We start from the raw sequence: 461,373 nt of genomic DNA, 5'->3' as shown, positions 1-461,373 counted from the left end.
TCCCTTCCAGAAACCGGCAAGTCCATTCCAGAAACCGGCAAGTCCGTTCCAGTAACAGGCAAGTCCGTTCCAAAAACCGGTATGTCCGCCCAAACAGATGCAATGTTTATTTTTTTAAATGAAAAGTTATTTTCTAAGTATTAAAAATTTAATCATCGTACAAAAATGAAAAAGAGCCTGATTTTATTGGGAGTGCTAAGTGTTTTCAGCACAATGGTTTTTGCAAATAATTCAAAACCAAAAACAATGAGTGGCGTAACAGCGCATACTTACAACTGGATTGTACCGGACATGAAAAAAAATCAAAATCCGATGTACAGCAGTACCTATTCCCGTCAGCGTATACAGCAGGCGTTTGATGCGGCTTTAAATGGAAAGGGATTGGTAAGAGAAACGCAGCATCCTGATCTGCTGCTTCAATTTCATACGTATACACAACGTGTACGCAGAAATTATTATGGGGTAGGTGGTTATCCTATGATGGGATATCCCATGATGGGTTTTGGAAGATTTGGTTACGGAATGCCTTACTACGGGGGATACGGATACGGCGGTTATGGCGGATATCCATCTTCCACAAACAACACCGACGGAACATTGATACTGGATGTGGTTGACGCAAAAACCGGAGATATAATCTGGCAAAAAGCAATCTCCGGAGATGTGACGAATCCTAATCATCTGGAAAAAAGAATTAACAAAGGTGTTAAAAAATTAATGAAAGACTTCCCGGTTCAGGGATAAGGAGTGAGATAAACTTACCAGAACAGGCTTCAGAAATGATGCCTGTTTTGTATGTAAAAATAAATTATTTTTATTTCAATCTTGTTCTCTAACTACAATATTTCAACAGAATGTCATTGTAATTTTAATGCGTTAAAGGTTAAGAAATTATTCAAAATTTAACACATCAGCTCATGAAATCGCATAAAAAAGGTAATTCCGATATAACAACAACCGGAGCTAATACCTTTAAACCTCGTTTGTCAACATCAGTCTTTGCAGCTGCTTTGTTAGTAACTACATCGTTTACAGGTTACAGCCAAAATTATCAAAATAATAATGGCAATCAGCAATACGGAAATCAGCAGCAATATGCCAGTCCGCAGCAGTATGGTAACCAGCAACAATCATATACTAACAGACAGTCTGCTCCGGCCCAACAAAGTCTTGAATCGATGGTGGCCCAGTACAATGATGATGTCAGAAATGACATTTTAGTGGCTACGCAGTATCCTGATATTTTGGCCAAACTTGCACAAATCAGAGATAATACTTCTCAGGCTTTCCAATCCACAATTCAGGATTACCCTCAGAAAAAACAAAACTGGTTTTACGAAGTTTCCCGCTATCCGGATTTGATGCACCAGCTTGCAACATTGCCTCGCAGACAGTCCAAAGAACAGATTGACGGTCTGGTAGCCAATGTTCCTAATGCATCTTCGGATTTAAAAGAATCTGCCTGGAAATTATATAATAATCACCATAGTGATTTGTTGACAGTTGACAATTTGAACCAGCAGGCTATGAATTCATTTGAAGATATGGTAAGTCCTCTAAATCAGGATGCTCAAAATGCTTTCAGAAACTTGCAGGAAATGCCGGATGTTTTGTCGATTTTAAATGATCATAGTGATCTTACTGCCCGTTTAGGCCGTGAGTTTAGAAATGACCCCGATGGAACACGTCAGGATCTTGCAGATCTTCATAACAAACAGGAAGCTCAAAACAAACAGGATCTTGCTGATTATCAACATGATCTTTCGCAGGATCCACAAGCTCAGCAAGAATATAATCAGGCTCAGCAACAATATGCCTCGGCTAATAACGGATATAGCTATCCTGCGCCAACCGGTGACAAAGTTGTAAATGTATACAACAATCCGTATCCATACTGGTTTGGTTATCCTTCCTGGTACGGCTCGGCAATGTGGTATCCTGGTGCCTACGGTTTTGGTGGTGGTTTATATTATGGAATGGGCTTGTACGGATTCCCGAGCTTCGGATTTTCAAGCTGGTTTTTCGGTGGGGCTTACAGATATTATCCTCACCTGTACCGTACTTATGGTAATTTCTACCGTAACAACTATTTGTCAAGAGGACGCTTTATTTCGCCTCGCAGCAATGGTTTCATAGGAGTAGCCGGTAGACATTACAGTCCAAATATGGGAAGTGCCCGTTCAAACTGGTTGTCATCTCCCCGTAATGGTGGATTTAGCCAAGGCCGTACTTATTCACAAGGAACCCGTTCCATGTCACCAAGCCAAAGTTATGGCAACAGAAGCTATGGAGGTAACAGTTTTAGCAGACCATCCAATGGCGGAGGTTTTAGCAGAGGCGGTGGTGGATTTAGTGGTGGTGGTTTCCGTAGCGGAGGCGGCGGAATGAGAGGCGGTGGCGGCGGACGTCGATAATAGTGGATGCGTTTTATATAATTTGAAAACAAAACAGGCGGCCGTGAAAGCTGCCTGTTTTGTTTTCAATCAACTTCTATATTTTCTTTCTCTTGAAACGCCAGTTTTTTAGATCCTTATAAATTGTTTCCGGATATATTGTCAAACCGTAGCTGTAATACATTCCGCCAAAGTGATGATCAATATTTCCACTTTTAATAGCATTTCGATATCCTGTCTGTACATACAATCCAGCCCAGGGTGTTAGCTTATGCTCTGCATAAATACCAATCTGAAATGGCTGGAAATAACGTTCTTTGCGCCTCATTAAAATGTCTTCAAAAAAATCTTTATAATGAGAAGACTGTTTTCCAATACCAAATTCAACGGGAGCGAGTAATGTCCATTTACGCGTTTTTAACACGGGATACCAATAAGCCAGACTTAGAAATTGCACGTCAGTCTGGGTGATGGAAGACATGTTGATTCTTGGAGACAACACCTTATGCCAGCGTATAACAGATTTAGATGCATCGTAACCCATCCAGTAATAGCCCAGCGTAATGCGGTGCGTTTTTTTGCCAAAACTCATACCTGCACGCAGCCCCCAGATATTTATGCGTTTGTTTTGGATATATGTATTCCGGGAATCAAAATTGAAAAGCAAACCTGCTTTGGGCGTAGAGGAAGTATCTTTCTGTGCATAAAGTTTGCATGAAATAAGTATCAATAAAAAGCACAGACATATGGATTTGAGTCCAGTTTGATAACCATCCATGCACTTTCTATTTCTCATACCGGATACTTCCTCTGACTTATTTTAAAAGATTTTTTCGTTTTTCCCTGCTGCTGTAAATGTATTCGTAAATGGTAGGCAGTATTAACAGTGATAACAATGTCGCCGTCATTAATCCTCCGATCACTACAATAGCAAGTGGTTTCTGCGTTTCCGAACCAATCCCTGTGCTAAGCGCGGCTGGTAAAAGTCCCAGAGAAGCCATCAGAGCCGTCATGATAACAGGTCTTAATCGTGACCTCGCTCCGTCTTTTATCGCTTCTACCAACGGCATCCCTGCTTGTAAGTTATGTCTGAACTTATTTACGAGAATTACACCATCCTGCGTTGCCACACCAAATAAAGCGATGAACCCCACACCTGCCGAAATACTGAAATTTACGCCTGTTATCAATAATGCAGCAATTCCGCCTATTAACGCAAAAGGAACATTTAATAATACAAGCACCGAATCAAGTGTATTTCCGAATGATGCGAAAAGTATAAAAAATATCAATAAAATACTAATCGGTACAACGATCATTAACTGTTTTTCCGCTCGTTCCTGATTTTCGAATTCGCCGTTCCATTTTATTTCATAACCTTTTTCAAGTTTGACGTGATCTTTTACTTTCTGGCGCGCTTCGTCTACTGCACTTCCGAGATCACGACCGCGAACAGAGAATTTTACTGCAATAAATCTGGCGTTGTCTTCCCTGTAAATAAACGCGGGACCAGCCTGGTTTTTGATTGCAGAAATTTCTTTCAATGGAATTTTACCTCCGTTTAACGTAGGAACAAGCAAATTTCCAATCTGATCAATCGAAGAGCGATATGGAAGATCGTAACGTAAACGCAGATCAAATTTCCGTTCACCTTCATAAACCTGACTTACAGCCTTACCACCTATCGCCATTTCAATAACGGCATTGGCATCTGCTGCGTCGACGCCATACTGTGCCATTTTATCGGGATTTAAGGTGATCCGTAACTCAGGCTGACCAAGATTTCTGAAAATTCCCAGATCTTCAATTCCGCTGACTGTATTCAATTGAGCAAAAACCTCATCAGATTTTTTATCAAGCAGGTTTAAATCATTACCGGTAATTTTGACCGCTATGGACCCTTTCACCCCGGATACCGCTTCTTCAACATTATCAGAAATAGGTTGGGAAAATCCAAAATCAATGCCCTTGTAAATGGAAAGTTTTGCCTGCATCTGGCCTATCAGTTCTTCCTTGGAAATGTCCCGCTTCCATTCTTCTTTTGGAAATAAATCAACAAAAAATTCCTGATTGAAAAAACCCGTTGCATCTGTTCCGTCATTGGGTCGTCCGGTTTGGGAAATTACGCCTCTGACCTCAGGAAACTGCTCAAAAATCTGGCGGAATTTTCTGGTATAATGATAGCTGTCTTCCAGACTTACAGAAAGCGGCATACTTGCACGAACATAAATGGAGCCTTCATTCAAATGCGGAAGAAATTCGGAACCTACCCATCGGAAGGAAAAGATTGCGATAGAAAGGGCGGCAACCGCTGTGATTACTGCTCTTTTCGGGTGCAACATCACATGGTTCAACAGTGGTGAATAATTTCTGTTAAGCCATTCGATGATAGGGTTGTGACGTTCGCGAACATTTTTGTTTAATAATATACTGCTCATCACGGGCACAAAAGTCAGTGCAAGCAACAAAGCTCCCAAAAGGGCAAAACCCATCGTAAAGGCGAGCGGACTGAAAAGTTTTCCTTCCACTTTCTGAAATGAAAAGATGGGTAACAATGCCGTGATAATAATCAGTTTGGAAACAAAAATGGATTTACCCATTTCAACCGCTGTTTTGAGAATTTTCCCGAGTTTAGCCCGTTTGTTAAATTTCTCCATGCCTTCCGTTTCTGCCCAGTGGGCCAGCATTACAAAAAGTCCTTCAACCATTACCACAGCCCCGTCAATGATAATACCAAAATCGATGGCACCGATGGAAAGCAGGTTTGCACTCATTCCTTTTGCGCGCATCAAAATAAATGCAAACAACAAAGCCAGCGGAATGACAAGGGCCACAGTAACTGTTGTACGCCAGTCGGCCAGGAAAATAAGAAGAATTACGGTTACCAGCGTAATACCCATGGCGACGTTCTCGCCAACAGTCCTGAGTGTATGACTGTTGAGTTCCGTACGGTCATAAAATACCTTGATTTTTACATCAGATGGAAGAACAATAGTGTTTAAGTAATCAACTTTTGCCTTCAAAGCAGGTAAAACTTCGCCCGGATTTTCACCTTTCCGCATCAAAACAATACCTTCAACTGCGTCATCATGACTGTCGCGGCCGACAATTCCAAGCTGTGGTAATGCGGACTCATGGACGGTACCAATATTTGTCATCCGCACGGGAACACCGTTCAAATTTTTGACAATAATTTTTTCAATATCGGCTACACTTGTTACAATCCCGATACCACGAACGACAAAAGCCTGTTGGCCTTGTCTCAAAACATCGCCACCGACGTTTACATTCGCTCTTTGCAGGGCACTGTAAATATCAAGTGCTGTGAGATTATATTTTGCCAGAAGATTTGGATTGACACTTACCTCAAAAGTTTTGATATGCCCACCAAAACTGACAACATCCGCAATACCTGATACTGCTTTGAGACTTTTTTCTACCACCCAATCCTGAATCGTTTTCAGCTCCGTATTTGTCTTCGTAGCAGATTCCAGCGTATACCGGTAAATTTCTCCTGTCGGCCCCGCGGGTGGTTGAATTTCGGCATCAACACCGTCAGGCAGGTTCACATTCGCCAGTTTTTGGGACGCTTCCATTCTGGCATTAAAGCCATCAATTCCATCTTCAAAAACGATTTTGATAAAAGATAAACCGAATAAATTGATAGAACGAAGAGCAGATTTATGGCTGATCGAATTCATTTCCGTTTCAATGGGAACAGAAATAAAACGTTCGACTTCTTCGGCGCTTCTTCCAGGCCACTGCGTGATGATCACAACTTCCGTATTGGTTACATCCGGATAGGCCTCAACGGGTGTAAAGTAAAAACTTACCGCTCCGGCAACAACAACGAGCAATGTGATGAAAAAGATAATCGCTTTATTTTTGAGCGAAAATCCGATGATACTTTTTATGAGCTTATCCATAGAATCAATTGTTGGTTAATTCGCTGAATAACATCAATGCACCCTCAGTAACCACTTTGTCGCCGTGCTGCAATGCTCCTTTCACATACATGAATTTGGATGTATTTTTCAGGATTTCAACCGGGACTGTTTTATACTCACCAGCTTTAACTTCCTTAATGACAAAATAACTGTCCTGACTGAAAATGACAGAAATCGGATTGACAGCCAGCAGTTTTTCTGGTTTTTCAATATGCAGTTTTACATTACAAAACATATCCGGTTTCAGCAAGCCGCCTGGATTTGGGAGAACAACTCTTGCCTGTAATACTTTGCTATCGTTATCAATTACCTGGCTGATATTTGAAATTGAACCGGTGAAAACTTTATCAGGATAAGCTAATGTTGTGATATTAACCTGCGCACCAACTTTTACTGCCTGAATATCAGATTCGTAAATATTAACCAGAACCCACACATCTGTTAAATCTGAAATTGTAAACAACGGATCCGAATTGTCTGAACGGATCTGCATATCTGCGTTGACATTTTTTTCAACCACGTAGCCGCTTTCCGGTGCTTTCACCGTGAAGACCGGTTGTTTTCCAGGTCCGCCTGTACCTCCATAAAGTTTCAGAACCTGATTTGAACGCTCCAATTCCGAGCTCGCAATTTCCAGTTGTTTTTTCGCATTCACCAGATCGTTTTCAGAAGAAAACTTGGTTTTGTAAAGTTGTTCAACATTCTCTGCATTACGTTTCGCAATATCATAATTAGCTTTTGCAGTATTCTGATCTTTCAAAAAATCACTTACATCACCACTTTGCAAAGTCGCCAGTACTTGTCCCTTTTTGACGTAAGCACCAAGATCAGCTTTCACTTCCAGCACATTTCCGCTGACTATTGGAAATACTTTATCCACTTTTTTCTGATCAAAAGAAACCTGACCTGTGAATTGAAGTTCTTCCTCAAAATTTCTCAATTGTACGGTATCCGTTCTGAATGTTGAGCCTGTATCTTTTGTTTCTGCTTCCTTGGGTTTTTCAGAACGGTTGCATGCTGCCAGCCATAAAAAGGCCAGCGGGACTAATCTTATCAATAATTTCATGAGGCGAGAATTTTAGAAGGTTTTTGAGTTGGTTACAAAATTGAGGAGTTGCTGTGCCTGAAAGAGGTCATTTTGAAGATCAATCAGATTGAGTTGCGCATCTTTGTATGCCCTGATCTTATCAATAAAACTAACCAGGTCAATGATTCTTTTTGCATAATCCTCAGTCGCATTTTTTGAAATTTCTTCTATGCTTTGAAGATAAGCCTGAGAAATTCTTTGTTGCCGGATCAACGCCTGCTGATATTGCTGTGAGGCCGCAACAACATCTTGTTCAACCTGCAAATGTGTTAAATCAGAAGTTGTTTTTGATTGATCGATACCTACTTTCGCACTTTGAATATTCCCCTGGTTTTTATTTCTCACGGGCAGATCTATGAGTGCCTGTAAACCTACATAATGTGGAAATGCGGAGCCAACGCGTTGGTAATCTGCTCCAATTGTCAGATTTGGCGTTGCCAAAGACCGCTGATAGGTCAGATTGTTCTGATTGTACTGAATTTGTAACTGAGCAGCTTGTAAATCGGGTCTGTTGGCATAAGCCACATCGAGAAGCTGGGTTAATGCCGGTAAGTTATTTGTGGATGTCGGGGAGGTCGCAGGCACTATGTATACCGTTCCGCTTTCCGATAACAAAACCCGCATAACAGATTGGTCCTGAGCTATCTGGACGTTTAGATTGGCAAGATCACGTTCGAAATTCTTTTGTTCAAGTTCCAGTCTTGTAACTTCGTATGGAGCAATAACTCCAAGTTTAAGCTGTGCCCGGAATGCTTCAAGCAAACTTTCCAGACGCAACCTCTCGTCATTAAGCATTCGCAGTTTGGATTGCTCGTTAAGAAGATTGCCAAATGTCTGAGATAACGCATAACGAGCGTTTCGCATCACATCCTGAAAAGCAGATTGCTGCAATGCTACGTTGGATTGCGCCAGTTTTACCAGTTTGCTCCGACTCCCAGTTAAACTTAATACCTGTTGAAGCTGTAAATTGATAACACCTCCCGTAGGATTAATTAAATCTTCCTGCTTGCCGTAGGGCAAAAATTTGTGCGTGTATCCGTTGTAAAGATTTGTCTCCACAAACAGATTTGGATTGTACCATAATTTCGCCTGCTCAACGCCAGCTTCTGCAATGTTAACATTGAACTTTTGGGCGATCAGCGCAAAGTTTTTTTGGACAAACCGCTCCTGGGCTTGTTCCAGTGTGAGCTTTAATGTATCCTGCCCATAGGCAGGAACAATAGAAATCAGGTTTAAACCTAACAATAGTAAAGTATGCTTCATATTTAGGTGAGATAGTTATTCTGAACCTAAAATAGATAATTATTTTATATCATATATGAACTTTATTTGATTGTGTTCTAAGATAATAATTGTCTTGCAGGCCCTTTTTCCAAATATGAGTAAAAATAACAGCCGATTTTAAGCGGTTGTTATTTGCCTGCCATTTTATTAGTGGAAAAATATCTGCGTCTGGTGTAAAATCAGGGATTATCTATCAATGTTAGATTATAAATAACCGAAAGAAATTTTAGAATGAGGACAGCGAGGACATCTTTTTACAAAAGTGTAATAATTTGAAAATATTCGATAATGGAATAAAATTGGTATAATAATAATCAATGCTGAATGGTAATTTGATCAAAAGCATGCACTTATTATATCTTTCGAAATTCACTCATTGAACAAATTCCCGTTTGTTTCCGGTTTTGTTTCTGAACTTTGTTTCCTATGAAAATACTGATAATTGAAGACGAAGCGGAATTACAGGAAGTAATACGCCAGTCGCTGGAAAAAGAAAGCTTCCTTGTAGAAACCGCATCTGACTATACGAGCGCGCTGGACAAGATTATTTCCTTTAATTACGATTGTATTTTACTCGATATCATGATTCCCGGCGGCAGCGGACTGGATATACTTCAGGAATTAAAAGATCTTGACAAATCGGATAATGTGATAATTATTTCAGCAAAGGATTCATTAGATGACAAGCTGACCGGCCTGGATCTCGGAGCGGATGATTATCTGACCAAGCCTTTTCACATTGCAGAATTGAACGCCAGAATTAAATCCGTCCTCAGGCGAAAATCATTTGGTGGAAAAAATACGATTGAACTTGCCAATGTAAAACTGGATACTGACGACCGGACTGTTCATATTGCCGGCGAATTGTTAGTGTTGAACCGTAAAGAATTTGATATTCTGTCATACATGATCGTGAATAAAAACAGGCTTGTAAATAAAACAAGCCTGGCTGAACATGTGTGGGGTGATCATATGGATGAAGCTGACGACTATGAATTTATTTATTCACAAATTAAAAATCTTCGTAAGAAACTGAAAGACAGCCAGGCCGGGGTCGAAATTCAGGCAGTATATGGCCTGGGTTATAAACTGGTGGTACTATGAAGCTACTTAATCACACGCTCAAATACTTGTCTATAACCCTGTTCGTTATCATAACCGTCTGGGCGGCGATATTTTATATCAATATGCTCGACGAAGTATATGATAGTCTGGATGACGGGCTTGATAATTACAAACTGCTTGTCATACAAAAAGCACAGGAAGATTCTACCATTCTCACTAAAAATGACTTTGCCGAAAGTAATTATGAAATCCGGCAAATTCCGGAAGCCGTGGCTTTGCGACAAAAAGATATCCATGTGGATACGCTTATGTACATGTTGAACGAGGAAGATTTCGAGCCGGTCAGAATGCTTACTTCGGCCTTCGAACTTAATAAACGGTATTATGAATTGAAAGTAATTTCGTCGATGGTTGAAGAAGATGACCTGATCGAGGATTTGTTTTATTCACTAATCTGGCTTTATATCGCATTACTTGCCAGTATAATAATAGTTAACAATTTCCTTCTGAAAAAAACCTGGCAGCCGTTTTATCTTTTGCTTGAACAATTAAGACAGTTTAAACTCGGGAAAGATCCGGTCATAAAACCGGCAGATACTCGGGTGAAGGAATTTAAGGAGTTAAATGAAGCAGTAAGTTTGCTGATCAATCAATCTCTTGAAGCTTATAACGGACAAAAACAATTTATTGAAAATGCATCTCACGAGTTGCAGACACCCCTCGCTATCAGTATAAATAAGCTTGAATTACTCTCGGAGAAAGAGGATCTAACGGAAGCAAATCTTATGGCGATTGGTCAGGTTATCCAGACTTTGGAGCGGCTTACGAGGCTGAATAAATCTTTATTACTTTTATCAAAAATTGAAAACAAGCAATTTCAGTATAATGAAAAGGTCAATTTCAATTCGGTTTTTAAAACGATTATTGAAGAATTTACGGATTTTGCAGACTATAAGAATATAACATTTTCTTATCAAGAAAACGGTCAGTTTTTGGTTGGAATGAATAAAAATCTGTCTGAAATAATGGTTACCAATTTTATTAAAAATGCTATCGTTCACAACATACCGAATGGATTTGTGCGTATAACCGTATCTTCTTCTTCCTTCTCCATACAAAATTCAGGAAGCGAGGTTCCCCTGGATAGGAACCATATTTTCAAAAGATTTAATAAAAGGAGTAACGAGAAAAATTCCACAGGTTTGGGGCTGGCTATTGTTAAAGCCATAGCGAATCTGTATGATTTAACGATTGATTATTCCTACAAAAAAGGACACGTGATGACTGTATCTTCTAAATAAAAACCGGATCAGGAAAATTACCAACTCTTTCCGGTTTTGACTTTTAACATTGTATCGACAAACGTTAAAAGTATGAAACACATCATCACAACACTGTTATTACTGGCTATTCATTCATTTGCTTTTAGCCAGAATGATTCTTTATCGAAAAGAATTCCGGCGAAGATACATCATGCCGAGCCGATTTACATGGACCTGATCCGGGACCTTGGAGCCCGAAAAGGTGAAAAAGAATTGAATTTGGGTTGGGGCATGGAAAACAAAAGTGGTTATGTAGCCAACACGGGTTTTTTTGAATATGAATTTTCGCCTGTTAACCGTTTGGGTCTGGAAGTTGAAGTTCCATTTACTTTTTATAAGCCGGCATTTGAACATAAAGAAGGAGATGAAATGCCAAGAAACAGAATGGAAGGTGTTAAACTTGCATCACAATATACATTCCTGGTTGCACCAAAATGTGGTGTTTCCATGGCCATTGGTTACATTCATGAGTTTAAAGCACATTCTTTTTATTCATTAAGTCATGGCTCTGCTCCGTTAAAAGGTCATAGTGTGAGCCCTTTTTTTGTTGTAGCAAAAAGATGGGGAAAACATGTGCATTCAATGATTTATACGGGTCCGGAGTGGGAGTTTACGTCTGGTGAAAATAAGCCGGAGAAGTACTACCAGATTAACGCCAGCATGCATTATGAATTTGGCGGAACGGGGAATCTGCTAGGGGTGGAAATGAATCAGGAATATATAGGTATGAAAGCGGAAACGGTGGTCAGGCCACAAATTAAATTGGCATTAACTCCCAATCTCGCGCTAGGAATAGTGACCGGAATTCCATTAAATTTAAAGGATCATGGAGTCAGCATTTTGGCCCGTGTTATTTATGAGCTTCCGAGAAGAAAACGGTAAAATATCTACTGGTTTGTTTAAGGGGGTGATTTTGAAGTAAAAACTAAATTTACATTATTATGAAAAAGTTGATTTTTGTTGCCTTTATGATGTTTTATGCTGCTGTTTCTTTTGGCCAGGATATAAAAGAAACGGAGGTGCCTTCGGTTGTGCTGAATACCTTCAAACAGCAATATGCCAAAGCGGAAAAAGTGGAGTGGAAGCAGAAGGCCGGGCTTTACAAAGTTGAATTTAAAATCGTTAAAGACGACCATGAACTTTGGCTTGATAAAACAGGCAAAATAGTAAAACATAAACAGGAAATAAAAGCAGATCAATTGCCAAAAGAGGTGACAGCAGTAATAGCGAAAGATTACAAAGGATACACAGTTCATGATCCTAAAAAAACGGATAATGCCGGAGTAGTTACTTACAAAGTGGAATTGAAAACGGCATCCTCAGAAATGCATGTGACATTTGACAAAGGCGGCAAAGTTGTTAGCAAAAAGAAAGAGGATTAATCGATTCGTTGTTCGTAATAATAAGGGACAAAATGTTAAAATTGCGTATCGTTTCTATGGCGTTATGATTTTTTATCAAAATTTTGACCTGCAAGCAAATAAACAGGAAATTTTTTTTCGGAAAGTCCGTTCTCTATTTGTAAATTCAAAATGAATTCGAATTTGTTCACTACATTGGTACAGGTTTTGTATAAATCGTGAAAAATGGGTGTTGAACCTGATGTTATCCAGAGAGACAATTTTATTTTCAGCATATGAGGTATTCGGAAATTCTTGAAAATGTTCAGCACTATGTAGGGCATTTTTTTGGTGCAAAAGAGGATACGACGCTAACGTTCCACAATTTTGCGCATACCCGGGATGTTGTTATGCATGCGACCAAAATGGCTCGTCACTATGGGCTTGACGACAGAGAAACTTTCATTTTGACAGCGGCTTCCTGGTTTCATGATACCGGATATTTCACTGGTGAACCTTGCGGGCACGAGCAGAGAGGTGCTGATATGGCGCGCAGTTTTCTGTCAAAAATGGGAGTTGAAGAGTCGCTCATTCAGGAAGTGCAGAAATGCATAATGGCAACGGTGATGCCTCAGAAACCTGAAAATTTGTTACAACAAATCATGTGTGATGCAGATCTTTATCATTTTGGGACTGAACAATTTTCTGCCCGTGATATGTTGATGCACGAGGAAGTAGAAAGAAAAACGGGATGTAAAATAGATAGTAGTCATTGGAGAAAGGCAACCATCTGTTTACTGGAATCGCATTTTTTTAAAACAGATTACGGACAAAAACTTCTCGAATTCGGTAAAAGAAAAAATCTGGAAAGATTGAAGAGAAAAGAATCAAGAGGAATGATGGCAGTTTCTCATCATCAAAACAGAATGGCTGATTAAAATTTAGTCAGACGATTCCAACAATATAAAAACAGGGGAGAGCTGATCCAGCTTTCCCCTGTTTGTTTTTCCACTTATTCTGTGGTTATTTTTTGCCTTTAATTGGTAAAGTAAACCAGTGGAAGCCATCTCTTGCAATAAGAGCTTCTGCGATTTCCGGTCCCCATGAGTCAGCAGAGTAGTTCGGGAAGTTGAGACTTTTTCTTCCTTGCCACGCGTTTAAAATTGGCATAATCAATTCCCAGGCTGTTTCAACCTGATCGCCGCGCATGAACAAAGTCTGATCTCCAAGCATGGTATCCAGTAACAAAGTTTCGTAGGCCTCAGGTGCTTCTGTTGTGTAAGTTCCTTTGTAATCAAAAACCATATCCACAGCATTCAGATACATATCCAGTCCCGGACGCTTCGCCTGAACCTGCAAACGTATGCTCATTTCAGGTTGAATGCTGATAATAAGCCGGTTTTGCTGCCAGCTCTCATTCGCCTCTTTCGGAAAAACCATATGCGGGACATCTTTAAACTGAATCGTGATTACCGAAGCAGACTGATGTAATCTTTTTCCGGTACGCACATAAAAAGGAACGCCCTGCCAGCGCCAGTTGTCAACGTGAAACTTGATCGCTGCAAATGTTTCAGTGTTTGATTCCTTGTCAACATTTGGTTCATCACGGTATCCCGGCACTTCTTTTCCCTTCATCCATCCGCTTCCATATTGTCCGCGAACAGCTGATAAACGCACATCTTCCGCAGTAAATTTCCGCATTGCTTTCAATACATCCACTTTCCGGTTACGGATTTCGTCTGCATCGAAACTTACCGGAGATTCCATCGCTACCAGACAAAGCAATTGCAGTAAGTGATTCTGGATCATATCGCGCATGGCGCCTGAGCCGTCGTAATAATCACCGCGTTCTTCAACACCTAATTGTTCAGTAACAGAAATCTGTACGTGTTCAATATAATTCCGGTTCCAGATCGGTTCCAAAATAGCATTGGCAAAACGGAATGCCATAATATTCTGAACTGTTTGTTTACCCAGGTAATGATCGATGCGATAGATCTGCTTTTCGTCAAAAATTCCTGAAAGCAATTTGTTTAGAGAAACCGCAGAATCGAGGTCGTGGCCAAATGGCTTTTCAATCACGATCCGGGTTTTTTCAGGGTTCTCAGCCAGATTACTTTTTGAAATATTTTCGGCAATAATCGGAAAGAAATTCGGAGATACGGCCAGGTAATAAATTACATTCGCTTCTGTTCCCCATTCTGCATTATGTGCGGCAATTCTTGAACCGAATTCCTTATAGGTCTCATGATTATTGATGTCAGAAACCTGATAATGCAGATGTTGAGAAAAGTCAGCCCACTTATCATCCTGGGCTTTACCACTTCTTGAAAATGAATTGATCCCATCAAGCAATTTCCCTTTAAAATCATCATCAGAAAGTGGCGTACGGCCAGTTCCGATAATTGAAAATTGATCGGGCAACCAACCTTCCAGGTATAAATTATATAATGCGGGGGCCAGTTTTCGTGAATTCAGGTCACCGGTACCGCCAAAAATAATAAATATGGTCGGCTGCGATTTAATTGTTGAATACATGATGTCGTTTGTTTAACGGACTACTTTTAAAATTTCCGGTTAGATTTTTGGTACCCATTGCGTATGGAAAACACCTTCTTTTCCAATTAACTCATAGGTATGCGCACCAAAGAAATCCCGTTGTGCCTGAATCAGGTTTGAAAGCATTCTCTTACTACGGAAAGCATCAAAATAACTCAATGAAGCAGCAAACGCAGGAACAGCGATACCGTTGGAAATTGCTGTGGAGATAACGGACCTGACACCGGAAGTTGTTTCATTCACTATCTTGGCAACATTATCATCTAAAAGCAAATGAGCCAGCCCGTTGTCTTTTACATAAGCATTGTAAATGTCATTCAGGAAAGAAGAACGGATGATACATCCACCACGCCAGATCTTGGCAATTTCTGAAAGGTTCAGACCATAATTATATTCAACCGATGCGTTGGAGAGCATTTGCATACCCTGAGCATAAGTAATAATCATAGCAAAGTAAAATGCTTCTTCAAGCTCAGCCAGAAATGCTTCCTGATCAACATCGAGTTTTGATGTTTCTGTTTCACTATATAAAGTTGCTGCTTTTTCACGAAGCGCTTTATATTTTGACAAATCGCGCATCGCCACGGCTGTATCAATCGTAGGAATCGGCGATTGCAAATCCATGGCAGCTTGTGAAGTCCATTTTCCGGTTCCTTTTGCTCTGGCTTCATCTTTGATATCGTCCAAAAGCAAATGGTCAGTACCGGGCGCTTTATATTTGAAAATATCTTTTGTGATATCGATCAAAAATGATTGCAGACGGCCGTTATTCCACTTTTCAAAAAGCTGCTGGATCGAATCGTCATCCAGTTTTAAACCGGTTTTTAAAATTTCATACGTTTCGGAAATTAACTGCATCAAGCCATATTCGATACCATTGTGCACCATTTTAACAAAATGGCCCGCTGAACCTCGTCCGATATACGTGACACATGGAGATCCATCAACCTTTGCAGCAATGGCTTCCAAAATAGGCTTCATAACATTGTAAGCTTCCTTATCACCTCCAGGCATAATGCTCGGGCCTCTGCGTGCACCTTCTTCTCCACCTGAAATCCCCATCCCGAAAAAATGAAATCCCTGGCTTTCCAAATAATCAACGCGACGGTTTGTATCAACAAAATGTGAGTTTCCTCCATCTATCAAAATATCACCTCTGTCCAAAAGTGGCAGAAGTTCTTCAATAACACTGTCAACGATCTTACCGGCCGGAACCAGCATCATCACAGCACGCGGTGTAGTAAGGCTGGCGATAAATTCCTTGACATCACTAAATCCTTTCACTTTTATATCCTTGCCTTCTTCTTCAAGCAAGACTCCTTTTGAGGCATCTTTATCATATCCTGCGCCTGCAAAGCCATGGTCGCCGATGTTAAGAAGTAAGTTACGGCCCATGGTACCAAGGCCGATCATACCAAAATTATACTTTTGCTGATCACTCATGATTGTGGAAATGTTTCTTTTTTAAGATCTTCAAGAATTTTTTTTGTGGACTCGAAACCGGTGTGGTGAAAGGCACGTATTCCCAATTTCTGTGCAGTGGTCGTAAACATGATCCTGTCGTCAAAGTAAACGCATTGCTGTGGTGTTGCCTGGGCAATACCCATTGCAATATTAAAAATGCCAGGATCAGGTTTGCGGATTTTAACTTCACAGGAGGAGATAAATGCATCAAAACACTGGTGCAATTTAAATTTTCGAACCCGGTAGTCGTTTAATTCTTTTCCTTCATTATTAATGGAAATGACACGGAAGCCGCAGTCTTTTTTCCATTCTTTTAACCATTGCAGCATATCCGGCAGTTCAACAGACTGCGCATAAATGAATGCTTTGAAATCTTCACGTGCAAAATCGCGGGGATGGTTGAAAATTACGGTATCCAGATATTCATCCAGTGTGATACTGCCAATTTCATATACATTGAAAATGAAATTATGAAGCACATTCACTTCATCATAATCCAACCCAAATTTTTCAGCTGCCATTTTTCGGGATTCGTGCCCCCAGCCATTGCTGAGGAGCACGCCACCGATATCAAAAAACAGAATTTTAAGATCAGTCCTTTCCATTATTTACAAATTAGCTGACTTTGGATTTTTGTTCCTCAATAGCATCAAGTAATTTTTGGAATGGCTTATTGAATTTATCAATTCCTTCTTCTTCCAGCTGTTTTGTTATGGCATCAATATCAATACCAGCCGCTTTAATTTTTTCCATAATTTCAGTCGCTCCTTCAAGATCATCTTCAAGACGGCTTGCAGGATCGCCGTGGTCACGGTATGCTTCCAAAGTTTCCAACGGGATAGTGTCAACTGTATCAGGCCCAATAAGTGCCTCTACATATTTGGTATCCTTAAACGCAGGATTTTTGCTGCTTGTACTTGCCCAAAGCAAACGCTGTGGAACAGCACCTTTGTCAGCAAGTTTTTTCCAGCGTTCTGTGCTGAATACTCTTTTATATATTTCGTATGCTTTCTTTGCAGAGGCTATTGCCACTTCGCCTTTCAATTCACCAAGTCCTTTTTCATCCAAAAGCGGATCAACCAAAACATCTATACGGCTAAGGAAAAAGCTGGCAACAGAAGAAATTTTATCAATCGGCAATCCTTTTTCTGCTCTTTCTTCCAAACCGGAAATGTAAGCTTCCGTTACAGCCTCATAACGATCAAGGCCAAAAAGTAAAGTAACATTAATATTCAAACCTTCACTGATTGCTTTTTGAATGGCTGGAAGCCCTGGCTCAGTTCCCGGAATTTTGATCATTACATTTTCTTTATCAACTTCTTTCCAAAGTTCAAGAGCCTGTTTGATCGTGCCTTCGGTATCAAGGGCAAGGAATGGGGAAACTTCAAGACTTACATATCCATCAGCACCTTCTACATCTTCTTCATCATAAACTGGTCTCAACAAATCACAAGCCAGTTTAATATCCGCTACGGCAAGACCAAAGAAAATTTCCTCATTTGTTTTGTCACCTTTTGCCAGTTCGCTGATATCTGCATCATAGTCAGAGCTGCTGCTGATGGCTTTTTCGAAGATTGCAGGATTGGATGTAACACCTCTCACACCATCTTCTTCAACCAGTTTTTTCAATTCACCAGAAAAAATAATCTTACGATCAATAAAATCAAGCCAGATGCTTTGACCGAAGTCGTGTATTTGTTTTACTTTATTAGTAGCCATAACCAACTTTTATTTGAATTATTAAATTTACTGTTCAATTATATAATCAAAAACAGCCAATTTTGGCTGTTTTTGATGTTTTAGCCTATTTATCTAACAAAGCTTTCGCTTTATTAATTACATTTTCAACCGTAAATCCGAAAACTTTATACAATTCTTCGGCAGGTGCAGACTCGCCGAAAGTATGCATGGCAATGATATCACCCTCATCAGTAACATACTTATGCCAACCCAACGGTGAGCCGGTTTCCACAGCCAGACGTTTTCTGACGGCCTTTGGGAAAACCTCTTCTTTGTAAGCATCATCCTGCTTTTCAAATAATTCCCATGATGGCATACTTACCACACGGGCTGAAATGCCTTCTTCTTTGAGTTTCGCCTGAGCAGTCATGATCAGTTCGACTTCTGAACCCGTTGCAATTAAAATAACTTCTGGTGTTTCTTGTGAATCAGAAAGTATGTAAGCGCCTTTTTCTAACTGTGTTGCTTTGCCATATTTTTCCTGATCAATGATAGTCAGTCCCTGACGTGTAAAAACCAATACTACCGGACCGTCCTTATGTTCCAGTGCAACTCTCCAGGCCTGAGCTGTTTCGTTGGCATCTGCCGGACGAATGACCGTAATGTTTGGGATTGAACGCAGCGAAATCAATTGTTCAACCGGCTGGTGGGTGGTTCCGTCTTCGCCGAGTCCGATACTATCATGGGTGTAAACAAAAATCGGCCGGATTTTCATAATTGCAGCCAGGCGGATAGGCGGGCGCATATATTCCGAAAACATCAGGAAAGTTGCGCCGAAAGGAATTACGCCTTTCGTCAAAGCCATTCCATTCAAGGCTGAGCCCATTGCATGCTCCCTTATGCCAAAGTGGAAATTACGTCCATCTCTTTTTTCAGGTGTAAAAGAATCAAACTCTTTCAAATTAGTATCGGTTGACGGAGCTAAATCGGCTGCGCCACCAATGAAATTTGGAAGACTGGCTGCTATGGCGTTCAGGACTTTCCCGGAAGCCTGGCGTGTTGCCATTTTTTTATCTGAAACTTCAAAAACGGGTAAGTTATCTTTCCATCCCACTGGCAATTCACCAGTTTTTGCCAGTTCATACTCTGCTGCCAGTTCAGGGAATTTCTCTTTGTATTCGCTGAAAAGTTCGTTCCATTTCTTTTCCAGTTCTGTTCCTTTATCGCCAGCTGCTTTGTAATAGGCTGCTACTTCATCGGGAACGGCAAAAAATTGTTCAGGATCAAAACCGAAAAATTCTTTCACCAGTTTTACTTCATCCGCGCCCAGCGGAGATCCGTGAGAACCGGCCGTATTAACTTTATTTGGACTTCCATAAGCAATTTGCGTCCGCACTCTGATAAGCGATGGGCGATTTTTTTCAGCCTTTGCATTTCTTACAGCAATGATTAGTGCATTCACATCGTTCCCATCTTCAACAGATTGAACGTGCCAGTTGTAGGCTTCAAAACGTTTTCCTACATCTTCGGTAAAAGCAATATCGGTAGTACCTTCAATAGAAATATGATTGTCGTCATAAAAATAAATCATATTTCCGAGTTCCAGATGTCCTGCAATCGAAGCGGCTTCCGAAGTTACCCCTTCCATCATATCACCATCACTGCAAATGGCGTAGACATTATAGTCGAAAATTTCATAACCCGGTTTGTTATAGCGGGCTGCCAAATGTTTTTGAGCAATGGCAAAACCAACGCCGTTAGCAAAACCTTGTCCGAGCGGACCGGTTGTAACGTCAATCCCGGGCGCCAGACCATATTCCGGGTGACCGGCCGTTTTGCTATTAAGTTGTCTGAAATTTTTAAGATCGTCGAGAGAGAGATCGTAGCCCGTCAAGTGCAAATAACTGTATTGAAGCATACAGCCGTGTCCTGCTGATAAAATAAACCGGTCACGATTTGCCCAGTCGGGATTTTTGGGGTTGTAATGCATGTAATGCGCCCATAATACATGTGCCATCGGGGCTGCGCCCATAGGCATTCCAGGGTGACCTGAATTCGCTTTTTGTACCGCATCTACGGACAAAAGTCTGGCCGTATTGATGCCCAGCTGTTCAATTTCCTTTGTATCTGATCCCATTTTTACTATTCAATTGGTTAAAAAATTGATGAAATGGTAGTCGTCCGCTCACCTGGGTAAGCACTTCAATATCCCATATTCATCATTTTAAGATTTGTTTTTAGTTATGTTGTCAATTAAAAATCAATTTACCAGACTTGCCACGGAATTCCTATTCTAATTTGTAAAGACTTTCTATATGATTCAGAAACTGGTTTGTATCTTCTGTCATTCAGCTGAATAAGAATTTTTTCGATCACATTATATATTGATTAAAATCGGTCGCGATGACTTTGGGCAATGGAAATTGTTGAATTATTAATTTCCAAAATTGAAAATTTATGAATTTAATGAAAAGGGCAGATTGGTGGAAAGCGTTGTATAAATCCTCGTTATCTGAACAGAACGTGTATAATGAGTTGATTGGATTTTTATTTATTTGAGATATAATTTTTATATTTATATAGCAATATGAACCGGTTTGAATTATGACAACAAAAATGACATGATAGAAAAAGAGATCTTATCGGAAGTAAATCAGCTGCCAGAAAATCTTCAATTAGAGGTACTAAACTTTATTATGAGGTTAAGGAAAGGTTATACTGAGGATGATAAGGATATGATAATTCCAGATAGAATATTTGGACGTGCGAAAGGAATGTTCAGGATATCACCAGATTTTGATGATCCATTAAAAGATTTTGAGGAATATATGTAATGAAGTATTTAATTGACACACACACCTTTTTATGGTTCAATGAAGGTTCTGGCCAGTTGAGCAATAAGGCGAAAGACCTGATTGAAAACCCTGATAATCTTATTTATCTAAGCATAGCAAGTTTATGGGAGGTTTCAATAAAGACAGCCATGAAAAAACTTGAAATTTTCAAACCTTATCAAATGCTCATACACGATATCATGGCGGCTGGCATGGAGGTATTGCCAATAACCTTTGAGAATACCGTCCGGCAAAACATACTTCCCGGTTATCACAAAGACCCTTTTGATCGGATTATTGTTTCCCAAGCCCTGGTTGAAGGTTTATTCCTTATAAGCCGGGATGAAATTTTAGATGATTATTTTTTGGATTATGATATTGTCAGAGTTTGGTAATTTCATGTTTGGGGTGATTTTAATTTAAATAAAATCATTAATTTTCCCGTTGAGATTATAACAAGCAAAATACAGTACCATAAAATATGTCTAAATACGGCCCGATAATTTCCATTGAAGACGATCATGACGATCAGTATTTGCTTAAAAGTGTATTGGAGGAAATGAATATTGCTAATCCTGTCTACTTTTTTGAAAATGGTTTGGAAGCATTCAACTTTCTGGAAGTAACCACAGAGCAGCCGTTTTTGATTTTGTGCGATATCAACATGCCGGTGATGAATGGTCTGGAACTGCGGCAGCGAATTGATGAAAATCCATATTTAAAGAAAAAGGCGATTCCATTTATTTTTCTGAGTACTTCCGGTAGTCTGCCATTAATTGATGAGGCTTATAAATCGACAATCCAGGGATTCTACAAGAAGGGAAGCAGTTTTCAGGATTTTAAAAAACAAATAGAATTAATTGTAGCTTACTGGGAAGCTTGCCTGCATCCTAATACCAGATTATAATACCGGATAAGATTGCAAAAAGAAACCGCCGGGATATCCAGCGGTTTCGATAAGCGTTTTTTTTATTTTGAAAGTTCAGCGAATTCCTCATCGCTAAGTTCAATTTCTCCTGCTTTCAAATTCTCATGTAAGTGTTCGACTGATTTTGTTCCAGGAATAAGTAAGATATTCGGAGAACGTTTTAATAGCCATGCAAGAGCAATCTGTGCGGTTGTAGCTTTGTGATTTGCTGCGATTTTTCCAAGTTTTTCAGCCAGTTTTTGAGGGCCGGATGCCAAAGGATACCATGGAATAAATGCCAGGCCTTTTTTCGCAGTGTAATCTACGATTTCTTCCCATTGCCGGTTTCCAAGGTTGTAAAGATTTTGAACAGAAACAATCGGAACAACTCTTTCAGCACGTTCAATTTGCTGAATGTCAACTTCTGAAAGACCGACATATTTTATTTTTCCAGCTTTAACAGCCTCCGCAACCGGCGCCAGCGTTTGCTCAACAGGAACATTCGGGTCAAAGCGGTGTAGTTGCCAAAGATCAATCGTGTCAAGTTTTAATCTTTTTAAACTTCCCTCGATATTCTGGCGAATAAAATCCGGATCACCATTAGGAACCCATTGATTTGGACCCGGACGGTTAAATCCACCCTTCGTTGCAATAATCAATCCTTCTTTATATGGATGCAAAGCGTCAGAAATAAGGCTTTCATTAAAATGAGGCCCATACGCATCTGCTGTATCGATAAAATTAACACCTGCTGCAACTGCTTCCTGTAAAACCTTAATTGCGTTTTCTCTATTTTCTACTTCACCAAAAACGCCTTTACCAGTGAGCTGCATTGCACCGTATCCCAGACGATTGATTTCAATAGTATTACCCAATTTAAAAGTATGGGCTGGTTTTAAATTCGTTTCCATTCTAATCCTTATTTGAACTCGTGAATAAAAGATTTATTAACTTAAATATTTAAGATAATCGGTATGTTCGTTTTGTAACTCATTAGCTGAATAATCAGTTCAATTTTTATGCCACTTACGTTCATACTCTTATAGACTCTGTTGAAATAAGGATCGGATAAGATTATTTTAATGGGGAGAAGTCTGTTGCTTTCAAATAAACTGATTCTTTATTTGCCAGAATATCTCCATTGATGTTACTTGCGTCCCTCGCCGCAATCCATTCCGGATCATTCTGGAATTTTTCCCAGGAATCTTCCCTGGCTTCTGCACTCGGATAGGAGAGAAGATAAACGAGCTTTTGTTCCGCATTTTCTACCGGAAGCCAAAAACCCTCGATCTTCATACCATGACTTTCAAAAAGCCGGATCGTGTGATTTTCAAAGCGACTTAACAACTCGTCAAGTTTGCCATCGTTGGCAGTATATGTTCTTAATTCAAATAGCCGGCCTTTTGGATTCATCGTTTTTTGTATTGATCCGATAATATCGGAAGTAATTTGAAAATATTTATTGTCTTCGTTTAATTGTAAAGTCCTGATTTGTAACTAATACTGCTTGGAAATGTATCAGGCTCATCTATAATAATCAAAACTAAAAAGATGTTCTGTTGAAGAAGAACACCTTTAACTCGCTATTTAATTTCTTTTACAAGAACTCTGACCTTATTCTCTACGTGAATTGTGTCACCTGAAAGTGCCACATGATCTCCGGCTTTCAAAACACGATACCCTTTTTCCATACGAACGCGACTTATGATTGCATCAAAATCTTCTCCGCTTTTGTCTTTTAAATAGGCTGTGTAACCGTCTTTCCCGTACTCAATATTTTGAACAGTTCCATTTCTGGAATACATCTTACTTCCTGAACAAGAATTCAAAATGGTAAGACCTGATAATGCAAGGGCAAAGAAACCCGGAATGATAAAAAACTTTTTACTTTTCATGTTAAAAATTGGATGATTATCTACCTTTCAAAGACACCGTGATTCAAAAAAAGTCACTTTCTTTCAATCACGAATGGCTTGTTCTGAACAATAATTTTCCTGAAATTATTTAAAAAGTGGAAAATTTATTCAATTGAAATACCTTTTTATTGACACGGCACAGGTTTTGTTAAAATTTGAATTGGCTTTCAATTTTACAATTAAACAAAAATAATATGCGGGCAATATGGACAGGTGCTATCGGTTTTGGATTGGTGAACATTCCGGTCAAGTTATTTAGTGCAACACAGCAAAGTGAACTTGATCTGGATATGCTGGATAAAAAAGATCATGCAAATATTAAATTTCAACGAGTTAATGCCAATACCGGACAGGAAGTAGAATGGGGAAATATCGTGAAAGGTTACAAAGTTGACGACAACTATGTAATCCTGGATGATGAAGATTTTGAAAAGGCGAGTCCGGAGCAGAATAAAATCATTGAAATCGCAGAATTTGTGGATGAATCTGAGATTGATAGTATCTATTATGAAACGCCATATTATCTCCAGCCGGAGAAATCCGGAACCCGCGCTTATGCATTGCTACGGGATGCTTTAAAAAAAACGGATAAGGTAGGGTTGGGGAGCTATGTTTTGAGAAACCGGGAAAGTCTGGTGGTGATAAAACCGCTGGATCATATTCTGCTGTTAAATAAAATCCGGTTTCAAGACGAAATACGTGCCACGGATGAACTCGAAATACCGGATATTAAGATCAAACCGGCCGAATTGAAAATGGCAATTCATTTGATTGAACAACTTACTACCGATTTTGACATAACCCGCTTTAAGGATTCCTACACCGATAAATTGCTTGAATTGATTAAAGCCAAGGCAAAAGGTAAAAAAAGCACCGCTGCGCCAATGAAGATTGTTCATTCACGCAGCAATGATTTGATGGCTCAGTTAAAGGCCAGTCTGGAAACAGGAAAACGAAAAGCATCCTGATTTCAGGAATTTTTCCAGCATTTCAGTAACCGGCGCATTACCAGGATTTCGCCAAGATGGTAGGAGGTATGATCTGCAATTAGCAGTGCTTCCCTGAAAATGTTCTGCCCGTCACCATGAGGCAAAGGAGAATATAAGTCTGTCTTTTCATTGTTTAACAAATCGAAAAAACGCTCCCGATCGTTTTTAATTTGTTGCAATGTAGATTTCCACTTACTATCATCGACAATATCCGTTTTTTCAGGCCAGTATTCTTCCGGCCATTTGGGAGATTTATGGTCGGCCGAGATACAAAATTCAACAATATCCCATTGCGTGATGCGGATGTGTTCAAGCAATTGCCATATGCTGTAGGGCAGATTTTGTGGAATCACCGTTCGCATTTCAGCAGGTATGTTGTCAATCGTCTCATCCAGCGCAACATGTGCATTTCCTGTTTCAATTAGACTTATCAATTCTGAAACAATGATTTTTCTTTCGTTCGTCTGCATAACGTCAGTTTAAATTTATTGAATGATATCTGTTTAGGGTTCAGCAATTTTGAGGCCAGTCATTATTCGAAATGCACTTTTATTAAGATTCTTAAAATGAACGTGCAATTTATAGAGCGATATTGGACAGGAAATTCGTGTTTTCCTGTTGATTATTCTTTATTTTAGTGCATTCAACTTTATACTTCACTTTCCTGAATCATATGAATCCAACACGCCGTAATTTCATTAAAAGTGTAACAGCGGCTTCCGCACTTATTGCCACCGGAAGCGTTGCAAAACCTTTCAACATTATCCGTGATCTGAAAAAAATAAGTCCTAATGATAAAATACGTTTTGCCACGATCGGGATGGGAATTCAGGGCAATCAGGATACGAAAGCAGCTTTGCGCAGTACGCCCATGGCTGAATTTGTTGCTGCGGCCGATCTATACGACGGGCGTCTGACCCACGTAAAAGAAGCATATGGAAAAGATATTTTCACAACCCGTGATTACCGGAAAATTCTTGAACGAAAAGATATTGACGCAGTATTGATCGTTACCCCGGATCATTGGCATGATCATATCACAAAAGCGGCCTTCCAGGCTGGTAAGCATGTATATTGTGAAAAACCTATGGTACAGCATATTGATGAAGGCGCTTCGGTGATTGAAGCCTGGAAAAAATCAGGTAAAACCATGCAGGTCGGAAGTCAGAGGGTAAGTTCTGCTTCTTTCAGGGAGGCAAAAAGATTATTTCTTGCTGGTGAAATAGGGGATATTAATTTTGTTGAATCTAACTACGACCGTTTTAATTCGCTCGGTGCCTGGAATTATTCTATTCCCGGCGATGCTTCTCTGACTACGCTGGACTGGGATACTTTTCTCGGTGATGCGCCGAAAGTACCTTTTGATGCCAAACGCTTTTTCAGATGGAGAAATTATAAAGATTATGGTACCGGCGTAGCGGGTGATTTGTTTGTGCATTTGATCACTGGGGTTCATTTCGTAACCAATTCACTGGGACCTGAAAGAATTTATTCTTCCGGTGAGCTGAGCTACTGGAACGATGGCCGGGACGTGCCGGATATGATGGTTTCAATTCTTGATTACCCGAAAACAGATCTTCATGCCAAATTTCAAATGGTTCTGCGGGTCAATTTTGCCAACGCAGGTGCCATCAATAACAATACTCGCATTGTGGGAACTGAGGGGCAGATCGACTTTACGGATGACAATTTAATTTTGACAAAAAAGAAATTGGCCAAAGCACCCGGGTATGGAGGCTATGACAGTTTCGGAACATTTTCAGCCAGTGAACAAAAGGATTTTGAGAAGAAATATGACGCCCAATACCCGGCTGACACGAGAAAAGCGGATCCAGTTAAGGAAGTGAGATTTGAAGCACCAAAGGACGATGATCCTCACGCACAGCATTTCCGGGACTTCTTTGAAAATGTAAGCAAAGGAAGTCTGGGGACCGTAGAAGATCCTGTTTTTGCCTTCCGTGCCGCTGCCCCGGTTCTGGCCTGCAATAAAAGTTATTTTGAAAAGAAAGTGGTAACCTGGGATCCGGTTGCAATGAAAGTCAGGAAAGGTTAAAATAACGTTAAAATGTGCATGAGCCACCGTGCTTGGTACAATTATAATAATTGGTAGATATGTAGCTTTGCCAATTGAGGTGCAAGAATTTTTTCGGATATTGGGGAAAATATAATTTAAAGTTTAAACCTAAAATAACAAGAAATGAAACCAGGAATCGGAATTTCTGAAGAGAACAGAAAAGTGGTATCGGATCAGCTGGCCATATTATTGGCTGACGAATTCATTTTATATACAAAAACATTAAATGCACACTGGAACCTTGTAGGCCCGGATTTTCATTCAGTACATTTGTATTTTGAAGAGCTTTACAAAGAATCAGCTGAAATTTTGGATAGCGTTGCAGAACGTATCCGTCAGTTGGGTCATTTTGCGCCTGCCAAACTTAAAAACTATCTGCAAATCACCCATCTTACTGAACAGTATGAAGGGGGTAATGATAGTCTGAGTTTGATTAAATCTTTGTTATCAGACCACGAAAGTATTATCGAATTTATTCGTGGAAATGTGGATGCATTTGCCGATGAACATAAGGATGCTGGCACAAGTGATTATGTTACCGGGTTGATGGAAAAGCATGAAAAAATTGCATGGATGTTAAGAGCACACGTTCAGTAATTGTCATAAACATAATGAAACGGCACTCGGAATTCTCCGGGTGTCTTTTTTTATCAAAAAAAACGTAAATGAGCAGATTCAAATTAAAGGATAATCCGGAAGAACAAGTTGAAATAACAAGTGAGCAAATAGAAGAAATTGTACCGGATGCAGATTTTCGGTTTAGTCTGATCATTCTGAAAACCGAAGAGAAATTTTTTGTAGTAGGATCAAAAAGTGAAATTTGCGGGGAGCTTGGAATTGATGAGTGACATTTGTCAGTAAAATTTCTGTGTAACTGTTATTGGGCAACCAGTTACTTGAAGATTAGGTTAGTATCACACTGATAACCTGACATGATCTGTGGTGATATTAATGTGAGTAGTAAAACGTTTACTGAATTGTACTGCTTATTGCAGTAAATTATTTATGAACTTTTCCAGTACCACAACATGATTGTATTTTTCATCCTGTGCTGCATACAATAATGTTACCTTTTTATGTTTTTTAACCTTGTCAACCAAATCGTGAACGGCTGACATACAGTGCCTTAACTCAAAAGTATAATCTTGTCTGAACTCTTCCCATTTTTCAGGATCATGATCGAACCATTTTCTCAGATCGGTCGATGGTGCTACGCCTTTCAGCCATTCATCAACTTTTGCCTCTTCTCTCTTCAATCCACGTGGCCATAAACGGTCAACAAGTATCCTGAAACCATCCGAATCATCTTTCGGTTCATAGATTCTTTTTATTTGTACGGTATTCATAGTTAGGGTTATGTGATTCTTAGACTAAATAAAAACTAGCTGATGCGAAAAATAGTTTCCATAACCTAAGAACTTATTGAATATTATCTTATTCACTTGATTAACAGATTTCTAATGTGTGACTGCCCGGTCATCATAAGTCACAAAGATATCTTCAAAACAAATTTTATTCCGTTACGGATATATTATGCAACAATTAATTTACTGAATCAATTCTTTTTAATTCAGATAAATTACTGGTAAGTCGTTGTTCTAGCAGATTTGATAAACGCTTACTTATTTCCTGTTCATTTGACGAAAACTGATCGAATTCCTGATCCGTGAAATGGCCGATAATAATCCCTTTCAAAAACTGTTGAAACTTCTGATCCTGTTTTAGTGCCTGACTGATATAGGTGCGCTGTTCAACTTCACCCAGTTTATAAAAAACATTTTTCCTTTGATGGATGTATTGTTTAAATACACGGACAATCAGGTCATTTTGAAGTTTCAATATCGGACGCAATGTCTGGTTCTGAAAATTTTCAGCAATTCCTGTTGTCGGAGTTGTTGCAATGATTGGTCGTAAGGAAAGTAACTGAGTGGATTTGTCAGGCATTATAGGTTTGATTGAATGACACTATTGATCTTAAATAAATTCTGCCCGATAAACAATCAGGCGGACTCCAAATATAATTGGAATCCGCCTGAATATACATTTCAAAAACTACTTTTTCTTACCAAAAATATAAGTAATTCCGCCACTTACTGTCACAGCCTGATTGCTGTTTTTAACTTCGTATTTTGGATTTCCTGGTTTCAAAGGATCCATTAAAATCGAATTTGTTGAGCCGATGACAACCTGGTATGCAGCTTCCACAGTAAAACTTAACCTTTTTCCCATGGGTAGTACAATCCCAACTTTCGGAGCTACGCCGGGACGTAAAACTGTCTGATCAATTTGGATGTTGTAACCTTCGATTTTCAATATATTTAAACCGGCTTCAATACCTGCGTATGGACGAATTCCCTCCGTTTTGAAATAGTACTCTGCAAGTAAATTGATAGGTATGTTGGTCGCTTTTCCTCTGATGCTTTTGGTTGATAATTCACGTTTTAATTCTTCCATCAAATATTTTCCTGATATCCCGATTGCAACGTTGGGTTTAACAAAATAACGATACTGCACACCGCCGCCATAGATTCCCTTTGATATGTAACTTTGATTGGTAGCACCGTAGGTACCTTGCAAAGTAAGCGTGGATTGGGCAAATGTTTTGTTGGAAAAAAGAAAACTGATTAACGTTAAGGATAAGACGACTAATAACTTTTTCATAAATTTTAAATTTATTTACTCGGGATTGTTTAAGATCCAGTACGCATAAAGGTATTGATTTGTGGAAAATTAGAGCTTTTTGTTCGCTAAAAACGCTTTTTTTTTATAGTTATGATTTTTATAAGGTTATTCTAATTTCTTAAAATGAAATATTTTGCCTTTAACGATTTGAAAATCAGACGCGTATTGGTCAGGGTTTCATGATCCTGAAAACCTTCTTTTGTCTCTGTGAAGTTACTTCAATGAGGTACAATCCCGGCGAATACCGAGGTCCTGATAAATCTATTGGAAGTTTTTGCTCGCTGCCGGTGGCAGTTAATTTCGTTTGAAAAACAATATTTCCATGCAGGTCAAAGGTTTTTATCTGAACGGAAGTTTCCGGGTCACTTTGGAAAATGACATTAACTATTCCTGCCGAAGGATTTGGATATGTTCGCCAGTCTCCTTTTGTATCGAAATTAACAGACTGTATCCGTGAATACTCAAAACTGCCATCTTTATCCACCATTTTTAAACGGTAGTAATTGGTAGTGCTTATATCCGGTGACATGTCCAGGAAGCTATAATCCTGTTGCGTTGCAGAATTGCCGGCAGCCAGTACTTTTCCTATTCTTTTGAATTGGTTTAAATTGAGTGCGCTGGAACCTTGAACACGTTCAATTTCAAAATAATCCGTATTGGTTTCAGAAGTCGTGATCCATTCTGCCATCACCTGATCCGTATTATCGTTTCCCGGTTTTTTAGAAACATTAAAGCTCAAAAGTTGTACCGGAAGGGCACCGTTTTGAAGTCCTCCACCCGTATTAAACCAGAATTCAGAGAAATCTTTTACCTGAATTTCGGCATAATAACCTTTGTCAAAAGGCACTTTTATCACATTGGCAGAGGCGAAATAAGACCAGCTTCCCCCGGCATTGTTACTAACCATGCCATCTTCATTATTGGTATTTGCGTCGGTATATTTTGAAATTCCAAGGTCGTAAGCTGAGGCTGGTTTTGAACAATTTGAGCATCCTGCCGCCCCGATCAGTTTTTCTGATTCTGTATCCAAAAAATAAATGCGTACCGTAGCATTGGCAGCAAGCGACCTGTTGGCAGGTTTTATCGTCACATTTCTGTCCATATAATATTGAACCTGATTGTTGCGAACGGTTGCTGAATTGATGAAGGCCTGTACGCCCGTAGTTCCAAGATTCTGGTTGTTGGGATTGATTGATGCGACAAGTTGACCATTTTGAACAAAATCAATCCATCCGGCACTGTTTGCAGCATTTTGAGTAACCGGGGAAGAGGTAGTATTTCCGGCATAAATACCATTTTTATTGTCATAAATATGAACGTCGTCAATGGCTATGCCTTCTTTTGTTGTCCCCGGATCGGCGCGTAAAACAAATCGCAGCCTTATATTATTTGCTGTTGGTAATGACATAGTGCCAACATGCCAGCGTGTATAATCCTGAACACTCCATCCCTGAGTATCGGTGGTGATTTTGTTATACCAGTTCGTTCCCTGTCCTTTATCGCCAAGTCGAAGCCATGTATTGCCATCGGTGGAATATTCAAGATAGGCAAAATCACAATCCTCATTAGCACAAAATTCAATATCCAGTGCAAGACTAAAACTAACAGTTGGATTGGTCATGCCAGTCACATCAAAACAGGGAGAGTACAGGTAAGAAGTTTCTCCGTTAGTATAATTTCCTGATAAATTCGTTTTCCAGGCTTTGGTACCACTTGCCGCCTTGTTTATTTTATTTGAAACCGGCGTTCCATATGCCCAGGAACTGGAAGTGCCTGCACTATGCCAGTCGCCGTTACCGCTTTCGAAATTTTCAAGATAAGGAAAAACAGCAATCTGGCGGTTGTTGTAAATATCAAGTTCGATGGTATTGTTTTCGGCATAAGAATCCGATGCCAGGCTCGTCCAGACTTTCAGGTGATATGCCCCAAACGCTGCCATGTTTTGAGTTGTAGAAAAAGTAAAATTAATCGTTGTTCTGGCATCAATGGACGGGATCGTTTCATGGATTTCGGAACCGTTACCAAGTTTGTAATTAACAGGAATATTCGTAATCGTGTGATCCGAACTGTTTCTCACAGAAATGGTAATTTGTTGATTATTACTTAATCCGCAGCTTGCCTGCGAAATACTGTTCAGGCTTATCATCTGAATATCATCGGTGGCGATACTTAATTGAATATCATCAAAAGAATAACCGGCGCCGCTTGTGGGATCTGCTGTACTGATGTCACCATATTGGCCCCAACGAATTTGCGTACTGCTTGAAAGCGTCTGCCCGTTTTCCCTGAGTTTATTACTAAGTTCGATGCTGGATGATAATTTGTAAGCAGCGTCCGCCGGATTCTGGTTTGCATAGAGATTATATACCAGAATCCATGGATCATTATAACTTCCTCGTACCCAGACACTGTTGTCAGGATTGCTTTTTTGTCCGTGATTTTTATATCTGAAATTTAGGCGGATATCCTGGGATAAACTGTAATTAGAAAGGTTGAAAGTGCCGTCAAGGAAATTGGTATTGCCAGCGGGATAATACCGGTCTGCGTCAAGTGTCAGTGCTTTCGATCCGGAATATGCCATACCTGAATTGACAAAAGTACGTATCCGACCAACATTCGTTGAATTTGTAAAATCATAACGGCCCGCATTTTGAAGTCCTGTTTTATCAGTTACAAATTCCTGTACCGCCGCTGTTTCAATATTATCAAGGAAAGGAAGTGTGATCGGAGCATTAGTCAGCTGATCAAATGTTACTGAAATTTTATTATTTCTTTTGGCAGTATCTGCTTCTGCATTGGCAAATGCTGAAATGATGTACGAACCTTGTGCAGCAAGATTGACTTTATCCGTAAAAGTATAGTCAACAGAAGCCTGTGCGGGAATAGACAAGGATGCAGAAGTTGAAGCGACTGCATTTCCATTTAAAGAATAACCCACAGAAACCGGCCCGGAAAACGGCTGGTCATCCAGATTTTTTATTCTGATTGTTACATCGTTCTGGCTTAGCAATGCTTTGGGCGTTGATAACCTGCCCGACGATGCCGGATTTACGATGGCTTCAAGAAAAAGATCATTGTTTGAAATTGAACCTGAACAATTCCCGGAATCAGGTTTTCTGGAAATCGCACTTGATCGTATCCCTGGGCTGGCATTTACTCTTGCCCGGACCGCAACCCAGTATGTAGAATCTCGGCTTAATCCGTTGAGGGTAAAACTTGTATTGGGCGTAATGCCTGCTGACACCATTTCATCGCCCTTCAAAATCATAACCTCATAATCGCCAGCACCGGTGACGGGCGTCCATTCCATAGCGATATAACCTTCACACTGAACCGAAGAAAGGCTGAGTGCCGGTCGGCCGGTTATAGTAAATGCCTCACTGACACTTTCAATTCCGGTCGCATTCTGGATTACTTTTACCCTGGCTTTATCTGTCGAAACATCCGGAAAAACCCATTTTAGCTGACGCCCATTTGCGGTAAGATTTCCGGATATCGGGTTCCATTGCATGCCGTTATTGGTTGAATATTGTACCGAAAAATCATTGGATGAATTTCCGAAAGAATCCCAGCTTACGTAAATAGAATCGGTGGCGCGGTAACGTTCTTTGCCGATCGGATTTGTAATGGTTGTAGAAACCGGGATAATATCATAAACCACAAAATATTCCTGGCTCCCGTTTTGATTAACCGCGGTTCCTTTAACATTGATCTGATATGTTCCTTCTACGGGTGCGTCTATTACAACCTGCTCGATGTTATTTATATGATCAGCTCCCGTAGCAGCCGGATTATTTACATTGGATGGGGTAGGATCAAGCAATTTTGGCAAAATAGTGACTGAGGAAGGGTTGGTTACAGTCAGGTCAAGGTCATTCACAAGATTTTTTCCTGCTAACGAAGAAGGCGCAGGATCATTCCAGTATAACATAACCTTAACCCGCGCCGTATTTGCCGGTACCTGAATCGGGTAAGTTTGCGGATTGGGTGAAGTAGATATGGAAGCGGTTTTATAACTTTCACTTTCGAGCATTTTTACCGAACGTAAAAGATTCATCCAGCCAAAACCATATTTGTAATCGGGCCCGTCGTTTCCCTGGTCTGTTCCGCCATTACAAAGAATGGCCTTCATTAATCCGTTTTTAGGATTTTGCTGGCTGTGAAGCTCACGGTAGCGCTGGTAAAGCAATGTGAGGCCTCCGGAAACTGCGGGAGAAGCCATGCTGGTTCCTGTTGCGCTGGCATATTGATTTACGGGATAAGAAGAAATCACATTGGTACCCTGCGCACTTATTTCCGGTTTTATTCTGCCATCCCGTACCGGCCCGCGACTTGAACTTCCGGCAATGATACCTTCAACAGTGGTGTTACCAACACTGATTACATTTTTTGCAGTTTGAAATCCGCCAACCACATTACCAAACCCGGAAGGGTAAGGACTGCAGGTAATAGCCCCACTATTTCCAGCCGCGAAAACGTGTTGCAGATAAGGCATTTGAAATGCCTGCTGATCAAGGATGTAGGATTGCAGATTGTATGCCCCGATCAACGAGCAATCAGTTAAGTCATTTCCATAAGAATTATTCGTGATGACCATTCCAAAATCCTGTACATAGGTTGCCGCATAGGCTAGAATATTGGAGAAATATTGCGAGACAATTTTGGCTTTTGGAGCGTAACCAATAAATTTTTCATTTACAATTCCTGCTCCTGCAAGTGTTCCCGTTACATGAACTCCATGCCCACCGGCTTGTATGGCAGCCCGGTTAATGATTCGGTTGTTAAAATCCACATGAAGCAAGGGATTAGCTTCATCACCAACACCCACAACCACGCCTTCCCCATGCAGGTTTCTTCCCGATAGCAGTGACGAGTTAAGCACATTTGCCCGACCGTTGGCTGTGCTGTTTAAATTATTAGGTTTATCAGGTTCAGGTACTGGTTCAACATACTGAACATAATTTTTAAGGGCCAGCTCGTTTAAGCGGTCTTCCGGAACCCGTATTTCCAGAATCTGATAGGCCTGGTAAACATTTGAAATTATCTCGAACTGATCATTTTTCAGTTGTTCCTTTATTTCATCAAATGAAAAAGATTTTGGAAAGTTTATCCAGACGTCAACTTTACCTTTTACTTTCCTGGATTGCTCAGGAAACGGTTTTTTCAATAAGGACGGATGCAGTTTCTGACGGGCAGTGAGAGAAATAACAGCACGAGCCTTTGACCTTTTCAGAGATATCTCGGAAAGTGAACCTGTGACCGTGGCCGAATAAGCGTTGTTTGGAATATAATCAAGCAGATCAATACCTTCCGCTTTTAAACGGTCGCGTTCTGCCGGCCCGGGGATTTCCTCGAATTGTATTACAACAAAGGTCTTTCCTTTATCGGGCGAAAGCCTGGCGTTGATTGCTTCGATTTTGCCATTGCCTATGTTTTTTTCGGGTGTGAACGAACCACTTTTTAATTCAATCTGATAATTTTTGTTATTCTGCGAAAGTACGGTCAGCGGAAGTACTAGGAGGATAATAATTTTTAAGAGTAGCGTTGATTTCATATTAGGTGAAGTATAGTGGGACAAAAATCTAATTTCTATAATTTAATCCATTTATCAATGTACTATTTTAGCTTGCAATTGAAGATTAATTCAACAACATGGGGATGTTATAAACACTTCATGCGGTTCCTCAATTTAGTGAATCCGTTGGTTTTTAGTAATTTGACAGTTTGGCATGATACTGGTTGGTTACAAGTCAAGATTTACAAGTAGTGAAAATTGATTTTAATTAAAAAATACAGATTATGAAAAAGCTAATAATGTCGGCGGTAGCCTTAACTCTTATCTCTTTCGCCTCTGTTCAGGCTGCTCCATTAATGGAATCTAATCATACCATTACCGTGAAGCAGGAAAAAGTTTCAGTTAAGCCGGATAATTTACCTGCGGCTGTAAAGGCAACTATTAATAGTGACGCATTTGCAGGCTGGAAAGTCACTACTGCTTATTTGGTTACCAATGATGACAAAACGCAATACTATGACTTATCCGTCAAAAAAGGCAGTGAAAGTGCCAGAGTAAAGTTGGATAAAAATGGTAAGAATGTAGAATAGATAGTTGCTTACTTTACTCAACGTGAATATGACCGGAGCCTAGGCTCCGGTTTTTTTTGTTATAAATCAGGAACAATGAATCATGGCAAAACAATATTTTAATCGCCATCCTGATCAAATATGAGTAGAGTTTTCTGAAAAGAGGATTTTACTAGAAATGACTCATTCGATAAGTTCTGATAATTAATATATGCCCAAATTTCTTCTATCTGCTGTTTGCTTTTTATTCTTTATTACACGTTTTGTGATCAATGCAAATGGCCAAAAAACTTCATATGCTTATCCGGTTGACAAGAAGACGTTGGCCAAGGGAAAGGAGTTGTTCAATACTAATTGCGCCTCCTGCCACGCCATCGATCAGGAAGAAATAGGTCCAAGGCTTGGAGGAATCACAAAATTATTATCCAAACAAACACTTACATGGTTTATTCAGAATCCGGCAAAAGCCATAGAATCTGGTGACCGTAGGGCTGTAAATCTTAGTAAGAAATACAAGATGGTGATGCCTTCGTATGATTTTCTGAAACTGGAAGAAATAGGTGCTGTTTTAGCGTACATTGATCATGAAACCAAGCTCAATTCTATCGAACCACTTGTTGTTAAAACTGAAAATTTATCATTGCAATCAACCGAAAGATTTGGGAAACCGGTAACAAAATCCGGTATTCAGATTGAGCTTGAAGATTTTGTTCAGATTCCGGCATCATCAGATAAGCCTCCTTTGACAAGAATTTCTAACATGCGTCCGCATCCCTCCGGCGACGGAACACTTTATGTCAGTGATCAGCGGGGCATTATATACCGTATTGAAAATAACAAGACCACAGTTTTCCTTGACCTTAGAAACATAGTGGACAAATATGTAAATACGCCGGGTTTGGGAACTGGTTTGGGAAGTTTCGCATTTCATCCTGATTATTTAAACAACGGCTTGATTTACATCACCCACACTGAGGAATTTGTTGGAAAAAAAGCTGATTTTGAATTTCCCGATTCCATAAAAGTGGCTTTACAGTGGGTGGTTTCTGAATGGAAAATGAATGATGTAAAAAGTATAACTTTTCAGGGTACCAGAAGGGAATTGCTGCGTATTAATGTTCCTGGTGTGGTGCACGGCACTCAGGATATAGGCTTTATTCCAGGCATCAGCAAAAACGATCCTGATTATGGAATGTTGTTTATCGGCACTGGTGACGGTGGATCGACCATCGGCAAACATCCCGAAATCACGCATTCCCTGAATTCACTTTTAGGAACAATCATCCGGATAAATCCGCTTGGCAATAATAGTGCAAACGGCCAGTATGGTATCCCGGCCGACAATCCTTTTGTTAACAATCCTGATCCCAAAACTTACAAAGAGATTTATGCTTTTGGTTTCCGTAATCCACACCGGATATCCTGGGACCTGACGCATGGAAAAATTATGTTTAGTGCCGAGGTAGGAGAGTCTAACTTCGAAGAAGTGAATGTGATTGTTAAAGGTGGGGACTATGGTTGGAACACCCGTGAAGGAAGTTTCGGGATTTCTCTGGCGGATCTTAAAAATGTCTATAAAATCGACACAACGGAAAAGGACAATTTTATCAAACCTTTTTCGGCTTATGATCATAAGGACGGCAATGCCATCAGTGGAGGTTACGTGTATGAAGGGAACCTGGCCCCGCTGAAAAACAAATATATTTTTGGTGATATCGTAAACGGAAGGATTTTCTGTATCAATATTAATAAAGAACTTTCTGATTCCACAATCTATGAGATTAACATTGTAAATAATTCTAAACCAACTAGTTTGCAGGAAATGTCGGCATCTAAAAGAGTTGACCTCAGAGTTGAATACAACCCGTTTTCGAAGGAGCTCTACCTGATGACTAAGAGTGACGGGAAAATCAGAAGGGTTAAAAATGCCTCAGTCGCTTCGAGAAAATAACTTTCCCGCTTTTAATTTTCATATATAGCAAACCTCCCGTCGAAAAAAGTAAGATGATAGGGAGGTAATATTTTGGTACCAGGTTTCGGGTAAAACTTTTCCGGTCTGAATTCATAATCCATTAAAATAAACTCTGCCTTGTTGGCTTGCGCCCACCTGGCCATATTATAGGGCGAGGCTTCCGATTTGGCCATGATGGATTGAATCTTGAAATTTTCGTGACTTAATAAATGCGGATAATTATCCATTTCGTTAAAAAAGAAAGTCAACGGAACAAATCCACGCTGGTGATCAGGAATATCTTTTTGCAGCCTTTGATAAGAAACCGGTAAATATTCAAGGGTTAAATTTTTATAAATGATCTGGATCGTCCCGTAAATTCCGATAATGAAATAAACACCCAGAATTACCTTTAAGGCTATCGTTTTAAAAGGTTTGATTTTATACAATTCATAAGTCAAAACGAGCATGAATGGTAAGAACAAGGTTAGATATACGCCCGAATTTTTTTTGGTTATCAGCCAGAATACTAGTAAAAGAATGATGGAATAAATACGCAGGGGAACGGGCAACTGTTTCAAAAACAGCCGCTGATTCCATAACAGGAAAGTTAATAATAACGAAAGCGCCACTTGTTCCGGTGAATGAAAAAACAGCACAGGATAAGTAACCATTACCATCAGTTTGGAAGCTAGTCCCATCGCGTTTTGTGTGGCAGGGTCATGTATGAACTGATAGTGCCACGTTTTAAAACCATCGGCTGCCTGAATGATATCAACAAAATAGAGCAGGCTGATCAGTCCTCCTGCGATTGAAAACGTCAGAGCATTTTTGTATTGTTTTAAATAGAACAACATGCCCGCTCCTGCAATAAAATAAATAACACCATTCAGGTGCGTGAGAACAGCCATTCCCGCCAGCATACCGGCTGCCAAACTTTGCAAGTGATGCGGTTTATTTTTTGATATAAAAAGAAAAGAACCAAAACCCAGCGCCGCAAGCATGATTTCCGGCCGGTTTTCAAAACTCATTTTAACCAAAATCCGGTTTGAGAAAACAAGAATTAATATAGCCGGCAGATACCATGAGTTAATCGTCTTTTCTTCCCGCCGAATATAAAATATGATCTCGCCAACCAGAATAGCAAAAAATATAATACTGACATACTGTAAGACCGGAAGCTCGTAGCCAAATAAATGAATCATTCCCGCGCCAAATATCAGAAACAGCTTATGGCTTACAAGAAGTTGTTTTTCCCAACCGAGAAGCCCTCTGAAAAATTCGGAACGAATAACCCCTTCTTTGTGCAGCCAGTAAGACTGTTCCGCAAACCAGGCGTCATCACCAGATGCATATCTGTGATAATAGGAAAGCGTAGTCAATGCAACGAAAAAGATAAGCAATGCAGATAATTGCTTTTTTGATATGTTTAGCAAGATTGTTAGGGCTGAAATTGTTGGTGTTTATGAAGTTACATAAACACCAATCAAAGAAAGACCAAAAAATTCATATAAACAATATCACCAATTATAGGAGCGCCCGTAACGCGCAAATAAATATTCCGAGTTATTTAACGGTTGCTTATCTACTATTTTCCAAACTTATTCTGGCTGTCATAGGCAAGCCCTAAGCCGACACTGGAAAGTTTGTTTTCATCCGCCAGTTCTGCATTTGGGAACAACTTTTTAAACTCAGATTGTATCAGCGGCACCTCTGTGGAACCTCCGGTTAGGATCACCAGATCAATATCTTCCTTTTGTACACCGGCATCACGCAGACATTGAAGCGCTGAATCAGAAATTTTATCAATTTTTTGAATAATGGCCTCATCAAATTGCTCACGGGTTACTCTTGTCGTCAGTCCTTCTTCCAGAAAATCGAAAGGTGCATCGTATGTTGTCTGAGAGGTGAGTGCAATTTTGGTTTCTTCCGTTGCGGCGAGCAAAGTGTGTCCGGTTTCCTGTTCCAAAACCTGCAACAATCTTTTATAGCGCGTTTTGTCATGCGCTTCAAAAAGGATCTGTTTGGTTTGAGAAATAATTTTTGTTGTATAGAGAAAATTCACTTTGCTCCATTCCGAAAGATCGAAATAATGATAAAGTGGAACTTCAAGATTTTTTGTTCCGTAAGTACTGCGATAGCCAAGTTCCGGCATAATAGCCGCCAGACTCAGGTCTTTATCAAAGTCATTGCCACCAACCCGAATGCCGGTATTAGCCAGAATGTCTGACGACCGATCCGCTTTATGAATGTATTGATTAGAAAGCCTTATCACTGTAAAATCGGAAGTTCCACCACCTAAATCAACCACAATGGCAAGTTTTTCACCCGTGATATTGATTTCATGGGCGAAAGCTGCTGCAATCGGTTCGAATTGAAAATCGATATTCTGAAAACCCAATTGCCTGGCAATCAGTTTTAATTCCGCTTCGGCTCTGCTGTCAGCTGCGTGATCATTATCTACAAAATGAACCGGGCGGCCCATGACTACATTCTGAATTTCCGTGCCGGCGTCTTCATCGGCTTTGTCTTTCAGGTTTTTCAGAAAAGAGGTGATGATCTCGTCAAAGCGCATAAGTTCGCCATTCACCATCGTTCCCTGACGCATAACCGGTGTCCCTAAAACGCGTTTCAAACTTCTCATAAAACGACCGGGATTCCTTTCCAGAAACATGTTTACTGCGGCTCTTCCATAAAACGGAACATTGCCTTTGCGCAGAAAAAACATGGCACTGGGTGTGGTGGTACTGGAACCTTCTACGGGTACGAGGTGTACGTTGCCCTGGTTTGCTATTGCTATACTTGAATTGGAAGTTCCAAAATCGATACCGCAGGAAATACTCGTCATTATAATCTCTGAAAATTTGGGGGCGCAATTTCAGATTATTTCAGATACTTTGCAATTTAAAGAAGCAGTAATGTCCGAAGTTGAAGTAAATAATTCGATTTGTCCGGATTCTGATTTTCATTAGGATTATCTGATTAATAAAAATAACATTTAAGGGTAGGTTATCAGGAATCAAGTCTTCCTTTAAATTGAAACCTGAACGGGAAAGTAGTTTTAAAACGGAAAAGATGAAAAAAGCAGAAGACAACCGCCGCGAATTTTTACGCAATACGATGAGCACCGCAGCCGGGCTCGTGGTGATGTCAGCGCTTCCTGGCGAGGCGAAGAATGTTTTGGCAAAAGACAAAAAAACGGAAACTGATGACAATAATGTTGATATGACCGTTGAACCTGGTCGCATAAAATTTGCGGTAATTGGTATGAATCATGGCCATATTTATGGACAGGTTGAAGCCGTTACGAGAGGTGGCGGACAGCTGGTAGCTTTTTATGCCAAAGAGCCTGATCTGACTGCTGCTTTTGCCAAACGTTTTCCCGAAGCAAAACTGGCGGCAAGTGAGAAGGAAATTCTGGACGATAAATCTATACAGCTGGTTTTAAGCTCGGCAATTCCGGATGAGCGCGCACCGATCGGTATTCGTGTGATGAAAGCCGGAAAAGATTACATGGCCGACAAACCAGGTATTACTTCGCTTGAACAATTGGCTCAGGTACGCAAGGTGCAAAAAGAAACTGGTAGAATTTATTCTATCATGTTTAGTGAAAGACTGGAAAACCGGGCGACTGTGAAAGCCGGAGAGCTGGTCAAGTCAGGTGCCATTGGAAAAGTGATTCAGACAATTGGTTTAGGACCTCACAGAACATCTTTAAGTACAAGGCCGGATTGGTTTTTTGATGCCAAACGGTATGGGGGTGTCATCTGTGATATCGCCTCCCACCAATTCGACCAGTTTTTATTTTTTACAGGATCCAATAAAGCGGAAGTTCTCGCTGCGCAGGTGGGAAATGTAAACCATCCGCAGTACCCGAAATTTGAGGATTTTGGTGATTGTATGATCCGGGGAAACGGCGGAACTGGTTATATCCGTGTCGACTGGTTTACTCCGGATGGACTTAAAAGCTGGGGTGACGGTCGATTAACTATTTTAGGAACAGAAGGTTATATTGAAATACGAAAAAATATCGATATTGCCGGACGTGAAGGAGGAAATCATTTATTTTTGGTGACCCAAAAGGAAACCCAATATATAGATTGCAGCAAGGTTGCGTTACCATACGGAAAACAGCTCGTTGATGATGTGCTCAACAGAACAGAAACTGCTATGTCGCAGGAGCATTGTTTTCTGGCTACGGAGTTATCGCTGAAAGCGCAAAAGCAGGCACAAATGATTAAGCTGACAGTTTAAGAAAATTAAAATTATAATCAAAAGCTGGATCAGCCTGTAAACCAGGCGTTCTCAGCTTTTTTAGTTTTCATTGCTCAGGTCGTTGACCAATTTCTCGATCGATTTCATAATGAGTTTCAAATAATTCAATTTACCCGTTGCCTGTGTGATCATAACGCCGCCTTCAATGGTAGCAATAATGGTCAGTGCAATTTGTTCAGGATCAACTGACGACGGGAATTCTTTCTGTTCAATACCTTTTTCAATCACTGCTATAATTCGGTTTTTCCAGTTAACAATTCCGGAAACAACCTTTTTTCTCAACTCCGGATGCGTGTCATCCGCTTCCACAGCGGTGTTCAGGATCGGGCAGCCGCCAGATGGAAATGGATGAGATAAAAAATTCATATAGACATGGACAAAGACCAGAAGTTGTCCTTTCGCAGTGTTCTGCTGACTCATTTCGTCCTGAAAAATCTTGTTAACTTTTAGTAGATTATAGTCAAATGCAGCAAGAGCCACCTCGTCTTTATTCGAAAAATTTCCGTAAATGCTCCCTTTGGTAAGACCGGTGGCATCTGTCATATCATTGATCGAAGTTCCGGCATATCCCTTCCGATTAAAAATGGGAGCTGTTTTCTCAATAATAAACGCCTTCGTTTTTTCAGCTTTTGACATATCAATAATTGTTTTTGACAAATTTATACCATTTGGTATTATTTGTCAAATTTAAGCCATCGGTTTTATAACTTTCTTATAATAATTTGGACTAAGCGTGTTCCGTCCATCCTAATAAAAATGGCTAAATGAAATATCTCTTGTTAGAGAATTTCACTTAGCCATTGGTTGTATGTGTTAAACTGCCGAAAGAATTAAAAACTTATTTCAGTCGTAACTTATTCTTTACTGTAAACACCGAGTATTACATATTGAGACCCGTTATAATCGTATTCATTCATCAACCTTTCAATAACCTTTTCGGCATGGCGTTCGGATAGAAATTCTTTATACCACTTTCCCACTTCGTTTTGGACATCGATCGGTTTCGGGAGTATCCCTTTTTCCGGATCAAGAATGAAAATGCTGAATGTTTTTTCCATAAGGCAACGATTATGAAGGGATAGTATTCAATTTTTATTTTAAATAAATGTTATTCTGGCATATGGCTTTTTCGTAGCGCTTCGCTGTTGCGCGTACTTTCATATGCTTTTGAAACTGTTTCAATAATTTTATTCAAATCGTTTAACGCCTCAGTTTCAGTATCAAAAGTCTCTTCATGATAAAAGAGAATATTGCTCTCTCTTCCGGGATAATCGCCTAACAGAACGATTTCTCCCACATAACCCGAATCAGTTTTAACTGTTCTGTTTACAATCGATTCAGGATGATATGCAATAATGATCAGGTCTTCATAGGTTATCCGAAAAATATCAAAATAATTCATGAGGTTGATACATTGAAATTATAAGAAAATCAGAATTCATAATTTGGCGTGCAAGTTAACTATGCTTCCTGGTTTTTTACTGGTTCCGGTTTTAAACTTTCCCAAAACTCGTTTTGAACCTCATAAGCTTCCTCTTCACTTACATAGTCTACATAATTTTCTTCTCTGCCCTGGCTTTTCGCACGGGTAATGGGATCTACCCAGCCATCCAGTTCGTAACTTTCTACCCGGTATGACCATTCGCAACCGTCCAGAGTAACATTTGCGTATACTATAACTTTTAATTTCTCACCAATAGGGCGATGAAGGATTTTTTCAAAGCTAATTTCCATATCCAACTAATTTTTGTTTAAGTAAGTTATAAATGGCACTTCCTGGCCTTATAAGGCTATCTATAAAAGTAGTGCCATTACGAAAATAAGTGGATCAGTGACTATCAAAAATACGACAGATAAACCGGCGTTCATTTGGATAAAATTCTGCTTACCGGTAGAAATTGAATATTTTTAATAGGTTATTTTTCCAAATGCGAAAAAATAATTTATATTTGTGTATAATACAGAACGGAACCGATATAATCAGCGATTTGATATTGATAAATATGTACAAGAAAATTGAACAATACCAGGATAGAATTTTTATTATTTCCCTGTTGACTATGGTAATGATTGTGGCACTTGTATTTAAAAAGCCAGTGACCAGTAAATTACAGGAGGATAGAAGTTTTTCAAGTGTGGAGTATAACAATTCTGAATCCGGTATTTCAAAAAGCAGTAAACTTTAAATCACGCTGCTTTTATTTTACAACTTGAATATAAGTCAGTCTTTTTCTCTCTGATTACTTTCCTGATTCTTCGGATTGGTTTTCGTTTTAATTTCAATACAATTAAAACTGTATTGAAAACTGATGAAACTGATTAACAAACTGATAATCAACTTTCCATTTATAACGCTGCGCAATTTCCTGAACGATCGCAAGCCCTAATCCGCTACTGGGCGTGCTGGTGGATGACGTTATAAATCGTTTAAACAAAGTTTCTTTATTTAAAGCTTCGACACCCGTATTGCTGATCGTCAGCTCTCTTTTTGTCAATTTTATTCTGATCGTTCCGTTTTCGTGATTATGGCGAATGGCATTGAGAAGAAGGTTGACAAGCAGAATCTCCACCAGACTTTTGTTGGCGGTTATTAAACAATTTTCACAGATTTCTATTTCAACTTTATTATTTTTCGCGAGCAAATGTTCTTCCAGAAAATCGAGATTCTGGTTTACAAGTTCGGTCATATTTATCAGTTCCCCCTCCGCGAACTGGTGATTCTCGATTTTAGCCAGGAGCAGCAAATTTTTATTGATACGGGAAACTCTTGAAAGCGGTATATTCAACGACGCAATTAATTCTGACTGGTTCTCAGTAAGCGACTCATTTTGCATCAGCAGATCAATTTTTGATTTTAATACTGCCAACGGTGTTTGCAATTCGTGGGAGGCATTTTCAGTAAATTCTTTCTGTTGTCGAAATGTGGAGATATTTTTTGCTATAAGTTGATACAATGCCTGATTAAGCTGCTCAAATTCCTGTATATCAGATTTTTCCAGATCAATATTGTTCTGACTATTCAGGTCAAATGCCTCTAATCTGTCTAATGTCGATTGAAATGGCTTCCAGATTTGGGTGGAAATTCTCCGGTTTAAAACTACAAATCCGGCTAAAAGGATAATGAAAAATAACATCGTCACTGCTGCAATGGCAAATACAGTTTCGTGCGCCTCCTCGACATTGATCTCAATGGTAAGATGATACAGATCTCCCTGAACTTTTATATATGTGGACAAGCCCCGGAACCGTTCCAGCTCTTCCTCGTTTTCGCTTTGCTTCTGTCGCATGATCGTATAAATACTATCAGGACGACTTTCTGTAAGTAGAGATTTTTCTATTTTGGTACCGGGTTGCGTTTTGTTCCAAAGCGCGATTGTTTTTGCCCATTCGTCTTTGTCGAGGCTCAGTTTGTTAAGCCCGGACTCAATTCTGCTTTTTACAATTTCATTATATTCATCCAGTTCGTGACGCCAGATATAGTCAACAATGAAATAGTAAACCGGGATGCTGCATGCCAGCACCAGCAAGGCGTAAAGCGTAAAAGCTTTCAATGGCCGGTTTAGAAGTTTATTCATGCTTCCCATTTATAGCCAGTTCCATAGATCGTTTTGAGGTAATTCTGGTATCCGGCGTCGACTAGTTTTTTTTTCATGTTTTTGATATGGGCATAAACAAAATCGTGATTGTCAAGCATATCTGCAATGTCTCCCGATAAATTTTCTGCCAAAGCACTTTTAGAAATTACGCGGTTTTTATTTCCAATAAAAAGCAAAAGCAGATCAAATTCTTTTTTCGTAAGCATAACAGGTTCATTATTGACCAGAACGGTTTTTGCCAGCAGGTCAATTTGAAGTTCATGCAGTTTTATGATGTTGGAATTCCCAAATTGTTTCCTTCTTATAACAGAATAAATTCTAGCCGCCAGTTCGGATAAATGAAATGGTTTGGCCAGATAGTCATCGGCTCCAATCTGCAATCCGGCAATTTTATCTTGCAGGGAATCCTTTGCAGATATTATGATTACACCATCCTGTTTGTCTTGCTTTTTTAGTTCTTCCAGGATTTTCAATCCGTCGCCACCGGGTAACATCAGATCCAGCAATATACAATCGTAGTGATATACCTCAATTTTTTCCAATGCCTGCTGAAAGGTTTCCGCAAATTCGCATAAATAGTTTTCGTCCGATAAATAAACGGAAATGTTATATGCCAGCTCCTTTTCGTCTTCTATGATAAGAATTTTCATAAGCCTAATTTACAAATTGAATTTAGAATTAATTTGGAAGACCATCATTAAGAATCATGGCATAATATTTGGAGTATGGCTGCTACAAAATATAAAATCGATTAATTCAAACCACTAAATCTTACCAATAGCAATATGGAAAATAACATCACCAACAACGAGCCGGGTTTCAATCATCGGGTTACAGAAATGTCTACGTTATCTCAGGTTTTAGAAAAATTACGTTTGAAAAAACTTGATAATGAATTCAGATGGACAGAGGAAGGGTTCAATGCCGGAAAGGGTAAAAGTTATGATGCTCAGGAATTGACGATTATTAAAACTTACCGTTTTGAAGGTGAATCTGATCCTGCTGACTCATCTATTCTATATATTATTGAAGCCAATGATGGTTTAACCGGTTACAGTCTGGATACCTACGGCGTTTACAGCGACCACGGCGGGGAAGAAGGCTACGATAATTTTATCAGACTGATCCCGATCTCCGATCGTGATGAGCAATTGATTTTTGAAGTATAAAAAATAAACACAAAATATAATGGGATCAGGATCAGATTGCTGAATTCTGATTTTAAATATTCAGGACGGGAAAATTTATATGGGACCAAATGGTGCGTATAAGTTTTCCCGTTTGTTATGTTATCATAAAATTAACTGTATTCAGCCCCAGGATTTTTCGCGCTTTAATTTTAATGATTAATTTCGGCACATGTCCTAAACTTAATCTTTAAAGTCTGATATGAGGTCAATCTGCATTGGTGTTTTTTCGTTGTTTTTATGTTTGCAAAATTTTTCTGTCTCTGCGCAATCGAAAGTTAAAAAAACGGTTTTTGTAATCGTTGATGGTATTTCTGCGGATGCGCTGGAAAGTGTTGCAAAACCAAATCTTGATGTCATTTCAAAAGTGGGGGGATATACCCATGCACATGTTGGAGGGGATAAAAACGCGTATTCCCAAACGCCGACAATTTCCGCGGTAGGTTATAACAGTTTGCTGACAGGCACCTGGGTTAACAAACATAATGTCAGGGATAACGACATCAAGGATCCGAATTATAATTACTGGACTATTTTCAGATTTTTCAAAGAACAATATCCACACAAACGAAGTGCTGTCTTTTCTTCATGGCTGGATAACCGTACGAAACTTGTCGGCGACGGTCTGCCTCAGACTGATAAGTTAAGAACTGACTTTCCATTTGATGGATTTGAGCTGGATACCATTCACTTTCCGCATGACAAGCTGAAAGCATACATGCACCAGATTGATGAAAAAGTTGTAGACGAGGCTGCCAGAACAATAAAAAATAATGCACCGGATCTTTCATGGGTTTATCTGGAATATACCGATGATATGGGCCATCGTTATGGCGATAGTGATCAGTTTCATGACGCTATAAAAATGATGGATAACCAGATGGGACGTTTATGGGAGGCGGTTAAATACCGTGAGAAAAATTTTGGTGAAGACTGGCTGATTGTGATTACTACGGATCATGGCCGTGATCCAAAAACCGGGAAAGGCCACGGCGGACAATCTGATCGTGAAAGAAGTACCTGGATCGTTACCAACGCCAAAGACTTGAACGAAAATTTTAAATCTAACCCGGGCATTGTTGATATTATGCCTACCATTGCCCGTCATATGGATGTGAATTTCCCAAAAGAACAGGCTTTTGAAGTTGATGGAATCTCTTTAACCGGAAAAATATCCATTATGAACCCGGCTGCTAAAAAGGAAGCCGGTAAAATAAATGTAACCTGGAAATCAGCTGATAAAGAAGGAACAGTAAAAATCTGGCTGACAACGACAAATCATTTTGAAAAAGGTGAAAGAGATCTTTATTATTTGATGGATGAAGTGCCGGTTACCGGCGAAAAGATTGATCTTGATATCTCAAAAATACCTTCTAAATTTTACAAGATAGTATTGGAAGGAAAATACAATAACGCGAACCGTTGGGTTGTGGAGTGAAAATTATTTAATTTTACCGAACAATCGGTAAAGTGAATGATTATGGCTGTAACAAAAGTTGTCCCGGAAGATGTAGACCGAAAGTTATCCGAAGTTTTTACAAACTTTGGATACGACGGTGCTTCTATGGAATTATTGTCGCAGGCTACGGGCTTGAAAAAAGCAAGTCTTTATCATCGTTTTCCTGGTGGAAAAAGGGATATGGCTGCGCATGTTTTAAAAAAGGTGGAGCTCTGGTTTCAGCAAAATGTTCAGGATGTGATTGAACATGAAAATCTGCCTGTTGAAGAAAGACTCGAAAAAGCTTTATTGGCTATCAGTAATTTATTTGAAGACGGAGCAAAAAACTGTTCTCTCCGTATGTTATCTGCCTGCTCAGAAACTCCTTATTTTCAAGAAACCATTGCCAGTTGTTTCACTATTTTGAGCAACAGTTTCGCCAAAGTGGCTGTTGAAAACGGTATGGAAGAAAGTCTTGCCAAAACAAAAGCACAAGAGGCAGTTATCAATATACAGGGTTCGCTGGTGCTGTCAAGAGCGATGAAAGATAATAACATTTTTCAGACCAGTATCGCCGGAATCCCACATCTTCTTGGGTTATCGTAAAATAAAAATATTAAAAAATTTTTATTTTACCGATCGTTCGGTAAATTTGTTTGTTATTTCATTCAATCTATTTCTTAGGGCAATTATTACAAACAAATTTTATCTTCGCCTTTTGAAATTTTATGAGTAACCAATAAGCTAATATTTTAATCAATCGAGTTCGGAAATGAAGATTAATAAAGAATTGAACCGGGTGGTAATTACAGGCCTCGGGGCTTTAACACCAATCGGAAACAACGTAGATGATTTTTGGAAATCATTGATTAACGGTGTTAGTGGTTCAGCGAATATTACAAAATTTGATACTACACATTTTAAAACAAAATTTGCCTGCGAGCTTAAAGGTATTAACGCGCAGGATTTTTTTGAGAGAAATGAAGCCAGAAAATACGATCCTTTCACACAATATGCATTAATAGCTGTCGAGGAAGCTGTTAAAAATGCAAATATCAATTTTGAAACTTTAAACAGAAACAGGATAGGTGTGATCTGGGGAAGTGGCAACGGCGGTATCCAGACATTCCAGGAGCAGGTTTCAGAATTTGCAAAAGGAAACGGGACACCACGTTTCAATCCATATTTTATTCCAAAGATGATTGTAGATATCGCCTCCGGGGTTATTTCTATTAAATATGGTCTGCGTGGCCCGAATTTCACGACGGTTTCGGCCTGTGCGAGTTCCAATACGGCCATTATCGATGCATTTAATTATATCCGTTGGGGAAAAGCAGACATGATCATCACCGGCGGATCAGAGGCACCTATCAACGAGACTTCGATTGGTGGTTTTAACGCCTCGAAAGCTTTGTCAACTTTTAATGAAGATCCTGCAAAAGCTTCACGTCCGTTTGATATAAACCGTGATGGTTTTGTGATGGGTGAAGGGGCGGGAGCGTTGGTCCTGGAAAGTTATGAGCATGCTGTTAGACGTGGTGCCCCCATTTTAGGTGAAGTAGTTGGCGGTGGAATGGCAGCCGACGCCTACCACCTTACCGGTACGCATCCGGAAGGGGAAGGTGCCTATCTGGGAATTCTGGAAGCACTTGCTGAGGCTAATTTGCAGCCAGGCGAAATAGATTATCTTAACGTTCACGCCACGTCGACGCCGATGGGTGATGCAAGCGAGTTGAAATCCGTTGAGAGAGTTTTTGGTTTTAATTCCGGTATGAATATCAGTGCAACCAAGTCGATGACCGGTCACTTGCTTGGTGGTGCAGGAGCTGTTGAGGCTATTGCCTGTATTATGGCTACGATCCACGATATCGTTCCGCCTACAATAAATACTGTGGAAATTGAGCCTGAGCTTGAAGGAAAATTTAATCTTACGCTGGGCACGGCGCAGAAAAGAACGGTTAATTATGCCATGAGTAACACATTCGGTTTTGGTGGACATATAGCCACTAGTGTTTTCAAAAAATTTGTAGAATAACGTAATCAAATACCAGATTTAGTTACCAGAGAAAATGAATGTTCGGATGCAGAATTCTTCCCTGCCCGGCATTCATTTTTTGGTTTTGAGATAGTTCATCTATGCTTTTTTTGGTAAAAATTCCTTCATAACATTCTTATTATGAGTGTATTGTATATTTATTTTGGTATCAGTAATTGTAAAATAGATTAATTTAAAGCGCATGTAGTAACTCTTTGTTACAGGTATTATTTACCATATTGGCATAATTTTTTCTGTGGAATAAGAAATGTTTTTTACACCTTCTAATTATTATCACATGAAAAAATTATCATTAACTCTAATGATGCTTTGCGCAGTTACTACATTTACATTTGCGCAATCTTTTAGTTTTGGTCCGAAAGTCGGAGTCAATGTCAGCAATTACACAGGAGGAAATATTGAATCGGATGCGCTTGTAGGTTTTCATCTGGGCGGGATTCTACAATTTGGAATAGGTCAGCATTTTGCAATTCAGCCGGAGGTACTTTTTTCAACGCAAGGTGCAAAATTAAATAACGGTAATCTGGATGGTGTAAAGTACAAGACAAATTATGTAGGAGTTCCGGTCATGTTTAAGTTAAAAACAACAGGTGGATTTTATATCGAAGCAGGTCCGCAATTTTCATTTCGCACAAGTGAGGATATACCAAATCAGACATTCGATCACTTCGCAAAAAATCTTGATCTGGCAGCAGCGGCAGGTCTGGGTTATCAATCACCGATAGGACTTGGCATTGGTGCCCGTTACATTGCAGGTTTGTCAAAAGTTGGAGATTTCTCGGGAAACAATATTGATCCAAATTTTAAAAGCAGCGTAATCCAGGTAAGTTTGTTCTGGGCAATTCCAGTGATCAAGTAAACAAAGGATATTAATTTTTGTACTAAAAGTGGGCACTTTGTCCACTTTTTTGTTTTAGACAGGGCCGGTTTTTTTTGCAGAGTGTATGAAAAATAAAAAGCCTTGACATCATCAAGGCCCTTTTGCTCATTTTAACCCTCCTCTACACTTGTAAAATAAGTAATGTAAAAGTAGAGCAGTATTTTTAATAAACAAAGAAAAACATAGAATTAATATTACAAATTAGTAAAATTAATTCTATGTTAATCGTGAATATGCACCTCTCAGCGGGTATCATTCACTTGATTCTTGTTCGTTATCTGATTTCGACTCCCACAGGTTGCCAATATTATTATTGACCGGTTAATAAAAAATTTTAAAAATTTAACAATTGTATAACCGGTGGTATGATATTTTCATCCGAATGTTTAATACCAAGAATAAATTCGACGTTAAGAGAGCTGTTATAAGGGGTGAACTTGAACATAAAACCTTATATCATGATGTTTAATCCTAAGTACATTAAAGACGATTGGGTAAAAAAACGTGGCAGTAGCCAGTTAATGCAAATTGAAGAATATCAAACAGAAATGACAGAGGGGGTGACAATGGGGTGGGGGATAAAAACCGCACCAAGAAAATACAATGGTAAGGTTTGGTGCAGCTGGGTTAATAAAAATAACGCGCTGGTTACTGAACCTTTTAATGAAGCAGATCTGGAACCGGTAAAATGGCCCGAGGCCACGATGAAGGTTAAGCAATAGGTAAAATTTTAATGTAATTATATCAGTAAATACTTTAATTTAAGGTGTTTACTGATATAATTACATTAACCTAAATGTTTGGCTTCATGCGTATATATTTTAACGTTGCCGTTTTCATCGTTTTACTTGCCAATATTGCATTGGCGGAGGGAGCAAAAACACTGGCCATAGGTTCGGCTGCACCTGACTTTCATCTTAAAGGTGTTGATGACAAGATTTACTCTTTGAAAAGTTTTGCAGAATCTCCTGTTCTGGCTATCGTATTTTCATGCAACCATTGTCCCACAGCGCAAGCTTATGAGGACAGGATCAAAGCGCTGGCCACTGAATTTAAGGCTCAGAAAGTAGCCGTGGTTGTTATATCTTCCAATGATCCCAAAGCAATCAGGCTGGATGAGCTGGGTTACACAGATATGAGCGACACATTCAACGAAATGAAGTTACGGGCCAAGGACAAAGGATATAATTTTCCATATCTGTATGATGGAGATGATCAGGCCACCGCGCTCGCTTATGGACCCGTTGCTACTCCACATATTTTTATTTTTGACAAAGAACGTAAGCTTCGTTACAATGGCAGAATTGACGATGTTGAAAAACCGACCGGAACGCCAAAAAACAAAGATGCATACAATGCCATTCAGGAATTAGTAAGTAACAAACCAGTGAGCGTGCCTACAACCAAGACCTTTGGCTGTTCCATGAAATGGATTACCAAAGAGCATGGCGTTCAGGATGAGGAGGCGGCCTGGGCGAAAGAACCCGTAAGTATTGAGACGATCGATGAAGCTGGTCTGAAAGAACTCATTTCAAATAAAACGGATAAACTCCGGCTAATTAATGTCTGGGCAACCTGGTGTGGCCCTTGCGTAACCGAATTTCCGGATTTCATGCAGATGCATCATATGTACCGAAACCGCGATTTTGAATTTGTTTCTGTGAGCGCGGACAATCCTGACAAAAAGGAAAAGGCGCTTAAATTTCTTCAGGGAAAGCGGGCTTCAAACAAAAACTACATTTTTAGTATAGAAGATAAATACAAATTGATCGAGTCGATTGACCCCAACTGGCAGGGAGCATTGCCTTACACTATTCTGGTGGAGCCAGGTGGGAAAATAGTATATGCGAAGCAGGGGCCAATTGATCCAAAAATGATGAAAAGGACAATTGTTGAGAACAAATATATCGGTCGTTTTTACTGAAATAATCTAATTTGTTAATCAAAATTGAAAGCCGCTTCGAAAGCGGCTTTTTTTATTTTTTAAAATTAAATTTCAAAAAAATAATACCTAAACCTTTTATCGTACGAAAATTTTCCTACCTTTGAAATGTGATCAGTAAATAACTTTTTTTTATGGAGCCAACTAAATCGGAGTTAGAAATATTGCAAGTGTTGTGGCAGCATGGACCGTCGACAGTTCGTTTTGTTAATGACAAATTAAATGAAGAGAAACGGGCCGTTCAATATTCCTCCACTTTGAAGCTCATGCAGATCATGGCTGAAAAGGGTATTGTGAAACGTGACGAAACCAGCATGAAACATGTGTACAGTCCGGCAGAGGAAGAAGACAAGACAAAAAATGTTTTGCTGAAAAAATTTGTGGATACGATGTACAAAGGTTCTGCAAGCAGCTTGGTCATGCAGCTTTTTGGTAACAAATATTCTTCGCAGGAGGACTTACAGGAAATCAGGGATTTTCTGAAAAAATTGGATTAGCAACCGAAGTTTAACTTATTAGCCATGAAATTTTTCATTCAGGATTCCGGATTTATTTCTGTAATTATTCAGTCTATATGCCGCACATTGCTCCATTCTGTCTGGCAGGGACTCATTCTTGCAGTGGTTACAGGGATTATTTTAGCGAGTACCAGAAAGTCAAAACCGGCACTGCGCTACAATCTTTTGTCGCTCTCTCTTTTGGTATTTGTAATAGCCGCCACCTTTACATTTTATAAAGCATTTGATCAGCAAACGAAGATTAAATCAGCTTCCTCCGCAATCACTTTTGAAACAGTTAACCCATCGCCGCCTTTACTGAAAACATCTTTTCAACCACTTAGGAAACTCACAAATCCAGAAAATATTGAACGATTTCTAGATCATTTCCTGAAAGAAAACGCAACAATTCTGGTGGCAATCTGGCTTTTGATTTTTAGTTTAAAATCACTGAAAGCGTTGGGTGGACTTTTATATATCAATCAACTCAAATGCGGGCAAAACGTAGTTCCGGATCAGGTTTGGATAAGGTCGATAAAAAAATTGGCTGCCAAACTTAATTTACATAAAAGCATACAACTGCTGGAATCCGAAAAGGTTTTAGTGCCAATGGTAGCCGGGATTTTAAAACCAGTAATTTTCGTTCCCGTCGGGTTTTTTATCCATCTGCCAGCTACACAGATTGAAGCAATTTTACTTCACGAACTTGCTCATATAAAACGCAGGGATTATGTCGTAAATCTGATCCAGAATTTTTGTGAAAATATATTCTTTTTCAACCTTGCCGTACTTTGGATTTCATCTTTGATCAGGGAAGAAAGAGAACATTGCTGCGATGAAATTGCAATATCTGCGATGGAAAACCGGACTTCCTTTATTGAGGCACTGCTGTCATATCAGGAATATAAATTATCCGATCAGTCGCTCGCTATGGCATTTCCCGGAAAGCGGAATTTCCTGCTTGATAGAATAAAACGCATTATCTATAAACATAATAAACCGTTAAACGCCATGGAAAAAATATTTGTAACAGCCAGTTTAATTACTGCCACTTTGATGACTGCCGCTTTCTCGACAGCCGTAAAAAAGGATATTGAATTGCTTAAACCGAAGCTGGAAAGAGTTTTAGAAGTTACCCGGCCTACATCCACTTCGCTTCCGGTTAGCAGGGAAGATACTTTGCCCAAGAATCACCAGAGCCGTGTTCATATTGAATCTGGTAACAGCTCGATTGAGACAACAAAAAATAACCAACGTTATCAGATAGAAAATGTCAACGGGAAAATTACTTCATTAAAAATAGACGGACAGCAAATTTCGGATGACAAAATCTCAGCTTATAAAGATGAAATTGATGAGATTATGCTAGACATAAAAAAGGCTCACGAAGAGGCAGAGATTGCCAGAGGGGAGGCGGATAAATCAAGAGCGCAGGCGGAAGTGTTGAGAAAGGAAGCGGATGCGCATAGAAAAGAGGCTGAAAAAATGAGAGAATCTGCTGAAAAAATGCGTTCGGAGGCAGAGCAGTTCCGTCTTGTAGCCGATGCAAGTAGAAAACAGGCAGACGAAGCCAGGAAATCCGGTGAGGCAAACAGACTTGAAGGTGATAAACTAAGAGAGGCTGCGGGGAAATTAAGGGAAGAGGCGGAAGTTATTCGTCTGAACGCTGATAATATTAGAAAAGGTGCTGACGAAGTCAGGAAGCAGGCCGACATTTCAAGAAAGGAAGCAGATAAGTCCAGAGTGGTTTATGAGAAAATACAGAGCGGGCTTATTGAAGATTTGACGAAAGAAGGTGTGATAAAAAGCAATTCAGATCTTTCTTATAAATTGAATAGTGAAGAACTGATTGTAAACGGAGTTAAACAGCCTGCGTCATTACATCAGAAAATGAAGGCTAAATATGTACAGGGGCCGGGCTGGGAAATGGTTTATAATTTCAATAAGAAAACAGGTGTTGTTATTATAAAATAAGAAAATGGATTTACGTTTCATGTAGTTGAAATTCCGGAATTTGAAAAGTTATCATTACAAATGCCTGCCAGAAAATAATTTTGGCAGGCATTATTATTTTATTATGCTCTGTGCAGTAAAATACAGATTGATGTTGTTTTTAATAAGACAATATCCCGAACCGTTGCCTTATGTACAGAAGAACCTTTATAAAAAATACCGGACTGATCACTGCGCTTGGAATGGTAGCTCCTGAAACATTTGCCTTTTCAGAATCTAAAAATAAACTTCCGAAATGGAAAGGTTTTAATCTGCTCGATTTTTTCTCGCCTGATCCTAAACCAGATCGACGTCTTACAGCAGAAGAGCATTTTAAATGGATGCATGACTGGGGTTTTGATTTTGTCAGGTTGCCGATGGCCTATCCTTCTTATATCAAATTTGACAGGAGCAAAAATATTACGGCGGCTGAGGTATATAACATTGATGAGCAAGCTGTTGAAAAAGTTGAAAAACTGGTTTTTCTCGCACATAAATATAAAATGCACGTTAGTCTGAATCTTCACCGAGCTCCCGGCTATTGCGTGAATGCGGGTTTTCATGAACCTTACAACCTTTGGACGGATCAGGAAGCGTTGGATGCATTTTGCTTTCACTGGAATATGTGGGCCAAACGGTTTAAAAATACTTCTTCAAAACGCATCAGTTTTGATTTGTTGAACGAGCCAAGTTTGCGTGAGGATATGAACGATCAGCTTTCCAAAAGAAGCTCGGTCCCGGGTGCGGTTTATCGGAAAGTGGCGATTGCAGCTTCTGATGCGATCAGAAAGGAAAATCCAAAACACTTAATCATTGCAGATGGAAATGATGTCGGATCAAGCGTGATTCCTGAAATTGCTGATCTTGATATTGGCCAGAGTTGTCGAGGATATCATCCGGGAATTATTTCCCATTACAAAGCACCCTGGGCAAACAAAGATCCGGAACATTTGCCAGAGCCAAAATGGCCAGGACAGGTGGGGAATCAATATTTAAGTCGGGAAATGTTGGAAAAATATTATAAACCGTGGATTGATCTTGTAAATCAGGGAGTAGGTGTGCATTGCGGTGAGTGTGGAAGCTGGAATAAAACCCCGCACGATGTGTTTCTGGCCTGGTTTGGAGATGTGCTGGATATTTTAACGAGTAATGGAATTGGTTTTTCGCTCTGGGAATTTATAGGCGATTTCGGCGTATTGGATTCTAAACGGACGGATGTGGCTTATGAAGATTTTCACGGCCATAAGCTGGACAGAAAGTTATTGAATTTGATGTTGAAATATTAAAAAGGCTGTCGGCTATCAGTAATCAGCGTTTTTTACGTAAAGCTTATTGCTGATAGCCGACGAATTGTCAATAAAAGAATTGTTCAGATACGATCTGACCGTTTTCAATTTTGTATAACATAATCTGATTAAGCTGTATTCTTCCGAAGCCCGTTAGCGTAATATCGGTTTCTCTTCCCACTGCAAAATGATCTCCGCCAACCACGGGCTCAGTGGTTTTTGCACCGTGAAAACCTTCAATTTTTGCAATAAAATCTTCCCCTTTTTTTCGAACCGCAGCACGCCCTTCTGCATATTTCAGGTAGGGAGAATTTTCCGGGTCTATACTTTTAATATCATCCGAAAAAAGCTCATCCTGAATTTCAAACCATTTTTCCTGTTTCGCAAGTTCATTGAAACGAGCTGCAATTTCCTCCGTTGTTCTGCCGGTTGCTGACATAGCCATTTTATCCTTAGTTTAGATCTTATAGAATTTATTCACTGAATTTAGAACTTCCAAATTGAATTCTGGTAATATTGTTATGAATTGACCATTAAAATACAAAAACAAAATTATTGCAGGAGTATTTATAACAGCAGGTGCAGAATGGACTTTGTTAAGGGGTGTTTTGGCCAAATTTCTCACATAGAAATATGTATTAATTTTACGATTACATTTATTTACACAATAATTTTTTCAAAATCCCAACACATTGTTCCAATTCATCAATTGTTGATGAAGCAAAACCTAACCGTGTTGCATTTCGAATAATGTCTGAAGTATTGTTTTCTGATCCGTCTGAGAAAAATAATTCTTTTTGTAAAGCTTTATTCGCCAAATCTTTAAGGTTGATCTGTTTATCAAATTCTGTCCATACAGCCATTCCGCCATCTGGTTTTTGAAAATGAAGATGGTCACCTAATTCCGTTTTCAGAAGATCACAAAAATAATCTCTTCTGCTGCGATATGTTCTTAAAGATTTACGAAGGTGACGCTGAATAATGCCGTTTTGTAATAACTCAGCTATGGCATTTTCGAGCATCGTATCTCCCTGACGGTCAATAATCCTGCGCAGCTGTGCCAGATAGCTGATTACATTTTCAGATCCTACCAGATAACCAACCCTGAAAGCAGGTGAAATAGCTTTCGTAAAGGAGCCGCAATATAAAACCATCCCAGAACGGTCTGCGCCTGCAAGCGGGAGCAAGGGTTTGCTTAAATAGTGAAAGTCATAATCATAGTCATCCTCGAAAATAATAAATCCATACTTTTCTGACAGATTTAGCAAGTTCATCCTGCGGTCGGCGCGCAGGGCTACGGTGGTTGGATAATGGTGATGCGAAGTTACGTAAACCATCCTGATCGCTTGTTTCTGGCAGATTTTCTCCAGATATTCTACGTCAATACCAAATTCATCAACCGGGATTTTTATCACATTTGCACCGGCCTGCAAAAAATTGACAGACGCGCTGGACCAGCTCAGTTCTCCCAAAATCACGGAATCGCCTTTTTTGAGCAGTGCGGTACTGGCAAGATAAAGTCCCATTACAGTCCCGCGAGTGATCAGAATGTTTTCTGATGAGGTTTTTAGTCCTCTTGATTCATTTAAATATGCCGACAACTCTTTTCTCAGCCAATACGATCCGGCCGTATCACCATAGCCAAGTTTCTGATAAGAATTTCCGGTTAAAAGTTGGGTGCGGTACGCACGTGACAGATCTTCCAAAGGAGCAAGTCTGGGATCCGGGAAACCATCATCCAGATGCAGTCTTATATTATTTTTAATTACCGGTCTTTTTAAATGGGGTTTTTGGTCAAATACAAAACCTGATATCTTACTTGAATCATTTTTTTCAAAGGGCTTGTCCAGAGCAGCTTGCAACCTTATTTCGGGGAAATGGGCCGCGACAAAAGTGCCGTTTCCAATTCTGCTTTCCAGCCAGCCCTGAGCCAGCAATTCTTCATAGGCTCGGACAACCGTTTTACGATGTATGCTTAAAGTTTCAGCCAATTGTCTGCTGCTGGGCAACTGGTATCCGGCTTGTAAAAATCCATTTCTGATTAATTCCATCAACTGATTGGCAATCTGTATGTAAACTGGATGTCTGGAATTTTTATCTGTCGTTATCAGAGAAGAAAGTGGCTGCATGAGTGGACTACCAAATTTATTATAATTGGATGATAACAGTAATCCAATTATCCGACAAATTTGTAAAAAAACAAAATATGTCAGCACCGAAATCTAAAATTATTCCGAGCCGTTCGGCAAAACGGGCTCATTTTGATCCTGAATCCATTTATCCGATTCTTGATGAAGCACTTTTTTGTACCATTAGTTATGCGGTTGATAATCAGCCGTTTTCAATTCCTACTTCTTTTGTCCGCTATGAAAATAAAATCTACATTCATGGATCCGTGGGAAGTCATTTTATGAGGGAAATTGAAAAAGGAATTCCGGTTTGCATAACGGTTATGCTTGTCGACGCACTTGTGGTAGCAAAATCAGCTTTCAGCCATTCGGTAAATTACAGATCAGTAGTCATATTTGCGCAAGCCGAAGTAATAGATAATATAGAATTGAAAATCGCATCGTTTGAATGGCTGACAAATAAGATTGTTCCGGGAAGCTGGGATTATCTTCGTCCGGTAAAGTTAAATGAAGTAAAGAAAACTACCGCGCTGGCCTTTGCATTGGATGAGGCGTCTGCCAAAATAAGGACCGGTATGCCAATTGATGAAGAGGAAGATCAGGATTTGCCAATTTGGTCTGGCCTTATACCTTTAAAAACAAGTCGTTTGAAGCCATTGAGCGATAGTTCCAGTGAAAATATTCCATTGCCGGAGCATCTGCTCCAACCAGAATAGTCAGGCCGCAAGCACTATTCGAATACGTTCATCAGGGTCCTTCACCGGATCTTGGTGGACGTTTTATTTTGACTGAATCCAAATGCGGTAATCCTTTGTTTAAAATAGCAAAATTTTAAGTTTTTGTTCTTTCTTTGTTATCTTGTAGAATTGATTCGACCCAGCATGAACAAATTAGAGCAAGCCTTCACCCTTTTTGACAATTATAATAAGCTTTCACCGGAGCGGGTCACGTGGAATGGAGAAGTGTTTCCCTCAGAATATTTTTATGCGTTAAAGTTATATGATTGGGTAAATAAACTTGAACCAGATGCACCGGAAGCACTATTGCTTGCTTCAAGAAGTCAGCATATCGGGCGATGGGAAATAGCAAGAAAATCTTATCCCGATGGCCGCGTCGGTTATCTGAAATGGAGAAGCGATCTGGCCAGGTTTCATGCGCAAAAATCTTCTGAGTTGCTTTTAGAAGCCGGATTTGATGAGACTGTCATTGACAGGGTAAAACAAATTATACTAAAACAGAGAATAAAAGCAGACAAGGATGTCCAGACAATGGAAAATGCGCTTTGTCTTGTTTTTCTTGAATTTCAGTTTGATGATTTGATCCAGAAATTGAGTGAGGAAAAAATGATCGACATTTTGCAGAAAACCTGGGGCAAAATGAGTCTTCCCGGACAGGAAGCTGCGCTGGCTATTCAATATAGTGAAGAGGGGAGCGCACTTTTGAAAAAAGCACTAAACGCTGGTTGAGACATAGGAATAGTGAAACACGTATGCTTTAAACAAAAATGAAAGCAAGCTTTGGGAATGAATCATTAGAAATGGTAATATCCGGTATTGACGCCGGGATATGGGATTGGGATATGATTACCGGCCAGCAAATCTGGTCAGACAGGATATATACAATTTTGGGATACGAGCCGGGTGAGTTAGAGCCATGTTATCATACATTTTTGGATATACTGGTTCATCCGGAAGATCGTGAGATTGTAGAAAAAGGTATTGACGAACAATTGAAAAATCATGTTCCTTACAAAGTAGAAATCCGATTAAAAACCAAAGCAAACGAGTTCAGATATTTTCAATGTTCGGGTATAGCTAAATTCGTCGATGGAAAGGCCGTGAGAATGGCTGGCTCCATTAATGATATACAGCATCGTAAATTTCTGGAAGAAAAGCTTTCACAAAATGAACAAAAAAACCAGAAACTTGCTGATGAAAAGCTTCGTGTTATTTTTCAATATTCAACAGACGCTCATTTACTCTTTGACGAAACCGGCATAGTAGATTGTAACGAAGCGGCAATCAAGATGCTTAAATGCAAAAATAAATCTGATTTACTGTCTTACCACCCCGCCATTTTCTCTCCGGAATTTCAGCCAGACGGCAGACGTTCTGATGAAAAATCCATAGAAATGGACAAAATCGCCTACGAAACGGGATATCATCAGTTTGAGTGGATTCATAAAAAGATTGGTGGTGAAGAATTTCCGGTTGAGGTTACCCTTAATCCGGTTAGCGTTGCCGGGAAACTGGTTTTGCTTGTCGTTTGGCATGATATCACTGAAAGAAAACTTGCTGAGGAATTAATAAGAAGGAATGAAGCCATGCTGGCAGAATCCCAGGAGCTGACACACAGTGGGAGCTGGGAAGCGGATCTGGTGACAGGGAAAAATTACTGGTCGGCTGAAACATTCCGGATTTTTGGAATGGAGCCTACTGATACAGCACCCAGGACAAGAGAATTTACCAAAAAAATACATCCGGAAGATCGCGATCTGTACCGTACTCAGATTCAAAAAGCTGTCAATGAAAAGATATCATCCAGCTTCGATTTGCGCATTGTGCTTCCTGGCGGTCAGGTAAAATATATTCATGCAATAGGTAGAGCAGGAACTGATAAAGCTGGAAATGTTGTAAAACTCTACGGCGCAATTCTTGATATTGATGAACACAAAAAAGCGGAACGCGAGCTGGTTCAGGCAAAAGAAGAAGCGGAGATGGCTGCCACGGCAAAATCTCAGTTTTTGTCTACCATGAGCCATGAAATCCGGACGCCAATGAATGCGGTGATCGGGTTTACGCATTTGCTTTTACAGCAAAATCCCCGTCCTGAACAAATGGAATATTTGAATATTCTGAAATTCTCAGCTGAAAATCTCCTCGTTTTAATAAACGATATTCTTGATTTCAGTAAAATAGAGGCTGGGAAAATTGAATTTGAAGAGGTGGATTTCAACATTCATAATCTCGTCGAGAATATCAGGCTTGGAATGGTGCATAAAGCAAAGGAAAAAGGTATCCAGCTTAAACTGATGATCGACAGTGATTTGAATCGGGCAGTTATGGGCGATCCGGTGCGCATGGGGCAGATCCTTACTAACCTCATCAGCAATGCGGTTAAATTTACGGATGACGGAAAAGTTATAATTTCTGCGTCCCTGGCCAGTCAGAATAAGGATCATGTTGTCGTTGATTTTGAAATCTCGGATACCGGTATAGGCATAGCGTCAGACAAAATTGATAACATTTTTGAAAGTTTTACACAGGCAAGTTCAGATACAACAAGGAAGTTCGGAGGTTCAGGATTGGGCCTGACGATCACAAAAAGACTTCTCGAATTGCAGGGAAGTAAAATTGAGGTTCGGAGTACGATCGGTAAAGGCTCTGTTTTCTTTTTTAGTATGCGTTTCAAGACCAGTACGAAACAACTGCTGGAACAGGCAAAAGCAGATCTTCCTAAAATTAAAAGTTTAAAGGGTACGAAAATACTAATTGCCGAAGACAATCACATCAACGTAATTCTTGCAAAACAGTTTTTTAAACAATGGGATGTTGAATGCGATGTGGCAGAAAATGGCCTTCTGGCTTTTGAGCTTGTGCAAACCAATGACTATGATATGGTTCTCATGGACCTTCAGATGCCCGAGATGGATGGTTATGAAACAACAGCGAAAATTAGAAAGCTGGATGGTGCCAAATTTGCAAATTTACCCATTATTGCACTTACGGCCTCTGCTATGCTTGATGTAAAAGACAAGGCGTTTGACGTAGGTATGAATGACTATTTGAGCAAACCTTTCAACCCAAACGAATTGTATTCAAAAATCGCTTATTACAAGCAATCTTCAAATTGATACAGTAATTTATATTTTGCATTTTTTGTAGAAATACTTGTAGTGTCAGGATTTGATAACTTCTTAGCGAAAAGTCAGCGAAAAAATATTTTCTTCATTGCACAATAATTACTACCTACATTTAGGTAACGAAGCTAATTATACGTTTTTTTAGTAGATGTGCCTTTTTAGCCTTGAATCGCCACTTTTAGTTCGTATTATGAATTTTATTTGTCGTATTTTGGTGATTGTAGCTATTGTTCGTAATTTTACTAAGCAATTTTTCGACAAGAATATTGTAGATCATATTACAAATTAGTTGCGAAATAAGTTTATATTCGCTCTATCCAAACCCTCGGCAGATTCAATACTTCAAATTTTGAATAAAGCACAGAATCGTAAAGAATATTTCAAAACTGAACTGCTGATTTCTAACCAGCTGGGAATTGTATTTGTGCCCAGGAACATACACGCATTATATAAAATCGATAGTTACGTATATCCTATTTTACTCAACATATGAACCCACGGAAAACTCTACTGGTAATGGATGATGAACCAAGTATTTGCAAGATACTGGAACATTTTCTGAAAAAAGACTTCAATGTATTTGTCAAAAGTGACGGTGCCGAAGGTATGCTTTGGCTTGAAGAAGGCAATGAGGTTGATTTGATTATTGCAGATCTGCAAATGCCAAATCTGAATGGAAAAGAGTTTTTAAAAATTGCCCGGGCGAGTAATCTGTATGCTGATATTCCTGTAATTATTCTATCAGGGTCTGATGAAAGCAGTGAACGGATACAGTGCCTGAATCTTGGCGCAGATGACTTTATGGTTAAGCCTTTTAATCCTGTTGAAGTCCAGGCCAAGGTTAATGCAATTTTGAGACGTAGCAAAAGATATTCCTGATACTATAAATCTACATTAGCATGATGGAGTGGACAAGCCAGTCTGACGGAACTTCGGTTGATTCGAAGGTACCGCCTACTTCTCAATACCGTATAGCTTATTTGAGCAAAGATTTTGAACAATATCTTTGGTTTTCAGCCAACTACGGTAGTTTTTTACAAATTGAATATTTCGAGGATAAAGAGGAACTGCTAAAAGCCCTGCAGGAATATTTTCCGGCAGATGCAATCCTGGCGCACGTTAGGAGCGGGGCTTGGGAATTGCTTGACCAGGTTCGCAGCAGTCCCGGCTTTGGCAATATTCCATTTGTAGTTTTGGTGGACAACTTAAATCAGGCCGTAATTCGCAATGCGAAGGCAAAAAGGGCTGATGACATTTTCCCAGCAGATTTTACAGAAGGTGATATTCTTACAAGGCTTCGATATTTTACAAAGCGCCAGTGGTATGTGGCCAGTAAAGCCTCGAAAAAAATACAGTCAGAAGAGCAGCGCACACCGTTCTGGAAACGTGCGATCGATGTGATCTCCACCGGTGGAGCCGTGATTTTGCTCTCACCAATTTTTATCCTAGTTGCAATTCTTATTCGTCTTGATTCAAAAGGTCCTGTTTTTTACAAATCGAAGAGGGTAGGTGCGGGATACAAAATTTTCGACCTGTACAAATTCAGGACTATGCGTACAGATGCTGACCAGATGATTAGAAAAATGGCAGCATTAAATATGTACAACGCAAAACCTGCGGAACAGGAAGTGAAATCTGAAAATTCAAATTTCTGCGAAGAATGTAATAGCGGAGGCTTTTGTAACCGACGTTTGTTTTTGGATGGTAAAGAGATATGTGAAAAGGTTTACCAAAACCAAAAAGAACAAAAAGCGGCATTCATGAAGTTTCAGAATGATCCGCGGATTACAAGAATTGGTAATTTCCTGAGAAATACCAGTCTGGACGAACTCCCGCAGCTTATCAATATATTAAAAGGTGATATGTCACTTGTTGGCAATCGTCCTTTGCCATTATACGAAGCTGAAAAATTAACGACCGACCACGCTATTTTGCGCTTCGCCGGTCCGGCTGGATTAACCGGTCTTTGGCAGGTGACAAAACGTGGAAAAGGAAAATCGGATATGTCAGAAGAAGAAAGAACAGAACTTGACATTACATATGCCAAAAACTTCTCTTTCAAAATGGATCTGAAAATTATCCTGATGACTTTCCCGGCCTTGTTCCAGTCTGAAAACGTTTAATTTGAGTTAATCAGTAAGTTATCGGCATTATAATACTCACTATGTCAGATGGTCTTAATCCATTGATTTTGCGCCTCATCAAATCTTTTGATCACGCGGGAAGGATTTCCAACGGCAACGGAATAGGGCGGAATGTTCTTGGTTACTACGGCGCCAGCCGCCACCACAGAATGTTTGCCGATTGTTACGCCGGCAGTAATAACAGTATTGGCACCTATCCAGCAGTCATCTTCAATGACAATCGGAGCAACACTAACACCCTGCTGGTGAATAGGTTTTGTGACATCCTGATAATTATGATTAAGTCCGCTCGCAACAATGTTCTGGGCCAGAATGACATTGTTACCAATTGTGACCGGACCAATGATTACATTTCCCATGCCAATCAAAGAATTATTTCCGATATGAACGTCTCCAACACCATTATTAATCGTGCTGAAATCTTCAATCGCAGAATTGTCTCCGATTGAAAATGGGTTGAAAGGTACTACGTCCATTCTGACACGTCGGCGAATAATCACACCGTTTCCCTTTTTATGATAAAACGGATTTAAAAATAGCCTGACCCAAAGACGCGGACGAGCCTGATTAGTTGGAATAAGAAGCCAGTGAATAAATTTTTTAAGCTTAGGATTGCCCTTGATTTGATCGGAAACTGACATAATAGAAGGTTTATTTGGGAACGTTGAGTTATAAATGATCTGACTAAAAGCAAAAGTAGTTTTTAATAATATATTTTTTTCAAAAATTAATGCAGATGAAATACGCAGTGTTTTTGGTTTTTTTCTTTTTAATAATGCAAAGCGTACATGCGCAGGAATCTCTGAGCAGAGATATCTCGTATGAATATCTGGACAAACTTGTTGCTACTTGCAAGACGAATTATCCTAAAAATAAAATATTTGACACGCGTATTTCCATAGCGGAATATGGCATTAAGAAGGCCAAATTATCTTACTTCGATATTTTTTCTGCGGGTTATTTATACAGTCCGAATAGCAGCAACGGAACCGCAGGTGCTGCCAGTTTCTTAGGAGGATATCAACTGGGTTTTTTCGCAAACATTGGTTCGCTTTTACAAAAACCAAGTGTTATCAAACAAGCAAAAGGAGAGTTGGCCACTGCTGAGTTTGAAAAGTTAACGAATGATCTCAATGTTGAAGCGGAAGTTAAGAAGCGGTATTTTACTTATCTACAAAAGATTGCGGTGCTGAGATTGAAAAACGAAGCTTTGCTTGATGTTTTAAGTATGCTGGCAAGTGTAAAACATAAGTTTGAAAAAGGGGAAGAAACTCTTGAAAACTATAATGAAGTGTTGATGATGCAATCGGCACATTCACAAAATATTATTATTGCTGAAAGTGAAGTTTTAATCGCAAAAAGCTCACTGGAAGAATTGTTGGGACAAAAACTTGAAAATATAAAATGAGTGAATTTTTACAGTTTATAAGATTATTGCAAAGAAACAAGCTTACATTAATTCTGGTACCCATAATTACTGTTATAGTAAGCTATTTTCTCGTACAGGGACTACCCGACACCTACAAAACACACGCCAGAATAGCAACCGGGCTGGTAGACAAAACTGATCAGGTAATCACCAAATCCAAAGACGAACAGGATTCAGAGATTGCCAGGAAATTTGAAAGCCTCATGCAAATGATGAAGCTTAAAAAGATCATGGATCAGGTATCATACCGTCTGATTCTGAACGATCTTAAAAGTGTAAAAGATTCGACGTGGCGTGCTCCCGTGAAAGAGCTAAAGAATATGTCCAAGGCAGATAAGGCAAAGGCAATTGCCTTAATTACAAGTAAATACAGAAAAAGAGAGGAGCTGGTTTTGTCAAATCCCTATGAAAACAGTTTAAACAAAATAATTGTGGACATGGGTTATGATGCGGATGCCATAAGAGAAAAACTGACAATTTACAGGACTGGGGCGGGCGACTATATCAACATCGATTACGAAGCCGAAAATCCTGATCTGGCGGCGTTTGTAGTTAATACGCTGTGTAAGGAATTTATAGCTTCTAATTCATCAAGAATCGTTGAAAATAGTAGGAAAACGATTGATTTTCTTCAAAAATTTCTTGAACAAAAACAGATTGCCCTTAATGGCCGGATGAATACGCTTCGAAATTTTAAAATTCAAAACAGGGTTCTGAATTTAAATGAAATGGCAAAAAGTATCTATGGGCAAATGGCAGATTTTGAAACCCGCAGAGAGGTTGCCGAGAAGGAAATTATTTCTTACACTGCTGCCATTAAAAACATTGACAGCAAATTTGATCCGGCCGACAGGCGGTATTTTGAAAGCGCCCTGGTATCTATCAACAAAGATATTGTAGCGAGTAAGCTTGCGCTGAAAGATCTAAACAACAAGTATGTTGTGAGCAATTTTAATCCTGTTGTTAAACGCAGCTTGGATTCACTGCAAAACAAGCTAACCGAACAGATAGCAGGAGCATCAGATAAATATATCTATAATCCGATGTCAGCCAAGCAGGATTTGGTAACACAAAAACTGACAATGGAAATCTCTCTGGATCTGGCTAAAAATAGCGTCAATTCAATTCAGGGAGAATTGAACAGGCTAAACAGAAAATTTGATGGCCTGGTCCCCAATGAAGCCAGGATACAGGAATACGAAACAGGAATTGATATTGCCAGTAAAGAATATATTGAGGCTTTGCAAAGATACAATGACGCAAGTCTGGAATTCAGCTTTCCGGTATATCTCAATTTAATCGAACGAGCGTTGCCGGGAGAGGTTCAGGCATCTAAAAAAATGGTTTTGATTATCTTGTCAGGAGTGATCAGCTTTACCTTCTGTGTCTTTGTTTTCTTCATCTTGTATTATCTGGACAAATCGATCCGGTATCCTATCCAGTTGGCAAATGCCATGGAAAGACCAGTACTCGGTTATCTTAATAAACTTGAAAGCGATTCTGCGCTGAATCTTTCTGGTGCGGGTGGCTCTAATGAGAAATCACTCTTATTGTATAAAAACCTGATCCGTTCAATCCGTTATGAACTGGATAATGAAATTGAAGATCCGAAGATTATCGCCGTTACAAGTTTGACCAGTGGTGTTGGCAAAACGCCGTTTGTTGTAGGTTTAGCATGGGCATTTTCAAAAATTAATAAGACAGTACTGATCATAGACGGTAATTTTGGCCATCCTGCTATCTCAACTTTAAATCCGGACGCTGACCTTTTTGTCAATTTCTTCAAAAACGAATCAGTAATAAAAGCATCTCCCGGACAAATTACGGTTTTAGGAAACCGCGGCGGTGACTCGTCGCTTCTTGAAATATCGTACGATAAACAAATTCAGGAAAAACTTACTATACTGAAAAGCCGATTTGATGTGATCCTGATCGAAACGGATCCGTTATCACAAATGAATAAAGCAAAAGAATGGATCGCTTATACAGATAAGGTCGTAACAGTTTTTTCCGCCGGACAAACGATTTCCGAGGAGGACGCTTCTAAAATTCAATATTTGGACAGCCTTGACGGAAAATTTGCCGGATGGGTTTTAACTAACACTGGAAGTATGCGCGAACAAGCTGGCAAAGTCCGAAAAACGGTTGAGGCATGAAAATAATTGAATTTTTCTGGTATCTGTTACAGATAGTGATCGGATATAATCTGGTTTTTCCTGTTTTACTATTGCTCATTTACAAGATGAGGGGCAACAAGGAAAATCCCAAAAAAGCTGTTTTATCTGGTTCTCAGGATTATGGGATAATTGTGACTGCCTATGAACAGACTCAGCAGCTGCCGGCAGTTGTTGCCTCGTTGCTGGGATTGAATTATTCAAACTATCATATTTATGTTGTTGCGGATAAGTGCGATATAACCAATCTTCATTTTAATTCAAATAAGGTAACTTTGCTTCGTCCGCCAATTACATTGGGGAGTAATACCCGGTCGCATTTTTATGCAATAAATAATTTTGAAAGACCTCATTCGCATTTAACTATAATTGACAGTGATAATTTAACGGATCCTGAATATTTAAATGAGCTGAATACTTATTTTGATCAGGGTTTTGAAGCGGTACAGGGTGTCAGGCAGGCAAAAAATCTTGACAGTACATATGCTTGCCTGGACGCGGCGCGGGATATTTATTATCACTTTTACGATGGTAAAGTTCTTTTCGGTGCAGGCTCTTCGGCAACTTTGGCGGGTTCAGGTATGGCATTTACAACTTCGCTATACCGGAAATGTTTGGAGCACCTCGATGTTACCGGAGCAGGATTTGATAAAGTTCTTCAGGAGGGCATTGTCAGTAGAGGTTACCGTATAGCATTCTGCGAACGGGCAATAGTTTATGACGAAAAGACGAGTGGAACGGATCAGCTTGTTAACCAAAGAGCGCGTTGGATAAATACCTGGTTTAAATATTTCCGCCTGGGATTCAAACTATTTTTCATGGGTATTACCAATTTCGATAAGAATCAGTTTCTTTTTGGACTTGTGCTGCTCAGGCCACCACTGTTCATCTTCCTTCTTCTGTCACTGTTATTTTTATTCATAAATCTGTTCATGTCAATCCCGGTTGCGGTAATGTGGTTTTTGGCTTTATCTGTGTTTGTAATAGGATTTTACCTGGCACTGAAACTTTCCGTGACCGACAGGAGAATATATCAGTCACTTATCAATATTCCGAAATTTATTGCATTTCAGCTTGTAGCACTTGTCAAATCAGGAAAAGCAAATCAAATATCGGTAGCAACACGTCACGGACAGGCAAGTCAAAAGTAACAGCCATTTTTTATGAAAATCTATCCAAAAAAAGAAGAGAAAAGTGAAGAAGGAAACTTTGATCACCTTACTCCACTGGAAAAATTTACCAGGAAGTCGGCTTTGGTTGTTGCCTTTATCAGTGTGTTCTTTTTTTTCTTTAAAATTCTGTTTTTATAAGTGAATATTCAGTCAAATCCGACAACATTTCAGGAACAGAAAGTTAGTACTTCTCTGAAAAAAAAATTGCGTCAAATTGTTTGGGATGAAAAACTCAATAACCTTCCGGGCATACTTTTTCTTTTAGCCTTTTCCTTAGCCGCTGGTGTTGCCACGTCGTTGTATGGTTTGAAGGCAGGACTGGGAATTTTGGTTGTCATTTTTGGTGCAACATCTTTGTATGCCATTGTTGCCAAACCTAAATTTGGTATTGTTTTTCTTTTGATCCTCGCCATTTTCGTTTTTTCGCTTATAAGGCTTGGTCTTAACGTCCCTTGGGGAACGACTATTGATGTTGTCGAAACATTATTGATGCTGGGATTTTTCATTTCTCAAAAGAAAAATCCCAATTGGAAAGTTTTTAAAGGTCCCATAGCAACAATGATCCTGATATGGATCTTTTTCAATTTTATCGAAGTGGCTAATCCTGTTGCAGAATCAAGATTGGCGTGGGTATATACCATTCGTTCTGTTGCCATAGTGTTGATGATGTATTTTGTATTTGTTTATCAGATAAATACTATTCAGTTCATAAGATTGATTCTCAAATTATGGCTTATATTATCCTTGGTTGGAGCACTTTACGGCTTTAAGCAGGAGTTTATTGGTTTTTCTGCATCTGAGGATGAGTGGTTGCATTCCGATCCGGCCATTGCGGATTTGCTCTTCATCTCAGGACATTGGCGAAAATTTTCAATTTTTTCTGACCCGGTGTCATTTTCTTATCACATGGTTGTCAGTTCGCTACTTTGTGTAGGTTTAATGGCAGGCCCATTTAAGCTTTGGAAAAAATTAGTTTTAGCTTTTTTTGCATTAATATTCATTTCAGCAATGCTCTTTTCAGGTACCCGCGGTGCATATGTGCTTGTACCGGTCGGATTGGCATTTTTTAGTCTTCTAAAATTAAGTAAGCAAATAGCCATCATCGCTTCGATCGCATTTGTATTTATTCTCGTTTTGATATTTATTCCAACATCAAATCCAACACTTTTCAGGTTTCAGTCTGCCTTTAAACCCAGCGATGACGCGTCATTCAAGGTAAGGGCCGTTAACCAGAAACGTATACAACCCTATATTCTGACCCATCCAATCGGCGGGGGACTAGGAGCCGTTGGATCCTGGGGTATTCGTTTTGCCCCTAATTCATTTCTGGCGAAATTTCCACCGGACAGTGGTTATGTGCGTGTTGCGGTCGAACTTGGCTGGATTGGACTTTTTATATTTTGCTGCCTGATGTTTACGATTCTGAAAGTTGGAATTAATAATTATTACCAGATTAAAAATCCTGAACTGAAAAACTACTGCCTCTGTATGCTTCTGGTGATGTTTGCGTATAACGTAGGAAATTACCCCCAGGAGGCACTCGTTCAGTTTCCGGCAAATGTCTATTTTTCTCTCGTTATAGCCCTGATTGGCGCAACGAAAATGCTGGATGACAGGGAACAAGCAAAAATAAAGAAGGGTAAACTGACATCAGCGGTCTAAACCGGAATCTTATGAAAATTGCCCACTTGATTTTAGCACATGCTGAACCTGAACAGTTAGAAAGGCTGATCCATAAGTTGCAGCACGAGGACGCATGTTTTTTTGTGCATCTGGATAAAAAGGCGGATATACATTATTTTGAATTTTTAATGAAAATCGCCAGGGTACGTTTTATTCCTGAAAGAGTAAACGTTAGGTGGGGGGCATATAGCATTGTACAGGCAACGATCAATGGTTTCAGGGCAATTCAGAATTCCGGTGTTGAAATTGGTATCATTAATTTATTGAGCGGATCGGACTATCCAATTAAAAATCCGAAAGAAATCCATAATTTCTTCAAAGAAAATGAGGGTCAAAATTTTATGGAGTTTCGGTTAGTCTATCATGAATGGGAGGAAGCCATTCCGAGAATAACCAGATATCACCTGGATAATTACGCATTTCCAGGGAAATATCTTCTTCAAAAATACCTGCATAAATTAGCCCCTCTGCGACAAATGCCTAACGGCCTCATTCCGGTTGGAAGGTCACAATGGATGAGCCTGACGATGGAGTCTGTGAAGTATATTCTTGACTATCTTGATAGGAACGCCAATGTTGCCAGTTTTTTTAGACTTACCTGGGCACCTGATGAAATGATATTTCAGACAATCTTGTACAATTCCGATTTTAGAACAAAAATTTCAAATAACAATTTAAGGTATATCGATTGGGCCGAAGGAAAGGCAAGTCCTAAAACTTTGTCAATGGAAGATGCGGATAAATTAATACAATCCGGTTCACTGTTTGCGAGAAAATTTGATTTAAAAGCGCATCCGGAATTGTTCGATTTTATTGACGGAATAATTGCGGATTTTGATAGGAAACCGTTGTAATACCAATATTAATTTAATTTTTACAGTATTTTTAAGCATGGATATAGTTATTACCGGTCAACAAGCCTGGGATGTGGAAATTGGCAGTAATTGCAAAAATATTGCTCTTGAATTTAGTAAAAATAACAGAGTTTTATATGTCAATTCGCCGTTGGACAGCGCGAGCTTGTGGCGTAACAACAAAGATCCAAAAGTTAACAAGCGACGTAATATTATTAACAAAAAGCAAAACGGGCTGGAACAGATTCAGGAAAATCTCTGGGTATTTTATCCTGACAGGCTGATTGAATCTATCAACTGGATTCCGTCAGATTTTATCTTCAATATTCTGAATAAACTGAACAACCGGACTTTTGCTAAAAGTATTCAGTCTGCTATTCAACAACTTAACTTTAAAGACTTCATTCATTTTAATGATAATGACATCTTTCGGAGTTTTTATCTGAAAGATCTTTTAATGCCAAAACTTTCTATCTACTATTCCCGTGATTTTATGTTGGCGGTAGATTATTGGAAACGGCATGGCAAAACTTTTGAACCTCAGCTTATCGCGAAAAGTGACATTTGCGTTGCAAATTCAACTTATTTGGCGGACTATTGCAAAAAATATAATCCTAATTCCTACTATGTTGGTCAGGGATGCGATCTTGACATTTTTCTGGACGGAATGCATTCCAGTGAGCCAAAAGATATAGTATCGATTTCCAGCCCTAGAATTGGTTATGTCGGAGCGCTGCAAAGTTTGCGGTTAGATCTGGATTTGCTTCATCATATTGCAACGGTGAAACCCGAATGGACGATTATTCTGGTTGGCCCGGAAGACAATGAATTTCTTCAAAGTGATCTGCATAAATTGCCAAATGTAATTTTTACCGGATCCAGAAGTTTGGACGAATTACCGTCCTATATTAATTCTTTTGATGTCTGCATTAATCCTCAGCTTTTAAATGAGGTTACGATCGGAAATTATCCACGTAAAATTGATGAATATCTTGCTGTGGGGAAACCAACCGTTGCTACAAAAACGGATGCAATGAGTGTTTTCGCTAACCATGTTTATCTTGGAAAAACGAAAGAAGATTATATTAATTTAATTGAACTCGCCTTAGCAGAAAATTCCGTCAGCAAAACAGAAGACCGCCGTGCTTTTGCAAGTTCTCACACCTGGGAAAACAGTGTGGGAGAAATCTATAAAGCAATGCAGAAATCTCTCTAATCTTTTTGCTGCAACAATTACTTCAAATAATCGAGATTGAATTTAAAATGACGGTATAAATGTCTGAGTTGAGAAATCAGGATGTTATCGCTTTCGCGCCAGAGATTTCTTTTCATGGTACTCGGTTCAGCCTCGGTGTTTTTCTGGATGAATAATCCAGTATAATCTTTGTAGAATAATGCCTTACCTTTATTTTTCAGGAAAGACATCATCATACCGTATTCGGTTACATCACCCTTTTGGCCTTCAACGTACCGCCCGAATTTTTTGAAAAAATCAGTCCTTCTCAAATGTGGATGATCACTATACACATAGAATTTTTTGTACCCTGGTTTCCATAATTTAAAGTCCATTTCATAAAAACCATCCCTGGGATTTTTCAGGTAAGGATATTCAAAATATGCATAAAAACGTATTACGTCTAATTCCTTCTGCTCGTTAATCAGGCCGACACATTTTTCAAAACGCCCGGGAAATATGTCTGTTGGCGTGAAATCTTCCTGAACATACAGAGTCAACGAAGTTTTGACAGCATCCTGGCCTTTGTTGATGTTGTTGCCGAGGCCTTTATTTTTTGGTGTGGTAATCAGTCTGAAATGATATTGATTTTCAATTTTTTTAAGGTATTCCAGGTGTTCAGGCTTGCTTCCGTCATCTGAAACAACAATATCTTTAAATGTACAGTTAAGATCTATAAATGATTGTAAAAGATGTTCAAGTGACTGGCTTCTGTTGTAGTGTGTGATCAGAAGCGTAACATCTTCAAAATAATATTCAGTTTTCATGTTTTTAAAGTCGTTCAAAGCAAATCATTTCATTAAGGCAAGATCCAGCGTATTTTTTAACCAGCGATAGCGCAAGTAGGCGAGTCTGGTTAATTTAATCAGAGGATTTTTACTAAGCCTCCAATCCGGCCTAACCATGGTACTGGGTTCATCAGACGAATTTTTTTGATAAAAAAGCTCGGTGAAATTGTCGAAAAATAGTCCTTTCCCTTTTTTTTGAAGGAAATGAACCGCCATCTGATATTCAGTCAGATCTCCCTTGATGCCTTCCGGATATCTTCCGAATTTCTTAAGAAAATTGCTGCGTCTTAAATGCGGATGATCACTGTAATAATAAAACTTAAGATGGTTCCAGTCCCAGAAGGAATAGATCATTTCTGAAAACCCTTTGGCAAAAGGCTTTAAATTTGGATAAGAAAAATAGGCGTAGAACCGGACAATATCCAGTCCGCTATCTTTTCTCATAAAGTCCAAAGCATCTTCAAAATGTTTCGGGAAAATATCAGAAGGTTGAAAATCTTCCTGCACATACAGTGTGTACAGAGATTTTACAGCGTCCTGACCTTTATTAATGTTGTTTCCCAGTCCCCGGTTAACAGGAGTGGTTACCAAATTGTAATGGAAACGGTCTGCAAGTACCTTCACTTTTTCGAGATGTTCAGGACGACTACCGTCGTCAGAAACCACTATACCTTCAAATTTGCAATTAAGGTTTTCGAAAGTGGTAAGTAAACGCTCCAGAGACTCACTCCGGTTGTAATGTGTGATGAGCAGGGTTGTGTCAGGGAAAATGTGCTGCATGGTGCAATTAGAAGATGGATAAGTAATCACGCATACCTTTAATCTGCCTTTTGGCCCGGTTCAGGAAAGCGTTTGTAATACTACCGTCATCAAGCAAACGCCTGGGTGAGGTGTATACAGTTGCTCTGGAGCTGGTTACCATTTTTAAGGTCCCAGCTTTTTTCAGGTTCAGCGCCATACGTCCATCTTCTGCTTCATTTTCATAATCACTGCCCACTATGTTTGCGTAAACTCTTGACCCGCTTACTTTAAAGCCGCCCGTTGTTCGGCCAACTTCGGTTATAAAGCCCATATTAAAACCGTAAACGTTTAAGTATTCACGGTTTTTCTTACGGATTTCAATCATAACTCGCGTCATTTTTTCATAAATCCAAAGCCCTATTCTGTTTTGGTTTTCCGGGGGAATAAAGGCATAATTTCCGTAAACACCGGTTACTCCCTTATTATTAACCATCGGTTCTACCATACAATCAATCCAGTCAGGAGGATAAAAAGTATCTGAATCAGCACATAAATGATACTTACCTTTTGCAAGCTCCAAGCCCATTTGTCTGGCAAATGGAGTGCCTTGTTCACGTTGCATGTAGTTGATAACACCAAGATTATCAAGTACATTTTGTGTTCCATCTGTGGAATTATTGTTGATTACAACAAGTTCAACTTTATATTTTGTAGCACTTGCCGCTATTGATGAAAGTGTCCTGTATATATTATTTTCTTCATTCCACGCCGGGATTACGACCGAAACGTCCGGCGTTTCATCTTTAAAGCGGCTGATAGAATTTTTTAGTGCAATAATTTCCTGATCAGTGAGATCCTGGAACTTCTTGTTTTTAAAAAGGTGGGGTAAAATCCAATCAGGTAAACCAAATAAACTCATATCTGTAAATTATAATGCTGACGTTGAGATAAATTGAAATTGCAGCAGCCTCTTTAATAAGGTGAACAATTTTGTATTATGCTGGTGCAGAATTGTTCACCTTCATACCCGGAGTCGGTTTCAGAAACGGGGTCGGTTCTAAAATGAATCAGGTCATTAAAATGGCAAAAAAAGTCTTTTAAGGATGGAGTAAATATTTTATTCATCTGTTGCGTGATTAATACCATAAAATAACGTCTTTTGTAGCAGTTATTCTAACTTGTACTGCAAAATAGTTAATCTTATTATGTGATTTATTCGTAGTACTAATAATAGTAAAAATAAATATTTCCGTATCTTCCGCCCAAGGTATTTACTCAGTTATCACTCAGCGTTCAATGGTATTAGAACTTCTACAAAAATTAAAAAACAAGCATTTTCTTTCTCTTGCCGGCAATGGTGTCATGTCCGTCCTTGGCATGCTGAATATGATTATATTGTATCGGGCATTATCCGTTGCGAGCATAGGGATGTGGGTATTTTTCTTATCAATTCTTCTGTTGGTTGATACATTTCGATCCGGATTTCTTACAACTGCATTTATTAAATTTTACGCTGGTGCGAGTGAAAGCAGAAAACTGGAAGTTATAGGTTCCACATGGTTTATTGGCGGAGCGATAACGATAATACTGATGTTGCTCAACGTCCCCGCTTATTTATTTTTGCCCTATGTTAAAAATCCTTCGATGGTACTATTCGTAGAATGGTTCGGTATCATTTATCTTGCTTCTTTGCCTTCCTTTTTAGCCTCCTGTGTTGTTCAGGCCGAGCAGCGATTTGACCAATTACTTATGATCAGGTTTTTGAGCCAGGGAATATTTATATTTTTTGTGATCATTATGGCTTTCACGAATTCGGCCAATCTGCAAAATATCATCTATGCATATCTTGGCGGGGCAGTCGTAACCAGCTTATTTACTATCCTCATCGGCTGGTCCAAAATCTCTGCATTTAAATACAGAACACGACCTTGCATTAAAGAAGTCTTTGATTTTGGGAAATACAGTGTTGGCACAACTTTGGGTTCCAATCTGTTTGGAACTTCAAATACTATGATCATCAACTTTATGTTGGGGCCAGCGGCTCTTGCTGTTTTTAATTTGGGGCAACGATTGATGGAAATAATAGAAATTCCTCTACGCAGTTTTGCGGCTACGGGTATGCCTGAACTTTCTGCGGCGTATAACGCCGGCGACAAAGCGCAAGTCATTGAAACGATGAAGAAATATACGGGTTTGATAACCATCGTGCTGTTGCCGGCATGTGTAGGTGCCGTTATACTTGCTGATGTAGCTATAAAGATTATCGGTGGCAGCAAATACGTGGATTCTGAGGCGGCCAATATTATGCGGCTTTTTATGACTTTCGCTCTTTTATATCCTCTTGACAGATTTTTTGCTCTTACACTGGATGTTATTCATCAGCCAAAAATCAATTTTATCAAGGTTTTAGTTATGCTTGTAGCAAGTGTTACTGCATCGTCTTTGGGGATATTAATAACCGGCAGTATTTATGGCGTTGCCATCGCAGGGGTAGTGCCCATTGTGATTGGAATTGCAATTTCATACTGGGGTCTTAACCGTTTTAAGCCTTTCAAGATATGGGATGTTTTTGTTACCGGATATAAAGAATTTCAAACCTTGGCAAAAGTGTATTGGCTAAAAATCGCGAAGTAATATATTGTTAAACTGACTACTAAATTCCTGAGGTCTTTATCGATTAACGGATTTTTTTCAGTCTGGTAACAATTTTTTCAATTTTAAATATCCTGTCAGAACATACAGTATAGGCCTTTTTAATCTGATAGTGCTGATTGCTAAAAGATTAATGCCACTGACCGGACTAATTATTGTTCGATACAAACTATATTTATAAATTATTATTTTAAGTTAATAGATTTCGTTGTGAACCCCAGGCCGGAAAGGTCTAATCAGTATGAATAAGATTTTATAAATGAAACTTAAAGGACATCAGATTATTATATTTGGCTTGCCGCGGTTTGACTCACTTATTGAATCCACTAACTATATAACGGCCAAATTACTTGCCAGAGAAAATCAAGTGTATTATGTCGATAATCCTTTTACAATCAAGGATTACTTTCTCCTTAGAAAATCCAGTGAATATAAGATCAGGAAGGACCACATTTCTTTGTGGAATACTTCACTGATCGATACCGACGTGCCGAATTTAAAAATTATAATTCCTCCCATACTTTTTTCTATAAATTTTTTACCGGAAGGACTGATATTTCGAATGGCCTTAAAGCTGAACGAAAGTCTTATTACAACCAAATTAAAAGCGATAATTTCACGGTATAAGATCAAGGATTTTATCTTTATCAATTCCTTCAACTTTCATTATCCGGATATAGCCGCAAAGATTAATCCATCCCTGACGGTATATCATTGCCTTGATCCCATGGTTCTGTCGTTTAATAGAAAACATGGGGTTGTGTCAGAAGACAGGCTTGTGAAATCAAGCGATCTGGTGATTTGCAGCAGCAAACAGTTATTTTTAGAAAAGATAAGGGATAATCCAAATACATATTTTGTTGCTAATGCTGCTAATCTTGAACATAGCAGTAAAGCACTTGACCCTGAGTTACCGGTATTACCCATTATTGCTGATTTAAAAAAACCTGTAATTGGATATTTTGGAGCCATTGAAAGGCGCATTGATTATCATTTTTTGGAAATCGTTATAAAAGATAACCCGGATAAAAGTTTTGTTTTTGTAGGGCCTGAGGACAAGCAGTTTATTCCTCAATGGTTTTACGAGGCAGATAACGTTTCCTTCACAGGTTCTGTGGCTTACGAGCATATGCCTTCTGTTATAAAAGGTTTTGACGTCGCACTCATTCCTTTCCAGAAGGATGAGGTGAGTAATAGCATTTTTCCTTTAAAGCTGTTCGAATACCTTGGAGCTGGGAAACCGGTTGTAGCCATTGATTTCAACCCTGATTTAAATGAATTTACAAAGGGTTACGTTGAGTTCTGTTCAAGTCCGGATCATTTTTCAGAAGCAATCAATACAGCTTTACGATCTGACAATGACGAACTAAGAGCGGAAAGGGTGGCTGTTGCTGCGGATAATACCTGGGATAACAGGATCAATAAGATATCCGACGTGATTTATAATACGCTTGTGGTGAAGGGATTAATTATTGAAGATCAGGTAAGCTAAGTATTAGATCTTACTTTTTAATCATTGATTAAGAGACCTTTAATGTGATCACAAAGTGTTGATCGATTCCTGGTCGACCTTCTGAGTTATCTTCTTTTTATATTGGAATCTCATTTCAATATGCTTGTACGTCCAGGCGGATACAAAGTAGATCAGTATAAAATTCAGTAAAAATAACCAAGAGTAGGAGGTTGGAGGTAATTTGATTATTCTAATAAATAACACATTGAAAATGCTGATTAGAAAGGCGTGGGTCATATAAATTGAATAGGAATATTGTCCCAACTTTTTCAGCAGTCCGATATTTTTCAGACCAGAAGAAATAAGTCCTTTTTCGAAAGAAAAAACAAAAATGCAGGCAAAGAATAAAACTTCAAAAATCACTCCAAGAGGCTTTAAGGCTTGTCCGTTACATATGCAAATAATGATTAGAGTCAGCGTAATGATTTCGCCAATCGTAAATAAATAAGCCGGCAGTTTTCTAACTTCAATATTTGTTGCATTGAACAGATTAAAGCAAAGCACTCCTGTGAAGAAGCCGAGAATTCCGCGAAGAAAACCATAATTGAAACTGTAATTAATCTGGAAGCTTTCTGACACAAACCAAAGTCCGGAAACAGATGCAATGACTACAAGAAGGTAATAAAAGTTACGTCTGGAAATCTGGTTTGAGGTATGAATAAATAATACAACGATCGCAAATACTACATAAGCGATCATTTCTGCACTTATTGACCAACTTGGAATGTTCCAGCTTACATCTTTTACACCAGGAATGGGCGTAGAATTAATTAAAAACAAAGAAGTGAAAAATGTATAAATCGTATTGGCCTGATTGTCCAGGTTGTTTACTTTCACATACGGATTTAATAAGTTTTTGGCTATTTCCATTACCACAAAAGCCAGTAACATAACCAGGTGCAGAGGATAAATTCGATAAATACGTTTGGTTAAAAATATTTTTAAAGCCTGAAAATCAGCAATAGCCTGATAGCTGTAAGCAATTACAAAGCCACTAAGCACAAAGAAAAAATCCACAAACATATCTGAGTTCTCAACGAAGCTATTGTTAAGAAGTGGCGTTTCAGCGAACGGCCCCAGATGAAAAAGGAAAACCAGCGAGGCGAATATACCACGAAACATATCTAAAACTTCGAATCGGTGCCTTTGTGTTTTTAAGTCGCTCATGCTCTATAATCAAATCGAATACTAAATATGTTTTTCCCGCTTTTTTCTTCGTACACATATGTGAACTGCTCAGAAGCTTTGGCGATGATCATTAAACCAAAGTGTTCACTTGTGTTTCCCAGCAAATCGGGCATTTCTTCAATTTCCATTTCTTCGACTATGAAAATGGCACTGTTCTCACTGTCTGTGAGAACGCACAGAGAATCCATTCCATTCCTGTAAACTTCAAACCGTTGTTTTACTAGACTTTCAGGTAAAGGCCAGTTGAGTTTTCGTTCACCTTCATTTACTGTTAATTTGAGCGGATTTCCGGAATCTTCTTTTTCAATTGTCAGCTCGTTTTCTGAAAATTTCAGATTCAGCCGGCTTTTTGCGGAGCCCGAATGTTTGGCGCCATTGATCAGTAATTCGGTAATGGCCCATTGTATTTTTGAATGAATGGCCGCCGGTACACCCAAGAATTCATTTTGATCCCTAATATATTCTACACAGCCTTTTACAACCGAAGCTAACCCTTCTGCCTTATTATGGAATATATATGACTTCTTGTGACTGTATTTTTTCATCTACAAATTAAAAGATTCCATGGCCTTATCATAACTGGTGAACATTTTAAAAACTTTATCCATCCTGATCAGGGTAAGCAGATTTTTCACATCCGGCTTTAGTGCAACCAGATATATATCCGTTTTTCTTGGCATCGCATATTTTAATGCGACCACCAGACTTCCGAGAAATGAGCTATCAATGTAGTTTACATTCTCAAAACTTACGATAATAAGCTTCGCACCTGTGGCAATGAGCGTTATCATCTCTTCCTTGAATAAGTCTGCATTAGCAAGGCTTGCTTCTTCCGGCAAAATAGTTGCCTGGACAATATTGTCGATTTCGTTAACTTGAAGTATCATGAGGGTTAAAGTTTTTCTATAAAAATAATGCTGGCGTCGTCCATTTGATTGGTGTCATCTATTCTTTCTAAAACGTTGGATCTGATTAACTCAAAACTATTTGTGCTGCCGAGGTAAGGGTTGATTTTTTCGACAAAAAACGGATAATCGCTTTTCTTCGAGCCGTTGGAAGGAATATCGATCATTCCATCAGTAAATAAAACCAACTGATCCCCGGTTTTCATATCGATCATTTGCTTGTCATACAAGCCGTCTTCGAGTAGTCCAAGTAGCAAACCTGATGAAATAAGCATTTTTGGAACCTGTTCGGCTGGTTTGAAATATATTAATGGCAGGTCGCCCGCGCCGGTATAGTGTATTTCTCCGGTCTCACTATCGAGCAATATTAGCGACAGGCTGGATAGAATGTTTTGAAGACTTTCGTCCAGATAAACAAGTTTGTTGATTTTTGTGACGATTGAATCCAGTTTAAAATCATTGTCCAAAACGCAAAACCGTATAGCGGCTCTTATGTAGCTTAGAAAACCAAAAGTGAAGAACCAGGCTTTCCACTTTTTACCCATAATATCTCCCAAAAAAGCAAAACAGTAACGCTCATCGACCTGGACAAAATCGATAAAATCTCCTCCCGGATATCCTCGATAACCTTTATGCCAAAAATGTATTTTATATCCGGTGGTTATCGGACTGGCTGTTGGAATAGACTTGACATTAAGCGTTTCTGCCGCAATGCGCAATTCCCTGATGGATCTGATATGCTCATTTTCAAGCGATTTTATAATGTTGTTTAACTTGGAAATGATAACCGGCAAATGAGTTTCCTTGTTGATATAATCCAGTGCATTCATATTCAGACCTTCCAATATCAGGGAATTGTCGGTGAAGGAAGTCAGGAACACAAATGGAATATCGCGGATGTTTGGATTGAGCAAAACGGCCTGACGAAAGTCGAAACCATTAATTTCAGGCATATCATAATCTGATAGTATCAGATCAGGCGTTTCGGTTTGCAGTAAATGCAGGGCTGCCGATGCTGAATCGCACAACATGCAAGTGTAGCCCGCCTTTTTTAAGGACGCCTCCATTACTTTCCTGAAAAGAAGATTATCCTCAACCAGAAGTATTGTTTTTACGGATTTAGGAGGTTCGGGAAGGGTAATCATTTCTTGTTAAAATTTAAAATGAAGACAAGTACCCCTCCAAAAATAATGAGCAGCGAAACCAGATCCATAACGGTCACCCCATCATTTGCATTGAAATAAAAGACAGTAAAAATTTCGAAACTCGGCGGCGCGGGCATGATGATCATGGCAAATCCTACCATAATAAGCAGTATAGCCAGAATAAACATGACACCCTTTTGAATTGTGTTTTTACGTAAATATGTTTTGCTTACCTCACTATCAAAGGTATTTTCTGATAGTAATTTTTCTAATCCTTCCAGAAGTTCTTCTCTGGACAAATTGTTATCCTGATCCAGTTCTTTGAAGGGTGCCAATTCCTTCGGTGTCAGTAGAGACTTCTGAAAAGCATCAGAAATTTTTTTTTGATATAGTCTGGAACTTTGGCTGTTGATTGTAGAAACTTCGATAGCGTCTATAAGTTCCTGAATCTTTTTTTCAAGCAACTGATTTTCCCGATCAGCCTGTTGAGGTTCGGTCGCATTATTTTCAGAAGTTTTATTCGAATCAAGCAGGCGTGGAATTTTCACTTTATCTATGATAAATTATATTTTAACCCTATATCAGCGTGTGAAAATGAATTTGAAATGAAAATTTTCTTCAATTTTTATATTTTGTTTAAAGCTATATTTTTATTGTTAATTTTGAAATAATTCTACAAAATCATTAAAATAAATTCTCTTCTTTACTGTAAAATTACTCTTCGTATTTGTAATGAAAAAAGTTTCCGTTATTACAGTAAATTTTAATCAACCCAAAATTACAGAGGATCTACTGACGTCGTTAAGAGATGTCAATACTTATCAAAACCTTGAAATAATCGTTGTTGACAACGGCAGTAAAGAGAATCTGGTACCGGCCTGGCAAACAAAATATCCCGATGTTATTTTTATACGCTCTGAGGCCAACACCGGTTTCGCAGGAGGTAATAACATTGGCATAAAACAGGCCACTGGTGATTACTATTTTCTAATAAATAACGACACAGAAGTTACTGAAACACTAATAGCCCTACTCGTTAAAGCACTGGATGAAAATCCTGTAATCGGTGTTATTTCTCCTAAAATCCATTATTTTGATCAACCTGGCATGCTGCAATATGCAGGATACACCCCCATGAACTATTACACGGCCAGAAATGCCTGTATCGGTCAGTTTGAAGTTGATAACGGCCAATACGATTCACTTACAGGGCCAACTGGTTATGCGCATGGTGCTGCCATGATGATCAGAAAGGAAGCAATAGACAAAGCCGGATTAATGGCAGAAAATTACTTTTTGTATTTTGAAGAGCTTGACTGGTGTGAGCGAATACGAAAAGCTGGATATGAAATCCATGTTGACCTGCGGGCATTGATTTTTCATAAGGAGTCAGTTTCTGTTGGGAAAAGATCTCCTTTGAAAGAATTCTTCATGACCAGGAATAGAATTCTTTTTATCCGTAAAAATACTTCAACATTAACTTTTGCAATTTTTTGTAGTTATTTCATGGCTACTGTGTTTCCAAGAAATATCATTCATTATCTGATTAATAAGGAATATAGTTTTATTCCGGTATTTATCAGTGCCATTACCTGGCATTTCTCCAACAATACCGACAGCAAAAATCTGGGCTTTACCCTCAAACCTTAACTTATGGAAGTTCTTTTCTGGATCAGTTTATTTATTGTTTTTTACACTTTTCTGGGTTACGGAATTGTGCTTTATGTATTGGTAAGAATAAGAAGGATTATTAAAGGTAAACGCATATACCCTGGTCTTGATCAGGATTTTCCAACACTGACGTTGGTGGTTGCGGCTTATAATGAGGAATCTTTGATAGAAGAAAAAATTAGAAATACGATTGGTTTAAATTATCCACAGGGAAAATTGAATCTTCTATTTGTAACGGATGGTTCCACAGACCGGACTCCGGACCTGATCGCTCAGCATCCGGAAATTAAACTGATGCATTCTGCTGCCAGAAGCGGTAAAATCATGGCAATTCACAGAGCTATGCATGAAGTGGATACTGAGGTAGTGGTTTATACAGATGCCAATACTTTTTTGAATCAGGACGCACTATTGCTTATAGCGCGCCATTATGCAGATCCAACGGTTGGCGCGGTTTCTGGTGAAAAAAGGGTTTTACAGGATGACGTTTCGGATGCAACAGCGGGAGAGGGTTTTTATTGGAAATATGAGTCAAAACTGAAAAAATGGGATTCTGAATTGTATTCGGTAGTTGGTGCTGCGGGAGAATTATTCAGTGTCAGACGATCGCTGTATAAGGAGGTTGAGCCGGACACGATTCTGGATGATTTTATGATTTCCATGCTGATTGCTCAGGAAGGTTATCGGATTATTTATGAACCGGATGCCTATGCATCTGAGCTTTCATCGGACAACATCAAGGAGGAATTAAAAAGAAAAGTAAGGATAGCGGCGGGGGGAATTCAATCCATTTTACGTCTTAAAAAACTTATGACACCATTTGAGCATCCGCTTCTCTGGTTTCAGTATATAAGTCATCGTGTTCTGCGCTGGACTGTCACACCGTTTCTTATGATTCTGGTATTCGTTTTGAATTTTATAATCTGTTTTAGGTCCGAAAATCCAATTTATATTGTTATTCTTTTTGGTCAGGTTTTGTTTTATGGAGCCTCGTTAGCAGGATGGTTGCTGGAAAGACGGAAAATAAAAGTAAAAGCATTGTTTGTTCCGTACTACTTCTGTGTGATGAATTATGCAGTGATAGCCGGTATTAACAGGTATATGAAAGGCAGCCAAAGTGCGGCCTGGGAAAAATCGAAAAGGAAAACTGCCTGACATTAAAAAAAAGACCTGATCATTTCTTTTCAGAATTGATCAGGTCTTTTTTCTTATAACGATTTTAAAGTTTGCTTAATCTTTCGGCTTCTTGCTCTAAAATAGGCGTCATCGAATATACATCTTCGCTGATTCTGTGGTAGTGGGCAATCAGATCATTTATTTCCGTTTCTGCGTGAATTGCTTTTTCAAGTTCTTCAACTTTTGGCCGGATATTTGTAAGGCCGGCCATCGTAAATGAAGGTTTAATTCCATGAACGATACTGGCCGCCTCGGTCAGATTTTCTTCTTCTAAAACATTCTGCAATCCTTGCCAACGTGGCAGTGAGTCAGACAAAAATGCTTCAAAAATTATTTGAACAATGGATGCGTCATCACCATAAACCTGATTTAGGTATTTAACGTCGAGTGCAGGATTGAGTTGGAGTGCCATTGAAAATGTAATTACGGGTTAAATTAATTGTTATTTATACTTCAATCGGCGAATCATTTCTAATCCCAATCCGATTTTTAAAAGACCTCACCAGATGCAAATTTATATGGAGTTCTTTTATTTATTTGTAGTATAAAGTAATTTATCTTTTTTATTATAAATAAGTCCGCATTTATTTTTCAATCTCCCCTCAATTTACTTACTGAGGTTTAACAGATCCCGTATCAGCTTTCATTTCCTGTTTTTTCATTTCATCTTCCTGTTTTGCCTTATTCTTGTCCTGCTTCTTAAAGTATCTGCGGAAAAGGAAGTTTGAGCGCAAAGCAACCATATTTTCATCAAGTTTCGCTGTGCTGGTTTCAAGGTTCAGGATGGTACTTTTAAGATTTGTTGCGGTGACCTCATCATGCAGCAACACACCGATTGGACTTTTGGAATTTGAATTAATATCAGCACTCGCAGTTTTTAAATTATTAACCATTGCATTGGCTGAACTGACCGTTTGGTCAAGACGCGCCATTGTCCCACGTACACTATGCATAATGGTCGTGTCCGTAGCCAGGTCATTCGCAAGTCCGCCTTTCTGGTTCAGTTTAGCAGTATATGCAGAAAGGGAAGCAGTTAGCGCCTGAGCATTTGATGAAGCCTTATTTAATCCTGTCAAGGTAGATTCTACATCGCGATACAATTTTTCATCATTTAGCAACATACCGACCGTACCACGACCTTCCAGAATATTTTTACTGATTTTCTTGAAAGCGTCCGTTATAGAAAGAAGGTTTTTGTTGTTTTCAGATAAAACACTCAGCATTTCATCGGTACTTTCCACCTTGGCCACTGCCAACTGGTCACCATCTTCAATAGAAGGTACTTTTTGGGTACCGCCATAAATCACAATGATTTTATTTCCGATCAATCCATCTGTACCAACTTTTGCCAGTGCATTTTTTCTTACAAACTGCTGCGATTTTTCTTCGATGTTCATCATCACTTCCACCTGAGAGTTCGGCAGGAAGCGAAGAGATTTTACCGTACCAATTTTAACACCGGAATACCAGATGTTATTACCGGCTTTAAGACCATTTACGTCTTCAAAAATTGTTTTAACGGTTATATTGGATGAAAATACTTTTTTCATACTTCCAATCGTGAGAATCCCGACGAGTAAAATAACCAATCCTAATACCACGAAAAGACCTACTACGATAGAGCGTCTTCTATTGCTTGTTTCCATTATTGAATAAAATTATAATCGTAAAAACTTTTAACTCTTTCTTCTTTCGAAGCAAATACCTCTTCAAATGTGCCTGTTTGCTGAAATTGACCGTCGAGAAGCATAGCCACCCTGTCTCCGGTTTGTCTGGCGCAGGTCAAATCATGCGTAATGATGATGGAAGTTGTTTTATATTTTTCCTTAACCTCATTGATCAATTCGTTGATTTCAATACAGGTGATCGGATCGAGACCTGCCGTTGGTTCATCGTACAACATAATTTCAGGCTGTAAAATAAGCGTCCTGGCTATACCAATCCGTTTTCTTTGTCCCCCTGAAAGTTGTGAGGGCACCTGGTTTATAGTCTGGGATAATCCAACAGATTCAAGAACAGATTCTACCTGCTCCTTAATATCAGCCTTTGATAATCCGGCAACATTTCTAACCAAAGGGAATTCCAGATTTTCACGGACCGTCATACTATCGTACAACGCGCTGTTCTGGAATGAAAAACCAATTTTTCTGCGAAGCTCGTTTAGTTCTTTTCCGTTTAGCTCAGAAACTTCCTGACCCAGCACATTGATAGTACCCTTATCTTGTTGTAATAAACCAACGATTATTTTGATAAGTACCGACTTCCCTGTTCCGGATCTTCCGAGAACCACCACGTTCTCTCCTCTGAATACGTCCAGATTTACGCCGTTGAGTACTTTCAAATCTCCGAATGCTTTATATACGTCCCTTATAGCAATTACGGGATCTTCTTTTGTTGTATCGTTTTGCATATACCTAAGCCCTGAAATAATTAGATACCTGAACAATGATAACTTCCTCGATAAAAATCAGGAACATCGATAATACGACCGAAGTGTTCGCAGCCTTACCTACGCCTTCCGTTCCTTTTGTTGCATTGTAACCCTGATAACAACCTACAATTCCAATTGTGAAACCATAAGCTACGGCTTTGGCCACAGATGTTCCAAGGTCCAGAAATGTAATTTGTTCGAAGGCTTTTTCAACGAACGATATCACACTGGTACCCTCATTCAGGTATACGTTTAAAAATGCACCCATCAGACCAACGAGTGTACAATAAAACATCAAAAGAGGAATTGTGATTGTTGAAGCTAAAACTCTGGTTACCACCAGGAATTTAAATGGATTAATTGCCGAAACTTCCATCGCATCGATTTGTTCTGTAACACGCATGGAACCAAGTTCAGCACCAATACTGGATCCAACTTTACCTGCACTGATCAGTGCCGTTACCAGAGCGGCAAGTGCACGGACGATGGCAATTGAAACCAGTGATGGAAGCCAGGAAGTGGCTCCAAATTCAGCGAGAGAAGGCCTTGACTGCTTTGTAAAAACCATTCCGGTAATAAAACCGGTCATGCCAATAAGCATTAAAGATTTATAACCGATTGCGTAACATTGCTTTACAAGTTCCTGAAATTCCATTCGCCCCCGAAAGGCCTCTTTAAAAAACCGGATGAAAAACTTATAGCCATTGTATGCGGATAGAAGGGCATGGTCTATATTTTTTGTGAAAACATGATCTTTTTGTGTCGTGCTCATTAAAAATAATTGCAAAGTTTAAATGACCTATATGTATAAATGTTTCGACTTTTCTGCGGTTTCATTTATTAACCTCCCGTTCCCGAATTGTTCTTTGTCGAATGGTAATAGCAAAAAGCATTCCATACAGCAGCCAGAAACATGGATTTCATGAAAATAATTGAATAAAAACAATTTTTCACTTGGAAAACGTATATTCTTTACAACAGCGATAAAGATTTAGCGTTCCAAAACGGCCTTATTTCGGAATGCTAAAATCCACCGTTATTTTAATGGAATAATTTGCCCAGTTCCTGTGGCGAGATAAGAAATATCGGAATGATAACAATCCTGGAAGGTATGGAAATGTGATGTTACTTTTATTTTGAAGAATGCTAATAGCACAGTTGGAAACACGGTGCCATTAGCATTTTACTTTTATTTCAAAGGCTGTGGTTTCACACCTTCGTTTGTAATGATGACAGGATTAATCATTCCTTTGTCGTCGAAAGTCATTAAATCAACACAGGTAACACGATGATTTCCATCTGTTTCAGTGAGCGGCCGGCGGTGATAAACGATATACCACTGGTCTTTACCCGGAACTTGTATTACTGAGTGATGTCCTGCTCCTCTACCCACTTTTGGATCTTGCTGCAAAATCTTTCCAACCCTTTTAAAAGGTCCAAATGGCGAATCTGCTACGGCATAGGCCACTGAATAGTCAGGACCTGTCCAGCCACCTTCCGACCACATGAAGTAATATTTTCCATTACGGATAAACATAAATGGGCCTTCCACGTAACTGTCCGGCGTGACCTCCCGGAAGATTTTTCCATCTTCAAAAGGAATAAATCCGGTAAAATCGTTTTTCAGCTTTGCGACATTACAATGTTTCCATCCACCGTAATATAGATAGTACTGTCCGTCCTTGTCCTTAAAAACAAACTGATCAATCGGCTGGGCGCCATTGTGGAATTTATCGATGAGTGGTTTCCCCAGATAATCTTTGAAAGGCCCTTCCGGTTTATCCGACACAGCCACTCCAATACCACCCGGTTCATTATCACTCTGAATATCATTTGCTCCAAAGAACATATAATATTTTTTATCTTTTTCTATAATGGATGGAGCCCAAAGTGCTTTTTTTGCCCATTTAACATTTAAAGTATCCAAAACCTTAGGATGCTTTGTCCATGTTACGAGATCTTTGGAAGAAAATGCATCCATAAAAACCTGATCCTTGTATGGTGCTGAGAATGTCGGATAGATCCAGTACTGATTTCCTTGTGGTTTTGAATTAAAAATAATGCCCTCAGGATCAGCATACCACCCTGGAAAAACGGGATTTCCGGAAGTTGTTTTTGTGTTCTGAGCAAAAGCCGCCGCACCTGATACTAAAAGAGAAAATAGAAGAATCTGTTTTTTCATAAATACGTTTTTTTTTGCAAGTTAAGCGGAGTGGGAGGGAAATCAAATTTCTGACGGCTCAATATGAATTGCCCGCCCCGCCGCCGCCAAAGTCTCCGCCACCAAAATCCAGATGATCCTGTGCAGGTGATTGTCCAAATTGATGTGCAATTATCATCGCTTCCAGATTTACAAGATTTTGGCTATCATCTTTTTCGTCAGAAATGCCGAATTTGGGCGATTTAAGGTGTTTTATCGCAAATACGGATAGGATTATCAGAATAAAACCTGCGATTACCAGCATAATTTCCAAAGGGATAATATCGAAATAATATCTGTATGTAAAAACCGAAAATGCTGTCGTCAGTAATCCTGTGATCAGCAAAATTCTGTCTTTATTTTTCAATCCCAAATAGATATAACTGATTGGAATGGCTGTGGTTAATATGTAGAATAAGACAGAAAAGGGAATCTGCGGTGCAATGGGTATTAGCAGATCTGATAATAACGCATTTCCTTCTCTGACAACATAATAGTTGCCGCCAAAATAGAATATGACCAGCGCTGCTATTTTTACAATGATTTTACAATAAGCATAATAAACGCCATAATCAGATCGGTTGAAGAAATAAACGACAGCAGAAATCAGCATCAGGCAAAATGGCAAAAATGGCTTCAATTGCGGGATGGAAATAATGATACTGGCGATCATTACATACAGCGCTGCCACACTGACAAATGCAATCAAAATATCTGCATAGCGAACAAGAAGGACGCTGTTAACGATGAGTATGATCAGGCAGTACTGCCAGATTTTCAAATGCTCAAAAGTTAGAAAAAGAGGTGTGAGTGTAGCCATTGCGGCCATATAAAGCAAGGCGTTGTCAATTCCGGAATGAAATAGTTTACGGTCTTTGATTGCATATTCCAAAGCGAAGAAGAAGCTAACCGCACATACGAGGCTGATTACGGTAAATATTTTGTCCGTACTGTTTTCAAGAAAGAAAAGAGAAATGAATCCTGAGAAAAATGATCCCGCTAAAAGTGTAAAAAGGAAAAGTCCGGTTTTTACAAAAAATCCAGGCTTGTAAAAATATTCGGGAAAATCGGAGGTTATTTGTTCGAACTGTTTTTGAGTGATCAATTTCTTTTTAAGCCATATCTGACTCAAATTTTGAATATGAAGATTGTTAACCCAGGTTTCGTTATACGGCTTTTTCATTTTTTTAGTCCCAGAATTTTTTTAATATTCAATAAGAAAAATAAAACACCGAGACTGGTAAATAGAAAGTAGAAGATACTCAAAGCAGCCAAAACTGAATCGGGAAGGAACACAAAAGCACCATAGGTTAAAGCGATGTATCCATAAATCACACCCATCAATAAAAATATCAGAGATTGATTTTTTCGCGCTGTCCGGATTAAAAATAAACACAGTGCTGCCGTAACCAGGAAGTATATTATTTTTGGTTCATTCTTAAAAAGACCTGCTAATCCTGAAACAGCTGCAAGGTTTCCTCCAAAAAGGAAATAGGTAAATCCAAAATGACCTTTTATAGACCTGGTATCCGAAAGCCAACCTATAACGATCAGTAAGATACCCAGAACAATTCCGGTAACAATAATTCCAGGCGCTGAGAAATCATTTTTTTCCAAAACGGATAGTGGAGATATTGTCAGGCCAAGCCAGGAAGCAAGCCCGGTTATAGCCATGGAAAGCACAGCGCGGTTATCAAAACGATATGCACAGAAAAAGAAAATTACGGTTGGAATGAATATTGCAATGCCGTAGCGGCTGCCGAAAAATTGGTATTGGTATTGCAGATATCCTTCAAGTGTCAGGAATAAAGTACAGGCTAAAATTAGTACATATTCTGAAAACTGATCAGTACTGTTTATAATACCCCGGCTAAAAGGTTGTCGGTATTTGAAAACATAATAGGAACAGGCAACTATCGATGCTGCAATCAATGTGATAATGGCTTGGTGTCCAATCGTATCAATGTTTTTGTAAATTAAAATTCCCAGTCCGGTAGTTAATAACGTAATCCCGAGATAAAGAATGGCGCGAAGTTCACGGTGGATTGAAAATGATTTGGTCCGTTCATAATCAGCGATCAGGAGTGCTTGTTCTTCCGGTAAAATTCCTTTCTGAACAATTTTTTCCAGAATTGATTTAGCAGTCATTGACGATAATTATAAGGGGAATTTGTTGAAATAATTTTTAAAGATAATTGATTCTTGGAATCTGTATATTGCCAGTTAATAAGTAGTGAAATATGAAGTTATTTAAATGCAGTAATTGCGGTCACGCCGTTTATTTTGAAAATATTTATTGTCAGCATTGCCACTCTTCCCTGGGCTTTGAAACGCAAGAGCTTAAACTCTATGCACTTAAAGCAGAAAATAACAAATCTTTCAAACTAATTAACCAAAACGGAAATCAAAATTCATATAAATATTGCCGGAACCATGCGCATAATGTATGCAACTGGCTTGTAGCACCTTCCAGTATTTCTCCGTTTTGCATAGCATGTGAATTAAACCGGACCATTCCTTTTTTAGGACAAAAAGAGGATTACAACAAATGGTACAGGGTGGAGACTGCCAAACGCCGGCTAATTCATTCTCTACTCCGGTTTGGTCTTGAAGTTAAAAGCAAAAACGCCTACGGACCAGATGGGATCTTGTTTGATTTTTTATCAGAAAAACATGTTTCCGATGGTAAACGGATTCTTACCGGACATGATAATGGTTTGATAACCATTAATATAGATGAAGCAGATGACATTTACAGAGAAATGTCAAGAAATCAGATGAATGAGGTTTACCGGACTTTACTTGGCCATTTCAGACATGAGATCGGACATTATTACTGGGATATTTTAATTGGCAGGACTAACAAATTATTTCTTTTCAGAAATCTTTTTGGGGATGAGAGAGCTGATTACGGTTTTGCACTACAACAGTACTATTCAAATAGCAATTCCCAAATCTGGAAAAAACAATATATCAGTAAGTATGCCAGTGCACATCCCTGGGAAGACTGGGCGGAAACCTGGGCGCATTATATGCATATTGTAGATACGCTGGAAACAGCCGATTCTTTCGGACTTAATGTGAGGCCGCGCATGGTAAGGCCGGAAGATGAAATGAATACTTCCTTTGTAGATCCATATACTGTTACCAATTTTGACGAAATTATTGACATGTGGCTACCGCTGACTTTTGCAATGAACAGCCTGAACCGCAGTATGGGTCTCCGTGATTTATATCCCTTTGTAATAAGTCGGACCATCAAAGAAAAGCTGAGATTCATTCATGAAATTGTGAGCGAAGCCGGCGGAAGAAAAATCTTCAGCTAGATTTTCCTATTAAAATCTCAGAACAAAATCTTCTTTTACCTGCTCTTTTCTGAAAAAAACCAGTCCGATCCAAAACAAATCCACGGTTAAAGTTACCTCTGGGTGCGCTTTGATATATTCCCAGGCCTGTGTCATTTCCTCAGACCAGTAGATATCGTCAAAAATAAAAACGGAATCGTTTTTGGCATAAGGAAGGCAATCTTCAAAATATCTTACCGTAGGCTCGTAGCGGTGATTGGCATCGAAATAGGCATAGTCAAGCCCATTGGTGAATTTTTTTAAATTTTCCGGTAAGGTCTTATCAATGTTCCCCAGAATAATTTCAATGTTTCGAGCACCTGATTTTTCAAAATTACGTCTGGCCACTTTTGCAGTTTCCGGGCATCCTTCAAAAGAAATTATCTTTGAATCCGGTTTTGCCTTAGCCATATAAAGCGTCGTGAGTCCTAGCGAGGTGCCTAATTCCAGTAAACTTTCCGGCTGAAAATGACGAATCAAACGATGAAAAAGCTTTCCGAATTTTTCGGGCTTCTCAGCGTTTTTTGCAATTGTTTTTATCTTTCTGAGATTTGATTTATTAATCCTTGATCCTGCACCCAAATCAAGAATTTCAATTTCCTCATCAGAAGCAAGCAGCTCTTTTCGTAATGATTGTAAGGTAGAATAATCCGGATGTTTCTCACGCTTATCTTTTATGACCTTGGTATATAAATCAAAAAGAAAAGGAGAGTGGATGGCATGTTCATTTCCGGAACGCAGGAGATACTTAAAATAAGCAGTAATCAATTGAAGAAATTTTAATAAAATAAGGCAGTAAAATTAACTGCAATGGATATGTTTTGTCAGTTTAACCGATAAGGTACAACAAGTGAAAAAGCGGGAATAATAACACGAAACTGGCGGCCGTCCAGGACGCGCTCCATCAAATAAGTACCGGCCATTTTACCCAGATCCGTACGCAAGTTACATCCTGAAACATAATCATGAATATCCCCAGGCTCCAGAACGGGCTGCAAACCCACAATCCCTTCACCCTCCACTTCACGCACTGTGCCGTTTGCATCATATATTAACCAATGTCTGCGCAATAACTTCACAGTATGCTCGCTATGGTTTTCAATAAGAATCTTGTAGGTAAACACATAGTGATCCTGCCTTGGATTGGAGTAATCAGGCTGATATTCTGTCAATACGGTGACTTTTACGCCATCTGTCACTTTCGAAACCATACGGATTGAGGATAGTGTTGAAAATCTTGATCAACAAAAATGCTGGTATGTCTTTTGTTAAATTTCACTACTAACGAAAATAGTCATCATTTACTGATAAAAGCAAATCAAAAATCAATTAATTTGGATTTTAATTAATAATAAAAGTATGGATGTTAAAATAGAAGAGTCGTGGAAAAAGCGACTTGCCGCGGAATTTGAAAAACCCTATTTTTCTGCGGTTACTGATTTTGTTAAAAGTGAATATGCAACGAAACAAATATTTCCACCTGCCAGGCAAATTTTTAATGCTTTTAACCATTGCAGTTTTGACGATTGTAAAGTAGTGATTCTGGGGCAGGATCCATATCACGGATTTGGACAGGCAAACGGGCTATGTTTTTCAGTGAATGACGGCGTCAGAATGCCACCGTCGCTGCTCAATATATTTAAGGAAATCAAGGATGATCTTGGCAAACCGATTCCGCCATCAGGTAATTTGGAAAGATGGGCATCACAAGGCGTTTTACTTCTTAATTCAACCTTAACGGTTGAGGCTGGAAAAGCTGGTTCCCATCAGGGAAAAGGCTGGGAGCAATTTACAGACGCTGTTATTAAATGCGTATCCGACGAGAAAACAAATGTTGTTTTTATGCTCTGGGGCAAGTATGCACAGGATAAGGGAAAGGTGATTGACGAAAGCAAGCACTACATTTTAAAGGCCAAACATCCGTCTCCAATGGCAGCAAATTATGGTGGCTGGTTTGAAACAAAACATTTCAGCAAAGCAAATACTTATCTCGAAGAGAAGGGACTTACACCGGTGAACTGGTAAGATCATAAGAAAAAAAGAGTCGGGAAGCCCGACTCTTTTTAATAATTTTCACTCCTATTACTATTAAATAATTACTTTTCGATATCAGAATTCATTTCTAATACTTTATCCCAGTGGGACTCGTTGCTCTTCACGAAATCATTGCGGTATGCGTTTGATGCATATTGTTTCGCAGCTTCATCCGTACGGAAAGTCAGATAATGAATCACGTCGTACTCACTTTTGTTTCCATCAGATTTTTGAACTCTTCCAGCTGAATAAGCAACAACGTCTTTCACATTGTTTTTCAAAACTGCGAAGTCACGCATTTCTTTTTCCATTTCTTCACTCGTTGTACCTGCTTTAAATTTGATACAAACAATGCGTTGTGTTTCTGCGGCTTTGTGAGGAACGTATGCTCCATAAATGATAAGCATAAACACGCTTAACATAAAAACCGGTACTAAATATCCTATTGTTTTATTTTTAGTTCTCATCTCTTGGGACTTATTTAACCGTCATATCTTATTGTTAAACAAATGTAAAACAAATATTTTTAATTGTATTATTTCCTTAAATAATGTTAATAATATTGTTTTTAGGATGATTTTCGAAATATTTACACTACAAAACTATAAATGGCAATATTTTATTTTGAGTAACTTTTTGTAAAATATTGTACAAATTTTTGTGTTGGGTGTGAAAATCCAGTGGATTTTGCAGAAAAGTTGTTAAAAGCAGAAAAACAGGTTCAGAGTAGATAAGAGTTGGTTACTTTTTTTGATAATTTAAGTATAAACGGTAGTAAAGCCTGCTTTTTATATTCCCAAATTATATATGGAAATCAATATTGTTTTGACAGAAAAATTTTTGAAAAAAAGTCGATTTTTTTTCAAAAAAGAGCTGATTTTCTTTCTGTTGGCATTTTTTCTGGTTCAGGAAAAGGGATTTTCATCCAGCTGGGGATTTTGGGCACATAAACGTATCAATAGACTGGCAGTTTATCGCTTGCCGGTTGATATGCAGTACTTTTACAAAAAGCACATTGATTACCTTACCGAGAATGCAGTAAATCCCGATCGCCGCAGGTATGCTGTTGTCGGTGAAGCTGAAAGGCATTTCATTGATCTTGATGTTTATGGTGATAGTGCGATGCAAAAACTGCCTCATTACTGGCCGGCGGCGGTAAAGAAAATAGGAGAGGATAGTTTGAGAAAACATGGCATCGTCCCGTGGTATATTCAAACGGCCGCCTACCAGCTGACCGAAGCATTTAAAGATAAAGACGCAAAACGAATTCTAAGGATTTCTGCCGATCTTGGACATTACGTGGCTGATTCAAATGTTCCCTTACATACTACCAAAAACTACAATGGGCAGCTAACCAAACAGGAAGGCATTCATGGATTTTGGGAATCCAGATTGCCAGAACTTTATGCCAATGATTATGACTTATGGCTTGGCGAAGCAAAATATATTGAAAACCTGGCTGATCGGATTTGGTTTTCGGTCAATAGGGCGCACATGGCGAGTGACTCTGTTTTTCTGTTTGAAAAGGAATTAACAGCATCTTTCGACGCCGATAAGAAGTTTAGTTTCGAACTGAGAAATAATTTGCTGGTTAGAACTTATTCAGAGGAATTTTCAAATCAATATCACCAGAAATTAAAAGGGCAGGTTGAGAGACAAATGAAGAATTCCATAGAGATGGTCAGCGATCTTTGGTTTACGTGCTGGATCAACGCCGGACAGCCGGATTTAAAAGAAATATCGAATTTTACTTTGGATGAAAAGGAAAAAAAAGCAGAAGCCGCCGAACAGCAAAGCTGGTGGCGGCGGCTTCTTAATATCAGATCAGAAAGTGATCAGTAGTATTATGATTTAAAAACCAGTTTTTTCATATACTCTGCGTCATTGCCGATACTTGTCAAAACGGGTCCCGGATATTCTTCCTGCTCAACGATAAACTGATTCACGCCACTATCCGAAGCCACTTTCAAAAGGCTGGCGAAGTCGATTTCTCCCTTACCCAAATCCGTCGAATGATTTTCCGGTTTGCTTACCAGATCCTTAATATGGCAAAGATCATAACGGCCTGCATATTTTTTCAAATGCGCGGCAGCATCTTGTTTTGCAGCGACGATCCACATTAAATCCAGTTCATAGTGAACAAGTGATTTGTCGGTTCCGTCCAACAGAATTTCCTGAGGAATTTTACCTTCAAGTTCTTTAAAAGAATAGTCATGATTATGATATCCAAATTTGATTCCAACCTTGTTGCAAATTTCTCCCCGTTTGTTAAATTCTTCTGCACGTTTTTTCCATTCGTCCAGTGTTTTTTGTGGACCAATGTAAGGTTGTAAAATGTATGACAAACCGGCTTCCTTCGCTTCTGTGGCACTTTTTTCAAGGTCTTTGGTTGTATCGGCATGTGTACTCACGGTAACAATACCCAATTCGTCCATATAGGCCTTGTATACTTTCGGCGTCATTCCCCACAAAAAGCCTTTGTCGCCCGCATAACTTTCGATTTTTTTATATCCGAAACCTGCGATTTGTTTCAGTATTCCCTTTGGATCAGCACCGATCACATCGCGAACACTGTAAAGTTGTAATCCAAAATCGGAAATTGATGGCGCACCTGCGCCTGTTGAAGCAACACCCGTAGAGTCAGTACTTTCAGAAGATTTTTCTTTTGATCCTCCACATGCTGCTAGTGTCAAAACCAAAGAGCCGGCGGCTGCGGCTCCTGCTGATTTCAAAAATAACCGACGGTTATAAGTCATAAATGCTGTTGTTAATATGAAAAGGTAATAATTTATTCAACTTTTTAACTTGGAAATACGTCGTTTTATTTCACTTTTTGAAACGTCGTACGGAAATATTTAACGCTTTCTGCTACCTCAGGGCCATTGTTCTCCCAGTGATATTCATATTCAACTGAAATTGGTCCTTTAAATTTCTGACGTTTAAGTTCAGCAATAACAGCGTCAACCTGGCTGTCACCCTTTCCCCAGACCACATCATGATATTTCCCGTCTGGTGTATCCTTTACGACATCTTTAAAGTGTAATCCGAGAACATGGCCGTTTAATTGTTTCAGACACGCAACGGGATCCAGCCCGGAACGAACCCAGTGACCGATATCCGAGCAAGAGCCTATGAATTTACTTTTTGCAGCGTATTTCAATACGGAATCCGGAGACCAGTAATGTGAAGGTTTCGGATGATTGTGCAGCGCAACATTAATTTTATATTTATCTGCTAATGGAGCGATGTAGGCGAATTGTTCCGGTTTTGGCTCGGTATCAATATTCAGAATTCCCATATCTTTTGCAAATTCAAAAAGTGTTTTCCACTCTTCTTCATTCGTTGCGTTTACAACACCAAAAGCCGTCATCGTAATGCCGTATTTTTTTAGAAGTGCTTTAACTTCCTGGCGTTTTGCGGCATCCATTTTAAAATCCATGGTCCCGTCCACGCCTCCACCAAGTTTTTGTCCGGGAAACGCTTCAACATATTTTAAACCGCAGCTATCGATTTTTTTCAATGCTTCGGCAAAGGTAAAAAGACGAAATGTGTAAGATTGTGACCCAAGTTTCCAACCGGATTTGTCTTCGGGATTATTTTGTGCCGAGGCTGATAATCCGCACACTGCCAATAAGCAGAAAAGCAAGGTAGACTTCAAAAATTGCATAAGAGTTATATTAGTTCAAAATAAACACTTAAAGAAGAGAAAGTGCAATGCGAACTACTCAATAATACAATTTATGTAACTGGAAATTATTACTTACAAAGTCGTTAGTTTCTCCGATTGTCATTATCTGATAATAATATTTTCATGGTTACCAGCAATTGCCCTAAATGGCGCATAGTATGCTCGGCCGCATGAAATATTAATCCCAAATGAGTAGAAGGAATCTGTGCGCGGCCTACCATTCTTACTTCCAGAATTGTTGACGGATCCGTATTTTTGATTTGAGAGATTGCGGTGTCAAACTGGTTATTGAGATGATGTAGTAAATCGGTAAAACTACAATCCGGGAATGGAGGTTGTCCTTCCTGTCTTAAATATTTAAGTTGTTCTTCTGTGAGCGATTCTTCGCGGGCATAGGTAAGGAGCCTGTCCAGTACACCAGCAAGATGCTGCATATGAAAACCTACTGAAGCTGATCCGGCAGGTTTGGTCCATAGTAATTCAGAAGGGAAGTTTGGGTTTAATCTATTGATTTCTTCCTGTGCCTGCAAAAGCGCATGAGCAGCTGGCTGCAAAACGGTAGGTATATTGGGAAGCGGCCCACGAAGCCAGACTTCTGGTTTTTCATTATTTTCCATTTGGAAAAGTAACAAAAAAAGGGACTCTTTTACAAGTCCCTCTTAATTCATATATGGTGTCAGAAATCAGAATGATTATTTTGCAATGTCAATCTGTACTGCTTTTCCTTTGATTGTGTTACCGTCCATGGCACGTAGTACGGTGCGTGCATCGCGTTCAGGAACATCAACAAAAGTGAATTTATCATAAATATCAATTGCTCCGATCGTTTTACCAGGAATGTTTGCTTCACCAGCAATCGCTCCAACGATATCACGAGGCATGATATGATCTTTGCGTCCAAGGCTAAGGAACAAACGAGTCATACCTGCTTCCGGTGCTGCTGTACGTTTTGCTTCTCCATCACGTTCACGCGGTTCACGCGGTGCACGTGATTCGCTGCTGCCAGTACGTTCTCTGCTCGCAAAGCGGTCAGAACTTGGTCCGCGACGATCTCCTTCACGGCTTCCGCCATCACGGGAACCTCTTTCAAAACGTCCGCCTGTTGATCCGCCGGATGAACGACGTTCGAAACGATCGCTTCCACCTTCACGACGGCCTTCGCCACCACGTCTTTCTTCCCATGCCAGGTTAGTATCTGCGTATTCGTTTTTCTGAACACCCATAATTTGTTTGGCAAGTGCTGCTACGATTTGTTCAGTTGTAAAACCGCTGTGACGTAACATTTCCAATACATCCTGATAAAGATCTGTATCACCTTCCTGAATTGAAGCAGAAATGCTTTCAACAAAACGGGCTTTACGAACACCAACGATATCTTCGTAAGAAGGAATAACGCCTTTTTCGATTTTTACTTTTGTATAGTTTTCAATGGTTTTCAGACGGAATTTTTCGTCACGTGCAACCAGTGAGAATGCTTTTCCGGACATACCGGCACGACCTGTACGGCCGATACGGTGTACGTAATATTCTTCGTCCAAAGGAATGTCGTAATTAATTACGCCATCAAGACCGCTAACGTCAATTCCACGTGCAGCTACGTCTGTTGCAACAAGGATGGTTGTTACACCCGCCTTGAATTTGCTCATTACATTGCTGCGTTGTTGCTGACGCAAGTCACCGTGAATACCTTCTGATGCGTAACCGCGAAGTTGTAATTCTTCAACGATTTCGTCCACTTTGCGTTTTGTGTTACAAAAAACAAGAAGTGATTTCAAATGGTACATATCGATCAGACGAGTCATTACTTCAACTTTCGCCTGAGGTTTTACTTCAAAACAAACCTGTTCGATGTTAACGTTAGTAAGCTCGTTACGAACTACTTTAATCAACACAGGATCATTAAGGAAGCGTTTTGTGATCGACATGATCGGCTTAGACATAGTAGCCGAGAAAAGAATTGTCTGGCGATCTTCCGGCATGTCAGCCAGAATGCTTTCAATATCTTCACGGAAACCCATGTCCAACATTTCGTCAGCTTCGTCAAGAACCATCATGCGAACTTCGTCAAATTTCAAAGTACGACGCTGCATATGATCCATTACACGACCAGGAGTTCCTACAACTATATGAACACCTTTTTTCAAAGAACGTATCTGGCGATCAATAGAATCACCACCGTAAATAGCTTCAATTTTAAGTCCACGCTGAAATTTAGCAAGTCTTCCGATTTCCTCAGAAACCTGTACGGCTAATTCTCTTGTAGGGCAAAGTATAAGTGCCTGAACAGCATTGTTGGTTACGTCAATACGTTCAAGTACAGGTATTCCAAAAGCAGCAGTTTTTCCTGTTCCTGTTTGCGCCTGACCGATTACGTCAGAACCTAGCATTACAGCCGGAATACCCTGTGCTTGAATTGGAGAGGGTTTTGTGAAACCCATTTCAGTTAAGGCTTTAAGAATGTTTTCTGAGAGTCCTAAATCAGCGAAGGTCTCAAAATCTTCAATTGTCTCAATTGTTTCAGTAGTCATCTATCTTGTTATTATTAAAATTCTTTAAAAATTATTTTATAAGAATTAGAAGTCAGTAGGTTGCCGGCAATATCAATCCAATATCCTTCATGACGAATATTAAATAGAATATTGAAAACCTGCACAATTTGAAATCATGTCTGATTGTTAAGGTAAACCGCGAAAAACCGGTTTGGTACAACAACGCTGATGACTGTCAGTAACTTAAATTTAAGGGATTGCGCTAAGCCCACCACAAGACATCCGTGGGGCTCTGCATGACGAAACGGGTAAAACCAACCAGGCGTTTTAAAGGTTGGTGGCGCTAAAAATAAATCGCCGAACCGTGATATGAAGCAGAGAAGCGAACGGATGTTCGTTCTAATTTTTTACAAAAGTACAACTATTATTTTAAATGTCAATAGCTGCAAGAAAGTAATTGTAATATTTTCAGAAATAAAATTTATCACGTTCTGTCATGTCTGCGAAATAATATCTCCGAAAGCGTCAGAATGCTTAATTATTGAATTTTTGTGTCAGTTACTTTTTTGTGTTTAGCCCGTATATAGAGGCAAATCACCAGAGTTGGTGATCATGAAATTCACAACTATATACAATCTGACATGAAAAAAGTATTTTTAAGTATGATGTTTGCGATGGCTGCCATGGCTGTTCAGGCTCAGAGTAATTCAATTCTGGTTTATGGAGGTCTGGGAATCAATAGTTCCAAGTCTTCATCGGACATTAAAACAAACAGTTTTTCGTTCACGCCAGCAGTTGGATATCAATGGAACGATCACTGGACGGGTGGGGTCAATCTTCACACAACATCTTCAAAAACAGGTTCACCTGAAATTAAAACGACATCATTCGGAGCGGGGCCTTTCATTCGTTATGCCTATCCGTTATCTGACATATTCGCGGTTTACGGACAATTGAATACTAATTTTTTGTCTGGTAAAACTGCGGGGGTTAAAATGAACGGTTTCGAATCAACAATTTTTCCTGCGATAGGAGTTAATCTTAAAAATGGTTTTGCCTTGAATTTTAATTTTGGGAGTCTTGGCTTTGCAACCAATAAGATAAAAGGAGAAAAGAAAAGCAGCAGTTTCGGGCTTAATTTTGGCAGTGGCGCAGGTTTTGGAATCTCGAAAAATTTCGGATTGTAAAATTGTAAAAAAAGAAAGCCGGATCGACATTTTTTCGATCCGGCTTTCTGACTTAAAGTTGATATATTACAGTACTTCGCTCACTTCTGTATAAGGAAGGTTCCAGGCATCGGAAACACCTTTGAAAACAATTTTTCCATTCACAACATTAAGTCCTTTTTTCAATTCCTCGTTTGTTGCACAAGCTGCTTTCCATCCTTTGTTCGCCAATAATAAGGCATAAGGAAGCGTTGCATTCGTTAGTGCTAATGTTGAAGTATAAGGAACGGCACCTGGCATGTTCGCTACGCAATAATGAACTACGCCATCCACTTCGTAAATCGGATCTTCATGCGTTGTAGCGTGAGATGTTTCAAAACATCCGCCTTGGTCAATCGCAACGTCAACCATAACGGTACCAGGTTTCATTAATTTCAACATATCTCGTGTGATTAATGAAGGTGCTTTTGCGCCAGGAATTAATACACCGCCAATAATAAGGATCGAGCTTTTTACAAGATCACGGATGTTGTATTCATTTGACATTACGGTATCTACATTCGCCGGCATAATATCTTCAAGGTAACGAAGACGTGCAAGGCTGATATCAACAATCGTAACATTGGCACCTAAACCAGCCGCCATTTTTGCAGCCTGCGTTCCAACTATACCACCCCCAAGAACAAGCACATTGGCGGGTTTAACGCCGGCAACACCACCAAGCAAAATTCCGAATCCACCCATTGGTTTTTCAAGATATTTTGCACCTTCCTGCACAGCCATACGACCGGCAACTTCACTCATTGGAATAAGAAGTGGTAAACTTCTGTCAGTTCTTTCCACAGTCTCGTAAGCCAGACAAACCGCCTTACGTTCGATCATTGCATTTGTAAGCGGCTCAGATGATGCAAAGTGGAAATAGGTAAACAGCAACTGATCTTCTTTGATTAAAGCATATTCACTTTCAATCGGCTCTTTTACTTTAATGATCATTTCAGCAATCGCGTATACCTCTTCAATTGTCGAAAGAATGGTAGCACCTGCTTCGGTATATTGTTCGTCAGAAAATCCACTTCCTTTTCCCGCTTCCGTCTGTACATAAATGGTATGTCCATGTTTGCGGAATTCTGTAATTCCCGCAGGCGTGACGGCCACACGGTTTTCATTGTTTTTAATTTCTTTCGGAACGCCGATGATCATAGTAATAAGAGTTAGATTTGAAAATTGTCACTTTGAAAATTCGTTTGTAAAAATACCGGATGAGGGAAAAACTTTCTTTTGTTTAATTGAAATACAGAAAAAAAAACTGTTCGAAGAGTTCCGGGAAGAAATTAATTCTTTCATTTGTGTAGAAATATATGCTTTCGACAAAAAAATACTTTTCATGCAAATTGATCTGACCGACAAACGAATACTTGAACTGCTTCAGGAGAATTCTCAGTTTACGATGAAGGAAATTGCCAGCAGGATAAATCTGTCGGTAACACCTGTGCATGACCGCATCAGAAAACTTGAAAGAGAGGGTTTTATCGACAAATATGTGTGTTTGTTAAACAGAAGAAAGCTCGGTAAATCGCTGGTAGTTTATTGTAATATAACCCTGGATAAACAAAAACGGGAAAGTTTTGAAGATTTCAATCAGGCGATTGTCAATATGCCTGAGGTTTTGGAATGTTCAGTGGTCTCTGGTAACTTCGATTATATGTTAAAAGTCATTGTGGAAGATGGGGAAGCATACAACCAATTTTATCAGCATAAACTTTCTGCCCTGAAAAGTGTGTTACACATCAGCAGCTATTTTGTAATTTCGGAAATCAAGTACTCGACCGGTATATCAGTTCGTTAGAAAGTACTGAACGTGGGGCGGGAAATATTCTTACAGTTATTAAGCAGTCAATTTTTAAATTTTGACGGCCAAAAATCAACAAAATGAATAAAAATTTTAAAGATGGTTTAAACCTGATGTCGAAGGTAACGCCAAGACGTGCATGGAATGCCATTCAGATACTGAGCAGTTATTTTTACTCAAAAACCACCGGCCAGCCCGTACATTGGGGGATGCCCATTGCGATTTCTTTTGAACCTACAACGTCCTGCAATCTGCGCTGCCCGGAATGTCCAAGTGGTTTGCGTTCTTTCACCCGTCCGACGGGCATGATGGAGGAAAAGCTTTACAAGAAAACAATTGACGAATTAGCCGATACTTTACTATACCTCATATTTTATTTCCAGGGAGAGCCCTATCTACATCCCAAGTTTTTTGAACTTGTCAATTATGCCCACGAAAAAGGGATATACACGGCAACTTCCACCAATGCGCATTATTTAACAGATGAAAAAGCCCGTAAAACAGTGGAGTCAGGTTTAGATCGCCTGATTATTTCCATCGACGGAACAACACAGGAAACTTACGAGCAATATAGAATCGGTGGGAATCTTGAAAAAGTGCTCGAAGGTACCCGAAATATCATCAAATGGAAAAAGGAACTTAAATCCAGTACGCCTCATGTAATCTTCCAGTTTCTCGTTGTCAAACCGAATGAACATCAGATTGAGGATGTAAAAAGACTGGCGGAAGAAATGGGTGTGGATGAAGTAGGGTTAAAAACCGCCCAGATTTACGACTATGAAGAAGGTTCTGATCTAATACCTACCATTGATAAATATTCCCGTTACGAGAAACACGCTGACGGTAAATTTTCAATCAAAAATAAATTTGTGGACCACTGCTGGAAAATGTGGCATTCGTGTGTGATTACCTGGGACGGAGGCGTTGTTCCCTGTTGTTTTGATAAGGATGCCGAATATCAGCTGGGCGATATGAAGAAAACCAGCTTCCGCCAGCTATGGCGTGGGAAAAAATATAATGACTTCCGGGCGTCCCTGATCCGGTCACGTTCTGAGATAGAAATGTGTAAAAACTGTACGGAAGGAACACAGGTTTGGGCGTGAAACATTGTGTTTTTAGACCTTTATTTCAAATTTTAACAAATATTAATATAAGTTAATTATTTGATATTGAGGATGTAAATACTTTTTATTTAAACTCCGTGGAACATTTTTTGGTGGTTTGCTCTGAATAATTGAAATTTGGCATTGGTAATTCAAAAATTCATGGGCAAAGTAATTGCAATTGCAAACCAAAAAGGCGGAGTAGGTAAGACAACCACCGCAATTAATTTAGCTGCAAGTTTGGCAGCATTAGAGTTTCGTACACTTATTATTGATGCAGATCCGCAGGCAAATTCCACATCCGGACTTGGATTTAATCCTCAGGAAATGGAAAACAGTATCTACGAGTGCATGGTTGAGGATGTGAGGACGGGTGAGGTGATTTTGGAAACAGATTTCCCAAACCTCAATCTGCTGCCTTCGCACATTGACCTGGTCGGAGCGGAGATTGAAATGATCAACCTTAAAAACCGCGAGCACCGGATGAAGGATGCCATTGCCGAAGTTAAGGATGATTATGATTTCATTATTATTGATTGTTCACCTTCGCTGGGTTTAATAACGATCAATAGTTTAACAGCGGCAGATTCTGTGATTGTACCTGTTCAGTGCGAGTATTTTGCATTGGAGGGTTTAGGCAAGCTCCTCAACACAATTACAATTATCCAGTCCCGTTTAAATACCAACCTGGCGATTGAAGGTATTTTATTAACCATGTATGACCTGCGTTTGCGTTTGTCAAATCAGGTTGTTAATGAAGTTACCAGTCACTTCGAATCACTCGTTTTTAACACCATCATACCCCGCAACATACGTTTAAGCGAATCGCCAAGTTACGGGATTCCGGTTCTGGCACAGGATGCCGACAGTAAAGGTGCTATTAGTTATCTGAATCTGGCAAGAGAAATTCTTACCAAAAACGGATTGCTTTCAACAGATACACATCAGGGAGTAAATTGATTCATTGTATTTTAGGGGAGATCATAGCGCAGAATGGAAACAAGCAATAAAAATAAAAAAATGACCGGTCTTGGTCGCGGTCTTGGGGCGTTGCTTCAGGATTCTGACAAAGGCAATACTTCGCGTCCCAGTCCACGGCCCTCTTCGACAGATGCGGTTGGCTCGATGAATGAAATCGATCTGGATCAGATTGAGGCCAATCCTTATCAGCCAAGGACGAAATTTGACCAGGAAGCACTTCAGGAACTTGCGGATTCTATCCGTGTCCAGGGTATTATTCAGCCCATAACGGTAAGACAACTTGGTCAGGATCAGTATCAGCTGATCTCAGGGGAAAGACGTTTACAGGCTTCGAGGTCTCTCGGAATGGTACGTATTCCTGCCTACGTGCGGACTGCCAATGACCAGCAAATGCTGGAAATGGCGCTTATCGAAAACATCCAGCGGGAAAATCTTAACTCAATAGAAATTGCCCTGAGTTATCAGCGCCTTATTTTAGAGTGTAATCTTAAACAGGAAGAGCTTGGCGTTCGTGTTGGTAAAAACAGAACTACGGTCAATAATTATATCCGTCTGTTGAAATTACCGCCGGTGATTCAGGCTGCTTTGCGTGACAATCGTATCAGTATGGGACATGCAAGAGCGATTATTACCATCAACAGTGACCAGATCCAATTGAAGATTTTCAATAAGATTATCGAAGAAGGATGGTCAGTTCGTAAGGTAGAGGAAGAAGTGCGGAAGCTTGGTATGATGAGCAGTATATCTTTTGAAACGAAAAAACCTGTTACATTAAATCAGGAAATAAAATCATTGCAATTCCAGTTATCTTCCTTTTTTGGAGCGAAAGTTTCTGTAAAAAGCAGTGATGATCATAAAGGTGAAATCAAGATTCCTTTTGGATCGCAGGATGAATTGAAAAAGATTTTGGAAACATTGAAATTCGATAATAAAGCTTGAAAAAGTGGTTTTGGATTGGGATGTTTATTCTTATCATCGGTAAGGTAAGTGCCCAGAAGACAGAAAAGGTGGAGGAGAAGGACCGGAAGAAACCTGAAAGAACTGTTGTTTTTGACAGTACGGCTTTTATTCAGGGAGATTCTGTAAAGCCACAGATCGCGGTTGAAAAAAAGAAATTTATTCCAAACCCGGGAAAAGCCACAAAACTGGCAGCGTTAATTCCAGGATCCGGACAAATTTATAACCGTGATTACTGGAAGGTTCCGCTTGTTTATGCAGCGCTTGCCGGAGGAACCTGGACAGCTATTTACTGGAATGTGCGTTATAAAGATTTTTTGAGAGGTTATGAAAGCTTCTACGATTTGTCTGATAAAACCAGCACAACTTATGGGCAACTCAAAAGCGGTCTGACCTCTGATTCCAGGTTACCCATTTTTTACCGGGGTGGTATATTGAATGGACAACGTGTTGATTCATTGTTGCTAACGATTGATCAGGTTAAACGTGAAAAAAATACTTATCGCCGTTATAAAGAAACGGCCATCGTATTCACAGTTGCGCTATATGCACTTTCGATCATTGAAGCAAACGTTGCGGCGCATTTAAAGACATTTGACTTGTCGGAGGACATCAGCATGAAAGTTGCACCTAAAATTCAGCAGCCCAATATGACATTACCAACGCCGGGTGTAAGTTTGGTTTTTAACTTGCACAGGCGAAAACAATAAGAATTTAGTTTAAGTATAGATTGAAAATTAAGATTTTATAATGAATATATTGTTGCTGGGATACGGCAAAATGGGGAAAACGATCGAAAAGATCGCCCTGGAAAGAGGACATCATATTGTTGGAAAAATTGATCTGAGCAATCGCAGTGAAATGGACGAGCTTGGAAAATGGGATGTTGATGTTGCCATTGAATTCAGTGCACCCGAATCTGCCTATGAAAATATAACTTATTGCCTGAAAAAAGGCTGGCCAATTGTATGTGGTACCACGGGTTGGCTGGAACACCGCTCAGAAATTGAAGCATTGTGCAAATCTGAGAAAGGTGCATTCTTCTATGCTTCCAATTACAGCATTGGCGTTAACTTGTTTTTCCGGTTAAACCGCCATTTGGCACATTTGATGAATGGTCACGGTTACAAGGCTTCTATGACTGAAATTCACCATATACATAAACTGGATGCACCAAGCGGTACTGCAATTACGCTTGCCGAGGGAATTATTGAAGAAGACAGCAGTATTAATGGTTGGACACTTGCTCCCGAAAATGAAGGTGGTCTGATTCAGATCAAAGCGGAAAGAGAAGGAGAAGTACCCGGCACGCATATTATCCGGTATGAATCTGAGGTTGATAAAATAGAAATTGCGCATACGGCTCACAGCAGAGCAGGATTCGCACTCGGTGCGGTAATTTCTGCGGAATGGCTGCCTGGCAAACAGGGTGTTTTTGGAATGGACGACCTGTTAAAAATTTAGAATGATATTACTGTAACTTTCAATTAGAATAAAACATGGCTTTTAATCAGGGAAATAACCCTAGTTCTTCAAAGAAAAAATCTGCTGTACGTGAATGGTTTGACTCTGTTCTTTTTGCAGTAATTGCTGCGACGCTGATACGATGGTTGTTTTTTGAAGCCTTTACAATCCCAACTCCTTCCATGGAGAACAGTCTTTTGGTTGGTGATTTTTTGTTTGTCAGTAAACTTCATTACGGAACACGCACACCAAAAACACCTTTGCAGGTTCCATTAACCCACCAGACGATCTGGGGAACCAATATTCCTTCTTATACAGATGCGGTTCAGTTACCATCATTCCGTCTGCCGGGTTTTAGTGATGTGAAACGTGGTGATGTTGTCGTGTTTAATTACCCGCCTGAATTACAGCATCCGGTTGATTTAAAAACGAATTATATCAAAAGATGTATGGGACTTCCTGGTGATAAACTGGAAGTTCGCGATCTTCAGGTATATGCCAATGGCAAAGCTGTTGAAAATCCGCCAAGGATGGAAAATGAGTATTTTGTGGCAACTTCCACAAGCGTGAATGAAGCCAAAGTTTTTAAAGATAATGGTATTTCTGAATACAATTCATACCTGGAAACATTTAACGATACCATCGCGACAAATGATCAGCCTGGATATTTGGTTTATACAACTGTCGAGCTGGCTGCTAAATTGAAACAGTATGATTTCGTAAAAGGTGTAACAGTGGTTAAGGCTTCGAAAGAGATCAGCGAGCCAATGTTATACCCGAATTCTCCTTTGTTTAAATGGAACCGTGATAATTATGGTCCGATTACAATTCCTGCAAAAGGAATGACAGTACAGTTAACACCGGAAAATGTGGCTTTGTACGGTACCGTAATCAAAAGCTACGAAGGAAATGATAAAGTTGAAATTACTGAAAATACAATTAAAGTGGATGGCAAAGTGATAACCAGCTACACTTTTGGTCAGGATTATTATTTTATGATGGGAGATAACCGTCACAATTCAGCAGATTCACGTTACTGGGGTTTTGTGCCAAAAGATCACATTGTAGGAAAAGCAGTTTTCGTATGGATGTCTATTGATCCTGCACCAACAAGCTTTTTTGGTAAAATACGTTGGAGCAGATTGTTCAGGATTATTAACTAAGTCATAGTAATTTTTTAATTATTTGAAAGGGAAAGAAATGGGACAGCAGCCATTTCTTTCCCTTTTTCAATTTAATGTAATTCATTAATATAATATATAGAAAAATTATATATAATTGTTTGTTTGTTATTATGAATTAGCGGTATATTGTGGCCATAAATTTATTAGCCATGATCAAATCTGAACCGCAAGAATTACTAAACCCTCCAAAAACGATCAGGAAAAAATCAGCCATTCGTGAATGGTTTGATTCCATTTTATTTGCAGTCGTCGTTGCTGCACTAATCCGCTGGTTCTTTTTCGAAGCCTTTGTGATTCCATCTTCGTCTATGGAACATACACTGCTGGTTGGTGATTATCTGTTTGTGAGCAAGTTGCATTATGGTACACGCACTCCCGTCACGCCACTGCAAATGGCTTTGACGCATCAGAAAATATGGAATACCGAAATTCCTTCTTTTCTGGATTGGATTGCATTGCCCCAATTCCGTTTACCCGGTTTTTCGGAGGTTAAAAGAGGCGACGTCGTTGTGTTTAATCTCCCGGTAGAGCATCCCAATCTTTATAAAAATTACGAGGCAGTGCTACCAAATCTGAAACCATATCCAATCGATTTAAGGACAAATTATATCAAAAGGTGTGTAGCCGAAGCCGGTGATCGTTTTGAGATCAAAAATGGTCAGTTATTTGTGAATGGTAACAAAAGTGTTAACCCGCCCGAAATGCAGAACGATTATTTTATGGCCGTTACAACGCCGGTTAATGAAACTAACATATTTAAAAAGAACGGCATAACTGAATTTTCGCCGTACACGGAAACTTATAATGATACTCTGATATCCAATGATGAGTTCGGATATATGATAAAAACTACATCAGAAACTGCATTGAAACTAAAAGGTTTGGACTTTGTCAAACACATGGATATGATGGTACTGCCAAATGCAATGCGGGAATCTTTTATTTATCCAGATTCGGATAGGCTTAATTGGAATAAGGACAATTACGGTCCTGTTATTATTCCGAAAAAAGGAATGACAGTAAAACTAACACCGGAAAATAATGCTTTTTATGGAGCGGTAATACAAAATTATGAAGGCAATGAAAATGTCGTTTTAAAAGATGGTAAGATCTTTCAGCAAGGAAAGCAAATTGATGGCTATACTTTTAAACAAGACTATTATTTTATGATGGGCGATAACCGTCATAATTCGGCAGATTCAAGATATTGGGGACTGGTTCCAAAAGATCATATTGTAGGAAAAGCGGTATTTGTATGGATGTCTATTGATCCGGATCCGGCGGGTTTTTTAAATAAAATCCGCTGGTCCCGTTTGTTCAGAGTCATTAAATAAAATAAGGCTTTCCACGTAGAAAGCCTTATCTTATTTAATCCGGAAATCTGCGGTATCTTATTCTTCCTGAGAATAAATAAGCGCCGTATATGGTGGAATCTGCAATGAAACATATTGTTGCATTCCGTCGAATTCACCCTGCATGGTCTCAACGTCAAAAACACCAAGGTTTGAAAAATCGGGATCGTAATCGCCTTTGTCGCTGTTAAAACGAAGTTTCCATGAACCTTCCCTTGGGAAACCAACTTTGTAATCGTCAAACGTTTCCGTTGAAAAATTAAGAACGACAACAACGCTGTCCTTTGGTCCGCCATTTTTATAACGGTGCATCACAATCACTTTCTTATCATTATCTGAACGCAGGATTTGAACATCCTGGCCTTGCAAACCTTCCGTTACTCCAAACCAGTTTCTGCGCAAGTGGATCAAGTCCCTGTGCAGACTGGCAAATCCTGCAAACTTTTCAAGCCTTGTCCAGTCTATCGGATCGCTGTCAGAAAACCATTTGTCTTCCAACAGTGGCTGACCCTGGAAAATCATTGGAATCCCCGGCGAAGTCATTACAAGTGCAACGCCAAGTGCTGCGCGTTTTTTTGAATACCAGTTGTTAACGTTACCATCAAAAGCTATTTCTGCTGCAACCCGGGCTTGTCCGTTCGCAACTTCATCGTGAGATTCTGTATAGATAATACGCTGGAATGAATCGGTATTATACTTGCTTGTGATGGACCTGACCACCGCTGGAATGTCTCTGTCCTGGTCGTTAGCCGTGATGATAGCATCGCGAACTGAATGCACAAATTCTGCATCCCACTGTGAACCATAACCCATACCGCCATTTTCCACAGTATTCGTCACAAAGTCAAGCGAGTGCATATCTTCCGCAATCGTGATCTTGTTTGGAAATTGTTCATTAATATCTTTATTGATCCATTGCATCAATGAGATCCCTTCCTGGATATCATTTCCAGGGTTACCGTCTGCCTTCACATTTCTGATATAGACAACCATATCCATTCTGAGCCCGTCAATTTTATAATCACGAAGCCACATTAAGGCGTTGTCGTGAATATATTGTCTTACTTCACCACGACCAAAATCAGGTCGGGTTCCACCCCATGGAGTTTCTGATTTCCAGTCATTATAAAAATAAATACCGCCGGTGCCATTTTCTGACCAGCCATCAAATTGCCAAAGATCAAGATCAGATGGTCCGAAGTGATTATAAACAACATCCAGAATTACAGCAATCCCACGTTCGTGAGCAGCTTTTACGAAGGCTTTTAAACCCTCTGGTCCGCCGTAGTCCGATTCTATGGCAAAAGGATTGGATGGATTATAACCCCAAGAACGATCGCCCGGAAATTCAGAACTTGGCATAACCTCAATTGCATTTATACCGAGTCCCTGAAGATAATCCAGTCTCTCAATGGCAGTATAAAAATTGCCGACGTGATTTTCTTCTGTAACGTTAAAAGTACCAATGTGAAGTTCATATATAACCACTTCATTCCAGCTTGGCATCTGAAAATCGGAATCCTGCCAGTCGAAAGAAGAATGGCTGTAAACGATACCATTTCCGGCTGAATTTGTAACTTTTAACGCATAAGGGTCATTTCGCATCAAAACACCATTTGGTGTCTTGATAGCAAATTTATATTCATCCCCTTCTTTTGAACTTTCAACTAATAGACTCCAGTTTCCGTTTTCCTCGGACTGCATTATATGTGATTCCTCATTCCAGTCATTGAAGGTGCCAACTACTGCTACGCTTTCAGCATGTGGCGCCCAAACTCTGTAATGAACGCCTTCGGGGTGACAAATAGCACCCATGCCTTCGAAATGTTGTAATGTTGCGGTGTCTTCCGTATTTATATTTTCCATAAAGGAGTTGGGATTATGTTTTATTGTTTTTATAAGGAAAGCAAATTTTGTGCCAACACTATACGAAGAGAAGAATTCGCCTCCAAAGAGAAGAATTTGAATCATATTTTTTTAATTTGCAGGCTCACAACACACTCTATTTTTTTATGTCTGAAAACCCCGAAAGTGAAAAGCTTTGTACGCTTGCTTTGGTCAATACGCCCGGAATCGGCTCTGTTACCATTCGCCAACTCATAAGTTACTGCGGGAGCGCAGAAAAAGTATTCAGCTCCGACTATAAAAAGCTAATCAAAATTCCGGGAATAGGAGAGAAAGTTGCGCGGTCGATCCTGAAAAAGGATGGGCTGGCGGAAGCGGAAAAGGAGTGGCAAAATTGTATTAAAAGTGGAGCGCAACTTCACTTCTTCTCAGACAGCACTTATCCAAACCGCCTTAAATCACTTTATGATGCACCGGTAGTATTGTATTCCAAAGGCAACTTTGATTATAACAGTTTCAGGACCGTTGGTATTGTCGGAACCAGACAGGTAACCGAATATGGAAAAAGTGTTACTGAAAATATCATAAAAGACCTCATTCCCTATAATCCGCTTGTAATAAGCGGGCTTGCTTATGGAGTGGATATTACAGCGCATAGGGCAAGTTTGAAAAACGATCTGGCCACGATCGGTGTCATGGCCAGTGGTTTGAACCTAATTTATCCGGCTGTGCATCAAAAAACAGCTTCTGAGATGATGGAAAATGGCGGATTGGTTACAGAAAATGCATTGGCAACCAAACCAGATTTTATGCGCTTCCCGGCTAGAAACCGGATCATTGCCGGATTGAGCGATGTCACCATTGTTGTGGAATCAGCAAAAAAAGGTGGAAGTTTAATTACGGTAGATTTCGCTCAAAACTATCACCGGGAAGTCTTTGCAGTACCAGGAAATATTTCCAATCCCCAATCGGAAGGTTGCAATCAGTTGATCAGGGATAACAAAGCGTGCATTTTTGTATCAATTCAGGACATGGCCGATTCAATTGGATGGAATTTGCAGAACAAAGTGGCCACTTTGGATGTTGCAGGTAAAGAGGAGAAGAATGAATCGACATTTATCTTTGACGGATTCACGCAGGATGAAGGCCAGATTCTGTCTCTTTTGAAAAGACAGGGATATATGCAGGTGGATGAATTGTCGTGGCAAAGTGGTTTGCATTTAAACAAATTGGCAACCTTATTACTTAATCTTGAATTTCAGGGAATGGTGAGGTCGCTGCCAGGTAAAAAATATGGTTTAATTTAACGCATGATTAAAAGCACAATACAATTAATAAAGCAGGGTGAGGGGTTGACGGTCGAGTTTAAAAGAACGATTGACAATCCATTTAAAATTGCAAAAACGCTGGCGTCGTTTGCCAATACGTCCGGCGGAGTTTTGCTGATTGGTGTGGCGGATAACCGGGAGGTTTTGGGAATAACCTCAGAACTTGGTGAGCTGGAAAAATTGGAAAGGGCATGTACCGAATTAGTAGATAAAGCATTATCGATCAGATTTAAATCTGAAAAACTGGATAACCGGATTTTACTTCGGGTGGAAATAGATGAGAGTCAGGAAAGACCGCATTACGCCATCAATGAAAAAGGTCAGCGGATGATTTATGTTCGGGTTAAAGATAAGAGCGTTCCAACTTTGCGGTTGTTTATAGAAGGTCAAAGTGATTTTGATACAAAAACGTTGCTCGAATCCCGACATGTTCGATCACTTATTCAGTATTTGAAAGAATATGATTCGGTCACTGCGAAGGTATTTTCGCGTATCATTAACATTTCAGAGAAAAGAGCGGAACGTCTGTTAAATGATCTTGCAGAGAAACAGGTATTATTAAAATTACAAAAAGGCAAACCAGAAATTTTCAGCCTCAAATGGGTCGAGTGATTTGTGATAAAAATAGAAGAACCGGCCTGGACCATTATGATCCGGGCCGGTTCTTTTAAAAAACGATATTTTATTCGATACCTACAAGTTCTAATTCAAAAATCAGATCCTGACCAGCCAAAGGATGGTTGGCATCAAGAATTACAAATTCCTCAGTAACTTCCTTCACGATTACTGGTATCACCTGTCCGTTGCCGTCCTGATGCATATTTAATGTTATACCAACTTCCAAAGGTATGTCAGCAGGTATCTGGCTGCGTTCGAAGTTCACAATCATGTCCTCGTTGATCGGGCCGTACGCCTCCAAATTTGGAATATGAATCGTTTTTTTATCTCCAACTGCCATGCCGGTAACACCGTCATCAAAGCCTTTGATTACCTGTCCGCTTCCCAGTTGAAAAGACAACGGCTCACGACCTGCTGAGGAATCAAACAGTTGGCCATCCGGAAGAGTGCCTGTGTAGTGTACCTGGACAGTATCACCTGCTTGTGCTTGTTTCATTATGATAGAATCTATTAGTAAAAAAATAATTGTTAGATACCGGCCAGAACCTACGGCCGGATTTTAATACGCTCTTGCAAAAACAACTCTTCTGCTGGAAGGTTTGCCGGAATAAATGCATACGCCTTCTTCTTCTACAGAATCCAAAGGAACACAACGTATCGTTGCTTTAGTTTCCTCTTTAATTTTTTCCTCTGTTTCAGACGTCCCGTCCCAGTGCGCTAAAATGAAGCCACCTTTGGTATCCAGTATTTCGTTAAACGCTTCAAAGGTATCAACCTTAACCGTGTTTTCTTCACGGAAAGCAAACGCTTTATTATAAATTGAAACCTGAATATTATCCAGCAAAGTGGCAATAAAGTCAGCTATTCCGTCGAGCGAAACTGTTTCTTTCGTTTTAGTATCACGACGAGCTACTTCTACTGTATTGTTTTCCAGATCACGGGCTCCCATGGCCAGACGAACAGGAACTCCTTTGAGCTCATATTCAGCAAATTTGTAACCCGGTTTATAAGCATCATTATTGTCAAACTTAACGCTTATTCCTTTTTTACGTAGTTCTTTTATTATAGGTGCAACTTTGTCAGAAATTAAAGTCAGCTGTTCTTCATTTTTGTAAATCGGAACAATGACAACCTGAATAGGAGCCAGCTTTGGAGGCAACACCAAACCTGCGTCATCCGAATGAGCCATAATGAGTGCACCCATCAGACGTGTACTAACGCCCCATGAAGTTCCCCAGACATATTCCAGCTTTCCTTCCTTATCCTGAAATTTCACGTCAAAGGCAGTAGCGAAATTCTGTCCCAGAAAATGTGACGTTCCAGCCTGCAAAGCTTTACCATCCTGCATCAAAGCTTCGATGCAATAAGTATCCACAGCGCCCGCAAATCTTTCGTTTGCTGTTTTCACTCCTTTTACAACCGGTAATGCCATCCATTCTTCTGCAAACTGGGCATAGATTTCGAGCATCTGCTTCGTTTCCGCTACTGCTTCCGCAGAGGTTGAATGGGCTGTGTGGCCTTCCTGCCACAGAAATTCAGTAGTTCTTAAAAATAATCGGGTACGCATTTCCCAACGCACCACATTTGCCCACTGATTGATCAGCAAAGGAAGGTCGCGATATGACTGAATCCAGTTTTTGTAAGTGCTCCATATAACAGTTTCCGAGGTTGGCCGAACGATCAGTTCTTCTTCCAGTTTTGCTTCCGGATCCACAATCACACCATTGCCATTGGGGTCAGCTTTTAATCTATAATGCGTCACTACTGCACATTCTTTTGCAAAACCTTCAACGTGTGAAGCTTCCTTGCTCAGATATGATTTTGGGATAAATAAAGGGAAATAAGCATTCTGATGGCCTGTTTCTTTAAACATATCATCCAATGCGCGCTGCATTTTTTCCCAGATAGAATAGCCATAAGGTTTGATCACCATACAGCCTCTCACAGCAGAAGTTTCCGCCAAATCGGCTCTTTTTACCAGTTCATTGTACCATTCGGAGTAATTTTCACTGCGGGTTGGTAAGGCTTTACTCATTCTAAGAAAATATTATATAATGGAAAGGAGTATGACGTGCTGTCACTTCGCTTTTTAATGAAGTTGCAAAGATAGTTTTTTATGTTAACTTTGGAATTAATGTCATACTAATGATGTTTTATTATAGTCTGGTACGAAAATTTAAAAAGTATAGTAGACAAAATTATAAACAACTAGAGCCATGGGGAGCATGAATAATTTAAAATATCTTTCCCTGATGTTGCTGTTGGGAGCTGGAGGATGTACCAGTAGTCAATATGCATCGAAATCGGGAGGTGGATATGATGACCTTTACGGAGGAAATCTAAATACAGGAGTTGTTACAAAAAACAGTCGTTCCGAACAGAATATGTCACGTTCAAGCAATCCGGATTATGTGGATACGCAAGCCGATGACGTAGCTTCGAACGGCGATTATTATGATGATTCATACATATCAGCCAGGGGCATTCAACGCAATGTTTCAAGCGATGTAGGGTATAACGCCGGTTTCACGGATGGATACAACCAGGCCACACGTTTTTCTAATCCTTATAATACTGGATATGGAATGAACAACGGTTTTGGATCATATTATCCAGGTAATTTCATGAGCGGAATGGGAATGGGAGGACTTGGTTTAAGCATTGGATTCGGAAGTATGTTCGGTATTAGTCCATTCTCAGGTTTTGGTATGGGTTATTCTGGATATGGCTTTTCACCATATGGTTATGGAAGCGGTATGTATGGATACAGCCCTTACGGATACAGTCCATATGGTTATGATCCATATTACGGAAGTATGTATGGTGGTTACGGAGGATATGGTTATGGCGGATACGGAGGCTATTACAGTCCATGGGCATACAGCAGTCCAGTGATTGTTGTTAATAGTTTAAATGACAGAAGAGCGTTCTCACGTACTTATGGAGCCCGGGAATCTGGTGGAAGTCCACGAAGCAGTGAGCGTTATAATTCCAGCTTTGTAAATACACCAAGATCAGCTGATAATTCTTCTGGTCGTAATTTGAGATCATCCGGTAATTCGTCCTCGGGAGATACATATTACGCTTCTCCAAGAGCAAACAGCCGTGGTGGTTCTGGCAATACAAGAACAGCTGTTGACGGCACAGCCGGAAACTCTAATGCAAGAAGCAGCAGCGGATATTCAAGATCGGGAAATACAGCAAGTGATGGAAATACTTATTACTCACGTCCAAGAACTTCTTCGGGAAGCAATTACACTTCGGACGGTAATTTGAATTCTTATACACCTCGTTCATCTTCGGGAACAAGAAGCTCAGATTCTTATAACTTGCAAAGAAGTCAGTCTAATTATTCTGCTCCTGCACGTAGTACACAAAGTTATCAGGCTCCAACCAGAAGTTATGATAATTACAGTGCACCGTCAAGAAGCAACAGCAATAATTACAGTGCTCCTGCAAGAACTTACAGTGCCCCAAGTTACAGTGCTCCTAGCGGAGGCGGTGGCGGCGGAGGTTCACGTGGCGGCGGTGGCGGATCAAGAGGTCCACGCTGATAAACTGGAATGATTTTTATAGCTTAATTTATAAATTGACCCTGCAAAATGTCATAATTTTGCAGGGTCTTCGTTTAGTAACCAGTATATTCAATTATCAAAAACTTTACACCAGCCATGACAAAATCAGTAAGATGGATTGGACTTTTATGCAGTTTAACGCTATCCATTCCAACATTTGCACAATATGCTTCTGATGCCTTTCGATACTCAGAGATCAACCAGACGGGAACTGCCCGCTTTCAGGGATTGGGAGGGAATCATGCAGCGCTTGGAGGAGATGCAAGTTCGATCAGTGGAAACCCGGCAGGATTAGGATTTTATACAAGATCTGAATTTAGCATCAGTCCGTCTTTATCCAATTACAATACAAAATCTGATTATATCGGAACTACAAGAACCGATGGAAAATCTAATTTCAATCTTTCCAATGCATCTCTCGTCATAACAAATAAGCCAGGTTATCAGAGAAGATGGAAAAGCTCTTCTTTGGGCATATCATATTCCCGTCAGCAATCCTTTCAAAACAGATTTAGTTATTCCGGTTTAAACAACAGGAGTGCTTACGTGAATAAAGTACTTGAAAACGTAAACAGTACTAATCCAACGATCACTGCGCTGGGCAATGATTATGATGCCGATGCAAACCTGGCATATTCAGAAGCTGCGGCCTATTATCAATTATTTTTGATCAATCCTACAACCGCGACCGGTGGACCTTACAATCGTTATGATGCAAATAGTCCAACGCAGCAACTTGGAGAATTTGATTCGAAGGGTGCTCAGACGCAATGGAATTTTACCTACGCCGGTAATTATAACGACAAGTTATATGTCGGAGGATCTATCGGTTTTAACAGAGTTAAGTATGATTACATTCATACGCTGACCGAAAGATATACGACCGGAACTATTTTCAGAGGAGCCGTACAGAGCGAAGATTTGACCGTATCCGGCAATGGAATTAACGCAACCTTTGGTGTTATATACAAGCTCAACCCTATATTCCAATTGGGAGGATCGCTGACATCTCCAACGTTTACAAAAATCAGAGAAACTTTTAATCAAAGCACAAGTGCAGATTATATCGTAGGTTCAATTAGGAATGATCAGGGCGTGGATGTAGGTCCAAGCCTGCTAACTATTCCACAGGCTCCAAATGATTTTGAATATTCGATAACAAGCCCGTTCCGTGGCTCGGTAGGAGCTACTGTTTTTATCAATCAGAGTGGTTTTATAACGGGTTCATTGGAATACGTCGGTTACGGTGGAATGGGAGTAAGAACGAAGTATTTATCTGATGCGGACAACAAAGCATTCAAGGATGACTATAAGCAGGAGATTCAGGATACTTACAAAGCAGGAATTAACGCACGCCTGGGAGGTGAGTACCGGTCAGGAATATTCAGAGGAAGATTAGGACTTGCTTATTTATCTGATCCTTACAAGATTCAATCTGATGGTATCAACAGAGACAAATTGTTATTGTCGGCAGGTGTTGGGGTGCGTCATGACCGGTTCTTTGCTGACATTTCAGGAACCTACAACACGTTTAAATCAGTTTATACGCCTTATGTACTGAATAATTCTCAGGATTACGCATCTGCAAAGATCAATAACAACACAACCAATGTAGTGTTGACAGTAGGTACATTTTTCTAATAAAATTAATTTATAACAAAAGGGCGAAGATTAGTAAGATTTTCGCTCTTTTGTTATAATAATGGCTTAACAATTGCTGCAAGTTTTGAAGCGTCTGTGTCGCCGCTTAAAGTAAAATCCGCCCTGGAATAATAGGGAAATCTTTGCTGATATTTTTTTTCAAGCTCCAATTCAAGTGACGTTGCACCTGATAACAGGGGACGATCATCCTTTCCATGATTTTGAATGCGTTTTGCCAGTTCAACGTGATGAACATCCAGGAAAACACTGATTCCAGACTTTTTAATAAAATCCATATTGTCGAAAAAACATGGTGCGCCGCCGCCGGTAGCTATGACGACTTTTCTGTTTTCGATCGTATTTTTCAATATACAGCTTTCTATTTCTCTGAAATAATCTTCTCCTTTTTGGGCGAATATTTCGGGAATAGTCATTTTCTGATCTTTTTCAATCAGCTTGTCCATGTCAACAAAACGATAGTCGAGAAGACGGGCCAGTTTTTTTCCCAAAGTAGACTTTCCAGATGATGGGAGTCCGATTAGAAAGATATTTTTCATGTATACTTATGGAAAGAGCAACGATAAGTTAAAGGATAAAAGAGTAGAGTAAATCCGGAATATTAAAAGTTTCAGTGCTATTTCGCCAGATCTTCCAAAACTTCCTCTTCCGTCGGCGTATCGTTATAATGCCATTTACCTTTTACAATTCCGTCTTTCAAAAGCCACAATCCCGGATTCGAACGTGAAATTGTTTTCAGTACAGTTGCATCAACATAATAGAAGGGCATTGCCAGTTGGTGTGCAGTAAGAAATTCAGTGATTTCAGCACTACTCGCTGAGGTCAGAACAATCGGTTCAACGCCTTTTTTCTTGATACCACTTACCAGTTTCTGTATATCAGGAAATGCCGCTGTGTTGATATCAGTTAAGTTTTTAATAATTAAAAATAGCTTTTTGCCTTTGAAGGTTTGTTCTGTAAAATCACCTTCATCATTCCACACCCTGTAATCTGTGATTTTCGGTTTGGCATCTTCATTCAAAACGATCATATCCTTGAATACCAAAGTGGTGTCTGTCGGATACTGTTCAAATTCCTGATCTTTTCCCCCTTTGGTAAAAATGTATTTATACCTGAGCGGCTCCGATGGCTTCATTTGCGCGGGAATGCTTGCACCGACGCGGTAGGCAAGCAAGTCAAAAATCGGCAAATGTCTGATCGAATATACCGCTATACCCAGAGAGGCCATCGTAGAAAGAGCCACAATAAAACCCGTCGGCTGAGATTTGAAAATCTTTCTTTTGTAAAGGATAATAAGAATTAATACCAAAAGGAAAATATCTTTCCCAAACGAGGTCCACGGAGTAAGTTTAATTGCCGCACCAAAACATCCGCAATCGGTAACTTTATTAAAATAGGCAGAATAAAACGTCAGAAACGTAAAGAAAACGATGATAATTAACAGCAGCCAGGAAATTGTTTTTGGCTTATAACTTACCAAAAGCGCTATTCCTAAAACAACTTCTGCCGCACAAAGAAATACGGAAAAATAAAGTGCAAAAGGAATCAGTGCCTCAAAAAAATGTTGAAAATGGGAAAAGTCGGTGGCGAAAACCTCAAAATATTCTTCAAGCTTATATTGCGTCCCAACCGGGTCATTCAATTTTATCAAACCTGAAAAAATAAACAATAACCCTACTATGATCTTGGAAATATGGGCAAGAATTTTCATTTTAAGTACTTGTTAGGCAGCCGTAATTCTTAATTTTGATTAATTTGTATGCAGTGAATTTGACTTGATCAGACAAAAAACGGAGTAGTTTATCATATCCTGATATCCCGATTTAACACCTTCGGATACCAATGTAAATCCTTCATTATCTTCAATTTGTTTGATGCGAAGCAGTTTCATCAAAATAATATCGGTCATAGAGCTTACCCGCATATCTCTCCAGGCCTCGCCGTAATCATGATTTTTATTAAACAGCAATTCTTTCACAGCTTCAACCTGATCGTTGTATAACGCGGTCAGCACGTCAGCACCTATATCACTTTTATTATTACCAAGCTCAATCTGGATCAAAGCCATAACACAGTAGTTGATAATGCCGATAAACTCGTCTGAAATGTCATCATTAACTTTCTGGATACCTTTCTCCTGAATGGTCCGGATTCTTTGTGCCTTGATAAAAATCTGGTCTGTTATAGAAGGAATGCGCAGGATGCGCCATGAAGTTCCGTAATCTTTATTTTTCTTTGTAAAAAGATCTTGGCAATACTGAATGATTTCCTGATATTCCGCTTCGGTCGATTTCACGCGTACTTAATATGTTTGGCTTAATGAACTGTCAAAAATGTTTAACAACTGAAAACGATCTTTTAAGAATACTTTTGTAATTCAAAATTTGTTCTTGAAAAAATGAAGCGCGTTATGATGCTCTGGCATCATTTAAATCACGCCTCGTAATCTCCAATGTCAGCTATTTTATGACGCAAGTTAGTAAAAAAACGATCAAAATTAAGGGGCACTTGCTGGATCTTTCGGTGCCGCATGTCATGGGTATTTTAAATATTACTCCCGATTCATTCTATTCGGACAGTCGAATGGCTTCTCTGGATGAAGTAATGGAACGTGCAGAAAGTATGCAGAACGATGGGGCCAGTTTTATCGATGTCGGTGGATATTCTACACGGCCCGGTGCTAAGGAAATAAGTGTGCATGAAGAAGCAGAAAGGGTTTTGCCGGTTATCGAGGCGCTTAATAAGAATTTCCCTGATCTTATAATTTCTATTGATACCTTTCGTTCAGAAGTGGCAAGGCAGTCAGTTTTAAGCGGTGCACATATTATTAATGATGTTGCCGGTGGAACACTGGATGATAAAATGTTTGACATTGTTGCAGAACTTGGCGTACCATACATACTAATGCATATGCGGGGAACGCCGCAAACCATGAGTTCGCTTACCAGTTATGATTTTCTGATACCGGATATTTTAAAGGAACTGGGAGAGAAGGTCATAAAATTGCGTCAGTTAGGAGTTTCTGATATCATCATAGATCCCGGATTTGGTTTTGCAAAGACGACTGCACAAAATTTTGAACTGATGAAAAATCTTTCAGAATTTCATGAACTGGGCTGTCCTCTTTTGGTGGGAATTTCGAGAAAAGGTATGATTTACAACACATTGAATATTTCGGCAAGCGAAGCCTTAACTGGCACAACCGTTTTAAATACCACTGCGCTTCAACAGGGAACATCCATTATACGGGTTCATGATGTTAAACCTGCCGTTGAAGCCGTAAAACTATGGGTAGCCACTAGTGGAGTGAAGGAAAAAATAGTAATTTAGTCGCTAAATAATATTGGGGTTCTTATGCGTGTTGGTTTTTTGAATGTAAACTGGACTGATATTCTGGATGTTTTTCTGGTATCGATACTTCTTTATCAGATTTATTTTCTCGTCCGGGGCAGTATAGCGAGCAGGGTATTTTTGGGATATTTGTTTGTCTATGTATTTTACCTGGTCGTTAAGGGCTTGGGTTTGGGTCTGCTTACTGCCATTTTACAATATTTCATGGGCGTAGGAGCGGTGGCCCTTATTGTTATTTTCCAACAGGAAATACGCCGGTTTTTACTGATCATAGGAAAATCTACGATTTACACCAATAATGAGTTTCTTAAAAAAATACTGGGAAGTACGGTTCTTGATCTGAAAAACAAGAATCTTAAAGAAATCGTAGATGCCAGCAAAACCATTGCTTCTAATTTTAATGGTGCGCTTATCGTTTTAAACAAAAGGGATGATCTTGGTAAATTTATCGAAACCGGCGAATTACTGGATGCGCGCGTTTCCAAACCACTGATTGTTTCTCTTTTTAATCAATATAGTGAATTACATGACGGAGCCGTTGTTATCGTTGACGGCCGGCTGAAAGCTGCGCGTTGCGTATTGCCCGTAGCTGATGGGGTGGATGTGCCATCATCATTAGGGTTTCGTCACAGAGCAGCCATGGGGATGAGTGAAGCGACTGATGCTGTGGTGATTGTGATCTCAGAACAGACCGGAAAAATATCACTTGCCGTAGAAGGGGAGTTGCTGGGGAATATTCCTTTGGCCGAGCTTGAAAATCGTTTGGCAGAGTATTTATCTTCAGATGTACAGCGTCTTGTCAAGTAAACCTTACATATATCCATAAATATCCACGAGATTATTTGCGTTTTTAATATCATATACCTATTTTTGCAGACCGATTCCAAGAATTGAAAAATATCAATATTATAAAATGGCAAATCATAAATCAGCATTAAAAAGAATTCGTGCCAACGAAACGAAGCGTTTGCGTAACCGCTACCAACACAAAACTACTCGTTCTTATATCAAGAAATTGAGAGAAACGACTGATAAAACTGTTGCAGTAGATGTTTTCAAAACAGTTGCTTCTATGTTGGATCGTCTTGCAAAGAAAAACATTATCCATAAGAAAAAAGCGTCTAACCAAAAATCAAAATTAGCTAAGTTAGTTAATTCATTGGCGGTAGCAGCGTAAGCAGCTTTTACTATGATTTTTGCCCTGATAGTTTTACTATCGGGGCTTTCTGTTTTGGACCTGTTGTATTATGTATTTTAGAATTATTTGAATTAATCTGTCATATGGCGACGATTACCAATAATTCATGCAAAACGGTCTTTCAAGCAAGAGTAAATTTTGTACATTAAATGTTTTTTATCATATATTGCAATCTTATAAAAAACATTTAAAGCCTGTTTTTAGTTAATCTGACGTTTATATTACGGTTAGCCGAATTCCGGTTATTTAAAAAATTCAATTATTTAAACCATTCTTTTTCTATGAAAAAAGTCGTATTATTTGCCGGTTTTGTAGCCTTGGGGATTTTTCCTGCTGCTGCTCAATCGCCTGTTAATTTTAACGCGCGTGGCCTTGTGGTTGTTTCTGATGCGGATATGTCGGCCTCGGCGCTTGTTGATGGGAAGCTATTAAGAGACAACACAGCAAAAGACGTTTTAACATCAATTAAATTTCCGGTAGAGAGAGGAAGCAAATCCGTAGGTACTGCCCTGGTATCAAATTCGTTGCTTGGATCGGCAAAAACAATTGCAGTTCCGGCGACAGGAGGATTGGCCTATGTGCTTGAAAACCGCCTGCGCCCGGACGATGGCGTGGCAGAGTATAAGGATGCTGCCGCTGAATTTCCGGGCGGCGAAAAATTGTACGTAGTTGATATCGCAAATCTTGCGGCACCAAAAGCAAAATTTGGTTTTGCAGTAGGAAAATATCCTACATCCATTGATATCAATAAAAATGAGTTGATCATTTCAACCATGCAGTCGGGCAAGGAATTGGTTTTTATTGAATCTGCTCCGGATGGAAAACCTGCAAGATTTCTGAATTTGCCATTTGGTCAGGATTCAACAAATAAAATTATTGATATCTCATGGCATCCATCGGGTGACTTCATAGCTTTTACTTTGAAAAGTCATGAAGTTGGTTTGTATAAAGTGCTTCGGGAAGCAGGAAAATTGAAAAATGTTGAATTGGTAGGTAAGCCGGTTAAAGTAGGAACAGAAGCGACACTGGGCAAATTCTCACCAGATGGAAAACATTATTTCGTTCTGGATTCAAAAGCTCCTGCTGGTAAAGGAACGGGTGAAGGAGAATTGTTCGTGGTTGATTTTTCTATGGATGGTTCAACAGAACATAAAATTGCCGGTAAAGCACCGGTTGGTGTGAACACGGCTTCTTTTGCAATTAGCCCGGACGGATCTTCGATCGTATCTGTAAGTTCTGGTAAAAGCGGTTTACCATGGTCGGAAGCTGGTTCTGCTACGGGAAGTTCTCTTTCTCTTTTCAAATTGGCAAATGGTGCGCTAACAAAAGTGGTTGATTACCCCTTTGAAGGAATTTATCCGGCAAGTGTTGCTTTTGACAAAGACGGATCTAACCTTGCCGTTTCAGTTTATGAATATCAGGAATATGGTAACGGAACGGGTGGCGTAGAATTCTGGACGGTAACGAAAGGTGATGCTCCGGCGTTGAAAAAACAGGTTGCTAAAATCAGTGTTGGAAAAGGAGCTCATACGCTACGTGTGATTCCTTGATTTTATCCATATAGATTGAAACAGACGAGGCCGGTTTTTAATCGGCCTCGTCTGTTTGTTATGTTAAGAAACCTTTGTAACCTTTTGGTTTCTGTTGAAAAGAGGCTTAAAAATCCCTCTGAATTTTGTATTTTTGCACTTTCATAAATAAAAATCAGTTTTAAGATGATTACGGTTCAGAACGTATCCTTGCGGTACGGCAAAAGGGTGTTGTTTGATGAAGTAAATATAAAGTTTGTACCTGGAAACTGTTATGGTATTATTGGGGCGAATGGAGCAGGTAAATCAACATTTTTAAAAATTCTTTCTGGCGAAATCGAAGCTCAGACAGGTTTGGTAAGCATGAATCCTGGTGAACGGATGACTTTCCTAAAACAGGATCAGTTTGAATTTGATGCTTATACAGCGATGGAGACGGTGATTTTGGGACATGAGCGTCTGTATAAAATCATGAAAGAGCGTGAAGCTATCTATGAAAAAGAAGACTTCACAGATGCTGATGGTGAAAAGGCAGCAGATCTTGAAGCTGAATTTGCAGATTTGAATGGCTGGGAAGCTGAGACAGAAGCGGCTCAATTGTTGAGTGGTTTAGGTATCGGCGAAGATTCCCATAATATCCTGATGGGAGATTTGAACGTAAACTTAAAAGTTCGCGTACTACTTGCCCAGGCACTTTTCGGGAATCCGGATGTTCTTTTATTAGATGAGCCAACCAACAACCTTGACGTTGAAATGGTTTTATGGCTCGAAAATTTCCTTGCAGATTTCAAAAATACGGTAATTGTTGTATCGCACGACAGGCACTTTCTGGATGAGGTTTGTACGCATATTGTTGATATTGATTTTAGTAAAGTACAAATGTTCTCAGGTAATTATTCATTCTGGTACGAATCGAGCCAACTGGCTATGAAACAACGCCAGGATCAGAATAAAAAATCAGAAGACAAGCGTAAAGAACTTGAAGAATTTATCCGCCGTTTCAGTGCAAATGCATCGAAATCCAAACAGGCAACTTCCCGTCAGAAGTTACTGGAAAAACTGACGATTGATGACATCAAACCATCGTCACGTAAATATCCATACATCGCTTTCAAATCTGAACGTGAAGTAGGGGATCAGATCCTGAATGTTGAGGGATTATCGAAAAAGACGGAGGACGGTATTACATTGTTTAACAATATGAGTTTCAATGTAAACAAAGGTGATAAAATTGCTTTTGTTAGTCGTAATACTTTGTCCATCAGTGCTTTATTTGATATTCTAAATAATGAAGCCAAAGCTGATAAGGGCACATTCAACTGGGGTGTTACTATTACCAAGTCATATTTCACAAAAGATCCGACATCTTTCTTTGATGTAGATTTGAATCTGGTTGACTGGCTTCGTCAGTATTCTGAGGAGAAGGATGAAAGTTTTATCCGTGGATTTTTAGGTCGTATGCTTTTCTCCGGAGAAGAATCACTTAAAAAGGCGAAGGTACTTTCAGGAGGTGAAAAAGTTCGTTGTATGTTATCACGCACGATGCTTTCAGGTTCAAATGCGTTGATCATGGACGATCCGACCAACCACCTTGACCTTGAATCGATCACTGCCTTGAACAATGGCCTGATTGATTTCTCAGGCTGTTTGTTGTTCTATTCTCATGATCACCAGTTTGTACACACAATCGCAAACCGCATCATTGAAATCGGGCCAAAAGGAATACTTGATAAGTTAATGCCTTATGATGACTTCCTGAAAGACGAAACTGTAAAAGCACAGCGCAACGCCTTATATTGATAGAATACAATTCACATAAGAAAAAGGTCATCAGCGAAAACTGATGACCTTTTTCATTTACCCCTATAAATTCCACTTTCTAGGCAAATCCGTATTGTTTTAATACATCTTCCGGCGGCCCGGCCCATATATTTGGTGTGTTTCCTGCGTAACCAATGTCATCCACACCAATTCTGGTCGTATAAAAACCTGAGGCTGTTAAATTACGCATAAGATTGAAAAAAGCAACACCCTGGCTGAAAACAGGCTTTGCTTTTTCGGGATATGCAATATCATCCACAATCTGAATTTGCTGGGCTTTTGTGCAAAGCGTAAAAATTTTCTTAAAACGCTTGTTTGCTTCCAGGTCAATCCATGCCAGTCCACCGCGCATGGGCGTCTGGTGCTGCGGCATATCTTTTACGATAAATTCAATGAATGCTGGCACACCCGCATCAGATGCACTGCCTGATTTTGCATCGGCAGGGATTATAATATCAGCCAATACTTTTATCGTAGCCAATTCCGGTGCCGTGAAAAATTTCTCTTTCATCAATTGTGCATCACGGATGGCTTCCTCCTTCTGGCGACCTCCCGGTATTTTGAGTGGTACTTCCGGAGGTAATGCTGCTTCAACTTCTCTCGCTTCTGCCAATGCTTCCTGAGGATTCAGTGCGGCAAAGCCAAGTGAACTAAGCGTTAAGGCTTTCAATGATTCTCTGCGTTTCATTTTTATATAATTTGAGTCGGCCTGAGTCGACAGTTATTATAAATTCTTTTGTTTGATCTGCTCAATAATGTGATCAGAAGCTCTCCATGAAAGGGCAAGAATAGTCCATGTCGGATTTTTATCTGCCTGCGAAACAAATGAGCCACCATCAACCACATATACATTTTTCGCGTCATGAGCCTGCGAAAATTTGTTTAAAGCAGAGGTCTTTTTATCATCACCCATACGGACTGTACCCACTTCGTGAATGATACGGCCGGGAGCTGCAATACCATAATTTGTATCCGCGCCAGGTTTTGTTCCCATCGCAACACCGCCCAGGGCATGGATCATTTCTTCAAATGTATCATGCATGTGTTTGGCCTGCTTGATTTCGTAATCCGTCCAGTTATAGTTGAAACGAAGAACCGGAATTCCGTACTTGTCAACCACATTAGGGTCAATTTCACAGTAGTTATTGATATTTGGAACGGCTTCACCACGACCAGCCATGCCAACATAAGCACCATAGAAACGACGGTAATCTTCTTTTAGTGAAGCCCCGTAACCTCCCGCAGGTTTCGTTGTTCCATTTGCAGTTGGGTATTTCCCGTTCATACCTTCAATGCCAGAGCCAAAACCATAACTTGGCATACCCATTCCTCCACCATATTCAATATGGTAACCTCTTGGGAAATCGAGTTTTTTATTATCGAGCCACCATGGCGTATACACGTGCATACCGCCAACGCCGTCTTCGTTATAACGTTTACGATCCATCAAATGAGGAAGAAACGCGCTTCTTGAAGCACCTGTGGAATCGTGAAGATATTTTCCAACGACACCACTTGAATTGGCTAAACCACCTTCATGTCTGTCTGATTTTGAATTCAAAAGTAAACGTGCAGATTCTCCTGCGCTGGCAGCCAAAACAACGACTTTTGCTTTTATCGTATGTTCAGTCAATTTATTACGATCAACATAAGAAACGCCTGTCGCCAATCCTGTTGAAGGATCTGTCAGAATTTCCCGGGCCATGGCATTATTTATCAGCGTAACATTTCCCGTTTTCATCGCTGGAATAACCAGTACTGATGAAGCAGAGAAATCCGCATAAGCCTGACACGACCGGCTGCACTGGCTGCAATAAAAACAAACCCCGCGCTGGTCATTGATTGGTTTTGTAAGGATCGAAAGCCTGGATGGAATTACCGGGATATTGGCAGCCTTTCCAGCTTTTTTAAGAAAAAGTTCGTGCAAGCGAGGAGCAGGAGGTGGAAGGAAAATTCCGTCCGGCTCGTTATGCATATTTTCTACTGTACCAAAAACACCGATTAATTTATCAACTTGATCGTAATATGGTTTTACATCATCATATCCGATCGGCCAGTCGTCACCAAGACCATCTATGCTATGACGTTTAAAGTCATTTGGTCCGAAACGAAGCGAAATCCGACCCCAGTGATTGGTACGTCCACCTAACATACGGGACCGGAACCAGTCAAATTTTGTACCGTTTTTATGTGTGTAAGGCTCTCCGTCCAATTCCCAGCCTCCCCAGGCAGCGTCAAAATCACCAAAAGGACGGGTTGTACTTGCGCCACGGCGAGGAGATTCCCAAGGCCATTTTAATTGCGTAATATATTTAGGATCAGCCGGATCGAAATATCCGCCTGCTTCCAGAAGAGCAACTTTTGCACCTGCCTTCGCGAGCTGATAAGCAGCCATTCCTCCTCCTGCTCCTGAGCCTATAATGCAGACATCAAAAACAGCAGGTTGTTCTTTAATTTGGAACATAGTCAAGGTTTGATTTAGAAAATACTATTTAATCAATAAATATAAACATGGAAAAGATAACCGCGCCCGTTAAAAGCTATTTTAGAGGTAATTTAAAACGAATCTAAACGGTTTGCCGGCAAACCGTAATATTACTGTTTTTTAATGCAAAAACGATTTTGCAAATGTTAACAAGTGTTATACTGTTAAAAATAATAATACTTGAATCGGATCAATTCAGACCTCATAAATGTGTATTAAAAACGATTTTAATACATTTGTATTCTAAAAAACATTAATTACATTTTGGCTAACATTGGGAAAGACATTCGTCTTGCAAAAGAATTTTTACAAAAAGGGCAGCTGGTAGGAATTCCTACCGAAACGGTTTACGGTTTGGCGGGAAATGCGCTGGATGAAAGCGCAGTGTTATCAATTTTTGAAGTAAAAAACCGACCATCTTTTGATCCGTTAATTGTACATACCGATTCGGTTGAAAAACTTTCCGGACTGGTTTCCGACATTCCTGATGCAGCTTACCTTTTAACACAAAAGTTCTGGCCGGGACCTTTAACCTTATTATTGCCAAAAAAAACTTCCGTTCCTGATCTGGTAACCTCCGGGCTTGATACGGTTGCTGTCAGAATTCCGGACCACCCGTTGACGCTGGAATTACTCCGGTCGCTTGATTTTCCTCTGGCGGCGCCGAGTGCGAATCCTTTCGGTTATATCAGTCCGACAAATCCTCAACATGTTGATCAGCAGCTTGGTGAGAAAATACCTTATATACTTAATGGCGGAGAGTGCGGCATCGGTATCGAATCTACGATTATAGGTTTTGTGGAAGGAATTCCAACTATTTACAGATTAGGCGGATTGGCTATTGAAGAAATTGAAAGTGTGGTAGGAGAGGTAATTTTGATGGCTCATTCATCTTCAAATCCACAGGCCCCTGGCATGTTGAAAAGTCATTATGCGCCAAAGAAACCTTTCTATTTAACTGAAAGAAGCAGATTCCCAATTCATGAAGATGGTTTTGGTTACCTTCTTTTTGATCAATACATTGATGGAGTGGATGAAAAATACCAAAGAATTTTAAGTCCGGGCGGTAATTTAAAAGAAGCGGCACATAATTTATTTGCCTTTTTAAGAGAACTGGATGCACAAACATTGAGCCAGATCTGGGCTGAACCTGTTCCTGCAATTGATCTGGGAAGAGCAATAAATGATCGTTTGAAACGAGCGGCAGCGGAAGATTAAGTTACCTTGCTTATTTGAAAAAATAAGTGTGAAAATTCATCAAAAATACTTCGTCCGTAGCACGTGTTATCGCAGTATACAACCAGCGTATAAATTCATTATTAATCTGTTCTTCGGGCAAGTAACCCTGGTCAATAAAAACAGCACTCCATTGTCCTCCTTGTGCTTTGTGGCAGGTTAAAGCGTAGGAAAATTTAACCTGCAACGCGTTCAGGTAGGGATCCTTTCGCAGTGCCTCTGACCGTTCTTTTTTAGATTTAATGTGAAAATAATCTTCCAGAACACTGTCATACAGTTTCCTGTTATCTTCGGATGATAGCGAAGGAGCGGCAGAATGAAGAGTATCCATCATTATTTTGGCATCAAATTCTGGTTGTTTTTCGTAATCTGTCAGGCGTAAAACGACGTCTGCAAAACGAAATCCATGAATTTCCTGCGTTTTTTTTATCTTCAACAATTCGACAAAATCTCCGTTTGCAATGAAACCAGCGGGGGAATCTTCATCCAAAACTGAATAATTATTCCTGACAACCATCAGCCTGTCGCCGGCATCAAGCTCTTCCTCCGAGAAATTTATGGAACGGCGGATATATTCATTATACTGCACAGCCGACTTGTTGGAACGCGTCAGGATTATCGTATTTTCTTGTCCGTATTTATCAAAAGCATAACGCAATCCTTCTTCAAGTCTTTCACCTGTCATACGGAAAGTGTCGCGGTAAGATTTTGTGATGATGTTGACAGTTGGCTTTTCTTCGCGCAGCTGGTCACGCAGTTCTGTTGCATTAAATAATATTCCTGATTGCTCATCCTGGCGCATTACTTCGGTTAGTTCTTCTTCAAAAACTGACATGTAAAAGTTCTTTTCAAGATAGAGTTTATCCAGAGCCGGACTTAATTCCTTCCCAACTGGCGGAAGCTGGGCCACATCACCGATCAGCATTAATTTATTTCCGGGGTTTTCGAAAACAAATTCGATCAGGTCTGCAAGCAGACTGCGGTTACCATATTCTGCGTCATCACTGATCATAGACGCTTCATCGATGATGAAAAGCGTATTGTCATGATAATTTTTTTGTCTTTGAAAAGTCAGGCTGCCAGAAAATGCATCGGAGGTTTGCTTGTATATTTTCTTATGGATCGTCAGCGCGATTTTCTCCGAATAATTTGACATGACCTTTGCAGCACGACCCGTCGGCGCAAGTAAAACAGATTTGTAGCCAAAATTTTTCAGCACTTTTATGAGCGTGCTAATAATTGTCGTTTTTCCTGTACCTGCATATCCTTTTAATAAAAAGCAGTCACGGTATCTTTCCAGGCCACTTTCTTCAATTAAGAAATCATCCGTCCTTGCAAAAAAACGAAGCTGACCTTTGGTAGGCTTGAAAGGAAATTTTTTAACTAAACTTTGTGACGGTAATAATCGGCCTGATTCCATAGATACGAAACTACTGGATGAAATTCAATAATCAAAGTCGACATACAGTAACAAAAATAAACCTTGATTTAATTGCACTTTTTCATAGTATTTCATATATTAGTTTTCGAGTTTATTCATAAACCATAACCGGAACGTCCATGCAAGTATACCAAGTGCTCGCCAACAAGTCTATTGACGCTATTTTCTCTATCACAAAAGAGACAACTGTTTTCCACGCCTTAGAGCTGATGGCCGAAAAAAACATCGGTGCTGTACTGGTTCTTGAAGACGGTGAATTGATCGGTATATTTTCCGAACGTGATTATGCCAGAAAAGTTATTCTGTTAGGCCGTGCATCACGTGATACACTGGTTGAAGAAGTTATGACCAATCGTGTAATTACGGTGGAGACGGATCAGAAAATTGAGGATTGTATGCAAATTATGTCAGATAAGCATATCCGCCATCTTCCTGTGAACAGGAAAGGTGAATTGGTGGGAATCATATCGATTAATGACATTGTTTCCGCGATTATCCGTGAACAGAAGGCTCACATCAAATCTCTGGAAGGTTACATTTCCGGAACGCCTTATGCCTGATATCTCATAAAAAATAACTACTTTTTGTAAGTCTCTGTTGGTCAGTTAATCAGACCAGCAGAGATTTTTTGTATCAAATAAAATGAATAACTTGTCATTTTTGACGGGGTGGCTATCTTTGTCCCCTTCCTAAAATATCAGCTTTGGACGCAGGAAAAAATGAACTTATTGGGTTGTATGGAAGTCGGCTGCGGATAAGAGTATGCGGGATCTGTGTTGATAGCGAAAAGATTTTAATGATCCGGCATAGGTTTGTAGGAAATGAAAACATATTCTGGAGTCCGCCGGGCGGGGGGATGCAATTTGGAGAAAGCGCAGCGGAAACCTTAAAAAGAGAATTTCAGGAAGAGACAGGTTTGATTGTGGAAGCGGGTGAAATGCTTTTTGTGAATGAATTTATTCAGCCTCCATTACATGCTGTTGAGCTTTTTTTTAAGATTAAATTTTTCGCTGGTCAGGTTATAAAAGGCATAGATCCGGAATTTTCTGAGGAAAACCAGATTATTCGTGAAGTTCGTTTTATGTCAATCGAAGAAATTAAGCTGCTTCCTGTTGATCATGTTCACAATTTATTTCAAAATTGCGATACGATTGATGAAGTTCTGTCGCTCAGGGGTTATCATGGAGCAGGGAGCGGACTTAGTGTTAGTTAAATTACAAATACTTTAAAAATATATTGTGGCACAAATTGAGAACCAGGCAATTGAAGTAATTCCTACACTTTTGGTAGGAGACAATTCATTTGATGCAGATGCAATACCGTTTTGTACGTTATGCATTGAAGTGGACGACAGGCGCATACGCTTTTGTATCGTCAGGGATGAGAAAATGGAATGCATCTGGCTGGAAGATTATAATTTTGACGTCGTTTTAAGTCAGGAAGAGGTTTTTGACCGGTTGAAAAAAATCTTTACCGGGCATTTACTTTGGTCTTCAAATCATTGGAAAAATGTCAGAATTGCGATCAACTCGCACGCATTCAGTTTGATACCGAGTTTGATTTTTGAAAAAGATTCTGCTCCAAGTTATCTTGAATTTGCCCTTGGACATCCTGTCAGTGACGATGAAAGAGTGCTTTATCATGAATTGCCACTTGTACATGCCAAAAATGTTTTCAGCATTCCAAAAGTTTGGTATAACTGGATGGTTACTCATTTTGAATCATCAGATCTGTCATTTTATCATCTGACCAGTCCTTTGATTATAGGCGCTTTGGTAAGCCACGCAGAACATCAGGAGATAAAGGTGGTTTCTGTATTTCTTGAAAAGGGATATTTTACGCTTGTGGTAACAGAAAGCGAACAGCTCATTTTGTGTAATCGCTTCAAATTCTCTCAGCCTCAGGAATTGGCCTATATCATTTTATTTGCTTTGAATGAACTGAATTTTTCTCCGGAAGAAATGAAGGTTTTGTGTTATGGTGAAGTAAGTCCGTTGTCAGATAACTACATGGAGCTGGGACGTTTCTTTCCAAATATTCAGATTGGAACCGGTCCGACAACGTTGCGTTACAGCACGCATTGCGGGGATATTCCCGGGCATCGTTATTTTGGATTGTTCAATACTTATCTGGTATCTTCTTAAAAAGCCGTCGGAATTCTTAGTTAGAAATTAATTAAGATTGCCTGATATAATGTTTCATCCTGCTTATTTCAGTATAATCGCATCTAAATTCAAGATGTCCCCCTTTTTTATTTGAATCTATGAAGCGAATAGCACTATTTCCGGGGTCTTTTGATCCGTTTACAAAAGGTCACGAGGATATCATTTTACGTGGGCTGAGGCTTTTTGACGAAGTAGTGGTTGGTATTGGAAATAATTCCAGTAAGCAACGCTACTTTCCGCTTGATGTGATGAAGGAGCTTATTGAAAAGACTTTTGAAAAAGAAGAAAATGTCAGCGTAATCACATACAATGATCTTACGGCGCGGGTTGCAAGAGAAATAGGAGCGAAGTTTTTGTTACGTGGATTGAGGAACACGACAGATTTTGAATATGAAAATGGTATAGCCCAGGTAAACCGTTTTGTTTATGAAGAAATAGAAACGGTTTTTTTAATTACATCTCCAAATCTGGCTCCGATAAGTTCCAGTATTATCAGAGATCTTCACCGATACGGACAGGCAGTTGACGATTTTTTGCCCTATTCACTATCAGAACTAAATAAATTGAGAGAGGAAAAAAGTTAATTTCTATGAAAAGAAAAAGTCCCTGATAAATAAGTTTAATCTTGCTTTATCAGGGATTTTTTATTGTTAACGCATTTACAATTTTTCTGCGGCTTTTATTTCTTTTGCAATTTTGGGTCTGACAGGATCATATTTAACAAAAATATTAATCCAGATTAACCGGGCAAGCCTGAACATGACGGGTATGAGAATGACGTAGGATATCAACAGTCCGGCCAGCACGTAATTCATGTCATAATCAAGGATCACTACAAAACCTACAAAAACGGTGACCATCAACGCTGTTGACAGCGCGTAACTCACATACATGGAACCGATGTAAAATCCCGGCTCCCTCGTAAATGATTCTTTACAATAAGCGCATTCGTCATTGAGTTTGTCAAACTTCTTTAAATTATAAGGATTATTAGTTTTAAAGAAGGCACCGGTCTGACATCTTGGGCAGGTGTTGGTGAAAATACTGTATAATTTGGTTCCCTTTAACATGGAATTTCGGACTTTTGAATAATGAAAAACTGAGGTATAAAAATCTATACCCCAGCTTCATTTATTGCTCTTTGAGATTCTGAATTTTCTTTAAACTGTCAACTACATAACGAATTGAACTGAATGAATTAATCAGAATCGACTTAGCTTCCGTAGGTGAATACCATTCCAGTTTTTCAATTTGCTCTTCCGCCTGAGGCTGCATATTGGAGTCGTCAAGACAATCAAAAAGATACCATTTTGTCCTTTTCAATATCCGGTTGTTATTCATTGTGTAGGTATGCCATGTGGTACAAATTTTATCACGTACCAACGCTTTTACGCCTGTCTCCTCCTCAATTTCACGTACAGCGGCTTTTTTGGAGTTCTCTCCCTTATCTAATTTCCCTTTTGGTAAATCCCATTTTTTACGTCGAAACATGAAAAGCCATTTGTCTCCTTTCACGACCACACCACCTGCGGCTTTGATGACTTTATACATACTTTTAACCTTATCTTCCACTTCCGCCTTCTCGCGGGTCGCCAGCGTAACAGACAACATTTCTTTTGGAAGTTCTTTTTCAAGTAAGCTAATGGCCTGAATAGCAGACGTTGACGTCACGTTCAGGAAAAGTACATGCCCGGTAAACATACTCTTTTGCAGCTTCTCCAGTCTAAGATCAACGATATGGTCAAAGGCTGATGTTTCGGCTGTGGTTAATTCATTTGTCCGTACTATTCGGAAGGGACGGTCGTCGAAAAAAATAATCATTTGTTATAGGTACGGATGTCGATCAGCAAAATTAAGTAAAGAGTTTAGTTTAGACAGTGATTATTATTGATAAATTTGCAGTAATAATAAATAATAATTTCTTGGAACTCCTAATCATATTACTTTTAGTGCTTCTCAATGGTATTTTTTCCATGTCTGAGATAGCACTGGTATCCTCCAGAAAATCCCGCCTCGAATCAGCCGCGCGCAATGGCGATTCCAGTGCCAAGGCTGCTTTAAACTTAGCCAATTCACCAACGAGATTTCTTTCAACGGTTCAGATCGGGATTACATTGATCGGACTTTTGACGGGTATGTATAGCGGTGATAACATCACCGCCGATTTTGAAAAAATGATCGCAACCATACCTGCTCTTCTGCCTTATAGCCATACGCTGGCCGTCGGGACAGTACTGGTTGTCATCACTTATTTGTCTCTGGTTCTGGGAGAGCTGGTTCCCAAGAGAATCGGTATGGCAAATCCCGAGGCGATTTCTAAATTCATGGCGAGGCCGATGAATATCATTTCAGTGGCCACAGCTCCGTTTATTTCCCTGCTAGGTTTTTCCAGCGATCTGATTATCCGCTTGCTTAATATCAAACAAAGCGAAAATTCTGTAACTGAAGAAGAAATCAAGAGTCTGATCCAGGAAGGCACTACGGGTGGTGTTTTTGAAGAAATCGAACAGGAAATCGTTCATAATGTTTTTCAGCTGGGTGATAGAAAAATCACATCGCTGATGACTAACCGCCAGGAAATTGTCTGGCTTGATGTTGAGGATACGGTTGAAGAAAACAAAGCAAAAGTACTTGAATCGAGACATTCGGTGTATCCGGTTTGCCGGGATACAGTCGACGATGTTGTCGGATTAATTTATATAAAAGATTTGCTCGCAACAGATCTGGAAGTGCAGCTCGCCGATCTTACAGAAATTTTAAAAGATCCTGTCTATCTCCCTGAAAGTAACAGAGCCTATCAGGCACTGGAAAAATTCAAGGAACAGAAAGTGTATTTTGGGATTATTGTAGATGAATATGGCGGTTTACTAGGTGTTGTCACGATGCACGACATTATGGACGCGCTGGTTGGAAACATTTCCGAAGAAGATGAGGAAGATTCTGAAATTATCCAGCGAGAGGATGGAAGTTATCTGATCGATGCGCAATTGCCTTTTGATAATTTCATTCAGTATTTTGATCTGAATATGCAGGAATCTGAACGGAAGGAATTTGTCGGATTTAATACGTTGGGCGGATTTGTGCTTCATGTACTTGAAAATATCCCCAAGACCGGCGAAACTTTCAAATGGAAACATTTTGATTTTGAGGTGATTGACATGGATAAAAGCAGAATAGATAAATTATTGGTTACTAATAATAAGAAGGACGATTCAAAAGAATAAAATGGCAGAAGAAACTGAAATATCCCGCAGAGTTGCAGAATTACTTTTAGAAGCACAGGCAATCAAATTGAGCCCTGACAAACCGTTTCAGTGGAGTTCCGGATGGCTGTCCCCGATTTATTGTGATAATCGCGTAGCATTATCATTTCCGGATACGAGAACGTTTATTAAAAAGGCGTTAGCTGAAATGATCAGGTCTGAATATCCTGATGTGGATGCAATTGTCGGGGTAGCTACGGGTGGAATTGCCCAGGGAGCTTTGGTGGCTGATCTTCTGGAACTACCTTTTGCATATGTTCGTCCTGAACCAAAAAAACACGGAATGGGCAATCAGATCGAAGGCCGTCTGGAAAAAGGTCAGTCTGTGGTCATTGTTGAGGATTTAATTTCCACGGGCGGGAGTTCTTTAAAAGTAGTTGACGTTCTTCGTAATGCAGGTATAGAAGTGGCCGGAATGGTGGCAATTTTCACTTATGATTTTCAGCTTGCCGCAAATAATTTTGATGAAAAAGGTGTAAAACTAAGCGTAATCAGCAATTATAACGCTTTGATCGCCTCGGCGCTTGAACATGAATATATCACGATGGAACAGGTTGAAAGTCTGAGCCAATGGCGTGTACAACCCGATATTTGGGGAAAATAAAACTACAAATGAAAATCAAATGGCCTGAATGACTTGTCTGAGTCTTTCGGGCCTTTTGCTTTTCTGATGACTTTCCGCACAGTAAAAACCTGAAAGTTTCCGGGAAAATATTAATAGTTTAACATTGAATGTTTTCAATACATTATTATATTTCGGATAGCAAAATACCAACCCTTCCCTCTTCATAATCCTGTTGCATAGTTTGAATCCTTTTTAGTTTGTTAAATGATTGACGTTTCCTATCCCTATTTTGATACGAATTTAAGCTGGCTTTCCAATAATTTCAGACTTCTCCTGGAAGCGAACGATGATACTGTTCCGGTTCGTGAGCGACTGAAATTCATGGGACAATATGCCTATCAGATCGATGAATTTTTCAGAGTACGCATCCCCAATCTTCTTGCGATGGGGGAGGTTAGCAAGGATATCAGAACAAAACTTAATGTATATCCGGAGTCGCTTCTGGAACATGTTTATGAGACGGTTGATAACCAGCTCAGGGAATTTAATGAAATACTGCTATCCCGCATTTTACCATCATTAAATGATCAGGGCGTTCATCTTTATTACAAAGAATCATTTGCTGCCGAGCATTTATCATTTGTAAAAAAGTTTTTTATTGAGAAATTATTCCGCTATCTGCAACCCGTTTTTCTTGACGGAAGGCGGAATTCCAAAATATCATTTTTTGAATCAAAAGAGCTGTATCTTATCGTTCATCTGGTTTTTAAGGAAGATCAGGATGAGGATTGGTATGCGGTTGTAAATATTCCCACAGAACCATTCGGCCGTTTTATAGAAATGCCTGAATACGAGGGCAAGAAGTATGTTGCCTTTCTTGAAGACATTATCCGGGAGAATTTGCCGGTACTTTTTCCGGGTTATGAAATCATTGATTCTTATACTTTAAGAGCAGAGAAGGAGACTGAGCTTTCCATAGAAGACGAGTATCCGATGGTGATGGCCCAGCGGATTATCAGGCAGCTTGAAAAAAGAAATTTTATACAACCACTTCAATTTTTTCACGAGTCGGGTATGCCTTTGTATATCCGTGAATATCTGTCCAACCGGGCCGGAATGCTCATGAACGAATTTCATGAACGTGGAGATTATTTGCATATGCAGGATTTGCTGACATTTCCGGCCTTCTCCAAAAAACTTGATTATCCATATCAGCGATCCATTCTGAACAGTGAATTTGAAGAAACAGAATCCGTCTTTCAATCCATTCAGCGGGCAGACCAGCTTTTGCATTTACCTTATCATTCTTACAATCCGATAGTCAGGTTTTTCAATGAAGCTGCCATTGACCCTTATGTGAAGGAAATACACGTTTCTCTTTACAAAATAAGCGCAAATTCTTTTATTCTTAATTCCCTGATCAGCGCATCCCGCAACGGAAAAAAAGTGGTGACTTATGTTGAACTGAATGCTAAACTGGATATTCAGGAAAACATGCAGTGGTCAAAGAAAATGAGAGATGCCGGTGTTAGAATTATTTTCAGCGTTCCCGGATTGAAAGTACATGCAAAAATGGCTCTTATCAAACGCCGCGTACAGAAAGGGTGGGAGCGTTATGCATTTTTAGGTACGGGCGGTTTTTACCGGTTAACAAGCCGCGAATTTGTGGATCATGCATTGCTCACCAGCCACCGGGAACTCACCAATGAACTTGAATTACTATTTGGATATCTGTATACACAGGATGAACCGAAGAAATATAAATACCTGCCTTTTAATTTCCTGCACGTTACACAATTTACAATTCAGAAAAAGCTGGTAGACCTGATCGACAGGGAAATAAAAAATTCTAATGCTGGTCTAAAATCATTTATAACCATTAAGCTCAATCAGATTCAAGACCATACACTGATTGACAAACTGTATCAGGCCAGCAAAGCGGGCGTAACGGTTCATGTAATCATCAGTGAAAGTTGCGGCGTCATTCCGGGGCTTCCATCAATCAGCGATAATATCACGGTCAGCAGGCATGTGGACCGCTATATGGAAAATACCCGCATTTTTCATTTTGGAAATCGCGGTAATGATGAAATTTATCTTTCTTCCTGCGACTGGACTTACAGGAATTTGCACAGGCGGATCGATGTCTGTTTTCCAATTCTGGATGAATCATTAAAAAGTCAGATGCGGCAGGTTCTGAAAAATTATGTTAATGATAATCAGAAGGCGGTCAGATTGGATATGTACCAGAATAATCTGCGAATTCCTTACGATTCCAGCATGCCAAAAGTCCGTGCACAGGAAGCCAACTATCGTCTGGCTGAGCGTCTTGAAAGAAATATCAGTATTCGTAAATCTGAATAATTTATTTTAAATTTATTAAAAAAATTACCCTCCTGCATATAATCTCATATAGCCGTTTCTGAATTCGTAAGGCTATTATTTTGAAAAGAATACCTTCCGGGTATCATTAAGTTTTAACTTAACAGGGTTAAATTCTCTGGTTATGTAAAAACTATATGACTATATTTGAAAGGATGTCACTGTCTCTCAATCAATAAACAGAATTACGCAATATGGGAATAGTAGAGCGAAGAGAACGACTGAGAAATCAGGTTCGGTCCGATATCGTTAAAACAGCCAAAGAAATTGCCCGCGAAGATGGGTGGACTGCCGTTTCGATTCGAAAAATCGCTGAGGTTATTGAATATAGCCCGCCTATTTTATATGAATACTTCGAAAGCAAGGATAAATTACTGGAAGCAATCCGTGTTGAAGGATTTGATTTTCTTCAGGCAGAATTTGTTAAGATAAAAAGTCATTTCAGAAATCCTGAAAAGCAGCTATCGGAAGTGGCAAGATGCATCTGGGTTTTTTCTGTTGAAAATCCTGAGATTTTCCAGGTTATGTTTAATCTGGAAGGAGCGTATTGTGATTCAAAACGGGTATATTCCCATGCCATGAATATCCGGGATAATCCGGTTTGGGAAATGATTGCTGTTTTACGCCCGAAGTCAGGAGAAATGGTGACCAAGACCTATTATGAATGGTGGTGTCTTACTTATGGATTTATATCAATTACCATGACAACCCAGCCACGTTACGCTTTCGCTCAGGCGGAACCGATTTACATGGAAGGTGTCAGAAGGTTTATAAAAAGTATTATGTAGCAGAACTGGTCTGGCGTACTTCTATTTTGCTTTGGTGATATACCTGAGAATATGGAGGTACGCTGCGAACCAGCCATGCATTCCCACCTATAATGGAATTATGACCAATAACAGTTTCTCCACCTAAAATCGTGGCATTAGCATAAACTACAACATGATCTTCAATCGTCGGGTGCCTCTTTTTGGAAGCCAGCGACTTTGAGACATGAGTTGCGCCAAGGGTAACGCCCTGATACAGCTTTACATGATTGCCTATAATGGTCGTCTCTCCAATGACGATTCCGGTACCATGATCAATAAAAAATGAATGTCCGATTTCAGCATTGGGATGAATGTCAATTCCAGTCTGGCTGTGTGCAAATTCTGTCAGCATTCGTGGTAACAACGGAATGCCTTCCTGAGCAAAACTATGGGCAATCCGATACGTTGCAATGGCTGTAAAACCAGGATAAAGCGCAATCACCTCTTCAATACTGACAGACGCAGGATCATTTTCTGTAATGGATTTAGCGTCCTGCAAAAGCATTTCATGAATATCCGGAATATGATCAAATACGGCATCCAGAATCTCTTCCCTGCTTCTTGCAAGCTGTGGAGTTAAAGGAGCCAGCATGCAATCCAACCGGTGTCTTAGCTCCAAAAAAGCTCCCTGCATGTCTTTCGCCTTATCATTTTGCTGACAATCCTGACTAATCGGAAACAAAAAATTGATCAGTTTCTGGATAAAAAGACCTGCATCGTGCCTGGATGGTAGTTTGTATTGAAAAGTAGTATTCTGCTCATTTAGTTTTTGAAAAAATAATTCCTGCTGGTGGTTGTTCATTATTCCTTATTTTTTTGATAACTTTTATCGTTAACGGCATTGTTTTTGTATTGATACAGAAGAAACACAAAAAGCCTTCGAAAGATTATAATTTTATTAATTCTTTTGAAATTCTTTGCTCAGACGTGTTTTATCTCTACATTCTATCGTATATAGAATAGAAGTTGTGAAGTTATAAATTCTTGGAGTAATCAGGAAAATTATGTTGCGTGTTAAAAAATTTCAGTCCACTTTTATTATTGTATTGTTAGCATTTGCCCTTACGTCGTGCTTTTCAAAATATCTGATTTCTGAAAAACAGGTTCGCCGTCATTATGCTAAAAAGGACATCCGTCCGGAAATCCGGATCATTAAAAATGATACATTATCTCTCTGCATAGCGAGCGTTGGTAACGATACACTTCCGATGTTGCTGCTGATTCACGGAGCGCCGGGTTCGCTGTGGGGATATATGAATTTAATGGATGATGAAGATCTTCAAAACCATTTTCACATCGTTTCTGTGGACAGAGTTGGTTATGGAAAATCACGTCTGAAAATGAAAAATAAACGGAAATATGTTACGTCCATTGAAACCCAGGCAAAAGCACTATTACCAGTTTTTGCCCTTAATCACTCCGATCAGAAAGTAACCGTACTGGGAAGATCTTATGGAGCCCCGATTGCCGCAAAAATGGTTTCACTGGTTCCTGACAAGGTAAAAGAGTTAATTATGGTATCTCCGGTGATTGATCCGGATAAAGAAAAGTTCTACTGGTTTTCAAAATGGGGGAGAAATGCATTGGTACAGCTGTTCTTGCCAGGCGATTTCAATACGGCTACTGCTGAGAAATATTCTCATTCGGATGAGCTTAAAAAGCTGTTGCCCGTATGGCAAAATCTGCATATTCCAACTACCGTTATCCAGGGTGGAAATGACTGGATAGCAGATCCTTCCAATCTTGATTTTGCCAGAAAACATATTAAAAGTAAAAGATCTCAATACATTTTTCTTAACAATGCCGGTCATATGATCACATTCACGCATCTGGAAATGATTAAGGAAATGCTTTTACGCAGTCAGCTTTTTAAAGAAAAAGTTACCTCCGTTGATATGAATGACGAATAAAGCACAACACGTTTGGAAATTCAGATCTGGTCCCCAGAATCTGTTATAACATTTGTATCCCCCTCTCAGATATTAAGTGGCAATCGTTATATGAAAAAAGTGTCAGATACCTTCAGAACAGGTTTTAGCTTTGTTACAGAAAATAAAAAAATATTATCAAGGGGATTAATTGGCATAGTATGTATTTTGATGGCCGTCTGGTTTGTCAGACATGAAGAAGCGGAGGTCAGGAAGGTATATAGCTTAATTCAATCTGCTGCACCCATTTACATTTTCCTTGGATTGTTTGTAACTGTTGGATATATATTTCTGCAAGGAATTATGTATCAATTTTCTTTCAAGGCACTTGGTAAAAACATTGATCTCCTCACCCTTACAGAGTTATTTCTCAGAAGAAATTTCATAAGTGTATTTCTGCCAGCCGGAGGAATTTCTTCCCTGGCTTTTTTTACGTCAAAGACCGAAAAAAAGGGTGTTACCAAAACGGAAATACATCTTGCATCTTCCGTTTATGCAGTTTGTGGAATCGTATCTGTCTTTGTGATTGCGATCCCTGCCGGGATTTGGTTATTGTTTCAAAAATCAGTTTCAAACAATGAAATTTATGCATTTGGCGGTCTATTTGTCCTGGTTTTACTTCTCTATCTGGGCATTAAATCATTTATAGATCGCGGCAGATTTTATAATTTGCTTTTAAAATATCAACCCGACCTTGAAGTTGTAATGGAACAAATGTCTGATGGACGTTTTTCTATCTTAGCCATAATTAATTGTCTTCTTTTTTCAGTGCTTATTGATCTGGCCGGGATACTTCATCTGTATATCGCCTTTTTTGCCTTACATGTTACTGCTCCGTTTGAAGCTGCTTTCATGGGGTATCTGGTGGCAACTATTTTTCTTATTCTATCACCATTTCTGAGAGGAATAGGTGCTATTGAGCTGTCTCTGAGTGTACTTTTGGTGCAATATGGTATGGATAGTGTAGCGGCTATTTCGGTAACTATGATCTATCGTTTCTTTGAATTCTGGGCACCTTTGTTGGCGGGAATACTTACTTTTTTATTTAAAAGAAACAATTTAATTCTAAGGATTCTGCCGGCCTTTCTGATATTAATTCTTGGAATCGTGGATATTGTTTCGGTTTTAACGCCGTCAATTGCTTCGCGTGTTCAGGAATTGCAGGGATTTATTCCTTTAAATCTGATAGCGGTATCAAATTATTTCGTTCTGCTGACAGGTGTCGTTTTGGTTCTCATGTCGGTCTTCCTGCTTAAAGGTTATCGTACGGCTTACTATTTTTCCATTGGCTTATCTATTCTGTCACTTGTCGGGCACCTTACCAAGGGTATCGATTATGAAGAATCATTAACTGCTGCTTTTGTTGTCCTGGTCCTGCTTTTTACAAGCCGCCAGTATTTCAGAAAGGGAAATAAACGATTTCAGTTATTCGGTTTGCGGACGGTTCTGGCCGCCATTGGAGCTGTTTTGGTATACGGAATTATTGGTTTTTATTTTCTTGACAAAATTCACTTCAATATAGATTTTTCATTTCCTGCCTCAATAAAAAATACACTGTTATATTTTGCCATGATCGGAAATGATCTGGATCCGCAAACAATTTTCGGTCGCGACTTTTTGTATTCCCTTAATGTCCTTGGCGGCCTTTGTATTGCTTTTCTGGTTTACACCGGAATTCGTCCATTGATTTTTAAACCGGAAATGGAGGAGGAGCGTTGGGATAAAGCAAAACTATTGGTAGAAAAATTTGGAGATTCATCCCTTGATTATTTCAAAACCTATCACGACAAACTTTTATATTTTGGAAAAGAAACTGAGGGATTTATCTCATACAGGGTCGGCAGCGGTTTTGCCGTTGTTCTGGAAAAACCTGTTTGTGCCAATGAAAACGATATGCGTTTGGTTATAAAAGAATTCGATCAGTTTTGTCGGGAAAATGATTTAGAATGTACCTATTACCGCTGTGATCAGGAGGTTTTGCCAATATTTCATTCATTAAATAAAAATTCACTGATTATTGGGCAGGAAGCCATTGTGAATTTAAAAACATTCTCATTGGACGGAGGCGATAAGAAGTCCCTTCGAAACGCAGTTAAAAATATTGCGAACAAAGGTTTTTCGGCAAAGATTTACGCAGCTCCTGTAAAAGATGGTGTTTTACAACGTTTGAAAGCAGTAAGTGATGAATGGATTGAAACAACCGGATATACCGAAATGGTTTTTTCCCAGGGAATTTTCGATAAAGATGAATTAAAACAACAGACAATTATCACGCTTGAAAACGAAGATGAAAAAATCATTGGCTTTGCTAATGTTATTCCGGATTATGTGAAAGGTGAAGGAACATATGACCTCATTCGCAAGACAAAAGATGCTCCAGGGACTACTTTGGACGCTATGATGATTGAGATTATAACATATTTTCAATCGAAAAATTTTGACTATCTGAATATCGGTATGGTACCGCTTTCGGGTGCCGAGGAAAACAAGGACATTACGGAAAGAGCCATCAAGTTTGCATATCAGAATGTGAAGCAGTTCGGTTATTATAAGTCGCTTCGTGATTATAAAAGCAAATTTTCTCCTGAATGGAAAAGTAAATATTTGATTTACGACGATGCCTATGCGTTAATCCGAATTCCGGCGGCGTTGAATAAGGTTGTAAAAATGAAGTAGCCCTTATGAAATTTAAATTATTATTATTGCTGCTGGTATCAATTTCACTTTCAGCAAAAGCATATAGTCCCGATTCTTTGCAATATGGTATTTTTGGTAAACTGAAAATATATCAGTCGGGGACTGCACCCAGGCAGCTGGTTCTTTTTGTTAGCGGTGACGGCGGCTGGAATCAGGGTGTAGTCGATATGGCTAGTAATTTTGTTTCTTTGAATGCCATGGTGGTGGGGATTGATATCAGGAGTTATTTGAAAAACCTCCAAAATTCAAAATCGGCCTGTTATTATCCGGCGGCTGATTTTGAGAATTTAAGTAAATTCATTCAAAAACAATATCACTATAAAAATTACATTAGTCCTCTTTTAGCAGGATATTCATCCGGTGCAACGCTGGTTTACGGGATACTTGCCCAGTCACCTGCTAACACATTCTTTGGCGGAATTGCTTTGGGATTTTGTCCTGACATTCAACTCAGTAAGACACTTTGTGCCGGATCCGGCCTGAGGTCGCACACGTTGGGGAAAAACAAAGGATTTTATCTGGAAGCTTCTCCTGATTTACCAGAACCTTTTATAGCATTACAGGGAATGCAGGATCAGGTTTGTGATTTCAAAGCAACGGCTAGTTTCCTGAACCAGATTCCAAATGCCAGACTTGTTGCGCTTCAAAAAGTAGGTCATGGATATTCCGTTCAGAAAAACTGGGTGCCTCAATTAAAAGCAGCATTCACGGAAATTATATCAAAAAAGCAGGTGGAGGCCAAGAGTGATTATGAAGAAATCAATGAAAGTCAGTTGAAAGATTTACCAATTCATGCTATTCCCTCAGCAACGAATCCTGAAAAACCAATGGTTTTCCTGATCACCGGAGATGGTGGTTATACAAGTTTTGATCAGGCATTTTGCAAAACTTTGGCTGACAATGGTACACCTGTTGTAGCACTGGACGCCTTAAAATATTTTTGGAATGAAAAAACGCCCGCATCTACGACTGCGGATGTTGAGAAACTTATCTCTTTTTATAAAAACAAATGGCAGCGTGACAAAGTTATCCTGGTTGGATATTCCTTTGGGGCTGATGCTTTTCCTTTTATTTTGAATAATCTAAACAAAACAACCCGCGAAAGTATCAAGCTGTTGGCCATGCTGTCGCCATCTACACAGGCAGATTTTGAAATACATATTACTGATATGCTAAGCCTGCCACGTGGAAAACGCCAATTTGACGTATCCTCGGAGGTTAACAAAATCAGGAATTTGAAAATTGTTTGTATATATGGATCAGAGGAAGAGCCGGAAATAAAATCTGAAATTACCAACCCGGAAGTTAGTTTTGTGACTGTTCCGGGTGGGCATCATTACAATAATGCTTATAAAGAGCTTGTCAATATTATTACGCAGAAGGCTGAAAAATAGTAGAGAAATTGTATTTTTTAAATTTATAGAAAACATTGATAAGTACAGATTAATTTGAAATATTTCTGAATTGCCGCAGAACTTCCCATACATTCAAATTATCATATAATTATTTTGCAAATTCGTTTTTACATAAAGAAAACGACCAGTCAATGACCAGCCGTTTGTCTGCATTAATTAACCTATGTATAAAATCTGACATCGAAAATTACTTTTCGGGTCAGATTTTAATGCCTAACGAAACTACAATACTTCTTCCATCAGAAGTCCAGATTCCTGCTCCCGGGTACATGGTCGGGCGTTTCGTGTAATAGCTTTTATTAAGGATATTATTCACCCCGAATTTTAAATTATATCTTTCAGCGAACTTTAAAGTTCCGTTAAAATCCCACAAACCATATGACGGCACTTTTCCTTTTGCAGCATTTACAGAAGGTTCCACCGTGTTGAGTGCATCCGAATATAGAGAGCTCACATAACTATACTGTATTGTGGCAAAAAAAGTACTATGCGCAAACTGCAAACCGTTTCTGGTAATCCAGGTTGGAACGCCTTCCAGCTTATTTCCTTTTGTATTGAGATTCTCGTTATTCAGGACTGAGCTTCCTTTAATATAGTACGCGTCAAAATAGGAAGTTGAGGTGAAAACGGAGAATTCTGTTTTCCTTCCGTTAATTCCCTGAACAGAAAAAGGTTTGTACTCAGCGTATATTTCTACGCCTTTGGTCATGCTGTTTCCGGTGTTTGTCCGGAGAATGTAATCTTTTCCGGCATCATCTTTCATAGCCAGCGTTCCCATTCTGTTTTGATATAACATTTGAAAAACACTTACATCATATGAAAAAATATTTCCTACTTTTCCATTGATACCGGCTTCAAGGTTATATCCTTTTGAGTCCTTCAAATTTTTATCAACCTGTTCCAGAACGGAACCGGGGATAATGTCTTTCAAAACGATCGGGCGATAAGCCTGAGAAAAGCCAGCATAAATACGGCTATCTGCGTCAAACTTGTACTGCGAGCTTATTCCCAAAAGCGGAAAGTGGTGTTTAATTTTATCGGGAAGGGCTTCCGGCTGATAATAAGTGATCGTGCCGGTCATATTGGTCGCTCCGTTTTCTACACGTAATCCTGGCGTCACCGTTAGTTTTGGCGTGATATACAATAAGTTTTCAACAAAAAGAGCAATGTTATTTGTTTTTAAATGCAAGTCGCGACCCCAGACCGGATTGGTAATTGACAAGTCAAAATCGCTGCCTGTTGTACCTTTCCCTAATTGACGACGGCGAAGATTATTTTTCATTACCTGAATACCACCGGAAATGAAATTATTCAAACCGCCTATACGATACTGATGCACAAGCCTGAGCTCAGAGGTGAAACTTTTGAAATTATCAATATCAACCTGGCGCGGTTTGTATTGATTTGTTGCAGGATCAATGGCGTCCGGAACGTTTGCAAAAGCGTCAATCAAAACACTGTTTCTGCTTCCGTAAACACCCGAATTTGTCCAGCGAAGTTTTGTTGAAGGACTTATCTTCCAATCAAGAACAATTGATGGAATGTAAATATCCGGGTTAAAGTAGTTTCTGGACCGTGTAGACTGACGTGGATCCTGAGCAAACATGGCATCCGTTAAAGGACCAGGAATTTGGTAAACATACGACGAACGTCCGAGCTCAGCCTTCACTTTCAGATTTTTTGTTAATTCATAAGAAAGGCTTGCAAATTGCGATTGTGCATCTGATTTTGAGTTTTTCCGATAACCATCCGAATGTCTTTTTTGATAATAGGCTGAATACTTAAGTTTGCCAATTTTTCCACAGATGGCATTATAAGAACTGAACAGCCCATAAGAACCAGCTGAATTTATCGTTTCAAAAGTAAATGCCTTCGTGGTGTCAGCTTGTTTTGATATATAATTGATCATACCACCAAATTGTGCGCCGTATTGTAAAGACGCAGTCCCGTGAACAAGCTCGATTCTTTCAATAGATTCCATTGCCGGACTGTAATGACTGGCCGGATATCCATACATGTCGGAATTGGTAATTACTCCGTTCTGACGAATGTTATATTCCCATGAACGATGCGGATCAAGACCTCGCGTGGAAATGTTGATCTGATTTCCACTTCCATCCATATCATAAACGAATACACCTGGTATCTTTGCAAATATCTGTCTGCCTGTTTTTTCAGCGATATTAGCATTGATTCCTCCAAGTTGAAGGACTTCGTTTTTTGTCCCTGCAATCAGGTAGGTGTCATGCACATCCGGCAATCTTTCAACCTGAATACTGTTCTTCTTTTCTTCAATCACAACCTCGTCAAGGCTGTTAATGTCTTCTCTTAAAGTGATGGTGACATGATTCGGTTTACTATCAGACAACTTCATCTTTACTTTTTGGGAAAAATATCCAATCGAGGTAATATGGAGTGTATGCTCCCTTTTTGATGTGTTTTGTATTTTGAAAAAACCATCTTTATCGGTAACGGCACCATTTTTAGAATCTTCAATTCTCACACTTACGCCTTCAATACCAACGCCATTGCTTCCGATAATTCTCCCTGTTACAGCAGTTTGTGCCTGACAGATCAGGTTGGTGAAAAGAAAAAGAATTGGAACGATGTATTGGAAGTGATTTGCTTTAAAGAAAAGTATTGATTTTATATTGGTAGAGCTTTTCGACCACATGAATTTTTTTATTTTTTGAAATAATTTGAACAGAATTATCAGTCGCTGTTTTTGGATAACAGAGTTAATCATGCGTCAACAGGATTTTGAAATAGCTATAACATGCCGGATTTCTGGCATAATACTATTCCTCAAAACCCGAAGGCTTTAATGAAATAAAGGATTACATGAAAATAATCAGCTGAGCAAATCAGGCGGGGGAGATGGAATACTCGATTCCGGGATAACCGGAGATTGGGCCTTATACCGAAAAGTTACAGGGGCTGACCAATCGAAAATATAAAATGTATGCTTACGGCCAACGGCCATATATTCTTTAAGGAAATTCTTTAAAATAGATCCGGCTGCACCTTTATGCGCGTCAGAATTTGTTTTGGCATGATCGTCAAACGTGGAAACCATGTTCCAGAAACGCTCTCTTGAAGTTTGGCTGAATTCACATTGAACGTACAAAGTATCGTTGGCTATTTGTTTAGATACAATTTTGTAATACTCATTCCCTGTCAAAAGTTCTTCGTTTGATGGTAAGGTACTTTCCCAGTTACTCAAATATGGAAGTGTCAGTGGAAATTTTAAAAGTAAATCACATTTGGTCAGTGAGGATTTCAGGGCGTCATTATCGTCTTTTTCAATCAAATTATATACGGAAAAACCCATCATATTGAAGATGAGAAGTCCGAATAATAAAATTGATAAAAGCTTTTTCAAGTGGCCGTCTGGCAATAAAATTTCTTAACTCCGTAAATATACGTTGAAGCTAAGAAATTTTAATTAGCTAACCAGCTGATAATTCAAAAATTTTAAGAACTCTATCTTATCGAGCAATTTTCCTTGTTACAAACTTGCCAAGCTGATCCGTAACGCGCACAATGTATAGTCCTTTTGCCATCTGGCGCAAATCCAGCTGCTGGCTCCATTGTGTCAGATTATCAGTAGTGTTGATCTGTTTTACAATCTGACCATTCATATTGATCAGTTCAATTCGCAGGGTAGTGGCTGTCACACTCCTTATATTAACGGTTAGGAAATCCTCTGTTGGAACCGGAAATGCTTCTACAACCATAGCTAAATTATCAGAATCAGGCAGAGAGGTAATCAGGCCAGAATCATTGACAGGAACGTATGGAGGAATTTCAACAACAGATCCCGGTTTATCAGTCACGGTAATCAGGCCTTCGCGGTATGTTTCGGATATTTTAACACCGTCTCTCCATTCATCAACTACAACGGCATAAATATATTTCCCTAACAAATCCGGTGCATTCCAGACCAGTTTTTTACTGGCCTGATCTACATAGAAAATTCCCTTTTTACTGACGTCGTTCGGATAAATATAATTTTCGTTCAAACTGCGGACACCACAGGTTCCGGGTGATGTTTTGCTTAACTTTTGTAAATGTGCTGTCGTGCTGTCAGAGTCAGTAACAGTAGATTTTAGATCAATCTTGAAGATTTGCTTTGAGCCGGCGGTAAAAACCGGAAGTGGCAAAATCGGGGTGGAATTGGAAACCTGAGTATCAATCACCGTCCATAAAAACATTTGCGAAAGCTCAGAATTCGGAAAGTTTAGCATATTCGATGACCTGTTCTCCAGGTTCGTAGAGATCTGAAAGATACCGGCAGATGAATAGGTGTACGTAACTTCATAACTGCCAACAGCCACACCGTTTTGATCTCCTGATAATATATCGAAACCAGTCCGCTTCACCTCGGCTGTTTTGCCATCACCAAAACACATCATGATAGAATTTTGCGCATTCGAAGCTCCCGTACCTTGAGGCGACACATCAAAATAAATTTGTGCCGTAATTCTATATGTCTGCCCGGATAAATTTACAGCTCTGATCTCACCGCCTAGCAGGTGAGTAGCATAACTGGCTGTGCTACAAAGGCAAAGTAAAAGTACTATTCTGTAAAAAACGGACATTCTGAATCAGGTTTGCGTTGCAAAGAATTTTATAGCATTTCAACGAATGAAATGCATTTTTTCGTATTATTTTCAGCTTGTAACTACAAGTTTTTGCAAGGTAAAACTTTGGAGCAATAAATTAAAATCCGGTTCAATATGTTTGAAAATTACTGATCAGGCACATTTGTCACTTTATGATCCTGTATTCTCAGTAGAGGAGCCGTTTTTTTACCTTTCTTTGGAGTATATCAAATTTAAATCGATTGTTTTAATGCAAAAATTATTTGCCAGTTTAGCACTATCAGCGGCGATGTCCTTGCAGATTGCAACCGCCCAGCAGAGTGGGGCGTGGAAGATGGTGGAAGGGAAAATATCTTCTCCCTGGGCACAAAATGTAAATGCTGCAAATCCTCACCCGGAATATCCCCGTCCACAATTAGTACGTGAAAAATGGGTTAATCTGAATGGGTTATGGAATTATTCAATTGTTCCCAAAGTATCATCAGAAACAAAACCAGCCACATTTCAGGGTAACATTCTTGTTCCGTTTGCTGTTGAATCCGCTTTGTCGGGAGTTGGTAAAACGGTGGGAAAGGATAGTATTTTGTGGTACAACCGTAAGGTCAATTTTGTTTTTAAAAGTAAAACTGAAAATGTTTTGCTTCATTTTGGAGCGGTGGATTGGGAATGCGACGTTTTTGTAAATGGCCGGAAAGCGGGCTCGCACAGAGGTGGTTATGATCCTTTTTCAATTGATATTACACCGTTTCTGGTCAAGGGAAATAATCAGGAGATTTCTGTAAGAGTTTGGGATCCAAGCTCAGACGGGCCTCAACCACGGGGGAAACAGATAAAAAATCCTAATAGTATATGGTATACGCCCGTTACCGGAATATGGCAAACGGTGTGGCTGGAAACTGTACCTTCAACTTACATAATATCAACGCGAAATACGCCTGATATCGATGGCGAAAATCTTACTGTAAAATCTTCTGTCAAAAATGCGCAGCCCGGGGATATTATAAAAATCGCTGCATTTGACGGTGCAAATTCGGTTGCTGAAAAAGAAGTGTCAACTGATGAGGATGGGGTTCTGACAATAAAGAACCCAAAATTATGGTCTCCTGACAGTCCTTTTCTGTATGATTTGAAGGTGTCATTATTAAGAAAAGGCAAAGTTATTGATGAGATAAAAAGTTATTTCGCCATGCGTAAGATTTCTATGAAACCAGACCAGAATGGAATTCATAGGATGTTGCTGAATAATAAATTTGTATTTCAATACGGTCCTCTGGATCAGGGCTGGTGGCCGGATGGGTTGTATACCGCGCCGACCGATGAAGCTTTGAAATTTGATATTGTTAAAACAAAAGAAATGGGTTTTAACATGATTCGGAAACATGTGAAAGTTGAGCCCGCAACCTGGTATAACTACTGCGATAAGCTGGGAATGCTGGTTTGGCAGGATATGCCAAGTGGCGATCTGGGGAACAACTGGGAGCCTAATCCGGGAATTACAGGAAATGAAACGGAGCAAAACCGTACTCCGGAATCAGAAAGCATATACAGAACAGAGTGGAAAGCAATTATGGATGCAACCTATAATTTCCCTTCCATTATTGTTTATGTACCGTTTAACGAGGCTTGGGGACAATTTAAAACGGCTGAAATTACAGATTGGACGAAGAAATATGATCCAAGCCGTTTGGTGAACAGTGCCAGCGGAGGCAATTTTTTTCCGGTGGGTGATATTATGGATTTGCACCATTATCCTGCTCCGGTTATGCCTCGCCCGGATTTATTTGGAGCTAAACAAGTAATAGTGTTAGGCGAATTTGGCGGATTAGGACTTCCTGTGCCTGAACATACCTGGCAGCAGAAAAATAACTGGGGTTATCAGAGCTTCAAAAACAGTGACGAATTATATGCAAAATATGAGTCGTTTATCAACAGTTTTGAGCCACTCATAAAAAGAGGGTTATCTGCCGCAGTTTACACTCAAACAACGGATGTTGAAATTGAAACAAACGGCTTGATGACGTATGATCGTAAAATAATCAAAATGCCGGAAGCGAAGCTTATGCAGATTCACAAAAAACTGTATAATGCTGATTGGGGAAATTCAAATCCTTAGTAAAGCACGGGATTGACGAATACAATAAAAGCCGCTCTGATTGTCAGGGCGGCTTTTATTGTAAATGATATTTTTACTAACTTATTGATTTACATTTTGTTAGAAAGCTACTTAGTGCAGGGATGGATGATTAAGGAATTTTTTTTTCTCTTTTATCACAACAGATCTTCTTTTAAGATAATAGGCTATAACCATATAGGCGGCAAACATTCCAATGTAAATGTATAAAGATGCAGTATTAGAAATATCGCCGTGGAAAGCAAAGAATAGTGCTGTATTGACAATGGTGATCATCCAAAGGGTAAACGAAGCCCAGAAGTGGTTTAATCCGGAATCAATCAAAATGTGGTGCATATGGTTTCTGTCTGCAATAAACGGCGACCCACCTTTCACAATTCTTACGATAAATACCCGTAGTGTATCAAAAATTGGAACGATCAAAAGAACCATGACGATGATTGGAGCATTGAAATAAGCAGTACTGTCGTTCTGGTAGCTGACATTCAACGAAAGAAATTCGACGGCAAAAATAGATAGCAAATACCCAATGATAAGCGAGCCTGTGTCACCCATAAAAATCTTGCTTGTTTTGGAGAAATTAAATCTCAAAAACCCTAGTAAAGAACCCGACATAGCGAAGGCCAGGCATCCAAATGAAAAGTGATTGTTAAGAATAAACCAGATACCGAATCCGATACCTGCTATCAAACTGATGCCTCCTGCAAGACCGTCAATTCCGTCAATAAGGTTAATGGCGTTGATAATGGCAATAAATACAAACACAGTTAGGGGTATACTTACGAAATATGGAATGTGGTGAATTCCGAAAATGCCATAGAAATTATCAATTTTGAAGTTTCCCATAGCAACCAGGATCAGCGACGCACAAATCTGAACGAGCAATTTTTTGGTTGAATCAAGGGCAAGAATATCATCTTTAAGACCCAGGAAAAAAAGTATGATTACACCTGTCATCGAAAGGCTGATCAGATTCGAATCAACGATGTTTTCAGAATGTGGCCAGAGGAAATAAGATATAAGTGTTGAGGCAAAAATAGCGATCCCGCCCAAGGTTGGTGTTTCCGTTTCATGAGAGCTTCTAAAACCGGGTTTTGCAGTCAGGTGAAGAAGATTGGAAAGGTTTATTATGATCGGGATTGAAATAATGGACAAAAAACAGGCTATCAAAAAGGAGAGAATGCATTGATACACATCGTGATGTATCATGTTGTTGAAGATTCCTTCGCTTAATATATAGGTCGGTATTTGTAGTTCCATGACAATAGTGGTTGAATGACCGGATTGGATATTAAATATTTCAATCAGATTATTTTCAAATTTGACAAATTATCAGCAGAATCTTTAATCTAACTCCCTGAATGTCAAAATAGTTATTTAGTGGTTGATGACTTTATTTTAGTGTATGTGATAATTTTAACGCAACCGGTACTATAAAAACTGGACGATTTTTCGGACTGGTTTGAGCCACAAAGTAAAAAATCGTGGTTTGATATCATTAACCAGCCAGGCTTTTCTGTCATTGTTATTAGCCTTTAACCGATTCTTTAAAGTATTGTTACTAACGCCACCAGTCCTCATTTTTACCAAAACCTTTGGAATATAAGTTAATTTTATTCCAAATTTGAATATTAAGCGCAACATTATTTCATAATCCGCTGCACTCCCCATATCGAGGCGGAAAGCACCATATTGTTCGTAACATTTTTTTCTTACAAAAAATGTGGGATGAGGCGGCATCCAGCCCATTAAAAATGAGTTTGGCCTGTATTGACCAGAAACCCAGTTACGTTTTATTACTGCTTCATTTTGTCCGTCAACATAATTCAGGTCACCATAACATCCATCTGCACCTGACTGCTCCATAGCCCGGGCAACTTCTGAAATTACGGTTGTGTTTGTATAAAAATCATCTGCGTTTAATATACCAATCACATCGCCGGTTGCCAGTTTTATTCCCTTGTTCATCGCATCATAGATTCCCTTATCCGGTTCACTTATGAATTTATCAATTTTAGAGCCATATGACAGCACAATATCCTTAGTTCCGTCAGTCGAATTTCCATCTACGACAATATATTCAATGGAATCAAAATTTTGGCTCAAAACCGACTCTATGCAATGCCTTATGGTTGCAGCTCCGTTATAAACAACTGTTATTATGCTGATTTTCAATTTGTCAGATTTCTTGTTTTAACAAACAAACAGGGATTTCCCTGGTAAATACTGTATGCTTCCAGATCTTTGGTTGCCACCGAATTAACGGTTAAAACAGCGTGTGAATGCACTGTAACACCTGGGCAAACTGTCGCTTTTGCGCCGATCCAGGCTCCATTTTCAATTTTTATCGGCCCTAAAATCAGGTCAAAAGTGCTCTTTGTATAATTATGGTTTCCGGTCAGTAACATGGCTCCCTGTGATAGACAGCAATTGTCGCATAAAGTAACGGTTGTCAGGTTATCTATCCACACATTTTCTCCAACCCAGACATCATCACCAATTTCCAGAAACCAGGGATACTTAATATTTACCTTTGGTTTGATTGTAACCCTGTTTCCAATTTTTGCACCAAAGGTTCTTAGAACGATTGTTTTAAGAAACATTGGAATAGGCAGGTAAGTATTTATACTGATCCTACCAATAATATGCCAGGCCAGTTGCTTCAAAATGCTCCCGGGTTTATACCAGCTATTATTATATTTTGACAGACTGGTTTGGGCTCTGGAGGTCTTTTCCATATTCTGTCCTGAAATGTGAAACAATATTTTCTTTTTCTTTTCCAGCCCTCTGATACACTTCGTAAATCTTGGCATCCACCAAGAAGCGATACCAGAATCCTTGTAAAAAATGCCAGATCAACCCTTTTTTACCATCCAGAAATCCACCTTTGAAAATAAACCTAAAAATAAAATACAAAAATGGGCGGGTGAACAATGGAAGATTTGCATACTTGATTTTAAGATAGCGCGTCCGTTGCTCCTGGCTTCCCCAAAAATCCGGCGTAACCGTTTCTTTATTTCCAAAGTTATATTTAATATTCAATAAATCTATGACCTCGCGTATTGCGTAATTATTATGTTTCTGCGTCCACCAGGTAAGATTATTAAGATTATGATCAACGATATCGTTTTGAAGCTGAGCTGTTGTGCCGCTGCTTAACTTAATATGCTCGTCCATCCATAATTCCTCACATACCCCTAATCCGCGGCGCCAGATCCTCAGCAGCCATATGGGATAATAGCCGCCATGATTGATCCACTGATCCATAAAAAAGACGCGTCTTTTTACATAAAGGCCGGAAACATTTTCAGGAATTGCTGCAAGTGATATTTTTAATTCTTCCGCTAGCTCGGGTGTGATGTATTCGTCCGCATCCATCCGCATCAGCCATTGCGTCTGAAAAGGATTATTACGGATTCCGAAATTAAATTGAAAAGCGTAGGAGACCCAGGGATTCTGAATTACCGTGGCACCAAGTCCTTCCGCAATCGCGACGGTGTTATCCGTTGAAAATGAATCTATAATGAAGATTTTGTCAGTAACTAACAGAAGGCTTTTGATACAACGCCCGATGTGTTTTGATTCATTATTCGTTAAAATGATGACGGATAAATCAACCATAAAGTGCCCAGGTATTGTTGAATTGTACAGCTAGTGTATGTTAATAGGATAGTCAAAGATAACTACATTTTTTTAATTTTCTTGTACTCTTCCAATAATTGGTTTGCCACCACTTTGATATCAAAATTATCCTTCACCATCGTGAAGGCTTGTTTTTTTAATTCGTCAGCGTAATTTTTATCTTGCAATATTTTAAGAAGTCCATCCGCAACACCTTCACTGGTAAGGGGTGTCAGATAGGCCGCGTTGTATTTTTTGATATAATCTCCAAAGCCGACACGATCCGAAACCAGGGCCGGAACTTTGGAAGTCATTGCTTCCAGAACGGCGATAGAAAATCCTTCGGAATAGGATGGGAGCACAAACAGATCAGCATCCGATAACGCCTCTTTTTTGACAGTATCCGTCAACATTCCTACCAGCTTAACTTTATCAGACAAATTGTTCTTTTTGATAAAATCTTCGATAACTGATAGATAACCATCGTCGGGACCGGCAAGAATGAGCACTGCTTCCGGTAATTTTTCATGAACCTGCTGAAAAGCGGGAAGGAGTAAATCAAGTCCCTTTTTTATGTTTAACCTTCCCATGAACAATATCATTTGTTTGGAAGCAGCAATGCCATGTTTCTTTCTAAAAATACCTTTGTCCGGCAGATTGATATATTCGGAGACTTTCATTCCATTTGGCACAATCACCATATTGGCCGGCCTGTAACCCAGATACCGGATCACATCTTCCTCTTCATCCGTATTATTGATCTGAATTAAATCCGCTTTGCCCAGCAATCTTTTTTGGTAAAATAAAGTCACCAGATCTTTTTTCCATTTGCTATGTGCAACCGCCCATTTATCAAGCAAACCGTGTATGGTGATAACCAATGCGGCCTTATGCGGGATTAAAAATGGCGCCAAACTCCCAAAATGCCAGATTCCATGCATGTGAATAATGTCATATTCATTGATATGCTTTTTCAGATAATCATACATTTCAATTGAGAATTCCCGGTAGAAATTACTGATCGGCGTTGTTCTTTTGCATTCAATAAGTCTTGCGCCTTCCGGGACGGGATACATTTTCTCGCCTGGTGTCATCGGACTTAAAATATCAACCTGATGACCTTGTGCCAATACTTCATTGGTGTGGTCATAGATAATTCTTGCAGGTCCGCCGATTGCCCACGTGTAAGCACATATATTCAGAATTCGCATATTTTCAATTAATTAATGATAACAGACAAAAATCTAACGAAGATTTTTATAACAGTTTACCATCGCTTTGGCTACGGTTTTTGATGAAAATGGTTGTATAATTTTTAATGATTCTTTTCCCATAGAATCTATTTTTTCAGGGTTTTTGATAAAAAACTGCAAAGCAATTTCGAGTTCAGGCTGACTTTCGGGATTAAATAAAAAGCCGTTGACGCCGTTTCTGACGAGATCATCCGCGCATCCGCATTTTTCAGAAACTATGACCGGCATACCGCAAACCATTGCTTCGTTCACCACCAGGCCCCACGGTTCCGATTTACTTGGCAAGATCAGCACATCGCTTTTCGCTAGCCAGGCAGGTACTTTATACCAGGGATGCCCTCCGGCAAATTCAATAATTCCTTTGTTTGCATATGCTCCCGAAATTTCCTTCAGTTTTTCTCTTGCCGGACCGTCACCTACAAAAAGCAATTTCCAGTCAGACGGAATTTTACTGTTATCTTTAATGGCAATGAAAGCTCTGATTAGTAGTTCTAAGTTTTTTTCTTCTGCGAGCCTGCCCACATAAACAAATCTGCGTGTGCTTTTTGAAGAAATTATTTCCTGATACTGATTTTTGGCAAGCTCAAAATTTGTTCTGATTACGTCTTCATCAATGGCAGCTGCATTGGTTACTGCAATTTGCGATTGTTTAATTCCCAAAGTTAGAAGATAATCCGCCGAAGATTTCCCAAAGCAAAAAAAAGCATCTGCCTGGTTTACGATCCAGCTTTTGATCTTTTCTTTTATTGAAGATCGGTTATGATCCAGGGATGAAGATTCAGAGGACAATACGATTTTTACACCTTTCATTCTCGCGTAAATCATCAGCAAAACCTGGGCGTAATCAAACCATCCCGTAACATTTAAGACAGTGGGTTTAAATTCGTCAAAAGCTTTAAACAACGCTTTTCGTCTTTCTCCGAATTTTACTTTGTCGAGGCTGGTTTGAAATAAAACCTGGTAAGGATAATCATATTTTACTGTCTCATCGTCCTGCATTACGCTTCGGCTTGCTTCGTAAAGCGCTATCTGAACAACCAGAAATGAACTATCGGGACTGGTTTCGGAAATATTCTGATAAATCTCACTGAAAAGTTTCGACTTATAATGCGCCCATAATTGATTGTGAATCACTAAAACCCGCATTATTTATCTTTTTTAAGGTAATCAAGAATAATAGGATAAAGATTATTTGTCAGAAAAATCTGTCCTTTATTATCAAAATGCACTACATCCATTTTTCTATACATTTTTGTAGAAGGATGGAAGTCAAATTCGCTGATTAAACGTACATTTTTTTCTTTGGCAAAATTGATAATCTCATTGCCCTGGTCATTAAAATGGCCCATAGCAACTTCGGAAATTTCGGGATGAAGGTATATGAAAAAGGGAATATTATTGTCCTCAGCAATTTTTCTCAACTGTTCATATCCGGGATTAAATCCAACGCCAGCCTTCCGGATTCCCTCATCAACAGGTTTTTCAGTCTTAACAGAATCCGTTTTTGGTTTCTGCGCCACCGGATCAAGTTCTTTTTGGGTTGAGAAAAAAGGGATTTTTTCAGCGTAATAATCTACATAATAGGGATACAGATATTTGTAACGGTCCCAAAGTTCAAGTAGCGCAATATGGTATTGCTTATCCGGCATATTTGGATCAATCCCGACCTGGCTCTCATGCGCCATAATGTCGTGTGCATCGTGACTGCTTGTAACCAGACAAATTAGTTTTGCATGAAACAGACCAAACTTTTTCAGATAGGCAGCGATATTATCAGGCCCCCAGGAACCTGCGGAAATATTCAGAACACGAACCCGTGTTTTAAGTTCGGAAGATAATTTTTTTTCCAAAAATCCGGAAGCGAGGCTGTCCTGGTCGGTCATGCTGCCACCATTGATGACAGAATCGCCCACAAGCAGCACAACTGTCGTGTCGGTTGGAGACACGGCGTCGTTGCGCATGGAGAATTCGTTGGTGATCACGCGGTTCCCAAAACGCTTTACATTCTGGTTGGGAGCATAGATATATTCAAAATCAGGATCGGAAACATATAGAGGTGCATTGCAAAAGCCATATTTGAAACGGAGCACTGCTTCCGCAACCCCAGCAACAATTATTAAAAAAATAATAAACCTGAAAATAAATTTTAGCATAAAGTAATTCTAATTTTGCGATGTTCGCAGATGCAAATTTAGAATTACTTTTGCATTTTTGATTTTTTATTGAAATACAGCGCATGATTTCTTCCAAAAACCGTAAAATCGTTACTTACTCTCTACTGGCTTTAGTTATATTATCCGTTTTTATTTCGGGTGTTATTTTTCCGCCGTTTCATGGTTATTACACCACGGATGAAAATTTTGTAGCAGATTCCGGTGTCTGGATGTGGTATGGAAACACGCCGCGCGGGCTTGATTGGCCGGCTTCACCGAGTATGTTGTTCTATTTTATCATTTTTGGGGTAGCTTGTTTCAAGTCAATCATTGCCAATAGTGGAAGCATTCATGGATTAGTTTCAATTTTTGAATCCTTTGATCTCGAAGCGTATAAATATCTGTGGGATCGTGAGCCATATATCCTGTTGGGCCGCGCCTTTCAGATTTTGATCGTTGGATATATTCTGTACAAAACGATCCGTCTGATACATAAAAGAAATCACTTTTTACTGACCGATTCCCTGCGTCTTTTTTTACCGGTTGTACTGGTAGCTTCTACTATTTTGTTTGCTAATTTGCCTGTTTTACGGCCAGAGGCAATATCGGGAAGTGTGTTTATATTGTTACTGGCCAGGCTCGTCTTCACCGATTCAATATCCATAAAGGATGTTGTAATATGTTCCATACTTTTTGGACTTATACTGGCGCAAAGGCTTATTTTCGCCTTCTTTATACCATTTTATATAGCAGCTGTTTTCTTGCTGGTACCGCAGGATAAAATAAAAAATGTCCTGTTTTCGCTGCTCGTGATATTTGTTTCATTCATTGTTTTTTGTCCGTTTATAATATCAGATACATTGGTGGTAATGAAATCCTTTGTAGGCGGGATCATCGCCAAAATGAATGACAAGCCGATGGGGACATTTTTCAATATGGAATATTTGAAAATATACTTTGCAGAACCTGTTAATTATATCATTTTAGCACTTAGCATAATCGGGATTGTTAAGCTGCTCAGGACGAAAAAGGTTATCTATTATGTATTGATTGGAAACCTCTTATTGTTTCTGTTTCTTGTTTTACGCTCTTCCAAAATTTATGATACACACGTTTTGCCGGCAGGCGTAGTAACGCTTTTTCTCATTGGTTTGGGTCTGAGTTATATTGTGGAATTGGGTAAGAAGTGGGGTTTTAAAGTTGCGCTTGGACTTGTCATAATAATTTCTCTTTTTCATTTTAATGAAGCCTATGCGCAACATAAAAGAGTGCATGCTACGGTCAATATGCATACCGCATCAAACTGGATTCTGACGCTGCCTTCCGGAACTAAAATGCTGCTTAATCCGGAATTGGAATTTTATATCCCTAAAACACAGGAATGTCTTTTAAGAGAGAAAACACAAAATCTGGATACCCTTAAAATGATTAAAAAGCTAAATTTCTTGTTGGGAAATAAAGGTGCTGCTGAGTTAAGTGAAGAAAACCTTCCGATTATCGCAAATGCTTTTGCTTTCGAAGATGAGAAACAGTACGACGCACAGTACCGTATTTTGCTGAAGTATGTTTCAACTGAAAAAAGAAAAATGTTTGATTACGATATCTACTTCGATTCGATTGAACTTGCAAGTCACAGTGTACAGACCGAGGAGGCTATCAATGAATTTAAGGCAGGTAAATATCTGTACATGGTAACAGATTTACAGTTGCAAGGAATAAAGCCAATCAAGATTTTTAATAAAGACGAAGGTGCTTACTATTACGTATATGATAGTAGGATAAAGTAAAAATCTTAATAAATTTTCAAGGTAAATTATTAATGGCCATCCTGAAAAGGTTGGCCATTATAGTGTATTGGGCATTCACAACGGCTTGTTCATATTGACATAACAATGAGGTAACATTAACATTGCAGTTTTGCAGCCGGTTAAAGAAGACGGGAACTTCAATTTTAACATACCTGATAACCCTCCTGAACCTGTAATAAACCCGTCTTGGCTTTACATTAATTTATCCCCATTTATTTCAAACGTTTGCAAAAAATTTCAAACGTTTGCATTACTTGTATGCTAGTTTATATTTTTTATATCAATAATACAATTAGTAGTTTTGAAAAACTTACTCATCGGTATTGTATCTAACACTCACTTAAGTCAGTATCTCAATTTACCTTAAAACAAATAATCCACATTATGAGACAAACTCTATTAGTCAGCAAAATGGGCTTGTGTTGTTGCGTTTTGTCGTTTTCCACTTTCATGACTGTAAGTTCCGGTGCAACTGCCGGTATGCTTGCAAAGGGAAACACGCAGCTGACAACACGCCATACTGCTTTGTCAATTCAAGACATTCCGTTGAAAGGCAAGGTTGTTACAGCAAAAAATGAAGGTCTTCCGGGTGTTACAGTTTTGGTCACTGATGTAAATGGGAATAAGCAGGGAGCCACAACGAATGAAAACGGAGAGTTTTCTTTCAGCGCATTGGAGGCAGGAAAAAAGTATAATCTTGAATTCAGTTACATTGGATTTGAAAAACAAACTTTAAGTGATTTTGTTCTGTCAGAATCAAACAGCAATGTTAATGTTACGTTGAAAGAATCGGCGGCGGACCTTAATGAGGTTGTTGTGGTTGGTTATGGAAGTACTGTTAAAAAAGATATCACCGGATCCGTAAAATCACTTAAAAGCGGAGAATTTAACACAGGGATTATCAACTCGCCTGAGCAGCTTTTCCAGGGAAAAGTGGCGGGTGTTAATGTTACTTCGGCAACAGGTGAGCCTGGCGGAACGGTGAGTATTACTGTTCGCGGTCCGGGTGGTGTTCGTACAGGAAGTACGCCACTTTTTGTGGTAGACGGTCTGGCATTGGACAACAGCAGCACGGGTGGTGCAACCAATCCTTTGAGTTTTCTAAATCCGCAGGATATTGAATCCATTGATGTTTTGAAAGATGCCTCTGCAACAGCAATTTATGGGGCAAGAGGTGCCAATGGTGTTATTCTTATTACGACCAAAAAAGGAAAATCCGGTGCTGCATCAGTAAATTATTCAGGTAGCTTTGGTATTTCCACTATGGCAAGACCGCTGGATGTTTTCTCAGCTGATGAATTCAAAACCGAGGTGACAAAACTTGGCGGAACGCTGATTGACGGAAAATCTAATACGGATTGGCAAAAGGAAATTTCCCGTACCGCTTACACCCAAAATCACAATGTATCGCTCGGTGGCGGAACGGACAAAATGACTTATTACGCATCGGTGGGTATGCAGAAGCAGGACGGGATTTTGAAGAACAGTAATCTCGATCGTTACACAGGCCGTATCAACCTGAACCAAAAGATGCTCAATGATCGTGTGAGCGTTGATATCAATCTGAATGCAACCAATACAAAAAATTCAAGACCTCCGGAAGGAATCGTTGGTGGAGCAATTTCTGCTAACCCAACTTATCCTGCATATGATGACAAAGGAGCACCTTTTCAATATGTTGACGGGACAAACCCTTTGATCACGCTTGCTCTTGAAAAAGATTTAACGACAACAAATCGTATTATCGGAAATATTTCTCCATCGGTAACAATTTTTAAAGGTCTGGTTTATAAATTAAACTTTGGTATTGATAATTCTACTTCTACGCGTGATTTGCAGTCTTTGGCAAGTACGGTTCCATTAAATCTTGGACGGTTAGAGACAAGAGATGTACGCAACAGCAACAAGCTGATCGAGAACTATATTACTTATACGCTTGATAATAAGGATCATAGTTTCTCTGCGTTGGTTGGTCATTCTTACCAAAAAATTAACCTGACGGGACGAATTTACAGTATCAATAAATTTCCGGTCGGTGGAGTAGAACCAATTTATAATCCAGGTGTGGGCCAGGATCTTACGCTGGCTGTTAACAGACCAACCGGTACTGCAACTTTGAACGAGCTGCAATCATTCTTTTCGAGAGTAAATTACGGTTATAAAGACAAATATCTGGTAACCGCAACGGTTCGTGCTGATGGTTCTTCCAAATTTGGAGCAAATAATAAATATGGTATTTTCCCATCTTTTTCTTTGGGATGGAGACTTTCTGAGGAGAAATTCCTGAAATCATCCGCCTTCACAGATCTTAAACTTCGTGCAGGCTGGGGACAAACGGGTAACCAGGAAATTCCATCTAAAATTACCCAGGCATTATTTACTTCCACGATCACTGACAAAACGAGTTATCCATTGTTCAATACCGGATATCCTGCGGGGACAACGTACGCACGTCTTGCTAACCCGGATATTCAGTGGGAAACTTCTTCTCAAACCGATTTAGGTATCGACTTTGCTCTTTTCAAAGGTGCGTTAAGCGGATCTGTTGATTATTTCAGCAAAACTTCCGGTAAAATACTTTTGGAAGTAATTCCTTCGGATCCGGTTCAGCCGGCGGGTACTTTCTGGACTAATGTTGAAAATATGAAAATTGTGAATCAGGGAACTGAAATTGATCTGGCTTACAGAAAGACACTTGGGAATGGAATCAGATTTGGATTGAGTGGTAATATCACGTTTATCAAAAACAAAGTAAAAAACTCTCCTTATTCAGTAATTCCTTCGGGAGCTGCACAAGGTTCAGGGCTTACTTCTGCTACGATCAACGGATATATCAGCGGACAACCGATTGGTACTTTCTTCCTGAAAGAATTTACCGGATTTGATGACAAGGGAATTAATACCTTCAGAGATGTGGATGGCGACGGAATCATCACGGACAAAGACCGCGTGGCGGCTGGTTCGGCACTTCCTACCAAAATGTACAATTTCAGTGGAAATATCGGTTTCAAAGGATTTGACCTGGTTGCAAACTTTAATGGCGTGTCGGGGAATAAAGTTTATGACAATACAGCGAACTCCAATTTCTACAAGTTAAGATTATCAAAAGGACTGAATGTGATACCGGAAGCAATCGCCAACGCGAATGAATCAACAAACAATTCTGCGCCCGTTTCAACACGTTATCTTAAAAGTGGCTCTTTCCTTCGGTTGAATAACCTTGCGTTGGGTTATAACTTCAATACCACAGCATTGGGAATCAACAACTGGGTTCATTCCATCCGTTTGTCAGTAACAGGCCAGAATCTGTTTGTTGCTACAAAATACAACGGTTATGATCCGGAAGTTAACAACGACCGGTCTGTTAATGGGATTACTTCCTACGGTATCGATTACCTGAGCTATCCAAAAGCGAAAACGGTAATTTTTGGTTTAAATATTGGTTTCTAATCTTACGACAATGAATAAGAAATTACCTATCATACTTACAGTTGCAGGCTTGTTTTTAACGACAATGGCCTGTACAGATTTAAAAGAACAAGTGCTTGATGAAACATTGGGTTCCACGCTTACAGATGAACAGACTGCTAATGGGCTGATTGCGCCGGTATATGCACTTTTACCTGAACTTCACAAGCATACCAATTATTTCGCTCTACAGGAAATTTCTACGGATGAGGCTATTTTGCCCTATCGCGGAGGAACTGACTGGGGTGATAACGGGATTTACCTTGCCCTGCACGCGCATACTTCGGTAAGTACCGATCCTAATATCAAGGCTACATGGGATAATATCGTTCAAAGTATTTCAAGGTCGATCACTGCGATCACAACTTTATCTACGGCAAAAGATGCGACTTCTGCGTTGTACCTTGCTGAGGCGCGCGGGATGAGAGCTTATTATTCCATGATGACGCTGGATTTGTTTGGTATCGTTTTCGTTAAAGAAGATCCGGGAACGGTTTCTAAAATCATTCGTGGCGCAGAAGCGGTTTCTTATATTGAAAGTGAATTACTCGCAGTTGAGCCTTTACTACAAAACAAGGCGACCGTAGGACCTGGAAGATTGACAAAAGCTGCGGTTTGGGGACTTCTGGCAAGATTATATCTGAATGCAGCTGTTTATCGTGATATTTATGCTCCGCAGTTTACTTTTAATAGTGCGGATATGGACAAGGTAATTGACTATACCAGCCGTATCATCAGCTCGGGAGAATCTAAATTATCAGCAGATTATTTCTCGATTTTCGGGAATGACAATCATAGCAACACGGAGCTTATTTTTGCTGTTGATCAGCGTTCGGACCTTAATGGTCATAATCGTTTGGCCTATTTTTCTCTTTCGGGAGACCAGTTTCCTCTGGCCGCTTTTCCGGCAGCAAATGGTACTGATGGCCCTGCCATAACTTCTGATTTTTACCAAAGCTGGGTGCAGGCTTACGGCGCGGTTGATCCAAAACGTGATCCTCGTTTTTACAAAGAAAATATGTCTGTTTATTCAAATCCGGGTGATACCTGTTTAGTTGACGCAGATTATAAGATTAACCGTGGAATCCTGCGTGGACAACAATATGGCGCTGTCCGCGTGAACGGTGCATTTTTAAGATGTCCGGATGGGAAATTAAAAATTGGTAAACTGACAAACTTAAGTCGGAACCGTAATGATTTGCCTGTGATATTTACCGAGAAAATTGACTTTACAACCGCAGGAAGTGGTTACAGTGCAGGATATCGTGTTGAAAAATATGAGTTCAGTCGTGTTTCTGATTCAGGAAGAAATAAAGGTGAAGCGGATATTTCAATCCTTCGTCTGGCTGATATTTATCTGATGCGTGCTGAGGCGAAACTGCGCAAAAGTGCGGGCGATGCGACAGCTCTTGACGATGTCAACACGGTGAGAGCTGCCAGAACAGCCACCACACCTCCACCGGCATTAACTTCAATCAATCTCGACTTGCTTTTCCGTGAAAGAGGTTTTGAGTTATATTGGGAAATGGTTCGCCGTACTGATATGATCCGTTTTGGCAAATACGAAAGTACCTGGACTGAAAAAACAAACTCAGATGTTCACAAACGTATTTTCCCTATTCCACAAACTGCTATTGACGGTGCTTCCAATTTGCCTGGTTACATGCAGCAGAATACAGGTTACTAATTCTAAGGATTTATTTATCAGTTAATAACAAAAGCGCTTTCCGGATCTCCGGGAAGCGCTTTTTGTTTTTTCGTTTTAAGAAAATACTAATTACCTGATTTTGCTCCATAAGGTTCTTAGACCTTCACTTTTACCAAGAAATGGATCGCTGTCGGGAAATGGAACATTTTCTATATTTTGATCGGCCTGTTTTCTTTCTTCGGGTTTCCCGCGAAGAATATCATAATCCATCCCATTTGGATAAGCTCCGATTACTTTGAAATCATTTGAAGAACCAAGGTTTTTATGTCCAACGCCGGCAGGAATAACAATGATATCACCTGCGCTTACTAACAACTTTTGTCCTTTTTCGCCGCCTAAAAATAGTGTAGCAGAACCTTCATAAATACCCAAAACTTCATGGGAGATACTATGGTAGTGATGATATGAAAAAACACCGTTTCGCCAGGAATTTGTCCAGTTGTTGGATTCAAAATGTTTTTCAAGCCAGGAACCAGCCTCCTTTCCCCGTTTACTGAAGGCATTTTTGTAAATTATTAAAGGATATTTGCTGTTAGGAATCAACCCATCATCCTTAAATAAGTACGTTTCAATTTTCATTTCCATATTGATGAAGGGTCAATTTTTTAATGGTCCTTTACTTACCTGCTTACCATCTTTCCAAACTGATTCAATTTTTCTGGTATTCTTGATGTCCTTTTCCGGGCTTTCAGTTAGTATAATAAAATCTGCTTTTTTGCCTTTTTGTATGGTTCCGATTTGATTATCAATTTTCAGAATTTTGGCTGAATTCAGTGTCGCTGCGGTAATTGTTTGCATGGGTGTCAGGCCAGCCTGAACCATTAACTCCATTTCCAGATGTTCAGAAAAGCCCTGGGCCCGAATAGGAAATGCACCGGAATCTGTTCCCAATGCTACCAAAATTCCGGCATCATGGATCTTTTTTAAATTTTTCAAAGCCATTTTAAATCCAGCCAGATTTCTATCATAATCAGGAGAATTTTTTACCTGATCCTGATATTTCTGACTGATAATCATTTCATAAACACCTGGCTCCAAGGATGCTTTGAAAAAGGAATCCTCAACCCATTCCGGTTTTCTGGCATAAATAAAAGCATATTCATCCAACGATAATGTTGGAATGTATGCGACACCTTTCGCTTTCATTGCATTAATTAAATCTGCGTCAATTTCTTTATCACGAATACTATGCGCCATTATATCCAAACCCGAAGCTGTCAGATCTCGCGCATCTTCGAGATTGTATAAATGACTTGCGACACGTATTCCTTTTTTATGCGCTTCTGTGATGATGGCTTTGTAAATCTCAGGTTTCATTTTTTCGGCCTTTCCGCCATGGTCGTCGACCCACATTTTAATAACGCTGGGTTTAGTTTTTGAAAGCTGCTCAATTTGGGCCGGAACCTGGTCCGCTGATTCCGGTCGCCATAGCAGATTCATCCAGGAGCCTGGGGCTTTTTCCGGCGTGTTAAAACCGTATCCTGCTGAGTATAATCTCGCCCCGGGTAACAATCCGGCTTTTGTTGAGTCGATCAATCCGTTAAATATTAAAGGCCGATCGGTTCCCATAGTCAGAATTGTTCCGACACCGTAATCCTGATACCTTTTTAATTGTCTCAGAACATTTTCACGTGTGTAATTTTCAGCGGTTGAAGTATTTCCTTTTAACGTTCCAATATGCGTATGGGCGCTGATGACTGCTGGAATTATTGTTTTTCCTTTCAGGTCGATCTGCGTTGCAGAAGGATGTTTTAATCCGGATTGAATAGCCGCGACAATTCCATCTTTTATCAAAATATTGACATCTGGTTTGGAAGCCGATCCCGTTCCGTCTATCAGATTCACGTTTTTTAAAAGGATCAAATTGCTATTCTGCGCTTTTAATTTACTCGTAAACGCAAGCAGAATGCATAGTAGTGCGATTCGAAAATATGGTTTCATATATATTTCAGTTTTCTATTTTTGCATTATAATTATACCAAAGTTGAGAAATGCTATTTCTTTAACCATATATTTTACGTAAAATAAAAAACCCTGAACCGGCAAAATAAGGCCGACTCAGGGTTTTCTTTACTAATTATCAATTCTTACTTTTGAATGTCAAAAAATGCAACTGAACTTTCTTTATCGACCTTGATTTGTTGAATCAAGCCATCCAGACCATCGAATTTTTGTTCAGGCCGAAGATAATGAAGCAGCTCAACCGTCAAATCTTCACCATAGATTTCTTTATCAAAATCAAAAAGGTTAGCCTCAATTGTCCGGAAAGTTCCGTCAACCGTTGGGCGAACACCGATATTTAGCATTCCCTGGTATGCCTCTCCATGATGATAAGCCTTAATCACATATACGCCGTTTGCAGGAATGAGTTTGTACGATTCATGCAGCTGGATATTAGCGGTTGGAAATCCAATCGTTCTTCCCAATTGTTTTCCTTTTACAACCAATCCCGTAAAAGAGTAGGGGCGGCCTAAAAGGAATTTAGCCTCATCCACGTTTCCGGACAATAGTGAATGACGGATCCTGGATGAGCTGATAGCCAGATCCTCGATATCCTGGCGTGGTATTTCCTCTACTTCAAAACCATAAGTTGATGCATTCTGTTGCAGAAACTCGAAACTTCCTTCCCGGTTCCGGCCAAATCTGTGGTCATATCCAATCACCAGCTTTTTTGTACCGATTTTGTCAACCAGTATCTGCCGTATAAACTCGTCAGACGATAATTCTGAAAATGCCCTTGTGAAAGGTATGATTGCCAGATGCTGAATTCCCATCTGCGAGAACAATTCAATTTTTTCGTCAATTGTAGAAAGAAGCTGTAAATCCTGACTGTCTTCCGAAACCACCATTCTTGGATGTGGCCAAAAAGTAAGCACCGTAGATTCTCCGCCACATTGCGTGCTGATTTCTTTAAGCCGGGAAAGTATTTTTTTATGGCCAATATGTAAGCCATCAAATGTGCCACTGGTTACGACTGCGCATTCCAATCTGTGAAAGGAATCAAGGCTGTGGTATATGTTCATTCGTCAACTGGTAACTTCAATTCAACACGTTTCTGGTAAATGAAATCGGTCAGATTTTTGGCATCTTTTAGTTCAAAATTACCAATTCGGGTACGACACAAGACACTCAGATACGCGCCACTTCCTGCCGCAACGCCGAAATCTCTAACAATACTACGAATGTAGGTTCCTTTGGAGCAAATGATCCTGAAATCGATGGCCGGGAAATTGGTGCTGTCTATTTCAAAGAGTGATATTTCCACGCTGCGTTTTTTTATTTCCGCAGTTTCGCCGCGACGTGCTTTTTTATAAAGTCTTTCTCCATCAACTTTTACAGCAGAATAGATGGGCGGGATTTGTTCAATTTGTCCAAGAAAGGTTTTTCTGGCAGTTTCCAGTATTTCTGAATTGATATGCTCAATAGGAAATTCTGCGTCAAATTCGGTTTCCAGATCAACGGAAGGCGTTGTTTTTCCTAATACAAAAGTGCCTGTATATTCCTTTTCCTGCGCCTGATAGGTATCAATAATCTTTGTTTTCTTTCCTGTACATAAAATAAGCAAGCCGGTCGCCAGAGGATCCAGCGTGCCGGCATGACCGATTTTGTTATATTTACAAGCTCTTTTTATTTTATTGACCACATCAAAAGATGTCCATTTCAATGGTTTGTCAATTAATAGAACTTCTCCTTCGTCTTGTATGGTAGTCTCGTTACTCAAACTATACTAATGTTATCTTAAAATAATCTCTTCTGTCATTCCCACAAATTTTATACGATGTCAAGTTTATAACCTGATGCCAATAATGCCAGTAATATAATTCCTAAAATAATACGATAATACCCAAAAACTTTGAAACCGTATTTTGTAAGGAAATTGATAAAAAATTTAATGGCAAGCATTGCCACCACAAAAGCGATCACATTACCAATCAACAGAGTCTGAATATCGGATGCCTGAATGGTATCGTAAGTTTTCAAAAGCTTGTAACCACCGGCCGCAGCCATGGTCGGTACCGCAAGAAAAAATGAAAATTCAGCGGCCTGTTTCCGTGAAAGTCCCTGAAGCATACCTCCAATAATTGTAGAAGCTGATCTTGAAACACCAGGTATCATGGCAATGCACTGGAAGAAACCGATTTTCAGAGCATCAAAATAAGTAATTTCTCTTTCTCTGGTTTCATCGTTCGCAATGCGGTCGATGAAGATCAAAATAATTCCTCCAACTAAAAGTGAGATTGCTACAACAACAACATTTTCAAGCATTGCATCAATGATGTCATTTAACAAAAATCCTAATACTGCCGCCGGAAGAAATGCTACGAACAGTTTAAAATAAAAGTCAGTAGATTGAAAAAAACGTTTCCAGTATAACACCACAACAGAAAGTATCGCGCCAAACTGAATATTAACTGTAAACATTTTAGTGAAATCCAGATGGCTGATGCCCATCACTGACGATGCGATAATCATATGGCCAGTGGATGAAACCGGTAGGAATTCTGTAATTCCTTCAACAATTGCTAAAATAATAGCCTGCCAAATGGTCATGAATTAGCTGGTTTACGTAAAATGGCCCAGAACTCAACCACGAATCCGATCACAACAATGATTGGGCCGACAGTTAATCCCAAAGCACCAAAACCAAATTCTTCTTTGTCCATGCTCATCACTGCAAATCCAATAAGGATTACAGCAAGTCCGATCAGCATCATTTTATAATTTGATGCTCCGAAAGGGAGATTATTTTTTGTGTTGCTCATAAATATTTCTTAACAGGTAAGGTATTATAATTCAATTAATACAGGTCATCCAGAGCCATCCGCAGATAACGCGCCAAAGACTGGTACGTACTTGCAATGCCAATAAGAATACCAAGTGCGAGCACAACGGCCACGAGAATAACCAGCTTATTGTATTCCTGCAACATCGCCAGACCTTCAACATTTCGGACCGCAATTTGTTGTAAAGCAATTAGCAATCCGCCTGCAAGAACACCACCAATTGTGCCTTGCATTGCACCGCGCATGATATACGGGCGTTGAATAAATCCATTTGTAGCACCCACCAGCTGCATACTTCTGATTAAAAAACGCTGGGAGTAAATTGCAAGTTTTATGGTATTATTGACAAGCAATACAATGATAATAAGCATGATCAGGGCAAAGCTTGCCAGAACAGCATAAATCTTGGTCACATTTCGGTTGATGTTGTCTGCGAGATCTTCCTGATAAACAACTTCGTAAACGCCATTGGCTTTTTCAATATCTTTTTTAATCGCCTGCAATTTGGACTCTTCGAAATAATCCTCTCCAATTTTTACGCGGTAGCTGTCGCGCAATGGATTTTCTCCTAAAAAAGCTGTGAAATCTTCTTTTGTACCTTCAATGAATTCTTTGGCAGCCTCTTCCTTGGATACAAAAGTAATGGGGTTTGGCGTTTCAGGGGTATTGTTCACATAGGGCTTGGTTTTCAAAACGGTCAGTAATGAATCCTGGCCTGCCTTGGTTACTGCCTTATCTATGAAAACTCTTACTTCAATATTCTGACGAATAATCGAAACCAGTTTCTTGGATTGTATTACCAGAAGTCCGCAAAAGCCGATCAAAAATAATGCAGCTGTCAGGCTCATTACGATCATAGCGTTGGGGTAACTACCAATCTTCTTCTTTTTTTTAGGCATAAAAAGGAATATTACGCGAATCAGGTTTTTAAAACTTACAGCGAATTGATAAAGACAAAAATAAGGATTAATATCAAATGAGACCCGTGTAACAGCTGGTCTTAACTATTTTTAACTAATCCCAAAGAAATGAATTAATTCCTTTTGCTCATTTCGTCACGGATTTTTGCAGCTTTTTCATAATCTTCTTTGGAAAGCGCATCGTCCAGCATTCTTTGAAGTTCATCAAAAGAAAGATCTCTTAATTGATCCATCAAACTTCCTCTCGACTGTAAAGTTTCTTTTACCGTTTCTTCCTCACCATCTTCTTCATCTTCGGTCAGAGAGCTGGAAATAATGCCGGCTTCGGATAATATAGCTTCGTAAGTATAAATCGGAATATCAAAACGCAATCCTATCGCAATAGCGTCGGATGGGCGGGCGTCAATTTCAACTTCACGCAAACTATCTTTGCAGATAATTTTTGCATAAAAAATGCCTTCTTTCAAATCAGAAATTACGATTTCTTTCAAGGTGTAATTCATGCCTTCCGCAAAGGATTTGAAAAGATCGTGCGTCATCGGCCGGTTGGGAACGATGTTCTCGATTTGCACAGCAATTGCCTGCGCCTCAAAAACGCCGATGATAATAGGAAGGCGGCGGTTTCCTAATTCTTCGCCTAATACAAGAGCGAAGGAACCTGCCTGAGATTGGCTTGGGGAAAGCCCCAATATTTCTAACTTAATTTTTTTCACGTTTGGACTTTAATGGGCTAACGCAACGGTTTTCTAAACAGTTCTGATGACTTTGCGCAATGGGTACTGTGATTCCTGCCAAATAGATTCCAATATCGTCAAATCCAACTTTAACCGTATCATTATAGGTACTGGCTTGTAAGCCAACGATCTAGTACTATAAAAATACAGTTAATTTTGCATATTCCTGATGATGGAATCGTATTCGTCTGCAAAAATAAATAACCCGACCTGCATAAAAAAATGCAAGTCGGGTTATATCTGAAAACATTTGATTATTTCAAGTCCTCAACAGCCTTGGTTAGCTTCGGCAAAATCTCGAAAACGTCACCAACGATACCATAATCTGCGGCTTTAAAGAACGGCGCTTCGGGATCTTTATTGATCACCACAATATATTTTGAACCATTGACTCCGGCCAGATGCTGTATGGCGCCGGAAATTCCGCAGGCTATATACAGGTTAGGAGCAACCTTAATTCCCGTTTGTCCGATATGCTCATGATGCGGACGCCAGTCAAGATCTGAAACAGGTTTTGAACAACCTGTTGCTGCACCAAGAGCACCGGCAAGATCCAGAAGCGGCTGCCAGTTCTCAGGTCCTTTCATACCACGCCCGCCGGAAACAATGATGTTAGCTTCGGTAAGCGATAGTTCCGAACTGGCTTTCTCAACCGAAACAATATTTGCCTGAAAGTCCTGATCACGCAAAACAGGTGAAAACGCCTCAATCGTTGCTTTCTCTGATGATTCGGTCGCTTCAAAAGCATTTTTCTGAACGACGAGAATTTTAATATCTGATTTTATTTCAACGTTAGAAAATGCTTTTCCAGTGAAAATGCTTCTTTTAACAGTGAAGTTTCCATTAATAACAGGCAATTCTGTAACACCGGAAACAATTCCAGCTTTCAGTTTTGCAGATGCTCTTGCAGCCACTGCATCGCCCAGACCGGATTTTGCCAGAATTATTATTTTGCTGTCTTCCTGTGTTACAGCTTGTGCAAGCACATCTGCGTAGGCAAGACTATTTTCATGCGTTAACTTATCGTCCGAGGCATGAAGTACTTTGGATGCACCAAAGGCACCTGTTTGTTCAAGTGCGGCTGCATCGGCTTTTCCGAGAGCCAAAACAGTTGCGGTGGTTCCCGTCATTTTTGCGACTTCCGCGCCATAAGCAACAGCTTCCAGTGAAGTCTTTTTCACAGAGCCATTATCTATTTCAACAAATATGAGTACTGACATTTTTTGATCAATTTAAAATTTGAAAAGCTGATTATTAACTCTTCAAAAGAAGATTAAATAACTTTCGCCTCTGTTCTTAAAAGTTTAATTAGCATTTCAGCCTGGTCAGCCGGGATCATTTTGCACGCACCTTTGGGAGCTGGAAGTGAATAATTTCCCGGAGCTGTAAATTCTTCCATAGCAACTGGTTCAACAACCAATAATGGCTTGGTGCGTGCTGTCATAATACCACGCATATTCGGGATTTTCCATTCAGAAATGGGTTCCTGACAACCTAATACCAAAGGCAAAGTTGCCGAAAGTGTTTCTTTTCCACCATCAATTTCCCTGGCCAAAGTAGCAGTTGTTCCTTCAATTTCCAGTTTCATAACCGGAGAATAGGAGGGAATACCCAACATTTCTCCCACAAGTCCGTGAACTACACCGCTATTAAAATCGATTGATTCCCGGCCCATTAAAATAAGATCGTAATTATTTTGACCGGCCACATAGGCAATCTGGCTTGCAACAAAATAAGAATCAACAGGCTCAGCATTCACCCGAATGGCATCGTCAGCACCAATAGCAAGCGCTTTTCTGATCTGTGGTTCCGCATCAGCACCTCCAACGTGCAATACAGTTACTGAGCCTCCCAGCTTTTCTTTCAGTTCAACTGCCCGGGCGAGTGCATAGTCATCATAGGGTCCGATTATAAATTGTACACCGGCTTTGTTAAGTTTGGTGTTATTATCGGTGAAAGTTATTTTGGCCGTCGTATCCGGCACATTGGTAATACATACGAGTATTTTCATGATTGAAATGGAAATGACTGATTAAAAAGCTGTTGAAATAATTATAACGATATCGATTATCAAGATAAGTTTAGCAGCTGGTAACCGTCGTTATTTATAATTTTTGATAATAAATTTATAATGGCGAATATACAGAAATTCTTAAATAGTATGCAAGCATAACAATATTAAAATGAAAAACTCATTGCTTCAAAATCTGATAACTTTTTACGAAGAAGATCCCAGTGATCCCTTCAACATATATGCATTAGCTTTGGAATATTTAAAGTCGGATTCTTCCGAGGCAGAGAAATATTTCGATATACTTTTAGCGGAACATCCGGATTATTTGGCTACTTATTATCCCGCTGCCGCCTTTTTTGCGGAGCTTGAAAAGGTAGAAAAAGCGGAAATAATTTATCAGAAAGGAATTGATCTGGCGTTACTTAATAACAATACAAAAACGCATCAGGAGCTTCTAAGGGCTTATCAATCGTTCCTGGATGAGCTTGACGACTAGCTCAGGGAATGATAAATTAATTTTGTAGTCTGGCAAAAAAATAGTAGTTTTCCTAATTGGTAAGAAATGTGGCTTGTTTGGCGACTTTTATGGTTACAACGCTTTCACTCTGCTCAGTTTTAATTTTTAATATTTTACGTTGAGTTTCCCCGTCGGTCGGGGAAAGAAATCATTCATTGTTATTTATGGAAAAGGAATCATTTATTCCCATTGTTGTAAAATGGGCTCAAGCTCATGGATTTAAGGAAATACAAGCCAATATGGAAGGCTTTGAAACACCTAAATCGTATGAAAGAGCTGCTGATAATGAGAAATTCACGCCGGATGTTACAGGTGTGAATATGTTCAACAGACATTATCTAGAGGTGTCCATGAAAACAGACCAGCTTCGGGGAAGTGTTTCAAAATGGAAACTTCTAAGTGAATTGGCAGGAATGAAAGGTGCTAAATTGTATCTTATGGCACCGCGTGGTCACGTCCGTTTTACGCGTGAAATAATTACTCAATATAATATTCCGGCAGAGGTCATTAAAATTGACTAATTCTGTTAGCCAAAATCAAGATTTTTAAAAACCGGGTTGAATGTTTAAAACTTCAACCCGGTTTTTTGTTATATAATGTTTTTATTTTAAGCTTCAGGATACTTCCATTCTCCACGGTAATCTCTCCTTAACAATTTGTTTGCTTCGGCATCTCCGGGGATTATTTCTTTTTCTCCATCCCAGACAATACTTCTTCCTAATTTGTAAGACAGCATACCCAGTAAGGCCATATTTGTGGAACGCTGCCCAACTTCTATTTCACAAATTGGCGGTTTATTAGTTTTTATAGATGTAAGAAAATTAGCCCACAATTGCTGGATATTCTGATCATCAGGTTTATTCAGTTGTGCATCCTGATGAATAACAGGTTTGTTAGGATTGGAAGGATAAAATGTCCAGCCATCAAGCCAGCCCATATGGAAAGTACCTTCCGTTCCATAAAAATAGACACCAACCGCTTGCTGCGGGTGCGTTTTCTCAGCATTGTTTGCCCCAAAATTACGGTGTTCCCATTCCAGCGTAAACCCTTCAAAATCGTAAACGGCAACCTGATGATCCGGCGCGTCAGTATTGTCCTGACGAATGGCCCGGCCACCGGTTGAATAAACCTTTTTTGGATATTTCTGTTCAGACCACCACAGGACCTGATCCAGCCAGTGGATTCCCCAGTCGCCTAATGTTCCGTTGGCAAAATTCAGGTAATTACGGAATCCTTTCGGGTGGATTGTTTTATTATAGGGCACCATTTGCGCCGGACCGCAATACATATCCCAGTCAAGTCCTTTTGGTACTTCTTCATCAGCCACTTTCTGGCCGGCACCACCGCCATAATGAACAAATGCTCTCGCCATACCAATTTTTCCTGCTTTTCCAGATTTAAGGAAATCCATTCCGGAAACATTATGCGGAGACACACGCCGGTGCGTACCTACCTGAACAATCCGGCCATGTTTTCTGGTCGCATTTACCATAGCCCTACCTTCCTGAATGGTATGACAAATTGGCTTTTCTACATAAACATGCGCCCCGGATTCCACGGCTGCGATGCAACATAATGCATGCCAATGGTCTGGCGTTGCCACGATTACAATTTCCGGCTTTTCCTTCAAAAGCATTTCCCGGTAATCCTTGTACAATTTCGGTTTGTCCGGCGAAAGTTTTGTAACCTCGGTATTGGTGATTTTTAATTGATTTTCGTCAGCATCACAAAGCGCAACCACTTTAGATTCTCCCGCCTGAATGGCACAACGAAGAATATTCGTACCCCACCAACCCGAACCTATAAGTGCTGTTTTGTATTGTGTCGTTCTTTTTAATGATGTCAGAAGCGGTAGCGATGAAAACGCCGCTCCTGCAATTACCGACTGCTCAATGAATTTCCTGCGATCCATCTTATTAATGATTGAATGTGAGAATGAGAGAGTGATTGAATGATGGCTTATTCTGGCTTATTTTCCTTTTAGCTTTGTGATTAGCCAGTTGTTCATTATATCGCGTTCTTCCGGGTATGTCCAGTGACCTGTTTCCAGGTATAGTTTCAATTCTTTTGGCGCGGTTGTCACGTTGTAGGCTGAATACATGGAAGTTGGCGGACATGTTTCGTCATTATACCCCCACATATAATAACCTGGTACTTTTACGCGTCTTGCAAAATTGACAACGTCGTAATATCCCACAGTGGCCAGTTTTTCTTTTGTGTTATTTACCTTGACACTGGCCTTGTCAAAATAATGAGGCCATCCACCAGCTCTTCCACTCAGGTAACCTGTAACATCACTTAAGGCAGGATAAAAAGCGCCAAGCCATTTTACGCGGGAATCCAGACCAGCAGTAACAATAGATAAAGCACCTCCCTGGCTTCCACCCGTCACGGCAAGATTTGAACCGTCATATTGAGGTAAGCTGGTCAGGAAATCATTGGCGCGAACGCACCCCATGTAAACATGTTTGTAATAAAACCGATCCTTATCATCCAGATTGTAATTTGGATAACCATTCAAAGCACCATAACCCAGATCAGTGTAAACGCTTGGATCCATAATTACAGAAATGCCATGGATACCAATTTCAAATGTGATGATATCTTTTTCTGCCATAAAAGGATCTCCATAATAAGCCCGGACGCCGGCACCAGGAACTTTCAGTAAAGCAGGATATTTCCCTTCTTTTTTAGGTACGCTCAGGATGCCGTATAATCTGGTACCAATTTTGAAATTCTGTAAATTAACATGGTATACATTTACTTTTTCCGTGCATCGTTCCGGTAGTAAAGTCATTTTGGCATCCATCGGAATCGTTGCCAGTTCCTTTTTTGCGGTTTCCCAGAAAGTATCAAAATCATCAGGATTTGTTACCGTAGGTTGGATCTTTTCGGGGTCAAAACCTGCCGTTGCCAGTCCCCGGTATTCGCCTTCTCCATTGGCTGTCCATGCAACGCATCTTAAAAATCCAGGTGCTTTCAACGTTCCGGCATCAATGGTAATGGTTCCGTTGGCGGCTGTTTTGGTTTCCTTGATGGTAGGCTCCATTTTTTCCAGCCCGATTTCATAACGTATGGAGGCATTTTTTACAGGATTTCCGTTCTTTAAAACAGTAATCGTAAACTTTGCTTTATCACCAGTTTTATAAGTCCAGTCCTCACGGTCGGGAGCAACAATTATTTTAGTTGCACGCTCAATCGGTTGGGCAAAAGCCGGCGCAAATGCCAGTGTGAGGAAAAAGATAAAATAGTAAAACCGTAGTTTTTGGGATTCCGGATTTAGGATGTTTCGCATGGATATAGATTATAATTTACTTTGTTTTTGGAATAGAAAGTGACAAAGAGGCCATTTCTTTGATTTCAATCCGGATTTTTTTTGCAATCTTTAAATCAGTGTATTGAAATCCGGGTTTTAACATCAATAAAGTATTAGTTTGATACGAATAAATAAGTTTATAAGTGAAACGGGTTTTTGTTCCCGTCGTGAGGCAGACAGGCTTGTGGAACAGGGGCGGGTAACTTTAAACGGCAGACAAGCGGTTTTGGGTGACAAGGCGACAGATGCAGATGAAATTTTGGTGGATGGAAAACCTTTGAAAGTAAAAAAAGCAGGGATCTATATTGCTTTTAATAAACCGGTCGGGATTACCTGTACAACCGAGCGACAAATAAAAGGTAATATCATCGATTTTATTAATCATAAGGAAAGGATTTTTCCAATTGGCCGACTGGATAAACCGTCGGAAGGTTTGATATTTTTGACCAGTGATGGCGATATCGTTAATAAGATTCTACGTGCCGGAAATAATCATGAAAAGGAATATGTAGTAACGGTTGATAAGCCTATTAAACCTGATTTTATCCAAAAAATGAGTAACGGAATTCCGATTCTGGATACTGTTACGAAGAAGTGTTTTGTCAGGAAAGACGGCCATTTCGTTTTCACCATTATCCTGACACAAGGTTTAAACAGGCAGATACGAAGGATGTGTGAATATTTGGGATATAGCGTAACAAAGTTGAAACGCGTGCGCATCATGAATGTAACATTAGATAATTTGCCGGTTGGAAAATGGAGGGATTTAACAACAGAAGAGTTGAAATTTATCAATGATGCAGTAGAAAATTCTACCAAAACTGAGGAGGGATCTTATGTGGAAGGTGTAGATGAAGAATAAGTGATTTATTGGGAGAAATCGAAACCAAAATCTTAGTTTTTCAAAGGTGCAGCGCACCGCAATACTTGTAGGTAAATTTCACATAAATAAACCCATACCTTAATGATAAAAACATTACTTTCCATAATCCTGTTTTCCTTCATCAGCACTGCAACTATTGCCCAAAAAATCGACACCATCTATCTGGAAAAGCTTCTGAAAAGTCATCCAGATAAATTTTCCCATATTCTGAATCATCCAAAAAAAAACCAGGTTCAAATTTTGTATACCCAAATTGACAGGGATAATAACAATGTACCTCATTTCAAAACATACAGTTACAATCTTGATGACCACCGCTACTTTTTTCCAGCCAGTACCGTTAAGCTGCCCACTTTAATTTTTGCGCTGGAAAAAATTAATACACTCAAAATTCCGGGTTTGAGCAAAGAAAGTACAATGATAACCGGAGCAGATTTTGATAAACAAACGAGCGTTGAAAAAGACTCGACTTCCGAAAATGGCCTGCCATCTATCAAACATTACATCAAAAAAATTCTATTGGTGAGCGACAATGACGCTTATAATCGGCTTTATGAATTTGTTGGCAGAGCAGAAATAAATCACCGTTTGAAAGATTATGGATTGACAACAAGCCGCATTTTAAATCGATACGCAGTAAAGGATACTGAACTCACTTCGCGACATACCAATCCGGTTTCGTTTTATAGTAATGGAAAAATGGTTTACAGCCAACCGGGGAAATTTGATGCTGCTGATTATCCGATTCAGCTAAGCAATCTGGTAATGGGTAAAGCCTATCTGGATAGCTCGGACAGGCTGGTTAACAAGCCTTTCAACATGACTAACCGGAATGCGTTCAGTATGACCGATCAGCAGGAGGTAATGAAAAAACTTATTTTTCCGGAGGCATATCCAATGCAAAAGCAGTTTCAATTAACCGCTGATGATTACAATCTTATCTATACTTATATGAGTAAGTATCCGACCGAAAGTGATTATCCAAAATATGATCCAAAGGAAAACTGGCCGACCAGTTCTAAATTTCTATTTTATGGAGCAGATTCCACTGTCACACCTGACCCGGATATTCGTATTTTTAACAAGTATGGCGACTCCTACGGGTTTATAATTGATAATGCCTACTTCGTTGATTTCAGGAATAAGGTAGAATTTTTTCTAACTGCGGTCGTGCAGTCAAATGATGATGAAATTTATAATGATGGAAAATACGAGTATAAGGAAGTGTGTTATCCTTTCATGAAAAATCTGGGTCAGGTCATTTATCAAACTGAACTAAAAAGAAAGAAAAAAAACCTTCCTGTTTTAACAAAATTTAAAATGAAATACTGATACTGTACCTTAACCAACTAGGAAAGTGTTGGTTGCCGGTTAAAAAATGATTGTAGAAAAAACAAAGCCATTCCCACCACAATTGAAACATCAGCCATATTGAAAATGCCGGTTTGGAAAACACCCAAATCGATATGAAGAAAATCAGTCACAGAACCGTGCACGATACGATCATAAATATTTCCAATGCCGCCACCAATTGCGAAACTCAGGGCAAGCATACTCATAAATGATATATTTTTTCGTAAAAACATATATCCAATACCAAATGCCAGAGCAAGTGCCGGGATTCCGGAAAGTAGAATAAATTTTATCGTTTCGGGTAAGGAACTTCCTAAACTAAGAAGAGCACCTTCATTTTCGACTTTCGTAAGCGTTAGATATTTACTGATCAGGTTGATGCTTTCATAATAATCAATTTTTTCCCTGACAATATTTTTAGAGATCTGATCGCATCCAATGTTAGCAATCAGGACAAGTAGAACGGAAATATTTGTTATAATTCGATTTTTATTCATTGGTAGACTTCGCGTACTATTTTAAATACGTTTTAAGAAAAACTGAAATCTTTTTTCTGTTAGATTCCACATCAAACATTTCTCCATAATGCGGAGCGTCTGTCACGATTGTCAGCTCATTTGGCACTTTTGCCCGCAGCAAATACGACCGCAACAAGACAGATTGTGTATAGGGTACTAATGCATCTTTTTGGCCGTGGAAAATTAAAAATGGCGGATCATTTGCATCAACATAAGTTGTAGGACTGGCCAATGTTGCCATATCCGGTCTTTCCAAAATCGTAGCACCAAATAATGATGTTACAGCATCCGTTGGATCATTTATTTCAATTTTCGGAATCAAAGCTAAAAAATTGGATGGTCCATAGAAATCGATCACGGCCTTGATTTTAAAAGGAACAGATTTTCCATCCTGCGTGAATTGTTTGATCTTATTATTGTTTGAAAGTCCAAGTAAGGACGCCAGATGCCCACCAGCGGAGAAGCCTATAAGAGCAAAATTATTTCTATCAACGCCGTACTTTCCGGCATTTTGATAAAGCCAGGAAATTGCCTGATTACAATCCTGGATCTGAGCCGGGAAAATAGCGTCTGTGCTATACCGGTAGTCGATACTGGCAAAAGCATATCCTTCTTCAAGGAAGGATTTAACCGTATTTTTCATGTAACCCATATCCGCAAATTTGTCATTTTCTTTCCATGCACCTCCATGAATCCAGATGACCAGCGGCATTTTTTCTTTTGCGTTCGCCGGAAGATAAATGTCCAGTCTATGTCTTTTCAACGTGTCGCCGGCGTATGAAATATTATTATGCATGACAGTCCCTGCCGGGAATATGCTTTTAATCTTTTCCGGAATTTGAGCTTTTACGGCTGTCAGGCTACATATGAAAAGTAAGATAAAACTTACAGATTTTGGCAATTGAAAATACATATCCGGTTTAAATCAGTTTGGTTTAAGATATTTTTGAGATTTTGTCGTCGATGAAGATCTTATTATAATCGCACCACTTTTTGAGGATTAGATTGATAAAACGAGACAAATATATTTCATTCAGGAAAACATTGGACCAATTGTCATAACGCTGGCATTGTATGCCCAGGAAAAAGAAATAAATTGATGTGCTTATATAAGGAATGACCCTTTTTTCTTCATCGCTAAGCCGGGTTATACTTTCATAACCTTTCAGAAAACTTTCAAGTTTCAGATTGAACTGGGTTTCATCTTTTTCAAGATTATATAGCTGCATGGTATAATACCCCAAATCCTGGCAAAGCATTCCATTCCCGCAAAAATCAAAGTCGAAAATTGTTACGTCGTTTTCAAAAAAATGCATATTGTCAAACCATAGATCGGTGTGAACAGCTCCAAACCTGACTTGTGACTGGTCAATTTTGTCCAATTCACTTTTCAAAACTTCTTTCAAATCCGCCATATAAACCATTTCTTCCTGCTCAGGATTTAGAAATAATTTAAGATACTCAAATGAATTTTCAAGCAGAATTTCAGGTGTGTAAGTAACGCGGTTGAGTTTAAAATTTTGAGTCAGCCTGTGAATTTTCCCGATTGTTTCCCCAACTCTATAATGAATCCCGGCAGAATAATTTAACGCTTTTGCACCTTTGGCGTGTGAAAATAACACTCCGAAACGAATTCCTTCTGGCGCATTTAATTCTTTGATATAACTTCCTTGCGGATCAGCAATCGGGTAGGAAACTGGTATCTGATTGTCTTTTAAGTGATTAATAAGGCGAATTTCTTCGTGTATTTCTGGCTTGGTTCGCCAGTTGAGACTGTAAATTCTAAAAATGAATTTTTCAGATTCTGTTGTTACAAGATAGGTATGGCTTATTCCGGTTTTTAAAAGTTCACAATCCGTTTTTGAACCGAACTTATATTCTTTTTGAAGAAAATCTGCAAGATGACTGGTCGATATGGTTGAGTTTGAAACTGGAAAGGGCTGCATGATAATTATTTTCAGAATAGTTCTTGCCTGCAAAAGAACAGAAATTTTTGACGGCAATTTGTAAGATCATATCAAAAAAATTCAATTAATAAATTCCTGCCTACGAGAGCATATTCGCAGCTCTGGATGTCAATGATCACTTGCTAAGCTGCGTAATAGGGGTTACCTGAACCTTTTTAAATTCAACTTCTGCACCCTCAGACTGTAATGCAATATGACCTTTTTGCGCCGTTGCATTATACCCGTAGTTTACAAAATCGCCGTTAAGCCAGACTTTGATAGAATTTTTTACACACTCGATTGTCATACTATTCCATTCACCAAGTGGTTTTTCGCTGCCGTCGGTCAGGTTTGGTATTCTTCTTAATTTATCTCCATTGACACCCCAGTTCGCTTTTGGACCGCGCCTTTTTTCCATATCAGGCGTTGTAATATCTTCCTGAATGCACCAAAAATCACCTGCATTTTCATGCATCATTTGGACTTCGATAGACTTAGGAAACATATCATACAAAGCTCTTGGCGTTGAAACAAATACCAAGGCGCCACAATTTCCAGGTTTTCCTGCAAACCTATATTGGAAGGTTAATCTGAAATTTTCATAATCAGCGTTCGTGATCAAATGTCCGCCAGGTTTACCCATACTGACCAACATACCATTCCGGATTATAAATGGTGACTTGACTTTTGGATCTTTATCCATTTCCGGCACATCAATATGCCAGCCAGACAGATCTTTGCCATTTAGTAAATCTTTCGTTTTTTGTGCATTTGAGATCAATGGCGCAGCAAAAATACAAACGGCCAGTAAAAATTGTTTTCTCATAATTGGTTTAAATAATTTATAAATATGTCATTCCCAACGGTTCTCGCGGATATCGTCTTCCAGGATTTTGTTGATAGAAACTTTTGCGTCCAGTAAAATGTAAACACTTGTTCCATGCTCTCTCGCATATTGATTTTCAATCTTACCTGTCAACGCTATTTTCCTGAAAAGTGGCTGCTCCTTTTTTCTGTCTTTATCATCGTCATCTGCGTTCTGCACCAGTATAACATTTTTAATTTCCTCATCAAGCGGAATCCAGTCAATATAATCCGCATTCATCGTTACCGCTCCAATATTTTTATACTTTGAATAGAAATTAATCGCTCCGGCCTGTCCGTAATTATCGCAGAGCACAAGTGTATGCTTTTTATCGCTGATTTTTTCGTAATCGGCATCTACTTTTTCCGCCAGCTCTTTCCAGCCCTGCATATCTGCAAAATCCTGCGGCAGCTGATGGTCTTTTCCATCCTCCCAGCGGAGCATTCCCAATGCTTTAAACATTTCAGGATTTTCGACAATTTGGACAGGACTTTTTATGGGAAACGCCACTTGCAAAAGCGGCACAAATAAAATGAGAATGATAAGCACAGACGCATAACGCAGCCATACCAATCGTGCTGTAAATATCTTTTCAAAATAAACTGACCCAAAAGCAAGAAAAATCGGATATAAACCGATGGCGTAATATCCTTTGGCTCTTAGATAAACAAATAAGGAAAATGTAAAAAGAAAAGACCAAAAGAAGACTCGATATTTTCGAAATGGCTTATATATAAAGAAGGACAAAAAAGCCGCCAGGATTGTGAATATTGAACCAATAAAAAACAAGAACTGCTCTTTGACAAAATCCAGCCGGTTCACATTCACAAGCTGCGTTTTTGATAACAGTTTCATATGGTGAATAACAGGAAAGTTATGTTCGTATTGCCAGATCAAATTTGGTAACATAATCACCAGCGCCAAACCGGCCGCAAAGTATAAGTGTTTGTTCCGGAATATATTACGCTGATCTGTCACAGCAAATGCCGGAATGAGCCCTAACACCAGGAACATGATATTATACTTATTCAAAAAGCCAAATCCGAGTGCAATCCCCATCAGATACAGCCATTTATTATCCTTTGTGTTAATGTATTTAAGTAAAGCGAAATAGAGTAATGTCCAGAAAAGAATATCTGCTGAATTGGGCTGATAAAGCATATTTATTCTTAAAAGAACAGAAAAAGTAACAGATGTTGCACCCAGAATAAGTGCAAACAAATTTCCTCCAAGCTCTTCAATCGCTTTCCAAACGATGATCAAAGTAAATATGCCAAAAAGTGCCGGGAAAAATTTGACCCAGAAAACTGAATTCCCCAGGAGCAAAATCAGGTAGGAAGTCCACGAGGTCAGGGGCGGTACTGAAAGATATCCCCAGGCAAGATGTTTTCCCTGGTCGATATGCAGAAATTCATCCCGGTGCAGTTCATATTCAGGCGCACTGATGGAATATTGAATTACAAATTTTAAAAGTATAAAAAGGCAGAGGATCAGTGTCTTTTTCGTCACGGTTTAATGGCTTCGGATTAGAGGAAATTTAGAGTTTTACTTTATAAAATGACTATTTAACCACATGCAGAATCATGTCCATTTGTACGAATTGCTACCATGTTTTATTAGATGTAACTGAAAGAGATATCTAATAATTCTACAAACTTAACGTGGAGTTAATAGCAAAAACATATCTTTGGTAATGTGGCAAGTATTAACTAAAAATAAAAGTTTCGCAGCCAGATATTATTTTAACGGCACACAGATTTAATTAATTAAAAGATTACCTCATTTATGTATTGGTACGAAGAGGAAGTTCAAAGGGTCGAAAACGAATTAGCAAGCATATCTTATCAGCCGGAAACAATATTTTACGGGAGCTCATCCATTACGTTGTGGGAAACGCTGTATGTGGATTTTACAGATCTGAAACCAGTTAATCTCGGTTTTGGAGGTTCGACACTGGCCGCCTGTGTCTGGTTTTTTGACAGGATTATCGGGCCTTTGACTTCTGCCGGAACGATTATTATTTATGCCGGCGACAATGATCTTGGAGACGGAAGACACCCCGAAGAAGCACTGCTGTCTTACCGGCAACTCATCGGGCAAATCCGTAACAAGTTTGGTAATGTTCCCTGTTATTTTATTTCGATCAAACCCAGCATGAAGCGTTGGGATATAGTGGGACAGATTATTGAAACGAACCGGCTTGTGGAGGCAGAAACCGAAACGGATAATTTTCAGCATTATATTGATATTTTCCCATTAATGCTTGATGAAAACGGACATCCGGATCCAACGCTTTTTGAAGAAGATGGTCTCCATCTCAGTCAAAAAGGATATGCAGTCTGGCAGAAAAAAATCAGACAGCAACTGGCTATTTAATATACGATACTCAAAATTATATAATTCGGGAATGTTATGGAAAGAGCTTACCATAAGTGGTTCAGCCCGATGTTAGGCAAAGAAATGGAGATGCTCGTTTTTGGGGGAAGAGGCGTACCTGTCATTTTTTTTCCAACGCGTGGTGCACGTTTTTATGATTTTGAAAACTGGAAAGTAATTGAGGCTATTCGCCCAAAAATAGAAGCTGGAGAGCTCCATATTTTTTGTGTTGACAGTATTGATAATGAAAGTTTTTACTCGGACGCATCTCCGGAAGACAGGATTTTAAGGCATCTCGATTATGAAAATTATATACTTAAGGAGGTTATTCCTTTTATCAGAAAGATAAATCCTGAAAAAAAATTGATCTCAGCCGGTTGTAGTCTCGGGGGATATCACGCTGTCAATATCGCATTTCGACATCCTTCCTTGTTTACAAAAGTAGTAGGCATGAGTGCCCGTTATGACCTTACCGTTTCTCTTCCGTTTTTCAAAGATCTCTTCGACGGTTATTTTAGTGAAACAATATATTATAACATGCCGACGCGTTTTATCTCGATGTTATCTGATAAAAGGATACTTAGGAAATTAAAAAAACTCGAAATAATTCTAGTGATAGGGCAGGAGGATTCCTTCCTGGAAAATAATAAAGAGCTTAGTTCTGCATTAACAAATCTAAAAGTAACACATGATTTTTTTATATGGAATGAAGAAGCCCATCGCCCCCGTTATTGGCGTGAAATGGTTAAATTATACTTGTAACACGCGTTGAGGTTGTTTCAATCCGGTTTTTTTCGATCTTCGGGTAATATTTAAATTTACTTACCCAATTGTATGAATCGATCACTTGGCTTCATTGCACTCCTTTTTACATTTTGTACTGCCACCGCCCAAAAAATCAGTTACAATATTACTTTCCCAAACATCGCACATCATGAAGCGCAGATCGATGTCACGGTAACCGGTGCCACCCAGAATCAGTTACTTTTCCGGATGAGTCGTTCTTCGCCCGGAAGGTATGCAACCCATGAATTTGGTAAAAATATTTATGACGTTAAAGGGTTTGATCAGTCTGGCAAATCGTTAGCTGTGCTTCGTGTTGATGGTGATGTATATCAGGTCAATACTTCAAATGGTTTTGCAAAAGTTCGTTATACATTATTTGCAAATTATCCGGATGGCACCTACGCAGGAGTTGACCAGAATAGCGTGCATTTCAATATGCCGGCTACTTTTATGTGGGTAAAAGAGCTGGAAAACGCGCCGATGGATGTTACTTTCAATTTGCCGGAGGGGAAAAAATGGACATTTGCGACACAGTTAAAGCCGACGGAAAAACCAAATGTTTTTACGGCTCCGAATCTTCAGTATTTTATGGATTCACCGGTTAAAATTGGTGCACTTACCATGAAAAACTGGACACTTACAAATCCGGATAAAAAATCCTACGAATTCAGACTGGCTTTGGAGGTAGATTCAAATGACTCTTTAACAACAGTTTTTTCCTCAAAAGTTAAAAGGATCACACAAGAGGCGCAAGCTGTCTATGGAGAGTTTCCAGCTTTTGATTATGGCAAATACACATTTTTGGCAAGCATCAACCCATATGTGAAGGGCGATGGCATGGAGCACAGAAATAGTACGATGATTGCTGTGCCGACACAATTTGATGGATCCAATTATTTATTAGGTGTTTTTTCTCATGAGTTCTTCCATGCGTGGAATGTTGAACGGATCCGCCCTAAAAGTCTGGAACCTTTCAATTATGAAAAAAGTAATATGAGCCGGGAATTGTGGTTTGCTGAGGGCTTTACTCAATATTATGGTGAGCTTCTTTTGAAAAGAGGAGATTTTGTAACGGTGGAAGATTTCGCGAATGATTTGCTGACAGGATTGGTAAATACAAAAGAAAACACGCCTGGTGCAAAACGTATATCTCCCGCCGACGCAAGTTGCATGGCCGTTTTTGTTGATGCCGGTGTTGCCGTGGACAAAACGAATTATCCAAATACATATACTTCTTACTATCCTTACGGCGCGTCAATTGCACTTGCACTGGAACTTGAATTATTAAATAGAAAATTAACGCTGGATGATTACATGAAAGCCGTTTGGATTAAACTGGGAAAACCGGAAACGCCATATCTAATTTCCGATTTGCAGGCCGTTCTGGAGTCTGTCACTGGTGATAAAGCTTTTGCCGCAGGATTTTTCAAAAAGTATATCTACGGTCACGAGTCCTATGATTATGCCCCATTGCTTCAAAAAGCAGGATTTTTCCTGAAAAAACAATTTGAAGGTCAGGCCTGGATGGGTAATGTCCGGTATAAACAAAATTCTGAACTGGTCATCTCCGCCAATACAACCGTTGGAACGCCGTTGTATAAAGCAGGTGCTGACATCGACGACCAGATTTTGAAGCTGGATGGAAAACCAGTAAAGAAAGAGGCTGATATTAAGGCAATTCTGGATGCCCATAAACCAGGGGATGAAATAGAACTGGAATATCTTCACAGAAAAGATGTTATCCTTGGAATGATGAAACTTGTCGAAAATCCCAAGCTGATTGTCCTGCCAAATGAAAAAGCTGATTTGCCTTTGGGTGATGGCGCAATGGCTATCAGAAAGCGCTGGATAGAAAGTAGGGTAAAGTAATTTTTGTTTATTTGATTTTGACTATGCCGCTCGTATAAAGCAATATAGCACTGTCTAAAATCTCCAAGATCATTTTTAATGGCAAGTCCTCTGACGGATCGAAACGCATAATTTTCATACGTGATCGCTCATCCTGAATTAATCCGGGATGAGCGATTTTTTTTCCTTCCACAATTCCCAGATAAGGAATACCGGTTTTCTTTTCAACCCATAGGTAGCAAAACATTTTACCTTTATAGCAGAAAAAGGGCATTCTATATTTCCAGGCTTCCGAAAAATTTCTATCTCTATCCAGAATTATTTGTCTTAATGCCATAAGACAACCTTTTAGGGGTTCCACTTTTTCAGCATAAAAGTTGTCAATCTCTTTCATCTGTTATTTGGGAATCTCTTTAATATCAAGCTGCTGGATAAGTGCCGGATTCTCGGGTGTCAAAGTAAAATAAACATCGATCGCGCCATGCTCACCCTCAATCTGAAAGTTTCCCCTCAACTGATTCTGAGGTTTTAATTCCGTAACTTTTTTTACCTTTCCTATTTTATCAAATAATGCCAGTGATGCCTTTTTTCTAAGTTCAACAGATCGGTCAGGAAAGAAATTTACAGCAAATATATTGTTCGTTTCTGCATTTGACCAATTCGGTAACAGCTTCACAATTTGATCTTTACGAAGTTTTAGTATCGGTGAAACGGGTAGCTCCCGTGGCTTTAAACCTGCCAGTGAAATCAACGTATCCATCACAGCAAAATTCGCTGTATTCATACTGGCGTAGGTAAGATTTCCATTCGCGATGACACCGATACCATATTCCGGCATAATCCACCATTGGCTGCCAAAACCGGGCAAACCTCCTGTGTGCCCGGTAAAAATTCTATCCTGGCAATCACGACTTGTTCTAAGCCCATAGCCATAACTGCTCACCAAAGAACATTCGCGACCATTGGGATATTTGAATTTTGCGTTCAGATTATTGAACGTCCAAGGCTGCTGCATCTCTCTGACAGAACTTCTTTTTACCGGACCGGTTTCTTTATCATTTCTGGCTGGCCAGGCAGACAAATGGAATGCCATATATTTCCCAAAATCATCAATAGAAGTTAGTATGCCACCCATAGCACCATACGTTCCGTCGTGCAACAAAACTTCTTCCTTCCATTTCCCTTCTTCCCATCGGTAACCATGCGCGAGCAGATCCGCCGGAGCCTTGGAGTATTCCCAAATGGTGTGAACCATACCAAGCGGTTTGAAAATATTTTCGTTAATGTATTGCTGGTAAGGTATTTTAGTGATATTGCCAATGATTTTACCAAGTATTGCAAAGGCCAGATTGCTGTATTCATACTGAACGCCAGGAACGTTGGAATTTGATATTCCGCTTTTAATCAAATCCAGCAGTTCTTCATCTTTTCCGTCAAGCTGGCGATCTCCCCAGGGATTATCCTCCGGAAATCCTGCTGCATGCGTCATCAGATTTCGTATGGTTATAGCAGGGGAATCTGTCGTTAACAGAGGCATTGATTTGAGCTCGGGAATGTATAAATAGGCAGGATCGTCGAGGCGTAATTTTCCTTCGTCACGAAGTTTTAATATGGCCATAGTCGTTACACTTTTGCTCATGGAAGCAATTCTGAAAAGTGATTTTCCCGAAGCTTTTGTTTTGTTGGCAAGATCTGTATAACCGTATCCACCAGAGAAAATGACTTTATCATCCACAACAACCCCGAAGGCCATACCAGGATAATTATTTTTTTCGGCGTATTCCCTGTAAATTTTTTCCAAAGCCGGGATTGCAGCTTTTATTTTGGCAATCCTGTCCGGATCTAAAAACGTCGGCGGTTGATACGTTTTGGAAGATGAGCCGGGAGCAGTCTCCGAAGAATTTGAAGTTTGCTGACTATAACTGAAACAGCTGATCAGCAGTGATGAAAAAGTCAGGAAGATTTTTTTCATTTGATAATAATTGAGTGAAAATTTCTTTGTGAAGATAAGCCAATCCACAAGTTGTGTAATCTTTTTACCCGAAGAAATTTCTCAATTTATATCAATCATTCGCAAGGCTCATGAAAATCTGATTGCTCTCAGGATCCAGACGAATTTCGTAGGTGTATTTACCACTTTCCAGTTTTTGTTCACCTGTGTAGTCAATGGGTTGGATAATGTAAGGCTCACCATTGATATTAAGTTTGACAAAGCTGTAACGGTATGCGAAATCAAACGTTTTATAGTCAGAGATCTGATTGTCGCCAACAGTACCAAATTTATTAATTCCACCGCTTGTATTAACTTCAATATCTTCAAAAGGCAATAAGCTGGCATTCCTGATTCTAATTTGAACCTGGCTCTTAGCCTCTACATCATTACTCAGCTCCTTGTCTTTTGAACAAGCAAAATTTAGTAATGCCAAACCTATAAAAAGACCTGATAGTAATTTTTTCATATCGACTGGATGGTTTACTACTGCAACTAAAAAATCATTCCAGTGTGAGGCAGAATGATTTCGTGGTTCAACTACAACGCTTTTCCAATTGATTTTGTTTAATGACAAAGAAAAAATTTGTCATTAAATGTGATTAATTTATAACAAAAAAGGTTGGGATGAACCCAACCTTTTGAAATACAGTGCTATAAATTAATTTAGATTTTCAGTTTAAAAATGAATTCCCCATACCCGGATTCAATTTCTACACGTTGGAGAACACCTGATCTATACGTGTAAGTCATAACATCACCGTCAGGAAGTGTGGTTTCGTAAACAGACGATGCAATTTCCTTAAATTTGAGAAAAGTCTGAAAAACCTCTGAGAAAATTTCGCTTTTTTGAACTGGCTCATTGAAATATAACCAGGTCACTGTGGCAGGAATATTACTTTTAAATTTGACGACATTATTATTATCTTTTTTCAATTCATAATGATTGTCTGTAAATCGGGTAGTTGCAGCCAGTTTCTTCTTTTTGTTAACAAAACGCTGAACCTGAGCATCTTTGAGCTGCGCATTTGAAAAAAGATTTGTAGTATTGGATTGAATTTTAAACGTAAGCAACATATTAATATTCATCTCGCTGTCTGTTGCGTAAAACTGACCCTGAGGTTGGGCCTGGGACGTAGCTTTTAAAAATCCAACTTCCTTTCCGCGCCAAATGACAGAATAATTTCTATACTGCTGACCATAGGCATTAACAGTCAAAAAACAGATAAATAAAATACTGATCTGCTTCAAGGCGGTTGAGATAGATATGCAGTTTGTTCTAAAAATCATATTGCTGAGTCTGGAAATATAGTATTCTTAACGGGAACTACTCAAATATATTCTAACAAGAGGTTGCAATTAGTATGCCAAAGAGCAAATTAGAAAATTATCGATGAATTTTTTAAAAAGAAGAAGTCAACCTAAGTAAGTTGACTTCTTTATTTCTTGTTTATAATCAGTAAGTTATAAGCTTTTCCCCTGAATTCTGAAAGCATTTAAGATTGCAAGCAAGGCAACACCTACATCAGCAAAAACTGCTTCCCAAAGTGTAGCAATTCCACCAGCACCAAGGATCATTACCACAACTTTGATTCCCATGGCCAGGATAATATTCTGGTAAACAATGGATTTGGTTATTTTTCCGACTTTTATTGCCGACACAATCTTCGATGGCTGGTCGTTTTGTATTACAATGTCAGCAGTTTCGATGGCAGCATCTGAGCCAAGACCGCCCATGGCAATGCCTACGTCTGACAACGCGATCACGGGCGCGTCATTCACTCCATCACCAACAAAGGCAATGTGTTTTCCCTGATCTTTCAATTCCTGAACAATCCTTACCTTGTCTTCTGGCAGCAGGTCGCCATAACTTTTATCCATCCCTAAGCTTGAAGCAGTTTGAGAAGTTATCGCTTGTTTGTCCCCCGACAGCATAATGGTTTCGACGCCAAGTGCTTTGAGATCTTTTATGGTTTGCAGCGAGTCCTCTTTAATTTCGTCCGCAATCGTTAAATATCCGGCATAGGTGTTATCAATGGCAACGATCACAATTGTCTCTACAATTTTTTCTATCTCCTCTGGAAAGCTGACATCGAATTTTTTCATCAGTTTTGTATTTCCGCATAGTATCAAACTCTCCCCAACTTTACCTTTCAGACCAAGTCCTGATATTTCTTCCACATCAGTTGGTTTTGTCAGAGGTTTATCAGCTGCAAATTGCACGACGGCTTTTGCAACAGGATGTGTTGAATAGTTTTCAAGTGACGCAGCCATTGTAATAAAGTTATCACGATCAAGCGTCGTTTCAACTTTCTGGACTTTGAAAACGCCCTTTGTAAGCGTTCCGGTTTTGTCAGAAACCAGCGTATCAATACCTGTGACAACATCGAGGAAATTCGATCCTTTAACAAGAATTCCGTTTCTTGAAGCGAGGCCTATTCCTCCGAAATAACCAAGCGGAATTGAAATGGTCAAGGCGCATGGACAAGCAATTACCAGGAATACCATTCCACGGTAGAGCCATTGCTGAAAGTCATAATGGCTGACAAAAATTAACGGAACCAATATGATTAATAAAGCAAGTCCAAATACGATGGGTGTATAAATTTTTGCCAGTTTGCTGACCATCAGTTGCGTTGGCGCTTTCCGGGCTGTGGCATCCTGTACCATTTCAAGAATTCTGGAAAGTTTGGAATCCTTAAAAAGCGCACGAACTTCAATCTCAACAGTCTTCTCAGTATTAATCATACCGGCAAGAATCTGCTCATCCTTAGTTTTCACACTTGGCTTCGATTCTCCTGTCAAAGCCGCCGTATTAAAAACACCGGAATCAGAACGGAGAATGCCATCCAATGCAACTTTTTCACCCGCTTTAACTAGAATTATTTCGCCAATCTGAACGTCCTGTGGTGTTACCACCAAGTCTTTATTTTCCCGGATAACAGTAACTGCGTCCGGTCGGATATCAAGCAGTGCTTTGATTGAACGTTTGGATCTGCTTACTGCCAAATCCTGAATTAATTCTCCGATCTCATAGAAAATCATCACCGCCACGCCTTCGCTATACTGGCCTATATAAAAAGCGCCCAGTGTAGCAATGGTCATTAGTGTAAATTCATTAAAAAGATCACCTCTTTTAATTCTTCGAAAGGCAAGTGCAATGGTTTTATAGCCCGCAAGCAAGTAGGCTGCAAGCATTAATGTGATTTCAGAATATTTGTTTATTTCAATTTTTAATCCGTATGTGATAACAAGAAAAACGGCTAAAATTGTTAAACTAAGCCACAAAGACCAGCGACCGAGTAGGAGGCTCGTGTTTTCTCCACCTCCATGGTCATGATCATGGTCGTGATCATCATCGTCATCGTGATGGTGGCCTTCATGTTTATGCTCATGCGAGCCATGGTTATGATCCGGAGATTCGTCATGGGCGCAGCATTCCTTTTCTTTATGAATATGTTTTGTTTGAGATTCGTTTTTCATGGGTCAGATCCTGATCAAATAAATTGTTAATTCCTTTGATAATATTTCAAGTATGGGTGCGTGGTTTATTAGGATACACAAAGATACTGGCAAAAGATGTGCAACAGGGTGTCAAGTACTGTAAATCAGATAGTTGCACTATTGTTGCAGTTGCTTAATTTCCAGGATTTATTGGGTAAAATTTTTATTCTGAGACCATTACGTATTTTGGCTCACAAAAATATCGGCTCTGATGCCCGTTTATTTTTCATTTACTAAATCATACTTTCAACCAGTTTCCCCAATTTTTGCAGACTTTTCTCTATTTCTTCATTATAAGGTGTTCCAAAACTTATCCGAATATAATTTGTAAAACGCGCATCCGTGCTGAAAATCTGCCCTGGCGAGACACTGATGTTTTCCTTCATCGCTTTCTGGAACAACTCGAATCCATTCACTTTTTTATTCATTTCAATCCATAAAACATAACCCCCTTGCGGCCGACTCACTTTTGTATCATCCGGGAAATATTCAGAAATGGCCTGAATATATCGTAGACAAGAAGTATGTAACGCTTTTCTCATGTTTCGCATATGTAAATCATAGCGACCTGTTTCAAAGAAAAGTCCTATTGCCGCTTGTGTTGGCGACGCTGAGGAGACGGAATGTGTAAGTTTCAAACTTATCACTTTGTCTATGAACTTCCCCGGGATGCACCAGCCAACCCGGTAACCAGGGGCCAGCGTTTTCGAAACGGATGAACAAAGCATTACCAAACCTTCCTTATCAAAACTTTTGCAGGTTTTAGGTCTGGCTTTTCCAAAATACATTTCCCCATAAATATCATCCTCAATAAGTGGGATTTGATTTTTTGCCAGTAGTTCAACAAGTTGTTTTTTACGGTTATCAGGCATAATGACGCCAAGCGGATTGGCGAAATTGGTCACAAAAAGACAGGCTTTCACTTGAATTTTTTCTATTGCTTTTTCCAGGTATTCAAGATCTGCACCTGTGTCGGGATCAGTTGGTATTTCAAGTACTTTTAATCCCAGACTTTTCATCACATTAAAAATGCCGAAATATGTCGGACTGTCAATTGCCACCGTGTCGCCCGGTTCTGTTACTGCTTTCAGGCAAAAAACGAGTGCTTCCATGCATCCTTGCGTAGTCACAACTTCATTTTCTGTAATATTTCCATTCCAGCTGAAAGCATGTTTTGCCACCTGCTTTCTTAAAGTGCTATTGCCCTGGATCTCTTCATATCCGGTGCAGCTCGTCGGGCTTTTCCGGATGGCTTCCATCATGACTTTGGATAATTTGGCCATGGGAATCAATTCCTCCGATGGTACAGCCTGCGAAAGTTTTACTACTCCTTCCTGGCTCATTGTTTTGTAAACCATTTTGAGCATTTCGTCCAGGCCGATATTTTCAAAATTGGTTTCGGTTTTTGGAGTATGCTGAGGTTTCAGGATTTTTGCAGGATTATAACGGACAAAGTAGCCGGATTTTGCTCTTGCTTCTATATATCCTTTATTTTCAAGTTCAATGTATGCCTTAAAAGCCGTACTGATACTGATTCCCTGTTCTCTGCTAAGTGCCCGGACGGACAGTAGCTTGTCACCTGTTTTTAGTATATTGTTTTGAATCTGACTTTCAAACCGATCTGCGATTTGAGCGTATAAAAATTCTTCTTTTACTATGGGATTGTCCAATTTGCTGCTGAATAAAAAAAAATAACAATCTGTTATGCAGCTAATATAAAAAACTGAATCTGTTTTGTGATGGATTAATGCTGAAATTTTGTAAAATCATTTGAAAGAAATAAATTATGGATATTGACGATTATACTTTTCTTTATCAAAGGGATCTGAAAAAACTCAGGGATGAGATTGCCGCATACAATGATGAGGATAAACTTTGGGTTAAAATTCCGGGAACAATTAATTCTGGTGGAAATATTTGCCAGCATCTGATCGGTAATCTCAGGACTTATATTGGATTGGCACTTGGTCATTTTCCTTACGTCCGGGATAGGGAAGCGGAGTTTTCTTCCAGGCTGTTCTCGAAGTCGCAGTTGCTGGAAGAGTTAGATTATTTGTTTGAAATAATAACAGAATCACTAATGAAACTTACTGATGGTCAGCTTGCAGCGGAATATCCACAGGATATTTTATCCATTCATAATCCACAAAGTGTCAGGCTTGTTTTATCTCATCTTTCGGCGCACCTTGCTTATCATACCGGCCAGATAAATTATCATCAAAGAATTATCCATAATAAGTTTGATGAAAATAATTAATTATCAACCTGAATATCAGGTGTATTTCAGAGACCTCAACCTAAGCTGGCTTGAAGAATATTTTACCGTCGAGCCGTTTGATCAATATGCTTTTGATAATCCGGAAGAAGCAGTTTTAAAGGAAGGCGGTCGAATTATCTTTGCTGAAAATGAAGGGGAGATTGTGGGGACAGTCGCTTTGAAATTTGTGGAACCTGGTATTTTTGAAATGGCCAAAATGGCTGTCCGAAAAGACGTAAGAGGTTTAGGGACAGGTAAACTTTTGTGTAATGCAATTGTTGAAATAGCTAGAAATATGAACGCTACAAAACTGATCCTGTATTCAAGCAAACAGTTGAAACCGGCTATTGCAATGTACCTGAAAATGGGTTTCACAGAAATTCCACTGGAACCGGGTTTATATAAGAGGGCAGATATTAAGATGGAGTTGGTTCTACAAACACAAATAAATAGAATTTTATGATTGATATGAAACAATTTTCCAGTGAGTGGATAGAAGCCTGGAATGACCATGACATAGAAAAAATTTTAAGTCATTATGCCGAGGATATAGAATTTTATTCACCTATCATCAAACAACTTGGCACAAACTCAGAAGGTGTTATTAAAGATAAAAACACTTTAAGGGATTATTTCACAAAGGCACTTGGGCTTTATCCTGATCTCTTTTTCAATCTCCATGAAATCCTGATAGGTACTGAATCTCTGATACTTTTTTACACAAGCGTAAACAATAAAAAATCGGCTGAATTTATGCAGTTTGATAAGGACGGAAAAATAAATTTTGTCCGGGCGCATTATAACTAATTCAATGAATGAAATTTTAAAAAATGATCTTGATAACTTTTCATCTATTTTAGAAGAAATACATAAAAACAGTATTTCCTTTCTGAATGATATTGGTGAAATTCCAACAAGTCATACCGATCAAAATGCAGATTTTTTCCCGCTAACAGATGGTGGCGTTGGAGCAAGCGGGGCTCTGGGCTTGTTTAATAAGCATTTCAGGAAACTTATGGTGTCCAGTGCCGGACCACGATATTGGGGATATGTAGTAGGTGGCGTTACACCCGCGGCACTGGCGGGTGACTGGCTGACTTCGGTTTTCGACCAAAACACGCAAAGTGCCAATGGGAGTGGTGATATTTCCGCTATTGTTGAGTTGCAGACGATCAGATTAATGATAGAATTATTTGGGTTGCCAGATCAGTTCAACGGTGGTTTTGTTTCTGGCGCCACGATGTCAAATTTTACCTGTCTGGGTGTTGCCAGGCAGTGGGCAGGTATCCAGTCAGGCGTGGACGTTGCAAGAGAAGGAATGACGGGCGAAACTGTTGTTTTGGCCGCAACACCACATTCTTCGGTTATTAAATCGCTTTCAATGCTTGGTTTTGGAAGTAACAATTTCATCAGAATTAAGACAGATCCTGAAAGAGAGAGGATTGATATTATCGATCTTGAAGAGAAATTGGTTAAGTTTTCAGGAAAGTCTGTCATTATAAATTGTAGTGCCGGAACAGTCAATACAGTTGACTTTGACGATTTTCAGGCGATCTCTGTTTTGAAAGAAAAATACGGATTCTGGATGCATGTTGATGCTGCTTTTGGAGCTTTTGCTGCGTGTTCGGATAAGCATCATCATTTGTTGAAAGGCTGGGAAAACGCAGATAGCATAACCATTGACTGTCACAAATGGATGAATGTGCCATACGACAGTGCCATTTTTCTCACCAGAAAAAAGCATCAAAAGCTTCAGATGCAAACTTATCAAAACTCAAACGCACCGTACCTGGGAGATCCCAAAGTAAACTTTTCATATCTTAATTTCCTGCCCGAGAATTCGCGCAGATTCCGTGCCTTGCCAGCATGGTTTAGTTTAACTGCCTATGGAAAGGAAGGTTTTAAATGGATCGTAGAAAACAGTATTCACTGCGCAGAAATGCTAACAAATTATCTGGAATCCAGTGCAAATTTCAAATTATGTGGCGTGGTAAACCTGAATGTAGTATGTTTTGCATTGAAGGATTATGACAAAACATCTGAATTTTTGAATATTTTAAACGCAAGAGGAAAAGTCTTCATGACACCTACGATGTTGGATGGACATCCTTGCATGCGCGCTGCTTTTGTAAATTTCCGAACGTCAAAAGAAGATGTTGATATAGCGATTCAGGAGATGGAGGCAGTTCTCGAATTGATTAATATAACGCAATAAAATGTTTAGACTATGAATTTTTTCTATTGAAGTATTTCCGGACACCGCAAATACTTCAATAGAATTTATTAATTAACCAATGATTTAGGTTTACGGCCCACTTTGGTTTTATTTCGAATTTTATCAGGACGTGGCCTTATTTCAGCTGCATCAAAATATCGGGTTAAAGCTTCAAGAATAATATCTTTTTGCGTGAGGCCTTCCCAGTAACCATAATCCTTCATTTTTTCCAATAGCGTATAATCGCAGTCAAATGTGACCTTGGTCGCTACGCCGTTACTTTCGGTTTGTGATGAATTAACTTCAATATCGTCGTTGATGTCAGAGACAATGGGTAGAGGTGCGAAATCAAATTTCCTTTCCTTTGCCATATTTTAGTTGTTTATACGTTCGAGAATTTCCTTCGTTAATTTATAATAATCTTCTGCACCATTGCTATCCGGAGCGTAATCAAAAATATTGGTACCGTTAGCCTGCGCTTCAGATAAGGCAATATTATCACGAATATAGCTATTCATAAACACGTCACCAAGTTGCTCCTTTGTAGCGCTGATCAGTTCGTGGCTGATCTTCTTTCTTATTTTAGGATTATACCGTGTTGCGAACACACCGCCAAGGTTTGTTGTCGGACTGATTTTTTTAATTTCAGCCGAGTATACAAGGAAGTTTCTTAAACCTTCATAACTAAGAAATTCGGCCTGAAGAGGTACGTAATATTGATGGCACGAAACCAGCGCCATCCTTGTATTTCCATTCAGTGCGGGCGGGCAATCAATGATCACGAAATCGTATTTGTCTTTCACTTTTTCCAGCGCAATTTTCAAATTGAACGGGAATATCGGTGCCGACTTGATGGTATCTTCCTTATGGCTCATCTCGGCCGAACCAGGTAGAATATCGACGTCCCCAACCTTTTTAACGATCTCCTCGAAAGCATATTCTCCGGTAATAAAAGAACCGCTGTCTTTCTTTAAACCACTGTGAACAATTCCAAAACTTTTTGTCAAACTGGCCTGGGCATCCAGGTCAATTACCAACACACGTGCATTGGCAAATTTAGCAAGACCTGCTGCAATACTTTGTGCGGAAGTAGTTTTTCCAACACCACCTTTGTTGTTGACAATACTGATGATTTTCATTTAAAAGTATTATATGTATTAAAAGTTACAAATGAATGATCTGTCTGATTTGTAAATAAACGGAAAATATTCATAGAACTAATAATATAAAATAATAAGAATTTAAAGATCAATATTAATTAAAAGTATTTAAAATATTAAAAGTAATTTCAACTATTATTTTATATTTTTATAAGTCACTGAATTTCAATGTCTAAATAATAGGGATCTCAAACGGAAATAAAAAAACCTCCCGGATTGGAAGGTCTTCTTGTCTGTGAAATCATTATAATTTCTTTGTAAAAATTCGAATGGATCAAATTACTTCCTGAGCCGATGGTGTTGTCTGTAAATTGATTTGTTCTTTTTTAGAAATAAACTTATATAAATTAAACATCAAAAATACGGTCAGAACGACAGCCACCACTACGACATTGCCTAATAATCCATAGTTATTGAGGTAACCAGTGCTGGTTTCAGAGACAATCATTCCGGCTATAATGGAGGCAACACCTCCTGCAATCTGCTGAATGGAAGCATTAATGCCCATAAACGCGCCTCTATCCTGAATATCAGGTACGGCGGTCATCAGAGCACTTGCAGAGATCATCCGGCCACTTATTCCTACAAATAATAGGATGTTGATGATAATGATGATCCAAAGTGGTGTAACACCAAGGTTGCAATAGATTAATGTCATTACCGAAGTTATGGATGATCCGATGATAAACATTTTGAACTTGCCAATTTTATCACTCAATTTGCCCATAACCGGACTGGCTACCAGCATACAAACGCCGGTGATCATGTATAAATATGGTAATTGTTTGATATCAATGCCCAGGTTATGAACAGCATATGCGCTTCCGAATGGCATCAGCATAAATCCTCCGGTGGCTAATAAGGTTGTTGCTGAAAAGGCACGAAGGTAATTAGCCCGGGCGAAAATTGAGGTTAAATGGGTAAATGCGTTACCTGTCTTTTGTAGTTTGAGATGGGCATCTATTGGTTTCATGTAAATAAAAACCGATAATGCCACGACAATACTGAGACCAACAATCATTAAAAACGGCGCATGCCAGTTGTAGGTATTGGCCAAAAATAAGCCTAAAGGGATTCCCAGAACCTGACTGCTTGCAAATGCCATCTGAACAAAACCCATGACCCGTCCCCGGACCTGTATCGCAAAGAGATCCGTTATAATGGCGAAACTGATGGAACTCATTACACCTCCAAATATTCCGGTTACCACTCTTGCCACAAGCAAAAATTCGTAGGTTGGTGAAATGCCGCAAAGGAAAGTGCCGACTATAAATCCGGTATAAAAAAAGAGTAAAAGTTTCTTCCTGTCGAATTTGTCCGCAAAGCCGGCGGCGAGTAATCCTGCTGCTCCTGCACTGAATGCATAGGCTGAAACGACCAATGCAAATTGCGATGTTGATATGGAAAGTTCCTTTAACAATATGGCTCCCAGAGGTGATAAAACCATAAAGTCCAGGATTACCGTAAATTGCACTATGGCAAGAATGGCGATTACGAATATCTGGTATTTTGTAAAAATTTCAGCTTTTTTTTCTGGCATATATATGGGAGGTTAGTCGATTAATTCTTCACAGGCGTAACCTTCTTTGGTCAGGATTGCTATCATCTCTTTCGTATGCGGACCGTCAGATTCAATGCGAAGTACATTGTCACAATCGGTAAGGTCTACATTCCAGCATATAATTTTCTTTTCAGCGTTCAGTACAGGTTCTATTTTTTTCATGTCTTTAAAATGCAGATTGGTCTTAAAAACAAGCACGTATTTGTTATCCGGGTATTGCGTTTCCATAGCTTCTTTCTTTAAAGAGTGAGTTGAAATGAATTCTTAAAAATCAGGTTTTTACTCAGGAAAACGGATGAAAATGAGAATTACTTTAAATTTTAGAACAAAAAATATCAGGGTTTTAAAGCCTTGATAACCAACGATAATGTCAGGTTTATTTTCTCGTCATCAAAGACAAAAGGAGGTCGGCCTGGCATCGTTGTCTTGGCAATATGAAACTTCACAAGCTGATAAAGCGGTCCAAACGCGATGGACCAGTAAATTTCGACTGGCAAAGGAATCAGTTCGTTTCTGGAAATAGCCGTATGGACGAATTTGGACATAGCATCAATAAACCTGCTTTCCATCACCGAGCGATCGACCAGCGGCGAATGTTTGAACTGTTCCATGAAAGTCATACTGATTTGATTTTCCATACAATAGTTCATCCGATTTAACCATTGCACTTTCAAACCTTCATCAAAATGGGATTCAGGGTCAAAGTTGACGAGAGTTGCCTCGGCCATTTTTCTGGTTTCTTCTTTAAATAGCTGTTGAAGAAGACTTTCGCGGTCTTTGAAATAGATATAAATTGTAGCCACCGATACCCCCGATGCCTTAGCCAGCTTGTGCATACTAAGGCCATCAAAACCCTGACTGACAATCATTTCTATTGCCTTTTGTTTTATTACAATTTCTTTATTCGCATCTCTCGTTCTCATAAGTAATGCAAATATAAACGAACGTTCGTTTATTTATAAATAATCACTCATAATTATTTTTGATAAAACCACTGATTTTCAGCGAAATATTGAAGTAGCAAGATTATTGGTAATGAACAATCTGCTTCAGATGATGTTCGAGATGCCCGACATAATCCGTGATATAAAAGTTAAGAGGTAATTTTTGTCCGTCATTTCCAGATCCTAATCGATTTAAGTTTTCGTCTGAAATCAGATTGATAATTTCAACGAGCTGCTGGTTATAGCTTTTCCAAAACTGAATCAAATGATTCGCGCTGATATTTTGATAATTACTAAGCTCATTCCACTGATTTTGATCATAAAATAACACAGGCTCATGTTCATACTGAATCCTGATAAATCGCTGATGATTGTTGGCCGCGCTATCAATTAAATGGCCAAGTATTTCCTTTTTGCTCCATTGGGATGGTGACGGTTTTAAAGAAAGCTCGGTTTCGGATATTTCTTCAAGTAAAGCAGGAATGGAGTTAACTAAAACTTTTAATCTTTCAGACGCTTTGATTACTGTTTCCATTAAAGTCCGGTGATGACAAAATTTTCTACTACTTTCTTATTATAACCTTTGTAACCACCTTGAAAATCACGGCCCGAAATGGAGATGAAATCCGCCATTCTTTGAGAATTTAGTTGAGCTAATAAGAAGTTGTAATCGCCATCATACTTAATAAAATATCCCGAATAAACTGTACAGTCAGGGTTGTCGTAAAGAACAAAATTTGGAAATTTGTTCATAGGCGAAAAGATTATTTTTTTTCCGAAGGAAGAATCCAGCCCTTGTGCGCGGCCCATAGCGTACCATGCAACTGCGTTTGGTTTTCCATTATCTCTTTTCAAAAGCTCTTTTTTTGTTCCAAGTAAATATTTGTAAGCTTTAGGATATTCTTTTGCTAAGGTTTTTTCAGGGATAATTTTATGTTTTCCGTTTTCATCTTTTTCATAAGGAAAAATGATAAACTCATTTACCGGATCCGATGAAGTTTTTAGCTTGGAGCCTTTTACAATTGGTTTTATGAAATTATTTTCGATCCAGAAAACGTTTCCTTTTTTATTTAAACATTGCACCAAATGATCTTTTTTCTGCAAAACTGAGCATAAAAAAATACTATCGGAAAGCGTAGTAATACCGACGGATATCTGACAGATTTCTCCCAGAATCTTTCCCTCGGTCATTGATTTTTTTTCAACGGATAAGTGCCAGTTATTACTTTCATGTAACTCTGAGAAAGAGATTTCCCGCTTTTGGTAACTCAAATCATAGTCACTTAATTCATAATAAAAGGTGTCAGAACGTTTTCTTTCAAAAATGGTTATAGCCGCATATGTGCCGGTATTTCCGAAAATTCGAACCGAACCATAATTGGTAATTTGTCTCAGATTTTGTGAAAGTGAAAAGTAGGAGCGAAGTGGTTTACCTGTCTCCGAGCTCAAAAATGAATTGGGGGTAACGAATCCGCAAATACCATTTTCTGTCAAGAGGGTAGAAGCGAGCTGAAAAAATGCAACATAAGCATCCGTTGACCCGGATTTGCAGAATGAATACGATTCCTGGATAAATTGTCTCTGTTCAGCAGAAAGGTTTTGAATTCGGATATAGGGTGGATTACCAACGATAAGGTCAAACTTTTTCGTACTGTTAATTTGCTGCAAGGCGTCGAGGTTGTGAAGTTGCCAGTCCACTTTTATGTCTAATAAAGAAACGAGTTCTTCTAGATTTTGCAGGCACATATCAATTGCTTCCGGATCAATATCCCAACCGCTTATGTTTTCAAGATTTTGTTTTAAATTTTCTTTGGGAGAATTCTCAATAATATAACGGGCTATTGGTACTAGAAAGCGGCCATCACCACAGGCAGGATCAAGGATAGAATTTTTACTATAATCGAGTTGATGAAATCCGGAATTATCAAGAATTTTTTCGACGATGAAAGCCGGGGTATAAATTTGTCCAAGCAGCTTTTTCTTTTCGTATGTACGTGTTTGTGAAGCCATTGTTCTAAAAATCCTTTCTCATCATATTCGTTTCGGGCATATGGAATTATTGATCCAACCAAATATACGTATATTTTGGTTACCTCAAATGGCAGATCCGAAACCCTTTCAAGCTTTGGATATAAGCCGTAATCACGGGCGATTCGATGTCTTTTAAGAAAATTTCGTAAGTGTCATCCTGAAAAATAAAGGAGCTTTGGTCAAACCTTGTACGTTGGGATCCTTTTAAAAACAGGGTGCCAATTTCGCCATTTAGCAAAGCCTGCTTATCTATAAAACCTAACAGGGAAGCAACAGTACCTTCATTTTCGGTTTGGTGAAAGGAGATGCAAAAATAATGAGAGGTTTTTGAGCCAGGTTTATGTAGTTGAAGTGCCGGAATATTAAGGACATAATTGGCCGCCAGATTGCCTGTTTGACGTTTCATGGATTTGACATCCAGTGAAAAGGTATATTGGTCAGAAGATATCATAAAATCTTGTCCCCAATCCTGGCCATCTTTTGCACCAAAAGATTTGACCGGTCTTGGGAGATGATATGTATCGGCAAAAACAATTTCACCCAGACTTCCGGTATATCGCATCATTCTGGTTTGAGAAAACCGGTCGTTTTGATTATCCCAGATGTTGGCAATTTTATGATGTTGAAGAGAAAACTCTACCAACTGGCGTGCATATTTTTTCTGCTCGTCGGTTACCGAGATTTGTATGTATGATCCTGTGCTCAAAACATTTTGCTCCATGCAAATCTGATGAGCAGTAAAGTTGTGACAAATCCGATTACGATATAGGCAAAAGGCACATAAGTGAAGGCTACCAGATGAAGTCGGTCAAAGAACCACATCGTGCCAATGAGTGCGGCGATCAAAGTTAGAAAACCCGATAATTTTCCAAAACCCGGAATAAGCGCAAACGGTATTTTTTGTTTGATGATCATCAGCGTTAATGCCATTGAAATAATCGGCAAAAACTGTAAAACAATATTGGCCTGCCAGATACTTTGACGTTCAAACAGAAAAAGATAAATATTTAAAGTGACGGCGAAGATGCCCGGGATACATACTGCATAAACGAGAATGGAATAAACCAATCCCCAAAATTTCACATCACGACTGCCTGTAGCCACTTGCCCTACGATCCAGGCAATGCCTGGAAGCAATATAAAATAAAAGGCGACGGGCCAATAATTTGAGGAAACGTTATTAAATAAATCGTGAAGCGTCATTTTTTTACAAGTGAAAAGGGAAAGATACGGGATTACTACCCCGTATCTTTCCCTACTTTACAGTTTTGATTACAACGTCAAAAGAAATCCGATGGTAAAATTAGCATCCCAGTCAAAGACAAATTCTTCACAGCCAGTTGCATCTGCTACGGCTTTATAGATATTAACGCCGGCTTTTGATTTTGCATTTGTTAGTTTTGCATAATCTGATGGTGCGCTTAAAACAGTGTAACGCTCTTTGCCTTTGCGCACTTCTTTTGCCATTTCAAACGGTACGCCACCAATGATAAATGCTGTTTTACGCAAATCAGAAGGTATTTGTTTTGATTTCGCACTCACTTCATCATACACTTTTTTGTCATCAGTACCGTCCTGGAAATACTTTGCACCGTAAGATTCTACTGATTTAATACCGCTTCCTGCTATCCAGGAAATTTTTGTATTTCCAGACCCAATATCCACCACAAAAGCTTTGTTGGCATAACCAGCCGGTAGTACAGATTTAAGTCCCAACTGGCCTTCCTGTTCCGGAGTTACCTGGTTTACAATATAGCCGAGAGACTTCAATGCTGCAGTAATTTTGTTTGTTACCTCAGCTTTTGCCGCACCTGAACTCACAACAAAGTGGATATCTTTTTTACCAACTCCATAATCAAGCATCGTTCCGATATATTTTTTCAAACCAATACGGACATCTTCGTCAGTTGCCATATTTTCGGTTACAAGGCTGTTACCAAACTCAGATTTTTCAAGTTTCCAGCGTTTTTGGGTATCAACCTTGATAATAAATGAATTAAATCCGCTGGCCCCAAGTTCAACGACACCTTTCAACTTTCCGTCAACCGGCTCGGGTGAGGTGTAGGAGAATGTCTTTGCAGCAGCATCGCTGGCAGGATTATCATTTGTTGACGGTTCCGTACTTTCGCTGCTTTCAGTTGTTGCCGATGTAGAATCAACCTCGGTTTTTTGTTCTTTCGCAACTTTTTCAAGGGCTTGCTGGCCGCCAAAATATTTATAGCCGACGAAGATGGCCGCTATCACGAGCGCGGTAATTAATAATCTTCCGGCAACAGTTAGTCTTTTCATTGTTCGTTTAAAAGTAAATTGATAAATGTAATTGTAATGAGCAGTTTAGTCCAGTAAGCCACGATAGCTTGAATCTTTTGGCGGGTCAATAGAACGGGAAGGCTGATTAGGCGAATCCAGTTGTATCAACTTGAAATCTCCTTTGTTATAAGCTTCCAGCATGGCCTGACCTTTATCAGACAACAATCCGTTCTGAACGTCAACACCATTAATAAAGTCCATTGACAAATCCATAGCACGTTTCATTTCACCCAGTTTCAGACTCATGTCGTCCTGAATATATTCCATTGATTCGTCAAAATAGAACTTTTTGTCAGGATTTCCTTTGAAAATACTAACCGCAGTGCGAAGCGCATTGGAGCTTTCTTTTACAATTCTATATTCGGCTTCTTTAAGTTTTACCTTGATTTCCGTTTCCTTGATAATATAATCCGCGCTCTTGTTCACCTTTTCCATGAATTCAAGAATCGTTTTCATATTACGCTGCAATGGAAATAACTTCTCATTCATTTCCTGCAAACCTGCACCTTCGATCGTAGCGAGGGAAGCCGTCTCCTTCATGCCAGGGCGGTCTGTCATTTGACTTGCCTTGTTTGCCTCTGCAAATTTCTGCTTGATCTCTTCGTTATTCTCTGTGATTTTCCGGTTTAGTTTTACAAGTTGACCAGCAAGAATATTGATCTGCCCCTGCATTTTTTCACGTTTTTCTTTCAGATCATCTATGTAAATTTTCATGATCGCAATAGGGTCCAGTTTAATAATCAGACCCGTAATATTGCGCATCAGCGTTTTGAATAGAAAGAAGACTGCCGTACGAACATCTTTACTGGTAAATAGAAAAACTACTACTGCTAATAAGGCAAGTAAGAAACCGAGATATAATGTATTCTGGGTTACTTCTATTAAAAAAGCAGCCACTTTGTTCCAATAATATAAAACCGCAGCGCCTGCCGCTCCTAGAAAAAGCAAAGAAGTAATTCCTTCGGGCTTGCTCCAATAAGATCGCTTGGAAGCATCTTCCTGCGAGCCGCCGATTTGGGTAAAGTCTGGTGATGCCATGGTTGAAGGTCTTATTTTAGATATTGATTAATTTTGCTGAGATCTGAATTTATCTGCGATACAAAGCTTTGATATGTCACTTCAAAGTTATCTCTGTTTGCATTGATTTTGGCACTTTGTTCGGCGATCTCACCCGATATTTGTCCCAAACGGTTTTTATTTTCGTCTATCTTTTTTTGAAGATTTGCAATCTCCTGAATATAAGCATTATTATTATCTTCCAGCTTTTTTACTTCATCATTCAGCGAACCAACTCTTTCTTTAACAGCACGTTCAACATCTTTTAAAAATGATTCACGGTCCTTTCCAAGAACGGAGAGATATTGATCCGCAGAGGTTTTCAGGATTGAATTATCTGTTACACCGCCCATAGCTTTGAAACTTGCCCAGGCTGCCTGAAACTGTTTTTCTTCCCCCAATCCCAAACCTTCCATGCTTCTGAGCGCCTGTTTGTATTCGAAATAGTCAGGGCCGGGCAGATTTGCTTTTTCCAGCAATTCAACAAAATGCTGAACAAATTTTCGGTCCACTTCCGCGGTTCCGGCTGCATTTTGAACGGTAGGGGCGGGCGCAGGTTTTGGTTGTTCAACAGGTATTGCCGATGGTGCAGCAACCTTCGTGTTATCTGCCGGAGAAACTTGTGTAGGCTCTGTACTTTCCTTGATGAAAAAGCTTAGTATCTTTTTACCGATACCAGGTTCAGAATCTGCCATGTTTTAGTAATTGTTTAAATTTGAGTTTTCAAAAGACAAGCTGTAATGATAATTATTTGCCATTTTTACTGCTTTCTTATGTCAATATTACTAAAATTCATGTGATTTATATATGCAGGATAGTTACAAATGGTAGCGGGGATTGATGATCGAATTTTTTACGGGATGAATTTTTTCTATCATTCCAGTTACGGAGCTTTTGAAGGCTTATCGATAAGGTTACAAGCAATTATCCAGATTTACTCCTTAAATAATTTCCCAAAAGATTCTTCATAACTTGATCCAATTGGTATTTCCTCACCTGCCAGGCTGATCACTTTATTGCGTACATTTTCAATACGACTAAATGGAATAATAAAGGAGCGATGCACACGAATAAATTCTAGTTCAGGAAGCTTTTGCAGCATTGCTTTCATTGTCATTCTCACGACAAGCGGCCTGGTATTTTCGATATGGATTTTGAGGTAATCATCGAGCCCTTCGATAAAAAGTATGTCCGAAAAAGCGATTTTGTGTAAACTGTAATCGGCACGCACGATCAGAAATTTGGACGCAGGATTCTCAACCGGATTTTTGAAATTATAAAGATCTTTCGCCTTATTGGCTGCCTGTTGAAATCTTTCATAAGTGAAAGGTTTCAATAAATAATCCACCGCATTCAGATTAAACCCGTCAACGGCATGTTCAGCATAAGCAGTTGTAAAAATAACCATGGCTTCATTCGGGATAGACCGATAAAAATCGAGGCCGGACATTGATGGCATATTAATATCCAGAAAAATAAGATCTACCGGATAATTTTCCAGATAATTCATCGCCTCGTCAGTCCTGCTGAAAGTTTTCTGCAAAAAAATGAAGTCAATTTTGCTGCAAAAATTAGAAATAATTCTAAGTGCCGGTGGCTCGTCGTCAAGTGTAATGGCCTGAATCATGCTAGGTTGAGTTTTAAATCAATGACAAAGTTTTTGTTATTATCCTGGATTGTTAATTGGTGTTTCGCCGGATAAAGCAATTGTAAACGAGTGCGGGTATTGTTGATACCTATACCACCAGTCGATTCTTCAGGATGATTAATTCTCACTTTACCATTATAAACATGAAGAATGAGGTCATCATGATTTATTAAAATCGCAATTTTTATGAAAGATTGTTGCTCCGGATTAACACCATACTTAAATGCGTTTTCAATAAAGGAAATAAGAATCAGCGGTGCAATCTGCTTGTTCAGAAAGTTGCCATCAACTTTTAAATCAATTAAAACGGTATCGTCTAATCGAAATTTTTGTAAGGAAATATAGTTTTTTATGTATTCAATTTCTTTATGAAGTGGTACTAAACTTTCTTTTGCATCCCGAATCACATAACGCATTAAGGACGAAAGCATAACTACGGCATCGGCAGTACGATCAGATTTTTCGATGGCCAGCGAATAAATACTATTTAATGTATTAAATAAGAAATGAGGGTTAATCTGGGCCTTTAAAAATGACAGCTCTGTATGTAATTTTTCCTGCTCCGAACGTTTCAGGCGATCATTAATTTTCAGCGCAAAGGAAACGACCAAGCCAACCAGAAATAAAAACAACGTCTGGCTATTGTCAAATCCTGCCGGTGGTTTTTCAAATCGCATCATATGCGAAGGTTGCCGGGAGAATGTCGGGGGAGCAACGGGTGGTTTATCAAGTATATAAATAAAAGATATGATGGTGAGAAAACTGATAAGAATTAAAGAAGCGTATATAATGAATTTATTATTGAAATAAAACTTAGGTATCAAAATATAATAATTGGCATAAAAAAAAGCCAGCATCATTAAATAGGAAACAAAATTGGTTCTTTCATGTGCATTATTTTCAAATTCCTGAAAACCCGGAAAGCCGGTCGGAGCGAATATATAGGGCAATGCCAAAAATGCTACAACCAGAAATACATGAATAAAGAATTGAATACCTGACTGTTTCATTTTTGTCAATTTCCTGAAATTTACAAAACCGCAGGACGACAAAAAAACCTTTGCGGTATTTGTCGCAATTGTGCCGGTGTTTCCATGTGATTTAAAAATGATATCCTTAATTTCACATCTGAGTATGCCTTGAAGACGTACGTTTTCATAGCATTCAATTAATATCTAATCCTTTTTCTTATGCTCAAATTAGGTTTTAATAGTGCGATATTAGGTGATTTTGGTTTTGACCATGTTGTTAAATTTGCCGGTAACCATGGATTTTCATGTATTGAAATGATGTGCTGGCCCACAGGAAATGCGGATAGTCGCCGTTATGCCGGTGTCACCCATATTGATGTAAATACACTGACAGACCAGAAGGTCGGTGAAATCCATTATGCATTAAAGGAAGCGCAGGTTTTTATTTCTGCTTTGGGCTATTATCCAAATCCGATGGATCCGGATCCCGTAAAGTCTGAATTTTATATTGAGCATATCAAACAGGTTATTCGTGGGGCTGCCAGACTGAATATTCCGGTGGTTACAACTTTTATAGGTCGTGATCCTTCCAAAAGTATTCAGGAAAATCTGAAAACTTTCGCGGATGTCTGGCCGGCAATTGTGAAAGTTGCAGAGGAAAATAACATAAAACTTGCCATTGAAAATTGTCCGATGTTTTTTACAGATGATGAATGGCCGGGAGGGAAAAACCTGGCGATCAGTCCTGCTGTCTGGGACCGGATGTTTGAAATAATTCCAAGCCCGATATTTGGCCTGAATTACGATCCGTCACATATGATCTGGCAAATGATGGACGAAATTAAGCCGATTTATGCTTATAAGGATCGTTTGCATCATGTGCATCTGAAGGATGCAAAGCTTTACAAAGACAAGCTTGACAGGGTAGGAATCATGGCCAATCCTTTGGAATATCATTCGCCAAAATTGCCGGGATTTGGTGATGTGAACTGGCGTGGATTTTTTGGTGCGTTGACAGACGTTCGGTACCGCGGACCTGTCGTTATTGAGGTTGAAGATAAAGCCTATGAAGGAAATATCGCGGATGTACAAAGCGCAATACTTACCAGCAGAAATTATGTGAAGCAATTTTTTGCCTGACAATGAATGCAGTAGTCCCGGAAACGACTATGTAAATAAGTTAGTTAGTCCCGGGATTATTGTTTTTTTTTATTCCCTCTCATTTCTTCAACTTATATATTTTAACACCTTCAATATTTTCTACCAGCGCATAGTACTTTTTAATATGATCTCGAATTTTTGGGATTTTGTGATGAGGGGAAAGGATTCTGGCAAATGTTGAATAGCCTTCCGGCTTTGTAACGTCCACAAAAACAGCTGGTTTATTTCTACGGATATCATTCAAAAAGTCTGTTGTCCAGAACGGAATCAGTCTTGATTTTAACGCAAAATGAAAACTGTGCGCATCCCGGTATCCCATTGGCCTGGCAGCTCTGACATACAACTGATCTCGCCAACCCCAGACAATGACCGGCTCATTTGAACTAGAATTTTTTCTAATGCTGGCGATTATTTTTTGATCTAATGCCGAATGAATGGCTACCTGATTTTTTTCCTTCACCAGGATATTCTTGCCAGCCACGATTGTGCCGCTTATCAGAAAGAAATACAGACAATACTTTTGTAAAATTTCAGGTGATATTGAAATGATAATTCCCGTAAAAAGTGTAGCAGGAACCCATAAATACAACTTGTAATGAGCAAAGGAATTTCCGGATTGCAAGATGGCATACAGACAAACAAAGGTATAAAGCAAGGTGAAAAAGAAGATTTTCTTCTGTTTGGACGTAGTAGATATACGTTTGGCGACATTGGAGATAACACCAACCGTGATGATGAGTGATATTGATAAAAAGTACCATTTCGAATCATCATAAAAATATATAAATCTGAAAATTCTTATCAGATTAAACCGGTCACTTATTGGCACATCTGAAAACTGCGTCGTGTAAGCGTAGTAGAAATAATTCCAGAAGTAATTATTCCAGAATATCATCAGACTATCTTGTGAAAAGTAATACAGATTGATCAGGGTCGTAGGCAGCAATCCTCCTGTGATCAGGATTGCAGCACTTTTCCATCGTTTTTGAAGCAGGATTTCGATCAGGAATGCTATGGTGATAAAGAATCCCATCGGAACATTTTGGAATTTAACATAAACCAGACTTCCCATCACAATTCCAAAAGCCAGTATTCCAAAATTGTTTTTCCATTGACCGTAACAATAAGAAAAATAGGCATATATGGAACTTGTAAGCATTAAAACACTTGGTTGCTCTGAATTATAAGCAGTGTAATCGGAGACAAAAGTGGTTCCGATTAACAGACAAAATCCCCAGATAAGAATAAGATTGACACGTTTAGAAAGAAAAAGATCGAAGATTTTATAGAGAAAAAAAGTAGTTAAAAGCCAGAATAGGAGCCCTATACATTCAGAAGTGATATAGCCAACATTTACACCAAATTTGGAAACAATGATAAGGGGAAGAACCGTCAGAGGGCGGGAATCGGTATAATTTAAAATTGTCCAGAGCCAGGAAGAATAGTGATTGACGGAATGCATTGCACTCAGCCAGGTGCTTGTATCGATGTTTGACTCAGCCTCTTCCATATACAGGAACCGTATCAGAAAAGTCAGAATAAAAAAACCGATTACAAGTAAGGCAGGATTGCTGAATGAGTTATTGGTTGGTTTTGAATAGGACCTGCCAAGCCATAATGCAATAAAAAATAATAATAAAAATAGAATTAATTTAAAGTAAAAATTATATACCATAGCATATCGAATAGAGGTTTGGTCGTATTAAATTAATCGAAATTTGATTAAAATCATACGTTTTAAAACACTATTTATCCAACGGTCTTCATTTAGCTTCTCAAAAAAATTCTATTTAACGGAGCTCTTATTTTTCATTCAGGAAGTTTAATAAAGGTTTTATAAACCTGTCAAAGTTCTCAATATGGGGAAGGTGTCCGATGTTATCGAGTGGGATCAGTTTACTATTTTTAATAAGGGCGTTGGCTTTTTTTCCAAGTTCAGGATAATTTCCCAGCACTTTCTGATCTTCCGCAGAAGCCAGATTTTTGCCTACCGAGCTTCGGTCTCTTTGTCCGATTATCAATAAAGTCCGTGATTTAATATTTTGAATTTCATAAATAACCGGCTGCGTCATAATCAAATCATAGGTAAGCGCAGAGTTCCAGGCGACTCTTGGATAATCTTTATTGAGTGTCCAGCCGGCATAAAGATTAGCCCAGCGTGTGTACGCATCTTTCCATTTCCCATCATAATAGCTGCTGAGCTGATATTTTTTAATTGTTTCAAAATTGCTTTTCAATTCAGTTTGATACCATTTATCAACGGACTGATATGGAACTTTCAATTTATAATCTTCCAGGCCCAGAGGGTTAAGAAGTACAAGTCTTTCAGCAGTTTCAGGAAACATTAAGGCAAAACGCATCGCAACCATTCCGCCCATCGAATGTCCGAGAATGGTAACAGAGGTAATATCAAGAGTGTCGAGAATTTTTTTTGTATTGGTTGCCAGTTGCTGGAAAGAATATTGAAAATGCTGCGGTTTAGATGATTTTCCAAAGCCAATCTGATCAGGAATAATGACACGGAAACCGGATTTTGTAAGCGCTTTGGCTGTCTGCTCCCAGTAAGCGCCGTTGAAGTTTTTACCATGCAGCAAAACCACCGTTTTTCCATTAGGTGTTTCCGGGTGCACGTCCATATATGCCATTTTCAATTTTTCTCCCTGTAAATCAAGAGGCAGAAAATTTACGGCAAATGGATATTGATAATTTTCAAGATTAATGTCCAGATTCCTGAGCGAATCATTTTGAGCATTTACCTGAAGCGCGAATAAAAGACAGATTATAAGGACGAACGATGTTTTCATAATTTAAAAATAAAAAAGCCAGGATGACAAAGTCGCTATCCTGGCTAATAAAAATGTACCAATCTATACTGAAACCTGTTCAATCCAGATTATTGGATCAGTTTCGCTTTGGAAGATAAAAGTGTTGTACAAAAAGCTAACATCGCAACTACGGCAAACGAGAAACGAAGATCTGCCATTTGGGCTACGATCCCGATTAGCGGAGGGCCAATAAGGAAACCGATGAAACTGATTGAAGATACGGCAGCTAAGGCCATTCCAGCCGACATCGTTGTAGATCTTCCGGCGGCACTGTATACCAGTGGAACAACGGATGAAACTCCAAAACCAACCAGCAACAAACCAAAAGTTGCGCTCGCCATGTAGGGCAGCAAAACAGCAATTCCTAAACCTCCCGCCATCAATAAACCGCTTATCTGAAGCATTTTCTTTCTTCCGATTTTATTTGCCAGCCAGTCACCTGCGAAACGGCCGCCAGTCATAGTTCCCATGAAAGCAACATATCCCATTGTTTTCATTGAAGCAGGAACTTTCACAACTTCCATAAAATATACACCCGACCAGTCAAACATCGCACCTTCACAAACCATCGCACAAAATCCGATCAAACCGAGCATTAATAAATCACGATCCGGTTTAACAAACATCGGTTGTTCTTCACCACTATTTTTTTCGCTGTCAGGCATGGTATGTTTGTAAGCCGTAAATATAATTGCAAAGGCAATTACAGCGATTACCATAAAATGAATCTGCGGCGGAATGCTGATAGAAATGAAAAACGTACCGATCATCGCGCTCACAAATCCTGCAAGGCTCCACAATCCGTGAAATGAAGCCATAATAGATTTTCCATAAACCTGTTCCACCGCAACCGCCTGGGTATTGACGGCGATATTACAAAGGTTACCCCAAAGGCCGAAAGAGAAAAGGACGATAACAAGCTGTTCAGTTCTGGTTGCAAAACCGATAAAGGTTAATGTGATCGCATAAAGTATCGCTCCAAAAAGAACCATTTTTTTGCTGCCATACTTAGTAACCATCCAGCCCGAAATTGGCAAACTCGCCATTAGTCCCAATGGTAAGGCGAGCAATACAGTGCCCAAACCACCTTCGGTCAGATGCAGCATATTTTTAATATCCGGAATACGGCTGGCCCAGGCTGCAAAACTTAATCCCTGAACAAAGAAAAAAGCCGCAACGGCCATCCGGAGATATTTCTTTGACTGCGAAGGTGCTAAAATTGAATATGACATATATATTAAAGTTGCTCTGTGATCTTAGTAAATGTTATAGATTAGAAAAAATATAACATTTCACAGAATTTGATAATTTCTTTATGGTGTTAAATCGACCGGGCGTAAAACCAATATTGCCTCTGGTTGATATAAAAACACAAACTGATTAAATAACATTCCATTAATTTGCATTATTTCAATAATAATAAAAAGCAGTTATTGTATTAATTGAAGAATTTTGGAATTGTGTGAACGTTCCTGATCAAAATGTATCTAAAAAGGAAATGCAACAAAAAAAGCCGATGCTATTTGCACCGGCCTTTCAGTTTATAGTTTGAAGTAAATTAATCGATGGTCAGATAGCCCAGCGTATCTCTCCTGCTTTTTACGTTCGCAACTTCGGATCCGTTACTACGCTCTGCAACATTGGGCGTCTTATAATTTCTAGGCGAGATCAGCGGATTAATATCAACTGCTTCCTTTTTATAAGTACGCGTCACAACCAACGGTGTCGCGCGCGGCGCATATTTTGGTGTTGTGCTTACATATCCGGAGTTCTGCTGCTTGCTGTACGACTCAATAGTGTTGATATTGGAAACAACAATCCCGTCATTCTTCAAAGCCTTTGCTTTGGCAGCCTTATTTGGATGTTTGTAATTATGCGTTGACATTCCGGGATCAACGATTGTGGATTGTGCTTTAACTGCACCTGAAATGAAACCTGATATGATTATTGCAGCGAATATTAAAAACGATTTTTTCATGATTTTAAGATGTTTATTGGATTAATGAACAACAATCCCGAAGGATCAACCGCAAGAAACATCAAATTTTAAACACTTCTAAATCATCAAAAATTAGATGATTTTGGACATTTTGGAAATATAGGTAACTAAATCACTATGAAAATGATATAAAAATAAAATTTTTAGAATAACAGGAACGTAAATCACTGGTAACTGAACAAAAAAAGGTTTAAATCATAGAATTTACTTTACTTATGCACCGGAATAAATATTTCTAAATAGTTTAAATTTTAATGAGTTTCTAATAAATCGCATTAAAATTGAATTAAAAATGCATTAAAATTTATTTTAACAACGAATTTGCCGAAAGCTGAATGCCTGCACAGATCCTGTCAATAGGAAGGTCATTCGCATCAACTCCAAAGGGGTCTTCAATTTCTTCCGCAATAACTTCCAGACTTGCCAGGATATAAAACACAAACATGACGAATGGAATTACCAGAAAATGAAGGCTGAAAACATAACCGATTGGCAATGTGAGACAATATATGAAGATGAACTTTTTTATAAAAGAACTATAAGAGAGGGGAATAGGGGTGTTTTTTATTCTTTCACAGGCACCACAGATATTTGTGAAACTTTCCAGTTCAACGTTTAATATGATGAGATGCTCTGGTAATATCTGTCCGCTTTTTTGCATTTCAACCGACTTCCTGAATAATGCTGATGCGATCTGATTTGGAATATGATCATCTAAATGCAGATCAGATAGCTTGAATGTAGATGTTTCAGTAAAATTTTCGGATAGAAACTGACCCCTTAAATGGTTCTTAAAAGCAAAAGCATAATTTGGTATCATAAGTCTGAAAAATTCCCTCGCTTCGTCATTTTCATCTCCAACCAAAGAATTTATTTTCAAGGCAAGATTACGGCTGCTATTCATCAACGCGCCCCATTGCCTTCTGCCTTCCCACCAGCGGTCATAGGCAGTATTAGTCCTGAAAACCAGTAGCATTGAAATAACAAAACCCAGCAAGGAATGCATTAATGATATATTTTTCAAATCCGTGTTTTCACCGATGCGCCATACTTTCAGAATAAAATAGGACAGCACAGTGGTGTAAACCATTATGGTCATGATCAGCGGAAATAATTTCCTTACCGTATCTCCCTTCTGGAAATAAAATATATACCGGTACCACTCTTTCGGGTTATAATCAATCATACGAGCTTTACCTTATCAATCAGTTTGAAGAATTCTTTAAAACAACGCGCTGTTAATTGTGCATCTTCCAATGCGTTGTGCGTTTCGTCTTCTCTTTCAAATCCAAAATAACCTGAAACAGATCCCAGGCTCAAAGACCGCGGAACGGATTGTCCATTCTTTTCTAAAATCTTGAAAAACAGATAAGAAACGGTATGCAAATCAATTTGTTTATTGGAAAAGGGCCAGTTGATCTTTTCTTTCCGATAGGCAAAACGGAGGAAATTGATGTCATACACAACACTTTGTCCACATATAATGATGTTTGAAAGATTTGGTTTGCCGGAATTTAATTTTTTAAGCCATTTTTCAAATTCAGGTATTACATCAAAAATCATGGGTGCATCTTCGAGATCGTCGATGGAGAGACCGTGAACTTCTTCTGATTTGGCTGTGAAGGCTTCTTCGTTTTCAGGATATACATTTTGAAGATAAGTGCCTAGCGAACGCCACTGATCGTCAAAGAATTCCGCTCCGATCTGTATAATTTCATTCCAGCCCGGCTCAGGCCCGGTCATTTCGATATCAAGCACAAGGAAGGACATAATTCAATATTATTAATTTGAAATGAAATAAGTAAAATGCAATTTTCGGAAACCAATCTTTTACTTTTGTACGCAAATGTAAATAAACATTGCTTTTAGCTCATTGATTCATCGCTCATTTGTATATAAAAATGCCAATCGATTACACGAATATCCCGTCTCCCTGTTTTGTTTTAGAGGAGAGTTTACTTAGAAAAAATCTGCAACTAATAGATCAGGTACAGAAAGCTGCCGGCTGCAAAATTATTCTTGCGCTCAAAGGTTTTTCCATGTACAGCGTTTTTCCAATTGTTAAAGAATATTTAAGCGGTGCCACGGCCAGTTCTTTAAATGAAGTAAAACTCATCAATGATTTTATGGGATATCCGGCACATACTTATATGCCGGCTTATCTTGATAGTGAATTCACTGAAATCATGGAACGCAGCAGTTACATTACATTCAATTCATTTAGTCAGTGGGAGCGGTTTAAGGAAAGAGTTCTGGATTATAAAATCAATAATCCAGAGCAAGCTTTGTCTTGCGGCATTCGTGTGAATCCGCAGTATTCTGAGGTGGAAACGGATATGTACAATCCGTGCGTACCAGGTTCACGTTTGGGTGTTACAAGAGATAAACTGCCGGATACCCTGCCCGAAGGAATCGACGGAATCCATTTTCATTCTCTTTGTGAAAATGATTCTTACACTTTGGAAAGAACATTGGAAGCCTTAGAAACGCGTTTTGCAGATTTGTTGCATCAGGCAAAATGGCTGAACATGGGCGGTGGACATTTGATGACCAGGGAAGGTTATGATACTGAAAAACTGGTGGAACTTGTTCAGAAAATCCGTGCTAAATATAATATTGAAGTGATCCTGGAACCTGGTTCGGCCATTGCCTGGCGAACCGGAGAATTGGTTACAACGGTTTTGGATGTAATGGATAGTCAGGGAATTGATGTAGCCATTCTGGATACTTCCTTTGCGGCGCATATGCCGGATACTTTGGAAATGCCTTACAAACCGGTTATACGCGGAGCTTATCACGAAGCGCAAGCTGGAAAACCAACATATAGAATGGGTGGAATGACTTGTCTGGCTGGTGATTTTATTGGTGATTATTCGTTTGACAAACCCTTAGAGATAGGTGATCAGATCATCTTTGAGGATATGATCCATTATACTATGGTAAAAACAACAACATTTAACGGCGTTAACCTTCCTTCCATTGGTATCTGGCAAGAGAACGAGACTTTTAGATTAATCAGGTCTTACGGATACGAAAGTTTCAAAGATCGTTTATCATAAGAAAAACTGGCCTTACAGATGTTAACCTGATCTGTAAGGCCAAATTTTCAGGGGAGCATCGGGAATAATTTCCTGATCTCTTCGGTAGTTGGTTGTTTACCATACTCACATATTTCAAAAACCTCTGCCTGTTTTACCAGATCTGCCTTTTCTTTTCCATACCATTTTTCAAGCGAAACTTTTATTTCCGGTGTCACTGCGGACCTTTTTTCCATCGCGGCAAAAAGCCACTTTTTTCGTTCAACGGTATCTTTCGGTACATTTTCAAGATCCTGATTCGTCCATGGCAACCATTCATAAAATTGAGAAACATGGGCGTCCAATCCATTTACTTTTTGGGGTAGGGCAGCAGTAATGTCAATGGCAATATCCGGGCGGAAAGGATTTGGTTTTTGGAAACGATCCCGGAAATAGAGGAATACCGGATTTTTTCTAAGCGGCGGTACGTTGCCCGCGATGTTTGGGACAATCACCAGATAGGCCGCATCCTGCACAATAACGCCCGTATTTCTATGATCAGGATGATAATCATTGGTCCTTGGAGCAATTACAATATCTGCATTCCATTTTCTTATCTGCCGGATCACTTCCAGACGGTTTTCCAAAGTTGGAAACAATTCGCCATCATTATTGTGCAGTACCTCATATTCAATCCCAAAACGCTTTGCCGCTTCCTGAGCCTCTTTTAAGCGGCGGTAATACAGTTTTCCTTCACTCATGCTTTGATGGCCTTTATCGCCATTCGTCAGAGATACAAATTTCACCTTATGACCCATGGCAGAATACATGGTCGCAATGCCGCCCGCTCCCAAATCACAGTCATCCGGATGTGCACCGAAAACGATTACACGTATAGGAACGGAAGGTTGAGGTTTGGCAGCGGTTTGAGATTTTGCTGCGCCTGTGGCCAATAAGGCTACAAGAAGTACAAAAATTTTTTTCATGGAAATCAGGGTTAGGAAACGTTTTCGTTATGCTCAAAAAGGGATTTTAAATATACCATAAAATGAAAAGAAAGGAGAAAAATAGTATTTTGAGCACTTGAAATGTGCATAAACGCATTCACGGAAATGTTCAAATATTATTTTTTTCCGGCTTCATCATAAAGACTTCCAATCCGTTACAGTGCCGAATAGAAATATTTAAGAGGCAAACCATAAAAATCTGTCTTTTTTGCTGTACTTTTGTATCCCGTAATCATAGAAAAAAAGCAAAGTCTTATGGCTTCCAAAGCACGAAAGACCGCTAAGTACATTTTCGTTACGGGCGGTGTTACATCTTCATTAGGTAAAGGGATAATAGCATCTTCTCTTGCTAAATTACTGCAAGCCAGAGGGCTTTCAGTAACAATCCAAAAATTTGATCCATACATAAATATTGATCCGGGTACAATGAATCCTTACGAGCATGGTGAATGCTATGTAACGGACGATGGTGCTGAAACGGATCTGGATTTAGGTCACTACGAACGTTTCTTAAACGTGAGTACTTCTCAGGCAAATAACGTTACTACCGGTAGAGTATATCACAATGTTATTACAGCAGAAAGACGCGGAGATTTCCTTGGAAAAACCGTTCAGGTTGTTCCTCACATCACAGATGAGCTAAAGAGAAATATGATGTTGCTGGGTCAAACCGGTGACTATGATATCGTTATTACAGAAATTGGTGGTTGTGTCGGTGACATCGAATCGCTTCCGTTTTTAGAAGCTGTTCGACAGATCAAGTTTGAACTTGAACATAATGATACCTTAATTATTCACCTTACGCTTATTCCTTACCTGAATTCTGCCGGTGAATTGAAAACCAAACCAACGCAGCACTCGGTTAGAATGTTGCAGGAATCTGGTATTCAGCCTGATATTCTGGTTTGTCGCACGGAACATCCTTTGCCGATAGAACTACGTAAAAAAATTGCGTTGTTTTGTAACGTCCAGGTTAATTCTGTTATCGAAGCCATGGACGCCGACACGATTTATGCTGTGCCGTTATTGATGTTGAAGGAAAGACTTGATCAGCGTGCTTTGTATATGCTGGACATATATAATGACAAGGACGTGGATCTTGATGCCTGGAAAACTTTCTTGTCGAGATTGAAAAATCCGATTGATGCAATAAGAATTGGTCTGGTTGGAAAGTACGTTGAATTACACGATGCCTACAAGTCAATCGTAGAATCTTTTATTCATGCAGGTTCGGCCAATGAATGTAAAGTGACTATCGAATGGATTCATTCTGAAAGCCTTACGCCTGAAAATGTGGTTGAAAAACTTGCAGATCTGGATGGCGTACTTGTTGCTCCGGGTTTTGGAGAAAGAGGTATTGATGGAAAAATTGAAGCTATTCAATACGTTCGTGAAAACGGAATTCCTTTTTTTGGGATTTGTCTTGGTATGCAGATGGCAGTTATTGAGTACGGCCGAAACGTGGTTGGACTCGAAGGTGCGCATTCGGTTGAAATGGATGCTACTACGGAACATCCGGTTATCAATTTAATGGAAGATCAGAAAGATATTTCCAATAAAGGGGGTACTATGCGTCTCGGAGCTTATCCTTGCCGTTTGAAAAAAGATTCTCTGGCAAACCGTATTTACGGAAAACTGAACATAAAAGAACGTCACCGTCACCGTTACGAATTTAATAACAAATACCTGAAAGCTTTTGAAGACAAAGGTATGATGGCTACGGGTATTAATCCGGACAACAATCTGGTTGAAATGGTTGAGTTACCAGGGCATCCGTTTTATGTTGGGGTTCAGTTCCACCCTGAATTGAAAAGTACTGTAATGAATCCGCATCCGCTTTTCGTTAATTTCGTTAAAGCTGCACTTACTTATTCACTTGAAAAACGATCGGTTATCTCCTGATTTGATCTTATCCCGTAATCAGGAAAGCCAATCAGGAAAAACTTATTACCTTTGCCCTCCCGATGGGGCAATATCTTCAATAATTTTTAGTTTAGAATGGATAAAAATTTTATAATCGGCTTAGTACTAATTATGCTAATGCTGGTAGGTTATCAGTTTCTGGTTCCAAAACCAGTTGAACCCGCACCGATAACTCAGGTAAATAGTGACTCTGCTAAAACGGTGACTGTAAAAGGTGCGCTTGCATCGGATTCAACACAAGCAGTTGCAAGCGCTGGTGATACTTCGGCTGTCAAAATTTCGCAGCAGGATCTTGTTATAGAAACAACGGATTCCCGTGTTGTTTTCACAAATAAGGGTGGTATTCTGAAAGAAGTAATGTTGAAAAAATACAAAACTTTTGATCAGAAACCGCTTTATCTTATTGTTGAAGACCACAATAAATTTCAAATTGAATTTCCTACCCAATCGGGGAATGTAAATCTTGCAGAGCTGTATTTTACTACCACTTCAACAGGTAAAACGCTGGCCGCAAAGGATTCTGCTATTATTTCTTACCGCACAGATTTAGGTAAAGGCCAGTTTGTTGAGCAAAATTATGTTGTTCATGGTTCTGGTTATGTAATTGATTACGGCATCAAGTCTAACAGTCTGGTTGCAGGAGATAAAACAATCCGTTTTGACTGGAAAAACGATCTTTTGAAGCTAGAAAATGACATGAATGAAAACCGCAAGGCTATCACTGTCAATTATTACACGGACGGCTTGCACAGTCTTTCACAAAGCCCTACTGCTAATGAAGAAGCAAAAGCAGAAGATCCTGTGAAATGGTTTACGATCAAACACAAGTATTTCCTGGCTGGTCTTATTTCTGAAAAACATCCTTTTACAAATGTTGATGTAAAAACACTGGTTAATGTCAACGACACAACAATTGTAAAGACTGCAAACGTGGCCGCCGCAATTCCAATGCTGGCAGTTCAGAAAAACGAAGCCAATTTCCAGTTTTATATTGGCCCGAATGATTACCATATCGTTCAGACAGTGAAGGCTGAAAACTTCGATCAGAACGTTTATTTAGGATACGCTTTCCTGAAACCGATCAACAAATTCTTCCTGGTTCCATTGTTTAATTTCCTGGAAGGTTTTATTTCAAATTATGGTTTACTGATCATCTGTCTTGTATTATTTGTAAAAACGTTGCTTACGCCGCTTACCTACAAATCATACATCAGCATGGCGAAGATGAAATTGCTTGCGCCGGAGCTGGAAGAATTGAAAGCAAAAAATCCTGATGATGCTGCAAAACAACAGCAGGATCAGATGAAATTGTATCAGGAAGTAGGTGTGAGTCCGCTGAGTGGGTGTATTCCGGTTCTCGCAACCATGCCGATTTTGTTTTCGCTCTTCTTTTTATTCCCGAATTTAATTGAGTTGCGGCAACAACATTTCTTGTGGGCCAACGATTTATCGACATACGATTCTTTCATAAAATTGCCGGTATCACTTCCATTTTATGGTAATCACGTAAGTTTGTTTACCATCATGATGACGATTTCGAGTATCGGATATGCATATTATAATAACCAGATCACACCAACACAGCCTGGGCCGGTTAACATGAAGATGTTGAGCTACATCATGCCGTTGATGTTTATGTTTGTTCTGAACTCGTTCCCGGCTGGTCTTACATTCTATTATTTTGTTTCAAACGTTGTTACAATCGGTCAGCAGTTGTTGATCAAAAAGTTTGTGAACGAAGATAAGATCAGAAACATTCTGGAAGAGAACCGTAAGAAAAATGCAAACGGCGAGAAGAAAGAAACGAAGTTTCAAAAATATCTGGCCAAGTCGCTCCAGGCAGCTGATGAAGCTAAAAAGAAACAAGCTGAATTAGATAAACGTACGAAACGCAAATAATAAGGTAGTTTACCAAAGGAAAGAGGGCAATGTTTCGGATGGAAACATTGCCCGTTTCTTTTTCCCTTAAAACGGTTTTCGTAATTTGACCCACCAAATAAACATCGACTAAAAGACTAATGAGAATTTTCGTTCTTTTTATAATATTAATCAGTTCAGTTTTAAGCAATAATGTTTTTGCTCAAAATCCTGAACTCAATGAATCCAAATACAAATCAGCCCTTTCGGATCTTAAACAGGGCAGATACGCAACTGCAATCGAAAAATTTGCTCCCTTAACGAGCACCAATATTCAGGCACCGTATACCCCTTACGCACATTATTATTATGCGTTATCAGCTTTTCAGCTAAAAAGGTATAGAGAAAGCAAGCAAATGTTACTTCAGCTTGTCAGTCGTTATCCAGGCTGGAACAAGATCAATGACGCATACTATTTGCTGGGTGCAAACAATCTGGCAACGGAGCAATACAAAGAGGGGCTGGGATTTTTACAGCGTATCAAAGAATCATCTTATAGTAAAGATGTGCAGGGTTTAAAGCAGCATTATTTTGGTGAAATCCGGGATCTTGCTAAACTGAAAGAAATTCAAAAACAGTATCCGGAAGATCGTGATATTGCTATTGCCCTGATACAATCCATCGAACGTTCGCCATCTTCTACAAAAACCGATTTGATGCAGGCGAATCAGTTAAGTGCAGATTTTAAAGTAAGTGGAAAAGAAAAAATTGAAAAGACCGAAGGGCCGGATAAAAGTATTCCGAAACGTGAAAATCAGTGGGAAAAAGGTTATTTCAATGTAGCGGTTTTACTCCCATTTCGTCTGGAAGAATTTGGCAGTTCTAAAAAACGTACCAATCAGTTTGCCTACGATTATTATCTTGGATTGGTTCAGGCAAAGCAGCAACTTGATACAGAAGGAATTAAAATAAATCTATGGGCTTACGACGTTAGTAACGATGAAAAATCGATGAAAATGATCGTCAACAATACTGATTTTCAGCAATCAGATCTGGTCATAGGCCCGTTATATCCAAGCACTTTTGAAGTGGCGGCGAATTATGTTTCGGGTACCAATTTGTATATTCTGAACCCGCTTTCAACGGATGCCAATGTTGTTAAACATGGAGAAAATACTTTTTTAGCACATCCTTCCATTCCTTTTCAGGTTCAAAAGGCTGCTGAGTGGATGAAAACTGTTGCACCTGGCCCTTCTGTGGCCGTTTACTATGGAGGAAGCGCAAAGGATTCAGTAATGGCATTTACTTATGCCAGTGAGGTTACTTCCCGCGGGGGCAAGGTAATTCAAATGCTAAAGGTTATATCGGATCGTGAGTGGATGCAAAACAAAATTTCTGCCTTTGAAACTAACAAACCAGCGCATGTTGCCCTTTTTGCATCCGATGGTAATTCTGGTGCACCTTTGATTGAAGTTTTGAGTGACAGAAAATTAATGTCGACTCCAATAATTGCTACTTCAGCAAGTTTTAATGCGCAGCAGTCCCGCCTTGGAAAATATGGCTCTCGTTTATTTTTAATAGAAACAGATCATGTTGACCGTGACAAGGAAAATGTGCGGGAATTTCAGAAAAACTATTGGATGCAAACGAACACTTTTCCATCCAATTATTCTTATCAAGGTTATGATCAGCTACTTTTCTTTGGCAGAATGTTGGCTAAATATAAAGATGGTTTGAAAAAAGGCCTTGAAATGAGAAGGTATGATGACGATTACCTGCTTTCAGGTTTTGATTTTACAAAATCACGCGAAAACGAGATTTCGCCAATACTAAAATATAGCGGTACTAAATGGGTGCCAGTCAGATAATTATATCATGAATATTTCAACAAGTCAGGCCTTATTTGAAAAGGCACAGCATTTTATTCCCGGTGGCGTAAATTCTCCTGTTCGTGCATTTCGTGCAGTTGGTGGTTCACCGGTTTTTATCAAATCGGCAAAAGGACCTTATGTTTATGATGAAGATGATAATGAATACATTGAATTAATCAATTCATGGGGGCCGATGATTTTAGGTCATGGACATGAATTAATTCAAAAAGCGGTTTCTGATGCAATCCAGCATTCTTTTTCTTTTGGCGCGCCTACTAGAAGAGAAGTTGAAATTGCAGAACTAATTACGAACATGGTACCTTCCATCGAAAAAGTACGTATGGTTAATTCAGGTACCGAAGCTACAATGTCTGCAATCAGGGTAGCCCGTGGTTTTACCGGTCGTGATAAAATTATCAAGTTTGAAGGTTGTTACCATGGTCATGGCGATAGCTTTTTAATAGCGGCTGGTAGTGGTGCTGTCACTTTTGGTACTCCTGACAGTCCCGGCGTCACAAAAGGTGTTGCAAACGACACTTTAACGGCTCCATACAATGACCTGGCTGCTGTTCAAAAACTTGTTGATGCGAATAAAGGCCACATAGCGGCGCTGATCCTGGAACCGGTTGTAGGAAATATGGGCTGCGTTTTGCCGGCAGAAGGTTTTCTGGAAGGGCTTCGCAAGATCTGTGATGAAGAAGGGATCGTATTTATTTTTGATGAAGTGATGACAGGTTTTCGTCTTTCGAAAGGCGGAGCTCAGGAGAGATTTGGTATTAAACCGGATTTGACCACGCTTGGTAAAATTATTGGCGGCGGTATGCCTGTTGGTGCTTATGGTGGAAAAGCGGAAATCATGAACTGGATTTCTCCGTTGGGGCCGGTTTATCAGGCAGGAACCTTATCCGGAAATCCAATTGCTATGGCTGCTGGATTGACGATGCTGAACTATCTAAACGAACATCCGGAAGTTTATAACAAGCTGGAAGTATCAGGTCACAAACTGGTGAATGGTTTTACCAATTCCATGAAAAAGCTTGGCTTGAATTACACGATCAACAGCATCGGATCCATGTATACTTTGTTTTTTACAGAACAGGCTGTCACGGATTTTCCTTCTGCCAAATCTTCAAATCTGCCGTTGTTTGGGAAATATTTTCATGCTATGCTTGACCGCGGTATTTACATGGGGCCATCTCAATTTGAAAGTATGTTTTTATCTACTGCGCTGGAAGACAGCCACATTGATAGAATAATCGAAGCAAATGAAGAATCGCTTAAAGAAGTAATTGGGTAATATGCGTAAATATTCAGTCATAATTCCTGTATATAATCGTCCTGATGAATTGCAGGAATTATTGACTTGTCTGGTTAGCCAGACTCATAAAAACTTTGAAGTAATCATTATCGAAGACGGTTCGAAGGTGAAGTCGGATATCGTGGTTCATTCATTTCAGCAAAAACTTGATATCCATTATTATTACAAGGAAAACGGCGGACAAGGATTTGCAAGAAATACCGGTTTCGAAAAAGCCAGTGGTGATTATTTTATTTTGCTGGATTCTGATGCCTTGATTGAACCTGATTATTTGTCGGTTGTAGAACAAAAATTAAATTCAGATTACGTTGATCTCTATGGTGGTCCTGACACAGATCATCCTTCGTTTTCGCCAATCCAGAAAGCAATAAGTTACTCAATGACTTCCTTCATAACAACCGGAGGAATTCGCGGTAAAAAAAATAATATGGGCGGTACCTTCCATCCGCGAAGTTTTAATATGGGACTTTCACGGGTTGTTTACGAACGTACGGGAGGTTTTCAGACGAGCAGGATGGGAGAGGACATTTTATTCAGCATCGGTGCTTTAAGGCTTGGGTTTCGTTCAGCATTAATTCCGGAGGCCTTTATTTATCATAAGCGTAGGACTGAATTTGCGCAATTTTTCCGTCAGCTTAAATTTTTCGGACGGGCCAGAATTAATATAGCGAGATTTTATCCGGAGGAATTAAAACTGGTTCACACCATCCCTTTCCTTTTCACGGTAGGTGTTATCAGCATTCCATTTTGGTTCTGGATTTTCAAACCGTTTTTTTATCTGGGAATAGCGGGCGTATTGTTGATCATATTTGCTTTGTTTTTTGACGCCTTACGATCAACAAAAAATGTAAAAGTGGCTTTTTTAGGAATAATTGCGGCTTTTGTCCAGTTGTTCGGATATGGAATCGGTTTTATTCAGGAAGGCTGGACACGTATCTGGGAAAAAAAATCGCACCGGGAAACCGGCGCGACAATTGAATATCCTTCGTAATTGGCTAATAGTAGTTTGCATTTAACCATTGGCTTTAATATCAACAAGATAGAAGCTGAAAATATAGTACTTCTTACCAAAAAACGGCCTTTTTGAGCCGTTTTTTTTAATTTTATTTCTGACAGAAATAAACAATTTCCTGACTTGGCAAGGAATAACGTTTTACCTCCGCAGGTGTTAACTCGTCCATTACAAACCGGTCTTCTTTAACAGTAAATCCACCTTTTTCCAGCTCTCTTCCATAATTTCTTCCAAAAAGCCGTAAATGGTCATTCTGAAGAAAATGTATTTCACGTTCACGCGGATCGGTTATTGTAGCATCTTCATAAGTAACTTCGTATTTCAAATCCTGTGGAGACTGAATTAACGCCCAGCCACCCGGTTTCAAAACGCGGTGTAATTCGCTCATCGCTCTGATATAATCATCGACATGTTCCATGACGTGGTTACAAAAAGCAACATCGAACGTATTATCAGGAAAAGGAATGTCATGGATGTCCATTTTCACTTTTGCCAGCGGAGACTCAATATCTGCTGTGATATAATCAAGATTTTTCATGTGCTCGAAACGGTCAATAAAACAGTACTCCGGAGCCACATGTAAAACTTTGAGATCGGCGCTGAAAAAGTTGGTTTTACGTTTTAAATATAAACCCATCAAACGATGTCTTTCCAAAGATAAACAATGGGGACACAGTGCATTATCTCTGCTTGAAGTGTTTCTTCCATAAGGCAGGAACTGGCGGTAGTGGCTATTGCAAACGGGGCATTCTACCTTGTTTCCTATGTAAAAAATACTTAAAAAACGCGCTACCCAATGGCCGATTAGTTGCAGATATGGGCGGGGAATATAACGTAAAACTAAACTTATGATGGCTTTCATTAAACCAATTGATTAAAAATTAATAATTTTATGTTCTTTCGAGATAACAAATACTTAAAATGATCCCAGATATCAATCCAAAACCGCCGGGAAGGCAGATGATTAAAAGAATGTCTACGCGTACCAAGTGGCTTATACTTGCTCCGCTTGGACTTGTTTTATTCAGTTTTGGCCTGTGTGTTCTTAGCGAAGCAGCCCATGAGCGCCGCGTCGGCCAGCCTACACAGGTTTGGGTTTTGCTGGGGTTGTATAGTCTCGCATTAATTAATACCGGACTTATATTCTTTGGCGAAGCTTTACGTTTTCGTATTCTTCTGGATGTTCGTCGTGAAACCCGTCGCAGTATGCGTCAGCTCTTGCGGAAAGTTAATGCAAAATCACTTCGTAAAGAACCAGTCCGAAAAGGCAAATCCGATAAAAAAACAAAAAGCCCTACCAAAACAGATTGACAGGGACTTGTTGATAACTTTGTATCGGAGAGGCGCTTTGATTATTGCTTGTTAGCGTCAAACTGTGCTTTTATTGCCTCAACATCGACATTTCTTACTTCTGGCTTACGCAAAAGATTCTTGATAGTTGCTGTACGATTATTCGCCACAGCTTTATTTCTACGACTCTTACGTTTTAATTCCGTAACTCCCATTTTAAAATTATTGTTTTGTGAAAGAGCCGCAAAATTAGTAATAATTACGTAAATAAAGTAGTAAATAGTCATAAAAATTGCATAACCTCTCTAACTTTACATTTTTAAATGCTGAGGTATTTGTTAGATCTAACCTGATTTTTGGCTGGACTTGAAATCAGTCCGTCAAAACTTGCCTTCTTGGGAACTAAACTTTTATAGCAGCCATTGACTATTTGAAGAATCCAGAATTAAATGAGTAAACCAAGCCTTGCCCGCGGCACCCGTGACTTCGGTCCCGAACAAATGGTGAAACGCACTTTTATATTTGATACCATCCGTCGCTCTTTTCAACGTTACGGATTTCAGCCTTTGGAAACGCCGGCCTTTGAAAACCTCTCAGTTTTGATGGGAAAATATGGTGACGAAGGAGACCAGCTTCTTTTTAAACTTTTGAATTCAGGTAATTTCAGTGAAAAATTGACTGAATCAGATTTGAACGCAGGCTACAAAGCATTAACCACCAGGATTTCTGAAAAAGGTCTTCGTTACGATCTTACCGTTCCTTTCGCACGTTATGTGGTTATGAATCGTGGAACTTTGGTAATGCCTTTTAAACGTTATCAGATACAGCCTGTCTGGAGAGCAGATCGTCCGCAGAAAGGTCGTTACCGTGAATTTTATCAATGTGATGCCGATGTTGTCGGGACGGAATCTTTGCTTTGCGAAGCTGAAATTGTTTTGCTGCTTCACGACATTCTGCCTCAATTAGGTATTGAAGATTTTACGGTTAAGATCAATAACAGAAAAATCCTGACTGGAATTGCGGATATGATCGGTGCGCATGGGCAGGAAGGAACGCTTTGCGTTGCGATTGATAAACTGGATAAGATCGGGAAGGATAAAGTTGTTGACGAGTTGCGTGAACGTAATTTCTCCGAAGAGAGTATCAATTTACTTGATCCGGTTTTTTCTATAACAGGTGGAGAAAATCCCTTTACTGATCTGCGGAAATGGCTTGCTTCTTCTGAAATTGGATTGAAAGGTATTGAAGAGCTGGAACAGGTCTGGGATATGGTTGAATCGCTGGGGTTGAAAAATCCTAAGATTCAATTTGACGTTACCCTTGCCAGAGGTTTGTCTTATTACACCGGAGCTATTTTTGAAGTTAAAGCAAATAATGTCCAGATCGGTAGTATTTGCGGTGGTGGAAGATATGATAATCTGACAGGTACTTTTGGTGTTCCGGGGATTTCAGGTGTGGGAATATCTTTTGGTGTTGACCGGATTTATGATGTAATGGAAGAATTAAATCTTTTTCCCGAAAATCAGACGATCAGTACCAAAGTGATGATTTCCAATTTTGATAAAGAAGCCTTTAAATATGGATTATCTGTTTTGCCAAAATTGAGGGAATCCGGATTAAATGCAGAAATGTATCCTGATTCTGTCAAATTGAAAAAACAACTGGACTATGCGGACCGTAAAAATATTCCTTTCGTTATCCTGATCGGATCTGATGAAATGAATACCGGTCAGCTTACATTAAAAAATATGAAAACAGGTGAACAGCAAAAAGGAACGATTGAGGAATTGATCGCAGCTGTGAATTAATAAATTTTAGAATAATAAAGAGAATTTTAAGCTGACAGCCGCAAACGCCCCAGCCCAATTTTAATAAAAACATGGATAATATTATAAGGATTGCAATACAAAAATCAGGAAGATTAAGTGAAGATTCTTTGAAATTGATCAAGGAGTGCGGTATCCGTTTTGATAACGGTGCCGGAAAACTGAAAACTTCTGCGACTAATTTTCCTGCTGAAATTCTTTTTTTACGCGATGATGATATCCCTGGTTATGTGGAAGATGGGGTAGCACATCTGGGTATCGTAGGTGAAAATGTTTCGGTTGAATCGGATCGCGACGTGAACACGGTTCACAAACTTGGTTTTTCAAAATGCCGCCTTTCTATTGGTGTTTTGAGGGAACATGATTATGCGGGTGTTCAGGATCTGGAAGGAAAAAGTATTGCAACTTCTTACCCGAAACTTTTGGGGAAATATCTTGCGGAAAATAACATTACCGCGCAAATTCATGAAATCAGCGGTTCAGTAGAAATTGCACCGAGTATCGGCCTTGCTGATGCGGTTTGTGATATCGTAAGTTCCGGAAGCACTTTGCTTAGCAACGGTTTGAAAGAGGTTGAGACCATTTTCAAATCGGAAGCTGTCATGATCGCCAGCAAACATTTGTCGGCAGGGCAGCAGGATTTGCTTGATCAGTTATTGTTCCGTATCAAATCGGTTCAGGTTGCTAAAAATAACAAATACATATTGTTGAACTGCCCGACGAGCGCGGTAGATGAGATCACAAAATATCTGCCCGGAATGAAAGCACCAACGGTTATGCCACTGGCAACTGAGGGCTGGTGTTCCATTCATTCGGTAATTAATGAAAATGATTTCTGGGAAAATATCGAAAAAATCAGACAGGCTGGTGCGGAAGGGATTTTGGTAATTCCAATTGAGAAAATGATTCTTTAAATGGCTTTCGGCCGTCAGCAATTGGCTTTCGGCTCGGCGATGAATAATATGAGTTATGAATATAATTTCTTATCCTGAAAGAAGTGAATGGCCGGCACTTTTGACTCGGCCGGTTCAGGATTCTTTGGCTATTGAAGGAAAAGTTTTGCCCATTCTCGATTTGGTAAAAACAAAAGGAGATGAAGGTTTGCGTGAACTGGCAAAGAAATTTGACGGTGTGGATTTGACAGATTTTGCTTTTTCACATGACGAATTTGATGCTGCGGAAGGACAGCTGGATGAAGAATTAAAAGCTGCAATTCGTCAGGCTTACCAAAATATATATACTTTTCATAAGGCTCAGTTACAATCAGTTGAAAAAATTGAAACCATGCCTGGCGTCACTTGCTGGCGTAAAAGTGTGGGAATTGAAAAAGTCGGGATATATATTCCGGGTGGCACTGCTCCTTTGTTCAGTACGGTTTTGATGCTTGGAATTCCTGCGCAATTGGCTGGTTGTAAAGAAGTTATTCTTTGTACGCCATCTAGCCACCCGGCTATTTTATTTGCTGCAAAACTTGTAGGTGTGACATCTGCATTCCGCATTGGCGGAGCTCAGGCTGTTGCAGCTATGGCATACGGAACGGAAAGTGTTCCAAAGGTTTACAAGATTTTTGGACCTGGAAATCAATATGTTACTACGGCAAAAATGCTTATTAGTAAGGAAGGTATAGCGATTGATATGCCTGCCGGCCCTTCGGAAGTTGCGGTATATGCTGATGATTCTGCTGTTCCTTCTTTTGTAGCTGCCGATTTATTGTCCCAGGCCGAACATGGTGCTGACAGTCAGGTTCTGCTTGTTTCGACAAGTGAAAAGTTTTTGACAGCAGTTAATGAAGAATTGACCACACAGCTTGAAGCTTTGCCCCGCCGGGAACTGGCTGCGCAATCCATCGCCAACAGCAAAGCGATTCTCGTTAATTCAGCTTATGAAGCCATTGATTTGTTAAATGATTATGCAGCGGAACATTTAATTTTAAGTGTGCAGGATGCAGAATCAGTTTCAGATAAGATTTTCAATGCCGGATCCATTTTCCTGGGAAATTTCACACCGGAATCTTGCGGTGATTATGCTTCTGGTACTAACCATACCTTACCTACAAATGGTTATGCACGTGCATACAGCGGTGTTTCGGTCGATAGTTTTGTAAAGAAAATTACAGTTCAGCATATATCCGAGGCAGGAATTAGGAACATTGGTCCCACTGTGGAAGTTATGGCTCATGCTGAGTCTTTGGATGCGCATAAACGCGCAGTTACCGTTCGTTTAAATTCCCTTTCATAAAAACTATTTGTAAGTTTTAATAAATGCGAAAAATGTCGTATTTTTGAAAGACTAATTTCCGGTCGTTCTAAATGATTGAAAAGATGACAGCATTTATGGTTAATGAACTTTTGGGAGGTTACAATGTCCTGAAACATTCTGTAAAGAATGATTTTGACCTTGCATATCTTGCAGAAAACGGTATTCCCAAAATAGCTATTCAGCATCTTGCGGATTCTGCGGGTCTTGAATTGAAAGATGTAATTTCACTCTTGCCCGTTACGCCAAGGAATCTGCAACGTTACGAGGATAAAGATTTGCTTAGTAATGTGGTTTCAGATCATTTGATTGCTCTTGCTGATTTATTCTCAGTAGGAACCCGCGTTCTTGGGAAAGAATATTTTCTGGATTGGATGAACAGTAAGATCCTGGCTCTTGGCAATGTAAAACCGATGCAATTTCTGCGTACCCATGCAGGTATCGAACTTATTAAAACGGAACTGGGTCGTATTGAGCATGGTATTTTTGCGTAGATGGAGTTATTCAGAATCACCAGGTCGGAGTATCAGTATGATCTGACAGGCATAGGCGCTTACCGGCACGGGGGGAGATGGAATACGCCTCAGAATTCCATGCTTTACACTTCTTCCCGCCGCTCACTGGCTATGCTTGAAATCATCGTTCATTGGCAACAGCCGAATCCTCCAAAAGATTTTGTGGTAGTAGTTTTGTATGTCCCGGACAATACGCCTGTTTTTAATCCTTATCCGATTATTGATTGGCAGGAAGATTTGCAATGGAGCAAAGAAACAGGTGATTCCTGGTTGAAGGAAAATAAAACATTACTGATGAGTATTCCTTCGGTGGTGGTTCCTTCGGAAAGAAACTTTTTGATCAATCCGCTGCATGAGGACTTTGGTGCGGTAAAAGTTATTAACACCGAGCCTTTTCAATTTGATAAAAGATTATTTTAATAATAACAGGAGCAGAGAAAGTTATAATGTACAGAACTGATGCTCTAAAATAACAGTACAAATGAATAATTTATTCGACCTGAACTCGGTCATCCGCCCACATATTTTAACTCTGGCTCCTTATTCTTCTGCTCGTGATGAATATACGGGGCATTCAGGTATTTTTCTGGATGCTAACGAAAATCCTTACGGCTCAGTTACGGTTGAAGATTATAACCGCTATCCGGATCCATATCAGGCTGAAATAAAAGCGAAATTAAGTCCGATAAAGAAAATTGATACACAAAGAATTTTTCTTGGAAACGGTAGTGACGAGCCGATCGATCTATTGATCAGGGCCACCTGTACCCCTGAGAAAGATCACGTGATTATTTTGCCGCCAACTTATGGAATGTATGAGGTAAGTGCTTCTATCCATAATGTTAAAATTGACAAAGTTTCTTTGACAGCTGATTATCAGATTGATGTTGACGCCGTGTTAAAAGCAATTACGCCTGATACAAAAATTATCTGGGTTTGTACGCCAAACAATCCAACCGGGAATGTCATGCAGGATGAAGCCATCGTCACACTTCTGAATAATTTCAATGGTTTGGTTGTGGTGGATGAAGCTTATGTAGATTTTAAGGATTCGGTTTCATGGATTTCGCGTCTGGATGAGTTCCCGAATCTGGTGGTTCTGCAAACCTTTTCGAAAGCCTGGGGGCTTGCCGGTATCCGCGCTGGCATGTGTTTTGCTTCTGCGGACCTGATTAAAATTCTGAATAAAATCAAATCACCTTATAATATCAGTTTACCCGCGCAGCGTGTTTTGCTTGAAGGTTTGGATGGGGTTCAAAAGAAGGATGAGATGGTGAAAGAAATTCTGAAAGAAAGAGCTTCACTACGTACGATGCTGGAAAATTTATCGTTGGTGAATAAAGTATTTCCGTCGGATGCTAATTTCCTGCTTGTACATTTTGACGATGCAAAGGCGGTGATGGATTATTTAATTAATGAAGCTGTTATTGTGCGTGACAGATCCAAAGTACATTTATGTGAAGGATGTTTGCGCATAACAGTAGGCACGGAATATGAAAATGAGGTTTTGGTAGAATCTTTAAAAAAATATCAGCAAAATAGCGTAATTGCGCAAACACTTTAAATCACACTATAACAACAATCCCAAGCACCAACCATTTATTTATGAAGAAATTAGCACTTACTTTTATTTGTATACTTTCCTTTGGACTTGCTCAGGCGCAAGATAACAATTGGGCCGTTGGTTTTAAATTAGGAGAACCGTCCGGCGTTAATTTCAGGAAATATTTTAACAACATTCATGCGCTGGATGTCACGATTGGTACTTATGGTGGTGTATTGTCAAATGATCGTAATTACCGCAGCGGAAAATATAAGACAACAGGTTTATCTGTGCAGGTGCATTATTTGTGGACTACACCTCTTTTTAATGCCGAAAATGTGCGTGTTTATTATGGTTTAGGCGGACAGGTTAACAGCAGAAATTATTATCCTGATAATAAAAGAACTTTACCTGCTCCCGGTGATCGTGAAAAAACCATTTCACTTGGTGGTTCAGCCATTGGTGGTGTGGAATATTTTATTCCGGACAACAGAATCTCCGTGTTTTTGGAAACCGGCGCCTATGTTGAGTTGCTTCCAAGGCCATTTTATTTGAGTCCGAACCTTTCAGCAGGTATTCGCTTCAATTTGTAAAAAGTTGTAAGTCATAAATATAGAAAACAGGAAGAGCAGGCATTTTGCCTGCTTTTTTTGTACCTTGATTTGCTGTTTTTAATGGCTGCCTTTATTTCAAAATAGAAAATCGAAACGTGTTTAAAGTATATAGCTCATCCGCCGGTTCAGGTAAAACTTATACGCTTACCAAAGAGTATCTCAAACTTGCCCTGCATTCCAATTCAGAAACGTATTTCAGACAAATTCTAGCTGTAACATTTACAAATGCTGCGGCAAATGAAATGAAAGAGCGGATTTTGTTAATGCTCAGAACTTTCGCAAACGCCATGTCAGCCGAGGGCACTGAGCATCCGATGCTTAGAGATGTGATCACTGAATTATATCCGGTAACATTGGAAGATCCGGAGCTTTATGCAGGTGCAAAGGAATTGATTTCAGGCCGTGCACAACTGGTTTTTCGCCAGATTTTACACCGGTATTCTGATTTTTCTGTGATGACCATTGATAAGTTTACACAGCGGCTTATCAGCAGTTTTACAGATGAACTGGGCATTCCGTTTGTTTTTGAAACACAGCTCGACGGACAATTACTGGATGATGCGGTTGATCGTTTACTGGCCAGGATCGGACAGGATGGAGAAGAGGTATTATCCGATATTGTAGAAAAATATTACAGGGAAAAAGCAGAAGAAGGCAAAAGCTGGTCGTCATTACCTGCGCAGATAAGGGAAACGGCCGGTACTTTGTTGAGTGAGCAGAGTTATCTGCAAATGCAGCGTGTTTCCAATTTGCAAATGAGCGACTGGGTTTCAATCCGTAATCATATGCGGACTTTTGTGAAAGGTCGGGAAGAAGCCATAAAACGGCTATCGCTCAGTGCTTTCGAATTGATCCAGGTGGAGCTGCTATCAGATAAAGATTTTTACCAGGGAGCCCGTGGTATTTATGGATATTTCAAAGACAGAAGTGAAGGCAAAAATACCTGGACAGCACCTAATTCATACGTTAGCGGAAAAACTATTGGTGAAGAAAACTGGTATGGTGCTAAAACTGCCGGACCGATTAAGAACAAGATTGAAGCGATAAGACCGGAACTTGAAAGATTATATTTTGAAATTGAGAAAATCAGAGAAGGTGAGTCTGCGAAGATTATTTTATATACGCAACTTGATCGTCATCTCTATAACTTATCACTTCTCGGAGAAATAAGGAAGGAATTTGATGCGCTTTTAAAGCAAAATAACCAGGTACATATTTCTGATTTTAACCGCAGGATTCTTGAAATTGTATCAAGGGAGCCAGTTCCTTTTATCTTTGAGCGGCTTGGAGAAAAATATAATCATATTCTGGTTGATGAATTTCAGGATACTTCCAAATTGCAGTTTGCCAACTTGCTTCCTCTGATAGAAAATGCTTTGGCGGATGGTTATTTCAATCTGATCGTGGGAGATGCCAAACAATCGATTTACCGTTTCAGAGGTGGAGATATGGATCTGATCCTGCATCTCGCTCAAAATCAGGTAATGCAGCTAATGCCAATTTTGGGTGATAATATTTATAATGAGGAAAGATTGTGGAGTGTCGACAGTCATCTTGAAATAAATCATTTACGGACAAACCGGAGAAGTTATAGAGAAATTACTACGTTCAATAATCAATTTTTTGGATTTATTTCAGAAACGGTAGGAGAGGAATATCCGTTGATCCGCCACGTTTATGACGATAATTTCAAACAGGAGATACCTTCCGGCGTTAATGAGGGTGGTCATGTGCAGATGGAATTTATTGAAATGCAGGAGTTTGCGGATGAATTTTTAGAGGACCAGACAAAAAATGATTCGATCGTAAAAAGAAGTGTGGCGTTGATTTCAGAACTTCGTGAGTCCGGGTACCAATGGCGGGATATTGCGATTTTGTGTCGTAAAAAGAAGGAAGCAACAGCATTGGCAAATGCTTTAAAAGATTCTGGTTATCCGCTGATTTCCGATGATGCTCTGTCCCTGGCATATTCCAGATCCGTGCATTTTATCATTTCTTTTATGCAGGTTTTGCATATGGACCAGCGCTTGAAACGTTATGAGGCCGCTTATTTATTCCACAGGATCATAAGAAAAGAAAATCCAAGTGCGGAAGAGCACGAAGCCCTGCGGACGCTTTGTACTAAAAAGGGACTTGATACATTTCTTGGTTATTTTTTAAAATGGAATATTGAACTGGTTGCGTTCAGGATCCGTCAGTTGACGGTTTTTGAATTGTGTGAGCAATTAATGCAGACATTCGGGCTTTTTGAAAACAAAACTGAAAATGAATATTTATTTCGTTTTCTTGATGTAGTCCTTGAATTTGGAACGCGGAAAAGTAATCACCTGGGCGATTTTCTTCAATATTGGGATACTAATAAACATAAACTCTCAATCACGATTCCTGCGGATACAGATGCTTTGCGGATCACTACGATTCACAAGTCGAAGGGGCTGGAATATCCTGTTGTTATCGTTCCATATGCAAACTGGAAAGTGACTCCAAATGCGAAACTTGACAGATTATGGATTGATCTGGATGACGTTCCGTACGATGAACTAGTTTTGAAAGAAAAAGAAAATGAGCTTTTTCCGGTCACAAAGAAGTTAAGAAGTTCTCTGGTTTCCGTGGTTAAAGATCTGGATAGTACATTGGTTTCCGATCAGTATCAGGAAGAGAAAACGAGGACTCTGGTTGAAAATCTGAATTTACTGTATGTGGCTTTTACAAGACCCATTCAGAGGCTTTACATTTTGGCGAAACGTGAGAAAAACTGGAAACAATCGCAACAGGTCAGTACCTGGCTGCACGACTATTTAAGTCAGCCTGAATCGCAGCCCACTTATGATGAGCAACAAAGCACATTTGTTCTGTCTCAGGGAAATCAGGATTGTTTCCATGCTCATTCTAAAAATAATGCAGCAGCATATCTGATCAGCGATGTCATCAGCAATGACCGCACCGATACCTTGCGACTAAGAAGAATGGCCGAGCGTATTTTTGATGTTGAGACTTTTGAAAGGAAAAAGGATCATCTGCAAAAAATGAGACATTTGTTAATTAAAATGAATGTAGAAGCTGATTTATCTCAAACCGTCAGTCAACTGGTTCGGGAAGGCATTGTTGTAAAAGATGAGGCTAAAATTTTACACGATCAGGTTATTGCTTTGTTGAAAAAAGATTCTCTGACGGATTTATACAATGAAAATGTTACCGTTCAGATCAATAAAGAATTATTACTTCCTGGTGGGAAAATGCTTCATATAGACAGAATCGTTCATCTGCCGGACGATTCTTATGTTTTTATGACATTTATTGCAGGAAGTGGAAATGAGCAGCCGAAAAATCATTTAAAACGTTTGATAAGAGTGTTTGAAAATGAAGGAAATGCAGCAAAAGCTGTGTTGGTCACGCTTGAAAATGAGGTTATTGAGTGGATTAGCTAAAATTTGAATAACGTTATGAACATTATTATCAGAGAAATTCAGCCGGAGGACAATGCCGAACTGGCCCGGGTTATTAGAAAAGCTTTGGAGGAATTCAAGGCAAATAAACCCGGAACTGTTTATTTTGATAAAAGCACTGATCATTTAAGTGATCTTTTCCAGGTTGAAAACAGTGTTTATTTTGTTGCCATTGAAGATACAAAACTATTGGGCGGAGCAGGTATCTTCCCGACGGAAGGCTTGGATGCGGATACGGTAGAGTTGGTGAAAATGTATCTGAGACCGGAAGCCAGGGGAAAGGGGTTAGGTAAAACCTTGATATTGAAGTGTATAGAATATGCTAAAAGTAAAGGTTACAAACGAATTTATCTTGAAACCATGAATGAGCTTGACAAAGCGGTCATTGCTTATGAAAAATTAGGCTTTCAGTTGTTGAGCAGTCCTTTGGGGAATAGCGGACATCATTCCTGCGAATTATGGATGGTTAAAAATATCGACTGATATCATTTGCAGAATTCTATTGATATCGTTTAAACAATCTAATTATGTTGATTAGAAACATACAAGTCAATTCCTGATCTATTTTTGTATTATATCAATAATTACCATCCTTATTTTATTCTACAAATAATTTTGATAGTAATGTAGAAAAAACTCTATAATTTCTGTGGCTAAAATCTCAGAAATTATAGTTCCCCTTCTTTTTTTTACTGATATTCACGGTTAGTTTAAAAACTACATCCGTAGGAACTCTTCGTTATCTTAAAATTTATGCGTTTTTCGTTTCAGCAACAGGTCTTTACAGGCATCATTGTGTCTATTATTCTTGTAATAATCGTAGGATTTTCTTCTTATGAAGCTATTGTTCTGCAACAGGAAAATGCAGGTTGGGTAGATCACACCAGAGAAGTAATCAAATCATCATCCGAAGTCAGAAATCAACTTCTTACAGCAGAAACAAATTTACGTGGTTACGCGCTTTTAAATAATCAGGATTTTGAAAATGCACATCTGAAGGCCAAGGAGCGAATATTAAGCCAGTTTGGTTTTTTAAGGCAACTTGTTGAAGACAATCCCGCTCAAACGGCTCGTCTTGATAGCCTTGCACCCGTACTGCAAAACCGGTTAAAACTGATGGCGGAGCAACTGGAACTTATCAAGTCCGACAATCATTCGGAGGACTCGTTAAAATCTATGGTAGCAAGTGGACAGAAGTTGTCTTCACAACTTTCCTTATTTTTCAATAATGCCGAAGCGATGGAAAACAATCTGCTGGCGGTTCGTGAAGAACAGGCTCTTGTGAGCACCACCAGAGCCAAACAGGTAATTCTTGGTGGTACAGCTGTTTTTATGTTTGTGATATTTATTCTTTTCTACATTATAAGAAGGACATATTTATCCCAGGTATTTTCGGAACAGTTAGCATTAAAAGCAAATGCAGAAATGGAAATGTTGTCTCTGGAAGACCAGCGTAAAAACTGGATTTTATCCGCAGCGGTAGAAGTTACCACATCTATTCGTGGCGAACCTACGGAATCTGAGCTGGCAGACAAGTTTTTGCATAAGATGGCTAAGCTAACCAACGCTTCAACAGCAATATTGTATGTCATAAATCGTAATGCCAGTGCCTGGGATCTTGCCTCTACATATGCTGTGGATCAGCACGAAGGCGTGCCTGACAGAATATCAGAAAAGGACGGACTAACAGGACAAATAATCAAAGATAAACAAAGCCTAAAAAGATTGGAAGTAAGCCCAGGATATCTGCGGATTGGTACCGTACTTGGAAATACTATGCCTGAGTCAGTTTTTGTGAAGACAATGATTCAGGAGGGGAAAGTTATTGGTTTGTTGGAATTAGGTTATCTGAAACAACCCGATGACAATGTTATCAAACTTCTTGAAAGAGTAACAGACGGTGCAGCCATAGCATTTGTAGCGGCAAGAGAACGTCAGTTAATGAAAGAATTGCTGGATACAACCCAGCTTCAGGCAGAGGAGCTTGAAAGCCAGCAAGAGGAGTTACGGGTTACTAATGAGGAACTTACCAGACAAAGCTCACTTCTTCAGGTATCCGAAGAGGAACTTCGTGTGCAGCAGGAAGAATTAAAACAGATCAATACTGAACTGGAAGAAAAAGCCTTTCTTTTAGAAGAACAAAAAAGCACGCTGGAAGAAGCAAGAGACCAGATTCAGATAAAGGCTGATGAACTTGAAAAAACGGGTCGTTTTAAAAGTGAATTTTTGGCCAATATGAGCCACGAACTTCGTACGCCGCTGAATAGCATTTTAATTCTTTCACGCATTTTATCAGAAAATAAAGGTGCCCGATTAAGCGATGAAGAGCAACGATATGCTTCTGTCATTAATAATTCAGGTAACGATTTACTGACCCTTATTAACGATATCCTGGATCTGGCAAAGGTGGAATCCGGAAAGATTGAGCTTCATCCGGAGGAAGTTAATATTGAATTACTACTGGTTGAAGTAAAAAATACTTTTCAGAAAATTGCTGAAAATAAAGGACTTGAACTGAAAATGATAAGGACAGATTCCTGTCCGGAAACGCTTTTTGTGGACCAAGTCAGGGTTTTGCAGGTCATACGAAATCTTCTTTCCAATGCCATAAAATTCACTTCGGCGCCAGGTTCGGTTTCACTCATTATTTCCCAAAGCAATGATCAATGGCATTTTGAAGTTTCGGATACCGGAATTGGTATTCCCAACGATAAGCAAAAAGCGATTTTTGAAGCTTTCCAACAGGCAGATGGTTCAACAAGCAGAAAATATGGGGGAACAGGTTTAGGTTTGTCTATAAGCCGTGAACTTGCGATTTTGTTTAAAGGATCGATTTCTTTAAAAAGTGAAGTAGGAAAAGGATCGTCATTTACGCTATCAATACCTGTTCAGACAAGCGGCGGAAAATCAAACGCATCCGAAATGGAGCCGGATGTATTTGTGGAAGAAGTGGCAATCGCGAAACCGCAATCCAACAAATTTGTTGAAAATAATAATGAAAATCGTCTTCTGCTTATCGAAGACGATCCGATTTTTGCAGAAGATATGGCCAGTAAAGCCCGTGATAATGGTTTTGAAGTAGTAATCGCTTCAACGGGTTATGGCGGATTGGATATTGCAAAAAGTTTTAAACCGACGGCGATTATTCTTGATATGCATCTTCCTGACATTTCCGGAGAAGATGTTTTGAAGGAATTAAAATCAGATCATAAAACCAGCCTTATTCCGGTTCACACGGTTTCTGCCGGAGACGAAAGTGCAGCGCATATGCTGGACGAAGGTGCGATCGGATTTATGCAAAAACCGGTTGATAAAAAATCAGCAGAATTTATTTTCAATTTATTGAAGCTTGAAGGCCCTGATACCGAGAAAAAACGGATTTTGTTAATCGAGGATGATGCTTTCCAGAGTCAATACTTTGGAGATTTTCTGGAAAAAAATAATCTGTTTGTTTTATACGCTTATTCAGGAGCGGAAGCACTGTCCTTTTTATCAAAGGAAATTGTCGACGGTATCATACTTGACATCCGTTTGTCTGACATGAACGGACTTGATCTGCTCGATCAAATCAAGCAGGAGCCGAAATGGGCTAACCTGCCGGTTATAATAAACACAGCCGAAGATCTTTCACAGGAAGATCTGTCAAAAGTGATGCGTTATTCGCATCCGGTTGTGATGAAAACACGGAAATCCAATGATCGATTACTGGATGAAGTGAATTTATTCTTGAAAAAATTTCAGCCCAAACAAGCACCTTCTATTCAAAAACAACAGCCGTTCAGTAATCCATTTGTACATGCCGAGCGCGTATTTGTAGGTAAAAAAGTGCTTCTGGCGGATGATGATATGCGCAATATTTTTGCTTTAAGTGCTGTTTTGGAAGACGCCGGTTTTGAAATCGTCATTGCAACAAATGGCCGCGAGGCGATAGCAAAACTTGGAGAAAATAAAGATGTCGATCTAATATTGATGGATGTCATGATGCCGGAAATGGATGGTATTGAAGCTACAACGCTGATCCGTAAGGAACAGAAATGGAATAACATACCCATCATAGCCGTAACAGCGAAAGCGATGCAGGGAGACAGAGAATTGTGCTTGTCAGCCGGAGCTAATGATTATATCTCGAAACCGGTGGATATAGATAAATTGCTATCCCTGATTAAAGTCTGGCTTCATTCGTAAATTATGGTACTGTTGGAATATCAGGAACTGGAATTGTTAATCACAAAGGTCAGGGAAATTTCAGGGTTTGATTTTTCTGGTTATGCGCGGCCGTCTTTGCTACGGAGGGCCTCGCGTTATCTTACAAAACATGCCATGGATTTATCTGAACTGCATATTCATATTGAGCAGGGTGGTAAAACGGTTTACGATTTCATACAGGAATTGACGGTCAATTATTCTGAAATGTTTCGTGATCCGGATTTTTTTATAAGCGTACGCTCCGAAATTCTGACATATCTGGCATCTTACCCGGCCATCCGGTTGTGGATCGCAGGTTGTGCTTCCGGAGAAGAGGCTTTTTCTATGGCTATTCTTCTAAAGGAGGCAGGTTTGTTTGACAGATCACTGATTTACGGAACCGATCTGAGTGAACGTGTGCTTTCATCGGCACGTGAAGGCGTTTTTGGATTGGGACATATGAGAACTTTTTCGGAGAATTATATGCTTGCAGAAGGCAAAAATTCTTTGTCAGACTATTATAATGTGGCATATAATCAGGCCATTATGGATCCGAATTTGAGAAAAAACATTGTTTTTTCACTACACGATCTTACCGGTGACGGGGTTTTTAATGAATTTCAAATGGTGAGTTGCCGGAATGTTATGATCTATTTCAATCTTGAACAACGTCAGAAAGTTTTCAAACTATTATATGAAAGCCTCGGCATGTTTGGTTTTTTATGTCTGGGGAAAAGGGAGACGTTAAGATATTCAGGAGTTGAAGAGAATTTCAGGATTATTGATGCGCATCTGAATATTTATCAAAAGATCAAATGACAGAGCAGAATCGTGGTCCGCTGAATTTGGTACTGATAGGCGGCTCGTCCGGTAGTTTTGTAATTTTCGAACAAATATTGAAGCTTGCCACCAGGCCATTACCCTGCGCAGTGATTTTTGTTTTACATCGTGGAAAGTCCAGTATGGCCAATTTTCCCTTTTTGTTTAAAGCAAAAACAAAGGTAAGAATGGAAGAGCCGCAGCATCTGGATCCGGTGGAAAATGATTGCATATATTTTGCAGTACCGGATTATCATTTGCTGATTGGCCCGGACAAAAGGTTTTATCTGGACGATACCGATAAGGATTTTTTTTCCCGCCCTTCCATTGATGCGACATTGATTTCAGCACTGCAATCGGGGATTAACATCAGGGCTGCCATGTTGTTTTCAGGTGCAAGTCAGGACGGAGCATTGGGGTTGAAGTTAATTGCGGAAAAGGGTTTTGCAACCTATGTTCAAAATCCTGATTTCGCAGAGGTACCAAGGATGCCTGCAGAGGCGTTAAAGCAATATGGCAGACACCATATTTTAGATGACAAAACAATTTTTGAAGAAATTAGAAGTGTACTTTACAGTTACTCAACGTAGTCATGGAAAAAACTAAAATTTTGCTTTTAGACGACAGAGAAGAAAATTTAATTTCTCTGAAAGCTGTACTGGACAGAGATGATATATCCATTTATTCCACCACCTCTCCCAACGAAGCACTTCGCATTGTCTGGGAAAATGAAATTGCCGTGGCTTTGGTTGACGTCCAGATGCCCGGGATGGATGGATTTGAATTTGCCGAAACACTTGCTTCAAATCCAAAAACAAAAGATATATTGATCGTTTTTGTAACAGCTATATCCAAAGAAACGACTTACGCAGTCAGAGGGCTGAAAACCGGTGCCATTGATTATTTGTACAAACCGCTTGATCCATACATCACAAATGCAAAAGTTGATTCACTGATCAGACTGGCCAGAAGCCAGCGGGAGATTCGTGAAAAAAACAAGCTGCTTGAAAATTACGCAACGATTGTTACAAATTCTCCGGATATTATTGCCACCGTAGAAGCTGAGTCTGGTCGGATTATGTCTATTAATCCATCCGTTTTTTCCATACTTGGGCTACATCCTTCGTCGCTGATAAATGTTTCGATGTTGGATCTGCTTGTGGAGCCAAATCGTTCAGGTTTGCAGGGCGTTCTGGTCAATCAGACATATATGAGCGGTGAAACTATTGTGGTTGAAGACCAGTTTCACGGAAAACTGCATCAGCCGGTTTGGCTTGAATTACGGATCATGTATAAAAATAAACTCTTGTTTATCAATCTGCATGATATCGAAAAGCGTAAAGCTCACGAACTTGCCCTCGTTGAAGCACGAAGCCTTGCAGATAAGTCACGGAAAGTGAAAGAAGCTTTTCTCGCCAACATGAGTCATGAAATCCGCACACCTTTGAACGGAATAATTGGTATTGGTAACTTGCTGGAAGCTACGGAATTAGAGCCAGGTCAACGCGAATTGCTGGATATGCTCCTCCATTCTTCCGGTTCTCTGCTTAATATTTTGAATGATATTCTTGATATATCTAAGATTGATGATGGAAAGTTTTCTATCCTGCCTACACCTACAAATTTAAAGGTGCTCGGTAAAGGAATTATTGATCTGATGCGTTTTAAAGCTGATGAAAAACGCATTGAGTTATCATTAAATGTAGCCAAAGAGATACCTGAAAGCGTCATGTTAGATGGTATGCGACTGAATCAGATCCTGATGAATCTGGTGGGTAATGCTTTGAAGTTTACACATGCCGGTTATGTCAGACTTCGTATTGAGTATGGCGGTGTGGAAGGAGTTTATCATAAAATCAGATTGGCTGTGGAAGATACAGGCATCGGCATTTCAGAGGACCGTATGCAATTTATTTTTTCTGAATATGGACAAGCTACTGCCGAGACTTCTCATAATTACGGCGGTACGGGTCTGGGACTGACTATTTCTCAAAAACTGGTTTTGCTGATGGGAAGTGAATTGAAGGTTACCAGTCAGTTTCAGCGAGGCAGTGAATTTTATTTTACGTTGCTGGCGAAAGATTCGAATCAAAAACTGGAAGGTAAAAAGCCGGTTGTTTCTTTCAAAACATTATCTCCCTTTTTTGGCAAGCGGGTACTGGTAGCTGAGGATAATCAGATCAACGCTTTATTGATAAATAAATATCTTACAACCTGGCTGATTGATACAACTTTGGTTGTAAATGGAAAAGAAGCTGTTCAGGTGCTTCAAAAGGAGGAATTTGACCTGATCATTATGGATACACGAATGCCGGAAATGGATGGCTACGAAGCGGCCCAGCGTGTGAGGAAACTTGGAATTACTACACCTATACTTTCACTTTCGGCCACGGTTCTGGAAGAGGATACCCGGCAGGCCATTGACTCGGGAATGAATGATACTTTATCAAAACCATTCGAACCAACCAAATTGCATGAAAAAATTGGTTTGCTGTTATTGCAGACGGTTTATTGAATGAAGTAAGCAAAAACTCAGACCTTATTAACCTTCCTCATTTTATTAATCTTACACTTCATGCAACGAATTTTTCGAATTAATCGTAATGATTTATGTGTGATTTCGTTTAATTAAAGTCGAAATTTAGTGTACGTAAATAATAAAATGAAAAGTAAATCAAACCGCTGGTTTCTCCTCACGTTAGCAGTACTGGCAGGGTGTAGTTCATCCAAAACTATTCCTGTTGAATCAAAATGGAATGCCCCTTTTACTTATGTTGACGAAGTGAAACCTGATCATAAGGACCAGGCTTCGAGGCTTGCATATGGCATCATCAACGATGATCATTATTTGTATCTGACTATGTCAACCCGTGATCCGCAGACGATCCAGAAAATTCTGGGCAACGGACTTAAAGTTTCATTTTCTCCGGAAGGTCAAAAAAAAGATTCTTATTCATTGATGTTTCCTGTCGTTTTGAAAGAAGATCGTAAGGCTTTAAAACGGATTGATACGGATTTACCAAATAGCCTGGGGCTTAATTTGCTGATGGATTCTTATAACAAAGAAGCTGTCTGGAAGGACGCGAAAGGTCAGCACTTTATTAATCTGGTAGAAGCAGATGGCAGTATTAAATCCAAAATAAGCATGGATCAGAACGGAGAGTTAACTGAGCAAATTGCCATTCCTTTCAGTTTACTGGCGTTGAATACAAAGGATTCTCCTATTTTAGGGATCAATATTAAAATTGACGGTGCTTCGTCTCAGTCCGGATTTTCTCCAAGAATCGGCATCGGTTTGGGTGGAGGAATTGGTATGGGAGGCGGAATGGGTGTTGGTATCGGAAATGGTTATGGCCGTTATGGAAACGCTGATCGTGGTGTCGATATTCGCCTGGCCGTTCAGCTGGCCCGTGGAAATGGTTAAAATTCAGAAATAAGAAGTTGAAAAGGAATGCCCGCTGAATCTGTTTAGCGGGCATTCCTTTTTGGCTTTTACAGAAGGAGGTACTGAGCATTCAAAGTGTATTTAAATCCAGTAGATACCAATTCTCGAACTATCTGATCTTAAATCTGTAAGGTGGATATAAAAAATGAAAATTATTCCACCTTCCAATCCGGATTAACCAAAAGTATCGTTGTTAATGAAGTGTCTTATAATTTAGATTACGATTTTTTTGTCAAAACAGATTGATGCATGACAGTTTTGCCTTAAAAAGATGTTAATTTGGCTACAAAAGAATTAGAGTGAAGAATCGAAACATAAAAAAATATTACAATTTCCTGAAATTCAAGCGTGACTTTACGCTGTTTAGTATGCATAAGGTCAAGAGTTATGAAATTGTAATGTTCTGGCTCAAAAGTCTGCTGACGCGTAGTCAGTTTTTGATTTTGTCGGGTATTCTGGTTGGATGCACGGCCGGTCTTGCCGGTGTGGTTTTGAAATCTTTGGTTCATTACATCCACTACATTATCACCTATAAAGTTCATTTTGAAGACCAGGTTTTTTTCTATCTGATCTTTCCCTTTTTAGGTATAGTAATCACTTCAATTGTTGTAAAGGTTTTTTTTAAAGGACTTGATAAAAAAGGAATTCCGGTTATTCTTTATGAAATTGCGCAGAATTCCAGTAATGTCTCACCAGTCAAAATGTACTCTCAAATCGTTCAGAGTGCTATAACGGTTGGTTTGGGTGGTTCCGCAGGACTGGAAAGCCCGATTGCAGTAACTGGTGCGGCTATTGGCTCCAACTTTGCACAGACTTATAAACTGGATTATCGCGAACGGACTTTGCTTCTTGCCGCCGGTGCAACGGCCGGTATTGCATCCGCCTTCAATGCGCCTATTGCGGGTATGATGTTCGCTTTTGAAATTTTACTGACGGGGGTAGTTTTTTCGGATTTTATTCCACTCGTGGTAGCAGCGGTTTGCGGCAGTTTAATTTCCCGCATTTTGTTACAGGAGGAAGTTCTGTTTCTTTTTCACACCCGTGATGCTTTCAATTATCATAATCTTCCTTTCTACATCATTCTCGGAGTTTTCAGCGGATTATATGCCAGATATTTTCTTGTAATCACGCGTTACATTGAAGAGTTCTTTCATAACCTGAAAATGTCCCGGCTCCAGAAAGCCATGCTCGGGGGAGCCATTTTATCGTTATTATGTGTGTTGTATCCGCCTTTGTTTGGGGAAGGTTACGATACAATAAAATCTTTTACCAACGGTGAGATCAAAGAAGTTATTGAAAACAGTTTTTTTAGTTTTATCGCTTACCGGGAATGGGTGATAATCGTTTTCGTAGCAGTTGTTTGTTTGCTGAAAGCATTCGCTTCTTCCATTACGATTTATAGCGGTGGTAATGGTGGAAACTTTGCACCCTCACTTTTTGCAGGAGGTTCGCTTGGTTACGTTATGGCTTTGCTCTGTTTACAGACGGGAATCGCCGATGTACCTATGACTAATATGATTCTCGTAGGGATGGCTGGGGTAATGAGCGGGGTGATGTATGCGCCGTTAACAGCCATATTTTTGATTGCTGAATCAAGTTCGGGATATGACCTTTTTATTCCTTTGATGGTCGTTTCGGTTATATCTTTTTTGATGGCAAAATGGTTTTCACCCATTTCTCCCGATTTGGAAAAGCTGGCGAAGCAGGGAAAAATCTTTACCAGAGAGCACGACAGAAACCTTCTTTCTCTTTTGCACACACTGGATCTGCTGGACAAAGACGCGCAGGTTATTAACGAAACTGCTTCCTTCGAAGAATTACTGGAAGTCGTTAAAAAAGGAAAAAGAAACCTGATTGCTGTTTTAAACGATAATCTAACGCTGGTAGGAATTATAACTCTGGACGATCTCAGGCCAATTCTCTTTAACAAAGATTTTGACGAGTCTATGACTGTGGGTAGTTTGATGAAAGAACCCAAAGCTGTTATCGTTGAAAATGATTCTGTGGTGACGGTTGCAAGAAAATTCGACGAAACCGGTTCCTGGCATTTACCGGTAATAAAGGAATCCGGGAAATTTGCAGGATTTATTTCCAAATCAAGTGTTCTGAATAGTTACAGGCAATTATTGCAGGCACATTCCGGATAGAAAATAGTTTTTAGATTTTTATTACAGTTTTGGGCTGGTTTTGTCTACATCTACATCATAATTACTACATATCTCTCCCTGGTCTGATTTCAGTTTTGCGTCAAATTTTTTAGCAGCGGGAAACGTTGCATCCATATTTCCATTCAGTGTTGCTGTTCTTTAAAAGAGGAGTATTTATTTGTGCGACAGGCTAAAAATAAAAAAATCCCTAACACGTGCCAGGGACCTTTACAAATATTTCTCACCTCAAAGGCGTTAACACGTCAATGATTGACACAAATTTGAGGAATTTGATTATCACAAATTATGACCTGGATCAGTTTTTTGAAATTTATTAGAATAAAATATAAGCACTTTGAATTTCTTCAATAGTATTCTTATATTTTTCATTAAAATACTTATCATTTCACTGCATTAAATATATAGCCATATACATCTGATCATTTCTTTCTAAAATATAACATGTGTTCAGATTCATTCAATATGACCAGCGACTGTGAATCGTAATGTACCCAACCATTGTTTTCCATATAGTTAAGGACATGGCCTAATGAGTTAAATTTCACTTTTTCAGTGTTGGTTTTATTGGTAATCCTGTTCAAAGCCTTTTTGTCGGGTTGGCCATAATCAATAGATATTTTATCCATGGCAGCCAGACTTCGGTATGTAGAATAGGTCAGCTGGCAAACTTTGACAGAATCGATTTCATTGATATTCACACCAGCTACATAAACCTGGGAAAAGGAAATTGTAGCACAAAACATAAAAAATGCAGTCGCAATCAAGGTTTTCATAAGTAAGTATTAATTTGTAAATTGATGGATACAATGATTTTATTTATCACAATCAAACTTTGGATAACCCCTATGACAGGTGTGATTTTATTTTCAGATTTTTCATGGTAAGTTAGTTATGAAAGGTTACAAAATTATATTTCATAAGCAATCAGATTTCCCGGCAGAACCAGAAGGGACATCACTTTTATTGTAATATCAAAATGCGTAATGACGCTTTTTGATATTACAGTTTTGTTTTCACAGGCGAATAAGGCTATTTAAGAAGAAAATCCATACATTGGTCAGTGATTCGAGAAACGTCCAGGCGTATAACGCTAAGTGTTTATTCGCCAGCCGTAATCTATTATTTTTTTAAAACATCGCATTTTAAAATCTGCTTTTCCGCATATGGAATTTTTTTTACTTACCTTCTTTCTGATTCAGTTTATTCGTAAAAGGCTGGAAACGGCCACAAAGCTTCCGGAGTGGGAAAAATTACTGATTGGAGCACGGTACGTTTCCATAGGGCTGGTTGCTGCTTTTTACATTTTCGATGAATCAAAATTGGTTACCTGGCTATGGTATCCTTTTGTTGGATACATCATGTGGATCATTTTCACGAAGGATGTATTTAAACCTGTCAGGTCACTCGCGCAGGGAGCGTTTCCATTTATAGCCATTGCCTTATTTACAGATTTTGCCGAGCTCATTGTACCGCATAAATTATATAGCCAATACAGCGATTATCTTGTTACAGCCAAGGTTTTTGCTTTTATCTGGTTGTTTGCGGTTTGGTATAATTCACAAAAGCAGCAGCGCATTCTGGATAAGGAGCGGGAAGAGCAGCGTATCAAAGACGAAGTAAATCAGGCTAAAAAAGAAGCTCTTGAATATTTGGTTACAGAGCGTACCATTGAATTGACAAGGCAAAAAGAAGAATTGCAGAAAACGCTGGATGAATTAAAATCGACACAGGTGCAGCTCATCCAGAGTGAGAAAATGGCATCACTCGGTGAACTTACAGCGGGTATTGCGCATGAAATCCAAAATCCTTTGAACTTCGTGAACAACTTTTCGGAAGTCTCGGTAGAACTTTGTCAGGAGCTGGAAGAGGAAATTCAGAAGACGTCCCTTCCGGAAGCTGATAAAGAATATATCGCCGGAATTATCAGCGATTTAAGTCAAAATCAGCAAAAAATAACGCACCACGGCAAACGCGCAGATTCGATTGTAAAAGGTATGCTGCAACATTCCCGTACTTCATCCGGCCATAAGGAACCAACAGATATTAATGCGCTGGCTGATGAATACATGCGTTTAGCGTACCACGGTCTGCGTGCAAAAGATAAAGAATTTAACGCTGCACTGGTAACAGATTTTGACCCGACAATCGGAAAGGTAGATGTGTTGCCTCAGGACCTTGGCCGCGTTTTCCTGAATTTATTTACCAATGCTTTTTATGCCGTTGCAGAAAAGAAAAGGCTGAACAGGGACAATCCTGTGATTACAGATTATAAACCGGAAGTAAAGGTAATTACGAAAATGTTTGCCAATAAGTTATATATCAGGGTGATAGATAATGGTACTGGTATGCCGGAAAGTGTTAAAGCCAAGATATTTCAGCCGTTTTTTACTACCAAACCAACAGGGCAGGGTACAGGCCTTGGTCTTTCAATGAGTTACGATATTATTACAAAATCTCATGATGGATTATTGGACGTAACCTCCATACCTGGTGAAAGCACTGAATTTAAAATTACGATTCCAATTAGTACCAAAGAAATTTAATTGATTAATAGTTAAGCTCCCATATGAAAATACTTGTCGTAGATGACGAAATGGATGTTCAGGCACTTTTTGAACAAAAGTTTCGTAGGGAAATACGGAATGGAGAATTCCAGTTTTCGTTCGCTTTTTCGGGTGAAGAGGCGATAAACTATCTGGAAGGACATGCCTCTGAAATTGTAATGATACTTTCCGACATCAATATGCCGGGAATGAGCGGTATTGAATTGCTAAAAAAGATCCGGAAAGATAATCCACTGGCACCGCCGGTCGTGATGATGATAACCGCTTATGGCGATACTGATAATTATAGCCAGGCTATGGAATTTGGTGCAGATGATTTTTTGACGAAACCGGTGAATTTCACAGAACTGAAACAAAAATTACAAGAACGTTATGAAGGCTAAGATCCTTGTGGTTGATGACGAACCGGATTTGCAATTACTGATTAAACAAAAATTTCGCAGACAGATCCGTGAACAGCAATATGACTTTATTTTTGCAGAAAACGGCGAAGTTGCGCTCCGGATGATTGCTGAAAATCCGGATGTTGATATGGTTTTGAGCGATATCAATATGCCGGAAATGGATGGTTTGACATTGCTTATCAAAATCGGCGAAATTAGTCCGCTTCTGAAATCCGTCATCGTTTCTGCTTACGGCGATATGGAAAATATCCGTACAGCCATGAACAGAGGTGCTTTTGACTTTGTCTGCAAACCGATCAATTTTCAGGATCTCGAACTGACAATGGAAAAAACGCTTAAATACGTTGAGCAGTTGAAACAAACATTGAAAGCGGTAAGGGAAAATGATATCCTCAGAATGTATGTGGATTCTTCGGTGCTTCAATTTATGACAAAGGAGGCGTTTGAAACGTCACTGACTTCCAGTGAAAATATCGAAGCCTCAGTCGTTTTTATGGATATGTGCGGTTTTACGTCTATTTCAGAACGTGAGCCGGCAGACCAGGTTGTTAAGCTGATTAATAAGTATTTTGATATCATGGTGAAGGAGATTCTTGCCCATGGCGGATTAGTTGACAAGTTTATGGGCGATGCGATTATGGCTGTTTTCAAAGGTGAATACCATCTGGATCGGGCAATAGAAGCTTCACTGGCAGTAAGAAATCAGATCAATGGATTTAAGGAAGAATTGAATAGTCAGACCGAGTATTTTCCAAATGTATCCATCGGTATCAATTCCGGAGAAATGGTAAGCGGGAATATTGGATCCGCTACCTTGCGTAGGTTGGATTATACCGTAATCGGTGATGCCGTTAACGTTGCGCAGCGTTTGCAAAATGCTGCCGGTCCAGGTCAAATTGTAGTTCCTGAGTCGGCGTATCAAAAGATTAAAGAAGCGTTTCAATGTAAATTAATAGGCGAAGTACACTTGAAAAATAAACGTGATGCGATGCAGGTTTATGAAGTTATTGAATAGAGATAAATGATAATATATTGGTAATAAGTCATTTATATAAATATGGATATTGCCGGATCAGAAAAATATATTTTAGATTTGCTGGGTAGGGAGTTATCTGATACCCTTTATTACCATGGTCTTCACCATACCCTGGATGTTGAAAATGCAGCCTTAATTTTGGCAAAAGAAGAAGCAGTTGATGATGCAGAATCCCTGGCACTGCTCAAAACCGCTGCATTATTTCATGACAGCGGTTTCATTAATACTTACAAAGATCATGAAGAAGAAGGTTGCACGATTGTGCGGTCTTCTCTGCCTTTGTTTCAATATACAAATGAGCAGATTGAAATAATTTGCGGTATGATCATGGCCACCAAAATCCCGCAAAGTCCGAAAACGCATCTTGAAAAAATAATTTGTGACGCAGATCTGGATTATCTTGGACGTGATGATTTTGAGCTTATTGCAGCAACGTTGTTTAAAGAATTATTTCTAAGAAATCTCGTTGCAGATGAAAATACATGGAATAATATTCAGGTAAAATTTATTGGAATGCATCGGTATCATACCGAATCCGCAGTAAAAAAGAGAGAGTGCAAAAAGCAAAAACATCTGCATAATTTACAACTTCTTATCAAGCCATAAATTAAAATGCCATCGGCATGACCGATAACGGTAACCCCGGGTTTCAACCCGGGGAATTAAAAGTCCGATATTAATTCATTTTCTAAACCGTAGCCCTCATTTTCTCATTCTGCACCCGTATCCGCTGGCAAAGAATTCGTAAAACATTTCTTAAAATTTCATCTCGTTCCTCCATCAGTTCAAAGAAATCTTCCTGATCGACCCTGAACAGCAAAACATCAGATTCTGCAACCGTTGAGGCAGAACGAGGTTCGGTATCCAATAATGCCAGCTCACCAAAAATTTCACCTTTATCAAAAAGCGCTAATTGTTTTGGCCCGTCATAAATCCCGATTTCACCAGAATAAATGATGAACATGCTATCGCCAGGATCACCCTTTGCAAAAATTTCCTGACCTTCCTGATATATTACTTCCTTCATAATCGGTGCGATTGAACTAAGCACATTTTCAGGTGTTTGTGAGAAAAGTTTTGTATTTTTCAATACAATCACTCTTTCCATTTCAGAAATTTGCTGGGCATTTTCGGCTTGTTTCATTGTATTTAATGCTGTGGTATTGAATGAATAATTCGGGTATTTCTGATATGCACTTTGAATTGCCTCCCGGAGCAAACGCACAGGATGATCTGCAAAAACGTCCAGTGTTGTAATATCATCATTTTGCGGCGTCCATTTTTCAATGGCAAGTCCGATAGTCCAGGAGGTAAAATAGTTTTCTTTTTGTTTCAAAACGTAAGAAACAAAAGATGGATAATTATCCTGAATATTCAAATATTGCCTTAATGCTTCCAGTTTTTTTGTCAACGGAATCTCCTCAAAAAGAGCTCTTAATGAAGGGTATAAATCCCTGGGTAGGAGGTTTTCGATCATTTCCAGGGAATTTGCGCGTTTTTCCTGAGACGCATGTTTTATACCTTTCCAGGCATTTTGAACGGTATCTTTATCATACAAAAGCATGAAAAGATGGAACAAACGATGATTAGTCTGTTGTAATTCATAATTAAGTGAAGATTGCCATACCAGATTTTCTGTCTCGTTTTCTGTCGCACTAAGAATCCGGTAGGCATGACTCAACTCCACATCCATAAACTCCTGAAGAGGAAGTTTGTATTCGTCATTCAAATTGTAATGCGTCAATGTGCGTAGCGCAGCCGTATGAACCCGAAGAGTCAAAGGGGAATTAGACACGGGATTTTCTTTATTTTGATAAATACGGGTCAGTAAATTAAATAAAACCGGAAGAATCGCAGGATTAGGCTGTTTTTCAGCGGCTTTCAAAAAGGCAAGGAGATCTTTCTGCGAACTTGTGCGGTTCAGCCATTCCAGCAAAATCATAATACCTGTTTCTCCCGATCTTACCAAAGCCAGACTTGTTGTTTTGGATAAAGCTCCGGTAAGAAACCTTTGAAGATCATGCACCATCGCTTTGTCGCCACTGGTTCCAATAACTTCAATTGCCCTTTTTTGAATGCGTAAATTATCCTGTTTTAAAGAAGTTTTGATTTGATTTCGATAGGGTTCAATATCAATATTTTCTACACAATCCAGAGCTGTCAGACGCGCGTCCACATCCTCCGAAAGAAATAGCTGATTGATTGTTTGACTCAAAAGTGTTGCTGATTTGCCCGAGTGCCGGGCACCCATGACGGCTCCTCTCACAATATCCAGATCGCTGTGGGAGAGGTAATGTGCCAGTTTTTCATTTGATAAAGAGTCCGAAGCTGAGGCAATTTGAACCGCAAGTGTTTGCGACGGCGTATCCGTTTCATTTTCAATATAATTAAAGAATGACTCAGTGGGCTGATATCTTCCAATTTGTCCCAGTGCTTCCAAAGTTTTAAGCCTCACAAGTTCGGACGGATTTTTTAATAAAAAATCTGCGTTTTTAGAGAATGTGGCGGGTTTGTTTTTAACCAGCCAGGCGATAGCGTTAATAACTTCTTCCTTCTTTTCACTTTTAAGATTTTCCCTGATTATAGGTAAAGCTTCACCCGGAGAGGCCATTTCACCACTTTTTAGAAACCGTTTGCTGATTGCACTTTTTAATTCAAGGACATATTCTCCATAAGCTTTTCTAAAAATCAGCAAGGCCACCAAAGAAAATAATAACGATAAATCAAAAGTCAAACCAATATTGGACCACTTCATTGAGTATATAACCCAAAGTAAAATACCGGCGATGAGCATACCAAGTGGCTCATAAAATCCCTTGGCAAGGGTGTGACCCTTCAAACGGTTTTTTGTGGATAATGGCTGAAAAAATACAAGGAAAACCGGGTCAAAAAGCGTTCGCCGGACGAGCTCAAATAATAAATAGGCAATACAGTAATAGACAAGTAGCGAAGGTTCGTCCGTACGGAAGTAAGATGAAACGATCAACCCAAGCGATGTAAAAACCGTTGTCAGGGGTAAAAGGTATAAGGTCAGTTTTACTCCGAAATGCTCAACAATTTTCCCGGAAAACAATAATTTTACGAAGGTTGATATCACATAGGTAGCCGTCAGGAGCGATCCAATGAAAATGATGGTATCATGCTGGCTGTGAAATTTATATTTTACATTGACAAAAAAGTGATATTCTATCCAGGTGGCTGCAGCGGCAATGGCAATTGTTCCAAGACATAATGCGGTTAGAAGTCTGTTACCACTAAAATATTTCTGTACAAATTTAGAGTTTGACAAACCGGATTGTCGGGGTCTGGCATGATGCGGATTGGGGATAACTGTGTGTTTGAAAGTAAGTTTTTGCGTGTAAAAGGCGATTGCAAAACATACCAGTGATACGCCCAGCAAGATCATCAGAACGGACGGAGAGTGGATGATAACAGCTAAAACTGCACCCAATGCTTTCGCCGGCATATCTCCGGAACCGATCACACTAAATAATCTTTTGCTTTGCCTGACATCAAAAACGATTGCGGATAAGCCCCAGAATTCCAGATTGATAAGCAGATAAATAATACGGTAACCGACCATAATCGCCACGGCCGTGGCCATTCCATGTCCGGCCCAAAGTAAAATCATCACCACCAAAACCATGAAAAGAGAAGAGAGCATGGTACCTAGACTCAGTTTTTCAAGAACCAGATGGTGTTCGTAATGCTCATAAATTTGTCCGGCAACCATCACCGCCAGTGCGGCAGCTATATAGGCAATAGGTAAAGAAGATTCAGGATGATTTTCAAGCAATAATATATTCGACGAAACGTATACAAGCGTTGTTCCGACGTTGATAAAAAAGTTATGAAAAAAGAAGAGAAGCGTCTGTGGGTTAATTTTACTAAAAAATCTACTTTTTGTAATGGCTGATATCATATTGGTTGAAAAGCTAGTCACTCATGTAAAATAAGCACTTATTCTGCCTTTTAAAAACAGAAACTGTTCAGGAAGTCGTGATTTTTGCAGAAATTTGAAAATATGGAGGCTCGGATTTACAAAAATCACGATCTGTCTGAAAGAATTCCGGTGAAAAAATGAATTAAATTATACCCAATTATGAAGATTAGTTTTAAACGGATAGATCACGTTATGCTTTGTTTTCCGGAAGGTCAGGAGAAGGAAGCCAGAAGATTTTATGAAGAAGTTTTAGGGCTTGAAGAAATTATCGATCCTGCGCGGCCACACTTGCGCGGCGCGATCTGGTATCAAATGGGAAATATACAATTGCATCTAATGACCGATCATGGCAGCAATTCGTCCGAGCGGCATCCGGCTTTTGAGGTTGATAATCTTGAAGAATCCCGGAAATTATTAGTAAATTATGGAATCCCGGTCAAAAATTTAACACCAATTCCAGGCCGAAACAGATTTTCCTTCCGTGATCCTTTTGAAAACAGAATCGAATTCCTGCAATATGTTGATTAGCTGTTGGCATTTAGCTAATCACTCGAAGAAATCTGGTTTAATAAAATTTGTTCTTTTTGTTAACGAAAAATGCCGGAAGAGAGAAACTCATCCGGCGTTTTTCGATTCTGCTAAAAGCTAAATGTCTAGCTCCACAAGCGGTCATGCGAACGTTTGTCATTCCATTGGTCAGTAGGGGCAAAGTAAGATTTATCTTTTGGCGTAAGATGTTTTTTAACTTCTTCGTCTACCAATTCGATTCCTAATCCCGGTGCTTCCAGAGGCACATTTGCATAACCTTTTTCAATCAGTTTTCTACCGTCGGTTGTTTTGACAATACTTTCCCACCAAGGCACATCCACCGAATGATGTTCGAGAGCAAGGAAATTCTGTGTTGCGGCGGCGCAATGAACGTTAGCCATAAAACTCACCGGCGAACCAGCAAAGTGCATGGCCATTGCAATGCCATGATCCTCAGCATAATCTCCTATTCTTTTTGTTTCTAACAGTCCACCGGAAGAAGCGAGATCCGGGTGAATAATATCTACCGCCCGTGCTTCGATCAACGGCTGGAAACCCTCTTTCAGGAAGATATCCTCACCGGTAAGTGTTGGTGTTTCAAGTGCTTCCGAAATTTGTTTCCATTGATCAGTATATTGCCATGGCACCATATCTTCCAGCCAGGCCAGCCGGTATTTATCCATGGCTTTACCCAAACGGATTGCATTATTCAAGTCGAAGTGCCCGTAATGATCTGATGAAATCGGCATTTCATAACCAACGATACTGCGTACGTCATCAACAACTTTCGCCATTTCATCCAAGCCTTTTGGTGTGATTTGAATTGCGGTAAATGGGTGTTTTGTATTAGCGTAAGAATTGTAATCGCCGGACCACTGAGAAAATCCGCCACCCCAAACCTTATTATTCACAACAGAACCTTCTTTTCCTTTCAGCATACCGATCGAAATATCCATTTTCAACCAGGTATATCCCTGGGTTTCCGTGCGGAATTTTATTTTTTGTTTGAACTCATCCAGACTTTCAAACTCTGGCGTGTCGGCATATAATCTCACTTTGTCACGATAGCGACCGCCCAATAACTGCCAGCAAGGAACATTGTAGGCCTTTCCGCATAAATCCCAAAGCGCCATTTCGATGCCGCAAACACCACCAGCCTGGCGGCCGTGCATACCAAATTGTTTGATGGTTTTGAAAAGCATTTCAACATTACAAGGATTCTCTCCTAGCAGTCTGCTTTTCAACATCAGTGCATAACGTTCATCAGCGCCGTCACGCACTTCTCCCAGACCATATATTCCCTGATTTGTATCAATGCGGATGATCGGTGTACGTCCAACATTCTGGATGACGCAATAACGAATATCAGTGATTTTGAGCTCTGAAGGCTTGGATGCGCGATTCACTTTTGAAGTGGCCTGGGCAACAGTATCTTCAATGGACATAGACATAAAACTGCCCAGCGCAATACCACCCACAGCCGATTTTCTTAAAAAGTTACGGCGACTGTCCTTTGTTGCCGGATTGCGTATTTCAGTTTGAACTGCAAGCTTTTCTGCTTTTTCAACTTCTTTATTAGTTGCAATAATTTGTTTTAAGATACTTTTCATAATTTTAAGATATTTAGGAAATGATAGTGAAGCGGCTAAAAGGCCAATATCTAACTAGTAATTGCGCTCTTTCAAATAATCATCAAGTTCTTTTTTGCTCATTGGAAGCCGGCCCGGATAAGAATTAATCCATTTCAGGAAATCTTTTGAAATGGCGTCTGTCCATTTCGTATCGATTTCGCCAGGCGTATATTTTCCTTCTCTAAGTCTTTGATGGCCAAATTCATCACGAAGAGCCGTGACTTCGGAAGTAATGACAAGATCCTCCACCAAATGTGCCGGGATGAAGATGGTACCATATTTTTTTGCCAAAACAACATCACCCGGCAGAACAATCGCACGGCCAATTCTGATTGGAACATTAATACCCGAAAGCATCATTTGTTGTATATATGACGGATCTGATCCTTTTATCCAGGCATTGTAACCTTTGATTTCGCTAAGCCCTTCCACATCCCGGACCGAACCGTAAAATATGGTACCTCTTTTAGATTTGGCATAAATCGAGTTCCCAAGATTATCACCGATCAATGTCCCGTCAGCAATTTTTCCGTACCCGTCAGCCACGTACACATCTCCGTTGGTGAGCACATCAATGGGCCAGGAATTTGTTCCTCCGGCAGGATTTCGTCCTTCTTTTTTACCGGTTTCTTTTATATAATCCTGTAAATCAGGCCGTAGTGGAACGTATTGAGCAGTAACCACACGGCCCGTCATCGAACTATCCGGATGAATCAACTGCCAGTCGCCTTCGTATTGGTTTTGATAACCTTTATTTCTTAAAACACCCCAGGCTTCTTCAATGGAAATATTCTTCAAACGGGCCAGGATTGCATCAGAAACCTTTGGACGACCGTCTGCCGAACGTTCACCTTTCCAACTTGCAGTGAGTGCTTTGATCTGATCAGGTGTTGGTGAAATAGGCTGGGCATTACTTAAAAATGACGCAAGCAAAAATGCCGGCAACAGCATTGTTTTTTTTAACATAGGTAGGTAGGTTTAAGTAAAGATTAAATGACCTGGAACACAGGTGGTTTTTGGATACCACCTGTGCTAATTTTTGAAACTTTATTTATCCCAGAAAACATGAGTCCCCAATTCGTCAGGGCCCTGACGGGCAATTGCCTCGTTGTAGTTCACTGTATTCACAGATTTTTCACGGACCGGATAAACCAGTCTGCGGATAAAATCTTTTACTGAAGGATCAGCTCCCGGATATGGATTTTTAGTTAGCGCAGGGAAACCGCTGCGTCGGAAATTGGCCCAGGCTTCTGCGCCATTCAGGAATGAGGAAACCCAGTATTGTGTATTGATCTGATTTAATGCGTTCGCCGCATCAAAAGGATTGGCAACCAGATAAGCATCCTGACTCGCAGTCGGTATGGCGGCTGAAACATCAAACTGCGCCATCTGATTCATATGCGCTTTCACACCTGCCTCGTAATAAGTTTTCGCATCTCCTGAAATATATCCTCTGCTGGCCGCTTCTGCCAAAAGAAGCTGTGTCTGGGAATGTGTAATGAAAAATTCAGGTGCATCAATTTTACCTACTGTGCGACGGTTAATTTGAGAATAATTGAACGCTGAACCTGTTTTTCCGGGATATCCCGGTACCGTAGTAATTGTAGATTCGTTGTAACCATATGGCATTCCAATCTGATCCGCAGGTTCTGTATTTTCAGCACCGGCCGTCGCCAGCGGGTTTGCAGGAACCGCGTATTTTACGGAAATAACTCTGATACGCGGATCAGAAGTTGATTTCAGATAATCAATAAATGGTTTTCCTAAATAAACGTTAGCCCGCTCAGTACCCTGGAAAAAATTGGCATTCGGATTGTTAAAGGTGGTATTGAAAGCGATGTAAGCGTTATCAGAATTGGCAGTCATCACTCCTCCGTTGGCAGGATCAACCGCTTTGGCCACATAAGATTTTGCTTTGGCTTCATCCACTTTAATTAGTCGCATGGCAGCACGAAGTAAAAGTGAATTACCAAGTTTTTTCCACTGCACTATATTGCCTTTGTAAAACAAATCTCCTGTTTCAATACTTTTTGTGGCGTCCAGGGCTTTTGTAGCTTCGTCCAGTTCTTTCAAAATATCATCGTAGATCAATTTCTGATCGTCATATTTTGGAAGATTTATTCCATCAGAGTAACCTTTTGCAGAATCAAAATAGGGAACATCACCGTAAGTATCTACCAGTACCATAAAGGCATAGGCTTTCCAGATCCGGGCCATTTGATAGATATTAGCGCGTAAAGGATTATCTTTTGTAAGCGTCATTATCGTTTTTAGCAGGTTCACCGGACCGCTTCCTGTACCAGCACCGATGTACATAGAATTAAACATGACATTTGAACTCGGGTCATAAACAATGTTATGATTTCCCCCTTCCACTACGCCAGTGTAGGGTGTATTAATTTGCTGAACGATTTCACTTTGATAACTAAAAGTGGGAATAGCAGAGCTGAATTGTGCGTTGGAAAAAAGATAAGCCGGGTCGGTTGTCGTAGCCAGTACCGGGTTTTTATTTACATCTTCAAAGCCGCTGTCGCACGAACTTGCAGCTAATAACAAGCCTAGCACTGTAAGGTATATATGTATTTTTTTCATGTCGGTCTTTTATTAAAGTTATAGCTTGATATTCAGGTTTAGTCCGTAGCTTCTTGTTGTCGGAAGCGTGTGTGTTTCAATTCCCTGAAGATTATCCGATGAAGAAACCTGAGCCTCGGGATCAAGGTTATCAATATATTTCTTGATCAGCCAGATGTTGTTTGCCATTGCCGATATTGTCAACCCTTTGATAAAGGATTTCTTTACGTAACGGGAAAGATCATATCCTACAGAAAGCGTTCTCCATCGCACGAAACTTCCGTTATACATAAATGGCGTAGCAATGTTTGTACTGCGGTATGCGGTATAGAATTGCTCTGCTTCAACTTTCGTAGTGTTAGGTGAACCGTCAACATTGACACCATCAAACACAACTCCACCCTCACGACCAACCAATGATGGCTTTGACAAACCTTCACGTAAAAAGTTAAGATTGGAGTTGGACATGATCTTGTATCCCGCTTTGAAATCGACCTGCGTGGTGATGCGGAAACCTTTCACGTTGAATGTGTTAAGCCATGCACCAACCCATTTTGGAATAGCACTTCCAAAAGTGGTCAGGTTACCTTGCTGCGGCAAACCGCCAGCTGTAAGGACTCTTCCCTGTGCATCACGTTTATAATCAAACCCCCTTAGAGAGGCCAAAGGTTTTCCAACTTCGTGAGAAACAATTCCAAAAAATTCACCAGTTCCTACATCGAAACGTGGCTGGTCTTGTGCTAATTCGATTACTTTACTGATATTATAACTTGCGTTAAAACCAGTTTCCCAGATCAGGTTCTCTGTTTTAACAGGTACGATTGTAAGTAAAAATTCAATTCCTTTGTTTTGAAGTTTACCAATGTTCACTTTGGTACCAGAGAATCCGGATGCGTTTGAAACGTCAACATTCAGGATTTCATCAACCGTATTTTTTTTGTAAACCGACATATCAAGATTCAGTCTGCTGTCGAAAGTTTTGAATTCAAGTCCCATTTCGAATTCCTTAACTTTTAGCGGGCGAAGGTTGGCATTCGGACTGACGTTGCTGGAAATATTACCCAGGGCTACTCCGTTGAAAGGATTAGCGTTCAACGCATAATATAAATTGTTGGAATAGGGATCCGTATCGCCGCCAACTTCCGCATAAGCTGCCCGAAGTTTACCATAATTCAACCAGGATGGAAGCTGATTAAATGCCTGGCTAAATACAAAACTCGCGCTTACCGATGGATATAAATAGCTGTTTGATTCAGGATTTAATGTTGAAAACCAGTCATTTCTTCCAGTTACGTTTACATAAAGAAAGTTTTTAAAGGAGAATTCAGCAGCACCATAAATCGAGTTTACCTTCTTTTTGCTGTAACTATAATTGGGGCTTTTAATTTGCCCGTTTCCAATGGTGTACAGATCACGGATATAGAAATTCGTAACGGCAGTGGACATGTTGTCGCTTACCTGAAGAAGCTGATTTCCACCCAATGTTACATCAATACCAAAATCTCCAAAAGTGTGGTTTCCACCGATTAAGAAGTCCATGTTTCTTTCGCGGAACGTGGAGACATCCTGATAGTAATATCCGTTGAATCCGGTTGTTACCGCACCAATTGAACGTGTTCCTGTTGGCCGGTTATAATTATACGGCCTTGTGTAATAATCCTGACCAATACGGGCCTGGGCATATAACCATTTTGTAAATTCATAACGAACGGAAGTATTTCCAAAAATCCGGTCGCGTCTTACATTTTCAAAACGGTCGTAAGCCACCCAGTAAGGATTATTTCTGTTGGTGAAACGGGAAAGTGGTGCTTCGTTGCCATTCGCATCTTTACGTTGTTTAAGCCATGGAACAGCAATACTGTTTGCCAGGGTATAAATCGTAGTATTGGCGTTCATATCCTGAAGACCGATCTGCGGAGGATTGTGATTGAATTCGTTCGAATAGTTGGCGTTTAACTGAACAGAAAGTTTTTTGGTAAATTTATAATTCAGACCAAGATTGAATATCTTTTTGTGGTAGTCAGAATTTGGGACAATTGCGTTGGCATCCGTATTGGCGAATGACAAGCGAAAATTTCCTTTTTCATTTCCTCCGGAAAGTGCTACGGAATTCGTAAAACTTGTACCGGTCCGATAGAAATCTTTGATACGGTTTTTATTTGCAACATAAGGCTGCATCGAACCGTCAAACTGTGGAGTCAACTTACCGTCCATTTTTTCTCCAAAAGCAAACACACCTGAACTTTGAGCTTCGGCTGTGGTGGTTGGCCTTTTTCCAAATTCACCCTGCCCGTATTCATACTGGAAATTCGTGTAATCAAGAGCTTCCTGAGCCTGGAAATTAGAGTTGACCTCTACGCCTATACCGGTGCTTTTAGTACCTGTTTTTGTAGTTATGATAATTGCACCGTCTTTTGCACGAAATCCATAAAGCGCGGCCGCTGCTGCACCTTTCAGTACGGTCATCGATTCAATATCATCCTGATTTATACTTTGCAAACCATCACCAGCATCCGAAGATCCGCCTGTTGGGTTACCGGTTCCGTTTCCGGAAGATCCTCCGGCAGAAACACTCGTATTATTAATCGGAACACCGTTTACAATGATCAAAGGCGAGTTGTTACCACCAAATGAAGACTGACCGCGAATACGGATTTTGGTAGATCCTCCCGGACCACTTGCCGGTGGTGAAACGTTCAAACCTGCCACTTTTCCCTGTAAACTGTTTCCCAGGTTTGTCGTACGGTTTGTTTGTAATTCTTCTGTATTCACGGTTGCTGTGGAATATCCCAGTTTTTTTGCATCACGTTTGATACCCAGAGCTGTTACCACAACCATTTCCAGATTTCTCACATCGGGTGACATTACGATGTCTACATTTGAACGGTTCCCAACCATAACTTCCTGCGGTGTGTAGCCTACATAGGAAAAAATCAAAACCGCATTGTCATCGGGTATACTTAGCTGATACGTTCCTTCCGTATTTGTTGCAGTACCAACTTTCGATGATTTTACAACAATACTGACGCCGGGCAGGGGATCCCCTTTTTCGTCCGATACTTTCCCGGTAATAGTCCGGTCAATCGAGGAAGGAGTTGTTGATGCCTCATTGGTAAAACTGCTGGGCGGGTTTGCGGCTTTGACCAGAATTACTTGTTTGCCATCCAGTTTGTAACCCAGATTCATGGGTCGTAAAAGATCATCCAGAACATCGGATAAAGGTTTCTCAACCGCTTTCAGGGTCACTTTTCTTTGCGTATTGATTATTGCTGAACTGTAAGTAAAACGTATTTGCGTTAGTTTATTAAGTTTGGTCAGGACACTTTTCATATCCTGGTTGTTTACTTCAATGGTTACTTTCTGATTGAGTATTTCCTGAGCATCAACCACCGTCGCTGAGGCAATGGTTGAGAAGACATAGGCCAACATTAATTGGTAAAATGATATTTTCATAACACTACATATTAGCCGAATCGATTGTCGGTTTTTTTTCATAGTTTTGATTGTTTTGTTCTTGATTTGTGAAAAAATTTGGACAAAAAGTTTCCCTTACATCTTCATGAGATGATGCCTGCAAGCATTTGGGATGCACAGAGTCAGTGATGGAGCAAACATCGCTGGCTCTTTTAAATTTGGTGATTGATTTAATTCATTGGCATTTTATCTTACCAGGGTTAATGGTTCATACCTCGTTAAACTTTTTCGTTTTAGTGATTGCAACCTTTGCTGTTTAATATGATCCGGCCGTCAATAACCTCGTAATTTGCACCGATTGCCTGACAAATTGCGTTCATTCTTTGTTTAAGATTTTCTTCTTTAAAGCTGGTGGTGATCGGGCATTGTGACAGCATTTCTTTATCAAAAACGATGGTAATGCCATACATTTTTTCCAAAGTTGTCAAAACGTCTGCAACCGGCTGATCGTCGAATATCAAGTCCTGGTGCGTTGCGGATTCTGATAGCAAGTCGGGATTTGCTACAATTCCTTTTTCCAGACGATTTTCTTTTTTATTAAAAATAACCTGCTGATTTGGATGAAGTATCACGCCCGAAACTTCATGATCGTCCCGATCTGATAATGTTTCATATTCCCTTTTCGGATAGACTGACACTTTACCCGTTTTGACAAAAACCATCACAGTATTGGCTCCCTCAGGTGCTTTTACACGAAAACTTGTCCCCAAGACTTTGGTAACTGTTTCATTGGCAAAAACAAGAAATGGTTTTGATGGATTTTTTGTAATGTCAAAAAATGCCTCGCCGGTCAGCACTACTTTTCGTGTATCGCCTGAGAATTTTGATGGAAATTTCAAGGAGCTGCGGGTTTTTAACGTAGCCACACTTCCATCGCTTAACAGAACCGTCATGTCCAGACTGCTGTCATTCCTTTTTTCAACCAAATAAAAAGAAGAGCTTTTCTCCGTCTTTTTGGAAAACTGATTGCCGTAATACAAATAGCTTAGTCCTGAAATAAGCGTAATCACAGCAGCAATCCTTAATAAGGGATTTGTAACAAATGAAATCCGGTTTTTATTCTTCCTGCACTCTGCAATTTCTACCAATGCGTCGATTTCTGACTGAATACGCTCCTCGCTTAAATCGTCTTTATATCGTTCATGAATACTTAAAACCAGTGCCACAGCCTGATTGACCGTAATATGCTGTTCCGGATTTTGAGAAAGCCAGTCTTTCCAAAAAAGAATTGATTCACCGGAAGGATCAAGAACCCATTGACGGAATTTCTTATCAGTCGCGAATTCTTCCACAGAATAATTACGGTAATCGATCATAAATATTTTTAAACAGGCATAATAGCAAAATTCTCAATTGTGTGAATAGTTCAAAATAAAATTTACATTTTACTATTCTACTGGTTATTTAAATATGTATGTCTGATTATTGGTCTTGGATAACCAAAAAAATCAAAATATTTTTTTGAAATAATGCTATTATGTTGAAGGCCGGCTGGAAATCAGCAGAATGATATCAAAATAAGTCCCCAGAAAAATTCTGCGGGCATCCAGATATTCTTGATTTCTTTGATGGTGCGGTAAAGAAGATTGGCAACACTCTGGCGCCCCAGGCTCATAATCTGAGCAATATCTTCATTTTCCAGATTTTGATAAAAACGCAGGTAAATGATTTCCTGCTGTCTTTTTGTAAGGTGGGAAACGATTTGATTTAATCGTTTAATCTGATGTTTCAGATGTTCATTTTCAATGATCAGTGATTCGACGGAAAGATCAGCTTCCGCGGCATCAAACGATAATTCATTGTGCTCTTTAAAACGTTTCAGGCGAACGCTCTCTTTTATTAATTTATGGCGTAATGCCTTTAAAAGATAAGATTTGACAAATGCCGTCTCTGATAAAAACGACCGGCGCTCCCAAAGTTCAAGATACAATTCCTGGATGCAGTCGCGGATAAATTCTGTGTCGGAGGAGAATTTGGTCGCGTAATTATACAATGCGCGGTAGTGAACCTGTGCAAGTTCGCCAAAAGCCTGCGCATCACCAGACTTGAATTTATGCCACAAGTCTGCGTTGGGATCGGAGTGGGCGGATATGTTTATTTCATTATTCAAATTGAAGACTGGTCGGTATTGTTTAAATAAATCAATAAATTGTCATATTTAAAATTAACGCTTTTATATTATCTGATATCCGTGTAATTGAAATAATCTGAAATTGAGATAGGGGTGAGGTAGTAAAAGGATCTCCCCGGCCATCAAAAACGGCCGGGGAGATAGTGGGATTTTTACTTAACAACTTTCAACTTTCCCTGCATCAAAGTGTAATGTCCAGGGAAGGTGCACAGATATTGATAGATACCAACTTGTTTCGGTGCAACAAAATAGATTGACTCTGTTTTTTCTGGTTCAACGATGTTCGTATGGAAAAGTACGTCGTTTGTTTTTGGAACGTAATTCATTTCTGTTCCTTTCAAACCAAGATTTAATCCTAATTCTCCAACGGTATTGGCGGTGCCGGGTTTTACCACAACCAGGTTATGCAGCATATCATCATTGTTGTTAAGGTTAAGTCTGATTTTGCTTCCGGCCTTTACCTGAATTTCCGAAATATCAAATTTTAATCCCGGAACTGTACCAATGTTGATTACCTGATCGGGGCCTTTGGTCCAGGATGCCGGCATTTCAGTAACACGTTTGGCAGAATTTGTTTCAGCACCTTTTGCGTCAGACGCTGTCATAGCACTCATATCATGCGCCATAGCAGGTTTTGAACTTACTGTATATTGCGCACTTGTAAGAGCCGCGCCACCTGCAATTTCATTCAAAGTGTAGTAGCCAATGTTATGTAAAAGCGAAAGTCCGTCTGTTGACTGAACCCCTTCTGCTTTTAGTTCATGAATATAACCTTTTCTCAAAGTAGACGGATCAATCACAATACGTGCACGAAGTCCGTCTTCTGAAACTGATATACCCTTGATAGCCAGTTCATTTGTATTAATGATCGGGCTGCCGTAAATGTGGTGATATTTGTATGTGAAACTGCTCAGTTTGTAAGAATCAGATTTCGAAGCAGTTGCTTTGTCAACAGGAGAAGTAAATGTTACCTCAAATCCATCTGGCATAGAACGGATATTTTTCATTTCAAAGGGAGTCTGACCGGTCCATACCAAACGCTGGATACCAAAGTCTGCTTTACCGGTTGCTGACCAGCCACGACTTGTCTGTCCTACGAACATAGATCCATCCAAACCCCAGACCATACGGATAATACCTGATTCAAAACCTTCGCGGAAAGGAAAACATGCGCCCTGGTAAACGCCATTTACTTTTTCCATATCCACACGCATCACTTTGCTATGTCCCTGGTCACCTACAAATATCTGTCCCTGAAAAGGTCCAAAAGCTCCGCCGGTAGTATCTTCCTTAAAATCAGAAGTTGAAATTCCCATCAAAGTATGCGGAAACCATACTGCTGGTGGCTTTATTCCCGGAACACGTTTTGCAACATCGTAAAGTGGTTCTCCTGTATCAGGAACGTCTTCCGCCTTTAATTTAACCGGCGAACCTGGCTCGCTGCTCCATCTTAATCCGGCAACATTTCCTGCAAAATCACCTTTTTCCAAATGCGTCATACGGCCTGAACCAACCCAGTCGCCCTGGTTTTCAGTATAGAATATATCTCCTTTGTATGAACCAAATCCCGCAGGAGAACGAAGACCTGTGGCATAAGGCGTCAAAGTGCCATCCTGGCCAAGTTTCAGCATCCAGCCTCTCCATTTGGACTGGCTTGCACCACGCCCGATCCAGTCGAGGTTAAGCGTTACCAGCATTTCTCCGTTTGGCATTTGAATAGGTCCGTACGAATACTGGTGATAGTTTCCTGATAATGGCCAGCGTGCAAATGAGTCATAAACGTCGGCCACACCATCATTATCTGTATCAACCAGTCTTGTAACTTCTCCGCGTTGAGATAATAAAATATCTTTTCCACGGTAAAATAATCCCAGCGGCTCATGAAGACCGGAAGCAAATCGGTGGAAAGTTGGCTGGCCGTTACCTTTCATGTAAGGATTGGAAATCATCCATACTTCTCCGCGACGTGTTGAAGCAGCCAGTCTGCCATCGGGCAAAACTGCCAGTCCGCCAACTTCCATCTGGATATTCTGTGGAATCGGCATAGTGACGATCCGGTAATAATCATCTTCGGTTTTTGCCTTGTTCTGCGCCTGTCCAGCGAGGCAGCCAAGAGAAAGCAGGGTTGTTAAAACTATATTTTTCATTTACTACGATATAAAATTTTTAAACAAAAAGATAAGAAGAGAGAAACTACCAGAACATGGAGTAACTGCTTGCATTGGAAACTGGCATCAGTAACTCCTGTCCATCGCCGGAAGTTCTCAAAATCGCTTTTGCTTTTTTATCAATTTGTACATAATAACGGTTATCAATCTGATAAAGACCTTTTTCAATCATATGGATTTCTTTTCCGCTGGCCAGCAGAGAATAAAGCGCACCGGCTGGTGTACCCTTCACATCATATGTAACGGTGAGTGCCTCGTTGGTAGCAGTAATATGATCGCTTACAGTTGCAGAAGCAATTGCATACCGAATGGAAGGATATCCCTTTGGATCAAGGGTGTAGCCTAAATAGTTTACATTGGCAGAATCAGGCCATGCTGCTTTTTCATTTTCCAAAATAGCAAGATTACTTTTTCCTGAAACAGGAACCGTCAATCCTGCCGGTTCAAGTAGTTGAGGCTCACCGCGTTCATACCACATTTCAGTAACATTGGCAAATTGGCCTCTCCACGCTTGCAGCAAGGCGCCCCGGTTAAGATCCATCGTGTAGCTCCATCCGGTTGGACTTCCTACTGAAATACAATGCGTGCGTTTGTATTTTTCACCATTCAAAAGAATAAATGAACGAACCATTTCCGGGCGTAAATCAGGATTTACACCGATATAAGGTTTTGGCTCAGGCTCAGGAAGAGAAGAAAGAACGTGCAGATCATAGGTACGGATTCCTGCTTTTTGTACTCTCAGACCCAGAGCCGGCTGGCGCCATGGAAAACGGGAATAGTGAATTTTAAATTTGTGCGAACCTTTTGTCAGATTTACAGAACCTGAATGAGATTCCTGTGACGTGCTTTCGCCAGCCGTGATAATGGCTTTTCCGTCAACATCAAAGGTGAAAACGTTACCCTGATAAATCGAAGTGAAGACGTAATCTCCATCTTCTTCGGCTAACATTTCGCCTTCGTAGACCAGGTGAAATTCGCGCATGCCGTTTGTTACCTCCTGCGTCAGACTATTTGTTTTATCTTCTTTTTCAAGTTTTGAATAAGTCGGAGCGTCCCATTTGTCTGAATACAATTTATAACTCAGGTTGTGCAACGTCAATGGCTTGCGGTCATTTAATAACTGGTAACCAATGTTACGAAATGCGATAGTACCTTTCGTAACTTCCAGACCGATAGACTGGGCATCGCTTATTGATTTGGATAATGGCAGATAAACGCTTTCCAAAACTATAACATCGTTCAGTTTCAGGGTATTTAAACGAGCAGAATTTTTAGCAGTCGCCACCGAAGCGTCATAAGCAAGTTCAACGGTTTGCCATAATCCCGGGGCTTTTGAAGCATTTTGAACTGGAAACTGTCCAATGTAGCCACTGGTCATAGCACTTGTTTCCAATTGTTTGTTATCGGCTAGTCGAACACGCTGGCCGCCTGGAAGTAGCACATTTCCTTCTGCTCCTGGTGAAAGCATAAATTCAGCATAAAACCGCAAATCTTTGGCCTTTACTTTTGTGGTAATGGCAGCACCCGTTGTTCCTACAAGGATGCCCTCACCGTTGGTGGTTTTAGCGGTTTCTGATTTTACCGGATGCATGGAGATATTTCCTTTAACAGACCAGTTGGAACCGGCATTCTCGAAGGAACTCAGGTCTTTTAAAGTAATGGGAGAATAGTTTCCTTTTCCTGTTTGGGCTGTAACCGCGAGGGGAAAAGCAAGGAGGAAAAGACAGAGTTTTGGGATGGTTAAACGCATTTTAAATATTAAGTGTAATGTTCACATTTAAAAAGCGAAGTTCGGGTTTTTTTCTACTAATATATTATGATTTATTATAAATTTTTTTAACAGGAAAATTATTAAACGCGAAATGGGAGGATTGATATTTTTCAATTGCCCGTACCTGTTGCCCTTTACCGTAAAGCGATCGAAGTTTTATACGAAGGGCGCAAAGGATAAGAAAATTTAACGGTTGTAAAAGAATAGTGTACAAAAAACCTTTGTTGTTCTTTGTATGCTTCGTGGTTATTTTTTTCAGCAGCACAAATCGTCCATTTTTTCTCCATCACTCAGCTTAAAATAATAACTTTGAAAAATTGATTCTGAAAATAAATGATCTCCTTCCGTCATGAAGTTTTTTTTGAGGTAGCCAATCATCTGAGCTTCACAAAAGCAAGTCAGGTACTTAATCTGAGCCAGCCTGCCATTAGCCGGCACATTAAATCTTTGGAGGAACAATACAAAACCAGCTTATTTGAGCGTGTTGGAAACGCAGTAAAGTTGACTTTGCCCGGAAATTTGCTGCTCGATCATTTACGGCAGGCGAAGGAAGTGCAGATCCGTTTGTCTTATGCATTAAGCACACATCAGGATGAGTATAACGCAAAAGGAGAATTGCGGCTGGGGGCCAGCACAACCGTAGCCTTGTATATCATTCCGGAAATTTTATCGGCTTTTCGTCAACGATACCCCAATGTCAGAATAACGCTTTTGAACCGGAATTCTGAAAACGTCCTGAAAGCTTTGGGAAATAATGAAATCGATCTGGGCATTATTGAAGGGCAGACAAAAACAACATCGGTAAGTTACCGGTATTTTCTTTCCGATGAAGTAATTGCCGTTTGCTCTCCCAAAAGCGAACTCTGGTATCGGGAATCTATCAATTTGGAAGAATTGAAAAATTATCCGGTCGCATTAAGAGAACGAGGTTCAGGGACGCTGGATTCTGTTAAGGCCGCATTGGCTGAGGTTAATATGAAAATTGCAGACCTTAAAAACAATATATCTTTGGGAGGAACTGAGGCTTTAAAAAACTTTCTTCTGGTTGATAACTGCCTTGGATTTTTACCATTGCGGTCTGTCCGGAAAGAACTGGCGTCAGGAACTTTAAAGCAGGTTTTTATTGAAGGGCTGCATGTGCAAAGACAGTTTTATTTTATTCAGCGGCATGGTTCTGAGAGCGATCCTTTCGGACAGGCATTTGTACGATTTGCCTTGCAAGGTCATAACAACATGTTATAGTGTATATTCAAATAGCATTGGTTTAGCTATGATCGAACTTCTACTTTTGATAAAAATAATGTCAAAAGCATGGAAAATACGATGACCCTGACCTCGCATGTGACCCACCTTGAATGTGCAATAAGTAAGAAGAAATTTGATCACCGGCAAGTACAAACTTTTTGCTCCAATGATGCAGAAGGTTGGAAAGCGCCACTATTTGCCAAATATGATTTTTCTCAATATGTTGATAAAGATGTTCTCTTAGACCGGGAATCTTCCTTGTGGCGATATTTTGAATTTTTACCCGTTCTTGATCCTGCAAATATCGTCACCCTCGGCGAAGGAATGACCCCACTTTTGCATCTGGAAAATCTTGCCAAAGAATTCGGGATCAATAAATTATTATTAAAAGACGAATCCCTAAATCCTACCGGATCTTTCAAAGCGCGCGGCCAGGCTGTTGCGGTTTCTAAAATGAAAGAATTGGGTATTAAACAATGTATCGTACCCACTGCCGGAAATGCCGGTGGCGCTTTGGCTGCATACGGAGCAAAGGCAAATATTGAAGTTACCGTCGTGATGCCACGTTTGACACCTGAAATTTTCAAACAGGAATGCAGATATTTTGGTGCTGAGCTAATTTTAGTAGATGGATTGATTAACGACTGTGGCAAACTCGTTGCTGAAATGAAAGCTGAAAATGGCTATTTTGATGTTTCTACAATGAAAGAACCCTACCGTCTTGAAGGAAAGAAAACGATGGGTTTTGAAATTGCAGAACAAATGAAGTGGGATTTACCAGATGTGATTTTTTATCCAACCGGTGGCGGTACAGGATTGATCGGCCTTTGGAAAGCATTTGAAGAAATGAAACAAGCCGGCTGGATCACAGGAAAATTTCCAAGACTGATAGCGGTTCAAACTGAAAATTGTCAGCCGATTGTCTGGTCCTATGAAGGCAAGCATAAAAATGCCTCAGCCTACCAGGCTAAACCGTCGATGGCGAATGGTTTGGCTGTTCCATCTCCTTTTGCAGAAAGACAAATTTTAGAAATCCTGAAAGAATCCAACGGATTTGCTATTTCGGTAAGTGAGCAGGAATTGCTTGACGGTGTTAAAACTTTGTCAAAAAGAGAAGGGTTGTTTGTAGCACCAGAAGGTGGTGCTTTAATACCTGCGATGAAAAAAGCGATTGAAAATAAATGGGTTAGCCCCGACGAAACGATTTTATTACTAAATACAGGAAGCGGCTACAAATACGCCGAGAACCTTCAATAATATTACTATTCCTAAAACCTGCCTTTTTTTAATAAAAGTTGAGGGTTGAAAGTTAACAGTGCAATGGCACTTTCAACTTTCAACCCTCAACTTTTTAACTTTTATCTACGTAAGGTTATTTCAAAATCCACATAACCCCATTAATATCATCATTACCTGCAAACTGGCTGGTCAAAGCTGCTTTGTAGTTAACGGTGTTTGCAGTTCTTTCCGTACTGATATACTGGAAGCGTTTCGCGATACGCTCACTATTTCCGGTACCAGGACCTGTTGTGAAATTAGGAACACCAGTGCGGCGGTAAGTGAAATATGACTCCAAACCGGAATGGCGGAACAGGGCCAGATAGCGCTGGTTCAAAATTTCTGTTAAGCCCGTAGCACCTGCTGCGTATTTAACAGATGATTGAGCATAATACGTATCAAATGGCGTATTGACCGGGTAGCTGTTATAAACCGCTGTACTCCCAGGACTTCCTGAAGCGATAAAATAGGCTGTGAACGATCCTGAGGCAGGAATACCATAAGAAGACCAGGACGCCAGGATTCCGGCTTTGTAATAATCCTCAGCAGTTCCCAATGCGCCTTTTGTCGCCCATCCTCTGTTGATCGCTTCGGCAATGTTAAAACACATTTCAGGATATCCGATCTGAACACTTGGTTCGCCGGTGAAAGTCTCATAGTAATGTTTACGGTTGATAAGCGAATACTCACCAGCGTTTGCTTTTACATACATAATACCCAAATCTTCACCAGGATCAGCACCCAAAAATGCGTTGAAACTTGTAGGACTGGTACCCGCAGCAACTTTTGCCGTGGCAGGTTCGGTAGTAACAAACACACGTGGATCCATCAATTTTGTAAGCAGACCCACGTAGGTTGCGGATGAATTTTCACGTAGTGCATTAAATCCAAATGAACCTGGGTTTTCCGGATATTTGTTGGTCGGGTTGATGTAAGTATACTGAAGATTGTCATCCGTACTTGTCATCAATGGATACTTCACCGGATCAGCCAAAATTGCAGCGAACTGCGATTTTATGTTCAAGTCAGTATCGCTTTCTTTTTTACTCAGATGAACTAAGAGTCTCAAACGATATGCGTTGACCGTTTTTTGCCATTTTGCCACACTGTTTCCAAAATAAATATCACCGGCTAGGCGGGTATCAGACTGCGCCACCAACGTTCCAAGCTGTGTATTTGCTTCGTCAAGCCATTTCAGACTTTGAAGAAAAACAGTTTTCTGAGAATCATAAACCGGATTCAGGTTCGTGCCTCCTAAAAGTGCTTCCGTCATAGGAATATCTCCCATCTGAAGGCTCATTTGTGTGAAAAAATAAGCTCTGAAAAATTTACCCAACGCAGCGTAAGGATTGATTTCTGTTGTATAAAGTTTCGCTGCCTCTTCTTCCATTTTGATCACGTTTTTCAACGTAGCGTATTTGTCTTTTCCTTCTCCAAATACATACTGGTTATTTCCATAATAGTCATAATTGATCAGGAAATACTGGTCCCATTTTTCGTAATCGCCTGCCGGAGCATCATACAAATCGTTCAGAATTCCAGTCAATAGCAAAGAAGGCGGAACCGTTGTGGGCTTGTTGGAGTTTAGGTTAAGTTCATCAAAATTCCCTTCACAACCTGCCAGCAGGATCAGTGCCACAAAGGGCAATAATCGTAGATATATTAATTTTTTCATGTTAAATGCTTTTGTACTGATTAAAATAATACGTTTAGATTGAACCCGTATCTGCGCGTAGTTGGAGACTGTAATGCAGTATCAGTTCCACCTGCATTGTACTGATCAAGATCTACGTCTTTAAAGCGCTTGTCTTTATAGAAATAAATAAGGTTACGTCCAACCAGTGAAACAGTTACTTTTTTGATGAACGAATTCCCCAGGATTTTTGAAGGAATAGTATATCCAAAAGTTACTTCACGCAACTTGGCGTATGTTTTGCTCATCAAATTAGCCTCCGTTACTCCGTAATATGAACTTACCCACGATTGTACAGATTTAACGCTTGTATTTGGCGTAAACTGTAACTCGCTGTAATTCAAAATTGCACCTGTCTGTGAATCAATATTGATAGCCTGTCCGTTTGCAACAACTACACCATCTCCTACATAACTGCCTTTGTAATTAGGATCACCTGCATTTTGATCGTCCAGGTCACGTGCTACGCCAAGGGCACCTTGGATAGTTTCAATATTTCTTCCTCCACGCATGGTTTTGTTGTGCATATAATCTGCTGTTTTTCCACCAACACGTCCGTCAAACTGGAAACCAAGAGAGAAACTTTTGTAGGCAAATTTGTTGTAAACACTCCATGCAAATTTGGCATTCAAATAGCCAAGAAATTGCTGTGTTGAGTTTGCCAAAGGTGATCCTGAACTGTTATAGATCACTTTTCCATCCGTAGTTTTCAGGAATGCGCTGCTATAAAATTTATCAACACGATCGCCTTTATGGAAATATGTTTTGTAAACAGACTGTCCTTCCGGCAATTCATTATAAACTTCTTTGAAAGAACTGTAATTCACCAAAACATCCCAACTAAAATCAGCCGTTCTGATTGGCGTTCCTGTCAGCGAAATTTCATAACCTGTTTTCTTGGTTTTCAATGCGTTCAGGTAATAGTAACTATACCCTGTTGCAGAAGAAATAGGGTTTTGAAGAATTTTCGGACCGTCAAGATATTGGAAAGCAGTAAGGCTAAGCCCTAAGCGATTTTGCAAAAATTTAGCATCAACACCACCTTCAAAGTTTACACGGTTGAAAGTTTTGATGTTAGGATCGTAAATATTGCTTGTATAATAAGCAGCAGTCTGGCTGTTATATGGTTTTGCAGTTGAATAAACCGAGGAAAGTGAAAAATCCGGTCCGCCATAAGGTGATTCATAATTACTGCCATATCCCAATGGATAATCCATCAATGAATTTCCAGTCGGGCTTGCGCCAAGTGCTGTGATCGAGTTGAAAGGAGCAACACCAACCGTTGCATTTGTTGCATCACCATGAATTGCAGCGAACGATCCTCTAACTTTCAGGAAGGAAATAACTTCGGGAAGTTTGATATAATCTGAGATCGGAGAAGCAACAGAAACGCTAGGGTAGAAGTAACTGTTGTTACCGCTTGGTAAAGCAGAAGATTTGTCAACACGGCCTGTTAACGAAAGCGTAGCATATTTCCCAAAAGACGCATCCATAGAAGCATATCCGCTATAAACTCTCATTTTTGAATCAAAGCTACTTGCCTGAATTGCATTCAAAGAGTTACTGAAACTGTAAACACCTGGAACACTCAGGTAATCCGTAGAAGTAAAGCTTGAATTGTAAGTAAACAATCTGGCATTTCCACCTACAAAACCTGTAAGATTGAAGAATTTACCAATGTCATAATTGTAGTTAAACTGCGCGTCCGTATTGTTTTCAAACAAATTTCTGCGGTCTTCGCGGTAGTCACCTTTGTTTTGATCACGCCCGTAAGGGTGAGCCGAATAAGGCATTTTTTCTGTACGAAGCAAGTTGTAAGTCGTTACCTGGGTGCGGGCATTAACGTTCAAGTGATCATTGATTTTATAATTTCCTGAAACATATCCGAAAATATCCGTTTTATAATGTCCTCTGGTCCATTCTTTAACCTGGAACCATGGATTGTGATAACGCTGATATTCAGCAAAAACAGATTGTGTACCTACTTTTCCTTCCTGCCAGATTCCCTTGATATCCGGAGATTCAACATCCCAGTCGGCACCTGTCCAAACGGCCACGTTATAGATCAAACTGTTCGGGCCATAATCAACATCCGGAAAGTTTGGTGAATATTGACGGTTCAGGTTCAAATTCGCATCAATTTTCAAACGTGAAGTTGGGTTGAAAGAACCGAACATGTTGAAGTTTGTGATATTAACCGCGTTGTTTGGGATAATACTTTTCTGTGTGGAATGCGATGCAGAAAAACGCAGACTGTAATTATCACCGCTGGTACTCAAAGAAATATTATTTGTGCTTTGAAAACCCGTTTGTAAGAAACGTTGCAGGTTATTTTTACCGCGAGCCACATATGGAGTAGGCGTAATATGACCTTTCCACTGATATCCGCCTGGGTAAGTTGTTACAAACTCCTGGTTAGGATCGTATTTCCCATCGTATTGAGGAATTAACTGTCCACGGAATTTTGGTCCCCAAACATCATAGTCATTATCGTTTAACCCACCACCTTTTCCATCACCAAATGCATACAATTGGTTTTCACCACCGCCGTATTCATCCTGTGTTCTTGGAAAAGCCAGGAAACCTTTGTCGATAGCGTTTGTTGAATTGAACTCAACATTCCATCCTTTTTTCTTGTTTCCTTTTTTTGTTGTGATCAAAATGGCTCCGTATTGTGCACGGCTACCATAAAGTGCCGCTGCCGTCGGGCCTTTTAATACTGTGTAAGTTTCGATATCGTCCGGACTGATGTTCCAGGTGTCTGAGCTAATTGGCACACCGTCAACCACGTAAAGGCTGATTTCGTTACCTCTCAAAATAACCGTTGGTTTTCTCAGCATCTCAGCAGAAGGTCCAACAGACAAACCCGCCACTTTCCCGATAAGACCGGTGATCGGGTTCTGGTCACGTGCCATGGTAAGGTCTTCACCTTTAACTTCCTGTACAGCGTAACCAAGTTTTCTTGTTTCTTTTTTGATACCAAGCGCAGTAACAACAACTTCCGACAGTTCGCGGGTGTCTGTTGCCAAATCAATATTCATCATCGACTTGTTTCCTACTATGCTTTCCTGTTTCAGAAAACCAATCGCAGAGAACATAAGCGTACTTCCACCATCCGCGACAGTGATTTTGTAGTGACCATTTTCGTCGGTGTTGGTTCCTGTGGTGGTGCCTTTTAATACAATGGAAGCACCGGGGATCGGCTGGCCGTCTGATACGGATTTTACTGTCCCTTCAACCGTACGCACCTGGGCGAACAAATCCGGAACAAAACATAACTGGATCATGAGCAAAGCAATCAGGACCTGCCTCCACGGCAAGAGCATCCTGTTGCGCACGCGTAAAGATCGTTTCATAAAAGTAAAGTGGTTAAAAAGTGAAAATTTTAGGCAAAAGATTTTAGGACATAAAAAAGACTGGAAACGGCCTGAATTATGAATGCACAAACTTACTTGTATAGTATTACTTAATTATTAATGAATTATTAATAAACCAAAATACAGGTAATATTTAGATAATCAAATTATTATTTTGATATTTTTACTGTACAACAAATTAATAATGAGTGCTATATGAATATGTAGATTGTGATGTAGTCCTTAAATTAAGAGCTGTGCGTGAAAATTTTTTTCTCAGGTTATGTTTACAAATTTTGGCTAATTTGTAAAAGCATAATAATAACATGAAATTCTATAACGCAATTATTTTTGTAACTATTAGGTGATTTATTTTTTGATTTGACCGCAGATTTCGACACATTATTTTTCAAATATGAAGTATTATAAATCAATGAATTTCCGGGAGTCGGTGCAGGGCTATGAAACAGAAAAGGTTTATTCGTTATTTAAAGAAACAGGCCTGACTGTACGATGAGTACAAATCAGGCCTGTTCAAATTGTTCTTGATCTATTCTTATCAATGCGCTTCAAGCCAGTTGGCTCCGATGCCGATTCCTGTTTCCATTTTTACTTGTAGAGGAATGGCATTACGCATAAGTTCATCCACTTTTTCTTTCAGGAAATCAACTTCATCACGATGTACGTCAAATACAAGTTCATCATGAACCTGCAAGATCATGCGTGATTTTAGATTTTCATTTTTGATGAAATCGTGAATGTTAATCATCGCGACCTTGATCATGTCTGCGGCAGAGCCTTGTATTGGCGCATTGATTGCGTTTCGTTCAGCAAAACCACGGTTAGTCTGATTTCTTGAATTGATGTCCGGAAGATACCTTCTGCGTCCCAGAATGGTTTCAACATAATGCTGGTCGCGGGCATCAAAAATAACTTTGTCCATATACTGCTTCACCGCCGGAAATTCCTCAAAATATGACTTGATAATTTCGCTTGCTTCTCCTCGGGGAATTGATAAACGTTGTCCCAAACCAAAAGCAGAAATTCCGTAAATGATCCCGAAATTAACCATTTTCGCTTTTCTACGCATATCAGAAGTCACATCTGCCAAATCAACCTTGAACACCTTACTGGCCGTTGTGGCGTGAATATCTCGGCCCTGGTTAAATGCTTCAATCATACTCGCATCCTCACTGAACGCTGCCATTATACGTAATTCAATTTGCGAGTAATCCGCTGACAGAATTTGAAAATCATCATTATCAGGAATAAATGCTTTTCTGATTTCCCTTCCTCTTGGTGTGCGGATAGGAATGTTCTGAAGGTTGGGGTTGGTCGAACTTAATCGTCCGGTGGCGGCAACTGCCTGGTTATATGACGTATGAATTCTTCCCGTACGCGGACTCACCAATGTCGGCAATGCGTCCACGTATGTCGATTTTAACTTTTGCAATTCCCGGTAATCCAGAATTTTCCTGGCAATTTCAAACTGACCTTCCAGTTCGGACAAGATTTCTTCTCCGGTGGCATATTGACCCGTTTTGGTTTTTTTCGGTTTGTCAATCAGTTTCATTTTATCAAACAAAACTTCACCCAATTGTTTTGGGGAACCAATATTGAATGACTGACCCGCAATTTCAAAAATCTCGGATTCTGTTTTTCGCAGATCACCTTCCAAAACCAGTGACATATCGGCCAGTGCACTAATATCAAGTCTCACACCCGTATTTTCCATCGCTGCCAAAACCTGAACAAGAGGCATCTCAACGTTTTGGAATAACTTTTCTGCGTTATATTTTGGAAGTTCTTTAACGAAAATGTTGTTAAGCTGTAAGGTAATATCCGCATCTTCACCTGCATATTGCGTTGCCTCCGGAATGGCTACATCACGCATATTTCCCTGTTTAACCCCTTTTTTGCCGATTAAAGAAGTAATGGAAACAGGTGTATAATTCAGGTAAGTCTCGGCCAGAATATCCATTCCGTGACGTTTGTCAGGTTCCAGCAGATAATGGGCGATCATCGTATCCTGCAACTTTCCTTTTACTTCAATACCATAATTTTTTAGTACCAGTATATCGTATTTTACATTCTGGGCAATTTTCTCAATATTTTCATTTTCAAAAACTTCCCTGAAATATTCTACAATTTCCTGAGCAATCACCTTATCAGCCGGAACCGGAATATAAAAAGCTTCTCCCGGCAGATATGCAAATGATAATCCAACCAGTTCAGCATCAATAGTTTCCAGTGCAGTTGTTTCAGTATCGAAACAAAAAGCAGATTGCAGGCTCAGATAATGCGCCAGACTTTTTAAGGTTTCAGGTGTATCAACGGTGTGGTATCTGTGAAAACTATTATCGATCGTTTTTTTAGCTAGAAGCGGTATATCCGATTCTTCTCCCTCAAAATTATCTGATGCGGAAGATTCGAAATTTGAAATATCGCTGTTTTGTTGCGTGGGAACAGTTTCTGCCACCGCATTGCCAAACAGATCATATTGACCTTTTTTATCAGCAGTTTTAGTTGGCTGCGCAGGAGTGGCGACGGAGGAACTGTCAGGTCCCAGGATACGGTTACGGAGTGTTTTAAATTCCAGTTCATCAAACAAGGCGTTGACTTTATCACGATTTGCGGAGCAAATTGTCAGATCTTCTGCATCAAATGGAACGGGAACCTGAATATCAATTGTGGCAAGTCTTTTACTTAAAAGTGCTTGTGCGCCATGCTCACGAATCTTTTCTCCAAGCTTTCCTTTTATTTCGTCAGCGTGAACCAACAGGTTTTCAATGGTATCATATTCAGCAATCAGCTTCTGCGCTGTTTTTTCGCCGACGCCAGGAATTCCCGGAATATTATCGACCGCGTCGCCCATCAATCCAAGCATATCGATAACCTGGTCGATGCGTTTGATTTGCCAGCGTTCCAATATTTCGTTGATCCCAAGTTTTTCCGCGCCCTTGCCCATGAACGCAGGCTTGTATATATGTACATGCTCCTCCACAAGCTGACCAAAATCCTTGTCCGGCGTCATCATAAAGACTTCAAAATTTGCTTTGGAAGCTTCCTTGGCGATGGTGCCAATAATATCGTCAGCCTCAAAACCATCCAGAATCAAAATTGGAATACACATAGCTTCCAGCAATTTCTTGACATAAGGTATGGCGACACCAATATCTTCCGGCTGCGCCTCACGTTGTGCTTTATAAGCAGGATATTCAATATGCCGGAAAGTTGGGGCGGAAGTATCAAAAGCTACACCGATATGCGTCGGTTTTTCCTTTTGCAAAACTTCCAGAAGCGTATTGGTAAAACCAAATACTGCACTGGTATTCAACCCTTTCGAAGTAATTCTGGGTGCTTTGATAAAGGCAAAATGTGCACGGTAAATCAACGCCATGGCGTCGAGCAAAAATAGCTTCTGGGTGGGTTTCTCCATAAGATTTCTTTATAAACGAAAATCAAAGATAATGTAACGCCGGTTATTTTATGACTTCCTTACCTAAATGCAGTTCAAATTTTGCTTATGATTCTGCAAATTGGCATCTTCGCTTTAATTTTTAGGCAAGACTTATCCGTTATCAGAGAAAAATGAAAGCAATGAAAAAACAAATTACGTTAGCAATCTTATGTTTGGGTGTGGTGATGATGCAGGCTTGCAAGGGGCCGGAAGGACCAGCAGGACCGGCGGGTGTGGGGACGACAGGTGCCACGGGAGCAACAGGAGCAACCGGACCGGCGGGAACGGCCAATGTATTTTATTCAAGCTGGGCAGCTGCCGGCGCATGGACAGGAATTAATTTTAACAGCGTTCAACGTTCATATATTGACATACCGGTTGCACGCATTACACAGGATATTCTGGATAAAGGTGTCGTACTGGTTTATGCAAAACTAAATCTTGGAGATACGCAGATCCGCCAGCTTCCGGTTACTGTGAAATCCGGTTTTACCGAGGAATTAATTGATTTTTCTCTGGCTTTGAATACGCTTAGAATCTGGTCTACGCCATTTGACGGAAATGCACAACCTTCTGCAACATACCAGTTTCGTTATGTGGTAATCCCTGGCGGCCAGGCAATACGTATGCAGAGTTATGAAAATCTGTCTTACGAAGATGCTGTAAAAATGTTTAACATTCAGGATTAAAACTGGGTAAATGTAAGCACAAGATTTGCTGAAAATATAAAAGCTGCCGTTCGTATCATCAGGACCGGCAGCTTTCTTTTTTGTTTTTAACCTCAGATTATTATGCAAAAACGAATTTTTTTACTGATTTTCGCCGTTATCTTTTTTTCGTGTAACCATAGTAAAGAAGTGAATCAAACATATAAATGGCCTGATGTTAAACCTCCTGTTGCAGATCAAAAACCGCATGAAACCGGAATGCACGGAGATAAAAGAATTGACGAGTATTACTGGATGGCCGATTTTTTTACCGAAGGTCCTGACAGTGATAAAGTAGTGGATTATTTAAAAGCTGAAAATGCGTACACCGATACGATGATGGCTGCCACAAAGCAGTTTCAGACAAATCTGTTTGCTGAAATGAAAGGCAGGATCAAAGAAAAGGATGAGTCAGTTCCGGTTTTCAAAAATGGTTTTTTCTATTATACCCGTAGTGAAGAAGGGGAGCAGTATTTTAAATATTGTCGTAAAAAAGGAAGTCTGGAAGCTGCTGAGGAAATTTTGCTTGATGTGGATGCCATGGCTAAAAACCATCCTTATTATTCTGCGTCCGGTTTTAGTATCAGTCCGGATAACAAACTTTTGGCTTATGGCGTTGATACAGTTTCAAGGCGGCAGTATACGATTTACATAAAAAATCTGGAAACCGGCGAGACTTTGAAGGATGCGATATTTCCTACAAGCGGAGGTTCTGTCTGGGGGAATGATAATAAGACGTTGTTTTATACGGCCACAAATCCAAAGACATTGTTGAGCGAAGAAATTAAAAGACACACGCTTGGTGATGATGATAAAAAGGATGTGGTTGTCTACAAGGAACTGGACAATAGCAATTACATTGGCGTAGGGAAAACCAAATCCGGGAAATATATTATCATCGGCTCCTCCGCAACGGTTTCATCGGAATACAGGATTCTAGAAGCGGATAAGCCAGAAGGGGATTTTGAAATTTTTCAGCCAAGAATGAAGGATGTGCTTTATGATATTGATCATCAGAATGATAAGTTCCTGATCGTCACCAATAAAGATGCACTTAATTTTAAACTGATGGAAACGCCGCTGAACAAAACCGGCGTGGAAAATTGGAAAGAGGTTATTCCAACCAGTAAGGACGTTTTGATTGAAGGCGTTGAAGTATTTAAAAAATTCACTGTTGTAACCGAACGGAAAAACGGTCTTTTACAATTAAGAACAAGAAATATAGAAGCAAATTCTGAATACTATGTTGATTTTGGTGAACCTGCCTATGCCGCTTATATTGGTTCAAACCCGGAATATAATTCTGAAACGCTAAGATATTATTACACATCGCTCACCACGCCTGGTTCTACTTATGACTATGGTATGGTTTCAAAAGAGAAACAATTACTGAAACGCCAGGAGGTTGTGGGAGGCTATGATCCGGAAAAGTATCTTACTGAAAGGTTGTACGCAACTTCTCACGACGGACTTAAAATCCCGGTTTCTCTGGTCTATAAAAAAGGTACAAAACTGGATGGAAATGCTCCAATGCTGCTGTATGCTTATGGCTCCTATGGAAATAGTATGGATGCCGGTTTTAGCACGAACCGTCTTAGTCTGCTAAACCGCGGGTTTATTTTTGCTATTGCTCATGTTCGCGGTGGACAGGAAATGGGGCGTCAATGGTATGAGGATGGAAAATTGTTCAAAAAGAAAAATACGTTCACTGATTTTATCGATTGCGCTGAATTTTTGATCAAACAAAATTATACTTCCACGGCACATTTATATGCAGAGGGTGGAAGTGCAGGCGGTTTATTGATGGGCGCAATTTCAAATATGCGTCCTGATTTATGGAACGGGATAATTGCCGATGTTCCCTTTGTCGACGTCGTTACGACGATGCTTGATGAAAGCATTCCATTGACTACCAATGAGTTTGACGAATGGGGGAATCCTAAAAACAAAGACTCGTATGACTACATGAAATCATATTCGCCCTATGATAATGTTGAAAGAAAGGAATATCCAAACATGCTGGTTACAACCGGACTTCATGACAGTCAGGTTCAGTATTTTGAGCCAGCCAAATGGGTAGCGCGTTTAAGAACGCACAAAACGGATAAGAATATTTTATTATTGCAGACGAATATGGAAGCTGGTCATGGCGGCGCTTCGGGAAGGTTTGAATATCTGAAAGAAGTTGCGCTTCAATATGCATTTCTGTTTGCACTTGAAGGCATTGACAAGTAAAAAATAGTTGCCGGAATTCTATGATTCTGGCAACTATTAAACAATTCCGCCTCTTTTCTCTTTAACTTGTTCTAATAAGTTATTCAAAATCAGCTCCAAATCTTTTTTAAGAAGACTGTCAGTTAAAGCTCCTTCCCCATTGATCTTTTGTTTAATATTCGGAATTGATAAGAGTGACTTTTCATTTTTATAGGTACCAAGTGCCGTGAGCGTTAGTATCAGCGAAGCAAGTGCCTTGTCACCACCTGTATTCAGGGGAGAGGCACTGATGGCGGCAACAGGTTTGTCGTTAAATTCACCCGTCGAAACTGTCCAGTCCAACGCATTTTTTAGCACTCCGGGGATACCAAATGCATACTCGGGTGTACAAAAAATAACTCCATCTGCCTCTTTAACTTTCTTTCTGAAAAGTGCAACTTTTTCATTATCCATATCAACACCCGGATTGAAATGGGGAAAGGTATCAAGACCTTCAAATATTTGAAAATCAACAGAATCATCAGTCATTTCGCCAATTGACTTTAAAATATTGGTATTTGCAGAATTTACCCGCAAACTGCCTGAAATGGCCAATATCTGAATATTTTTCATGTTTTCTAAAATTGATAATTTATCTATCAGCGTTCAGATTATTCAATTCTGACATTAAACTCTGCATATCCTGATTAATGGAACGGATAGTTGATTGTAGCTGATTTAGCATAGTTGCTCTGGTATGCAGATTATCTGCATCATAAATTCCTCCGTTTTTAAACAAAAGATTAACCGTCGAGCTATCAATATTCTGATCAAGCTCAAATTTATTCCAACGATTTTTTATGGTTTGAACGAGTGGTTCCTGCTTGCTATTGCTGAACCTTTTTTCTTTCAGCATATACCATATAAACGGCGGATAAATGCTTGACTTTTCAGGCGCAAACCAAATGTCTTCAAGTACGTTACGGTCGTGGGTATAGCTTATTTTTCTGCCATGCGGTTTTATGGTCATCACAGCCAGTCCGGCCGAAATAACACCTCCTCCAATGGTAATACCATTTTGCAGACTGTTATTGCTCACTAAGACAGCAGCTACGGTGGCAAGCGCACCAATCACGATAGATGCACCCGTTAAACGAGCCGTTTTTTTATCATTAAGATCATCCAGATAACCTGCAAAAAGATCAGCGCGTTCTCCTTCACAATCCAGTTCTGCTGCGATTCCGGAAATTTCAGTTGTCAGTAAATGGAGATGATTCTGGATTTTATTACTGATCTCTAAACGACGTACGCGTCCATTCAATGTTGTGTCCTTTTTGATTACGATCAGCCTATTAATCAACGAAAGTGTTCCCGTCGCATTAGCCATTAAAATATCGTGTTCAGACAATTTTCCGGATAAATTTGTGCTGTTTGCTAGTATTGAATCTGCATTTTCGAATGGAATAAACTCAGGATTGTAGGTATATACCGTTGTCGGCGCACAATATTGGCTTGAAACATTTAATTTTAAGTGACTGGTGATGTCCGCATTACGGCAAGAGATAAATTGCGGTGCACCAAATAATATAAAAAAGGCTACCAATAAATTTTTTTTCATACCAAATAGATCAGGTGTTCAGTTTTCAATATAATACTTCGATATTGAATTTGAAATCAGAGAGATTTCAGCTTTATCACAAACGCTCAAAGGGCTGGGAGAAATTACTTGAAGAGCAGATTGTTTTTTAATGATTAAGCAAATAGGCGGATTATCCTCAGTCATTAGAACTCAGGAAATCTTTAAATGACTGGATATTTTACAAATGTTTTTTTTCAACAATTCTGTCAGACTTTCCGGTTGTATAATCTCCCCATATTCGGCAAACATCATAAACCATCGTGAAAATCCATCCATATAGGCACTCAGAAATGTCATTTCTATTTTATCACCCTGACGTTTTTCCGAAATAAAACCATAATAATATTTCTGGTTTTGTATGTATGGTAGAATATGCCTTTCCACTTTAATGATGATCGTTTCGAGATTTTCATATTGCGGCACCTTGGCCAGATATTCTTTTAAAGAAGCGTGTTTCTGGCTGAAAGTTTTTTCGGTCAATTCTATATGATGAATCCTGTCTGTCCTGAAATTCCGGTAACTGTTTCTCAGCAAACAGTATGCGATTACATACCAGTAATTGTTTTCATGATATATGCCGACAGGTTCAATCGTTCTTTCCGTTGTCTCATCTGATGCAAAAGTGAGGTAATTAATTTTTGCGACTTTCTTCTCGGAGACGCTTTTTAGCAGAATTTCCAGCGTATTATTCAGTGTAGGATTGAAGAGTGTGTACTGTTGCCTGATTTCAATATGCTGTTCCATATCTTCAACCATATCTTTTTCAGTACTTTTCAAAACCGCCTTAACCTTAAACATGGCCGACTGATAATGTGATTTCGTGGAAGGGTCTGTAAACTTTTCCATCAGTTTTTCGGCTGTAATAAAAGTCCGGGCCTCTTCCTTTGTAAACATTACGGGAGGCAAACGGTAACCTTCCATGATAGACTAACCAATGCCGGCTTCGCCAATAATAGGCACTCCGGCTTCCGCCAGCGTGTTCATATCCCTGTAAACGGTCCGAAGACTAATTTCAAACCGATCTGCCAGATCCTGGGCTTTTACAATTTTTCTGGATTGCAGCTGAATTAATATAGCAGTGATGCGGTCGAAACGATTCATAGGAGAGTTGGGACAAAAGTTATTTATGCCGCTAAATTAGTCAGATTAAACGCTTCTGATACTAATTCAAAAGAACGTTTTCTGGACTCAAAACTATCAGTCATGGTCGAAATAACAATTTCATCAACTTCAAAATCGCTTGCAAGTTTTGTAAGTTGTTCTTTTACAAAATCTTGTGTACCCGAAATGATCCTGCCGCTATTGTATTTTAACCGTTCGAGTTCACCAGCTGTAAAGCGATAATTTTTCACGACTTCCGGATTAGGAAACGGGCCCGATTTTCCTTTTTCAAATTCAATCAAAATGTAGTCCTGCATTTTCCGCATAGCCAGTGCCTGCTCTTCTGTTTCCCCACAAATGACAAAAATGGAAAGGATAGCAACCGGTGTTTCAAACTGTGCAGATGGTTTGAAGTTTTTACGATAGGTTTCCACCACATCAGGGCCAACAAAACCATTGATGAATTTGGCAACTGCCAGCCCCATTCCAAACCTGGCAGCAATTTTACTGCTTCCTCCGCTCGAACTTAAAATCCATTGCATAGGAGTTGTCACAGATTGCGGCGTAGCATAAATAAATCCTCTTTCAGTTCCGGCGGTATCACCAAAAAAGTGCTGCAAATGCTCCAGTTGCCGCAAATAGCTTGATTCGCTAAAATCATTTGAGGGATTTAGAAGTGTGGAAGTAATGCGATCAGTGCCTGGAGCACGCCCCATACCTAAATCAATCCGGCCCGGAAAAAGTGTTTCAAGCATCCTGAAATTTTCTGCAACTTTTAAAGCACTATGATTAGGAAGCATAATTCCGCCTGAACCAATCCGGATGCGACTGGTTTCATCCGCCAGTTTTACCATCAAAACCTCTGGCGTAGAGCCCGCGATGAAGGTTGAATTGTGATGCTCAGATATCCAGAAACGGCTATATCCAAGTTGTTCAGCAAGTTTTGCTGTTTCTATTGTTTCGAGAATCGCTTCGCGTACATTATTTTCGTGTCGAACCACAGACTGGTCAAGTACGCCAATTTTAATATTTTCCATGGTGATTTTCTTTTTTATCAGAACATCACCATGGCCGTTTATATTCCTGAAAAAAGGAAAATCTTGAATATTAGTTTGTCAGCAGATTATGGCAACTGAAAATGAGGATTGTAAATCAGGCCGATGACATTGTCCCAGGCATCTTTTACAGAAGCAACCATAATTTCTCCGCCAACATTTGTCGGTTCTTCATGAACCGTTGCGCCGGCTTCAACAAACCTGTTAAATTCCTTCTCAATATCATTAACTCCCCAATACATAATCACATTTTCGGTTTTTTCCTTTTCAGAATTTTCTTCCGGTTGTAGCCCAAGTTCATAACCTGAAATATTAAAACCAACATAAAACGGCTCATCAAAATAAGGGTTTGTCTGAAAAACCTTTGCATACCAATCTTTTGCCGCGTCGACATCACTGACCTTATAAATTGCTGTTCTTAACCCTAAAATTGATGATTGCATAAATTGTGATATTTTTTTAAGTTTTGACTTAAAGATAGAGGATTGATTAAAACTTAATCATCAATTTCAATAATTATAACTGATCAATACGAGCAGATTATACGATTCATTTCGCTATTGAAAGTCAATAATTGCTGGCAAAAAACACCTGAATCTGATATAAATTATTTCAGACGGATTGGAATAACAGTGGATTTTCCCTGAATTTCAAACGCGGCCTCTTCGAAATTCGCGGCCCGTGTTAGAGGAAATACATTATTGGAAAAACCATATTTTTCTTTTGGAATTCCTAAAAAATTAAGATCAATTTTACCATTGTTGTTTTCATCCAGGAAAATAGAAATACCATATTTCCCGTCAGGTATTTCATCAAATGGTATACTGATTTCGGTTAAATTTTTTACGTCAATTTCCTTCGAGAAATCAGGATCTTGTCCAGGAAATGATTCGGCAGTGCTATACCATGCAATGAAAAGTCGGCCTGTTTTATTTTGCAAATTACTTACGAGCACAGTTTGCTTACTGTTGACATTAATAAATAATGAAGAGAAAAGTAATATTGCGAAGTTGGCAGTGTGAACAATTTTCATTTATGAGTAATTTAAAGCGAATAATATGTATTTAATATTGCAAAAAACCATACCCAGCCTATAAGGAAAAGCTGCATTGGTATCCGGAACCAAAGATATTTCAGTCCATTACCGTCAAACGTACCTTTTTGATAATCAAGATGATGAATGGCCGCATAAATATTTGCGGGAAGTATGGCTATTAAAAAAAGTATTAAAAAAACTCCCGAGGAAAAACGTAATTGGGGTAACAATAGTGCAAGTCCGGCCAGAATCTCCAAAATTCCGGTAATAAAAACAAGCTCTTTTTTTAAAGGAATAAATGATGGAATCATCTTGGCCATACCTTCCGGAAATTTAAAATGCCCGATCGCGGTAAATAAGAGCATAATACACAGGGCAATATTTCCACTGAAAAGCAAGTTGGGATCCCCTGAAATTATCTCAAACAAACCGCAACTAAGTGCAAAGGAAATAAGAAGTACAAGCAATACGATCATTTTCTTGCGAAGTTGGTTTTTGTAAAGAAACTTGGATATATCTAATTTAATGGACCATTCATTGAAAAATTAATCTATGATACGCATCGATATTATCTTAGCAGGTTGTTTTAGTTTTTGATTATCTTCCCCAATTCCTGTTTCTTTGGTCTGAATCTTTTTAACAACATCTATTCCGGTAATCACCTCTCCAAAAGCCGCAAAACCCTGACCATCCGGATTCCTTTTTCCTCCAAAATCAAGTTCTGGCTGATCATTTATACAGATAAAAAATTCTGAGCCCGCTGACCCAGGGGCATTCCTTGCCATGGATAATGTTCCGTTTAAATGTTTCAGTCCGGTAATGTTGGTAGATTCATGCCTGATTCTCGGGAAGTTTTTAGTAGAATCATCGCCAAGCCCACCCTGAATTACTTCAATTTTAATCTTTTTATCAGCCTGATTATCCATTCTGACGACACGGTAAAATGTTGCCCCGTCATATCGGTTTGCATTCACATATTTAAGAAAATTACTGACGGTTATTGGTGCTTTTTCCGGATTTAGTTGAATAACAATATCTCCAATTTCTGTCTTGACCAAAACTTTTTGAGCAAACGCAAAAGAAGTTGAAAACAACAACGCTGACAGAAGAAGTAAGATTTTTACTTTGAAACTTTTCATTCTTTATCAATTTTTGTTTCATGCAAGAAATACAAAATTTCATCACAATCGGTGGATATTCTGATATTTTTTGGATGAATAATTCTTTCCTATAATCTGCTTATATTATTGAGCAAATAAGCTAATACCTCGTTACTTTTACAAAATAGTAATACAGCGAAAATATTAATATGAATTACCCCTTTATTGCGCAACAAACCAGTATTTCTGAAAAACAAGTTCGTAATACCATACAATTATTTGATGAAGGTGCAACACTTCCTTTTATTTCCAGATACCGGAAAGAGGCGACCGGCGGACTGGATGAAGTGCAGATCGGAGCAATAAAAGATGCTTACCAAAAACAACAGGAAGTTGAAAAACGAAGGGAAGCAATCCTGAAAAATATAGAAGAACAAGGAAAGTTGACTCCGGAGCTTAAAAAACAAATTTCAGGCGTTTTTTCGCTTGTCGAATTGGAGGATCTTTATTTACCCTACAAACAAAAGAGAAAAACCCGCGCTTCCATGGCGATCGAAAAAGGTCTGGAACCGTTGGCTAAGCTGATTTTTGAAGGTCGGGAACCGGATCCTGAAAGAAAGGCATTATCCTATTTGAACGATCAGGTCGAAAGTACGGATGATGCTTTGCAGGGTGCCCGCGATATCATGGCTGAGTGGATCAGTGAAAATCAGGATGCACGTAGTCGCGTTCGATCTGTTTTTCAGCGTAGTGCGGTAATCACTTCAAAAGTCAAAAAAAAGAAAGAGGAAGAAGGTGCAAAGTATCGCGATTACTTTGAATTTTCGGAGCCACTTTCCAGAATTCCCTCGCATCGATTGTTAGCGTTGAGAAGGGGAGAAGAAGAAGGTTTTTTGAGTGTTGATATTTCACCAGACGAAGACCAGGCCCTCAGTAATCTTGACAGGATTTTTGTGAAAGGTTTACCGGGAAGTAAGGATCAGATAGAAACCGCCATTCGTGATAGTTACAAAAGATTGCTCAAACCAGGAATTGAGACAGAATTTACAAATATTTCCAAGGAAAGAGCAGACCAGTATGCTATCCAGATTTTTACTGAAAATCTTCGGCAGTTATTGCTCGCTTCTCCGCTTGGACAAAAAAATGTTCTGGCCATCGATCCGGGTTATCGTACGGGATGCAAGGTTGTAGTTTTGGACAGCCAGGGAAATCTGCTATCGGACAAAGTAATCTATCCATTTGACAAATCCAATGAAGCAAATGCCACTTTATCTGATCTGATTCAGAAATTTAAAATTGAAGCGATAGCTGTTGGTAACGGAACGGCTGGCCGGGAGACAGAAGATTTTGTCAAAAAACTTTTGACCTCAATGAAAATGTCGGATGAGATCGGTTTATTCAGTGTCAGCGAACAGGGTGCATCTATTTATTCAGCGTCGGATGTGGCGCGGGAAGAATTTCCGGATAAGGATGTTACGGTTCGTGGCTCGGTTTCTATCGGCCGCCGTTTGATGGACCCGCTGGCGGAATTAGTAAAAATTGATCCGAAGTCAATTGGCGTTGGCCAGTACCAACACGATGTTGACCAAAAAGCATTGAAGAATGCTTTGGATGTAGTCGTAGAAAGCTGCGTAAATTCCGTAGGCGTAAATCTCAACACGGCAAGTAAGCATTTATTGCGCTATGTTTCGGGTCTGGGACCCGCTCTGGCGCAGAATATCGTGGATTTCAGGTCAAAAAACGGAGATTTCAAATCACGTCAGCAACTTTTAAAAGTGCCAAAGTTAGGAGCAAAAGCTTTTGAGCAAGCCGCCGGGTTTCTTCGTATCGAAAATGGAGCTAATCCATTGGATAATAGTGCAGTACATCCGGAAAGTTATCCAATTGTTGAGCGTATGGCCAAAGATGTTGGTGCTACGGTGAAAGATCTGGTTCAGAAACCGGAATTACGCAAAGAAATCAATCCGTCGAAGTATGTATCTGACGCCGTGGGACTTCCGACGTTAAAAGATATTTTACAGGAACTCGAAAAACCATCTCGCGATCCGAGAACGCCGGTAAAAAAGTTTGAATTTGATAGTTCTGTTAGAAAACCGGATGATCTTCGCGTTGGTATGATACTTCCGGGAATTGTTACCAACATAACTGCTTTTGGTGCTTTTGTAGATATAGGTGTGAAACAGGATGGGCTGGTTCATTTGTCTCAATTGGCCGATCGTTACGTCAAAGATCCAAATGAAGTTGTCAGGCTACAACAAATTGTAACAGTGAAAGTGACGGAGGTTGATTTGGGGAGAAAAAGAATAGCACTTAGTATGAAAGGTGTGAATTGACCAGCAACAATCCAATAGAATTTGTTTATGCTGTCAAAACGATTAAATAGTGATATTTCAAAAATCAGGGCACGGTTTTTACTTTTTGATTAAAACTCAAAACTATATTTTCAGACTTATTTCATGCAAGAATTATATTTTACCCAACAGCTACCCATTTCTCTGGATGAAGCCTGGCAGTTTTTTTCAAATCCTGTAAACCTGAAAGAAATAACGCCGCCACATATGGACTTTGTTGTAACATCGAAACATCATGGAGAACAAATGTACGCTGGACAAATCATCCGTTATACTGTCAAACCGGTTTTGGGAATTCCTTTAAAATGGTGTACAGAAATTACGCACGTAGAAGATAGAAAATATTTTATCGATGAGCAGCGATTTGGCCCCTATGCATTTTGGCACCATCAGCATCATTTCACCGAAGTGGAGGGTGGTGTTTTAATGGAAGATATCTTAAACTACAAAATGCCACTATGGTTCCTGGGTGATATTGTAGATTCTGTTTTTGTCAATAATGAAGTGAAGGGAATTTTTAGTTACAGAAAGAAGATATTGACCGAGCGCTTTGGTTCCTGAAAATTGAATGGCTTTATTAAATGTAAAAAACCAGGTTCGGAATTATTCCCGAAACTGGTTTTTTTATTATATATCAAAAGTTATACTGAACACGGCCGGTAAAAACATTGTCTTTTACATCTTCCGTAAAACCGGCCAAACCTGATTTTTCGTTTTTGACAAAGTCATAATAAAATGTAAATTTCAGAGATTCATTGGCGCGGTAAACATAACCGACTCCAAGCGTATTGTAGCGCAAATCGGCTTTGCTGAAACCTTTCGCTGCGGTTATATCTTTGCCAGAAATTTTTCTGTTGGGATCATACCAGTCATATTTTATCACAATTTCGTGATCAACACTATTGAGATTTTGAAGAAAATAAAAATAAGCTCCGTCAAAACTCCTGGTGTATAAAGGGCCCATTATGCCATTGGTTGCAGGATATGTCCCTGGCGTTTCGCTGCTAAAAGCCGTAGCAGTTTGCTTTCCTGTAATGTATTCTGCCCGAAATTCAGTTTGTCCGCGCTTGTTAGGGATCACAAACTGAACGTCAGCACCGCCATAGTTTCTTGGAGCAGCCTTGCCGAAATTACTTTTAGAACTGTCACGAACCATCTCATACGTGTCGTTTTTTCTATGAACTTTATACAGAACATCAGACTGACTGGTTATCCCGCCGGCATATCCCGAAACAGCAGCAGAAATTAAGACAGGAGAAGCAGGATTGATTTTTTTTGGCTTCATACTAAACCTGGCAATCACATCTTTGTGGCTGTCGTAATCCGTTGGCCCCGACATTCCCTGGCCGTTAAATACGCCAATATCCAGTTTGAAATCCGAAGGATGTCCGTTCTTATCCCGCTTATTTATTGTCAGCATGGCACCAATATCACGCTCCGTTTTCATCAATATTTGTGACATTCTTCCTCTTTCCGGACTTTCACGATTGGCCGAAGATAGGTTTACTTCAAAGCCAAAAGGCCTGGCAAACATTCCAGTTGTCAGAGCAAAAAGTTTGAATTTATTTTCATAAAATCTTCCCCAGAAATCACGGATAGCAACGCCTCTTTCTGTTCCGTCAAACTGAAAAACGAAGTAGGAAGTTGGCTCACCTTTTTCATTTAAATGGGCATAATCAACGCGTAACCTCCCGCGTCTTATCATAAAACGATTGCTGGAAAGTTCAGAAAAATTTCCCCCTGCAAAACTTTCCGCACCTTTTGAATTGGCAAATTGAAACTGAGGCTGAATATAGCCACTGATCCGGACGCGGTTATATCGCTCGTAAATTGATAACATTCCCTTTCCCATCGTATTAGTGGTATCAACCAGATCCATTAAAAAACGCTGCGCTAAGGAGATATTTGGTTTTAATAGAACAAGAAGAAACACAAATCCGAAGATCCATTTTTTTGTTAACTGCAAAATTATTCTTTTTATGGTGTCAGTAATTGATTGAAATTTACCTCAACGCATTGTTTACAAGTTCTTTACGAATTTATACTTTTTGGAAGTATAAATCTTTTGAAACTTTTGTAAAATATTAAAATTATCAATAGTATTAAACTTTTAAAAAGTAAAATATTAAAGAATCTTAAAAAAAGTATTTACAATGTTTGATGTCAGATAAAAAGTACAAAGAACGTCAATAATCGTTTAAGACTTAAATGTGAAGTCCTGTTAAATAAAAAAATTCTATTGACTTTACAGGAAATTAGAATTGTTAAGCGGAAGATTTTAGAAGAGAAGTTCTAAAAAAACAAAGTTAAAAAGCAGTTGAATAATTTTAGAATGAAATAATTACAACTACAATAGAATATGGTCGGGTATTCGCCTGGTTGGCTGCGAAAATTTGCAAGTGATTTTGTTATTTTGCACTCTAACAAAAAAAAGACCGGTATTCCGACTATAAATTGGTTGAAATACCGGTTCAGTTATTTAATGGGATTTTAGTTCAAGGATCTTTTTTAGATGCGTTAACGTTTTCATCCAGTTTTCCTCTGCCGCAATAACTTTGTCATCATCTGCGATATTATCCTGCGTTACCGTTAGGGTAGTTTCGTCATCATATGGAGAGATGTGATAAGTGATAACCGAATAATTATCCTCGAAATCTTCTGTTCCGGATAGGGGACTCCAATAGGTATAACTCAAAACTCTTTGCGGAATTATTTCGATAATTTCTCCTTTATCAACATAAGGTACTCCTTCCCATTCGCCTCTGAAAGTAATCGGAGTATGAAGTTCCCAGGTTGTCAGGGTTTCAGTTCCGTGCATATATTCTTTGATAATTTCCGGGTCAATAAGTGCTTTCCAAACTTCAAGCGGGCTGGAAAATATTGAAATTGACGTGGTGGCTATGAGTTCTCGGTTCATGTTTTACTGAATTTGGTTATAAATTTCTTACAAAATACAAAGAAAAATCATGCCATTCCAGGGCAATTCAAGTTATTATATGATACCAGATACACATAAAAAGGCCCGCAGAAATCTCAACGGGCCTGATCAGGCAAGATTCGGATATGTTCAAATATCCTGCCGAAAAATTCAATATTAAGTCGCTGTCTATGAGCTTATTGAAGTATTTGCCTGGAAAGTTTCAGCTTTATCAGTATCATAATAAAATAGCAAAATCTAAACGATGCCCGATTTTGACAAGACAACAATTGCATTGATAAAAACTATTTTGTTATTGATCAATAAGCGGTTGTGAATCGTTTGTTTATAAACTTTGGGTTTTCCAGTTCATCCACAATGGCCATAGACATATCTTCCACAGAAATCACACTACGGCCATTTTCATCAAAAACGGGACTGTTTTCTCCGATTCTGTAAACGCCTTTACGAATTCCGGCAGTTCCTTGGTGCATCTCAATCGCGGGACTGATCACTGTCCATTCAAGTTCAGTTTCATTTTTTAAAATACCATAATATTCCCGGGCTGCATTTGCGCCTGGTTTGATTTCTTCCGGAAAGCCAGGCGTGTCAATGAGCTGCACACCGGGAGCAACTTCAAGACTGCCAGCGCCGCCTACAACAAAATACCTTTTTACTCCCGATTTCTTTGTAGCAGATTGAATAGCCGCTGATCCTTTAAGAAATTCAGCATAGATATCAGGGTTTGTCCAGCCTGGATTGTATGCGCTTAGCACCACGTCATTTCCGGCCAATAATCCGGACAATTTCTCTTCATCAAATACATCACTTTCCGCTATTTTAAGCTGTGGACTTTCTGCTGTAACTTTCCCGGGACTGCGCACGATTGCGGTAACTTCGTGTCCCCGGTTTATCAATTCTGTCAACAAATGTGAGCCTACAAATCCCGTTGCTCCGATTAATGCTACTTTCATTCTGATCAAATTTTAAGTTTAAAATGATATTACTGTAATGTAATTCATTACAGTTTAGTTTAAAAAAATTAGCCAAATTTTTGAAGGAATTCAGCCAAAGTCATGTTTTCCAAACTTTGCATAAGCACCCTTTCAGAGGCCAGATATAGCTCGTCAAGATGCTCGTTTATTTGCCTTCCAATGTTGCAGGCAGGGTTGGGTTCATTTATGCTTTTTCCCAAAAATTGCTTTTCACGAACTGCCTCATAAATGTCAGCCATGGCAATCAATTCTGCCGGTTTTGCAAGGGTACTACCGCCTGATTTTCCTTCCTTACTTATAACTAATCCATGATTTCGTAAATTGACTAATTCTTTGCGAACCAGAACCGGATTAATATTTATACTGCCTGAGAGGTATTCAGACGAGCAGTATACTCCCGGCTCACTTGCCAGCAAAGTTAGAATGTGAACTGATATGGCAAACTTTCCGTTACTCATACTGTAATTTTTATTATTACAGTACAAAGGTATAGTAATAGATTTGGAATCAAAACATATTCAACGAAAATTTTTGAATATGTTTTGATTTCAGAAATACTACTATCAGCATAATTTAATAAAGCAAATGCTAGCAGTCTCTTTTACCTAACATTTTGATTATTAATTACTCATAGAACAAAATTGTACATATTATATTAATGATACCTATGATAAGATTATAAAATATAATATTATAAATACTTCTTAAATGTATAAAAATATTGAAATGTGAAGTATTTATAATCATATAATTAATATTATATGATTAGTACTTTTAGTAAGTTATAATAGTATAAAAAGTAATTTTCATTTGGTTATTCATGAGCAACGCATATCTTTAAATCCTAAATATTTGCTTGTCTATTACGCGCTAATATAGAATCGACTGCGAAACTATTGTAGGATTTTTCAAAGGATAGCAATACTGTAAAAAATGCAGCGTGAATCAATTGCGAAGGAATGCCACCCCATTCTTCAATCATTGAACTTCCGAAAATAAGTGTGATCATTACCACACCACCGGCGACCAACGTTTGTTTTGTGAAGAGACCAATCAGCAAAAATATACCAACCAATAATTCAGCCATGGGTAGCATGTAGCTGAATGGTGTAACGAGTATTTGTGGTAAAATTGACTTTTCAAATTGACTGACCATCCCGTTGCTGAAAGTATGAAGCTTTGGAAGTCTGACCAGTCCGTGACCGAACATACTCATGCCAACAGAAAGACGAGCGAGAAGAAATGATAATTGTTGTGGTGAAGTCATAAGTATTTTCAGGTTGAGTTTGAGAATTGAAATAGCAAAGTAATAAACTTTGTTCAGGGTTTCGTTTCGACCATATATTTAGAAAAAAAAGTTTTGCAATCCATTACTTCATTTTCGGAAAAATAAAAATCAGGAATATTTTCCGTGACAATACACGTGCATCCCGCATGAAGAGCGGCGTAGTACTGAAGACTATCTTCAAAATCGATAATCGATTTATTTAAGGTAATAGCTGAAACTTCACGGTGTGTAACCGGCGCAGTTTGAATATGGTCCGCAAGAAGTTTTATTTTGACCAATGCAGAACCATTTCCTGATTTCTTTTCAGAAAAGTAATACGTTATTGCTAAACAGACGGCAGAAGTATGAAGCGTAAATCTGGGGTTCCTTGCTAAACTAAGAATGCGAGATGAGTAGGAGAAAAGTGGTTGATTGTTCGCTCTCGATTTTACAGTTTACGATACAAAAACTCTGTCAGGCAGCTTGGGCTAATGCCATTTGAATATTCCTTCGCATCGTTAACAACCTTTTTTTAAAAACTGAATGTGATTTTGCATCCATAATTTTGAAGTTATAAGACAAAATAAATAATGTTTAGGTAAACATCAATGGCACATTTTATTTGTTATTTTAAAACTGTCAACCCGCCTTTATATGTGCTTTTTGTGTATTTGATAACGTAGTAATAGTACCCGCCGGAAATATCATTCGGGCACCAGTCTTTCGATTTATCTTTTGAATAATAAATCTGTTTTCCCCAGCGGTTAAAAATTGTGACATCGTTAAACGCATCGTTACAGCTGCCGATCGGGAGTTCTTGCAAAATCAGACAATCATTTTTTCCGTCTCCGTTGGGCGTGATGACATTCGGCAGATCAATCTCAGATTTTGCTTCGAGATCACTTAAAGAAATTGTTACTGATGTGGTGTCAAGAGAGGCGGTGCAACTCTTGTCTCTGGTAACAAAATCGATTGTAAATGATTGGTTCGTATCGCCACGCATGAGAGAACAATCCGGAAACCACGAAAAATCTGATATCAACTGCCCAATTCCTGTTTTATTTTCGAATGAAATCCCGACAGATTTTAATTCAAAACCTCTTCCCGACGCGGTTAAAGAAATGGTATTCGTATCCGGATCGATGGCTTTGACCTGAAATGAAATACCTCCGGTTGTCACCAGGGTATAACTTACCTCTGGCTGCACGAGTGAGGTTGTTATCGCAGGTGGATGATTTGGAGACTGGTCAATAATAAAATAAATGGTTTTTGACGATTGTAAACCACTTCCGGAACAACGCAGATCTTCTGCGGTAAAATCAACTTTTAATGTGTCTCCTTCAACCGCATTGCAGGGAGGAATCCAGGTAAAACCTGATTGAACCGAAGTTTTACCACTTACCGTTTTAAAGATCATCGATTTTGAAGACAATGTAAAATTTTCTCCGGCCCCGGAAAGGCTTAGGCTATCGGTATCAGAATCATTTCCAAAAACGGTAAAACTGACAGGCGTTCCGGCAGTAACATGCACGTAATCAGTTTGCAGGGATGTTGTCACGACCGGCGCGTTGTTATCGCTGCTGGTACGTCTGATATAAATTACCAGCGTATCCGTCAACGGAACCGGACAGCTCTGATCCTGCGCAATGAGTTCGATACGGATCGGGCGGTTGTCGTAGGTGACAAAACATTCATCGAGGCAGACCTGAAAACGCATGGTATCGTTTGCTACGGTGGTTGTATATTCCAGCGGAAACAGTGAAAAATAATCGGTGGTCTGGTTGATGGCATGTCCCTCAATTTTGATCAGATCATTGATCGTTGGGTCTGTTACCATAACTTCGAAGCAATTAGGATCGCCATCCTTAATTGTGATTATTTGGTTGCTGTTATAAAATGTGCTGCTTCCCTTGGGTTTGAAAAGAATCTGAGGTGCACTCATTTTCGGACAGTCAACAACTTTCAACTGGAAGTCTCTGGTTAATGTTCCGATTTTTACACCATTTCTAAATTCATCTACCTGCACTGCGAAAACATACAGCCCCAGATTTGCTGGCGTTACGGACAGCATACCGGTTTTTGCATCCACCGCCAACGGCTTTGGTCCAGGGATGATATTGGCGGTTGTGATTCCGTCAATCCAGGTTAAAGTCGGATAACTTGATGAGCCAATTGCCTGGACACTGGGCCGGTCCTGAGTTGAATATCCTTGCAGAGGTGTTATGAGCTTATATGACAGGCTGTCACCATCCGCATCTGTTCCGCCAAAATTAAAAAAGAAAGGAGAATTGACGCAGGCATAATCCCCCTGTATAGCCGGGAAAACCGGAGAGGAATTTTTAAAAGCAATATTATTTTTAACGATGGGCGGAAATTCAAGATAAAACAAACTGCCGGCCGTTCCCGGAGATTTTATATTAGTAATTGCACCGTTTCTGCAACATCTGTCCCAGACCAGATAATACCCGCCAGGATCGTTGAAAGCGGAAGATTCGAGCCGAACGTCACTGGAATAAGTGATCATAATTGTTTCGGTCGAAGATATTCCACACTGCGGATTTGCGTAGGTGACGTTTTTTCGTTCTATTTTTGGGGCTGAAACGTAACCAACAGATGCATTGTCACGTTTTCGAAACACGTAAATGTAGACAACGTCATCTTCTGCACCAGGATTTCCATTGAGTGCATCGAAGTACATGGTGAGCCCGATTTTGTAATTGTATGTGCTGTTTTTGTTTTCAGTGATGAAGAGTTGTCCGCCCACAATGTGCGTGGCTCTTGCTTCCAGAATGCATAACAGAAGTACGAAGGATAAAATCAATCGGTTTTTCATAGCAAACGCTTCAGTAGATATTAGGCGATATAATAAGGTTTAGAAATTAAAAAGGAAAAAATGTCAAAGGGTACCAGGTATGAATACGTTGAAATTACTGATTTCGCGGCAGAAGGCAAGTGTATATTTAAATCGGAAGACGGGGTAATTTTCATTGAAGGAGATGTGGCACCAGGCGATATAGTGGACCTGGAAGTGGTGCGGACCAAAAAGAAATTAAAGGAGGCGATTGTCACGAAAATACATTCTTTGTCCAAATTACGGGCGGAGCCTTACTGTCAGCATTTCGGTGTTTGCGGTGGTTGTAAATGGCAGCATATTGCTTACGAACATCAGATTGGTTTTAAAAGACAGCAGGTGGTTGATCATTTTCAACGTATTGGCAAAATTAAAAATGTTGAAATCAATCCAATCCTGGCCGGGCCCAAAACTACATTTTACAGAAATAAACTGGAATTCACGTTTTCCAATTACCGTTGGGTAACGAAGGAACAACTGGATTCGGGTGAGAAATTTTCGAAAAACGCATTAGGTTTTCACGTTCCAAAACGTTTTGATAAAATTTTTACTGTTCAAAAATGCCATTTACAGCCGGATCCTTCCAATGCTTTAAGAAACTCCCTGCACGCATTCGGAGAAGCGCAAGGCATTCCATATTATGATGTTAAATACAATGTTGGAACGCTAAGAAACCTGGTTGTCAGAACGGCAAACACGGGTGATATTATGGTTATCGTCCAGTTTGGTGAGCAAAATGATGAGGCGATTGACCTTGTGATGAATTACATGAAGGACATGCATCCGGAAATTACGTCGCTGAACTATATCGTCAACCTAAAAGGAAATGATTCATATCAGGATCAGGAGGTAATTAATTTTTCGGGAGAAACAACGATTCGTGAGACGATGGAAGATCTTACTTTTCTGGTTGGTCCGAAATCATTTTATCAGACCAATTCTGAACAGGCCTACAATCTGTTTAAGGTGACCAGGGAATATGCAGGATTGACTGGAAATGAATCTGTTTATGATTTGTACACAGGCACAGGAACGATAGCCAATTTTGTTGCCAGACAAGCTAAAAAAGTGGTGGGTGTTGAATATGTTGAAGCAGCAGTTCGTGACGCTAGAATTAATTCTGCCTTGAACAGCATTACCAATACAGAATTTTTTGCCGGTGATATGCGCTGGATCATGAACGAATCCTTTTTGGCAAAACACGGAAGACCAGATGTGATCATTACCGATCCGCCACGTGCAGGAATGGATGTGCCGGTAATAGATACAATTTTGAAAGCTGCGCCGGACAAAGTGGTTTATGTAAGCTGTAACACGGCAACGCAGGCAAGAGATCTTTTGCTTATGTCTGATGATTATGAAGTAACAAAGGTGCAGCCGGTGGATATGTTTCCCAATACGCATCATGTGGAGAATGTTGCGCTTTTACTTCGGAAAGACAGATAGCTATTAATAGAATTTTTTCTATATAGATGCTATTGAAATACGGAGATTATTGTAATAGTCATTGTATTATACCAATAACAAAAAGTCGCCGGAAAGTATATTTCCGGCGACTTTTTGTTTAATATCAACATGAATTTTGGTGAAACTCAGAATGGAGGCTCACTATCCGGACCTTTGTAATCGAAATTACTTAAATCATTGGCGCGGCTGCGAAGTGTTCCGCCCGTAGCAGGATTATTTGTTGCCGGATTATTTCTTCCCTGACTTTCAAAAGAAGAAATTGGATTGGAATTTGTAATCGGACGGTCAACTGAAAATGGAGCAGGTGCAAACTGGGCATCAAGATCGGCGAATTTGGTATACTTACCGATGAATCGCAACTGCACAGTTTCCAGAGATCCAGCCCTGTTTTTTGCAATAATTACCTCACCGACACCGGCTACTGAATTTCCTGTTTCGTCTTCTGTGATACCATAATATTCAGGACGATAAAGGAAGATAACCATATCGGCATCCTGCTCGATAGATCCTGATTCCCTTAAATCTGAAAGCTGAGGCCTTTTTTCTCCACCACGGGTTTCAACAGCACGACTTAGCTGAGACAGTGCGATAACAGGTACATCTAGTTCCTTAGCAAGGTTTTTCAAGGAACGCGAGATCATTGCAATTTCCTGTTCACGGTTACCTGCACCTTTTCCGCCCGTATCACCAGTCATCAGCTGCAAATAGTCAATCACGACCATCTGGATATCATGCTGCGCTTTTAGACGACGGCATTTGGCCCGTAACTCCAGAATGGACAGGGCAGGTGTATCGTCAATATAAATTGGCGCATTGGTCAGCCGGTGGATCCGGTGGTGAAGCTGTTCCCACTCATGCGGCGCAAGACTTCCCTTCCTGATCTTTTCACTGTCAATTTCAGCTTCTGCGGATATCAGACGATTCACCAGCTGAACGGAGGACATTTCCAGAGAGAAGATCGCAACGGCCATATTAAAATCCACAGCAGCATTTCGAAGTGAGGAAACGACAAAGGCCGTTTTTCCCATACCGGGACGAGCTGCCAGGATAACCAATTCTGTTTTTTGCCAGCCAGAAGTAATCCTGTCCAATGCAGAAAAGCCTGAAGGAACACCCGTCAGACCATCTTTATTATTTTTTTTCTGATCAAGTTCTTCCAAAGCCTGACGCATCAGCGAACCCATATCAGAGTAATTTTTCTTGATATTGGATTCCGAGATCTGGAAAAGTGCTTGTTCTGTTTTGTCAAGTAATTTAAAAACGTCCGTTGTATCTTCAAAAGCTTCCTTTTGGATTTCGGAAGAAATCGTGATTAATTCCCTCCTTATGGACGCCTGTGTAATGATCCGGGCATGATACTCAATATTGGCCGCCGAGTTAACTTTTGACGTAAGACCAATGATATAAGATGCTCCACCAATGATCTCAACCTCGCCTGTGCTCCGCAATTTTGAAATTACGGTAAGCATGTCAATTGGCTCAGAATCAGCAAATAAAGTCAGTATCGCCTTGTAAATACGCTGGTGAGAATCTTTATAAAAACTCTCCGGTCTGAGAATGTCAACTACCGCAGTGAGTGCATCTTTTTCAATCATTAAAGCGCCGAGAACTGCTTCTTCAAGATCGGTTGCCTGAGGCGGAAGTTTGCCATAATTCTGGTCAAAACTTTGGGCGCGTGTGTTGACAGATCTTCCGTTGGAAGAACCTGTTTTGTTACCTGTTTTGGTATATTGATTTGGTGCCTTGTCATTTTCCATGTAAGACAAAATTAATCATAAGGCAGCTGTGAGAAAAGGAAGTGTCAACAACTATTTTTTTTTACGGATTATAAAAAGTCCTGGTTAATTGATAATGAAATAGTTGATCTTTTTATATTTATTTAACGTTGTTAAAATGAAGTGGTAAATTTTTTATTATGCATCATATTCGAAAAATTGTTGGTTATTATTACTAAATTTTAAGAGAATTCAATTAACACTAAAACGATCATTCATTTGCTAGAAAAAATCATCACGCTCGAAGACGTCTCTATGGTCGATTTTTTGGGCATTCACAATTCGAATATTAAAGAAGTATCCGCGGCTTTTCCTAAAAGCAAAATTATTTCCCGTGGAAATGAAATCCGTATTCAGGGTACAGCGCCTGAAATTATGCGTATCACTGATATACTTGATTCGCTGGTTGCTCATTACCAGAAATATGGAAAAATTACCAATGAAAATGTTAAAGTTTATCTGAACGGTATTTCCAGACCAGCCGTCCATCACGCAGAAGATGATGCCGATGTTATCATTTATGGAAATAAAGGTCTGGTTGTCAAAGCAAAAACGCAAAATCAGAAATTATTGGTTGAGGCAGCTGCAAAATTTGACCTGGTCTATGCAGTAGGGCCGGCGGGAACAGGGAAGACATACACGGCGGTGGCGATTGCGGTTCGTGCTTTGAAAAATAAAGAGGTTAAGAAAATTATCATCACGCGTCCGGCGGTTGAGGCAGGGGAGAATTTAGGGTTTTTACCGGGCGATCTGAAAGAAAAAATAGATCCATATTTAAGACCAATTTATGATGCGCTGGACGATATGATCGCTCCGGAAAAGCTGAAATTATATCTGGAAAACAGGACGATCGAGATCGCGCCGCTCGCTTATATGAGAGGCCGGACACTGAACAATGCGTTTATTTTGCTTGATGAGGCACAGAACACCACGCCTATGCAAATGAAAATGTTTTTGACAAGGATGGGTCCAAGTTCCAAGGCAATTATTACGGGAGATAAATCGCAGATTGACCTTCCCAAAAACCTGAAATCGGGTCTGATAGATTCGCTGACCCTTTTGAAAGGGATAAAAGGAATCAGTTTCGTTGAGCTTGACGGATCTGATGTTGTGCGCCACCGCTTGGTTAAGGACATTCTGGCTGCATATGAAAAAGCTGAGAGCTAAATTTAACATTCTTATCGGTTTGGGCATTATTGGGTTCTTTTATCCAATGCAAAGCGATGCGCAAACAGCAGATTCTTTATTGATCCGCTGTGTAACTCATGAGCGGGATGTTATCAGAGCGAAGAAAAATCCTGATTATCAGCTTTCTAAAATTAAAACAGAAGAAGCAATTCAGGAATATTTACAAAACAATCGGTCGCGGCTGCGTACAGCTGCGACCGATGAGGTTATCAGAATTCCTGTTGTGGTCCATGTCGTATATGATGGCGCAATGGGTAAAATCGGTGGGGAAAACAATCCGAATATTTCCGACGAGCAAATCCGTAGTCAGATTGCCGTTTTGAACGAGGATTATCGCCGAAAGTCTGGTACCAACGGTTTCAATGCTGACCCTGTTGGCGTGGATGCAGGTATCGAATTTTATCTGGCAGAATATGACGACAATGGAAAAAGCACAACCGGAATTACAAGAACACAATATACAGAACGAAGTCTTTTTAATCCGATTACCGATGACGACCTGCTTGCGAGTATCGTTTACTGGCCGTCGGATAAATATCTGAATATCTGGACTTGCAGGTTCATTGACAGTTATTTAGGCATTTCCCAATTTCCATCCGTGGAGGGTGTTGACGGACTGACAACTAACAATGAACTATACGAAAAGACGGACGGAGTTATCATTGATTTCCGTTATTTTGGCAGGAACAGCGTTACAAACACGAGCAGAATTTATAACCTCGGAAGAACTGCAACACACGAAATCGGCCATTGGCTGGGTTTGATTCATACCTGGGGCGATGCTTTTTGTGGCAATGACTTTTGCGCAGATACTCCGCCTACTGAAGGTTCCAATCAAACGACCGTTTGTACTGATAAATATTCAAACTGTGCTGGTTTCAGGACCCGAAATATGATTGAAAATTACATGGATTACTCTCCGGATTCATGTATGAATATTTTTACTGCCGATCAATTGGCGCGAATGAAGGCGGTTTTAGCTTTGAGCCCACGAAGAATTAAACTGGTTGAATCAGCAAAAATTGGCAGGCTAGATCCTTCTGATAATCTTCTTGTTGATGTTTTTCCAAATCCGGCAAGTACTGAACTTAACGCCATTGTCCGTTTTGCTGACTATCAGAATTTCTCTGTTACTTTATATGATCAGCTGGGAAATCCTCTTCAATATCAGAACTTTACAGATGTTTGGAGTCGGAAAATTTTTGTCGATGTAAATAAATTTCAGACTGGATTATACTATTTAAAAGTGACCACAGACAAAGAAACCGTCACAAAGAGGATCGTAATTAAATGACAGTGCAGTATGCTGCCACGTGTTCCTTTTGTAAGTTTTGTGCTGTTTTTTATTCTCGGAATTTTAGCAGGAGATGGTTTGATTTCTCCGGACTTTCTTGATATTCTTTCAATTACTTATTTTGAAACGGCTGTAATACTGTTGATTGCGGCCGTTTCTTTTTGGTTTTATCAAAAGAGAAAGTACCCGGCTTACGCAATAAGCTTCTTGCTGTTTCTATCATTTTCCGGGATGTTGTGTATTGGTTTACATCAAATTGATCTAAAACAGGATGTAGAAAAACTGACTGAAAATAAATACGACTATTACGAAGCCGTGGTAATGTCGCTATCCGAAAAGCGAGCTAAATCTTTACGTGTTGACGTTTTAATAGAACGCATCAATATCAATAAAAAATGGTTCAGAGTGGATGTGAAGGCTCTTTTGAGTATTCCGCTAACTTCCGCACAGGTACCTGCTGCTCATGACATTTTAATTGTTAAAGGAAACCCGGAGTTACCAAATCCTCCCATGAATCCTCACGAATTTGACTACAAGCGATATTTGTGGAACAAAGGAATTGTCTGGACTGATTATTTGCCGGAAGGTTCTTATCAGATTATAAGAAATAACGACATATCTGGAAATGTTAAACTTTGGAGTATTCAGGTGTCGGAGTGGGCAGACAAGCAATTAAGGACAAATCTCAAAGATGAAAAGTCATACGGATTGGTAAAAGCAATGCTCCTTGGCCGCCGCGACGATCTTCGTTCGGATCAGATTGACGACTATACAACTTCCGGCACAGTCCATATTTTATCGGTTTCCGGGATGCACGTGGCGATAATATTTTTGGTTATCACGTTTCTGCTGGGTTGGGTTAAGAGATTAAGAGGAGGGAAATTCGTTTATCTGACGATTGTAATTTCGCTCATGTGCTTTTATGCGCTTGTAACTGGCCTGGCGCCTTCCGTCCTAAGAGCGACATTGATGTGTATCGTTTTCGTTCTGGCAGAGGTTTTCAGCAAAAAGAATAATGGTATTAACACACTTGCAATATCTGCTTTAATTATTCTGCTCATCGATCCGCAGGCATTGTTCGATGTTGGATTCCAGCTATCATATCTGGCTATGACCGGGATTTTTCTGTTCTATAAACCAATTGAAACGATATGGAGTCCTTCGAACAGGGTAACGAAATATTTATGGCAAATAACCGCACTTTCTTTTGCCGCTCAGCTCGCGACATTTCCGGTAAGTCTCTATTATTTTCACCAGTTCCCATTTTATTTCTGGCTTGTAAATCCTTTTGTGATCACATTAACAAATCTGCTTTTACCTGCTGCGCTTCTCCTGCTCTTAACATGTCTCTTGCCATTTGCAGCTTTAAATTTAATGATCGGGCATATCGTAGATTTTCTATCTTATCTGACTAATTTCTCTGTTACTGTTCCCAAGGTATTGCCTGGCTATCTGATAGAAAACTTATATCTGGATAAGGTGGAAGTCCTGGTATTGTATGCTGTCTTGTTTATGTTTTGGCATGCGTATGATTCCCGTGAATTTTACAAAATTAAATATGCAGTGCTTTTAGTTTTCGGTTTTATCCTCTATTCGTCTTCCATGAGCATTCAGCAATATGTCACACCAAAAGGAATGATTCATGCGGTTCCCAAACATACTGTGATGAGCTTCAAGGATGGTAATAAAATGTATTTTGCTTCTGATAAAGCATTTGAAATGGATACCAATGCTTTTAAATTTTATATTAAAAACTATGCTGTCAGTGAAGGAGTTACGGAAACTAATTTTGTAAACAATTCTCCGGTAGAACAGGTTGGCGACCTGTACAAGAGGAAGCTGGCTTTGGGTAATTTATTTTACTGGCACGGAAAATTAATTTACAGTGGCCTCTATATTCCTACCAAAGCTGCTTTGGATTACGCCATAATCTCCTCACCACGTTATCCCGGAATAAAAAGAATTCAAGCCAATAAAAACACCGTTTTCCTGTTGAGCGGAGAAAATAAAAGAAAGACACAGCAACGATGGATAGATCTGATTGCACAGGAGAATTGTCAGATGCATAATCTGCTGACTGATGGAGCAATTTTATTGCCTTGAATAAATATCCAGAATTTCTTTCGAAATTTTTCGATCCCATGCTGCCTGTTCTCCGGCATTTAATCCGTGGCCGGTTGCATTATCATAAGCCTCCTGTTCGACATTCATTTCACGGAATGCTTCCAGAAACTGGTATTGAATTTCGCTGTCGTAATCTTCTATGGTCAGTTCTGCTGCTTCCAGTCGTTTTTTAAAGCGTTCTACTACAATTCGTGTGATGTCAAAATGAAGCTGTTCATGACGCAATGTACCTGCGTTTTTTGCTTCTGCCAGTCCCCACGACATACTCTTAACCATGAAAGTCTTCAGATCAAGCTGTAAAACGATATCGTTATCTTTTGGATAGGAGTGCCCCTCATAGGAAAAACTGGTAAAAACAGCAGCTGCATAACGGCTTCCCGGTCTGCTTTTCTGGCCCTGGAAATCACTCCATACCAAAGGGCGTCGAATACTGTAAAAAACGGTATCAGACTTATCCGTTGATGTTATTTCATTGAAAATAAGTTTCAGATTTTTGGCCAGAGCCGCATTTTTTCCGGTATTGGAAACCTGCCATTTCTGAAAATGCATTAATGCGGGATCCAGCAGTTGTTTGACAAGCTTAGGATAATCAAAACCTTTTTCCGGGCGCGTATATACGGCGGAAGTCTGATAATTTGTAAGCTCGACCGGCACCATATTGCGATAATATCTGAAAGTTACTTCCAGTTTAATGTCTCCCGTTACCTTATTGGGGCCTGCACGTTTTTCGTTGATCTGGAAATCGTTTACGGAAATGTATAGCGGTAAATAATCATTGTTTCTTTTTGGCGCCGTATAAGACCAATACGACATAAGTTCTTTTTCTACCGAATTGGCGAGAGAAACAGGTTTTTCTTTTCCAAAAACAATTATTTTACCGATACCCGCACCCTTAATTTTTCGCTTATCTTCGACATTCTGGACAAAAAATTTGTTTGCTTTCATAACAGAGGAAGCATCTTTGGGGAGCAAAATAATTTCAGGTTCATTTTGAGCAAATGAAACGATTGCTGATGAAATAAAAAGGATCATCGGCAAGATACTTTTAAGCTTAATTGCCAATCTATATTGAATCCAATTCATGCTTTATCTAAGTTTGCAGGTAATTTTAAGTTTAAGAATCGAATGAGTTTAGACATAACGAAAATCAGGCCTGAATTTGATGATATATTTATGGAGCTTGCTAAAAATTTAGCGAAACGCTCTCATTGTATAAAAGCTCAGGTTGGTGCCGTCCTTACAAAAGATACGCGGATTATTTCAATTGGCTATAATGGACCACCGGCCGGAACACATAACTGTGACGAAGAATTTCCGGAAACAGGCTGTCCGAGGGATGCCAAAGGAAGTTGCTCACTTGCACTTCATGCAGAACAAAATGCAATTCTTTTCGCTGTTAAGAATGGCTCAAATATTGAAGGTGCAACGCTTTTCGTCACGCTGGCACCCTGTATTGCATGCGCAAGAGTAATTTATACAATGAAAATTAGCAAGGTTATCTTTTTGCATTCGTACGCAGCCTATAAAGGAATCGCAAAAGAAGAAGGTGTGGAGTTTTTAAGAACTTTCGGAGTGGAGGTGGAGCAATACGTGAGTAATGGTTAATTATTAAGGATTAAACGTTGGTGATTAATTGTTAATGGATCACCAACACTAGCTATTAGCAATTAACCATAATTATGGACATAGTTTTCACGGCTAATATGTTTTTTAAACTTTCGAAATTTAAGTGGAGAAATATGAAACGTAATGGTTAATTATTTACAATTAACTGTTAATGAATCACCAACATTAACCATTAATAATTAACCATTAACAATTATCAATGGTGATGTCCACCTTCTCCATGCACGTGTCCATGACTGATTTCTTCGTCAGTAGCAGGGCGGATTGAAAGAATTGAACCTTCAAAATGCATTTCCTTTCCTGCCAACGGATGATTGAAATTCATGACCACCACGTCATCTTTAACTTCAACTACCTGTCCGTGCATGCGTTCTCCGTCTTCGTTGGTCATTGGAACAATATTTCCAATTTCTAAAAGTTCTTCCTGGTCAATATCATCCGCCTGGAAAACAGCTTTTGGCAATTCAACGATTGCTTCCGGATCAAATTCTCCGTAACCTTCCTCTGGTGCCACCGTGAAATCGAACGTATCACCAGCAGAAAGTCCTTCAATTTTACCTTCAAAGCCTTCCGGAAGTCCACTGATGCCTTGGATAAAATACATCGGATCTTCTTCCGTTACTACTTCTACGATATCCATTTCACCGTCATTGTCCGGAATTCTAAGACTATATATGAGTGCTACAACATTATTCTTTTCGACTTTCATTTGCTTGTTTGTTTAAAATATTGGTTGTTGTAAAATAATTGTTCCATGGTTAAATAGGAAAAACAAACGTACGGGAATTTTGCCAAAATGTCTTTTTTTATGAATTTTTTAGCACACTTATTGCTTTCCGGAGCGAATGAAGAGGTTATTTTAGGAAATTATGTCGGGGATTCTATCAAAGGCAGGTTGTCGGGCGATAAAATTGCCGGGCTTGACGCTGATTATCTGCTTGGTCTTAAATTACATCGCCACATTGACATGTACACCGACCAGCACCCTACGGTCAGAGAAGCAAAAAGAATGGCTGCAAAAGTTTTGGGGAAAACCGCAGGAATCGCCACAGATATTTATTTCGATTATTTTTTAGCCAAATATTTTAACCAATTTTGCGATGAATCTCTGAAATCGTTCAGTGATCGTATGTATCATATCATTGTCAAAAACGACAGGCTGATTCCGGATCATATGAAATCGATGGTAAGAACGATGATTCGTCAGGACTGGTTAAATACTTACGAAACCCTGGAAGGAATAAAACTTACATTCAGCCGGTTGTCCGGACGCGCCGATTTTCTGGATGTATTGGTATTTGCGGAAGCAGATCTGGCAATAAATGAAGCGTTTTATCACGAAAAATTCAATATATTTTTTCCTCAGTTGCAGGCAGAAGCAGCACAGTTTATTAAGGAAAATTAGGGTCCGGAATATTAATACTGATTACATTATTTTAAATTTTAGCTTTTAAAAATGGCTCAAACGCCTGATATAATTCTTAAAGAAATTAAAGCCAAAAAGTTCAAGCCCGTTTATTTTCTTTACGGGGATGAGCCTTTTTATATTGATGCAATCTCCGATGCACTGGAAGCGCGGGTAGTATCCGAGTCTGAAAAAGGGTTTAACCAGTTTGTTTTGTATGGGAAAGACACGGACGTAGCCGGGGTTATTGGCTATGCCCGAAGATATCCGTTTATGTCTGAGCGACAGCTCATTATTGTTAAGGATGCCAACAAACTTGGCGGCATAGATCAGAAGGATTACCAGGCCAGACTTGAAGACTATGCACTGAATCCATTGCATAGCACCGTTTTAGTCTTATGTTTTCATGCCAATGCAGACGAGCGCAAAACTTTCGTGAAGGCGTTTAATACGCACGGATATGTGGTGCAGTCCAAAAAGATGTATGACAATAAACTACCGGACTGGGTTGCATCTTATTGTCAGGGTGAAGGCGTAAAAATTAGCCCGAAAGCCGTGCAAATGATGGTGGACAATATTGGTAACGACCTAAAAAGACTGACCAACGAGATCCGTAAAATTATGGTCAATCTACGCGTTGATCAGGGAATTGATGCCGAAGTTGTGGAGCGCTTTGTAGGTATCAGTAAGGAATATAACGTTTTTGAATTTCAAAAAGCTTTGCTGATGCGGGATGTTATCAAGGCAAACCGGATTGCCTCACATTTCTCTGCAAATCCGAAAGATAATCCGCTTGCGCCAATTTTGATTATTCTCTTTGGTTTTTTCTCCAAGGTGCTGCTGGTACACGCCAGTCCGGATAAATCTGAAAAGGGTTTGGCAACCGCGTTGAGTGTAAATCCCTTTTTTGTTAAAGATTATTCGCTGGCAGCAAGAAATTACCCATTGCCAAAAGTAGCTCATATCATACATTACCTGCGCGAATGTGACGCACGAATGAAAGGACTCGATGGTGTAAGCACACCAGAAGGAGAATTGTTAAAAGAGCTTGTCTTTAAGATCGTTCATTGATAATATTGTATCTTTATATCAAAGATAGATAATCTAACAGCGTTAAATAATGTTATTGCAACTCATATGAGCAGATATAGAAACATGAGAAGTGATGAAGTTATATTATCTTCGGGATAAGCTGATAGACAGATTTAGCTCAATGCATCATGAAATATGATTCCTAATGTATAGCGGTTTCCTTCAAGAATCTCACTTACACCGTGTTTCATATTCGCCCGGTAATATCCTTTACTACCTTTCACAGGGCGGAAGTTTGTCGTGAAAATAAGAATATCTCCTTTTTTTGGTTTTAAGACAATTGCTTTTGACTGTGCTCTTGGTGTTTGCTGAACAAGTACAAATTCTCCGCCACTGTAATCAATTCCAGGTTCGTTTAGAAAGATAACCAGTTGCATCGGAAAGAATATTTCTCCATACAAATCCTGGTGTAAAGTATTAAAACCTCCTTTACCATATTTCAGAATTAAAACCGTCGGTTTTGTCTGGTTGTTATCGTGACATTGTTGTTGAAGTTCTTCAAATGAATCCGGGAAAATTTTATTGATATTTAATACCTGCATCCACTTGTTGGCGATCGCAGCGAGTTTTGGATAAATACCTTCACGGATGCTTTGAATCAGCTCAGGAAGCGGGTATTGAAAATATTTATATTCTCCCAAACCGAAACGACAACGTTCCATGACAATTGTTTTCCGGTAAAAAGCTGACTTGCCGTAGTTACTGACTAATTCATTACAGTTATCGTCATCTACCATTTTTGGAAGCAAACAATAACCCCTTTGGTGTATGCTTTCAGTGACAATATTCCAGTCAATCAATTCTAAATTTTTATAATAAGCCATTTTGAGAATTTAATTTTTGATAAGACAAAAATATTAAACCCCAAAAAGCTGCAAAACCTGAATCTTGCTCAGTTAAAGCAAAATTCAGGTTTTTTAAACTACCAATATTCAGGTTTTAAGATTGAAGCACATGCGAGTCTTTTCGCTCCCCGATCTGCTGCCGCCACATGGCATAATAAAGGCCTTTTTCTTCAAGCAGCGCGTTATGACTGCCGGTTTCTATAATATTTCCTTTTTCAAGAACATAAATTCTGTCAGCATACATAATCGTTGAAAGCCTGTGCGCGATCATGACCGTGATGTGCTGGCGTTGGCTGGTGATACTTCTGATGGTTGTTGATATTTCTTCCTCTGTCAGGGAATCCAAAGCCGAAGTTGCTTCATCAAATATCATCAAATGAGGATTTCTCAGCAACGCTCTTGCAATCGATAATCGCTGACGTTCTCCGCCAGATAATTTTAGTCCCCCTTCACCGATAACCGTGTCGATACCATGTTCGGCACGTAATAAAAGATTGTAACAGGCAGCCTTTTTCAAAACTTCTGTGATCAGTTCATCTGTCGCGGAAGGATTTACAAAGAGCAGATTTTCTTTGATTGTTCCCGAGAATAATTGCGTATCCTGGGTCACAAAACCGATCTGATGTCTCAATTCATCAAAGTCTATACTATCGTCGCTGTGGTTATTATAATAAATATGGCCGTTGTTGGGATGGTATAAACCTACGAGCAATTTAACCAGCGTAGTTTTCCCTGAACCTGACGGGCCCACAAAGGCGATTGTTTCTCCAAGTTTTACTTCAAAAGAAATCTCGTCAAGTGCAGGTTTTCTGGCTGTCTGATGCTGGAAGTGAACATTTTCAAAACGGAGCGATTCAACGGCGTCAATTTTTTCGGGATGTTCCGGTTTGCGTTCGATAGGGCGGCTTAGTAATTTTTCAAGATTGATAAGTGATGCTTCTGCTTCACGGTAAGATAAAATTACGTTTCCCAGTTCCTGTAACGGTGTGAAAATGAAGAAAGAATAAAACTGCATCATCATCATTTGTCCCACCGTGATTCTTTCATGAAATACAAAATATAACAGGGAGAACATAATGCACTGTTGCAGGAAGTTCACGAATGTTCCCTGGATAAAGCTGATTGATCGAATACTTTTTACCTTTTTTAATTCCAGTTTAAGAATTTTAAAGGTTGTCGTATTCAGGCGGCGGATTTCCTGTTGTGTTAAACCCAGACTTTTTACAAGCTCTATATTCCGTAAAGATTCCGTCGTTGAACCAGCCAGAGCAGTCGTTTCCTTGACAATATTTTTTTGTACCTCTTTTATTTTTCTGCTTAAAATGCTGGTTAATAAAGCCAGTACTACTGAACCAATTAAATAAATAACCGGCAGCATCGGACTGAGTTTGAAAGCAATAATGGTAACGAAAACGATACCTACCAGAGTAGCGAAAAGTACATTAACGAAGTTTGTGATAAATTTTTCGCAATCTGCGCGCACCTTTTGAAGCACAGATAATGTTTCTCCGCTTCTTTGGTCCTCAAAATCCTGATAGGGCAGTCTTAAAGCATGACGAAGGCCATCAGTATATAAGTCGGCCCCGAATTTCTGGATTACAACGTTCACTACATAATCCTGGAAAGCTTTGGCTATACGTGAAACCATAGCGGCACCAATGATCATTAGCAAACCCATGGTAATGCCTTTGAAAAATTCATCGCTCAGACCTTTGTCACGAAAATATTGTGCTTTATTGGCAAACGGGTCTATCAGGACATTACCCAAAATATAGGGGTTCAGTAAAGAAAATACCTGGTTAATTGCAGCGAGTAACAGAGCGAGAAGGATAAGCCCTTTGTATCGGCTTAAATATTTTAGTAATAATTTCATTTGTCCTGGTTTGCAGAATATAGGCTGGTATAATGATCAAACTGAAAAGTTTTGCATTTAATTCTGCTAGAACAAAAAACAGGCCTAATTTAGATGCTGCCTAAGCTGTTGTGTTATCATTGAAAAGTTATTTATGGATTCTAATATTAATAATTAGCCGGAAATAACAAAAAATATGCTGCCGGCAGGCAGCATATTATGATCATTTCTTAACATTTACAACAAACCACCAGCAACCGTAATTCTTTCACCAGTTACCCAGCTGGCATCGTCAGAAGCAAGAAAAACTGCCACTTTTGCAATATCCTCCGGCTGTCCTACGCGGCCTAAGGGAGTCATAGCAACCATCTCTTTTTCAAGATCACCGCCAATGATACCGGCTGTATGATTTCCTTCTGTATCAGTAACTCCCGGCGCGATTGTATTGATCCGGATATTTTTCGGCCCCAATTCTTTTGATAACACTTTTGTGAAGGTGTCAACAGCAGCTTTTGCCGCGCAGTATACAATCAGGCCAGCCATCGGATTAGTACTCACAGTGGAGCTAATATTGATGATACTACCTCCACGCTCACCAAACATTGCAACTGTGTTTTGTGAGCATAACAAATTGCCCAGCACGTGGGTATTAAACTGACGGTGATAACTGTCTTCTGTAACTGCCGCCAATGGCTCAAATGCGAAGACACCAGCATTATTGACCAAAATATCCAGTTGGCCATAAATTTCTTTTGTTTGATCAAAGAGCTTTTTTACATCGGCAGATATAGTCACATCGCCCTGAATGGCAACGGCTACACCACCATTATTTGTAATCTCGTTAACCACTTTATCTGCTCCCTCTTTACTTGTTGCATAATTGACAACTACTTTGGCACCTGCTTTGGCAAATGCTTTTGCTATTCCAGCGCCAATTCCTTTTGACGCACCGGTAACCACAGCTACTTTATTTTTTAATTTCAAGTCCATTTTTTATTTGATTAATGAACTGCAATACTAGATTGTTTCCATACTTTTGACAAGTATGTACTTTTTTGTATCTTACATACTAAAAAGTGTGTAATGATGAGTATCAATATCTTATAATTAAATAAAAATGAAAAATAAAGCAGAAATTCCGGAGTGTATACAGAAATGCGGTGTCGAGTACGCTTTCAAACGAATAGGAGGGAAATATAAAGGACGGATTTTATGGCATCTGAGCTTAAAATCGGTGTTACGTTACGGCGAATTAAGCAGGACTTTACCTGACATTACCACAAAGATGCTTACCCAGACTTTACGGGAATTGGAAGACGATAATCTGATCATCCGAAAAATGTATCACGAAGTACCGCCCAAGGTTGAATATTCGCTAAGTGGCACGGGGCAGGAGTTGATACCTTTTATAGAGCATTTACACAATTGGGGTAAGAAACAGTTGGCAAATGAAGAATTGATCATTTAGAACAAAGCGATCAGGCTTTCTTCTTATCAATGTTCATAAAAATATTAACGCATGCAAGAGACAAAGGGATTATTGGACAAGATCAAACACCACGACAAATTGTTGATGACGGTGAATGAAAACTGTAAAATTAATTTGCCGGATGAGGTACTGGAAAAACTTTTAAAACCACATAAGCTGGACCATTATTGTTTTATTTTTTTAGATCAGGGTTTGGAAACTTATAAAATTGATGCTGAGGAAATTACAATTTCTGATAGCCAGTTGGTTTTTGGCTCACCAAATCAGATATTTCTAAATCCAAGTCAAAAAAGTCACAGCTTAAATTATAAAGCTGCCTTTGATGAAAACGTGTTGGCACTGCTTCCAAACTCATTTCCGTTTCTGCTTAATCCGTTAAATACCAATACGATCACTTTTGATACGGATGCAAAAGAGCGTGTTAAGTCGGTTTTTTCCAACTTGTTTCAGTTGCTGCATGTTTCAGGAAAACCCAAAAACACAGACATTATTCTGGCACATTTGAATACATTGCTGACTGAATTCAACAGCGCTTACTTTGAGCAGAGCAAACAGCATAATATTTTCAATCCAAAGTTATCCAAGTATATAGCTTTCAAACTTGCAGTGGAAACGCATCTGACCGAGCAGCATGATGTACACACAATTGCCGAAAAACTGGCAATGACACCGAGCAGCCTTTATGGTGTTGTCAAAAGTTTTTCTGGCGTTTCGCCAAAGGAATGGATGACAAACCGGCTTATGCTGGAAGCTCAGCGGAAGTTGCAATATTCTTCACTTTCGGTAAAAGAACTGGCTTACGAACTTGGTTTCAATGACCCTGATTATTTTTCAAGGTTATTTAAAAAGAGTACCGGCAAAAGTGTTAGCGCATTTTTGGCTGATCATCACGATTTGTCCAGTAACTAAAATGATTTGTCCAACTCCGGTATTTTTCTTGCTGCTACTTTTGCGAATATCATTTTAACCATCAATCAAATGAAAACAGCATTAGTAACAGGGGCAAATAAGGGTATAGGTTTGGAAGTAGTAAGACAACTGGCACAAAACGGATTTTTTGTCTATTTGGCTAGCCGGAGTCTTGAAAATGGTACAAAGGCTGTGGAGAAGCTGAAAGCAGACGGATTAGAAAATATAGAAGCTGTCAGGCTTGACGTAACAGATACTGATTCCGTTAAATCTGCCAGAATTCAAATCGGAGAAAAAATGGATGTTCTGGATGTTTTGGTTAATAATGCGGGAATTTCGGGAGGATTTCCGCAATCTGCGCTGAGTGCGACAATTGATCAGTTTAAAACAGTTTATGAAACCAATGTTTTTGGCGTGATCAGCGTTACACAAGCTTTTATTGATCTTTTGAAAAAATCAGCTGAACCGCGTATTGTTAATGTAAGCACAGCCATGGCCTCTCTTTCTTTGGCTGCGGATCCTTCCGTTCCTGGTTACGACAATAAAATGGCGGTATACCAATCCAGTAAATCTGCACTAAATATGTATACCATCAATCTGGCTTATGAACTTCGTGATTCGGCTTTCAAAGTTAATGCAGTCTGCCCGGGATGGACAAAAACCGATTTTACCAATGATCAGGGCACAAGTACAGTGGAAGAGGCGGGGAAACGTATAGCTAAATATGCGCTGATTGATCAGAGTGGGCCAACCGGAAAGTTTTTTAGTGAAGAATATTTTCCTGAGCCTGAAAATTGTCCATGGTAATAGCTGGACTTAAATGACAGTTTAGTTTATATAAGAAACGGGCTTTACAGGCCCGTTTCTTATATAGTTTTTAAAAACCTTCTTTGTTTCTTTTTCGAATTGCTTCATCAGTTCTTGGAATAAAACTTTCCCTTACATTTGATTCAGCCCCGGCTTGAACTTCTTCAATAAAAGGACGCAAACTTTGGTTATAATCCTGGAATGCCAATTCAAAATTGCCGCTATGTTTTTCCAGTGCATCTGCTAACGTTGTGGCCCCAATCACCGACAATGATGCACCCATTCCGGCAGCCGGCGAAGCACAATAACCTGCATCGCCAACCAAGGCCACTCTGCCTTTTGTCCACGACGGCATTTTTATTTGACAAAATTTATCAAAGTAAAAATCATCTGCGTTTTTTATAACTTCCAGTAATGCTTCGGTTCTCCAACTTTGACCGGCAAACTGTTCCAAAATAATTTTTCTTTGCTGCTCTTTATCACGATAGTCATAAGGAATCTCTTTTTCTGAATTGAAACAAAAGATGATATCCGTCTTGTTTTTGTAAGCATTCAGCATAATAGCCTTATCCGGCACATTATACATTTGCATTGTTTTTTGTTTTATTAATAATTGATTCAGGATCGTGAGTGAAAAATACGCCCCAAGATTATGTGTGTATTCAGTTTCGTGGCCAAATGAGATTCTTCTCACAGTAGAATGTAAACCATCGCAGCCCAATACCAGATCGAATGATCTTTTTACGCCATTCTTAAATGTTACCTCGATATCGTCTTTTGTTTCTATTAATGCAGTTATGCTATCGTTGAAAATGAATTCAACATCATTTTTTATCTTATCAAATATAATTCCCACAAACAAGTCTCGTTCAACTTCAATCTCATCGTCAGGAAGTTCTGCTCCTTCATTTGTTAACGAAATTGAACCTTCCGTTATATCCCGGGCATTTTTAAATTCAATAAGTTCTACATTCAACTGATGGGCTTTTAACTCTTCAAAAATTCCCATACGTTTGACGGCCTCTATTGCAGCATCCTTGATGTCAACAGCGCCACCGGCCGTTCGGGGTTCGTTTGCCATTTCAACCACAGTTACTTTATAGCCTAATTTATTCATCCACCATGCGGCTGATAGTCCGGCCATACTTGCACCTGAAATAAGTACTGTTTGTCCGGCAATTTTTTCTTTTAGTGATTCCATTTTCGTACGATTTTTTAACAATGCAAAGGAACGTTGTCTGCATAAGGCGTGAAACAGAAATACAAAGCAGGTATTGGACTAATCGTGGTTTTTGTTCCTGAAAGTCACCGCTGTCATTCCGGTGACCTTCGTGAAAAGCCGTGTGAAGTAAGGATAATCGTCATAACCCAATTCGGTTGCAATTTCTTTTACCGATTTGTTGGAATGAAACAGCAGACGTTTCGCTTCCAGAATAATACGTTCCTGAATGTGGTATGATACAGAATGACCTGTTGTATTTTTCACACATTCGTTGAGGTAAGGCGTAGATATATTGAGGTTCTGTGCGTATTCCGCTGGTTTTTTTATATTGATAAATTCACGCTCCAATAACTCTTTAAACCCCTTTGTAACTGTTTCGAAACGTGAAAGTTTATCACTTGATCCGGATTGATGTAAATATTGAGAAATAATCAGTGCGACTAACGTGTTGCAACTATCTTTCAATAAAAAATGATACAGTTTTTCGTTTTTCCGTTCAGATAATTTCATAGCAAATGATGCTGCCTGGGAAATAACTGAAAATGTTTCTGTGTCCAATAAGATTGGTTTTGCAGGTGAGATGGTTTCCAGTAGTTTGAGATATTCGGGATTCAGATTTTCATTATTGATTGCACAACTGTATACGGTAACATGCTCAAATGCCAGCATACGATGTACCTGATTGGGGTGCATGTAAATGACAGACGAAGGTTGGATATCATATTTTTGAAAATCGATTTCAATGGAAACTATTCCACTTTCAAGCAGGAAGAAGGAGTGGCGGTCATGCCGGTGTGATTGTTCAGCGTCTTCAAGACTGTTTTCTGATACTTTTTCCAAAGCGCGTAAATTAGCAACCGATATTTTTTCAACGGAAATGTCTCCGCCGAAATCATCAGTCATCACATTTACAGGTATGGATTTTGTCTTTTTACGCATTAACCACTTTGATTTTACGTAAAGCTATTAATTAGATTCACTTACTATTACATATGGCGAAAATTCCTGCGACAGTATTATTCAATAATTCAAGGTTAGCAGATTAAAATTGCCTCCACATATCATTTTAACGTCTCAGGTTTAATAGGTATATTTACTAAAATAAAAGATGATTATGACCATAGAAAGAAACGATCAGGATATTGTTATCCGGCTAAATGCTGCTCTTTTCGATATCAACGATGTACAAAAGTTAATTAATCATTTCCATTTTGTCGAGTCCAACGCCCAGAATAGGGGCACAGAAGAAAATGCCGCCAAACTGGCACACGAGGTTGAAACTTCATGGTGGGCCGAGAACAGGCATAAGTTCCTGCCCTAATAAAATAGCTATATGATAACGGTTGTCATTGATACTAACATTCTTTTTAGTGCACTGATCTCCCCCAATAGCAACATTGCAAGACTGCTGACGCACACTTCATTGCCAATCAGGCGTATAACTTGTCATTACACGATGGTGGAGTTATTCAAACATCAGACAAAAATCATCAAAAATTCTAAAAAGAGTTTCGAGCAGATTGTAGATGATTATTATACACTACTCAATTGTCTGGAGCTGCACAATGAATTTCTAATAGAAAAATCTCACTGGCAGGAAGCCGAACGACTTACGATAGGCGTTGATGCCTTTGACATCAGCTATGTAGCTCTGACATTACAAACAGATGGTGTTCTTTGACAGGAGACAGAAAACTAACTACACATTTGCAATCAATGGGCTTTGATCGTGTCATCACAACTGCGGGACTTATTCCGTTGTCAGCTAAATAGAGCGGCCTTTTGAGTTCACTTCATTTATCAATATTCTTTTGTCGCAAATAAAAAAGGCCACTTAAAAGTGGCCTTTTTCGTAGCGGGAAGCAGGATCGAACTGCTGACCTCAGGGTTATGAATTCTATTCATACTGTATTACTATGGTTTACTATGTTTTGATATGATTTTAACTATCTAATTATCAGCATTTTATTAATTTATGGAAGTCATAGTAATACATAAAAAAACACCGTTTGTTTTACTAATGTTTGACTGGAATTACTTATATTTGTTTGACCTAAAAGAAATTATATGGCGACGACAATTAAGGTGGTTATCAGAAACGCCGCAAAAGCTGACGGCACATTTCCCCTTGCGCTGCGGATTACGAAGGATCGTAAATCTTCCTACATTCACATTGGGACAAGTATCAATGAAGAGGATTGGGACGCGGTAGCATGTAAAGTTAAAAAAACTCACCGCAATTCCGTGAGGTTAAACAATTTAATTGCACAGAAATTTGCTGAGGCCAGTGACACTAGTTTAGAGCTACAAGCCAAAAAGAAAGATGTCTCTGCCAAGCTTGTTGCAAAGAAGATCAAACCAAAGAAGGGTGTAACCTTTTTTGCCATTGCAGCTGAGTTTATAGAAAATATGCGAAAGGAGGGGAAATACAATCGTGTCCCAACCGATCAGGCAAGAATAAATAACTTTGAGGCTTTTTTAGGAACGAAGGATATTGATTTTTCTGAAATCACTGTCCCGCTGTTAAATCGTTTCCGGGCACACTTGAAGGGTGATAAGAAACTCAGTGAGCGAACAATTGTTAACCACCTTATACTGATTAGGTCGCTTTACAATCAGGCGATACTTGGCGAATTGGCTGATATCAAAGCCTATCCATTTGGCAGGGGAAAAATACAGATTAAAATTCCAAAGTCTTCTAAAATCGGTTTGACAAAAGAGGAAGTCGAAGCGATTGAAAAACTTAACCTGTCGGTTGAGCCAAAACTTAACCATGCACGAAATGTATTTTTATTCTCATACTACTTTGCAGGGGTACGGGTTTCTGATGTATTGCGGATGAAGTGGACGGATTTTCAAAATGACCGTCTGTTTTATTCCATGGGAAAAAACGATAAGCCCGGCTCTTTAAAAATCCCTGAAAAGGTGAAAGCGATATTGGATCAATACCGGGGCGATGATCCTGTCAACGGCCTTATATTTCCTGAACTGAAGGTGGTTGAGGATATGAGCGACCAATTTACCGTTGAAAGAAAGATTTCCTACGGCGTTAAAAACCTGAATAAGTATTTAAAACTGGTCGCTGAGAAGGCAAAGATCACTAAGCCGATGACAAACCACATCAGCCGTCACACCTTCGGAAACATTTCAGGGGACAAAATCACACCTCAAATGCTTCAAAAGCTGTACCGGCACAGCAGTTTGACCACGACTATATCATACCAAAATAATTTCATTCACAAGACAGCAGATGATGCGTTAGATGCAGTTTTAAATGGATAATTTGATATATTGCTTTCATGGAAACCCAAAACCTCACAGACGAACAATTCTACCGCCTTATTGAGGAGGTTGTTGCTCGTGTGAAGGGTGGCAAGCGAGACAAGTGGATTGATGGCGAAGAAGCAATGAAATACATGCGAATTACCAGCAAAACCACGCTCCAGAAGCTTAGGGACACAGGGGTGATACGCTACACCCAACCTTTGCCAAAGCACATTTTATACGATCTTGACAGCATTGATGCCTATTTAGATAAACACGCTAAAAACCCCTTCTGATGGCTAAAAAAGATTATTTGAAGCATGAGTTCAGTCAAAACAAAAATGAACTTGAACCGGAACACGGGCGAAAACCTTGGCGAGAGCCTAATACTGAACTTGAACCAGACCCGTATCAGATTGAACTTGACAAGATTGAACAAAGGATAAAGGACGCAAAAGCCTTATCCGACAGGGATATTCAGCAAATAGAAAAGTCCCTTGCTCATCAGGATATTCATAAAGATATATCCAGAAGCCAAACTAATAATCTTTCCGAAGAAGCATTGAAGCAGCAAAAATTAACTACCGAACGGGAGGAAAAGAAAAGAGCTTTTATGGCAGCTTTTAAATCAAAAGATAAAAACAGGGATCATGAGCGATGAAAAAGTAGACCCATACTTTGTAAAGTGGTTCAACACTGGGTATCAGTTGGAAAAGGGAGGCAGGTTCCAAGACCTTATGAAGGAGCAGAAAAATCCAAAGTTCTTGGAATCTGAAACTTATAAAGCCTTGGAAGCCGGAAGGCGTGAGGCTAAGAAGGAGAAATTCCGCGAGAGCTTTCAATCAAAGCCGGACCGGGATAAAGAGCGTTAGACTGAAACGCTTTCAAGCAATCACCCGCTTTGCTGGCAGCACTTGCAGCCGTCAGAATAGCTTTCTTGTCATCCTTCAACATTGTCAGCCAATGCCCGATATAGCTGGCATGATCCGGCTGGGGAGCATCCGTAATGTCAAGTTCCGCACATAGAAACGCTGATGACATTTCAGCCACCAATTCTTCAAAGGCATAGGCGCTGTCTCCGAAACGCTTCCCAAATTGACGGTCACAACGCTTCTCATGCCCAGTCCAGTGGGACAATTCATGTAAAACAGTGGAGTAATAGCCCTCAGTTGGGGTTTGCGTCTGTGTACCGTTAAATGAGACTGTCGGAGGCATTTGAATGTAATCTTCTGCCATCCAGTAACAGGCGCGACTTCCACCGTGTCGAATATCAGCCTGGGTGTTCTTGATGAACTCATCGGCATTCTCAACTCGTGTTACCAAGTCCAGACGATCCGGTTTGATTTCCAGATCAGGATTGTACGATTGAAGTTGACACTGATTGAACACGAATGACATTTTCAGGAATGGGATCTTCTCAACCTTATCATCCTTTTTACGTTCGATAGTATCGTAATAAACGATTGTTGTGGCCTTTTCACCCTTGCGGACGAATTCCTTTTTCTCGGCCCATTGTTTAAAACTGCCCCAATTGTGGTTTGTGTATTCCTTTTCAGCACTGGCGAGCCAAAGTAACGGGATATTGATACCACGATAATATTTACCGGTGGTTTTATTCAGGGGAATAGTGAAAGGTGTGTCGTTGGTGCTATCCCAAGGTTTGCGCCATGGGGCGGTTCCTTGTTCAAGTTGTTCAATGATTTTGCCTGTAATTTGATCGTGTAGATCGGTCATTAGTAAGCCTTTCTCAATCTTTTATTGCCGATAGCAACAATGGCATTTCCAGCCAACTTCTGCATTGCAGATTGCCAACTATAATCCCCCTTTACCCCAAATCCCTGTGCGAGTTCTGAAAGAGAGTTCAAAGCAAGGTCATGGCGATCTTTTAAATCATTCGCGTAGTTTTTCCATTCATAAAGCTCTTTTTCAAGACGTTCTATTGTTTGTTGTTTAGTCATTTATATCTCCTTAATATAATTGTGGATCTTATCGTTAGTACATTGCATCGTTATCAACGAAACTGTAAAAGCCTTTTCTGGAAACAATTATGTGGTCAACTACTGGAAGTTCCAACATCTTGCCACACTCAATTAGCCTATGAGTGATTTCCCGGTCTGCGTGGCTTGGGTTCAAATTTCCAGAAGGGTGGTTGTGTGCCAAAACAATGGACTGAGCATTTGCTTTAAGTGCCGTGGCAAAAATCAGCTTACTGTCTACCGCAACCCCGGCTGAACTACCTGTTGAATGGTTGAATACTCCAATAACACGGCTAGATGTGTCCAGCATCATTACTTTCATTTCCTCATATAAATCAATTGTATCCATATTCCACACCGACAAAAGAGCGTTATAGGAATCCAAGGGTCTACCAATTTTCATCCTGTCTTCTGGTTCCAAATGCGATGTATAGGAAACTTTGATTTCATTAAGAATGTAGAGTGGGTGGGTCATAAAAATCTTCTCATTATATAGTCGTGTGCGTTTTCAGGGTTGTCTGATAAATAGTATTTATTAATATCGTTAGAAATTTTAACAGCGTTAGATATGCCATTTGAAGCAAACCAAGCCGTTTCATCCCCAGCCAGCTCAACTCCCAGCATGTGGCAGTTATGGCATAGCGGCACAATAAAGTCATCACTTGCCTTCATTCCCATGCCTCTTAAAACATGGCGTTTTAAATGGTGGGGTTCTGTTGATCCTTCCAGACCACAGGTAAGACAAGGAAGATCACAGATAAAAGCGCGCTTTTTATAATCGGCCTTATCCGGTTTCTTCCGCTTCTCAGGTTTGGGAAAGGCTAGGGTCAAAAGCTCAATCCATAGTGGGAGGGTGGGCGAAGTTTTACATCAAGAAAGTCAGCAATAACAATGGCCGCATTAATAAGTTTACCGTATTGCTCATCAGAAATGTGTTTCGATGATTTGGGACGGAGGTATTTTTTGCCATGGTAGTCATGTTCGGTAAATCCAAGGATTGGTATTTTAATATCATCCTTTAAATCTTCTGGGTCAGCGCCGTTGTGCTTGCAAATTTCACAGATGATAGCATGTAGATATTTTTCCTGTTGGCGTGTTTTATTCTTTGGGCCGATAGTTACCTCACTGCCGCGAGGAGCCTCTTTGATAGCCTTATAAAGGTTTTCAATTACAATATCATTGACAGTGAGGTATGACGTTTTCATTATGCGTAGATCATCCGCTTGTGAAGTTCACGGACAACATCAACATCGTGGTTACAGTATGACGCAATTTCATCATGCTTGCCGTCAAGATACGCTTGATTGACCATTGAGCCATCCATACCAGATTTTACATCCAATCCAAAAGCAAGGCACAGCTTATCAAGGCTTGCAAAGTTTCTGGCATCCCAACGGATCATTGTATCAAATACAGTGTTGTCCCAAGGTTTCGCATCGAATGGAATGTATGCGGGAGGCTTAATACCCAGCACCATTGACCGCTTTTTCAACATTGGCAGATCGTATCCGACAAGGTTGTGACCAATGAATGTTTTGGGTGAGAAGTTGTTTCCAAGGCTATCATCAAGATATGTGTACAGATTTTTTAGGGTTTCAGCTTCGTCCTTTGGCTCATAGGCGTAGAAAGTTGCAACTTCTCGCTCATCAATCGCTACACAGATACAAATAGCATGTCCAAGGCCATCAAGCGCGGTTTTGTTCACCGCCTCAATAGCACCTTCCGCGATATAGGCTTGTATTTTCTCAGGGTCTTTATAGTTTGAAGGAGCCTTCACAGAACGCGCAAAGTATTCCTTTACACGCTCGTCTTGTGAATTAATGGCTTCAATGTCGATATAAATATTGGTCAAGTTATTTCTCCCTAAAACGGCGCTGAATCGTCGAATTCATTACCAAAGCTTGGTGATTGTGGATCACCTTTACGAGCTTGCGAATAGGCAGCACCATTATCAGACTGATTTTCTTTTGGCTCAAACATTGAAACCATCAACATGTCTTTGTTTTCAGGATTAGGCACGCCAGCAGGGTTAAACATGCGGTCAAGAAGAATATACATTCCCTTATCTGTCTGATTAACAATACCAATGTTTTTGTAACGGGCTTTTTCTTCGCCATTCTTGGTGTAGGTTCCGGTTTTGATTACTAGGTCGTATACTTTTGTCATTGTTTGTATTCCTATTCCATGCCGACGGCAATTTTATATGTTTCAAGTAGCATTTCTTCTTCTTCACGTTTTTGACGGTCAAGCTTTCTTAACTTGACAATCTGGCGCATGGTTTTTGTATCAAACCCGGCGCTCTTGGCTTCTGCATAAACATCCCTGATGTCATCAGCAAGTCCAGACTTTTCTTCTTCTAAGCGTTCAATCCGCTCAATAAGTTGGATAACTCTTTCGCCAGATACCCCAGCAATATTAGTTGGTTGTGTCAATTGTAGTCTCCTGTGGTGGTTGTAGTTGTGTTACTTTATCTGTAATGAGCTTTTCCAGTTCTTTCCAAGTAGGCTCATCATTAGCGGTTTGACATTCCTTCTTAATAACCGGGTAGATGGTTCTAAGTTTTGTAATGTCAGTTTCTTTATTCACCATATCAATGATGAAGGTTTTGCGTTCCGGTGTAATCAGGTCAACTTTCGGCGTAATGACATGGGTTACCGCGTCAGCATCTTCACCCTCAGTAGGGATACAAAAGGCAAGGAAGGCAGCGTATTTATAAGCAGCAGACATTGCCTTGTTTGTGGATTTATCAGCACTGTCCATAGCTTCACCGAACGTACAGACGGTATGAATTGAACCATCAACCGCGCTTACAAAGTCAAATTCTACCTTAACGGTTGTGTAAAAGATTGCGCCGCCTTTGGCTGTTTGTCGCTCAACGCATTCACGCTCAATTACACGGGGCAATATGTTCAGCTTTTCTTCTGCCAGCATCGGAGACAGTGCGTTTAACACATCATCAATGCCACGGAAGTTATATCCCTGCATCTGGTTCTTGCGGTCTTTACTGATGCCTTCTTTTGACATCTTTCCTGTAATCGCTGCAATCGCCTCATATACGTGCTTATTGGACATCTATTTTCCTTTCAATCTATATTGATCGCCATCAACCACAATATCACCGCTTTGCAACAGCTCTTTAATGGCTTCAGGCACGTATTCGGGTGAACCGCTCTTTTCGGTCAATTCTTCTTCGGTTAGGGTGGGGTATATAATGCTAAGGCGTTGGATTATGCCCTGCTTTACGGCTTGTAGTGGACTGGTGAGTGTCATCACGCGGCCTTTTTATCAAGGTGGTAAAGTTCCTCTTTCGCCATTTCTGATATTGAAACCAGAACATGACGGTATTTGGAAGCGTGGTTTAGGTTCATTACATGACCCATGTTAATCATGGAGTTTACGTTTTGCAGAATGGTATCCAGAACCAAATCCAGTGGATCGTCAGTAACGACCTTGATTGGAACTACATTATTGTCTTTCATTTTTTGTTTCCTCATAGCCCTCTTCAATTTGAGCCTGAATTTTTCCAATTCCTTTACCGCCATCAAACCAGCTCGAAGCCATATTGATAGCTGCAACCACCATGACTGAGGACAAGACTGCCCAAATAATCATTGCTATTAGTACTTTTCTATTCATCGTTTTCTCCTTTTCGATATAGTCACCTTAGCCCATACAGGATAGGGTGTCAACATCTTTTTTACCAAAACGACTAATTTTTTTGAGCATAAAAAAAATCTATCAAGCAAGTAAATAAACTGATTGACATCACTTGCCAGTGTAGGGTACTATCCAATTATGAAACTAGCAAAGTACCTCGAAAAGAAAAACAAAACAGAGTTTGGCCGCCTTTGCGGATACAAGCATGAAACTGCAATCTTTCGCTTATTGAACGGCACACGCCGCCCAAGCCGTAAGATGGCGTTGAAGATTGTAGAACTGACAAAAGGGAAAGTTTCCCTAAAAGACCTGCTTTTGTGATTATTGTCCTGCCATTCCCGCCTACTGGAAACAGTCTTTTTCCCACAAGCAGAAATGGTCACAGGTTCAAAAGCAAGGCGTACGCCAATTGGTTGAAATCCTGTCCCTTACTTGTAGCTCATGGAATTGCTGACAAGGTGCATATTCATTACACCTTCGCTTGGCCCTGCAAACGCAAGCGGGATGGTCAATCATACTTCAAGGCAACAACAGACTACCTTGTAAGTCAGGGCGTGATACTTGACGACAACTACGAAATTGTTGACAGCGAGAGCTGGGATCATGTAGGAGTGGACAAAACAAATCCACGAGTTGAAATAAGGATCACCCGGAAATGAGCAAAGTTGACGACTACGGTAGAATTAAAAACAAACCTCACCTGATTGAAAAGGCCAAGAAAAAGAAGAACCCGCGATTTTATAACAAAAACTATCGCGAGGATTTACACTTGTTTGAAAGTGATGAAGACCAGATAAATGCGCTGAAGGTAGAAACTGGTATCAATTTTAACTGCGATTAGCTTATAAAACAATTTGACCGAATATACTAGGATAAAGGCTCATTTTATTTCTAACGGCGTTAACTAAAAAAATACAGCCTAATGTTCTGATTATCAGAGCAGTAATAAAATGACAATAATATTTGCCTATTTTCTCCTTATTACGAGGAATACTTATTAGATTCTAAATATTATCTTTGTTTCCGATGGAGGCAGTTAATAAGAAAAGAGGTGTCTTCAGCACCCCTTTTCCAAAGGGCTGTATATCAACCCATCCTAATAAAATGGAAGTAACAGTTTTAAGTTGGTTTCTGAAGCTCTCAGAAGCCAATCAGGTAGCAGTAGTGTTACTCGTAGTTCCAGTAATGGAACGGACGGTAACAACTTTAGTAGTGTGGATACGTAGCTGGTTTAACTAGCATCGTTATATTCACTATTACTACGCCTTCTTGTTCTTGTAGCTCTAACTATAAGTCTTGAAGGCGTAACTGTTTCAAAACCGTTATACAAAGGTAGTTCCTTTATTTATTTTTTAATTGTTTTTGTAACAATTTTTTTACGTAAACTATTGCGTTTAACTATTACTTCAACTTGAACTGTCACCGTTACAACTACTTTGTAACAAGCATTTACAAGTCTAGAAATAACTCTGTTAATAAAAGATTATTGTTGCCTTGAACTGTATCTTTATTAGAAGGTCATCCAGAACCTAGATCAAAGGGCATAAAAAAAGGCTGGATCAAACATCTGTTTACACCAGCCCTGAACTATCGATCAAAAATCGAATATAACGATTTTGTTCTTAATGTTTTCTAAAACAGGCGTTTAAAAACTTCTTGCCAAGAAAAGTAAGTTTGTATTTTCCTTCTTCTTTGTTCTCAACACGAGTTTGGTTGTGACGATCTCCATCTTGTGGATCAAACTTATAATCGATGATCTCAGCAATAAGGTGAAGTCTTGTAAGGTTCTCTATCTCCTCCCAGCTCATGGAAATCTTTTCTAAGTAGGACGAAAGAGTTAGATAGTTGTCGATCTTAATGCGATGCTCTTTTTGAATCTCCAACATGATCTTAACCTCATTCGGAGTTAGCTGCATTAGGATGTAGGGTAGAGAAACCAGCTTTAGGTCAAACTTTTCATCGATGGCACTGAGAAATAAATTATCCCATAGGCTAATCATTTCTGAACTGCTTTCCTTCTCAATGTTTTCCAGATGAACTAGTAAAACTTTTAGCTCAATCCTTCTAAGCTTAATTTTTTGCTCTGTAAACTTTTCGTAAAGTCTTTGTGAGGTTCTAGAATTTTCAGCTTTCTCAATAATGAAGAAAAAAGGTGAGGTGCTTGCCTCTTTCGATGACGCTGATAACAGCGTCCTAAGCCATGCCTCTGGCATAGCGGGGGAATTCGTGGACATTTTAGTGTGTGTTTTTTAGAAACTTGGTTGTTTCTATTACAAGTCTATCGAAATAATTTGATAAATCCTAATAATGTGATTGACACTACCAAAATAATTGTTATATTTTAAACATGGCGGTGGTTATACCCTCGCTTGATGTTCCACAGGTCAAGGCCGCCAGCCTCTATTAACTGTGGATGACTGTGGAGGTCATCATGAAAATACATACGGTAGTCTGCCCTTATTGCAGCGAAAAAGCCAAGTTAGTAGACAGTGCTTGTGTCTACGGCAAATCATACGGTTTAATTTACCTTTGCAAGCCCTGTGATGCATATGTGGGAGTTCATAAGGGGACAAATACACCTTTGGGCCGTTTAGCTAATAAAGATTTACGCTCTTGGAAAATGAAGGCTCACGCCGCCTTTGATCCGTTATGGCAGAGAAAACTTGGTATAAAACTTTCCCAAGACCCCCATTACAAGAAAAAATTTGCGCGAGGATCAGGGTACAACTGGCTTTCGCAACAAATGGGATTAACCCGGCAAGAGTGCCATATTGGAATGTTTGATATTGAACAATGCAAAAAGGTTATAGAAGTTTGTTCACCTTTTAAATTAGGTGCCAAATGACACAAGCATGGTATCCGTTTTATTGGTCTGACTATTCCGGTAAGACATTCAATCTAACGATGGCACAGCATGGGGCTTACATGCTTCTGCTTCGTCACATCTACACAACCGAGCAGCAAATACCTGTGAAGCAATGTTATAGCATTGCTAGGGCATTGTCAGCAGAAGACCAGTCTGACGTTGATGTTGTGCTGCAACAATTCTTCAAGTTGAAAAATGGTTTTTGGGTCAGTGAAAAGACAATTGAAGTCATTAACCAGACCAATGAACGCCACGAAAAGCGCGTAAATGCTGGGAAAAAGTGTGGTGAAAGCAAGTCTAGCAATGCTAGAGCAATGCCAAAGCAATCCCCTAGCAAAGCCCTAGTAACTACAACCACAACCATAACCACAATATCTTCTAACGAAGATATATTTAATCAGGCGTGGGCAATTTATCCAAAGCTTCGTGCAGGCAGTCGGGGAAACGCATTGAAGGCTTGGAAGGCTGCGGTTGAACGTGGTAACTCCGAAGAGCTGATTTTTGCAGGGGTGAAAAAGTATTCAGTTTCCAAGGAAGGCAACAGCCAATACGCAAAAGGTTTTCCGGCATGGATGAACGACGATAGATTTCTTAACGATTACGAGGCACTAGAAAATGGAAACAACACTCAAAACATCACTGGACAAATTGCTGTCAGAACTGGAAGCCCTACCGGAGAACAGAACGGAAACGGCTTTGGTGGCCGTAAGTCACAGACCGAGCTTGCAGCCGACATCACCCAACAAATTATCCGCGACCGCCGAGCAAGATGGGAAGCCAACGGAGGTAAAAACCCAGATCAAGGATTGCTTGGAAAGCCAAGAGCAACTCAGCTTGCTATTACAGCAGACGTACACGATGTTGAAGAAATTCGGTGAAGCGGCTGACGTTACAGCTATTCGAGATGCAGGATTTCAATGGGTATTGGAGGATTATACAATTGATCAGGTCACAGCAGCTTTCAAAGCCTACCTGAAAACAGGCAAGGAAATTCCAACACCGGCTGACATCGTTGAAATTCTTGATCCATCCGTAAAGCCACTTTGCCCAAGGGTATATCAAAGTTTTGTAAACCGATCAAAGAAAGGCCCTTTCGAGCTTACACGCGAAGAAAAAGCCTACATTGACCACTACGAAAACCAACAGTTAGGCCGCATTCGTGCTTAAGGACAACTTCTACACCTCCGACAAATGGTACAAGCTAAGATACAGAGCATTACGCCTGTACGGTAACAAGTGCATGTGTTGTGGTAAGTACGGCGAGCTGCATGTGGATCATGTGAAACCACGCTCAAATTATCCAAAGCTGGCATTGAAGCTAACAAACCTTCAAATTCTCTGCCGGGCGTGTAATCTCGGTAAGTCCAACTGTTTCAATGACGACTGGCGACCCAAGGACTGGAAGACAAGACTACGCGTATTTTTAAACATTAAAGCATAGGAGACAATGAATGACTAATTTACGTGAAAGAGCTTTAGGACTATTAGCCTTAGAAATAGCAAGTGATGATATGGGTGTTTACCCTCAATCTATATCTGGTGGCGAAAAAGCATATGAGAAAAGAACCGATTGGATGGAAGGGTGGAATGCCTGCCATACGGCGTTAATCAAAAAACAAAGCAAGATTAGAAAATTCATCAATAAAGCCCCAGAACGTATCAAAGATTATCTTCTTTTTGAGAAAATCAATTTATCTGTAAGTGGGGATGAGATTGAAATGTTTGTGATTTGTAATGATTTATTCTATTGGGGTTGCGCTGATGGTGAGACTATTGAAATGTCGGACTTAGATGATTTTGACCAAGCGATGAAGGAAAGCCCAAATTTTGGTCCTGATCTTTGGTGTGCAAGAAAACGTGGAATGAGACCACAAGGCCCTTTCTACAAATCATTCACATCAGAAGATGCAGCATTATTTGATAAAGCTGGACCTGAACGCACAGACCCTTGTGGGAAGAAAAGAAATAAATGACCGATCGTAAAACCCGCCTAGCCCTTCAATGGCTGGAATGCAAAGAAGCCTGTGAACGAGCTGGTTACGATGGATCGGTTGAGTACGCTAAGGAATATATAGAGCTTGCCGAACCTGAGCTGTTGATGGACTTCAAGGACGTTGACGCAATCATAGCCTACGCACAGGAGGCAAGGAATGGACTACACGCTTAAACCTGATGAATACGAGCCGTTCTTTACTAATTGAAGATCAAATTATATTGGATAAGCATTGTAAACGCTAACAATAACCAGAAGACTATCCGTGTCATAGGCCCTGTTTCCATCCCGCGAACATTGTCAAGCCACAAGTCTCGTATTCCAACAATTAACAATACCATAGACCCAAAGAGGGATATAAACCATGGCAGACCAAACCAATCAGTCCATATGTTAAGTAAGACCGAAAAAATGAGAATACCGAATCCTACATAGCCTGTAAATTTGTTTAATTCCCTTAACTGGCGAGGTGAATAATCTATTGGTACCTCCTTATTGAGTTTATCCAGTTTTTCATACCGTTCTCTTTTCAGGCGAGCGTCTACCTTTTCGTTGTAAGTCATCTGCCAATAAGGCTTTTCCTCTTTTTCAAACATGATCTTATTATTTTAGAGCGAACAGATAGATTTCAAACACAGCAACCCCAACAACTATAAGGAACACAAGCCATGAAGCCACAGCCCGATAATTTACCACCAAAGGCGCTTTCTCGATCACGGAGGCCACTGGTTTACGGACGACCTTTGGACGCGGTTGCACAACTGGAGCTTTCACAGCTACGGGTGGAGAATACGTCTTTACAGGTTCAGTTATTGGAACGGAATAAATGGGTTCTGGTGCTTTCGGTGGGATGGGTATTGATGGCGGCTGCGCTTTTAATTCTGTGGGTGTGGACACGAGCTTAGCCATGCGCTCCTGCATATCAAGAATAGCCTGTTGTTTACGATCCATAATAACGGTGAGTTTACATGCTGGAAATTAAGGAATTGCCATGAAAATAACAATGAGGCAAAGAAATATATTGACCGTATCATTCAGGGATGGTACTGTTAGTCCTCACAGTAAGTAGCCTGTCTTTCAATATATCACAATCGGAGAATTCAATGCGCGCTAAAATGAAAGTTATCAAAGTTGAGCAGCACGAAACATGCGAGATTTTGCACTTCCAAGCCGTGTCACGTAATTCTTATCCTGCCGATGGCTCGGATGAAGATAATACCTACGCAAATTTTACGCCTTCCGGTTCAGTGACATTGACTGTTGCCAATAAAGATTTGCACGGCAATTTCAAAGCTGGTGATAAATACTTCATTGACTTCACAAAAGCCGAATAAGAATACCCAGCGCTTTCCGGCCAGCGTAATGACCGGAGCCTGTTTTATGTTAGTGCAGTAATAGCCGGAAACTTTGAGTTAAATCAGTATAAGGCTCATAACGGTACTGAAAAACGGTTGATCCCTATACCAAAAAGGGTTCTACTGCACCAATATGAAACAGCACGTCAGATAGGGATCTTAGTGTAAATTCATTCATAGTTCGGTTCCAACTTAACCTTTCTGCTTGGTGGTGAGAAAACAAGTCATAGCGACAATGCCTAAGGAGAGCGATCCCGAAAAAGATGCAATCGCCCCGGATGGTTCAGGTTCAGTTGGGTAATATTACAGGGCCAATTGTCGCTACTCACTATCCGTATCTACGGAGATTATCAGACCGGAGCGTTTCAATCTCCAACACCATTTTCCGGTGAATTAAGTACAAAGCTGGTTTTGTCATAGCATCCTGACAAGCATCAATATAAGCCTCTAATCCTTCAATATCCTTTTTTATCTTGGCAATACGCCGTTCATTCATTTCTCGTGTGAGTGCGAAAGAGTTGTGATACATTGAATACCTCCGTGGTTATTTTAAAATAATATCAGATAATCCTTAAAAAGGTATTGACATTAATACCCGCTGTGGATAGGATATAGCCTGAATTGCACAGCAAATGGAGTATGATAATGACGGAAATTACATTAGATAAATTGAACAGCGTTTACACCGAACGAATGATTTGCGTGTGTTTACTTGCAAAACTTTCACAAAGATTAGGTTACGAAGTTGTTGTTAGGCCAGCGAAAGAGGCAGAATGGGCTGTTATTTATATCCAGCTTCCCGAAGGCCAATTATCTTGGCACATTTCTGACCACGACATGCACTTATTTGAAAGCTTTCCGATTTCTGAAAATGCTCAATGGGATGGTACTTGGAATGGCCGTAATCCCGAATTTGTTAAAGGGATCACTGTATAATGACCAACACATATAAAGAAGCACTGGACAAATTCACATCAAAGAGATGCAAGACGATTGGTGGAGATTACAAGCTTGGATGGGTTTCAGAAGACGATTTTCAAACCATCCGCAAAGCCCTACGGATCGCCCATAGACTACAGCAGGAGCCGAGTGAGGCGATGGTCAATAAGGCGGAAGAAATGGACTTTATTTATCACAGAACAACAGATAACCCAGAGGCGGTTTTCAAAGCAATGACCGAGCAGCTAATGAAGGAGTGCGGTGGTGCCAGTTAGAGAATATATCCCGGTGGAAATCGCTGATGCACTGGCAGAGGCTTTAACAAAAACTCGTGTCCTCATTAAGTACCACACTAAACCAGAAAACGTGGTGAGCATTGATGATGAACATTTTAGTGGTGAGGATATTTATATTAAAGCCATTGAAGCACTCGCCAATTACAACAAGTTCAAACAGGGGGAATAACGATGACTAAAAAACCAGACGCCAATTGGTCATGCAGTTTAGATGTTAACTGTCCTGAATGTGACGAGACCTTTAATTTTTTAGAGGCTTACGACTATCAAGAATATCTGACAGGGGTGCAGCCATTGGAAAGCGGGGTGGATATTGATATTTTTTGCCCAGAGTGTGAACACGAATTTACTGCAACCACCTCATATTAGGAAGAACAAATGACCCATTTAACAAAGGAACGGCTGGAAGCGGCTTTGGAAGTTCTTACAAAAGGTTATCACGATGCTTTGTGGAATTGGGCAGATACACCTGCATTTGTGACTGCAAGAGAAGCCCTACAATCTTTGGTAGACGCTAAGACAGCACCCACAGGATGGAATTTCAACATGGATGAAGCACCACGGGATGGAACAGATTTGATCGGGTATGTTGATGAAACACGCACGATTATTACATGGGGTAAGGTTTCTCATGTGCCTATATATGGTTGGATTGATCTTACGGCTGATGGGCCAGAAGACAGGGACTTGTGTTATCCAGAAGCATGGCAACACCTGCCAACCCCACCGGAGAAAAGCGAATGACCTGTATTTGCAACTGTGACAGAGAAGAACCTGAAAATCTAATACCTATTGAGGGCAAAAGATATGCTTTAAGAGATGGTAGAATTGGTCGCTTCTTGGCGGAAAATAGAGGGGAATATATGTTTATGACTTCAGTAAGAACAGCATTTTATTCCACAAAGGATTTAAACGGTATTCAGGAATTAAAGGATTAAATGACCGATCAATCAAAACCCACCACTGACATGCCAGCCAATACCGATAATGTCCGCTGGCTACTTGCCAATATGTCGCCGCAAATTGGTGATCCGGCGCAGCTTCTGGATGCTCTTATAGATATTTCAAATATGTGCAAATACTTTGAAGAACGTGCTGATCTGGTTCCAGCAGCACCAACAGGCGATAAGGCTGCGGCTTTGGAAATAATGTTGCGGAGAAAGAAAAATACAGAAGAAGGCTTAAATTGGAAAGTTGTAAAAAACTGGACAGAATTAGATCATATGTTGGCAGCAACATTGAAAGAAGATGATATTATTATCAATGCCTTACAGGAGAACACAGCACCAGACGATTTGGTCAAGGCGTTGGAGCCTTTCGCCAAAATATGGGGAGTATCTGGGATGAAGAGAAGTAATCCAGATGACTTGGGTATTTGGACGAGTGACGGCAATATAGGAAATAATCACCGCGTTACGCTCGGAGACTGTAAAAGGGCATCGGAAGCACTAGCAGCCCACAAATCTAAGACACAGGGAGGCGAATGATTTTAAATCAAAGTTTTTATTTTACTTCGTACCAAACGAAGTTGATATATAAGAACACAGCCTAGGACTATGAACGCCAATAGATAAATACCTAACATTTTTATAGTTAAGTTACCTTGTAGTTGGGTTCTAAAAATAGTAAGGGCGGATACTGAATAAGGTAATATAAATAGTGAGATAAAAGACAAGGCTTTACTCCATAAATTGGGAAACAACGCCAGCCATGGGAAGGAATTGGCTACTTCTGCTTCTTCCTTAAGTTTGATGATGGATTTTAAATGGAGAGTTAAAGCGATTAAATATGAAGTGAGCAATAATAGAATAACTGGACCAATAATATAAATAAGATCGCCAGTCACCTTCAATCCAGATACATCCACATCAGCCTTGTCCTTTTTCTTGTCAATTACCGATAAATCAGATAGCAATTGCTTCGCTGTTTCTATACTGGAATTATTTATATCAAACCAAACTGGTTGAATATCGCGAAACAATGAATCAACGCTGCCGTCTCCTTGGAAGAAGCCCCTTAATTTAAAAGCTCTTATATAATCGCTGCCGTAGTAATAATCCCTTTCCGCTTTCCAAGCTCCATTAGAAGGTATTGCTTCTACCGGAAACCCAGCAGCCGAAAAAACGTTTGTGCTATGCACATTATAATTATCACCTCCATCGTAAACCAAATCTATAGAATCCAATCTCTCCCAATTTTGTGTAAGTAGCTCCCTTATTTCCCAAAGCTTTAGATTACGGTACGAGCTGTTATCCACAAACATCTTGAACCTTTTGTGACCTCCTTGCCTTGCAGCATTCTCAATTCTTTTTACCCTATCAGCATTAACATCTGCAATAGCAAGATTGATCTCCTGCAGGCTTGTGCGCGCAACATCATATTTATTAAGCTCTGTTTTTAGAGAAAAGGCAAAAACAGCGACAACCGCACAAACAAAAATGATAATCTGGTGGATATTCCGGGCAGCTTCGAGAGATTCCTTCATTATATAGAGTAGAGTTTGGACAAAATTAAGCATTTGACCATTAGAAGCAAAGCAGTTACAATTATGCCATTGAACCGTCTAACCCGAAGGACGAATTTTGGCTAAGGCAGGACGCCCGACACTATTCAAAGAGGAATACGCTGAACAGGCTCGTAAGCTTTGCTTGCTCGGACTGACAGATATTGAACTAGCTGATTTCTTTGAAGTTTGTGAAGATACGATCTACGAATGGAAGAAAGTTCACCCAATATTTTCCGAGGCCACTCGTGCGGGGAAGGTCAAGGCTGATGCCGAAGTCGCTGATAAGCTTCACCAAAGAGCGGTAGGAGCAGAGTGGATTGAGGATCAGGCATTCAAGATCAAGACCACAAAGTTTGATGCCAATGGCCGTAAGCTGGAAGAGTGGGAAGAAGTTCAAGTCGTTCAGGTTCGTAAAGCAGCCCCACCAGATACACCGGCAATCTCCTTATGGCTTCGTAACCGTCAACCTGCCAAATGGCGTGATAAACCAGATGCCGCTGACGATCAATCCAACGTTCTGCCTGTAAAAGTGGTGGTTAATGTTGTAGACGCAAGCAAGCCGAATGCCGACGCTTAACCTTCCACAGGCAAGGTTCCTTGCACTTCCTCATAAATTCCGACTGTTTGTAGCAGGATTTGGTTCGGGCAAAACATGGGTAGGTGGATCAGGATTGTGTGAACATCACTGGGAGTTCCCAAAGATCAACTCAGGATACTTCGCACCGACATACCCGCAGATTAAGGACATTTTCTTCCCAACGATTGAAGAAGTAGCGTTTGACTGGGGACTGAAAACAAAGATCAAGATTTCAGACAAAGAGGTTGAACTGTATTCCGGCCGTGTGTACCGGGGAACAATCATCTGCCGGACAATGGACAATCCCAGCAATATCGTGGGTTTCAAGATCGGTAAGGCTCTGGTTGATGAGATTGACGTAATGAAGACTGAGAAGGCTCGTCAGGCATGGCGCAAGATCATTGCCCGTATGCGCTACAACGTGCCGGACTTGAAGAACCAGATTGACGTCACCACCACTCCTGAGGGTTTCAAATTCGTTTATGAGCAGTTCGTCAAGCAACTGAGAGACAAACCGGAGTTACGGGACTTATATGGGTTAATTCAAGCGAGTACGTACGAAAACGAACTTAACCTGCCGACTGATTATATCTCGTCATTATTGGCATCATACCCGCCCCAGTTGATCCAAGCGTATCTGAAAGGTGAGTTTGTCAACCTTGCCAGTGGTAGCGTGTACGGGGACTTTGACCGTATTCTGAACCACAGCAGTGCTACGCTTAATCCGCACGAACCGCTTCATATCGGTATGGATTTCAACGTAATGAACATGGCGGCCGTGATTAATGTAATCCGTGATGACCTGCCAATATCAGTAAATGAGCTGACAGGAGTACGGGATACGCCAACAATGGTATCAATGTTGAAAGACCGTTATCCTGGGCGATCAATCACAATCTACCCTGATGCCAGCGGTCAAAGCCGTAAGTCAGTAAACGCAAGCGAGAGCGACCTTTCAATCCTGAAACAAGCGGGTTTCTCAGTCAAGGTAGACAGTACCAATCCGGCAGTAAAAGACCGTGTGTTATCTGTTAACGGGATGATACTGAATGCTGACGGCAAAAGACGTTGGAAAGTTAATACCGACAATTGCCCACGACTGACGGAAAGCATGGAGCAACAGGCATACGATAAGAACGGGGAGCCTGATAAGACGAGCGGGTTTGACCACATCAACGATGCTCAGGGATATTTTCTAGCAAAACGCTATCCGATTATTAAGAGAACGATGGGGACTGCACGAGTTGGGGGTCAGTAACTTAAAATGTCGGAAAAAGATTCACCGATAGTCATTTTTTTTAAATAGCTATTTGCAGAAGTCATAACAAATGCAAATGTCTGGCTTTTTTTTAAAAGAGCAACAGCACCACATAGACCACCTAATACCGAAATTGTATCGGCACAGAATGAGGCTATATCTTTGAAGGTATCGAAGTCCATGATGTGCAGACAATAAAATGACCCAAAAAGTTCCCAGTTCCCTGCCATTATCTTCTTGCGCCGTCTTAAATATCTGGTATCCTTAACCAAACAAGGAGCCAGTCCATGCAGCCAGACGACAAACACAGCGAATACAAAGAATTTGAGCCTGTTTGGAAGCTGTGCCGTGACGCATCCACCGGGCAACGCGCTATTCACAAAGGCGGTGTTGCATACCTTCCAAAGCTTGAAGATCAGACCACAATTCAATACGAAGCATACAAAAGGCGCGCACTTTTCTACAACGCTACCGGGCGAACAGTCGAAGGGATGAAGGGTCTCGTATTCCGTAAGAAGCCTGTTTTAGTTGTTCCAAAAGCAATGGAACCATGGCTGGAAGACGTTACCATGACTGGTATTTCCTTTATTGGTGTGGCTAAGAAGAACACAGAGGAAGTTATCAAGGTGGGACGTTACGGTTTGTTGGTTGACTATCCTCAATCCCCAAACATTGACCAAGGCATAAAGCTTACAATCAATGACGCCGCATTGCTCGACATCCGGCCATACATTGCACCTTACACAACTGAGTGCATCCTGAACTGGCGTAATGCCCGTGTAGGCTCTAAGACTGTTCTGATGGATGTATTCCTGTATGAAGCCATTGAAGGTGATAAAAAGGACGAATATCAAATCCGTCAACTCACCCTTGAAAACGGTTTTTATGAGCAAGTTATCTGGAAAAAGGGTGAAAATGGGTGGTCATCTGTACGTGTGACACCCTTGAAGTTTGGGGAAACCATGAAATGGATACCATTCTGGTTTAGTGCCGCGGAAGAATCTGACGGGTCAATCCAGAATTCCCCGATTGAAGATTTGGCCTACGTGAACATTTCCCACTATCAGAACAGTGCAGACCTTGAAAACGGCGCTCATGTGTCTGGTTTGCCCACTCCATATATCACAGGACTGGATGCGACGGAAAATCCGAAGCTTGCCCTTGGTACAGGCACTGCATGGATTTTGCCTGAAAATGCGACTGCTGGTTTTGTTCAGGTTGGTTCAGAAGGTTTTGCATCACTTGAAAAGCTGATGGATCGTAAGGAAAACATGCTTGCCGCCCTTGGTGCGCGTATGATTGCTCCAGAAAAGAAAGCAGCCGAAGCCGCAGAGACAGCGGGTATTCGCCGTGGTGGTGAGAACAGCGTACTGGCAGATATTGCCGGAACTGTTGAAATGTCATTACAGCAAGCTTTGCAATTGATGGCAGAGTGGGGTGGTTTGCAGGGTGAGGTTCGTTTTGAGCTTAACAAAGACTTCCTACCTATGAACATGGATGCCAACGCATTAAACGCATTGGTGAAAGCTTGGCAGTCCGGTGCTATCTCAGAAGAAACATTCTTTGACACGATCAAAGCCGGTGAGTTAGTTGACCAAACACTGACATTTGAGGATGAGCAGGAGCGCAAGGAAGCATCGGCACCGCCATTGGGTATGATTGCCAATGACACCGAATGAAGAAATTCAAAATGCTTCTATTCGGCACATGGTATGGCTGGAACGGTTCAAGGCTGGAACTGTTAAGCAGATTATTGCGCTTTTAAACCAGACTGACAAAGACCTTCGCGAGAAACTTGCAGGGCGATTATCCTCAATTAGCGAGCGTGGTTATAAGCTTTCACCGGAAACCCGTAAGCGCATTGAAACGATGCTTGCCGAATTACAAGCCATACGTACAGGTATGTATGACACAGCCCAGACCAAGACCACGGATATTCTAAAAGACTTTGCCGTCCATGAGGCTGATTTTCAAGGTCGATTGATTGATGAAGCGATTAAAGCCACGGCCGTCAAGGTCACACTGGAAAGCCCTTCTCTTTCTCAAATCCGTGCCGTTGCCACCTCACGACCATTTGAAGGCCGATTGTTGAAAGAATGGTTTGCAGGGATTGAGGCCAATGACCGCAAGCGGTTAAGTGATGCCATTAAAATAGGGATTACTGAGGGCGAGACATCGGATCAAATCATTCGCCGGGTGATGGGAACACGTTCAGCGCAGTACCGTGATGGTATTTTAGAGGTCAGCCGTAGAGAAGCCGCAGCCGTTGTGAATACCGCTGTCGCCACGACTGCCAACCAAGCCAGTGAGGATTTATACGCATCCAACCCAGATATTGTAAAAGGTGTTCAATGGGTTTCAACGCTGGATAGCCGCACGTCAGCCCCATGCCGCGCCAATGATGGAAAGATATTTCCAATCGGTGAAGGCCCAAGACCTCCAATTCATTTTAACTGCCGATCCAAGATAGTTCCCTTCCTGGGCGAGACTTCCATAAAAGGAACACGCGCCAGTGTATTTGGTCCCGTTCCAAGTGACCTGACATACAGTGGATGGTTGAAGAAACAGACCGTTGATATTCAGAACGAAGTGCTTGGAGTGAAAGCCGGAAAGCTCTTTCGCAACGGCCTTACGATTGAGAAGTTTGTTGACAAGCAAGGTCGCTCATATACACTTGACGAGTTGAAGCAGCGTGACGCTGATATTTGGCAAAAAACTTTCGGACGGTAATGCCGTCTAATTTGAACCCAAGGGGCTAAAATGACTATCACCAAAGAAGAAATGGAAGCTGCAATTGAAAAGGCAACATCCGGGCTGAAAACCAAAAATGAAGAATTGTTGGCAAAACTAAAAGAGGCCAAGGATTCCAAGGCAGAACTTGAAAGCAAAGTCAAAGAAGTTGAAGATGCAAGAGAGGAAGCCGAACGTCAGGCAGCTTTGAAAAACGGTGATGTTGAAAAGATTACCAAACAGCTTGAAACTAAGTTCACCAAAACCATTGAAGAGCTGAATTCTAAACTTTCAGGCTCGTCCGCTCGATTGAATGAAGTGCTGATTGATAGTGCATTGACAGAAGCTTTAATTAAGGTTAATGTTGCACCACAGTATCTTGAAATGGCTAAGGACACTATAAAAGCCAAAAACAAACCAGAGATTGGTGACGTGGATGGTAAGTCTTCCGGTTTAATTGACGGAAAGCCAATTACAGAATTTGTTGCTGCATGGTCACAAGGTGATACAGGCAAGCACATTATTGCTGCCCCGGCTAACGGTGGTGGCGGGTCTCATGGACAAAACAGTGGTGGCAAGGTCAGCACTGAAAAAGCAGATATGGGTGGCTCAAAAGCTGAACGGACTGCTGCAATCGCACAAAAATTCCCAAATCTCTCTGACAAATAGGATAACCCATGTCACTTTCCCAAATGCAAGTCTTCAATGATTTCATCATGCCAGCTACCATTGAGACACTTTCTCAAAACGTTGAGAAATTCAATGCCGCTTCCCGTAATACAATCCGTCTGACAACAGAAGGCTTTACTGGCGATTTCCTGCAAGAATCTTTCTTCGCTGGTATCCATTCCGCTCAACGCCGTGTAAACCGTTACGCTGCACAGGCCGCCGCAACACCAACAGACCTGACACAGCTCAAAAACAGCTCTGTTAAAATCGCTGGTGGCTTTGGTCCGATCCGCTTTGAACCGGGTCAGTTGACTTGGTTGGAAAAGCCAACAGCCGAAGGCATTGAAGTTGCTTCCCGTAATTTCGCCGAAGCTTTAATGGCAGACCAGTTGAACACCGCGATTGCCGCTTTGGTAGCCGCTATTCAAAACCAGCCAACAGCAACAAATGACGTTTCCGCGACGCTTGGTTTGTCATACGCAGCTATGAACGCAGCCCATGCTAAGTTTGGTGACCGTTCAGGTGCCATCTTAACAAGCGTGATGACTGGTGACGTTTACCACAAATTGATCGGTCAGAACCTTGCCAACGCACAGAACCTGTTCCAATCCAGCAACGTAACTGTTGTTGATATGTTGGGCAAATCAGTAATTGTTACAGATGCACCGGCATTGTATCAAACAGGTACGCCGAACAAGCAAAAAATCCTTGGCTTGGTTGAAAGCGCGGCTGTTGTTTCTGATGGTGGTGATGTTATCTCCAACATTCAGACAACTAATGGTCAAACTCGTATCGAATCCACCATGCAGGTAGATTATACCTTCGGCTTAGGCTTGAAAGGCTACACATGGGATGAAGCAAACGGTGGTAAGTCCCCAACAGATGCTGCACTGGCAACAGGCACCAACTGGGATAAGACAGCTACAAGCATTAAAGATACTGCCGGTGTTATCACAATCGGTGATGCTTCTAAATAATTAACTGGGGCGGTTGAATAAGCCGCCCCTTTTCCTCAAAACAACGGAGACACCGATGTCCAAAATCATTTACGAACCACACCCTGTTACACCTGAACGCAAAAAAGAACTGCGTGAACAGGGATATACAATTATTGACGCCCAGTTTGATCCTGATCCAAAGCCTGCCAAACCCGAGCTGACAGAAGAAGAGAAAGCCGCAGCCGAAGAAGCTAAAAAGCAAGCTGCTGCGAAAGCCGCTGCCAAGGCTGCGGAAAAGGCTGCTAAAAAAACTGAAAAGAAGTAGGTAAATAATGTTCACGGTCGAGACTGGAAATATTGTAGCTGGTGCAAATTCATTAGTTGATCTTGCTTATGCGAACAGTTACCATCTCGACCGTGGCAATTCTTTATGGACTGGCACCGATGCAGTCAAACAGTCTGCTTTAATAAAAGCCACTGATTACATCCAGCAAAAATATACGTTTCGTGGTTTTCTGGTAAGCGAAACCCAGCCTCTGAACTGGCCTCGTGCCGATGTTCCTTACGTAGCTACCAATGTCATTCCAGATCGCTTAAAACAAGCTGTGTGCCAATTGGCACTAGAAGTAATGACAGCCCCGCTAAATCCTTCCGTATCGCCCACAGGACAGGTTAAGTTCAAAAAGGTTGATGTGATTGAAACAGAATACTTTGCAGCATCCAGCACAAGCACAAAGCGCCCTGCTATTGATGGTCTGTTACGTCCCTATCTATCTGGAAGCGGGATCAATGTTCCAGTGGTGAGAGTATGAGTTTTTACAGTGAAATGGCTGACATGGCGAAAGAGGCGATAGCCGAAAACGGTCGTCCTGTTATTTTGCGCCGTAATACTGAAGGCTCTTACAATCCTGCCACCGACACATTCACCGGCACAGGAAACGTAGACGAAAACCCCAGTGCGTTATTTACTGAATATAAACAGGCTGAGATTGATGGCACTGTGATTATCCGTGGTGATAAAAAAGTCCTGTTGGCTGACGCAGCCTTGACAGCCCCGCCAGAGTATAACGACATTATTGTTGATGGCAGCGATGAATATAAGGTTATCAATATATTCACGGTCAAGCCGGGCGATACTTCCATTATCTATAAATTACAGGTGCGAAAATGACAATTGAATTGAAATTCAAGATTTCCACAAAGTGGTGGGTTAAGCCGTTTATTTATTTAGTGGCCTACCCGATTGGATTGCTGTTCAATCGATTTCCATCATTCGCAGCCAAATTAGTAGCTAAAAAAGGTCTTATCATGGAGCAATCTAAATGAGCGGTTGCAAAATTGGCAAGATCAAAATGAAAAATGGTGGTGCGCCACTTTATCTAATTCATAGCCAGAAAAAGGTGAAAACCGATTCCGAGCTTGTATTGGAAGAAGCCCTTGAAATGGTCAGGTCAGGGTTTATTATTGAACTGGCAATCATTGCGACAGTTGTTGATGAAAGAATTACCACGACTTACAGCGAGGGAATGCTTGGCAATATTTATTCAGGTGTCGCAGCCTGTGAAATTCTTAAGAACAGGTTGCTGGAAACTTTAAAATGACCGTTGATGAGCAAATCAAAGCAGCGTACACGAACAAGGTTGAGAAGAACCTTGAAAAGGCTGTCCGCATTGTTGCACTGCAAGCTTACACAAACATTGTCATCAATACGCCTGTTGGTAATCCTGACCTGTGGCAGTCACCCGCGCCTGAGGGGTATGTTGGTGGACGAGCAAGAGCAAACTGGAATATCGACATTAACACCGTTGATCTTTCCGTATCTGATAGCACCGAGGAGCCTGACACTTCAAAAGCTTTGGGTGTGACGGCACGATACAAGATGAGCGATACAATTTATATCTCAAACAACCTCCCATACATCCAGAGATTGAATGACGGCTGGTCATCCCAAGCCCCTGCAAACTTTGTTGATGCATCAATTATGATCGGATCACGTCAAGCGAAGCAGATTATTAAAAGGGATGTTCAATGAGTATTGAATTAACCGTCAAAACCATCCGTGCACGGTTTGCAGCCGCTTGGGGCGTAACAACGAAGGTTGCTTATGATGATGTACCGGACAAGACAATTCCACCATCTCCGGCAGCTACATGGGTGCGATTGAACATTGTACACGTTGATGGTAATCAGGCAAGCATTGGCTCTCCCGGCAGCAATAAATTCAGACGATACGGATTAATTACAGCACAGATTTTCTCACCGCAGGGAAAAGGTAGCGTTGATGCCCGTAAAAAAGCAGATTTAATAATTCCCATCTTTCAAGGCGTTCAGAATTCTGGTATAACCTACTATGACGTTCACCCGCGAGAAATCGGAAACGACGGCGCAGGATGGTATCAGATCAACGTGCTTTCCAAATTCTACTATGACGAGATTGCTTAACCAAGGAGACCCCTAATGACTGATTCCTCACAGACCCGCCTTGCCTATATTGCCGAAGTTACACCCGGCGTAACCCCCGCTACTCCAGCATTTAAAAAGCTGCGTATGACTGGTGAGAGCCTTGCGCCTTCCTTACAATACACTTCAAGCAATGAAATCCGCGCTGACCGTAACGTCGCTGATATGACCCGCGTTGGTCAAGAAGCTGGTGGAGACATTAATTTTGAACTGTCCTACGGCACATTTGATGATTTTCTTGAAGCTCTAATGTTCGGCACATGGACAACAAACGTCCTGAAAAACGGCGTGACTAAAAAGACCTTCACCATTGAAGAGACTTTTGCAGCACTTGCAAACCAGTTTCACCGCTACACCGGATCAATGGTCAACAGCTTGTCACTCAGTATGCGAGCCAAAGAAGTTGTGACTGGATCGTTTAATATCATGTCTCAGAACATGACGCAGACACAGGCGATTGTAACAGGTGCGACTTACGTTGAGCCAAACTCAAATCCAGTCCTGAACGCTGCAAACAACTTTGCCGCTCTTGCCATGACAGGTGGTGGTACGGTTCAGCTTATGTCCCTTTCCCTGAATATCAGCAACAACCTTGAACAACAGCCTGTAATGGGTCAGGTCGCCAGCAAGGGCATTCGTGCCGGACAATTCATGGTCACAGGTGAAGCAGAAGCATATTTCGACACTCCTGAACTGATGGATTTGTACTTGGGTGACACACCATCAGATCTGACATTCTCATTGGGTGGCGCTTCCTCTCTTAAATACACTTTCTTCATTCCAAAACTGAAACTTACTGCAAACTCCCCAACGGCTGACGGTAACAACCAAGACGTTATGCAGAAAATCAGCTTCCAAGCCTATTTTGATGCGACAACAGCCGCACAGTTAAGAATTACGCGAACACCGTAAACGAGTTGGCTCCCGCAAAGCCATAAGATACTTGCAAGTTAGGGGGCGGTCTGTTCGGGCAGATCGCTTCCGTCCAACCCGAAGGACTTACACATATGGCTAAAAATGATAAACCAAAAGCTTCTCCGAAAGTCGCTACCGATCTTTTACAATCATTCCTGACAACACTACACGAAGGATTTGAGACTGATACCAATCTCGAAACTTCTGCAGGTGTGGCGTTCGATTATGGCCGCTACGGTACATTCGTTCTGAAACGTGCCGTACACCGCAACCAAGCATACGCCAAGGCTATGAAAGACAAAGTTCTTCCATATGTTCAGTCCCGTGGTGAGGTTGACGAGAGCGAAGACGATAAACACGCCAGCAAATTGATGGCAGAAGTTTATGTCGAGACGGTAATTGTAGGAATTAAAACCACTGACGGGCAGACGATCCCATACGATGCCGAAGCCAAAAAAGGCTTGGTCAAATTGTTTGTGGCCGCTCCTGATCTGTTCACAAAAATTCAGTCTGATGCCTCGGACGCTGTAAACTTTCGCAAGAAGAAAACTGAGGCCGAAGCAAAAAACTCTGTGAAGTCCTAGTCTGGGAAGCGGAGTTTGGTGGTAAAGTCGAATGGCTGGAAAGCCTTCGCCGTGATGGTCAAAAAGTTCCTGCATTAGACCGCCGCCCCAAACTTCTCCCCGGCTTGGACTTCTACTTGATTGCATACCAAGAACTGCGCTATGATAAGCCAATTGGAATGAGCGTAGGCCCGATACCTTGGTCATCCATTGATAGATGGGCTATTAGAAACGGAGTGAATGACATTGAGGATTTCGCTGTTTTGGAAAGCCATATAAGATCATTGGAGAACGCCGCTTATCAGTACGAAGAAAAGCGGAGCAAGGGGAAGAAATGAGTGATGTAAATATTGTTGTTGGTATCACTGGAGATGTATCTGGTGGTCGTGTCATCAAAAAATCACTCGATGATATTAGCTCTTCCAGCAAAACCGCAAGCAATTCAAACAAGCAACTTGAAAACCAAGTACGTGCCACAACATTAGCAGCCAACGGCCTCACAAGGGCTTTTGGCGCTTTAGGTGTTGCATTTAGTGCCGTTCAGATTGTAAAGATGGCTGACCAGTACACGGTCATGGAAGCCCGACTGAGAAGCGTTGCCAAGACTGCACAAGAAACCGCCCGGATGATGGGTGAGCTTCGTAAGATTTCAAACGACACTGGAAGCGAAATGGCTACAAGCCTTTCAATTCTGCAACGTCTTTCATTTGTCCGCGAAGAAATTAAAGCCACCAACAATGATATGCTGGTCTTTACGGAGACAGTTACAAAGCTTGGTGTGACTTCCGGGGCATTACCTGATGCGATGAAAGCTGGTTTAACCCAGTTAGGACAGGCGCTTTCAAGCACCTACACACGTGCCGAAGAATTCAATTCTATCATGGAAAACATTCCAGCGGTCGGTAAGTCGATTGCTGATGAGCTTGGTGTCACAACAGGCCAAATGCGCCTTCTGGTGGTTGAAGGAAAACTTTTATCCAGTGACGTGTTCGCCGCCGTATTAAACCAGACTGAAAAAGTCCGCGCTGAATTTGAGCAATTTCCAAAGACAGCCGCGCAGGGAGCGAAACAATTAGCCAGCAGCTTTGATCAGATCATTGCACAGGCAAACAGTGCAACCGGAGCAACCAATGGAATTGGTATGGCGCTCAGAGTTCTGGGGCAGGGTGCAAAAGTCATTTACAATGGCCTGGCTACTTTGTTTGATGGCATTGCCGCAGGAATTCAAGAAACCGTCAATTTGATGCTGAAAGGTATCAATAAGGCCATTGAGGGCATTAATTGGGCGAAACGAAATGCGCCTGACTGGATGGGTGTTGACAAAACACAGATCGATTTATTCCAGACCACAGATATTGGTGGTAGTTTGTCTGCCGCTGCAGCAGCACGTAAGAGCCGTGAGGACAATCTTTTTGGTGATGATTTTGGTGGAGCTATTACCCCTGAGCAACGAGCAATTTCACAGGATTACGCCAAGATTGCAAAAGACATTGCAGCAAAAGGCAACCAGAACAAAGAAGCCCTGAAAGCACAAAAGAAGATCCAAACGGAACTGACTGACGCAATCAAGGATTCCCGCTCTGAAACTGAAAAGCTGACAGACAAAATCTCTGAAATGGAACGGTTGAGATCGTTCGCGAAAACCGCTGAACAGTCCGAAGCAATTACCAAGAACATCAAAAATGCCCGTGATGAATTAAAGAAACTTGCTGTCGAAGCCGAGCTAGATGGCCCGACCGGAAAAGCTTTTCAAGGGATGGCAGATGAAATTCAGGACGGTTTTAAAGATGCTTTTAAAGGCGCTTTTGAGGGTGGTGGCAGTATGTTCACCAAGTTTGCCGAAGGTATCAAATCGACGTTTAAAAGCGTCATGCTGGATATTGTTTATCAAGCCTCAGTGCGTCCAATCGTTGTTTCTGTGCTTGGTTCTGTTGGTGGGTCAATGGGGCTTTCCAGCGATGCGGTAGGTTCAGTACTGGGTACAGCTTCAGGTTCTTCTTCGGGATCAAGTAGCCTAACAGGTGCCAGTAACTTATTCAGCATTGGTAAATCTTTTTTATCGGGAGGAAGCGCCACGACAGGCGTTGCTTCGATGATTGCAAAAGCCAGCGCAGCCATGGGGAACAGCTTCTCAACCACTGTTGGCCTTCAAAAATTCGCAACCAATGCTGGAACTGCCGCAAATATAGGAGGTGGTTTTGTTGGAAGCACAGCGGCAAATCTTCTTGGTCTTGGAAACAAAAACGGCCTTGTGAACGCTGGGACAGGCATTGCCGGGGCTTTAATCGGTCAGGCACTTATTCCAATCCCTTTCCTTGGTGCTGCAATCGGTTCCTTTGTCGGTACGGCCATTGGTGGTTTGTTCGGTGGTGCAAAGCCATCCGATAAAGCCCAGGGCGGCACAATTGATTTTGCTTCCGGTGTAGCTTCATATAGCGGGCAGAGCGGTAAGAAATTCAGTCAGGAAAATGCCACATTCCGCGATACCATTCTGTCGTCAATGTCCAGCGTCCTTGGCACAATCAAGCAATACGGTGGTACGGCAAGCGGATCGGCAAACATCGTTATTGGTAGCCGTGACGGACTTCGTTATAACGGTCAGAACTTTGGGAACGATTCTCAGGCATTCACGAATAAAATCTTTGAAGACCTGAGAAACAGCATTACCGGGCTGGATGAGACATTCACGACAATCTTGAATAAAGTTGGTGTGCAGAATGCTTCTGGACTGGCTGATGCCTTTGCTTTTGGTCAGTCTTACAAAGACACACTCTATCCGAAAACGGTTGCAGATCAATTATCCGAAGCCATTCAAGTACTAAACGACAATATGCAGAACTTGATTGATACGGCAACATTCCTTGGTTTGCCGATTGAAGAATATACCAAAGCCCTAGATAAGCAGAAAGAAGCTGCAATCGGTGCATTAAAAGCTCAGGCAGCAGGGTTTTCCAGCCTTGAAGAAATGACTAAAACATTCAAAGCTTTCTTGGATGGTCAGTCACTCAGTTCTAATTCCAGCCTAAACCCAATGGAAAAGCTGGGACTTGCACAAGGTAACTTTGATGATCTTCTGAAAACAGCCCAAGGCGGTGATTTAACCGTCACTACTGATTTACTTGGTGCCGCAGCAACCCTCATAGAGCTTGGGAGAGGAATTTACGCGTCATCCGTCAGCTTTGTAGCCTTGGAAGGTTTTGTGCGATCCAGTGTAACTGAAATCGCCAAAGCTGCTGGTGTGCCGGGTTATGCTGTCGGTACAAATTCAGCCGCGTCAGGCTTTGCCATGGTAGGGGAGCAGGGACGTGAATTGGTTCGCATGGGTGGTGGTGAACAAGTATACACCGCTGGTCAAACAGCCGGGATTATGGCTTTGTCTGGAAACGCAGCCGGTGACATTGTACGAAGTAACAATCAAATTGCCGCGCTTACACAGGAAAACACTGATGAAATCCGTGCGGGCCGCGTGGAAAGCATTAGAACGCGTAAGCTCATGGAGAGAATGCTAAATTACATGAAAGTGGCTTCATGACCGATTACCTAGACTTTTTCGGTGATTTAGCGATAAGCCAACTTGCCACCGATCTTGACCATTCCACTCCTGATCCGTTTGCAATCCTTCAAGACAATCCACAGGCGCAGCTTATTTATCTGATTGAGGCATATCCGTATGATGTGACACAGGTCAACACACTTACCGGAGAGCCTCCTTTTGGGACATTGCCAATCAGCCATTATGGTTTTGATTATTACGGTGGTGTTTCTCTGGTGTGCCTGTCCGATGTGGGATTTGTCACAAAACCAACCGACACACTTGCAAATAAATATTTCATCGGTCAGGTCAATAACGCCTTTCAATTTGACGTATCGGTACTTTCAAATGACGAGTTCGGCAATAGTAATCAGTCCTATGGCTCAATTGTCATTCAAAATGGCAACGGAAACCTTGACCGTCTCACGGATTATTTCTGGTCATCCCGCCGTGTAACTGTAAAGGCCGGGGCGAAGACGTTTCGTTATCAGGACTTTGCAACAATCTTTGACGGTGCAATTGATGACTTTGATGGTGATGACGACCAATTCACGCTGACAATCAAAGACAACAGATCAAAAACCGATCAGCAAATTGTTTCCGGTATCTACGGTGGCACGGGTGGTATTGATGGCGGTGCAAACATTATCAATACTTACAAACCACTGGCATACGGGAAGATCAAGAATGCCGAGCCAATCCTTGTGGATTCCATTAATTTGATTTATCAAATCCATGACGGATCAATTCTGGGTGTGGATGCCGTCCGTGATCGTGGCGTTGGCCTTACAAATGGCGGTGACGTGCCTGATATTATTTTAGCCACAGTTGCGCCCGGTCAATTCAAAACACAGCTTTCTGGCGGATATATCAAGCTTGGCTCGACACCTGCCGGACGTATTACCATGGATGTACAGGGCGAGAATGGAAATGGTGGGTACGTTTCCAAGACTGGTGCAATTATCCAGCGGATCGTGACCACGCGTCTCGGTCTTAATCCCGTTGAGCCTGAATACATTGACGGCGGTTCTCTAAACAATCTGGATGCAGTTTTAACCGGTGACGTTGGAACGTACATTAACAAAAACATGACCGCCAGTGATGTGATTAGTGACCTAGTTTCAGGCGTTGGTGCATATTGGACATTCACCCGCCAAGGTCTTTTGTTTGCCGGAACAGTTTCCCCTCCATCCGTTGAAAGCGCTGTCATCACGATAAACGACATTGACGAGCAGGGCATTAAACTTGAACGCGTAACAAAACCCGCTTGGCGTGTTTCCGTGGGTTATGCCCCGGCTTGGACAGTTCAGGACGAAAGCGAACTTGCCAGCGCCACCACAAATGCAGACCGTTCTTTTGTATCAAATGAATACCGTTATCTGACACATGAAGACCGCGCTGTCCGGGGTAACAGCAAAGAACTGATTGAAAAGATTTTCTACACGAATATTGCAAATCAGGCTGATGCTCAGTCATTGCTTGACAGGCTTGTATCGGTTTACAGCACACCACGGCAGGTATTTCAATTAACAGTGTACCGAGCTTTGTTCAAATTATACATTGGCGCTCAGGTCAGATTAATATACAATCGTTTCAATCTTAATGCCGGGAAAGTCTTTATGGTTTCCGGTGTTTCGGAGGACGCTGAGACTGGCGCAACCGTTTTTGAATTGTGGGGATAAGCTATGCAGAATATGATCTTGGCAAATGCTCTGCTTTCCGATGCTGCTACAATCTCAGGTACGTCCGGCGCGGGTGACCTTCCCCTTGCCAACCTTCAAGAAATGGATTTAAAAGCCATTTACCGTGCTATGGGTGACACCATTACTTTGACTGTTGACCTGTTGACTGCAAAACAAATCAACCTAGTGGCATTAATAGCACACAATTGTTCACCGATTGCTTCTGTCCGGTTGCGCGCCTCCAACACGAATAATTCATCTACGGCACCGTATGACACTGGTTTACTACCAGCCCGATCCAACCAAACAGCCTTTGTAGATTCTGGCTATCCGTTAGAAAAAAACATGTTTCTCTCATTCTTTGCCCCGCAAACGTACCGTTATTGGTTCATTGATATTGTGGATACGGGCGCTGCATACATTGATATTGGCCGTCTTTACATCAGTAACGCTTTCCAACCTACAACAAATATGGATTATGGACTTTCCGAAGGGGTGGTTGATCCATCCAAAGTTAACCGGGTTGTTTCTGGTGGAAAAATTCCTCGTGAGTTTGTGAAATACAAAACCGCAGAATTTACGCTTGGATATATGAATGAAGATGAAACCTATGGAAAGGTATTTGCCCTTGAAATGGCTTGCGGTCGTACCAAGGACGTTTTATTCATTCCCGATCCTGATGCAAAAAGCCTTTTGCAAATCCGCTCACACTATGGCACCATGGAAACAATAAATCCAAAGGTGGCTTTTCAATATTCGCTCTATAACAAATCCTTCCGGATTGAGGAAATTCCAGCATGACCCTAAAAACAGCAGACCGCGTATTTGAAACATCCACATCGACTGGTACTGGTGCGCTCATTCTCGCAGGTCCGGTTGCAGGATTTCAATCATTTATCGCTGGTGTTGGAACAGGGGCAAAGGTTCCTTACACAATTATCCAAGGTAACTCGTGGGAAATTGGTATTGGCACCGTTACAGCCGGATCGCCTGACACACTTGCAAGAAACACGGTTTTAGAATCTACTAACGCTGATGCCGCTGTCAATTTTGGGGCCGGAACTAAAAACGTCTACCTAGGTTTTCAAGCCAAGATCGTTCCTATTCGCGATGAAAATCTAAACTTTGTTGAAGGTTTTGGTACTGTTGGTGGTGCAGCTAACGCATTGACAATGGCAATGCCTGTCCCTTCAAAGGGCTACTCCGACACGATGATAATTCGTGGATATGCTCTTTTTCCAAATACTGGTCCAGTTGTTATAAATGTAGATGGCGGTGGTGATAAACCAATCAAATTAGCCGGTGCAGACCTCCCGCCAAGCACATTTTTAACGGGAACATATTTTGAAGGCGTGTACAAGACGTCATTAGGATACTTTGATCTTAAATACCCATTGATTGCATCACCTGCCTCAGTTTCAAAGTCTCTTGGTGTGTTGTTCAGATCAAAAGCACCCGCAGAAACCAGCAACGCAACTGATATTAACAACGATATTACAATTGCCGCTGACATTTCATTCGTGACTGATGAGGGAACGGTTATCAAATCCGTTGCTATGACTAAGCAGCAGGACGCTACTTGGGTAGCTGGTAATAACGTTGGTGGTATGCAGGCAGGTTCTGCCAAAGCAAACAACCAAACCATCGGTCTGTACATCATTTATAACCCAACAACTTTGGCTGTCGATTATAAGTTTGTACCGGATGGAACTGCATTTGTAGCAGCAAGTGGCTTTTCGGAAAAGCGCCGTATTGCATCATATGCAACGGACGCAACTGGAAACATTCGCCCTTTTATTCAAAGAGGCGATTATTTTGAATATTTGACGCCAATCATTGATGTTAATGATGCCTCACCTGTAAGCACAGCCGTAACAAAATCACTTTCAGTTCCAAAGGGTTTAAAACTAAATGTGACGGTTAACGCATCCATCACCAACAGTGGAGCAGGTGGTTATGCAGCAGCATATTTGAGTTCTCTTGATTCTGCTGACTTGGCACCAAGCCTAAGCGCGACACCACTTGCAACCATACAAACACAAGATGGGGGAAACTCATCAAACATTGGTGGTCAGGTAAATGTCTGGACAAATACAGCAGGTCAAATCAGAACACGTGTTGCTTCTGGAAATAATACGTTTGTCGTTGCAACCATTGGTTATATGGACAGACGTGGCCGGGATGATTAAAACATATGGAATATTTACAAACGCTTTCCTAACGTAGGATATGGACAAAATGGACGAAGACAAAATTGCAATCGCAAAAATGGGTGTCGGAGCTGGTGGGGCCGTCCTTTACAGCTACACGCTTAACGAGTGGGTTGCGATTATTACGATTTTTTATCTTTTGTTGCAGATCGTTCTTTTGATCCCGAAATACATTGATATGTTTTCTATGTATCTGAAAAAGAGAAGCAAATGAGCGTCAAAGGACGCGTTGCCGGAGTTGCGGTTGCCGGTGCATTATCATTCGCACTTCCAATTGTTTCGTATTATGAAGGCTTAAACCTGATAGCCTATCTCGATCCGGTTGGCGTTCCTACAATTTGTTATGGTCACACGGATGGCGTTAAGATCGGCCAAACCCGTAGCGTTGCAGAGTGTGACAGGCTATTAAATGCCGAGCTTGGTCAGGCGATATCAGCCGTTGACAGGCTGGTAAAAGTCCCCATGCCGGATACACGCCGTGCAGCACTTGGCAGCTTTGTTTATAATGCTGGTATCGGTGCTTTTGCCAAATCAACTTTGCTGAAAAAACTGAATTCGGGCGACATCCTGGGCGGCTGTAATGAAATGTTGCGCTGGGTTTGGGCTGGTGGTAAAAAGCTGAAAGGGCTTGAACGCCGCAGGCAGGCGGAGGTTAAACTATGTATCCAATCCTAAACTATGCCGCACCCGTTATTGTTGGCCTGAGCATTGGTTATGCAGCCGGACACTGGATCGGTGCGAATGATGGTGAGAAAATTGCTATCGCGGAACAAAGTATTGTTGCAACAAAAGAAGCCGTAAAAGCCACGTCACAGAGAGAGAAGATCGACCATGAAATCAGTAAGCTTACCGATCCTGCTATTGATGCTGAGCTGTCTGCTAATGGCTGGATGCGTAAATAAGCCAGTTATCATCGACACAGGATGCCAGTGGACACGCACGATATTAGCTCATCCTGACGATACGGTAGAGACCAAGCGTCAGGTATTGGAACATGACAGAATGCGCCACATTAAATGCAAATAATTAGGGTGCCGACATTTACAGTAAGAAATTTTTTTGTAACTTTTGGCGTTTATCAGTTGTAAACAATAACAATATGCCTAAGAACCACAAAGGAGTAAATGTTGAGTTTTCTTCTTCCGCTAAGAAGACGACTAAGGGGGCGGGTGTAGCTACTATGTCTCCTTCCACTAAGCATGTAGGTCCTTTACCACCTAGTAGGGGTGCGTCTTATCAAGTAAAAAACCCACTTACGGGTAATTACATCATGAAAGAGGCAAGCACTGGAAAGTTCGTTGCAAGCTCTAACGGGAAGAAATTTAGCGGAGTAACGGTTAAAAAGACTATTTCAGCCGCACCAAATCCCCACATCGATAAGGTTATGGCGGCCAATGCAGAAAAAGACATGCTTGAAGTATTAAACAAATCAAAATAAGCCAACACTTAAACTTCGTTTTGTGCCTGACTACGACAAAAGCGTTTTTATAAACTGCCCTTTCGATAAAAAGTACAAAAGTCTTTATGAAGCGATGATTTTTACTATAATCGCTTGTGACTTTACACCTAGGTGTAGTCGTGAATTTAATAATGCAGACGATGTTCGTATTAACAACATTATGAACTTAATACGCGATTGCAAATATTCGATTCATGATATATCACGAGCAGATTCGAGGCTCAACATGCCTTTAGAGCTTGGCTTGTTTTTGGGTTGCAAGCAATATGGAACTCAAAAAATCAAAAATAAGAGCTGCATGATACTAGAAGCGGAGAACTATGATTCAAAGGCTTACCTTTCAGATTTAGCGGGACAGGATTTTTACAATCATCAAAATAAAGTTAACAAGATGATTGAAAGTGTCAGGACTTGGCTTGCTCCTAAGTCTCCTAATGCAGCTGTAATTCCTCATTCTCAATATCTAATTTCTAGATATAGAGACTTTAACAGAAATTATTTGCCGGGAGTGTTGATTTTGAAAAATTGGACAAAGGCTGAGATGTCATTCAATGAGTACGTAGTTACTATTCAAGGCTGGATAGCATTAAATCCAATTTTTTAATTCCTGATCTATAAGTAAGGATTTTCTCTTTTACGTTTAAGGCGATTATTTGCAAAATCTAATTCCTTATAGTCTTCCGTAATTTCCCTACACATCCGTGCAGCCTCAGTATACACCGAAATCGTATGCGTGGCGTTAAAGCTTTCATCTTTTTCTACTAACGGAAGACCGGTTGTCGCGTCTTTGACCAGTTCAAGCTCTGGGATATACACATTACCTAATTCTGGTTCACCAAAACCCATATCACACAGACCAAAGGCAATGCCTTCATAAAACGGGGAAAGCTCAGTCAGGAGCCAGATTGCACGACCGTTTAAAGTGAAGAGCTTAACGACAGGCTTAGGGTCAATCTCATTACCCTGATCGGTCTGCATACCGTTTGCGCGTAGTTCGGCTTCTTCTTCTGGTGTGAAAAATCTGTACATTTGGATTCCTTTGCAAATAAGTATAAGCTCGGCGCGCCTTCGGCACAAGGGGGTTTTCGGGGAAGAAATATTAAATCAAAAATTTATGGACTTTGGAGCAAGTGCATTGGTATCTATAGCAAAAGCAATTCTTGATTACATCTCTGGCAGAGTACGAATTGATGCGGGATACCATTCAGGTCTAGATGATGAAATTCACATTTATAACGAATCTGATAAGGCGGTTGCAATCAGATACTGGAGGCTTGTGTGGCGAAAAACAGTAAGGAGATTTCCACCAAAGTATGAATATGAAGAACAGGACACAGGGATTGAAGGTTGGGAAGACCATTTTATCAAAATTGGTGGAAAAGACAAGCATATATTATCATTCGAGGCGCCATACGATTTTAATTGGAACCCACCTGCTCGTGAAGGACAGAAATTGTATTTGGAACTATATGTCGGCAAGTCCAGAAGACCATTGAGATTTCACATTCACGAGGTATATATCCACAAGCCAAATCAGATAAATAACTGATTAACAACTGCATTTATTTTCACTTTTCTCAATAAAAGGTATTGACAATACTATCCACACGGGGTAGGGTTAATCATCAACCAAGGAGATAAACAATGTCCGTTCCAACCAACAAGCCCTACTCATTTAACAAAGCAGATTTCAAAGAAGCCTATCAAGACCTGAAAGCAACTGAAGGCCGCGAAGCCGCAATCGAATGGTTATTGTTCAATATTGAACTGGTTGAAGAAGCTTTGGAGATCGCCAGTGAAGTTCCAGAGTTACAACCAATCGACACAACCACACTGAAAGCCAGCATTGCCACGGCTGAACGAATTGCAAAAGGAGAGTTCTAATGACTGATCTAATCTGGCAGAAAATTAAGCCTTGGGGTGAGGCGGACGATACAACCTATTGGATTGCCGGAATATATAAGATCACCTCTTACCGTGACGGAGAATATCACGCTTACTTCATTCAGGATCATTGCAATAACTGGGGTGATCACGTTAGTACCCCGCCGGATAATGGAAGTTTTGGAAAGTGCTGGAATTCTATTGATAAAGCAATCGAAGCCTGTCAAACCCATTCAAAAAAACATAGTCCTACAAAAGTGACTATTAAACGAGCGGATGAAATTAAAACATCCCTTATTCAGCAGGAGAAAGAAAACAATGCCTGAATTAACCCACCTTGCCCTTGCCACGCTGTTTATCGTATTCTTCGGTGCGGCTCTTATCCTGTTAACACCTTTGAGAAAGTTTTTTAAATGACGGAATGGCAACCGATAGAAACCGCGCCGAAGGATGGAACAAGGATTTTGATATGCAACAACCCCAAGAAGAACCTATGTTTTAAAATGCACGTTGCGAGCTTCAACAAGTTAGAAAATGAATGGATTGCTTCTGCACCTCAAATTCTTAAACATGTTACCCACTGGATGCCCTTACCACTTCCACCGAGGAAACCATGACCCGCAAAACATACCTCAAAGGTCTATACGATGCCTTATCCGAACTGGAAGGCCGTGAGGACTGCAAGACCGCCGCACAGATTACCCGAACACTTATCATGAAAGAGGAGAAAAAACGCAGATGATATACTACATTTTTGAACCAGAGTGGCAATCGCCAAAAAATCCGACAACATTTGAGACAAAAGAGCAGTGGCTGAAAGCTATCGAAGATTTTGATTTCCTTGGGCAGTATTGTGATGATGGGTGGTCAGAGGAAGTTTGGAACGTAACTGCTGGAATTTTACCAGAAGGGGTTAAGCCATACGATGAGGACTATTTTCTGTCATTGCCAGAAGATGAGTATCTGGACTATTCGGAATTTTACGATAAATATGCCACCCACGAAGTGAAAGAATATCTCATACAGGAGATTGTTGATGGAATTGGCGTAGAGGATGGTTGTTCATATCCAGACTATGACCGTATTTGTGGTTACAGTTTTGAAGTTAAAGGAAAATAAATGACCAACATACCAATCTACATCATAGCCATTGCAGCTCCTTGCATTTTTTTTTACGCATTGTGTTTATAGGAGAGAGTAATGACTGACGCTGAAATGATATTGAAGATGATTGAAACGGTTGACCCCGCAGATACGGCGAAGCTTGATGAGATTGATGCGCGTGTATCCGCGTACTGCCGCCATCACGACAAAAAAATTCCCGAATGGGTTGAGAGGTGGCCTTTAGAATTTCAAGCAAGGATTGGCGTTGGGGGTAATAAATGGAGAGTTTTTGTACCAAAAGAGAACGGAGAAATGGTTATTTGGTGGAAGCCAATTAAATACACCCGAAGCCGTGACGCTTTGAAGGCAATACGTCCTGATGGGTGGATTTTTGACATTAATTGGATGAGTGGAAATGCATATTGTTCTGTATCAAAAGGAAAATTTAGCTATGACGATTTTGTATCTTTTTTAGCAGAAGATTTGTTAACAGAAGAGCTTGCCGAACTTCACGCAGTAATCCAAGCCATAGCCCATGAACGTCGAACAAGCTAAACTAATACCCATTCAGGAAGTTGCGGAAGCCCTTGGCGCTGTTCTTTACAAGGATAACGTCAAAGAGGCTACTTACTTTTCACCGTTCCGAAACGAAAAAACGGCATCTTTCCGAGTACGTAAAGCTATTAATAAATACAAGGATTTTGGCGACCACCGCCCACAAGGTGACCCAATTGACCTTATTATTGACTTCCACGATATGAAGCGAAACGATCCAGAGGCAACAAAGTTCGCGTTGAAATTTCTGGAAAGGTTCGATAGTATGCCTCGAATAACCATTTACAGGGAAGCCAAAGAAGTGACCTATTCAGAAGTTTACAAGATCAAGAAACTGTCAGACCGTATCAACGACCGTGCTTGTGTCGCTGAACTGGAAAGGCGCAATCTTTCAAAGGTCACTATTCAAAAATATCTGAAACAGGCAGATGTTGAGTTTAACAAAAAGACATTCCGCGCTATTTCCTTTGAAAACGATAAGGGAGGCCATGAAATAAGTACCTATGGTCAGTGGGGCGGTAAACCGTTCAAGAACTGCGTTGGCCCGAAAGCTATTACAACATTCCCAGCGCACCCGGTGCAAACAGACGTAACAGCTTATGTTTTTAACGGCAAGTTTGACTTGGCTACATGGGATCAAATGCAAGGAGGCCAGAAACCCAATGAGGAATTTATTTGCAGCAATGGCGACAGCATGATTGGGGAAGTAGGCGCCTATATCCTTTCCAGAAAGGATGTAATCAAGCGTGTGTACGCGTTTCCAGATCATGACGCATCAGGTGCAGGGGAGAAAGCCATGCACGCCCTCGGCTCCATTTTGGAGGACGAGGACATACAATACGGCTTTATGGATGAAGTTTACAAAGACTTTGAAGACTTGAGCGCTTATTTTATGCGAGACAAAACCCCGCAGAATAATTCCGAACGGACAGCACAGCCTCAAAATACTCTGAAACCTAAATTGTAGGTTCGGCCACGTAGTAAGGATTAGCTTCGGCGCGGTCTTTTATTACGGGCATCTCATAGTATGGGAATTTATCAAACAGTGCCAATGGACGCTGTTCTACGAAAGCAAATATCTTATTTGACGAGCCACGGCGAACTTCGTCCGCTGTAACCAATGCGCGCGCTCTTGGCTCCCCTTTTTCTGGCCCAATAATATCCCTATCGTAAACAATATAGGTCGATGCTCCGGCCATTTTCGATACATATTCTGCTGTAAAGTTATCGCCTACACCGAAAAAATGCTTAATTGCCGCATGACCGAGGAACGCCTCCCATCCTTGACCGTAACTATCTTTCAATTGTATAAGCGATTGAAAAATAGGCCAGATAGATATATTGTAACCGGCACCCATCGCCATGTAATTCGGTATGTCTGCAATTTTACCCAAGGCACTGAACTCATCCAAAAGGAAGGCAACTCGTTTGTTTTTATTTCGTGTAACTGCACGTAAAGCGGTTGAAACGACAAGCCTAAGCCATTTACCATGGGAATCCAGTTTGTCGGGCGGTATTACAACATAAATAGTCGATTTACCGTCAGTCAGGCTCCTTATATCAAACGAAGACCTTGAAATTGATTCCTGCAAAGCTGGTGATTTTAAGAAGTCTGTATGGCTTTGGGCAGTTGAAAGTATGCTGCCAAATCCGTTGGTGGTGTTTTCCTTCACAGACAAAACTTCAAAGGCGCTTGCCTTTATAATTTCGTTCTCAGATTCGCTCATTTCAAATAATAAATCTGCAAATTTCTCTGGCGACAACCTAAGCCACTGCCAAATTGTAGTTAAGGATCGTTTTGAACTTGGTTTTAGTGGTCTTGCTTGACCGTACAAATCAATTTTGCCGCCATCTTCCTTCGCCTGTACAAGGATTGCATGCATTATCATTGCAGTAATCATTGCCCTTGCACTGTTGTCCCAATACGGGTCTTTCGAGTTTGGGTTTTCTGGCACCAACATTTGAGCGATCATAGTGGCATCATCTGCCAGACCTTCAAGATTATTATTTGGTATGATATCCAACGGATTGAAAGTAGAAGGCTGATCTGAATAAATCTTCCAAGGGTCTAAGACATGAACATTCCGGCCGAGGCTATGTTGGTAAACTGCTGTTACAGCCGCAGCTTCTCCCTTTGGATCAATAACAAACCATGAGCCATCATAACCGCCAGCGCCTAAAAGGTTTGGGGCAATTAAATTTGTAAACTTACCTGATCTTGTCCCGGCCACAGAAATCAAGTGACCTTGTTTTGGGTATGAGTAACCGCCACCTATATAGAAACCGGGCTTTTCTGTCAGGTCTGCCAAGTCTTTATCAGTGGATAGTCGTGCTGATCCAAACATGTTTAAATTTGTCCTAAGCAGAAACTCTTTATCACGCCATACATTGAACATTCTCATGACAATGATAGTGACCAAAGAATTAATGAATACCCATAGAAGGAATTTAACTGTCCCCGGATTTGGAAATCTCAGGTCACCAATCGAATTACTGATAATTTGATAAAGTGTAAGAGAAACTAAGGTTGATATAGTACCGAAGATAATCATAGACCGCTTTGCTAACGGATGCAGAGGGGTCAAGGTTGGGGGAATATCCATCTCGTGTAACTTCCTGTTATACGCGCGAACGTAGCCCCAGAGAGCGCCTGCAAGGGTAATTGAGAACCCAACGCCAATTGCAAATAAAACTTTCTTAATGTCAGATTCCGGCTGGTTCTTTTCTTTAAAAAGGTCGGCCATGTCATCTTCTGTAACTTGGTAATTTCGGTAAGGGTTTTGTTGTTCTGGCATAAGATGAGGGGGATTTGAAAGATGAGTAAGTTTCCAAGATATTAAATAATTTATCTACTATTTGTAACCTCTTGCAGATTTATTTTTGTGTGTCGGCTTAAAGCTGGAAAATATTGATCTTTAGACTGTTAGGGGCTTGTGGAGTGGGGTTATTGTGGTATATTAGCAAGACGTGTTCAGTGTGTATCAAAACTCCGTATTTGACCCTCACTAAACCATCTTGTAAGGAGACGTTACACTCTCCCTTAACCCTCACGTTGCAAACCATGGCCCGACCTAAATCATCCGAGAAGCTTAACAAACGCATTCAGATATGCGTGACTGTTGACCAGAAAAAACACATCGAAGAGATTGCTTCCGAGCGTGACTTCGAGGGTGTAAGCGACATGGTTCGCCTTGATTATTTGAAGGTAAAACCCAAACGCAAGAAGCCCACTGAAAGTGAAGAAGCCTTGCTAAAAGGAGTTGCCGCATTGCAGCAAATCAGCAAGAACTTTGAACAAGTCAAAGGTGTGATTTCTGACGACATCATGAGAATGATGCGTACCGAGTTTATCGCCGTTGGGCAATTAATTACAAAAGGTTTGAAGAAATGATTGTCCGTGGTGCATCCCGTGGTGACGGTAAGCAGCTTGCCGCATATCTGCAAACTCCCGCCGAAAACGAGCGGATTGAGTTCTTCGGCGCATGGGGAACGTCAAACCCTGAAAGCCTGACGGAATCCCTCATTGAAATGGACAGATTTAAAAAACTTGCTAAGGGAAGTAAGACAATCTACCACGCCATCATCAGCCCGGATAAAGAAGAAAGCCACAAGATGACCCGTGAGCAATGGTTACGGTCTATCGAGGTGTTGGGTAAGGAGCAAGGACTTGAAGGCCAACCATGGGGCGCTGAGAAGCACCTAAAAGATGGTAAGTGGCACGTCCATGCAGTTTATCAGCGGTTTGACACCGAACTTGGAAGGTTCCGTACTGATAGCCATTCTTATAAAGGTAACGACCGGGCGAGGGCGGCATTGGAAATCGAATTCGGTCACGAGCGTACCCCGCAAAGAAACTTGAACCGTCCAGTTTTGACGAAGAATGTTATTCAGGCATGGCAGCAATCGAAAACAGGGCAGGAGTTCATCGACCGGGCAGGGGAATTTGGCTATACGATTGCGTCCAGCACAACCCGCCGTCCGTTTATGATTATTGACGAAAGCGGAAGAAGTTTTGACCTTCTTAAAAAACTTCGCGATAAAGAAATTAAATTTTCAGTCCGTACCGCTCAGATGAAAGACCGGATGAAGGGCATTGAATTACCTTCTGACAAATCTGTTATTAAAGACATTCGTCTCAAACAAAAGGTTGAGAAGGCCATGGAAAACAAAGACCTGTTTGAAGATGTGCTTTTGAAGGAGACCGAAAAAGAGAGGCGTAAGCGTGAATTTAGAAAAAAGTTTATATCCCGCTCTGATAAAGATAAAGATCACGAGCGTTAAAACTATCTGTATCTGATGCCTGATTGAACATTATTTAATTATTCAGCCAATATTAAATGTTTGATTTATGTTTGACTGGGCATAAAAAAAGACCCTAAAAAGGGCCTTCTTTGCGTAGCGGGAAGCAGGATCGAACTGCTGACCTCAGGGTTATGAATCCTGTGCTCTAACCATCTGAGCTACCCCGCCGGACTGTTATTGTGGTGCAAAAGTATGTTAAATAAATTTATGGCGCAACAGTTTTTGGCAAAATCCTGTTAAAAAAGTAATTTAAATAAAAAATGAAAATACACTTTACTGCTTTTTATAAGTGAATTATGCTATATTACAACTTTTAAGATCAGCAGGTTAACATTCGATAAATGGACGCACCATTAAACCCAGTAAATATGGAAAAATTTAAATTTATTACTGAATTTGAATTACGCTCTTCCCCAAAAGTATTATTTCCCTATATATCCACGCCTTCCGGACTTGAACAGTGGTTTGCAGAGAAGGTTATTGTAATGCCAAATCAAAGATTCGATTTTCAATGGGACGGAGACAGCCATATTGCAAAACAAACGGGTTTAAGAATCAATAAAGGTGTCAAATTTGAATTTGAAAACACAAGTCCTGATGAGCTTGACAATAATCATCTGGAAATAAAGTTAGAAGTAAGTGAGTTAACCCAGACAACGTTTTTAAGAGTTACTGATTATTCCTCAAATAAGGATGAGGCTGAACTAATATCGTTGTGGAATGGGTTTATGGATAATCTTAAAGAAATTGTAGGGAGTTGATGAAAAAGCTGGATAAGCTTATACTAATGTCCTTTTGGGGACCTTTTTTGGTTACTATGTCGGTGGTGGTTTTCATATTTTTGATGAAGATCATGATTTTTTACATTGACGATTTTGTGTCAAAGGATTTAGGGATTTGGGATTACTCCCGGTTATTCTTTTTCTTCAGTCTGATTACCGTTCCCACCGCACTTCCGCTTGCGATGCTGTTATCTTCATTGATGGCTTTCGGGAACCTGGGCGAATTTTTTGAATTAACGGCTATTAAAAGTGCTGGTATTTCCGTTGTACGTGCTATGGCTCCGTTATTTATTGTCGCTGTCGCTATCAGTATTTTCTCTTTTTATTTTAACGACAGAATTTCACCCTGGGCAAACCTGAAAGGGTACAGTCTGCTCTATGATATAAAAACGACCAAAGCAACGCTGAAAATCAAGGAAGGGATTTTTTACAACGATCTTCCGGGTTACAGTATCAAGGTTGATAAAAAAATGGCTGATGCGCAGTCTATGAAGGGTATGGTGATTTACAAGCACGATAACCGTTCATATGAGCACGGTAATACTACGATTGTTCTTGCGGATTCAGGGAAGATGTATACCATCAATGAAAATTCTAATCTGGTTATTGAGTTGTACAGCGGTACCATGTATACCGAGGATAATGATGACGGAGGCCGCCCTGCATATATCGTTTCGCCCGTAGGCAATACGCCACCGGCACATACAAAGTTTACACGGCAGGATTTTAAACACTATAAACTGGTTGAAAGTCTTTCCTCATTTGGCATGAAACGTACGGATGAGGGGCAGTTCAAATATCATGAGTTCATGAAGAATATTAATGATCTCAATCATACATCTGATTCGATCAGGACTACTTACAATGAAACCAAAAAGAATTTGTTGCCGAACAGTCAGCAGTATTTTTCATATAACTACAAACAGGGTACTGATAAAACGTTGAAACCAGGTAAGTGGATAGATTCTTTATTGGCAAAACCCGTAACGGATAGTTTAAAGAAAGAAATTCTAACCAATGCAAAAAGTTCTGCGGCAAGTATGCAGAGTTATGTAAAGTCGAATGCGGATTATTTGCAGGCGAAAATCAAGGATGCCAGTAAATATGAATTGGAAAAACACCATAAATATACACAGGCACTTTCCTGTCTGGTTATGTTTCTGATTGGAGCTCCTTTGGGCGCTATTATAAAAAAAGGTGGATTTGGCGTTCCGGTTTTGGTTTCAGTTCTGTTTTTTATTCTACTCTATGTCCTTATCAACCAGGGCGACAAGTGGGTTAAAGAAGGTCTGGTTATTGTGCCGGTAGGAGCGTGGCTTGCCAATACTGTTTTGTTTCTGGCCGGGATGTATTTCATCGACAGAGCGCGCAGCGACTCCCGTCTTTTTGATAAGGATGTTTACCAGATGCGTATCAAAAGAATTAAATCTTATTTCGCAAGTAGATTTGGTAAAACGCCGCTTATCAATTCGTAACAAAATTATATTTTCTTTATATTAAAAGAATTTGTACTTTTGCGACCTTGTTTACAGTATAGTGCTGTAAATGTATCATATAATTAATCTGTTGTTACAATCATGTATTTAACTACGGAAAAGAAGAGAGAGATCTTCGAAACCAAAGGTTTTAAGAAAGAAGGCGGAGACACAGGATCGGCCGAATCACAAATTGCTTTATTTACGTACCGTATCAATTATTTGAACGAGCACTTAAAAACGCACAAAAAAGATAATGACACACGTCTTGGACTACTTAAAATGGTAGGAAAGCGTAGAAGATTATTAGATTATCTTTACAAAAACGATATTACTCGTTACCGTGCGATTATCGCGGAACTAAACATCCGTAAGTAATTTTTTAGAACAGGGAACTTGCAACATCGTAAGTTCCCTGATTTTTTGCGGAATTTGACAGAATTTACAGGAAACGTTCTGGTGACGTTTTCACAGCTACCAAACATTACATATTCTATGCTATTTAACATAGTGACCAAAACGATACCATTACCTGATGGTAGAGAAATTACAATTGAAACAGGAAAATTAGCAAAACAGGCAGACGGATCAGTTGTGGTACGTATGGGTAATACCATGCTGCTAGCCACTGTGGTTGCCAATAAAGATATTAGAGAGGGGATTGATTTCTTGCCTCTTTCCGTTGACTATCAGGAGAAATTTGCTTCTGCGGGCAGAATCCCGGGAAGTTTTATGCGTCGTGAAGGAAAACTTTCGGACCATGAAGTTTTGGTAAGCCGTTTGGTTGACCGTGTTCTTCGTCCACTTTTCCCGGACGATTACCACGCAGAAATTCAGGTGAACATCATGTTGATGTCAGCTGATGAAGAGGCTTTGCCGGATGCATTGGCTGCTCTTGCTGCTTCGGCTGCAATTGCCGCTTCTGATATTCCTTTCGGTGGACCTGTTTCGGAGGTACGTGTTGCTAAAATTGACGGACAACTGGTAATTAATCCGGGTACATCTGTTTTAGAAAATGCTACTCTGGATCTTTTGGTAGGTGCTACTTACCAGGATATCACAATGGTAGAAGGAGAAATGGACGAGGTTTCGGAGGAAGATGTGATCGAAGCTTTGAAATTTGCTCATGAAGTGATCAAACAACAGTGTCTTGCTGTTAAAGAATTTGAAGCTGCTGTTGGAAATACAGTGAAGCGTGAATACGTAGGTGACGTTCAGGATGAGGAGTTGGAAGCACGTGTTCGTGAATTCTGCTATGATAAAGTTTATGCAGTAGCCCAGTTGGGTTCTAAAAATAAAAATGTTCGTAAAGAAGGAGCGAAAGCAGTTTTGGCCGAATTCCTTGAAACGATTGGTGACGAAGAAGAAGTTAATCTTTCTCTTGTTAAACGTTATTTCCACGATCTGGAATATGACGCATCCCGCCGTTTGGTATTAGATGAGAGAAAACGTCTTGACGGACGTGCACTGGGTGAAGTTCGTCCTATCGCATCAGAAGTTGATTTTCTTCCAAACGCACACGGTTCGGCCTTGTTCACTCGTGGAGAAACACAATCGCTTACAACAGTAACGTTGGGTACGAAAAATGATGAGCAGATTATTGATACACCATTGAAATATGGTTACAGCAAATTCCTGCTTCATTACAACTTCCCTGGCTTTTCTACTGGTGAAGTAAAACCTAACCGCGGACCAGGACGTCGTGAAGTGGGTCATGGTAACCTTGCTTTACGTGCTTTGAAAAAAGTACTTCCTGCTGCTGAGGACAATCCATACACAATTCGTATTGTTTCTGATATTTTGGAATCAAACGGTTCTTCATCCATGGCAACGGTTTGTGCCGGTTCTCTGGCACTTATGGACTCTGGTCTGAAAATCAAGGCGCCTGTATCAGGAATTGCAATGGGATTGATCTCGGACGAAAAAACAGGTCAATACGCTGTACTTTCAGACATTTTGGGAGATGAAGATCACCTGGGAGATATGGATTTCAAGGTGACTGGTACTGAAAAAGGTATCACAGCTTGTCAGATGGATATTAAAGTCAATGGACTTTCGTTTGAAGTATTGTCAGAGGCACTTTTGCAAGCAAAGGCTGGTCGTCTGCATATTTTGGGTGAAATGAATAAAACGATTAAAGAACATCGTCCTGACCTGAAACCTCACACGCCTCGCGCCGTCATAATCAAAATTGACCGTGAGATGATTGGAGCAGTTATCGGGCCCGGAGGAAAAGTTGTTCAGGATATTCAGAAAGAATCCGGTGCCACTGTTTCTATTGAAGAAAAAGATGGTGCGGGTTATGTAAGTATATTTTCGGCAGACAAGACTTCAATGGATAAAGCGGTTTCCCGTATACGTGGAATAATCCTTGTTCCTGAAATCGGAGAAGTATATTCCGGTAAAGTGAAGTCGATTATGCCTTTTGGTGCGTTCGTTGAATTTTTACCAGGTAAAGACGGATTGCTTCATATTTCAGAGATCAAGTGGGAAAGAATTGAGACAATGGATGGTGTTCTTGAAGTTGGAGAAGAAGTACAGGTGAAATTGGTTGAGGTTGACAAGAAAACGGGCAAGTATCGTCTGTCACGCAAAGTGTTACTTCCAAAACCAGAGAACAAAAACGCATAAAATTGTGTTTTCATCAACAAGGGCATTTTTAAATGTCGTTATTTATACATATTAATATTTGAATTTAGATGAGACAGCTAAAGATCAGTAAGCAGATCACCAACCGTGAAAGTCAGTCGTTAGATAAATACTTGCAGGAAATCGGGAAGGTAGATTTGTTAACGCCGGATGAGGAAGTGACGTTAGCTCAAAAAATCAGGGACGGGGATCAGCTAGCACTGGAAAGATTGACTAAGGCTAACCTTCGTTTTGTCGTTTCCGTAGCGAAACAATATCAAAATCAAGGTCTTTCTTTGGGAGATTTGATCAATGAAGGTAACTTAGGCCTTATTAAAGCTGCGCAGCGTTTCGATGAAACACGTGGTTTTAAGTTTATTTCCTATGCAGTTTGGTGGATCCGCCAGTCTATTCTTCAGGCACTTGCTGAACAATCACGTATTGTACGTCTTCCATTGAACCGTGTTGGTTCTTTAAATAAAATTTCAAAGACTTTCTCTGAGCTGGAACAACGTTTTGAACGCGAGCCATCTCCGGAAGAGCTTGCTGAAGTGTTGGAAATCTCTTCTTCGGAAGTAGTTGATACAATGAAAATATCCGGAAGGCACGTATCAATGGATGCGCCTTTCGTTCAAGGTGAAGAAAACAGTCTTCTGGACGTTCTTGAAAATGATTTGGAAGACAAACCTGATTCTGGTTTGGTTAATGAATCATTGCGTAAGGAAGTTCAGCGTGCACTTTGCACTTTGACACAGAGAGAAGCTGACGTAATCGCCCTTTATTTTGGTTTAAATGGCGAGCATGCGATGACTTTGGAAGAGATTGGTGAGAAGTTCAACCTAACACGTGAACGCGTTCGTCAGATCAAAGAAAAGGCTATCCGCAGATTGCGTCATGTATCAAGAAGCAAAGCTTTGAAAACTTATTTAGGTTAAAACCTGAAGTAATGTGAATAAGAAGAATTTAATCATTCCGATATCACAATCCGTATTCCCAAATTTAAAATGGCCTCTTTTTGAGGCTATTTTTGTATATAACTGAAATGGCAATATTACAGCCCTTAATCGATTTGGCCGAAGTTTGTTATGCCCAGGGCATACGGCATGTAGTAATTTCACCAGGCTCCCGCAGTGCTGCATTAACACTAGCTTTTTCGCGCCACAGCGGCTTTGAAAAACATGTGGTGATGGATGAACGATCAGCAGGATTTATAGCACTGGGAATGGCGCAGCAGTTAAGCCAGACCGTTGTTTTAATCTGTACTTCCGGAAGCGCCGCTTATAATTATGCCCCAGCCGTTACCGAAGCATTCTTTCAGCAGATTTCTTTACTGATTTTAACCGCCGACCGTCCGCAGGAATGGATACACCAACTGGATGGACAAACCATTTATCAGTCAGAAATCTATGGGAAACATGTAAAGAAATCTTTTACACTTCCATCTGATTATGGTCACAAAGATGCCCGCTGGCTGATTAACAGAACGGCTAACGAAGCTGCTATTTTAACTCAGTCAAAACCTTTTGGGCCGGTACATATAAACATTCCAATCCGGGAGCCATTTTATCCTGGCGCAGAGGAAGAATTAAGTCCTTCATCCGATATTCGGGTGATAAAAAAAATAAATGCTGAATCGACATTATCCGTCGAAACCTGGCATGAGTTATTGAATGACTGGGACGATGCAGAACGCATTTTAATTGCCGGTGGTCAGCATCATAATAGTGAAGAACTTAACCTTGCTTTGTCAAAAATAACCGAAGAACTGGATGTTCCGGTAGTCGGTGATTCTATTTCAAACCAGAAGGGAGATCAAAGTTTTATTACGTTCCAGGATTTGTTTTTGGCAGATGCTGATACTGAAAAATTACGCCCGGATCTGCTGATAACATACGGGTTATCCTTTATTTCAAAGGCTTTTAAACAATTTCTTCAAAAAAATCCATCTGTCAGGCACTGGCACATCAGTGAAGACAGCCATGTAGTGGATACTTTCTTCTCCTTAACGCAAATAATACCAGTCGCACCGGAATATTTTTTTGGTAATTTATTTGAACAAATTGATTATCAACTATTTGTCCAGGGATCAGATCCTGAAAATGATTCTTCTTATAAACGTACCTGGAACGGGTATAACTTAAAAGCACAGTCATTATCAACAGAATATCTTCAAAATCTATCAGTGTTAAATGATCTAACATCTGTTAATTTAATCATAAATTCGATTCCGGCAGGTGCTCAGCTGCATATTGCCAATAGTATGCCGATCCGCTATGTGAATGCGTTGGGCAATGGAGTTTCCCATCTTGAAATTTATGCAAACCGGGGCACAAGTGGAATTGACGGATGCGTCAGTACAGCCATCGGCGCAGCTTTGGTTAATGAGAAATCAACTTTTTTATTGGTGGGAGACGTTTCCTTTTTATATGACCGGAACGGACTATTAATTCAGCCATTACCTGACAATTTAAAGATCATTGTTTTGAACAATAGTGGTGGTAATATCTTCAGAATGATTGACGGTCCGGCAAGTTTACCAGAGCTTGATAACTACTTTGAAACACGACATCCTTTTACCGCCAAAAGAACGTCAGAAGATTCAAAAATTGAATATTTTCAGGCTATGGATTTCGACGGGTTGAAAACGGAATTATTGAAGTTTTTAAAAACGGATAATATCGCTTTACTTGAAGTATTTACAGACCCGGCAGAAAATGCGAAATCCTGGAAAGGACTAAAAAACTATATACGTTCAAATTGGTAAACTATTTGCAGTTTTTAGCAAATTCTTCAATAGCAACCGAGTCTTTTAATACCGTGCCTTTCTTCCAGATTTCACAAGCTTTGGCTTTGTCTTTTTGTTTGAAATAAAGTCTTCCCGTTAAGCCATAGAGCATTTCCACAGGTTCGGCCAGCTCTATGGCTTTATTGTATTCAGTAAGGGCCTTAGCAGGCTCATTTGACAGGTCATAGTATACTCCAAGATTTCTTAACGCATAGCCATTCTTAGGATTTGTATCCAGAGCCCTTTCAATTAACTTTTTAGCCGCATTAAGATCTCCTGTTTGTAATAATACATATCCTTTGTTATTTAATGCCAACGCGTCGTCTGGGTGGAAATTCAGTATCCGGTCAAAATAAAACAGTGCATTTTTCCAATCCTTATTATTTGTAGCAATAAGCCCCAGATTATTTAAAGCTTCCGGCTGAGCCGGATTTAATTTAATTGCGGAAGCAAAATCTTCCCGGGCCAACTGGTAGGAGTGAAGTTTGTAATACACTGCTCCACGATTTACAAATGCTTCCGTATTTTCTTTGTCCAGCAAAATAGCTTTGTCATAATCTGCAATGGCTTCCGCAGTCTGGCTCATGGCATCCATCAGATTACCTTTGATTAAAAAATATCTGGTAGAATCGGCATACTCCTTTGATATCTTTTTCAAATCTTCCTCAGCGCTCCTGAAATCTCCCAATCGCAGCGAAGATTCCGCTCTGACGAGAATTGCCTGTATCAGTGTTGGGTCTAGTTTGATTGCTTCTGTCAAAACCTCACGGGCGTCATTAACTTGACCCATTTTCATCAATGTGATCCCTTTATTAAGATAAGCATCCGGAAATTCCGGGTTTTTAGAAATAGCTTCATTGAACAGGCGTAGTGCTTCGGTATAATTGTTTTGAGTAAAAGCAACATTGGCCTTTAAAAAAAAATCAGCAGAATCTTTTTTATCCTGACCACCACAGGATAAAAATATTAGCACTATAAATATTAGTAATATGCTATGTTTAAACATTGAATTCATCCCAATTTTGAATTGATTACTTTTGCAAAAAAATGTTTACCTATGCGATATATAAAGGATATACCCAACCAGCACTTCAAGATTAGTATTTACCAATGGAATAATAAATACATCATTAAGATTGAAACTGGTATGTTTGAGCAAACTTACAAAATCGAGGAATACGAGATTGCAAACGTAGAAGAAATAGAAAAGAGTATGGATGTTGAATTTCTTGAAAGGGTGGCTGAAAGATTCTCCGCGATGCAGGAAGACTTTGCGAATACCTTGCACCGTAATGATGTTATTTTTTAAAAGTTATATCAGGATATTGGATGTTGCTTTTCCTTATTTATACGCTTTCAAAGGCCTTTTCGTTTACTACCAAATAGTTTTAGCAGGTAGGAGCCGGATCGCTTTATCTTTTAATTACATATGATCGCAAACAATAAATCACCACAAAAATCCACAAAACGAACCCCTATGCTTTTAAAACATGGCACTTATGCGCTTGGTTTAGGCTTGTACGTTGGTACGTATACGGTTAATGCTCAGAGCACTTTGAGTTACACAGCACCGGAAGCGCACTTTCGCAATGGCCTTGAATATTATGAAAAACTAAACTTTGTTGCTGCAAGACAGGAGTTTGGAGATTATTTGAATGCTAATGATAATCTTTTAAGTACAAGTGATTACAACAAAGTGACGGCAGAATATTACGTAGCAGTTACCGGCTTGTACTTGAATTATCCGGAAGCAGAAGTTCAGGTCGACCGCTTTGTAAGAAATCATGCTGAACATCCTAAGGCACAGCAGATTTACGGGGATCTGGGGAAATATTATTATGAAGCGGGGAATTACGAAAAAGCAATTACCTACCTTGAAAAAGCGGTAAAACTTCCCGGCAATGGCAGCAAAAAGATGGATAACACTTATCAGCTTGCCATGTCTTATTACAATACAAAAAATCTGGATGCGGCTTTACCTTTGTTCAATCAGGTAAAGACGGATCCATCTTTTGCCAATGCTGGTGACGCTTCGTTTTATGCCGGGGTGATCAATTACCAAAAAAATAATTTCGAACAAGCCTACCAGGATTTTATTGCGGTGGAGAACCATCCTAATTATAAAGAGGAAGTTCCAAACTGGATCATTTCGTCCTTATATCAGTTGAAGCAATATGACAAGCTGTTGACTTATGGTGAGAAAATTCTTGCACAACAAAGAGGAGGAACGAAAATTGCTGAAGTTGCATTATATGTAGCAGAGGTCTACTACGAAAAAGGTGATTATGCCGCGGCTGTTAAGGCTTATGAGCGATATAATAAAATGAAGGCCGGTTCTGTTCCGCCGGCAGTTGCTTTACATTATGGACATTCTTTGTTTCGTACAAACAACTACAATGGAACAATTTCTACACTTAAGGGTGTTGCGTCCGGGAAGGATTCTGTATCGCAATACGCATCATATCTGCTAGGAGTCAGTTACTTAAAGACAAGTAATTTAAGTTATGCTTTAACAGCATTAGACAACGCAGCACGATTGGACTACAATCCTGTTATCAAGGAAGAAGCAAGCTATAACCACGCAAAAGTACAATTGGATCTTGGCAACAATAATGACGCCATAAAAGAATTCAATACGTTTATCGCTAAATATCCCAACAGCAAACATCAGGAAGAAGCTTCGGAATTGGTTGCAGAAGGATACTCCGGCGCAAGTAATAATACGGGTGCTATAACTTACATTGAAGGTTTAGCAAAACGGAATACAAAAATAAATACCACATACCAAAGACTTACATTTAACCAGGGTGTGGTAGAATTCAACCAGGAACGTTTTGAGCAGGCACTTGCTTTCTTCAACAAATCAATCAAATTCCCGATTGACGAAAATATTTTTGTTGCCGCTACTTTCTACAAGGCAGAATCAAATACCGGTTTGAAAAAACTCGACGATGCTGTCGCCATTTATACTCAGCTTTCAAAAAATTCCAAAGCTGGCATTTATGCTCGTAAAAGCCTTTATGCTCTGGGATATGTTTATTACAATCAAAAGAAATATAGCCAGGCACTTGGTTACTTTAAAGAATTTACGAATAATACAGAAGGTATTGACGGTAATATTATTGAAGACGCTTATGTGCGACTGGCAGATTGTTACCTGGCTGCAAAAAATTACAACGAAGCCATTGGTACGTACGACAAAGTTTCTGCGAAAGGAAAAGTTGATAAGGATTATGCACTGTTCCAAAAGGGGCGTGCTTATGTTTATATGAACCGGGAAGCTGATGCACGTAAGAACTTTGAAACGTTGATCAGTCAGTTTCCAAGTTCACGTTATCTCGACGATGCTTATTTCCAGATGGCTGATATCGACTTCAAGAACACAAGTTATTCTGCGGCCGTGAAAGGATTTACGCGTATGATTAACGAAAAACCTAAAAGTTATTTGATCCCGGCTGCTTTGTTACGTCGTGCTCAATCTTACTATAACTTACAGGTTTACGAACAGGCAATTACTGACTTTAAGAAAATCCTTTCAGATTACCCGGATTCACCATCAGCAAGTAGTGCGCTTGAAGGGATTCAGGAAAGTTATACAGCCGTTGGCCGTCCGGAAGAGTTTACTCAGGTGCTCGGTGTTGTGCGTAAGAACAATCCAGGTAACGATAAGCTTGAAGATGTTGAATTTGACAACGTCCGAAATCTTTATTATGCTGAGAAATATGACAACGCCAAACAGGCTTTGCTTGATTTCTTGAAAACTTATCCTTCAAGCAAGTATCAGTATGATGCGCGATATTTCATTGGTTCATCTTTTGATAAAACTGGAAATGTTGCCGACGCTTTACAGTATTACAGTAAAGTAGTGCAGGAAAACCGTTCCACTTTTGTAGCTGCCGCAGCGCAGCGTTCTGCTGAACTGGAAATCGGAAGAGGTAATTTCAATAATGCTGTTACCAATTTCCGGGTTCTTCTTCGTAATTCCGAAAATAAAAAAGAGCAGACACAGGCCTGGATCGGCCTGATGGATACTTACTACAATCTGAAAAGTTACGATTCAACGCTTTATTACGCAAGAGAGGTTATCAATGTTGGGAATGTTATTCCGGGTGGCCTGGGGAAAGCTCAGCTTTATTTGGGTAAAGTCCCTTATGAAAAAGGTGATTTGACAAAAGCGTCGGAAGAGTTTAAGAAACTGGCCAGCACATCCAAAGATGAATACGGGGCAGAAGCAAATTATATGGTTGCTACTATTTTATATAAAAATAAGAAATATAAGGAGGCTGAAACGGCTATCCTTGATATGAGTAAAACCTTCGAGGGTTTTGATTACTGGCGGGTTCGTTCATTCATTTTGCTTGCAGATGTGTACATGGGCATGAAAGAAGTTGGACAGGCCAAAGCAACGCTGAGCTCGATCATAGACAATTCAGATGATCAGGAAGCAGTGAAACTTGCAAAAGAAAAACTGGCCCAGTTTGAAAAACAAAAATGATAAATTCCTGTCGAAGCAAACAGCAAAAAATATTTCTTATGACGCATTCAAGAACAATCAGAACAACCATATTTTTATTGACTCTTGGCTTTTCATCTAATCTGGCATTTGCGCAGAGGGGGGAAATTGAAAGCCAGACTTATGAAATTGTGAAGGAAAAGAGCATTGAGTTTGCACCTGCAAACAGGCTTTTTGATAAGGTGCAGCCCATTCAGGGTACTACCAATGAAAAAAAGGTGAACTATCAAATTCTGGATCCGCAGATTAACATTACATCACCTAAAATAACGCCCAGCGTTGCGGCATCATCGGATGAGAAAGCCCGGCAGGATCAGCCTGATGTTTTAAATAATTACATTAAACTCGGAGCCGGTAACTATGGCCGTTTTCTTGGAGAGGCATTTGTAAGCGGTCGCCGGGCGGATGACCTTGTTTTCACCGGGCAGGTGAAACATTTGTCTGCCGGAAACGGTCCTGTGGACGGTAAAAATTCTGCCAATGCAAATACCAATATTAAGGTAGGCGGAAAATACATCATGAGCACTTATAAAGTGGACGGCTCACTGGAATATGATCGTAAAAATTATTATTTCTATGGCTACAAACCTCAGATTGAATCTTACATAGTTAATCGTGACAGCTTGCGCCAGACGGTTAACAATTTTGGTTTCAATCTTGGCTTTGAAAATACAGATCCTTCTGTCGCGGTGGATTATTCAGTAAAGACAAGTCTGAATACTTTGCACGACCGTTACAATGCATCAGAGCTGGACTGGGGAACGACCTTATTTGCATCAGTTCCTATTTCAACCACATTCTATGCGCAACTGGAAGCTGGTGCTTTTATCTCGCAGCGTGTGGATGCTTTAACGTACAATCGTAATTTATATCGTGTTAAACCTACGTTCAAGTACACGTCGGACATTTTTACAATTACTGCCGGTATCAATGCAGTAAATCAAACCGATAATCAGTTGAATATCAACAAAACGAAAGCATTCCCTGTATTAAATATTGATGTCAGTCCAATTGATGGCGTTCATGTATTTGGTGGATGGAATGGTGATGTGGTTAGAAACACGTTAAAGGGAATGTTGGGTGAAAATCAATGGCTGGGGCCTAATGTGTTGATTGTCAATACGGAAAAAAACTCTGATATATTTGCTGGTGTTAAAGGGGAAGTCGCTGGTGGCTTTAATTATGAAGGTAAAGTATCCTATACTTCGTATCATAACTTCTACAACTTTAACAACTCCCTGGCCGACACATCGAAATTCTCGATTATCTATGATCCACAAAAAACAAAGGTTCTGAACATTTCAGGACAGGCTGGTTATGCTTACAATGATTTATTTAAAACGTCTCTGAAGGTAAATTACTATGATTATTCGATGGGATCTGTTGAAGAAGCATGGCACCGCCCTGATCTTACTTTGAACTGGTTTAATGCGCTGACGATTAGTAAAAAGTTATTTGTCACTGCGGATTTTTATATGTTAAAAGGTATAAAAGCGAAAAATTTTCAAAGTGGGGTTGTTACCAAATTGCCTGTTATTTCAGACTTGAATTTGAAGATAGATTACCTGTTAACCAGGAACTTCTCAGCCTTCGTGTCTATCAACAACATATTAGGTAAGGAGTATCAGCGCTATCAATACTATCCGCAGCAGGGATTGAACTTTGTTGGTGGATTATCTTTTTCTTTTTAACTTCGCTTCATTCACCTCAAAATGCACTTCATGATAGCTGTTGAAACGGTAATAAGAAAACTAGTAACTGATTACGAATTCGTGATCATTCCGGGCTTTGGCGCGCTGCTTTCCCATCAGGCTCAGGCCTTTTATAATGCAGAGACAGGCATGTTTTCTCCACCGGATAAGCGTCTGGCTTTCAATGAGTTTCTGAAACTTGACGATGGGTTATTAGCCAACTATATTTCACGTCATGAACAGATAAGTCACGGAGAAGCTGTTGCTTATGTGAAACGTTACACCGATAAACTTCGTGTATCGTTACAAACCAGCGATCGTGCTACTATTGAAGGAATAGGTGAGTTTAGTATGAATGTTGAAGGGAAACTCGTTTTTGAGCCTAATACAGACAGATATTTCAAAGACGAATGGTATGGTTTCAGAAGTACAGCCGCAAAACTTGTCGAAAAAAGAGCTTCGGGGTTGAATACACCTGTTGTTCATGTTCATGAAGATCACGTTGAAGTACTTGAAGAGGAAGAGCCAAGATCTGTTAAAGTGAACTGGATCGCATGGACATCGGCTGCGATGATTGCAGGACTGATGTTTTATTTCAGTTTGTTTTATGTTTCTTCGAATGGTGAGAACAAAAGCACGCTGAATCCTTTTACCAGCTTTTTTGATAAGATGACCACCGCTTCTGCTCCTGTTGCAGCGAAGAAAGTAATCGTCCCCGCGAAAAGAAGGGTTGTTTACGTTGTTAGAAAACCAATCAATGAAAATGTTGATAGCGTAGCAGCACCAAAAACTGAGGCTGCTATAAATGCAAAACCACTGGAAATCAAATCAGAGGTTAGTGTACCGGTGGTGGCATCGACAACTAACAAAAGATTTTTTCTGATAGCCGGTGCTTTTAAAGGAAACAGACAGGCAAATGTTCTTTTGGAAGAAATGAAGAAAAAGGGATATGCTGATGCTCTTGTTATAGAAGCTGATAAATACAGCAAAAAAGTTAAAGTAGCGGTAGAAGGTTTTGAAAATGAAGGTGATGCTTACCGTGCTTCTGCAAAACTTAAAAAGATTATAGGTGAAGAAGGCTGGGTTTATAAGAAAAGATAATCCAGGTTTTAATATTAAAAGTACCGGGAAGGAGCCAAAAAGGCTCCTTCTTTTGTATTTATACGAAAATGACATATTTTTACGTTCAACACGAAATCACAAAAAAATTAGCCAATGTTTGAATTACAAGCAGAAGATCGTCAGAGAATAGCAATATCCTGGGCAATGTCTATCGGCATAACGATAGCAATGCTGGGACTGTTCTTCTTTATACGTCTTAACAGTTCTGTACCTAAAGTGGAGCCCATGGAGCTTTTTGTGGAGGTTAACTACGGTACGAGCAAAGTAGGAAAGGGCGATATACAGACTTTCAATAAACCAAGTAATTCTAAGGTCAGGGAAAATATGCGCGCAGAAGCGGAAGAGGTTAAAGAGCGTAAATCTGTTTCTCAGCCTAAACCAACGCCTCCGACACCTCCAAAAGTAGAATCTGTCAAGCCTACCAAAACGGTGACAGAAAAAGTTATCACTTCAAAAGCAGAAAGTCCTGTTGAGGCACCGGAAAAAACGGAAACCAAGAAATCAACCGGAAGTGCTACTTCCTCTGCTCCGGTGAGTAAACCTGCTCCTGAAAAAGCGGTTAACAAAGATGCACTTTTCACGAAATCTTCCGGAAGCAAATCGGGAAGTAATGGTACCAATGGAACAAAAAGTGGTGTAGGTGGAAATAATAATGGTGACGATGCAGAAGGTGTAGGCGATAAAGGCTCAAAAACGGGGAGTTTATTTGCCAAGACATACAAAGGTGAAGGCGGCGGTGGCGGAACGGCCGTAGGGCTTAGTTTATCTGGCTGGAAGTGGTCACGCAGACCAGTGGTTAATGATAAGTCGGATGCAACTGGTTCAATCACTTTCAAAATAACAGTTGACAAGAACGGTCGGGTTAAAAATATTATTACGCAAAGTACTACGGTAACGGATTACGCGGTTGTGAACCAATATCGCAGTGCTGTCAGAGAACTTACTTTCATTTCTCAATCTTCAAATGTTCCGGAAGAATCTACCGGAACTATTACATTTAAAATCAGTTCGCAGTAGAACCTAATGAATTATCAGGAAACGATCGACTATCTGTACAGTCGCTTACCAGTCTTTCAAAATATCGGGGCCCGTGCTTTCAAGCCGGGCCTTCATACTACCCTCCAATTGTGTAATCACCTGGGAAATCCTCAGGAAAAATTCAAGACAGTTCACGTTGGCGGTACCAACGGAAAAGGAAGTACTTCGCATATGCTTGCTTCTGTATTGCAAGAGGCCGGTTATAAGGTTGGATTATATACTTCTCCTCATTTAAAGTCGTTTACAGAGCGTATACGGGTTAACGGAGTGAGCATTGATGGAGATTTTATAGTAAAATTTACCGCTGTTAACAAATCTTACATCGAAAGTTTAAGCCCCTCTTTCTTTGAAGTAACCGTGGCTATGGCTTTTGCTTATTTTGCAAGCAGTCAGGTGGACATCGCTGTGATAGAAGTTGGTATGGGTGGAAGGTTGGATTCCACTAATGTTATTACACCGGTTCTTTCTGTCATCACCAACGTCAGTTATGACCATGTTCAGTTCCTGGGAGACACCCTTGGAAAGATCGCTTTTGAAAAAGCGGGAATTATTAAAAATGAAGTTCCTGTGGTAATCAGTGAAAAACAGGAAGTTGAAATATCGGATGTTTTTAATCAGACAGCATCTGAAAAAAACGCTGAAATCGCTTATGGTTCGGAATTATTTGAGATTGGAAAAGCAGAACATTCAAATGGTGCATTGGTTTTAAATATCATTTCAAAAACATCTGGCCATCCTGCTTATCCGGATCTGAATCTGGATTTAGCGGGTGATTATCAGTTGAAAAATATCTGTGGTGTTATTGCGGCTATTGAAAAATTACAGAATACCGGTTTTAAAATTGAAATGGAAGCCATTTACAGAGGCCTGTCCCGTGTGCAGCATAATACTGGTTTGAAAGGCCGGTGGCAAAAATTGAATGATTCACCGCTGGTCTACTGTGATACTGCTCATAATTATGCCGGTGTATCGGATACAATGCGTCAGTTTAACAGTTTGGTCACAAAGCAAAAAAGGTTTGTGATCGGTTTTGTTTCAGATAAAGATATTACCTCCATTCTGAATTTATTTCCCCGCGATGGTATCTATTACTTTTGCCAGCCGTCAAATCTACGCGCTTTGAATGCCTCAGAATTGCAGCAGGAAGCTCTGAAATCAGGTTTATTGGGAAATGTTTATCCGGATGTAAATAAGGCTTTAGAAGCTGCAATTTTGGAATCAGATCGAAAGGATGCCATTTATGTCGGAGGAAGCACTTTTGTAGTTGCCGATTTGGATCAGTTATAGTTGTTGAATTATATTTTAAGCATGTCAAGAAGAAAATTATCCCACTATCAGTTTAGTGCAGAAGCTGCAAATGTTATAGAAACCGGAAAACCGCTTTATACAGAAATCAAAGGAAAATGGAACGAGCTTTACTTTAACAACAATAATCCCATCGTTTTGGAACTGGCTTGTGGAAAAGGTGAGTATACGGTGGGCCTTGGAAAGGTCTTTCCGGATAAGAATTTTATCGGGATGGATATCAAAGGAGACAGGATTGCCCGTGGAAGTCTGGCCGCAACGGAATCTGGCCTAACCAACGTCGCTTTTCTTCGTGCCGGGATTCAGTATTCTGAGGAATTCTTTCAGGAAAATGAACTGGATGAGATCTGGCTAATTCATCCGGATCCTCAGGTAAGAGACCGGGATGAACCGAAGCGGTTAACAAATCCGTCGTTTTTACATCATTATTCCAAATATTTAAAGAAGGGTGGTTTGTTTTGTTTAAAAACCGATAGTACCTTTTTGTATGAATACAGCCTTGGTACATTGGAGAATTCAGAAAGTTTTACAATTATTGAGCATACAGACGATTTGTATCAATCTCCATTACTGAAAGAACACCACGGCGTAAAGACACATTATGAAAGTATTTTTGTAGCGAAGGGATATACGATCAAATTTATTAAGACAATTGTTCTATAAAAAAATAAGCCGCTATGAAATATTATCATAACGGCTTATTTTTTAGTAATACTAAATGCTAATTATTTACTTATTAAAGTAGCAAAGTAGTTTACAGTACGAACCAATTGAGATACGTATGACATTTCATTGTCATACCAGCTCACAGTTCTTACCAATTGAGTATCTCCGATTTTTTGAACTTTCGTCTGCGTTGCATCGAAAAGTGAACCGTAGCTGATACCGATAATGTCGCTGCTTACGATTTCATCTTCTGTATATCCGTAGCTTTCGTTCGCAGCAGCCTTCATAGCAGCGTTGATTTCTTCTACTGTGGTTTCTTTACCCAGGATAACAGTCAATTCAGTAAGTGAACCTGTAAGCGTTGGTACACGTTGCGCAGAACCGTCGAGCTTACCTTTCAAGGAAGGCAATACCAATCCGATCGCTTTTGCAGCACCTGTACTGTTAGGAACGATGTTCTGCGCAGCAGCACGGGCTCTTCTCAAATCACCTTTTGGATGCGGAGAGTCCTGAGTATTCTGATCGTTGGTATAAGCGTGGATGGTAGTCATCAAGCCATTTACAATACCATATTTTTCTTCTAAAACCTGCGCCATTGGTGCAAGACAGTTGGTTGTACAAGATGCTGCACTGATAACTGTTTCAGATCCGTCAAGGATATCGTGGTTAACATTAAACACGACAGTTTTAAGATCACCGGTAGCAGGAGCAGAGATAACCACTTTTTTAGCACCAGCTTTGATGTGCGCTTCAGCAGACTCTTTGCTAGTAAAGAAACCTGTACACTCAAGAACTACATCAACATCATGCGATCCCCATGGAATTAATGAAGGATCTCTTTGAGCATATATAACAACGTTTTCGCCATTAACAACGATTGAATTTTCTGTTGAAGTTACTTCTGCGTTAAATCTGCCTTGTGCAGTATCATATTTAAGTAGGTGAGCAAGCACTTTAGGACTTGTTAGGTCATTGATAGCTACGATATCGATGCCTTCCATGTTATAGATCTGGCGATAAACTAGACGGCCGATACGTCCAAAACCATTGATTGCAACTTTAACTTTTGACATGTGCTTATAAGGATTATGTTATTACGGGGGCAATATTAAGAAAAATGAATGCCGATTTAAAGAAATTAACAGAATAATTGACCGCAAAATTCCTGAATCAACAGTTTCCAGTTATAATAGCATTCAATGTATTATTGTCTAGTATTATTAGTATTTTACTAACCTAATTTTATTAGTAATTTTTCCATTTTTACTAATTTAAGTAGTTAATTCTATTCTTTATAAGTTTAACTTTAACAGTTGCTCATTGAATGATTTTATCTTACCTAAGAGAATGTTGGTCTTGTATAAATCGATTCCTTCTCTGTTTAAAATCCCGGTCTATTTGTTTTATATTTGTTTTGAAAGTAGGAGTGTAGCTGATTAGTTCAGCCAAATCGTAACCGCTAGCTGATTCACTTAAATAACAAATGATAATTTTTAATTTTATCGTAACTTCCTATCTTTCAAATAGTTAAATACTTTTTATTAATTAATTAATTTAACATGAGCCTTAGTACTCAAATTGAAAATCTCTGGTCTGATAGAGACTTATTAAAAGAGCCGGAGAACATTGAATTTATCAAAAGTATTATCGAAGAAGTTGATAAAGGAAGACTTCGTGTTGCAGAACCGCAGGAAGATGGCACATGGGTTGTAAACGAATCGCTAAAAAAAGCGATCATTCTTTATTTTCCAATCCAGAAAATGGAAGTACTCGAAGCAGGCATTTTCGAATACCATGATAAAATGAAGCTTAAAACGGGATACGAGGCACTGGGTGTTCGCGTTGTTCCGCCGGCCGTAGCGCGTTACGGGTCCTATATTTCCAAAGGAGTAATCCTGATGCCATCCTATGTAAATATTGGCGCCTATGTAGACGAAGGAACTATGGTAGATACGTGGGCTACGGTAGGCAGCTGTGCTCAGATTGGGAAGAATGTTCACCTAAGTGGTGGTGTCGGAATAGGAGGCGTTTTGGAGCCTGTACAGGCTGCTCCTGTTATTATTGAAGATGGTGCCTTTATTGGTTCCCGCTGTATCGTAGTTGAAGGCGCGCATATTGGTAAAAGAGCTGTGCTTGGTGCTGGTGTTACGATTACCGGAAGTTCTAAAATCATCGACGTTACTGGCACAGAACCGGTCGAATATAAGGGTTTTGTTCCGGCAGACTCTGTGGTTATTCCAGGTACTTTACCGAAAGAATTTGCAGCCGGTACATACCATGTTCCCTGCGCGCTGATCATTGGAAAACGTAAGCCAAGTACTGATCTGAAGACATCTTTAAACGAGGCACTACGTGATAATAATGTAACGGTCTGACATTTGTAAACAGAATACAGATTAACTTATTATCCTTCTATTTAACAAACTATACAATGCGATGTTCTTCCCGGAGCATCGCATTTATTTTTATCACTTCCTGATTAAACAAATTTAAATTACGTAAGTATCTGTCTTACAAACTATTTACATTTGTAATTAGCATAATAAATTTAACATATTAAACGATTTAACAAGTTAAATTAAAAAGTTTACAAATGTGTTGTTTACATTAATAAATCAATTTATATTTGTGTGTTGACTTTTGTAAATATTAAACAGTTTAATAATGTATCCGACGATGGATTTGAACGAGAAGATAAAGCAGATACTTGTTGACAAAAATATATCCCCGTCACACTTTGCAGACGAGATTGGTATCCAGCGTTCGAGTATTTCTCACATACTTGCCGGGCGTAATAAACCTAGTCTCGACATTGTTCAAAAGATTATCCGGAGATTCCCGGATCTGGGTATAAACTGGATTTTGGAAGACGAAGATTTGCCTGAATCCATAAGTGAAATAAAGCCTTTCAAAGCAGACAATTACACCTTACCAAATGCACAAAAATCAGGCATAGCCAGCCTTGCAGAATTGCGTAAAAATAATGGAGCCCAACATTATCCGGTACAGGAAAATGTAAGTGCTGCAAAACCGGTAGTTCAGGAAGAAAAAAAAGTTGAGCGCATTCTTATATTTTATTCCGATGGAACATTTCAGGAATTTAAATAAGTTGAAAGATTCAGTTATCAATTAATTCCATATTTAGTTGATAATGGATTATTGAAAGACCGTATCACTAATTTCAGGAATGGAAGTACTATCTAAGTTGCTGCATTGGTAATTTCAATTTCATAGTTGACTTAAATAATTTCCTTTGGCAAACTTCATTTGTCCTTCACCGATGGATAACAATTTCGCAACCAAAATGCCAATAATTTAATGAGATAATATAAAGTAACGTTATTAGGACGTGTCACTAGTATCCAGGCATTTTTATTGCGACTCTTAACCAATGTAGAATATTTTAGTTTTATACTAAAAATGATTATCCTATCTTTTCAATGTTGACCAACTTCAAAAAGCTCCTTTTCATACTGCATCATTTTTCAAATCCACAGATTTACTTTTTTCGTAGCAAAACTCAGGCTATATATAATTAAGCTTAAAAATATTTTAAAATATTACCAATTAGTAAATAAACATTTACTTACTTTGTAAAACTTATTTTTTTGAAGGCATAAGGCACAATTTATTATGAGACCGAAAAATTTAGAAAAGGAAGAAGCGATACGCACGATAGCGCTGCAAATCATTTCCGATGAAGGTTTGGAAAATTTGAGTATGCAGAAACTCGCCAAAGCAGCGAATGTCTCCCCCCGAACCATTTACATAAAATACGAAAGCAAGGAAGATTTCCTGATAAAACTTTTCATCGAAGAAGTACTTGGCTCTTATGAAAAAGCCGTACTTGATAGTTTCGAATCGACAATGAATTTTCCGGAAGGTGTGAAAAAGATCTGGGTAAATACTTATCGATATCTTATTCAAAACCGGCATTCCTTTGCATTACTTCAATATGGAAAATCCTCGCCTTTACTAAATAAAGCGTTTCAAAAAGCCCATATCCAGCAAGGGAAATTCTTCGCACCGATTCATATATTTTTAAAAATGCATGTAACAAATGGAGTGATTCAGGATCTCCCGGGAGATGTCCATCGTGCTCTGCTATTCTCGCCATTACTCGATCTGGTCAAGGAATATTTCGATTATCTGGACCGCCCTGAACAAATTATCACCGAAAACATGATTTTGGAATGCTGTGAAATTATTATAAAAGGCATGATAAAAGACTAAATCACAGCCATTAAAAGTACAAAAATGAACCTACTTGAAAACAAAAAAATTGCAATTGTAGGCGGCGGTCCTGGCGGATTAACGCTTGCCAGACTTTTACAAATGAACGGAGCTGATGTAAAAGTTTACGAAAGAGATGCCCATAGACATGCAAGAACGCAGGGGGCAACGCTGGATCTGCATGAAGAATCTGGCTTGAATGCGCTAAATAAGGCGGGGCTTTTAGATGCGTTTTGGGAGAATTATCGGCCTGGTGCAGACAAGTTAAGAATTGTTGATAAAAACGCAGCCATAGCTTATGATGACTCGGCTGATAAGGAAAACGAACCAGTCCGGCCCGAAATCGATCGCGGACCACTTCAAAACATTCTTTTAGATTCTTTAAAACCAAACACTGTTATCTGGGATAGTCAGCTGTTATCACTTACCAAAAAGGATAATGTATGGAAACTTGACTTCAAAAATGACACCTCGGCCATGGCTGATTTAGTGATAGCAGCGGACGGAGCAAACTCGAAAATCCGCCCATACATCACGCCGATAAAGCCATTTTTCACAGGAATCACCATAGTAGAAGGTGCTGTTTACAACTCTGAAATAAAATCACCAGCCGTACATAAACTATTAAACGGTGGCAAAATATTCGCTATGGATGATGAGAAAACTCTAATTGTTAGCTCAAAAGGCGACGGCAGTCTGGTGTTTTATACAGGCAATAAGACTTATGAGAATTGGGCAAGGGATTGTGGGATTGACTTCTCAGACAAGACTCAAGTGCTGGCCTGGTTTAAAAGTGAATTTGTCGGATGGAATAATATATGGGACGAATTATTTGAAAATGCCAGCTCTGATTTTATCCCAAGACCACAATATTGCATGCCATTTGATCAAACCTGGAAGACTTTGCCAAACCTGACTATACTTGGCGACGCAGCCCATTTAATGCCTCCTTATGCCGGCGAGGGCGTTAATATGGCCATGCTCGATGCACTGGAATTAAGCCAGTGTCTGTTAAGCAGCGACTTCCCGGATCTGCACTCCGCCATTGCTTCATACGAAAAACTAATGCTCGTCAGATCTTCTGAAACCGCAAAGAAAACGCTGGAATCAACAGAAGCGTTACATACGACTAGCGCTATTGAATGGTTAATCTCTGTAATTAGTTAGACACAAATCTTACCTTTGCTTACATTGGTAAGATTCTTACGGCATAAAGGTTATTGATTTCATTTTGAAAAATTAAATCAATAACCTCATTATAAGCATTTTAATATTTTATAAGTAGAATAAGTAAAAAACATAATTATTTGAACGATAAGTACATAACTTATTATATATTTTATATGTATTGTATATTTATCACATATAATACATATAAATATCATCGTCAATATTATTTAGTATTAACAAATTGCCGCTTACGGTTATCCGGCCACTTTGAGTTTTTGTGCAGCTTGTAGACAAAAGACAAAATGATTGAAGAAAATATAAATAGTTGATTTAGGAATTATTTTGAATCAAACCTTCTAATTCCACACGATGTTCTTCCCCCCATTGTGCAACGTACATAATTGCCGGAATGAGAGATTCTCCCAACGGAGTCAGATCATATTCAACCTTATAAGGAAGCTCATCAAAAATATGCTTCGACAAAACCCCATGCCCGACCAACTGATTTAATTGTGAATCCAACACTCTTCTTGAAGCCTTAGGCATTTTTCGTTGCAATTCTCCCGGTCTTTTAATTCCGCAATGTATACTCCAGATCAGGTTAGCCTTCCATTTGCCATTCACCACTTGCATGAATAAGTGTAAGCCGCAATCTAATGAAACAGGGATTTTTTTCTGATACATGGTAAATTAATTTGATTTGCAAATATAATTCAAACCAGTCCACTTTATGGTATGGATAAATTTACCCATACTTGTAAGCTGTCAACAGACTCATCAATTTTGTGTTAAAAAAGAATATGATGAAAAATAAATTATTTGGAAGTAAAACTGGTTTGTACGCAAGTGAGATCATTTTAGGAGCGGCAAGTTTTGGCACACGGAGAGGGTATGGGACTAGTGCTGATGACGCAAGACAGATTTTATCTGCTTATGCAGATGCTGGTGGAAACTTTATAGATATTGCCGACAGATACCAGTTAGGAGAAGCGGAAGAGTTGGTTGGGAAATTTATAGAAACCCAACGTCACAATTTTATCATTAGTACCAAATATACCCAAAGCAGTGAGGCAGATCCCGCGATTACAATTTTTGGAAATCACCGCAAGGCCATGAGACAAGCTGTGGAATCCAGCTTGAAACGGCTGAAAACTGATTACATAGATATCTACATGCCGCATTATGATGATGGTGTAACTCCTCTTGAAGAAATTTCCCGGGGTCTGGAAGATCTGGTAGGCTCTGGAAAGGTTCTATATACAGGTCTGACAAATTTCCCCGCCTGGAAAGCCGCTGCAATTGCTACTGCCATTCCAATGACTGCCATTCAGATTGAGTATAATTTATTGCAACGCACTGCTGAGCGGGAATTTATTCCAATGGCAGCGCACTTTGGTTTGGGAACGATGATGTATTCGCCACTGGCAGGTGGCTTACTGACCGGGAAGTACCGGAAAGGCGAAACAGGAAGAATCACCGCAGGCGCTAATGCTGAATACCACGAAGATGAGCATGCCAAAAATATAATCGATCAGCTATTGATCATTGCATCGGAGGTCAATGAAACACCAGGACAGGTAGCTTTGGCATGGGTGCTATCAAAAAATGCTTTTCCGATTGTAGGTGCACGAAACATGAATCATATCAATGACAGTTTAAAAGCTGCTCATATTAAGTTAAGTACTGAACATATTGCGGAACTCAATAAGGTAAGTGCCACCCAGGCAGGTTATCCTCATGAATTGTTAGCGACAGTCCAAAAATAAACAAACGCTGAATTGACCACTTGCTAAGCCTTTTAATAGTGGAAAGAAGTCATCGGATTATTATGCAATAAGCATGATCCGGTGACTTTCTATTTGTCCCCAATAAATTCCAGACTGGAAAAGTCTCGTATTATTCACCATTGATATGCATGTATACTGCTTTTACATTCATAACTGAAACTATGAACAATTTGTAAAATACTAATAATTAATTAATTAACCAAAATTTTTTATACATATAGAAAGGTATAATGTTATAATAAATACTTTACTTTTAATTAAATTAATAAGTTTAATATTATTGATACGATTATATAAATTTATTACTTTTTATTTTAAAAATTACATATTGAAAGTACAGTACTTAATATACATAATAAACTTTTAAAAAGAATAAAAAGCATTAAACTTTATTAAAGTATTTAAATCCGCCTTTATAATACGTCACGTCTTGCAGTTAGCATGACATCCGGATTTGATAGCTAGAAATCGAAATTATATTGAAAGAGGTTGTATGTCAGGTATAACAAGACAAATAAAAATTTGAACTATACCAGACAGAGCAGGATAGTTGACCTTTATGTAAACAGTATTATTGTACATATTATTCATTAAGTATAACTATTTACAAGATTACTGATAATTATAACGGTACATTGATGTCAACTACTATTGGAAATTATTTATCTATGAGCTCATCTGATCTTCCTGCATCTGAAATGCAACTCATTGAAAATTTTATTCAGGGAGGTGAGAATTCTGTTAAAGAAATCAATCCAAAATACTGCTATACGATATTACTTGGTGCCAGCAGCAGACATAGTGCTATTGATATTTTAAAAGACTCAGTTCAGTCAATATTAAGAAGAATACTTCCGGAAAATTTACCGGTTAATATTATTGCTACTCACCTTCAATTATCAGAAAGCGTTGAAGATCATAGAACTAATTCCCTCATAACACACAGGATTTATTTAAAGGCTTTTATTTCCGCCTTGGTAATATATACTGTTTAATAGCTGAGCACTAACAATTATGAATATCAGGTCAAAAAATATAAATTAATTATGATATTGTATAATGTGTCTGAGGGACATAATTACTTGAAGATTTGGATATTCAACACTTAACCGTTTGCCAAGACCAAGTGTGATACATTTCCCTGATGAATTAAATTGATAAAAAAATTAACTAAACCGTTTTATTCAACTAACCCAATCTATATGATTTCAAAATAACCAAACCCTATTTTAATAACAGCCGAAAGTGAGCCACCACTTCCGGCTGAGCGTAAGGCTTATCTCATCGTATAGTACATCCGTTACCGGGTGTAGGAGGAAGCGCTATGTTTTATTTTTTACATCCAATAAAACCATCAAATTTATGAATCAACCGCGACAATTACAATTGTACGCTCTTTTGTACAAGATTACCAGGATCACCCTGTCACAGCTATTCATCGGATTTCTACTTTGTACTGCATCCTTTGCTAATAATCCGTCAGCCAAAACAATCGTTGATCATCCTGTTAAGGGAAAAATCACAGATGAAACCGGCCAGGGACTTCCTGGCGTGAGCATAATTTTAAAAGGTACAACATCCGGTACCGTTTCAAATGAAACAGGTGAGTACACAATCAATACCCCAGACAATGGAGGCAAATTGATATTTTCATTTATGGGATATCTATCTCAGGAAGTGGAAACGGGTACGCGTACGACCATTGATGTGAAACTGGAAGTTGATTCCAAATCTCTGTCTGAGGTCGTTGTTGTAGGTTATGGTAGCCAGTTGAAAAAGGAAATCACCGGTGCTGTACAAACGATCAAAGCTGACGAAATTAAAGACATGCCGGTTTCGCAGGTAACACAGAAGTTACAGGGAAAACTTGCAGGCGTTCAGATTAACCAGACGACTGGTAAGCCGGGACAAGGAATGCAGATCCGTATTCGTGGGCAGTTGTCTGTATCTGCTGGTAGCGATCCTCTTTATGTGATTGACGGTTTCCCGATTACAGGAAACATTGGAAACATGAATCCCGACGAAATTGAGGACATTACGATCCTAAAAGATGCTGCCTCAACTTCTCTTTACGGCTCACGTGCCGCAAATGGTGTTGTGTTGATTACAACAAAGAAATCGACAAACGGAAAAACCAACATCGGATTGAATGTATATGCAGGTACTCAGAATGTACCGGATCGTGGTTTGATTAAAATGTTGAATGCAGAAGAATTCGCACAGTTTAAGAAGGAATCATATGAAGATATGAACCAGCCTGTGCCGGATATTTACCAGGATCCAACGCAATACAGAGGTAAAAATAATGACTGGTATCGTGCATTACTCCGCCGTGCCCCGCTTCAAAGTTACAATTTGACTCTAAGTACCAATACCGAAAAATCAAGTACTTCTGTCGTTGCCGGGGTTTTCAACCAGCAAGGAGTTGTTCTTAACAATCAATACAAAAGATATTCTTTGCGTATTAACAACGAATACCGTGTCAGCAATAAAATAAAACTGGGTTTCAATATCGCTCCGTCTTACATTTATGACAATACGCCAAAATCCGATGGTGACCGTGGTACCGGTATTCTTTTCAACGCGCTTCATACATGGCCGATCATGCCTATTTACGATGCAAACGGTAATCTGACAACATATAATAATTTACCGGGTAACACAGGTAATATTTTTAGTTATCCTAACTGGGTACGTGCTGCGCAACAGTTGATTAATGAGACCAAAAAAACAGGTTTCCTGGGTAATGCATATGCAGCATATTCTCCGATAAAAGGATTGACTTTCAAAACTTCTTTTAACACAGAGTTTTTGGCTACGAAATTCTATTATTTCAACCCGTCTACTGCGACTTACCAGATCAACGTACCTATTCCTACAACCGCAGCATCGGTTCGTTCGAATACACAAAATTTTAGCTGGTTGAACGAAAATACAGTTACTTACAATAAGGCAATTGGTGATCACAATTTTGAGTTGCTTGCAGGTTTCACAAAACAAAAAGTTCGAGAAGAATATTTACAAGTTGCCGCCAGTGTATATCCGGATGACCGCATTACAACGCCCCAAAGTGCGATTAACATCCAAAGAGGTAGTGGAACTTCCAGCGGAATAGGTCAATATACATTATCATCTTATCTGTCACGTTTGACTTACAACTTTAAAGGGAAATATCTTTTCACAGCCGCTGTACGGGCTGATGGTTCTTCCCGTTTCGGTTCTGACAACCGTTGGGGTGTTTTTCCATCCGCTTCCGTGGGTTGGGTTTTGTCGGATGAAGCATTCATTAAAGATAATTTCAAACGCGTATCTTTCGCAAAAGTACGGTCCAGTTATGGTGTGATTGGTAATAACAACATCGGTAATTACACTCAGTATGCTACCGTCGACAACACAATTAACTCCGTATTTGGTAGCAATGTTGCTCCTGGTGCGGCAGTAACTTCCTTACAAAACCGGAATCTTGGCTGGGAGAAAACCAAACAATTTGACCTTGGTCTGGATCTTGGCTTGTTTAATGACCGCATCACTTTTGTGTATGATTTCTATACAAAAAGAACAACAAATCTGCTTTATAGCGTTCAGATTGCGCAAGAAGCTGGTTTTAGTAACTACAATGACAACATTGGTGAGATCAAGTTCTGGGGACATGAATTCTCTTTAACAACACGGAATACAGTTGGAGAAATTAAATGGACAACAAACGCCAACATTTCTTTTAACAGAAATAAGGTACTTGCGCTTTCAGATGGAATTGATCGTGTATACGGAGACGTTAACATCACTCAGGTTGGCAAGCCATTTGGTCAATTTTATGGTCTTGTAAAAGACGGATATTACACAACTCAGGAACAGCTGAAAACCACACCTGTGGTGCCTGGCCGCTCTGCTATCGGAGTTATCAGATATAAAGACCTGAACGGTGACGGAGTCATTACCAATGGTGGTGACCAAGATGACAGAACTATAATCGGGAACCCTTTCCCAAAATTCACTTACGGTCTTACCAATTCGGTTTCTTACAAAAATTTCGACTTATCTGTTACCGGTTCGGGTTCATTTGGCAATCAGTTATATGTTCAGCATTTGTACAGTACTGCCAATCTGGACGGTGTTTTTAACATGGTTGCTGGTGTAAAAGATCGTTTCCGGGTTAAGAATGCAATAGATCCTGTAACTAAACAACCAGTGGCTACTACAATAATTACAGAAGGAAAAGGAATGTTTGGCGCTACTAATAATGGAGGAAATTATACAGGTCTTGAACGAGATTGGGCAAGTACCCAATTCCTTGCAAACGCATCTTATTTCACGATCAAAAACGTTACCCTAGGTTACAACATCGGTATCAAGAATAAAATATTTAAATCTGCACGTCTTTATGCTTCGGTACAACAGTTATACGTATTCACAAAATACTGGGGAGGCCCTAATCCAGAAACAAGTGGACAACCTGATGGTAATGGTCCCGGAAATAATTTGAGTCTTGGACGCGACTATTCCAACTATCCTGTGCCACGTACATGGACAATAGGTATCAACCTGAACTTCTAAAATACCCTAGCCAGCTATTAACATTTTATCGATATTGATAATGAGAAAAAAACTAATTATTGCTTGTCTGGCCACACTGGCATTTACGAGCTGCCAGGATAAATTCCTGACCGTCTTACCTGAGACTAATTTAAGTTATGATGTTTACTACAAAACCCAGGCTGATTTCGAATACGCTGTAAATGCAACCTATGCACCATTAAGAAGTATTTTCAATGACCGCGCCTGGAAACTTGGAGAATTACATTCGGACAATGCCTATTATGCCCGAAACCCTCTTTACGGTGCGGTCGATGCCACTGAAAACATTGCTGATTTTGCTGTTCCTACGGCAAATGGTGTTACTGCAAATGATAATGTTTTGCAGCAATGGCGTCAGGATTATCTGATCATTTCAAGAGCAAACCAGATTTTGGTGCTTATCGACGGAGTCGATTTTGATGCTGCCGTGAAAGCAAACCTTAAAGGACAGGCATTGTTTTTGAGAGCTTTCGCTTACTTTGAACTTGCCAGATATTTTGGATCTGTTCCTCTTCATTTGGTACCGGTAACCACCCGTCAGGAAGCAGCCTTACCTTTGTCCAAAGTGGAAGATATTTATGCGCAAATTGAAAAAGATGCCAAAGAAGCCTCCACCTCTTTGCTATCAAAATCTACACAGGAAGCGGGAAGAGTTACTTCCGGTACTGCTAAAATGTTGCTTGCAAATCTTTATATCGTTCAGAAGAAATGGGCCGACGCATCAACATTGTTGGCAGATATCGTTAAGAGCGGCGAGTATTCCTTGATGCCAAATTATGATGATGCATTCTCCGGAACTACGGATAACAAAAACAATGTTGAATCTGTTTTTGAGGTTCAGTATATGGAAGGTGCAGCCGGATATAATGGTAATCTGATTTATCAGATTATGCCTTCTCCAATCACAGCGGAAGAATTATTTCCAATTACCGGGACGAACAATACGCAGGCTACTTCACAGGAAAGTAACGACATCCCAACCCCGGATATCATTGCTGCCTTTGAAACAGGGGATAAGAGAAAGGATGTTAACATCGGGTACGTGACACTTAGCCAAAGTGCGAGAGCAAACAAAGTCTTCCCATACATTAAAAAATTCGCCCGTAAGCATACACAACAAAATAACACAGGTCAGAACTTCCCGGTTTACCGTTACGCTGAAGTGCTTCTCTTCCTTGCTGAAAGTTTAAATGAATCCGGCAAATCAGCAGATGCAATTCCTTACCTGAACCAGGTTCGGGCAAGAGCAGGATTGGCCGCTACGACGGCTTCTTCACAAGCTGACCTTCGTGAAGCAATCTTTAAAGAAAGAAGAGTTGAACTTGCTTTTGAAAACAAAAGATGGTTTGATATTGTGAGAACAGGTAGAATCCAGGAAATCATTGTTCCGTATGGTGCAAGAGTAAAAGCAAATCCAGATGCCTACTACTTCCCGGCGGGGTCTGTTCCTCCTGGAAACGCCTTTACAGTTCTTGATCAATACTATGGCTTGCCAGCTGTTGAATCAGCTTTATCTCCTAACTTTTAATATTGGTTTAGCTCTGATAAGTCTTAACGAAAATCAAAAAGTGCAGTAAGATGATCTTACTGCACTTTTTGATTTAAAAAGAGATTCGCATCCACATATATTAAGTATTCTACTTATAAATAATTTAATATATTTTAAATATACAGTACAAACGGTACTTTTAATATGTTAATTACTATTTAAAAGAACTAAATAAATAATATTTTAAATACTTTTAAATAGTCATATACTTATTTAAAGTTTGGTACTTTAAGATAAAATTCGTTAGAATTTGCTTAATTTAGATTGAAACCCGACACAGCAGGATGGTCTGATCAATCAATCGTTTTATAATTGCAAAATCTAACTTTTTAAAGATTAAGTTAGTTTTATTTAAGTCAGGAATATCCTAAACCCTTAATTCATCATACATTAAAATTTATATTACTTAAACGCTGAACTGTAAAATGTACACAAAAAAACAATGGTTTAGACTTCCAATTACACTTGCGGTGCTTATTGCCGTAGGTGTCTTTTGCGGGGTTTTGTTAAGCAACCGGTCTGCCAAACACAGGCCGCCTGGCTCCAAAGTAGACAAACTAAAACTTGCTGATGGATTTGTTGCCGAACATTTGTATAGTCCATCGGAAGAGATGAATGGTTCATGGGTTTCCATGACTTTCGATGATAAAGGTAGAATGATCACAAGTGATCAGTATGGCGGACTTTTCCGTCTTGAGCTTCCTGCGATTGGATCTACCGAAAAAGTTAAAGTCGAAAAACTACTTATTGAAGGCGATACCGCAAAAGTAGCGATGGGTTTTGCTCATGGTTTGCTGTATGCTTTCAATAGTCTTTATGTAATGATTAATAATCGTGAGAGTGCCAAATTCCCAAAAGGAAGTGGGCTATATCGTTTGCAGGATACGGACAACAACGACAAGTACGATAAAATCACTTTGCTGAAACCATTGGTTGGTGAAGGCGAACATGGACCGCACAGTATTGTTTTGTCTCCTGACAAAAAATCGCTTTATGTGGTGGCTGGGAACTTTACAGATCTGCCAAAAATGGATACGTATCGCTTGATGCCTAACTGGAAAAACGATAATCTTTTTCCATGGATTAAAGATCCACGCGGACATGCCAACGACCGTAACGCACCTGGCGGATGGGTAGCCCATACCGATCCGGAAGGAAAAACCTGGGAACTGATGGCTGCCGGTTTCCGTAACTCTTATGACATTACTTTTAATGAAGCCGGCGATCTGTTCATTTATGATTCAGATATGGAATGGGATTTCGGTACGCCATGGTATCGCCCAACGCGTGTGTGCCATGTAACAAGCGGAGCGGAATATGGATGGAGAACGGGATCGGCAAACTGGTCACCAACATTTGCTGATAATTTATCTCCGATCATGAACATCGGACAAGGTTCTCCGACGAATCTTATTTATTTAAAAGATGCACGGTTCCCTGCAAAATACAAAAGCACTCTTTTGGCATTCGACTGGAGTTTTGGTATTGTGCATGGCTTACACTTGAAACCTAACGGCTCGACATACTCTGCAGAACATGAAGAATTTCTGTCAGGCGCGCCGCTTCCTCTAACAGATGGAGCTATTGGTCCTGATGGAGCTTTGTATTTCCTGACAGGTGGCCGTCGTCTTGAATCTGATTTGTACCGTGTGTATTATAAGGACTACAAAAATATTCCTGCTGGTTCCAACGCAGTTCAGGTTGCGATAACACCGGAACACAAACAACGTACGGATATTGAACAATATCACGTAAAACAAGATCCGAAAGCAATTGACGCTGCGTGGCCACTTCTGAAAAGTCCGGATCGTTTTCTACGTTATGCAGCACGGATCGCGATCGAACATCAGCCGGTTGCACAGTGGCAGGCCAGGGCGTTGGCTGAAAAAGATCCTCAATCACTAATCTACGCTTCGCTTGCTTTGGCGCGTGAAGGAGATGTTTCAGTAAGACCTCAACTTCTAAAAGCTATGATGGGTATCGATCTGAAAAAATTGAGTGATAGCCAGAAACAGGATTTACTAAGAACTTTCGAAGTTACTTTTTACAGAATGGGCCAACCGGATGCAGCTCAGAAAGCACAGCTAATCGCTTATATAGGCCCTAACTATCCATCTACAAATGCAGGTCTTAATCGTTTCTACGCAAAACTTCTGGTTTTCCTTGAAGATCCAAAAGTAGTAGACCAAACACTTACATTGATTGCTAAAAACGAGGTGTTTGATGATAAAGACAATGCGATGGCCACTGCCTCTGCGGATCTTATTCTGCGTAACCCCCAGTATGGTTTGGATCTGGCAGGTTTGCTTGAAAAAATGCCTCCCGCACAGCAGATGTTCTATGCCATTCTTTTAAGCGGCGCAAAAACAGGTTGGACACCGGCATCAAGAGAAAAATATTTCACCTGGTACCAAAAAGCATTTAGCTATCAGGGCGGGCGGAGTTATATAGGTTTCATCGACAAAGCTCGTCAGATGGCTCTGCAAAATGTTCCAAAGGATAAGTTTGCGTACTACAACAAATTGTCTGGCGCAGATTTGCTGACAACCAATGGAAATGACCTTGCTAATTTATATAATCCGAAAGGACCAGGTCGTGGCTGGAAAGTGGATCAGGCCGTTGCGCTGGTTCAGGACAGTTTGCAGCACCGTGATTTTGATCGTGGAAAACTGATTTTCTCAGCTGTATTATGTAGCCGTTGTCACATGATCCAGGGAGAAGGTGCCGATGTTGGTCCTGATTTGACACAACTTGGAACACGTTTTTCTCCAAAAGATATGCTTGAAGCGATCATTGAACCAAACAACGCAATCTCTGATCAGTTTGCATCCATAGCCTATGAATTGAAAAGCGGAGAATCTGTTGTTGGTCGTCAGTTGAATGAAGATGCTAATTTCTATTACATCGCTCAAAATCCGTTTGACTCAAAGACAATACGCAAAATATCCAAGAAGGAAGTGAAGTCTTCTAAAATTTCGCAGGTTTCGATCATGTTGCCTGGATTGATAAATGGATTGAACCCGGACGAATTAAGAGACCTGGTTGCGTATCTGATGTCGGGTGGCAACAAAAACAATCCGATTTATCTTGAATCATCGGGTGCTGCAAAGAAGACAGGTAAATAACCTGATTTTTGAGTAGAATTGAAATATTTGATCTTAAGTAGTGGTGTCACTGAATTGACGTTTTGCATAGACCGGCAAAATAGTTATCGGTGGCACCACTGATTTTTACAAATGTATTAGTAAATGGAACGGCCATAATTATAGTATCAATTAACATATATACCATCCTAGATGAAAAGTACCTCCAACAGACGTACAGCACTAAAAAATATTGCGGCGGGTGCAGGAGTTTTGAGCTTGCCGCTTTCTATATCAAAAGTAATTGCTGCCTCAGAAAATGCACTTGGCCCTAAATTGAACGGGAAGATCAATCACTCGGTTTGTAGGTGGTGTTACAGCAAAATCCCACTGGAAACGCTTGCCCAGGAAGCTAAAAAAATCGGCCTTAAATCTATTGAGCTTTGTGGACCGGATGAATGGCCGGTGCTTAAAAAGTATGGATTAACATGTGCTCTGCCATGGGGAGAAGGATTAACAAAAAGTCTGGATCAGGGATTTAACGATCCAAAGAATCATGCGGAACTGATCAAAGGTTTTGAAGATATTATTCCCAAAGTTCAGGCTGCGGGTTATAATCAGATCATCTGTTTTTCGGGAAACCGGCGTGGAATGAGCGACGTGGATGGTATGATGAACTGCGCGATAGGTTTAAGAAAACTCATGCCGATCGCTGAAAAACATAATGTGACATTGGTGATGGAATTGCTTAACAGCAAGGTTAATCACAAAGATTATATGTGTGATAATACAGCCTGGGGAGCAGGGTTGTGTGAAATGGTTGGATCGGAAAAATTCAAATTGCTGTATGACATTTACCATATGCAAATTATGGAAGGTGATGTAATTGCGACGATCAGAAAATATCACAAATACATAGCCCATTACCATACAGGCGGCGTTCCGGGAAGAAATGAAATTGACGAAACGCAGGAATTATACTACCCGGCCATTATGAAGGCCATCGTTGAAACCGGCTATAAGGGTTTTGTCGGACAAGAATTTGTTCCAAGCCGCAAAGACGATATTGCCTCTTTAAAACAAGGTGTGACCATTTGCGATATTGCCTAAATCGTGACGATACAAAAGATGAAATCTATAACGAACAGACGAAACATACTAAAAAAAATGGTAGCAGGAGCCGGTCTTTCAGCATTACCCTTATCGGTTACAGACGTTTTTGCAGCATCTGACAAAGCACTTGGAGCCGAATTGAAAGGGAAAATTAATCATTCTGTATGTAAATGGTGTTATTCCAAAATCCCACTGGAAACCTTTGCGCAGGAATGTCAGAAAATCGGCTTGAAGTCAATCGAACTTCTGGGTCCTGATGAATGGCCGATTCTGAAAAAATATGGCTTAACCTGCGCTCTACCCAATGGAGCGGGAATGGGTATTGAAAAAGGATTTAACGATCCCAAAAATCATGATGCGCTGGTGAAAAGCTATGAAGAAATTTTCCCTAAAATCCAGGCGGCAGGGTTTACAAGTGTCATTTGTTTTTCGGGAAACAGAAATGGAATGTCGGATATTGACGGCATGAGAAACTGTGCAGAAGGCTTGAAACGCCTGATGCCCTCAGCTGAAAAATACAATGTAACGATGATCATGGAATTGCTGAACAGCAAAGTGAATCACCGGGATTATATGTGTGATCACACGGCATGGGGTGCAGGACTGTGCGAGATGATCGGTTCGGAAAAATTCAAACTGCTATACGACATTTACCACATGCAGATCATGGAAGGCGACGTAATTGCGACAATCAAAAAATACCACAAATATATTGGCCATTATCATACGGGCGGCGTTCCGGGCAGAAATGAAATTGATGAAACACAAGAGCTTTGTTATCCGGCGATAATGAAAGCAATTGTAGACACTGGATTCAAAGGATTTGTGGCCCAGGAATTTATTCCAAGCCGCAAGGATGATATTGCATCATTAAAACAAGGGGTTACGATTTGTGATATTGCCTGATCTGTTTAATTCCTTTCTGATTAAAAAAATAAAAACCCCGTCTGGCATTTCTGTCCAGCGGGGTTTTTACCTTACTACATCAACTTATAACATCCTCTGATTATTCTAATTTTAATTCGTCTCCGTCTTCGGTGACAACTTTAACCTTTCTTTTTCTCTCCGCCCACAAATAAAGCGGTGGCAATAAAATTGGTGCAAAAATGAGCGTACTGGTTAATCCACCAATAATCACCGTTGATAGTGGTCTTTGAACATCCGAACCAATACCGGAAGAAATTGCTGCCGGTACCAGACCGATAATTGCGACAACCAGAATCGACAGGAGCGCACGAAGCTGTTCGGTTGAAGCCAGTAAAACATTACTTCTTATATCGTTTTCAGTATTCAAAACGGATCGGTTCAAGGCAGAAACCAGCAACACACCGGCCATAACTGATATCCCGAAAATACTTACAAAGCCAACTCCGGCTGATACGTTGAAATAATAACCACGCATCAACAAAGCAACAATTCCTCCGCCTAATGCAAAAAGTATACAGCTCATGGTAACCATCGTGTGTGACAGATTTTTGAACAACATAAACAGGAACAAAAATACCATCACAATCGTAAGCGGAATTGTAAATGCCAGTTGTTTTCCGGCACGTTCAAGATTTTCATACTGACCACCGTAAACAATGCTGTAACCCTTTGGCACTTTGATTTTAGCATCCAGTTTTTTCTGTAATTCAGCAACAAAACCGCCCTGATCACGCCCTCTGATGTTTGTACGGACTGTAACCATACGTTTGCTGCCATAACGATAAATGTTGGTCTGGCCTTCAATAAAATGAATATCTGCCAATTGATCCATAGGAATTAATGCACCGGTCAGTGATGGAATCTGAAGGTTTTTAATAACATCAATTGAATTTCTGTATTCGGGTAAAAAGCGGACAACGATGTCATAACGTTTTGTTCCGTCATACAAAGTCGATATTGTTTTACCACCAATCGCAGCTTCAATCATATTCTGGATGTCCGCCACATTTATTCCAAAACGTGCTGCATTCTGACGGTTAATATTGATAGCCAATTGCTCCTGCGGACCTTCCTGTTCTATATTTACGTTTTCAGCACCAGCAGTTTCCTTCACAATTTTAGTGATACTATCTGCTTTCATCCGCATCATACCCAGATCGTCACCCACAATGGAGATTGCAAGATCGGCCGCACTTCCCGTCACAATTTCCATAACCTGGTCAATAATAGGCTGGCCGGAAGAGAAGGCAACGGATGGTAATTGAGATTGCAGATCAGCCTTGATTTTCTGAACAAGTTCTTTTTTGGTTATTTCCTTGGCCCACAAATCATAATCTTTCAACCCGATCAGGATTTCATTTCTGTTGGCCGGGAAAGGATCCGTACCGTCGTCGTTACGTCCGGATTGGGTGATCACAAAAGAAATCTGGGGATATTTTGCAATGATACTTCGGATCTTAGGAGCATAACTTGCATTTTCCTGAATGGTGATACCAGCTGCAAAGTTTCCTCTTAGAAAGATAGAACCTTCATCTAATGTAGGCAAGAACTCCGAACCAAGTTTAGCACCACAAAGCACCAACAGCATTACGACGGAAAAGCCAATCAGAACTGTGGACTTATAATTTGTCAGAAACTTCGATATTGTTTCGGCGTAAACTTTTGTCAAACCATCCAGAACAAAATTCTTGTGTTCCTTCATAGGTTTCTCCGGATTTGCCAATTGTTTCTTGTAAGCAAAAGAAATTAACACTGGTATAAAAGTTAACGCCGCCAGCATTGACCCAATTACGGCAAAAGCAAGCGTCAAAGCCATAGGTGAGAACAGTTTTCCTTCCACACGTGTCATCAGCAAAATCGGCATATAGGCTAGAATGATGATTGTTACAGAGAAGAAAATTTCACGTCCCACTTCCTGGGCAGCAAGCAATGTTATTTTGACAATTCCCTGTTGTTTTTCCTCAACTGTGGCCGTTCTGTATTTTCTGATTAAATGCTCAGCCATCACGCAGGCACCGTCTACAATAATACCAAAATCGATTGCACCAAGTGAAAGAAGGTTTGCAGGAATTCCTGTCAAACGCATCAATATAAAAGCAAATAAAAGCGAAAAAGGAATTGTCAATGCAACTACCAGGGCGCTTCTGATACTTCCCAGGAAGAAAATCAATAGAATAATTACGATTGAAATCCCCTCAAAAAGTGTGTGGGCCACCGTTTCCAGTGAGTGATCGATAAGAAAACTCCGGTCATACAGCGGACGTAAAGTAACGCCTTCGGGAAGTTCAGTTTCTTTAAGTTCCGCCATTCTTTCTTTCAAAACTTTCAAAACCTCGCTTGGGTTTTCATAGCGACGCAGCAGAATAATCCCTTCAACACCACCGCTGACATCTACACTATCCTGGGTGATCGTATAACCCATTACGCCACTTGGAGGCGGCGGGGTAATTTCTACGGTAGCCACATCACGAAGGAACACGGGAACACCATTGGCCGATTTCAAAACAATATTTTTGATATCTTCCTCGGTTTTAATCGCTCCCAAACCGCGAACTGCAAAACCCTGTCCGCCACGTGAAATAATATTTCCGCCGGTATTCTGGTTATTCGCATCTACGGCGTCCATCACATTTTGTAATGAAAGTCCATATTTTACCAGCTTCTGTGGAGATGTTAGGATGTGGAACTGTTTCAAAGGTCCGCCAAATGTTGTAACATCCGCGATACCAGGCACTTGCAGCAAGGCTGGTTTGATAACCCAATCCTGCAAATCTCTCAGTTGAGTAGGGCTGAAAGTTGGGGGGGCTTCAACAACGTAACGCAAAATTTCACCAACCGCCGTAGATAGGGGAGCCAGCTCCGGTGCTACGCCGTCCGGCAATTCTGCCGCTGCGACTCTTTCCAAAACCTGTTGTCTTGCAAAATAATCGTCCGTTCCGTCTTTAAAAGTAAGCTGAACAACAGAAAGTCCGAAAATGGTACGACTTCTGCGGTCCAGAACATTGGGTGTATTTTGCAAAGCGCGTTCAATGGGAACAGTAACCTGTTGTTCCACCTCCTCAGCTGCCCGGCCAGGATATTGAGCGATCACAATTACGTTTGTATCTGCAATATCAGGGTAGGCCTCTATTTTAAGCTGTGTAAAGCACCAGTATCCGATGCCCATAAGTACAAAACTGATGGAAATTACCACCCATCTGTTTCGTAAACTAAAAAAAAGCAAGTTCTTAATCATCTAATTCCACTTATCTACGTGATTGGTAATAATAAATCCGCTCTTCACTTCTTTGCGCAGTGCCGTCAGAGCCGATTTTACATTTTCTTCTTCATCAATGAAGGTGATCATAATCGGCGTTTCATCGAAACTGAACAGATCAAAGGGGCGGTTTAAATGCTTGCTTTCATCATATCCCAAACGACCGACGAAAACAGTCGCGCCGCGGATTTTCTGTTTAAGCAACAATTGCATAATATATTCGTATAGCGGCTGCTCACGGAAAAACTGATCTTTCCCGATAAATATCTGTGCTTGTAGCATAATTTTGAAGTTGATTTAATATCCGAAAGAAAGTCCCTTCAACTGCATCACACCTTTAATAGCAATCGAATCATCATTATTCAAGCCCGAAAAAACAATGATCCTGTCCCCAACCTGGTCGCCGATATTGACTTCCTTACGTTTGAAAGTAGAAGCTCCGTCCTTCACAAAAACATAATTTTTGCCTTGAATTGTGATAATTGCATCCTTGCTCACACTGATGTTTTTCCCTTCACTAACACCAAACATCAAAGTTCCAAACATCCCAGCTTTCAGTTTGTTATCCGAATTGTTCAGAGATACACGCAGTTTTATCATTCGCGTCGCAGGATCTACCATATCCGCAACGTTGTCAATTTTACCAGTAAACTTTTCATTGGGAAAAGCAGTAAACTGAAGTACACATTGACTGCCGCTCTTGATTTTGCTTACATCGTTCTCCGGAATATCGCAGGTGATGTAGGCTGTTCCGGCTTTGGCTTTACGTAACAATTCAGCCTGAAATCCACCTTCTTTTAATTTGGTTTCATGCTCAATTAAAGCCGCTCTTTCATTATTCAAATTCGTTTCTTCCATCGCCATAGCAGTCTGGGCATCAAGCAGATCCTTGCCTGTTGCCGCTCCATGTGCCTGCAAATCCTGAACTCTTCCAAGCTCAATTTTCCTTTGTTTAATATTTACATTTTGAATCTGATTGATCGTTATCAAATGCTGGATAAGCTGGGTATAACTTCCGGCCAACTCAGGATTTTGGAATAAAACAATATTTTGAGATGCGCCTTCATTTGATTTTACGACAGTGGCTGAAACTGTTGCCGGTGCAGTAATATCGGCGGTCAGCGAGCTGCTTCCAATCGTTTCTGTTTGAAAGAATTTCGCACTTTCAGCTTTTGGAAATTCAATTCTCGCGCCGTTTTCTGTTATTTTCGGTTCAACGTTTTCAACAGGGGCTGATTTGTTTTCCTTTTTTTCACAGGCAAAAAGCATGATACCAAAAAGCCAGCCGTATTTAAAAAAATTCTTCATGATATTATTGCGCTATTTGATTGATTATGCCAGATGCGTACAAGAGTTTGATATAGCTCTGACGGTATAGTTGTAAGGTTTCGTAGTATTGCTGTTGCGTATCAAGCCAACTTCTTTGTGCTTCCAGAAAATCAATAATGGTTGTTCCTCCATGTAAATAGCTATATTTCACATTATTCAAAATCGTTTGCGACTGCCCCAGCAAACTCGTAAAGTTTTGAAGATTTTGCTTCTGTGTCTGGTAGCTGCTGTATGAGGTTGTGATCTCACTTTGTATAAGTGACTGTGTAGCAATCAAATCCTGTTCTGCCTGTTGTTTTAATACATGCGATTTTTTAATTTCTCCCTGATTTCTTGAAAACAATGGAATTGCAATCGTACCATAAATACCGGCATAAGGCGCTCCATTTTGAGGGTTAAAAATCGCTCCCAGTTCAGGAACGGGCAGGGCCATTGATTTCTGCAATTTAATATTGGAGTTAGCAACTTTAATTGTAGATTTCAAAGTCTGGATATCGCTCCGCGATTGTAAGGCATCCTGCAACAGATCATCCATATTGGATGGAAATGCAAACTGGAAATTGTCTGTGGTATCAACGCTGATCTCATCCGCAATCCCCAGAAGGAATTTCAGATTGACAAGTTCATTCTTATAATTCTGATCAGCTGTTCGCATCTGAACATTATACTGATTTGCCAAAAGCTCGGTTCTTGCAAGATCCGTTGTTGTGATCACCTGGTTTTTTAATCGAACTCTGTTCGTATTAACCAACGTGTCAATATTGCTTTTTGCAATATTCAAAATATCAAGCTGCTTGCGGGCGGACCAAACGTCAAGCCACTTATTGGCTACATCCTGAAACAAATTACGCTCCGTTTCTGCGTATGCTTTCTGGTTCAGGATTACATTCTGATTGGCGTACTCAATTTTGTTACGTCTCAGTTCAGGCATTTGAAATGGCTTCGTAACCTGCCACCAAACCTGCCGGTTCAGATGATTAGCCCAGCTGGTATTATCCGGAAATTTCGACTGTTTGATCAGTTGCAAAGACTGATTATTTAAAACAGGATTCGGCCGTAAATTTGCCGTAACTATATCTGTTTCAGCAATATTTACATTAAATTGTTCCCTTTTCAAGTTCGGGTTATTTGTTTTGGCAGTTTGTAATGCTTGCTGCAAACTGTATTTTGTCTGGGCATGAGCCGGTTCAAAAATCCAAAACAATGTAACGATGGCTGTGATTAAAATCCCTTTGAAATGCATTGCCTTCTTGTTAATTGCGAGTATGACACCAAAATTGCAATTTCCTTATGACAACAACCGTTAGAGAACTTATAGAAAAAAATTAGAAAAACATTAGAGACAAAAATTACATACTAAAAATAGAGTAGAAGGGAGGAAACGACAGAATTGTCAGCTACAAGTGGGGGAGTTCTATCGTGAAAATTGTTCCTTTGTCAATTTCCGATGAGACCAGGATAGTACCTTTATGTAAGGCAATAATCTTTTGGGTGAGGGAGAGGCCAACACCATTTCCTTCCGCAAATTTTTTATTATTTCCTCTAAAAAAAGGAGTGAAAATTAATTTTAAATCTTCTTTAGATATACCAATTCCATTATCTGAAAACATTAAAATAATTTTTTCTTCCTTGAAAATTATTTCAACTGTTGTTTCGGGATTTTTAGAAAACTTCCCTCCGTTCTCCAATAAATTTGCAAACGCTACATTTAATAAATACTCATTCCCTACAACTGATATTTCACTATCGGTTTCAAACTCTCTTTCGTAATGAATGTCAATCTGATAGCCAGGATTCTCCTTCTGTACTTTTTGCCTTGCATCTAATAAAATCTCGTCTATCCTAACCTCTTTAAAACTGATTTCGGATGGATCATAACTGGCCTTGGCAAAATCCAGAAGACTGTCAGAAAGTTTGGATAATCTACGTGCGTCAATTAAAGTATTGGTTATAACTTTTTTATATTCAGCAACACTCCGTTCTTTATACGTTGATAATTCCAACTCAGCGGTAAGCACCGCCAAGGGTGTTCTCACCTCATGTGAAATATTGGATACAAACTGTTTTTGCGCTTCAAATGAATTTTCAATCCGGTCTAAAACACCGTTGAAAGTAGATGCCAACTCGGCAAGTTCGTCTTTTCCTCCCGCGTTATCAAGGCGTAAATCCAGATTTGAGGCCGTAATGTTTTTCACCTTATCTACAATTTCAGTAACCGGTTGCAAAGCTCTTTTTGAAAAAAATCTTCCTGCGGCGTAAATAACCAGAATCGAACAAATAAACATGAACAAAATAGTTTCTCTTAAATAGCGAAGCTTGCTGTAACCATATTTATCATAAGCAGAAGCGGTGATAATGTATTTATTGTTATCGAAAGTAAAAAGTAAACCTACCGCTTGCCAGTCTCCCTGGTAAAAACGGATGTACTTATGGTTCATGATCGTTTTCATCATTTGCCTGGTTTCTTTTACCGCATCAATATCGGCCGCATCGTGATATAGCAAATTCGAATTTGTATCATAAATGGCCACCTGCACCTCATTGATGGTTTCCATATTATTTTTGTAAATGGTCTGCAAGGTATGTGCATCCACTTTTGCGGCGAAGAAGAGATTCGCTTTGGTAATGGTTTCCTGATGAAGCCTTTTAAAAAATTCGTTTTCCCGGTTTTGATAGGCGGAATAATAAACCAGAGATGCAAAAACCAGTAAAATTGCAGCTGTGAGTACAGTGAATAGTACGCTTAGTTTGGTGCGGATTTTCATAAGCCCGCAGTTTTAACAACCTCGGATGACCATGATTTTTCATTTCTGCGGACAATCAGCAAACCTTCTCCCTCACCTTCAAAACTACCTGCCAAATTTCCTGAGTTATCCCAGAAGGCACTTTTTCCGGCGGATTCCATTTCATAAGACGGACCTCCAAAATTTGACATTAAAACACTCATTGACAGTTCGCTTGCATAACCTTGCAAATCCTTATAGCCTTCCAAAATACCATTCGGCGTGTAAAAAATACTAGCCAAATAAACTGAACTATTCAGCGAAGCCGCTTTAACGGCATGTGCCGGATTTGTAATATCAGCACAAATTGCAATTGAAAAGGATTCATCTTCCAAATTTATCTGGAGATTGTCATCGGTACCTGGTGAAAAATAAATTTCTTCCCCGTCATGCAAATACTGTTTTGTATAAACTTTCTCACGCCCATCCGGATAAAAAATAAATGCGCTTATAAACAATCCGGAATCAATACGGAGGGGAGCACCGGCTACGATGATAATGTTTCGTGTTTTTGCCAGCTCCTTCAATGCATCTAATCTTAAATCATTCTCAGTGAACGCATGACTTTCGGCCAATTCCCGTTCATAACCTGAAATTGACATTTCCGGAAAAAGAATAAGTTTGGCACCATAATCCGCAGCCAGATTGATCAGTCTGTAATGGTCTTCCAGGTTTTGATTAATATTATTTCTTGTCGGAACGGTCTGGGCTGCTGCAATAATCATTGTTGAAATTTTCAGGATATTATAATTCTCCGCTTCTTAAAATAAAACCCATACCGGATTTGGTATGAATCAGTTTTTGATCAAAATTCTTGTCAATCTTCTTTCTAAGATAATTTATGTAAACGTCGATAAAATTAGTTCCCGTATCAAAATGAGTGTTCCAAACCTTATCTGCAATTTCTGCTCTTGATAAAACGCGTTCATTATTTTGCATCATGTATTCGAGCAACTTAAATTCTTTGGGTGTCAGAATAATCTCGGTTCCGGAGCGCTTTACAATCTTCGTCTGATCATTCAGTTCCAGATCTGCGTACTTTAAAATATAGTTATGCCGGTTAACCGTAAAACCATTACGTTTTGTCAAAGCACGAATCCTTACCTGCAACTCCCTGAAATCAAAAGGCTTAACAAGATAATCATCAGCCCCGGCATCAAAGGCTTCCACCTTATCATTTGTGGTCCCAAGGGCGGTAAGCATCAAAATAGGAATGTCCGGTTTTACGGCCCGAACTTCTTTACATAAATCAATACCATTAATGTAGGGTAGGACTATGTCCATTATAATAAGATCATAGTCGTTTTTCAACGCAAGATGTTTGCCAATAAGCCCGTCAAAGGCCAAAGTGGCAGCATAACCATTTTCTTCCAGTCCCTGTTTTACCAAAACTGCTAATCTTTCCTCATCTTCAACTACCAGGATATTCATAATCTAAAATTGAGCCTCACACAAACATACTATGATTTTAAGAGAATAAATTAAGCAATCAGGTATTTTAGGTACCAGGGTTATATGAAAGACAACGTAAACGGAAATGTATTGTAATATAAACTTTTTCGTATATTTATATTATGTTATTTGTTATATAAAAAAACGATATGATAGAGGTAATTCAAAACTACAAAGAGCTCAAAAAAAACATGGGCAACCTGATCAATAAATCAGGTTATAAAAATTCCTTTCTGGCTGAGAAAATTGGTATGCAGCCGACATTATTTTCTGTCAAAAAACAAAGAGGCAACTGGAGTGATGATGAAATGGAGAAGATCCTGGTTCTTATTGAAAATGAGGAACTCGAAGATTATTACTTAACTGAACTAATGGAAGCTGAGAAGGATGAACCGAGTTATCCCATTTCAAAACTGAAATCTGAAATGGGATGGAAGTAAGATATAAATCAAAGTTTAAGAAAGCTTTATTAACAATACCAAAAAATATTCAGCAATCAGTATTTGATGTCATACAGATACTTGAAGAAGCAGAAACGTTAGAAGACGCAAATGTTGACTGCAAAAAAATGGCTGGCAAAAAAGAAAATAACTATTACAGAATTCGAATTGGACAATACAGATTAGGTCTGGAATATCTTAAACCTGATATAATTCTAATAACAATTATGACGCGCGGCGATGTTTACAAACATTTTCCACCTAAATAACTACAATATCTGGCAAACCGGATTTTTTCGTAAGGATTCATTTTTATTTCAGTAAAAAATTAAAGTCGATTTAGCTTATTAATAATTTGATTCACAGCTAAGTACTCTTCTAAAAATCTGTTTTCAAGCTCCTTAGATTTGAACGAATAAATTCAACCGACCCATAGCTTGTTATAATCAATTCTCAAAGCCTAAAATTAAATACTGATTTGTTGTATAATTTATATTATGTTAAATATAATATATCACAAAAAAGAAGACACCTATTTACAGGTGTCTTCTCAATCTTACAGTATTTAGTTCTTATTCTTCTGTACAAGCTACTCCTTTGCCTGCGAATTGTTCCAGAACGTTATTAACTGTTGCTAAGTTATCTTTTGCCTCAGCTTCATCTTTAACCTGGATCGCTTTTTCGAAATATGGCTTTGCTTTTTTGAAGCGACCGCAAACGCGACCTTCAACTTCTTTACCACGCTGTTGATATTCTGTCATGTTCATGTTATCAACTTCGCTTTTCAATTGAACAGCTTCATTGAAATAGAAAACACCAAGGTTATATAAAGCATCATAGTTAGCAGCATCGATCTCCAAAACTTTTTTGTAAGAAGCAATAGCCTGGTCGTTAGCATTCTTTTTCTCAGCCTTCAACTTGGTAAGCTCAGTTTCCATTGCTGAGTTATCATTTCCTTTAGCAGCTTCCTGTGCAGTTTTGATTTCTGTTTCCAATGATGCGATAGCCTCAGTAGATTCTTTTTTCTTGGCAGCAAGATCTGTCAACTGACGTTTAAGATCCGGCTTCGCAGGAGTCTTTTTCAAAAGAGCTGAAACTCTTTTTACCTCACCATCATAAATGGCTAGTTTCTCTTTTTCACCATCAAGTTTTTTAGTCAGATCAGCCGATTTGCTTGTACCTGATCCCATCTTACCCTGAAGTTCTTTGATCTTGGTTCCAAGTTTACTGTTCATGTTATCATAAAGAATCGCAAGATTCACGATATTCTGAACATTTGTTGGATCCGATTTTGTCAAAGCAGTCAATTCAGCAATGGCCTGATCTTCTTTACCAGATGCCAAAAGAATATTAACAACTTCAGATTTAAGATCTTTATTTCCTGGTGAGCGTTCAAGACCCTTATTTAAAGTAGCAACCGCTTTGTCGAAATTGTTTTCGGCACGATATAACTGAGCTAAACCGTAAAATACGCTTGGATCTTTTCCACCGTTTTCTACATATTTCTCAAACTGAACTTTTGCTTCTTCTTTCTTATCAATCTGCTGGGCAGCAATACCACCGTACAAACTTGCAAGTGTATCTTTCGTATTTACCGTTTGTGCTAACTGGAACATTTCCAAAGCACCGCTCAGGTTTTTGTTCTGATATTTTTCAGCACCTTGTCTTACAAAAGCATTGAACAACGAAGGATCTTCACCAGTAATGAATTTCTGTGCATCCTTACCTTTTTTTGGATCAAGCTCTACAACTTTTTTGTATGCTTCAAGAGCAGTTTTCGCCGCACTCGAATCCAATTCAGAACTTTGGTTGGCTATTGAAGAGTAAGTTGTGGCGCGGTCCATCCAAAATGATGCTTTTGCACTTGCCTTAGGATCAGATACCCCTTTATCGCTTTTTTCTTTTTCCTTACGAAGATTATCCAACAAAGCCTTGTCAATAGCAGCCTGCGAAAACGCAGAGAAACTAAGAAGGCCAAGTGCAGATACAAAAAACATTTTTTTCATAGATCTCGGATTGGTTGTGAATGATACTTCTAAATACAAATATTAATAATTTCCCTAAATATTACAAAAATCATGCCTCTGGCGACTCAGAATCGTCGTTTTCAGCCTCATCCTCCTCTACATCCTCGTCCTCTATGCTGTCCGCAATTTCGTCTTCGATTTCCTCAGCGTCATCACCTCTAATAATCAGAGAATCAGTCGCTTCGCTAATTTCTTTTACGATTACGTTGCCATCTTCATCAAGCTCTTCGGATGCTTTTTCGTCAGGATCTTTCAAAATTCTGGTTACAGAAGTAATTTCATCCGAATTGTTTAGTCTGATCAGTTTTACACCCTGCGTATTACGGCCAGCCTGACGGATATCAAGGACACTCATACGAATCGCGATACCGTTACGGGTAATGATCATCAAATCATCCTGTTCTGTAACTTCGCGGATTGCAACCAATTTACCTACTTTGTCCGTAGCGTTCATGGTAGAAACTCCTTTCCCACCCCGATTCGTTACTCTGTAACTATCAATCAAAGAGCGTTTACCAAAACCGTTTTCAGAAACTACCAGCAACTGCGCATCTTCACGATTAATACAAACCATTCCGATTACCTTGTTTTCAGGATCGTTCAGATTAATACCGCGAACACCTGCTGCCGTTCTTCCCATAGGCCTCACTCCTTTTTCATTGAAACGAACTGCGCGTCCTGCACTTGATGCAATGACAATATCATTATCTCCATTTGTTAGAGCAACATCCAAAAGACGGTCACCTTCGTTGATAGAAATCGCAATGATACCGTTTGTACGCGGACGGGAATATGCTTCAAGCAAAGTTTTCTTGATCGTTCCTTGTTCCGTACACATAATGAGGTAATTATTGTTGATATAATCCTCATTTGTTAAAGTACGTACGTTAATCACCGAACGAATTGAATCACCATTTTCAAGGCTGATCAAATTCTGGATCGGGCGACCTTTTGATGTTTTACTACCTTCCGGTACTTCATATACCTTCATCCAGAATAACTTACCATATTCTGTAAATATCAGAAGATAGTTCAGCATTGTCGCGGAGAACAAATGTTCGGTAAAATCAGTATCCTTGGTTTTCACACCACGGGAACCTACTCCACCCCTTGTTTGTGTCCGGTACTCAGCCAACGGTGTACGTTTGATATAACCTTCATGGGAAATGGTTATAAGCATTTCATCATCAGGGATCATATCTTCATCACTGAATTCCTCAGCAGCAAATTCTATCTGAGTGCGACGGGCGTCACCGTAACGTTCTTTAATATCACCAAGTTCTGTTTTGATGATATCATACTTACGGTATTCGTTAGCAAGGATATCTTTCAAATCATTTATGATAAGCATGATCTCATCATATTCCTTAACAATTTTATCTCTTTCAAGACCTGTCAACCTTTGCAGACGAAGTTCGAGAATTGCTTTTGCCTGAATTTCACTCAAAGCAAATTGCTCCATCAAACCGTTCTTCGCAATTTCCGGGTCACGTGCACTACGGATCAGGGCAATAACTGCATCAAGATTATCAAGCGCAATTATCAAACCTTGTAAAATATGCGCTCTTTTTTCTGCTTCGCGCAATTCGTATTCCGTACGGCGTGTGATCACGATGATACGATGTTCTACGAAATGTTTGATCAGATCTTTCAGGTTCAGCATCACCGGGCGGCCTTTTACAAGCGCCACGTTATTAACACTGAATGAAGATTGAAGCGGAGTATATTTATAAAGGTGATTTAGAACGATATTTGGAATCGCATCTTTTTTCAGATCGAAAACAATACGCATCCCGTCTCTATCCGATTCATCACGGATATCTGAAATACCATCCAGTTTTTTGTTATTGATCAAACCGGCAATACCTTCAATCATGGTTGCCTTATTGGTCATGTACGGTATTTCGGTTACGATAATCTGTTCCCTGCCCGTTTTTGTAACATCAAAAGATGCTTTTGCACGCACAATGATCCGGCCTCTGCCCGTTTCCATGGCTGCACGAACGCCTTGGTAACCGTAAATAATTCCTCCTGTCGGGAAATCCGGCGCTTTGACGTGTTGCATCAACTCGGAAATCTCAATATCATTGTTATCAATGTAAGCGAGCACACCATCCACAACTTCCGCCAAATTGTGCGGCGCCATGTTGGTTGCCATACCTACGGCAATACCGGAAGATCCGTTTACAAGCAAGTTTGGGAATTTCGCAGGAAGAACCGTTGGCTCTTCAAGAGAATCATCAAAGTTTGGCTGAAAATCAACTGTATCTTTACCTAAGTCATTTAATAATTCATCAGCCAGACGTTTCAATCTTGCTTCTGTGTAACGCATCGCCGCCGGAGAGTCACCATCAACGGAACCAAAGTTACCTTGCCCGTCAACCAACATATACCGCAACGACCATGGCTGGGCCATACGCACCATTGTATTATAAACCGAAGCGTCACCGTGCGGGTGATACTTACCTAAAACCTCCCCTACTATACGAGCTGATTTTTTGTGGGATTTATTGTAACCAACACCCAAATCAGACATACCATACAACACACGTCTATGCACCGGTTTCAAACCATCGCGAACGTCGGGTAAAGCGCGGGAAATAATAACTGACATCGAGTAATCGATGTATGCTCCTCGCATTTCATCCTCAATATTAATGGGGATAATGTTTTCACCTGAAGATTCTGCCATAAAGAATTAGAAAAGAATCGAAAATTTAAAATGAGAGATCGATTTTATACAAATACTCACTGGATTATTACAATATCGTAACTTCCAAAAAGACAAATTTCGCTATTTTTAGGCACTCTAACAAACTTCTTGGAAGCATATTCTGCATTCGTTTTATATCGCTGTGATCCTGGGGAATTTAGGTTGATTTTGGGGTTGTAAATAGTAGTATATTCCGGTTTCACGACGTGCCGTCGTGTCCCCGTGTGTGCCGAATGCCCCCATGCGTGCCGTCATGTCCCCCATGCGTGCCGTCATGTCACCACGCGTACCGCATGGGCTGAGATAGTGAGCCTTTCAGGCTCTTTTTGATAAACAAATTGGGTTTGTTTTAGTCTATGAAATAATAAATCGGAAAGTTAATGTGGTTCGATCGTTAAATTTCTTAGTATGCATCCTTATTATCAAAAAACCTCATTTCCCTAAATTCCTTTCTATGCCTTTATTACTGACATTCCTTTCCATTTTATTTTTGATTCTGCTCATTGCCTGGCTTAAAATTGATACTTTCATTTCTTTCCTTTTGGTATCTATTGGTTTAGGACTTGCAAGCGGACTTGACGTTGTGACGGTAAGTAAGGCTATTCAGAAAGGTGTCGGAGGCACGCTTGGCGATCTGGTATTGATTGTAGGTTTTGGTGCCATGCTTGGAAAGCTGGTCGCCGACAGCGGTGCCGCACAAAGGATAACAGATGCGCTCATTGGGGTTTTCGGACAAAAATATATTCAATGGGGAATGGCGCTGGCAGGATTCGTGATCGGTATTCCTCTTTTTTATAATGCAGGTTTTGTAATTGTTGTACCGCTGATTTTCATGATCAGTGCCACGGCCAGGCTTCCGTTATTATATGTGGGTATTCCGATGCTTTCGGCATTATCCGTCGCTCATGGTTACTTACCTCCTCACCCATCTCCGGCCGCTATTGCCAGTCAGCTTAATGCGGATTTAGGAAAAACTTTGATGTATGGTTTGCTGGTTTCTATTCCGGCAATCGCCATTGCGGGACCTATATTTGGCAGTACGCTAAAAAGATTTACACCAAAACCGGACGCAGATTTATTCAATGTCAAGCCAAGACCAACTGCCGAATTGCCAGGCTTGGGTATTAGTATCATTACCGCTTTGCTTCCAGTATTTTTATTAACAACCATGTCAGGTATCAAAAAAATATATCCTGACAACCAAATCATTGCTTTATTGGCAGAACCCTATGTTGGTATGTTGCTTTCCGTACTTTTTGCTGCTTACACGCTTGGCATTCAACGCGGTTTGAATATGAAAGCCATCAGTAAATCAATGGAAGAAGCGTTTAAAGGCGTTTCAATAATTCTTTTGATCATTGCAGGTGCCGGAGTTTTTAAAGAAATCATGACTGCAAGCGGAGTGAGCACCTACATTGCCGAAGGTTTGGTTGGTATTGATATTTCTCCGATTGTACTTAGCTGGGGCATAGCAGCCATAATCCGTGTTTGCGTGGGTTCAGCTACGGTTGCCGGATTAACAACGGTGGGCATCCTTTCCCCTTTGCTAATTCATTCACCTGTTCCTCCGGAACTGATCGTTTTGTCCATTGGATCTGGAAGTTTAATGTTTTCGCATTTAAATGACGGCGGCTTCTGGTTATTCAAAGAATATTTTAATCTAAGTATAAAAGATACCTTGCTGACCTGGTCGGTTATGGAAACAATTGTGTCAATAATGGGTTTGTTGGGGGTTTTAGTATTAAATTTGTTTGTGTAAGAGTAAACATCGGACACTTTTGCATCTTTTCAAAAACAATAGCTATTATCAATCTTATCTCAATTATTGCATGACTCCTGAATCCAATTTTGAAGCACTGGGACTTAATTTACCGCCAGCCCCAAAACCGCTTGGCGTTTACAAACCATATCTTATCGTCGACAATCGCTGGGTTTATGTTTCCGGACATGGAACTGTTCAGGACGACGGCAGTCTGATCATTGGCCGCATCGGTGCAGATCTTGATGTTGAAGAAGGCAAGTTGGCTGCACGTCAGGTTGGGCTGACTATATTATCTACTTTGAAAGCAAATCTGGGAAGCCTTGACCGCATCAAGCGTGTGATCAAGATTTTGGGTATGGTCAATGCTACAAGTGATTTCGAACGCCATCCATATGTCATCAACGGATGCAGTGAATTATTTGCAAAAGTCTGGGGCGAAGAAAATGGAATTGGTGTAAGAAGTGCCGTGGGAATGGCTACCTTGCCGGATAATATTCCTGTCGAAATTGAAGCAATGTTTGAACTGGAAGAAAATTAGGATATGTGCGATTGCTGATTAAAATGCGGCATCGTATTATTCTGAATTGATACTTTGGCCTTTTCTGATCAGCAATCGCCTCTTTCTAACATAAAATATTTATCCAAAATGTGGTATCTACTCAACAAACCGGAAGAAGTCATTTCTCCCTCTCTTCTTTTTTATAAAGACAGAATAGAAAACAATATCCGAAGCATGGTGCACATTGCAGGAGATGTCAACAGGCTTATACCACATGTTAAAACACACAAAACAGCAGAAATTGTAAAGTTGCAATTGAATGCCGGTATCACAAAATTTAAATGTGCTACAATAGCAGAAGCTGAAATGCTGGCGGACTCAGGAGCAAAATGGATTTTACTCGCTTACCAGATGGTGGGGCCCAATATTTCCCGATTATTTGCTTTACGAAAAAAATACGCTGATGTAACATTTTCGTCTTTAATTGATAACGAACACACCGCGCAGGTTTTAAATGATTTTTCAGAAGCACAGGATTTCATTTCGACCATATTTATTGATGTCAACAATGGAATGAACCGTTCCGGACATACCACCGACGGTACCATTCTTTCTTTATACCGCTTCCTTAATACGCTTTCAAACATAGAAGTTTCCGGAGTTCATGTTTATGACGGACACATCAGAAATGCCGAATTTTCGGAACGAAAGGCTGAAAGTGACAAGGCTTTTGAACTTGTCTATCCACTGTTTGATCTGATCAGGGAAGCCACGGAAAAAGAACCGATGATCATAGCGGGTGGCTCACCGTCTTTCACAGTACATACTTTACGTCCGGATGTATTTTTAAGTCCGGGTACCAATGTTTTGTGGGACTGGGGTTATGGTGATCAGTTTGACGATCAGCCGTTTTTACATGCTGCACTAATTTTAACGCGTGTTGTTTCAAAACCATCTGTTGGTATTGTCACAATTGACCTGGGCCATAAAGCTGTTGCAGCTGAAAATCCGGTCGACAAACGTTTCCGTCTTTTAAACCTAAACGGATATACTGTAATCGGACAAAGTGAAGAACATGGTGTTCTGGAAATCGGAGAAGAAGCATGGGAAACAATCCAAATCGGAGATGTGTATTATGCACTCCCCTATCACATTTGCCCCTCAGTCGCTTTACACGATTACGCGTCAGTAATCGAAAACGGCGATGTCATTGACGAATGGAAGATCATAGCAAGAAACCGCCGGTTAACAATATAATATACTTCGAAAACCAGGAACGAGCCACCATTCACTCATTCCAAATTCACTCACTCAATCTTTATAAGAAGGTATGTTTTTATTTGATGCCCACCTGGATCTGTCCATGAATGCCGTGGAATGGAACCGGGATTTAACCCAGGATTTACATACAATACGTGACCGTGAAAAAGAGCTGACAGACAAACCCGACCGTGGTTTGGGTGTTGTAAGTTTTCCGGAAATGCGTAAAGGAAATATAGGCATGTGCGTTGCCACCCAGATCGCACGTTTTGTAAAACCAGACAGCAAAATACCAGGATGGAATTCTCAGGCACAGGCCTGGGCTATGACGCAGGCGCAAGTCGCCTGGTATAAAGCCATGGAAGATGCGGGTGAAATGGTTCAGATAACGGATTTGTCAGGATTAAAAAAACATCTTGCGCTTTGGGAAAATGCTGAATCAACAGAAAATTTACCGATTGGATATATTCTTAGTCTTGAAGGAGCCGATTCATTCATCACATTAAAAAATCTGGAAATCGCTTACGAATATGGCCTTCGGGCTGTTGGTCCTGCGCATTATGGGCCAGGGGTGTATGCCTATGGTACAGATTCTGATCAGCCCTTATCACAGAAAGGAAAAGATCTGCTGGCAGAAATGGATCGCCTGAAAATGATTCTCGATGCTACTCATTTGTGTGACAGCGCTTTTTGGGACGCGATGGAAATTTATCAGGGACCAGTTTGGGCAAGTCATAATCTGGTTCGTGAAATTGTTCCGCACAACCGCCAGTTTTCTGATGATATGATCAGGGAATTGTTAAACAGAAAAGCTGTGATCGGAATGGCGTTTGATGCCTGGATGATGATTCCGGGATGGGAACGCGGTAAATCTACTCCTGAAAATACGGGTTTGAAAATTGAACATATCGCACAGCATATTGACCACATTTGTCAAATAGCAGGAAATGCTTTACATGTTGGTATTGGCTCCGACCTGGATGGTGCTTATGGAAAGGAACAATCTCCGGGAGACCTGGATTCGATCGCTGATCTTCAATCCATAACGGGAATTCTTAAAAGCAGAGGATATTCAGATCAGGATATTGAACAGATTATGTGGAAAAACTGGGTTGATTTCCTGGAAAGATCCTGGGCCTAAATATTTAGGTAACACAGAGAAGAAGAGGTAAAAAAAGAGTTACACAGAAATTATTTTAGAAGCGACACTTTTCCATTGTGGGATATGTCGCTTTTCTATTTTTATGAATTTCATCACTGCATAATTGTTGTTGATATTTTGGCATGTTAACGATTTCATCATAAATCATCCTTGATTATTACTATTAAAGAAAGTACATTTACACGTAAAATAATTAACCAACTTTATTTGGATTGATTATAAATAATTGCAATCTTTAATATTAATTAGCAGGGGCAAATGATCATCATTTTAAACTACGGGATTTTAATGAGAAGGATAAATCAATGAAAACAATATATAATATTTCTTTTCGTGCCAAATTAAAAGATGGAGTCGCTTTTCAGCGGTTGCACGACTGCCTGAAAAAATTGAATGTAAAACACTGGGCTTATGATTTTCAAAATCTGCTGTTGAGTTTGCAATCAGACTTACCTGATTTTCGCAGCATTCAGGCGGCGTTACGCTCTGCGGGTTTCAGGTGTGATTTTGTGAAAATGGAAAATGTAGATAATCTGATAGCAGGATAAATTATAAAACCCCATAAAGACAACAAGCCACCCGAAAGGTGGCCTGTTGAAACTTATTTATAAACTAGTTAGGTTGTTATTCTTCGGATGAAGATACCATAAATTTCAGAAAGTGAAATACTTCCTGCTGATTTTTGATATGATTTCTTGCTGCCGACAAGTCATCCCCTATTTTTATGGTGTAAGAAGTCTCGGGTAAAGCCTCAAACATATCCTCGTCCGTAGTATCATCCCCGATGGCAAGTATAAAATCATAATCACCATTTTCAACAAACGTCCTTGCCGCAGTTCCTTTATTAAAAGCTGTCTTTTTTACTTCAATTACTTTATTGCCTTCAATAATTTGCAGATTCAGTTCGGGCTGGATAAAGCTTTGCAGCTGCCAGGTCAATTCCTGAGCCCTTCTTAAAGCATATTCCTTATCTTCGGCAGTTCGATAATGCCAGGCTAGCGAGGTTTCTTTTTCTTCAACAAAAACCCCTGGACAACGTTTTGCATACATATCCAAAATCGGTCGTATACTTTCCTTCCAGTTTTCTTCATAACTTTCATTTAAAACCCACTCGGTGCTGTCCTTTGTTTTTACCAGGGCACCGTGTTCGGCAATGATATGGACAGGCAGATCATGAAAAAGATCATGCAAAAAATATCTGTCCCTGCCACTGATGATAATGACGGTATCCCTTTTCGCAAGATCCATGATCAGCTTTTTTGTATCAACAGATACTATTGCCTTTGCAGGATCAGGCACGATTGGTGCCAATGTGCCGTCATAATCAAAAAACAAAATCCGGTTTGACGAGGCACTGTAAGCCTTTCTAATTGCGTCAATACCTTTATTGGTTAAAAACACCTGTCTCAGGCGTTCGTGTTCTTGTTCAAGCATAATCATTTGTGTAAAAAAATCATTAGTCCATGCAAAAATGTCATAATCCCGTATCCGGGTCTGCATCGCCTCCATTCGTTTGGTTTGTTCTGACTCCGGCATTTCAAACGCCCGTACAATAGCGTCAGCAATATCCTGATTGTCGAGCGGATTGATAATCAGCGCTTCCCCAAGCTCGGCAGCAGCACCGGCCATCTCGCTCAGAATTAAAACACCCTTAGCATCTTTCCGACTCGCAACATATTCTTTACACACCAGATTCATCCCATCCCGCACCGGTGTGATCAAGGCAACGTCACTGGCTGTGTACATTCCCAGAAGCTCGTCATATGACATTGACCGGTATTGATAGATGATCGGTTGCCAGCTAATGTTACCAAAATCAGCATTGATCCTTCCAACGGTCTGATCAATATCAGATTTCATTTGCTGATACTGATCAATTTTGTCCCGCGACGGCACAACAACCATAACGTAGGATACTTTTTCGTGCCAGTCGGGATTCTGCGCCAAAAACCTTTGAAAACCATGTAACCTGTGTAGAATTCCTTTGGAGTAGTCCAGACGGTCTACTGAAAAAATAATTTTTTCTTTCAGAGATTCTCTGGCTTGTAATCTTTCCGTTATTACGGCAGGTTCGTTGTAGGCACTATTAAATTTCTTAAAATCTATACTGATAGGAAATGAATCTACCTTGACAATCCGGTTGCTCAAATTAATATAATGCAATTTATTCCCATAACCTGCAACCATCCGGGCAGCTTTGAGAAAATATTCCACATAGTCATTGGTATGAAATCCCACCACATCAGCTCCCAGAATTCCCTCGATAATAGACTTGCGCCACTTTACCGGAAGCATTCTGAAAAGTTCAAACGAAGGGAAAGGAATATGGAAAAAGAAGCCTATTTTGTTGTCAGGAAAACGTTGGCGGATCAATTCCGGCAAAAGCATTAGCTGATAATCCTGAACCCAGACAACATCGTCCGGCTGTATAATTTCTGCTACTTTGTCAAAAAATAAGCGATTTGCTATCTCGTAGCTTTCAAAGTATACATCTTCAAATTTGGCGAGCGATGGAAAATAATGACATAATGGCCAAATCAGATTATTGCAAAATCCTTCATAGTAATTCTCGTTGACATCGGCAGGAATAAATACCGGATGTGCCTGGAAACTGTCATTAGCAAGTGTTTGTCCTTCAAGTTCTTCGGGAGAGTTTTCCGAAAAGCCTACCCACTGGATTTTTTCAGTTGAGTTAAACGGTGATCCATCCTGCTCATGAACCAGCGAAAGCACCGCGGATACCAGCCCGCCAGAATTCTGAAAAAGTTGAACCTGATCGTTTTCGTTAATTATTTTGAATGGTAGTCGATAGGCAACAATGATTAATCTTCCTGTTTTTTCCTTTTTTTCTAAATTATTCATACGATTGTTGCATTTAATTGGCAAATGCACCTCATTAAGTATAAGGTATGCAATTCTTATAATAATGTAACGGATAATCTAGGTACAAAAATGGTATCCGCAACAGATGCAATTGATGAATTTTACTGAGCTGAAATCAGCCTAATGATCGTTTTTACCGCAATTACTGTTCCAGTAAATCTAGTTTGAGAGAAGGTTTACATTAATTCTTGAAAAATTATAGAAATCATCTATTTCATTTGTAGCAACTATTCTATAATTTTGTATCTGCATCACTTCGGTGGTGTATAGTGTGTGTTGTAGTGCACAAATGATCTTGGCATATGCCGAGATTTTTTTGTTTTGTAACCTACCGGTAAATTCACGTCGGATTCTTCTCATATTTTTTTTCGAAATATATATTATAAAAATTCCAAGATTCAGAATTGTAATATCACTTCTTTATGGTCATTTGTCCATCATTGGAAAAGTCATATTGGCACGCATCCGGCCATAGACTTACTTTTGCGATTGACATTAAAAAAATTTAATGTTATAATACAAACTACTTATAGGACTTTAACTTCGCTTGTTTTCATAAAAAACTGATAATAAGAGATTTAAAAAAATCTCCCATTTTGATTGCATTTATCTAGCATGGTTTTTGTGCTGCCTGAAATAATCAGGTTGCTGAGGCAACCTGAGGTGAGAAATATTTAGTAAAAGATCCTTGCGCTTGCGGGGATTTTTTCTTCCAACTCCTCACATTAAATTTGAACTTTTTCTACAATTACAAATTTTGACTGTCATATTCTTACTAATCAAATTTGGAATATATTCTACATGAATTTTGTTTTCTAAAATATTTATTCTACTTTTAAAACAGTTACCTAATAATGTAGAGTGCTGGGTTAAATAATTAGCAAAAGGGCCTTGGTTATACCGAGGCCTTTTTATTTTTACTGATGCAGTAAATCATATAGTAATCAATGGACTGATTTTTTTTTACCATTGCTCATTTCACTTATAGTATCTCCACACATTTTCGCAATATTTTTCTTCAAGATCGGTTAGAATTTTCCTACGATTAAAAAAAATTCCACAATCTCCCAAGGATCGTTAAAATGTGATTAAATCGTCTCTCCGGGAATAACTAAATTTCAGGATTGCCGTTAACTAATAGTACTCGGAGTTTATAGAGCATTTGCGGCAAAGATTATTTGCCGTCTTTTATATAGAGAAATTATTTAACCATTTAAGATTTTTTATATATCCCGGTTGCGAGTAGTTAAAAACCTGCCCATTTTCGGCAGGTTTTTTTGTTGTTTTAATAAAGAAACAAGGCTTTTCAGCTTTTTAGGGATATTTTAGCAAATAAATAAACTGACTTTTCTTCCATGCTCATTCAACAGTGTACCAACCATCACCTTTCACGAATAGCCGAAATATTCAATGATTACCGGATTCATTTTGAACAGGAATCTGATTTAGTCGGATCAACTGCTTTTTTAGAAGAAAGATTAATGAAAAATCAAGCTGTGATTTTTGTCGCCATAGATGAAGCGAGTGAGGAGTATATGGGATTTACCTTACTCTATCCGATGTTTTCCTCATTGAAAGCAAAATCTACATGGACATTAAATGACATGTTCATTGCCGAAAAATTCAGAAAATTTGGCGTTGCAAGTAAGTTACTGGAAAAAGTAAAAGAATTTGGGGAAGAAACCGACGCACAGTGGATCACATTGAAGACAGGCATCGAAAATGAGAAGGCGCAGGCACTTTATGAGAAATCCGGCTTTAAAAAAGATGAAGGACATTTTTATTATTACCTTCAATAAAAGCAGGACATGATGACTACTCGGTGTCGTCTGTTTCTGTATCCAGTGCAATTTGAGCATTGACAATCCGACTCAACGTTTCATCCAGTTTTCCTTCTTTTAATAAAAAAAGAAAAACTTCAAGCTCCGCCAATGTGGCGTCGTTGCTTAAATATCGGCTTACAAGTTCGTCCAGGAAAGTCTGATCTTCCATATTAATCTTTCTTGTAAGACAATATCCGGCAACATGAGGGTACCCCGGAAATGAATTAAATACAAAAAATCAAAATAAAGAAAAATACTGCTTTCAGGCAAATGTCAGGAGAAGATCGACCTCGGCAGTATCCGCAAAAATGGAAAAAAGAAAGCCAAATGCAATACCCAAATCTTTTTCAACTGCCACGCGCATGATCTTCATAGATCTGACCATATGTTTTTTAATCAGACTTCTGGAAACGCCCATTTCCTCCGCAGCTTCGTCGTAAGACAAACCTTGCTGACGGCATAATTGGAAAACTTTTTTGCTCTGTGGTGTTAAGGTTTTTATAATTGCCATAAGAAAATGCTGATACTCATCCGACTGAACCTTGTCTTCAATACCATTATGTGCCTCGCTATAATGCTGAATAAAACCTGATAATCTTTTCTCGTCCGACACAATTTTTTTAAGCACATTCAGGCTGTGATTTTTGCCTGCTACCAGAAGGTAATTTTTAAACGAATGCACTTCTGTCAGTTTTTGCCGGTCTTCCCATATCTTGATAAATACTTCCTGACATGTATCACTGGTAAGATCAGAAGATTTTAGAATATTAAAAACCAGCCGGTAAAGCTCAGGTTTAAAGCGGGTATAAATTTCAGAAAATGCTTTTTCGTCGCCTTCGGAAATTCGTTTAAGTATGGCAGATTCGTTTACATTATACATTAAATCAGATGGCTTAGGAGTTATAAACAAAATTTAAGGGCTTGTAATAATTATAATCTTTTTTAACTGCTATTATCAAAAATAACCAATTATAATTTTACCATATTAAAATTTAACAAAACAATTTTACAATTTTCGAATACTAATTACAAATATTATATAAAAGGTACAGCATTATATTAATTTGTTTATGAAACCCATTTTTTTCCATTCCAAAAAACGCTGATTGCCATAGAATCAGTTACAAAAAGTTCGTTTAAATCACATAAATCGAACCTATTTAGACATAAAAAAAGCCAACCCGATTTGGGTTGACTTCTTCGGTGTCCGTAAATCAATACGCTTATTAAAACTTAATTTAATAACCTTATTACCTGACGCGGTTATTTTTTCTTATCCATTTTAACTTCTTCTTTTAAATACATCTGGGCAAGTAGCTGCGCATATTCGTCAATTTTAACACTCCCAATATTGGCCTGTATTGCAACGACCAAACCTTCGGCCGGATAATTCAATAGGAAACAACGTGTCCCTTTGACAGTTCCGCTATGTCCATACCAGTTTCTGCCCGCCTGATCTTTTCCCACAAACCAGATGAGCCCTTGCCAGGTTGGGATTATACCGGCAGATTTTGACGGATGTAACGACTTTTCATTTTTTTCAAAATAGGGCGTATACATTTTGGCTAGTGTTGCTGGTCTTAACAAAATTCCATCGTTAAGCCCTATGGCAAGTTTGACCATATCCTCAGAAGAAGCAATGATTCCGCCGCCTGCATATTTGTAACTTGTATCTTCGTAATCCGGATTTACAATGACACCGCTTTTGTCACGGACATAACCCTTTCCCCGGTTTGGAATAACACGCGAAGGAATATCAAACCAGGTTGCCAACATCCCGGCAGGCTGCCAGATATTCCGTTTCATGTATTCTTCAAAACTGATTCCGGTGATTTTCTCAACAATCCCATGCATCAAATTACTTGCATATGAGGAATAGGAAAAGTAGGCCCCGGGAGTAAATAAAAGAGAATCATCACGAAAAATAGCCGTCGCCTCCTGAAAGTCATCGTAATGACGCATATGGCTCAGACCGAAATTATCATTGTCTTTTGCAGCATAATGTCTGATGCCGGAAGTATGGGTCAGAATATGTTTAACTGTGATTGGTTTTTGCTTTTTGGGGAAATATGGAAGGAATTTTTGAATTTCATCATCCAGACTTAATAAGCCTTTTTCTTCCAGCTGCATGATTGCGATCACGGCCACCGCTTTTGAAACCGAACCAATATTATGTACCGTTTTTCCTGTCTGCAAAACTTTATTGTCAAGATCTGCATAACCCACACCACCCGAAAAAATCATTTTACCATTAACCGCCACCGACGCTGAAACACCTGGCGCGCCGCTTTCATCTACCACGCGCTGCAGGTAATTCAGGACATATTTATTTTCGGGAGTTTCACTTGCAGAACCTCGCGGTTGGGCATAGGTACAGATTGGCTCAGTCACTACAAAAGCTGCAACAGCAAGATGAAAAACCAGTTTTCTTAAATCGATCATACTAAGTCCAATGAAATTTTAGATAATTCAACCCTTTTTTGGAGGAAAATAACTGGATTGAATCAGCTCTTTTACATCCTTGAATTTCCTGTTTGGCTTTAGATAACCAGCCAGAAAATTGTAAACCTTAAACCGGATTTCTTTGGCTCCGTAATTGTCTATACGGTCAAAAGTATGTCCGCCGGGAATGTCTTTGTAAATTTCATATTCAAACTTTTTCCCCTCGGCCTTCAACGATTTAATCAAATGTTCAACTTCCAGCGAGTTGACATCTTCATCGTTGGTATTGGTATGCACCAGAAGCGGTGTTTTCAGCTTTTCGGCATTCCAGGCCGGAGAGCGTTTGCGATACTCCGCAACATTTTCATCTGCCGATTTTCCAATATGATAATCAGCCGAATACGCGTCCCGATAACTTTGTGATTTGTAGCCCATCCGCGCAACAAGGTCGCTTACCGGCACACCTGCATAAGCAACGGCATAATCTTCCGGGTGATCAAAAATATTTAAAAGTGTGATCATCCCGCCATGACTCCAACCCAGGATTCCGACCCGGTTTTTGTCAAGAAAATCATAGTTTTGAATCATATAGTCACGACTGCTTTTTACATCCTCCACTTCCAGTCCGCCGTAATCAATTTGCCGGTAAAACCCTGCACCATAACCTGTGCTACCACGATAGTCGGCAGCCACAACAACATATTCCTGCGCAATTAATTCACGGATAATGTGGGCATAAGTGGAAGTGAAATTGCTATGTACGCCGCCATGCGGAAGCACAAGAAGCGGATACTTTTTGTTGATATCGATTTTTGAAGGAATGAAGACATAGGCTGAAAAACGAACCGGATTTTTCGCACCTTGTCCCGTCGGATTTTTGACGACAGCAGGCGGCGGACCGGTGATGATCACTTTGTCTACAAAGGCCACATCCGTTAGTTTGTTATGCCAATCCAGATCGTCAATCCCTTTGGTGACCTGATCGAAATCGTGTTGCATGGCTTCAATCTGTTTCGCCATTTTACTCACTTGTTCTTCGAGCGAAGCCTTTGATTTTTCCTGAGCAAAACCTGCCTGGCTTATCACAAAGCTGAGCAGGAAAAGAAAATATTTTTTCATCATATCAATTAGGAGTAGCGTATAGTTGATTAAACAAGACTTTGAAAGTACCATAGGATTGCGCGCGGAAAGTGATTTCCGGGCCGAAAGCAATCAGTTTTCCTTTACCGACATTGGCTTCAAACGCCGTCACGCCATCCTGCAAATAAGCCTGTCCCCAGGCCCAGCCACTGCGTAGAGGCTTGTTGGTATCAAACCACATTAATGGCTTGATCATTCCTTTGGAAACTGCTTCGGCAGAAAGATTGAATACCGGACTTGCATCAAAATAAACATCGCTTTTTGCATTCATTCCCCAGGTAGTCTTCTGGGTCGAATCAACTGCCACCTGCAAAATACTTCCAGGAATAAAATATTTGTCGTTTGGTAAAGGCCTCTCCACTCCTGCCGCAGTCATTTCCATTAACGCATTTCGAACAGGTAGCCCGATATGATAAGCCAGACTTGTACTGGTTCCTATTGTGAAAACAGAACCGCCGTCTTCCATAAATTTTTTCAAAGCAGGAATAGACTTTGACACGGACAAACTTCCCATCTGACTATGAAATTCGGAAGGCACTTCCTTTTCTTTTGCTTCTTTCCGAACATATTCCTCAGCACCTGGTCTGGCATTTCCGATACCGGGAATTGCTCTGGTCACAAACAATATTAAATCGTATTTTTTACGAAGATCACCGGCGTCAATATCTTTCGCATACACAAGCTGAACAGGAAAATGATATTGTTCCATGATCCAGCGAACCCAGCCAGATGGCATAGAACCGCCATAATTATCCCAGAGAGCTACACGCGCAGGAGTTACTTTTGTCAGGTTAGCTGGACGTTTTCCGACTGTTTTAACCGAAGTCCCTAACTGGGCAGAAGATTTTTCCAGAACAGATTTTGCTTTGGCAGATGCCGGCACGAAAAATGTTCCCTGATCTTTCCCATTCATAATTCGGAAAACCTCCAGACCGGCGGCCAGGAGGTCATTGATGTAAATAAAAGAATTGTTAACCGCAGGACTAAGCTCATAACCAGCCACAGAACCGGATGGAACCACCGTTTTCACAGTCTGTAATTCTCCATAAGGTAACGTCACAAATGGACCGGAAAAGTTGTTTAGAATCCGATCAAAACGAACGCCCATTTGATAAGCCAAAGTCCATCCGGCACCATCATAAGGACGGATCGGAGGACCGCCGGCATACTGAAAATCGTTCGGGTGATCCTGCGGCTCGAACATATCCAGAATATGCGGACGGAAAGCCTGGTTCGATTTTACGATATAAGAGCCGGCGGGATATTTCTTTCCCGAAACTGTGAAATCAGCAGAAGCTTTCTGAACCTGAATTCCGGCTTTGATCAAGGCGTTGAGAAAATTTACTGCCGTTGGAAAATCAGTTTGGTTAGAAGGAATGATATATCCCCGCGCATCCCGAAGCGTGGAATCTTTCAGGATCAGATCGTAATAATTAATCTTGGGTGCTGGCGCAGCAGTACTTGCGGTTAAAGCGGGTTTCCCGGCTTTCATGGCTTCGTTTATCGCATCGATTCTTTTCGGATATGGCGTCCAGTAATCCATATTTCCATGATCAATAGAATTTTTTCCCATGTGGTATATATTGAAAAGCAGATCGTCATAATTACGCGCTGCATAATCCAGTACCGAAAAATTCAATGAAAGTGAATAATCAATGGATTGTTTGAAATGCCAGGTCTGCGGTGTTACCGGGTTGGGTGTGGCACCGTTTGGGATCAAACGGTTTGGTACCAGGGGAATATCTTCCGGCGTTGGTCCTCCGATAATTTCTGTCAGCAAACCGACCATGTTATGAAACTGCGTTGTTGTACGCAAACCTCCGTTATACCAGGTTGAAAAAGTAGAACCGGTCAATCTCGTATAACCCGGTTTGTTTTCAACATTGAGACGATTGTACATGGCTGCGCCCAATGCGTCAATCCCAGTAATCATCAACGGATCAAATACATAATTGAACGGATCGCGGTATGGAGGTCCAGCCAGGACGGATCCGGCAGGGCCGCGCTGATGGTGATTGTACATCACCTGCGGCAGCCATTCAACAAAAAGCTGACGACCCATATTCTGCGATTCCTTCATTTGCATCATATAAAAATCACGGTTGTTGTCGTGACCAATATATTTCTGGTACAATCTTGGCAAAAATTCCAGTGTCCGCTTTTTAGGATCCTTTTCGCGCATATACCAGTTGCTGACCAATTCCTGGCCATCCGGATTGGCATGCGTCATTAGAATAATCACGTTGTCAAGAATCCGGCTTGTTTCCGCATCCTTGCGACTTGCCAGTTGATAGGCCGTTTCAATCAACTGATGAATACCAACAACTTCCGTAGCATGTAAACCGCCATCAATCCAGACAACGGCCTTTCCATCGGCAGCCAAAGCCTTCGCCTGTTCCGGGGTAATTCCCTCAGCACGAGCTAGTTTCTGAGATATCTCTTTGTACTTCGCAAGATTTTTCAGATTTGCAGGAGAAGATATGATCAGCATATACTGATTTCGCCCTTCCTCAGTCAAACCGATACTGGTGAGCTCAACACGGTCTGACGCGTCGGCTAGTTTTTTAAAATAAGCTTCTGTCTGCGTGAAATTGGCAAGCTGGTAATCATCCCCGATTTGAAAACCAAAATGATCTTTTGGAGATGGAACAGATTGGCCAATGGAAGCTGATATACCTGCTGAAATGAGAAATAGGATTAAGAGAATAGGTTTTCTTAGCATAGGAGTTTTGTAAAAATAAAGTTCATATTAGGGCACTTGGAGGTCGGCAATCGGCTTTCAAACTAAATTATTCGGCTTTCGGCAGTCAACTTTTAGTTTATGGAAAGAAAATATTTTCACCCAAAAAACTGAAAGCCGACTGCCGATAGCTGAAGTTATACTGCATCCGAAAGACTTGAAAATGTAAAGTCACGGATTTTCAATGGTGGCACCATATTACCTCTGGTCCTGACAGCCTTGCCCATAGCTTCCAGATTGTTGAGCATAATAATGGGACTTTCGTTGAAACGGAAGTTTTTTACAGGATGTTTGATCTGCCCGTTTTCGATGTAAAAAGTACCATCGCGTGTAAGCCCTGTATAGAGTAAAGTTTGCGGATCAAGCCAGCGGGTATACCAGAAACGGGTCACGAGGATTCCCTTTTCAGTATCCCTGATCAAATCTTCCAGGGATGCCGTACCGCCTTCCATGATAAATCCATCCGGTGCTAAAATGGGCGCAACACCTTTACTTTGTGCCCAATAACGGGAATATGACATATTTTTCACCACACCTTTATCAAACCAAACCACCTTTTCCAGGGGAAGTCCTTCGGATGAAAACGGTTTAGCAGGAATATCTTTGTCGGTAGGATCTGAATATATCGTAACCCTTTCATCCAGCAGCTTCTCTCCTATTCTCGTTCCACCACCTTTTTTACTAAGGAAACTTCTTCCTTCATCCGCCGTCCTTGCGTCCATGGCGCGGATCATGAATGAGATCAGTTCACCCGCAGCGGTTGGTTCCAGAATTACTGTGTATTTCCCAGGCTCAAAAGCCTTCGCGCCTCTGGAAGATATTGCCTTCTGCATGGCAACTTTGGTGGCAACTTTTGTATCCATCAAAGCACTGTCGTTAAAATCACCCGAACCATATCCGGAACCTAAACCATCGGCAGTGCGAACGGTTATCGAAAAATCAACCGAAGTACTTTTATTATAAGCAAACAAACCTTTGCTGTTTCCAAGTGCTTCAAAACCTGCTGAATCTTCCAGATAACCAGCGCCTGTAAGTTTATTTTCGCGAACCGGAATGATACTATCTTTTGCAAATCTGGCGCGCTGAACCGGATCGATCTTTGCAGTAGTATCCAGAAAACCTTTACTCTCAAGATATTTCTGAGGACCAGGCATTGGCAGGTATTCGTCATTTTCCGGTGCCAGTTTCGCCACCTCTTCGGAGCGTCTGACAGCCTTTTCAAGCGACGCATCATCAAATTCATTTACCGTTGACGTACCCTGTTTTTTACCAAAAACAGATGAAATCGATAAAGAAAGGTTATATGTTTCCGCACTTGTTGATACAGAATTACGCGCAAAACGAATATTGCCTGTCCGTTTTCCTGAAAGCTCAACGCTTATTTCATCCGCTTTGGAATATGCCAAAACCTTATCTATAATTTTTTTTGCTTCTTCTTTTGTTAAAATCTCCATGCGGGATCATCCATTTAATATTTTACAAAAAGCCCTCTTAACCTTTCAATCAGCCAAAAACACAATCAAAAAAAATCCTGAACTAATCATCAAATCAAGAAAATCAAGATTATATTTTGCGCCCTGTATTGATCACATTCACGCCATTGAACCGCGAAGTTGAACATCCATGAGACACCGCGCTCGATTGCCCAGGCTGCCCCTTTCCGTCAAACAAAGTACCGAACAAACGGTAATCGTCCTTATCGCAGATCTTTGCACATGAATTCCAAAATTCTTGTGAATTGGATTGATAAGCCGCATTATCAAGCATGCCGACGATCTCGCCGTTTTTAATTTCATAAAACAATTGTCCGCTAAACTGGAAATTGTAACGCTGCTGATCAATTGAAGATGACCCTCTTCCTAAAATATAAATACCTTTTTCAGTATCCCTTATCATGTCCGCGACACCATATTTTTCCTTTCCGGGTTGCAAGGAAACATTTGGCATACGTTGAAACTGTATCGAATCCCAGCTATCGGCAAAACTGCAACCCTGCGATTCTTTCTCACCCAAAATGTGAACCTGATCACGCGTTGCCTGGTAATTCACAAGAATCCCGTCCTTAATCAGATTCCAGTTTTTGCAAGGCACACCTTCATCATCATATCCAACCGCGGCCATACTGTTCGGCTGTGTTTTGTCAGCAACAAAATTGACGATCTTACTTCCATACTCGAATGTTTTGGATTCCCATTTTTCCATGGTTGCGAAACTGGTGCCGGCAAGATTGGCCTCATAACCTAAGACGCGGTCGAGTTCCAGAGGATGGCCTACGGATTCATGAATCGTTAAACCCAGATTTGACGGATCAAGAATCATATCATATTTACCAGCAACAACCGTTTTTGCAGTCAACTTTTCCTGAGCCTGATGAGCGGCAAGAATCGCATCTTCCACCATATCATAGGAAAAACGATACACGGTGGGTTTGCCGAGAATAGAAGTTTTTTCCGAAGCAAGCCCGTCCAGATATTCATAACCCATCCCGATCGGTGCGCTTAGCGCATCACGGGTTTTAAATTTTCCGGCTTTTTTATCAACCGCGGTAACGGTGAAAGTAGGCCACATACGATGCACATCCTGATCGATATAGGAGCCGTCTGTTGAAGCAAAATATTTCTGTTCGTTAATAAAAAAAAGATTTGAGTTCACGAAAGTCGCACCATTTTTAATGGCTTCACCGTTCACCTTCATCAAAAGATCAATCTTTTCTTTCACAGGAATTGTGAATGCATTTTTAGTAATAGGTGTTTTCCAGGTCTGGATTCCTACGCCTTTTTGCGGAGCAAGAATGACCGGCTCTTCCTGCATTTCGGAATTGGCTTTTGCAATGGCAACAGCAGTGGCCGCACATTTGGCAATGCTATCAACAGACAAATCGTTCGTTGCGCAGAAACCCCAGGTTCCGTTTGCGATCACCCGAATTCCTAATCCGTAAGATTCTGAATTGACAATATTTTCAACCCGCATTTCTTTGGTGAAAAAATATTGCCTCAAATACCGCCCGATACGGACATCGGCATAAGTTGCTCCTTTACTTTTTGCGGCATTGAGTGCCACATCTGCGAGTCGTTTTTTTGCAGTGGCATCCATGCCCGGCATCATCAGTTCTTCGGCCGAAATGATTTTGCCATGTACCATTCCGGAGGAAAATAACGCGGCTCCCATCCCGGATAATTGAACAAACTTTCTTCTGTTCATAAAAAATCGTTTTACTTAATGAGTTACTTGACCGTTAAGAGTTTATGTATGCTTTTCTTGTTTTCTATTTTGTTCATGACGCCAAATCCTGGCTGATATAGCAATTTTTAAAACCGGTCGGACGGCAAAAAAGAGCCGTCCGACCGGTGTCTCGCTCCGTCAGACTGCTTTTTCTGCGGCCGTGCGGATTAGAAAAGTTCGATTGATTTTTCATTGTTTTAATTTTTATAAATCACCGAATTAAACCAGAAAATCCGTCTGCTTCTGACAGACGGATTTTGTTCGTTATTCTCCGGGATGATATGTTTTTTCTGCGTTTTTCAGGACGTCCTTTTTATAGAAAAAGATGTCTTTATATTGATGGTTGATATAGCCATCCACCTGATCGGTAAAGTGCGGTGACATTGGATCCGAACTTGAACCGCCGGTTAAAATTGTTTTGGCTTTCAGTTCCTTTCCAAATTCTACTACCGCGACAAAGGTATTTCCCGTAATGCCATATCGGTTTTTCGAATCAGGACTTTTCTTGCTCACATAAGCATTCAGGGAACCCAGGTAACCCGGCGTTGCGGGCAGCAGCCAGCTTTTTTTATTATCGCTTCCCAGTTCACCTTCGGGATTTCTCTGATAGCGGTTTATAGTTCCCCAGGCAACTTTCCAGGTACCAAAATCTTTGGTCAGCTCTGCAACAACATCTTTTAATGCATCTGTCATTTGGCGCGCTGTAAGGTTGTCCGTCGAAACGGCCGCGCCGTTTGTTACTGAATATCTTTCTTCGTTGGTATATGGTTTTTCCAGTTTGGCAACATCCATTTCAATCACTTTTTCAATCCACATGACGGCAAGTGTAGTGGCAATAGAACTCGTATCCGTTCTGAAATCCCATTTTTTCAATACCTCAATCGGACCGGCCAATTCCGGCATAGGCTTTTCTGAACTGGTATAAGAATAGATCAGATTTGGTATGAACCGGGCTGCATTTGGTAAATAGGTATCATGGGCGGCCGCAATGATGTCATCCATTGTTGCATCCTGGATTTTGTCAAGCAACTTTACCGCATTCATCGCGCGAGGCGTTTGTCCGTCAGGAAACATAAATTCCGGCTTTTTCGCCATTGTTGAATCGTATGGACCGGTTGCATACAAAACGGTAGAATTACAATTTTGAAGCCAGCCATTCGCCGGGTTTTTGTAGTTAGGAATCTCATCCAATGCGAAAGTACCTTTCCATTCCGTGGCATCCGTACTTCCATCCACAGGACGTTTCCAGTTTAATGAAGGATCCTTTTTTGGAACAAAGTTCCCATGCCAATAAGCGATATTCCCGTCTCTGTCGGCATACATTACGTTACTTCCAGTCATCACGCGTTTATCCATGGATGCTTTAAACTGATCAAAGTTTTTCGCTTTCATCTTTTCCCAATGCATAGCAAGCAGATCAATACTGCCATCAATTGTTTTAAGCGTTACCCATTTTTTGTTCAGAACAGACACGACCGGACCGTGATGTGTGCGGTATACGGTAAACTTCCTGCTCAGCATCTCATTCCCTTTTTTATAAGGGACCGTGATTTCAGTACTATCAACTGCTTTCATTTCACCGTTGTATTTATAAAAATACTTACCGTCTTTCTGCTCAACTGTTTCGGCATACAAATCTTTTCCGTCAGATAAAGAAACCGGATGCATCCACCCAAGATATTCATTAAAACCCTGAAAAAGGCTGAATTGACCAATAAAAGGTGCGCCATAGGAGTTTAGCCCTTCTTCGCTTGTAACCTGAATTTCAATACGACCGTAAAATTCCGAGTGCGGATTGATCAAAATCATCGCATTTTTATTTTTCGTGCGGGTAGGTGCTATTGCCCAGCCATTTGATCCTGCCGGCTCACGAAAATTGTCCGGTTCAAAACTGGGTATGTAAGAAGTAAACCTTGGTGTTTTTTTTGAATAAAACGCAGCAAAACCTGCCTCATCGATATTGCTGCCACCCAGTGCCGGAACATTGTTCATCAATGACATCCAGGGCTCAACGCGTTTTATTAGTTTGGTCTTTTTTTCAGGATGCGCGATCAGGTAAAGGTTTACACCAGCTGCAAATCCGTCACACAATTTTTGAAGCCATTTCGGCGATTCTTTGTACAAAGCCTTGGCTCGTGTAGAATCTGTGTATATTCTTGTCCAAAGATCTTTGTAAATCGCTGCCTCGCCATCCACTTCTGCCTGACGTCCAAGCCTGCTGATCAATGATGATTCCAGTTTATCGAAAAATTCTTCGCATTGTACATAACTCATACCGAAAACTGCTTGTTCGTCAGTTTTGGCGTACACATGAGGAACGCCATATTTATCTTTTACAATGGTGATTTGCTGTCCTTCCTTTCTCAAAGCCTTTATTTCTTTTGGGGAGAAATTTTGAGCTGAAACGTTGAATGATAAGGCGAGAAAAGTGAATATGGTAATTTTTTTCATTTTAAAAGTGGGTTTATTTTCCGGTGTTTAAAATTGTGGCGGAAATTATTCCGGTGCGCTGCACCTTATGCTTTTGTAGGTAATCTTTCATTTCCTACAAGTATTTCGGTGCACCGCACCTTTTTTTCTCACCCTTTATTTTGTCAACCTTAACATCAGGATCGCCGTGCGTTTTACGATCGCTTCGATTGAATTAAGATTGACATATTCTCCCGGTGCATGGGCACCTCCGCCTTGTACTCCCAGGCCATCAAGACCATCAACATACTGCGCAACGAATGAAATATCACCAGCACCTCTTTTTCCCGGATCATATGCTTTTACCTCGCCCTGCCCAAGATCCAGACTAACCTTATTCAGAACATTTAAGACACCCATATTCCCTTCTGTTGGCGGCATTGCTGGATAACCGTCTTTGAACGTAATCTCAGCTTTTGTCAGCGGAAGATTTTTAGCCGCAATCACTTTCATCTTTGTTCGCGCATTTTCCAATTGTTCATTGGTGAGAAAACGAAGATCGCCATTAACAACTGTGGTGTTGGCTATCAAATTGGTTTTCCCAGACGCTTTTCCTTCGATTGAAGTTGCTGTCATATCGGTTGCAGTGCCGCCCATGATCAGGCCCGGACTGAACGTTAGATTTGGTTCCTGCAATTCTTCGTAAAAAGAATTCAGAATTCTCGCTGTTTCATAAATTGCTCCTGCACCGGCATTCGCAGAAAAAATTCCTGATGAATGCGACTGTTTTCCTGAAACTTTCAGTGACCAGCCGCTTGCACCACGACGGGCAACGGTTGCATAATTAAAACCTGTTCCATTTTCAAAACCCAAGGCAATATCACTTCGCTTTGCGATATCAATAATATCTTTGCGGCTTATCTCGATCGGGGAACCTGCACTTTCCTCGTCACCATGGATAATCACAACAATTTGCCTGTCTTTCAACAAATTAGCTTCTTTCATGGCACGCAAGGCATAAATCATTACCATATTCCCACCTTTCATATCGCAGGATCCCGGACCAATGGCGATACTATCTTTCTGTTCCCATTTCTGAAAAGGACTGTCCGCTTCGAAAACCGTGTCCATATGCCCGATGAGCAATAATTTCTTTCCTTTCGTACCCTTGATCTCAGCGATTAAATGTCCGCCGCGGTTCATGGATTCCGGCATATCTACCCAGGTTGTCGTAAATCCGATATCATCCAACAGCTTTTTATACAGCGCACCCACTTTTTTCACACCAGCCGGATTTTGCGAGCCACTGTTGATATTGACCGTTTCTTCTAAAAACTTCACAGATTCTTTGTGATTTTTCTCAACATTTTTTGTGATTAAAATCTCTTCTTTTGACAGTTTTTGAGCAAAAGAAACGGATTGAAGTGAACCCACGAGGCCAAGAACACAGGCGGTATAAGTTTTTAGATTCATTTGAATTGGATTTGACATAAAGCTAAAACTACTTGTTACGATAATCAAGAGCAGGTTTTCTGTCTCCCACCATCGCCTCATATTTAAAACCGGCACCGCGTTTTTCTTCAAGTTCATCCTTGGCAGTTTTCAATACCGAAGGATTTTTAAAAATATCATAGGCTGATAGTGCCATCGACTTTGCGGCAACCATCATGCCTTTTGTACCTATTGAGGTACCGCCGCAGGCAACTGCCTGCCAGCTATGGCCAGGAGTTCCCGGAACGAAAGTGGCAATTCTCACGCCGGCGGTTGGTACTGCCCAACTTACATCTCCAACGTCCGTAGAACCACCTCCGCCTTCACGAATCTTTTCTACTTTGTAAGGCTGAATTAAAACAGCTGCATCCATTGAAGGAAGTTTCCCAGTGAATGAAGTCCTTATTTTATCAGCATATACCTTTTCTTCTTCACTATATTTTACACCGCCAACTTCACTCAGGTTTTCGTACATGATCTTTGCCAGCGTTTCATTCGGCAGCAAATTAAATGCTCCACCGGTAACTTCATAGTCCACCGTGGTTTCCGTACCCATCGCTGCACCTTGCGCTGCTTTCACAACACGGGCAAAAAGCTCCTTAACTGTTTGCATTTCAGGATGTCTTACATAATAGTAAACTTCGGCAAAGTCAGGGACAACATTGGGAGCTTCACCACCTTTTGTGATCACATAATGAATTCTGGCATCGGAAGGCATATGCTCACGCATCATATTTACCATATCATCCATTGCCTCCACGCCATCCAGTGCAGAACGGCCGCGATCCGGAGCAGCTGCAGCATGTGCCGATACGCCATGAAAGCGGAATTTTGCAGACATATTGGCAAGGGAAGAAGTTGCATTGGCAAGATTTCTATCGCTTGGGTGCCAATGTAAAACGGCATCAATATCATCAAACAAACCGGCTCTTACCATATAAACTTTTCCCGACCCGCCTTCCTCTGCCGGTGTTCCAAAAACAGTGACAGAACCTTTGGTTCCACTACTTTTGAGCCAGTCCTTTACAGCAATTCCCGCTGCAACAGAACCTACGCCAAAAAGATTATGACCACAACCATGTCCGGCTGCACCGGCCACCGCTTCTTTTTTTTCCGGATCGCTGGTTTGAGACAAACCTGGCAGCGCGTCAAATTCTGCTAGGATTCCAACCTTCTGGCCTTCCGTTCCATAAGTCGCCACAAAGGCAGTGGGGATTCCGGCCACGCCTGCGGTGACTTTAAAACCAGCTTCTTTTAATTTTTGCTGTAACAGGGCAGAGCTTTTTGTTTCCTGATAACCCGGTTCGGCATACCCCCAGATCTTTTTCGCAGTCTCTCCATAGGCAGGCGTCAGTTTATCCAGAGAAGAGACAATCGCCTCTTTCTCTGAATTTCTCTGACCGATAACGTCCACAGATAAATAACACAGCAAACCCATCAGAATGATTCGTTTTTTCATTGTTATATTCTGAACAGATTATTTATAAATGCTAGTCAGCTCAAACAAACCAGGTGCCACGGCAGGACTGTTTATATTTGAGTTTAATTCGTTTTGAGAATAGATAAAACGGCCTGGAAGTTGTGTTCCGTTGCTAGGTGTAATTTTGATACCCACCGCTTCTGACCGCGTCCGGCGCTCATCATCCCAGCCAATGTGCTGACCGTAGAAGGTCACGTAACGCTCTTCAAGGATTTCACGGAGCAACGCCTGATCAGCCGTAATACCATCTTTATTTTCCATTCCGCCTGCTGCAAAATCCGCTGCCACGTAAGCTTCGTATTTGTAATTTCCAGCGACCTTATAAGTAGCATGCAAATATCCGCCTCCGTTAAGAAATGCACGATAACTGTTCAGATGACCCAGAGCAACATCGAAACCTTTACCAGAGCGTAATGCAGCTTCCGCCATTGTAAGCACATTTTCCTGGTAAGTGATCAAGGGAAAACTTGCATCTCTTGCAAAAAAACCGCGAGCTGTTGTTGTTGTAGATGTGTTGGGCTCGATAACACCCGGAGCATTTACACCGTTTTCAAGATAATAAAACTTAAACCGCGCTGTCTCAATTGTTTTTGCATTTCCACGATATTTGGCATTGGCAGGATTGAGAAGAAAAGTCAGATATGAATCTTCACCTGTAATACTTCCTGCACGAATGTTTGTCAAAAAGCTGTAATTGGCATTTTCATTGACACTGGCTGTTGTACCATGGATGGCATAAAGCGAGTTGGCAAACGTACTGACACCTGTTGTTGCGGCTGTCAAAGCAGCGTCATATTGTTTTGTATCTGTAAGAAGACGCGCTTTTAAAGTGTACGCAACCTGCTTCCATTTTGTAGCATCACCGCCGAGGTAAATATCTTCTGTGGTAACAATCCCAATGCCTGATTCCAGATCTGCAATGGCTTCATCCAGACGGGCAAGCAATTTGGGATATAATTCGGCCTGGGTTTCAAATTTAGGGTTTGGATATTCAGTGGTGTTTCCGGCCTCTGTATAAGGAATATCTCCCCACAATTCCGTTGCCGTCGCCATACCATTTACCTGAATGATTTTGGTTATACCCGCCATTTTCCGGTTGCCAAGTGCTTCTGCTTTTTCAATAGCAATCAGCGCATTTTTGTTGACACCAGCGAAAAATAAATTCCAGTCGTCATCAAAATTACTGGCAGTGATCTGATACAAATACCAGGTTCCCAGCTGCTGGAAAGTACCTTTTCCATAACCTGTCCACACGATGGCAAGCCGGCTGGCAAGCCCTTCCTGCGCTGCCATATTTGCGATTTCCGTCCCCGTAAAAACATACCTTGCCGGTGCGTCAGTTGCGTTATTGGGATCTTTATTCAGGTTATCAACAATTCCCTCACAGGAAATAAATCCGAGGCCAACTAATAGTGCAAAAACTGATTTATATATTCTTTTCATGAGTTACCAATTTGAAAATTAATAATTGACTTTAAGGCTGAACACCAAAGACTTCGTGTTCGGGTTGTTGAAGTAATCTACCCCACGCGCGTTACCGACACCAGAAACATTTGTTTCCGGATCCACACCAACAATTTTTGTCCATAAAACAGGGTTTCTTGCAGTCACTGTAAAATCAACAGATTGCAGTTTTGTTTTCTTTTTAAACCCAGCCGATTTCAGACTATATCCAAGAGAAATTTCACGGATACGCGTCCAGCTGCCGTCTTTTACAAATTGCTCAGCCAACTGCCCGGAATGCCCACCGATAGATGTGTAAAACGACTGATCAAGCAAAACCGGCCCTCCGCCATAATCAGCTATATTTCCTCTCACTGTCGTTCCGGCAGGTGTTAGCTTTCCTGCATAATTATATGTATCCTGAGCCAAAGTAACTTCATGCCCAACATCTGCATAGGTACCAAAATTCACTAAAACTCCTTTTGTTCCCTCGTAGAAACTGGCTCCTTGGGAAGTTTCGAAAAGTACATTAAGCGAAACATTTTTATAAGAAACATTGGTACCAAAACCACCCCGCCATTTAGGATTCGGGTTACCAATAATACCAAGTGTTGTGCTTAATTGAGGAAATCCATTGGTTGTCAGATCCATTTCACCACCTTCTTTACGTTTGTAAGTTCCGCCGTAGAATGAAGACAATGCATGACCAACGTTAGCAACGGTACTGAGCGCACCGCTTGTAAATGTTATAATCTGTGTTCCGCCCAGGTCTGTAACTTCATTGGTATTTTTACTCCAGTTGGCAAAAACATTTACGTTCCAATCCTTTTTCTGGAAAACATTCATGTTAAGATCAACTTCCAAACCTTTATTCTGCATTTTACCGGCATTTGTATATTTCTGTGTAAAACCTGTTGAGCCAGCCGCAGAAACCTGCAAAAGAAGATCTTTAATTTCGTTCTGATAATAGGTAAAACCGGCAGAAAGTTTGTTCTTGAAAAAACGAAGATCAGTCCCTAATTCAAATTCTGTTTTACGTTCCGGTCTCAGGTTTGGATCACCTTGTGTGTAACTTTGCACGTATGCCCCACCGTAACCTGCACCACTTAAATCCGTTGCCCAGCTGCTGAATGCCGCATTTACATAAGGTGTGGTATTTTTGTAAGCATCCGGCTGAATACCCACCACTCCAATGGAACCGCGGATTTTACCAAATGAAAGAATTTCATTATTGGCAAAAACCGGCAATTGTGTAAACTGCCATGCAATATCCGACGAAGGATAGTAAAACGTTGATTTGGACAAACTACCAAATGTTGAGCCTGCTTCGCCAGCCGCGGAGACATTCAGATATAACTGATCATAAAATCCTAAGTTCAAAGTAGAATAAAGACGCGCCATTCGACGGTGTCTTTCACTGTTGTATGGATAGTTATTTGCGAAAGTTGAGTTTGTAAAGTTTGCCGGTGCATCTTCCAGAATAAAGTTGTTCATCAAACCACCCAAACTGTTATATTTTCTGTCATTTACGTTAAAACCAACAATCAGCGTTCCCGTAATATCTTTGGTGATATTATGCGTAGCACGGCCGATCACATCCATATTCAATTCGGTTTCCTTAATCATTTGCTGCTCATACTGGCCAGCTCCTGAATTTGCAACTGAGTTGACGGGGTTGTTAGTTACACGCCTATCTGTATACGTATCCAACCCACCTCTTGCCGTAATATTAAACCAGTTTGTAGGACTTACCACCGCTTCGGTGCTCATGATAAAACGGTCAACCTCCGAAAGATTTGTCAGTTCATGAATAGTCCATAATGGATCATTATAACTTGGGTTAGCCGATGCTCCCAGATAATTGCGATATGAACGCTGACGGTTTGTAATCGCAGATGCAGTCGGCGAAGAGAAATAGGAGCCTTTCCAATAACGACTGTCAAAATCCGGGGAAGACCTAAGCATACCCAGATAAAGACCGCTGGTATTATCACCTTTCTGAATACGGTTTGAGGTTGTTCTTACGTAAGTCGCATTTGTCGAAATTCTTAGTATATCATTAAACTGGCGTGTACTGTTAAAACGCACCGAGCTTCTTTTGTAATCGCTTTGTCCGGCGAAAATACCTTTTTGAGAAAGATTGCCAAGGCTTAAATAAAAGTTTCCTTTTTCATTTCCACCACTGATCGCCAGGTTATTATCAAAATATGTACCGGTACGAAAAACTGCATCTTCACGTGCCTGGTTGTATGTTTCCTGAGAATTCTTTTTGATGATAGGGTAAAATGTTGGCCCGTTGTAAGCTTCAAAACGCGCACCATTTTTATTCACTTCGTCTTCTCCGCCAGTCCGTGTTGAGATTTTATCTCCCCATGAATATTGTGTAGTCGGACTATAAACGCCACCTGATCCCTGACCAAATGCAGATTGCAAAGGATGCAACACGTTTACTTTATCAAAAGAAGCCGTTGATGTATAACTGATGTTCATTTTTTTATCATCTGCGCCACGTTTTGTAGTAATAACAATCACTCCGTTTGCTGCGCGGGAACCCCATAAACCTGCCGCCGAAGCACCTTTCAAAACCTGCATACTGGCAATGTCTTCGGGATTGATATCGTTTAAACGTGATTGCTGGGCAACTCCTCCCCGCGCGTCTCCCTCCGTTGTGTTGCTCATCGGAATACCATCGATGATAACCAATGGCTGATTGGAGCCTGTAATCGTATTCTGACCGCGGATCTGGATGTTGGAACCTGCGCCCGGGTCACCGCTGGAACGCGAAATCTGCACACCGGCAGCCTTACCAGCCAGGCCGTTAATTACTCCGGTTTCCCCGGACCGACGAATGTCATCCGCTTTAATTGTAGATGAAGTTGAACCCATGCGGTCCTTGTTTTCTCTGAAACCAAGTGCCGTTACCACAACCTCGCTTAATTGTTTTGAATCAGTAAGCAGAGAAACATTGATCGTCGACAGACTGCCAACAGGAACTTCTTTTGAAATAAATCCCAGAAAGGAATAGACCAGTATGTCGCTTTGAGACGGAACTTCGATGGTGTAATTTCCTTCTGCATCGGTGGAAGTACCCGTCATACTGCCTTTAATCACAACATTGACTCCGGGAATTCCGGACCCATCCTCTTCCGAAGTTACCTTTCCTTTTACCGTAATCGCCACAGAGACGTGGCCTTCTTTTCCGATACTTGTGCTAGCGACGGAGCGGGCCGGATGACTCAGGCTTCCTGCAAGCAAAATAATCCAAAGCGCAATGGCTTTTTTGGGTAAGGATTTATTCATATTTATCAATGATTTTTTGGGTTAAACATAAACTTCACCGGGTTAAAAAGTTTTCAATTCAGATTACATTTTGAAAAATTTAATTCAGAAAAATATTTTACCATTCCGCATTGAATCAATTTATAATTCCGCTTTTTCAAATTTTTTCAATATTAAATTTTGACTTATACACCATATGACAATACCCGAAATCATGAGGGTACCCTTTTTTATAATATTCTTCAAAAGTTTAAATTCTTTCTTTTTATCAGAATAAAATAAGTCACTTACCATCCAAAAACGGGTATATATTTTGTCAGGGAGGAGATTGTTTTTTTCAATATGAGAAGATAAAAAACAGGGCTGTCGGGATCGTTTTGAAGTTTCTTATTATCACACTTTCAGCTCTTTACTTTATTTCTTATTATTGTGTCAGGTTGATGTAAGTTCTATATCAATTAAAGGTTACGATATTTAATAAAGAGCCCTGGAATTCCGGGGTTTTTTATTTTTGGTTATGTATCAAACTATCCGTACGTAATTATTTTGTTCCAAAAGCTGTTACCAAGGCAGCAAAACGGTAGACTTCTTTTACTGTTGGAATAGTTTAATTTCAGATGTTCAAAAGATTCATATTTTTTATAATTTCGGTAGCTTTTTTCCAGACAACCTATGCTCAGGAATCCTGGAAACTGAGTACGGAAAAGGATGGAGTTAAAGTTTTTACAAAGTCAATACTGACTTCAAAAATAAAGGCTCTAAAAATTGAATGCATCCTTAATGCATCGGCTTCACAGCTCGTTGCTGTCATTATGAATATTGAAAAAGGCCAGGAGTGGGTTTACAGTACTAAATCCTGTGTTTTGCTTAAACAGGTTTCCCCATCCGAACTTTATTACTATTCGGAAGTTATACTACCCTGGCCTGCCCAAAACCGGGATTTCGTTGCGCATATAACAGTCACTCAAAATCCTGCAAATAAAATAATAACAGTGGACGCTCCCTGTGTAAACGGATATGTACCCGAAAAAGCGAATATTGTAAGAATACAAAAATCATTGGGAAAATGGATGATAACGCCGCTTTCTAAAAATCAGGTCAAAATTGAATATACCCTCGCAGTGGATCCTGCCGGTACTATTCCTGCATGGCTGGTAAATCTGGTTGCTTCGCAAGGGCCCTTAGAAACATTCAAAAAACTCAGAACACAGTTGCAAAAACAGGAATATAAAAACGTTCACCTTTCATATATAATTGATTAGCAGTGTTTTAGAAATTATTGTTTGGCTGAATTAAAATCGAATTAAAATTAAATTAAAAATTTAACACTGATTTTAATCCATGCGGAATGTTTGAACGTATGTGAGTAGAAAGTATCACTCATCTAATTCAACCGATTCATGGAAATTTTTAAGCAACATTTGAAAACGGCAACGTTTGCACTCGGTCTTGCGGCCTCCCTGGCCATGTACTCCTGCGAAGATCACCGTCTTGCTCCTACCGAACAAGCACTTCCTGACCGGATTTTCTACGCGCTTTCGGACAACAATCAACTTCACGAACTCAATGTAAAAAACACTACAACACCACTAAGATCATTTTCTATTACAGGGCTTGAAAGCGGCGACGTTCTTGCCGGCATCGATTTCAGACCTGCAACAGGCCAGCTTTATGCAATAAGTGCCCAAAGCAATCTTTATCAGATCAACGTAAAATCCGGGGATCAGCAGGGAAAGGCTATACGAATTGGAATTGCGCCAATTGCTACAACATTATCAGGTTCAAACATCGGTTTTGACTTCAACCCAACGGTTGACAGAATTCGTGTGGTAACCAATACAGCTCAGAATCTTCGCCTGCATCCTGAAACGGGTGCTGTTGTAGCTGGAGATTCTCCGCTAAACGGGCCGTCCACTACGATTGGAGCTGTGGCCTATACAAATAGCCGTGCCGGTGTAACTGCCGCTCCGGGTGTTGGAACAACGCTTTACGACATTGATCCGATTGCAGATATGTTATATATTCAAAATCCGCCAAATCCGGGTGCTTTGGTGCCTGTGGGTGGTTTGGGTCTGGATATACAGGATGTAGGCGGATTTGATATTTCTCCGGATATAAATGCGGCTGACGTTTATCCTATCGCTTCGGTTAAAATATCCAATGTCTGGGAGCTTGATTTTGTCAATCTCTCAACCGGAAGACTACAAAAACTTGGAAATTTACCAACGGGTGTAAATATTATCGGGATTGCAATTCCTTCTCTTCCGGTCGCATATGCTTTGGATGGTTCTAACAATATCAAAATATTCAATCCAACAAATGGCTATGATTACGGCACTAAAGCGGTGACCGTACCAACTGGCGTTATGTTGATGGGTATCGATATCAGACCAGTTAACGGACGTTTGCATGCTTTGGGAAGTAACAGCAAAATTTACGGAATTGATCTTGGATCTGGCGCAGCTACTGAATTGTCCAGTCTGAAACTTATGGATAATACGCCTGTAACACTTAGCGGTACAATGTTCGGTGTTGACTTTAACCCTGTTGCAGACAGATTACGTGTTGTAAGCAATACCGGACAAAGCCTTCGGATTAATGTTACTGACGGCGTAACTGCTGTGGATGGTTCTCTTAAAATCGGTGTTGGCGGACCGACTCCGTTTGTAACGGCTGCCTCATATACAAACAGTTACCCTGGCGTAACGGCTACAACCTTATACGATATTGATAGCCAGTCAAATTTGTTATACAAACAAATGCCTCCAAATGACGGCGTTTTGGTTGAGCCGAAAGCGCTTGGCATTGACGTTGATTCTTCAATTGGATTTGACATCGGAAACGTTTCGGGCACTGGATATGCAATCTTCACCGTTGCGGGTAACACCAGTTTCTATGCTGTTGATATTGCCTCAGGTACTGTTCAGCATAAATTCCCTTTCAGTACGCCTATCAAAGGTCTGGCGTTAGGTTTCGGTTTATAATTCATTCAATACAAAAAACGGATGCTCTGAATATATCGGAGCATCCGTTTTTTTGTATTCAACAATAATTATCCGTTAATAATCTGCCCGCCGTTTGGATGCAAAACCTGACCGCCAATATAGGAAGCATCTTCACTTGCCAGAAAAACGTAACACGGTGCCACCTCGCAAGGCTGACCCGGACGTTTAAATGGTGTGTCTTTTCCAAATTCAGCTACATGTTCCGCATCGAATGTTGATGGAATCAACGGCGTCCAGATTGGGCCCGGTGCCACAGCATTGACGCGAATTCCCCTTTCAGCCAGATTTTCTGAAAGTGAGCGGGTAAATGCAACGATCGCACCTTTAGTTGCAGAGTAATCGAGTAAACCCGGACTTCCGTGATACGCAGTGACAGATGTTGTGTTGATGATGCTGTCGCCCTCGTTTAAATGCGTTAACGCAGCCTGTGTAAAATAAAAAAACGAGAAAATATTGGTACTAAATGTATTTGTAAGCTGAGCCGAAGATATTCCTTCAATATGCTCCTGCGGGTGCTGTTCCGCTGCGTTATTGACAAGAATATTCAACTTCCCAAACTGGCGGATAACATTTCCCACCGCATCTTCGCAGGTACTTTGCTGACGAATATCACCCTGAATTGTCAGACATTGCCGCCCCTCGTTTTCCACCATTTTTTTGGTATCCTCCGCATCCTGATTTTCGGCCAGATAAACGATGGCTACATCCGCTCCTTCTCTTGCAAAATGAACGGCAACTGACCGGCCAATTCCACTATCTCCGCCAGTGATCAAAGCAACTTTACCTTCCAGTTTGCCGCTTCCTTTGTAATTTTCGCGAATCACAACCGGTTCAGGATTCATATCCTTCTGAATTCCGGGCTGATTCGTTTGTGTTTGACCTTGCGTTTCAATATCAAATTCCATGACGTAAAAGATTAGGTGAAAAAATTTAATCTTATCGCCCTGTAAAAATATGTGCCAAATAAAAAAAAGTCCGGCTGGGAATATGTTGTTTATTGAAGGTTTAATTTTCAAAGAACAATGATGAATTTGTCAGTAATATCAAAAACCTGATTTTAACTATTTCGCATCCGGTTTCCCTGCCCAGGCAATGATGGCTGGATATAAATCAGCAACCGTCTGGCCGGGCTTTCTTGTCTGGTATAACCTCAAAAGCTCCTGATCAAACTCTTTAAATTTTTGAAAACCACGAAATGTTACCATATTATTTTCCATAGCTAATCTCAGGTTTTCAGCGATTTTTTTGTCAAAAATATCTGAGTAGTAAAGTGTCACCAGCCCGTAGTTCATATATTCTTCAAAACAAGAAAGCGTGTTATTATAACTTGCAGCCGGTTTGCCCTGTGTGGTCCACATCGCAAGATCCTTCAAAGCTTTTGCAATTTCCTTTGCATATTGATCTGCTTCCGGATTGAGATAACTATGATTGATTTCCGTAAATACAATCATCGATCTCTGACCACGCGTCAATGCAGGATCCTGAGTTTTCTGCCGCTCATTCACAAATGGGTAATTAACATGCGCCTGCGCCTCAGAAAATCCATTATCTAAAAAACTATTGGCCGATTGGTTCCAGCCCACGAGTGGTGAAAAAATTACTTTAATTGCGGAATATTTTGTCCTGGGAAATTGCTTTTCCAGCCATACCTTCATATCAGCAACATTAATATTTTTTTGAAAATCAGTTTCCAGACCTTCGTAAAAAGTTTTATGTTGCTTATAAAAATCTCTGAATCCCGACTTTTTTGCAAAGGCTTCCAGTAATGGCAAATAAAGTTCGAGCGTATTAACACTTCCCCAGCTTACCCGGTCATAAACACCAGATTTTTCAATTTTATCTCCTTTAAACTGAAACGCATAACTGTCCATTTTCAAAGGAGCATATTGATTATCGGGATCTTTTAAAAGTGAATCAAGTACATGGACGGCTGGCAGTGAGGCATAAGGCGCGAAATGTTTTTTTACGGTCTGGTAATAGCTGGTTCCCTTATAAATCGCTCCTGTTTTGCCATACTCAGTTAAGGAGAAAATAATATTGATCAGCTCATAGACCTCCGGTGCCTGGATAATTGTTTTACCTGAATTTAATTTTTTATAGTTATCATCAAAAATTGCTGCTTTGATAGTTTTAACGGATGTGAAAATACAGGTTGCAGTATCTCCTTTTGCCTCTCTTATTATTTGGAATGTTGCCTGTTGTCCATGTTTGAGCATTACTGCGATGGAATCCTGCTCGGAGATAAGTGATAATATTAAGGAATCTTTCTCTGTCCCTAATTCATAAGAAAACGTTTTGGGAATATCGTTCACACCATTGAAATTGCCTTTCTCATTTTCAATGTTCATTATTATGCTATTCGTTTTTGTACGAACAAACGGGATTTTTGTTTGTCCAAAAAGAACATTGGACAATGAAAGAATCATTAGAATTGCAGACAAAGTTTTCATGGCGTCGCTATTAGTAAATTCAAGTTTAGGTAAATCTTGTTAATTTTAACAAAAATCATCACATTGAAAAAAAACAGCGTCACTTTAAGCGATATAGCCAGGGAACTGCATATGACAGCCGCCACGGTATCCCGTGCTTTGAGCGACCATCCTGAAATAAGTGCCAAAACAAAATCAATCGTTAAAGAAGCAGCGCAACGACTTGATTACAAGCCTAACCGGATTGCTTCGTCCTTACGTTCAGGAAAAACCAATGTTATCGGCGTACTGATCCCAACGGCTGAAAATGCTTTTTTCGGCTCCGTTATTCATGGCATTACAAACCTTGCCAGTAAACATGGTTATTCCGTACTGATTCATGAATGTGATGAGTTGTTTGAACTTGAAGTAAAAGGAATTCAAACTTTTATTGGAGCCAGAGTTGATGGAATCATAGCATCACTTTCCAGAAATACAGTAGATTATGACCATTTTCTTGACGTAAAACGCCGGAATATACCACTGGTTTTTTTTGATCGCGTACCGGATCTGGATATTCCTTCGGTGGTTATCGATGGGTTTAACGGATCATTCTGGGCTACGCAGCATTTGATCGATCAGGGTTACAAACGCATTGCGCACATTTCCGGCCCTTTGTTTATCAATACTTTTAATGATCGATTTAAGGGTTATGAAGCTGCTTTGAAAGCTAATAATATTCCTTTCGAAAGCGATCTGGTTTTTAATGGCAATATCTCCATTGAATCCGGCATGGAAGGAACCCGTCAGTTGCTTGCGCTAGCCCAGCCCCCGGATGCTATTTTTGCAGCAGAGGATTTTACGGCATTAGGTGTACTGAAACAATTAAAAATCAACAACATAAAAGCTCCCGATCAATTTGGAATTTTTGGCTTTTGTAACGATATGTTTAGTGAACATACTACACCTTCTCTCTCTACTATGGATCAGCAGACGGTACTAATGGGTCAGGAGGCGTTCAAACTACTGAACCAGATCATAGAGAACGGCAACGAGAAAACTTCTGATAAAATTGTCGTTAAACCACTCCCGGTTATCAGAGAATCCTCGTTGAAAACGATGCAATAACACAGTATTTCGCGTTTTTCAGAAAGTACCTTTTATCAATCTTTATTAAATATCAATTAAGTTTTTACTTTTCTATCATTTTCCGTAAACGATTACGTTAATTTGTACAAGGAAAGCCGTATGTGCCGAAAGTAGTCCAACCAATCAAAATATTACTCCCCTTAACAAAAAGAAACGTATTTAACAGCCGATGATAATGCTCAAAAAACTTACTATTCCTATCCTTTCAATCTTAGCCTTGTCGGCTCCTGCCTTTGCCCAGGTATCCGACTCACCGGTTAAAGTAAAACTTGCATTGGTAACAGAACAGCTGTCTCACCCAACAGCATTTGCCGTGACAAAAAAGAATCCTGATTTACTTTTTGTTACAGAACAGGAAGGCCGGATCCGGGTCATTCAAAAGGGAAAACTTCTCGACGCTCCGTTTCTTGATATCAGGAAAGAAGTTCTGAAAAAAGAAGGTTATGATGAGCGCGGATTGCTTGGACTGGCGTTTCATCCGAATTATGCCAGCAATGGAAGGTTCTATGTTTATTGTAGTGTGCCGGTTGCAAATCCTGTTAAAAATCAACTGGATCATCAAAGTGAAATACGTGAATACACCGTTTCTTCAAATCCCTTGGTTGCAGATGTTGCCAAAATGAGCAAGGTTTTGGTCATTGACGAGCCGCAATCCAATCATAATGGTGGTGATTTAAAATTTGGTGCGGACGGTTATTTGTATATTTCGGTTGGTGATGGCGGAGGTGCCAATGACCAGCATGGAGAAATTGGAAATGCTCAAAACCTGACTAATCTGCTGGGCAAAATTTTGCGGATTAATGTTAATAAACTGCCTTACACGATTCCGGCAGATAACCCTTTTATCGGTGATGCCAGTGCAAAGCCTGAAATTTATGCCTACGGATTACGCAATCCATGGCGGTTTAGTTTTGACAGCAAAACGCATCAGCTTTTTGCCGGTGAAGTTGGACAGAATAAATATGAAGAGGTTGATATCATCACCAAAGGCGGCAATTACGGCTGGAGGCCGATTGAAGGATTACATCCTTTCAACGAAAAAGATCCGCAACCCAAAAACCCCATTGCACCAATCGCGGAATATCCTCATCCGGAAGGACTTAGCATTACCGGTGGATTTGTGTATCACGGCAAAGCAATTCCTTCGCTGTCCGGTAAATATATTTTTGGAGACATGATGGGGCCAATCTGGACATTATCGCCTGGGAGGAATAGTGAATGGACAAGAAATAAATTATCAATTGGCAAGGATGCTGGGTACTGGCACGTTTACAGTTTCGGAGAAGATTTGTCCGGAGAATTATACGTGCTAACGGTGATCCTGGAAAATACAAAAGGCTCGTTATATAAAATTGTGCCTTAAATAATTGTTTTACCCTCCTCTGTTAACCTCAGTTATGATCTCTTTGCAGAGTAAATGGCTGGGGTTCTTTTCTTTTTGGTCAAAAAAAGATTTCACTAAAAACATCCATCGGTGCTCTTTTTGCTATTGAATCGATTGCGGATTATCTGGTAAAGCGTAATAAAGTCTGAAAATATCTTACAGAATTAGATTGACCTTTTCGGCTTTTTGTTCCCTGAACTGTAAGGGTGTCAGTCCAGTCTGCTTTTTAAAAAAAGTTACAAAATGCGTCGGTTCTTTGAATGCAAGTTTATAAGCAACTTCTTTGACAGTCATAGTCGTTTGTAAAAGCAAAGTTTTGGCGGCATGGACAATATGCTCATGAATGATATGTAAAGCCGTTGTACCCGTCACTCTTTTGGCCATCGCATTCAGGTGATTTGGATGGACTGATAATTTTTCAGCATAGTATCCCACAGAGCGCTGGTTTACTTCGTTCAAATGAAGCAAACTGTCATTTAACAAGGACTTAAACTTGCCAAGCATTTCAACGTTATGCTGATTTGTGGCTTCCAACAAAGGCGCCTCTGATAGTATCTGCCTGTTATAAAGCCTTTTTACCTGTAAAAGTAGCGTTTGCAAATAGGAAGCAATCAGCTCAAACTTATCTGGAATTTCGCTCCTGTATTCGTCAAGGATTTTTTGATAGGTCATTTCCAGCCAGATCCTGTCTTCTGTTTCAATCTCAAACGGTATGGATTTATCCAGCTGCAAAAATGGAAAATCGTGAATTATATTAGCCAGCTGTTTGTGCCTGCTTAAAAATTCTTCGGAAAAGATTACCGACCAGCCTCTCATGCTTCCAGGATGAACCGTCCAGGCCATAACCTGATATGGCGACTTAAACATCAGGAAAGGAGTTCGGGGATTTACCTTCCAAAACCCCACCTGGACATCAATATTAAGTGCGGCATACAAACTGATTGCGTACAATTTATGCCGGAAAGGTTTTATTGGCTTTTCGTCAAAATCATTATAATAATCTTCAATTCGTTTGACAACAAAATTTTCGTCCATGGGCCTGGGAAGCCCCATATATTCTGAAAGTTCGGTTAAATTTTTAATGTCTTTCATCTGCTATCTGATCATGCCGGTTCTTACCAAACCTCATCTCAGGCACAAACATTGATTAATGACAACAGGTTCTTTGAGTAAGAATTAATTCAGTTTTTAATCTAACGCCATTTTCTGATTTCAGAAGATCGCAATATTACAGGATAAATAAAACGTATATATTCTTCCCAAAACTTCTTATTTCCATCATATCAAAAAGCCGGCTTTGGAAAGCATATCCAGCGAAATTTCCCATAACCGCTCAGCGTTGCTTTTATTTAAAGCGTACGGTGCCACACCCTCATAAATTTTCTGGCGTTCGGATATAGTCATTGCTTCATTGCAATTTTCAAAATAATGACTACCAATTCCTTCCAGAATCGGGGAAGTTGCCAGTAATATACTGGTTGCCGCTCCTTGCTGCGGTGTTTTATGAAGTTCAGGCGCAGAGGCTAACTTCCCACCAACATTACGTTGAAGATTTGTCAGGATGGCACCGGGATTTAATGCGTTGGAAGTAATGCCGTCCTGGTTCCACTTTTCAGTAATACCTACGGAAAAAAGAATACCTGCCGTTTTTGACTGTCCATAAGCCGCCCAGGCATCATAATTACGGAATGCAAAATTGATATCATCAAACACCACAGGCGACATTAAATGAGCACTCGAACTAAGATTAACGACCCGTGCCGTCCCCGCATTTTTTAATGCGTTATGTAATCCCAAGGTAAGTGCAAAATGGCCTAAATGGTTGGTTGCAAACTGGATTTCATTACCGTCATCAGTCTTCTCCAATTGCTGAACAGCCATAATTCCGGCATTGTTGATCAAAATATGCAAAGGCCCTTTCCAGTTCGCTACAAAAGTTTTGACTGAAAGGAGATCTGCTATGTCAAGATGTTTTACTACAATATTTGGGTTTCCGGTTGTCTGCTTAATTTCCTCTGCAACGCTGTTTCCTGCTTCTGTATTTCTTACCGCAAGTGTTACCTCTGCGCCTGCTTTTGCAAGGCTTCTGGCTGTTTCCACACCGATACCTGATGCTCCGCCGGTTACTATGGCGCGTTTTCCTGTTAAATCTATTCCTTCAATAACTTCATCCGCAGTGGAATTAAAGTTAAATTTTGTTTTGATAAGCTCCATAAAACTTTGATTGTATACCTGAAATAATTTCAGGTACAAAAGTCTGCAGACTGTGATGGAATAGGGTAACGAAAATCAAAGTATGAATGGCAAATATCAAATCAGCCTGACGATTTAAGTCATCAGGCTGATTTAGATAAAACCTTCATTTTCTCACTTCGCCGCCTTCTTCAAAACGGCATATCGTTTCCTAAACTTTGCCAGATTATTACCCGTTGATTTCTGTTCGATCAGATTGTTCGTTTCCCGGGGATCTCTCTTGGTGTTGTAGAACTCTTCATAGTTATGTTCAATGTATTTCATATACTTGAATTTCTTCGAAACAACTCCCTCCACTTTTGGCAAACCTGGGCTACCTATAAAAGTATGTTCGTAGAAAAAATCCTCTCGCTCCGTG

429 protein-coding genes, 1 tRNA gene and 1 pseudogene (2 of these 431 running past the window's edge) are annotated in these 461,373 nt (G+C 40.0%); 226 read left to right on the top strand and 205 right to left on the bottom strand.

Annotated features, from left to right (window positions below; translation table 11 throughout):
* From LXL81_RS08745 to LXL81_RS08735, 3 genes are all read left to right on the top strand, one after another.
* On the top strand, window positions 1-55 hold the 3' end of the coding sequence (locus LXL81_RS08745; RefSeq protein WP_234646349.1) for a hypothetical protein. Its footprint begins 86 nt before the window's first position; only the last 55 of its 141 coding nucleotides appear in the window; the start codon falls outside the window, past its left edge; the stop codon is at window positions 53-55.
* 110 nt (window positions 56-165) lie between these two features.
* Window positions 166-744: a DUF4136 domain-containing protein gene (locus tag LXL81_RS08740; protein ID WP_234646348.1), complete on the top strand. Its 579-nt coding sequence runs from the start codon at window positions 166-168 to the stop codon at window positions 742-744.
* Between the two features lie 173 nt (window positions 745-917).
* Window positions 918-2,414, top strand: coding sequence for a hypothetical protein (locus LXL81_RS08735; RefSeq protein WP_234646347.1), 1,497 nt, complete (start codon window positions 918-920; stop codon window positions 2,412-2,414).
* A 76-nt stretch (window positions 2,415-2,490) separates the two neighbouring features.
* Here LXL81_RS08735 and LXL81_RS08730 read toward each other — a convergent pair whose 3' ends face one another.
* Genes LXL81_RS08730 through LXL81_RS08715 form a run of 4 tightly spaced genes read right to left on the bottom strand, consistent with a single transcriptional unit; the run spans window position 2,491 to window position 8,690 of the window.
* Window positions 2,491-3,171, bottom strand: a complete 681-nt coding sequence (locus LXL81_RS08730; protein ID WP_234646346.1) for a hypothetical protein — start codon at window positions 3,169-3,171, stop codon at window positions 2,491-2,493.
* Window positions 3,172-3,208: 37 nt separating this feature from the next.
* Window positions 3,209-6,319, bottom strand: coding sequence for an efflux RND transporter permease subunit (locus tag LXL81_RS08725; protein WP_234646345.1), 3,111 nt, complete (start codon window positions 6,317-6,319; stop codon window positions 3,209-3,211).
* Window positions 6,320-6,323: 4 nt separating this feature from the next.
* Complete coding sequence (locus LXL81_RS08720) at window positions 6,324-7,406, bottom strand: efflux RND transporter periplasmic adaptor subunit (RefSeq protein ID WP_234646344.1); 1,083 nt, start codon at window positions 7,404-7,406, stop codon at window positions 6,324-6,326.
* A gap of 12 nt (window positions 7,407-7,418) precedes the next feature.
* Complete coding sequence (locus tag LXL81_RS08715; RefSeq protein WP_234646343.1) at window positions 7,419-8,690, bottom strand: TolC family protein; 1,272 nt, start codon at window positions 8,688-8,690, stop codon at window positions 7,419-7,421.
* Between the two features lie 447 nt (window positions 8,691-9,137).
* Here LXL81_RS08715 and LXL81_RS08710 point away from each other — a divergent pair, with 447 nt between their 5' ends.
* The 5 genes from LXL81_RS08710 (at window position 9,138) to LXL81_RS08690 (ending at window position 13,376) form a co-directional block, all read left to right on the top strand.
* The gene (locus tag LXL81_RS08710) at window positions 9,138-9,815 is read left to right on the top strand and encodes a response regulator transcription factor (RefSeq protein ID WP_234646342.1); all 678 of its coding nucleotides are present in this window, start codon (window positions 9,138-9,140) and stop codon (window positions 9,813-9,815) included.
* A complete protein-coding gene (locus LXL81_RS08705) occupies window positions 9,812-11,077 on the top strand; it encodes a HAMP domain-containing sensor histidine kinase (protein WP_234646341.1) in 1,266 nt (421 codons plus the stop codon). The genes LXL81_RS08710 and LXL81_RS08705 overlap by 4 nt, the downstream gene beginning before the upstream one ends.
* 72 nt (window positions 11,078-11,149) lie before the next feature.
* Window positions 11,150-11,980, top strand: coding sequence for an HAEPLYID family protein (locus LXL81_RS08700; protein WP_234646340.1), 831 nt, complete (start codon window positions 11,150-11,152; stop codon window positions 11,978-11,980).
* Between the two features lie 59 nt (window positions 11,981-12,039).
* Complete coding sequence (locus tag LXL81_RS08695) at window positions 12,040-12,480, top strand: PepSY-like domain-containing protein (RefSeq protein ID WP_234646339.1); 441 nt, start codon at window positions 12,040-12,042, stop codon at window positions 12,478-12,480.
* Window positions 12,481-12,734: 254 nt separating this feature from the next.
* Entirely contained in the window at window positions 12,735-13,376 is a 642-nt protein-coding gene (locus LXL81_RS08690; protein WP_234646338.1) for an HD domain-containing protein, read from the top strand.
* Window positions 13,377-13,461: 85 nt separating this feature from the next.
* On the opposite strand, the gene zwf is transcribed toward LXL81_RS08690, so the two are convergent.
* The 5 genes from zwf to tkt all read right to left on the bottom strand — a co-directional run bounded on the left by zwf (window position 13,462) and on the right by tkt (window position 20,278).
* A complete protein-coding gene (gene zwf, locus LXL81_RS08685) occupies window positions 13,462-14,976 on the bottom strand; it encodes a glucose-6-phosphate dehydrogenase (RefSeq protein WP_234646337.1) in 1,515 nt (504 codons plus the stop codon).
* A gap of 39 nt (window positions 14,977-15,015) precedes the next feature.
* On the bottom strand, window positions 15,016-16,440 hold the full coding sequence (gene gndA / locus LXL81_RS08680; RefSeq protein ID WP_234646336.1) for an NADP-dependent phosphogluconate dehydrogenase: 1,425 nt from the start codon (window positions 16,438-16,440) through the stop codon (window positions 15,016-15,018).
* Window positions 16,437-17,066 (bottom strand): HAD family hydrolase, encoded by a 630-nt coding sequence (locus LXL81_RS08675; protein ID WP_234646335.1) that lies wholly within the window; start codon window positions 17,064-17,066, stop codon window positions 16,437-16,439. Before LXL81_RS08675 ends, gndA begins: the two co-directional genes overlap by 4 nt.
* 10 nt (window positions 17,067-17,076) lie before the next feature.
* On the bottom strand, window positions 17,077-18,180 hold the full coding sequence (gene tal, locus LXL81_RS08670) for a transaldolase (protein ID WP_234646334.1): 1,104 nt from the start codon (window positions 18,178-18,180) through the stop codon (window positions 17,077-17,079).
* A gap of 85 nt (window positions 18,181-18,265) precedes the next feature.
* On the bottom strand, window positions 18,266-20,278 hold the full coding sequence (tkt, locus tag LXL81_RS08665) for a transketolase (protein WP_234646333.1): 2,013 nt from the start codon (window positions 20,276-20,278) through the stop codon (window positions 18,266-18,268).
* A 484-nt stretch (window positions 20,279-20,762) separates the two neighbouring features.
* Here tkt and LXL81_RS08660 point away from each other — a divergent pair, with 484 nt between their 5' ends.
* The 3 genes from LXL81_RS08660 to LXL81_RS08650 all read left to right on the top strand — a co-directional run bounded on the left by LXL81_RS08660 (window position 20,763) and on the right by LXL81_RS08650 (window position 21,882).
* A complete protein-coding gene (locus LXL81_RS08660; RefSeq protein ID WP_234646332.1) occupies window positions 20,763-20,975 on the top strand; it encodes a DUF2281 domain-containing protein in 213 nt (70 codons plus the stop codon).
* Complete coding sequence (locus LXL81_RS08655; protein ID WP_234646331.1) at window positions 20,975-21,370, top strand: type II toxin-antitoxin system VapC family toxin; 396 nt, start codon at window positions 20,975-20,977, stop codon at window positions 21,368-21,370. The genes LXL81_RS08660 and LXL81_RS08655 overlap by 1 nt, the downstream gene beginning before the upstream one ends.
* 86 nt (window positions 21,371-21,456) lie before the next feature.
* The gene (locus LXL81_RS08650) at window positions 21,457-21,882 is read left to right on the top strand and encodes a response regulator (protein ID WP_234646330.1); all 426 of its coding nucleotides are present in this window, start codon (window positions 21,457-21,459) and stop codon (window positions 21,880-21,882) included.
* A 62-nt stretch (window positions 21,883-21,944) separates the two neighbouring features.
* On the opposite strand, the gene LXL81_RS08645 is transcribed toward LXL81_RS08650, so the two are convergent.
* The 3 genes from LXL81_RS08645 to LXL81_RS08635 form a co-directional block, all read right to left on the bottom strand.
* Window positions 21,945-22,793, bottom strand: a complete 849-nt coding sequence (locus LXL81_RS08645; RefSeq protein WP_234646329.1) for an aldo/keto reductase — start codon at window positions 22,791-22,793, stop codon at window positions 21,945-21,947.
* 163 nt (window positions 22,794-22,956) lie between these two features.
* Complete coding sequence (locus tag LXL81_RS08640) at window positions 22,957-23,295, bottom strand: NIPSNAP family protein (RefSeq protein WP_234646328.1); 339 nt, start codon at window positions 23,293-23,295, stop codon at window positions 22,957-22,959.
* Between the two features lie 170 nt (window positions 23,296-23,465).
* Window positions 23,466-23,777, bottom strand: coding sequence for a hypothetical protein (locus LXL81_RS08635; protein WP_234646327.1), 312 nt, complete (start codon window positions 23,775-23,777; stop codon window positions 23,466-23,468).
* A 215-nt stretch (window positions 23,778-23,992) separates the two neighbouring features.
* On the opposite strand from LXL81_RS08635, the gene LXL81_RS08630 reads away from it, so the two are divergent.
* Window positions 23,993-24,766 (top strand): Ku protein, encoded by a 774-nt coding sequence (locus LXL81_RS08630; protein ID WP_234646326.1) that lies wholly within the window; start codon window positions 23,993-23,995, stop codon window positions 24,764-24,766.
* Window positions 24,767-24,768: 2 nt separating this feature from the next.
* On the opposite strand, the gene LXL81_RS08625 is transcribed toward LXL81_RS08630, so the two are convergent.
* Complete coding sequence (locus tag LXL81_RS08625) at window positions 24,769-25,257, bottom strand: DinB family protein (RefSeq protein ID WP_234646325.1); 489 nt, start codon at window positions 25,255-25,257, stop codon at window positions 24,769-24,771.
* Between the two features lie 203 nt (window positions 25,258-25,460).
* Here LXL81_RS08625 and LXL81_RS08620 point away from each other — a divergent pair, with 203 nt between their 5' ends.
* The 3 genes from LXL81_RS08620 to LXL81_RS08610 all read left to right on the top strand — a co-directional run bounded on the left by LXL81_RS08620 (window position 25,461) and on the right by LXL81_RS08610 (window position 27,709).
* Window positions 25,461-26,840, top strand: a complete 1,380-nt coding sequence (locus tag LXL81_RS08620; protein ID WP_234646324.1) for a Gfo/Idh/MocA family protein — start codon at window positions 25,461-25,463, stop codon at window positions 26,838-26,840.
* Window positions 26,841-26,984: 144 nt separating this feature from the next.
* Window positions 26,985-27,458, top strand: coding sequence for a Dps family protein (locus LXL81_RS08615; RefSeq protein ID WP_234646323.1), 474 nt, complete (start codon window positions 26,985-26,987; stop codon window positions 27,456-27,458).
* A 68-nt stretch (window positions 27,459-27,526) separates the two neighbouring features.
* A complete protein-coding gene (locus LXL81_RS08610) occupies window positions 27,527-27,709 on the top strand; it encodes a hypothetical protein (RefSeq protein ID WP_234646322.1) in 183 nt (60 codons plus the stop codon).
* 138 nt (window positions 27,710-27,847) lie between these two features.
* On the opposite strand, the gene LXL81_RS08605 is transcribed toward LXL81_RS08610, so the two are convergent.
* The 4 genes from LXL81_RS08605 to LXL81_RS08590 all read right to left on the bottom strand — a co-directional run bounded on the left by LXL81_RS08605 (window position 27,848) and on the right by LXL81_RS08590 (window position 35,097).
* Complete coding sequence (locus LXL81_RS08605; protein WP_234646321.1) at window positions 27,848-28,207, bottom strand: DUF488 domain-containing protein; 360 nt, start codon at window positions 28,205-28,207, stop codon at window positions 27,848-27,850.
* 196 nt (window positions 28,208-28,403) lie between these two features.
* Window positions 28,404-28,805, bottom strand: a complete 402-nt coding sequence (locus LXL81_RS08600) for a glyoxalase (RefSeq protein WP_234646320.1) — start codon at window positions 28,803-28,805, stop codon at window positions 28,404-28,406.
* Between the two features lie 108 nt (window positions 28,806-28,913).
* Entirely contained in the window at window positions 28,914-29,522 is a 609-nt protein-coding gene (locus LXL81_RS08595; RefSeq protein WP_234646319.1) for an outer membrane beta-barrel protein, read from the bottom strand.
* A 190-nt stretch (window positions 29,523-29,712) separates the two neighbouring features.
* Entirely contained in the window at window positions 29,713-35,097 is a 5,385-nt protein-coding gene (locus LXL81_RS08590) for a S8 family serine peptidase (RefSeq protein ID WP_234646318.1), read from the bottom strand.
* Window positions 35,098-35,342: 245 nt separating this feature from the next.
* Between LXL81_RS08590 and LXL81_RS08585 the strand changes: the two genes are divergently transcribed.
* Both LXL81_RS08585 and LXL81_RS08580 read left to right on the top strand, forming a co-directional pair.
* A complete protein-coding gene (locus LXL81_RS08585; protein ID WP_234646317.1) occupies window positions 35,343-35,648 on the top strand; it encodes a hypothetical protein in 306 nt (101 codons plus the stop codon).
* Window positions 35,649-35,838: 190 nt separating this feature from the next.
* The gene (locus LXL81_RS08580; protein WP_234646316.1) at window positions 35,839-37,578 is read left to right on the top strand and encodes a PQQ-dependent sugar dehydrogenase; all 1,740 of its coding nucleotides are present in this window, start codon (window positions 35,839-35,841) and stop codon (window positions 37,576-37,578) included.
* A gap of 11 nt (window positions 37,579-37,589) precedes the next feature.
* On the opposite strand, the gene LXL81_RS08575 is transcribed toward LXL81_RS08580, so the two are convergent.
* Both LXL81_RS08575 and LXL81_RS08570 read right to left on the bottom strand, forming a co-directional pair.
* Window positions 37,590-39,014 (bottom strand): hypothetical protein, encoded by a 1,425-nt coding sequence (locus tag LXL81_RS08575; RefSeq protein ID WP_234646315.1) that lies wholly within the window; start codon window positions 39,012-39,014, stop codon window positions 37,590-37,592.
* Between the two features lie 152 nt (window positions 39,015-39,166).
* A complete protein-coding gene (locus tag LXL81_RS08570) occupies window positions 39,167-40,426 on the bottom strand; it encodes an Hsp70 family protein (RefSeq protein WP_234646314.1) in 1,260 nt (419 codons plus the stop codon).
* 227 nt (window positions 40,427-40,653) lie between these two features.
* Here LXL81_RS08570 and LXL81_RS08565 point away from each other — a divergent pair, with 227 nt between their 5' ends.
* On the top strand, window positions 40,654-41,832 hold the full coding sequence (locus tag LXL81_RS08565; protein WP_234646313.1) for a Gfo/Idh/MocA family protein: 1,179 nt from the start codon (window positions 40,654-40,656) through the stop codon (window positions 41,830-41,832).
* A gap of 60 nt (window positions 41,833-41,892) precedes the next feature.
* Here the strand turns inward: LXL81_RS08565 and LXL81_RS08560 are convergent, their stop codons facing one another.
* From LXL81_RS08560 to LXL81_RS08545, 4 genes are all read right to left on the bottom strand, one after another.
* Complete coding sequence (locus LXL81_RS08560) at window positions 41,893-42,489, bottom strand: TetR/AcrR family transcriptional regulator (RefSeq protein ID WP_234646312.1); 597 nt, start codon at window positions 42,487-42,489, stop codon at window positions 41,893-41,895.
* A gap of 218 nt (window positions 42,490-42,707) precedes the next feature.
* Window positions 42,708-42,911, bottom strand: a complete 204-nt coding sequence (locus LXL81_RS08555) for a hypothetical protein (RefSeq protein ID WP_137342015.1) — start codon at window positions 42,909-42,911, stop codon at window positions 42,708-42,710.
* A 50-nt stretch (window positions 42,912-42,961) separates the two neighbouring features.
* Window positions 42,962-43,255 (bottom strand): hypothetical protein, encoded by a 294-nt coding sequence (locus LXL81_RS08550; protein WP_234646311.1) that lies wholly within the window; start codon window positions 43,253-43,255, stop codon window positions 42,962-42,964.
* A 59-nt stretch (window positions 43,256-43,314) separates the two neighbouring features.
* Window positions 43,315-43,587 carry a hypothetical protein gene (locus LXL81_RS08545; RefSeq protein WP_234646310.1) on the bottom strand — a complete coding sequence of 91 codons (273 nt, stop codon included), beginning with the start codon at window positions 43,585-43,587 and terminating at the stop codon, window positions 43,315-43,317.
* 269 nt (window positions 43,588-43,856) lie between these two features.
* Between LXL81_RS08545 and LXL81_RS08540 the strand changes: the two genes are divergently transcribed.
* Window positions 43,857-44,039 carry a hypothetical protein gene (locus LXL81_RS08540; protein WP_234646309.1) on the top strand — a complete coding sequence of 61 codons (183 nt, stop codon included), beginning with the start codon at window positions 43,857-43,859 and terminating at the stop codon, window positions 44,037-44,039.
* A 102-nt stretch (window positions 44,040-44,141) separates the two neighbouring features.
* Here the strand turns inward: LXL81_RS08540 and LXL81_RS08535 are convergent, their stop codons facing one another.
* Together LXL81_RS08535 and LXL81_RS08530 are read right to left on the bottom strand one after the other, a co-directional pair.
* Window positions 44,142-45,428 (bottom strand): sensor histidine kinase KdpD, encoded by a 1,287-nt coding sequence (locus LXL81_RS08535; protein ID WP_234646308.1) that lies wholly within the window; start codon window positions 45,426-45,428, stop codon window positions 44,142-44,144.
* The gene (locus LXL81_RS08530) at window positions 45,425-46,099 is read right to left on the bottom strand and encodes a response regulator transcription factor (RefSeq protein WP_234646307.1); all 675 of its coding nucleotides are present in this window, start codon (window positions 46,097-46,099) and stop codon (window positions 45,425-45,427) included. The genes LXL81_RS08535 and LXL81_RS08530 overlap by 4 nt, the downstream gene beginning before the upstream one ends.
* Window positions 46,100-46,234: 135 nt before the next feature.
* Here LXL81_RS08530 and LXL81_RS08525 point away from each other — a divergent pair, with 135 nt between their 5' ends.
* The 10 genes from LXL81_RS08525 (at window position 46,235) to LXL81_RS08480 (ending at window position 56,727) form a co-directional block, all read left to right on the top strand.
* Entirely contained in the window at window positions 46,235-46,618 is a 384-nt protein-coding gene (locus LXL81_RS08525; RefSeq protein WP_234646306.1) for a hypothetical protein, read from the top strand.
* Between the two features lie 220 nt (window positions 46,619-46,838).
* The gene (locus LXL81_RS08520; RefSeq protein WP_234646305.1) at window positions 46,839-48,074 is read left to right on the top strand and encodes an alkaline phosphatase family protein; all 1,236 of its coding nucleotides are present in this window, start codon (window positions 46,839-46,841) and stop codon (window positions 48,072-48,074) included.
* A 42-nt stretch (window positions 48,075-48,116) separates the two neighbouring features.
* Window positions 48,117-48,680 (top strand): TetR/AcrR family transcriptional regulator, encoded by a 564-nt coding sequence (locus LXL81_RS08515; RefSeq protein ID WP_234646304.1) that lies wholly within the window; start codon window positions 48,117-48,119, stop codon window positions 48,678-48,680.
* 166 nt (window positions 48,681-48,846) lie between these two features.
* Entirely contained in the window at window positions 48,847-50,109 is a 1,263-nt protein-coding gene (fabF, locus tag LXL81_RS08510) for a beta-ketoacyl-ACP synthase II (protein ID WP_234646303.1), read from the top strand.
* 298 nt (window positions 50,110-50,407) lie between these two features.
* Entirely contained in the window at window positions 50,408-50,989 is a 582-nt protein-coding gene (locus LXL81_RS08505) for a porin family protein (RefSeq protein WP_234646302.1), read from the top strand.
* Between the two features lie 479 nt (window positions 50,990-51,468).
* Window positions 51,469-51,732: a hypothetical protein gene (locus tag LXL81_RS08500; protein WP_234646301.1), complete on the top strand. Its 264-nt coding sequence runs from the start codon at window positions 51,469-51,471 to the stop codon at window positions 51,730-51,732.
* An 86-nt stretch (window positions 51,733-51,818) separates the two neighbouring features.
* Entirely contained in the window at window positions 51,819-52,934 is a 1,116-nt protein-coding gene (locus LXL81_RS08495; protein ID WP_234646300.1) for a redoxin domain-containing protein, read from the top strand.
* A 152-nt stretch (window positions 52,935-53,086) separates the two neighbouring features.
* Window positions 53,087-53,449: a BlaI/MecI/CopY family transcriptional regulator gene (locus LXL81_RS08490; protein WP_234646299.1), complete on the top strand. Its 363-nt coding sequence runs from the start codon at window positions 53,087-53,089 to the stop codon at window positions 53,447-53,449.
* A gap of 24 nt (window positions 53,450-53,473) precedes the next feature.
* Entirely contained in the window at window positions 53,474-55,423 is a 1,950-nt protein-coding gene (locus LXL81_RS08485) for a M56 family metallopeptidase (protein ID WP_234646298.1), read from the top strand.
* A gap of 170 nt (window positions 55,424-55,593) precedes the next feature.
* The gene (locus tag LXL81_RS08480) at window positions 55,594-56,727 is read left to right on the top strand and encodes a glycoside hydrolase family 5 protein (protein ID WP_234646297.1); all 1,134 of its coding nucleotides are present in this window, start codon (window positions 55,594-55,596) and stop codon (window positions 56,725-56,727) included.
* Between the two features lie 67 nt (window positions 56,728-56,794).
* On the opposite strand, the gene LXL81_RS08475 is transcribed toward LXL81_RS08480, so the two are convergent.
* Both LXL81_RS08475 and LXL81_RS08470 read right to left on the bottom strand, forming a co-directional pair.
* The gene (locus LXL81_RS08475; protein ID WP_234646296.1) at window positions 56,795-57,172 is read right to left on the bottom strand and encodes a nuclear transport factor 2 family protein; all 378 of its coding nucleotides are present in this window, start codon (window positions 57,170-57,172) and stop codon (window positions 56,795-56,797) included.
* A 211-nt stretch (window positions 57,173-57,383) separates the two neighbouring features.
* Window positions 57,384-58,856 (bottom strand): PLP-dependent aminotransferase family protein, encoded by a 1,473-nt coding sequence (locus LXL81_RS08470; RefSeq protein ID WP_234646295.1) that lies wholly within the window; start codon window positions 58,854-58,856, stop codon window positions 57,384-57,386.
* Window positions 58,857-58,933: 77 nt separating this feature from the next.
* Between LXL81_RS08470 and LXL81_RS08465 the strand changes: the two genes are divergently transcribed.
* The 5 genes from LXL81_RS08465 (at window position 58,934) to LXL81_RS08445 (ending at window position 64,841) form a co-directional block, all read left to right on the top strand.
* Window positions 58,934-59,572 (top strand): pyridoxamine 5'-phosphate oxidase family protein, encoded by a 639-nt coding sequence (locus LXL81_RS08465; RefSeq protein WP_234646294.1) that lies wholly within the window; start codon window positions 58,934-58,936, stop codon window positions 59,570-59,572.
* Between the two features lie 165 nt (window positions 59,573-59,737).
* The gene (locus LXL81_RS08460; RefSeq protein WP_234646293.1) at window positions 59,738-60,322 is read left to right on the top strand and encodes a DUF4202 domain-containing protein; all 585 of its coding nucleotides are present in this window, start codon (window positions 59,738-59,740) and stop codon (window positions 60,320-60,322) included.
* A 38-nt stretch (window positions 60,323-60,360) separates the two neighbouring features.
* Window positions 60,361-62,709: a PAS domain-containing hybrid sensor histidine kinase/response regulator gene (locus LXL81_RS08455; protein ID WP_234646292.1), complete on the top strand. Its 2,349-nt coding sequence runs from the start codon at window positions 60,361-60,363 to the stop codon at window positions 62,707-62,709.
* Between the two features lie 498 nt (window positions 62,710-63,207).
* Window positions 63,208-63,597 carry a response regulator transcription factor gene (locus tag LXL81_RS08450; protein WP_234646291.1) on the top strand — a complete coding sequence of 130 codons (390 nt, stop codon included), beginning with the start codon at window positions 63,208-63,210 and terminating at the stop codon, window positions 63,595-63,597.
* Between the two features lie 20 nt (window positions 63,598-63,617).
* Window positions 63,618-64,841, top strand: a complete 1,224-nt coding sequence (locus LXL81_RS08445; RefSeq protein ID WP_234646290.1) for a sugar transferase — start codon at window positions 63,618-63,620, stop codon at window positions 64,839-64,841.
* A gap of 44 nt (window positions 64,842-64,885) precedes the next feature.
* Here LXL81_RS08445 and LXL81_RS08440 read toward each other — a convergent pair whose 3' ends face one another.
* Window positions 64,886-65,503 (bottom strand): DapH/DapD/GlmU-related protein, encoded by a 618-nt coding sequence (locus tag LXL81_RS08440; protein WP_234646289.1) that lies wholly within the window; start codon window positions 65,501-65,503, stop codon window positions 64,886-64,888.
* A 134-nt stretch (window positions 65,504-65,637) separates the two neighbouring features.
* On the opposite strand from LXL81_RS08440, the gene LXL81_RS08435 reads away from it, so the two are divergent.
* Genes LXL81_RS08435 through LXL81_RS08405 form a run of 7 tightly spaced genes read left to right on the top strand, consistent with a single transcriptional unit; the run spans window position 65,638 to window position 73,390 of the window.
* Window positions 65,638-66,270: a TolC family protein gene (locus LXL81_RS08435; protein WP_234646288.1), complete on the top strand. Its 633-nt coding sequence runs from the start codon at window positions 65,638-65,640 to the stop codon at window positions 66,268-66,270.
* On the top strand, window positions 66,267-68,447 hold the full coding sequence (locus LXL81_RS08430; protein WP_234646287.1) for an exopolysaccharide transport family protein: 2,181 nt from the start codon (window positions 66,267-66,269) through the stop codon (window positions 68,445-68,447). The genes LXL81_RS08435 and LXL81_RS08430 overlap by 4 nt, the downstream gene beginning before the upstream one ends.
* Complete coding sequence (locus LXL81_RS08425) at window positions 68,444-69,616, top strand: glycosyltransferase (protein WP_234646286.1); 1,173 nt, start codon at window positions 68,444-68,446, stop codon at window positions 69,614-69,616. Before LXL81_RS08430 ends, LXL81_RS08425 begins: the two co-directional genes overlap by 4 nt.
* Before the next feature lie 12 nt (window positions 69,617-69,628).
* Window positions 69,629-69,775, top strand: coding sequence for a hypothetical protein (locus LXL81_RS08420; protein WP_234646285.1), 147 nt, complete (start codon window positions 69,629-69,631; stop codon window positions 69,773-69,775).
* Window positions 69,776-71,299, top strand: coding sequence for an O-antigen ligase (locus LXL81_RS08415; RefSeq protein ID WP_234646284.1), 1,524 nt, complete (start codon window positions 69,776-69,778; stop codon window positions 71,297-71,299).
* Window positions 71,300-71,310: 11 nt separating this feature from the next.
* Window positions 71,311-72,174, top strand: a complete 864-nt coding sequence (locus tag LXL81_RS08410) for a beta-1,6-N-acetylglucosaminyltransferase (RefSeq protein WP_234646283.1) — start codon at window positions 71,311-71,313, stop codon at window positions 72,172-72,174.
* 37 nt (window positions 72,175-72,211) lie between these two features.
* On the top strand, window positions 72,212-73,390 hold the full coding sequence (locus LXL81_RS08405) for a glycosyltransferase (RefSeq protein WP_234646282.1): 1,179 nt from the start codon (window positions 72,212-72,214) through the stop codon (window positions 73,388-73,390).
* Window positions 73,391-73,407: 17 nt separating this feature from the next.
* On the opposite strand, the gene LXL81_RS08400 is transcribed toward LXL81_RS08405, so the two are convergent.
* The 3 genes from LXL81_RS08400 to LXL81_RS08390 are packed head-to-tail and all read right to left on the bottom strand — an operon-like array spanning window position 73,408 to window position 75,856.
* Complete coding sequence (locus LXL81_RS08400; RefSeq protein WP_234646281.1) at window positions 73,408-74,175, bottom strand: glycosyltransferase family 2 protein; 768 nt, start codon at window positions 74,173-74,175, stop codon at window positions 73,408-73,410.
* Window positions 74,176-74,199: 24 nt separating this feature from the next.
* The gene (locus LXL81_RS08395; protein WP_234646280.1) at window positions 74,200-74,976 is read right to left on the bottom strand and encodes a glycosyltransferase; all 777 of its coding nucleotides are present in this window, start codon (window positions 74,974-74,976) and stop codon (window positions 74,200-74,202) included.
* 7 nt (window positions 74,977-74,983) lie between these two features.
* Window positions 74,984-75,856 carry a glycosyltransferase family 2 protein gene (locus LXL81_RS08390; RefSeq protein WP_234646279.1) on the bottom strand — a complete coding sequence of 291 codons (873 nt, stop codon included), beginning with the start codon at window positions 75,854-75,856 and terminating at the stop codon, window positions 74,984-74,986.
* A 377-nt stretch (window positions 75,857-76,233) separates the two neighbouring features.
* On the opposite strand from LXL81_RS08390, the gene LXL81_RS08385 reads away from it, so the two are divergent.
* Both LXL81_RS08385 and LXL81_RS08380 read left to right on the top strand, forming a co-directional pair.
* The gene (locus LXL81_RS08385) at window positions 76,234-77,571 is read left to right on the top strand and encodes a lipopolysaccharide biosynthesis protein (RefSeq protein WP_234646278.1); all 1,338 of its coding nucleotides are present in this window, start codon (window positions 76,234-76,236) and stop codon (window positions 77,569-77,571) included.
* 277 nt (window positions 77,572-77,848) lie between these two features.
* A complete protein-coding gene (locus LXL81_RS08380) occupies window positions 77,849-79,081 on the top strand; it encodes a glycosyltransferase (RefSeq protein ID WP_234646277.1) in 1,233 nt (410 codons plus the stop codon).
* A 48-nt stretch (window positions 79,082-79,129) separates the two neighbouring features.
* Here the strand turns inward: LXL81_RS08380 and LXL81_RS08375 are convergent, their stop codons facing one another.
* The 5 genes from LXL81_RS08375 to LXL81_RS08355 are packed head-to-tail and all read right to left on the bottom strand — an operon-like array spanning window position 79,130 to window position 82,888.
* On the bottom strand, window positions 79,130-80,224 hold the full coding sequence (locus tag LXL81_RS08375; RefSeq protein ID WP_234646276.1) for an acyltransferase: 1,095 nt from the start codon (window positions 80,222-80,224) through the stop codon (window positions 79,130-79,132).
* Between the two features lie 41 nt (window positions 80,225-80,265).
* Window positions 80,266-80,835, bottom strand: a complete 570-nt coding sequence (locus tag LXL81_RS08370; protein WP_234646275.1) for an anti-sigma regulatory factor — start codon at window positions 80,833-80,835, stop codon at window positions 80,266-80,268.
* Window positions 80,836-81,177, bottom strand: a complete 342-nt coding sequence (locus LXL81_RS08365; RefSeq protein WP_234646274.1) for an STAS domain-containing protein — start codon at window positions 81,175-81,177, stop codon at window positions 80,836-80,838.
* A 5-nt stretch (window positions 81,178-81,182) separates the two neighbouring features.
* On the bottom strand, window positions 81,183-82,340 hold the full coding sequence (locus LXL81_RS08360) for a response regulator (RefSeq protein ID WP_234646273.1): 1,158 nt from the start codon (window positions 82,338-82,340) through the stop codon (window positions 81,183-81,185).
* Window positions 82,337-82,888, bottom strand: coding sequence for a hypothetical protein (locus LXL81_RS08355; protein ID WP_234646272.1), 552 nt, complete (start codon window positions 82,886-82,888; stop codon window positions 82,337-82,339). The genes LXL81_RS08360 and LXL81_RS08355 overlap by 4 nt, the downstream gene beginning before the upstream one ends.
* 184 nt (window positions 82,889-83,072) lie before the next feature.
* On the opposite strand from LXL81_RS08355, the gene LXL81_RS08350 reads away from it, so the two are divergent.
* Window positions 83,073-83,990 carry a glycosyltransferase family 2 protein gene (locus LXL81_RS08350; protein WP_234646271.1) on the top strand — a complete coding sequence of 306 codons (918 nt, stop codon included), beginning with the start codon at window positions 83,073-83,075 and terminating at the stop codon, window positions 83,988-83,990.
* 3 nt (window positions 83,991-83,993) lie between these two features.
* Window positions 83,994-85,166: a glycosyltransferase family 2 protein gene (locus tag LXL81_RS08345; RefSeq protein ID WP_234646270.1), complete on the top strand. Its 1,173-nt coding sequence runs from the start codon at window positions 83,994-83,996 to the stop codon at window positions 85,164-85,166.
* A 64-nt stretch (window positions 85,167-85,230) separates the two neighbouring features.
* On the opposite strand, the gene LXL81_RS08340 is transcribed toward LXL81_RS08345, so the two are convergent.
* From LXL81_RS08340 to LXL81_RS08310, 7 genes are all read right to left on the bottom strand, one after another.
* Window positions 85,231-85,599: an Hpt domain-containing protein gene (locus LXL81_RS08340; protein ID WP_234646269.1), complete on the bottom strand. Its 369-nt coding sequence runs from the start codon at window positions 85,597-85,599 to the stop codon at window positions 85,231-85,233.
* A gap of 199 nt (window positions 85,600-85,798) precedes the next feature.
* Window positions 85,799-86,833 carry an MlaD family protein gene (locus tag LXL81_RS08335; protein WP_234646268.1) on the bottom strand — a complete coding sequence of 345 codons (1,035 nt, stop codon included), beginning with the start codon at window positions 86,831-86,833 and terminating at the stop codon, window positions 85,799-85,801.
* Window positions 86,833-87,597 carry an ABC transporter ATP-binding protein gene (locus LXL81_RS08330; protein ID WP_234646267.1) on the bottom strand — a complete coding sequence of 255 codons (765 nt, stop codon included), beginning with the start codon at window positions 87,595-87,597 and terminating at the stop codon, window positions 86,833-86,835. The genes LXL81_RS08335 and LXL81_RS08330 overlap by 1 nt, the downstream gene beginning before the upstream one ends.
* Before the next feature lie 4 nt (window positions 87,598-87,601).
* Window positions 87,602-88,390, bottom strand: coding sequence for an ABC transporter permease (locus LXL81_RS08325; protein ID WP_234646266.1), 789 nt, complete (start codon window positions 88,388-88,390; stop codon window positions 87,602-87,604).
* A gap of 417 nt (window positions 88,391-88,807) precedes the next feature.
* Window positions 88,808-89,800 (bottom strand): glycoside hydrolase family 43 protein, encoded by a 993-nt coding sequence (locus tag LXL81_RS08320; protein WP_234646265.1) that lies wholly within the window; start codon window positions 89,798-89,800, stop codon window positions 88,808-88,810.
* A gap of 58 nt (window positions 89,801-89,858) precedes the next feature.
* Window positions 89,859-91,001, bottom strand: a complete 1,143-nt coding sequence (locus LXL81_RS08315; protein ID WP_234646264.1) for a hypothetical protein — start codon at window positions 90,999-91,001, stop codon at window positions 89,859-89,861.
* Complete coding sequence (locus tag LXL81_RS08310; RefSeq protein ID WP_234646263.1) at window positions 90,998-91,966, bottom strand: DUF2157 domain-containing protein; 969 nt, start codon at window positions 91,964-91,966, stop codon at window positions 90,998-91,000. The genes LXL81_RS08315 and LXL81_RS08310 overlap by 4 nt, the downstream gene beginning before the upstream one ends.
* 92 nt (window positions 91,967-92,058) lie before the next feature.
* Here LXL81_RS08310 and LXL81_RS08305 point away from each other — a divergent pair, with 92 nt between their 5' ends.
* Window positions 92,059-93,144 (top strand): putative zinc-binding metallopeptidase, encoded by a 1,086-nt coding sequence (locus LXL81_RS08305; protein WP_234646262.1) that lies wholly within the window; start codon window positions 92,059-92,061, stop codon window positions 93,142-93,144.
* 9 nt (window positions 93,145-93,153) lie between these two features.
* On the opposite strand, the gene LXL81_RS08300 is transcribed toward LXL81_RS08305, so the two are convergent.
* Together LXL81_RS08300 and apaG are read right to left on the bottom strand one after the other, a co-directional pair.
* A complete protein-coding gene (locus tag LXL81_RS08300; RefSeq protein WP_234646261.1) occupies window positions 93,154-93,930 on the bottom strand; it encodes an O-methyltransferase in 777 nt (258 codons plus the stop codon).
* 56 nt (window positions 93,931-93,986) lie between these two features.
* On the bottom strand, window positions 93,987-94,373 hold the full coding sequence (gene apaG / locus LXL81_RS08295) for a Co2+/Mg2+ efflux protein ApaG (protein WP_234646260.1): 387 nt from the start codon (window positions 94,371-94,373) through the stop codon (window positions 93,987-93,989).
* 148 nt (window positions 94,374-94,521) lie between these two features.
* Between apaG and ung the strand changes: the two genes are divergently transcribed.
* A complete protein-coding gene (ung, locus tag LXL81_RS08290) occupies window positions 94,522-95,187 on the top strand; it encodes a uracil-DNA glycosylase (protein ID WP_234646259.1) in 666 nt (221 codons plus the stop codon).
* Window positions 95,188-95,258: 71 nt separating this feature from the next.
* Here the strand turns inward: ung and LXL81_RS08285 are convergent, their stop codons facing one another.
* The gene (locus tag LXL81_RS08285; protein ID WP_234646258.1) at window positions 95,259-95,663 is read right to left on the bottom strand and encodes a Dabb family protein; all 405 of its coding nucleotides are present in this window, start codon (window positions 95,661-95,663) and stop codon (window positions 95,259-95,261) included.
* 340 nt (window positions 95,664-96,003) lie between these two features.
* Here LXL81_RS08285 and LXL81_RS08280 point away from each other — a divergent pair, with 340 nt between their 5' ends.
* Window positions 96,004-97,038: a zinc dependent phospholipase C family protein gene (locus LXL81_RS08280; protein WP_234646257.1), complete on the top strand. Its 1,035-nt coding sequence runs from the start codon at window positions 96,004-96,006 to the stop codon at window positions 97,036-97,038.
* A gap of 2 nt (window positions 97,039-97,040) precedes the next feature.
* Here the strand turns inward: LXL81_RS08280 and LXL81_RS08275 are convergent, their stop codons facing one another.
* The 4 genes from LXL81_RS08275 to LXL81_RS08260 form a co-directional block, all read right to left on the bottom strand.
* Window positions 97,041-97,952, bottom strand: coding sequence for a sugar phosphate isomerase/epimerase (locus tag LXL81_RS08275; RefSeq protein WP_234646256.1), 912 nt, complete (start codon window positions 97,950-97,952; stop codon window positions 97,041-97,043).
* A 65-nt stretch (window positions 97,953-98,017) separates the two neighbouring features.
* Complete coding sequence (locus tag LXL81_RS08270; RefSeq protein WP_234646255.1) at window positions 98,018-98,863, bottom strand: sugar phosphate isomerase/epimerase; 846 nt, start codon at window positions 98,861-98,863, stop codon at window positions 98,018-98,020.
* Window positions 98,864-98,967: 104 nt separating this feature from the next.
* Entirely contained in the window at window positions 98,968-99,501 is a 534-nt protein-coding gene (locus tag LXL81_RS08265) for a DinB family protein (protein ID WP_234646254.1), read from the bottom strand.
* Between the two features lie 75 nt (window positions 99,502-99,576).
* Window positions 99,577-101,412, bottom strand: a complete 1,836-nt coding sequence (locus LXL81_RS08260) for a DEAD/DEAH box helicase (protein WP_234646253.1) — start codon at window positions 101,410-101,412, stop codon at window positions 99,577-99,579.
* Between the two features lie 602 nt (window positions 101,413-102,014).
* On the opposite strand from LXL81_RS08260, the gene LXL81_RS08255 reads away from it, so the two are divergent.
* Window positions 102,015-102,560 carry an outer membrane beta-barrel protein gene (locus tag LXL81_RS08255; protein ID WP_234646252.1) on the top strand — a complete coding sequence of 182 codons (546 nt, stop codon included), beginning with the start codon at window positions 102,015-102,017 and terminating at the stop codon, window positions 102,558-102,560.
* A 66-nt stretch (window positions 102,561-102,626) separates the two neighbouring features.
* On the opposite strand, the gene ald is transcribed toward LXL81_RS08255, so the two are convergent.
* Window positions 102,627-103,739: an alanine dehydrogenase gene (gene ald / locus LXL81_RS08250; RefSeq protein WP_234646251.1), complete on the bottom strand. Its 1,113-nt coding sequence runs from the start codon at window positions 103,737-103,739 to the stop codon at window positions 102,627-102,629.
* A gap of 184 nt (window positions 103,740-103,923) precedes the next feature.
* Here ald and LXL81_RS08245 point away from each other — a divergent pair, with 184 nt between their 5' ends.
* The 8 genes from LXL81_RS08245 (at window position 103,924) to lepB (LXL81_RS08210) (ending at window position 111,411) form a co-directional block, all read left to right on the top strand.
* Entirely contained in the window at window positions 103,924-104,385 is a 462-nt protein-coding gene (locus LXL81_RS08245; protein ID WP_234646250.1) for an Lrp/AsnC family transcriptional regulator, read from the top strand.
* An 83-nt stretch (window positions 104,386-104,468) separates the two neighbouring features.
* Entirely contained in the window at window positions 104,469-105,491 is a 1,023-nt protein-coding gene (locus tag LXL81_RS08240) for an SPASM domain-containing protein (RefSeq protein WP_234646249.1), read from the top strand.
* Window positions 105,492-105,653: 162 nt separating this feature from the next.
* Window positions 105,654-106,451, top strand: a complete 798-nt coding sequence (locus LXL81_RS08235; protein ID WP_137341955.1) for a ParA family protein — start codon at window positions 105,654-105,656, stop codon at window positions 106,449-106,451.
* Between the two features lie 33 nt (window positions 106,452-106,484).
* A complete protein-coding gene (locus tag LXL81_RS08230) occupies window positions 106,485-107,411 on the top strand; it encodes a ParB/RepB/Spo0J family partition protein (protein ID WP_234646248.1) in 927 nt (308 codons plus the stop codon).
* On the top strand, window positions 107,408-108,139 hold the full coding sequence (locus LXL81_RS08225; RefSeq protein WP_234646247.1) for a DUF5683 domain-containing protein: 732 nt from the start codon (window positions 107,408-107,410) through the stop codon (window positions 108,137-108,139). Before LXL81_RS08230 ends, LXL81_RS08225 begins: the two co-directional genes overlap by 4 nt.
* A gap of 40 nt (window positions 108,140-108,179) precedes the next feature.
* Window positions 108,180-108,893, top strand: a complete 714-nt coding sequence (gene dapB, locus LXL81_RS08220) for a 4-hydroxy-tetrahydrodipicolinate reductase (RefSeq protein ID WP_234646246.1) — start codon at window positions 108,180-108,182, stop codon at window positions 108,891-108,893.
* A 35-nt stretch (window positions 108,894-108,928) separates the two neighbouring features.
* Window positions 108,929-110,056, top strand: coding sequence for a signal peptidase I (gene lepB / locus LXL81_RS08215; RefSeq protein WP_234646245.1), 1,128 nt, complete (start codon window positions 108,929-108,931; stop codon window positions 110,054-110,056).
* 170 nt (window positions 110,057-110,226) lie between these two features.
* Window positions 110,227-111,411, top strand: coding sequence for a signal peptidase I (gene lepB, locus LXL81_RS08210; RefSeq protein WP_234646244.1), 1,185 nt, complete (start codon window positions 110,227-110,229; stop codon window positions 111,409-111,411).
* Window positions 111,412-111,468: 57 nt separating this feature from the next.
* On the opposite strand, the gene LXL81_RS08205 is transcribed toward lepB (LXL81_RS08210), so the two are convergent.
* The gene (locus LXL81_RS08205) at window positions 111,469-113,295 is read right to left on the bottom strand and encodes an alpha-amylase family glycosyl hydrolase (RefSeq protein ID WP_234646243.1); all 1,827 of its coding nucleotides are present in this window, start codon (window positions 113,293-113,295) and stop codon (window positions 111,469-111,471) included.
* A gap of 146 nt (window positions 113,296-113,441) precedes the next feature.
* Between LXL81_RS08205 and dprA the strand changes: the two genes are divergently transcribed.
* Together dprA and LXL81_RS08195 are read left to right on the top strand one after the other, a co-directional pair.
* Window positions 113,442-114,581, top strand: coding sequence for a DNA-processing protein DprA (gene dprA / locus LXL81_RS08200; protein ID WP_234646242.1), 1,140 nt, complete (start codon window positions 113,442-113,444; stop codon window positions 114,579-114,581).
* A 3-nt stretch (window positions 114,582-114,584) separates the two neighbouring features.
* Window positions 114,585-115,214, top strand: coding sequence for a helix-turn-helix domain-containing protein (locus LXL81_RS08195; protein WP_234646241.1), 630 nt, complete (start codon window positions 114,585-114,587; stop codon window positions 115,212-115,214).
* A 70-nt stretch (window positions 115,215-115,284) separates the two neighbouring features.
* Here the strand turns inward: LXL81_RS08195 and LXL81_RS08190 are convergent, their stop codons facing one another.
* Window positions 115,285-115,716, bottom strand: a complete 432-nt coding sequence (locus tag LXL81_RS08190; protein WP_234646240.1) for a peptidylprolyl isomerase — start codon at window positions 115,714-115,716, stop codon at window positions 115,285-115,287.
* Window positions 115,717-115,779: 63 nt separating this feature from the next.
* The gene (gene proS / locus LXL81_RS08185; RefSeq protein WP_234646239.1) at window positions 115,780-117,255 is read right to left on the bottom strand and encodes a proline--tRNA ligase; all 1,476 of its coding nucleotides are present in this window, start codon (window positions 117,253-117,255) and stop codon (window positions 115,780-115,782) included.
* A gap of 190 nt (window positions 117,256-117,445) precedes the next feature.
* Between proS and LXL81_RS08180 the strand changes: the two genes are divergently transcribed.
* Together LXL81_RS08180 and LXL81_RS08175 are read left to right on the top strand one after the other, a co-directional pair.
* Window positions 117,446-118,774: a hypothetical protein gene (locus LXL81_RS08180; RefSeq protein WP_234646238.1), complete on the top strand. Its 1,329-nt coding sequence runs from the start codon at window positions 117,446-117,448 to the stop codon at window positions 118,772-118,774.
* A 117-nt stretch (window positions 118,775-118,891) separates the two neighbouring features.
* Window positions 118,892-120,436, top strand: a complete 1,545-nt coding sequence (locus tag LXL81_RS08175) for a hypothetical protein (protein ID WP_234646237.1) — start codon at window positions 118,892-118,894, stop codon at window positions 120,434-120,436.
* Between the two features lie 53 nt (window positions 120,437-120,489).
* Here the strand turns inward: LXL81_RS08175 and LXL81_RS08170 are convergent, their stop codons facing one another.
* The 3 genes from LXL81_RS08170 to LXL81_RS08160 form a co-directional block, all read right to left on the bottom strand.
* A complete protein-coding gene (locus LXL81_RS08170; protein ID WP_234646236.1) occupies window positions 120,490-120,993 on the bottom strand; it encodes a shikimate kinase in 504 nt (167 codons plus the stop codon).
* A 77-nt stretch (window positions 120,994-121,070) separates the two neighbouring features.
* A complete protein-coding gene (locus LXL81_RS08165; protein ID WP_234646235.1) occupies window positions 121,071-122,165 on the bottom strand; it encodes a BT_3928 family protein in 1,095 nt (364 codons plus the stop codon).
* Between the two features lie 39 nt (window positions 122,166-122,204).
* Window positions 122,205-122,750 (bottom strand): DUF1599 domain-containing protein, encoded by a 546-nt coding sequence (locus LXL81_RS08160; RefSeq protein WP_234646234.1) that lies wholly within the window; start codon window positions 122,748-122,750, stop codon window positions 122,205-122,207.
* 170 nt (window positions 122,751-122,920) lie between these two features.
* On the opposite strand from LXL81_RS08160, the gene folP reads away from it, so the two are divergent.
* From folP to LXL81_RS08135, 5 genes are all read left to right on the top strand, one after another.
* Window positions 122,921-123,784, top strand: coding sequence for a dihydropteroate synthase (gene folP / locus LXL81_RS08155; RefSeq protein WP_234646233.1), 864 nt, complete (start codon window positions 122,921-122,923; stop codon window positions 123,782-123,784).
* Window positions 123,785-123,808: 24 nt separating this feature from the next.
* Window positions 123,809-124,612 (top strand): diadenylate cyclase CdaA, encoded by an 804-nt coding sequence (gene cdaA, locus LXL81_RS08150; protein ID WP_234646232.1) that lies wholly within the window; start codon window positions 123,809-123,811, stop codon window positions 124,610-124,612.
* A gap of 106 nt (window positions 124,613-124,718) precedes the next feature.
* Entirely contained in the window at window positions 124,719-124,982 is a 264-nt protein-coding gene (gene rpsT / locus LXL81_RS08145; protein WP_234646231.1) for a 30S ribosomal protein S20, read from the top strand.
* A 302-nt stretch (window positions 124,983-125,284) separates the two neighbouring features.
* Entirely contained in the window at window positions 125,285-126,553 is a 1,269-nt protein-coding gene (locus tag LXL81_RS08140) for a WD40 repeat domain-containing protein (RefSeq protein WP_234646230.1), read from the top strand.
* Between the two features lie 165 nt (window positions 126,554-126,718).
* Window positions 126,719-128,332, top strand: coding sequence for an ABC-F family ATP-binding cassette domain-containing protein (locus LXL81_RS08135; protein WP_234646229.1), 1,614 nt, complete (start codon window positions 126,719-126,721; stop codon window positions 128,330-128,332).
* Window positions 128,333-128,411: 79 nt separating this feature from the next.
* On the opposite strand, the gene LXL81_RS08130 is transcribed toward LXL81_RS08135, so the two are convergent.
* Together LXL81_RS08130 and LXL81_RS08125 are read right to left on the bottom strand one after the other, a co-directional pair.
* Window positions 128,412-129,041, bottom strand: coding sequence for a gluconate 2-dehydrogenase subunit 3 family protein (locus LXL81_RS08130; RefSeq protein ID WP_234646228.1), 630 nt, complete (start codon window positions 129,039-129,041; stop codon window positions 128,412-128,414).
* 36 nt (window positions 129,042-129,077) lie between these two features.
* Window positions 129,078-130,817 (bottom strand): GMC family oxidoreductase, encoded by a 1,740-nt coding sequence (locus tag LXL81_RS08125; protein ID WP_234646227.1) that lies wholly within the window; start codon window positions 130,815-130,817, stop codon window positions 129,078-129,080.
* A 285-nt stretch (window positions 130,818-131,102) separates the two neighbouring features.
* Here LXL81_RS08125 and LXL81_RS08120 point away from each other — a divergent pair, with 285 nt between their 5' ends.
* Window positions 131,103-132,056 carry an L-threonylcarbamoyladenylate synthase gene (locus tag LXL81_RS08120; protein ID WP_234646226.1) on the top strand — a complete coding sequence of 318 codons (954 nt, stop codon included), beginning with the start codon at window positions 131,103-131,105 and terminating at the stop codon, window positions 132,054-132,056.
* 10 nt (window positions 132,057-132,066) lie between these two features.
* Here LXL81_RS08120 and LXL81_RS08115 read toward each other — a convergent pair whose 3' ends face one another.
* Window positions 132,067-133,494 carry an ATP-dependent RecD-like DNA helicase gene (locus LXL81_RS08115; RefSeq protein WP_234646225.1) on the bottom strand — a complete coding sequence of 476 codons (1,428 nt, stop codon included), beginning with the start codon at window positions 133,492-133,494 and terminating at the stop codon, window positions 132,067-132,069.
* 140 nt (window positions 133,495-133,634) lie between these two features.
* Here LXL81_RS08115 and LXL81_RS08110 point away from each other — a divergent pair, with 140 nt between their 5' ends.
* The 4 genes from LXL81_RS08110 to coaD all read left to right on the top strand — a co-directional run bounded on the left by LXL81_RS08110 (window position 133,635) and on the right by coaD (window position 136,264).
* Window positions 133,635-134,075 (top strand): CBS domain-containing protein, encoded by a 441-nt coding sequence (locus tag LXL81_RS08110; RefSeq protein ID WP_234646224.1) that lies wholly within the window; start codon window positions 133,635-133,637, stop codon window positions 134,073-134,075.
* 143 nt (window positions 134,076-134,218) lie between these two features.
* Window positions 134,219-134,728, top strand: coding sequence for an NUDIX hydrolase (locus LXL81_RS08105; RefSeq protein WP_234646223.1), 510 nt, complete (start codon window positions 134,219-134,221; stop codon window positions 134,726-134,728).
* Window positions 134,729-134,753: 25 nt separating this feature from the next.
* Window positions 134,754-135,659, top strand: a complete 906-nt coding sequence (locus LXL81_RS08100) for a DUF3822 family protein (RefSeq protein ID WP_234646222.1) — start codon at window positions 134,754-134,756, stop codon at window positions 135,657-135,659.
* Window positions 135,660-135,778: 119 nt separating this feature from the next.
* Complete coding sequence (gene coaD, locus LXL81_RS08095; RefSeq protein ID WP_234646221.1) at window positions 135,779-136,264, top strand: pantetheine-phosphate adenylyltransferase; 486 nt, start codon at window positions 135,779-135,781, stop codon at window positions 136,262-136,264.
* 75 nt (window positions 136,265-136,339) lie between these two features.
* On the opposite strand, the gene LXL81_RS08090 is transcribed toward coaD, so the two are convergent.
* Both LXL81_RS08090 and LXL81_RS08085 read right to left on the bottom strand, forming a co-directional pair.
* Window positions 136,340-136,750, bottom strand: a complete 411-nt coding sequence (locus tag LXL81_RS08090; protein WP_234646220.1) for a DUF983 domain-containing protein — start codon at window positions 136,748-136,750, stop codon at window positions 136,340-136,342.
* A 61-nt stretch (window positions 136,751-136,811) separates the two neighbouring features.
* Window positions 136,812-137,501: an NUDIX hydrolase gene (locus tag LXL81_RS08085; RefSeq protein WP_234646219.1), complete on the bottom strand. Its 690-nt coding sequence runs from the start codon at window positions 137,499-137,501 to the stop codon at window positions 136,812-136,814.
* 101 nt (window positions 137,502-137,602) lie between these two features.
* On the opposite strand from LXL81_RS08085, the gene LXL81_RS08080 reads away from it, so the two are divergent.
* From LXL81_RS08080 to LXL81_RS08065, 4 genes are all read left to right on the top strand, one after another.
* Window positions 137,603-138,904, top strand: a complete 1,302-nt coding sequence (locus LXL81_RS08080) for a hemolysin family protein (RefSeq protein WP_255713672.1) — start codon at window positions 137,603-137,605, stop codon at window positions 138,902-138,904.
* A 1-nt stretch (window position 138,905) separates the two neighbouring features.
* Window positions 138,906-139,547: an orotate phosphoribosyltransferase gene (gene pyrE, locus LXL81_RS08075; protein WP_234646217.1), complete on the top strand. Its 642-nt coding sequence runs from the start codon at window positions 138,906-138,908 to the stop codon at window positions 139,545-139,547.
* Window positions 139,548-139,772: 225 nt separating this feature from the next.
* Window positions 139,773-141,872, top strand: coding sequence for a polyphosphate kinase 1 (gene ppk1, locus LXL81_RS08070; RefSeq protein ID WP_234646216.1), 2,100 nt, complete (start codon window positions 139,773-139,775; stop codon window positions 141,870-141,872).
* Window positions 141,873-142,084: 212 nt separating this feature from the next.
* Window positions 142,085-142,678 (top strand): TetR/AcrR family transcriptional regulator, encoded by a 594-nt coding sequence (locus LXL81_RS08065; protein WP_234646215.1) that lies wholly within the window; start codon window positions 142,085-142,087, stop codon window positions 142,676-142,678.
* Here the strand turns inward: LXL81_RS08065 and epsC are convergent.
* A complete protein-coding gene (gene epsC / locus LXL81_RS08060; protein WP_234646214.1) occupies window positions 142,671-143,501 on the bottom strand; it encodes a serine O-acetyltransferase EpsC in 831 nt (276 codons plus the stop codon). The two genes, LXL81_RS08065 and epsC, sit on opposite strands and share 8 nt — an antisense overlap.
* A gap of 202 nt (window positions 143,502-143,703) precedes the next feature.
* Here epsC and LXL81_RS08055 point away from each other — a divergent pair, with 202 nt between their 5' ends.
* From LXL81_RS08055 to LXL81_RS08045, 3 genes are all read left to right on the top strand, one after another.
* Window positions 143,704-144,609 (top strand): alpha/beta fold hydrolase, encoded by a 906-nt coding sequence (locus LXL81_RS08055; protein WP_234646213.1) that lies wholly within the window; start codon window positions 143,704-143,706, stop codon window positions 144,607-144,609.
* 90 nt (window positions 144,610-144,699) lie between these two features.
* Entirely contained in the window at window positions 144,700-147,303 is a 2,604-nt protein-coding gene (locus tag LXL81_RS08050) for a phosphatidylglycerol lysyltransferase domain-containing protein (protein ID WP_234646212.1), read from the top strand.
* A 5-nt stretch (window positions 147,304-147,308) separates the two neighbouring features.
* Window positions 147,309-148,718, top strand: coding sequence for an AcvB/VirJ family lysyl-phosphatidylglycerol hydrolase (locus LXL81_RS08045; RefSeq protein ID WP_234646211.1), 1,410 nt, complete (start codon window positions 147,309-147,311; stop codon window positions 148,716-148,718).
* Window positions 148,719-148,938: 220 nt separating this feature from the next.
* Here the strand turns inward: LXL81_RS08045 and LXL81_RS08040 are convergent, their stop codons facing one another.
* From LXL81_RS08040 to LXL81_RS08030, 3 genes are all read right to left on the bottom strand, one after another.
* Window positions 148,939-151,413 carry a TonB-dependent receptor gene (locus tag LXL81_RS08040; protein ID WP_234646210.1) on the bottom strand — a complete coding sequence of 825 codons (2,475 nt, stop codon included), beginning with the start codon at window positions 151,411-151,413 and terminating at the stop codon, window positions 148,939-148,941.
* A gap of 177 nt (window positions 151,414-151,590) precedes the next feature.
* Window positions 151,591-152,073, bottom strand: coding sequence for a hypothetical protein (locus tag LXL81_RS08035; protein WP_234646209.1), 483 nt, complete (start codon window positions 152,071-152,073; stop codon window positions 151,591-151,593).
* 154 nt (window positions 152,074-152,227) lie between these two features.
* The gene (locus LXL81_RS08030; RefSeq protein ID WP_234646208.1) at window positions 152,228-153,340 is read right to left on the bottom strand and encodes a T9SS type A sorting domain-containing protein; all 1,113 of its coding nucleotides are present in this window, start codon (window positions 153,338-153,340) and stop codon (window positions 152,228-152,230) included.
* A gap of 253 nt (window positions 153,341-153,593) precedes the next feature.
* Here LXL81_RS08030 and LXL81_RS08025 point away from each other — a divergent pair, with 253 nt between their 5' ends.
* Window positions 153,594-155,456 carry a glycoside hydrolase family 2 protein gene (locus LXL81_RS08025; RefSeq protein ID WP_234646207.1) on the top strand — a complete coding sequence of 621 codons (1,863 nt, stop codon included), beginning with the start codon at window positions 153,594-153,596 and terminating at the stop codon, window positions 155,454-155,456.
* A 111-nt stretch (window positions 155,457-155,567) separates the two neighbouring features.
* Here the strand turns inward: LXL81_RS08025 and LXL81_RS08020 are convergent, their stop codons facing one another.
* From LXL81_RS08020 to LXL81_RS07990, 7 genes are all read right to left on the bottom strand, one after another.
* Window positions 155,568-156,734, bottom strand: coding sequence for an MraY family glycosyltransferase (locus tag LXL81_RS08020; protein WP_234646206.1), 1,167 nt, complete (start codon window positions 156,732-156,734; stop codon window positions 155,568-155,570).
* Window positions 156,735-156,905: 171 nt separating this feature from the next.
* Window positions 156,906-157,649, bottom strand: a complete 744-nt coding sequence (locus LXL81_RS08015; RefSeq protein ID WP_234646205.1) for a glycosyltransferase family 2 protein — start codon at window positions 157,647-157,649, stop codon at window positions 156,906-156,908.
* Window positions 157,646-158,212 (bottom strand): WcaF family extracellular polysaccharide biosynthesis acetyltransferase, encoded by a 567-nt coding sequence (locus tag LXL81_RS08010; protein ID WP_234646204.1) that lies wholly within the window; start codon window positions 158,210-158,212, stop codon window positions 157,646-157,648. Before LXL81_RS08010 ends, LXL81_RS08015 begins: the two co-directional genes overlap by 4 nt.
* Window positions 158,169-159,095, bottom strand: coding sequence for a glycosyltransferase family 2 protein (locus LXL81_RS08005; protein WP_234646203.1), 927 nt, complete (start codon window positions 159,093-159,095; stop codon window positions 158,169-158,171). Before LXL81_RS08005 ends, LXL81_RS08010 begins: the two co-directional genes overlap by 44 nt.
* A gap of 62 nt (window positions 159,096-159,157) precedes the next feature.
* Window positions 159,158-160,306, bottom strand: coding sequence for a glycosyltransferase (locus tag LXL81_RS08000; protein WP_234646202.1), 1,149 nt, complete (start codon window positions 160,304-160,306; stop codon window positions 159,158-159,160).
* A 33-nt stretch (window positions 160,307-160,339) separates the two neighbouring features.
* Complete coding sequence (locus LXL81_RS07995) at window positions 160,340-161,494, bottom strand: glycosyltransferase family 4 protein (RefSeq protein ID WP_234646201.1); 1,155 nt, start codon at window positions 161,492-161,494, stop codon at window positions 160,340-160,342.
* Entirely contained in the window at window positions 161,494-162,501 is a 1,008-nt protein-coding gene (locus LXL81_RS07990) for a hypothetical protein (protein ID WP_234646200.1), read from the bottom strand. Before LXL81_RS07990 ends, LXL81_RS07995 begins: the two co-directional genes overlap by 1 nt.
* Before the next feature lie 83 nt (window positions 162,502-162,584).
* Here LXL81_RS07990 and LXL81_RS07985 point away from each other — a divergent pair, with 83 nt between their 5' ends.
* The 3 genes from LXL81_RS07985 to LXL81_RS07975 all read left to right on the top strand — a co-directional run bounded on the left by LXL81_RS07985 (window position 162,585) and on the right by LXL81_RS07975 (window position 169,464).
* Window positions 162,585-164,288 (top strand): hypothetical protein, encoded by a 1,704-nt coding sequence (locus tag LXL81_RS07985; protein ID WP_234646199.1) that lies wholly within the window; start codon window positions 162,585-162,587, stop codon window positions 164,286-164,288.
* 501 nt (window positions 164,289-164,789) lie between these two features.
* Window positions 164,790-167,759, top strand: coding sequence for a SusC/RagA family TonB-linked outer membrane protein (locus LXL81_RS07980; protein WP_234646987.1), 2,970 nt, complete (start codon window positions 164,790-164,792; stop codon window positions 167,757-167,759).
* A 10-nt stretch (window positions 167,760-167,769) separates the two neighbouring features.
* Complete coding sequence (locus LXL81_RS07975) at window positions 167,770-169,464, top strand: RagB/SusD family nutrient uptake outer membrane protein (protein ID WP_234646198.1); 1,695 nt, start codon at window positions 167,770-167,772, stop codon at window positions 169,462-169,464.
* Between the two features lie 90 nt (window positions 169,465-169,554).
* Here the strand turns inward: LXL81_RS07975 and LXL81_RS07970 are convergent, their stop codons facing one another.
* From LXL81_RS07970 to LXL81_RS07925, 10 genes are all read right to left on the bottom strand, one after another.
* Window positions 169,555-170,064, bottom strand: a complete 510-nt coding sequence (locus LXL81_RS07970) for a cupin domain-containing protein (RefSeq protein ID WP_234646197.1) — start codon at window positions 170,062-170,064, stop codon at window positions 169,555-169,557.
* 18 nt (window positions 170,065-170,082) lie between these two features.
* Window positions 170,083-171,426 carry an amidohydrolase family protein gene (locus LXL81_RS07965; protein ID WP_234646196.1) on the bottom strand — a complete coding sequence of 448 codons (1,344 nt, stop codon included), beginning with the start codon at window positions 171,424-171,426 and terminating at the stop codon, window positions 170,083-170,085.
* 146 nt (window positions 171,427-171,572) lie between these two features.
* The gene (locus LXL81_RS07960) at window positions 171,573-172,508 is read right to left on the bottom strand and encodes a bifunctional riboflavin kinase/FAD synthetase (protein ID WP_234646195.1); all 936 of its coding nucleotides are present in this window, start codon (window positions 172,506-172,508) and stop codon (window positions 171,573-171,575) included.
* The gene (truB, locus tag LXL81_RS07955; RefSeq protein WP_234646194.1) at window positions 172,505-173,206 is read right to left on the bottom strand and encodes a tRNA pseudouridine(55) synthase TruB; all 702 of its coding nucleotides are present in this window, start codon (window positions 173,204-173,206) and stop codon (window positions 172,505-172,507) included. Before truB ends, LXL81_RS07960 begins: the two co-directional genes overlap by 4 nt.
* 50 nt (window positions 173,207-173,256) lie before the next feature.
* Window positions 173,257-174,036: an undecaprenyl-diphosphate phosphatase gene (locus LXL81_RS07950; protein ID WP_234646193.1), complete on the bottom strand. Its 780-nt coding sequence runs from the start codon at window positions 174,034-174,036 to the stop codon at window positions 173,257-173,259.
* Window positions 174,033-174,248, bottom strand: a complete 216-nt coding sequence (locus LXL81_RS07945; protein WP_234646192.1) for a DUF3098 domain-containing protein — start codon at window positions 174,246-174,248, stop codon at window positions 174,033-174,035. Before LXL81_RS07945 ends, LXL81_RS07950 begins: the two co-directional genes overlap by 4 nt.
* Before the next feature lie 35 nt (window positions 174,249-174,283).
* Window positions 174,284-175,168, bottom strand: coding sequence for an ABC transporter permease (locus tag LXL81_RS07940; protein WP_234646191.1), 885 nt, complete (start codon window positions 175,166-175,168; stop codon window positions 174,284-174,286).
* A 134-nt stretch (window positions 175,169-175,302) separates the two neighbouring features.
* Window positions 175,303-175,902 carry a bifunctional nuclease family protein gene (locus LXL81_RS07935; RefSeq protein ID WP_234646190.1) on the bottom strand — a complete coding sequence of 200 codons (600 nt, stop codon included), beginning with the start codon at window positions 175,900-175,902 and terminating at the stop codon, window positions 175,303-175,305.
* Window positions 175,903-176,177: 275 nt separating this feature from the next.
* Window positions 176,178-177,143: an electron transfer flavoprotein subunit alpha/FixB family protein gene (locus LXL81_RS07930; RefSeq protein ID WP_234646189.1), complete on the bottom strand. Its 966-nt coding sequence runs from the start codon at window positions 177,141-177,143 to the stop codon at window positions 176,178-176,180.
* 53 nt (window positions 177,144-177,196) lie between these two features.
* Window positions 177,197-177,934, bottom strand: coding sequence for an electron transfer flavoprotein subunit beta/FixA family protein (locus LXL81_RS07925; RefSeq protein ID WP_234646188.1), 738 nt, complete (start codon window positions 177,932-177,934; stop codon window positions 177,197-177,199).
* A 172-nt stretch (window positions 177,935-178,106) separates the two neighbouring features.
* Here LXL81_RS07925 and LXL81_RS07920 point away from each other — a divergent pair, with 172 nt between their 5' ends.
* Window positions 178,107-178,433 (top strand): tetratricopeptide repeat protein, encoded by a 327-nt coding sequence (locus LXL81_RS07920; RefSeq protein WP_234646187.1) that lies wholly within the window; start codon window positions 178,107-178,109, stop codon window positions 178,431-178,433.
* A gap of 185 nt (window positions 178,434-178,618) precedes the next feature.
* Window positions 178,619-178,975, top strand: coding sequence for a hypothetical protein (locus LXL81_RS07915; RefSeq protein WP_090335811.1), 357 nt, complete (start codon window positions 178,619-178,621; stop codon window positions 178,973-178,975).
* Between the two features lie 86 nt (window positions 178,976-179,061).
* On the opposite strand, the gene LXL81_RS07910 is transcribed toward LXL81_RS07915, so the two are convergent.
* Together LXL81_RS07910 and LXL81_RS07905 are read right to left on the bottom strand one after the other, a co-directional pair.
* Window positions 179,062-180,366, bottom strand: coding sequence for a Gfo/Idh/MocA family protein (locus LXL81_RS07910; protein ID WP_234646186.1), 1,305 nt, complete (start codon window positions 180,364-180,366; stop codon window positions 179,062-179,064).
* A gap of 57 nt (window positions 180,367-180,423) precedes the next feature.
* Entirely contained in the window at window positions 180,424-181,749 is a 1,326-nt protein-coding gene (locus LXL81_RS07905; RefSeq protein WP_234646185.1) for an acetylxylan esterase, read from the bottom strand.
* Window positions 181,750-181,882: 133 nt separating this feature from the next.
* Here LXL81_RS07905 and rluF point away from each other — a divergent pair, with 133 nt between their 5' ends.
* Window positions 181,883-182,632: a 23S rRNA pseudouridine(2604) synthase RluF gene (rluF, locus tag LXL81_RS07900; RefSeq protein ID WP_234646986.1), complete on the top strand. Its 750-nt coding sequence runs from the start codon at window positions 181,883-181,885 to the stop codon at window positions 182,630-182,632.
* A 102-nt stretch (window positions 182,633-182,734) separates the two neighbouring features.
* Window positions 182,735-183,985 carry a serine hydrolase gene (locus tag LXL81_RS07895; protein ID WP_234646184.1) on the top strand — a complete coding sequence of 417 codons (1,251 nt, stop codon included), beginning with the start codon at window positions 182,735-182,737 and terminating at the stop codon, window positions 183,983-183,985.
* 17 nt (window positions 183,986-184,002) lie between these two features.
* On the opposite strand, the gene lspA is transcribed toward LXL81_RS07895, so the two are convergent.
* The 5 genes from lspA to LXL81_RS07870 all read right to left on the bottom strand — a co-directional run bounded on the left by lspA (window position 184,003) and on the right by LXL81_RS07870 (window position 188,844).
* Window positions 184,003-184,503, bottom strand: coding sequence for a signal peptidase II (lspA, locus tag LXL81_RS07890; protein WP_234646183.1), 501 nt, complete (start codon window positions 184,501-184,503; stop codon window positions 184,003-184,005).
* A gap of 16 nt (window positions 184,504-184,519) precedes the next feature.
* On the bottom strand, window positions 184,520-185,437 hold the full coding sequence (locus LXL81_RS07885) for an alpha/beta hydrolase (protein ID WP_234646182.1): 918 nt from the start codon (window positions 185,435-185,437) through the stop codon (window positions 184,520-184,522).
* Window positions 185,438-185,459: 22 nt separating this feature from the next.
* Entirely contained in the window at window positions 185,460-186,470 is a 1,011-nt protein-coding gene (locus LXL81_RS07880; protein WP_234646181.1) for a phosphotransferase enzyme family protein, read from the bottom strand.
* A 136-nt stretch (window positions 186,471-186,606) separates the two neighbouring features.
* Entirely contained in the window at window positions 186,607-187,296 is a 690-nt protein-coding gene (locus tag LXL81_RS07875; protein ID WP_234646180.1) for a DUF1080 domain-containing protein, read from the bottom strand.
* Between the two features lie 27 nt (window positions 187,297-187,323).
* Window positions 187,324-188,844 (bottom strand): glycosyltransferase family 39 protein, encoded by a 1,521-nt coding sequence (locus LXL81_RS07870; RefSeq protein ID WP_234646179.1) that lies wholly within the window; start codon window positions 188,842-188,844, stop codon window positions 187,324-187,326.
* 276 nt (window positions 188,845-189,120) lie between these two features.
* Here LXL81_RS07870 and LXL81_RS07865 point away from each other — a divergent pair, with 276 nt between their 5' ends.
* From LXL81_RS07865 to LXL81_RS07855, 3 genes are all read left to right on the top strand, one after another.
* Window positions 189,121-189,711: a GDSL-type esterase/lipase family protein gene (locus LXL81_RS07865; RefSeq protein WP_234646178.1), complete on the top strand. Its 591-nt coding sequence runs from the start codon at window positions 189,121-189,123 to the stop codon at window positions 189,709-189,711.
* A 36-nt stretch (window positions 189,712-189,747) separates the two neighbouring features.
* Entirely contained in the window at window positions 189,748-190,473 is a 726-nt protein-coding gene (locus LXL81_RS07860; RefSeq protein WP_234646177.1) for an esterase family protein, read from the top strand.
* A gap of 72 nt (window positions 190,474-190,545) precedes the next feature.
* Window positions 190,546-192,366, top strand: coding sequence for a M61 family metallopeptidase (locus LXL81_RS07855; protein ID WP_234646176.1), 1,821 nt, complete (start codon window positions 190,546-190,548; stop codon window positions 192,364-192,366).
* A 7-nt stretch (window positions 192,367-192,373) separates the two neighbouring features.
* Here LXL81_RS07855 and LXL81_RS07850 read toward each other — a convergent pair whose 3' ends face one another.
* From LXL81_RS07850 to LXL81_RS07825, 6 genes are all read right to left on the bottom strand, one after another.
* Window positions 192,374-192,739, bottom strand: coding sequence for a DUF1801 domain-containing protein (locus LXL81_RS07850; protein ID WP_234646175.1), 366 nt, complete (start codon window positions 192,737-192,739; stop codon window positions 192,374-192,376).
* Between the two features lie 3 nt (window positions 192,740-192,742).
* Window positions 192,743-194,317 carry a serine hydrolase gene (locus tag LXL81_RS07845; protein WP_234646174.1) on the bottom strand — a complete coding sequence of 525 codons (1,575 nt, stop codon included), beginning with the start codon at window positions 194,315-194,317 and terminating at the stop codon, window positions 192,743-192,745.
* A 91-nt stretch (window positions 194,318-194,408) separates the two neighbouring features.
* Window positions 194,409-194,804, bottom strand: coding sequence for a hypothetical protein (locus tag LXL81_RS07840; protein ID WP_234646173.1), 396 nt, complete (start codon window positions 194,802-194,804; stop codon window positions 194,409-194,411).
* A 197-nt stretch (window positions 194,805-195,001) separates the two neighbouring features.
* A complete protein-coding gene (locus LXL81_RS07835) occupies window positions 195,002-195,625 on the bottom strand; it encodes a DUF6134 family protein (protein ID WP_234646172.1) in 624 nt (207 codons plus the stop codon).
* A 174-nt stretch (window positions 195,626-195,799) separates the two neighbouring features.
* Window positions 195,800-197,818, bottom strand: a complete 2,019-nt coding sequence (locus LXL81_RS07830) for a heavy metal translocating P-type ATPase (protein ID WP_234646171.1) — start codon at window positions 197,816-197,818, stop codon at window positions 195,800-195,802.
* Window positions 197,819-198,072: 254 nt separating this feature from the next.
* Window positions 198,073-199,509 (bottom strand): PLP-dependent aminotransferase family protein, encoded by a 1,437-nt coding sequence (locus tag LXL81_RS07825; protein ID WP_234646170.1) that lies wholly within the window; start codon window positions 199,507-199,509, stop codon window positions 198,073-198,075.
* A gap of 116 nt (window positions 199,510-199,625) precedes the next feature.
* Between LXL81_RS07825 and LXL81_RS07820 the strand changes: the two genes are divergently transcribed.
* Genes LXL81_RS07820 through LXL81_RS07805 form a run of 4 tightly spaced genes read left to right on the top strand, consistent with a single transcriptional unit; the run spans window position 199,626 to window position 202,311 of the window.
* On the top strand, window positions 199,626-200,096 hold the full coding sequence (locus tag LXL81_RS07820; protein WP_234646169.1) for a DinB family protein: 471 nt from the start codon (window positions 199,626-199,628) through the stop codon (window positions 200,094-200,096).
* A complete protein-coding gene (locus LXL81_RS07815; protein ID WP_234646168.1) occupies window positions 200,083-200,559 on the top strand; it encodes a GNAT family N-acetyltransferase in 477 nt (158 codons plus the stop codon). The genes LXL81_RS07820 and LXL81_RS07815 overlap by 14 nt, the downstream gene beginning before the upstream one ends.
* A gap of 5 nt (window positions 200,560-200,564) precedes the next feature.
* Window positions 200,565-200,903, top strand: coding sequence for a nuclear transport factor 2 family protein (locus LXL81_RS07810; protein ID WP_234646167.1), 339 nt, complete (start codon window positions 200,565-200,567; stop codon window positions 200,901-200,903).
* Between the two features lie 4 nt (window positions 200,904-200,907).
* Window positions 200,908-202,311, top strand: a complete 1,404-nt coding sequence (locus LXL81_RS07805) for a pyridoxal-dependent decarboxylase (RefSeq protein ID WP_234646166.1) — start codon at window positions 200,908-200,910, stop codon at window positions 202,309-202,311.
* Between the two features lie 68 nt (window positions 202,312-202,379).
* On the opposite strand, the gene LXL81_RS07800 is transcribed toward LXL81_RS07805, so the two are convergent.
* From LXL81_RS07800 to LXL81_RS07735, 14 genes are all read right to left on the bottom strand, one after another.
* Entirely contained in the window at window positions 202,380-202,682 is a 303-nt protein-coding gene (locus LXL81_RS07800) for a hypothetical protein (RefSeq protein ID WP_234646165.1), read from the bottom strand.
* A 3-nt stretch (window positions 202,683-202,685) separates the two neighbouring features.
* Complete coding sequence (locus LXL81_RS07795) at window positions 202,686-203,450, bottom strand: ParA family protein (RefSeq protein WP_194121164.1); 765 nt, start codon at window positions 203,448-203,450, stop codon at window positions 202,686-202,688.
* Window positions 203,451-203,745: 295 nt separating this feature from the next.
* Window positions 203,746-205,011, bottom strand: coding sequence for an MFS transporter (locus tag LXL81_RS07790; protein WP_234646164.1), 1,266 nt, complete (start codon window positions 205,009-205,011; stop codon window positions 203,746-203,748).
* A gap of 12 nt (window positions 205,012-205,023) precedes the next feature.
* On the bottom strand, window positions 205,024-205,260 hold the full coding sequence (locus LXL81_RS07785) for a hypothetical protein (RefSeq protein WP_234646163.1): 237 nt from the start codon (window positions 205,258-205,260) through the stop codon (window positions 205,024-205,026).
* A gap of 107 nt (window positions 205,261-205,367) precedes the next feature.
* On the bottom strand, window positions 205,368-205,955 hold the full coding sequence (locus tag LXL81_RS07780) for a TetR/AcrR family transcriptional regulator (protein ID WP_234646162.1): 588 nt from the start codon (window positions 205,953-205,955) through the stop codon (window positions 205,368-205,370).
* A gap of 103 nt (window positions 205,956-206,058) precedes the next feature.
* Complete coding sequence (locus tag LXL81_RS07775) at window positions 206,059-206,511, bottom strand: DinB family protein (RefSeq protein ID WP_234646161.1); 453 nt, start codon at window positions 206,509-206,511, stop codon at window positions 206,059-206,061.
* Window positions 206,511-207,986 (bottom strand): class I SAM-dependent DNA methyltransferase, encoded by a 1,476-nt coding sequence (locus LXL81_RS07770; RefSeq protein WP_234646160.1) that lies wholly within the window; start codon window positions 207,984-207,986, stop codon window positions 206,511-206,513. Before LXL81_RS07770 ends, LXL81_RS07775 begins: the two co-directional genes overlap by 1 nt.
* A 79-nt stretch (window positions 207,987-208,065) precedes the next feature.
* Window positions 208,066-208,728, bottom strand: a complete 663-nt coding sequence (locus tag LXL81_RS07765) for a hypothetical protein (protein WP_234646159.1) — start codon at window positions 208,726-208,728, stop codon at window positions 208,066-208,068.
* Window positions 208,710-209,210 carry a hypothetical protein gene (locus LXL81_RS07760; protein ID WP_234646158.1) on the bottom strand — a complete coding sequence of 167 codons (501 nt, stop codon included), beginning with the start codon at window positions 209,208-209,210 and terminating at the stop codon, window positions 208,710-208,712. Before LXL81_RS07760 ends, LXL81_RS07765 begins: the two co-directional genes overlap by 19 nt.
* 69 nt (window positions 209,211-209,279) lie before the next feature.
* Complete coding sequence (locus LXL81_RS07755) at window positions 209,280-210,296, bottom strand: hypothetical protein (protein ID WP_234646157.1); 1,017 nt, start codon at window positions 210,294-210,296, stop codon at window positions 209,280-209,282.
* Between the two features lie 45 nt (window positions 210,297-210,341).
* Entirely contained in the window at window positions 210,342-211,355 is a 1,014-nt protein-coding gene (locus tag LXL81_RS07750) for a hypothetical protein (protein WP_234646156.1), read from the bottom strand.
* An 11-nt stretch (window positions 211,356-211,366) separates the two neighbouring features.
* A complete protein-coding gene (locus LXL81_RS07745; protein ID WP_234646155.1) occupies window positions 211,367-212,068 on the bottom strand; it encodes a hypothetical protein in 702 nt (233 codons plus the stop codon).
* Between the two features lie 239 nt (window positions 212,069-212,307).
* Complete coding sequence (locus LXL81_RS07740) at window positions 212,308-213,000, bottom strand: LytTR family DNA-binding domain-containing protein (RefSeq protein ID WP_234646154.1); 693 nt, start codon at window positions 212,998-213,000, stop codon at window positions 212,308-212,310.
* Window positions 212,997-213,701, bottom strand: a complete 705-nt coding sequence (locus LXL81_RS07735) for a sensor histidine kinase (protein WP_234646153.1) — start codon at window positions 213,699-213,701, stop codon at window positions 212,997-212,999. Before LXL81_RS07735 ends, LXL81_RS07740 begins: the two co-directional genes overlap by 4 nt.
* 510 nt (window positions 213,702-214,211) lie before the next feature.
* On the opposite strand from LXL81_RS07735, the gene LXL81_RS07730 reads away from it, so the two are divergent.
* On the top strand, window positions 214,212-215,132 hold the full coding sequence (locus LXL81_RS07730; protein WP_234646152.1) for a sugar phosphate isomerase/epimerase: 921 nt from the start codon (window positions 214,212-214,214) through the stop codon (window positions 215,130-215,132).
* Between the two features lie 79 nt (window positions 215,133-215,211).
* On the opposite strand, the gene LXL81_RS07725 is transcribed toward LXL81_RS07730, so the two are convergent.
* The 6 genes from LXL81_RS07725 to LXL81_RS07700 all read right to left on the bottom strand — a co-directional run bounded on the left by LXL81_RS07725 (window position 215,212) and on the right by LXL81_RS07700 (window position 221,747).
* Complete coding sequence (locus LXL81_RS07725; RefSeq protein WP_234646151.1) at window positions 215,212-216,663, bottom strand: hypothetical protein; 1,452 nt, start codon at window positions 216,661-216,663, stop codon at window positions 215,212-215,214.
* A gap of 292 nt (window positions 216,664-216,955) precedes the next feature.
* Window positions 216,956-217,957: an alpha/beta fold hydrolase gene (locus LXL81_RS07720; protein ID WP_234646150.1), complete on the bottom strand. Its 1,002-nt coding sequence runs from the start codon at window positions 217,955-217,957 to the stop codon at window positions 216,956-216,958.
* Between the two features lie 89 nt (window positions 217,958-218,046).
* Window positions 218,047-219,210 (bottom strand): MFS transporter, encoded by a 1,164-nt coding sequence (locus tag LXL81_RS07715; protein WP_234646149.1) that lies wholly within the window; start codon window positions 219,208-219,210, stop codon window positions 218,047-218,049.
* Window positions 219,211-219,536: 326 nt separating this feature from the next.
* A complete protein-coding gene (locus LXL81_RS07710) occupies window positions 219,537-219,956 on the bottom strand; it encodes a hypothetical protein (RefSeq protein ID WP_234646148.1) in 420 nt (139 codons plus the stop codon).
* A 325-nt stretch (window positions 219,957-220,281) separates the two neighbouring features.
* On the bottom strand, window positions 220,282-221,163 hold the full coding sequence (locus LXL81_RS07705; RefSeq protein WP_234646147.1) for a bestrophin family protein: 882 nt from the start codon (window positions 221,161-221,163) through the stop codon (window positions 220,282-220,284).
* On the bottom strand, window positions 221,160-221,747 hold the full coding sequence (locus LXL81_RS07700) for a 3'-5' exonuclease (RefSeq protein WP_234646146.1): 588 nt from the start codon (window positions 221,745-221,747) through the stop codon (window positions 221,160-221,162). Before LXL81_RS07700 ends, LXL81_RS07705 begins: the two co-directional genes overlap by 4 nt.
* 131 nt (window positions 221,748-221,878) lie before the next feature.
* Between LXL81_RS07700 and nspC the strand changes: the two genes are divergently transcribed.
* Entirely contained in the window at window positions 221,879-223,036 is a 1,158-nt protein-coding gene (gene nspC, locus LXL81_RS07695) for a carboxynorspermidine decarboxylase (protein WP_234646145.1), read from the top strand.
* Between the two features lie 47 nt (window positions 223,037-223,083).
* Here the strand turns inward: nspC and LXL81_RS07690 are convergent, their stop codons facing one another.
* Window positions 223,084-223,980, bottom strand: a complete 897-nt coding sequence (locus LXL81_RS07690) for a PIG-L deacetylase family protein (protein ID WP_234646144.1) — start codon at window positions 223,978-223,980, stop codon at window positions 223,084-223,086.
* Between the two features lie 276 nt (window positions 223,981-224,256).
* On the opposite strand from LXL81_RS07690, the gene LXL81_RS07685 reads away from it, so the two are divergent.
* From LXL81_RS07685 to LXL81_RS07665, 5 genes are all read left to right on the top strand, one after another.
* A complete protein-coding gene (locus LXL81_RS07685) occupies window positions 224,257-225,903 on the top strand; it encodes a CTP synthase (RefSeq protein WP_234646143.1) in 1,647 nt (548 codons plus the stop codon).
* 96 nt (window positions 225,904-225,999) lie between these two features.
* Window positions 226,000-227,823, top strand: a complete 1,824-nt coding sequence (gene yidC / locus LXL81_RS07680; protein ID WP_234646142.1) for a membrane protein insertase YidC — start codon at window positions 226,000-226,002, stop codon at window positions 227,821-227,823.
* Between the two features lie 119 nt (window positions 227,824-227,942).
* Window positions 227,943-229,649: an ABC transporter substrate-binding protein gene (locus LXL81_RS07675; RefSeq protein WP_234646141.1), complete on the top strand. Its 1,707-nt coding sequence runs from the start codon at window positions 227,943-227,945 to the stop codon at window positions 229,647-229,649.
* A 7-nt stretch (window positions 229,650-229,656) separates the two neighbouring features.
* Window positions 229,657-230,949, top strand: a complete 1,293-nt coding sequence (gene hemL / locus LXL81_RS07670) for a glutamate-1-semialdehyde 2,1-aminomutase (RefSeq protein WP_234646140.1) — start codon at window positions 229,657-229,659, stop codon at window positions 230,947-230,949.
* 1 nt (window position 230,950) lies between these two features.
* Window positions 230,951-231,961: a glycosyltransferase family 2 protein gene (locus LXL81_RS07665; protein ID WP_234646139.1), complete on the top strand. Its 1,011-nt coding sequence runs from the start codon at window positions 230,951-230,953 to the stop codon at window positions 231,959-231,961.
* 112 nt (window positions 231,962-232,073) lie between these two features.
* Here LXL81_RS07665 and LXL81_RS07660 read toward each other — a convergent pair whose 3' ends face one another.
* Window positions 232,074-232,844 carry a class I SAM-dependent methyltransferase gene (locus tag LXL81_RS07660; RefSeq protein ID WP_234646138.1) on the bottom strand — a complete coding sequence of 257 codons (771 nt, stop codon included), beginning with the start codon at window positions 232,842-232,844 and terminating at the stop codon, window positions 232,074-232,076.
* Between the two features lie 59 nt (window positions 232,845-232,903).
* Between LXL81_RS07660 and LXL81_RS07655 the strand changes: the two genes are divergently transcribed.
* Window positions 232,904-233,293: a hypothetical protein gene (locus LXL81_RS07655; protein ID WP_234646137.1), complete on the top strand. Its 390-nt coding sequence runs from the start codon at window positions 232,904-232,906 to the stop codon at window positions 233,291-233,293.
* 41 nt (window positions 233,294-233,334) lie between these two features.
* On the opposite strand, the gene LXL81_RS07650 is transcribed toward LXL81_RS07655, so the two are convergent.
* The gene (locus LXL81_RS07650; RefSeq protein WP_234646999.1) at window positions 233,335-233,559 is read right to left on the bottom strand and encodes a hypothetical protein; all 225 of its coding nucleotides are present in this window, start codon (window positions 233,557-233,559) and stop codon (window positions 233,335-233,337) included.
* Between the two features lie 162 nt (window positions 233,560-233,721).
* Between LXL81_RS07650 and hisS the strand changes: the two genes are divergently transcribed.
* From hisS to LXL81_RS07575, 15 genes are all read left to right on the top strand, one after another.
* Complete coding sequence (gene hisS / locus LXL81_RS07645) at window positions 233,722-235,080, top strand: histidine--tRNA ligase (RefSeq protein ID WP_234646136.1); 1,359 nt, start codon at window positions 233,722-233,724, stop codon at window positions 235,078-235,080.
* A gap of 71 nt (window positions 235,081-235,151) precedes the next feature.
* The gene (gene hisG / locus LXL81_RS07640; RefSeq protein ID WP_234646135.1) at window positions 235,152-236,012 is read left to right on the top strand and encodes an ATP phosphoribosyltransferase; all 861 of its coding nucleotides are present in this window, start codon (window positions 235,152-235,154) and stop codon (window positions 236,010-236,012) included.
* Between the two features lie 55 nt (window positions 236,013-236,067).
* Window positions 236,068-237,336, top strand: coding sequence for a histidinol dehydrogenase (hisD, locus tag LXL81_RS07635; protein WP_234646134.1), 1,269 nt, complete (start codon window positions 236,068-236,070; stop codon window positions 237,334-237,336).
* An 83-nt stretch (window positions 237,337-237,419) separates the two neighbouring features.
* Window positions 237,420-237,848, top strand: coding sequence for an antitoxin Xre/MbcA/ParS toxin-binding domain-containing protein (locus LXL81_RS07630; protein ID WP_234646133.1), 429 nt, complete (start codon window positions 237,420-237,422; stop codon window positions 237,846-237,848).
* Window positions 237,849-238,289 carry an RES family NAD+ phosphorylase gene (locus LXL81_RS07625; RefSeq protein WP_234646132.1) on the top strand — a complete coding sequence of 147 codons (441 nt, stop codon included), beginning with the start codon at window positions 237,849-237,851 and terminating at the stop codon, window positions 238,287-238,289.
* Window positions 238,290-238,350: 61 nt separating this feature from the next.
* The gene (gene hisC / locus LXL81_RS07620; protein ID WP_234646131.1) at window positions 238,351-239,433 is read left to right on the top strand and encodes a histidinol-phosphate transaminase; all 1,083 of its coding nucleotides are present in this window, start codon (window positions 238,351-238,353) and stop codon (window positions 239,431-239,433) included.
* Window positions 239,434-239,474: 41 nt separating this feature from the next.
* Window positions 239,475-240,005 carry a hypothetical protein gene (locus LXL81_RS07615; protein ID WP_234646130.1) on the top strand — a complete coding sequence of 177 codons (531 nt, stop codon included), beginning with the start codon at window positions 239,475-239,477 and terminating at the stop codon, window positions 240,003-240,005.
* Between the two features lie 116 nt (window positions 240,006-240,121).
* Window positions 240,122-243,454 carry an exodeoxyribonuclease V subunit beta gene (locus LXL81_RS29140; RefSeq protein ID WP_234646129.1) on the top strand — a complete coding sequence of 1,111 codons (3,333 nt, stop codon included), beginning with the start codon at window positions 240,122-240,124 and terminating at the stop codon, window positions 243,452-243,454.
* Window positions 243,455-243,469: 15 nt separating this feature from the next.
* Entirely contained in the window at window positions 243,470-243,955 is a 486-nt protein-coding gene (locus LXL81_RS07605) for a GNAT family N-acetyltransferase (RefSeq protein WP_234646128.1), read from the top strand.
* Window positions 243,956-244,225: 270 nt separating this feature from the next.
* Window positions 244,226-247,657, top strand: coding sequence for a response regulator (locus LXL81_RS07600; RefSeq protein ID WP_234646127.1), 3,432 nt, complete (start codon window positions 244,226-244,228; stop codon window positions 247,655-247,657).
* Window positions 247,658-247,660: 3 nt separating this feature from the next.
* On the top strand, window positions 247,661-248,476 hold the full coding sequence (locus LXL81_RS07595) for a protein-glutamate O-methyltransferase CheR (RefSeq protein ID WP_234646126.1): 816 nt from the start codon (window positions 247,661-247,663) through the stop codon (window positions 248,474-248,476).
* Window positions 248,473-249,066, top strand: a complete 594-nt coding sequence (locus tag LXL81_RS07590; protein WP_234646125.1) for a chemotaxis protein CheB — start codon at window positions 248,473-248,475, stop codon at window positions 249,064-249,066. The genes LXL81_RS07595 and LXL81_RS07590 overlap by 4 nt, the downstream gene beginning before the upstream one ends.
* A 2-nt stretch (window positions 249,067-249,068) precedes the next feature.
* Entirely contained in the window at window positions 249,069-250,991 is a 1,923-nt protein-coding gene (locus tag LXL81_RS07585) for a response regulator (protein ID WP_234646124.1), read from the top strand.
* 147 nt (window positions 250,992-251,138) lie between these two features.
* Complete coding sequence (locus tag LXL81_RS07580) at window positions 251,139-251,900, top strand: hypothetical protein (protein WP_234646123.1); 762 nt, start codon at window positions 251,139-251,141, stop codon at window positions 251,898-251,900.
* A gap of 320 nt (window positions 251,901-252,220) precedes the next feature.
* Window positions 252,221-254,068, top strand: a complete 1,848-nt coding sequence (locus LXL81_RS07575) for a chloride channel protein (protein WP_234646122.1) — start codon at window positions 252,221-252,223, stop codon at window positions 254,066-254,068.
* Window positions 254,069-254,508: 440 nt separating this feature from the next.
* Here LXL81_RS07575 and LXL81_RS07570 read toward each other — a convergent pair whose 3' ends face one another.
* Complete coding sequence (locus LXL81_RS07570) at window positions 254,509-254,862, bottom strand: hypothetical protein (RefSeq protein WP_234646121.1); 354 nt, start codon at window positions 254,860-254,862, stop codon at window positions 254,509-254,511.
* A gap of 390 nt (window positions 254,863-255,252) precedes the next feature.
* On the opposite strand from LXL81_RS07570, the gene LXL81_RS07565 reads away from it, so the two are divergent.
* Genes LXL81_RS07565 through LXL81_RS07550 form a run of 4 tightly spaced genes read left to right on the top strand, consistent with a single transcriptional unit; the run spans window position 255,253 to window position 258,699 of the window.
* A complete protein-coding gene (locus LXL81_RS07565; RefSeq protein ID WP_234646120.1) occupies window positions 255,253-256,632 on the top strand; it encodes a sensor histidine kinase in 1,380 nt (459 codons plus the stop codon).
* A gap of 23 nt (window positions 256,633-256,655) precedes the next feature.
* Complete coding sequence (locus tag LXL81_RS07560) at window positions 256,656-257,036, top strand: response regulator (RefSeq protein WP_234646119.1); 381 nt, start codon at window positions 256,656-256,658, stop codon at window positions 257,034-257,036.
* Window positions 257,026-258,072 (top strand): adenylate/guanylate cyclase domain-containing protein, encoded by a 1,047-nt coding sequence (locus LXL81_RS07555; protein ID WP_234646118.1) that lies wholly within the window; start codon window positions 257,026-257,028, stop codon window positions 258,070-258,072. The genes LXL81_RS07560 and LXL81_RS07555 overlap by 11 nt, the downstream gene beginning before the upstream one ends.
* Before the next feature lie 42 nt (window positions 258,073-258,114).
* The gene (locus LXL81_RS07550) at window positions 258,115-258,699 is read left to right on the top strand and encodes an HD domain-containing protein (protein ID WP_234646117.1); all 585 of its coding nucleotides are present in this window, start codon (window positions 258,115-258,117) and stop codon (window positions 258,697-258,699) included.
* Between the two features lie 82 nt (window positions 258,700-258,781).
* Here the strand turns inward: LXL81_RS07550 and LXL81_RS07545 are convergent, their stop codons facing one another.
* The gene (locus LXL81_RS07545; RefSeq protein ID WP_234646116.1) at window positions 258,782-262,015 is read right to left on the bottom strand and encodes a cyclic nucleotide-binding domain-containing protein; all 3,234 of its coding nucleotides are present in this window, start codon (window positions 262,013-262,015) and stop codon (window positions 258,782-258,784) included.
* 180 nt (window positions 262,016-262,195) lie between these two features.
* Here LXL81_RS07545 and LXL81_RS07540 point away from each other — a divergent pair, with 180 nt between their 5' ends.
* Window positions 262,196-262,564: a VOC family protein gene (locus LXL81_RS07540; protein ID WP_234646115.1), complete on the top strand. Its 369-nt coding sequence runs from the start codon at window positions 262,196-262,198 to the stop codon at window positions 262,562-262,564.
* Between the two features lie 125 nt (window positions 262,565-262,689).
* Here LXL81_RS07540 and LXL81_RS07535 read toward each other — a convergent pair whose 3' ends face one another.
* The 8 genes from LXL81_RS07535 to LXL81_RS07500 all read right to left on the bottom strand — a co-directional run bounded on the left by LXL81_RS07535 (window position 262,690) and on the right by LXL81_RS07500 (window position 276,289).
* Window positions 262,690-264,174 (bottom strand): mandelate racemase/muconate lactonizing enzyme family protein, encoded by a 1,485-nt coding sequence (locus LXL81_RS07535; RefSeq protein WP_234646114.1) that lies wholly within the window; start codon window positions 264,172-264,174, stop codon window positions 262,690-262,692.
* Between the two features lie 54 nt (window positions 264,175-264,228).
* Complete coding sequence (locus LXL81_RS07530) at window positions 264,229-265,161, bottom strand: RraA family protein (RefSeq protein WP_234646113.1); 933 nt, start codon at window positions 265,159-265,161, stop codon at window positions 264,229-264,231.
* Between the two features lie 81 nt (window positions 265,162-265,242).
* Window positions 265,243-266,787 carry a SusD/RagB family nutrient-binding outer membrane lipoprotein gene (locus LXL81_RS07525; protein WP_234646112.1) on the bottom strand — a complete coding sequence of 515 codons (1,545 nt, stop codon included), beginning with the start codon at window positions 266,785-266,787 and terminating at the stop codon, window positions 265,243-265,245.
* An 18-nt stretch (window positions 266,788-266,805) separates the two neighbouring features.
* Window positions 266,806-270,219, bottom strand: a complete 3,414-nt coding sequence (locus LXL81_RS07520; protein ID WP_234646111.1) for a SusC/RagA family TonB-linked outer membrane protein — start codon at window positions 270,217-270,219, stop codon at window positions 266,806-266,808.
* A 254-nt stretch (window positions 270,220-270,473) separates the two neighbouring features.
* Window positions 270,474-271,556: a FecR family protein gene (locus LXL81_RS07515; protein ID WP_234646110.1), complete on the bottom strand. Its 1,083-nt coding sequence runs from the start codon at window positions 271,554-271,556 to the stop codon at window positions 270,474-270,476.
* A 182-nt stretch (window positions 271,557-271,738) separates the two neighbouring features.
* On the bottom strand, window positions 271,739-272,350 hold the full coding sequence (locus LXL81_RS07510; RefSeq protein ID WP_234646109.1) for an RNA polymerase sigma factor: 612 nt from the start codon (window positions 272,348-272,350) through the stop codon (window positions 271,739-271,741).
* Window positions 272,351-272,523: 173 nt separating this feature from the next.
* Window positions 272,524-274,518 (bottom strand): plastocyanin/azurin family copper-binding protein, encoded by a 1,995-nt coding sequence (locus LXL81_RS07505; RefSeq protein ID WP_234646108.1) that lies wholly within the window; start codon window positions 274,516-274,518, stop codon window positions 272,524-272,526.
* Window positions 274,519-274,564: 46 nt separating this feature from the next.
* The gene (locus tag LXL81_RS07500; protein ID WP_234646107.1) at window positions 274,565-276,289 is read right to left on the bottom strand and encodes a family 16 glycoside hydrolase; all 1,725 of its coding nucleotides are present in this window, start codon (window positions 276,287-276,289) and stop codon (window positions 274,565-274,567) included.
* Between the two features lie 354 nt (window positions 276,290-276,643).
* On the opposite strand from LXL81_RS07500, the gene LXL81_RS07495 reads away from it, so the two are divergent.
* Complete coding sequence (locus LXL81_RS07495) at window positions 276,644-277,552, top strand: LysR substrate-binding domain-containing protein (protein WP_234646106.1); 909 nt, start codon at window positions 276,644-276,646, stop codon at window positions 277,550-277,552.
* Between the two features lie 69 nt (window positions 277,553-277,621).
* Window positions 277,622-278,812: a threonine synthase gene (locus LXL81_RS07490; RefSeq protein WP_234646105.1), complete on the top strand. Its 1,191-nt coding sequence runs from the start codon at window positions 277,622-277,624 to the stop codon at window positions 278,810-278,812.
* A 115-nt stretch (window positions 278,813-278,927) separates the two neighbouring features.
* Here the strand turns inward: LXL81_RS07490 and LXL81_RS07485 are convergent, their stop codons facing one another.
* The 3 genes from LXL81_RS07485 to polA all read right to left on the bottom strand — a co-directional run bounded on the left by LXL81_RS07485 (window position 278,928) and on the right by polA (window position 287,321).
* Window positions 278,928-280,508 (bottom strand): SusD/RagB family nutrient-binding outer membrane lipoprotein, encoded by a 1,581-nt coding sequence (locus LXL81_RS07485; RefSeq protein ID WP_234646104.1) that lies wholly within the window; start codon window positions 280,506-280,508, stop codon window positions 278,928-278,930.
* Between the two features lie 20 nt (window positions 280,509-280,528).
* Complete coding sequence (locus LXL81_RS07480; protein WP_234646103.1) at window positions 280,529-283,882, bottom strand: SusC/RagA family TonB-linked outer membrane protein; 3,354 nt, start codon at window positions 283,880-283,882, stop codon at window positions 280,529-280,531.
* Window positions 283,883-284,441: 559 nt separating this feature from the next.
* A complete protein-coding gene (gene polA, locus LXL81_RS07475; RefSeq protein ID WP_234646102.1) occupies window positions 284,442-287,321 on the bottom strand; it encodes a DNA polymerase I in 2,880 nt (959 codons plus the stop codon).
* Between the two features lie 161 nt (window positions 287,322-287,482).
* Here polA and LXL81_RS29115 point away from each other — a divergent pair, with 161 nt between their 5' ends.
* Window positions 287,483-288,031, top strand: coding sequence for a hypothetical protein (locus LXL81_RS29115; protein WP_304488673.1), 549 nt, complete (start codon window positions 287,483-287,485; stop codon window positions 288,029-288,031).
* 102 nt (window positions 288,032-288,133) lie between these two features.
* Window positions 288,134-290,284 (top strand): S9 family peptidase, encoded by a 2,151-nt coding sequence (locus tag LXL81_RS07465; RefSeq protein ID WP_255713670.1) that lies wholly within the window; start codon window positions 288,134-288,136, stop codon window positions 290,282-290,284.
* 36 nt (window positions 290,285-290,320) lie between these two features.
* Here the strand turns inward: LXL81_RS07465 and LXL81_RS07460 are convergent, their stop codons facing one another.
* From LXL81_RS07460 to LXL81_RS07420, 9 genes are all read right to left on the bottom strand, one after another.
* Entirely contained in the window at window positions 290,321-290,875 is a 555-nt protein-coding gene (locus LXL81_RS07460; protein WP_234646101.1) for an NADPH-dependent FMN reductase, read from the bottom strand.
* A gap of 19 nt (window positions 290,876-290,894) precedes the next feature.
* Window positions 290,895-291,860, bottom strand: a complete 966-nt coding sequence (locus LXL81_RS07455) for a hypothetical protein (protein ID WP_234646100.1) — start codon at window positions 291,858-291,860, stop codon at window positions 290,895-290,897.
* 171 nt (window positions 291,861-292,031) lie between these two features.
* Entirely contained in the window at window positions 292,032-292,802 is a 771-nt protein-coding gene (locus LXL81_RS07450) for a YafY family protein (RefSeq protein ID WP_234646099.1), read from the bottom strand.
* A gap of 6 nt (window positions 292,803-292,808) precedes the next feature.
* Window positions 292,809-292,982 (bottom strand): YafY family protein, encoded by a 174-nt coding sequence (locus LXL81_RS07445; RefSeq protein WP_234646098.1) that lies wholly within the window; start codon window positions 292,980-292,982, stop codon window positions 292,809-292,811.
* A gap of 23 nt (window positions 292,983-293,005) precedes the next feature.
* Window positions 293,006-294,019: an LLM class flavin-dependent oxidoreductase gene (locus LXL81_RS07440; RefSeq protein WP_234646097.1), complete on the bottom strand. Its 1,014-nt coding sequence runs from the start codon at window positions 294,017-294,019 to the stop codon at window positions 293,006-293,008.
* An 86-nt stretch (window positions 294,020-294,105) separates the two neighbouring features.
* Window positions 294,106-294,480: a VOC family protein gene (locus LXL81_RS07435; RefSeq protein WP_234646096.1), complete on the bottom strand. Its 375-nt coding sequence runs from the start codon at window positions 294,478-294,480 to the stop codon at window positions 294,106-294,108.
* Between the two features lie 164 nt (window positions 294,481-294,644).
* Window positions 294,645-295,070 (bottom strand): DUF2141 domain-containing protein, encoded by a 426-nt coding sequence (locus LXL81_RS07430; RefSeq protein WP_234646095.1) that lies wholly within the window; start codon window positions 295,068-295,070, stop codon window positions 294,645-294,647.
* Between the two features lie 11 nt (window positions 295,071-295,081).
* Window positions 295,082-295,549, bottom strand: a complete 468-nt coding sequence (locus tag LXL81_RS07425) for a hypothetical protein (RefSeq protein WP_234646094.1) — start codon at window positions 295,547-295,549, stop codon at window positions 295,082-295,084.
* A gap of 69 nt (window positions 295,550-295,618) precedes the next feature.
* Window positions 295,619-296,212 (bottom strand): peptidylprolyl isomerase, encoded by a 594-nt coding sequence (locus LXL81_RS07420; protein ID WP_234646093.1) that lies wholly within the window; start codon window positions 296,210-296,212, stop codon window positions 295,619-295,621.
* Between the two features lie 170 nt (window positions 296,213-296,382).
* On the opposite strand from LXL81_RS07420, the gene LXL81_RS07415 reads away from it, so the two are divergent.
* Window positions 296,383-298,506: a Tex family protein gene (locus LXL81_RS07415; RefSeq protein WP_234646092.1), complete on the top strand. Its 2,124-nt coding sequence runs from the start codon at window positions 296,383-296,385 to the stop codon at window positions 298,504-298,506.
* Between the two features lie 123 nt (window positions 298,507-298,629).
* Complete coding sequence (locus tag LXL81_RS07410) at window positions 298,630-299,085, top strand: SRPBCC family protein (protein ID WP_234646091.1); 456 nt, start codon at window positions 298,630-298,632, stop codon at window positions 299,083-299,085.
* Window positions 299,086-299,158: 73 nt separating this feature from the next.
* On the opposite strand, the gene LXL81_RS07405 is transcribed toward LXL81_RS07410, so the two are convergent.
* The 7 genes and pseudogenes from LXL81_RS07405 to LXL81_RS07380 all read right to left on the bottom strand — a co-directional run bounded on the left by LXL81_RS07405 (window position 299,159) and on the right by LXL81_RS07380 (window position 306,536).
* Entirely contained in the window at window positions 299,159-300,490 is a 1,332-nt protein-coding gene (locus tag LXL81_RS07405; RefSeq protein WP_234646090.1) for a porin, read from the bottom strand.
* A gap of 513 nt (window positions 300,491-301,003) precedes the next feature.
* Window positions 301,004-301,441, bottom strand: a complete 438-nt coding sequence (locus tag LXL81_RS07400) for an SRPBCC domain-containing protein (protein WP_234646089.1) — start codon at window positions 301,439-301,441, stop codon at window positions 301,004-301,006.
* 320 nt (window positions 301,442-301,761) lie between these two features.
* Window positions 301,762-302,415 carry an NAD(P)-dependent oxidoreductase gene (locus tag LXL81_RS07395; RefSeq protein ID WP_234646088.1) on the bottom strand — a complete coding sequence of 218 codons (654 nt, stop codon included), beginning with the start codon at window positions 302,413-302,415 and terminating at the stop codon, window positions 301,762-301,764.
* A 68-nt stretch (window positions 302,416-302,483) separates the two neighbouring features.
* A complete protein-coding gene (locus tag LXL81_RS07390) occupies window positions 302,484-302,894 on the bottom strand; it encodes an Rrf2 family transcriptional regulator (RefSeq protein ID WP_234646087.1) in 411 nt (136 codons plus the stop codon).
* Between the two features lie 386 nt (window positions 302,895-303,280).
* Window positions 303,281-303,703 (bottom strand): DoxX family protein, encoded by a 423-nt coding sequence (locus LXL81_RS07385; protein ID WP_234646086.1) that lies wholly within the window; start codon window positions 303,701-303,703, stop codon window positions 303,281-303,283.
* Between the two features lie 53 nt (window positions 303,704-303,756).
* Window positions 303,757-304,122, bottom strand: a pseudogene (locus tag LXL81_RS29295) (type II toxin-antitoxin system VapC family toxin); the annotation flags it as partial.
* Between the two features lie 206 nt (window positions 304,123-304,328).
* Entirely contained in the window at window positions 304,329-306,536 is a 2,208-nt protein-coding gene (locus LXL81_RS07380) for a gliding motility-associated C-terminal domain-containing protein (RefSeq protein WP_234646085.1), read from the bottom strand.
* Window positions 306,537-306,596: 60 nt separating this feature from the next.
* Here LXL81_RS07380 and rlmD point away from each other — a divergent pair, with 60 nt between their 5' ends.
* Window positions 306,597-308,000 carry a 23S rRNA (uracil(1939)-C(5))-methyltransferase RlmD gene (gene rlmD, locus LXL81_RS07375; RefSeq protein ID WP_234646084.1) on the top strand — a complete coding sequence of 468 codons (1,404 nt, stop codon included), beginning with the start codon at window positions 306,597-306,599 and terminating at the stop codon, window positions 307,998-308,000.
* A 146-nt stretch (window positions 308,001-308,146) separates the two neighbouring features.
* Here rlmD and dnaB read toward each other — a convergent pair whose 3' ends face one another.
* The gene (dnaB, locus tag LXL81_RS07370) at window positions 308,147-309,778 is read right to left on the bottom strand and encodes a replicative DNA helicase (protein ID WP_234646083.1); all 1,632 of its coding nucleotides are present in this window, start codon (window positions 309,776-309,778) and stop codon (window positions 308,147-308,149) included.
* Between the two features lie 237 nt (window positions 309,779-310,015).
* Here dnaB and LXL81_RS07365 point away from each other — a divergent pair, with 237 nt between their 5' ends.
* Genes LXL81_RS07365 through LXL81_RS07355 form a run of 3 tightly spaced genes read left to right on the top strand, consistent with a single transcriptional unit; the run spans window position 310,016 to window position 314,381 of the window.
* On the top strand, window positions 310,016-310,963 hold the full coding sequence (locus tag LXL81_RS07365) for a PhoH family protein (protein ID WP_234646082.1): 948 nt from the start codon (window positions 310,016-310,018) through the stop codon (window positions 310,961-310,963).
* Window positions 310,944-312,278, top strand: coding sequence for a M43 family zinc metalloprotease (locus LXL81_RS07360; protein ID WP_234646081.1), 1,335 nt, complete (start codon window positions 310,944-310,946; stop codon window positions 312,276-312,278). The genes LXL81_RS07365 and LXL81_RS07360 overlap by 20 nt, the downstream gene beginning before the upstream one ends.
* Before the next feature lie 9 nt (window positions 312,279-312,287).
* Window positions 312,288-314,381: a ComEC/Rec2 family competence protein gene (locus LXL81_RS07355; RefSeq protein WP_234646080.1), complete on the top strand. Its 2,094-nt coding sequence runs from the start codon at window positions 312,288-312,290 to the stop codon at window positions 314,379-314,381.
* Here LXL81_RS07355 and LXL81_RS07350 read toward each other — a convergent pair.
* On the bottom strand, window positions 314,370-315,434 hold the full coding sequence (locus LXL81_RS07350) for a hypothetical protein (protein WP_234646079.1): 1,065 nt from the start codon (window positions 315,432-315,434) through the stop codon (window positions 314,370-314,372). The genes LXL81_RS07355 and LXL81_RS07350 overlap by 12 nt on opposite strands.
* A 93-nt stretch (window positions 315,435-315,527) precedes the next feature.
* On the opposite strand from LXL81_RS07350, the gene LXL81_RS07345 reads away from it, so the two are divergent.
* Window positions 315,528-316,007 (top strand): dCMP deaminase family protein, encoded by a 480-nt coding sequence (locus LXL81_RS07345; RefSeq protein WP_234646078.1) that lies wholly within the window; start codon window positions 315,528-315,530, stop codon window positions 316,005-316,007.
* A gap of 217 nt (window positions 316,008-316,224) precedes the next feature.
* Here the strand turns inward: LXL81_RS07345 and LXL81_RS07340 are convergent, their stop codons facing one another.
* The gene (locus LXL81_RS07340) at window positions 316,225-316,737 is read right to left on the bottom strand and encodes a peptidylprolyl isomerase (protein WP_234646077.1); all 513 of its coding nucleotides are present in this window, start codon (window positions 316,735-316,737) and stop codon (window positions 316,225-316,227) included.
* A 99-nt stretch (window positions 316,738-316,836) separates the two neighbouring features.
* Here LXL81_RS07340 and LXL81_RS07335 point away from each other — a divergent pair, with 99 nt between their 5' ends.
* Window positions 316,837-317,433: an ACP phosphodiesterase gene (locus tag LXL81_RS07335; protein ID WP_234646076.1), complete on the top strand. Its 597-nt coding sequence runs from the start codon at window positions 316,837-316,839 to the stop codon at window positions 317,431-317,433.
* A gap of 51 nt (window positions 317,434-317,484) precedes the next feature.
* Window positions 317,485-318,504, top strand: coding sequence for a DNA polymerase III subunit delta (holA, locus tag LXL81_RS07330; protein ID WP_234646075.1), 1,020 nt, complete (start codon window positions 317,485-317,487; stop codon window positions 318,502-318,504).
* A 134-nt stretch (window positions 318,505-318,638) separates the two neighbouring features.
* On the opposite strand, the gene LXL81_RS07325 is transcribed toward holA, so the two are convergent.
* The 3 genes from LXL81_RS07325 to LXL81_RS07315 form a co-directional block, all read right to left on the bottom strand.
* Window positions 318,639-319,349 (bottom strand): 2OG-Fe(II) oxygenase, encoded by a 711-nt coding sequence (locus LXL81_RS07325; protein ID WP_234646074.1) that lies wholly within the window; start codon window positions 319,347-319,349, stop codon window positions 318,639-318,641.
* 115 nt (window positions 319,350-319,464) lie between these two features.
* Window positions 319,465-321,243, bottom strand: a complete 1,779-nt coding sequence (locus tag LXL81_RS07320; protein ID WP_234646073.1) for an ABC transporter ATP-binding protein — start codon at window positions 321,241-321,243, stop codon at window positions 319,465-319,467.
* A 216-nt stretch (window positions 321,244-321,459) separates the two neighbouring features.
* A complete protein-coding gene (locus LXL81_RS07315) occupies window positions 321,460-322,212 on the bottom strand; it encodes an SDR family NAD(P)-dependent oxidoreductase (protein ID WP_234646072.1) in 753 nt (250 codons plus the stop codon).
* A gap of 127 nt (window positions 322,213-322,339) precedes the next feature.
* On the opposite strand from LXL81_RS07315, the gene LXL81_RS07310 reads away from it, so the two are divergent.
* The 3 genes from LXL81_RS07310 to LXL81_RS07300 all read left to right on the top strand — a co-directional run bounded on the left by LXL81_RS07310 (window position 322,340) and on the right by LXL81_RS07300 (window position 324,427).
* Window positions 322,340-322,690, top strand: a complete 351-nt coding sequence (locus LXL81_RS07310; RefSeq protein ID WP_234646071.1) for a helix-turn-helix domain-containing protein — start codon at window positions 322,340-322,342, stop codon at window positions 322,688-322,690.
* Window positions 322,691-322,741: 51 nt separating this feature from the next.
* Window positions 322,742-323,620: an AraC family transcriptional regulator gene (locus LXL81_RS07305; RefSeq protein ID WP_234646070.1), complete on the top strand. Its 879-nt coding sequence runs from the start codon at window positions 322,742-322,744 to the stop codon at window positions 323,618-323,620.
* A 69-nt stretch (window positions 323,621-323,689) separates the two neighbouring features.
* Window positions 323,690-324,427, top strand: a complete 738-nt coding sequence (locus LXL81_RS07300; protein WP_234646069.1) for an SDR family oxidoreductase — start codon at window positions 323,690-323,692, stop codon at window positions 324,425-324,427.
* Window positions 324,428-324,497: 70 nt separating this feature from the next.
* Here LXL81_RS07300 and LXL81_RS07295 read toward each other — a convergent pair whose 3' ends face one another.
* Window positions 324,498-325,628, bottom strand: a complete 1,131-nt coding sequence (locus tag LXL81_RS07295; protein ID WP_234646068.1) for an FAD-dependent monooxygenase — start codon at window positions 325,626-325,628, stop codon at window positions 324,498-324,500.
* Window positions 325,629-325,706: 78 nt separating this feature from the next.
* Window positions 325,707-326,588, bottom strand: a complete 882-nt coding sequence (locus LXL81_RS07290) for an AraC family transcriptional regulator (protein WP_234646067.1) — start codon at window positions 326,586-326,588, stop codon at window positions 325,707-325,709.
* Window positions 326,589-326,763: 175 nt separating this feature from the next.
* On the opposite strand from LXL81_RS07290, the gene LXL81_RS07285 reads away from it, so the two are divergent.
* From LXL81_RS07285 to LXL81_RS07265, 5 genes are all read left to right on the top strand, one after another.
* Window positions 326,764-326,970 (top strand): hypothetical protein, encoded by a 207-nt coding sequence (locus LXL81_RS07285; RefSeq protein ID WP_234646066.1) that lies wholly within the window; start codon window positions 326,764-326,766, stop codon window positions 326,968-326,970.
* Between the two features lie 12 nt (window positions 326,971-326,982).
* Entirely contained in the window at window positions 326,983-327,330 is a 348-nt protein-coding gene (locus LXL81_RS07280) for a PIN domain-containing protein (RefSeq protein ID WP_234646065.1), read from the top strand.
* Between the two features lie 386 nt (window positions 327,331-327,716).
* Window positions 327,717-328,931, top strand: coding sequence for a site-specific integrase (locus LXL81_RS07275; protein ID WP_234646064.1), 1,215 nt, complete (start codon window positions 327,717-327,719; stop codon window positions 328,929-328,931).
* Between the two features lie 17 nt (window positions 328,932-328,948).
* On the top strand, window positions 328,949-329,209 hold the full coding sequence (locus tag LXL81_RS07270; RefSeq protein WP_234646063.1) for a helix-turn-helix domain-containing protein: 261 nt from the start codon (window positions 328,949-328,951) through the stop codon (window positions 329,207-329,209).
* Window positions 329,209-329,574 carry a hypothetical protein gene (locus tag LXL81_RS07265; RefSeq protein ID WP_234646062.1) on the top strand — a complete coding sequence of 122 codons (366 nt, stop codon included), beginning with the start codon at window positions 329,209-329,211 and terminating at the stop codon, window positions 329,572-329,574. Before LXL81_RS07270 ends, LXL81_RS07265 begins: the two co-directional genes overlap by 1 nt.
* A 149-nt stretch (window positions 329,575-329,723) precedes the next feature.
* On the opposite strand, the gene LXL81_RS07260 is transcribed toward LXL81_RS07265, so the two are convergent.
* From LXL81_RS07260 to LXL81_RS07205, 12 genes are read right to left on the bottom strand one after another with little or no spacing between them, the layout of a single operon-like run.
* Complete coding sequence (locus LXL81_RS07260) at window positions 329,724-330,647, bottom strand: ArdC family protein (protein WP_234646061.1); 924 nt, start codon at window positions 330,645-330,647, stop codon at window positions 329,724-329,726.
* On the bottom strand, window positions 330,647-330,871 hold the full coding sequence (locus tag LXL81_RS07255) for a hypothetical protein (RefSeq protein WP_234646060.1): 225 nt from the start codon (window positions 330,869-330,871) through the stop codon (window positions 330,647-330,649). The genes LXL81_RS07260 and LXL81_RS07255 overlap by 1 nt, the downstream gene beginning before the upstream one ends.
* A gap of 34 nt (window positions 330,872-330,905) precedes the next feature.
* Window positions 330,906-331,364: a JAB domain-containing protein gene (locus LXL81_RS07250; protein ID WP_234646059.1), complete on the bottom strand. Its 459-nt coding sequence runs from the start codon at window positions 331,362-331,364 to the stop codon at window positions 330,906-330,908.
* Window positions 331,361-331,720, bottom strand: a complete 360-nt coding sequence (locus LXL81_RS07245) for a hypothetical protein (protein ID WP_234646058.1) — start codon at window positions 331,718-331,720, stop codon at window positions 331,361-331,363. The genes LXL81_RS07250 and LXL81_RS07245 overlap by 4 nt, the downstream gene beginning before the upstream one ends.
* The gene (locus LXL81_RS07240; protein WP_234646057.1) at window positions 331,717-332,094 is read right to left on the bottom strand and encodes a hypothetical protein; all 378 of its coding nucleotides are present in this window, start codon (window positions 332,092-332,094) and stop codon (window positions 331,717-331,719) included. Before LXL81_RS07240 ends, LXL81_RS07245 begins: the two co-directional genes overlap by 4 nt.
* Window positions 332,094-332,741, bottom strand: coding sequence for a hypothetical protein (locus LXL81_RS07235; protein ID WP_234646056.1), 648 nt, complete (start codon window positions 332,739-332,741; stop codon window positions 332,094-332,096). Before LXL81_RS07235 ends, LXL81_RS07240 begins: the two co-directional genes overlap by 1 nt.
* Window positions 332,742-332,752: 11 nt before the next feature.
* Window positions 332,753-333,055 (bottom strand): hypothetical protein, encoded by a 303-nt coding sequence (locus LXL81_RS07230; RefSeq protein WP_234646055.1) that lies wholly within the window; start codon window positions 333,053-333,055, stop codon window positions 332,753-332,755.
* An 11-nt stretch (window positions 333,056-333,066) separates the two neighbouring features.
* On the bottom strand, window positions 333,067-333,321 hold the full coding sequence (locus LXL81_RS07225; protein WP_234646054.1) for a DUF2312 domain-containing protein: 255 nt from the start codon (window positions 333,319-333,321) through the stop codon (window positions 333,067-333,069).
* Window positions 333,305-333,961, bottom strand: coding sequence for an ERF family protein (locus LXL81_RS07220; protein WP_234646053.1), 657 nt, complete (start codon window positions 333,959-333,961; stop codon window positions 333,305-333,307). Before LXL81_RS07220 ends, LXL81_RS07225 begins: the two co-directional genes overlap by 17 nt.
* Window positions 333,962-334,159, bottom strand: coding sequence for a hypothetical protein (locus tag LXL81_RS07215; protein ID WP_234646052.1), 198 nt, complete (start codon window positions 334,157-334,159; stop codon window positions 333,962-333,964).
* Window positions 334,159-334,368 (bottom strand): hypothetical protein, encoded by a 210-nt coding sequence (locus tag LXL81_RS07210; protein WP_234646051.1) that lies wholly within the window; start codon window positions 334,366-334,368, stop codon window positions 334,159-334,161. The genes LXL81_RS07215 and LXL81_RS07210 overlap by 1 nt, the downstream gene beginning before the upstream one ends.
* Window positions 334,355-334,525 (bottom strand): hypothetical protein, encoded by a 171-nt coding sequence (locus tag LXL81_RS07205; RefSeq protein WP_234646050.1) that lies wholly within the window; start codon window positions 334,523-334,525, stop codon window positions 334,355-334,357. The genes LXL81_RS07210 and LXL81_RS07205 overlap by 14 nt, the downstream gene beginning before the upstream one ends.
* 159 nt (window positions 334,526-334,684) lie before the next feature.
* On the opposite strand from LXL81_RS07205, the gene LXL81_RS07200 reads away from it, so the two are divergent.
* The 3 genes from LXL81_RS07200 to LXL81_RS07190 all read left to right on the top strand — a co-directional run bounded on the left by LXL81_RS07200 (window position 334,685) and on the right by LXL81_RS07190 (window position 335,387).
* Window positions 334,685-334,867, top strand: a complete 183-nt coding sequence (locus LXL81_RS07200; RefSeq protein ID WP_234646049.1) for a hypothetical protein — start codon at window positions 334,685-334,687, stop codon at window positions 334,865-334,867.
* A 92-nt stretch (window positions 334,868-334,959) separates the two neighbouring features.
* Window positions 334,960-335,205 (top strand): RusA family crossover junction endodeoxyribonuclease, encoded by a 246-nt coding sequence (locus tag LXL81_RS07195; RefSeq protein ID WP_234646048.1) that lies wholly within the window; start codon window positions 334,960-334,962, stop codon window positions 335,203-335,205.
* A complete protein-coding gene (locus LXL81_RS07190) occupies window positions 335,202-335,387 on the top strand; it encodes a hypothetical protein (protein ID WP_234646047.1) in 186 nt (61 codons plus the stop codon). Before LXL81_RS07195 ends, LXL81_RS07190 begins: the two co-directional genes overlap by 4 nt.
* A 781-nt stretch (window positions 335,388-336,168) precedes the next feature.
* On the opposite strand, the gene LXL81_RS07185 is transcribed toward LXL81_RS07190, so the two are convergent.
* Window positions 336,169-336,780, bottom strand: a complete 612-nt coding sequence (locus tag LXL81_RS07185) for a hypothetical protein (protein WP_234646046.1) — start codon at window positions 336,778-336,780, stop codon at window positions 336,169-336,171.
* Between the two features lie 197 nt (window positions 336,781-336,977).
* On the opposite strand from LXL81_RS07185, the gene LXL81_RS07180 reads away from it, so the two are divergent.
* From LXL81_RS07180 to LXL81_RS07165, 5 genes are all read left to right on the top strand, one after another.
* Window positions 336,978-337,391, top strand: a complete 414-nt coding sequence (locus tag LXL81_RS07180) for a zinc-finger-containing protein (protein WP_234646045.1) — start codon at window positions 336,978-336,980, stop codon at window positions 337,389-337,391.
* Entirely contained in the window at window positions 337,388-338,290 is a 903-nt protein-coding gene (locus LXL81_RS07175) for a DUF1376 domain-containing protein (RefSeq protein WP_234646044.1), read from the top strand. Before LXL81_RS07180 ends, LXL81_RS07175 begins: the two co-directional genes overlap by 4 nt.
* Window positions 338,271-338,579 (top strand): hypothetical protein, encoded by a 309-nt coding sequence (locus tag LXL81_RS07170; protein WP_234646043.1) that lies wholly within the window; start codon window positions 338,271-338,273, stop codon window positions 338,577-338,579. Before LXL81_RS07175 ends, LXL81_RS07170 begins: the two co-directional genes overlap by 20 nt.
* A 73-nt stretch (window positions 338,580-338,652) precedes the next feature.
* The gene (locus LXL81_RS29290) at window positions 338,653-338,853 is read left to right on the top strand and encodes an HNH endonuclease (protein WP_409013867.1); all 201 of its coding nucleotides are present in this window, start codon (window positions 338,653-338,655) and stop codon (window positions 338,851-338,853) included.
* 10 nt (window positions 338,854-338,863) lie between these two features.
* The gene (locus LXL81_RS07165; protein WP_234646042.1) at window positions 338,864-339,385 is read left to right on the top strand and encodes a hypothetical protein; all 522 of its coding nucleotides are present in this window, start codon (window positions 338,864-338,866) and stop codon (window positions 339,383-339,385) included.
* 220 nt (window positions 339,386-339,605) lie between these two features.
* Here LXL81_RS07165 and LXL81_RS07160 read toward each other — a convergent pair whose 3' ends face one another.
* Window positions 339,606-340,001: a hypothetical protein gene (locus LXL81_RS07160; RefSeq protein ID WP_234646041.1), complete on the bottom strand. Its 396-nt coding sequence runs from the start codon at window positions 339,999-340,001 to the stop codon at window positions 339,606-339,608.
* 72 nt (window positions 340,002-340,073) lie between these two features.
* On the opposite strand from LXL81_RS07160, the gene LXL81_RS07155 reads away from it, so the two are divergent.
* From LXL81_RS07155 to LXL81_RS07125, 7 genes are all read left to right on the top strand, one after another.
* Entirely contained in the window at window positions 340,074-340,310 is a 237-nt protein-coding gene (locus LXL81_RS07155; protein ID WP_234646040.1) for a hypothetical protein, read from the top strand.
* Window positions 340,311-340,520: 210 nt separating this feature from the next.
* A complete protein-coding gene (locus LXL81_RS07150; RefSeq protein ID WP_234646039.1) occupies window positions 340,521-340,739 on the top strand; it encodes a hypothetical protein in 219 nt (72 codons plus the stop codon).
* A gap of 666 nt (window positions 340,740-341,405) precedes the next feature.
* Entirely contained in the window at window positions 341,406-341,696 is a 291-nt protein-coding gene (locus LXL81_RS07145; protein WP_234646038.1) for a hypothetical protein, read from the top strand.
* The gene (locus LXL81_RS07140) at window positions 341,696-341,974 is read left to right on the top strand and encodes a hypothetical protein (protein WP_234646037.1); all 279 of its coding nucleotides are present in this window, start codon (window positions 341,696-341,698) and stop codon (window positions 341,972-341,974) included. Before LXL81_RS07145 ends, LXL81_RS07140 begins: the two co-directional genes overlap by 1 nt.
* Before the next feature lie 13 nt (window positions 341,975-341,987).
* Entirely contained in the window at window positions 341,988-342,164 is a 177-nt protein-coding gene (locus LXL81_RS07135; protein ID WP_234646036.1) for a hypothetical protein, read from the top strand.
* Between the two features lie 209 nt (window positions 342,165-342,373).
* Window positions 342,374-342,739 (top strand): hypothetical protein, encoded by a 366-nt coding sequence (locus LXL81_RS07130; protein ID WP_234646035.1) that lies wholly within the window; start codon window positions 342,374-342,376, stop codon window positions 342,737-342,739.
* Between the two features lie 194 nt (window positions 342,740-342,933).
* Complete coding sequence (locus tag LXL81_RS07125; protein ID WP_234646034.1) at window positions 342,934-343,482, top strand: hypothetical protein; 549 nt, start codon at window positions 342,934-342,936, stop codon at window positions 343,480-343,482.
* A gap of 2 nt (window positions 343,483-343,484) precedes the next feature.
* On the opposite strand, the gene LXL81_RS07120 is transcribed toward LXL81_RS07125, so the two are convergent.
* Entirely contained in the window at window positions 343,485-344,480 is a 996-nt protein-coding gene (locus LXL81_RS07120; protein ID WP_234646033.1) for a hypothetical protein, read from the bottom strand.
* Between the two features lie 97 nt (window positions 344,481-344,577).
* Between LXL81_RS07120 and LXL81_RS07115 the strand changes: the two genes are divergently transcribed.
* On the top strand, window positions 344,578-345,078 hold the full coding sequence (locus LXL81_RS07115) for a hypothetical protein (RefSeq protein WP_234646032.1): 501 nt from the start codon (window positions 344,578-344,580) through the stop codon (window positions 345,076-345,078).
* Window positions 345,065-346,336: a terminase large subunit domain-containing protein gene (locus LXL81_RS07110; protein ID WP_234646031.1), complete on the top strand. Its 1,272-nt coding sequence runs from the start codon at window positions 345,065-345,067 to the stop codon at window positions 346,334-346,336. The genes LXL81_RS07115 and LXL81_RS07110 overlap by 14 nt, the downstream gene beginning before the upstream one ends.
* On the opposite strand, the gene LXL81_RS07105 is transcribed toward LXL81_RS07110, so the two are convergent.
* Window positions 346,330-346,518, bottom strand: a complete 189-nt coding sequence (locus LXL81_RS07105; protein ID WP_234646030.1) for a hypothetical protein — start codon at window positions 346,516-346,518, stop codon at window positions 346,330-346,332. The genes LXL81_RS07110 and LXL81_RS07105 overlap by 7 nt on opposite strands.
* A gap of 105 nt (window positions 346,519-346,623) precedes the next feature.
* On the opposite strand from LXL81_RS07105, the gene LXL81_RS07100 reads away from it, so the two are divergent.
* The 21 genes from LXL81_RS07100 to LXL81_RS07000 all read left to right on the top strand — a co-directional run bounded on the left by LXL81_RS07100 (window position 346,624) and on the right by LXL81_RS07000 (window position 364,098).
* Complete coding sequence (locus LXL81_RS07100) at window positions 346,624-348,015, top strand: DUF4055 domain-containing protein (protein ID WP_234646029.1); 1,392 nt, start codon at window positions 346,624-346,626, stop codon at window positions 348,013-348,015.
* Entirely contained in the window at window positions 348,002-349,066 is a 1,065-nt protein-coding gene (locus tag LXL81_RS07095; protein ID WP_234646028.1) for a minor capsid protein, read from the top strand. Before LXL81_RS07100 ends, LXL81_RS07095 begins: the two co-directional genes overlap by 14 nt.
* A 30-nt stretch (window positions 349,067-349,096) precedes the next feature.
* Entirely contained in the window at window positions 349,097-349,735 is a 639-nt protein-coding gene (locus LXL81_RS07090) for a hypothetical protein (protein WP_234646027.1), read from the top strand.
* A gap of 8 nt (window positions 349,736-349,743) precedes the next feature.
* Window positions 349,744-350,712, top strand: a complete 969-nt coding sequence (locus LXL81_RS07085; protein ID WP_310589557.1) for a major capsid protein — start codon at window positions 349,744-349,746, stop codon at window positions 350,710-350,712.
* 55 nt (window positions 350,713-350,767) lie between these two features.
* On the top strand, window positions 350,768-350,998 hold the full coding sequence (locus LXL81_RS07080) for a hypothetical protein (protein WP_234646025.1): 231 nt from the start codon (window positions 350,768-350,770) through the stop codon (window positions 350,996-350,998).
* A gap of 7 nt (window positions 350,999-351,005) precedes the next feature.
* The gene (locus tag LXL81_RS07075) at window positions 351,006-351,485 is read left to right on the top strand and encodes a DnaT-like ssDNA-binding protein (protein ID WP_234646024.1); all 480 of its coding nucleotides are present in this window, start codon (window positions 351,006-351,008) and stop codon (window positions 351,483-351,485) included.
* Window positions 351,482-351,844, top strand: coding sequence for a hypothetical protein (locus tag LXL81_RS07070; RefSeq protein WP_234646023.1), 363 nt, complete (start codon window positions 351,482-351,484; stop codon window positions 351,842-351,844). Before LXL81_RS07075 ends, LXL81_RS07070 begins: the two co-directional genes overlap by 4 nt.
* Window positions 351,845-351,995: 151 nt before the next feature.
* Entirely contained in the window at window positions 351,996-352,274 is a 279-nt protein-coding gene (locus tag LXL81_RS07065) for a hypothetical protein (RefSeq protein WP_234646022.1), read from the top strand.
* The gene (locus LXL81_RS07060; protein WP_234646021.1) at window positions 352,271-352,705 is read left to right on the top strand and encodes a hypothetical protein; all 435 of its coding nucleotides are present in this window, start codon (window positions 352,271-352,273) and stop codon (window positions 352,703-352,705) included. The genes LXL81_RS07065 and LXL81_RS07060 overlap by 4 nt, the downstream gene beginning before the upstream one ends.
* On the top strand, window positions 352,702-353,115 hold the full coding sequence (locus tag LXL81_RS07055; RefSeq protein ID WP_234646020.1) for a phage tail terminator-like protein: 414 nt from the start codon (window positions 352,702-352,704) through the stop codon (window positions 353,113-353,115). The genes LXL81_RS07060 and LXL81_RS07055 overlap by 4 nt, the downstream gene beginning before the upstream one ends.
* A 15-nt stretch (window positions 353,116-353,130) precedes the next feature.
* Window positions 353,131-354,045: a phage tail tube protein gene (locus tag LXL81_RS07050; protein WP_234646019.1), complete on the top strand. Its 915-nt coding sequence runs from the start codon at window positions 353,131-353,133 to the stop codon at window positions 354,043-354,045.
* 95 nt (window positions 354,046-354,140) lie between these two features.
* Window positions 354,141-354,632, top strand: coding sequence for a hypothetical protein (locus LXL81_RS07045; protein WP_234646018.1), 492 nt, complete (start codon window positions 354,141-354,143; stop codon window positions 354,630-354,632).
* A 313-nt stretch (window positions 354,633-354,945) separates the two neighbouring features.
* Window positions 354,946-358,143 carry a tape measure protein gene (locus LXL81_RS07040; protein ID WP_310589556.1) on the top strand — a complete coding sequence of 1,066 codons (3,198 nt, stop codon included), beginning with the start codon at window positions 354,946-354,948 and terminating at the stop codon, window positions 358,141-358,143.
* Window positions 358,140-359,825, top strand: coding sequence for a hypothetical protein (locus LXL81_RS07035; RefSeq protein WP_234646016.1), 1,686 nt, complete (start codon window positions 358,140-358,142; stop codon window positions 359,823-359,825). Before LXL81_RS07040 ends, LXL81_RS07035 begins: the two co-directional genes overlap by 4 nt.
* Window positions 359,826-359,828: 3 nt before the next feature.
* Complete coding sequence (locus LXL81_RS07030; protein ID WP_234646015.1) at window positions 359,829-360,626, top strand: hypothetical protein; 798 nt, start codon at window positions 359,829-359,831, stop codon at window positions 360,624-360,626.
* The gene (locus tag LXL81_RS07025; protein WP_234646014.1) at window positions 360,623-362,014 is read left to right on the top strand and encodes a hypothetical protein; all 1,392 of its coding nucleotides are present in this window, start codon (window positions 360,623-360,625) and stop codon (window positions 362,012-362,014) included. Before LXL81_RS07030 ends, LXL81_RS07025 begins: the two co-directional genes overlap by 4 nt.
* Window positions 362,015-362,054: 40 nt before the next feature.
* Window positions 362,055-362,249, top strand: coding sequence for a hypothetical protein (locus LXL81_RS07020; RefSeq protein ID WP_234646013.1), 195 nt, complete (start codon window positions 362,055-362,057; stop codon window positions 362,247-362,249).
* On the top strand, window positions 362,246-362,710 hold the full coding sequence (locus LXL81_RS07015) for a lysozyme (protein WP_234646012.1): 465 nt from the start codon (window positions 362,246-362,248) through the stop codon (window positions 362,708-362,710). The genes LXL81_RS07020 and LXL81_RS07015 overlap by 4 nt, the downstream gene beginning before the upstream one ends.
* Window positions 362,695-362,937 carry a hypothetical protein gene (locus tag LXL81_RS07010; protein WP_234646011.1) on the top strand — a complete coding sequence of 81 codons (243 nt, stop codon included), beginning with the start codon at window positions 362,695-362,697 and terminating at the stop codon, window positions 362,935-362,937. Before LXL81_RS07015 ends, LXL81_RS07010 begins: the two co-directional genes overlap by 16 nt.
* 197 nt (window positions 362,938-363,134) lie before the next feature.
* Window positions 363,135-363,473: a hypothetical protein gene (locus LXL81_RS07005; RefSeq protein ID WP_234646010.1), complete on the top strand. Its 339-nt coding sequence runs from the start codon at window positions 363,135-363,137 to the stop codon at window positions 363,471-363,473.
* Window positions 363,474-363,495: 22 nt separating this feature from the next.
* Window positions 363,496-364,098: a hypothetical protein gene (locus tag LXL81_RS07000; protein WP_234646009.1), complete on the top strand. Its 603-nt coding sequence runs from the start codon at window positions 363,496-363,498 to the stop codon at window positions 364,096-364,098.
* A gap of 8 nt (window positions 364,099-364,106) precedes the next feature.
* Here the strand turns inward: LXL81_RS07000 and LXL81_RS06995 are convergent, their stop codons facing one another.
* Entirely contained in the window at window positions 364,107-364,523 is a 417-nt protein-coding gene (locus LXL81_RS06995) for a DUF2958 domain-containing protein (protein ID WP_234646008.1), read from the bottom strand.
* 85 nt (window positions 364,524-364,608) lie between these two features.
* Here LXL81_RS06995 and LXL81_RS06990 point away from each other — a divergent pair, with 85 nt between their 5' ends.
* The 8 genes from LXL81_RS06990 to LXL81_RS06965 all read left to right on the top strand — a co-directional run bounded on the left by LXL81_RS06990 (window position 364,609) and on the right by LXL81_RS06965 (window position 368,004).
* Window positions 364,609-365,043: a hypothetical protein gene (locus LXL81_RS06990; protein WP_234646007.1), complete on the top strand. Its 435-nt coding sequence runs from the start codon at window positions 364,609-364,611 to the stop codon at window positions 365,041-365,043.
* Between the two features lie 95 nt (window positions 365,044-365,138).
* Window positions 365,139-365,378, top strand: a complete 240-nt coding sequence (locus LXL81_RS06985) for a hypothetical protein (RefSeq protein ID WP_234646006.1) — start codon at window positions 365,139-365,141, stop codon at window positions 365,376-365,378.
* Window positions 365,378-365,704 carry a hypothetical protein gene (locus LXL81_RS06980; protein ID WP_234646005.1) on the top strand — a complete coding sequence of 109 codons (327 nt, stop codon included), beginning with the start codon at window positions 365,378-365,380 and terminating at the stop codon, window positions 365,702-365,704. Before LXL81_RS06985 ends, LXL81_RS06980 begins: the two co-directional genes overlap by 1 nt.
* An 87-nt stretch (window positions 365,705-365,791) precedes the next feature.
* Window positions 365,792-365,995 carry a DUF551 domain-containing protein gene (locus tag LXL81_RS29285; protein WP_409013866.1) on the top strand — a complete coding sequence of 68 codons (204 nt, stop codon included), beginning with the start codon at window positions 365,792-365,794 and terminating at the stop codon, window positions 365,993-365,995.
* On the top strand, window positions 365,992-366,120 hold the full coding sequence (locus LXL81_RS29030) for a hypothetical protein (RefSeq protein WP_255713667.1): 129 nt from the start codon (window positions 365,992-365,994) through the stop codon (window positions 366,118-366,120). Before LXL81_RS29285 ends, LXL81_RS29030 begins: the two co-directional genes overlap by 4 nt.
* Window positions 366,117-366,497 carry a hypothetical protein gene (locus LXL81_RS06975; protein WP_234646004.1) on the top strand — a complete coding sequence of 127 codons (381 nt, stop codon included), beginning with the start codon at window positions 366,117-366,119 and terminating at the stop codon, window positions 366,495-366,497. Before LXL81_RS29030 ends, LXL81_RS06975 begins: the two co-directional genes overlap by 4 nt.
* A gap of 81 nt (window positions 366,498-366,578) precedes the next feature.
* Entirely contained in the window at window positions 366,579-367,037 is a 459-nt protein-coding gene (locus LXL81_RS06970) for a hypothetical protein (protein ID WP_234646003.1), read from the top strand.
* Window positions 367,018-368,004, top strand: a complete 987-nt coding sequence (locus LXL81_RS06965; RefSeq protein WP_234646002.1) for a hypothetical protein — start codon at window positions 367,018-367,020, stop codon at window positions 368,002-368,004. The genes LXL81_RS06970 and LXL81_RS06965 overlap by 20 nt, the downstream gene beginning before the upstream one ends.
* Here the strand turns inward: LXL81_RS06965 and LXL81_RS06960 are convergent.
* Window positions 367,994-369,832: a type IV secretory system conjugative DNA transfer family protein gene (locus LXL81_RS06960; protein ID WP_234646001.1), complete on the bottom strand. Its 1,839-nt coding sequence runs from the start codon at window positions 369,830-369,832 to the stop codon at window positions 367,994-367,996. The genes LXL81_RS06965 and LXL81_RS06960 overlap by 11 nt on opposite strands.
* 266 nt (window positions 369,833-370,098) lie before the next feature.
* On the opposite strand from LXL81_RS06960, the gene LXL81_RS06955 reads away from it, so the two are divergent.
* Together LXL81_RS06955 and LXL81_RS06950 are read left to right on the top strand one after the other, a co-directional pair.
* Window positions 370,099-370,428 (top strand): hypothetical protein, encoded by a 330-nt coding sequence (locus LXL81_RS06955; RefSeq protein ID WP_234646000.1) that lies wholly within the window; start codon window positions 370,099-370,101, stop codon window positions 370,426-370,428.
* A complete protein-coding gene (locus LXL81_RS06950) occupies window positions 370,425-371,318 on the top strand; it encodes a relaxase/mobilization nuclease domain-containing protein (RefSeq protein WP_234645999.1) in 894 nt (297 codons plus the stop codon). The genes LXL81_RS06955 and LXL81_RS06950 overlap by 4 nt, the downstream gene beginning before the upstream one ends.
* Before the next feature lie 115 nt (window positions 371,319-371,433).
* Here LXL81_RS06950 and LXL81_RS06945 read toward each other — a convergent pair.
* Window positions 371,434-371,507 (bottom strand) — tRNA-Met (locus LXL81_RS06945).
* A gap of 200 nt (window positions 371,508-371,707) precedes the next feature.
* On the opposite strand from LXL81_RS06945, the gene LXL81_RS06940 reads away from it, so the two are divergent.
* The 6 genes from LXL81_RS06940 (at window position 371,708) to menD (ending at window position 378,988) form a co-directional block, all read left to right on the top strand.
* A complete protein-coding gene (locus LXL81_RS06940) occupies window positions 371,708-372,100 on the top strand; it encodes an START-like domain-containing protein (RefSeq protein WP_234645998.1) in 393 nt (130 codons plus the stop codon).
* Window positions 372,100-373,596, top strand: coding sequence for an LptF/LptG family permease (locus tag LXL81_RS06935; RefSeq protein ID WP_234645997.1), 1,497 nt, complete (start codon window positions 372,100-372,102; stop codon window positions 373,594-373,596). The genes LXL81_RS06940 and LXL81_RS06935 overlap by 1 nt, the downstream gene beginning before the upstream one ends.
* A gap of 102 nt (window positions 373,597-373,698) precedes the next feature.
* A complete protein-coding gene (gene rpsO / locus LXL81_RS06930) occupies window positions 373,699-373,974 on the top strand; it encodes a 30S ribosomal protein S15 (protein WP_090335674.1) in 276 nt (91 codons plus the stop codon).
* Window positions 373,975-374,091: 117 nt separating this feature from the next.
* Complete coding sequence (gene pnp / locus LXL81_RS06925; protein ID WP_234645996.1) at window positions 374,092-376,227, top strand: polyribonucleotide nucleotidyltransferase; 2,136 nt, start codon at window positions 374,092-374,094, stop codon at window positions 376,225-376,227.
* A 68-nt stretch (window positions 376,228-376,295) separates the two neighbouring features.
* Window positions 376,296-377,159 carry an RNA polymerase sigma factor RpoD/SigA gene (locus LXL81_RS06920; RefSeq protein ID WP_015810559.1) on the top strand — a complete coding sequence of 288 codons (864 nt, stop codon included), beginning with the start codon at window positions 376,296-376,298 and terminating at the stop codon, window positions 377,157-377,159.
* Between the two features lie 107 nt (window positions 377,160-377,266).
* The gene (gene menD / locus LXL81_RS06915) at window positions 377,267-378,988 is read left to right on the top strand and encodes a 2-succinyl-5-enolpyruvyl-6-hydroxy-3-cyclohexene-1-carboxylic-acid synthase (protein WP_234645995.1); all 1,722 of its coding nucleotides are present in this window, start codon (window positions 377,267-377,269) and stop codon (window positions 378,986-378,988) included.
* Between the two features lies 1 nt (window position 378,989).
* Here menD and LXL81_RS06910 read toward each other — a convergent pair whose 3' ends face one another.
* Window positions 378,990-379,982: a lipopolysaccharide assembly protein LapB gene (locus tag LXL81_RS06910; RefSeq protein WP_234645994.1), complete on the bottom strand. Its 993-nt coding sequence runs from the start codon at window positions 379,980-379,982 to the stop codon at window positions 378,990-378,992.
* 84 nt (window positions 379,983-380,066) lie between these two features.
* Between LXL81_RS06910 and LXL81_RS06905 the strand changes: the two genes are divergently transcribed.
* The 7 genes from LXL81_RS06905 (at window position 380,067) to trmB (ending at window position 389,341) form a co-directional block, all read left to right on the top strand.
* Window positions 380,067-380,318: a hypothetical protein gene (locus LXL81_RS06905; RefSeq protein ID WP_234645993.1), complete on the top strand. Its 252-nt coding sequence runs from the start codon at window positions 380,067-380,069 to the stop codon at window positions 380,316-380,318.
* 168 nt (window positions 380,319-380,486) lie between these two features.
* Window positions 380,487-383,504 carry a tetratricopeptide repeat protein gene (locus LXL81_RS06900; RefSeq protein ID WP_234645992.1) on the top strand — a complete coding sequence of 1,006 codons (3,018 nt, stop codon included), beginning with the start codon at window positions 380,487-380,489 and terminating at the stop codon, window positions 383,502-383,504.
* Between the two features lie 38 nt (window positions 383,505-383,542).
* Window positions 383,543-385,213, top strand: a complete 1,671-nt coding sequence (locus tag LXL81_RS06895; protein ID WP_234645991.1) for a TonB-dependent receptor — start codon at window positions 383,543-383,545, stop codon at window positions 385,211-385,213.
* Window positions 385,214-385,243: 30 nt separating this feature from the next.
* Window positions 385,244-386,314: an SPOR domain-containing protein gene (locus tag LXL81_RS06890; protein ID WP_234645990.1), complete on the top strand. Its 1,071-nt coding sequence runs from the start codon at window positions 385,244-385,246 to the stop codon at window positions 386,312-386,314.
* A gap of 114 nt (window positions 386,315-386,428) precedes the next feature.
* Window positions 386,429-387,352 carry a hypothetical protein gene (locus tag LXL81_RS06885; RefSeq protein WP_234645989.1) on the top strand — a complete coding sequence of 308 codons (924 nt, stop codon included), beginning with the start codon at window positions 386,429-386,431 and terminating at the stop codon, window positions 387,350-387,352.
* A gap of 6 nt (window positions 387,353-387,358) precedes the next feature.
* Window positions 387,359-388,660 (top strand): folylpolyglutamate synthase/dihydrofolate synthase family protein, encoded by a 1,302-nt coding sequence (locus LXL81_RS06880; RefSeq protein ID WP_234645988.1) that lies wholly within the window; start codon window positions 387,359-387,361, stop codon window positions 388,658-388,660.
* Window positions 388,661-388,681: 21 nt separating this feature from the next.
* Window positions 388,682-389,341 (top strand): tRNA (guanosine(46)-N7)-methyltransferase TrmB, encoded by a 660-nt coding sequence (trmB, locus tag LXL81_RS06875; RefSeq protein ID WP_234645987.1) that lies wholly within the window; start codon window positions 388,682-388,684, stop codon window positions 389,339-389,341.
* Window positions 389,342-389,403: 62 nt separating this feature from the next.
* Here the strand turns inward: trmB and gap are convergent, their stop codons facing one another.
* Window positions 389,404-390,417: a type I glyceraldehyde-3-phosphate dehydrogenase gene (gap, locus tag LXL81_RS06870; protein ID WP_234645986.1), complete on the bottom strand. Its 1,014-nt coding sequence runs from the start codon at window positions 390,415-390,417 to the stop codon at window positions 389,404-389,406.
* A 486-nt stretch (window positions 390,418-390,903) separates the two neighbouring features.
* Between gap and LXL81_RS06865 the strand changes: the two genes are divergently transcribed.
* The 4 genes from LXL81_RS06865 (at window position 390,904) to LXL81_RS06850 (ending at window position 394,744) form a co-directional block, all read left to right on the top strand.
* Window positions 390,904-391,719, top strand: a complete 816-nt coding sequence (locus tag LXL81_RS06865; RefSeq protein WP_234645985.1) for a 2,3,4,5-tetrahydropyridine-2,6-dicarboxylate N-succinyltransferase — start codon at window positions 390,904-390,906, stop codon at window positions 391,717-391,719.
* 301 nt (window positions 391,720-392,020) lie between these two features.
* Window positions 392,021-392,452 carry a helix-turn-helix transcriptional regulator gene (locus tag LXL81_RS06860; protein ID WP_409013878.1) on the top strand — a complete coding sequence of 144 codons (432 nt, stop codon included), beginning with the start codon at window positions 392,021-392,023 and terminating at the stop codon, window positions 392,450-392,452.
* 525 nt (window positions 392,453-392,977) lie between these two features.
* Window positions 392,978-393,577 (top strand): TetR/AcrR family transcriptional regulator, encoded by a 600-nt coding sequence (locus LXL81_RS06855; RefSeq protein WP_234645983.1) that lies wholly within the window; start codon window positions 392,978-392,980, stop codon window positions 393,575-393,577.
* Between the two features lie 24 nt (window positions 393,578-393,601).
* Complete coding sequence (locus LXL81_RS06850; RefSeq protein WP_234645982.1) at window positions 393,602-394,744, top strand: NAD(P)/FAD-dependent oxidoreductase; 1,143 nt, start codon at window positions 393,602-393,604, stop codon at window positions 394,742-394,744.
* A gap of 333 nt (window positions 394,745-395,077) precedes the next feature.
* Here LXL81_RS06850 and LXL81_RS06845 read toward each other — a convergent pair whose 3' ends face one another.
* Window positions 395,078-395,431 (bottom strand): helix-turn-helix domain-containing protein, encoded by a 354-nt coding sequence (locus tag LXL81_RS06845; protein WP_234645981.1) that lies wholly within the window; start codon window positions 395,429-395,431, stop codon window positions 395,078-395,080.
* Window positions 395,432-395,550: 119 nt separating this feature from the next.
* Between LXL81_RS06845 and LXL81_RS06840 the strand changes: the two genes are divergently transcribed.
* From LXL81_RS06840 to LXL81_RS06810, 7 genes are all read left to right on the top strand, one after another.
* Window positions 395,551-396,513, top strand: a complete 963-nt coding sequence (locus LXL81_RS06840) for an aldo/keto reductase (RefSeq protein ID WP_234645980.1) — start codon at window positions 395,551-395,553, stop codon at window positions 396,511-396,513.
* Window positions 396,514-397,172: 659 nt separating this feature from the next.
* Window positions 397,173-397,529: a hypothetical protein gene (locus LXL81_RS06835; protein WP_234645979.1), complete on the top strand. Its 357-nt coding sequence runs from the start codon at window positions 397,173-397,175 to the stop codon at window positions 397,527-397,529.
* A 367-nt stretch (window positions 397,530-397,896) separates the two neighbouring features.
* A complete protein-coding gene (locus LXL81_RS06830) occupies window positions 397,897-401,088 on the top strand; it encodes a TonB-dependent receptor (protein ID WP_234645978.1) in 3,192 nt (1,063 codons plus the stop codon).
* A gap of 40 nt (window positions 401,089-401,128) precedes the next feature.
* Window positions 401,129-402,637 (top strand): RagB/SusD family nutrient uptake outer membrane protein, encoded by a 1,509-nt coding sequence (locus tag LXL81_RS06825; protein ID WP_234645977.1) that lies wholly within the window; start codon window positions 401,129-401,131, stop codon window positions 402,635-402,637.
* A 446-nt stretch (window positions 402,638-403,083) separates the two neighbouring features.
* A complete protein-coding gene (locus tag LXL81_RS06820; protein WP_234645976.1) occupies window positions 403,084-405,783 on the top strand; it encodes a c-type cytochrome in 2,700 nt (899 codons plus the stop codon).
* A gap of 171 nt (window positions 405,784-405,954) precedes the next feature.
* Entirely contained in the window at window positions 405,955-406,851 is an 897-nt protein-coding gene (locus LXL81_RS06815; RefSeq protein WP_234645975.1) for a hydroxypyruvate isomerase family protein, read from the top strand.
* Window positions 406,852-406,869: 18 nt separating this feature from the next.
* Entirely contained in the window at window positions 406,870-407,760 is an 891-nt protein-coding gene (locus tag LXL81_RS06810; protein WP_234645974.1) for a hydroxypyruvate isomerase family protein, read from the top strand.
* 100 nt (window positions 407,761-407,860) lie between these two features.
* Here LXL81_RS06810 and LXL81_RS06805 read toward each other — a convergent pair whose 3' ends face one another.
* From LXL81_RS06805 to LXL81_RS06775, 7 genes are all read right to left on the bottom strand, one after another.
* A complete protein-coding gene (locus tag LXL81_RS06805) occupies window positions 407,861-411,016 on the bottom strand; it encodes an efflux RND transporter permease subunit (RefSeq protein ID WP_234645973.1) in 3,156 nt (1,051 codons plus the stop codon).
* Entirely contained in the window at window positions 411,017-411,319 is a 303-nt protein-coding gene (locus LXL81_RS06800; RefSeq protein WP_234645972.1) for a DUF190 domain-containing protein, read from the bottom strand.
* Window positions 411,320-411,334: 15 nt separating this feature from the next.
* Window positions 411,335-412,345, bottom strand: coding sequence for an efflux RND transporter periplasmic adaptor subunit (locus tag LXL81_RS06795; RefSeq protein WP_234645971.1), 1,011 nt, complete (start codon window positions 412,343-412,345; stop codon window positions 411,335-411,337).
* Between the two features lie 4 nt (window positions 412,346-412,349).
* Complete coding sequence (locus LXL81_RS06790) at window positions 412,350-413,609, bottom strand: TolC family protein (protein ID WP_234645970.1); 1,260 nt, start codon at window positions 413,607-413,609, stop codon at window positions 412,350-412,352.
* Between the two features lie 154 nt (window positions 413,610-413,763).
* A complete protein-coding gene (locus LXL81_RS06785; protein WP_234645969.1) occupies window positions 413,764-415,131 on the bottom strand; it encodes a HAMP domain-containing sensor histidine kinase in 1,368 nt (455 codons plus the stop codon).
* The gene (locus tag LXL81_RS06780) at window positions 415,128-415,874 is read right to left on the bottom strand and encodes a carbon-nitrogen hydrolase family protein (RefSeq protein WP_234645968.1); all 747 of its coding nucleotides are present in this window, start codon (window positions 415,872-415,874) and stop codon (window positions 415,128-415,130) included. Before LXL81_RS06780 ends, LXL81_RS06785 begins: the two co-directional genes overlap by 4 nt.
* A 19-nt stretch (window positions 415,875-415,893) precedes the next feature.
* Complete coding sequence (locus LXL81_RS06775) at window positions 415,894-416,580, bottom strand: response regulator transcription factor (RefSeq protein ID WP_234645967.1); 687 nt, start codon at window positions 416,578-416,580, stop codon at window positions 415,894-415,896.
* A gap of 170 nt (window positions 416,581-416,750) precedes the next feature.
* On the opposite strand from LXL81_RS06775, the gene LXL81_RS06770 reads away from it, so the two are divergent.
* Window positions 416,751-417,041: a hypothetical protein gene (locus tag LXL81_RS06770; protein WP_234645966.1), complete on the top strand. Its 291-nt coding sequence runs from the start codon at window positions 416,751-416,753 to the stop codon at window positions 417,039-417,041.
* Window positions 417,032-417,310 carry a type II toxin-antitoxin system RelE/ParE family toxin gene (locus tag LXL81_RS06765; protein WP_234645965.1) on the top strand — a complete coding sequence of 93 codons (279 nt, stop codon included), beginning with the start codon at window positions 417,032-417,034 and terminating at the stop codon, window positions 417,308-417,310. The genes LXL81_RS06770 and LXL81_RS06765 overlap by 10 nt, the downstream gene beginning before the upstream one ends.
* 303 nt (window positions 417,311-417,613) lie before the next feature.
* Here the strand turns inward: LXL81_RS06765 and LXL81_RS06760 are convergent, their stop codons facing one another.
* Window positions 417,614-419,047: a tetratricopeptide repeat protein gene (locus tag LXL81_RS06760; protein WP_234645964.1), complete on the bottom strand. Its 1,434-nt coding sequence runs from the start codon at window positions 419,045-419,047 to the stop codon at window positions 417,614-417,616.
* Between the two features lie 70 nt (window positions 419,048-419,117).
* On the bottom strand, window positions 419,118-421,760 hold the full coding sequence (gyrA, locus tag LXL81_RS06755; RefSeq protein WP_234645963.1) for a DNA gyrase subunit A: 2,643 nt from the start codon (window positions 421,758-421,760) through the stop codon (window positions 419,118-419,120).
* A gap of 475 nt (window positions 421,761-422,235) precedes the next feature.
* On the opposite strand from gyrA, the gene LXL81_RS06750 reads away from it, so the two are divergent.
* The 5 genes from LXL81_RS06750 (at window position 422,236) to LXL81_RS06730 (ending at window position 427,012) form a co-directional block, all read left to right on the top strand.
* Window positions 422,236-423,540, top strand: a complete 1,305-nt coding sequence (locus LXL81_RS06750; protein WP_234645962.1) for a gluconate:H+ symporter — start codon at window positions 422,236-422,238, stop codon at window positions 423,538-423,540.
* A gap of 70 nt (window positions 423,541-423,610) precedes the next feature.
* Window positions 423,611-424,081 (top strand): RidA family protein, encoded by a 471-nt coding sequence (locus LXL81_RS06745; protein WP_234645961.1) that lies wholly within the window; start codon window positions 423,611-423,613, stop codon window positions 424,079-424,081.
* A gap of 108 nt (window positions 424,082-424,189) precedes the next feature.
* The gene (locus LXL81_RS06740; protein ID WP_234645960.1) at window positions 424,190-425,299 is read left to right on the top strand and encodes a D-TA family PLP-dependent enzyme; all 1,110 of its coding nucleotides are present in this window, start codon (window positions 424,190-424,192) and stop codon (window positions 425,297-425,299) included.
* Window positions 425,300-425,372: 73 nt separating this feature from the next.
* On the top strand, window positions 425,373-426,443 hold the full coding sequence (locus tag LXL81_RS06735; RefSeq protein WP_234645959.1) for a dipeptidase: 1,071 nt from the start codon (window positions 425,373-425,375) through the stop codon (window positions 426,441-426,443).
* A 326-nt stretch (window positions 426,444-426,769) separates the two neighbouring features.
* On the top strand, window positions 426,770-427,012 hold the full coding sequence (locus LXL81_RS06730) for a hypothetical protein (RefSeq protein WP_234645958.1): 243 nt from the start codon (window positions 426,770-426,772) through the stop codon (window positions 427,010-427,012).
* A gap of 76 nt (window positions 427,013-427,088) precedes the next feature.
* Here the strand turns inward: LXL81_RS06730 and LXL81_RS06725 are convergent, their stop codons facing one another.
* Window positions 427,089-429,326: a bifunctional alpha,alpha-trehalose-phosphate synthase (UDP-forming)/trehalose-phosphatase gene (locus LXL81_RS06725; protein WP_234645957.1), complete on the bottom strand. Its 2,238-nt coding sequence runs from the start codon at window positions 429,324-429,326 to the stop codon at window positions 427,089-427,091.
* 1,376 nt (window positions 429,327-430,702) lie between these two features.
* On the opposite strand from LXL81_RS06725, the gene LXL81_RS06720 reads away from it, so the two are divergent.
* Entirely contained in the window at window positions 430,703-431,146 is a 444-nt protein-coding gene (locus LXL81_RS06720) for an N-acetyltransferase (RefSeq protein ID WP_234645956.1), read from the top strand.
* Between the two features lie 16 nt (window positions 431,147-431,162).
* Here the strand turns inward: LXL81_RS06720 and LXL81_RS06715 are convergent, their stop codons facing one another.
* The 12 genes from LXL81_RS06715 to LXL81_RS06660 form a co-directional block, all read right to left on the bottom strand.
* On the bottom strand, window positions 431,163-431,339 hold the full coding sequence (locus LXL81_RS06715) for a hypothetical protein (RefSeq protein WP_234645955.1): 177 nt from the start codon (window positions 431,337-431,339) through the stop codon (window positions 431,163-431,165).
* Between the two features lie 93 nt (window positions 431,340-431,432).
* The gene (locus LXL81_RS06710; protein WP_234645954.1) at window positions 431,433-432,050 is read right to left on the bottom strand and encodes an RNA polymerase sigma factor; all 618 of its coding nucleotides are present in this window, start codon (window positions 432,048-432,050) and stop codon (window positions 431,433-431,435) included.
* A 383-nt stretch (window positions 432,051-432,433) separates the two neighbouring features.
* Window positions 432,434-433,612, bottom strand: a complete 1,179-nt coding sequence (locus LXL81_RS06705) for a serine hydrolase (RefSeq protein WP_234645953.1) — start codon at window positions 433,610-433,612, stop codon at window positions 432,434-432,436.
* A gap of 27 nt (window positions 433,613-433,639) precedes the next feature.
* Window positions 433,640-434,734, bottom strand: a complete 1,095-nt coding sequence (locus LXL81_RS06700) for a S9 family peptidase (RefSeq protein ID WP_234645952.1) — start codon at window positions 434,732-434,734, stop codon at window positions 433,640-433,642.
* Window position 434,735: 1 nt separating this feature from the next.
* Window positions 434,736-437,474: a M14 metallopeptidase family protein gene (locus LXL81_RS06695; protein ID WP_234645951.1), complete on the bottom strand. Its 2,739-nt coding sequence runs from the start codon at window positions 437,472-437,474 to the stop codon at window positions 434,736-434,738.
* 155 nt (window positions 437,475-437,629) lie between these two features.
* Complete coding sequence (locus LXL81_RS06690; protein ID WP_234645950.1) at window positions 437,630-438,946, bottom strand: TldD/PmbA family protein; 1,317 nt, start codon at window positions 438,944-438,946, stop codon at window positions 437,630-437,632.
* A 109-nt stretch (window positions 438,947-439,055) separates the two neighbouring features.
* Window positions 439,056-440,693: a TldD/PmbA family protein gene (locus LXL81_RS06685; protein WP_234645949.1), complete on the bottom strand. Its 1,638-nt coding sequence runs from the start codon at window positions 440,691-440,693 to the stop codon at window positions 439,056-439,058.
* Between the two features lie 285 nt (window positions 440,694-440,978).
* Window positions 440,979-443,165 (bottom strand): penicillin acylase family protein, encoded by a 2,187-nt coding sequence (locus tag LXL81_RS06680; RefSeq protein ID WP_234645948.1) that lies wholly within the window; start codon window positions 443,163-443,165, stop codon window positions 440,979-440,981.
* Window positions 443,166-443,300: 135 nt separating this feature from the next.
* Window positions 443,301-444,596 carry a M20/M25/M40 family metallo-hydrolase gene (locus LXL81_RS06675; protein ID WP_234645947.1) on the bottom strand — a complete coding sequence of 432 codons (1,296 nt, stop codon included), beginning with the start codon at window positions 444,594-444,596 and terminating at the stop codon, window positions 443,301-443,303.
* 28 nt (window positions 444,597-444,624) lie between these two features.
* Complete coding sequence (locus LXL81_RS06670) at window positions 444,625-446,073, bottom strand: amidohydrolase (RefSeq protein ID WP_234645946.1); 1,449 nt, start codon at window positions 446,071-446,073, stop codon at window positions 444,625-444,627.
* An 18-nt stretch (window positions 446,074-446,091) separates the two neighbouring features.
* Window positions 446,092-447,537 (bottom strand): SusD/RagB family nutrient-binding outer membrane lipoprotein, encoded by a 1,446-nt coding sequence (locus tag LXL81_RS06665; RefSeq protein ID WP_234645945.1) that lies wholly within the window; start codon window positions 447,535-447,537, stop codon window positions 446,092-446,094.
* Window positions 447,538-447,555: 18 nt separating this feature from the next.
* Window positions 447,556-450,837: a SusC/RagA family TonB-linked outer membrane protein gene (locus LXL81_RS06660; RefSeq protein WP_234645944.1), complete on the bottom strand. Its 3,282-nt coding sequence runs from the start codon at window positions 450,835-450,837 to the stop codon at window positions 447,556-447,558.
* Window positions 450,838-451,433: 596 nt separating this feature from the next.
* Between LXL81_RS06660 and LXL81_RS06655 the strand changes: the two genes are divergently transcribed.
* Both LXL81_RS06655 and LXL81_RS06650 read left to right on the top strand, forming a co-directional pair.
* Complete coding sequence (locus LXL81_RS06655; protein ID WP_234645943.1) at window positions 451,434-452,078, top strand: START domain-containing protein; 645 nt, start codon at window positions 451,434-451,436, stop codon at window positions 452,076-452,078.
* A gap of 138 nt (window positions 452,079-452,216) precedes the next feature.
* Complete coding sequence (locus LXL81_RS06650) at window positions 452,217-453,800, top strand: DUF4394 domain-containing protein (RefSeq protein WP_234645942.1); 1,584 nt, start codon at window positions 452,217-452,219, stop codon at window positions 453,798-453,800.
* 68 nt (window positions 453,801-453,868) lie between these two features.
* Here LXL81_RS06650 and LXL81_RS06645 read toward each other — a convergent pair whose 3' ends face one another.
* Window positions 453,869-454,726 (bottom strand): SDR family oxidoreductase, encoded by an 858-nt coding sequence (locus LXL81_RS06645; RefSeq protein WP_234645941.1) that lies wholly within the window; start codon window positions 454,724-454,726, stop codon window positions 453,869-453,871.
* Window positions 454,727-454,882: 156 nt separating this feature from the next.
* Window positions 454,883-456,169, bottom strand: a complete 1,287-nt coding sequence (locus tag LXL81_RS06640; RefSeq protein ID WP_234645940.1) for a DUF4932 domain-containing protein — start codon at window positions 456,167-456,169, stop codon at window positions 454,883-454,885.
* Window positions 456,170-456,334: 165 nt separating this feature from the next.
* Here LXL81_RS06640 and LXL81_RS06635 point away from each other — a divergent pair, with 165 nt between their 5' ends.
* Both LXL81_RS06635 and LXL81_RS06630 read left to right on the top strand, forming a co-directional pair.
* On the top strand, window positions 456,335-457,357 hold the full coding sequence (locus tag LXL81_RS06635; RefSeq protein ID WP_234645939.1) for a LacI family DNA-binding transcriptional regulator: 1,023 nt from the start codon (window positions 456,335-456,337) through the stop codon (window positions 457,355-457,357).
* Window positions 457,358-457,553: 196 nt separating this feature from the next.
* The gene (locus LXL81_RS06630) at window positions 457,554-458,741 is read left to right on the top strand and encodes a sorbosone dehydrogenase family protein (protein ID WP_234645938.1); all 1,188 of its coding nucleotides are present in this window, start codon (window positions 457,554-457,556) and stop codon (window positions 458,739-458,741) included.
* 177 nt (window positions 458,742-458,918) lie between these two features.
* Here LXL81_RS06630 and LXL81_RS06625 read toward each other — a convergent pair whose 3' ends face one another.
* From LXL81_RS06625 to LXL81_RS06615, 3 genes are all read right to left on the bottom strand, one after another.
* The gene (locus LXL81_RS06625) at window positions 458,919-459,854 is read right to left on the bottom strand and encodes an AraC family transcriptional regulator (protein WP_234645937.1); all 936 of its coding nucleotides are present in this window, start codon (window positions 459,852-459,854) and stop codon (window positions 458,919-458,921) included.
* Window positions 459,855-460,040: 186 nt separating this feature from the next.
* Window positions 460,041-460,976, bottom strand: a complete 936-nt coding sequence (locus tag LXL81_RS06620; protein ID WP_234645936.1) for an SDR family NAD(P)-dependent oxidoreductase — start codon at window positions 460,974-460,976, stop codon at window positions 460,041-460,043.
* A gap of 153 nt (window positions 460,977-461,129) precedes the next feature.
* Window positions 461,130-461,373 carry the final stretch of a sulfatase gene (locus LXL81_RS06615; RefSeq protein WP_234645935.1) on the bottom strand. Its footprint extends 1,274 nt past the window's final position, so only the last 244 of its 1,518 coding nucleotides appear in the window; the start codon falls outside the window, past its right edge; its stop codon occupies window positions 461,130-461,132.

It is taken from the genome of Dyadobacter sp. CY356 (assembly GCF_021440195.1).
In the GTDB taxonomy this organism is placed as follows: Bacteria; Bacteroidota; Bacteroidia; order Cytophagales; family Spirosomataceae; genus Dyadobacter.
This window is presented reverse-complemented; position numbering and strand designations above follow the sequence as displayed.

Excerpts from the sequence above, each read along its gene's own strand:
- LXL81_RS08740 (WP_234646348.1), top strand. The coding sequence starts at position 166 with ATGAAAAAGAGCCTGATTTTATTGGGAGTGCTAAGTGTTTTCAGCACA.
- LXL81_RS08735 (WP_234646347.1), top strand. The coding sequence starts at position 918 with ATGAAATCGCATAAAAAAGGTAATTCCGATATAACAACAACCGGAGCT.
- LXL81_RS08730 (WP_234646346.1), bottom strand. The coding sequence starts at position 3,171 with ATGGATGGTTATCAAACTGGACTCAAATCCATATGTCTGTGCTTTTTA.
- LXL81_RS08725 (WP_234646345.1), bottom strand. The coding sequence starts at position 6,319 with ATGGATAAGCTCATAAAAAGTATCATCGGATTTTCGCTCAAAAATAAA.
- LXL81_RS08720 (WP_234646344.1), bottom strand. The coding sequence starts at position 7,406 with ATGAAATTATTGATAAGATTAGTCCCGCTGGCCTTTTTATGGCTGGCA.
- LXL81_RS08715 (WP_234646343.1), bottom strand. The coding sequence starts at position 8,690 with ATGAAGCATACTTTACTATTGTTAGGTTTAAACCTGATTTCTATTGTT.
- LXL81_RS08710 (WP_234646342.1), top strand. The coding sequence starts at position 9,138 with ATGAAAATACTGATAATTGAAGACGAAGCGGAATTACAGGAAGTAATA.
- LXL81_RS08705 (WP_234646341.1), top strand. The coding sequence starts at position 9,812 with ATGAAGCTACTTAATCACACGCTCAAATACTTGTCTATAACCCTGTTC.
- LXL81_RS08700 (WP_234646340.1), top strand. The coding sequence starts at position 11,150 with ATGAAACACATCATCACAACACTGTTATTACTGGCTATTCATTCATTT.
- LXL81_RS08695 (WP_234646339.1), top strand. The coding sequence starts at position 12,040 with ATGAAAAAGTTGATTTTTGTTGCCTTTATGATGTTTTATGCTGCTGTT.
- LXL81_RS08690 (WP_234646338.1), top strand. The coding sequence starts at position 12,735 with ATGAGGTATTCGGAAATTCTTGAAAATGTTCAGCACTATGTAGGGCAT.
- zwf (WP_234646337.1), bottom strand. The coding sequence starts at position 14,976 with ATGTATTCAACAATTAAATCGCAGCCGACCATATTTATTATTTTTGGC.
- gndA (WP_234646336.1), bottom strand. The coding sequence starts at position 16,440 with ATGAGTGATCAGCAAAAGTATAATTTTGGTATGATCGGCCTTGGTACC.
- LXL81_RS08675 (WP_234646335.1), bottom strand. The coding sequence starts at position 17,066 with ATGGAAAGGACTGATCTTAAAATTCTGTTTTTTGATATCGGTGGCGTG.
- tal (WP_234646334.1), bottom strand. The coding sequence starts at position 18,180 with ATGGCTACTAATAAAGTAAAACAAATACACGACTTCGGTCAAAGCATC.
- tkt (WP_234646333.1), bottom strand. The coding sequence starts at position 20,278 with ATGGGATCAGATACAAAGGAAATTGAACAGCTGGGCATCAATACGGCC.
- LXL81_RS08660 (WP_234646332.1), top strand. The coding sequence starts at position 20,763 with ATGATAGAAAAAGAGATCTTATCGGAAGTAAATCAGCTGCCAGAAAAT.
- LXL81_RS08655 (WP_234646331.1), top strand. The coding sequence starts at position 20,975 with ATGAAGTATTTAATTGACACACACACCTTTTTATGGTTCAATGAAGGT.
- LXL81_RS08650 (WP_234646330.1), top strand. The coding sequence starts at position 21,457 with ATGTCTAAATACGGCCCGATAATTTCCATTGAAGACGATCATGACGAT.
- LXL81_RS08645 (WP_234646329.1), bottom strand. The coding sequence starts at position 22,793 with ATGGAAACGAATTTAAAACCAGCCCATACTTTTAAATTGGGTAATACT.
- LXL81_RS08640 (WP_234646328.1), bottom strand. The coding sequence starts at position 23,295 with ATGAATCCAAAAGGCCGGCTATTTGAATTAAGAACATATACTGCCAAC.
- LXL81_RS08635 (WP_234646327.1), bottom strand. The coding sequence starts at position 23,777 with ATGAAAAGTAAAAAGTTTTTTATCATTCCGGGTTTCTTTGCCCTTGCA.
- LXL81_RS08630 (WP_234646326.1), top strand. The coding sequence starts at position 23,993 with ATGCGGGCAATATGGACAGGTGCTATCGGTTTTGGATTGGTGAACATT.
- LXL81_RS08625 (WP_234646325.1), bottom strand. The coding sequence starts at position 25,257 with ATGCAGACGAACGAAAGAAAAATCATTGTTTCAGAATTGATAAGTCTA.
- LXL81_RS08620 (WP_234646324.1), top strand. The coding sequence starts at position 25,461 with ATGAATCCAACACGCCGTAATTTCATTAAAAGTGTAACAGCGGCTTCC.
- LXL81_RS08615 (WP_234646323.1), top strand. The coding sequence starts at position 26,985 with ATGAAACCAGGAATCGGAATTTCTGAAGAGAACAGAAAAGTGGTATCG.
- LXL81_RS08610 (WP_234646322.1), top strand. The coding sequence starts at position 27,527 with ATGAGCAGATTCAAATTAAAGGATAATCCGGAAGAACAAGTTGAAATA.
- LXL81_RS08605 (WP_234646321.1), bottom strand. The coding sequence starts at position 28,207 with ATGAATACCGTACAAATAAAAAGAATCTATGAACCGAAAGATGATTCG.
- LXL81_RS08600 (WP_234646320.1), bottom strand. The coding sequence starts at position 28,805 with ATGCCTGACAAATCCACTCAGTTACTTTCCTTACGACCAATCATTGCA.
- LXL81_RS08595 (WP_234646319.1), bottom strand. The coding sequence starts at position 29,522 with ATGAAAAAGTTATTAGTCGTCTTATCCTTAACGTTAATCAGTTTTCTT.
- LXL81_RS08590 (WP_234646318.1), bottom strand. The coding sequence starts at position 35,097 with ATGAAATCAACGCTACTCTTAAAAATTATTATCCTCCTAGTACTTCCG.
- LXL81_RS08585 (WP_234646317.1), top strand. The coding sequence starts at position 35,343 with ATGAAAAAGCTAATAATGTCGGCGGTAGCCTTAACTCTTATCTCTTTC.
- LXL81_RS08580 (WP_234646316.1), top strand. The coding sequence starts at position 35,839 with ATGCCCAAATTTCTTCTATCTGCTGTTTGCTTTTTATTCTTTATTACA.
- LXL81_RS08570 (WP_234646314.1), bottom strand. The coding sequence starts at position 40,426 with ATGACGAGTATTTCCTGCGGTATCGATTTTGGAACTTCCAATTCAAGT.
- LXL81_RS08565 (WP_234646313.1), top strand. The coding sequence starts at position 40,654 with ATGAAAAAAGCAGAAGACAACCGCCGCGAATTTTTACGCAATACGATG.
- LXL81_RS08560 (WP_234646312.1), bottom strand. The coding sequence starts at position 42,489 with ATGTCAAAAGCTGAAAAAACGAAGGCGTTTATTATTGAGAAAACAGCT.
- LXL81_RS08555 (WP_137342015.1), bottom strand. The coding sequence starts at position 42,911 with ATGGAAAAAACATTCAGCATTTTCATTCTTGATCCGGAAAAAGGGATA.
- LXL81_RS08550 (WP_234646311.1), bottom strand. The coding sequence starts at position 43,255 with ATGAATTATTTTGATATTTTTCGGATAACCTATGAAGACCTGATCATT.
- LXL81_RS08545 (WP_234646310.1), bottom strand. The coding sequence starts at position 43,587 with ATGGAAATTAGCTTTGAAAAAATCCTTCATCGCCCTATTGGTGAGAAA.
- LXL81_RS08540 (WP_234646309.1), top strand. The coding sequence starts at position 43,857 with ATGTACAAGAAAATTGAACAATACCAGGATAGAATTTTTATTATTTCC.
- LXL81_RS08535 (WP_234646308.1), bottom strand. The coding sequence starts at position 45,428 with ATGAATAAACTTCTAAACCGGCCATTGAAAGCTTTTACGCTTTACGCC.
- LXL81_RS08530 (WP_234646307.1), bottom strand. The coding sequence starts at position 46,099 with ATGAAAATTCTTATCATAGAAGACGAAAAGGAGCTGGCATATAACATT.
- LXL81_RS08525 (WP_234646306.1), top strand. The coding sequence starts at position 46,235 with ATGGAAAATAACATCACCAACAACGAGCCGGGTTTCAATCATCGGGTT.
- LXL81_RS08520 (WP_234646305.1), top strand. The coding sequence starts at position 46,839 with ATGAGGTCAATCTGCATTGGTGTTTTTTCGTTGTTTTTATGTTTGCAA.
- LXL81_RS08515 (WP_234646304.1), top strand. The coding sequence starts at position 48,117 with ATGGCTGTAACAAAAGTTGTCCCGGAAGATGTAGACCGAAAGTTATCC.
- fabF (WP_234646303.1), top strand. The coding sequence starts at position 48,847 with ATGAAGATTAATAAAGAATTGAACCGGGTGGTAATTACAGGCCTCGGG.
- LXL81_RS08505 (WP_234646302.1), top strand. The coding sequence starts at position 50,408 with ATGAAAAAATTATCATTAACTCTAATGATGCTTTGCGCAGTTACTACA.
- LXL81_RS08500 (WP_234646301.1), top strand. The coding sequence starts at position 51,469 with ATGATGTTTAATCCTAAGTACATTAAAGACGATTGGGTAAAAAAACGT.
- LXL81_RS08495 (WP_234646300.1), top strand. The coding sequence starts at position 51,819 with ATGCGTATATATTTTAACGTTGCCGTTTTCATCGTTTTACTTGCCAAT.
- LXL81_RS08490 (WP_234646299.1), top strand. The coding sequence starts at position 53,087 with ATGGAGCCAACTAAATCGGAGTTAGAAATATTGCAAGTGTTGTGGCAG.
- LXL81_RS08485 (WP_234646298.1), top strand. The coding sequence starts at position 53,474 with ATGAAATTTTTCATTCAGGATTCCGGATTTATTTCTGTAATTATTCAG.
- LXL81_RS08480 (WP_234646297.1), top strand. The coding sequence starts at position 55,594 with ATGTACAGAAGAACCTTTATAAAAAATACCGGACTGATCACTGCGCTT.
- LXL81_RS08475 (WP_234646296.1), bottom strand. The coding sequence starts at position 57,172 with ATGGCTATGTCAGCAACCGGCAGAACAACGGAGGAAATTGCAGCTCGT.
- LXL81_RS08470 (WP_234646295.1), bottom strand. The coding sequence starts at position 58,856 with ATGCAGCCACTTTCTTCTCTGATAACGACAGATAAAAATTCCAGACAT.
- LXL81_RS08465 (WP_234646294.1), top strand. The coding sequence starts at position 58,934 with ATGTCAGCACCGAAATCTAAAATTATTCCGAGCCGTTCGGCAAAACGG.
- LXL81_RS08460 (WP_234646293.1), top strand. The coding sequence starts at position 59,738 with ATGAACAAATTAGAGCAAGCCTTCACCCTTTTTGACAATTATAATAAG.
- LXL81_RS08455 (WP_234646292.1), top strand. The coding sequence starts at position 60,361 with ATGAAAGCAAGCTTTGGGAATGAATCATTAGAAATGGTAATATCCGGT.
- LXL81_RS08450 (WP_234646291.1), top strand. The coding sequence starts at position 63,208 with ATGAACCCACGGAAAACTCTACTGGTAATGGATGATGAACCAAGTATT.
- LXL81_RS08445 (WP_234646290.1), top strand. The coding sequence starts at position 63,618 with ATGATGGAGTGGACAAGCCAGTCTGACGGAACTTCGGTTGATTCGAAG.
- LXL81_RS08440 (WP_234646289.1), bottom strand. The coding sequence starts at position 65,503 with ATGTCAGTTTCCGATCAAATCAAGGGCAATCCTAAGCTTAAAAAATTT.
- LXL81_RS08435 (WP_234646288.1), top strand. The coding sequence starts at position 65,638 with ATGCAAAGCGTACATGCGCAGGAATCTCTGAGCAGAGATATCTCGTAT.
- LXL81_RS08430 (WP_234646287.1), top strand. The coding sequence starts at position 66,267 with ATGAGTGAATTTTTACAGTTTATAAGATTATTGCAAAGAAACAAGCTT.
- LXL81_RS08425 (WP_234646286.1), top strand. The coding sequence starts at position 68,444 with ATGAAAATAATTGAATTTTTCTGGTATCTGTTACAGATAGTGATCGGA.
- LXL81_RS08420 (WP_234646285.1), top strand. The coding sequence starts at position 69,629 with ATGAAAATCTATCCAAAAAAAGAAGAGAAAAGTGAAGAAGGAAACTTT.
- LXL81_RS08410 (WP_234646283.1), top strand. The coding sequence starts at position 71,311 with ATGAAAATTGCCCACTTGATTTTAGCACATGCTGAACCTGAACAGTTA.
- LXL81_RS08405 (WP_234646282.1), top strand. The coding sequence starts at position 72,212 with ATGGATATAGTTATTACCGGTCAACAAGCCTGGGATGTGGAAATTGGC.
- LXL81_RS08400 (WP_234646281.1), bottom strand. The coding sequence starts at position 74,175 with ATGAAAACTGAATATTATTTTGAAGATGTTACGCTTCTGATCACACAC.
- LXL81_RS08395 (WP_234646280.1), bottom strand. The coding sequence starts at position 74,976 with ATGCAGCACATTTTCCCTGACACAACCCTGCTCATCACACATTACAAC.
- LXL81_RS08390 (WP_234646279.1), bottom strand. The coding sequence starts at position 75,856 with ATGAGTTTATTTGGTTTACCTGATTGGATTTTACCCCACCTTTTTAAA.
- LXL81_RS08385 (WP_234646278.1), top strand. The coding sequence starts at position 76,234 with ATGGTATTAGAACTTCTACAAAAATTAAAAAACAAGCATTTTCTTTCT.
- LXL81_RS08380 (WP_234646277.1), top strand. The coding sequence starts at position 77,849 with ATGAAACTTAAAGGACATCAGATTATTATATTTGGCTTGCCGCGGTTT.
- LXL81_RS08375 (WP_234646276.1), bottom strand. The coding sequence starts at position 80,224 with ATGTTTCGTGGTATATTCGCCTCGCTGGTTTTCCTTTTTCATCTGGGG.
- LXL81_RS08370 (WP_234646275.1), bottom strand. The coding sequence starts at position 80,835 with ATGAAAAAATACAGTCACAAGAAGTCATATATATTCCATAATAAGGCA.
- LXL81_RS08365 (WP_234646274.1), bottom strand. The coding sequence starts at position 81,177 with ATGATACTTCAAGTTAACGAAATCGACAATATTGTCCAGGCAACTATT.
- LXL81_RS08360 (WP_234646273.1), bottom strand. The coding sequence starts at position 82,340 with ATGATTACCCTTCCCGAACCTCCTAAATCCGTAAAAACAATACTTCTG.
- LXL81_RS08350 (WP_234646271.1), top strand. The coding sequence starts at position 83,073 with ATGAAAAAAGTTTCCGTTATTACAGTAAATTTTAATCAACCCAAAATT.
- LXL81_RS08345 (WP_234646270.1), top strand. The coding sequence starts at position 83,994 with ATGGAAGTTCTTTTCTGGATCAGTTTATTTATTGTTTTTTACACTTTT.
- LXL81_RS08340 (WP_234646269.1), bottom strand. The coding sequence starts at position 85,599 with ATGGCACTCCAACTCAATCCTGCACTCGACGTTAAATACCTAAATCAG.
- LXL81_RS08335 (WP_234646268.1), bottom strand. The coding sequence starts at position 86,833 with ATGGAAACAAGCAATAGAAGACGCTCTATCGTAGTAGGTCTTTTCGTG.
- LXL81_RS08330 (WP_234646267.1), bottom strand. The coding sequence starts at position 87,597 with ATGCAAAACGATACAACAAAAGAAGATCCCGTAATTGCTATAAGGGAC.
- LXL81_RS08325 (WP_234646266.1), bottom strand. The coding sequence starts at position 88,390 with ATGAGCACGACACAAAAAGATCATGTTTTCACAAAAAATATAGACCAT.
- LXL81_RS08320 (WP_234646265.1), bottom strand. The coding sequence starts at position 89,800 with ATGAAAAAACAGATTCTTCTATTTTCTCTTTTAGTATCAGGTGCGGCG.
- LXL81_RS08315 (WP_234646264.1), bottom strand. The coding sequence starts at position 91,001 with ATGAAAAAGCCGTATAACGAAACCTGGGTTAACAATCTTCATATTCAA.
- LXL81_RS08310 (WP_234646263.1), bottom strand. The coding sequence starts at position 91,966 with ATGACTGCTAAATCAATTCTGGAAAAAATTGTTCAGAAAGGAATTTTA.
- LXL81_RS08305 (WP_234646262.1), top strand. The coding sequence starts at position 92,059 with ATGAAGTTATTTAAATGCAGTAATTGCGGTCACGCCGTTTATTTTGAA.
- apaG (WP_234646260.1), bottom strand. The coding sequence starts at position 94,373 with ATGGTTTCGAAAGTGACAGATGGCGTAAAAGTCACCGTATTGACAGAA.
- ung (WP_234646259.1), top strand. The coding sequence starts at position 94,522 with ATGGATGTTAAAATAGAAGAGTCGTGGAAAAAGCGACTTGCCGCGGAA.
- LXL81_RS08285 (WP_234646258.1), bottom strand. The coding sequence starts at position 95,663 with ATGAGAACTAAAAATAAAACAATAGGATATTTAGTACCGGTTTTTATG.
- LXL81_RS08280 (WP_234646257.1), top strand. The coding sequence starts at position 96,004 with ATGGAAATCAATATTGTTTTGACAGAAAAATTTTTGAAAAAAAGTCGA.
- LXL81_RS08275 (WP_234646256.1), bottom strand. The coding sequence starts at position 97,952 with ATGACTTATAACCGTCGGTTATTTTTGAAATCAGCAGGAGCCGCAGCC.
- LXL81_RS08270 (WP_234646255.1), bottom strand. The coding sequence starts at position 98,863 with ATGCAATTTTTGAAGTCTACCTTGCTTTTCTGCTTATTGGCAGTGTGC.
- LXL81_RS08265 (WP_234646254.1), bottom strand. The coding sequence starts at position 99,501 with ATGGAAAATAATGAAAAACCAGAAGTCTGGCTTCGTGGGCCGCTTCCC.
- LXL81_RS08260 (WP_234646253.1), bottom strand. The coding sequence starts at position 101,412 with ATGACTACTGAAACAATTGAGACAATTGAAGATTTTGAGACCTTCGCT.
- LXL81_RS08255 (WP_234646252.1), top strand. The coding sequence starts at position 102,015 with ATGAAAAAAGTATTTTTAAGTATGATGTTTGCGATGGCTGCCATGGCT.
- ald (WP_234646251.1), bottom strand. The coding sequence starts at position 103,739 with ATGATCATCGGCGTTCCGAAAGAAATTAAAAACAATGAAAACCGTGTG.
- LXL81_RS08245 (WP_234646250.1), top strand. The coding sequence starts at position 103,924 with ATGCAAATTGATCTGACCGACAAACGAATACTTGAACTGCTTCAGGAG.
- LXL81_RS08240 (WP_234646249.1), top strand. The coding sequence starts at position 104,469 with ATGAATAAAAATTTTAAAGATGGTTTAAACCTGATGTCGAAGGTAACG.
- LXL81_RS08235 (WP_137341955.1), top strand. The coding sequence starts at position 105,654 with ATGGGCAAAGTAATTGCAATTGCAAACCAAAAAGGCGGAGTAGGTAAG.
- LXL81_RS08230 (WP_234646248.1), top strand. The coding sequence starts at position 106,485 with ATGGAAACAAGCAATAAAAATAAAAAAATGACCGGTCTTGGTCGCGGT.
- dapB (WP_234646246.1), top strand. The coding sequence starts at position 108,180 with ATGAATATATTGTTGCTGGGATACGGCAAAATGGGGAAAACGATCGAA.
- lepB (WP_234646245.1), top strand. The coding sequence starts at position 108,929 with ATGGCTTTTAATCAGGGAAATAACCCTAGTTCTTCAAAGAAAAAATCT.
- lepB (WP_234646244.1), top strand. The coding sequence starts at position 110,227 with ATGATCAAATCTGAACCGCAAGAATTACTAAACCCTCCAAAAACGATC.
- LXL81_RS08205 (WP_234646243.1), bottom strand. The coding sequence starts at position 113,295 with ATGGAAAATATAAATACGGAAGACACCGCAACATTACAACATTTCGAA.
- dprA (WP_234646242.1), top strand. The coding sequence starts at position 113,442 with ATGTCTGAAAACCCCGAAAGTGAAAAGCTTTGTACGCTTGCTTTGGTC.
- LXL81_RS08195 (WP_234646241.1), top strand. The coding sequence starts at position 114,585 with ATGATTAAAAGCACAATACAATTAATAAAGCAGGGTGAGGGGTTGACG.
- LXL81_RS08190 (WP_234646240.1), bottom strand. The coding sequence starts at position 115,716 with ATGAAACAAGCACAAGCAGGTGATACTGTCCAGGTACACTACACAGGC.
- proS (WP_234646239.1), bottom strand. The coding sequence starts at position 117,255 with ATGAGTAAAGCCTTACCAACCCGCAGTGAAAATTACTCCGAATGGTAC.
- LXL81_RS08180 (WP_234646238.1), top strand. The coding sequence starts at position 117,446 with ATGAATAATTTAAAATATCTTTCCCTGATGTTGCTGTTGGGAGCTGGA.
- LXL81_RS08175 (WP_234646237.1), top strand. The coding sequence starts at position 118,892 with ATGACAAAATCAGTAAGATGGATTGGACTTTTATGCAGTTTAACGCTA.
- LXL81_RS08170 (WP_234646236.1), bottom strand. The coding sequence starts at position 120,993 with ATGAAAAATATCTTTCTAATCGGACTCCCATCATCTGGAAAGTCTACT.
- LXL81_RS08165 (WP_234646235.1), bottom strand. The coding sequence starts at position 122,165 with ATGAAAATTCTTGCCCATATTTCCAAGATCATAGTAGGGTTATTGTTT.
- folP (WP_234646233.1), top strand. The coding sequence starts at position 122,921 with ATGACGCAAGTTAGTAAAAAAACGATCAAAATTAAGGGGCACTTGCTG.
- cdaA (WP_234646232.1), top strand. The coding sequence starts at position 123,809 with ATGCGTGTTGGTTTTTTGAATGTAAACTGGACTGATATTCTGGATGTT.
- rpsT (WP_234646231.1), top strand. The coding sequence starts at position 124,719 with ATGGCAAATCATAAATCAGCATTAAAAAGAATTCGTGCCAACGAAACG.
- LXL81_RS08140 (WP_234646230.1), top strand. The coding sequence starts at position 125,285 with ATGAAAAAAGTCGTATTATTTGCCGGTTTTGTAGCCTTGGGGATTTTT.
- LXL81_RS08135 (WP_234646229.1), top strand. The coding sequence starts at position 126,719 with ATGATTACGGTTCAGAACGTATCCTTGCGGTACGGCAAAAGGGTGTTG.
- LXL81_RS08130 (WP_234646228.1), bottom strand. The coding sequence starts at position 129,041 with ATGAAACGCAGAGAATCATTGAAAGCCTTAACGCTTAGTTCACTTGGC.
- LXL81_RS08125 (WP_234646227.1), bottom strand. The coding sequence starts at position 130,817 with ATGTTCCAAATTAAAGAACAACCTGCTGTTTTTGATGTCTGCATTATA.
- LXL81_RS08115 (WP_234646225.1), bottom strand. The coding sequence starts at position 133,494 with ATGGAATCAGGCCGATTATTACCGTCACAAAGTTTAGTTAAAAAATTT.
- LXL81_RS08110 (WP_234646224.1), top strand. The coding sequence starts at position 133,635 with ATGCAAGTATACCAAGTGCTCGCCAACAAGTCTATTGACGCTATTTTC.
- coaD (WP_234646221.1), top strand. The coding sequence starts at position 135,779 with ATGAAGCGAATAGCACTATTTCCGGGGTCTTTTGATCCGTTTACAAAA.
- LXL81_RS08090 (WP_234646220.1), bottom strand. The coding sequence starts at position 136,750 with ATGTTAAAGGGAACCAAATTATACAGTATTTTCACCAACACCTGCCCA.
- LXL81_RS08085 (WP_234646219.1), bottom strand. The coding sequence starts at position 137,501 with ATGATTATTTTTTTCGACGACCGTCCCTTCCGAATAGTACGGACAAAT.
- pyrE (WP_234646217.1), top strand. The coding sequence starts at position 138,906 with ATGGCAGAAGAAACTGAAATATCCCGCAGAGTTGCAGAATTACTTTTA.
- ppk1 (WP_234646216.1), top strand. The coding sequence starts at position 139,773 with ATGATTGACGTTTCCTATCCCTATTTTGATACGAATTTAAGCTGGCTT.
- LXL81_RS08065 (WP_234646215.1), top strand. The coding sequence starts at position 142,085 with ATGGGAATAGTAGAGCGAAGAGAACGACTGAGAAATCAGGTTCGGTCC.
- epsC (WP_234646214.1), bottom strand. The coding sequence starts at position 143,501 with ATGAACAACCACCAGCAGGAATTATTTTTTCAAAAACTAAATGAGCAG.
- LXL81_RS08055 (WP_234646213.1), top strand. The coding sequence starts at position 143,704 with ATGTTGCGTGTTAAAAAATTTCAGTCCACTTTTATTATTGTATTGTTA.
- LXL81_RS08050 (WP_234646212.1), top strand. The coding sequence starts at position 144,700 with ATGAAAAAAGTGTCAGATACCTTCAGAACAGGTTTTAGCTTTGTTACA.
- LXL81_RS08045 (WP_234646211.1), top strand. The coding sequence starts at position 147,309 with ATGAAATTTAAATTATTATTATTGCTGCTGGTATCAATTTCACTTTCA.
- LXL81_RS08040 (WP_234646210.1), bottom strand. The coding sequence starts at position 151,413 with ATGTGGTCGAAAAGCTCTACCAATATAAAATCAATACTTTTCTTTAAA.
- LXL81_RS08035 (WP_234646209.1), bottom strand. The coding sequence starts at position 152,073 with ATGATGGGTTTTTCCGTATATAATTTGATTGAAAAAGACGATAATGAC.
- LXL81_RS08030 (WP_234646208.1), bottom strand. The coding sequence starts at position 153,340 with ATGTCCGTTTTTTACAGAATAGTACTTTTACTTTGCCTTTGTAGCACA.
- LXL81_RS08025 (WP_234646207.1), top strand. The coding sequence starts at position 153,594 with ATGCAAAAATTATTTGCCAGTTTAGCACTATCAGCGGCGATGTCCTTG.
- LXL81_RS08020 (WP_234646206.1), bottom strand. The coding sequence starts at position 156,734 with ATGGAACTACAAATACCGACCTATATATTAAGCGAAGGAATCTTCAAC.
- LXL81_RS08010 (WP_234646204.1), bottom strand. The coding sequence starts at position 158,212 with ATGGAAAAGACCTCCAGAGCCCAAACCAGTCTGTCAAAATATAATAAT.
- LXL81_RS08005 (WP_234646203.1), bottom strand. The coding sequence starts at position 159,095 with ATGGTTGATTTATCCGTCATCATTTTAACGAATAATGAATCAAAACAC.
- LXL81_RS08000 (WP_234646202.1), bottom strand. The coding sequence starts at position 160,306 with ATGCGAATTCTGAATATATGTGCTTACACGTGGGCAATCGGCGGACCT.
- LXL81_RS07995 (WP_234646201.1), bottom strand. The coding sequence starts at position 161,494 with ATGCGGGTTTTAGTGATTCACAATCAATTATGGGCGCATTATAAGTCG.
- LXL81_RS07990 (WP_234646200.1), bottom strand. The coding sequence starts at position 162,501 with ATGCTAAAATTTATTTTCAGGTTTATTATTTTTTTAATAATTGTTGCT.
- LXL81_RS07985 (WP_234646199.1), top strand. The coding sequence starts at position 162,585 with ATGATTTCTTCCAAAAACCGTAAAATCGTTACTTACTCTCTACTGGCT.
- LXL81_RS07980 (WP_234646987.1), top strand. The coding sequence starts at position 164,790 with ATGCTTGCAAAGGGAAACACGCAGCTGACAACACGCCATACTGCTTTG.
- LXL81_RS07975 (WP_234646198.1), top strand. The coding sequence starts at position 167,770 with ATGAATAAGAAATTACCTATCATACTTACAGTTGCAGGCTTGTTTTTA.
- LXL81_RS07970 (WP_234646197.1), bottom strand. The coding sequence starts at position 170,064 with ATGAAAATTGAAACGTACTTATTTAAGGATGATGGGTTGATTCCTAAC.
- LXL81_RS07965 (WP_234646196.1), bottom strand. The coding sequence starts at position 171,426 with ATGAAACCATATTTTCGAATCGCACTACTATGCATTCTGCTTGCGTTT.
- LXL81_RS07960 (WP_234646195.1), bottom strand. The coding sequence starts at position 172,508 with ATGAACATATACCACAGCCTTGATTCCTTTCACAGATTGGAATGCGCA.
- LXL81_RS07950 (WP_234646193.1), bottom strand. The coding sequence starts at position 174,036 with ATGACCATTTGGCAGGCTATTATTTTAGCAATTGTTGAAGGAATTACA.
- LXL81_RS07945 (WP_234646192.1), bottom strand. The coding sequence starts at position 174,248 with ATGAGCAACACAAAAAATAATCTCCCTTTCGGAGCATCAAATTATAAA.
- LXL81_RS07940 (WP_234646191.1), bottom strand. The coding sequence starts at position 175,168 with ATGCCTAAAAAAAAGAAGAAGATTGGTAGTTACCCCAACGCTATGATC.
- LXL81_RS07930 (WP_234646189.1), bottom strand. The coding sequence starts at position 177,143 with ATGTCAGTACTCATATTTGTTGAAATAGATAATGGCTCTGTGAAAAAG.
- LXL81_RS07925 (WP_234646188.1), bottom strand. The coding sequence starts at position 177,934 with ATGAAAATACTCGTATGTATTACCAATGTGCCGGATACGACGGCCAAA.
- LXL81_RS07920 (WP_234646187.1), top strand. The coding sequence starts at position 178,107 with ATGAAAAACTCATTGCTTCAAAATCTGATAACTTTTTACGAAGAAGAT.
- LXL81_RS07915 (WP_090335811.1), top strand. The coding sequence starts at position 178,619 with ATGGAAAAGGAATCATTTATTCCCATTGTTGTAAAATGGGCTCAAGCT.
- LXL81_RS07910 (WP_234646186.1), bottom strand. The coding sequence starts at position 180,366 with ATGGATCGCAGGAAATTCATTGAGCAGTCGGTAATTGCAGGAGCGGCG.
- LXL81_RS07905 (WP_234646185.1), bottom strand. The coding sequence starts at position 181,749 with ATGCGAAACATCCTAAATCCGGAATCCCAAAAACTACGGTTTTACTAT.
- LXL81_RS07895 (WP_234646184.1), top strand. The coding sequence starts at position 182,735 with ATGATAAAAACATTACTTTCCATAATCCTGTTTTCCTTCATCAGCACT.
- lspA (WP_234646183.1), bottom strand. The coding sequence starts at position 184,503 with ATGAATAAAAATCGAATTATAACAAATATTTCCGTTCTACTTGTCCTG.
- LXL81_RS07885 (WP_234646182.1), bottom strand. The coding sequence starts at position 185,437 with ATGTATTTTCAATTGCCAAAATCTGTAAGTTTTATCTTACTTTTCATA.
- LXL81_RS07880 (WP_234646181.1), bottom strand. The coding sequence starts at position 186,470 with ATGCAGCCCTTTCCAGTTTCAAACTCAACCATATCGACCAGTCATCTT.
- LXL81_RS07875 (WP_234646180.1), bottom strand. The coding sequence starts at position 187,296 with ATGAGAAAACAATTTTTACTGGCCGTTTGTATTTTTGCTGCGCCATTG.
- LXL81_RS07865 (WP_234646178.1), top strand. The coding sequence starts at position 189,121 with ATGTATTGGTACGAAGAGGAAGTTCAAAGGGTCGAAAACGAATTAGCA.
- LXL81_RS07860 (WP_234646177.1), top strand. The coding sequence starts at position 189,748 with ATGGAAAGAGCTTACCATAAGTGGTTCAGCCCGATGTTAGGCAAAGAA.
- LXL81_RS07855 (WP_234646176.1), top strand. The coding sequence starts at position 190,546 with ATGAATCGATCACTTGGCTTCATTGCACTCCTTTTTACATTTTGTACT.
- LXL81_RS07850 (WP_234646175.1), bottom strand. The coding sequence starts at position 192,739 with ATGAAAGAGATTGACAACTTTTATGCTGAAAAAGTGGAACCCCTAAAA.
- LXL81_RS07845 (WP_234646174.1), bottom strand. The coding sequence starts at position 194,317 with ATGAAAAAAATCTTCCTGACTTTTTCATCACTGCTGATCAGCTGTTTC.
- LXL81_RS07840 (WP_234646173.1), bottom strand. The coding sequence starts at position 194,804 with ATGAAAAAATTACTATCAGGTCTTTTTATAGGTTTGGCATTACTAAAT.
- LXL81_RS07835 (WP_234646172.1), bottom strand. The coding sequence starts at position 195,625 with ATGATTTTTAGAACAAACTGCATATCTATCTCAACCGCCTTGAAGCAG.
- LXL81_RS07830 (WP_234646171.1), bottom strand. The coding sequence starts at position 197,818 with ATGAAAAACGAATCTCAAACAAAACATATTCATAAAGAAAAGGAATGC.
- LXL81_RS07820 (WP_234646169.1), top strand. The coding sequence starts at position 199,626 with ATGGATATTGACGATTATACTTTTCTTTATCAAAGGGATCTGAAAAAA.
- LXL81_RS07815 (WP_234646168.1), top strand. The coding sequence starts at position 200,083 with ATGAAAATAATTAATTATCAACCTGAATATCAGGTGTATTTCAGAGAC.
- LXL81_RS07810 (WP_234646167.1), top strand. The coding sequence starts at position 200,565 with ATGAAACAATTTTCCAGTGAGTGGATAGAAGCCTGGAATGACCATGAC.
- LXL81_RS07805 (WP_234646166.1), top strand. The coding sequence starts at position 200,908 with ATGAATGAAATTTTAAAAAATGATCTTGATAACTTTTCATCTATTTTA.
- LXL81_RS07800 (WP_234646165.1), bottom strand. The coding sequence starts at position 202,682 with ATGGCAAAGGAAAGGAAATTTGATTTCGCACCTCTACCCATTGTCTCT.
- LXL81_RS07795 (WP_194121164.1), bottom strand. The coding sequence starts at position 203,450 with ATGAAAATCATCAGTATTGTCAACAACAAAGGTGGTGTTGGAAAAACT.
- LXL81_RS07790 (WP_234646164.1), bottom strand. The coding sequence starts at position 205,011 with ATGCCAGAAAAAAAAGCTGAAATTTTTACAAAATACCAGATATTCGTA.
- LXL81_RS07785 (WP_234646163.1), bottom strand. The coding sequence starts at position 205,260 with ATGGAAACGCAATACCCGGATAACAAATACGTGCTTGTTTTTAAGACC.
- LXL81_RS07780 (WP_234646162.1), bottom strand. The coding sequence starts at position 205,955 with ATGAGAACGAGAGATGCGAATAAAGAAATTGTAATAAAACAAAAGGCA.
- LXL81_RS07775 (WP_234646161.1), bottom strand. The coding sequence starts at position 206,511 with ATGGAAACAGTAATCAAAGCGTCTGAAAGATTAAAAGTTTTAGTTAAC.
- LXL81_RS07770 (WP_234646160.1), bottom strand. The coding sequence starts at position 207,986 with ATGGCTTCACAAACACGTACATACGAAAAGAAAAAGCTGCTTGGACAA.
- LXL81_RS07765 (WP_234646159.1), bottom strand. The coding sequence starts at position 208,728 with ATGGAGCAAAATGTTTTGAGCACAGGATCATACATACAAATCTCGGTA.
- LXL81_RS07760 (WP_234646158.1), bottom strand. The coding sequence starts at position 209,210 with ATGACGCTTCACGATTTATTTAATAACGTTTCCTCAAATTATTGGCCC.
- LXL81_RS07755 (WP_234646157.1), bottom strand. The coding sequence starts at position 210,296 with ATGAAAAGACTAACTGTTGCCGGAAGATTATTAATTACCGCGCTCGTG.
- LXL81_RS07750 (WP_234646156.1), bottom strand. The coding sequence starts at position 211,355 with ATGGCATCACCAGACTTTACCCAAATCGGCGGCTCGCAGGAAGATGCT.
- LXL81_RS07745 (WP_234646155.1), bottom strand. The coding sequence starts at position 212,068 with ATGGCAGATTCTGAACCTGGTATCGGTAAAAAGATACTAAGCTTTTTC.
- LXL81_RS07740 (WP_234646154.1), bottom strand. The coding sequence starts at position 213,000 with ATGATTCAGGCCATTACACTTGACGACGAGCCACCGGCACTTAGAATT.
- LXL81_RS07735 (WP_234646153.1), bottom strand. The coding sequence starts at position 213,701 with ATGATGCGATTTGAAAAACCACCGGCAGGATTTGACAATAGCCAGACG.
- LXL81_RS07730 (WP_234646152.1), top strand. The coding sequence starts at position 214,212 with ATGCTCAAATTAGGTTTTAATAGTGCGATATTAGGTGATTTTGGTTTT.
- LXL81_RS07725 (WP_234646151.1), bottom strand. The coding sequence starts at position 216,663 with ATGGAAGAGGCTGAGTCAAACATCGATACAAGCACCTGGCTGAGTGCA.
- LXL81_RS07720 (WP_234646150.1), bottom strand. The coding sequence starts at position 217,957 with ATGAAAACATCGTTCGTCCTTATAATCTGTCTTTTATTCGCGCTTCAG.
- LXL81_RS07715 (WP_234646149.1), bottom strand. The coding sequence starts at position 219,210 with ATGTCATATTCAATTTTAGCACCTTCGCAGTCAAAGAAATATCTCCGG.
- LXL81_RS07710 (WP_234646148.1), bottom strand. The coding sequence starts at position 219,956 with ATGAAAAAATCGTTTTTAATATTCGCTGCAATAATCATATCAGGTTTC.
- LXL81_RS07705 (WP_234646147.1), bottom strand. The coding sequence starts at position 221,163 with ATGATTGATTATAACCCGAAAGAGTGGTACCGGTATATATTTTATTTC.
- LXL81_RS07700 (WP_234646146.1), bottom strand. The coding sequence starts at position 221,747 with ATGTCCTTCCTTGTGCTTGATATCGAAATGACCGGGCCTGAGCCGGGC.
- nspC (WP_234646145.1), top strand. The coding sequence starts at position 221,879 with ATGCCAATCGATTACACGAATATCCCGTCTCCCTGTTTTGTTTTAGAG.
- LXL81_RS07690 (WP_234646144.1), bottom strand. The coding sequence starts at position 223,980 with ATGAAAAAAATTTTTGTACTTCTTGTAGCCTTATTGGCCACAGGCGCA.
- LXL81_RS07685 (WP_234646143.1), top strand. The coding sequence starts at position 224,257 with ATGGCTTCCAAAGCACGAAAGACCGCTAAGTACATTTTCGTTACGGGC.
- yidC (WP_234646142.1), top strand. The coding sequence starts at position 226,000 with ATGGATAAAAATTTTATAATCGGCTTAGTACTAATTATGCTAATGCTG.
- LXL81_RS07675 (WP_234646141.1), top strand. The coding sequence starts at position 227,943 with ATGAGAATTTTCGTTCTTTTTATAATATTAATCAGTTCAGTTTTAAGC.
- hemL (WP_234646140.1), top strand. The coding sequence starts at position 229,657 with ATGAATATTTCAACAAGTCAGGCCTTATTTGAAAAGGCACAGCATTTT.
- LXL81_RS07665 (WP_234646139.1), top strand. The coding sequence starts at position 230,951 with ATGCGTAAATATTCAGTCATAATTCCTGTATATAATCGTCCTGATGAA.
- LXL81_RS07660 (WP_234646138.1), bottom strand. The coding sequence starts at position 232,844 with ATGAAAGCCATCATAAGTTTAGTTTTACGTTATATTCCCCGCCCATAT.
- LXL81_RS07655 (WP_234646137.1), top strand. The coding sequence starts at position 232,904 with ATGATCCCAGATATCAATCCAAAACCGCCGGGAAGGCAGATGATTAAA.
- LXL81_RS07650 (WP_234646999.1), bottom strand. The coding sequence starts at position 233,559 with ATGACTATTTACTACTTTATTTACGTAATTATTACTAATTTTGCGGCT.
- hisS (WP_234646136.1), top strand. The coding sequence starts at position 233,722 with ATGAGTAAACCAAGCCTTGCCCGCGGCACCCGTGACTTCGGTCCCGAA.
- hisG (WP_234646135.1), top strand. The coding sequence starts at position 235,152 with ATGGATAATATTATAAGGATTGCAATACAAAAATCAGGAAGATTAAGT.
- hisD (WP_234646134.1), top strand. The coding sequence starts at position 236,068 with ATGAATATAATTTCTTATCCTGAAAGAAGTGAATGGCCGGCACTTTTG.
- LXL81_RS07630 (WP_234646133.1), top strand. The coding sequence starts at position 237,420 with ATGACAGCATTTATGGTTAATGAACTTTTGGGAGGTTACAATGTCCTG.
- LXL81_RS07625 (WP_234646132.1), top strand. The coding sequence starts at position 237,849 with ATGGAGTTATTCAGAATCACCAGGTCGGAGTATCAGTATGATCTGACA.
- hisC (WP_234646131.1), top strand. The coding sequence starts at position 238,351 with ATGAATAATTTATTCGACCTGAACTCGGTCATCCGCCCACATATTTTA.
- LXL81_RS07615 (WP_234646130.1), top strand. The coding sequence starts at position 239,475 with ATGAAGAAATTAGCACTTACTTTTATTTGTATACTTTCCTTTGGACTT.
- LXL81_RS07605 (WP_234646128.1), top strand. The coding sequence starts at position 243,470 with ATGAACATTATTATCAGAGAAATTCAGCCGGAGGACAATGCCGAACTG.
- LXL81_RS07600 (WP_234646127.1), top strand. The coding sequence starts at position 244,226 with ATGCGTTTTTCGTTTCAGCAACAGGTCTTTACAGGCATCATTGTGTCT.
- LXL81_RS07595 (WP_234646126.1), top strand. The coding sequence starts at position 247,661 with ATGGTACTGTTGGAATATCAGGAACTGGAATTGTTAATCACAAAGGTC.
- LXL81_RS07590 (WP_234646125.1), top strand. The coding sequence starts at position 248,473 with ATGACAGAGCAGAATCGTGGTCCGCTGAATTTGGTACTGATAGGCGGC.
- LXL81_RS07585 (WP_234646124.1), top strand. The coding sequence starts at position 249,069 with ATGGAAAAAACTAAAATTTTGCTTTTAGACGACAGAGAAGAAAATTTA.
- LXL81_RS07580 (WP_234646123.1), top strand. The coding sequence starts at position 251,139 with ATGAAAAGTAAATCAAACCGCTGGTTTCTCCTCACGTTAGCAGTACTG.
- LXL81_RS07570 (WP_234646121.1), bottom strand. The coding sequence starts at position 254,862 with ATGAAAACCTTGATTGCGACTGCATTTTTTATGTTTTGTGCTACAATT.
- LXL81_RS07565 (WP_234646120.1), top strand. The coding sequence starts at position 255,253 with ATGGAATTTTTTTTACTTACCTTCTTTCTGATTCAGTTTATTCGTAAA.
- LXL81_RS07560 (WP_234646119.1), top strand. The coding sequence starts at position 256,656 with ATGAAAATACTTGTCGTAGATGACGAAATGGATGTTCAGGCACTTTTT.
- LXL81_RS07555 (WP_234646118.1), top strand. The coding sequence starts at position 257,026 with ATGAAGGCTAAGATCCTTGTGGTTGATGACGAACCGGATTTGCAATTA.
- LXL81_RS07550 (WP_234646117.1), top strand. The coding sequence starts at position 258,115 with ATGGATATTGCCGGATCAGAAAAATATATTTTAGATTTGCTGGGTAGG.
- LXL81_RS07545 (WP_234646116.1), bottom strand. The coding sequence starts at position 262,015 with ATGATATCAGCCATTACAAAAAGTAGATTTTTTAGTAAAATTAACCCA.
- LXL81_RS07540 (WP_234646115.1), top strand. The coding sequence starts at position 262,196 with ATGAAGATTAGTTTTAAACGGATAGATCACGTTATGCTTTGTTTTCCG.
- LXL81_RS07535 (WP_234646114.1), bottom strand. The coding sequence starts at position 264,174 with ATGAAAAGTATCTTAAAACAAATTATTGCAACTAATAAAGAAGTTGAA.
- LXL81_RS07530 (WP_234646113.1), bottom strand. The coding sequence starts at position 265,161 with ATGTTAAAAAAAACAATGCTGTTGCCGGCATTTTTGCTTGCGTCATTT.
- LXL81_RS07525 (WP_234646112.1), bottom strand. The coding sequence starts at position 266,787 with ATGAAAAAAATACATATATACCTTACAGTGCTAGGCTTGTTATTAGCT.
- LXL81_RS07520 (WP_234646111.1), bottom strand. The coding sequence starts at position 270,219 with ATGAAAATATCATTTTACCAATTAATGTTGGCCTATGTCTTCTCAACC.
- LXL81_RS07515 (WP_234646110.1), bottom strand. The coding sequence starts at position 271,556 with ATGATCGATTACCGTAATTATTCTGTGGAAGAATTCGCGACTGATAAG.
- LXL81_RS07505 (WP_234646108.1), bottom strand. The coding sequence starts at position 274,518 with ATGAAAAATATAGTTTTAACAACCCTGCTTTCTCTTGGCTGCCTCGCT.
- LXL81_RS07500 (WP_234646107.1), bottom strand. The coding sequence starts at position 276,289 with ATGCGTTTAACCATCCCAAAACTCTGTCTTTTCCTCCTTGCTTTTCCC.
- LXL81_RS07495 (WP_234646106.1), top strand. The coding sequence starts at position 276,644 with ATGATCTCCTTCCGTCATGAAGTTTTTTTTGAGGTAGCCAATCATCTG.
- LXL81_RS07490 (WP_234646105.1), top strand. The coding sequence starts at position 277,622 with ATGGAAAATACGATGACCCTGACCTCGCATGTGACCCACCTTGAATGT.
- LXL81_RS07485 (WP_234646104.1), bottom strand. The coding sequence starts at position 280,508 with ATGAAAAAATTAATATATCTACGATTATTGCCCTTTGTGGCACTGATC.
- LXL81_RS07480 (WP_234646103.1), bottom strand. The coding sequence starts at position 283,882 with ATGAAACGATCTTTACGCGTGCGCAACAGGATGCTCTTGCCGTGGAGG.
- polA (WP_234646102.1), bottom strand. The coding sequence starts at position 287,321 with ATGGAGAAACCCACCCAGAAGCTATTTTTGCTCGACGCCATGGCGTTG.
- LXL81_RS29115 (WP_304488673.1), top strand. The coding sequence starts at position 287,483 with ATGAAAAAACAAATTACGTTAGCAATCTTATGTTTGGGTGTGGTGATG.
- LXL81_RS07465 (WP_255713670.1), top strand. The coding sequence starts at position 288,134 with ATGCAAAAACGAATTTTTTTACTGATTTTCGCCGTTATCTTTTTTTCG.
- LXL81_RS07460 (WP_234646101.1), bottom strand. The coding sequence starts at position 290,875 with ATGAAAAATATTCAGATATTGGCCATTTCAGGCAGTTTGCGGGTAAAT.
- LXL81_RS07455 (WP_234646100.1), bottom strand. The coding sequence starts at position 291,860 with ATGAAAAAAAATTTATTGGTAGCCTTTTTTATATTATTTGGTGCACCG.
- LXL81_RS07450 (WP_234646099.1), bottom strand. The coding sequence starts at position 292,802 with ATGGAAGGTTACCGTTTGCCTCCCGTAATGTTTACAAAGGAAGAGGCC.
- LXL81_RS07445 (WP_234646098.1), bottom strand. The coding sequence starts at position 292,982 with ATGAATCGTTTCGACCGCATCACTGCTATATTAATTCAGCTGCAATCC.
- LXL81_RS07440 (WP_234646097.1), bottom strand. The coding sequence starts at position 294,019 with ATGGAAAATATTAAAATTGGCGTACTTGACCAGTCTGTGGTTCGACAC.
- LXL81_RS07435 (WP_234646096.1), bottom strand. The coding sequence starts at position 294,480 with ATGCAATCATCAATTTTAGGGTTAAGAACAGCAATTTATAAGGTCAGT.
- LXL81_RS07430 (WP_234646095.1), bottom strand. The coding sequence starts at position 295,070 with ATGAAAATTGTTCACACTGCCAACTTCGCAATATTACTTTTCTCTTCA.
- LXL81_RS07425 (WP_234646094.1), bottom strand. The coding sequence starts at position 295,549 with ATGATCGTATTGCTTGTACTTCTTATTTCCTTTGCACTTAGTTGCGGT.
- LXL81_RS07420 (WP_234646093.1), bottom strand. The coding sequence starts at position 296,212 with ATGAAAAGTTTCAAAGTAAAAATCTTACTTCTTCTGTCAGCGTTGTTG.
- LXL81_RS07415 (WP_234646092.1), top strand. The coding sequence starts at position 296,383 with ATGAATTACCCCTTTATTGCGCAACAAACCAGTATTTCTGAAAAACAA.
- LXL81_RS07410 (WP_234646091.1), top strand. The coding sequence starts at position 298,630 with ATGCAAGAATTATATTTTACCCAACAGCTACCCATTTCTCTGGATGAA.
- LXL81_RS07400 (WP_234646089.1), bottom strand. The coding sequence starts at position 301,441 with ATGAACCGAGAACTCATAGCCACCACGTCAATTTCAATATTTTCCAGC.
- LXL81_RS07395 (WP_234646088.1), bottom strand. The coding sequence starts at position 302,415 with ATGAAAGTAGCATTAATCGGAGCAACGGGATTTGTAGGCTCACATTTG.
- LXL81_RS07390 (WP_234646087.1), bottom strand. The coding sequence starts at position 302,894 with ATGAGTAACGGAAAGTTTGCCATATCAGTTCACATTCTAACTTTGCTG.
- LXL81_RS07385 (WP_234646086.1), bottom strand. The coding sequence starts at position 303,703 with ATGACTTCACCACAACAATTATCATTTCTTCTCGCTCGTCTTTCTGTT.
- LXL81_RS07380 (WP_234646085.1), bottom strand. The coding sequence starts at position 306,536 with ATGAAAAACCGATTGATTTTATCCTTCGTACTTCTGTTATGCATTCTG.
- rlmD (WP_234646084.1), top strand. The coding sequence starts at position 306,597 with ATGTCAAAGGGTACCAGGTATGAATACGTTGAAATTACTGATTTCGCG.
- dnaB (WP_234646083.1), bottom strand. The coding sequence starts at position 309,778 with ATGGAAAATGACAAGGCACCAAATCAATATACCAAAACAGGTAACAAA.
- LXL81_RS07360 (WP_234646081.1), top strand. The coding sequence starts at position 310,944 with ATGAAAAAGCTGAGAGCTAAATTTAACATTCTTATCGGTTTGGGCATT.
- LXL81_RS07355 (WP_234646080.1), top strand. The coding sequence starts at position 312,288 with ATGCTGCCACGTGTTCCTTTTGTAAGTTTTGTGCTGTTTTTTATTCTC.
- LXL81_RS07350 (WP_234646079.1), bottom strand. The coding sequence starts at position 315,434 with ATGATCCTTTTTATTTCATCAGCAATCGTTTCATTTGCTCAAAATGAA.
- LXL81_RS07345 (WP_234646078.1), top strand. The coding sequence starts at position 315,528 with ATGAGTTTAGACATAACGAAAATCAGGCCTGAATTTGATGATATATTT.
- LXL81_RS07340 (WP_234646077.1), bottom strand. The coding sequence starts at position 316,737 with ATGAAAGTCGAAAAGAATAATGTTGTAGCACTCATATATAGTCTTAGA.
- LXL81_RS07335 (WP_234646076.1), top strand. The coding sequence starts at position 316,837 with ATGAATTTTTTAGCACACTTATTGCTTTCCGGAGCGAATGAAGAGGTT.
- holA (WP_234646075.1), top strand. The coding sequence starts at position 317,485 with ATGGCTCAAACGCCTGATATAATTCTTAAAGAAATTAAAGCCAAAAAG.
- LXL81_RS07325 (WP_234646074.1), bottom strand. The coding sequence starts at position 319,349 with ATGGCTTATTATAAAAATTTAGAATTGATTGACTGGAATATTGTCACT.
- LXL81_RS07320 (WP_234646073.1), bottom strand. The coding sequence starts at position 321,243 with ATGAAATTATTACTAAAATATTTAAGCCGATACAAAGGGCTTATCCTT.
- LXL81_RS07315 (WP_234646072.1), bottom strand. The coding sequence starts at position 322,212 with ATGGACTTGAAATTAAAAAATAAAGTAGCTGTGGTTACCGGTGCGTCA.
- LXL81_RS07310 (WP_234646071.1), top strand. The coding sequence starts at position 322,340 with ATGAAAAATAAAGCAGAAATTCCGGAGTGTATACAGAAATGCGGTGTC.
- LXL81_RS07305 (WP_234646070.1), top strand. The coding sequence starts at position 322,742 with ATGCAAGAGACAAAGGGATTATTGGACAAGATCAAACACCACGACAAA.
- LXL81_RS07300 (WP_234646069.1), top strand. The coding sequence starts at position 323,690 with ATGAAAACAGCATTAGTAACAGGGGCAAATAAGGGTATAGGTTTGGAA.
- LXL81_RS07295 (WP_234646068.1), bottom strand. The coding sequence starts at position 325,628 with ATGGAATCACTAAAAGAAAAAATTGCCGGACAAACAGTACTTATTTCA.
- LXL81_RS07290 (WP_234646067.1), bottom strand. The coding sequence starts at position 326,588 with ATGCGTAAAAAGACAAAATCCATACCTGTAAATGTGATGACTGATGAT.
- LXL81_RS07285 (WP_234646066.1), top strand. The coding sequence starts at position 326,764 with ATGACCATAGAAAGAAACGATCAGGATATTGTTATCCGGCTAAATGCT.
- LXL81_RS07280 (WP_234646065.1), top strand. The coding sequence starts at position 326,983 with ATGATAACGGTTGTCATTGATACTAACATTCTTTTTAGTGCACTGATC.
- LXL81_RS07275 (WP_234646064.1), top strand. The coding sequence starts at position 327,717 with ATGGCGACGACAATTAAGGTGGTTATCAGAAACGCCGCAAAAGCTGAC.
- LXL81_RS07270 (WP_234646063.1), top strand. The coding sequence starts at position 328,949 with ATGGAAACCCAAAACCTCACAGACGAACAATTCTACCGCCTTATTGAG.
- LXL81_RS07265 (WP_234646062.1), top strand. The coding sequence starts at position 329,209 with ATGGCTAAAAAAGATTATTTGAAGCATGAGTTCAGTCAAAACAAAAAT.
- LXL81_RS07260 (WP_234646061.1), bottom strand. The coding sequence starts at position 330,647 with ATGACCGATCTACACGATCAAATTACAGGCAAAATCATTGAACAACTT.
- LXL81_RS07255 (WP_234646060.1), bottom strand. The coding sequence starts at position 330,871 with ATGACTAAACAACAAACAATAGAACGTCTTGAAAAAGAGCTTTATGAA.
- LXL81_RS07250 (WP_234646059.1), bottom strand. The coding sequence starts at position 331,364 with ATGACCCACCCACTCTACATTCTTAATGAAATCAAAGTTTCCTATACA.
- LXL81_RS07240 (WP_234646057.1), bottom strand. The coding sequence starts at position 332,094 with ATGAAAACGTCATACCTCACTGTCAATGATATTGTAATTGAAAACCTT.
- LXL81_RS07230 (WP_234646055.1), bottom strand. The coding sequence starts at position 333,055 with ATGACAAAAGTATACGACCTAGTAATCAAAACCGGAACCTACACCAAG.
- LXL81_RS07220 (WP_234646053.1), bottom strand. The coding sequence starts at position 333,961 with ATGTCCAATAAGCACGTATATGAGGCGATTGCAGCGATTACAGGAAAG.
- LXL81_RS07215 (WP_234646052.1), bottom strand. The coding sequence starts at position 334,159 with ATGACACTCACCAGTCCACTACAAGCCGTAAAGCAGGGCATAATCCAA.
- LXL81_RS07210 (WP_234646051.1), bottom strand. The coding sequence starts at position 334,368 with ATGAAAGACAATAATGTAGTTCCAATCAAGGTCGTTACTGACGATCCA.
- LXL81_RS07205 (WP_234646050.1), bottom strand. The coding sequence starts at position 334,525 with ATGAATAGAAAAGTACTAATAGCAATGATTATTTGGGCAGTCTTGTCC.
- LXL81_RS07200 (WP_234646049.1), top strand. The coding sequence starts at position 334,685 with ATGAAACTAGCAAAGTACCTCGAAAAGAAAAACAAAACAGAGTTTGGC.
- LXL81_RS07190 (WP_234646047.1), top strand. The coding sequence starts at position 335,202 with ATGAGCAAAGTTGACGACTACGGTAGAATTAAAAACAAACCTCACCTG.
- LXL81_RS07185 (WP_234646046.1), bottom strand. The coding sequence starts at position 336,780 with ATGTCCACGAATTCCCCCGCTATGCCAGAGGCATGGCTTAGGACGCTG.
- LXL81_RS07180 (WP_234646045.1), top strand. The coding sequence starts at position 336,978 with ATGAAAATACATACGGTAGTCTGCCCTTATTGCAGCGAAAAAGCCAAG.
- LXL81_RS07175 (WP_234646044.1), top strand. The coding sequence starts at position 337,388 with ATGACACAAGCATGGTATCCGTTTTATTGGTCTGACTATTCCGGTAAG.
- LXL81_RS07170 (WP_234646043.1), top strand. The coding sequence starts at position 338,271 with ATGTTGAAGAAATTCGGTGAAGCGGCTGACGTTACAGCTATTCGAGAT.
- LXL81_RS29290 (WP_409013867.1), top strand. The coding sequence starts at position 338,653 with ATGTGTTGTGGTAAGTACGGCGAGCTGCATGTGGATCATGTGAAACCA.
- LXL81_RS07165 (WP_234646042.1), top strand. The coding sequence starts at position 338,864 with ATGACTAATTTACGTGAAAGAGCTTTAGGACTATTAGCCTTAGAAATA.
- LXL81_RS07160 (WP_234646041.1), bottom strand. The coding sequence starts at position 340,001 with ATGTTTGAAAAAGAGGAAAAGCCTTATTGGCAGATGACTTACAACGAA.
- LXL81_RS07155 (WP_234646040.1), top strand. The coding sequence starts at position 340,074 with ATGAAGCCACAGCCCGATAATTTACCACCAAAGGCGCTTTCTCGATCA.
- LXL81_RS07150 (WP_234646039.1), top strand. The coding sequence starts at position 340,521 with ATGAAAGTTATCAAAGTTGAGCAGCACGAAACATGCGAGATTTTGCAC.
- LXL81_RS07145 (WP_234646038.1), top strand. The coding sequence starts at position 341,406 with ATGACGGAAATTACATTAGATAAATTGAACAGCGTTTACACCGAACGA.
- LXL81_RS07140 (WP_234646037.1), top strand. The coding sequence starts at position 341,696 with ATGACCAACACATATAAAGAAGCACTGGACAAATTCACATCAAAGAGA.
- LXL81_RS07130 (WP_234646035.1), top strand. The coding sequence starts at position 342,374 with ATGACCCATTTAACAAAGGAACGGCTGGAAGCGGCTTTGGAAGTTCTT.
- LXL81_RS07125 (WP_234646034.1), top strand. The coding sequence starts at position 342,934 with ATGACCGATCAATCAAAACCCACCACTGACATGCCAGCCAATACCGAT.
- LXL81_RS07120 (WP_234646033.1), bottom strand. The coding sequence starts at position 344,480 with ATGAAGGAATCTCTCGAAGCTGCCCGGAATATCCACCAGATTATCATT.
- LXL81_RS07110 (WP_234646031.1), top strand. The coding sequence starts at position 345,065 with ATGCCGACGCTTAACCTTCCACAGGCAAGGTTCCTTGCACTTCCTCAT.
- LXL81_RS07105 (WP_234646030.1), bottom strand. The coding sequence starts at position 346,518 with ATGGACTTCGATACCTTCAAAGATATAGCCTCATTCTGTGCCGATACA.
- LXL81_RS07100 (WP_234646029.1), top strand. The coding sequence starts at position 346,624 with ATGCAGCCAGACGACAAACACAGCGAATACAAAGAATTTGAGCCTGTT.
- LXL81_RS07095 (WP_234646028.1), top strand. The coding sequence starts at position 348,002 with ATGACACCGAATGAAGAAATTCAAAATGCTTCTATTCGGCACATGGTA.
- LXL81_RS07090 (WP_234646027.1), top strand. The coding sequence starts at position 349,097 with ATGACTATCACCAAAGAAGAAATGGAAGCTGCAATTGAAAAGGCAACA.
- LXL81_RS07085 (WP_310589557.1), top strand. The coding sequence starts at position 349,744 with ATGTCACTTTCCCAAATGCAAGTCTTCAATGATTTCATCATGCCAGCT.
- LXL81_RS07080 (WP_234646025.1), top strand. The coding sequence starts at position 350,768 with ATGTCCAAAATCATTTACGAACCACACCCTGTTACACCTGAACGCAAA.
- LXL81_RS07075 (WP_234646024.1), top strand. The coding sequence starts at position 351,006 with ATGTTCACGGTCGAGACTGGAAATATTGTAGCTGGTGCAAATTCATTA.
- LXL81_RS07070 (WP_234646023.1), top strand. The coding sequence starts at position 351,482 with ATGAGTTTTTACAGTGAAATGGCTGACATGGCGAAAGAGGCGATAGCC.
- LXL81_RS07065 (WP_234646022.1), top strand. The coding sequence starts at position 351,996 with ATGAGCGGTTGCAAAATTGGCAAGATCAAAATGAAAAATGGTGGTGCG.
- LXL81_RS07060 (WP_234646021.1), top strand. The coding sequence starts at position 352,271 with ATGACCGTTGATGAGCAAATCAAAGCAGCGTACACGAACAAGGTTGAG.
- LXL81_RS07055 (WP_234646020.1), top strand. The coding sequence starts at position 352,702 with ATGAGTATTGAATTAACCGTCAAAACCATCCGTGCACGGTTTGCAGCC.
- LXL81_RS07050 (WP_234646019.1), top strand. The coding sequence starts at position 353,131 with ATGACTGATTCCTCACAGACCCGCCTTGCCTATATTGCCGAAGTTACA.
- LXL81_RS07045 (WP_234646018.1), top strand. The coding sequence starts at position 354,141 with ATGGCTAAAAATGATAAACCAAAAGCTTCTCCGAAAGTCGCTACCGAT.
- LXL81_RS07040 (WP_310589556.1), top strand. The coding sequence starts at position 354,946 with ATGAGTGATGTAAATATTGTTGTTGGTATCACTGGAGATGTATCTGGT.
- LXL81_RS07035 (WP_234646016.1), top strand. The coding sequence starts at position 358,140 with ATGACCGATTACCTAGACTTTTTCGGTGATTTAGCGATAAGCCAACTT.
- LXL81_RS07030 (WP_234646015.1), top strand. The coding sequence starts at position 359,829 with ATGCAGAATATGATCTTGGCAAATGCTCTGCTTTCCGATGCTGCTACA.
- LXL81_RS07025 (WP_234646014.1), top strand. The coding sequence starts at position 360,623 with ATGACCCTAAAAACAGCAGACCGCGTATTTGAAACATCCACATCGACT.
- LXL81_RS07020 (WP_234646013.1), top strand. The coding sequence starts at position 362,055 with ATGGACAAAATGGACGAAGACAAAATTGCAATCGCAAAAATGGGTGTC.
- LXL81_RS07015 (WP_234646012.1), top strand. The coding sequence starts at position 362,246 with ATGAGCGTCAAAGGACGCGTTGCCGGAGTTGCGGTTGCCGGTGCATTA.
- LXL81_RS07010 (WP_234646011.1), top strand. The coding sequence starts at position 362,695 with ATGTATCCAATCCTAAACTATGCCGCACCCGTTATTGTTGGCCTGAGC.
- LXL81_RS07005 (WP_234646010.1), top strand. The coding sequence starts at position 363,135 with ATGCCTAAGAACCACAAAGGAGTAAATGTTGAGTTTTCTTCTTCCGCT.
- LXL81_RS06995 (WP_234646008.1), bottom strand. The coding sequence starts at position 364,523 with ATGTACAGATTTTTCACACCAGAAGAAGAAGCCGAACTACGCGCAAAC.
- LXL81_RS06990 (WP_234646007.1), top strand. The coding sequence starts at position 364,609 with ATGGACTTTGGAGCAAGTGCATTGGTATCTATAGCAAAAGCAATTCTT.
- LXL81_RS06985 (WP_234646006.1), top strand. The coding sequence starts at position 365,139 with ATGTCCGTTCCAACCAACAAGCCCTACTCATTTAACAAAGCAGATTTC.
- LXL81_RS06980 (WP_234646005.1), top strand. The coding sequence starts at position 365,378 with ATGACTGATCTAATCTGGCAGAAAATTAAGCCTTGGGGTGAGGCGGAC.
- LXL81_RS29285 (WP_409013866.1), top strand. The coding sequence starts at position 365,792 with ATGACGGAATGGCAACCGATAGAAACCGCGCCGAAGGATGGAACAAGG.
- LXL81_RS29030 (WP_255713667.1), top strand. The coding sequence starts at position 365,992 with ATGACCCGCAAAACATACCTCAAAGGTCTATACGATGCCTTATCCGAA.
- LXL81_RS06975 (WP_234646004.1), top strand. The coding sequence starts at position 366,117 with ATGATATACTACATTTTTGAACCAGAGTGGCAATCGCCAAAAAATCCG.
- LXL81_RS06970 (WP_234646003.1), top strand. The coding sequence starts at position 366,579 with ATGACTGACGCTGAAATGATATTGAAGATGATTGAAACGGTTGACCCC.
- LXL81_RS06965 (WP_234646002.1), top strand. The coding sequence starts at position 367,018 with ATGAACGTCGAACAAGCTAAACTAATACCCATTCAGGAAGTTGCGGAA.
- LXL81_RS06960 (WP_234646001.1), bottom strand. The coding sequence starts at position 369,832 with ATGCCAGAACAACAAAACCCTTACCGAAATTACCAAGTTACAGAAGAT.
- LXL81_RS06955 (WP_234646000.1), top strand. The coding sequence starts at position 370,099 with ATGGCCCGACCTAAATCATCCGAGAAGCTTAACAAACGCATTCAGATA.
- LXL81_RS06950 (WP_234645999.1), top strand. The coding sequence starts at position 370,425 with ATGATTGTCCGTGGTGCATCCCGTGGTGACGGTAAGCAGCTTGCCGCA.
- LXL81_RS06940 (WP_234645998.1), top strand. The coding sequence starts at position 371,708 with ATGGAAAAATTTAAATTTATTACTGAATTTGAATTACGCTCTTCCCCA.
- LXL81_RS06935 (WP_234645997.1), top strand. The coding sequence starts at position 372,100 with ATGAAAAAGCTGGATAAGCTTATACTAATGTCCTTTTGGGGACCTTTT.
- rpsO (WP_090335674.1), top strand. The coding sequence starts at position 373,699 with ATGTATTTAACTACGGAAAAGAAGAGAGAGATCTTCGAAACCAAAGGT.
- pnp (WP_234645996.1), top strand. The coding sequence starts at position 374,092 with ATGCTATTTAACATAGTGACCAAAACGATACCATTACCTGATGGTAGA.
- LXL81_RS06920 (WP_015810559.1), top strand. The coding sequence starts at position 376,296 with ATGAGACAGCTAAAGATCAGTAAGCAGATCACCAACCGTGAAAGTCAG.
- menD (WP_234645995.1), top strand. The coding sequence starts at position 377,267 with ATGGCAATATTACAGCCCTTAATCGATTTGGCCGAAGTTTGTTATGCC.
- LXL81_RS06905 (WP_234645993.1), top strand. The coding sequence starts at position 380,067 with ATGCGATATATAAAGGATATACCCAACCAGCACTTCAAGATTAGTATT.
- LXL81_RS06900 (WP_234645992.1), top strand. The coding sequence starts at position 380,487 with ATGCTTTTAAAACATGGCACTTATGCGCTTGGTTTAGGCTTGTACGTT.
- LXL81_RS06895 (WP_234645991.1), top strand. The coding sequence starts at position 383,543 with ATGACGCATTCAAGAACAATCAGAACAACCATATTTTTATTGACTCTT.
- LXL81_RS06890 (WP_234645990.1), top strand. The coding sequence starts at position 385,244 with ATGATAGCTGTTGAAACGGTAATAAGAAAACTAGTAACTGATTACGAA.
- LXL81_RS06885 (WP_234645989.1), top strand. The coding sequence starts at position 386,429 with ATGTTTGAATTACAAGCAGAAGATCGTCAGAGAATAGCAATATCCTGG.
- LXL81_RS06880 (WP_234645988.1), top strand. The coding sequence starts at position 387,359 with ATGAATTATCAGGAAACGATCGACTATCTGTACAGTCGCTTACCAGTC.
- trmB (WP_234645987.1), top strand. The coding sequence starts at position 388,682 with ATGTCAAGAAGAAAATTATCCCACTATCAGTTTAGTGCAGAAGCTGCA.
- gap (WP_234645986.1), bottom strand. The coding sequence starts at position 390,417 with ATGTCAAAAGTTAAAGTTGCAATCAATGGTTTTGGACGTATCGGCCGT.
- LXL81_RS06865 (WP_234645985.1), top strand. The coding sequence starts at position 390,904 with ATGAGCCTTAGTACTCAAATTGAAAATCTCTGGTCTGATAGAGACTTA.
- LXL81_RS06860 (WP_409013878.1), top strand. The coding sequence starts at position 392,021 with ATGGATTTGAACGAGAAGATAAAGCAGATACTTGTTGACAAAAATATA.
- LXL81_RS06855 (WP_234645983.1), top strand. The coding sequence starts at position 392,978 with ATGAGACCGAAAAATTTAGAAAAGGAAGAAGCGATACGCACGATAGCG.
- LXL81_RS06850 (WP_234645982.1), top strand. The coding sequence starts at position 393,602 with ATGAACCTACTTGAAAACAAAAAAATTGCAATTGTAGGCGGCGGTCCT.
- LXL81_RS06845 (WP_234645981.1), bottom strand. The coding sequence starts at position 395,431 with ATGTATCAGAAAAAAATCCCTGTTTCATTAGATTGCGGCTTACACTTA.
- LXL81_RS06840 (WP_234645980.1), top strand. The coding sequence starts at position 395,551 with ATGAAAAATAAATTATTTGGAAGTAAAACTGGTTTGTACGCAAGTGAG.
- LXL81_RS06835 (WP_234645979.1), top strand. The coding sequence starts at position 397,173 with ATGTCAACTACTATTGGAAATTATTTATCTATGAGCTCATCTGATCTT.
- LXL81_RS06830 (WP_234645978.1), top strand. The coding sequence starts at position 397,897 with ATGAATCAACCGCGACAATTACAATTGTACGCTCTTTTGTACAAGATT.
- LXL81_RS06825 (WP_234645977.1), top strand. The coding sequence starts at position 401,129 with ATGAGAAAAAAACTAATTATTGCTTGTCTGGCCACACTGGCATTTACG.
- LXL81_RS06820 (WP_234645976.1), top strand. The coding sequence starts at position 403,084 with ATGTACACAAAAAAACAATGGTTTAGACTTCCAATTACACTTGCGGTG.
- LXL81_RS06815 (WP_234645975.1), top strand. The coding sequence starts at position 405,955 with ATGAAAAGTACCTCCAACAGACGTACAGCACTAAAAAATATTGCGGCG.
- LXL81_RS06810 (WP_234645974.1), top strand. The coding sequence starts at position 406,870 with ATGAAATCTATAACGAACAGACGAAACATACTAAAAAAAATGGTAGCA.
- LXL81_RS06805 (WP_234645973.1), bottom strand. The coding sequence starts at position 411,016 with ATGATTAAGAACTTGCTTTTTTTTAGTTTACGAAACAGATGGGTGGTA.
- LXL81_RS06800 (WP_234645972.1), bottom strand. The coding sequence starts at position 411,319 with ATGCTACAAGCACAGATATTTATCGGGAAAGATCAGTTTTTCCGTGAG.
- LXL81_RS06795 (WP_234645971.1), bottom strand. The coding sequence starts at position 412,345 with ATGAAGAATTTTTTTAAATACGGCTGGCTTTTTGGTATCATGCTTTTT.
- LXL81_RS06790 (WP_234645970.1), bottom strand. The coding sequence starts at position 413,609 with ATGCATTTCAAAGGGATTTTAATCACAGCCATCGTTACATTGTTTTGG.
- LXL81_RS06785 (WP_234645969.1), bottom strand. The coding sequence starts at position 415,131 with ATGAAAATCCGCACCAAACTAAGCGTACTATTCACTGTACTCACAGCT.
- LXL81_RS06780 (WP_234645968.1), bottom strand. The coding sequence starts at position 415,874 with ATGATTATTGCAGCAGCCCAGACCGTTCCGACAAGAAATAATATTAAT.
- LXL81_RS06775 (WP_234645967.1), bottom strand. The coding sequence starts at position 416,580 with ATGAATATCCTGGTAGTTGAAGATGAGGAAAGATTAGCAGTTTTGGTA.
- LXL81_RS06770 (WP_234645966.1), top strand. The coding sequence starts at position 416,751 with ATGATAGAGGTAATTCAAAACTACAAAGAGCTCAAAAAAAACATGGGC.
- LXL81_RS06765 (WP_234645965.1), top strand. The coding sequence starts at position 417,032 with ATGGAAGTAAGATATAAATCAAAGTTTAAGAAAGCTTTATTAACAATA.
- LXL81_RS06760 (WP_234645964.1), bottom strand. The coding sequence starts at position 419,047 with ATGAAAAAAATGTTTTTTGTATCTGCACTTGGCCTTCTTAGTTTCTCT.
- gyrA (WP_234645963.1), bottom strand. The coding sequence starts at position 421,760 with ATGGCAGAATCTTCAGGTGAAAACATTATCCCCATTAATATTGAGGAT.
- LXL81_RS06750 (WP_234645962.1), top strand. The coding sequence starts at position 422,236 with ATGCCTTTATTACTGACATTCCTTTCCATTTTATTTTTGATTCTGCTC.
- LXL81_RS06745 (WP_234645961.1), top strand. The coding sequence starts at position 423,611 with ATGACTCCTGAATCCAATTTTGAAGCACTGGGACTTAATTTACCGCCA.
- LXL81_RS06740 (WP_234645960.1), top strand. The coding sequence starts at position 424,190 with ATGTGGTATCTACTCAACAAACCGGAAGAAGTCATTTCTCCCTCTCTT.
- LXL81_RS06735 (WP_234645959.1), top strand. The coding sequence starts at position 425,373 with ATGTTTTTATTTGATGCCCACCTGGATCTGTCCATGAATGCCGTGGAA.
- LXL81_RS06730 (WP_234645958.1), top strand. The coding sequence starts at position 426,770 with ATGAAAACAATATATAATATTTCTTTTCGTGCCAAATTAAAAGATGGA.
- LXL81_RS06725 (WP_234645957.1), bottom strand. The coding sequence starts at position 429,326 with ATGAATAATTTAGAAAAAAAGGAAAAAACAGGAAGATTAATCATTGTT.
- LXL81_RS06720 (WP_234645956.1), top strand. The coding sequence starts at position 430,703 with ATGCTCATTCAACAGTGTACCAACCATCACCTTTCACGAATAGCCGAA.
- LXL81_RS06715 (WP_234645955.1), bottom strand. The coding sequence starts at position 431,339 with ATGGAAGATCAGACTTTCCTGGACGAACTTGTAAGCCGATATTTAAGC.
- LXL81_RS06710 (WP_234645954.1), bottom strand. The coding sequence starts at position 432,050 with ATGTATAATGTAAACGAATCTGCCATACTTAAACGAATTTCCGAAGGC.
- LXL81_RS06705 (WP_234645953.1), bottom strand. The coding sequence starts at position 433,612 with ATGATCGATTTAAGAAAACTGGTTTTTCATCTTGCTGTTGCAGCTTTT.
- LXL81_RS06700 (WP_234645952.1), bottom strand. The coding sequence starts at position 434,734 with ATGATGAAAAAATATTTTCTTTTCCTGCTCAGCTTTGTGATAAGCCAG.
- LXL81_RS06695 (WP_234645951.1), bottom strand. The coding sequence starts at position 437,474 with ATGCTAAGAAAACCTATTCTCTTAATCCTATTTCTCATTTCAGCAGGT.
- LXL81_RS06690 (WP_234645950.1), bottom strand. The coding sequence starts at position 438,946 with ATGGAGATTTTAACAAAAGAAGAAGCAAAAAAAATTATAGATAAGGTT.
- LXL81_RS06685 (WP_234645949.1), bottom strand. The coding sequence starts at position 440,693 with ATGAACAGAAGAAAGTTTGTTCAATTATCCGGGATGGGAGCCGCGTTA.
- LXL81_RS06680 (WP_234645948.1), bottom strand. The coding sequence starts at position 443,165 with ATGAAAAAAATTACCATATTCACTTTTCTCGCCTTATCATTCAACGTT.
- LXL81_RS06675 (WP_234645947.1), bottom strand. The coding sequence starts at position 444,596 with ATGAATCTAAAAACTTATACCGCCTGTGTTCTTGGCCTCGTGGGTTCA.
- LXL81_RS06670 (WP_234645946.1), bottom strand. The coding sequence starts at position 446,073 with ATGAAAAAACGAATCATTCTGATGGGTTTGCTGTGTTATTTATCTGTG.
- LXL81_RS06665 (WP_234645945.1), bottom strand. The coding sequence starts at position 447,537 with ATGAAAAGAATATATAAATCAGTTTTTGCACTATTAGTTGGCCTCGGA.
- LXL81_RS06660 (WP_234645944.1), bottom strand. The coding sequence starts at position 450,837 with ATGAATAAATCCTTACCCAAAAAAGCCATTGCGCTTTGGATTATTTTG.
- LXL81_RS06655 (WP_234645943.1), top strand. The coding sequence starts at position 451,434 with ATGTTCAAAAGATTCATATTTTTTATAATTTCGGTAGCTTTTTTCCAG.
- LXL81_RS06650 (WP_234645942.1), top strand. The coding sequence starts at position 452,217 with ATGGAAATTTTTAAGCAACATTTGAAAACGGCAACGTTTGCACTCGGT.
- LXL81_RS06645 (WP_234645941.1), bottom strand. The coding sequence starts at position 454,726 with ATGGAATTTGATATTGAAACGCAAGGTCAAACACAAACGAATCAGCCC.
- LXL81_RS06640 (WP_234645940.1), bottom strand. The coding sequence starts at position 456,169 with ATGAACATTGAAAATGAGAAAGGCAATTTCAATGGTGTGAACGATATT.
- LXL81_RS06630 (WP_234645938.1), top strand. The coding sequence starts at position 457,554 with ATGCTCAAAAAACTTACTATTCCTATCCTTTCAATCTTAGCCTTGTCG.
- LXL81_RS06625 (WP_234645937.1), bottom strand. The coding sequence starts at position 459,854 with ATGAAAGACATTAAAAATTTAACCGAACTTTCAGAATATATGGGGCTT.
- LXL81_RS06620 (WP_234645936.1), bottom strand. The coding sequence starts at position 460,976 with ATGGAGCTTATCAAAACAAAATTTAACTTTAATTCCACTGCGGATGAA.